The organism is Priestia sp. USM5, from assembly GCF_058323215.1.
The window spans coordinates 2,280,556-2,741,928 of record NZ_JBSGKN010000001.1; the positions used below are offsets into that span (position 1 = coordinate 2,280,556).

Sequence of the window (461,373 nt, forward strand, 5' to 3'; positions counted from 1 at the left end):
GCAAGCGTCCACCGGTATATTATTAACCCCTGCTCCAGCTCGTGCAATAGCTTTTAAATTTTGGTCAAATGCCATGCTGTGCATGTTAAAGCTACGCACGACAATCGCATCTGGATTTTCGCTGTCGTTGTCAATTTGATAACCTTCTTGATTAAAAACATTTAGACCTTTTTGTGCAATGTTGTTTAATGTTTTGATTGTTTGTACTTTTTCTAATGTTAATGTGCTCATTTTGTACTCTCCTCTGATTATCATCGTAGTTTTACATGTTTTTACCTTTGGATAAAGGAACTTCATTTTTAATTTTTTTAAAAGTCTGGTTTTTTAGCCTACATGTCTGATAACTTCTATATCCTCTCCCCCTAAACAGAAAGAGGTAAGAGATATGTATTAATCCCTTACCTCTGCCCAGGCGAACGGCTACGTCACTATATGCTTCCTCACGGTTATCCGCGTTTCGCCAGTCACATATAGTCTTTGAAATTAAGTATATTCTAGCAAACTCTTTCAGAACGTTCAACCTTTTTTTAAAAGTTTGCTTTTTTCAGTCTAATTTTTAATCTCTTTAGTGAATCTCCTAATATATTGACAAATATCCTAATACATGTTAAATAAAAAGAGTGATTAGCACTCTATCCACTCAAGTGCTAATTATTTTATAAGCCCTATTGAAAGGAGAACTTCTTATGTCAAAAAAAGAATTCAAAGCCGAATCAAAGCGATTATTAGAGATGATGATTAATTCCATCTATTCTCAAAAAGAAGTATTTTTGAGAGAACTTCTATCAAATTCAAGCGATGCAATCGATAAAATTTATTACAAAGCCTTAACAGACGACTCCTTGCGTTTTAACAAAGAAAGCTATTACATAAAAGTAATACCAGATAAAACTAACCGTACCTTAACCATTACGGATACTGGGATTGGCATGACGCAAGAAGAGCTTGAAAGTAGCTTGGGCACAATTGCGCGAAGCGGTTCCCTTGCGTTTAAAAATGAAAATGAAACAAAGGACGGACACACGATTATCGGCCAATTCGGCGTTGGGTTTTACGCAGCGTTTATGGTGGCAGATGTCGTAACGGTGATTAGTAAAGCGTTAGGCAGCAATGAAGCCTATAAATGGGAATCTACTGGTGCTGATGGTTATACAATCGAACCTTGCGAAAAAGAAACGGTTGGAACTCAAATCATTTTAAAAATCAAAGAAAATACAGAAGATGAAACATATGATGAGTATCTAGAAGAGTATCGTTTAAAAGAGATCATTAAAAAGTATTCAGACTTTATCCGCTACCCGATTAAAATGGACATAACGGAAAAACGTCCTAAAGAAGGTTCTGATAACGAGCTAGAAGATTATACAGAAGAGCAAGTTATCAACAGTATGGTACCGATCTGGAAGAAAAATAAAAATGAATTGACTTCAGAAGACTATGAGCAATTTTATTCAGAAAAGCGCTACGGGTTTGATAAACCGCTCACTCACCTTCACATTAATGTAGATGGAACGATTCGCTACAATGCTATTTTATTTATTCCAGAAAATAGTCCGTTTGATTACTACTCAAAAGAATTTGAAAAAGGACTTGAACTGTATTCAAACGGCGTATTAATTATGAATAAATGCGCAGATCTTCTTCCAGACTACTTTAGCTTCGTGAAAGGTATGGTAGATTCTGAAGATTTATCTCTTAATATTTCGCGTGAAATCTTACAGCAAGATCGCCAGCTTCAGCTGATTGCCAAAAACATCGGCAAGAAAATCAAAAATGAATTAAAAAGTTTGCTTAAAAACGAACGTGAAAAGTACGAGAAGTTTTATGAATCATTTGGCCGTCAGCTAAAATACGGCGTTTACAGTGACTTTGGCAGCAACAAAGATGTATTAAAAGACCTGCTTTTATTCTATTCTTCTACAGAGAAAAAGCTCGTAACACTAGACGAGTATGTATCACGCATGCCTGAGGATCAAAAGTATATCTATTATGCATCAGGCGAATCGTACAACCGCATTGAAAAGCTTCCTCAAGCAGAATTAGTTGCAGATAAAGGGTACGAAATTCTGTATTTTACAGAAGATATCGATGAATTTGCGATTAAAATGTTAATGACGTACAAAGAAAAAGAATTTAAGTCTGTTTCAAGTAGTGACTTAGGGATTGAAGCAGAAGAAGAACAGCTCAATGAGTCTGAGGAAAAAGAAAATAAAGAGCTATTTGACTATATGAAAAAAGCTTTGGCGGGAAAAGTAGGAGATGTGCGCGCGTCTAAACGTTTAAAAACACACCCCGTTTGCTTATCAGCTGATGGTGAAGTAACGATTGAAATGGAGAAAATTTTAAGTGCTATGCCTGACAATCAGCATGTAAAAGCAGAAAAAGTGTTAGAAATTAACGTAAATCATGATGTATTCGCTTCTTTAAAAGATGCATTTGAAAATGATAAAGGGAAATTAGACCTTTATACAAATTTATTATATAACCAAGCTCTTCTAATTGAAGGCTTATCTATTAGTGATCCCGTGGAATTCACAAACGATATTTGTAAAATTATGATATAAAAATCAGGCGCAGAATCATTCTGCGCCTGATTATATGTATGGCATAATAAAAGTAGTTATATAGTAAGAAGCGATAAAAATGGGTACGGGCAGTTCTTCTGTTACTCTTATTGAGTGTTTGCCTTCTTTAAAATGAAAAAGATCTGATTTAAACTCTGCGACTTTTTCTCTTTTTCCATTAAAAATACACGCTTCCTCTACGGCTTCATGACTGCTTAACATGTAGACGTTATTTCCCCATCTAATTTCTTGTGCTCCTTCGTTTTTGATTATTCCTTTACCTAATAGATCCCCCACTGTTTTTCCATTTTCTTTTATCACCCACCGGTGTTTTTTCATGTGATTAATAAACACCGTTCTTCCTTCCCATTGAACTTGTACATGTACCTTTAAGCCGCAGGAAAAGATAGGAAACCAAGAAATAGAATCTAAAACTGGAAGTCCATCACGAGTTAAAAAATCAATACTTTTAGTCCACATATTTTTATGCACTCTCTTAAGCTGTCCGACATTTTCTCCATTTTCATTTGTAACTGCTACGGTCTTCCCCGCCGATTTAAAATAGGGAAGATAAAAGATATATTCTTGCATATAATCCTCCAAAGCTTCTGTACCTCATATTAACAGCGTGTACATAGTTATGTTTCTATCTTTCATATATTTCGTTTGTTTCTTTGGATTTCTTCCTTTGTTTAAATTGGCTCTGATTTTCTTTTAAATGCTTTAGTAAAGCAACAATCAAGAAACTAACAATCACAAGAAGAAGCCAAGAGCTAATTTTACTTATATGAACCATTGTCCATTGCTGCTGTTGATCTGGATACTGCCATGCTCCGAAAAATGTTGCGATATTTTCAGCGATCCAAATGAAAAAGCCAATCAGTACAAAAGACAATACTAAAGGCATGCGATATGTACGTTTGTTAACCGTAAAATATACAAAAGTTCGATAAAAAATAAGTAAAGTAAAAAGTTTTAAAAACCAGCGGAAGTCGTAAATGAAATGATGCGTGAAAAAGTTAAGGTAAATAGTCATACTTAGTATACTGACAATCCACGTAGAAGGCCAATTCGCAAGCTTTAATTCAAGCCTTCTCCACACTTGGCACATGTAGCTGGCTACACTAGCATACATAAATCCGCTGTACAGCGGAACTCCCCAGACTTTAGTGAAAGCTTTTTCCGGATAGCTCCATGAGCCCATATGAACTTTGTAGAGTTCTAACGCTAGTCCAATTAAATGAAATACTGCAATGACTTTTACTTCATCAAGCGTTTCTCGTTTAAACGCCACCATTAAAACTTGAGTTCCTAGACAGACTAATAAAATAAGGTCATATCTAGAAATAAACGGTACTTCAATTATTTTTGTCATGGCCAATGTAAGAAAAATAATAACAGGAAAAACACAAGATTTTGCTTGTTCTAAACCAAAATAGATTAATTGCTTCATTGTAACATCCTATCTTTATAGTATTCCTTAGTATTTTCACAGAAATGATTCCCTGAAAATTATTGCAGATTTTTCAAATTTATTCAATAAGCATCTCCGCTGTTTTTGCAACTAAATTATCATACCCAGCGGAGATCAGTTTTCTCCATTAACTTTTCAAAAAATCGGTGACTCTCTGTACATAGCGCTCTTTATCGTAAGATAAGTACAGATAACTGGTTAACTGTACAGGCTCTCCAAAGAAAAAACGTTCATACAGCGTTTCTCTTGTGCCAAACGGACTCATCGTTAAATCCCATGCAAGTCGAAAAAGCTTAATTCGATCTTCTGCTCCTCTCGATTTAGCTTGCAAATAACGCGTAATATCTTCCTTAACCAATGAGCGGCACGTATTTTCTGTTGGTATTGCCATTAGTCCGCTTGCACCTAAAAGCTGGATAATCTCTGTAAAGGTAGGATATGTTTTTGAAAATATATTTGCGGCAATACGAAGTGTAGTTTCATTCGGACGCATGTATCCCCATGTATCAATCTCCGCTTCTTCTTCTGCTTTCATCACGAGAGCTTTCATCGTTTCTAACGCAATAATAAGCTCCGTGGCTTTTTCTCGCACATGCGGATAGTCCGTAATGTTAATGGTTTCAATCAGAGATTGTACAATTCCTAATACAAACTCTGTTTTGACAATTCTCCTTGAAGTTACTTGATGCAGAGCAAAAGCTGAGAAGGAACTAGAAGCAAGGAATGTATTTGATACGTCTACATTTTCATAGAAAAACACGCGGTTCCACGGTACTAATACATGGTCAAAGACAACAATTGTATCCATTTCTTCAAATCTAGAACTTAATGGATAATCAAACGTCGAATCTTTTCCTGCAAATGATTCTCTACAAATAAATTTAATTCCTTTTGTATTACTTGGAATTGAAAAAGCAAATCCTTTTTCTTTTCCTTGAATGCCCGCTGAAGACAGTACGAGCAGTTCATCTGTCATTCCGCCCTGTGTAGCAAGCAGTTTCGCGCCTTGGATAACGATTCCCTCATTGTTTTTATCAACTATTCTTGCTGCTATCGGTTCATCGTTTTGCTCGTAATAAAATTGGATTCGATTGACTTGAGGATCGATGAATGTATGAGTGAGCGATAAGTCGTGCTCTCTCACATATTCATAATAAGAAATGATGTTTTCAGGAAAGCAATTTTCTGCTCCTCTCAGGAGTTCTGCAGAGGATGCAAAAGCCATCAATACGGTATTCATATAATCTGGACTTCTCCCCATCATACCGTGAGTTAAGCGAGCCCACTGCTGAGTCATCTCTCGCCTCTTTTTTAACTCCTCTTTTGTTTTAGGCTGTAAATAAGATGTACCGACAAATTCCTTAGAAGCCGGAGATTGGTATGTCATGATATCTTTGATTTTTTTATCATGCTGAAGATCATAAAGCTTAGCTTGACTGTTAATGGCTCCTTTAAAAGCCGGATGTTCTGATATATCGCCTGTTACGAGCTTGCCATCAACCCATACATTTGCTTTTAATTGGTTAATTCTCTCTACGTATTGCTTCCCATTAATTGCTGACATACTCCCACTCCCAGACTTTCGATAAATATTTTCACCTATTGCATTTTTATCATATTACGATGTCTTTTCCATGTTTCCTTCATACATCACAGCTTTGAGCATAAAAAAAGAAGGTTACAGTAACCTTCTTTTTTTATGATTTATTTATATTGAATATCATTTCTTAGGGATTCAACTTTACTTAATGCTTGGTCAATATCAGGCTCTTCAACATTAAAGTGAGCAAGTGCATCGTGAAGATGCTTAGCAATTGCATTAAAATGTTCGGGCTGAATATTCATATTTGCATGCGCTTTGGCCATCGACTTTCCTGAATATTGATTCGGTCCACCTAAGGCAAAGCTTATAAACTTGGCTTGATGTCGACGTTGTTTATCCATATCCGTGTGCTCGAAAAAGTGACTAACTGTTTCGTCTTTTAAAACAAGCTCAGAATAAAAATAGTCTACTACTTTTTCAATCGCTTCTTGTCCGCCCACTTTTTCATACAATGTTTGTTCCAAAACAATTCCTCCTTTTGTACCTTTAACCATTGTTACCCAATACAAGTATTCATATTCTTTGAAAGGCTTCTTTATGGGAATTCGTTATCGTCATGTTTTATTCCTCTTCCTCATAATGAATAAAATGTAAAAGGAATGAACGCAGTGCAAAGGAGTTGTAGAAACTGCATTTAATATCTATCGTTACTGGTCTGAATCATTACATTTTGATAAGTGCTGGTCTAATATACGTAAGTATAAGCCGGTACGCCTTTTACTCCTACTCGGCATGAAAAAAGAGAGCCGGCAGCTTCTTCGTATTTTTCTTCTTCCTTAGCTGTGGTGATAAATAAAGTTTGTAAATCGTCTCCTCCAAATGTACAGCAGGTTACATTGGAAACTGGAAGATGAATAGATTCTATAATTTCTCCTTTCTCTGGATCTACACAAATAACTTTCCAACCTCCCCAAAGCGCTACCCACAGTCGGTCGTGCTCATCAATTGTCATTCCATCAGGAAACCCGTCTATATCTGAAAGGTCAATCACCACTTTTTCATCTTCGAGCCTTGTTGTTTCTTTAGAAAATGAATAAGACATAATTTTATTTTTCGGGGAATCAACCAGAAAGAATTTGTCTCCTGTTCGATTCCAAGCTAGCCCGTTTGACACGCTTAATCCTTCTTTAGCACTCTTAATTACACCTTTTTCATCTACTACGTACAGCTGGGCTTTTCCTTCTTCATCTTCTTCACTCATCGTGCCAATCCAAAAGCGATTATATGGATCACATTTCCCGTCATTAAAACGCATGTTTTTTTCAAGAGTATCTAAACGGATATACTCTTCATGATTCTTTTTGTTTTTATCCACTAAAAGCAGCTGATTACGAGTGGAGACGATCAATTTTGAATGATTGGTTGTAGAAGCGCTTGTAACGACTGAAGGAAAATCCATATCTTCTAAGGTTGTCGTTTTTGGATCGTACGTAAGAAGTTTTTTATCTAAAATGTCTACTAGCACTAATCTTTGATTTTCTTCATCCCATAGGGGTCCTTCCAGCAAACGTCCATCGTATTTTTTTTCAATTTTCGCTTCCATTTTCAAGCTCCTTTGTTGTTTTTATGTACAACCGTTTTTTAATCGCTTTCTAAAACATATTCCTTTAAGTATGCAAAACAAAAAACAGGAATATGTTTCCTTTTTATAAATACCCGTTGCATAACCTTCTCTAAACACTAGGTTACAAGAGAATCTTTTCATAAAAAAACAGCACGCTGTATATAGCGTGCTGTTTTTTTATTATAAAGTTACGTGTTCGTTTTCTAACTCTTTAACACGTGCTGCAAATTCTTCTTCTGTTAAACCATGTTCTTTTACATAGCGGTTACGGGGACTTACTCGGCATTCATGTGAACAAGCGCGTAAATATTTGTGTTCGTTTTCTTCAGAAGCTAAGATTTTCTTATTGCATTCTGGGTTTGAGCAGTTAACATAACGTTCGCAAGGCTCGCCGGTAAAGTGATCCTTCCCGACAATCACATGCTCTTTTTGGTTAACTGGTACGCTGATGCGCTCATCAAATACATAGCACTGACCATCCCATAGTTCACCTTGTACTTCTGGATCTTTTCCGTATGTTACAATACCTCCGTGAAGCTGGCTTACATCTTCAAAACCTTCTTCAAGAAGCCATCCAGAGAATTTTTCACAGCGAATACCGCCTGTGCAGTACGTTAAGATTTTTTTATCTTCAAACTGATCTTTGTGGTCGCGAATCCATTCAGGAAGCTCACGGAAGTTTTGAATATCCGGACGAACAGCTCCTCGGAAGTGGCCTAAATCGTATTCATAATCATTTCGTGCATCGATTACGACCGTATTTTCATCTTGCATCGCTTGATAAAATTCTTTTGGGCTTAAGTAATTACCCGTTACGCGAAGAGGATTCACATCTTCTTCTAATCGAAGAGTTACTAATTCTTTGCGGTGACGCACGTGCATTTTTTTGAACGCATGTTCATCTGCTTCGTCTATTTTAAATACAATACCTTCAAAACGAGGATCATTTTTCATCGTTTCCATGTATTTATCTGTTTGTTCAACTGTTCCTGATACTGTTCCATTGATCCCTTCAGCCGCAATTAAAATGCGTCCTTTTAGTTCAAGCTCTTTACAAAATGCCAAGTGCTGAGCTGTGAACTCTTCAGGATTTTCAATTGGAGTGTACAAATAATATAGTAGTACTTGATATGGTTTTCTTTCAGTCATGTTGCTTCTTCCACCTATCTGTTTATATTTGCAAGATATAATGCATGTAGGTCGGTTATTGTGAACCGAATTGATGGTAACAATTCATTACTTAAAGGTACATTACGACAAAAACAACATCCTTTTTATGAGGATGCTTCTATCTAAAAAGTATTACAGTGAATGATTGTTTCAAAAACATACAGTATTTAAGCCTGTAATAGTATAACATATCAAGGCGAACACTTCTAGGATTTGTTTTTTTATGAACATTTTCTTGCGGAGATACGTTCTACCTGAGCTTTTCTGCGCATACATGATGAGATATGAACCTTTGAGATTGGAGACGGAAATGATGCCTTTTTATACATTAAAAGACGGTGCAACTTTATACTATGAAAAACAAGGGGAAGGAACACCTATTATTTTCATTCACGGAGTTTGGATGAGCAGTCGTTTTTTTCACAACCAGCTTTCTTTTTTTTCGAAACAGTATCAAACTATTCTTTTGGATTTAAGAGGACATGGAAATTCAAGTCATACTCCATATGGTCACACAATTTCCACTTATGCTCGCGATGTGCATGAGTTTATAAATAATAATCGATTAAAAGACGTCATATTAGTAGGCTGGTCGATGGGTGCTTTTGTTGTGTGGGAATATTTGAAACAATTTGGTGAAGAAAATGTAAAAGGGAATATTATTGTAGATGAAATGGCTTCAGACTTTAAATGGTCAGACTTTCCAATCGGTGCATTTGATTTACCTGCCCTTATTTCGCTTATGCAAGGTATTCAGCTTGATCGAACAAGTACATTAGAAAGTTTTATTCCGCTTATGTTTAAGGATGAATTAACTGAAAAAGATAAACATTGGATTATGAAAGAAGTAACGAAAATGCCCGAGTCGATAGCTAGTGCTATTTTGTTTGATCAATCCATTGTGGATTATCGAGAATTCCTCCCGTTTATTACAATTCCTACTTTACTGTGCTTTGGAAAAGAAGAAAAACTCATTCCTGTAGCGGCTGGAAGGCATATTCAAAAGCTGGTTTCAGGTTCTGTACTTGAAGTTTTTGAGAACAGCTGTCACTGCCCTTTTCTCGAAGAAAGCGATCGGTTTAACAAAGTTGTGAGTGATTTTATCGAGCGCATCTAATTTACAACAAAAAAAGAATTGCCTTGTTTCTAACGGATTCGGTTGATAGAAAGAAGCATAAGTTAGAACTACAAATCAGCAATATAAATGGTAAGTAAAAGCGCTCGAAAAAAATCCGAGCGCTTTTACACTTAATGTTCTCCGCCCTCATTGAACTTAACTCTTTTACAGTTTGAGGCGATAACTTATAAGAATATCTTTTGGTTCAAAACCAACTTTCATATATACTCGATTTGCTTGACTATTTGCTCTATCAACGGTTAGTTTAATTTCATTAATTTGTGGAAATGAAAACATCTCTGTTAAAACTTCCTTTAACAACCTCGTTCCTAGACCTTGACTCTGAGCATTCTTTGAAACACCAATATACTCCAATGAAGCCTCTCGCATTTCAGTATCGACTTCAAAGTACGCATAGCCTTGCAACTCATTAGACATATTTTTAAGTATCTTTAACATATTTCTATCGTTAAGTCTCTCAATAATTGTTTTTCCATCATAATAAGTATTTTGAAACATTGCGTTATGCAGCATTTCAAATGCTTGAAAATCACTATGTTTAAATGGCTCGCTTTTCATTTCAATAACTTTATCAAAATTTTGTTCTTTAATTTCTAAGATCAAGTGTTCACCAGTCTTTTTTGCTTTTATTTCATTCATAAATACTTGTTGCAGCTCATTTTCTTCATTGATAAAAAAATGAAATTCTTGGATCAAAGGATTTTCATTAACTAACTGTTTCCATAATTGAGATTGCAAATCAATAGAAGATGTTTTATTAAAAGGTCCCCACACTTCTGCTACCATTTCTTCGATATCAAATCCAATAGCCGCTAAAATTTCTCCTGTCCTATTTCTAGCGATTAAAAATTTAATATCACCCTCGTCACTAATAAAATCTTCTTTTAATGTCTGGTAGATTTCTTCTTCTTTTTCACCACAATAACCAATATGTGATGTTTTCTGACTATTTTTTTCTAATAGAAATCGAGATAATTCACCGAGGTTATTTGGTTTTTCTATAATAGCATCCATAACACTATCCCCTTCTTTAGCTCCAATTTAGTGTCGTGTTCGTTCCTACTTCAAGCTATCCCTGCTTATTAACCCCTTTTACCTTCCTAGTTTGAAATTATTATTCTATAAGATATTAATTAATCTCAACACAAATAAGGTAATGAAATCTCGCGTCCGTCATAGGCAAAGCTTACGTTTTTATCTAAAAGCATCTCAGCGTGCTTTGGGATATCAATATCGTGTGATAAATGAGTGAACACCATGTTTTTTGCTTGTAGCTTCACTTTAATCTCCATTGCCTCTGTCACATCATATACGGATCTTTTTTCTTTTTGAAGATATTCTTTCCAAAAAGATGTACCGAATATCAGTAAATCTAAGTGGTAAAAAGGCTCCCACTGTTCTTTTGTCACATTAAAAGAATCGGATACATACGCCCAGCGTACGCCTTGTTTTTGATGAACCACAATGCCGTAGGAATGACCGTTAAATCCGTGATTCACTTTATGAAACGTAATGGCCGTTTCTCCGCTTTCCCACTTTAACGTGCCATTAAAAGTAAGCCCTTTTCTTTTTGCGAGATAAGGAAATCTTTTGATTAACTCGCTGATGACTTCAGGGGCTGCTACGACTTCTGTACTTACATTATTCCAGTAGCATAAGTCGGCTAAATCCCCTAAACCAGCAACATGATCATTGTGAGGATGAGTAATAAACACGGTAGAAGGGATTTTTTTGTTATTGTATAAATGAAATTGATGTTTAAAATCAGGTGATACATCAATCAAACACACGTTACCGTCCAGTGTGAACTGTGCACTAGGTCTTGTGCGCTGATTTAATGGATCTTTTTGCGTGCATACTTTACAGTCACATAATAATCGAGGCACTCCTTGAGCATCGCTCGTCCCATAAAATAAAAGCTTGTTCATTGCTCTGTTTCCCCCTTTTTTTCTTCTAAAGGTCTATCTTTTTATTTTAAGAAATGCCCTATGGTGTTCTGCATCTTTCTTTTATTTGTCCTTCTAGAATAAAACCAGCTTTTATGTAAAACAGCCAGTCTTTTTAACGACTGGCTTTGCTATATTCCTTATAAAAAACGTTTTTATGCTTTTTCTATTGATTTCTTTCTTCGTCTCTTTCAACAATATGCTGAAGAATAGATAATTTGTTTGTCCAAAATTGTTCGTAGTAAGAAAGCCAATCTTTTATTTCTTTCAAAGGCTCTGGCTGAAGATGATACACTTTTTCTCTGCCTTTTTTTTGTCCATGGACTAGGTCTGCTTCTGAAAGTATATGAAGATGCTTGACAACAGCGGTACGGCTTATTGAAAAATGGGACGTTATTTCTGAAATAGGCAATTCTTTTTCAGAAAGCAGCTCAAGTACTTTTCTTCGAGTAGGATCAGCAATGGCTTGAAAGATATCATGCTTGGCAGCTGATGAAGTCATTTAGTTTTCAACAACCTTTCGAAGTTTTTCATTCACGAGACTAGTCCACCCGTAGCTCATTCTATCTCGTACCACTGAACTCTTTTCGTTTGCTTTTTCAAGAAGTGTTTCAGCTTCTTTCCAGCCGCTATGAATAAGCGTAAATTCAGTTTGATTACCCATTTCTTTTAAGGTAAACGAAACGACCCATCCATCCGTATCCCAAGAGAAAGAAAGATAGTTTGGTGCATCTATTTCTAATACTTTGCACGGAGATGGTCCAAAAGGCGATTGCAAATGAAATTCATATCCTACCAGAGGCTGAAAATCATTAGGCATGAACCATTGTTGGAGCCCTTCTGCGGTTGCTACTTTATCCCAAACTTTTTGAATCGGCGCGTTAAATATTATCGTCTGTTTTACATCTTCTACTACACTTTTATCATTCATCGTTGTCTTCATTCTCCTTTTCCAAATATAACACCAAAAGGTGTTATATAAAAATAATATAACACCTTTTGGTTTCGTGTCAATTCTTCTTTTAAAAAATGAAATCCTTCAATACATTTCCGTTCTTCGATAAAGAGATTTGTTATGATGTTGAATGAGTGCATTTTGTTATATTTAAAATATATCTTTTAAACGATGCTTCGTCCGCTTTGTGCCAATGCATAATGAATGCCGTGCTGCAGTGTTTGAAAACAATCATATTTTGATAAATCAATATGAGTCTCTGATATAACTAAGCCTAAGTCAGCAGAAATTCCTACTAAAATGGTTTTTGTACCAATCAGGGACGCTGCTGCACCTAATTTTTCGATAAGACTTGCCGTATATTCAGTAAGTTCTTTATCCAATCCGGTTAAATCCAGCACAAGATAATTAGCCTGATGTTTTGGGAGGTTATTTAATGTATTGACAATCAAATCTTCCGTTCGATCCTCGTCGTATTTGCCAATCAAAGGAACGACGACTATGCCTTCCAAAACGGGAATAATAGGAGAAGACAGCTTTTTAATAAGATCTTTTAACTCTGCTGTTTTTTCCGCTACAATGTTTTGCAAATGTTCTATTTTCTGCGCTTCTTTTCTTCTCGCTAATTGATGAATATTTTGAGTGATATCAATGTTGGAAGGGAAGTATTCTACTGTGGTGCATTCATGCCCTTCTATTTGATGTTGAATCACCTTGTACCAAATATTTGTTCCGAATAGTCCTGTAAAAATCCCTGCATAATGGGCCGGAAGAAAATTTCCTCCCATTGTTTTCTTTTGCGCCACGTTAATTTTATGTTCCCAACTGTCTTTTAATTCAGCAGATAGAGTTTTACTTTCAGGATTTAAATATTTGATAGTTGTTTTTCCCCATCCAGCCGAAGCGTATGTATTTGTAATTAACTCAGCCGCTTCAAAAACCGTTACGCCCTTCATGTTTTGAAAGTACTCTCCTACTATTAATCCTTGTCGAAAACCAGTAGTTTCCAGTACTACCGAAGCTGCCTCTTCTCCAGATATTTCTTCGATTGTGTCAAACAATGTTTTCATCGCCGAAGAAATCCAAAAAAGAATCGCATCTTCTCCTTCAAAGCTAAATTTTCCTTTTTCTAAATCCCAAGCAAAACTAAGACCACCTATATCAATATTCTTTTTTTCACCCATGCCGGAATCTCCTTTTTATATAATCTCTCTACTATAGTGGTTTTTACGTAAAAGTGAGTATGAATTACCTTGGATGCTGCTTTTTTTAATCTTATCATTATTAGCTCTAAAGGAACAATTCTTTTCAATCTACTGAGCTTGTAATAGTGGTGAAATAAAAAAAGCTTCTATTTTATGAAGAAGCTTTTCGGCTGAATTATTTAGTTTTCCTCATTCCCCTGACAGCTCGGACATTCATAAACGTGCACAAAATAAAGCCCAACATGGTGAAAGCGTTTTCCTAAGCAGTCTGGACATGTGCCTGCTTCACGCATTTGTTCGCGTCGTTTTTCTCGCTGATTAGCTAAAAGATTTACAAATTTCATTAAAAAGACCTCCGCATGTTTTTGACTATAGGTTTTCCTAGTAGGAAGCCTTTTATTCGACCCGGTATATTTATCACAGCGCCTGCTTGAGTTTACTTTTAATCATGCTCAAGTTTTCTAATAGCACAAAAAAAAGGATAGATAAAGCAGTCTCATGACGCTCATCTATCCTTCATTTTTACTCTATCTAATGCTTAACGTTATATCTGATTGTTGATAAAATCCAGCATATATAAGTTATTCTTCTACTTTGTATTTTTCTTTTTTTCGAAGAAACGGCCACCAGTTTCCTTCTCCAAGCGTCACGACAATCGCTGGCATAAGAAGCGGAAGAATAACAAGACCATAAAGTAAAAGACCGATGATAACAACTGTTGCTACATGAACAAGCGTTAATACACCTGATGGCATCATAGCCCCAAACGTTCCGGCTAGGATAATAGCGGCAGTAATAATAACCGACCCCATCTTACTCATAGACGTAACCATGCCTTCTGCTACGCCGCTTTTCACTTCTTCGTTAAAACGGTCTAACAAGAAAATAGAATAGTCAATTCCAAGAGCAACTAAAATAACAAAACTAAAGAATGGCACGGCCCAGCTGATTCCGTCATTCCCCATTATATCCACGAATAGAAGCTCTGAGATTCCCATTGCTGTATAATACGTAAGCAACAGTGAAGCAATCATGTATACAGGCATGATCATTGAACGGAATAAAATGGTCAAAACAATAAACAATCCAATCATCATAATAACCATTGTGCGTGAAAGATCCGTTGTAGATAAATCTTTTAAATCCGCATTTGAGCTCGATACCCCTCCGTACACAATTTCTGTATGCTCAAACGGCGTATCAACGACTTCGCTTGCCACCGCTTTTTCAATATTTTTTACGGTTGAAATGGCTTCTTCAGAATATGGATTTTGATCGAGCACTACGCTGAGCTTAACTCCTTTTCCATCTGCAAAAGAATAGTTGTCGATGGATTGTTTAAACCCTTTATCTTTCATCACTTCTGCTGGAAGATAAATACCCGTATCTCTAACTGTTGAGCTGTCACTCATGTTATCAAGCATACCTGTTGCTTTTGTTAAGCCATCTGAGATTTTCGTTAGCCCATCATTTGCACTATCAACACCTTCTGCTAATTGATTGATACTGTCTGATAGGGTTCCGACTTGGCCTTGCTGAGCTGAAAGATTCTCATTTGCTTGTTGAAGACCGGTTTGAATGGTAGTAAGCTGTTTGCTGATTGCTGCAAGCTGAGGAACCGCTTGCTGCACATTTCCTGTTGTAGAGAGCTGAGTGCTGACAAGCTGCAGCTGTTGATTAACTTGAGCTAATCCGTCTGCGGCAGGTGCAAGTGACCCGCCAGATTCTTTAGAAGCAGAACCCGTTTGGTCGGCTATTTGATTTAGCCCTTTTTCAATATCACTTAATCCTTTTTGTACATCTCCGATTCCTTTAACAGCATCTTTGATTCCGTCTGATACAGAGCCCAGCTGTGAATTAACATATAAATCATCAATCTTTTCTCCCGTAGGCTGTGTGATCGTCATAACAGAATCCACGTGATCCACTTTTTCAATTGCTTTGCTTATATTTCCTAAATACGGAATAACATCCGCCTTTGTTAACTCTTTATCTCCTTTAATAATAACATTGACAGGAAATGCTTTTCCTTCTCCCAGTGCGTCACTGATAGCATTTAGTCCTTTTATAGATTTATAATCACTGCTTATTTCAGCAGTAGAATCAAACGATACTTTTGAGTCATACGTTACAATAAAAGGCACGGTAATAATCGCTGTAATGACTAAAAATACGAACGGTCGCGCTACTGCCTTTCTTCCTAAAAACCCCCACAGCTTATTATCGCTATGAGAAGCCACTTTTTTAGACGGCCAAAATAATTTTTCTCCAAGCGTAACCATAAAAAGTGGCAGCAAGGTAAATAAAATCACTAGCAGCACACCAACTCCCACTGCTACGCCAACGGCCGATTGGAAAATAGCAAACTTGGCAAATCCGATGGCTGCAAAACCAATAAATACGGCAATTCCGCTAATGAATAACGTTCTTCCTGCTGTACGGTAAGCCGTGATCGTGGCTTCTACTTTATCATGTCCGTTAGCCAATTCTTCACGGAAACGGTTAAGTAAAAGAATGCAGTAATCCGTACCTATTCCAAACAAAATAGCTACTAAGAACGTTTGCGTGAACGTTGAGATTGGAAAATCGACATTTTTAACTAAAATACCTAGTAACGATTGACTGATTAAGTATGTGATTCCCACAATTAAAATAGGAATAAACGGCGTCACGACTGAACGGAAAACGAGTAGAAGCAAACCTAAAATCAAGAAGATAGTAATAAACTCGGTTTTCTTTAACCCTTCTTCTGAACTGTGTGCAAAATCCTGATTAATAAGAGATGCACCTGTTACATATGCCGTAACGTCTTTTGGCACGCTGTCATAAATCTGATTCGCTATTTTTTCAACTTTTTCATCCGATCCACTGACAGTAACCGGAACTAAAACGGTTTTTTTGTCTTTAGACATTAATTGGTTACGAACATCTTGATCATCTGTTAAAGGCGTTGTAACATCTTTTACACCTTTAATTTTCTCTGTCTTATCAATGATTTTCTGTATCTGTTTCTCACTATCTTTATCTAATGCGTTATCTAGCTTGATCACCATGCTGATGGTGTTACTGTCTTCCCCGGCATTTTTGAGAATTTGGCTGGCCCTAGATGAAACGGCATCATCAGGAAGCTGAGACTGCCCTTTTTCACTTGCGAGCTTTGTTAAATTGGGTGCCGTTAGCATCAATATGACCGTTAAAGCTAAAATAAAGGCCGCAATCACCCATTTAAATTTCACAATAAATTTCATTTTTTGCTTTCCCCTTTTATAGTTAACTTTTCTTTTGCCATTGTAAGAATTTCAATAAATGTATCTATTTTTTCTTCTTCTACATCATCAAACAAATTCTCAATGATACTAAAACACGCGGCATTTCCGTCATGTATTACCTTTTCTCCTTCAGCCGTAATCTTAATAAGCTTAGAACGTTTATCGCTCTCTAGTTCATTAGTGTCCCACTCCACAAGCCCTTTTTCGAGCAGTTTTTTAATTCGATTCGAAATGGCACTTTTATGAACACCTTGCAAGACAGCGAGACTGCCAGGTGAAGATGGACCTTTAATCATTAAACTATTTAACAAATCAAACTGCTGCCTTGAGACATGTTCGAAGAGGTTATGGCTCAGCTCTCTGTGAATGACTTCTGTTCCTACAAACAGCACTTCTTCAAAAAGTTCTACAGCTTGATATAACTTGCTTTTCGTCACTTCTTTCCCTCCTTTGCTCATTTAGTTTAGTCCTATAAACTATTCAACTTTAAAAATAGTTTATAGGACTAAACTTTAATCTGTCAATAAATTTATGTCTGACTGTCTTCATATATGATAAAGATAAACGGAATCCCAAAAGATACCGCTTACATCAGCTTTTTTGGTTGTCAAAGCTCAATCACTTAAGTATTATTAGTAATTGACTTCTTTTCAAGGAGATATAAATTTTATACACAGAAAGGGTGATCACACATGAATACAATGCATGCTAATGAGCAGGTCAGTAAGAAAGATTCCTTTCCAATTGCTCTTATCTCGTTGACTCTTGGAGCTTTTGCTATTGGAATGACGGAATTCGTTATTATGGGGATACTGCCTAACGTTGCAGAAGACCTTCATGTTAGCATTTCGACTGCTGGTCAGCTAATTACGGGCTATGCTTTAGGAGTAGCGATTGGCGCGCCAATTTTAACCATTTTTACTCATCGACTTCCTCAAAAGCTTCTGCTTTGTTTACTCATGCTTTTATTTATTCTCGGAAATGCGATTGCTATTATTGCACCTAACTATGGAATTTTGATGGGAGCTCGTTTAGTTACGGCGTTATGTCACGGTACTTTCTTTGGAGTAGGCGCTGTTATTGCTTCACGGCTCGTACAACCGCATAAGCGAGCAAGTGCTGTTGCAACGATGATGGCAGGTTTAACCATTGCAAATATTATCGGCGTTCCTGTAGGAACATTTATTGGCCAACACTTAGGTTGGAGAGCTTCGTTTGGGGCTATTACCATTATGGGAATCATTGCATTTATCGGTATTATTCTGTTTATCCCAAAGCTTGGTCAAGAAAAATTAACGGGTCTAAAACAGCAGTTTGCTGCTTTTAGCCAACCAAAACTTCTTGTGATGCTTCTTTTAAGTGCAATAGGGTGCGGTAGTTTATTTACTGTATTTACGTACATTACACCGCTTCTTGAAGACGTTACGGGAGTAAGTGAACACAGCGTTACGTGGATACTTGTATTGTACGGATGCGGCGTTACGCTTGGAAATGTTGTTGGAGGAAAGCTTGCAGATTGGAAGTTAATGCCTTCGGTTGTAGGTATATTTGCTTTTCTTTGTATTGTGCTGACTATTTTTACGTTTACTGTCAAAAGCCCAACAGCCGCGATTATCACGCTGTTTTTCTGGGGAGCAGCAGCATTTGCTGTAATGCCTGGTATTCAAGTGAAAATTATGAACTTAGCACAGGAAGCACCTGCTTTAGCTTCTACTTCGAATCACTCATTTGCTAACTTAGGAAATGCTTTTGGCGCCTTTTTCGGAGGTGTAATTATTAACCATATGGGACTTACTTCACTTCCTTGGGTTGGCGCCATTTTTGTAGGAACGGCTTTTGTTATTAGCACTTGTCTGTTTATTGTGGAAACACGCAAAAAACATAGTGAACAATCGTCCTAACTGTCTAACAACTGAACAAAAAGCAAAAAAAGAGCCTTTCTTGGATGAAAGGCTCTTTTTCTGCTTCTAACTCGCTTTTTTCATTTCTTTACTTGTTAATCGACTGTGTTTACGAGAATAACCTATATACACAAATATACCAAGCACAATCCATATGCTAAAATATAGCCATGTTGTTTTAGGAAGATTAATCATTAAAAATAAACAAGATAATACAGATAAAATTGGTAAAACCGGGACAAACGGCATTGTAAATCCACGTTTTAAAGTTGGGTGCGTTTTGCGTAAGATGATAATGCTGACGCCCACCATACCGAAAGTTAAAAGGGCTCCGATATTTGCTAAATTCGCAAGTTCTTTTAAATCGATAAATCCTGAAATTAACGCTCCGATAATTCCTACTAGCCAAGTGGAGAGAGTCGGAACTCCCGTTTTCTCATTTGTTTTAGCAAATGCTTTTGGTAGCAAGCCGTCGCGGCTCATTGAGAATAAAATTCGTGTTGCTGCATAAATGTAGGCGAAAATAACAGCCATAATCCCAATGACAGCTCCTGCAGCAATAACTCCTGCCACTGCATTTTGTCCTACTGAATGAAGAACATAGGCCATTGCTTCTGGAACATTCAGTTCCTTGTAAGAAACAACCCCTGTCATAACAAGGCATACCGCTACATAAATAATCGTGCAGATCACGAGTGAACTAATAATTCCAATTGGCAAATTGCGCTGCGGGTTCTTTACTTCTTCTGCTGATGTAGATAAAGCATCAAAACCTAAGAAAGCAAAAAATACGGCCGCTCCCCCTGTCACAACCCCTTCAATTCCATAAGGCATAAAAGGAGTCCAATTAGACGGCTTCACATAAAAAGCCCCTACAATAATAAAGAGAAGGATAATAAATAATTTAACAAGCACCATAAAATTATTCACTTTTTTACTTTCTTTAGTCCCCCTTGAAAGCAGCCATGTAATAAGAAGGGTAATACAAATAGCAGGAAGGTTCACCAGGCCTCCATTTGAAGGGATCGTAATCAATTCTTTTGGGAGTGAAAAACCAAAGCCTTCTAAAAAATTATTAAAATAAGAAGACCATCCATTTGCTACTGCTGACATCGTTAATAAATAGACGGAAAGCAATGTCCATCCCATTAAGTGTGCTACCACTTCGCCGATGGTTGCATATGTATAGGTGTAAACGCTCCCAGATACAGGTATAGTTGAAGCAAATTCCGCATAGCACAGCGCTGCAAAACCGCATACAATAGAAGCCAGTATAAAAGAAAAAATAACGGCTGGCCCCGCATCGTTAGCAGCTACTAAGCCTGTTAAAACTAAAACCCCCGTTCCTATTACGGCTCCAATACCAAGAAGAGTCAAATCGAATGCCCCTAATGTTTTGACTAGAGATTTGTTTTGACTTTGTTCTAATAATTGCTCGATTGACTTCTTTTTAAATAGTTTTCCCATTGCACTCTCTCCTCTCTGTTGCCACTCATCCATTAAAAAACTTAAAAATGACGTCTTTTCCTATTTGACTACGCGTTTTTACTTCAGATACAGAAGTAATTATATAGAAATAATTACTAACTTGTCTATTAGTATACTAATATCATTATATATATTTCAAGAGTTTTTGTAAGCGATTTCTTAATCTCTATCTATTTTGGCTTTATCAACTAAATAAAGAAATCATCATTGTGATTATGTATAATAAGTTTGAATAAAATTAATATTCTAAAAAATAAATTGGTTCATTTTCAGATAGTTTTTTCGCCGCCTATCTTCAAATATAAATTCCTGACATAGGGATTATTTACAGAACGATGAATGTTTTACCTTAACGGGTGTTATAATGATGAAAACTGAAGTGTATGAAGGGCGGAGAGAGATGCTTAACTTACTTATTGGCTGTATTTTACTAGCATTAGGAGTGTACTTTATGTTTAAATTTCTTTTTTATTCTCCTTCTAAAAAGAAGCGAGGTCAGCAACCTATGAACAAATTGTCAAATGAAGATTCAGCTTCCCCCCGTACAAACGATTCGAATGGAACAAGATAATTTTTTTTATAAAATACCGGCGTTTGTCTAAGGCAAAAGTTATACTGCTGATATATATTATCTTATACCCTTCTAGTTCAATATTCCCTTCATTTTGGTGTAAGACAAGATGAAGGGAATCACTATCCGACTTAAAAAATCGGATTTTTCTATTTAGCAAGGTAAATGGCTTCAATAAACTCTGTTTGAATCCATTTCTTTATTCAAGTGTACAGCTGCCTCTTCAACACTTACTGTTCCAATGTTTTTCTTCCCATGCTTTCGCATAGCAAGCGATTTATTTTCTACTTCTTTATCTCCTATTACGGCCATATAAGGAACTTTGAGCATTTCGGCTTCTCTAATTTTCAGACCTATTTTTTCAATACGATCATCCACTTCAACACGATACCCTTGTGACTCCAGCTCGTGTTTCACCTTGTATGCATATTCCACATGCGGCGGTGCAATAGGCAAAAGCTTAAATTGAACAGGAGCCAGCCAAAGAGGAAATTGACCTTCATAATGTTCAATCAAGATGGCCATAAATCGTTCAACGGAACCGTATATAGCGCGGTGAATCATTACGGGACGGTGCGGTTTATTGTCCTCTCCAATATACATACAGTCAAACTTCTCTGGCATTAGAAAATCAAGCTGAACTGTTCCGCACTGCCAGCTGCGGCCTAGGGAATCTAAAATATGAAAATCGATTTTCGGCCCGTAAAAAGCTCCGTCTCCTTCATTTACCTGATAGTCTAAGCCTTTTTCATTTAGCACCGATTGAAGCGACTTTTCTGCTTGATTCCATGTTTCAATATCTCCCATAAATTTTTCAGGACGTGTGGATAGCTCCACTTTGTAATCAAAGCCAAAATGTGAATAAAAGTCATGGATAAACGCTAGAATGCGGCTAATCTCAGCTTCGATCTGACTGAGTTCTACGAATAAATGAGCGTCGTCCTGTGTGAATGACCGAACTCTTAGTAATCCGTTTAAAGAGCCAGAAAGCTCGTGGCGATGAACTAACCCGAGCTCCGCGTATCGAACTGGAAGTTCTCGGTAGCTTCTTCGCTTGCTGTTAAACAATAAAATGGCTCCCGGACAATTCATCGGTTTAATCGCATAGTTTTGTTTGTCAACATTTGAAAAATACATATTTTCATGATAGTGCTCCCAATGCCCTGATTGTTCCCATAGCTCCTGTTTCATCATGATGGGTGTTTTTATCTCTTGATAGCCTGCTTTGTAATGCTTTTGTTTCCAGTAGTTTTCTAACTCATTTCGAACAATCATTCCGTTAGGTAAGAAAAACGGCATACCAGGAGCTTCTTCCATCGACATAAACAGCTCCAGTTCTTGACCTAATTTTTGATGATTTCGTTTTTCTGCTTCCATTTGTTTTGACATGTTCATTCCTCCAATATGTTTTTATTCAACAAAAAAACCGCACTCATCCCTAATAAAGGGACGAATGCGGCCGTGGTACCACCCTAATTCCGTAAAATACCTATACGTATTTTACGCTTAAAAAGATAACGGTTTTACCGGTTGCAGTTTCAGTGTATACACATTCCCCGCCGCAGCTCCAAGGTGGTAAATTCATTTCGTTTTCTAAGGGTTCTCAGCCAGTGACCCTACTCTCTGTAAAGAAAATCCAAAAATGATTCATGTCCTTTTCAATGCTTGTATATTCATTTTTTCTACATAAAAAACCGCACTCATCCCTAGTGAAGGGACGAATGCGGTCGTGGTACCACCCTAATTCCGTAAAATACCTGTACGCATTTTACGCTCAAAAAAAGATAACGGTTTTACCGATTGCAGTTTCAGTTATGCACATTCCCTGCAATAGCTCTAAGGTGGTAAATTAGATGATTTCTTAAGGGCTCCCAGCCGCTGACCCTATTCTCTGCGAAGAAAACAGCACCTAATTCATGTCCTTTTCGTTGCCAAATAATGTTTGTTAGTTGTTAAAAGTGATTATAGTGTATAAATTTTACAGAAGTCAAGAAGTAATTTTTATTTCTTAATGTTATAGAATTAATTTATGCTTAAATTCCCGAAAAGTTACTTAAGAATATATGGGCTTAAAAAGTTTTTTATTATAATATTAACACCTACATTTTATTTTTGTTTTTACCTTTATTGTGTAAGAATAAAGGCAAAAAAGAAAGATGTTACAAGCATTTATTTGCTTTATCTAAGTATTATTAACGAATTAAAATCCAGTACTGCTCAAATCAGAATAAGTAACATAGCACAAGTATCATCAGTTTTTTATTTATATACTAAAATATTAAATATACCTTTTTCTACTTACACCAATATTTGGCTTGAACTCGTCGAAACTATTTTTTATCTATCTTTAGACGGAAGCTCCTGGTACATGCTTCCACTTTGCGGAAAAATCCGTTTTTTCCTGAGTTGTTCTTTAAGAATAACATCAAGCTGCCGCTGAATTTTCCTTGTTTCATTTGTTGAAAAATACGGGTAAGCCAAATTTACTGTTTCTAACGGATCCTTGGTCAAATTGTACATTTCAATTTGATCCGGAACCGATGTTTCTTTAAGGTTAGTAAGATCTACCGGGTAACTTTCATATTGCTCTCGGTGGATGACTTCATCTTTTTCGTTAGGTGCTGACCGAAATTGCGGATTATCATGGTATCGAGCGTATTTCCAGATTTCCTTTCCTGCGGCTGATTGAAACTCGACAATGATCGCTTGAATGTGATTAGGCTGAACGACTGACGGATAGCTTTCTCCTAAAAAATTTGTTTGGTGAAGTCCTTTTGTCGGGTCATCATCCGTCATAAAGAAAATCGGTGCTTTTTCTTGATGGAGCGATGTTTCTCCTCGCAACGTTCCTGAGAGGTCTCGCCCAACAAATGGATGTACTTCCGTATGACTTTTTTGCAATTGCTTTTGAACAGCGGAAGCATCGATATTAGCCAAGCTAAGCATTGTCGGGATCAAGTCAACATGACTAGTCAGCACGTCTGTACGTTGATAACTAGGAAACAAATGCTTGTTATGAATGAGAAGCGGCACGTGAATCGACTCTTCATACATGTTGTACCATTTTTGATGTAGTCCTCCGTGAGCCCCAAGCAAATCACCGTGATCCGACGTGAAAATAATAATGGTATTGTCATAGAACGAAGATTGTTCTATAGTCCGAAGGACTTTCAAAATTTGTTTATCAACATTTTTTTGAAGCTGATAATATAAGCGCCGGTAGAAACTAGAATTTGGCGTCGGCTGCAGCGCTTTTGGGTAGATGTATTTATAGCTGCTTTGAGCGCTAGGCTTCGTTTGTAAAGATTCTCTAATAGTAGGTGGCGGCTCGATGTTCGGAATTGTCTCATCAATAGAAAACTGAAACATAGCAAGGTGTTTGGTGATTGCTCCGAACAGCGCAATGTCATGCGGGTTCACAAACGAAGCTACCATGAGCCAAGGCTGCGCAGTCTTTTGATATTCTAATTGTTGAATAAGCTCTATGATTTCCTCTGCATATATTTCGTCTCGTCCACTCACTCCAATGGCCGCAGATGAACCAGAATTGTGCGGGTTTCTCCCTTCCGGCTCTGGACCAATCCACCCTGAAAAACTAAACTTTTCAAGCTTATTAGCCCGTTGATAGAGGCGCTCTTTTTCTGGATCCGGTATTCCTGTTTGCATCTGGTAGCTAGAAAAAACGTTATGTGTTCCTGGAATTAAGATGTTCTCATCAGAAATATGCCATTTTCCTTTATAAAAGGTTTGATACCCAGCCTGCTTAAAATAATCTCCCATCGTTGGGACGGTATTAGGCTGCAGCCAAAACATATCAGGATCTTGTGACTTCTTTGCGATACCTTGCGTTTGGGTCACTCCGTGCAAGGAAGGGTACTGCCCTGTAAACAATGTAGCTCGACTCGGTGAACAGGCTGTAGAACCGACTTAGTGACGAGTAAACCCCATTCCATGCTGTTTTAAAAATTCATGTGCTTTTAAATGTTTTTTTCGCCACTTTTTTACTTCTTTACTTTCATATACGGGTGGAAATCGTTCTTCGTCCACCATAATCAACAAAAAATTAGGCTGCTCCTTCATGTTTACTCCTCCGCGTGTTTATCAAATGTTCTGTATTGATAAACTATGTAAAAAGTACTTTTTTTAGAAGAACGGAGTACGGTTCATGTCTTTTTATACCCAAACAAAAAAAGACTTAGAGGATTTCTCTAAGTCTTTCATAACGCGTTTCAATACGATATTCCTTATTTTTTGTATGCTTTTAGCTGCTGATTTCGTTTATAGGTACCCATTATACTAGGTATACCTACAATTATGCTTATCATAAAACTCCACATCATGTAGCGCCAATCCCCTGTAAAAAGCGCTACTCCCATAAAAAAAATGAGCTGACCAACAAGAGCTAACCATGAAGCTATCCAAGCAAACATCATATTCTCTTTCAAGTTATCACCTCATATTTTTAATTACAAATGACCTCTTTTATTTTACCATAAAATTCTAATTTCGAAGGTTGTTCTACTGTTTATGTTATGTACATAACTAAAAAAGCTAATGACAGCACGTAGCTAGCCATTAGCTTTTTTATTATTTTGCAAATACATGATGCCCTATTTTAATTGTTTCTTGTTTTTGGCGCAGCCATTGATCTCCCGTTTTATCAGGATTAAAGAAGAATAATGAACCTTTTCCTTGACCTTGGAAGTTAATTGCTTCTTCTACAGCTTTTTTTGAACCTTTGTCTGCAGGTTTATTGATTTGACCGTTGCTGACCGGGCTGTACTGACCTTTTTGATAAATAACGCCTTTTACAGTGTCCGGGAATTTGCTGCTGTCGACTCTATTTAATACAACTGTTGCCACGGCTACTTTGCCTGCGTACGGCTCTCCTTTGGCTTCAGCTGATACAAGACGAGCTAATAGTTCTTTATCATTTTTATTTACTTGAATGTGCTGTTCATGAGCGGGTGCTGCAGCAAATGCTGAGTAACCTGCACCAAAACTCGGGATAAGCATTGCGATAGCAATTACTAGTTTTTTCATCATAAAAATAAAAGCCTCCTTGCTATTTCTTGACGTGGTTCATATGCTAGCAGAAATATAAGAGTCTTTCATTGCAAAAAATTATCCAGTTCCAAAAGAAATTGTATATTATCGTATTTTTTTAACTATTTTTCAGCATATAAAAATATAACTTTACTCATTAAATATGAGTTGCATTTCATTCTTTAGTGGTTTATGATATAAAAATATAAATAGTAATGATTACGATTTTCAAGAAGGACTTTAAGAAAGGATTGATTATTTGGCTAAAAAATCAAAAATAGCAAAAGAAAAGCACCGACAAGCACTTGTCGAAAAATATGCTGAGTTAAGAAAACAGTTAAAGGAACAAGGAAATTATAATGAACTACGAAAGCTTCCTAGAGACTCTTCTTCTACTCGCTTGCATAATCGCTGTGAAGTAACGGGAAGACCTCGTGGATATTTACGTAAATTTAAGCTTTCGCGAATTGCATTTAGAGAACTTGCTCACAAGGGACAGCTTCCTGGGGTGAAAAAATCAAGCTGGTAAAATTCTAATGAGGTAAAGGGCCCTCTTTGCTAAAAAAGGAATCATTATACGTCATAAATCGTAATCATTACTTTTAATAGGAGGGATCAACATGGCTACATGGAACTTAGGTACAACGAAACATCACGTTCTCATTTGCAATGGAAGCAGCTGCAATCGAGTTGGAGCCGAAGAAGTTACACAAGCGATTCGAACTGAGATAGCTAATCAAGAGATGGACGAATACATACATACGACTCGCACTCGATGTAATGGAAGATGTCATGATAAATGCGTCGTCATTTCCTACCCAGACGGTATTTGGTATAAAGATATGAAGCCTGATGATGCACGAGAGCTTATTAACTCTTTAAAGACAGATCAACCTTTTGTCCAAAAAACAAGTCATACTTTTTGCGGAGAAGGTTTCCAGCGAACAGAAGGTACTGTTAAAGGTATCTCAAAACAAAAAGAAACCGTCATCAAAGTATCTAAAAAACTTTAATTTACAACGGTGAAATCCTGGTCTTTATAAAGTTAACCAATTAAAAGAGAAACATTATTAAAAATGTCTGTTTGTTTTCTTTAATGCGCCTATTGCTTAATCTAAACAAAAAAGCCGACCCTAGCAACCAGGTCGGCTTTTTTCACCTCTAAACCTTTAAGAAATTAGATTTTTTCTGTTTCACATATAAAATCTGAACTGTATACTTTCTTGACTACTGACGAAAGAATATCAATTCCTTTCTTTAACTCCTCATCTGTAGCAGTAAGACTTATGCGAATGCACTCCTGGTTGTGAGGACAAGACCGGTTGCCGTGAAAGAATGATCCGCCTGGTACTACAATCAAGTTTTCTGCTTTTAATTTATTGTATAGATCGTTATCACTGAAAGTCAAACCTTCTAACCAAAGCCAACCAAACAACGAACCTTCCGCTTTATGTAAATACCAAGGAATATCATCCGGCATATGTGTAGTTAAAAGATTTTTTAAATAGTCATGTTTTTGTTTATAATGAGTTCTTATATAGTTAGCTGAAATTCCAGGTAACTTTCCGTTCTTTAAGGTGTTAACCACCATCCGCTGACCTAACCTAGAAGAGTGAATCAAAATATTTGATTGAAATGCTTCCATTACTTTTATGAAGTCACTTTTTCCTATAGCAATTCCTATTCTCTCTCCAGGCAATCCGGCTTTAGAAAGACTCATGCAGTGAATGATGTTGTCATGTATAATTGGATTCATTTCAACAAAGTTCATAGCCGGAAAAGGAGGTGCGTACGCTGAATCAATTAGCAATGGAATGTTATAGTCCTTGCATACTTGGGATATAAAGTGTACGGCTTCTTTTGAAAGAATGTTGCCGCTTGGATTATTAGGTCTTGATAATACGACAGCTCCGATATCTGGGTCCTGTGCTATTTTATCTTTGAATGCCTGTTTGTTAAATTCATAACGAAACGTATGATGATCAAGCTTTGAGACGATAGGAGGAATTCCTTCTATTATAGCTTCCTCTAGTGCCACTCCGCTGTACCCAGCGTAATCCGGCAGCATAGGTATTAATGCTTTTTTAACTCTTCCTTCTTTACTTGTACCGCAAAATGAATTTATAGCTAAAAAAAACAGATTTTGACTTCCTGAAGTGATCAAGACTTGTTCTCTGTCCAGCTCAATACGATAATTCCTAAAGAAGTATTCTCTTATGCAATCAATTAATTCATACGTACCGTAACTAGACCCATATTGGCTAATCAAATTCTTTAGTTGTTTGTCGTTCACAATATCTTTTAAAGCTTCTTCCCACATTTCATAAACTTGAGGGAGTATGGCAGGATTTCCAGCGCTTAAATTCACATATTGATTGAGATCAGAATTGAGCACTTCTTGAATGTCATGCATAATAGCACGAACGCCTACTTTATTAGTCATTTTGTTTCCTATTTTACTTAAATGCAAAGCATTCATTAGTGCATCTTCTCCTTAGAGATTATGGTCATCGAATAGTAAGTATGGAACTTCAATCTTTTTATTTTGCTGATTAATAAAATAATTGTCCGGAATAGTAAATTTATCACCGTTCTCACTAGGCAATAAGTATTTTCGAACATAGCGTTCGGCTTCTTCTTTATAGCCAAGGTCACTTTGAATTGTTTCAAGTTGTTCAATTTCTTTTACTAAAAGGTCTAGTTCCTTCAAACACATGTCTAAATCTAAATAAGCATGGTCTTCTTTTCGGGATATTGAATGCCCATTTGCAACTAACCAGCTAAAAAGAAAAAATCCTGTGCCAGAATCAAAGTTTCGAGGTGCATTATGCTGACTAGGATACCTTAACAGACGTTCAAAGAGAACAAATTCTGTTATCTCTTCCCAAAAAGGGTATTTTCTTTTATGAAGAGTCAGCACCGTCTGACAGTCTACTTTAACTTCTTCCAGTATGCCTGCAAAAAAATTCATTTTTGCCTGTATATGTTGATCGAAAGGTTTATTTCCACAGTGATGATAATAGTCATGTAGATATCCCCAGATTACCCTTGCCTGATAGGTGTCTTCTCTATTCATAGTATGAGATTTAAAGTTAAAATCAGGGAAGATAGAATACGCTCTTTTTAATGTATCATCATTGTATATGCTGTGAAATTTATTAAAGAAAAATATCGCGAAGTTTTGAGTTGTTACCTTTTCTTTTGTTTGTACATTCTCAGGGAAAAATACAATACACTTCCCTTCCATAAATCCTTGAGTACCAGCCAACAGCTTTAACGATTCACATCCATTTTTAGGATGAGGAAGGTCTGCTTCAATGGAGTTCATGATTTCAGGTTCATCACGAACGGCGATAAAGGCTTCTAAATAAAACCCTCTTTTGGTAGGGCCATTAGGCGTTACAATCGGTCCTAAAAAGAACGTCGCCTCTCCGTTTGCAGGCGGGCTATAAGCAATTAACGTTTGATCAAAATAAGGAGATTGATCGAGTCCTCTTTCGATCCAATCACATACGTCATTTTTTAATGCATTCCACACTTTAGGTAAATTTAGAGAGTTATATATTGTTTCAGTTTCAGCAACTACTTTTAATAAGAGTTCTCTAGCTTTTTCGTAATTTCTTTTGACCTCTCCATTTGGGCCCTGATATTTTCTTATCTCATATAGAGCAGGTACTATTTTATCGTTTAATAACTCCACTAAACTTTGAGTATGATTTTTTGTTAACATGATTAAAACCCTCCTTTTTTTAGGGCAGCTACTTAGCAGAAATATTTTTAGATGATGTAAGAGTAGAGTTATTTGTGTTTTTCTCTACTTGCTTTTTCAAGTTAATAAATATAACCCCTGCTATTACAAATGCTGTACCTATATAGACCTGTTTGTTTAATGTTTCACCTAAAAAGACAAATCCTACATATAAGGCGATAACCGGTGAAATAAATAGATGCGCCGTTGCTTTTGATATATGCCATTTTTTTAATAAATAAATATTAATAGAAAACCCCAAGACCGATCCTATAATAGCCAAGTATAATAATGAGATAAGACTAACCCCAGAGAAAGTGCGGTTTCCATTTTCTATAAATAAACTAACAATCAGTAAACAAGCGCCTCCACTTAGCATCGAAAAGGAATTAAAGGTCATAATAGGCAAGGATTTTATGCGAGATTGAACTTGAACAGTTATAAAAGCAGAACCTAGCATAGCCATTAAAATGACAATCATGGCTACTATTTGAATCACATTTCCCTGTATAAACAGCTGATTTCCAAATACAACGCTCATACCAATTAAGCACATGACTACACCTATCTTTTGTCCTTTTGTAGCTGGTGTTCCTTTAAATAAGCGATTAAATAAAAGAGCAAACACTGAAATGCTGGCAGCTAAAACGGAAACAAGCCCGCTTGGCAAATAGACGGATGCCCAATAAACAGAACCAAACGGTAGAGCAAAGTACAAAATTCCGTTTAATGCTGAAATAATTACTACTTCTTTTGAAATGGCCATTTTTTTTGTGAGTAAGAGGTAGAGGGCAATTATTAAACTAGCAATTAAAAACCTCATACCTGCTGACCATAGAGGCAAGCTATCCTTTAAGCCAGTCTTTTGAAAAGCCCATGTCGTTCCCCCGATGACGGCTAACAGACAAAACAAAAGATGTACATGAATACGGGTTAATTTAGAAATCACTGTTTCACCTTATTTCTTTTTTAAAGTTGAGCCTATTTTCTTCCGTGAAGCGTAAAACACATCGGCACTTCTCCAAAATCTTTTACAACTGTTAAACCCTGCTCGTTAGCAGCTTTACTTGTTGTAATACATGCGTCTACCTTTCCTTCTAAGCAATCAATCGCGGCTTGAGCATTACTATTTACTAACTGAACATTGGAACTGATGGAATGAGCTAAATCAACAGGGGCAGGATGTGAAGCAATTAACAGGTTGTTGTTTGTTATCACCTCTTCTTTTGAGGCAAGCACCATGTTATACGTTGGCATAATAAAGCTATCTACTAGCTCTAAACTAGTTAAATTTTTGAACACAATATCATGTAAGTAAGGATATACCGCACAGCCTAGTAGAGCAGAACTCTCTGTTTCTTTCACATGAACTAAAGCTTCTTCCAACGTTTGATGTAAAAAGACCTGACCTTGTATGCTTTGGCGTTCAAACCACAGATAGCCTGCTTTTTCACAATTTGTTCCTTCAGGCCCTAAGGTATGGATAATGCTAATCTTTTGAAGCTGCTTATTTTTCTTACTAGACGACTCTGCAACTATCATAGCCTTTGATACCCCCTATGCATTTACTTTATTTTGATAAACGATTTTTACTTTGTTATCCAAATAGCTGTAATACTGCTCACAGTCGGAATAAGAGTCATGAGTGGTTAAAATAAATCCAGGGTAACCTGAAAAGTGCGGATATGGTAAAATGTCTGTCCCTTCAGTTATAAATTGAATAACCCTTTTTACTTCAGTGTCTCTACGCACGTCTTCCAAGCCTCGAATTTCTTTAAAAATCCCATGGCCTTGCACAGGGATAATGTAGTTGCCCACCACTTTCTTTCGTTTTCTTTCATTTTTTAATACAGGAGGTTTTAATCCTAATACATAGTGAAAAACTAGCTCGATATAGTTAATACCTGTACTTTCTTTTACGATATAATGAGAAATCCCAGACCCTCCAATGCGCGCTCCTATTTCAATCACATAAGGTTTTCCTGCTGGGTCCAAACGTAATTCAATATGAGCGGGGCCATTCTCAATCCCTAAAGCGGTTGCTGCTTTAGCTGCTTCTTGCGAAATAGATTCCCAAACGTTTTCTTCTAGGTGAGCTGGCGCTATATAAACACCTTCTTCAAAAAAAGGCCCTTTGGAATTTCCTTTGTATCCTATAGAGAGTACACAAACCTCTCCTTCTACAGAAAACGTCTCAATAGCAAACTCTGGTCCGTCTACAAATTGTTCAATTACCATGCCCGTTTTATTTTTTGTGAATTTACTTAGGTCTTCTTCATTTACGCGTCTCACTTTTTCTATGCTGTCAATCAGTTCTTTTTTATTATTCGCTCGTGATACACCTTGACTGGAAAATCCGTTAGAAGGTTTTACTACGACAGGATAAGGCAGTGAAAGATTCTTTAATTCCTCCGTATTTTCAACCTCTTTAAAATACGGAGTGTTAAGATCATTATCTTTTAAAACCTCTCTCATTTTCTGTTTGTTGCGACAGTTACTAATCACAAACGGTGATAAGCCCGGTAAGTTTAATTTTTCTGTCAGCTGAGCTACAAACTCTAACGCAGGCTCATATAATGTCATAATGCCGTCAAAAGGATTTTTGTGATGCTCTGCTTTAATAATCTCAAGAGCTTTGTCTGAGGTGTGAAATAAATCAATGGGTATGAAATTTTGTACGTTTTTAAGATGCTTAGGTTCTACTTCTTCTTGGTTATAAAAAAACGTCACTTTAATTCCGAGAGCTTCTGCTTCTTCAAAAATAAACGGTAAATATGTATTTTGTAACACAACTGCTAGATGCTTGTTTTGTAACGGCATTTACTTCCCCCCTACTTTTAAACAGCTCTTCACTGTTCGATGACTAAATTCTAATGATCGCTTCATATATTTGTCAATTTAATTTTATATAACATTAGGAATATATAGAATATTTGATATATTAGTAAAAAGTAAAGAAAAGAATGGTTTGTAGGGTTAATACTAAAGCGAAATTAAAAGCAGGAATTTTGCTATTTGATTATAAAGATATTGTGAGAAAAAATTTAACAAGAATTTTTCTGAAAAAAAGAAAGGTCGACATAGATTCAACCTTTCTTTTTTTATTTTTTTATTAAAATAGATATTAACCATTTATAAAGTTACATCTTTTTCAGCCATCTCATTTAGTATTCTTTTTAATGCCACGTCGGGGTTTAATCCAGGATCTGTTATATGCTGAACTAAGCCTTCCGCACTTTCACTGATTTCTTTTTCCGTAGCAACAACCGAATTGTATTGAACAAAGTGAGTAAGAAACTTCATGCCCGTTAAGTTAGCCGTTTGTTGCAGCGGTTTTGTTAACTCACTAATCGTATAGTTGTTATAACCTCCTGCTCTATATGACTTTTGCGGACCTCCTACTGAAATTGCCAATACAAATTCTTTTCCATGCAGTTTGGTGCCATTCGTGCCGTATGCCCAGCCGAAAGTTAATACATCGTCCAACCATTTCTTCATTAGCGGAGGCGTACTATACCAGTAAAAAGGAAATTGAAAAACGATGCGGTCATGCTGTAATAACATCTCTTGTTCTTTTTCTACATCAATTTCCCAATTCGGATAGCGCTCATAGATATTATTAACTGTGACATTTTCCTTTTCTAATCGCTTCATCCACGCTTTATTAACATTAGATTCTGCTAGATTAGGGTGAAATATATTTACTAATACTTTCATTATGATCTCTCCTATACTGTGTATGAATTTTATAGTACGGAGATGATTTTCACTTAAACATCTCCTCTTAAATTCCTTTACACGTTTATTTTAGGAGATATTTAAGTTGTTTTCTTGTACAAAATTCGGTTATTTTTGTACAAAATTTTGTTTCCACTTAAGCGGGGAGATTCCGGTTATTTTCTTAAAGTGCTTTGAGAAGTGGCTTTGATCTGTAAAGCCTAATTCATAAGCAATTTCACTAAGCGGCAAACTAGAGCTTTGTAATTTTTCTTTTGCTCTTTCAATTCGAATCTTAAGCAAGTATTGATGGGGCGTTACGCCTAGCGTTTGTTTAAAGCTGTTAATGAAATGAGAGGGACTTAAATTAGATATACGAGTTAACTCATCTAATGTAATGGATTCAGCATAGTGGTCTTGCATGTATTCCATCGCTATTTTTAAATGTTCAAGTCCCGGCGTTTTACTAAGAAAATTGCATTGACTATCGTTATGCTGTTTTAAAATGTGATAAATAATTAAATTTGTAACTGAGTCAATGTACAGTTTTCCTTGAGGATTCCCATGTTCGACCTCTTCACTAAGCCACAAAAGCAGCTGCTGCATTTTATGATCTTGATTTCTAAGGTAATAGCTTAAATCAAGCCTAGAAGATACATTTTCTTTATCAGCTATTTCTTTAACGATTTGAGGATTTAACTCAACACGCAAAAAAGATATCGGTTCTTTCCACTCGCAAGTGCTGTCAGCTCCAGCAGGAATAAAGTTAATATCATTTTTAAACGCTACTCCTCCATGAAAGCTATCTGCTACTGTTTCTTGAATTGCAACAGGCTTAGCGGTACGGTGAAGAAGAAGCAAATGTTTATCCAACGTTTCACGTGCTTGTTGAGGCTGCACGTTTACTGCTTTTATAATTTGAATATTTTCTTGTTTTTGACTCAAAACGTCATTTGAGTTAAACTTCACTTCTTTCATATAGCGCTCCTTTTTTATAGAGATATCCATCTTTTACTTTTTAGTTTGAATTTATGTGAACCCTTTTTGATTACTATAACGAAAGAGAGAATAAAAAGAAAAAGAAGTGAACCATAGATTCACTTCTTTTATGACGAACTCTTTATTTCATAGCCTGCAAATGGTTATTAGATTTCTGTTTTGCACCCCGCTGAACGAAAAAAATGATACAAAGCGCTAGAAGATATAAACATGCAAAAGCTGTTATGTACCAAATCGCTGAGGTAATGCCGCTTACGTCCATAGTAAAGCCAATAAGCGCAGGGAAAACAGCACCTCCAAGCCCTGAAAAACCAGTAATTAAACTGGTGACAATACGAGCAGATCCGGTAAACGTATGGTTAGCATATACCATCGTTATCGAATAGATACCTGACATTGCAAGCCCTAAAAACCCTAATAAAATATAGCCTGCTACTGCTTCTTTTAACAAGATAAACAGCACTAAACTCACAATTGTTCCTCCAATGCTGCCAAAAAGATAGCGTTCGTATGTAACGATTCGAATAACCCATCCAGTAGCTACCCGTCCTATTAGCATAGCCACCCAAAAAACGCTTATGCTTAAAGTAGCCTGTGAGGGAATTACATCTAGATATGTGATAAAAATAGACGAAAGAAAATTATTCATACTGCTTTCTACTCCGGCATACATAAAAATCATCACACTAAAAAGAGTAAGTATTTTCCACCTTTGATTTTTAGTAAGCACAGGCGCAGGTTCTGAGCTGGCATCTGAAGCATCGCTTTCTGAAGTTGAAACAGTCTCTTTTTTAAAAGGAATTATTTTACAAACCACAACCATTAGTAAAGCTAGTACACTTGTTATAAAAAATGAAAACCTCCAGCTGTTCTGTGAAATCAATAAGCTAGCTACTAACGGCATCAACAGCGCACCTAGACCGAATGATACCTCTAAATAACTCATAACAATAGCTCTTCTACCGATAAATACTTCCATCATTAAAGTAGCTACAACTACTTCCAATGCGGCTACACCAATACCGTTTAAAAAATTGAATGCAATAATCCACTCAAATGGAGGCAATAAAAGCATACCTATTTGTGATAACGCTATCATTAGTGCGGCAATTGTAAGTAAATTCATTTCGCTGAAGCGTCCTAATAGAAAAGAAGAAAGCGGAACTCCTATCAAAAATCCTAAAGAACCTACTAATACAAGCTGTCCGCCAACTGTATAGGACACATGATAATGTGTTAACAATTGCGGTAAGACGGATCCTACGGCTGTAATGACTAATCCGCCCAACAAATAAAGCGCATATGAAGCTAGCGCAAACTTTTTCATCTCCCCACTCCCTTAAATTCTCTAAAACTTTCTTTCTGTACTTAATTATAAAGCTTTTCCTTTAGTTGTTAACTGAAATTTGAGAAAAAAACCATTCTTCCTACTCTACTTAATTTCCAGTCATTTATAAGATCAAACAAAAAGAAGAAGACAGGTGTCTCCTTCTTTTTTATTTTTCACTTTACAGTGATGCTTTTAAAATAGCTAAAATATCATCTTTATTTAGTTTCTTAAAGTTACCGAAACCTCCGTGCTCCATTTCACGAGCAGCAATTCCAGCAATTTCGTCTAGTCGCTCTTCTCCGATATCGTAATCTGCTAAGCGAGAAGGTGCACCAAGGCTTGACCAAAAAGCGCTTAGCTTATCGATTCCTTCTAACGCAATTTCTTTGTCACTTTTACCTGCAGTTTCAATATCAAACATGCTTGTCATGACGCGTTTCATACGAGTTACATCTTGATCTACAACGTGTCGCATCCAATTTGGGAATAAGATTGCTAAACCGCCCGCATGAGGAATGTCATATACTGCTGATACCGCGTGTTCAATTGTATGTGAAGCCCAATCGCCAAAGTAGCCCATTTGAAGTGTTCCGTTTAATGCGATCGTTCCGGAATATAAAATCGTTTCGCGGTGTTCGTAGCTTTGCAGATCTTCTAGCAATTTCGGTGCTGTTTCAATTACTGTTTGTAATACGGAATAGCACATACGATCTTGTAAAGGCGTGTTTTTCACGTTATGGAAATATTGTTCGAACACGTGGCTCATCATGTCTACCATGCCGTAGATAGTTTGATCTCTAGGAACAGACATCGTGTTCACAGGATCTAGTATAGAAAATACAGGGTGCGTAACGGCGCTTCCCCAAACGTATTTTTCATTTGTTTCCCAATTCGTAATAACCGAATCAGGATTCATTTCAGAACCTGTTGCTGCCAATGTTAATACCGTTCCAAACGGCAGTGCTTTTGTAGCCGTGACTTTTTTGTTAATAATATCCCAGACGTCTCCTTCATACTCAGCTCCGGCAGCGATTGCTTTTGTGCAGTCAATAACGCTTCCTCCACCGACTGCTAACATGAAGTCAATGTTTTCATTTCGGCAAATTTCAATTCCTTTTCGTACCGTAGATAATCGAGGGTTTGGCTCTACGCCCGCTAACTCATGTATATTTACGTTTAACTCTTTTAACAGCGTAAGAACTTGATTGTATAAACCGTTTTTCTTAATGCTTCCTCCGCCATATACAAGCAAAATATTTTTTCCGTATTTCGGGAGTTCTTCTGCTAATGCTTGAAGCTGATCTTTTCCGAAGATTAGTTTTGTGGGATTATGATAAATGAAATTTTCCATACTATCTGTATACCTCCTAGTTGAATATAAAGTAAGTTGTCGCATTACGCGAACAAGAATGTAAGTATAAATGTAAAACAAAAATTTTTCAAGAGTTAAGTTCTCAAATCGCGTACTTTGTTTTATTGAGTGATTAAAATGAAGAAAATGGCTTCCTAGACATAAAAAGAGAGCAAGTAAATGCTCTCTTTAAAGCTCTTTATAAACCATTTTTCTATACGTAACAAAGCCTTCTTTTTCGTAAAAGCTCTCCGCAACCGTATTGTCACTCCAGTAATCCAACTCAATTGTATTTATGTCTTGAGTACGGGCAATGCTATAAATTTCTTTCATCAAACTTGAACCAAACCCTTTGTTTTTGTGGAGTTCTGCGATACTTATTTGATGAACATAAATTGACTTGTAAGCTTTTTTAAATACTGTTTCTGAATACTGCTTTATTTCAACCCAAGCGAATCCTACATGCTGTCCTTCATCTTCTGCTAAAAGAAAGATAAACCTATCGTTTTCCATCACTTTCTTAAAAAATTCATGTATCTTCTGAAAATCATATGTTTGAAAGCGCTCGGGGGATAATTCTACATGCAGTTGATGAACAGACTGATTAAGCTTGGCAATTGTATCAGCGTCGAAAGTACGGCTAATCTTCAATTTTTTCTCTCCTATATATCTCGTATTTAGTAGTGGTCGTTATGAATTTATTTCGTTTAATATAGCCGGTGCGTTTGAGGTAAATAACAGATAGTTTTTATTGGTCGTTTTTATAAAGATGCGGTCAGTCGTTCCGTACGGAGGGCCGATTCGAATGGCGTTTGCTTCTTTGCCTCCGTACGTGTCATCTTCCGTTACTTCAAGAATGTCTTCTAACGGAATCGTAAAGTGTGCAAGCTGCCATTTTATAATGAGGCTATCATTTATTTTTTGAACGCTAATAGTTGGTGTAAACATTTTATCCATCCCCTTCATGAGCATATACGATGATATTTTCATTTGATTTTTTTCGTATATCAGTCGCACACCCTATATGATCTAGATCTTGATGCGTTAGAAGAATTACTTTTAGCTGTTCAATAGATATATTCAATTCACCCAAGATCTCTTTCAGTTGATCGGTTTGCCCAGGCATTCCTGTATCAATTAGAATAGCTTCATCGTTATTCCAAACTAACGTAGGATTTAATATTATATTTTGGTCAAAAGCTCTGGCAGTCAACTGTAGCATCTCAACACCTGCAGAAATTCTCATTACGAACCCCTTTTCTTATTAAAGTACGAAGATTTTCAACCTCCACAATTGCTTAGCATGCAGTGCTATTCTTGAATTTTATCAATAAACAAAATAAAAACCAGACTGGAAAAAAATCACTTTTTATGATATGATATTTGTATAACAGAGTGTAAAATAATCGATTTTTATAAATGAAAAGGTGAACCCCACTGTCCGGGGTTCACCTTTTTTCTTTGTCGTTAGCCACTATGGCTTTTTTATTTCTTATCCTCTTTTTGAATGCACTCATGCAAAGGTACAACCTTGGTTTTCTTTGCTATTTTATATCCCCACCACGTCGCTAAAAAGAGAGGCAGGCCAATGTAGGAGACCGTTAAGCCGTACCAATCAATTTTGTCGGAAAGTACCGCTTGATAGTTTTGTCCTAAAATAACAATGAGGCACATTCCAAATGCAAGAACAGGACCTAGAGGGAACCATTTTGCTTTATAAGCTAGATCATTTAGATTCTGTCCTGAAGCAACATATGCTTTTCGGAAACGATAGTGGCTGACGGCAATACCAATCCACGCAATAAATCCGCTCATACCTGAAGCGTTTAAAAGCCACATATACATTTGATCACCAAAAACGGATGTTAAAAAGGCAAGACCGCCAATAATAGTGGTTAAAACAAGCGCATTTACTGGAATTCCTCGACGATTAATTTTCCGAAGCACTTTAGGCGCTTGCCCTTCATTGGCCATTGACCATAACATTCGCGTAGAAGCATATAAACCAGATGTTCCGGCTGATAAAACGGATGTAAGAATAACAGCATTCATCACCGAAGCAGCTGCAGCAATTCCTGCTTTCTCAAAAACAAGCGTAAATGGACTAACCGCAATGTTATCCACATCTCCTCCTAGAAGAGATGGACTGGTGTAAGGAATGATAAGCCCGATTACAGCAATGGCTGCAATATAAAATAGAAGGATGCGCCAAAAGACTTGGCGAATGGCTTTTGGTATATTTTTTTGAGGGTTTTCACTTTCCCCTGCCGCAATACCGACTAGCTCTGTACCTTGAAAAGAAAATCCCGCGATAAAGAAAATGCTTAGTACGGACAGAAATCCGCCGTTGACCGGCGCTTCTTCTAATGTAAAGTTTTTAAAGCCGATATATTCACCGCCGAAGATGCCAAAGATCGTCAGAAGGCCCACTCCGATAAATACAATGATGGTTACTACTTTTACGAGAGCAAACCAATATTCAGATTCTCCATAGCTTTTTACAGATAGGAAATTAAGTAAAAAAATTAAGCCTAAAAACAAAGCGCTCCAGATAATACTTGGCACATCAGGGAACCAAAACTTCATGATAATAGCAGAAGCAGCTATTTCTACAGCGAGCGTAACAGCCCAGTTAAACCAGTAGTTCCAGCCGAGCGCAAACCCGAGAGCTGGGTCTACATAGTGACTGGCGTATGTTGAAAAAGAACCTGATACCGGCATAAACGTGGCCATTTCTCCAAGGCTAGTCATGAGAAAATAAACCATAATTCCAATAGCCCCGTAAGCAATCAGCGCTCCTCCCGGTCCAGCAGTTTGGATGGAAGATCCCGTGGCTAGAAATAAGCCAGTTCCTATTGAACCTCCAATGGCAATCATGGTCATATGACGAGCTTTTAAATGGCGTTTTACATGCTTATCGTCCTGTTTTTTTTCTTCTTCATTACGATTTATATCGACTGCTTCCATACTTATCCCACCTTCATAAAAGAACTATGCGAACATGTTTAACGTAAAGCGTATAAGAATATCCATCTCCTATAAAAAGTAGGAGATGGATCCTTTATTGCTCACTTTGAAAAATCAAAGTAGTTTCGTTTTAATAGACGAGGCAGGCTCATAAGCTGTTCGTACGTTACACTTTTTTCTAAGGCAGAGGTGTTGATTAAAAACAGTTGATCTTCAATCTGTCCAACTGTTTCGTCTGTTTGATACGTAATTCCACATTCTGAACATGTAATGGAAGGCGTCTCTTTAATTTCTATAGCTTTTGTACCGTCAGGAAGCTCCCAATAAACCGTTGCATCCGTCTCCTTGGCTTCATATGATTCGCACCATTGGCACTTCAATATTATTCCTCCTTCGCTCCCGCCGTTTCGTATTTTTTCATTTGCGTTTCAAATTTTTTCTCTTTTAATTGATCGCGCTTTTCACGCTTGTCTTTTAAAGAGCTATGCTCTGGATTTTGATCATACGTTTTCCGGCGGTCAAGACGGTTTAGACCTTCTGGCGTTAAGTTGAACTTTGTATCATCAATAATCGAAAGAACACCGTTGCTTTCAAATTTTTCAAACACTTCAGGATATACTTTTTTATAAAATTCTTCTGCGCTGCCACTTTGGTAATTTTGCGGCTCCGGATAAGACGTAATAACACCTTCAAAGTTTCGAAGCACAACTTTATTGGAGCTTTGAGAAATAATGTAGTTTGGCTGCAGCGGAATTTTACCGCCTCCTCCAGGAGCATCCACGATAAACGTAGGAACTGCATAGCCGGACGTATGGCCGCGAAGTCCTTCCATAATTTCTAGCCCTTTGCTGATTGGCGCACGGAAATGGCCGATTCCTTCTGATAAATCACATTGATAAATGTAGTAAGGTCTCACGCGAATTTTTACTAAATCATGCATAAGCTGCTTCATGATTGGCACGCTGTCGTTAATTCCAGCTAAAATAACCGCTTGGTTTCCAACTGGAACTCCTGCGTTGGAAAGCATTTCACATGCACGCTTTGATTCTTCTGTAATTTCAATTGATGTGTTAAAGTGCGTATTTAGCCAAACCGGATGATATTTCTTTAAGATGTTGCACAGATTTTCTGTAATGCGCTGAGGGAACACGACCGGCGCTCTTGTACCGATACGAATAATTTCTACGTGCGGAATATCGCGCAAATTTTTCAAAATATATTCTAAAATATTGTCATTGATTAATAGGCCGTCTCCTCCGGAAATTAATACATCACGGATTTGAGGGTTGGCAGCAATGTAATTAATAGCTGTATCCAGCTGTTTTTTTGGAACGCCCATGCCAATTTGTCCTGAAAAACGTCTTCTTGTACAGTAGCGGCAGTACATAGAGCACTGATTTGTAACTAAAAACAGCACGCGGTCTGGATAGCGGTGCGTTAAGCCAGGAACCGGTGAATCTTCATCTTCATGAAGCGGATCTTCTAAATCATACCTTGTCTTATGCAGTTCTTCTGAAATAGGAACGGACTGCATTCTGATTGGACATTTCGGATCGTTCTCATCCATTAACCATGCGTAATAAGGAGTGATGTTTAACGGAATCGTTTTGGTTGCAATTTTAACGCCTTCTTCTTCTTGAGGTGTTAAATTGATCACTTTCTTTAAATCTTCCAATGTTTTAATCGTGTTTGTCAGCTGCCATACCCAGTCGTTCCACTGCTCGTCCGTTACATCTTTCCAAAGCTCGATTTCTTTCCAGTGTCTGCTTGCTTTATATAATGTATTTTTCATTTTATATTCCCTCCAAAGTTTATTTTTTGAATAGATGTTCTACTAAGAAATTGACCGCACCATGTAATAGCGGTCTTCTCCTTCGCCAAACTCTCCTGCTCGCGTTTCTTTAATCGTAAAGCCCATTTTTTTATACAGCTTAACAGCGCCTTCATTTTTTACATTCACAGTCAAACAAACACTTTCAAAACTATCTTTTTGTAGAATAGAAAATATTTCTTCTAAGAACAGCTGTCCAACTCCGCTTCCTTGTTTATCAGAGCGGACGTAGAACCCAAAGATATAAGCTTTTGTGACATCTTTGTAATCTCTAAGCAGCTCGCAAATGGCAATTGGCCTTGCGTCATTTTCCTGGAAATATTGAATGAGCTTTCCGTAGCGCGCTAAAGGTACAAGCGTCTGTTCATCAACGGCTCCCATGCCCGGAAACGCATCTTTTTCAAGTTCAATCATCATTTTTTGCTGCGCGGGACTTAACGACTCTGGGACTTCGATATAATACTGCTCTTTTAATGCATCCATTTTTCTTTCCTCCTTTTTTCACTTTCATATTTTGCATCTTGCAGCGGCCATATTGGACTTGGAAGGTGCTGATAATTAAAGGTCGTTAAGCGATTTGACGCTACGCCTGGAGCATCCACATAGATGATAGACCCTACAAGCGGTTCAAAAGCGGCTCTGAAATGATTTTTAGCTTTTAAACCAATTATTTTTTTCCTTGCTGGCTCGATACCGATATGGCGGAAAAGTTCAGGATCGTTTGCTGATACCGGCCTTCCAATCAACAAAATATCCAATTCTCCTACTCGAATATGAGCTGCGCCTTTTACATTTACTTTTAAATGCTGATTAAACGGTCCCGAATTGTAAAACTCACCTTCTGATAAGCCAATGACCTTTGCTTCAACTTCAACGGGCTTTCCAAACTCAGGAGAAACTTTTCCTCCTAAGGAAAGAGAGACGTAGCTTCCAACTCCTGCTTGCACGCATTGTTTAATAGATTCAGGGTCATAAAGACCTCCAAACAGTGTCCCCGGCATATTTAGCTTCAGCATGTATTCTAAAAGCTCTGTTGTATCACCGCTTCCGCAGCTTAAAGGATTGTCCGCTATATCAGCGAGCACAATTGGCTGTTCGTTTGATCGTTTTAACGCTGTTTGCAGACCTTCTTCAACGGTAGGCAAATCCATGATAAAATCTTCTTTTATACTCCAAAACTGAGAAGCTAGTCTATTTGCTGTTTTTTCTGCTGTTTCAGGATTCAAAGCTGTTACGAGCACGCTTGCTCCCGCAATTGGAATATCAGAATACGGAAAGCCTCCAAAAATGGAAACATTGTATACGTCTTCTTCTTGCTCGGCTTGCTTAGCAAGATCGATCATTTTTTTCATCGGCCCTTCTGCTGTTCGCATATTAATCGACGGCAAAAGCATGGGCAGTTTTTTTAAAGACGCATAATAGATAGCGCTTTCTTTTACTTGTGTTAAAAGCGCTCGCGCAGCGTTCACTCCTTGTTCATACATATCAACGTGAGGATATGTTTTAAAACCAAAGTGAAGCGACGTGTACGTAAGCATATCTTCACTGACATTTGCATGCATATCGAGCGTAGTGGCAATAGGAACGTTATTTCCTATACAGCTTCTTATTTGACCTAACAAATGAGCTTCCGGATCGAAAAGATGCTCTGCTACCATTGCGCCGTGCAAGGCGATTAATAAGCCATCTAGCGGGCCGGCGTGAGTAAGCATATGCAGCATTTGCTTTTCAATTGTGTAATAAGCTGCCGAAGATACAACCCCAGACGGAATTGCAGCTGCACAAACAAGGGGAACGATTTCTACTTGCTTCTCTTGCTTTAATACATCCAAAAATCCCCCTACTTCTGTTTTGGTTCCTGAGTATGCTTTATATATTTCCGTTCCAACAAAATATCCTTCTTGTACAAACTGTTCTATTTCTGTTTTTAATGGACTAAAGCTGTGAGATTCATGATAAAAAAAGGCAATGCCAATGCGATATGAAGACATGTGCTCCTCCTTTTCGCTAAGGTGCGAGATTAATAGTTGGTGTAGACAGACTTCCATTCTGTCATCACATCAAATGCATGATGAGAAACTTCCCTGTGGCCGTTGCCAGACATTTTCATTCCACCGAATGCTACCCCCATTTCAGCATTAGATGTTCCGTTATTGATATAGACTAATCCGCTAACAGCGTCTTTGGCAGCTCGGCTGGCATAGTGCAAGCTGCTTGTATAAATAGAAGTGGAAAGTCCGTACACCGTTCCATTATTGACGCTCATTGCTTCTTCGTAGCCATCTACTTCAATAAAAGCAAGCACGGGACCAAAAATCTCTTCTTGAGCAATTGTGTGATTTGAATGGACGTTATCGATGATTGTAGGCATGTAATAACAAGTTCCTAACTCTGATAAAGCACGACCTCCGAGCGCAATATTCCCGCCTTCTTCTACCGCTTTTTGTACGTAATCTTCTACTAAACGGCACTGCTGTTCATTAACAAGCGGTCCTATTGCAACCCCTTCATCAAGACCATTTCCAATCTTCATTTCTTCTGTAAGAGCTATTACTTTTTTCAACAGCTCTTCTTTTACTGAACGCTCCACGATGACTCTGCTAGCTGCGGTACAGCGCTGACCCGTTGTCGTGAATGCTGATTTAACGATTCCCTCTGCTGCTTTATCCAGATTGGCATCTTTTAATACGATAACCGCGTTTTTTCCTCCTAGCTCTAAAGAAATACGCTTTAAGGTTTTGCTGCTCATTTCTGCTAATTGCTGACCAACTTCCGTAGAACCTGTAAATGAGATGATTTTCACTTCAGAGTGCGTAGCAAGCTTTTGTCCAACGATTCTGCCCGATCCTGTAAGCAAGTTAATCGTTCCTTTTGGAAGCCCCGCAGCGTGCAATACTTCCATAAAAATCTTCGCTGAGAGCGCCACTTCTGAAGCCGGCTTCCAGACAACGGTATTGCCAGCAATTAAAGCGGCAAACATTTTATAAGAAGCGAGAGAAACAGGAAAGTTCCAAGGTGTAATACATGCCACAACTCCAAGCGGTTCGCGAACCATTTTTATATCTCGGTCAGGAAAGCCAGCGGGCACTATTTCGCCAAACAAACGTCTTCCTTCTCCCGCCATATACTGAGCTGTTGCAATGACGACACCAACTTCCCCTATGGATTCTGATAGCGGTTTTCCCATCTCTTTTGTCATTACTTGGGCTAGCTCTTCTTTTCTGTTTTCAAAAAGCCCAGCTGCTTTTGTTAAAAATGCTGCACGTTCAGGAATAGATGTATTTTTCCAGTGGCTGTAGGCTTTACTAGCCGCGTTTACGGCAGCATCGACTTGACTAGCCGTAGCGGCTGCGCACATTCCGACGAGCTCTTGTGTTGCAGGGTTTATACTTTTAAAATAGGTTTGCTCCTCTTCACTTACCCACTCGCCGTTAATATATAAATCTCCTTGCAGCAGTTCGGTTTTAGTTTGACTCATATCGTTACCCTCCTTTTCATTTAAAAAGCTAGTTAATTGAAACTGCTTCTGTGATGACTTCTTCTAATAAAGACAGCCCTTGATTCAGCACGTCTTTATCAATATTCAGCGGCAGCATTAAGCGAATGGTTTGCCCTTTGACTCCACAGTTCATGATAAGCAGTCTTCTTTCCAGCGCTTTTGATTTAATGGCAGGAACATAAGCAGCTGCTGTTTCAACATGAAATTCAATGCCAATCATCATGCCAATTCCTCTAACCTCTTTAATAGCCGGTAAATGTCCGATAGAATGCTGAAGACGTTTCACAATATCGGCACCTACTTTTTCACTGCGCTCTACAAGCTTTTCTTCTTCAATGATTGAAATGTTAGCTAAAGCAGCTGCGCACGATACTGGATTTCCACCAAAAGTAGAACCATGTCCGGCTGTTGGCCATTTCTCATGCAGTTCTCGGCTTGCTACAATCGCTCCTAGTGGCATACCACCGGAAAGAGCTTTTGCTAAAACTAAAATATCTGGTGTGACTCCAGCATGTTCTGCGGCAAACATTTTTCCAGTGCGCCCGAATCCCGTTTGCACTTCATCAAAGATAAGCAGAATGCCATAATCATTCGCTATGTCTCTCAGTGCGCGTAAAAAGCTAGAAGGAGCAGGGTAATAGCCTCCTTCGCCCATGACTGGCTCAATAACAATCGCCGCTACGCGTGAAGGATCCACTCGCAGTTCAAACAGCTTTTGCAGTTGATTTAAGCAATATGCTTCCGCTTCTTCCTCGTCAATATTAGGAAGCTGACTTGGATACGGATAAGGCGCGTGATACACTTCTCCCAAAATCGGCTCGTAGTAGCTTCGGTACTTGGAGCTTGAAGCCGTAATAGCTGTAGCTCCGAGTGTACGGCCATGAAAAGAACCTTCAAAAGCAATAATCGCTGGTCTGCCAGTGGCCGCTTTTGCTAACTTAAGCGCTCCATCAATAGCTTCTGCGCCTGAGTTTGAAAAGAAAACCGTATCTAAGTTTCCCGGCGTAATTTGCGCAAGTTTTTCTGCCAAATTCACAGCTGTTTCGTAGTATCCGTAATTTAAACCGAGGTGAAGCAGCTGATCTGCTTGTTTTTTAATTGCTTCTACCATCTTTTCATGTGTATGACCTACTGCATTGACAGCTACTCCTGATACAAAATCAATATATTCCGTGCCATCAGCTGTCCAAAATTTCGCACCGTGCGCTTTTTCAATAACAAGCTCTGTTACTCTTGTCATAACGGGTGATAAATGTTTTTTGCCTTTGATTTGAAGCTCTTCTGTTTTATTTTGCACTTTCATATGACTCATCCTTTCTTATGTGCTGATGAAAAATAGAAAACGCATGATCTAGCAATCTCACTATTTCATCAACTTCTGATTTCGCTATATTTAAAGGAGGACTAATAATGATATGTTCTCCTTTATGTCCATCTATAGATCCGGACCCTGGATAAAATACGCCTCCAAGCTCCATACAAATTTCATTGAGCTTTTCGCTGGCTGCTTCGCCTGGCTCGAAAAATATCTGTTGATTGGCGTCTTTCATTAGTTCTAATCCAATTAAAAGTCCGCGGCCGCGAATATCTGAAATATACGGATGCTTGCGCTGCAGAGCTACTAAACATTCCATTAAATACGCACCTTGAGTTTCTACATTTTGAAGGATATTTACTTCTTCATACATGTCCAAAGCAGCAAGTCCTGCCGCTATCGAAACAGGATGTCCACTGTACGTATAGCCGTGAAGGAATTTTCCGCCGCTATTTTCTAACAGTCCTTGAATCAGACGGTCATGGACAACCATTCCTCCTAAAGGAGCGTACCCTGCTGAAACTCCTTTACCAAACGTTAGAATATCCGGTTCGATTCCGAATTGTTCCACTGCAAAATCAGTTCCCGTTCTCCCAAAGCCTGTCATCACTTCATCAACAATCAAAAGAATGTCATAGCGGCTGCAGAGCTCACGTGCTTTTTTGAAATAGTCAAGCGGAGGCACGACAGCTCCTTGCTGACTTCCTACAATCGGCTCTGCGATAAAAGCTGAAATATTTTCTGGACCGAGCTCTAAAATGGTGCGTTCAATATCGGTGATGCAGCTCCAGTTTTGATTTGCCACGCAGTCTTCTTGATTGCGATTATACGGACAGCGGTGACAATAAGGAGAATACACGTGCGCAAAATGTAAAAGATTAGGTGTGTAAGGATATCGTCTTTTTACATCTCCTCCAGCTGATAGTGCCCCTATCGTATTTCCGTGATAGGACTGCCACCTTCCGATTACGATGTGTTTTTGCGTCTTTCCGGCATCTCTGTGATATTGCCTTGCTAATTTTAATGCACTTTCATTGGCTTCTGATCCTCCTGATGTAAAATAGACTTTGTTTAAATGGAGTGGAGCCATTTTACCGATTTTTCCTGCAAGTTTATGCAAAACATCTGTTTCAAAACGTAATGTATGAACAAACGCCGCTTTTTTAGCCTGATCAGCCATCGCCTCGGCTATTTTTACAATGCCGTGCCCTAAGTTTGCCGCTACGGCCCCGGAGCAGCCGTCTAAATACTTTTTTCCTTGTTCATCTATTAAGTAGCTTCCTTGACCGTGCGTAATCATAGGGTACTTTTTTGTTAAATCTCTATGAAAAACATAATCTCTTTTTATTTCGTCCATCTTTCCACCACCATCGCCATTCCTAATCCTCCTGCAACGCAAATAGTAGCAAGGCCGTATCGTCTTTTTTGCTTGTGGAGCTCATGACACAGAGTTGTGATGATTCTTGCCCCGGAGCAGCCTAAAGGATGTCCAAGCGCAATTGCTCCTCCGTTTACATTCACTTTCTCTGATGTGATGTCCCATTCTCTTAAGCAAGCAATACTTTGGGCGGCAAATGCTTCGTTTAATTCAATTAAGTCCATATCATTTAAGCTTAAACCGGCTTTAGTTAAAGCAATTTGCGAAGCAGAAACGGGGCCAATTCCCATTTCCTTTGGAGAGACGCCGGCTGCGGCAAACGACACAACCTTTGCCATAGGTGTTAATCCGAGATGCTCAGCTTTTTCTTCCGACATCATCAGCAGCATCGAAGCGCCATCGTTTCTTCCGGATGAATTTCCAGCTGTCACCGTTCCATTTCTTTGAAAAACGGGCTTAAGCGTACCAAGCTTTTCTTTGCTAGTAAGACGAGGAAATTCATCTGTTGCAAAATGCCTCATTCCTTCTTTTACAGGAACCGGTATAATTTCTTCTTCGAACAAATCAAGTTCTATAGCCCGCCTAGCTTTTTCCTGACTATAAAAAGCAAACTCGTCCTGCTCCGTACGGCTAATGCTATACTTTTCAGCAAGCCACTCCGCCGTCTGTCCCATTGTAAACGTTCCGTATAGCGTTTCAGGCTGTGATTTTGGCTGACTTTCTGTGTTAGAGTCATAGAGTGTTAAATCACCAACGTGAAAACCAAAACGAGTGCCTACCGTATAGTGCGGTGCTTGAGACATGCTTTCCACTCCTCCAGCTAATACCGTTTCGGCTTGACCTGATAAAATGGACATAGCGCCATTCATCACAGCCTGCATGCCCGAGCCGCACTGGCGGTGCACGGTATAAGCAGGAATACGTTCAGAGAATTGAGCTTTAAGCCCGGCTACTCTCGCTATATTAGGAGCATGAGCGCTTTGTTTCGTTTGTCCGACAATAATTTCATCAACAATCTCTGATGTATATCCGGCTGAAGACAAATTGTTTTTCATCACAAGAGAGACTAGTTCTTCTGGAAGCGTATCTGCAAGCGAACCGCCAAACTTTCCAATAGGAGTTCGAAATGCATTTACAATCACTGCCATTATGCCGTCACCTCATTGTCTTTGCTAAACAATGTAGAAACATGAAAAGAAGCCTCTGTTTTTTGTTTTACTTCCTCTAAAGAAACACCCGGAGCTGTTTCAAGAAGTTCAAGACCAAGATCGGTTACCGAAAAGACAGCTAATTCCGTAATAATCATATCGACTCTTCGCTCTGAAGTAAGCGGATAGGTTAAATTCCTAACTAGCTTTGACTCTCCTTGACTATTCGTATGAAGAGTCGTCACAATCACTTTTTTCGATCCTTCTAATAAATCCATTGCTCCTCCTACGCCAAGAACACTTTTCCCAGGGACAGCCCAGTTTGCAATTCGCCCTGCTTCATCTACTTGAAGCACTCCAAGAATGGATACATTCACATGACCTCCGCGTATCATCGCAAAAGAATCGGCGCTGTTAAAAAATGAGGCACCTTCCAAGACCGTGACGGGAAGCTTCCCAGCATTCACAAGCTCTGGATCTATATAGGTTTCTTCAGGAGTAGGGCCAACGCCGAGAATTCCGTTTTCTGAATGTAAAAACACGTGAACATCGGGTGAAATATAATTAGCAACCAAAGTAGGAATCCCTATCCCTAAGTTCACTACATCTCCGTGACAAAGCTCTTTTGCAGCGCGCCCAGCAATATATTGTTTGACGTTCATCTTATTTTTCTCCTTTCACTACGATATAAGTAACGTATAAATGAGGAGTGATAATTTCTTCAGGAGAAATTTGTCCAACTTCAACCACTTCTTCTACTTCAGCAATCACGATATCAGCGGCCGTTGCCATCATTGGATTAAAGTTTCTTGCTGATTTGCTGTAAATAAGATTTCCGAGTCGGTCTGCTTTTTTAGCTTTTATAAGCGCTACATCTGCGTGCAGCGATTCTTGCAAAACATATTTTTTTCCTTTTAATACTCGTTCTTCTTTTCCTTCAGCGAGCTGAGTCCCTACGCTCACAGGCGTGTAAAATCCTCCAATGCCTGCTCCTCCTGCTCTAATTGCCTCGGACATTGTTCCTTGCGGGATGAGCTCCACTTGAAGTTCTTGTTGTTGATAAGCGTGTACAACTTCAGGGTTGGAAGTAAAATAAGACCCTATAGCTTTTTTTACTTGTTTTCTTTGAACCAATATACCCAATCCTTTTCCAGGTTCACCGAGGTTATTACTAATAATCTCTAAATCTTTAAGGTTTGATTTGGCAATCGCCTCAATTAGACTAAGCGGACTTCCTACAAGACCAAATCCACCTACCATAATGCGTGCGCCATCAGTTATTTTTCCTACTGCTTCTTCGCGCGTGATGATTTTGTTCATTTTTGTTTCCTCCTTTTCTTTTTGTATTTCACAGCGCTTTACACGAAAAAAACCAAGCAGGACACAATGACTCCCCAAAGAAACAGGGACGTCCCCCATTCTTTGTAAAGCGTGTGTGTCTGCTTGGTTTTAATAAGACCATGAAAAGAGGTTGTCTTCTCACTTTATTCTAACCAAACGCTATGTAATTTTTTGATTCACATTATCCCAGTAACGTTGGATTGCAGCCTGAAGCGCTACGATAATCGCCTGTTGAGATGGAGCAAAATAATAATTTTGAATACGTTCAATAAGAGGTTCAATTCCATCTGCAAGGCAGTAACCAATAAGCAGCTTCCGGAAAAAATTTTGCGTCAGCTCCGTAATAAACGTAAACTCAGCATTTACAATTTTATGCTCTGTCAGATCCACTTCTAGTACAATTCCCGCATGCTTATACATTTCATACATGGAAGTTCCCTGTGGAGCTTTTGCATATCCTGTCACAATGACTGTATTCAGTATTTGCATGCCCCTTAATCTCCTTTTAAAAACTATTTAATTACTCCGCACATTTACACTAATAATTCTGAAAGGTCAAATGAGACTAACTCATATGCTTTTAGTTATGTAAGTGCTTTCATTTTTAAAAAGATATGTTCTTACACAACTAATATTTCGCCTTTTCTAGACAAAATCCTTCTTTTCTTTTAAAAAAACTTTCTATTTTTTTATTTATTCGGCTTTATTGAAATTTATTCGAATCTCCATCAAACTTTTCATCTGCTATACGGATGGACTCTGTTGGACAGCCTTCAAACGCATCTATTAAATCGTCTTCTAACTCTTGGGGCACTTCAACAGTGCCTTGATTATCATCAAGGATAACGAACGCAATTCCTTCATCATCATAATCATAAATATCAAGTGCCGCAGCTCCGCATGCGCCGCACGCAATACACGTTTCTTTATCGACTATTGTATATTTCCCCATGATCATTCTCCTAACTAAGTTTAAAAGTTATTACTTATTACCAGCCGCGTTCTTGCATACGATTTTCTGGTAATAATGATGAAATTTCAATTCCTTTCATTGCACTTCCTAGCCCTTTTGACAAGCTTGCAATCAGTTCATAGTCTTGATAATGCGTTGTTGCTTCCACGATTGCTCGAGCAAATTTTTCAGGGTTGTCGGATTTAAAGATTCCTGAACCAACGAACACACCGTCTGCTCCAAGCTGCATCATTAACGCTGCGTCTGCTGGTGTTGCTACACCGCCCGCTGCAAAGTTTACAACCGGTAGGCGACCTTCACGTTTAATTTGCAGTAATAGCTCATAAGGCGCGCCTAATAGTTTTGCCTCTGTCATTAACTCATCTTCGTCCATGCCCACAACTTTACGTACTTGAGCGTTTACTTGGCGCATATGACGCACTGCTTCCACGATGTTTCCTGTCCCTGGTTCGCCTTTTGTACGAAGCATTGCAGCTCCTTCAGCAATACGGCGGGATGCTTCACCAAGATCACGACAACCGCACACAAATGGAACCGTAAATGTATTTTTATTTAAATGAAACTCCTCATCAGCTGGAGTCAACACTTCACTTTCATCGATGTAGTCTACACCCATCGCTTCTAGCACGCGTGCTTCAACAATATGGCCAATACGAGCTTTTGCCATAACTGGAATGGACACAGCATTCATCACTTCTTCAACAATTGTTGGGTCTGCCATACGAGACACGCCGCCTGCTGCACGAATATCAGCTGGAACACGCTCCAATGCCATAACAGCAACAGCGCCTGCTGCCTCTGCAATTTTTGCCTGTTCTGCATTGATCACGTCCATGATAACGCCGCCTTTTTGCATTTCTGCCATTCCCCGCTTCACGCGGTCCGTTCCATTTCTCACCATATTCAATTCCTCCTTTATATGTTCAAACACTTATTATGCAACTTCCATGCCAGTGTTAAAATATAGAAGAAATTAGTAAAAAGTACTGATTTTTATGCCAAATTATTAAGCGGTTTTTAAAAATTTGGCAGGCGAAAGCCAATTTTTTAAACTAAAACAGCTTCCATCCCTATTAGAGACGGAAGCTGTTTTGTTAAGGAACTAACACTAATTTTCCGGTCGTTTTTCTTCCTTGAAGCAGACGATGTACATGTGCTGCTTCTTCAAGTGAAAATGTACCGCCCAGCATTAATTTTAACTGACCGGAATTCACGTAGTTTAATAGCTCATGCAGGCTTTGCTGATAAAGTGCTGGTTTTGCCATCATTTGAGGTAAGAAAAAGCCGAGAACCGACTGATTTTTTTCCATCAGGCGAGCAGGGTTAAACTTTACAGATTTTCCGCTAGCCATTCCGTAAAAAACGAGGCGCCCAAATGGTGCAAGACATTGAAGAGATTCATAGAATATATACCCTCCTACCATTTCTAAAATAATATCGGCTCCTTTTCCTTCTGTTACTTCTAAAATCCGTTTTTCCCAGCCTGTTTCTGTATAGTTAATCACTTCGTCGGCACCAAGATTTTTTGCAAGCTCAAGCTTTTCTTTAGAGCTCGCTGTAGCAATAACTTTTCCAGCTCCAAAAATTTTCGCAAGCTGAACAGCTAAGGTTCCGACGCCGCCTGCTGCTGCATGAACGATGACGGTTTCTCCTTTTTCAAGGCGACCCATTGTTTTTAAAATATGATAAGCCGTTAGTCCTTGAAGAGGCAAAGCAACGGCCTGTGTTAAATCCACATTCTCCGGCAACGGAATAAGGCCTCTTGAATCTGCCAGCGTGTACTCAGCGTATCCTGTTGCTCGATTAGATCCTAGCAGTGTCACGACTTTTGTACCTACTTTTATCCCTTGTACATCCTCGCCTACTTCAACCACTTCGCCTGCTACTTCAGAGCCTGGAATAAAAGGCAGCGGCGTTTCGACTACATATGCTCCTTCGCGTCGCGCAGCGTCGGCATAATTAACGCCAATTGCCGCAACTTTAATGAGCACATCTTTCTTTTTAGGTACAGGGCGTGCAATATCAATAACTTGCAGAACATCAGGCCCTCCATACTGCGTGAATTGAATAGCTTTCATCTTTTATATCCCCCTCTTATTTCCCTTGAAATAGTGGCTTTCTTTTTTCTTTAAATGCAGATATTCCTTCTTGATGATCCCTCGTTTCTACCATAAGAACTTGCGTTAGCCTTTCTTGTTCAAGCACTTGTTCTAGCGTTAAATGGAATGAATCGTTGACGATTTTTTTCATTTTTCCGTACGCTTTCGTTGGCCCTTGTGATAAACGGCTTGCAAAAGACGTAACCTCATCTTTCAACTGATCTAACGGCACTACACGGTTCAAAAAACCGGCTTTGTAAGCCGTATCGGCATCCAGAGGCTCTGCTAAAAATAGCAGTTCTTTAGCTTTGTGGGGGCCAACGACCTTTGTGAGAAAGTAAAGACCTCCTCCATCTGAAATCAATCCCACTTGAGAAAAGCTTAATACAAATCGGCTTTCTTGTGATGCGATGATAAAGTCAGAAGCGAGAGCTAAATTAAAAGCAGCTCCTGCTGCAAACCCATGAACTGCTGAAATAATTGGCTTCTCTAGATTTTGCATCGCTAAAATACATTCATTTAAACGGCCGATATGTTCATAAACATCAGCTCCCGATGCTTGACCCATCGTTTTTACATCGCCTCCGGCAGAAAACGAGCGCCCCGCTCCATTTAATATAACCACTTTAATAGACTCATCGCTTTGTGCCTGTTTTATTTCAGCTGTTAACTTTTCAATCATTTCCTCACTGAATGCATTTAAACGATCCGGTCGATTTAACGTTAAAGATAAAATAGTCCCCTGCTTTTCTACTACTAAATCACTCATAATTTCGACTTCCTCCTCTTTGCTTTGTATTAAACGATAAGCCACCCGCCGTCTACTAATAAATCACTTCCCGTCATATACGATGCCTCTTTAGACGCTGCAAAAGCAATAACATTTGCAATTTCATCTGGTTTACCTACACGTTTTAAAGCCGTATTTTTTTCGATTGCCTTAGTGAAGCGCTCATTTTCAAGTCCAGGCTGTGTTAAAGGTGTTTCTACGAATCCAGGAGACACAGAGTTTACTCTGATTCCGTGAGGTGCTAATTCAAATGCCATTGCTTTTGTAAAGTTGATTAAAGCAGCTTTAGCAGCGCTATAGTGGGGGATTTGCGCACCTGCTTTATGTCCTGAAAGAGAAGCGATGTTAACAATAGAGCGATTTTCTGCTATTTCTTCAGTTAAAAAAGGAATCAAATGTTTTGTTACAAGAAATACGCTTGTTAAATTGACGTCCTGCACCTGTTTCCACTGTTCAAGCGTTGTTTCTTTGATTGTGGAATTAACAGATCCGCCTGCGTTATTAATTAATAAATGAATTTGTCCGTACTTTTCTTTTATAAACTCAGCAAGCTCTTTGACGTCTTCTTCTTTCGTTACGTCAGCTGGGAAAATATCTGTACATTTTCGTTCACACCGTGTGTCAATAGCGGATGCAGCCTGTATTAGTTTTTCTTTCGTTCGCCCCACAAGAATGACGCGAGCGCCTTCTTTCGCCATTCTTTGAGCGGTCGCTTCTCCAATGCCACTTCCAGCTCCTGTAATAACAGCTATTTGCCCTTCAAAACGCATCATAATACCCCTCCTTATACAACATATCGTCCGCTGTCGATAAATTCACGGGCGATGTCTCGATTGCGCATGAACTCTCCTTCACTTTGCAAATCATTCATCCATTTTCCAAGAATTGTGCGGTACTGTCGGTGTTTTTCATCCGTTAACATCCCGTTTATTAATTGTCGAGCCTGCTTTTCAATTTCAAAGAGCGTTTCACTAACAACTGTTGCTGTGAGCTTGCTTTTTAACGTTTCTTTTTCTTCTCCATTTCTGGTTACAGCTTTTTCCACGCGCAGCACAGATGACTCCATAGCGAATAGCCCAATAGCAATTTCTGCTAGTTTCATCAGCGTTTCTTGTTCTTGCGCTAGATTTGTCTGAAACGTTTGGAATGCTGTTCCTAGCAATGCAAGAAATAAATGCCTTGTTGTAATAACAGCCTGCTTTTCTCGTGCTAGAAGTTCATTTGAAGATATTTCCCACTGACCGCTCATCAATTCACTAACGGCATGTTCTACTCGTTTGTTCAGCTCTATTTCTCCTTTGCCTGCTTTTTTTAGAAGCTGAGTTGGAAGCAAAAGGCGGTTGATTTCATTTGTACCTTCAAAAATACGATTGATGCGTGAGTCACGGTATACTTGTTCAATTTTATATTCTTGAATAAATCCTGCTCCGCCATGAAGCTGCAGCGATTCATCGGCAATTAAATCAAGAGTTTCCGATCCATACACTTTACACACTGAACATTCCTTTGCAAATTCAGCCAGCTGTTTAGCTACTAACTTATGATTTTCACTTTCATATAGTCCACCAAGCGCCTCTTCTAGTAAACCAGCTGTACGGTACTGGATAGATTCAGATGCAAAAATACGAGCCGCCATTTTTGCTATTTTTTCTTTTGAAGCGTTAAATTCCGCAATAGCTGTTTTAAACTGCTTGCGTTCTTTTGTATAACCTAAAGCAAGTTCAAACGCATATTTCGCTGCGCCCATACATGCAGAACCTAAGTTAAAACGTCCAAGGTTTAAGACGTTCAGCGCAATTAAGTGACCTCTTCCTACTTGTCCAAGTACGTTTTCTACGGGTACTAAACAATCTTCATAAATAACCGGGCGAGTAGACGACCCTTTAATCCCCATTTTCTTTTCTTCTGGCCCGAGAGACAGTCCTTCAAAATCTTTTTCTACAATAAAAGCGGTAAAATGTTCTCCGTCTACTTTTGCATATGTGATGAACGTATCTGAAAAGGCAGCATTGGTAATGTACTGCTTCGTTCCATTTAATACATAATGCGTTTTTTCAGGATTTAATACGGCTTTTGTTTGGGCTGCAAGAGCATCAGAACCAGCTTCTGGCTCTGTCAAACAGTAGGCGCCAATATATTCACCGCTTGCCAATTTGGGCAAGTATTTTTCTTTTTGCTTTTTGGTACCAAAATACGTAATAGGAAGTGTCGCAATGCATGTATGATTAGAATGAGCGACTCCATATCCGCTTGTCCGGCCGATGATTTCACCGACGAGTCCTTTGCTTACTTTATCAAGACCTAGTCCTCCATATGCTTCTGGAATACTGTGAGCAAGAAGTCCGAGTTCGCCTGCTTTGTGCATCAATTCTACTACTTTATCAAAATCTTGCTGCTCAATGTCACTGTGGTAAGGGTCGACTTCTTTTTCAATAAACTGCTTTGCTGTCTGAGCGATCATACGATGCTCATCCGTTAAGTCTTCAGGTGTATAGACGTGCTGCGCAGATGTTTTTTTAAGTAAAAATGATCCGCCTTTTGCTTCGGTTTTCATTTCAGACATATCATTTCCTCCCCGTTTACTAGCTTTTTCTTCACTACCTTAGGAACTACAGAATAGACGTTTTTCCGGCTTACAAAGCCAATTTCGTCTAGAAAGCCATACTGAGTGAGCATTTCTCCTACGGCTGAGTGTTTCAATATTTCAATAGATGAATGCTCATAAGCCTTATACAAAAGCAGTGCGGCTTTTGCAGCATCCGTTAAATAAAATGTTTTTAGTTGCAGAAGACAGCTTATAAAGTACCCCGCTCCATATAAATCTTCTAGACAGAAGCGATCGGATGAACCTGAACAAACCAATAAAACAGTTTCATCTTGACTTGGTTGACAAACAGCACTGGCAACCGCTTCTCCGTTTAACAGTGAAGCTGCATAGACATGTTTTGCTTTTTCAGCGTTATGAATGGCCACCGTTCCATTAGTGGTGGATAAAATAACCGTTTTATCTTGAACATGCTGCCTTATCGTGCTGGGGCTTGGATCAAAAAATCCTTCAATCGTTTTCCCTCTATATTCGCCTACAAGCGCAATTTCGTCAGGCTTATACGTTTTTGCTTTATTGCGCGCTTCTTCTTCGTTTTTTACGGGAATAACCTCTATTGCTCCTTGTTGTAAAGCAGCCGCAATTGTTGAAGTAGCCAATAAGACGTCAAATATAACGACCGTTTTTCCTTCTAGCTTTTTGGCAAGAAGCTCTTCTTTTTTGAGTATTACGTGAACTTTTCTTTTCATATATGCCCGCGTTCTGTATGCAGAGCATGAATAATCAGCGTTTTTACATACTCTCCAAATTGTGAAAACCGTTTGTCATTTGTTTGGCCTTTTTTATAACGGTAATAAATTTGCTGACAAATGACAGCAAGTTTGAAGTACGCAAACTTCAGGTAAAAGTCAATGTGTGACACATCTCGTCCGCTTTTTTTAGCATACGCTTCCACAAAATCTCGACGGGAATAAAAGCTTTTTTGCACAGTAACAGGTGGGTTCCCCAATCCTCTTTTTAAAAGTTCAGGGTCGCTGTCTTCCATCCAATAGCTCATCGCCACTCCCAAATCAGCAAGCGGGTCTCCAACGGTTGTCATTTCCCAGTCAAATAATCCTACAATTTTATTTCCATCCGGTGAAAATAACGTATTGTTAAGCTTATAATCATAGTGAATAATGGTTGAATGCTGTGAAGTGGGGATGTGTGTGGTCAACCATTTCTTTAGTGCTTCTACTTCCGGTATGTCACTTGTTTTTGATTTTTCATAACGATGAATCCAGCCGTGTACTTGACGTTCTAAAAAACCTTCAGGCTTGCTGATTTCTTCAAGGAGCGTACCTTTATAAGGAACGTCATGAAGCTGAACAAGGACATCTACCATTTGTTCTGAAATACGACGGCAAAGTTCGCTAGTTCCTTTCACGTCTTCTGGAAACGCTGTGTCGATGAGAACACCGTGCTTTCGCTCCATTAAAAAAAAGGGTTTCCCGACCACCGTTTCATCTTCACAAAACACATTAGGCCTAGGAGCGAGAGGGAAAGATTTCGATAAAACAGATAAAATCTTGTATTCTCTTTCCATGTCATGCGCTTTTGGCGCAACTGGCCCAAATGGCGGGCGTCTCAACACCGCCTCCCACTCTCCGACTGAAAGAGCGTAGGTTAAATTGGACGCACCCGATCCAAATTGCTTGATTAAAAGAGGCTCTTTAGGTAAATCAGGAATCGAAACACGGAGAAACTGATGCAGTTTTTCCGTGTTTAATTCCTCTCCTTTTCGTACAGGAATGATTTGTGACATTCTTTTACCACCTGCTTTTTTATAGTTAAACAGCTACTTTATAATTCATCAAAAACTGCTTAATGTCCGCTGGAATAGAAATGCTTTTTTGTGCATCAAAATCAAAGTACACGATGACAGCTTCTCCTTTAGCAATCAGCGATCCCGTCTTGCTGTCGGTAATTTCATGGCCAATTGTAAAGCTTTTATTGCCGACATTAGATACAAAGGTTTTAATCGTTAACACTTGATTAAAATATCCTTGCGCAACAAAATCACATTTAGTAGACGCTAAAATATACTCCCACTTTTTTGTATGCATGGATGCTCCCATTTCTTCAAAAAAAGCAATGCGTGCTTCTTCTAAATAAATGAAATAGCTCGTATTGTTAATGTGACCGAGTGCGTCTGTTTCGCAAAAACGCACTTTGACCTGTGTTTCATACATGGTTTTCTCCTCCTTTACTTATGTGAAAAAACAGCGGGACGCTTTTCAATAAATGCTGATACTCCTTCTTTAATATCTTCTGTTTGAAAGACTTCTTCAAACAGCTCTGCCTCAAGTTCAAGACCTTCAGATAGTGTACGATTCATTCCTTCGTTTACCGCTGCCTTAATTCGAGAAAGTGACGGAAGAGAGTGACGGTTAAATTTCTTAGCCAGCTCTTTTGCTTTTTCGAGCCCTTTTCCTTTAGGCGTTACATGATTGGCAAAGCCTGCATGAAGTGCTTCTTCCGCCGAAACAGGACTGCCGGCAAACATCCATTCTTTAGCTTTAGATGCGCCGATTACGCGCGGAAGACGCTGAGTTCCGCCGCCTCCGGGAAACAATCCGAGCTTCACTTCCGGAAGACCGATTTGAGCATGTTCTTCGGCAATGCGTATATCAGCGGTTAGTGAAAGTTCGCACCCTCCCCCAAACGTTAAACCGTTTAACACGACAATTGTTGGTTTTTCAATGTTTTCAAGTTTTTGCAAAACACGATGGGTTTTCATAAACTCTTCTTTAATACCGCTTTGTCCCATTAGCTGTGGAAATTCTTTAATATCAGCTCCAGCCATAAACGCCCGGTCGCCCGCTCCCGTTAAAATGATTGTAATGACATCAGGATCTTTACTAAGCTCTTCATACGTTTCTTCAAGCTGCTGCACAACAGCCTGGCTCATTACATTTAAAGGCGGATTATCAATGGTTACAATAGCTGTTTTCTCTTCTTTTTCAATACGTACAAATTTTTTCATCATTGCTTCACTCCCTGTGTGTGGTATGTGTAAAAACCTTTTCCTGTTTTGCGTCCAAGCTCGCCTTTTTGAACTTTTTCTTCTATGCACGCAGCTGGCTTGTCCTCAGGGTCCCCTGTTTCGCTATAGCGCTGCTGCATCACAAAATATCCGACGTCAATTCCTGAGAGATCCATCAATTCAAAAGGACCGATCGGGTGATTGAGCGCTTTTTTGCAAATCGTATCAATGTCTTCAAAATCTGCGTATCCATTTTCGTAAAGGAAAACGGCTTCTTTTTGCAGCGCTCCTAAAATTCGATTGGCAATAAAACCTGAGATTTCTTTTTTCAGAAGGACTGCTGTGCGATTAATTTGCTTGCAAACTTCCATTGTCGTTTGAGCTGTTTGTTCACTTGTCTTTTCACTCATCACAACTTCTACGCAGTCCATTACAAGAGGAGGAAAAAAGAAATGCATGTTAACGATTTGCTCTGGACGGTTTGTTGCACTTGCAATAAGCGAGTTAACAATTGTTGAACTATTCGATGCTAAAATGGCGTGACTTGGTGCGTACTCATCTATTTCTTTAAAGACGCTTTGTTTTACATCTAACTTTTCTACAACAGCTTCAATCACAAAATCAGCACTTGAAACCGCTTCCTTTAATGTGCTTGTAAAAGACAACCTTTGAAATGCGGCTTCTTTAGCATCAGAGGAAATTTTGCCTTTGTGAACCCACTTGTCTATAATTGCTTCCAGCTTATTTTTCGCCTCTATGAGTGATTGTTCATTCATATCTTGGATAATTGTTTCATATCCTCCAAGTGCACAAAGCATACCAATTTGATGTCCCATTTGTCCTGCGCCAATGACAGCAATACGCTGTATATCTTTACTATTCATGTTATAGCCTCCTTTTAATATAAAAGGAGAGAAAGAGCTTATACTTTCCCACCTTTTACGAGCACTGTCCAGCCTAGCAGCTACTGTGACTGAATACCTTTCATCAACATCTTATAAAAAATAGCCGCAACTTCTCGATCTGACTTTTCACCATCCGGCTGAAACCAAAAATAGCTCCAATTTGTCATTCCTAATATGCCTAGCGTCACGATATCTGAAGGCAAATCTGAACGGAACTGCCCTGCTTCCATTCCTTTTTCAATAATTTCCTGTACGTTTTCTTTAAAACGATCGCGCTTTGGAATGATTTGCTGTAAGTGTTCTTCACTCAAATGACGCATCTCTCGAAAAAACACTTTAGCTCGAAGACCTTCTTTCTCAATATCATGAACAAGTTTAAAAATAATGCTGTGCAGCTTTTCAGGATAAGATATTGTCTTATCTGCAAGAATCGTCTCTTGGTTTTCTATTAATCTTTCAATATATTGAAGGTGAATATCCATTAAAAGCTCTTGCTTGCTTTTAAAATAATAATAAAACGTTCCTTTTGTGACGTTTAATTCATTTACAATATCTTGAATAGACGTTTCTTTGAAACCTTTTTGAGCAAAAAGCTGAATGCTTCGTTCCATCATCAAATCTTTCATCGTCAAACCCTCTCTGTCTTTTCTCATTTTCACAAATTATACCATGGCTTAGAGGGAGCTTTTGAAAAAGTTTGTTTATGTTCAGCTTCTTTACATCGTTTCTTTCACCACTTCTTCTCGCAGTGCTCTTCGTAAAATTTTTCCTACATTGGTCTTAGGAAGCTCAGCGCGAAACTCAAAGATTCGCGGAATTTTGTAAGCTGCAAGATGATGTCGGCAATAAGAAGTAAGCTCTTCTTCAGAAAGAGATTTTCCTTCTTTCACTACCAAAATCGCTTTAATTGTTTCTCCTCTGTAAGGATGGGGAACGCCAATGACAACGGCTTCTTTAATGTGGCTGTGCTCATATAAAACTTCTTCAATATCTCGAGGATACACATTAAAACCACTCGCAATAATCATATCTTTTTTGCGATCAACAATGGATAAATACCCATCTTCGTCTATCTGTCCAATATCTCCTGTGTACAGCCAGCCGTTTCTAAGCGCGTGAGCTGTTTCTTCAGGCTGATTCCAATAGCCCTTCATAACTTGAGGGCCTTTAATCACTATTTCTCCAAGCTCTCCTCTTGGCAGTTCTTTTGTTCCTGTAGCCACGTCTACAATTTTATAAGCAGTTTGCGGAACGCCAAGTCCGACTGTGCCTGGCTTTCGTTCACAAAACGGCAGGTTGCAATGGGTAACGGGGGCCGCTTCTGATAAGCCGTACCCTTCTAACACTTTAGCACCCGTTTTTCGTTCGAACTCTTTCATCAGCTCAACAGGCATTGGCGCACTGCCGCTGTTGCAGATGCGAATACTTTCGATATTGTATTCTTCTGCCCGCGGATGATTGGTAATTGCGACATACATAGTTGGCACTCCAGGAAAAATACTAGGCTGCTCTTTTTTGATTGTATTTAGTACTTCTTCTAAATCAAAACGCGGCAATAGCAATATTTCATTTCCGCAAAGAATTGATAAATGCATACAGGAAGTCATGCCAAATACGTGAAACAATGGAATAACGGTTAAGCATTTTTCTTTTCCTAATTCAATATCATGCTTAAATATTTCGTATGATTGAACTGCGTTTGTGTAAATGTTTGTATGTGTAAGCATCGCACCTTTAGATGGTCCGGTCGTTCCTCCCGTATACTGAAGAACAGCAATATCGTGTGCTGGATGGATGACCGGCTGATTAAATTCATGCTTAATGGTTAGAAAATCTAAGAAGGAAAGGTCTGGTGATGTAGGAACAAAAGGTTTTTGCAAGCTGACGGTTATCGCTTCTTCTATCTCAACACGATTCCTTATCTCTTGAAGTCTCGTATAAAAATCATCGAGTAGAATTATTTTTTTTGCGCCGGAATCGTGTAAAATATGCTCTAGTTCTTGTTCGACAAGCATGGGGTTGACCTGAGTGACAATGCCGCCCGCTGCTACAATGCCAAAATAGCTTATTATATATTGCGGACAATTTGGCAGCATAATTGCTACACGATCTCCTTTTTTAATCCCTTTTTTCTGCAGTGCTCCTGCAAATACGCGAACTGAGTGGTACAGCTCCTGGTACGTTAACGTATGCTGATACATGCGCGTGGCTGTGTGAGCAGGATAACGTTCGGCTGTTTCTTTCAGCATATCAAATAGTGAAATATCTTCGATGTGAATGTCATGAGTGTAGGCTTCTGGATAAGGTGTAAACCATTTTTTAACGTCTTCCATTGAGTAACTCCTTTCTTATTCACATAGCATGAACTCCACCGTCTACTGTCAGAATATCGCCCGTAATATAATTAGACGCTGCAGAAGCAAGAAAAACAGCCGCTCCTTTTAAATCAGCTTCGGAGCCAAAGCGTTTTAAAGGGGTTTGACTTAGAAAATAATCTTTTCCTTGTTCCATAATCGCACCTGACATTTTAGTAGGAAAAAATCCCGGCGCAATTGCATTAACTTGAATATTATGCTGTCCCCATTTGACAGCTAAATCTTTCGTGAACGTAATGACCGCTCCTTTACTCGTGTTGTACCCGATTGTATCCATATACTGAGGGTCCGTTCCTCCAAGACCCGCAATTGAAGCAATGTTAATAATCTTACCAGCTTTTTGTTTAATCATTTCTTTTCCAGCTTCTTGTGACATTAAAAACGTGCCCGTCACATTAATATTCATCACTTTTTGCCATGCTTCAAGAGGCATTTCTTCAGCCGAAGCTCCCCACGTAGCTCCGCTGTTGTTAATTAAAATATCGATGCGTCCAAATGTTTCAATCGTTTGATGCACGACATTTTTAATATCTTCAGGCTGACTGATGTCGCATGCTAAAGCGAGGGTTTTTACGCCCATGGTGGCCAATCGATCAGCCACTTGCTGACATGCTTCTTTTTTTCTTGAGCATAGAACAATATTTGCCCCTGCCTCTGCAAGCCCTTCTGCCATTTGCTCTCCTAATCCTCTGCCTCCTCCGGTAATAATAGCTGTCTTTCCAGTTAAATCAAATAGATCCTTTATGTGCATAGGTTGCCTCCTGTTCTTGATAGGATTTTAGCTCAAGTCTTGCAAGCTGTGCTTTGTGCACTTCGTCTGGACCATCGGCAAGGCGCAAAGTGCGGGCATTTGCCCAAAGTGCCGCAAGCGGCGTGTCTTCTGAAACACCTGCTGCTCCAAATGCTTGAATGGCACGATCAATGACTTTTAAAGCCATAGCAGGAGCTATTACTTTAATCATGGCAATTTCTTTCCGCGCTTTTTTATTTCCAACTGTGTCCATCATATAAGCAGCTTTTAATGTTAATAAGCGAGCTTGCTCAATTTCAATACGCGATTCTGCCACCCATTCTTGAATAACCCCTTGCTGAGAAAGCAACTTATTAAATGTAGAACGACTTTGAATACGCTTACATAATTCTTCGAGCGCTCTTTCAGCTGCTCCTATTAGACGCATGCAGTGATGAATACGTCCAGGCCCTAATCTACCTTGAGCAATAGCAAACCCTTTTCCTTCGCCTAAAAGCATATTGGATGCTGGCACACGCACATTGTCATAATGAATTTCAGCATGTCCATGAGGAGCGTGATCGTATCCAAAGACTGGCAGCATTCGTTCAATTTTAACTCCCGGAGTATTTAATGGAACTAGAATCATAGACTGCTGTTCATATTTAGATGCGTTAAAATCGCTTTTTCCCATGACAATAGCAATTTTGCAGCGAGGATCTCCCGCACCTGAAGACCACCATTTTCTTCCATTGATTACATATTCATCGCCTTCTCTTACAATACTGCACTGAATGTTTGTGGCATCAGAAGAACCTACATCCGGTTCTGTCATAGAAAAGCAGGAGCGAATGTCTCCATTTAACAGAGGCTTTAGCCATTTTTCTTTCTGTTCAGGCGTTCCGTATCGAACCAGCACTTCCATATTGCCAGTGTCAGGAGCTCCGCAGTTAAAAGCTTCTGGTCCAATAATAGAACGGCCCATAATTTCGCAAAGAGGAGCGTATTCTACATTTGTTAGACCTGCTCCGTATTCGCTTTCTGGCAAAAATAAGTTCCATAGCCCAGCTCGCTTTGCTTTTTCTTTTAACTCTTCCATGATTGGAGGAACAGCTGACCATCTAGATGGCTGTTCATTCAGCTGTTGTTCGTATAGCCGTTCATTTGGATAAATATGCTCTTCCATAAAAGAGCTCAATTCTTTTTGCAGCTTCACTACTTTGTCAGAGTAAGAAAAATACACGGTAGTCCCTCGCTTTCATTTACTTACTAACCGGTTGGTATGTTACATATTCATCATAAATGAAGGGAAATAATTCAGCAAGATATTTTTAGAAAAATTCTAAATATTATATTATTTATAAATAAAAAAAAGAGAGGTTGTAACCTCTCTTTTTACGCGGATGTCATTTCCTCAAATACGGCTGATACTTTTTCAAACTCATCATCATCTTCAATTGAAGACCATTCACCATCATCTTCAATTTTTAAAAAGAAAACATCAATTTCTTCTTCTGTTTCAATTAAAACTTCTTCCACAAACGCAACGGCAATATAATCGTGGCCTTCAATCGTCATTTTTCCAAGCACTTCAATATCTTGCTCTTGATCATTTTCATCTAAAATTGTAAAAATCTCTCCCGTTTCAATACGTTCCATCGTATTCCCTCCTATTTTAACCTCATTATTCGTTCACTAACATGTATTCCCCTTTAGAAAAGGTTTCATGCTTATAAAAGTAGAATCTACTTTTTAAAAGGCAAAAGAATGTCTACGGTAGTTCCTTTTCCAAGTTCACTTACAAAGTTAATTTCTCCTCTATGTTCTCGAATGATCTTATAGCACACCATCAGTCCAAGCCCCGTTCCTTTCTCTTTCGTACTATAAAAAGGTTTTCCTAAATGCTGCATTCGTTCCTGCGTGATGCCTGGCCCCTCGTCGCTAAACCGGACAACAAGGTTCTCCTGATTAAATCTTTTTAGTTGAATCGTTACAGTTCCTCCACTTGGCATGGATTCGACGGCATTTTTAAATATATTGCTAAAGACCTGTTTTAACTGGTTTTCTTCGCATAATACGAGAGGAAGATGAAGATCAATCTCTTTTTTTACGTGAATTTTCTCTGTAATCCCCTGCACCTCAGCTAGCTTTAACGTGTTCTCTAAGATATCTTGGACGTGTTTGTCTTTGTAGGTTTTCGCCTGAGGCTTTGCAAGACTCAAGAACTCGTCGGCAATCAATTCGATTCTATCTAACTCATGATTTATCATTTCTACATAGTAAGGCTGACCGCTCGTTTCTTCTAATAACTGCATAAATCCTTTTACCGCTGTTAGAGGGTTTCTGATTTCGTGAGCGATACCCGCTGCTAACTGTCCGACTAAGGAAAGCTGAGCGGATTCACGCAGCAATTTTTCAGTTTTTTTACGTTCTGTAATATCACGAAACAAAACTTGAATGGCCTGCTTTCCCATATACGGAATAGGAAAGGCAATGGTTTCGGCATCAATCGTATGACCGTCTTTATGAATAAACTTTTCTTCCTGCAGATCCACAGATTTATTTTCTGTTTTCATTCGATAAATTCGCTGTTTTACAACATCATAGTAATCAGGGTGAACAAACTGATAAACACAAGCTCCTAATACATCTTGAGGATTCTTGTATCCTAGTGCTTTAGCTCCTGCAGGGTTGATATAATCAATTTTACCTTCACTATGAACGATAATTGCTTCCGGGGATAACTCAATCAAACTTCGGTAGCGCTGTTCGCTTTCTTTTAAAGCCGTCTCATCCTGCTTGCGCGATGTTATATCTCGATAGACAAACGCAATGCATAACGGCCAATCATTCATATTTTCAACGCGAAATAGTGTGACGCTTACATTAATTAAATGCCCGTCTTTATGCTGTCTGACCGTCTCGAATTCCGTTTTCGATTCCCCTGATTGAATAGTCTTATGAAGTTCGCACACGGGCTCCTTTAAAAACGAAGGTATAATCGGAAGAGGCTTTTGATGAATTTCTTCAAACGTCCAGCCAAATGTATTCTCAAACGCAGGGTTCACTTGAAGCGTTTTACCCTCTAAGTCAACGATAGCAACAGCATCTGCGTTATGATAAATAAAAGGCTGAATCTGTTCTTTTTTCTCCTGATAACTAGTTATATTCACGCAATGTCCCATAATTTCAGGTTTTTCTGTGTAAGATAAAGGGGTTAAGTTTACTACATAGCGTTTATCATTTATTTGAAGCTCGTACATAAGCTTTTTCTTTTTATTTAGCGCTTCGAAAAAATGCTCATACGAGACCCATTCTTCTAGAGGTATTTTTTGCTCAGAAACGCTTTCTCCTTGATACATACTGTAAACAAGGTGGTCACCTTTTTGTTTGTAAGCAAATATGATTCCTAGAGCCTCAGCTGAATGATTTTCTGCATGTAATCGGACTATTTTTTTATTTTCGTTCATCGTTCATATTTACCTACCCCTCACTAGCATCTTTCCTAATCGTTCTCATTCTCTTAATTTTACATGAGGCGTTTAAAATTTACTAGATAAAGAAGCAGATATTTTCCATTCATTCACATAAAAAAAGCGCCTGTATAGGCGCTTTTTTATGTGAATAGGAATTACTTTGAATGATGCATTTTATGACAGTGCCGCTTCGGAACAAACCCATTTTTCTCCATATGCTGATAGCGATTTTCCATATGTGAAGAAATGTTTTGACTCTCCGTTTTGCTTAGCACGCCGTACTCCACATATTTTGAAAGTATTTCTTTCTTTTTTTCGAACATTTCTTTGTACAGAACGGATAATTCCTGCTTTTGCTGAGACGTCAGCTGCACGTCTTTTGTTTCTGGCTGAGGATTGTTTTCCGCTAATACAGGCGTCCCGCTCATAAATAAAAAAGCTGCTGCTGCACTTATCATAACCTTTCGCAAACAATCTACTTCCTTTCATCATATAGTAGTTATAGTTTGCGAACTTCTATTTGTTTTCATTCATTCTATTTGCTTAGGACTCAATAGCTCCTCTTACATCATAATCGCTAAGATCAATTTCCATTTCCATTTCAAGTGCTAATTTAGCAAGCTCTGAACCAAGATAAGGACCCGACGTTAAGCCTGAAGCTCCGAGACCGTTCGCTACTAGTATTCCTTCGTAAGCTGGAAGAGCCCCGATGACTGGCAAGAAGCCTGGAGTAAATGGTCGAAACCCTACCCTTGTTTCTAAGACTGTGCTTTCTGTTAAGCCAGGAGCAATTAATAAGGCCTTTGAAAAAATTTCATGAAGCCCCCCAGCCGTTACTCTCAAGTCATAACCCGTGTCGTTTTCATGTGTTGCTCCTATGACAATTTGACCTTGTTCAAACGAAAGAATATATTGGTCGCTTGGAGGCATTACAACGGGCCAGTCTTTTGTATCTAAATCAGGAAGATGCAAGTGGACAATTTGCGCTTTTTGAAAGCTTGCTAAAAATTTCACTCCAAGAGGCTCTAGTAATTGATTTGCCCACGCTCCTGCTGTCACGATTGTTGTACTTGCTAGAAGGGTTTGTCCATTTACGGCAACGCCCGTTACTCGATTATTTTCATAAAGTAGTTCTGCGTTTCCTTCTATTATTTTTGCACCGTTTTTCTTCGCTGCATTCACAAGTGCGTTTCGAAGAGCTTTTCCGTTAACGCGAGCGGCTCCACTAATATGAACTGAACTGTATTCTTCCGAAAGAGCCGGAAACAAAGCCTGTGTTTCTTTAGCGGATAAACGTGTAATCTCGCCTATTTCGGGGGCTTCTTCCCGACGCTTATATGCTCGTTCTTCCATTTTTTTAAGCTTTTGTTCATCAGTGTGTAAACTAATTGCTCCTACTCGCTTATATCCCGTATCCGTTTCTCCATCTTCTTCTAATTGCTGAATTAATGTTTGATAGTACTTGGCGCCGCCTTTTGCTAAGCGGTACCATGCTTTATTTCGACGCTGCGAAAGCCACGGACAAACAATTCCTGCTGCTGCATCAGTAGCTTGACCAGCATCCTTGCGATCTATCAATGTCACATCTGCTCCTGCTTTTGCTAAATGATATGCCGTAGAAGCTCCAAGTACCCCAGCTCCAACTACGATGTATGTTTTCATACCGAAACACCCTTTTCTTTCTTCTAGTATTCTCATGCTATATGTATGCAATTTTAGCATAGCAAAAAAAGAAGTCACATACTAGGCGAAGCTATTTTAAGCTTATTTTTAAGCCTTGCTGACTTTGACATATAGCTCCTTTAGTCTCGTAAGCAAAAGCGGTAGAAGTTCTTTTACCAAGATTATAACAGGGTGAAGAAAGCCATAAATAGTGGTAGTACGTCTTTAACGCTGTGGCTTACGGCTTTTCTATTATAGGTGCTGAATAAAAAAATGAAAGAATAAAACCACTATAATATGTAAATAAAAAGAAATAACCATTATTTTAAGGAGAGCGTATGCAATCTTCATTTGTATTATTTTTTATCATTCTTGGTTTACTATTTGGCAAGTGGCGAAGGTATCAAGAATACTACCCTACTTTGCTGTTTTGGGTCACGGGGAATTTGCTTTATGAAGTGCTGCTGTTTCATCACCGCGTATGGGTATTTCACCCTGTTGGTATTGATCATCTTTTTCTACCCGATCACCTAATGGTTTCTCTTGGAATAACCTTAATTATTTATCCGTTTGTTATACCGGTTTTTTTAGGAAGGCTGCCGCTGCATGTAAGCGGCCGGCTGTGGTGGATTCTTTTATGGGCGCTTTTATTTACTGTGATTGAGTTCATTGCTTATGTTAATCACAGTATCACTCATCATTATGGATGGTCGCTGCTATGTTCTTTTCTCTTCAATATTGTCACGTTCTCACTTTTAATCATTCATCAGAAGACAGCGCTGGCTGCTTGGATTCTATCTGGAAGCTTCATAGCTTTTTTATTTACCTTCTTTGATATTCCTATGCCTTAACTTTTCATTGACTAGACAGAGGAAAAGGAAATATAATAGGAGTTACATTTAAATATAATTTTCCTCTCTGAGAATAGAGGTGCATGAAATCAAGAGTCACTTATTGGAGACTAATGGAGTCTGTGAAGATAAGTAAAAGGGATTTCGTGCCGAAGTATATAAACATCCATTGTGTTCATATACTGGTTCAGTATTGAATAAATGCTGAGCTGTCACAAACCACTTGGTTTGTGGAGAGCTATTGAAGAGATGTTGATGCCTAGAATGTAATAATACTTTATTATTATGAAACCAAGACGCGTGAACATCACTTCACGGGTCTTTTTTGTGTTTTTCTACTGACCATCAAAGTTATAGTTGAATGATTTAAATGGAGGGATACGGATTATGTACTTACATGGAACGAGTAAAATTAACAGCAGCAATCATTTAGAAATTGGGCAGTGTGATACGGTCGAACTGAAAAAACAATACGGCACTCCCCTATACATCTACGATCAAGAATTAATTGAGACGAAATGCAAGGCCTTCCATTCAGCCTTTCAAAGAAGCGGATTTTCATATCAAATCGCCTATGCAGGGAAAGCGTTTCTTTGTATGGAAATGGCTAGCCTTTTAACGAAGCTTGATATGTCATTAGATGTGGTCTCAGGAGGCGAATTATTTACAGCTCTTGAAGCGGGATATCCAGCTGAACGCATTCATTTTCACGGAAATAACAAAACGATTGAAGAAATTGAAATGGCTCTTGATGCGAATATTGGCTGTTTTGTTGTGGATAACTTTACCGAACTTGAAGTTTTACATGCCTTAGCAGCTGAGCGCAAACAGAAAGCATCTATTCTTCTGCGTGTTACTCCAGGGATTGAAGCCCACACACATGAGTATATTATGACCGGACAGGAAGACTCCAAGTTTGGATTTGGTCTTTCCAATGACCAGGCTATGAAAGCGGTAAGTTCTGCATTAGAAAAGCCTTACTACGATCTTTTAGGCATTCATTGTCATATTGGTTCGCAAATTTTTGAAGTAGATGGTTTTTCTCGCGCCATTGATATTTTAACTGATTTCTTATTCAGTATTCGTGATAAAATGGAATTTGAAGTAAAAGTTTTAAACGTAGGTGGTGGTTTTGGTATTCGTTATACCGAAAGCGACTCTCCACTTCCAGTTGAGTATTATGTAGATGCACTGACAGAAAAGCTAAGCCGCACGTTAACTGAACAGAATTATACCCTTCCGGAAGTCTGGATTGAGCCTGGAAGAAGCATCGTAGGAGAAGCAGGTACAACGCTTTATACAATCGGCTCAACGAAGGAGATTCCAGGTGTACGCAAATACGTAGGAATTGATGGCGGTATGACCGATAATATCCGTCCTGCTCTTTACGATGCAAAACATGAAGCTGTCTTGGCTAATAGAGTGACGGATAAAAAAGATGAAACAGTATCAATTGCGGGGAAATGCTGTGAATCAGGAGATATGCTTATTTGGGATATCGATTTACCGCGCGTTAATCAAGGAGATTTACTAGCAGTATCCTCTACAGGTGCCTACAACTATTCAATGGCTAGCAATTACAACCGTATTCCGCGCCCTGCTGTTGTATTTGTGAAAAATGGAGAAGCTCGTCTTGCTGTAGAGCGAGAAACATACGAAGATTTGGTGCGTAAAGATGTAAAGCCAGTCGTTACTACGTATGCAATGAGCAAATGATAGCTGTTCTTGCGTAGTAAAGAAGCTATTGTTGTTTGGAGGAAATCTATATGGTTTTAAGTGTATTTAAAACGTACAGATCATCGCTTATTCTGCTTCTCGCTATTTTAATTGGCGGGATAGCAGGATATGCTATCGGGCCCGATGTGGCAGTCGTAAAGCCCTTTGGTGATTTGTTTCTTAATTTAATGTTCATGATTATCGTTCCCCTTGTCTTTTTTAGTGTGGCTTCGGCAATCGCAAACATGAACGAAATGAAACGTCTTGGTAAAATTATGCTAGGTATCGCCGTTGTGTTTGTCGCCACTGCTGCTGTTTCAGCCGTTCTAGGCTTTTTAGGCGCATCACTTTACAATCCGCTGCACAACGTAGATACTTCTGCCATTAAAGAATTAATGGGTGACAGTGAAAATACAGCTGAAAAAATGACGCTTTTAAATCAGCTTGTTAGTACATTTACTGTACCTGATTTTGTTCAGTTATTTTCGAAAGAGCATATTTTACAATTAATTGTCTTTGCCGTTATCTTCGGTATTGCTACCACGATGGCTGGTGAAAAAGGACAGCCTATGGCGAAATTTCTGACTTCGGGTCAAGAAGTATCGATGAAAGTCGTTAAAATTGTCATGTACTATGCTCCAATTGGTTTAGGGTGCTATTTTGCTACTGTAGTAGGAGAACTTGGACCAAAGATCTTGCAAGGGTATGCTAGAGCATTTATTCTTTATTTATTAATTGCAATCGTTTACTATTTTGGCTTCTTTACGCTATACGCATGGATTGCTGGCGGTAAAGCAGGAATTAAGCTGTTTTGGAAAAATGCAGCTGCTCCTTCTATCACTGCTATTGCTACCTGTTCTTCCGCGGCATCTATTCCAGTCAATTTAGACGCAACAAAGAAAATGGGTGTGCCGCTGGATATTGCTGAAACAGTGATTCCATTAGGAGCAAACACCCATAAAGATGGTTCTGTTATCGGTGGTATTCTAAAAATTGTTTTCTTATTCAGTTTGTTCGGCAAAGATATGACGTCTGCTACGAGTATTTTGAGCATATTAGGCGTAGCCTTTTTAGTTGGAGCCGTAATGGGAGCAATTCCTGGAGGCGGTATGATTGGCGAAATGTTAATCATTACAATTTACGGATTTTCGCCAGAAGTTCTGCCCATCATTGCGGTCATTTCCACAATTATTGACGCCCCTGCTACGCTCTTAAACAGTACGGGAAATACAGTAACAGCGATGCTTGTTACAAGGTTTACAGAAGGAAAAGACTGGATTAACAAAATTATCACCACCGATAAAGTCGCCTAGTAAAAAAGCAAAGGGAACAGTCTTAGTGACTCTCCCTTTGCTTTTTTCGTGTGCAGTAATATCGATAGCCGTGTATAAAGTTTGTAAATACGCACATTCTATAGGTATGTTTCATAACCGGACTGGAGGTGTCGTCTAATGAGTAACGCTGCAGGAGGTTCAAAGAAGAATCAACCGAATGATGCGAATCACGTAAGTGCAGAAACAAAAGCTCATCAAAAACGTCTCACTGAGCAAAACAAACAAGAGCATCAAGCTGAAGAGCGAAAATAAAATGACGTCAAAGAACGTTTGACACAGGCCCTGCGTTCTTTGACGTCATTTTATTTTGAGAGAGCTTAATGACGACGCTCTTTATAGGTCTATCGTACAACCTCCTTTCAAACTTTTACATATTCTATTAATAGGTTTGTAAAAGGAGGAATGATATGGTGTTTTCTTGGATAGAGATTACAGCTGCAGCCTTTGGGCTTTCAGTTATTTTGATAAGTTTTGCATTTTTGCCCGAACGTACAGGCAAAAATCTTTATATTCCTCATCAGCTAGTAGCAAAATCTATGTTTCTCTATAAAAAGATTATTGGTTTTATAAATCAATTTCGACAGAAACTTTAGTTCATTTCCTTTCCTCGTTTTTATTCATTGGATAGCTCCCTTTTTTAATCAGCGCATTTACAGTAAATAATTTAATGGTTAAAATAAAGAGTAAAAAAAAAGGATAAGCAGTTTGCAGAAATGGAGTTTCACATGGAAATCAGAGACTTAGAATACTTTATAGAGGTAGCGAATCATAAAAATTTTACAAAGGCAGCGCTGCAAGTTCATTTGTCACAAACGGCTTTAAGTAAAGCCGTCAAAAAAGTAGAAAATGAACTAGGATTTGAGCTTCTTGACCGTTCAACAAGAGAATTAAAGCTAACCGATGCAGGAGAAGTCGTGTATCATCAGGCAACTAAAGCGCTGTCGGTGTTAAAAGACATGCCTCACTTGTTGGGCGATTTAATGAACTTGCAAACAGGGCAAATCAAGATGGGAATCCCTCCGCTCATCGGGACCTTGTTTTTCCCGAAGATTGCAAAAGCATTTAATGAACAATACCCTAAAGTATCTCTAGAGCTTATTGAATTTGGAGCAAAAAAAATTGAAGCCCTTGTGGAAGAGGCTGGTGTAGATATGGGGATTGTTATGCTTCCTCTCACAAGCGGTCATGATGAGCATTTTCACTTATACCCGTTCGTTAAGGAGAGATTCCTTTTATACGCCCATAAAAACCATCCTTTAGCGAAACGTTCTTCCGTCTGGATGAAAGAATTGGAGCATGAAAAATTCATTATGTTCAGTGAAGAATTTACGCTGCACGACCGGTTAATTCAAGATGCTTTAAAATCAGGATTTGTGCCTTCTATCGCATATAAAAGTTCTCAATGGGATTTAATTATTGAATTAACAGCAGCAGAACTAGGTATTGCTATTTTACCCGAATCGCTTTATGCCAAAGTGAAAGATTCCAATATTATTACGGTACCTATTGCAGATCCTGAAATGATGTGGGAACTTGGAATTATTCTGTTAAAAGAACGCTACAGTTCATTCGCTGTAAGAGAGTTGATTAATTTTCTGACAGCAAAACAAATAACAAATAAGTTGGACGCAAATTAAATAGAGGCTGGGAGATAACGAAATCAATCCACAGCTAGAAGCACCTACGCCTACACACATGAAATTTACGTTCACTATCACCATGAAAAAATCCGACCGAGGAATCGAGATTCTCCATCAAGAATTTGAATTCATCGGTCGGATTTCCCTTCAACAAAACTACTTTTGTCCCAGCCTCTTTATATGTAACACGAGTTCTATCATTCAACAATCCCTACAATGAATCCATCATAGCCTTTGCTTCCAACGGTTTGTATAGCCGTGGCGCTGATTCGTTTTTCTTGAGCCAGAGCATCCATAAATTGTCGAATTCCCTTTACATTTTCATCTTCACTTTCTGAGTTCACCACATGCCCTTGACGAACAACATTATCACAAATAATCGTACTTCCTCGTTTTGATAATTCTAGAGCCCACTTTAAGTAATTTGGGTTATTCGGCTTGTCAGCATCAATAAAGATAAGATCAAACGGCTCTGTTCCCTTATCCTTTAATACAGCTAATGTATCAAGCCCGGGGCCGACAATGACTTCTACTAAGTGGCTTACTCCCGCTCTTTTTAAATTAGCTCGTGCTACTTCTGCATGCTGAGCGCTTAATTCGAGCGTAATCAGCTGTCCGTCTTTCGGAAGAGCTCTGGCTAGCCAAATCGTGCTGTACCCTCCAAGAGTACCAATTTCCAAAATGCGTTTAGCCCCTTTTAATGAAGCTAACAAATGCAGAAACTTTCCTTGACTAGGCGATACGTCGATGGCAGGTAATCCAGCCTCTTGATTTGCCTTCAATACCTCATCAAGAATAGGGTCAGGTTGTATGAGCTTATGATTCATATAAAGATCCACTTCATTCCAAATTTCATATATAGACATTTCCATACTCCTCCACATAAGTGATAAAAGCTTTATTATTCAAAGATACGAATATGTTTTTCTCATATTCAGCTTGTTGCCGTAATCGTTCGTATTATGAATGTGTTCTAGCTCTCTAATAAACTATCCTGCTCGCTCTTAAAAAGAATTGTTATATGTCCATAAAAAAAGACCTTCAGAGAGGTCTTTTTTTATCTTTAAATAATCGTAGCTCAATCCGTAAAAAATATCCGGTACCTTTCTACCGGCTATTTTCTAGAAGACATCTTATTATCCGTTATGACTGAACTTAAATACTATCGGTGTACGTTCTGTTTCTATTTTCCAAATCATGTGATGATATCCTTTGCTCCAGTAATCTTTTACTAAGTAATCGGGAATTCCAAATATGTTTTTCCATACTTTCTGAGCATTCTTGTATCCGCTATCCAAACAAATTTTTTTAATTTCTCTGCTTTGAAGCGTAAGCAGCATAATATGTATAAGCAGTGTTCCTACCCCTTTTCTTTGGTACTTTGGATGAACAAAAACTGTGCCGATTTCAATCCATCCTTGCAGCTCCCCTTTTGTACATGCCATAATTAATTCACTAACAGGGCCATATTCAATGCAGCCAATAATCTTATTGGTGCACGTATCTATTCCGAGCCAAAAGAATCGACATTTCCCATCGCTATCAAGGTCACTTTTTAAATATTGTTCTTTACTTTCAATTTCTATTTGTATATCGTTCACCATGTCAGATAGACCCTCTCTATGAAAGGTATCTGTGATCACTTCATTAAAAAGCTCGTGGAGTTCTGCGCTGTCCTCTATTTTTGGTCTTCTTATTTCAATATGATTCAATGTTCATCCCTCCTGATTATTTCACTGCCAAATATGAAGTTTTACTTTTATTATTTATCAATATATGTTGATAATCCTTTTCTTTTTCTACAGTTTTCCCAACAAAAAAAGCACGAGAAGCTTTAAGTTCTCGTACTTTTTTATAATATGGATTCTGCTTTTCTATTGGGAACTGTTAATACTGATTCACAAAGCTCTGGATTTTACATACGAATTCAGAAAGATTCTCCTTTATCTCTTTATCTTCTGTTTTCGTTACTTGCTCTTGTATGGCATCAATCATTAAACGTGCTCTTTTAGGATTTATAGAGGCCGGCTGGCTGCTATTATTTGATAAACTCTTCAAAATTTGATTAGTCATTTTGTTTTTATCATGAATATAAAATAACATTTGAGGAACTTGATTAATTAACAAATTTACATACCTGCGAAACTCCTCTATCTCATATAATTCTCTTGAAGTACCTTTAAAGCCATCAACGGAAAGCATAAGACTCTGGTAGCCTTTATCACTGCGTTGATTAAGTGCTTTAATGACTTTTAAAAATCGATCGAACTTTAGATAACGTATTTCGTCTTTCTTTAATTCTAAAAATTCAATTTCTCCTTTTTCTAAAAAAGGATCTTTGATAAGACTATTATCATTCATATACATTCTCTCCCTACTAATTTATTAGTTGCAGAGCTTGTTTTGAATTCATTTGTCTATCGTTTTAGTAATTGTTTACCTCTTTTAGGACCGTTTTAAAACCTTTATTTGTAAAACGCTTACATAAATGTTCTCAATTGCCTGACGCGTTGATGGAACCCTATTTATTATCTGATAAATGACGAATGAAAAAGAGCTCCTTTACAGAAGCTCTCTTTTTAAGATTATAGGGATGCTGATAACTTTATATCTTATTTGCCTCTTTTAATACTGCTAATAAGTATTCCCATGTCTTAAGAGTAGACGGAATGCTCAGGTGTTCATCAGGTGTATGAACGTCGTACATATCGGGTCCGAGCGAAATGGCATCTAATCCAGGGATTTTTTCTAAGAAAATACCGCATTCAATTCCAGCATGGATGGCGATGATCTCCGCCTCTTCACCATACTTTTCTTTGTAAACCTTTTTACATAATTCGCGAATTTTTGAATCTCTATTGTACGCCCATTCAGGATAATTACCTTTTGTTTCAACTCTTCCCCCGACTACCTGAGCAAGTATGCGCACTTGACTTACTATTTTTTCTTTTAAGCTTTTTACTGAGCTGCGAATTTCATTTTGAAAAACAACCTCAGATTCTGTCGTCGTGATCACACCTAAGTTGGTAGAAGATTCTACTAATCCTTCAATATTCATACTCATGCTTTGAACGCCGTTTGGTGTTAGCATAATAGCTTGTACAATTCGTTCTGTCGTTTCTCTTGTAAAACATTTCTCAACGGAAGAAAATTTGTTTATTTTTACATATACGCTCGGATCAGCCGCTTGTAATTCATTTTTTACTATTTCGTTCCACTCACGAATCTTATTTTCTAGCTTTCCTACCTCAGAAGGCTCAACTGATAGAATTGCTTCTGATTCACGGGGAATTGCATTTGATTTTAATCCTCCGCTAATGCTGCTTAAAGAATAGGGAAGTTCTTGTTGTAAATCATATAAAACTCTCCCTAGCAGTTTATTCGCATTTCCTCTTTCTTTGTCAATTTCCATTCCGGAATGTCCGCCGTGCAGTCCTCCGATGCTTAAGCTATATGTTTCTGAGTTATTGGAAGACGACTCCCAGTTTAGAGGAATACGAAGCACGCCTTTTACCCCGCCTGCGCTGCTGACAAGGAGCTTTCCGTCCTCTTCTGTATCAAGGTTAATAAAGATTTTCCCTTCAAAATAAGCTGGATTTACAGCAATGGCTCCGCCCATAGTCGTTTCTTCTTCAGTGGTAATGACTACTTCAAGAGAGGGGTGCGCTATATTTTGAGCATCTAGTAAAGCCAGTGCATATGCAACGGCAATCCCGTTATCAGCTCCTAGCGTAGTACCATTTGCATAAAGCATATCTTCAACAATTCGCAGTTGAAGCGGATCTTTTTCAAAGTCATGGACAGTTCCTTTATTTAACTCGCATACCATGTCCATATGTCCTTGCAAAATGATAGCTGGAGCATGTTCATATCCTTTAGTTGCCGGCTTTTTAATGATTACATTTAAAGCTTTGTCTTGGATAACCTCAAGGCTTCTTTCTTTTGCAAAAGAAACTAAATAGTTACTAATTTCTTTTTCATTTCCAGATTCTCTAGGAATAGCTGAGATTTCGTTAAAGAAATAGAAAACCGGATGTTTAATTAATTCATTTACTGTTTGCACCATATGTATCATCCTTTCTAATCTGTACGCTTTTTTATCCTACTATTTATCTTGACAGTAGAAATAGCATATGAGGCTTTTTTTATGTATCGCCTAGTTATATTTTAACGTTGATTAACTCAATAGAATAGATATAACCTAAAAAAGCATAAATGAGCCCGTTGGACTCATTTATGCTTTTAATGATTTGTTCTATTTTTATTGAGCTGTATATCCGCCGTCCATTACTACCGCTTGACCAGTTACACCTTTTGCTTTATCACTGGCTAAGAAGATAGCGTAGTCAGCAATTTCGCTCACGTCTAGTAATCTTTTTTGAGGGACTAAAGGATAAATAACTTCTTCAAGAACGCTTTCTAATGGTACGTTTCTTGTTTTAGCTAAACCATCTAACTGACCTCTCACTAGTGGTGTATCCACATAACCAGGACAAAGTGCATTAACCGTAATACCGTGTGCTGCACCTTCAAGAGCAGCTACTTTTGTTAGCCCAATTACACCGTGTTTGGCACTGTTATAAGCTGCTTTGCCTGCAAAACCGATTAAACCGTTGATAGAAGAAACGTTAATAATACGTCCGAACCCTTGTTTTTTCATAATCGGAAACGCGTGCTTAATCGCCATAAATGGAGCTGTTAGCATAATTTTAATCATTAACTCATACTTTTCAGTTGGAAACTCTTCGATTGGAGAAACATGCTGCAAACCAGCGTTGTTAATGAACGTATGAACCGCTCCAAAATGTGCGTTTGCTGTTTCAATTAAATGTTTGATTTCTTCTTCTTTTGTTACATCCGCTTTGACACCAAGTGCTTCGAATCCAGCTTCACGAAGATTTTGTGCTGCAGCTTCTACGGCAGTTTGATCAATATCAGATAACACAATTTTCCCGCCGTTTTCAGCGAATCGTTTACCTATTTCAAATCCAATTCCTCTTGCTGCTCCTGTGATTACAATTACTTGATTTTCAACCATGTGTATTCTCCTCCTGTTTTTAAATAATACCGGCTGCCGCTAATGCGACTCCTGCAAATAAAGCGATTGTCGGGATGATAAATGCAACAACAAATACGTCTTTATACGTTTCTTTATGCCGAAGACCAGTTACAGCTAATAGCGTTAACAACGCACCGTTATGCGGTAAAATAGATGCACCTGACGCAACGCTTGCAATACGGTGAAGCGCATCGGCGCTTAAATTCGTCGTTTGAGACAAGTGATACCACGTATCTCCTAATGCTTGAAGCGCAATACCCATACCACCGGATGCTGAACCCGTGATCATCGCTAGCACTTGAACGCTTAACGCTTCTGAAACGAGCGGATTACTCGAAATGTTTAGTAGTACGTGCGTGACATCTTTAAACTCTGGAACTGCTGTAATAACCGAGCCAAAGCCTACTGCTGCACTCGTGTTAATAACAGCCATTACGGATCCTTTTGCTCCTTCATTTATAGAAGAAATAAACGTCTTATAGTGTTTGAAATTAATAAGTAAAATAGAAAAAATACCAATTAATAATGATACGATAGGCTCCCATTTTAAAACGTTTAATGTCACGACAACGATAATCAGCGGTAAAATAGCTAACATTACATTCATCGAGTCCTGCTCTTCACTTGCGGCAACCGATGATTCATTAGGCTCAGTAAACCCTTGATTTTTAGCTTTTAATTTTTTATCGCGATAAGCTAACCATAAATAGCCTCCCACTGCCATAATAAGACCTGAGACAATTCCAATAATCGAACCGGACATTGCATTGGTTTTAAATGTAGCAGTCGGAATCAGATTTTGAATTTGAGGCGTACCTGGAATCGCTGTCATTGTAAATGTAAATGCTCCGAGTGCAATGGTTGCTGGCAGTAAATTTCGCGATACGTTAGCTTCTCGAAATAATGCGATTGCTAAAGGATAAATCGCAAAGACAACAACGAATAAACTGACTCCGCCGTATGTCAAAATGGCTGAAGCAATCAGCACCCCTAAAATGGCTCTTTTACTTCCAAACAATTTAGCAATGCGCTGCGCTAGCGACTTAGCTGCGCCTGTATCTTCCATTAGTTTTCCAAAGACCGCTCCTAATAAAAAAATGGGGAACCATTTTGCAGCGAAATCTACAAACCCTCCCATATACACATCTGTATAAGTAGGCAGTACTTTTAAACCGCTAAAATAAGCAACAAACGTAGCGACAACAGGTGCCACCCAGATAATAGACCATCCTAGATAAGCAAAAAACATCAACAATAACAATCCTACAATAATAACCACACGGTAACCTCCTTTCCTTTTAATACATATACATAATGGATTATTTCACAACACAACAAGTTTACACCCGTTAGTTTTATAAGTAAAATGAATAAAAGGAATCAAAACTATGAATAAAAGTCGTAGTTTATTTAAAAATTCACACTCAATTATTTTTTTCCTATAATTTCACTTTGAGTAGAAGCTATAAAATATACTTCCTTCTTTTTTCCTTGTACAAGCTAAGTTTTTTTCTGTTATATCCCGCGCTCTTCCTTTATTTTCTTTTCTCTTATAAGTTTTTCCGAACATATAGATGGGTATTTGAATGTTATGACACAGAAAAAGAGGCGATCTTATGCTACACTTCATAACAGACTTACTGAAACAATTTGGAATTTGGGGACTTTTAAGCGGACTGGCCATTGAGGCTTCCTCCCTGCCGTTTCCTGGTTCTCTTCTCACCCTTACCTACGGATACTTATTAAACATGCACATAGTGAAATTATTATTAATCGCTCTTGCAGGAAGCGCCGTTTATACAGCTTTTAGCTTTATACCGTATGGGATAGGCTATAAATTAGAAGATAAGGTAAAGAAAAAATTATCAAAAAAGAAAAAAGCATTTGAGAAATCGCAAAAATGGTTTAAAAAATGCGGATTATGGAGTATTGCGATTGCTCGTCCTTTAGGGCTCGGCAACTACATTTCTTACCTTTCAGGGCTATCTAAAGTAAAACCTATGCCGTTTGCTCTGCTCACATTTCTTGGTATCTTTCCTTTGAATATTGCCATGCTTTGGCTAGGACAAATCGGAAACTTTAAGTCCATTCAGTCTTTTATCTCAGATGCACAAACTTATATTCTAATTGCAGCGGTAGTGGCTGTATGCGGATTTTTAATTTATAAGTTCTATTTTAAAAAGAGCAGCTGCAGCGAACAGTCTAGTTCAACTTAAGATTAAGAATATAAAAAAAGACCCCGAGGGGTCTTTTTTTATTAAATGGAAATAACACCTAAGATTAATGCAGCTAGTGTCATCACCGCCGTAGTTCCTAGCGCCCACTTAATTAAAAATCGTTGCAAATCACTAAATTCAATTCCTACCATTCCAATTAATAAGTGAGCTGCTGCTACCAAGGGACTTATCACGTGAACAGGTTGTCCTAAGATAGCAGCTCTTCCAATTTCAGCTGCGCTAATGCCATAACTTTCGGCAGCTTGAGCAATAATCGGCAATACGCCAAAATAAAAAGCATTATTAGACATAAAAAATGTAAAAGGAGCACTTAAAAATGCTACTACAACTGGCAAAAAAGGGCCCATTGCATCTGGAATTATTCCTACAAGTGTATTTGCCATAGCATCAATCATCTTTGTTCCAGACATAATTCCTGTAAAAATACCTGCTGCAATAACAATTGAAACGACGGCTACCGCATTATTTGCATGAGATGAAATTCGCTGCTGTTGATCTTTGATGTTTGGATAATTTATTAGTAATGCAATAGCGAATGCTACCATGAACAAAAGCATCAGCGACATGAAGTCCATAATTAAGCACACCATAAGACTAACGGTAAGCAGAAAATTAAACCATACTAACTTAGGACGTCGATAGTCTGAATATTGCACTGTTCCCTCTACTTCATGTGCGTGTGCAATTTCATTTGCAGAATGTTTAATATTGATAACTCCTAATCTTTTTCTTTCCCTTCTTCCAAGTACAACAGAAACAAACAGCACCCATAGAAGCCCAAAACCCATTACAGGTATCAAAGGCAAAAACAACTGAGATGAATCCAAATTTAATGAACTCATAGCCATAGCAGAAGCACCTCCCCACGGAGTCATATTCATAACTCCCATAGATAGCATCGCTACTCCTGCAAGGATAAGTGGATTCATTTCTAAGCGTTTATATAGCGGAAGCAAAGAAGAAACCGTTATCATATATGTAGTAGTTCCATCCCCATCTAAAGCAACCATCATTGAAAGCACAGCAGTTCCTACAACGATTTTTAGAGGATCTCCTTTTACAACCTTTAAAATGAATGAAACAAGAGGGTCAAACAATCCTGAATCAATCATCAACCCAAAATATAAAATAGCAAATAAAATCATAATAGCTGTAGGCGCAATGTCTTTTACACCCTCGAGCATCATAGGTCCCATTCCACTGGCAAAACCGCCTATTAGACCAAATATGATGGGGATAATGATAAGAGCAACCATTGGGGTAAGTCGTTTTGACATAATTAAATACATGAAGACTGCAACCATTAAAAATCCTAATAAAGAAAGCACAGATATTTTTCCTCCTTTTTGATAACGTTTTCATTTTTATTTGCTACACGTTATTAAAAAGGTATCACTTGTTGAAGCTGGTTCATAGATAACCAACATAAGTTTAATATCTTTTATAAAAGTAATTTTTTTCATTTTTTTCATGCATCATTTCTACATAAAAACGAGATAGCGGATAAAAACCCACTATCTCGTTTTTATGTAAGATTAGTTACTCGATATTTCCGTTCGGGCCTCCCTACACTTCCATACACTATTTCAACCTGCATTTCCTTACACGATACTAAATACTCTAAATACCTTCTCATTGTTGAATAACTGATACCGACTAATTGAGCAAACTCATCTACATTCAAGCTTTCCTGAACTTTGCAAACTTTATCTCTTACCAAACGAAGAGTATGTTTATCAATACCTTTAGGAAATGCTGTTACTGCAGCCGCTGATTGATTGCGGCGACTATGATGTGTTCTAAATAAATGGTCTATTTTGTCTTGATTAATCATTTTATTTTCAGTTAATTCTATTCTCGTAGACTGATAATGTTTTAAAGTAGATAAAAATTTATCAATAATTACAGGTTTCACCAAATAACCAAACGCTCCGCCTCTTATTGCTTCTCCTACTGTTTCAACATCATTGGCTGCCGTTATTAAAATAATGTCGATTCCTCGATACTTCTTTCTAATTTCCCATAGCAGTTCTACTCCATTGATATCTGGCAAAAAGACATCTAATAAAATTAATTGCGGTGTAAATATTGTCAGTAATTCTAAAGCCTGTTCTCCAGATCCTGCTGTCGCAACAACAGTGAAATGCTCTAGTTTCTTAGTAAATTGTTCATAAATTTGTGCAGCTGTAGAATCATCTTCTATAATCATGACATTAATTTGATTTTCAGTCATATCGATTCTTCCTTTTCATTATTTAATAGCTTTGGGATAACTAATGTGAATCTTGCTCCCTGTAACATACTTTTGCTTATGTATAGTTCACCTTTAAGCAACTCTACAGATCTTTTAACAATGGTCAATCCAATCCCGTGATTTTCACCTTTTTTCGTTGTGTAACCATCTATAAAAATCATATTTTCTACTTCTTTTGATATCCCTTGTCCATTGTCTTCAACTTCAAAAATCAGGTCGTTTCCTACATCTGTAAAAGATACTAGCACGTTCCCTTTATGTTCTCGCACAGCCTCGAGCGCATTATCAATTAAATTCCCCAAGATGGAAACAACGTTTTTTGCCTCTTCGATATCTAAAGTACTTGTTAAGTTACTATCTTGATCAATTTCTAAAGTGACGTCTAATTCTTTCGAACGATTGATTTTCCCAAGTAAGCAGGCAGCAATCAAAGGATCCTTCACAGAAGACATTAAAAAAGAAAGAATATCTTGGCGTTCCTTTACCTCTGATGAAATCATTTGCATGACATGCTCATATTTCTTTAACCTTAATAACCCGTAAATCACGTTCAGCTTATTTAAAAATTCGTGATTTTGAGCGCGTAAATTATCAGAGAACATTTTAATTTTAGAAATCTCTTCAGTCAATTCTTCAATTTGTGATAAAGTTCTTATGGTAAGAACGATACCTTGCACTTCTTTTTTTCTTACAATAGGAGATAAGTCTAAAATATACTGCTGACCATCTAGTAGAAGGGATTGGTTAGAATACACGCATTGCTCTTCTATTGCTTGATCAATTAGCTGTCCTAAACGGGTGTTCTTTATCTCTCCTCCTATTGCTAAATGAAGGTTATCAAAGAGCTCTCTAGCCCTTCTATTCATCGACGTTACATATTTTTCGACATTTACAGTAACAGTAGCATCTCGAATAGATTCAAGGGTAGCCTCTTTTTCTTTAAAAAGAAAGGAAATTTCCTCTGGTTCCAGTCCAAATATTAGTCTTTTTACCCGCCTTGCAATAAAGAAAGCCCCAAATGCTCCAATAAGAAAAGGAATACAGGACAATTTAATAATTTTTATTCTATAATCATTAATCTGTTTTTCTATATTGCTTACAAGAAACCCTACCGAAGAAACACCTATAACGTTTCCTTGGCTATCCCATATGGGGGTTTTGGCTTTAATTGCAAATCCTGAAATTCCTTTTCCTTTATAAATAATGGATTGATGCTTCTTTAAAGAAGCTTCATTGCTTGTTTTGGTATGTTTTCCAATGTAACTACTATTGGGATGAGAATAGCGTATTCCTTTATCATTGGCGATGGTGACATAATCTGCCCCTGTGGTTTTTCTTATTTTTTCAGCAACAGGTTGGATGTGCTCAGAAGGATTTTTCTGCTTAAAAGCTTTTACAATCATTTTATCTTCAGAAGCTAATTTTGCTACTGTCATAGCTTGATTACCTACATATTTTTCGACAATTTCATCTACCATTGCAGAAAATAAGATGCATACAAGGACGGTACTAACAAGAATAACTACAGTGATGAGTAATGTAATTTGGGCAAGTAAGCTAAGTCTTCTATTCACGTAAAGAGAACGCATACATTCCTCCTTTTAAGGAATTAATAATGAAATAAAATACCGTCTTTTGTTTTAAGTTTAGCATAAAAAAAAGGAAGTTTAGCACCAAACTTCAAATGTTTATAATCAGACTGATAAAGGGAAAAATAAATCGAATAAACGCTTGACTTAAAGTATACTTTAACAATTATAATCAATTCGAAAACATCGCAAATGGAGGAATTAACATGAAATATACAGTAATCACTGGCGCAAGTTCGGGAATTGGATATGAAACAGCTTTAGCTTTCGCAGCGCGCGGAAAAAACCTTATATTAGCTGCACGTAGAGAGGACAAGCTGGATGAGTTAAAAGAAAAGATTGAAAAACTGAACCAAGATGTAAATGTTATTATCCAGTCGGTTGATTTATCCGTGGCAGAAAATGCTCACACGTTTTATGAGTCGCTTAAAGAATATGAGTTAGAAACATGGATTAACAATGCTGGATTTGGAAACTTTGCTTCTGTCGGTGAACAAAAATTAACTAAAATTGAAACAATGCTTCACTTAAATATCGAAGCCTTAACCATTCTTTCTTCTCTATTTGTAAGAGATTATGAAAATGTTGAAGGTACACAGCTTATTAATGTCTCTTCTGGAGGCGGCTACACCATTGTTGCTGATGCAGTCACTTATTGCGCAACAAAATTCTATGTAAGTGCATTTACAGAAGGTCTTTCTCAAGAATTGAAAGGAAGAGGATCAAAAATGCAGGCTAAAGTTCTAGCTCCAGCGGCTACTGAAACAGAATTTGCACAGCGTTCGATGGATATGAGTGATTTTGAATACGAAGGACGAGTACCTAAGTTTCATACGTCAAAAGAAATGGCTGCTTTTATGCTGGACCTTTATGATAGCAATAAAACGGTAGGACTTGTAGATGGCTTGACTTACGAATTTCAATTAAAAGATCCTATCTATCCATATGCAGACAGAGCGACAAGTTCAGATTCTTAAACAGAAAAGCACCCTTTTAGGGGTGTTTTTTTATGGACTCTTGAATGGGTATCTTGTTTATGTGATGAAAATGCTTAAAGATAGTCGTGTTCAAACTCGACTTATACTTGCACTCTTTATTTCCTGATTTTTGTTTCACTTTTTTGCACATACTAACCGAACGGAGGTGACGAAAATGGGTACAAAAAAATCTGCTAACCGAGGTCAAGTAGCTCCTGGTGTTAACCCTCAAGGGCACGGAAAAGATGTTGAATTTTCAACAGAACCGAAAAGTGAACTTGAAAACAAAGCGAAAAAATCAAATACAAAAATTTAACTAAAAAGGAGAAGGTTCCTCTTCTCCTTTCTCCCCCTCTTAACTGCTTTCCTACATACACTCCCCAGGTCGTTTACTTCTTTCTGCTTCTTATAAAACTGTATCAATAGTATAAAAAAGTATACTATACAACAAAAATGTGCGTACTTGTTAGGATGAATTATATGATTTATGATAAATCTGCAAACGGATTTTACGACAAATTGTATGTTAACTGACTGTTAGTTGTAAGCTATACAGGGTATAGATTACTCTGAACAGTTCATCATTAAATATTTTTACAGAAAGGTTGTTTACACATGAACAATACAGATAAGAAACAAGAAATTTTAGACGCATTTAACTTTCGTCATGCTACAAAAGAGTTTGATCCAGCGAAGAAAATTTCCGATGAAGATTTCCAATTCATTTTAGAAACGGGGCGTTTATCTCCAAGCTCAGTAGGTTACGAGCCGTGGAAATTTTTAGTCGTTGAAAATGAAGATTTAAAAGAAAAATTAAAAGCTGTTTCTTGGGGAGCACAAGGCCAAATTCCTACAGCAAGTCATTTTGTTATTATTCTTTCTCGTACAGACGCAAGATATGACTCTGAATATGTGTTAAATCTTCAGAAAAACGTAAAAGAAATGCCGGAGGATGTATTAGAGACATTAATGCCTCGCTACAAAGAGTTCCAAGAAAATGATTTTCACTTGTTCGAAAGCAAGCGAGCACTATTTGATTGGGCCAGCAAACAATCTTATATTGCACTAGCTAATATGATGACATCAGCTGCTCAAATTGGCATTGATTCTTGCCCAATTGAAGGGTTTAACTATGACCAAGTACATGAAATTCTAAAAGAAGAAGGATTACTAGAAGACGGCAAGTTTGATGTTTCTGTTATGGTTGCGTTCGGCTACCGTATTCACGAACCTAAACGCGAAAAAACAAGAAGAAGTATGGATCAAGTTGTACAGTGGATCAAATAATAAACCAAAAAAAGAAGAGGTGACGTTGCTCACCTCTTCTTTTTTATATCTTTATATGCTGCTATAAAATCACCAGGATCGGTGTGTATGGTATAAGCGAACATTCCTTGATTTGTATGTAAGTATAAAAAGCCGCTTTCTTTTGAAACGCATTTGTAAGAGATGTCAAATACGCTGTTAATGTGAAAGGACTCATTCTCTGTTTCAATATTATCAGTATATAAGCACATGTCTTTTGAATGCTGAATCGTCACTTTTTTTGTTCGTTTTATTTTTCTTTCAACGTATGTATAAGGAATCATAGAAATAATGCTCATAGCACAGCTCCCCTTCTTTATGAATATTTTCCTTTTGGAGCATAAAATATCTCGTTAACAAAACTCTATCACTTACCAAAAAACAATTCCAGAAATACTCTTTCTGGAATTGTTTTTAAGATTGTTGCTCTTTATTTTCTTCATCTTTGCAAAAGTCGATATTACTGTTTGTCATAGAGGCAATAGCAGGAGAGCCATTTCCAAACGAAAAACAAGCTCCTACCGATTTTGTATTGGCCGTGTGACTATTTTGTACAACACAGCCTACGCTTACATTTGAATTGTCTTTTAACCCGTTAGTCACGATATTCTCAATGTTAATAATACATCCCATTTTACCACCTCTTTCGTTTCTATTAACGTATGTCATCTCTGTATATATGTATAGGATGTTCGCCTATTAATGATAAGTTGTTTGCTGCAAAATAGAAAAAAAGAATCTTCGTATACCCTTTAAATAGAGAAGACACTCAAATGATGTCTTCTCCTTAAGTGAATTTAACTTTTCACAGCTTTTTCCCAGTCTGATGCAAACTTTTCAATTCCTTGTTCTGTTAACGGGTGTTTTACTAATTGTTCAATTACAGCATACGGAATGGTCGCAATATGAGCCCCAGCAAGAGCTACTCGTGTGACGTGATCTGGGTGTCTGACTGACGCTGCTATAATTTGTGAGTCAATGTGTTGAATTCGAAATAGCTCGGCAATTCGAGATACCAGATACACACCGTCTTCTGAAATATCATCTAAGCGTCCTAAAAATGGCGATACGTATGTCGCACCAGCACGGGCTGCTAGAAGCGCTTGATTCACTGTAAAAATTAACGTTACGTTTGTTTTCACGCCTTTTTTAGCTAGATAACGGGTTGCTTCCAATCCAGCAATGGTCATAGGAAGTTTAATTGTTATATTTTTGTCTCCTCCGTTAATTTTTATAAGCTTTTCTGCTTGCGCAATCATGTCTTCTGCTGTTACTGTGTCGGGTGTGACTTCTGCTGAAACGGATTCTACTTCCGGGACGGTTTTTAAAATTTCTTCGATGCGATCTTCAAACTTTACGCCTTCTTTAGCTACTAGCGAAGGGTTTGTGGTAACACCTGATAATACCCCGATTTTATATGCTTTTTTAACATCTTCCAGGTTAGCTGTATCAATAAAAAATTTCATCATGTATTCCTCCACTCGTTATGTTAAAACCAGCTTTTCAGGGGCATTTTTGCATAACTTTATGTTCAAATGGAATTGCCCTCTTCATATTGTCTTCATAAAATAAAATTTATTTCCTTTCAAATGCTGTATGTTTTTCTCCAAGTTTTCCCTTCTTTAAACTCACCTGAATAACTTCTATTTGTATGTATCATACTAATGATGTTGAAAAACCTCTCATTTACTCAACTAAAAAACCTCCAGCATTTATGCTGAAGGTTAAGATACATTCTACTCTTAATTTTTTAGTCCTCTATAGCGAGCTGTTTTTAATTCTTGAACGTAGGGTTCAAAGTCCGGCATCTCTACAGCTCTCGCCAATTCGATTGCTTTTTCAATATCGTATGGAATACGCACAAATTGAATAGAAAATGCTGAAGGACTTTCGCCTTGATCCTTTCCTTCTAAGATAAGATAGGAAGCTTGTGGTAAATCAAGCGGGTTTCCTACACTTCCTACATTACACAGCGTTTTCCCTTTAATATGTTGAATAAATGCATTATGTACATCTCCGTAACAGATGACATCCGGTTCTCTTGATCCTTTTATATTTTCCGTATATTCCGTATTAGCAAATAGACTAAGGCGCTTTTCAAGTGAATCCCAGGGTTGAATTCGGTCATAAAGACTTCTAGGTGAAGCGTGAAACATTCTAATTAATTTCCCGCTCATCATAAACTCAACAGAAAAAGGAAGTTCCTTTAAGTATGCTTCTTGGTTTGAACTTAACTTCTCTTGATGCCATTTTAACGCTTCAAATTCCGCAGGCTTTGTAATGAAATCATCCCAGTTTCCCATTACTGTTACTTCGCACTTTTCTTTTATGATATCAATTGCTTTACTTGAATCCGGGCCTTTTCCTACTAAATCACCTAGACAAATGATGCGATGGATATCTCGTTGTTGTATGTCAGCTAAAACTGCTTCTAATGCAGGGAGATTTCCGTGGATATCTGAAATAACAGCAATTTTGTCCATTGATTCCTCCACTCCTTTTTCATATGTATGTATTCAAGCCTTTTCTTTATTATAACATTTTATGATAAGACCGTTTACTAAAACGGGTCCTCTTCATTTAACAAACAACGGTATAATTCGAATGGAGATAAAAGGGAGGAATAAGAAGTGGATTTTTATGGATTGGAAAGAAATCTATCTTCCTTATTTATTAACATAAAATAAAGGAGTACTGTAATATATTTATACGAGTACTCCTTTATTGGTAGTTAGGTAGTATAGAGAGTCGCCAGATACCTCATTTATCTTGCGACTTTTGGTTTATAGCTTATTGAACACCAACTGCGTCAAATGACTTGCCTACTGAAATTACTTCTTGAGAGCCTGAACCGTATAGATCAGCAGCAGCTTGTACTAAACCTGCACGCGCTTGGCTGAACGTTGTAGACTGAGTGAAGTATAGCGTATTGGCACGGTAATAAATTTTTCCTAGCTTATCTCCGCCGATGCCTGTTACAGTAACTCCGTAATGAGTTCCTCCGTTAGCTAGCAAGTAGGCAGCTTTGTTGATAATACCGCTATTTGTATGAACCCCGCCGTTGTCACTAGAACCTGTATAGCGCTTTGAATAATGATCCGGATCTCCATATTTCGCTGGGTTGCTCATTGAACGAAGTGCATCGCCGCTTGTTCCAGGCGTATAAATATCCTCTCCAATTTCCCAATCTGGATTTCGGTTGTCATAGTATTCTACCAACGTTCCGAAAATATCGGAAATCGCTTCGTTTAATGCACCTGATTCATATTGATAGATTAAATTAGAACTTCTTTCTGTCACCGCATGCGTCAATTCATGTCCGATAACATCTAATCCTCCTGATAGCGGAACAAAAGTAGTTCCATCTCCATCTCCATATACCATTTGAGAGCCATTCCAAAACGCATTGTTGTAGCCGCTGCTATAATGAACAGTCGATTTTAGCGGAGATCCTGCATTGTCATAGGAGTTGCGGTTAAATTTGTTTTTATAATAATCATATGTCACGCCTGCATAATAGTGAGCATCTACTGCAGCTGCATCGCGAGTTGCATTGTACGTATTATCGGTATCGGCCCATAGCGTACCCGGAAGAGATGTGCGATTTTTTGCATCGTACGTATAGATTGTAGCGCCTCTTGTATTATCTTGTAAGTAGTAAGTAGAACTAGATAACGTTGTCTTTAAGGATTTAGTATCTCCAAGAACTCCTTTACCTGAGCCAATAACATTTGTGCCTGTTACAGGTTTCGCTGCCGGCTTTGCCACTTGCTTCACGTCGGCTTTTGGACCAGCTACGGAATCAATTGTATTGTACTTATCCAGTACTTTACCGCTAGTAGCATCAACAAAGTAATAATAGTTGCCTGGTTCAGGATTTAAGAAATTTAAATTTACTACATAAGCATATGTAGTGTCTGAACCATTTTGATAAATATACAGTTCAGATGAAGGAGATTTTTCATACGTCGGCTTAAAGCCTAAGTCTTTTTCAGCTACTTGAATCGCCTTTTTGCTGTCAAGTTGCTTTTGGCCTTTTAGCTTTTCCTTTTTATCTAAATCAGGAGCTACTGTACCTGATACAACTTTTAAGGTTCCATCTTTCGCTACGTGTGCTAATTGAGTAGATCCCCAAACGGGAATATTATTATATACTTGCTGCAAGCGTACCACGGTTGCTTGTTCAATAGGATCTTTCACCACTTCTGTCACTTTAAATGAGTTTTGAGCATTTTCGTTTCCTAATTTATATTTGTCTTTATTTGTATTCATATAGTGAAATACGACGTCTTGAGCCTTCTGCGATGACGGGCCCGAGAGCTTTCCGGAAATAAACTCAGGAGATTTAATTTCTTTGTTATACTTTTCAGTTGAAAGTACATTGTTTGGCGCAGCACTGCTCGTATGTGCAAAAGCAAATGATGAAGAAAGAATACCAACTGATAATAATACCTTTAAAGCCTGTTTTTTCTTTTTCATAGTTTTTTTCTCCCTATCCCTAGTAAATTTAATTACCTCAATCTTTCTGTTAATTGCGATAATTAGCAACATTATAGCAACTAAAAATTACTACGTCTATATATTATTTTAATATTCCTATTATTATGAAAATTAAAAATAAGTCCTCTGCAATAAGTCTTTTTTACCTATTTAAACTATATGAAAATCATTTATGTTGATTTTCATACAAGTAAAATAATTCTTCTAGTCAGCTGATAAAAACTAGTAGGATAGGTAGCGTTATTCGTTCTTACTGTCAGCTCTATGAAGCATTTTACAAAAATTACTTATAAGGAAAATTATAAATTTCAGACCATTTTTTCGGCTTAAATATACTCTTCCTCTTCATTTTTTTATTTTTTTAATCTATTAATTAAATTTTTTATATGTTTTTTATGTACGTGCACAACATTATTTTATTATAGTACTGTACTTCTTATGAACGTAAAAAAGCACGAATCTACTAAAATCTTTGTAAATCCGTGCTTTTTCTGTTTATTTCAAGCATACACAACCAACGATAACTAATAAAACAAATAGTACAACGATTAATGCAAAACCGCCACCGTAATTACCGTAGCCGCCGTAACCGCCGTAGCCATAACCACCGCCGTAACCCCAGTTACAAAATCCCATTTCACTTCACCTCCGTAGCCTGTTTACTCTATAGCATATGTACAGGCTAGAAAAAATGCTCGCCCATTTATCGCCCTTTTATAACGATAAAAAAGAGATTGAGACATAATGAAATCACTCCAATCAACCGCTAGAAGCAACCAGCTAGATTAAACCCATGTTCGCCATAACAAAAAAATCCGAACGATAAATCGTTCGGATTTCCCTTCAACTAAACTGCTTTTGTCACAGCCTCTTTTAAGATAACAACTATTAACTTATTTACTTTTAGAAGCTTGTTCTTTAAAGCGAAGTATGTAATACGGAACAATACAAATAACCGCCAAAACGAGAGCCGTTAAACTGACTATGCGGGGATTATTAAGCCCGAAAGAATAGTCTCCAAAAGATGCTCCAATTGCAATAATAGCAAAAATAATATACAGAATACGAAATATGTTAATCCACTTTTTCTGTTTAATCGTAACCACTCCTTTGCTTATTTTACTCCAACATAGAATATTATAACTTTACTAAACAACTTGTTGCAAAATTTCTTCTGCCTTTAACTGATTACCTTTTATTTTAACGGTAAACAAATTTCCACATTCGTCCCTTTGTTTACTTCACTTTCAATACTAAGAGTTCCTTTATGCTGCTGGATAATATTAAAGCAGATCATTAACCCTAACCCAATACCGTCTTCTTTAATACTGTAAAATGGTTCACCTAAATGTTTAATGCGATCTTTTGAAATTCCTACACCTTCATCAATAATTTGAATATGAAGGTGATTGTCGTCTTTTTGTCTCAGCTCAACTTTAATTTCGCCTCCGGAAGGCATTGCTTCAATCGCATTTTTAAGAATATTTATAAACACCTGTTTCATTTGATTGCTTTCACAATATACAAGAGGCAATTCTCCATATGAGTGAAGTTCAATAAAAATGTTTTTCATGGTTGCTTGAGGCTGCAGCAATAAAATCACTTGTTGAATTAACAGCTGCAAATCAATCGACTGAAATGTTACAGCCTGTGGTTTTGCCACAGACATGAATTCATCTGTAATCATTTCAATACGCTCAATTTCAGAGGATATAATGTTCATATAGGTTAACTCTTCTTTACTCGCTTTTTCAGTTAATAGCTGCATAAACCCTTTGATGGCCGTTAAAGGATTTCTAATTTCATGAGCAATAGCTGTAGCAAGCTGACCGACCGCTGCTAATTTCTCAGATTTCTGCAACAGCTCTTCTGTTTCTAGGTATTCTGTCCTGTCTCTTGAAACAATAAGAAGCACTTTTTTGTTTTCTATATTGAACAATTTCCCACTATATTCTAGTTTTTTTACTTCTCCAGACTTAAATGTAAACTGTGATTGCAGCGTGAAAGAAAGATTTCCTTGGCGAATTTCTTCAACCGTTTTTCGAACAATGTCAGAATCTCTAGGTATAATATCTTGGCATGGCATGGATAAAAGCTCTTCTCTCGTATATCCAAAGCGCTTACATCCAGCTTCATTTACTTCGATAAAACGAGAAGGAAAATGATTAGAACCTATTTCAAGTAAATAAATTGCGTCGTTTGCATATTCAAATAACGTTCGATATTTCAACTCACTTTCCTTAAGCTTACGATGCAGCAAGTCAAGCTCTTTTCTCGCTTTTTTAGCCTCAGATATATCCACACATACTCCAGACAAACCTATTAACTCATCTTTCCCATTAAAAATTGGCGAAATAGTGATGCGAAGATCTACTAAACTTCCGTCTTTACGAGCTCTTACAACTTCTACTCGATTGATTGCCTCTTTTTCAGCAACCGTCTTTTTTATATTCTCATGTACGTCCTCACTAAAAGCCCCTGCTATTTCGTAATATGTTTTCCCAACTACTTCGTGGGCTTTCCAGCCATATACTTTTTCGTAGGCTTCATTAACTCGCAAGATCCGCCCTTCTAAATCAGTTATGATCACCGCATCCATGTGATGATTAATAAAAGACTCCAGCTGTTCTTTCGTATATTCCAGTTCTTTTTTCATTATTCTGACAAAAAAAGAATCTTCTTCATCCTTACATGAATCTGATCCAGCATAAGCAGCTTCTTCTGCTACAGCGTAAAATTTACGATAAAATTCTATCGTCGCTACAGCTACTCCCAGTCCGAGAATTCCGAACACTAAATATTCTATTTCGCTATAAAACGGCGACTGAATAGGTGTATTCCAGAAGTAATTCGTCAGTAAGACATGAACGATAAAATGAATAAAAAAACAAAGAAGAGATTGTTTTAATAAAGAAAACTGCTTTCTATATCGAATAAGAGGAAGGGAAAATAAAAAGGTAAAGATTAAAATTAAGATAGTCAGTAACCAATGACTTTCTAAATAGATACTGCACACAGCCATAGTGATACCTGCAACTGCACCGGCTCTATAACCAAAGTATAGAACGGTCAAAATAAGAGGAAGAAAACGTAAATCATATGTAATCTGTTGATACGTAACGCTATATATTATAAGAATAGCAGAAACAATACTTGCATAAATACCACTCATCCATTTGTATTTATGGGCTAGACGCTGCAGCAAAAATATTCGTATCGCAATCATAATACTGACAAAAAACGAAAAAATACATAAGTTAACAAATAATCCGCTACTAATCACTCCTTCTATTCCTCCTTTACTTGTAAATATGCGTGAAATAATTCCCTTATATAGAGAGTGTAACATGAATAAGCGCTGCTATTTATAAAATTGATAAAAAAAACTAGTCTCGCCCGAGGCAAGACTAGTTTTTTTATTATCTATGCTGATCTTGATACATAGGTCCTTCTGAAATCATATTGCTTTCAGAAACGTACGTAGGATCTGAATGCGCATCTTTATTTAGGCTAGCATTTACCTGCTGTTTTTTAGATAAATTTGAAAGTTTTACTTTGGCACTTCGAACAAGTCCTTTTACTTTTCGGCGTTTCGCAGCATCGCTTAATAGATAAGACGTAATGCCGACTCCTACCGTTGATAGCGTAATACCTGATATCAATGCTTTTTGTTTTCGTTTTCTCATAATAACTCCTTCCTTGTACCTTTTTGAATCTTACAATAACTTTTCCCTCTCAGGTACTCTCTCAAACCAGATTATTCAGATTATTCACTTCTTTAATAAGACGCTGCAGCGTGTCCGCTCCTGCTATTCCATCTGAAAAAAGGCCATACTGATTCTGGAATTTTTTCACTGCAGCGATTAATTCATCTCCATAGAAACCGTCTGCTCCAAACTTCGGAAGAGAAAAACCTAGCGTAAGTAAGTTTTGCTGAATTTGTTTGACTCCTAACCCTCTATCACCTTTGGAATAGACAAATGGTCCTTTTGTATTATTCGTCATAGAGAGATTTGTTGTGACTTTTTTAAAAAATGAGCAGTCCATTTCATTTATATCCACATTTGTAGAAATTCCTTTTACTCTGCCAGAATCCGTATACTGAAACATTGCCCACCGCTGCCATTGACTTAGCTCACCAGGGTGCTGCATACCGCCTTGTCTGTTGTTTGCACTATATCTTGCTACCCACAAAGGATACTTACTTATTTCAGTTGTAAAAAAAGTTTTAGCAAAATGATAATTAGTATATACGATAGGCTTAATCCCTGTTGTTTTGTGAACATGCTCGAGCCAGCTTACGGCAAAGCGAGAAACAAATTCTTTGGATTTTTTCTTGTCTTCTTCTAGATCCAAACACGGCGGAAGGTCTAGTTTCATTTGTCCAAGCTGAGCAATAAAAAAAGCAGCTTCTTTCTCCGGGCTATTTGTACAGTGAGCATAATGATAAAATCCTACTCTCAAGCCCGCATTTTTAGCACCTATATAATTTTCATAAGATCTAGGATCTACAAAAGTTCCGCCTTCTGTTAACTTTATATACACCCCTTTCACTGAGGTGTTTTTTATTTCTTTCCAATTAATGATTCCTTGATGATGAGAAACATCGAGAATAATAGGATTATTTGAATGTCGACTTTGCATAGTTTTCACCTCTTTTGCTAGCTTCCTTATGTATACGACGAATATTTTAAAACCCCTGTTTTTCCGGATCTTGATATTGTTTTATAACGATGTGTAAAACGTTGCTCATTTGAATAGCTAAATAAGCTTCGTGTTTTTTGTCATAATAACGATACCATCCTTGCGTATGAATAATAGATTCCTCAAGCTCTTTTACATTTTCTGATTCAACCAATGTACTGATTGATTTTTCATTTCCAAAATAAAACTTCACTTCGTACGTCACTTGAATCCCTCCTTTATAAAGATGTAAATACCCTAATCGTATGTACTTGAATCTAGTACAAGGTAGTGTAAAATTTCTTTTAATTCGCTTTCTCTTTTTATATGTTTATTTAGAACAATGTTCATTTTATTATAAAACAAGAAGCCAAGCAGCTCAGAATGCTTGGCTTCTTGTTTTATTTTGATGGATGAATCATATTAGCTGGATTTACCCATTGCTCAAATTGTTCTTCTGTCAGAAGGCCTGTTTTTACCGCTGCTTCTTTTAATGTCGTTCCTTCTTGATGAGCGAGCTTGGCGATTTTAGCCGCATTTTCATACCCTATGTGCGGATTTAACGCTGTTACAAGCATAAGAGAATTTTCTAGATTATGCTGGATTTTCTCTTTGTTGGGTTCAATTCCTACTGCGCATTTATCGTTAAAAGCCTGCATGGAATCTGTCAGCAGTCTGACTGATTGTAAAAAATTATAAATAATAACCGGCTTAAATACATTTAATTCAAAGTTTCCTTGACTAGCCGCAATTCCAATCGTCACGTCATTCCCTAACACTTGTGCAGAAACCATTGTTAGAGCTTCACTTTGAGTTGGATTTACTTTTCCAGGCATAATAGAACTTCCTGGTTCGTTAGCAGGAATCGTGATTTCACCTAATCCGCTCCGAGGACCGCTTGCCAGCCAGCTTACGTCATTGGCGATTTTCATTAAGTCAGCTGCTAAGGCTTTGAGTGCACCATGGGCATAAACCACTTGATCGTGACTTGTTAATGCATGAAATTTATTAGGTGCTGAGATAAATGTTTTTGCAAGCGTGCTGCTGATTTCTTTCGCTACTTCATCGCCGAAGTCAGGATGTGCATTTATCCCCGTCCCAACAGCTGTACCGCCAATAGCTAGCTCCTTCATATACTCTACGCTTTGTTTAATCATTTCTTCATTTTTTTCGAGCATATGATGCCATCCGCTAATTTCTTGTCCTAGTGTTAGCGGTGTAGCATCTTGTAAATGGGTTCTTCCTATTTTAATAATATCTTTAAACTGCTCTTGCTTCGCAGCAAACGTTTCTTTTAATGTTTTTAGAGCAGGTAATAATTGATCTTCGACTTCTAGTACAGCTGCAATATGAAGAGCTGTAGGGAAAGTATCGTTAGAGCTTTGTGACATATTAACATCATCATTTGGATGGAGCGTTTCGTCGCCGTTTATTAGCTGGTTTCCCCGGTGGGAAATCACTTCATTTACATTCATGTTTGATTGCGTTCCGCTTCCTGTCTGCCATACTACTAAAGGAAAATGTTCATTCCATTTCCCTTCAATAATTTCGTTAGCAGCTTGCACGATGGCTTCCGATTTCCCTGCTGATAGTTTGCCTAGTTTATGATTGCTAATAGCCGCACTTTTCTTCAGAACCGCAAAAGCGCGTATTACTTCAATCGGCATTTTTTCAATCCCTATTGGAAAGTTTTCTTTACTTCTTTGCGTTTGCGCTCCCCATAGTTTATCTTCTGCCACTTTGATTTCTCCAATTGAATCTCTTTCGATACGATAGCTCATAGTTAGAACTCCTTTTCAATATTTTCTTTACCTATTAGTATTGATTATATGGATGAATTTCATGACATAATAACAATTATTCACTGTTGAAAATTCCCTTTTTTCTATTTTTTAAACGGGCTTAACTTATTTGATTATTTAGCTCATAGTTTATTTTGATTTTATGATACAAAAAAAGATCCGAAGAATACGCTCTTCAGATCTTTTTAATAAGTCCAATTTTACTTATGAATCCATACAGCACCAGCTGAATTGTCTTTTGCTTCACCAATTACGTCTAATTTTAATCCGTTTTGAGGAAGCAAGCGGCCTGCATCTTTAATTCTTTCATCTAAATACGATTTTTTATCGTTAAAGCTTGTAACACCATTTGATTCTTTAGATGAAATCGTTCCCCACGTTTTATGAGAATATGACCAAGCAGGTGATTTATCAAATGAGAACGCCGCGTCTGCAATTTGATATCGGCTTGAATTTGCTGTAGTGCTAATACCATTCACATTAAAGTAAAGAACTTTATGAGCATGTGAATCAACTACACCAAGGAATCCTTCACCCGGATGTTGTCCTACCCAGTTATCAAGATAGCTTTCATCTGCGTACCAAAGCAGCATGCCTGTATTATATTTTGCACCGCGCGCGAATTGAAGTGCTTTATCACTGCCTGCATAGTTTCTCCACTCAAGGTAATAATAGTTATCTTTATAGCTGATGCCGTTTGTCTTTTCAAATCCATCTAACGTTACTTTTGGAGCTCCTTCAGCATCGTCCGTGAATACCGTTTTTCCATCTACTACTAAACTAGCATTATCAAGAGCGAATCCTTGAAGAGCAAGTCCGCCGTCCGTGACGTATTCAAATTGAAGCTTGATTTTTTTACCTTTAAACTGCGTTAAGTCATAACTTTTATCTTCCCATTTTCCGTTAGATGTTTCAGCAGAACCATCTGCATTATTCGCTTTATCACCAATTGTATCTAACAGAACTTTTGAACCGTCAGGAAGAATCGCATTTACATATAAGTAATCGTATTCTGCCTCTAATTCATAGAACGCTTTGTAATTGAATTTAGCTGTGTTGGCCGTTGTTAAATCAAACTCTGGCGTTGTCATCGTCGTATGCAGATCGTCTCCGCGTTTACTGTAATAATAGTTGCTTCCAAACTCAGGCTTAATCCCTTGAACAGCTTTTTTAGGTAAATTAATCTTTACAATACCTGGTCGTTTAGATTTTGTGACACTTTGATCAACCACGCTCACAGAGCCCGATTTTGTAATGTTTTTGCTGTCAATTTGTTGAATATTTGCCCAGTTTCCACCCATATTTGCTTGGAAAAACTCTTTATTTTGCGGGGAGAAACTTGTCGGTTCTGTTCCAGCTACTTCACCAGCCCAGCTCCCTCCGCTCATAATTGACCAAACGCCTACCGGCTCACCTTGACCCGTATACTGTGTATCATACTCATCCGGCAAACCTAAATCATGGCCAAATTCATGAGCAAAAACTCCAACTGCTCCGTCTTCTGGTTCGATTGTATAATCATAAGCAGCCATGTTTGTTCCAGGAACTTTATATACTTGTCCCAAAGTAGAGCGGTGAGACCAGATAGCATCGTTGCCTAGTTTACCTCCACCTGCTTCTTGCCCAGTTCCAGCATGAATGACCATTAAGTGATCCACTATGCCGTCAGGCTCATTGCGGTTGCCATCTCCATCGATATCATATTGATCGAACTGATCATAATCTGAAAGGTTAATGCCGCTTTTTGCTGCTGCAGCAAGCGCTTCTTTTACAAGGTTACGAGGCCCTTTAGATCCAGGCGCATTATCGTTTCCTCCCGCTGGATTGTCTGCTCCGTATTCTTTTGCGTTTCCAGGTACGGTTAACCAGTCAGAAACCGTTCCATCTACTGTGTAACTACCTCCAGACTGTTCTTCATAATATTGTTTAAACGTTTTAATTTTCTTTCCGTTGAATAGCGTAAAGTCTTTCTTTCCAAACATTAATTGCTGATAGTGATTTCGGTTAAAGTCTTTTGCATACATGTAACCAGGTTCTTGAACGACATTATTGTGCTTAAAGTCTGCGTATTCGACTAAAAGTACAAGAACTTTATCTTTTCTCACTTGTCCGTTATATTTTGCCTGAGCTGCAGGTTTAACGTTTACCCCGTTCCCCGAATTGTTTCCTTGAGACTTAATGTTAGCAAATTCGCCTCGTTGAAACTTTTCTTTTTGTTTTGTTTGCATTTCTTTCGCTTTCAAATCAATTTTGCTAGCTTTATGTCCTTTCATGCTCTCTTTATGTGCATCTTTTTTGTTTATGTAAGAAGTAACGGCTTTCTTCACTTCTTGCGGTGTTGCACTTTGAGAAATAACTCCTTGGTTTTTCAGTGCGTTAGCCAATCTTTCTTCCGGTACTGTATTCATATCAATTGGTGAACTCGGAAGTTCCTCCGATTGTGCGGTTTTAGCTGAAGCAGTACTTCCATTCATAAGTACTGGTCCCACTCCGCTTAATGTAACAGTTGTGGCAAGAAAAGATGTCCCCAAAATCTTTTTCCAGCTTTTCAAGTAAACCCCTCCATTTTAGAATTTTCAAACTATTAGCAAGATTTATTTTATATTCTAAAACTAGGAAGGTCAACTACATTTTACTATATTATTAAAATTTTTTGATTCTAGTAGATAATGTAAAATAGTTTTATAGTATGTAACTAGTTTTCTTTGCCTGACAATTAAAATGTCTGATAAACCCTTCTTGCGTATGCAAATTCCATGCCAAATCGATAACCACAACTAAAACTGTATGAAGCGTATTTTTTTAGGGAATTAGAACCACCTTTTCCGTATTACTATTATATAAAAACAAAAAATTCCCCATTATGGATACAGAAAGATAAAAAAATCACTTCTCGATAGACGAGAAGTGATAACCTTTGTATGCAAGTAAATTTAAGAATGTTCTTTTTGACGATGCAGCAAGATATGATAGAGCGACGTGCTCCAAATAGACATATTGCGCGCTGCGATTTCATAATGTTTTTCATCAATTTTAAACAAGAAATCCCCTTCATAACTCACGGATTTCCCTTGCTTTTCCAGCTCTTGTTTAACAGCTTCAATCCATTCTACTGCATTCGTATAATGTTTGTTCAAACGAACTTTAATAGTTTGATTCCTGTAATGAATAAAAGATGTAATTCCCCAAAAAATTAAGACAAGAAAAAGTACCATATACAGCAATTGCATGATAACGATCCCCTTCTTCCTTCATTTCATTATTTTCAATGAAGACTTAATTTAGATGAGTAAATATTACTATTCTCCTTTGCTATCGTCATCTCCTTTAAAAAAGTAAATTCCTTTTCCACGTGGGCGTATAAAATAAACCCGTGTACATGCTTGCTCATCTTTTTTACTAACGTTTTCTGTTAAAAAATGATAAGCTAATAGAATGATAAATAGAAAGGGAGGGCGACGAGTTGTCAACTGAACAAGTGAAATTAGCAGCCGTTTTAGATGTTGAAACAACGGGATTAAGTGCTCAAACATGCGATATTATCGAACTGGCAATTGCTGTTGTTTCTTATGATTCTTCTACCGGAGAAATAATCGACATTGTAGAAGAATATGAAGAATTTAATATGCCTTCAACTCCCATTTTCCCGTACATTACAAACTTAACGGGAATTACAAATGAGATGGTCAAAAATAAAACATTAGACGATAAAAAAGTGGAATCATTGTTAACTAGCGTTTCGGCTATCATCGCTCATAATGCTTCTTTCGATCGCAGTTTTCTTTTAAAACGGTATCCATCTTTATTTAACCAAAAATGGCACTGCTCTATGCGTGCTGTCAAATGGAAAGAGTACGGCTTTCCTAATAAAAAACTAACAACACTTCTTGACCATCATAAGATTGAGAGAGAGAACGCTCACAGAGCTATGGATGACGTGAAAGGAACCATTGACTTGCTAAGACAGCAAAATCCTAGCGGAGAGCCCTATTTTTCTGAAGTATTAAAAAAAGCAATGAGCAAACCTAAAAAAACAGCGGCTTCCACTCGTTTTTAACTTAATAAAAAAAGCGCAGCTTCTGCGCTTTTTTTGTTTTTATTTGCCTATTTCTTAAGTGTTGAGTTATATGTTTGAGGAATATGGTTGTAAACAGCGAGGTTGTAAACGCACTGGAAGAAAAAGAAAAGTGCCTGCTTTCAAACCAAAAAATCGCGGAGGAACAAACTGAACAGCTGGTGTTTACAGACATATACGAAATCAGCTGAATTGCTAATAATCTAGAAGATTCAAATTATACTTCTCTTACCTTTTGGCTTTGAAGGTCGTGATGCGTTTGTTCTAGTTCACTTAAATTCAATTCGTACAAATGTCTCCCGTCTTCTGCTTTAAAGTAACCCGATTCAATAATTTGATTCATTAAAAGATCTTTCTTTTGCTCAAATGCTTTTTCAGATGTCATGTTATCATCTCCTTTTTTAGGTGAATATCTTTCATAGAAAAGACGTACACCGCTTGTGGCATACGTCTTGTTGCTTTTCACACTCGTTACCTATGTTTAAAAACAACGCAATCGTTACATTTTATCGAGAAGGCTGCTTACGTCTTGCAGCCATATTGAACATTTTGGTGATGCACTACTTTTATACCCTTCATGATGTTCTTAAAACGCAATTGGAAAAAGATTTTCATAAAATCTGTTTGCCATCTACTGCCCCGCTTTCAAAATGCGGCTGTGAGGCGATTTTTTTTGTTGCTAAACTAACCACCATTAATACAACTAAATTAATAAATAACGAAATGACGCCGACATTTGTATCTTTAATGATTTGTGGCAACGCAGGAAACAACGTGCCAAGCGTTGTTTCAGTAATCGTTATATACATCACAGACGCAATGCCGGCAACAATACCTGCACACGCCCCGTATTTAGTCACGATATTGTTTTTCATTAAACTAAAAATAAAAGCAGGAAACAGCTGCGTCACAATGCTGTAGCCCATTAGTAAAAGCGTTACAATTGTATTCCCTCCATGAAGTGTAAAATAGACTGAAACAAGCGCAATGACTGGTACGAAGCATTTAGCCAGTATCGAAATTTGTTTGCCCGTCGCTGAGGGAACAAGCACGCCGTAAACGTTCTTAGATAGTGACGTAGAAGCTGCCATCAAGAGCATCGATCCAGGCACAAGCGCTGTTAATAAACCAGCTGCGCCAATAAAGCCGACAATCCACGGGTCAAATGTTTGAATGGAAAGACGAAGCAGTGACAAGTCCGCTTCTGCGCCTTGTAGTCCAGGTACCTGCATAAGAGCAGTAAACCCTACAAAAAAGACAAAAAGCAGCATTAACGTATAAATAGGACTTATAATAGAATTCTTTCTAAATACATTCTCGTTTTCAGCTGAATACGTTGCATTAAACGTATGCGGCCACATGTAAAATCCTAATACGGTCAGCATGACTGTAGAAATAAACCACGAAATACTTAGACCTGTCTTGGGAAGAGTAAGAAACGTTGGATTTGCTTGATGCACAGCCTCAAACATTGGCTGTAAGCCTCCGTAGTAATGAAACGGCATATATATTCCTAAAAATAAGACAACAATAAAAATCATAATATCTTTCACAATAGCCGTCCAAGCGGAACCATGTATGCCTGATATCATTAAGTAAACCGTTAATGATATGGCTCCAATCCAAATGGCTGCAGTTGAAGAGATAGAGCCATAAGAAGCTTCAGATACAATAATGCCTAGGCCTTTGAATTGTAAAATAATATAAGGAACAATTGCCAGCACCCCTGCACATGAAACAACGATACCAAGAAACGGACTTTTGTATTTTGAAACAAAAAAATCCGGCTGAGACATGAGCTTATGCTGCTTCGCATATCGCCATATTTGCGGACCAATCCAATACCCTAACACGTACGCTAAAGAAATATAGGCTAAAATATAAAACGCCGGCCCTCCTTTCCCATATGCCTAAGCGCTTCCACCTAGAAACGTAAAAGTAGTATAGATTTCACCCGCCATCAAAAAGAAGACAAAAACGGTTCCAAAACCTCTGCCCCCTACGCTCCACTGCTCTAAATCCATTTTTTTGCCCCGCGTAGCTCGAATTCCAAGATAAATAGCTAAAAGTAAAAAACCGAAAATAATAATCAGTGCGGTATTCATTGTTTATCTCCTCCTTTAACAGCAGGATCGAGCTTGTACACAATACCCATAATAAAAGATGTAAGGATTACCCACATAACAATCCAAAAAAGAAAAAAAGGCATCCCTAAAATAAACGGAGTCACTTTGTTAACGAAAGGCAATAAACCTAATATTCCTACAAACGGAAGCAGGCAAAGAAGATAAATTATTTTCATAGAACTCCTCCTTAATCACACGGCTTATCAGTACTTATCTAAGGCTTTAACTATCTCATTATGTACTTCTCTTATTCTTCTCTTTACACCTCCATTCTTGAGCTAAACGAGACGTTTGTCATAGAAAACCGCCGTTTGTTTGCTCCTTAGTATCTTCCATTTGTCCCCATATGAAAAGGAGTTTGTAAGACATGCTTACAAAATTTTGAATGCAGCAGAATATTATTTCATATTTTTATATACAGAATATAGACAAACAAAAAAACGGAACTGAAAGTAAAGGTCTCAAACAGTTCCGTTTCGATCTAGCATTTCTATACTTTATTCTTCTTCTTTTTTCTTTACACCAAGCGAAGAGAGCGCTTGCTTTAAATGTCCGAACGTTTCAATTTTATTAAAACTGATTCCTACATTAACAGCCGTCTGAGCCATGTCAGGACTCACTCCTGACATAATCGCATGGATGCCTAGCAGCTGCAAAATGTTAATCAAATCAAAAAATTTGTGAGCGACATACGTATCTACATAATTTACACCCGATAAGTCAATGACTAAATGCCTTATATGTTTTTCTGCACACCTTTTTGGAACAACCTCGATAATAGAATCACCTTTGATTTCATCAATAAGCCCTACCAAAGGCAAGACCGCGATGTGGTCTACAATTGGAATAACAGGAAAACTCGTTTCGTCGATTAGCTCTTGCTGAAGACTTATTTTTTGCCTTGTGATTTTATAATACTGTTCGGAAAATTCATTAATGAGTTTATCAAATGTTGTATGATAAACTTCACTCCAAGACAGTATATCTTCTTTTGTAATAGATGAATGTATCAGGCTATATGTTTTGACATATGTCCAAATAATTTTTCTTGTTTTGCTTAGCGCTTCTACTACTTCGTAAATCGGCGTATCAAATTTAATTCTGCTGTTTACTACTTCCGTCGTCCATTTCATCATACGTTGTTTAAAAATCTCTTGATCGTCAAGAAAGCCGCTCGCAATTGTTTCGATTGTATAACGATGCTGCTCGCGCAGCTTTTTCTCAACTGATGCGTCTGCGTCCTTTGAGTAAATCGATCCTTTAATATTACTTCTTTGGCGCAGCCATTCTTCACTGATAGAGGCTGAATTCTCTAAAATATATTCAAAAAGACGTTGATTTTGTTCACTCACTACTGTTTAACCTCCGTTCACTTTCTCCTTCTGTACAATCACTTACAAAACGCACCTTATGAGAAATTCATGCTTCATGTTTTTTCCTCGTCCATCTCTATCATACACGATAACCGCTCTGCATACTTATAGAGAATTAGATATAAACAAGCAGGTATTTGATTATCTACATAGATAAACTGCCGTGTATGATGAAACTATCATTTATTTTGACATGAAAGGATGTTAATTGTATTGAAAAAATCAATTATTTTGTTGGGGCTTCTCGCTACAAGTATTGGATTATCAGCTTGCTCAAACAATACAACAACTTCTTCTGCTACAAACTCTTCTGCACATTCAGGTCATGAACATCATAAAGCTGCAGTTGCTGATATTCGCGAAGAGACTCCAGGAGCAGATGTTTTACCACAGTTTTTGAAGAACCAGCCTAAAGACATGAAGCTAGTTTATCTATCCGTTGCTAAAAATCGTGAACTACTTGAAAAAATCCCTTGCTACTGTGGATGTGGCATGGAAGCGAATCACAAAAATAGCTATGACTGCTTTATTTTTAAAAACAAAAGAAATGGAGCAGTTGTCTGGGATGATCATGGAACAAAATGCGGATTGTGTATAGAAATTGCAGCTAAAGCTATGCTCGACTATAACCGAGGCAAATCAATAAAAGATATTCGCAAAGACATCGATGAAAAATATAAGGAAGGCTATGCACAACCCACTCCTACTCCTTCCTTGTAGAACATTGGCATTGTTCAAGTAAACATTCGCGACAGATATATGTAAAAGTAGAAAACATCAAAAAACACTCAAATAGCTATTTGAGTGTTTTTTGTGTACTATTCTTTCACAAACTCTTTTGTACTTCTTACTGTATCAATCGGACGCACGAGCTTCTCAATTTCTGCACGTTTTGGCTCTAAAAATGGAGGAAGTGATAATTTTTCTCCGAGCGTTTCGTAAGGTTCATCTCCCATAAATCCTGGTCCATCTGTCGCAAATTCAAATAAAATTTGCGGAGCCACTCTTGCATACAACGATTCAAAAAAGTGACGATTCACATAACCAGACGTATGGAAACCGAAGCTTGGCATTCGGTTAATCCATTCTTCAAGAGCCTGTCGATTTTCTACGCGAAAAGCAACGTGATGAACCGTTCCAAAACCTTGCTGAGCCTGCGGAAGTTTTTCGTTGTGTTCGACTACTACTTGCGCACCGTTTCCCCCTTCTCCTACTTCAAATAGATGGAGATTTCCTTCTTGAGCAATCTCTTTAAATAAAAGGACTTTTTCCATCATTTCTTTAAAGTAATTAAACTCGGCGATACGAATAAAGATAGGACCGAGTCCCGTAATAGCGTATTGAAGAGGTACAGGACCTTTTTGCCAAGGAGTGCCTGATTCAACTCCTTGATTTCCTTCATCGGAAATTAACTGATACTGCTGATCATCAAAATCAACAAACGAAAGCGTCTTTTTCCCAAATAGCTCTTGAATCCCCGTATGCTTCACTTCTAAGCGATCAAAGCGCTTTACCCAATAGTCTAAAGCCTCATCATTTGGAACGCGGAAAGATGTTTTTGAAATTTCATTTGTTCCGTGAGAACCTTTTGGAATTCCTGGAAAATCAAAAAAAGTCATGTCCGTTCCGGCACTGCCTTTATCATCTGCGAAAAACAAATGATACGTTTGAATATCATCTTGATTGACCGTTTTTTTTACTAAGCGCATGCCTAACACATAGGTGAAAAATTCATAATTCTTTTCTGCGCTGCTCGTAATAGCCGTTACGTGGTGTATTCCTTTTAAGTGGTTCATTCTACATTCCTCCGGATAAATCGTCTAGTTTATCATTCGTTATTTATCTTTAATTTAAATATCTTTAATTAAAGATAATATACCATGATTAATTTTCCTTTGTCAATAAAGTATGGATGATCTCGGAAGGAAATATGTAGGTTTTTACATTTTAGCAAAATCTCATAAATGAGGACGGACCAAATCGGTAATAAAACACCGTATTGTTGCCTAGTCCCTTCTCTAACCTATACTAATTTATTTCTCTTACACGATATCATGTTTTTAAACCTTTGTCCGGTATTGGCTGAGATCATCACCCAACAGGCAAACATCAATTAATTCAATAACTCCCGGCAGCTAACTTTTTTAATCTTTTTATATAAAAGGAATAGTAAGAAAAAACTTCATCACATATACTATATAAATTTATATAAAAGGCAGGGATATCATGAAAGCACAGCGCTTGGTAGATGACAAAAAAGGAACGTACAGCAAGGAAGTTCAGAAGCACTTCAAAATAAAAATAAATGGAAAAATTTACACAAAACCCTCACCGCAACCACCTTCCTCACCCCCTGTGAATAAAAAAAATCTTAAATATAAACCTCAAAATAAAGTTCTACGCACGTATGATAAAAAAGATCAAGTGGTAAACGGCACACAAGAAAGGCTCATAAAATCTGCCAAAACTAGATTAACTAAATACGAAAAGCTTCTATTAAGCAATCAGCTTTCAGAATCCGCGGCTCTTTACTCACCTTTTGGGTTAGAAGAGCTCGTGCGCATGGCTAGTAGAGAGGAGTGAACGATTTGTGTTGGGTGAAAAAGTAATCATTGATACAAACATTTGGGCTTCACATGCGCTTAATTATCCAGAAGTTGTGGAATATATTAATGAACTTATTTCAAATAATACGGAATTTTTAATGCCTACCGTTGTACAAATGGAACTTCTGTCGCATTGGGAAGTAGAAACAAATCCTCAAGTCAAAGCAGTAAAAAATCATTATATTTACGATATGACCGATAAGATTGTAGACGTTACAAGTGAAATTGCACAGCTAGCAGCTCAAATTCGCAGAAAAGCCAAAATAGAATCAAATAAAAAAATTAAAGGCCCGGATGCGATGATTGCCGCATCTGCTTTTATACATAATGCAAAACTAATTTCCAACAATAATAAAGATTTTGCTTGGATTACATTTAATTTCAGCTACCGAGGTCAACCATTATCTTATGTAAATCCTATTAAAGACACGATTGCTTACGCTTCTTTTATTAAAAGCTTTGAACCTCCCAACCTTCCCGGTGCTGATAACTTACAAGAAAACGAGAAGGAAAGTTAATTTGTTTTTGCTTTCAAAATACTCCTTGTCTCCCGCCTTTTTCAAATTAAAAGTTTGATGGGTACATACTCCAATTCTTTCTATATTGAATACAGTAAAAAGCATAAAAACTTAGGCGGTGAAAAGAGTGAATTACCCATATTACCCGGAACAACCTTTAGAAGAGTATCAATATGGCTATGATTATTATTCCAATCCCCAGGAAACTGAAGAAAGATTCCCTTATGGTTATTATCCATATCCTCGCCCACGTCCATTTTATCCTTACCCTTACCCACGTCCCATTTATTACCACCCCCCTTACTTTTACCCTCGTCCTCGTCCGTTTTACCCACACCCAGTGTATTGGAGATAAAAAAAGAAGAGCTGTCAGCTCTTCTTTTTTGTTTCTTGATATTTAGACATCTCTTCTTTAATAATGGTCACAAACGCTTCATTTTGCTCAATTTCAAAAACAGTAATAGCTTTTTCTAGGTAAGCTATTCCTTCTTTAAGCTCACCAAGCTGACAGAGTGCTTCTCCAATTTGATAGTGCAGTTCTCCTAATAAATAAAGCGTCTCATGCTGAATACACAGCTCTAGTCCTGCTTGTGCATATTTAACCGACTTTTCATAACGTTCCATTTGCAAAAGCGCATGTGATAATCCATATAAAATTCGAATTTTGACAAGAGGATCTTTTAACTTAGGAAGCAAAGCAATATGCTGCAATCCTTCCATAAACGTACTGAACGCTTTTTTTAAATGACCTTCTTCTTCGTAAATAATGGCAATACTATTTAAAATAGCAATCTCTTTCTCTGAATAAAACTGTTCGCTCGTACGCGTGAACGCAATCGCTTTTTCCAATTTACGAAGCGCTTGTTCAAATTTATTTCCAATATAATAATCACATATGGCTTCGTGCCATAGGAAAAATTGTGCGTGAAAAGGATCTTGAAACATAGGATTATCTTTTTCTTTATCCACCATATGTAACACAGTTTCATAATCGCGTTTTCGTATATAATGCCTAATGGTCGATTTAATTTCTTTTGAATAATCGTTGGGCGTTAGCTCTCCTGCTTCAAAGAAATAATTCATCGGAACCCCTAAGCGTTTCGATAAATGATAGAGAACTTCACTGCTTGCATGAATTTCACCTTGTTCAAATCGATGTAGCTCTTCTTCTGTACAAATTCCTTCTGATAACTCGACAGTTGTCATTTCCGCAATCTTTCGCAGATCTTGAATCAGCTGACCTACTTGTTTTTTATCATTCAAAAAATCACCTTACTTAATGTCAATGAACTCTGTGAAAACAACATTCCATTATGTTTTTATAAGTCTATTGTACCATTTAGGTAGTTTTTTTATCAATAGAAATAAGAAAATAATTCCAAAGGAAATTCTTGAAATTATAATTAAATTATTTCAAACAACCTCCAGCTTCTTCTTTAGTCATATCCCCTCTTTGTACAGCAGTCATAACTTGATCGCAATAGTATGATGTTTGACTATATCCTTCTTCATCAATTTCTTTTTGAATCTGTTCCTTTGCTTCATCGGAGAAATTAGCATCTTGTTCAGCAATGATTTGAGCTTCATATGCTTCTTGTTCTGCCTGTTCTTTAGCTAATCTTTCTTCTTCCTTATTCAGTTCCTCCTCAATCTCAGCCTCTTCAGCCCATGTTTCAGCTTGATTTGCTCCATAATTATCGATTGTTTCTTGACTAACTGGAGATTCCGCTTCCTTCTTTTGCTCTGCTTGTTCAGCTGCTATACGTTGTTCTTCGGCAATCTTTTGTTGTCTTTGTTGTTCGGCTATTTCTACTTGTCGTTTAGCTTCCGCTTCTTCTTTTACTTTTTGTTCTGCTAATTCCTTAGCCTTTCTTTCTACTTCAACTTTTGTAGCGTAGGCACGTAAATCTTTCTGTTCATCTTGAATTTGTTGAGATTCAGATTTCTTATTTAATTCTCTTTCATTAGTCTTTTTTTCTGGCTTTACAGCAGTTTCTTCCTTAGAATTCTCACCGTTCTTCTCTTCCCCTTGGTCACATGCTCCCATAGTGAAACTCAAAGACAACAAAATGCTACCAACTAACAACTTTTTCACAGCATTCTCCCCTTAACTTTTCTCTGTATGGAGTGTTACATTAAACTGATAAATTGATTTGACTAACTAATTTTTCTAAGTCCTTAATTAATTCTTTAGGGGTCCCTATATTGTTCATTACGTCATTACATATCTTTAGAAGCTCAAGTTTAACTTCTATGCTAATTTCCTCAGGTTTTAATTGTTCATTCACAACACACAGCCCCTTAACGAGTAAATAATATCACGAAAAAGGTTATTTTTTTATATATTCAATTATTTCCCTTATCAGTTTTTCGATAATTTTCTTTTTGAATCATTCTCATTCTCTGCATTTTCTTTCCTATAATTAATGTAATCCATCATTATACTTTCTATAGCTTTTAATAATTCTTTTACTTGCTTTTCTGTAAATAAGCATTCTCTAATAGGTTCTCTTATCTTCTTAATCTTCGTGTACTTCTTACCATCTACACCAAAGTGAACCTTATGGTGATGTGCTTTACGATCACTCTATGAGTTTTACTCCAATCCTCTTTAACTTCTATAAGGTGATAGGCTATTTCAATAGGAGTACACCTGCCTTCTTCAAGACAGACTTCATCTAAAGGATTTAATCTCTTCTTCCTATTGCATAATTTAATTCATGGGTTACTAGATTAAAAGGCTTTCCCTTCCTTATCTACTCTCTGTTCCTTGTACTCTTAATGATTATCTTTTTTGCACTTGTCACAATATGTATCATAAGCTAATTGACGACATTCCTCTGTGTTATATATCTTAGATGGCTTCTTAGGCATGTTGTTTAGCCACCTTTTTTACCATTTATTATTTAGCACATATTTTAATTTGCATACTATAGATATAATAAAAAGCCACTCTTCAGAGTGACTTAGCATTAGATTTATTTTTTTACTTCTTCAGGTACATAATCTAAAAGTGTGGATATTATCATATTAAAATGCCATGGAGTAAGGTTATTACCAGCACTTTCTTTTAGCTCAGTTCTTAGTTTTTCGCCCCATACTGGATATTTATTATTACTTTGTGCTTTCTCTAACATATGACCTACTACATTTATTACTTTATAATACTCATTTTCTTTTGCACTGATATAATAATCTTTTTGTTCATAATCCATAACTCCACCTCCTTTTAGTTACTTATTATTTTCTCTTCATTAACCAAATCAAACTTGTTAATTACCTAAAATAAAAAGTCGACCCTATGATTGACTTTCTCGACTGAATTAAATATCATCTCTTTCAGTCGCTTTAAATACTGCTTTAATTTTGTAGGTATCTTTCTTACCTTTTACGGCAGTAACCCTTGTAATCAGTTCAATAATAACCCCTGAAACTGAATGGTATTGCAGGTCCTGAAATAGGCGTCTGCCCCCCACCCAAAAATTTTGGAGCTTTCGCAGGATACCCTAACGGATAATTTCCCCACCAACTGTCAACTTCACCACTAGAATTCAGTACATATCCAGTAGGACGTCCAAAAGAAGGCATGAAATAAGGGTAGAAAGCATAGTTAAAAGGAGTATAAAAATTAGAATAGAACATTTAATCACCTACTTTGTTTCAACTTGTAAAAAACCTTCATTAAGATATGAAATCTTTTCTTTTATTGTGAAGCATCATTTTCAATAACTTCTATAACATTGTCTTTATTTATAACATTGAAATAACTTTAAAAGAGATAATAGGCTATTTTTTTGAAACTCTTTTTAACCTTTTCTCCCTCCAAATACAGAAAAGAACAGCACATCAATGTGCTGTTCTTTTCGAGTTTATATGATTTATGACACTATATATCCTTAAATAGAATCAAATACTTGACGCAGTTGAGCTGCGCTTTTATTGATCGCCTGCTGAGCGAGTGGAACAAATTCATGAAACCCTAAAAACCCGTGAATCATTGTTTCATAATTTTCGTAGGTGACGGGAACACCATGATTTTTTAATGCGTCCGCGTAGTCTTTTCCGCTATCTCTTAGAGGGTCGTACTGTGCTGTAAGAATGGTAGCGCTCGGCAGGCTCGATAAATCTTCTAGTAATACCGGAGCGTTATAGGGATGCTGTTCTTCTTCTTTATTATTTAAGTACTGAAGGCGAAACCAATCCATAAGATCTTTTGAAAGAAGATATCCTTCGGCATTTTCTTTCATAGATGCAGGGTGCTGATTTTTAAATCCTACAGATGGATAAATAAGCAGCTGATGAACAATGGATGGACCTTGTCTTTGTTTTGCTAAAATGCTTGCAACCGCAGCAAGGTTGCCACCGGCACTATCTCCTCCAACGGCAATTTTGTTTGAATCAATATTTAATTGAAAAGCGTGGGCTGAAATCCACTCCAAGGCGTCATAGGCATCGTTCACCGCAGCGGGAAATTTACTCTCAGGAGCAAGGCGGTAATCAACAGACACTACAATACAGTTTGTTTCATTTGCATACGACCTGCATATGGAGTCATGAGTATCCAGGCTTCCTAATACCCAGCCTCCTCCGTGATAATAAACAAGAGCGGGAAATGGCCCTGTTCCTTCAGGCTCATACACTCGTATAGTGAGGGTACGTTCATTTAATTGGATTTCTTCATTATATACTTTTTTAACTGCTTCTTTAGAAGGAGTTAAAGACATTTTTTCCATTTCCCTCAGCTGCAGGGGTGTAACGTCCTCTAAAGAAGGACGGGGCATTTCGTTATATTGATTTAGAAATATTTGAATATGCGGATCTAACGGCATTTTTCTTCTCTCTCCTTTCAAGGTAACTCTATATGTAATGATGAATGAAATTTCAGAAAAAATCCAATATATTGTCTTCTCGGCAGGCTTTTGTTTGTTTTAATTAAAAATGGGTATAACAATTAAATAAAGAGGATGATATTCGTATATATTTTATTCTCACCTATATAAATATAAATACGTACGAAGGAGGCACAATGATGATTATTGTTTATATAAGCTTAGCTGTTGTTTTGGCATCACTTGCGTATCTTATTTACGCAGGCGTATCATTTAATAAAAAAATCAAGCCAACTGTGAACTCTGTAAACGCCACTTCTCAACATCTTCAAAACGAAACTGATCATATTAAAGAAAAAACAAACCATTTAAAAGTAACACAAGCAGCGATTAAAACGGATATACAGTACAAAAAAGATTCGGTCAAATATACAGCCAACTCATTTAAACAGCTTGTTAATAGCTTTAAACGTTAAAAAAGGAAACCTTTATAAAGGTTTCCTTTTTTATTACATCGCCTGAGACGTATCTTTAGGAGGTGCAGCCGTTTTGTTTCGGTGATAAATAGCATTAATCTCTCCTCCAATGACGAGAATTAACCCCGTTAAAAATAGCCAAAGCATCAGAACAATTACGCCTCCTAAACTTCCATAAGTAGCAGAATAATTGCCAAAGTTGCTTACGTAAAATGAGAACCCTAAAGATGTCAGCTGCCATAGCAGCGTAGCAGCGAGTGCTCCGGGCCATACGTGAGCAAAAGGAAATGTTTTATTTGGCGCTAATCTGTATAATACGGATAAAACAAGTACCATAGTGCCGACACCAACAATCCAGCGCAGAATATTTAAAACCACTGTTGTACCTGAAGGAAGAGAAAACCATTCGCTTATCCAATTTAACAAAACCCCTCCGAACACTGGTAAAAGAAGCGATACAACAATTGTTACAATTAATCCAATTGTTAAAAGAATGGACAAGCCTCTTACTTTAATAAACGAGCGCTGTTCTTTCACGTCGTAGGCTTGGTTCATTGCACGAATAAAGGCGTTCATACCGTTTGAAGCGGACCAAATGGTTCCTAAAATCCCTACAGTCAGTAACCCGCCGTTTGGTTGGCTCACAAATTGAGCTACGTTATCTTTAAAGATTGCAGCCGTTTCTCCCGGCATAACGCTTTGAAGAAGATCGATTGCCTCTTCCGGTTTAATCGATAGATACGGAACAATCGATATCAGTAAAATAAGCATAGGGAATAATGATAGCATATAATAATAGGCTTGCTCAGCCGCTAGTCCCGTTGCTTGGTCTTCTTGAATTTCTTTACCAAGACTTTTTCCAAATGATAATAGCTTTTTCATGATAAACCTCTACTTTCTCTTTTTTTGTTCTTTTCCCATTTTATGCACTTTTCAACCTTGAAAGTGGAGAATTTCGAGCAAAATCTCAAATCAAGCGACCATGAGAAAGTAGAATGATGTTTCCTACACAAAAAAAGTTCCGGCTCAAAAGAGCCAGAACTTTTCATCAAAGTGTTTATGTAGAGCAGACTAGCGAATGTGTCCTTGTGCACCGCTTAATTGCTGCTGCGCCATTGCAACAAGATGCTTCGTCATTTCTCCACCAACAGAACCATTTGCGCGAGCCGTCTGCTCAGCGCCAAGCTGAACGTTAAGTCTTCCCGCGATTTCCGTTTTTAACTGATCAAGAAGCTGTTCAGCACCTTGAACTAAAATAGGATTACGATTTGCCATGTTTATCACTCCTTTCCTTCAACAGCTTATATAGGTTAATGTTCCTTTCACTTGAAATTTTATACAACATCCTTCAAAAAAAAAGATCCCTGGCTATCGCCGAGATCTTTTTTTCTTTTTAAGCTTTTCTACACTCGTTCAAGAGGCATTGTGCAGCAGCGGAAAGAACCGCCGGACTTAATAATTTCAGATATATCAACTTCAATCACTTTATAGCCTCGTTTCCTTAACTCTTCATTCACTTCTGTATTTATTGGCAGACTGATCACCCGTTGATTACCGATGGATAATACATTGGTTCCCATCGTAAACTGCTCTTCTTTTGTTACTTCAATTAAGTCATATTTCATGCGAAGTAAATTTAATTCTTTCTCATGTAAAGCGGGTGAAAATACAAGCGCTTCTGTAGGTGATAAAATATTTAACACACAATCAAGATGAAGATAAGACCGATCAATAGGAATCGGAACAACCTCATACGCTGGAAGCAGCTCTTGGATATGCTCCACGCCTTCTTTACTTGTACGGTCGCTGAGTGCAATAAAAATAGCTTGTCCATCAATCAGCACATCTCCACCTTCAATGGAGTGGTCCGGTACCTGATGAAAGGGAATACCTTGCTGCTGCAGCCAATCGGCTAGCACTTGTTCTTCTCCGCTTCGAATTTCGCTGCCCATTTTCGTGACAATAACGGTATCTCCGAGCGTATAGCCAATATCCCGTGTAAATACTTGTTCTGGAAATGGCTCTTGTGCAGATAGTCCGATGACTTCAATCCCTTCTTTTTGAAGACATTCGACAAATTGACGGTGCTGCTTTGAAGCTAAGCTCTCATCAATGTTTTCGTCCGCATAATGCTTTTGTGTTTCATTAATAATTTCTTCAATTTTCATATATGTAGGTGGACAAACGACCACACGTTTTAATGTATCATACTCATTTTTACATCCATAACTATTCGTCATTTTAGCTGGCTGTTTCATTTGCATCTTTTTAAATCCCCCTTCGTGCATTTATGTACAGTGTTCCCTAAATCGCCTGAAACATAAACACGATTTTGCTAAGGAAACACCCCTGCGCATCTATCTGAAAAGCTTTTTCAGGCAAGAAAAACAAAAAAACACAATACTTCTTCTAATTACAATAACTGTTAGTATAAAATAGTCTAGTAACTGTACAAAAAATTGGAGGTTAATATGAATAAAATAGCGAACGCATTATATGCGGGCAGAAAAATTTTATTACTACTGTGGGTCATCCTAATTGTCGGATTTGGCTTTTATGCGGCTAAGCTTCCTTCTGTGCTTGGAGGAAACGGATTTGAAATGAAAGGAATGTATAAAGATACCGAGCAGCTTTTAGTTAATAAATTTGATGTTAGCGAAGCTCAGATCATCGTTTTGTTTGAAAAAAAAGACGGAGTTTCTGACTCGAAATTCCAGCAAACGATCGCTCAGTATATGCAAAAAGCAAAGGACAAATCAGACGCGTCGAAAGTTGACATACCAACGGCTTCTAACAAGATGATAAAAGGAAGCACAGCGTATGGAATTATCCACTTTAATCACGATGATGGAACGATGGATAAACGAGTGGAAAAGATCAGAACTCTTTCATCTGAAGAAAAAGAAGTTAGTGTAAAATTAACCGGTGGTCCTATTATTGAAAAAGATATGAATACAGCAAGCCAAGCAGATTTAGCAAAAGCAGAAGCCATTGGTATTCCTGTTGCTTTAGTTGTGCTTCTTCTAGCTTTTGGCGGCGTGGTAGCCGCTGCAATTCCTCTTATGATAGGAATTGTAACCGTCGTTACCACCATGGGCGTTGTCTATTTCTTTCATCCGTACACAGAGCTGTCCATCTTCATTTTAAACGTGATTCCAATGATTGGATTAGCTCTTAGTATTGACTTTGCCCTTTTATTTATTAATCGCTTTAAAGAAGAAATTCAAACAAAATCGGTAGAACAAGCAATCAAAATCACCATTCAAACAGCGGGACGCTCGGTCATCTTCTCCGGATTATGCGTATTTATTGGATTAGCGGGAATGCTGTTTATTCAAGTTGATATTTTTCAAAACGTCGCTCTTGGAGGAATGGCTGTTGTTTTTATTGCTGTGTTTTCAGCTCTTACGCTGCTTCCTTCCATACTGGCTATATTAGGTACACGCATTAATCGTTTACGCATCCTAAAAGTCAGTGAACAAGGCGGTCAGTCTAGGTGGCGTTCATTCGCTACATTTGTCATGAAAAAACCTGTAGCTATGACGATTGTTTCTCTTATTATTCTGTTAGTAGCACTTATTCCCGTTCGAGACATGCATCTAGAAATACCATCTTCAGAAGCACTGCCAACAAAATACGAGTCTCGTCAAGCTTTTGACACGTATAACGATACGTTTATAAATAAAAACACGGCAGACGTTTATTTTGTGTTAGAAGCTAAGCAAGATATGCTGAAGGAAAAGCCTTTAACAAATGCCTTTACTTTTATAAAACAATTAAAAGAAGATTCGTTAGTTAAGCAAGTTGATTCTATTTCTACCGCTTTAAACGTAAAATCCAGTGATCAGCTTCAAGCTATGCTGAACAACCCGCAGATAAGCGCGCAGACAAAGCCAGCTGTAGATTCGTTTATTAACGAACATTATATGCTCATAAAAGCTACGCTAGATACAGACCAAAATTCAGATCAAGCAAAAGATTTTGTTCGAAAATGGAAAGAGAAACGTTCACCTTTCACCGTTCATATCGGCGGCTATCCAAAATTCGAACAAGAAATATTTGATGAAATTTATAAAAAGGCGCCTTATGGCCTGGCTCTTGTTTTATTTTCAACGTATGTCATTTTAATGATTGCTTTTCGTTCCGTCCTGATTCCTTTAAAAGCTATCATTATGAATATTTTAAGCTTAACAGCTACGTTTGGTTTACTTGTATGGCTGTTTCAAAATGGACATTTAGGTCTTACCCAATCCAATATCGCTTTAGTGCTGCCGGTCTTTGTTTTCGGCCTTGTATTTGGGCTTAGCATGGACTACGAAGTCTTTTTGATTTCACGCATTCACGAAGTGTATCATCAAACGAAGGATAACAATGTAGCAACGGTAGAAGGCCTAGCTTCCACTAGTAAAATCATTACGAGCGCTGCTTTAATCATGATTGTCATTACAGGAGCCTTTGCTTTTACAGACGTAACGCCTGTTAAACAAATGGGTGTAGGAATTGCCTTAGCTATATTTATCGATGCAACGATTGTCAGAATGCTTCTTGTCCCTTCTCTTATGAAATTGCTTGGAGATGCCAACTGGTGGTTTTTCACTAAAAAAAGCGATAAGTCCAGTTCCAACGAACAGGTAAAATCATGATAAAAAAACCCGCTCAAGTGAGCGGGTTTTGCATTGAAGATTTCTTTATCGACTTAATTTAGCAAAAGCGATAATGCCTTCTTCATCGTCTAATTCCAGTTCTAGTCCTGCTGCGTATGGGTCTACGTTCATTTCCGTATCCAGCCAATAGCGCAGCGCTTCGATAATGTTCAAAGTAATATGAACCTGTTTACGATCATGCACGTATGACTCTGCTGAAAAACCGTAGTCATCATCATACATTAGCTCAATCTCTACTTCTTGAGGCTGAACTTGTTTTTTTTCTGCGATATACAAACACATCGCATTGATAATATCTTGTTCAGAAATTTTTATTGTCTCCAAGATTTCACTTCCTCATTTTTACGCTTGTTGCTACGTACGCTTTGGAACAACTTTACTACAAGAAGAATTAAAGCTACAATCACAAGCATATTTACCATAAAGCCTAAAATTGGGCCTAATGGTCCTAAGCTAGATAATAAGCTTCCAAATAATAAGCCCGCAATTCCTCCCATTAAAAGACCTTTCATTAAGCCGCCGCGCTTTGAACCAGCTGCTGTACTTTTAGATGATGAGTTTTTAGACGTATTGTTTTGCTTAACCGAATTACTGTTATTGTTTTTAAATAAGCTTGATTGGTTATTGCTTCCGCTGTCAAAAGAGCGCTTTCCTGATTTATACCCTTTTGCACTTGCTACGTTTGAACCGTCATGAATAAGTGATCCACCGACTGGTGAAAACACAACCGCTAATGCGATAAATGCGGCCAATAATTTTTTTACCATTGCTTTCCCTCCACTAAATGACTAACGTCACATATGTTTTTTCATATATGATTTCCATATATGTTCCTACGTTTCATCATACCAAAAGGTTTCACTTTTTTATATAAAAATGCATAAAGCTCCATTAAATGTTCACAGGATTAAACATTTGCACGTATTTCGTGCTTATATAACATCAGTTAAGTATAAATCAAAGGCATTCATAAAACTAACAAAGGTCCTTCATCTTTATTATATATAGCTTATTTTACACTTCGCCGAAAACATTATCTAAAATTTCTATTTTTGAGGTAGTGACTTTTGCAGAATTCTTTGTTTGCTCCACTAATTTAATAATGTCTTTATGGGCCTGCTTAGCACCTATTATTAATAAAGGAACACCTATTACATTAATCTTTAACCTTCTTGAAAACAAACCTCCTAGTGTCATAGATAAAGGTACGGTGGGAGATGTATTGGAAAAAAGTATTTTCGTTTGTAATTCTCCTTTTTTATTTAGCAAATTGGCTAACTCATACATAGCAGGAACTACTACTTTTGAAGACCCTCTCCCTAATGTATATACTTCATTTTTTTCTTCATCATATCCATGAAAAATTAACTTCCCCATATCCTTAGAAGTCAATTTATTAAAAACATCAATATTTAATATTTCTTTATCAGTTGGTTCTCTATTAGCAGGGAGCTTTTTCAGATGGTAAGCAGCTGCCAATGCTGATGAATGTGTGCCTCCGTAGCAGTTATAAATATAAATCATCTTGTCATCTCCTAAATAACTAACTCTCCTTTCATTATAATCAAAATTTCTCTGCCCCATTCTTAGATTTCCAGAAGAAATTCTGTTCTTTCCCTATTAAAACCTGTACAAAAAACATCCTGGAATACAATTGTTACACTCCATTCTTTGCTTCCCACAACTACTTCCCTCTTGGTTGAAGTTTAAAAAGATTCAAGAAATTCTTGGAAATAGAGACATTCAAACAGTAACATTAAAGGATCTATATACTTATATAACGAATAACATATAGGAAAAAGATTTAATGAATGGATGAAATTTGTCTCTGAAAGCTTCTAACATTGCACGTTTATAGTTAATTCGTCTTCAATACTTCATATTATATACTTGCCCTTTCATAAATAAGAGCTTTCTCTTATATGAATATGTATAGATAGACTAAAGTTAAAAAGGAGAGATACGATGCTGAATGAACAGTTCCCATTATCAACAGCAAATTTATCAGATGCAATGGAAGGTGCCAACCACTTAGACTTTTCTATTAAGCCCTTGCAGCGTCATTACAAACTATTCGGGCCGGCTCTTACCGTAGATACGCCCGCTGGCAATAATTACTCAGTGCTTGAAGCGATTCGACTAGCGGAGCCGGGAAGTGTGCTCGTTATTGATGGTAAAAGCTACTGTAACCGTGCCTTAGCAGGAGATTTCGTAGTAGCCATGGCGAAGCTTGTTGGAATAAGCGGTATTGTACTAGATGGGGTTATACGAGATCAAGAAGACATCGAAAAGCTCGATTTCCCCGTATTTTGTAAGGGCTCTACGATCGCAGCAAGCAGCAAAAAAGAAAAAGGAAAGGTAAACGAGATCATTTCCTGCGGGGGCGTAAAAATCCGTCCTGGAGACTTTATTGCAGGTGATGACGGTGGAGTGATTGTCATTCCCAAGGAGCAAGCCGAAGAAGTATTAGCAAAAGCGCGAGAAAAATGGCAAAAAGATAAAGACCGAGAGAACGAAGTATTAATTAGCAAAGAAACGGTATATACCTATTTAGATAAAGCCCTAAAATAAAAGACCTCCGCTTGGAGGTCTTTTATTTGTCATATTGTAAAAATTCTAATCGATTTCCAAACGGGTCATGGACAAAAAAACGCTCTCTCCCTGCAATAGGCTCTTCTTCAGAAAGAACGCAGCCCGAATGTGCCAATTTACGTCTAAGCGTCTTGATATCTTCCACGACAAAAGCTGGATGCGCTTTTTTAGCAGGTATGTAGTCATCTTGAATACTGATATGCACTTCTTGAGTCCCACATTGAAACCATATGCCGCCTCTGTGCCTTAAATTTTCCGGCTTAAGAACAGTTTTCATTCCTAAAAGATTTTCATAAAAATTTCTTGCTTCTTGCTCGCATCCTTCTGGACCAAGAAGCTGAACATGATCAATTCCCAGAAACATCCACAAACCCCTTTCAAAAAACGTCTTCCTAAAAGTTATTAATCAATGACTCTAGGATTATGAATAACCTGCAGCTCTTTTACAGCTTGCTTCATTTCGCTTTTGCAAATTGGACAAGTTGGCTGATCTCCGCTTTTAAAGTTATCTCGAACCCAACAATTACACGTATCTGATGTACATTCCCAAACTTTTGTTTCTTCAATAACAGCCGGCTCTAAATTTTTACGATTATACATACACATCGTCTCCTTTAAACAGTACTTTTTAAGTGGATAATAAATGAAGATTAACTTAGCGTGTAAATGCGGTAAATGGTGCAAGATAAAGTGATACTATACATCCGTAAATCAATCTTTGAGGAATAATACGGCGTCTTGAAAGACTAAAATAAAAATGAAGTTATAACAAAGCAGGTAGCAGTTGCTTTTCTTAAAACAACGGGATAGTCTGAAAAGAACAAAAATGAAGATCACAAAAATTATATATTTTACTATTATAACAGAGTTTATATTTTTTTACAAATCAGCTTCCATTTACTTGTTTTGCTTTTCATAAAAAAAAAGCGAGCACATGATTAGGCTCGCTTTTGATTTCTTATCGAGTTTGTCCGTTTCCACTCATAATATATTTAATTGTCGTAAGTGCAGGAAGTCCCATTGGACCACGTGCATGAAGCTTTTGAGTTGAAATCCCAATTTCAGCTCCAAATCCTAAAGCTCCTCCGTCAGTAAAGCGCGTAGATGCATTATGATACAGTGCGGCTGCATCAACTAATGACATAAAGCGTGAAACGGCTTGTTCATCTTCTGAAATGATGGCTTCGGAGTGTTTTGTTCCATATGTTTCGATATGGTCAATCGCTTCATCCACACTCTCTACTACTTTCATCGCAATTGCTAAGCGTAAATACTCTTCAGCCCAGTCTTTTTCAGCCGCTGGTTTTGCTCCAGGAATTTCACCTACTGTCGCTTTGTCACCATATACTTCAATACTATGATCGTTGAATGCTTGAATCAATTCATCTTTATGAGAATCGAGCCAGTTTTTGTGTACAAGAACCGTTTCTGCTGCGTTACACACCGCTGGTCGATCTGTTTTTGCATTAATTAAAATCGGAATGGCCTTCTTAACGTCAGCTTTTTCATCGATGTAAATATGGCAGTTTCCGACTCCCGTTTCTAACACGGGAACGGTTGCGTTATTGACGACCGCTTGAATCAATGAAGCCCCTCCGCGCGGAATCAGCACGTCAATATGCTCTTTCATTGTAAATAATTCTTGCGTAGCCGCACGATCTGTACTTGAAATAAACTGTACCGCTTCTTTAGGAATTGGCGTTTCATCAAGAGCTTTATGAATAATGTCCACGATAGCTTGGTTAGATGAAATAGCTGAAGAGCCGCCTTTTAACACAATAGCATTTCCAGATTTCAACGCTAGCCCTGTTGCATCTACCGTTACGTTTGGACGTGCTTCATAAATCATTCCGATCACGCCAAGAGGCACCCGTACTTGCTTTACATCTAGACCGTTATCCAATGTCCAGCTTGATAAAATATCGCCTGTTGGATCATCTAGCTCAGCAACTTCACGAAGGCCGTTTGCAAATTCTTTTACACGTTCCGCTGAAAGAGCAAGGCGGTCCATAAGCGCTTCGTCAAAACCTTTTTCTTTCCCGTTTTTTAAGTCTACTTCATTTGCTTTTAAAATATACTCCGTGTTGCTTTCAAGTGTAGAAGCAATCGTTAACAGCGCATCGTTCTTTTGCTTTGTTGTTAGTAAACTTAATTGCTTAGCTGCTTTTTTTGCTGAAATAGCTTGTTCTTCTACTGAATACGTTTCATTTGTTTGTAACACCAAATCACTCCTGGATTCGTTTTAGTTTTGTTTGATTTTAAAGTGTGAGGCATAAGAGGTAAATGCAATCATGCAAAGAAAAGGAAGGGCTCCTTTTCTTTACAGCATGTTTGCTTACAAACCGACCGGTACTGGAATTTCTAAGTGACACACTAGACCTTCGCTGTCAACAATCGGTTGATCAATTGGCTCATTCAGTGCAAGTTCATCAGATGAATAATTTGTCACGCCAAGAGCCAGCTCATTGTCATCTTTATCTAGAATACGTACAACTGCTCGTTCACTAAAGTGGCCTTTAATATATTTAACATGCTCGCGAAGTAAAGGCTCTTTATCTTCAATAATTGCACGTTTCGCGGCATCTTCGACTACTATTTCCCCTTCAGGACCAGAGTTAAACGCAATCCACTGCTTTTTCTGATTAAGGTTCGCAGAATCATCTTCAGATTCAAAATACGTTCCTGTTGCATCCCCGTCAACCGCTTGTGTTAAAATGTTTGGCACGCCAGCTCTTCCTAAAAATGCTGGAATTCCTGACGCCATAGCGATTTTGAACGCGTCAATTTTCGAGCGCATACCGCCTGTTCCAACTGAACTTCCTGAATCTCCTGCAGATTCTTCGATGTCTTGCGTGATTTCCCCTACATGAGGAACTAATTTTGCATTTGGATCCTGACGAGGGTCTGCGCTGTATAAGCCATCGATATCCGATAAAATAATAAGCAGGTCGGAATCCACTAGTCCAGCAACTTTAGCTGAAAGTGTATCATTGTCGCCAAATTTTAATCGATTGATGGTTACCGTGTCGTTTTCATTGACAATTGGTACGATGCCACGTTCTAACAGCACATTAATTGTATTTCGTGCATTGTTGTAACGATTTTCGTCTGAAAAATCGTCTCTCGTAATTAAGATTTGAGAAGCAACGTATCCATGTGATAGAAACAGTTCTGAATAAGCCTCCATTAACAGTCCTTGACCAATTGAGGCAGCTGCTTGTTTTTCAGGTAAAGAGCTAGGTCGCTCTAAGCAGCCAAGCTTGCGGTATCCTGCAGCTACAGCTCCTGATGAAACCAATAGCACTTCATGACCGCTGTCTTTTAAGTCTACGACTTGATCCACAAGGCGCTCGAGCTTCCGTCTGCTGATTTCACCGTGTGAACTTGTTAATGAACTACTTCCAATTTTAATTACAACCCGCTTCTTATTGTCGGGACTCATCAAATCACTCCTAGTGTGTTCTGTATGTTTTCTTGTTTATGATTATTTTTTTGTGGTGAGGAATTCACGAAGAAGATAAGTGACGAATTAATTAGTACTTGCCACTTTTTGTAGTTGAGCACTCATTTCTTTTGAACGCTTTGATGCTCCTTTGACTGCTTGCATCATTGCTTCTCCGCCGCCGTGTTTAGCTAAGGCGTCTAAACCAGCTGCTGTTGTACCGTTTGGAGACGTCACATTTTCACGAAGCTCCGTCGGCGTTTCATCTCTTTCCATCATCATTCTTGCTGCACCGTAAATGGTTTGGGCGCCAATTTCACGTGCTAGCTCAGGATCGAGACCTTCTTCTTTAGCTGCTTTTTCGATATGCTCCATAAGGAAATAAAAATAAGCGGGTCCACTTCCGGCAATTCCTGTGAAAATGTCCATTTGAGGCTCATCAATCACGTACACTTTTCCGATTGCAGAAAGCAGCTCTTTTGCTGTTAGCACAGCATCCATTGCAGCATATTGACCTGGAGATATAGCCGTTGCTGATTGCTGAATCATACTTGATGTATTCGGCATCACTCGAATGACCTGCTGTTCATCATGCAATAACTCTTCCATGTAAGAAGATGAAATCCCTGCAAGAACAGATAGGACAAGCTGGTCTTTGTTGATTTGAGGCTTTAATTCGTTTAATGCCTCTTCAGCGCCTTTTGGCTTCATCGCTAGAATAAAAACGTCAATATCATCTGTTTTCAGCTCGCTGCGCTTTACTGCTTTGATACCATATCTATTTTCAAGTTCGTGCAGTCGCGCATCATTGCTGCGATTTGTTGCGATAATATTTTCAGCAGGTAATTTCTTTGCATTGACCATACCAGAAATCATCGCTTCTGCCATTGATCCAGCACCTAAAAAAGCAACTTTTTGTTTTTGATCCATCAAATCTCCCCTGTCATTTGTTCGTATTTTTGTTCTCGTTTCTTTCAACGGTTCCTATAGTAACATGCTGAAAAAGAGTGTCAAGTTGAATTTAACCGGTTTTTTCCTCCTTGAGCGTATAACCTTATGCGCATGTAAGCGTAAACAAAACTTTTTTAAATATTTTTTTCTGCAAAAAAAAACGATTTTTTTTATAAAAATACGTTTATATAAGGAAAATCGGGGCATACTATATAGTTTGGACTTTAAAATTTTTTTGCGAAAAATAGAGGAATTTTGAAAACGTTATTTGAACAATATAATAGGTTTGCTAAAATGAACCTATGTACCAGCATCTTGGTTTTTTTTGAAAAATTTACTTTTGATGTAAACCACGCTGTGCTGTCGACATTAAAATAAACAAAACGACATACAATCTAGGAAGTGTCGAAACATTATTGGAGGTTCTATTATGAAGAACAACTCGTTTTCTACAGTTCCATCGTCTTCAGAAGGAATAGAGAAACAGGATTTACACGTTGTGGGAATTGGCGCTTCTGCCGGAGGGTTAGAAGCTATTGAGCAGTTTTTCGCTAATATGCCTTCACCAAATGGAATGGCGTTTATTATTGTACAGCACCTTTCCTCTAAATATAAAAGTTTTATGCCAGAACTTTTAGCAAAAAAAACAGGAATGAATATCAAACTGACACAAGACGGGATGACTTTACAAGAAGACACAATTTATTTAAATCCTCCCCATCATTATGTGACCGTTGTGGATCATACTCTTCGCCTTCGTCCTTATGAAGAAAATGATCAGGTAAAGTATCCGATTGACGCCTTTTTTCATTCTCTGGCCGCTGCAAAAAAACACCGGTGCACAGCCATTATTTTATCGGGAAAAGGAAATGATGGAACAGGAGGAGCAAAAACGATAAGAGAGTATGGCGGAACTGTACTTGTACAAGATGAAAGCACAGCAAAGTACAGAGATATGCCCCTAAGCGCTATTGATGCACACCTTGCTGATTATATTCTTTCTCCTGCTGATATGCCTGACCTTGTGCAAACGCATGTCAGCCAAACTGAATTTACATATAATGAAGAAACGCTGCAATACATTTATTCATTAATAAAGAAGAAAACAGGCATCGACTTCTCTATGTACAAAAAAAACACGGTGCTGCGACGACTTGAAAAAAGAATGGCTTTACTCGATCCGCCCTCTCAAACGATGGAAGAGTACCGGGACTATTTATGTAAGGAAGCCGAAGAAATCGTCGAACTGCAGCGAGACCTGCTGATTGGAGTGACGCAATTTCTTAGAGATAAAGAAGCATTCTCTATTATTGAAGAACAAGTCATCCCTCAATTAGTTGAAAGAAAGATTCATAGCCAAGAAGATGAAATCCGCATCTGGGTAGCAGGTTGTTCTACTGGTCAAGAAGCATATACATTAGCTATTTTGTTTCATGACTATTTATCAACAATCAACCGTTATTTCAATGTCCGAATCTTTGCTACGGACATCGATCGTCATGCAATCAAAAGAGCGAGTCAAGGCATTTATGAAGAAGCGGAAGTTCATTCCTTCTCAGCAGCTCAGATTAATGAATATTTTGAGCAAACAAAACATGGTGGTTATCAAGTTAAAAAAACAATCCGTAAAATGATTGTTTTTGCCCCGCATAATATAGGAAAAGACTCGCCTTTTGTAAACGTTGATTTAATCAGCTGTCGAAATATGATGATTTACTTCCAAGCTGAACTGCAGCAGCGCATTCTGTCTCTTTTTCATTTTTCTTTGACAGAAGAAGGCGTACTTTTTTTAGGCCCTAGTGAAACAACGGGAAATTTGTCTGATTTGTTCCGCCCTATCAACAGTAAGTGGAAAATATTTAAACGTTCGGGGCAGCCCAGCCGACAAATTACAGGAGCTTTTAATCTTTCAAAATCCAGCTTGCATGAAGGTGATTTTTCTAGCGTACCGCTGCCAAGTCAACTTTATAAGCCTCTTCCTTCGCTTAAATTGGATGAGATGTATCAGTCAATGATTGATCATTTTATGAGCCCTTGTCTTGTATTAAATGAATACAATGAAGTGATATTTTGTTCAAAAGAAGCGACTCAGCTTATTAACGTTCCTGTGGGGAAGATTAATTATACCATTTTCAAAATGGTTCCCGTTCACGTCTCTTTAGCCATTGGAGCAGCTATTAAACGCGTAAAAGAGCAAGGTATGAGCGTATGCTGTCAGCACATTGAATTTGTCATAAACAACGTGCAGCGCCGTTTTAATATTACGATATCTGCCCTTCCAACAAATCACTCTCTTTACTTACTTATGTTTGATGAACAGACAGATAGTGCCATTATTGATAAGGAAGAGCCCATGTTTCTTAATCAAACAAGCTCTATTAGTGAGCTTGTAGTAGATTTAGAGCAAGAGCTTCATTACACTCAGCAGCATTTGCAAACGACGATTGAAGAGCTAGAAACAGCAAATGAGGAGCTAAAGTCCACGAACGAAGAACTGATTGCTTCCAACGAAGAGCTGCAGTCCACAAATGAGGAATTGCAGTCTGTTAATGAAGAGTTAATTAGTGTTAACAACCAGTACGAGCGAAAGATTGAAGAATTAACGGACTTAAACAACGATATTGATAATTTATTAATCAGTACAACTATTGCTACCATCTTTTTAGACGAGCAACTGAATATTAAATTATTTACGCCGGAAACGAAAACAGTGATCAACGTTCTTCATCAAGATATCGGAAGACCTTTCTTTCATATTTCGCATAACTTTAGATATGACCATCTAATCGAGGACGCAATGCACGTTTTAAGAACAAATAACACCCTTCAAAAAGAAATTCAAAGCTACGATAACCAATGGTATAGCATGAAAATGATGCCTTATCGTACGAATGAGAATTTAATTAACGGTGTAGTTATCACGTTTATTAATATTACAGAAATTAAACGATCAAATGAAGAATTGGCTATTACATCATTTGCAGTAGCTCACAGTCCTACGGGCATTTTCATTACCGATCATCAAGGTAAAATTAAGTACATTAATCAAAAATTCATGGAGCAAAAGCATGCGCCGCAAGAAGTATTTGGGCTGCACCTCTACGACTTATATACAAAAAAGCTAGGCGTTAAAAGATTCCCTAAAATTTGGAATGAAGTATACAGAGGAGAAAAATGGAACGGAGAAATTTCCTACGTTCAAGAAGACGGAGAAACCGTTTGGGAACAGTTAGCCTTAATGCCTGTTAAAAATGATCAAGATGAAATCATCCATTACATTGGTTTAAGTGAAGACATTTCACAGCGCAAACAGTCGGAAATGATGCTCAAAAATTCAGAGATGCTGTCAGCACTTGGACAGCTGGCTGCCGGCATTGCCCATGAAATACGAAACCCTCTTACATCATTAAAGGGCTTTTTACAGCTTATGATGCAAGAAGAAACGTATAAAAAAGAATATATGGATGTCATGATGTCCGAGTTTAATCGCTTAGAGCTGATTATTAGCGAACTGCTCATTCTAGCCAAACCCGAAGTCGTAAAATATGAAAATAAGCAGATAAATTTAATTCTTCAAGACGTATGTACACTGCTGCATACACAGGCCATTCTTAAAAACATTACTATTTCAACGGATTTTGAAGAAAAATTACCTGTTGTTCATTGTATTGAAAAAGATATGAAACAAGTATTTATCAACATGGTGAAAAATTCTATTGAAGCGATGGATGACCCCGGGTCTATTCTAGTGGTATCTAAATTTGATCCAGATACAAATCAAGTAGTCGTCCAAGTGATAGATGAAGGAAAAGGCATGCCGAAAGATCGATTAACACGAATTGGCGAGCCTTTCTATACAACAAAAGAAAAAGGAACAGGATTAGGATTGATGGTGAGTCATAAAATCATTAGTAATCATAAAGGAAGCATTTCGTATGATAGTGAAGAAGGCAAAGGAACAACGGTAGAAATCCGATTGCCGCTTTCTTAATGTACTTTGTTCTTCTGTCTTAAGCAGTCAAGCTCCTGATTAATTAAATCTTGAATGTCAAACAAATGTGTAGAGACCAATTCAATATACTCTCCTTTTCCTGCTTCAATTACGTCGGAGCGGATAATACTTAGGAGGTCTTGAATGGTTAGCACATTTGTTTTCATTTCTCGAAAATGACGCTGAAGATCAACTAGCTGCATTTTTTTCGCCGTTTCTACATCTGTTTCTCTGACCGAAAAACCTTGGTTCACTTGTGGTGAGTCTTGCATAAGTATAGAGCGAAACTGTTGAAGGGTTGATTGAACACTCATCATATGCTCATGAATAGGATAGCAGAAAACAGCATGCAGCGAATGGTACGCTTCAGGCTTAAAATGAAAATCAAAAAGAGCAACCGGGTTGGAAAACGTGCGCATATTTACTTCGATTTGCACTTCTTCCTTTCCCTGGAGTGCTCTTTTTACTTTTTCTTGGCTGTCTTCATCAACTAGATCTAAAAAGTTCTGAACAGGCGGGAAATTTTTCGTGACGCTTGGTGTAAATTCAATTATTTCGTTGTCTTTATTGAGTAAAAACATTGGAACCGGAATGTGTTGAATCGGCAAACTGATCATATTTCTTCCCCCATTACTAACATTTTATCTTGCGTCGAACTTTCTTTATTGTTGATTAGAAGCCAGTCTTTAAAAGCTTGAATATGATTAATGAATATAGTTTTTGAAGATCCTGAAGCCGATAAATCATGCGTGCTGAGAAGCCTGCTGCCCACTAATACAAGAGGACTTTGCGACATGCTTTCAATCTCAGCAATGTATTTTTGTAAATCAGGCAGCAAATGCACTTGTGAGACGGACAAACATACTACATCAGGATCCCATCTTTCAATGCTTTTTAGAGCGAACGGCAGCGGCAAGTTTGCTCCTAAGTTTTTAACTTCCCATCCGTGTTCGCTCATAAGTCCTGCAATCATTTTAATGCCTAAGTAATGCTCTTCTCCTTCAATACAAAAAAGAAGTGCTCGATTACGCTGAAGCAATTGATGCTGTGATAGCTGAAAGCGAGTTAACACATAGTCACAGGTTGCAGTAGCCAAATGCTCGTCCGCGACTGAAATTTTATTTTCTTGCCACCTTTTCCCTATCTCATACATCGCTTCTGTCAGAAACGTATATACGTCAGTTGAAGAATGGCCTTCTTCTATATATATAGCAATGAGCAGCCAGCTTTTTTGAACGTCTCCTTCTAGCAAACAATCAGCTAAAGCCGCTACACTACGAGAGTAAACGATAAGATCACGCCCTTTTCCTAAAGTTACAATAGATCTCTAGGCAAAACTTCTTTTTTGCACGATGGACAACATGCGTAGACGCCTTTATTTTCATCATACTCTACGTTCATCGGCTGCTTGCATGCTCTACATACAGCATGTACGTAGTTTAAATATTTTTCCACTAATAAACGTGTTGCCCCACTTGTTTTCCCGCAATAATAGCAAATAAACCTTACTTTTCCTTTTTTTGTTATCTCTACTTCTCGCATATGCTGACAGGATTCACAGCGATCCCAGCTGCGAAGGTAATTACTCAAAGAATATTGTGGTTTATTTGTTTCTATATGCATTTTTGTTTCTTGATTTCTTGTTTTATCTTCTGTAAAATCAATTGACCGAATAAGCTGTTTAGCGCCTAGCTTTGACTCAATTCTAGCTGCCATAAACGCTTCATTTTTTCCGCCGTAAGGCATATTGATCCATATAGTGGATTCATCGATGATAAGCAGTGACATCGGAACAGCAGATGAAATGACATGAGCACCGTCAATTCGAACTTCTTTTGGTTCACGAGTAAGAACGGTCACTTCACCTTTAAATGAATGTAACATCTCCCGTATTTCTTGAGGAACAAGCGAAGCATAAGGAATACACAATAAAATCTGCTGCCGAGCTTGATATAAATCTTTTTTTAACTGACTGCTGTTCGATGGATGGTACCAAATCAATTTCCGATGCTGAATGACTTCTTTTAAAAATTGCTGAGGTTGGTATACTTTTTGATTTTCGTTAAAGTGGTTGACCAACTTCCATAACGCTCGCTCCTTTGGTACACGCTGCTGGACAAACGACTCGTCTGAAAGCATCATAAATTTTCCTTTTGAACGCGTCACCGCTACATTTACCAATCGGTCGCTATTTTCATTTGTTAAAAGTAAACCTGGTTTTGACTGCGGCTTTGTATCGACCGTATCAAAAATCATGATATCTCGTTCCGCGCCTTGAAATTTGTGTACGGTTGCTGCGATTATATCGCTGGCTGGTTCAATATCTTGAAGAAATGCATTAATCAATTTAGCTTGAGACTTATAAGGAGTCACATAGCCAATAGTAGCCGAAGAAGCTTTGCGTGCCCGCAGTATCAAACTTACCGCCAAAACAGCTGTTATCACATTATAGCGTGAACCGGAAGCGACATCTCGCATAGCGGAAGAATGCAACTGACCAATGTTAAGCATAAGCGCTGCTTCATGAGCAAACGGCCGGCTGCTTGCTACTACTTCTCGACTTGTTGTGACAGATGGATGATCCCCTACTCGATTGCTGTAAATATAGCGATTTGTAAAAGCTGAGATATCTTTATGCATTCTTCTTTGCTTTTTCAACATAAAAAGATGCGGATGGATCTCACCGCTTTCTACTTGCTCTACAAGACCCGTCTGCTCAAATAAATCTCGCTGCAGCCACTTCTTCACTTCAGCATGAGAAGATTGAGATACCGGGGGAAGCTGTTTAAAATCGCCGCATACGACAATTTTTTTCCCTAACGTAGCTGCAAAAGCAATTTGCGGTGCATATGCCATGCTAATTTCGTCTACCACAACCATATCAAATTCACTTTGATAAAGTAATCGGTCAATAGCCGCTTTTGATAAAGTAGTGCCTACAATATACGCTTGATCAAAAACATTTTTCTCCGCTTCAATCCACTTGTTACGAAGGGCGTTTAGCTTTTTATTAACTTGCTGAAGCTGGTGAGCTCTATTGGGATATCTGCTTAAGTAAACTCGTTCTTCTTGCAAATCACGCATCTCCTGAGCTAAATCCGGATCATCTTCTCCAATGACTTCTTCTACTTTTATATTTTCTAAGCCGCTGCTTTTTGTTGCTCCGTATCGAATGAGTTTTCCTTTTTTCCAAGCTTCTTTCTTTTTTAACTGACGTGCAGTTTCTTGCAGCAAACCGTCCACCGCTGCATTACTGTGAGATAATAAAAGGACACGCTTTGATTTCCGGTAATAGCTTGCCGCGATTTTGGACAGCGTATATGTTTTCCCTGTTCCAGGAGGCCCCCAAATATAAGTAGTACGGTTATAACGCGCTCGCAGCAACACTTCATGAAGAGCGTTCTTAGACGTATACTCTTTATGGCGAACAGGACTATCGCCTCTCATAAGACGTTTGATTCTTACTATTTTTTGCTTATAGTCTTTTGCTTCCGTCAGTCTATCAATGAGCGCCTGCAATAATTCCCATGGTTCGTTATATATATCGAGTTCGTCTACTTCTTGTCCAATAAACGCATCTATTTTAAGGTACAAATCAAATCCTTCCGTTCCGATAACTTCTCCTTTACTTTCTTTATGCTGGTGGACAAGGCGTACCTGAGCTCCATCAAAAAGGTATAAATCGGCTGTGCGTTCAAACCGGTAAAGATACGCATCTCCCTGCTGCCCTAAGTACTCTCCTTTTCCTACCGTATGCTTTTCTCCGCCGTGTTTCTTCATATAATTAATCTCAATTGAAAGTGCGCGCACCCATGCTTTTAAATATGAAGAGATAGAGCGTTTTTCCATAGATGTCTAACTCCCTTTTTATCCGTTCATTTCTAACTTGTCTATTCTATCATGTCATTTGAATATAGCATAGCTTCTTTCTTCTTCATTTTTATAAAAGCAGAATACCTTTTTTACTAGTCTATCTCTCCAGACAAATTAAGACTTTTTTCATCATAATCGTAAAAAAACTACGTTTTTTCTATATTTTTAGACGTATTGTTACAAACTTGTAATATAAAACCTACCATTTTGTCATGAGTTTGTTACATATTGCTGATAGAATAAGAGACAACTATTGGAAATAAAGGAGAATTATTAGATGAAAAAACACATTTTTACATTAGGGGCCACAGCTTTAGTATCAATTGGAATTGCAGACGCAGCATCGGCTGACACAGACACGCATAAAGTAAAAGCTGGAGAAACGTTATTCAGCATCTCACAGCAGCATAATGTAACAGTTGAAGACTTAAAAAAGTGGAATGGTCTTTCTTCCACACTAATTTATGCAAACCAAACATTACAAATTGGATCTACATCTACTGACTCTTCATCTAGTTCAACTCCAACTACAACATCTTCAAATCATACATATACAGTAAAATCAGGTGACACGCTTTATCGTATCGCTAAAAACAACGGTACTTCTGTACAGCAGCTAAAAGAGTGGAATAACTTATCTAGTCATTTAATTTATGTGAATCAAGTATTAAAAATAAATGGAACAGGAACAGTTTCATCATCACCTTCAGCACCTGTACAAGAAAAAACAAACGAAACGCAGGCATCCCCGGCTCCTAGCAACAGTAAAAGTTATAAAGTTCAGCCTGGAGATACAATGTGGAGCGTAGCACAGCGACACGGCATTTCAATTTCTCAATTAAAACAGTGGAATAACTTATCGTCTAATACGATTTACATTAATCAAGTGCTACAAGTAGGCGGACAAGCTGCAGCTCAGGCGAAACCATCAACGCCATCACCTGCTACTCCTTCAACACCGTCAACTTCAACACCGTCAACTTCAACACCGTCAACTTCAACGCCGGCACCTGCTCCAGCGCAAGAAAGTAAGTCGGTTTCGAAAGAGATTACGGTTGAAGCAACAGCTTATACTGCTTACTGTGCGGGCTGCAGCGGAATCACTGCTACAGGCATCGACCTAAGGTCAAATCCTAATCGAAAAGTAATTGCAGTTGATCCTCGCGTGATTCCATTAGGTTCTCGCGTATACGTAGAAGGTTACGGAGAAGCAATTGCTGGAGATACTGGCGGTGCCATTAAAGGTACTCGCGTTGATTTATTTATGGCATCTCAAAGCTCAGCTTTAAATTGGGGACGCAAAACGGTAAAACTTCAAATTTTAGATTAATCATTAAAAGCAGAAGCGTGTTAGTCGCTTCTGCTTTTTAATTTCTTTTCAAACATAATCATATCGATAGCTTGCAGGCCATTCTCGTAAATCGGTGGAACGTACTGCAAAAAGAAATTCTTTTTGACACCGCTTTGATAAAAGCCTGCCTTTTTATAAAATGCTATGTTTTCAAGACTGGAGTCCGCTGTTCCTACAATCATTTTAGAATATTGGTTACGTTCATACAGTACTTCTAACTTTTTAATGACTTTGCTGCCGATTCCTTTTCCTCTGTATGCTTCTTTTAAACCGATATTCTTTACTTCTACTGCCGACTCCTCTTCATCGGTGAGGCACTGCACAACTCCTATCTCCTTCTTTTCATACACAATGGTAAATAAGGAACCTTCATTTATATACGACTTCACTACTTTTTCGTCTTCATCCCCTATTAATAGCAGGTTTAAATAGGAAGCGTGCCGGTCTTTATCAATTTCAATAAGGTCGATACTCATTTTCATCCTCCAAAAAATAAGTCAATAATATTGCTGCCTCTTGAAGATGATTTATTATATAGCTCTGAATACCCGCAGCTCGTGCAATATACCACAGTAAATTGATTGTGCTGAACGTCTAAGTATCTAGACAGCCCCGTTCCCGTTGTAGCAATTTCTTTTGTTTTTGCTTCTGTATGTCCGCATTTTACACAACCGTTTTTCCCCATTGCCATACTCCTTTACAAATAAAATAACTTCTTATTTATATAAACGGATATAAAAGGAAAAAGTTTCATTAAATTGATAAATAAAGGAAAGTAAGAAACCGCATCTCCAACAGAAGATGCGGTTTCTTACTTTTAATATCAACGGGATGACTGTACACTCGATTTCTATAACAGCAATTCTCTTTTCATAATTTCAACGTTTTTCTGATGACATTGTGCCGTGAAATCAGATGGGAATGCCAATTTGTCGTTTAGCTTATCAAGCGCTTCTTTACTGTCTTCTTTCACTGCAGCTTGCAGTTCATCTAAATAAGAGCTGGCCATCTCCACTCGTCTTTGAATTTCAGCTCGGTGATGTGTCGTTTTTCCGTGTCCGGGAACTAGTGTTAGATTTTGGTACTTAGCTAAAATGTGTCGCGCAGTAGCAAGAGTGTCGAGGTAATCGTTTACACTTTCATATATGTACGGATATTCAAAGTCCGATAAATAATCCCCTGCGATCCATATTGAATTATCGACAATCATAAATAGTCCATCGTTTGTATGACCTTTTGCAAAATAACAGGTAATAGATGTTTCACCTAAGGTAATGTGCTGTTCATTTTCGGTTACCACAATATCCAGCTCCGGGAATATAATATCATGAGATCTTTTTATATAATAGTCATGATCAAACTGCTTAATCATTTGAACTTTTTCTTCTTTGTCCGGATGATTTTTTAAAAATTTGCTGCCGATAAAGGTGGCATTTAATTCTAAGAAAGCGCCATACCCAATGACATGATCAAAATCTCCGTGAGTAAAAAATACATACAGCTTGCGATGATTTAAGATCTCTTGAACATGCTGTTTAATTTCATTAATTTCGTGAGGAAGCCATGTTGGATCAACAACAATCACACAGTCTTTTGTTTCAATCACTGCAGATGTTGTTTGAAATAGCGCGCTTTCAAAAACCGTCATTTGCTCCGTTTTGTATTGAATCATAGAGAACAGCTCCTTATTTTTTCTATCACCCTTATTATAGCGGAAATAGAAAGATAAGGGCGCGTATGACGATTTATAAAACGAAACTATGCAAGATGTGATAAAATGCGGAACCAGCCAAACAATGAAATCCAAATAGGAATACTAAATAAGGTTCCCCAAAATAAACCTTTCAAAAAGTTCCCTTGATTCATTCTGATATTCCTCACCTTCATCGTATGTTGGTTCTTAGTCTAGCTCACCTTAATGAAATTTTAGTGAAAAATAAAAAAGAAGCAGCTGCTTCTTTTTTATTTATTATAAAATTGGTGGTCGTACTTAATTTTCGGCAGCTCGCGTACTTCCTGCGACATTCCTGTTCCGCACATCGGACAGTTATAATCAACCGTAACAAAATCTTCTCTCATCCACCCATTACATGATTCAGATTGACACGCATATACAGTCGTATCCATCATTTGATCTACTTCTTCTTCTACGGCTTTTTTTGCAAAATACATGTGCACAGCTCCCTTTTTTTCTTAGTATATGTAAAATTCCCATTTTTTATTTACAGCTTGATCACTTTTTCATCCAGCGTTATTGGACACCCCTATTTAATTGTGTATAATTAAATAAAAAGCAATAGACTGGAGGCAACATGAATGGAACAACTTTATAAGCAGCTGCAGCTAGAAAATCAGCTTTGTTTCTCAATTTACGCCACGTCTCGAGAAATTACAAAGGTGTACAAGCCGCTGCTCGATAAATTAGGAGTAACCTATCCGCAGTATTTAGCCCTTCTTGTTTTATGGGAACATGAAACACTCAGCGTGAAAAAAATGGGCGAACTTCTGTATTTGGATTCAGGCACCCTTACTCCTATGCTAAAAAGAATGCAGGATCAAGAATTAGTGATTCGTGAGCGTTCTCATGAAGATGAACGCGTTGTTTTTATTAGTTTAACCGAAAAAGGAAAAAAATTACGTGATAAAGCTTGTCATATTCCAGAAGAAGTTTTTAGCATGACAAATAAGTCACAGGGAGAATTAGAAAAGCTGAAAGAAACGCTGCAGGAGTTACTGCAATCACTGCATACGTACAATCAAAAATAGACCATATAAAATTGCACATAAAAAAAAACGCCTGGATTTCAGAAAAATCCAAGCGTTTTTTTATTTACTCAACCGTTGTATTTAACGTTACGTTAACATTTCCGCGCGTTGCTTTAGAATACGGGCAGAATTGATGTGCATCTTCTACTAGCTTCTCAGCTACTTCTTGTGAAACGCCTTTAATATGAGCGTTTAACACCACGCCAATTTTGAATCCATCATCAGTGTGGTCTTTTAGTAGACTTACTTCTGCAGTAATAGACGAATCAATGTCTTTTTTTTGTTTCTTAGCGATTAAATTTAAAGCGCCGTCAAAACAAGCAGAATATCCTGCTGCAAACAGCTGCTCGGGATTTGTTCCTTCTTTTTTGTTATTTGGAGAAGGATTTACAAGGGTTAAATCAATAATACCATCATCTGATTTAACTCGACCATCTCGGCCTCCAACCGCTGTTGCTTTAGATGTAAATAGTGCGTCTGACATAAGATCACCTCATAGATTATTTTATGTAATTTCATTGCAGACAATTAAAAAAGTCGCAATCAAATTCATTTTGTAATCACTTTGATTACCGTGATAGTAATGTACTTCCCCTTCTATAATGAGTGTAAACCTATTATTTTATACAAAAAAAGAGAGTTACCTCTCTTCTTTTCCTCTTTGTTTTTTTAAACCGCTTTGAATAATGTTATCTCCATATTTTTCACGCAAACTTTCGACCGCTTTGTATAAAGGCTCTTTTTTTGCTTGTTCTCCGTATGTAAACAAATCCAACTGTTCTTCTTCTTGAAGCTGGTGACTCACTTGAAGAGCAGCTACGCCCAATAAACGAATCGGTTCTCCGTTCCAATGCTTTTGAAATAATACCGCACTGTAATGAAAAAGATCGTTTGGCTCGCTAATTGCTTTAGAAATAGTTTGGCTTCGAGTAATGGTTTTAAAATCACTATATCGTATCGTTAACTGAATCGTTTTGCTTACAACTTTTTTCGCTTTCATACGAGAACTCACTGAGTGCGATAGTTTATTTAAAATAGGCAGAACTTCATGTTCATCTACTGCATTTTGAGATAGCGTCGTAGAGTTTCCAATTGATTTAAACTGTGATTGGCGATCAGGGTTCACCTGTCGATCATCTTGGCCCCACGCTCGGTCTCTCATAACTTCTCCTTTTACTCCGAGAGTTTGTTTAAGAAGACCGGGAGCGGCATTTGCTAGATCACCGATCGTCACCACCTTAATCGCATTTAGCTTTTCAGCTGTCTTCTTACCGATTCCGTGCATTTCCTCTACGGCTTTTGGCCAAAGAACTGTTTGGACATCTCTTTTTCGAAGAACGGTAATTCCTAAAGGTTTTTGCATATCACTTGCCGTTTTGGCTAAAAATTTATTCGGTGCGATTCCAATTGACACAGGAATTTGCAGCGTCTGTATTAAATGCTGCTGAATGGACTTTGCTATGTCAAGAGGAGAGCCTAATTCAGCACAGTTTGTAATATCCAAATAGCCTTCATCAATTGAAGCGGGCTCTAAAAGAGGTGAAATGGTTACTAAATAATCAAACATGTTTTTGGACACTTGGCGATATAATGGAAAATTAGGCTTTATAACAACCAGCTCGGGGCATTTTCTTTTCGCTTCCCAAAGAGGCATAGGCGCATACACTCCGCGTTTACGAGCAATATAGTTACAGGTTACAACAATTCCTCTTCGTTCTTTTGGATTGCCAGCAATAGCAAGAGGCTTATCTTTGAGCGTATGATCATGTGCGGTTTCAACAGATGCATAAAAAGCATTAGCATCAATATGAAGAATAACTTTGCCGTTTTTAGGGTACATCATTTTCATACTATCACCTCTTTCTGTATAATTAATCCCCGAAAGAAGAACGTACATTCTTATTTATTATAACTCTTTTTTCCTAAGTTGTGCGTACCTATACTTTATTTTTATTTTGAGCGAACACTGTGTGTCACTCTCTCGTATTCTAATGAAGAAAGGAGGAAGAAAACGTGATTGATCAGCTTATCGGAGCCATTAACCAATTAGGCTACGGATATTTCTTTTTTATCATTTTAGTCGGAGCCAACCTTACTCCTATTCCTGACCCAGTATATATTATGCTTGCAGGCAGCCAGGCTACGTCTCCATCCGTTCAGTATATTCCAGCTTTTATACTTACCTACAGCGGCATGATGCTTAGCTTATACCTCAAGTTTTTGATAGCCAGTCTTTTTTCAGCTCAGGCGCTTGCGCTATTAAAACGCCCGCGATGGGAAAAGAATGTTATGAAAGTTGAGCGAACGATTCAAGAATATGGATCTCACGCCATCATCGCAAGCTACTTTTTACCAGGAATGCGACATGTGATGCCTTTTTTTCTAGGGGCAAGCGGAATGAAGCATCGTCATTACATTAAAGTCTCATTTTCTTTTGGTTTCATTTGGACGCTGGCTTTATTTATTTTCGGTTCCTTTTTTAATACGACATCTTCTTATACTGATGTGATTGAGATCACTTTAGCTTTTTGTGCGATCAGTTTGATTATCTATGCCGTCCAAAGAAGAAAAATACGAAAAAAACAGCAGTAGTTTGTGTAAAAAAGTTCTTTTTCACAAACTACTGCTGTTTCATTTATATTAAATGACTTCATTATATCCCTTCACAAAGTATTTGCGCGCGCGGTAAAGAGCTGATTTTAACGTAGTCATCTGCATATTTAATAACTCGGCAATTTCTTCATATTTAAATCCTAATCCATATTTTAATAGAAGCAAATTGCGATACTTAGGATTCAATTGATTTAAAATCGCCTGACATTCAGCCGCTTCTTCATTTCTGAGGACCTGCTGAATAGGCGTATACATAACGGGTTCTTCTTTGTAAGAAGACGTATAGCGGTCTTTCACTATTTTACGCCTTCCTAAATCACAGCGTTTATTTAATGCGACGCGAAACATCCAAGCTTTTATTTTTTCAGGATCGACCATTTCTTGTTTTTCTAAATATTTTAATGCTACTTCTTGCGTAATATCTTCGGCGTCTTGTCTATTCACACCATTTTTTAATAAATAAGCCAGCACCTGATTTAAATAATCTTGTAATTCCTCGCCGCACATAGTAAGTTCTCCCTTGTTATTTTAGTTTTTCTTTTAGTTCTGTTGGAATCATGTTAGCATCAAACATTTGAACTTCAGGACTTGAATTTTTATAACGGAAAACAACTATATAATCCCCTTGTTCTTGAATGGTTGTATGCGAAAGAAAATAATTGATTTGTTTGGAATCTTTAATAGTTAACGCACCTTTTCTTTTAGTTAGAATAGAGGGCGTGTCTACCCATGCATTTTGAAGAATTTCGTGATCTTTATTCTTTAAAACTACAATATTTGAAACGTCTTCTGGCATCACTCGAGCATCTTCGAACATTTTTTCGTGTTTGAGCCACTTTTCAACTTCTTTATATGATTTCTCAAAAGGTATGGAGTCTACACTTCGTCCATTTCCATCCATAAAGTCAATGCTAGACCAGCTTTGTTGGTTACTCTGAGTATCTTCATACGTTTGATTTTGTATGGATTTTCTTATTGCCTGTTTTAAATCTTTAATTTTGTTTGGATCTTTAATTACAATAGGTTCGCCACTTTTATACATTGCATTAATTTGAACTTCTTTTACATACCTCATATTTTTATTATCAGGTTCTAAAATATAAAAAGAATGTTTTTTGTACTCAGGTGTTTCTATAATTCGTTTATAAAAAGCTTTATAATCAGCTTCCCTTATTGCATATTGTCGAACAGCTTTTTTATCATTTTTTAAATTATAAGCAAATGTTATTTCACGAGCATCTCCAGACTGTATTTCTCTTTTAGAAATATTAGGCTGATCTTTTATAATTTGTTTATGCAATGCTCGTATAAAATTAACGGTATTTTTATCAGAATAATAGTAAGGTGGTCTATAATAGTCACCATTCTCTGGATCATGACTTTTAGGATTATCTGTTAAGGAGTAATCATCTTCATCAAAATATACAGATTGAATATTTTCTTGACTTGGTAAGTAACTAGAGTAACCAAAAACATCCACTTTCAAGCCTATACCTATAATGATGGCTGCTGCCACAAACAATAAGTAGCCCTTCCATTTATCAAACACACGCCATGTTTTAGCTAAAATCATATGTCCAAGGAGATACCCTAATAAAGATCCAAAAACATAACCAAAAATAAGCCACTTAAAAGAATCCTTCATCTCTCCGAAGTACATCCCCCATAATAATAATGAGCATGTGGTCAGTCCATAGATAAAAATAGGTTTTAACCAATTAAAAGCGATTGCATGCGTAGCGATTTCTAAACTTCTCTTTCGATATGCAATAAACGCAATGAAACAAAGTACAAAAGCTACAATTGCATATATTACTAGACTGAGATAACTTTCTTTTCCACTATCTAATAGATCTATAATGTGGATAAAAGGAACCAAATCTTGTAAGTTTTCCCCTGAATAATATGTTGTAGCAAACCCATACCAATAAAACTTAACATTCATAATAAAAAACTGAACGAGCGCAGCCGGAAGAATGAATAATATATATATAAACGCACCTTGCAATATTGACATACCTGTGAACATACCTGCAAATACGGCCCCAGAAAAAACAAAGATATTCAAAATAATAGTATCAATAGCCCATCGTAGAATTAATTTTAGCGTATATAAATCGTCAACATTTACTGAATCTTTAATAAGAAAAAGGACGATGGCTGAAATAATAACGGGTAAAACTAATAATACAATTCCTAATAATACGTTTTGCCAAAATAGCACACCTCTGCTTATTGGTAAGCTATGAATATAATCAGCGGCTGATTTTGTTTGGATATATCGAAATAAAAATATAGCTAGCACCACAGGAACAGTAAACATAAACAAAAATTGAAGGCTTCCAACAACTTCAAACAGATTCTTTAATTTTTCTGTATACATTCCATTTTCGTTAACTTCACCTGTATACCTCAGAATAATTTGAAGTGGCAAAATAAATAAAAGAACAAGTGTATATAAAGCACCAATCCATCCCACGTTTCTCATGGATTGAATCCACATGCCGCGGTTAAACGATGATGTTTTCGATTGCATAACCCACATCCCCCATTTCATAAATAAAGATTTCTTCCAGCGTAAGTGGCAAGATGTCAAAAATTAAAGGCTTATACGATCGGACTTTGTTTACTAAGTGATTTTCTTTTCCTCGAACAATACAAAGCAAGACGCTTCCTCGTTTTTCTTGATATAAAATGTCTAGCGTGTCATAAAGCGCTAGCGGCACATCTCCTTCAAATGCAACTTGAATTTTGTGCACATCAGACTTTAAATCATCCAGCTCTTTTTCAATTAATAATTGACCGTGATGCAAGATGCCTACATGATCACACAGATCTTCCACTTCTCGCAGGTTATGTGACGAAATTAAAATCGTCATTTCCCGTTCTGCCACGTCTTGAACAAGAAGGTTTTTGATTTTTTGACGCATTACCGCATCTAAACCGTCGAGCGGCTCATCTAAGATAAGTACATCAGGCATAGCAGACAGCGCTAACCAAAATCCTACTTGACGCTGCATTCCCTTGGACATTCTATGTACCTTTTTATGTAATTGAATTGGGAAAGCTTCTTTTAATTTTTGGAACCGTTCTTCGTTCCAAGTCGGATAGACGCTTCTATAAAAAGACGCTAATTGCTTAATCGTTGTTTGAGGGAAAAAATAAAGAGAATCTGGCATAAAAATAATACGTTCTTTTAAACCAACGTTTTCGAATACTTCCTCGCCGTCTATGGCAATCTTTCCGTGATCCTGCTTGTAAATACCTGCAATGATTTTTAATAGCGTTGTTTTCCCTGCCCCGTTGGAGCCAAGCAGTCCGTAAATAGATCCTTTTTTTATAGAAAGCGTGACGTCTCTTAGAGCTTCCATTTCTTCAAACTCTTTTTTTATCGCCTTCAGTTCAATCACTATCGCTTCCTCCTTTTACTGCTTTTTCAGCCTGTGAAATAAGTGATAGAATTTCATCTTTGTCCATTCCTAAATACATAGCTTCTGCCAACAGCTTTACTAATTCTTCTTTCATCTTTTTCACCTTCTCGTTATTTAGTGTATCAACTTGAGGCGTTACAAAACTTCCTTTGCCTGGAACTGAATAAATATAGTTTTGATGTTCTAGTTCACGATACGCTTTTTGAATTGTATTTGGATTAATCGTTAATTCTTTTGCTAACAGCCGAACAGATGGAAGCTTTTGATCGGCCTTAAAGACTTCATGAATAATAAGCTCTTTCAATTTATCTACTAATTGCTCGTATATCGGCTTACGACTACGAATATCTAAATCGAACATAGTCTGCCTCCCTTCATCTACCCAAAATCATGATGTGTGTACTAGGTGTATTAACTGTATTACTTATCGCATTACAGTTAATATTATAGTATGTTTTCTGGAAAAAACAAGTACTTTTTTTACTTTTGTTACAAATAGATGACAAAAAAAGTGTTTAATAGCTTTATAGATGAAATAAAAATAACTGTAAACAAATTACGCAGGCTGCCTTCGTTGCAAGCTAACATACTCCTTTAAGTCAGCACCTTGTTTTACTTTTCTTAACCAAGTGCCTCTAGTTATTACCATAATAATGTTTTATAATGTTTATAATTAATTTTTTTAATATAAAAGGAGCCGTACTCTATGTACTATGATGCGTTAAAGACGTTTGTTTCTGTTGTAGAAGAGCAAAGCTTTACAAAAGCTGCGGAAAAATTAATGATTTCACAGCCAAGCGTAAGCGTACACATCAAAAATCTCGAAAAAGAATTTCAAACTTCCCTGTTCCTGCGTTCACCTAAAATGTTAAAAATCACACCCAGCGGCGAAATTTTATACGATCGTGCTAAACAAATGATTCAAATATATGAGCATACGAAACGAGATATTTACGAACACCATCACCGTGTCAAAGGAATGCTAACGATTGGCGCCAGCTTTACAATTGGCGAATATATTCTTCCTTCCTTTTTAGCAAAGCTTCGTGAACAATATCCTGATATTGATGTAGAAGTGACGATCGGTAATACAAAGGAAATTGCTCAGCTTGTTCGTCATTTCAAAGTGGATGTAGGGCTTATTGAAGGTCACACGGAAGAGTCCGATTTACATATTCAGTCCTTTATGGACGATGAGCTTGCCATCGTTGCTTCAGTGGATCACCCTTTGGCTCAGCTTAAAAAAGTAGAAATTGATGATTTACAAAATCAGCGGTGGGTAGCGCGTGAAAAAGGCTCTGGAACAAGAGAATATTTAGATCACGTTCTAATGTCCAACGGTTTAAAAATGAAAAGCATGCTAACGATCAGCAGCAATCAAGGAATTAAAGAAGCGATTGTTCACGATTTAGGAATGTCTGTACTCTCGCTTTGTGCTATTAAAGAAGATGTAGAACAAAAGCACCTATCGATTCTCAATGTTAACACCGCTCCTTTTAAGCGCCGCTTTTCTTATATCTATCCTGCTAACAGCGCTCATAAAAAAGTAGCGGAGCTTTTTATTCAGCTTTTAAACTAGGGAATGAAATTAAGACATAACTAAATTACTTCAATCTAAAGACTAAAGTAGCTAGTATAAATTACTTGCGACACCGCAGTTGATTTCCGTGCAAGACTTCGCTTTCCGCGGGCGTCTCCGTCTTGCCCTCCAATCAGCTGCTAGAAGGAACGAAACAGATGAAACTATGTTCACCATAACAAAAAAAACGAACCACTAATCAAACATGTTGATCAATGGTTCGTTTTTCACTTGGGCTAAAATCCTTTTGTACCGGCCTCTTTTTTTAAATCAATAGCTATATGTCTTTACATTTTCTTAGTGAACGTGCGTCTGCTGAGCCGGCATTTTTGATAAACGAACAGCTAAGAAAAAGGCTGTTGTAAGAAACACACCAATTAGAGCAATCACACCTTTCCAGCCGTACGCGCTCCAGCATAAGCCAGCCGCAGTCCCTCCAATGCTCGATCCTGCATAGTAAAAAAATAAATATAAAGACGAAGCCTGCGCTTTGTCATGCGTTGCTCTTCTTCCTACCCAGCTGCTGGCGATGGAGTGACTTCCGAAAAAGCCAAACGTCAGCAGCAAAAGCCCGGTAATTTTTATCCATAAAACGGGATGCAGCGTAACGATTGAACCTATAAGCGTAACAGCAATCGTACATAACAGCACCTTTTTCCGACCGTATCGATCCGCCAGCGTCCCCATCCAGACTGAGCTGAATACTCCTACAAAGAAAATGACAAAAATAAAACTTACAAGAGTATGATTCCAAGAATACGGAGGAGCAGATAAAGCGTATCCAATATAATTGTATAAAGCTACATTACTTCCAAGCAGTGCAAAACCAATAGCAAAAAGACAAAGCATCCCTTTATCTTGAAGATGACTGCGAAGAGAGCTAGTAAGCTGACGAAGTTCAAATGACCGAGAAGTAAAGTTCTGTGAATCAGGCAAGTTCATAAAAAAAACAAATGTGGCCAATAAGCTGATTGCGCTTACAACATCAAGAGCTACAGACCAGTTAAAATACTCCGTGAGCACTCCTGTCATAAGTCTTCCCGCTACGCCTCCAAAGGCGTTTCCGCTTATATAAATCCCCATCGCTTTTCCTAAACTTCCGGGTTCAATTTCTTCTCCTAAGTAAGCCATGGCCACAGAAGGCAACCCTGCTAACACGATTCCTTGAATAACGCGAAAAACTAACAGCGTTTCAAAGGTAGAGCTAAATGCTGTCATGATGCATAGCAATGACGCAAAAATTAACGATAGGCCCATCAGTTTCTTTCGTCCCCACACTTCCGATAAAGAACCTAAAAAAAGCATACTAACAGCAAGCGTGATGGTCGTTAACGAAAGAGATAAACTCGCAAAAGCCGGAGATATCCCAAATTCTCTAGAAAATTCAGGTAAAATGGCCTGTGTACAATATAAAATTGAAAATGTGTTGAAGCCTGCTGCAAAAAGCGCAACATTTGTTTTGCGAAAAGCTGATGTTCCAATTACGGTATAGCTCACAGTTGGTCACTTCCTTTTTTCTCTAAAAAAAGCATATCACGGTTTTTTTATTCTGTATAATTCATTATGTAAATCGTTTTCATGCATTTCAGTAATGAGTAAAATGGCAATAGGAATGGACAACAGCCTGAGTATTTTCAAACGACTGTATGCAAGACTGCTATGCTTTCTTGTTTTACACACAAAAAAAGTCGAGCCATTTTTTCATGGCTCAACTTTTTAATTCAATACATAAGATGCTAATACTTTTTGCACGTCGTAAATGCTTTTATCTTTACGAAATTCTTTTGAAATCGGCGCGCTAGAACCTGATACCCAAATATTTAATTCTGCATCTAAATCGAACGTTCCAGCCGTTTCTACACTAAAATGGGTAATCGTCTTATAAGGAATGGAATGATAATCTGTTTTCTTTCCCGTCACTCCTTGCTTATCAACGATAATTAAACGTTTCGTCGTAAACACCATCAAATCGCGAATGACTTTATACGCTTGTTCCACTCGCTCGTTGGCAATTAAAATGTTTTGTAAATCTTTTTCAGTTCCTCTTATATCTGCTTCTGATGCATTTCCTAATAGTCCATCTAATATACCCATGCTTATCACTCCTTTCTATCTACACTACCGCATTTTGTTCTGTCTGGAAACCCAAAACCTTTTTTTAATGAATTAATTTACTTTCACGCGCTTTTTTTGTTAATTTTGCACTCGTTTTACTAAGAGGCTTATGAAGAAAAATGCCAACGAGCAGCACGCCAAGCCAAATGCAAAGAAGAACGGTAACATCTTTTCTTACTATATCCGCTAACATGCCTCCTACAACTTCTCTCATCATGCTTATTGCGTAGGTAAATGGCAAAAACGGATTGAGTGCTTGGAAAAAAGCAGGCACGACTTGAATCGGAAATGTACCGCCTGCAGCAGAAAGCTGAAGCACAAGCAAAACAATCGCCATCGCTTTTCCTGCATTGCCAAATATCGCTACAAGCGTATAGACAATCGTCATAAACACGAAGCTGCACAGCAAGCCTAAAAAGATAAAAGGCACTTTGTCTACGACGTACGTTTTGATTAAAAATAAATCGCCTAGCGTCACAATAAAAGCTTGCACAAGAGCAATAGACAAAAACGTTAAAAGTCTTCCAAGATAGACTTCATAGCTTTTAAACCGCTCTTCATCCGCTACTTCTACGCTTAAAATTGAAACTAACAGCAAAGCCCCGACCCACAAGCAAAGCGTTGTATAAAACGGCGACATAGCCGAGCCGTAGTTCGGAATGGGATAAAGTCTTTCTTCTTTTAAAAGAACCGGCTTAGCAAAAAAATCACTTTCTTTTTGTACATCGTTTTTTAACAAATTAATAATATCTTCAATGTTTTCTTTTCGCTGAAATTCGCGTATTTTATCCGCTATATTGTGCACGTTTTGTTCAATTCGCGGAAAGTCTTTTGTTATTTTCGCAAGCTCCTGCTGTCCGAGCAAAATGCCACTCGCTGTTTTAGACAGCACGTTCGAAACATCCGGCATGCTTTTATTGGCTTCATCAAGCAGTGCGTTTGCGCTTGCTGTTTTATCTTTCGCTTCTTTGATAGCTTGTTCAATAGCCGGCACAATCGTAGAAGAATACGAATTCGTTAACGTATTTAATTTAGAAACAGCTTGGTCGGTGCGAGAGCTGAATTTCTCAAGCACACTTGGATCTGGTGCATCTCCATTTTTTGTTTGCTGCTGTAAGTCGTTTACATCCGACAGCTGCTGCTGTATAAGCGTATGTACACTTTTTATTTGGTTAATAACCGGTGAAAGAACGTTCCCTTGAGACACCGCATTTAAATCCGTAAGAAGCGTAAGGATCTCTCCTGTGTCAGCAACTTGTTTTGTTAACTGCACTTTTAGCTGTTCCGCTGCTGCGCTGACTTCAGCCGGCGCTATATCTTTTTCCATCAGCTGATTCTTCAATTCTTGAACTCCGAGAGCTCGTTGTTGAACACGGTGCAGCGTTTCGCTGATCGTTGGCTCAGCGTTTTTTAACACTTCATCGCTTTTAGTTAAAAAAGTGTTTAGCTGCTGAGTCATCTGTGCGCCGTCAGCTGTTAATCTCTCTACTTCAGGAAGAGCGGCCTGAGCTTTCGATACAATAGCTCCAGCTTTTTGAGTGGTGTCATTCGCTTCATTAATTACTTTTTTAATTTCAGGAAGACGATTTTCAAGCTCAAAAATCCGTTGTTCAACTTGTTGAATGGTCGGTAAATTCCGCTGCAGGGTAATACCGAGTTCGTTAAAAACAGAAAAAATGGCTCCATTCGCTGTTTTGACGAATTTTTCACTAATCTGTTGTGTTAAGCTGCTGGCTCCTTTGCTTGTAATTTTAGGCGCTACGGCGTTTATTTTTTCGTTTACTTTGTAAATAATGACCGGCTTTTCCAAACGATCTTGAAGAACGGTACCAAGCTTTTGTGAAAAATCTTTTGGAATAACAATACTTGCATAATAGTCTCCGTGCTTTACTCCGTGATCAGCTTTTTCTTTGGAGACAAACGTCCATCCAAGCGTTTTATTTTTCTTTAACGTTGCAATAATATCTTTTCCCACGTTTACGTGCTGCCCTCTTATCGTAGAACCTTCGTCTTCGCTCGTTACTGCAATGGCAATACCTTCAGTCCGCCCGTATGGATCCCAAGATGCTTTTATATTAAACCATGCGTAAAAAGACGGCAGAATCATAAGCGTCAGCACAATGATAATCATCGCCCAATTGGTAAAAATCCTTTTTAAGTCACGCGTATAAATATAAACAATATTTTTCATATGTCCCACCCAGTTTTATTATTACAAGTTAGCTTATCCATGTTCGAAGAAACATATTTCTGATACTATAGAAAAAGTTAGATATGGTTTTAGTAGAAAGGATGATGAACATGACAGAAAGACTTTATTATAGCAATCCCTACATAAAAACGTGGGAAACAGAAGTGACAGAGACGCGCGCTCTTTCAACTGGCTACGCATTAACGTTAAAACAAACCGTTTTTTATCCAGAAGGCGGCGGACAGCCTTCTGACTACGGTACTATTGCCGGAATCGACGTAAAAGATGTTTACGAAGAAAATGGAGAAGTCTATCATCTCGTTGATACACTGCCTGCACAAACGAACGTCACGTGTGAAATTGATTGGCACCGCCGCTTTGATCATATGCAGCAGCATAGCGGACAGCACTTACTTTCGGCTCTATTAATCGATACATATGATATTCACACCGTTAGCTTTCACTTAGGAAGCGAAGCTGTCTCTATTGATTTAAATGTGCCTCAGTTATCTCATGAGCAGCTATTACACATTGAAAAAGTTGTAAACGACGCTATTTACAGCAACCGCCCCATTAAAACGTACGAAGTGAAAAAGGAAGACTTACATACTCTTGCGCTTCGCAAAGTGCCCGAGCTAGAAGACGAAGTGGTACGCATCGTAGAAATTGAAGGCATTGATGTTTCTGCCTGCTGCGGTACTCATGTGAACCAAATTGGAGAGCTGGGTCTCATTAAACTTACGAAAACGGAAAAGCAGCGCGGCAATACACGCCTCTTTTTTAAATGCGGTATGCGTGCATTAGCTGATTATCAGCAGTCTCAAGAAATCGTAGCAGAACTTAGCAATAAATTCAGCACAAGCCGTGAATTAGTTATAGAACGCATTAAAAAATTGGAGACTGAACAAAAAGAGCTGCAAAAACAACTAGAAGAATTAAAAAATGAAAATGCAGCTTATTTAGCAAGTGAATTAGAAGCCAAAAAAGAAGGATCATTTCTGTACCATCACTTTGAAAATCGTACACTAAAAGATGTGCAAGCTTTGACAAAGCAGCTTCTTCAAACGCCTGATACAACGCTTCTTTTTGCTTTTTCAAGTGATCAAAAAGTCTTACTGGCTCACAGCGGCAGTGAGGTAAAATGCGGAGAGCTTTATAAAGAGCTGCTTCCGCTTTACGATGGAAAAGGCGGCGGCGGACCAAAACAAGCTCAAGCCAGCTTTTCATCTTCTGAAAATATGAACGCATTTATTAACGCCGTAAAAGAAAAAATAACTGGAGCATAACAAAAAGCCTGTCTTTAAAAAGACAGGCTTTTTCAACACAATCAGCTTACTAAATAGCCAATTAATAACCCAATTGATAAAGTAAATCCAAAAAACGTATTTGTTTGAGCAGTTGCTTTCATCGCAATAAGCTCTCCGCGTACAAATGCCTGTACGGCTTGAATTGGCTTAGGTGCACTAAGAAACACTAAGAAAATCCAAGGGCTAATATCGAAGAATACCACTAATGCAACGGTCCAAATATACGCAATGCCAAACAAAGCAGCTAAAAATCTAATCGCATTTTTAGAACCTAATAAAATAGCTAGCGTACGTCGTCCTCCTTTTGTATCTTCTTCTATATCACGAATGTTGTTAGACAAATTAATCGCGCCTACTAAAATCGCAATCGGAAGTGATACAAAGATGCTTTCAGACGTTACGGTATTCGTTTGAATAAAAAATGAAATCAACACGAACATCGCGCCCATGCACAGACCTGAAAATAACTCTCCAAACGGCGTATACGCAATCGGAAGCGGTCCGCCTGTATACAAATAACCAATCGCCATACCTACTAATCCAACTAAAGCAAGCCACCAGCTGCTGTTTGCACATATATATACGCCTAAAATAAGAGCAATTCCATAAGAAATCAGTGCTAAATTTAATACCGTTTTCGGCTTCATTCCGTGTCTGACGATGGCTCCTCCAATTCCTACGGAGTCTTCTGTGTCTAACCCGCGTTTAAAATCATAGTACTCGTTAAATAAGTTCGTCGCAATTTGAATCCACAAACATGAAAAAAGCATCGCTAGGAACATCCAAACGTTCACATGGCCATAAAACATAGCTAGAACTGTTCCAATCAAAACGGGTACAAACGATGCCGTTAACGTATGAGGACGGGTTAATTGCCACAAAATTTTCCCTTTACTGTACTGCTCGACTGCAGCTTTGTTTTCTTTGTTATGACTTGTCATCATCCTCTTCCCTTCTATTACGAACCGTATCTCTATTTAAAAGTGCTGCTTTTAACATAATGAATGATAGCAAACTTACTCTAAGACAATACACGTCCGCCCAACAAAAAAATCACGGAATCCTTTAAAATATAAGTTCCATCTTATATCATAATAATTTATTGCTCTTTTTACAAGATGAGCGCTTATACATTTCCGCCTTTTTTCTGCAAAAATCTGCTTTGACGCAGAAATTTATAATAAAAAGATGAAAAGCTTATACGAAAAGTGAGGTTGAGACTTAACTAAATCAATCTCATCTAAAGATGAACAAATAGGATAAATGATTTGGTATGGGGTACTTGTTACACCGCAGTTGATTTCCGTGCAAGACGTCGCTTTCCGCGGGCGGCCGCTGAGCCTCCTCGTCACTTACGCTCCTGCGGGGTCTCACCTGTTCCGCTTCTCCCGCAGGAGTCTTTGCCTTGCCCTCCAATCAACTGCTAGAAGGAACGAAACACATGAAAGCTATCTTCACAATAAAAAAAGCCGAACGAATTGGATTCTCAATCGAGAATCGAACTCGTTCGGATCTTCCTTTAACTAACATACGTTCATACAAGCCTCTTTTTTTATCACTACATCTTAGTAATTAAAACCGTCGTCCCCGTGTCTTCTGCGAAATCTTTTATGAAAACATGAATCGCATATCGCATGATCATGATTCCAAGGAAGGTCTTTAGAACACGCACTGCACGTTCTTTTAAATTTTTTCATATCTTTTCTTAATACGTCATGTATTTTGTTTGTAAGCTCTTCTCGGACACGCTCCCAGTAAATAGCTTCCGGTCTTCTATCCATTCGATATAAAAATAAAAGATGCAGGCCAATCGCCTTATAAGACAGCTCTAATTTTTCCAGTGAACCTTCTATTATCCTTGGTTCAGGTAATTCTTCTCTGTTAACAATTGCATTCATGCTAGCCACCCACTGCTTTTTCAAAGAGCTTTCTTTTGCTGAAAACGGCAGCTGCAAGTAACCATATAAATCAACAATGGGCATTTTCGCTTCAATCAGCGTGTCTTTCACTTCCTCATAAAGCTCACGTTCTTGTGCCAGATTTGATTTTTGTGTACCTTTTGGATTTTTAAATTTAGCCCACATGTCAAAAAACGTTCCGAGGTCATGATGATATTCTTTAAATCTTCTTAGCATATCCGAAGTAGGCGCAATTGAAAATCTGCTGATTTGCTCATCTGTTGAAAATAACAGTTCTCTCATTTGCTTGGCATCTTTAGCGAACGCAACTTCTCCAACATTATAGAGGCCTTTCCTTCCAGCACGACCTGCAATTTGCTTTAACTCTTGAGAAGTCAGCAATCTCCGTTTTTGCCCATCAAATTTCATGTTTTCTAAAAGCACAATTCGTCTAATCGGCAGGTTTAATCCCATTCCAATCGCATCTGTAGACACAATGACAGTTGTTTCTCTATTAATGAACTGCTCAATTTGTTTTCTTCTTGTTTCAGGCGGCATACTTCCATAAATCACGCTCACTTTGTGACCATCTTTTTCTAGCTTAGCCGCTGTTTGAAGCACTTTTTTACGTGAGAAAACAATTAAAGCATCTGCGGGTTTCACTTGTTCAATTTTGAAATTTCGAAGATCTACTTTTAAAGGTATATCTCTTTCATACTCATAAATTTCTGAGATTACACCGTCTAACATCTCTTCTAACATACTTCGAATGCTTAAACTTCCGATCACATGAACTTGTTTGGCATTAGCTCTCGTTATGGCTTTATACCATGAAAACCCCCGATCTCGGTCTTGAATCATCTGTGCTTCATCAATTACGGTTACATCGCCATGTTCTAATTCACTAAACATTTCTACCGTACCGGCCATGTGCTGAGCATCTTCAACAATCTTTTCTTCTTCACCTGTTTTTAACGAACAAGCAACTCCGTCTTTGTTCAGCTTTTCAAAGACTTCTAAAGCTAACAGGCGAAGCGGCGCTAAGTAACTACCCGAAGCAGCTTTCTTTAATGACTTTAATGCCGTATACGTTTTTCCTGTGTTTGTATCACCGAGATGAAGAATGTATTCCGTTTCTTTTCTTGGATCCATTTCGTATTCTGCACCAAAAATATAATTTAACTGTCGCTGTTCTTCTTCAATCAGTTTGTTCTTTTCTTCACGTTCACGTTCTTGTTGTAATCGTCTTTCTTCCAGCTGCTGTGCATATCGCTTTTTATGCTCTTCGATCGTTAAGTTGTGATCTGAAACTTCTAGTACATCGGAAAGCTTTTCTTCTACAAGCATTCTTTTATATTCATAGACCAAATCCGATAAATCACTTCTGAGTGCTTTTATAATATCCATTCGTGTTACTGAATCATTTGTATAAGATTTATACTCTTCTTTAAATGAAGCAGGAAGGTCATCCATAATCATAGTTGGAATGATTTCATAAATCTTATCCGTGATAAATACCTCGTATACATCTTCATACGTTTCAAACAAGATAATCGTTGAATATCTGTCTAATTCTGAGCTTACGTTCCCGGTGAGCTCTTGAAAAAAGTCATGAACCGTTTCATAATCATGACGTGTTAAATCACCGTTTTCTATTAATTCATCTTCAAGCTCAGTATGCGGCGCATAGTTTTCAATATACTTTGAGTTTGTTTCAATGTCTTTTGATAGCTGATGTGAAAGCTGTTCTCTTATATGTAGGTAATACAGCTCTTTATTTGATTCCAAGATAGGAGCTGCTTCTAAATTTAACTGTAATTGATATCTGGCTTTTCGATCATTAATACTTTGCTGTCTTTCTTTCTCTTTTCTTTCTTCTTCTTTTTTGGCAAATTCAGCTCTTGCTTCTCCGTATAGAGATAGCCACTCTGCTTTATTGCCCTTTCCGTACTGCTTTTCTAACCAAGAAAAAGCATCAAATTCTATACCTTTTCTCGTTTCTTTAGCAAATAACTTATCGATAGCTTGAGGTTTATATCCTTTTATCTCAAAGCCTCTTTCTGTTAAATACGATCTTCTGTTTTTCTTAGATACAGAAGAAACAACTATTTTTCTCCACGCAGTCCCCCAGGCTTTTTTAATAAAAGAGTGCCTGTCTGTTAAATACGTCTCTAAATCCGGACATTCGTCTTGTTCACCTAATACGCTTTTTATATCCTGTAGCAATGTATGCTTAGTTTTTTCAATGGCCCTGCTTTGAATAGCCTCTAATTCGAGCATAAAATTCTCCTTTGGAAAGTTTTCCTACATTTATTATAGAAAAGACCCCTTATAGAATCAAATACATTGTTATTACTTTATTTGAGGCTGGATTAAGAACTTCTCTTCCCCATGCTTTTGCTTATTTCTCACCTATTTTCAAGACAAAAAGCTCCTTTAAACAGGAGCTTTCAATATATTTTAGATAATTCAGTCTTTTTTAGATATCTATCAAGCATTTCTGTCGATTCCCTTTGAGTAAAGGATGGAGAGCTGTGAAAGCTTGGTTAACGATACGTGTAAAACACCTGTAAATAAAAAAGCTAAGATTGTTGCGCCTGTGGCTAGCGGATGAACGTACGTAAAATAATAGGCAAATACAGCCCCCACTATGTAGGATACATACACATGAAGGTTAAATCCTTTTGTATACCAATATATTTTATTTTCCTTATCTAAAATAGCTGAAATGTCATAGTGTTTTCGGCGAATAATATAGTAATCAACAAGAACAATCGCAATAATAGGAATAAATAAGACGCCGATCATAAGCAAAAAGCTTTGAAAATTTGTCATTAACCACTCTTTTAATAGAGAACCTAGGACTGTGACAACTCCCATCGTTAGTGCCGGTATCCAAAAGCGCTGCTTTGGAAAAATAGACAAATAAGACATTGTTGCGCTATACAGTACCATTACGTTGGTTGACAACACCGATAAAAAAATGACGATGGCTGCTACTAATCCCAACAGCGGGCTATATGCGCCAATTAAATTTACCGGGTCATACGTTTGCGTCATATTTCCGAGAATTGAAAAGCCGGAAACCGTTGCGCCTAATCCCATCGCAATCAAAGTCGCAACGTTATAGCCTAAATACGTTCCCGCAATTCCCGTTTTTTCAGATTTACAGTTTCGGTTATAATCGCAAACAATAGGAATCCACGTAAAAGCTGTAGCTACTACAATATCAAAAGCTAACATTCCTGTAATACCAGGGTTTTCACTTGCTTTCATTTGAATTAATTTTGCTGCATCAAATTCGATAAACAAATAGCTAAACACAACGGTTGCTAAAATGACCATAAGCGTAGCTACTAATTTTTCCGTTGCTTCAATGCCTTTGTGTCCGTATATAGAAATAGCTACTACTAGTACTTGAGTAAGAATTGTAAATAGATTGATGTTGCTGTAACCGGTCAAAAAGGTGACGGCATGATTTAAACTTAGCCCTGCCATGTAGGCTTGAATCCATGCCCATCCTATTAATGTAATAAGATTAACAGCAGCAGGAAGCATAGCTCCTCTTTGCCCAAAAGCAGGTCTCATCAAAACCATGGTTGGAAGACCGGTTCGAGTTCCGATATTCCCCATCAGCACGAGCGGCATAGCACCAACTAAAGAGCCAAGCACAATCACAAATAATGCCTTTAAAAAGGTCATATCGGGTACAAACAGCATTCCGGTAAAAACGGTCGTTACTACCACATTGGCTCCTATCCACATGGAAAATGTAGAGAAGAAGCCCATACTTCTTTTATTCATTGCAATCGGCTGCACATCATCATGGGCGAGACCACTTTTTGTTGTCATCCCTTTTCCACCTTTCACTTTTATTGATACCAATTGGCTCGAGCTAGCTTGGAATTTGTATTCACATGTTTTATTTCAGTAAAAGCAGCTAATCCTGATGGGCCTAACTCCCGGCCAATGCCGCTTTCTTTAAAACCGCCCCACGCCGTTTCAATATGAGGCGTATGGTAGCCGTTGATCCAAATCGTTCCCGCTTGAAGCTGTTCAGCAACTCGCTCTGCTTTCATTAAATCATTCGTTAAAACCCCTGCAGCTAAACCAAATCTCGTGCCGTTGGCAAGTGCTATGGCTTCTTCTTCACTTGAAAAAGATTGAACGGTAATGACGGGACCAAATATTTCTTCTTGGACGACTTTCATATGCTGCTCCACGTCAACGAGCACCGCTGGCGTTATATAGTTTCCACCTTCGCAGTCAATTAACGTTCCTCCTGTTAATAAATTCGCACCTTCTTCTTGACCTAGCTTAATAAAACTCTGTATTTTATTCAGATGCTCCTTGCTAATAACCGGACCCATCTCCGTTTCTTCTCTTAACGGATTACCAATTTTTATAGCAGCAACAGCCTCCGTAAGAGCAGAAAGAAACGGCTTATAAATAGACTCATGTACGAGTATACGCGATGAAGCTACACACACTTGTCCTTGGTTAAAAAATGAGCCAAACATTGTCCAGTCTACTGCAACATCAATTTCGCTATCTTCAAAAATAAGAAGCGGAGATTTCCCTCCCAGTTCAAGCGAAACTCTTTTAATCTCTTTTGCGCACTGCTGATAAATACGTTTGCCTGTTTCTGATCCTCCTGTAAAAGAGACTTTGGCTACGTCTTTGTGTTCAACAAGGGCACTTCCCACTTCACCGTCTCCTGTAAGTAAATTAAACACGCCTTCTGGTATACCAGCTTTTTTACATAGTGAAGCTAACTTTAAAAAAGAAAGTGGCGTTAATTCTGACGGCTTAAACACCACCGTATTTCCAGCTGCTAATGCAGGAGCCAGCTTCCACATGCCAAGCAGCAAAGGGAAATTCCAAGGAACGATTAGCGCACATACGCCAATAGGTTCTTGAATGATTTTACTGTTTGTGTCGTCGAACATGTTCTTTGTCCACGGCTGATTTTCTTCTATTAAATTTGCGTAATATCTTAAACAATTAATTGTATCTTCAATATCTAACTGCGCTTCTTTTATCGGTTTGCCAGTATTTAATGTTTCTGTTTCAGCGAATATACTCGCTTCTTTTTCTAATAAGTCTGCTAGTTTCGTAAGCACCGCTACACGCAGTGATTTATTTTTCTTCCATTCACTTTGTTCAAAAGCCTGCTTTGCTTTACCTACCGCTTCCTCTACTTGTTGAAGCGACGAGTCAAACACTTCCGCTATAATCTTATTGGTCGCTGGGTTGATTATTTCTCTTTTACATGGTTTTGCTTGTTTCTTATCTATTTTTACATTTACTTTCCCTTTCATAGTCAAACACCCCTCATAGAGAACTCTTATATAAAAATGGGAAGATAATAGTACCTTCCCACTTTTACCGTCTTGCTTATATTCAGTCGCGTGCTTTTACTAACAGCGTTTCTTCTTCTTCTTTTGCTTTTTTTCTTAACGCAATAAGGGTGATAAATTCATAGACAATATTAGCGGCCGCCGCTGCTGTAATTTGGCCATGATCATAAGCTGGCAGTACTTCTACTAAATCAAAACCGACAAAATCAATATTTGTTAAGCCTCGAACGAATTGAAGCGCATCGTCAATACTTGCACCTGAGACTTCAGGCGTTCCTGTTCCCGGCGCGTAAACTGGATCTAAAAAATCAATGTCAAACGATAAAAATACGGGTCCTTCCCCTACACGCTCATGAATAATGTCTAGCATTCTTTCAACGCCCATTTTTTTATATTCATTTGTCGTATACAAAGCTAAACCTAGATTTTTTGCGTCTTCTAAATCTTCAATGCCGTACAGACCGCCTCGCATACCAATTTGAATCGAACGCGATACGTCGATTAACCCTTCTTCAATTGCTCGTCTGAATACCGTACCGTGATTGTATTTTTGTTCAAAATAACTATCCCACGTATCCGAATGAGCATCAAACTGTATAAGCGCTACCGGTCCGTGTTTTTTTGCAATCGCACGAAGTTCACCAAGGGTCATCGAATGATCACCGCCTAGTGAAATAGGAATAATTCCTTCATTCACAACCGGCGTTAACCCTTCTTCAATTTTTTTATACGTTTCTAAAATATATCCGGGAACAACTGACAAATCACCGTAGTCCACGCCTGAAATGTAGTCAAAAATATTAATCTTTTGTTCTGGGTTATACGGACGAAGCAAAATGGAGAAATCTCGAATAGCTTCCGGCCCAAAACGTGCTCCTGTTCGAAAAGATTGACCTGAATCAAATGGAATACCTGTGACAATAAAATCCATCTCTGAATTTACTTGTTCTACATACGGAAGTCTCATAAATGTACGTGGTCCGCAAAAACGCGGAGATTCAAATGAATTTTTCGGCTGATATTTTGGCATGATTTATTCCTCCTAGTGGGTTTCATTCATCAGCGCCGCATCATTTTTAAATACTGACGCTTTTTATTTAGATACTTTTTATTAATGCAAAATGCATGCCAATTTTTATTATCTTATTCCGCGCAATTATGGACGATTTTTAATTCATAATAGAATCAAAACAAAAAAACTGATTCAGTATTGAATCAGCTAATTCATTTTGAATTAAAATCTCATTATTTTATATTGTACTTTCGTAAACGTCTTACGACCGTAGGCTGGCTGATTCCTAATATATTTGCCATTTCATACGTTGTTTGACACTGACGATAAGCGCGAATCAGCCAGTTTTTCTCCACTTCTGCAAGTGCTTGCTGAAGCGTCATTCCCTGAGAGGTTAACGTGTCAAGAGACTCCCATTCTTCTTTTTCACTGCTGCTATTTTCTGAATAAAACGGGAGGTCTTGAGACGAGATGCTGTTTTCATCCGTTGTTAACACAAGGCGTTCAATTGTATTTTCAAGTTCGCGCACATTTCCAGGCCACTGATGTTCAAGAAGCAGATTTAATGCTTCTGCGTGAAAAAATTTCTTCATGCTATATTTTTCATTTTGCTTATGTAACACGTGATAAAGCAGTGCCGCAATGTCTTCTTTTCGCTCTCGAAGCGGAGGAATGGTAATCGGAATAACGTGTAAACGATAAAATAAATCTTCGCGAAACGTTCCTTTTTTGACCATTTCTTCAAGCCGCTGATTTGTGGCTACAATCAGCCTAAAGTTTGCGTGTTTGGCTCGTTCACTTCCAATTTTGGTGACTGTTTTTTCTTGCAGCACTTTTAACAGCTTTACTTGCATATCAAGGGGAAGCTCTCCTATTTCATCTAAAAAAAGCGTACCGTTATGAGCTAATTCAAACTTTCCTATTTTCCCTTTTGTACTGGCACCTGTAAAAGAGCCTGCTTCGTATCCAAACATTTCAGATTCGAACAAACTAGCTGGAATGGCTCCGCAGTTAATTTCAATAAACGGCTCTTCTTTTCGTTCACTTCCACAGTGTAAAGCACGAGCAAAAGCCGTTTTACCAACACCCGATTCACCTAGCAGCACAACCGTTGCATCGCTGTCTGCCACGCGATTAATAATCGACCATACCTTTTTCATCGATTCACTTCGTATGACCATATCATTCGACTGCTGTTCCCGGAGTTCTTCCATTTCGAGCTGATATGTTTTCATTTTCACTTCGAGCTGCTGATAATCTTCTTTTAAGCGCTGAAGCTCTGTTAAATCATGCGAAAAGCTGATGACTCTTTTCATACACTGATGTTCATCATACACGGGAATACCGGTTGCCATTACAACTTTACCCGTTTCTGTTTGTTGCATCAGCTGTACTTCTTTCTTTTTCTTTAACACTTCAATCGTAACGGAAGGTGAAAAGATCCCGCGTTTTTGCAGTTCGTAGACGGTTTGACCGACCAACTCTGACACATCGTATCCATATATATCACGGCAGTTTTGACTTGCTCGTAAAACAAGTCCTTTTTCATCAGTGATCACGATATTGTCGTGAGAAGCATGCAAAATCGCTTCAAGCTCTCGTTCAATCATTCCCCTTCACTCCTCCTTTTTATGTAATCTGATTTTTCTAACATTTATATCTATTATTTTATCAGTAAACTCGCTTATTCAACACAAAAAGCTCCTTTAATAGGAGCTTTTTGTTTACGATAGCTGCTTCATTTTTTGTTTAAACAGTGCTACTTTTATCATAAAATAAGTGATGTTTTCAGGTAATTCTTCTTTGATTGGCTTTAACTTTTCATCGCCTACTGACGAAGCAGCTTGTAAAATTTGCTGTTCGTCTTCATCCGAAAGAAAAGGCGTCCAGTCGATTTCTTTTTCTTCTTCCGCGCATTTAAACAAATGGTTTTCAATGGTAATGCGGCTCAACTCACGTTCTTCAGCAATTTCGTCTAAAGATTTTCCTTGCTGAAATAGCTCATACGTCATTAAGTGAGAGCCTTCTTTTGATGAAGCTCTTGCTTTTTTTGGAGCAGGCGCTGAAACTTCTCGCTTTCGGTCTGGATGTTCTTCACAAAACTGTTTGATTTCAGTCGTGAATCGTTCTCCGTATCGCTCTTGTTTTTGTTCTCCAACTCCTTTTACAGTGGCGAACTGTTCAAGAGTTACCGGAAGTTTTGTACACATATCATGAAGAGTGTCGTCTGAGAAAATAACAAAAGGAGGCACGCCCGCTTCATCTGCTAGCTGCTTTCGAACGGAGCGCAAATGAGCAAACAGTTCGTCATCTTGGACAATTTGCTTCACTTCCATTTGTTCTTTCCTCATCACTTTTTCCGTCCCAAGAAGCACCCCTTTTCCTTTGGACGCTACGGATAAAGTAGGAAATGACCCTTGTCCTACTAAAATAAACTGCTCTGAAATCAAATACTCGATAAAATCGCTCACTTCTTTAGCCGACCGGTCGCTCATGACGCCGTACGTTTTCAGTTTATCAAAACCAAAATCAACTACTTTTTTATTTCGAGAACCCGTTAACACTTGAGCAATCATCATTTTACCGAAACGTTCGCCCATACGAATCATACAAGATAACACTTTTTGCGTATCGACCGTTACGTCTATTTCCACGCGATCATCCGTACAGTTGCTACAGCGGCCGCACTCATGTGCTTCACTTTCTCCAAAATAATGAAGAATATACGCTTGCAAACAGCCTTCTGTATGACAGTAGTTCACCATATTTTGCAGCTTTTCAAGATCTTGAATCTGCTTTTTAGGATTCGACGTTGACTGTTCAATCAAAAAGCGCTGCACGCGAATATCTTGAGGTGAATAAAGTACGATACACTCACTTGGAAGTCCGTCACGACCAGCACGTCCTGCCTCTTGATAATAGCTTTCCATATTTTTTGGAAGCTGATAGTGAAGAACAAAGCGAATATTCGATTTATCGATTCCCATTCCGAAGGCAGACGTGGCTATCATTACCTGAACATCATCTTGAAGAAAGCGGTTCTGCTCTTCATCACGGCTGCTTGCGTTCATACCAGCATGGTATTTTGATACGTTAACTCCTGATTTTTGCAATCTAGCGTGAAGCTCTTCAACATCTTTACGCGTAGCGGCATAAATGATGCCTGCTTCTTGGTCATTTTTACGGATATACTGATCGATATAACTGATTCGATCCTGACCTTTCACAACAGCGAACGATAAATTTTCACGTTCAAACCCAGTCATCACCGTGTACTCTTCGTTAATATGAAGAGCTCTGCAAATATCTTCACGCACTTGAGGCGTCGCAGTAGCCGTTAGCCCCATCACAATCGGCGCATTAGACAGCTTGCTGATGAGTTCATTGATACGCAAATAACTTGGTCTGAAATCATGCCCCCACTGTGAAATACAGTGCGCTTCATCTACCGCTACAAGCGGGATAGGAAGCATTTGAAGCTGTTCTAAAAACTGCGGAGACTCCAGTCGTTCCGGCGCTACATAAAGTAACTTATATTCACCAAGCGCTACTTCTTCTAAGCGCTGCTGTACCTCCGTGTGAGTCAGCGAGCTGTTAATATACGTGGCCGGAATACCAGCTGCATTCAGCGTGTCCACTTGGTCTTTCATCAAGGAAATCAACGGAGAAATCACCAGTGTTGTACCTTCTAATAATAATGAAGGAATTTGATAACAAAGTGATTTCCCTCCTCCTGTTGGCATAATACAAGCGGTATTGTGCCCTTCTAAAACATAACGAATCGACTCTTCCTGTCCTTTTCGAAACGAATCATAACCAAAATAGGACTGTAAATGTGTTAAAGCTTGTTCAAACTGCAAAATAGCGTCCTCCTTTAAAATAAGTAGAAATAGTAGTTGAGGGATTCATTAGAAGGAATTGAGACGTAGGATTTTATTTTATCAAATCTTAGAGGAAGTTGCACAGAATTCGTTGATTTAAGGATATAGCAAAAATGATAAGCGAAAAGCCATCAACTTATAACTCTCTTTCCTATCACAAACAATCTTTTTATGTATGTCAGGACTCCTTTCCTAAAAATCTTTCCCCATTCCATTCTTTTTTCCTGTATACTTAAGAATAGGAAAGAGGTGCTTATCACGAGACATCCTGTAGAAACGATTTATTATTTAGAAAATCCACAGCGTAATATCTCAACATATGCTTCCACAACTCAGTTAACGGTTGAGTCTGTTGTGAAAGATGTGTTTGGTGTTGCTTGCGTAGCAGATATTCAAATTATGCTTCAATATAATAAAGAATTCCGCAAAAGTATTAGTCAATTACACAATGCGATGGACGATGATCTTACGTTAGAAATGGTTTTTCGAGTTGCTTCAAAAGAAGATTTGCTTCGATTTAAAAAACGTTTACTTGAAAGTAGTTTAGATGACGCAGAAACGTCAATAGACTGTCCATTCAGCGCAACCATTCAATTACAAGATGGTCGATATACATGGAACGAGTCTACTTCTGTTTATGAAAAACAAAAAGAACGTCTTTCATCTTAAATTTCTCTATTTTTATGTATGCAAAAAGCCTGGATCTTAGCTGTTTAAGATCTAGGCTTTTTGCAGTTTGTACTGTACCTTAAAAGGTCAAAAAAAAGATGCAGGAAAAAGGCTGGCTAAAGCCTTCTTCTGCTTATTGTCCGCCAGATTCTCCTCAAAGATAACCGCGCTGTTTCCTCTTCTCCTATGTTAGACTTTTTAACTCAATTTTATGAAATAGGTTTTATCTCTTCCAATAACGTGTATACACAAAGCAAGAGGATAAGTTACTTAAACTTCTCTTCATTACTAAACATATTCTAGAAAGTTGTCTATCATACAAGGAGGTTTTTTGAAATGGTAAATGTAAAAGTAGTTGAAAATGGCGTACAGGCAAAAGATACAATCGAACAATTTTTGCGTGAAGGATTTACAAAAGACGAAGTTTATTTACTTGCACACCATCAAGATCGCTCCGAGGATTTAACAGCTGCAACAAATACAAACAATATCGGCCTTTCTGAACAAGGTGTTTTTGATGCGATTGCGAATGTATTTCGTTCTCGAGGAGACGAGCTTCGTGCCAAAATGCGTTCATTAGGCCTATCACAGCCGGAAGCTGAACGCTATGAAGAAGAATTAGATCACGGCAAAGTAATCGTGGTTGCATCAAAAGTTGCTTAATCTAAAAGCCCTACAGCAGGGCTTTTTTATTTTTGTCTTCTGCCCTTTTTCCCCTTTCATTAAAGAAGTCATCCCTACATATTATTATGAAGATAAGAGTTACTGTGAGGAGTGATATATTTGATTATAGGAATTGAGTACACAAAGCGTGTGAAAAATGGATTAGTCGTTAAAAATATTCCTTACAAGATACACGATAAACCTTGTGATGAAGGCTGCTGTAAAAATGATAAAACGATAGGCGTCAGAGACAAATTAAGGGTTAATTGGCTGTTAAACGTTTTTATGCCCAGTAAAAATATAACGGTATTTGATTATAAATATTGGTCAGAAGAGCTAACTTCTTTATGGAGAGAGTATCGGAGAAAAACTGTATAATACTCAAGATAAAAAGTCTCCTTGATGAGCAAGGAGATTTTTTTCTATTGACTTTATCTTCTAGCACCAACCTATTTATTAAGCATTTCAACAATTTTTATACCTTTAGATGTTTGTACCATCACTATTATAAATTGCTGAATGGGATGCTTTTTCTTCCACTCATCATAATCAATTTTATATGTAACATTTCTTAGCTGTGTTTATCCTTTTCTGCTGAAGGTAATAATGAAGATGCATAAACTATATAAAGGGTGAAAAGTTATGATTAACGTCATTGAGACACTACTTGATTATATAAAGAACTCTTCTACAGATGATCCGCCCCCTCGCCCACATATCGGTGAGACTATGGGATGCTGGCTGTATTTTACTGCTTTAGCGGAAGAAATACCTGCCTTAGAAACTTGTCTTAATACAACAACCAACAGTGAACTGCTTAAGCTTGCTCAAGACTCAAAAAACCTGGCTGAATCTCAGATTGATACACTAAAAAAATTAATGATTAAAGAAGGAATTCCCCTTCCTGAAATACCGGCTACCAAACCGAAATCCGACCCTAACAGTATTCCATTAGGAGCAAAAGCCACGGATTCTGAAATCGCTAACTTAATATCTATAAAAATTGCCTCTAATATCGTCATGTGCAGCACGAATATGGGACAATCTATTAGAACCGATATTGGATTAATGTGGTTGAAATTCCACACTGAAAAGGTCATATTAGGATCAAAAATAAAAATTCTAATGCAGCAAAAAGGATGGCTCAAAATTCCGCCTTATTATTATCCACCTGGAGCCCCTCATAACTCTAATTGAAGTGTTCTTAGGTAAAACAGCATAGATAATCTTACATCCAACACATTTAACGAGGTGCTTGAACATGGATTTCCCTACAATTCATACAAATTTTTGGGACGCAGTCATTGGTGTTCCTGTCGTATTAATCGTGACGCAGCTGATCAAATGGCTTTTTCATCCTAAAAAGCAATTTGTTCCGACTATCGCTTTAGCTGTCGGCGTGCTTTTTTCAGTATTGATCAGTCACCCTCATCATATTATTGCCGGATTGTTTATGGGATATTTTTATGGATACGCCGCAATTGGAAGCTATGCAGGTCTTAAAACAACGTGGAGAACGATTAGAAAAGATACGTCTCCTTATTCATCAGACTAAAAACCAGCGAAGTATTCGCTGGTTTTTTATTCTTCATTGCTTATTTCTTCTGCTCCTAGCTCTTTGGCTAAGTGAACAACCGATTGATTGATTTTCCATACGTAATAAATGTTATGCAGCAGCTGCAGATGCTGTAAGTTTCTTGATTGAACGGACGTATCAAAATAATCTAAAGATTGTTCAATCTTTTGTCTTACATCTTCAAGCGTGTATACATACGTTCCTCTTTCTCCTCGTAATGCTTTTTCAAGCTGAGTGAAGTTGCTTGCCACTTTCTCTTCCACTTCCTTTACTACGCCATGAAATTCTGCTTCCTTATAAAAAGCTTCGTTTCTAGTAGAAGATGCCACCAAATGCTTAGCGTAATAATTAATAGCGGTAAAAACAGTTAAAAATTGCTGAAGACGTGAACGGCCAACGAAACCTTTGATAATAGGATCTGAATCGACATGAAGCTGTTTTAGCTTTTTTTCTAATTCCATTCCTTTATCAGCTAAATTGGCAAATGCGTACTGATTCGTAAAACGATGTAAATAAGTATGAACAAATTCTTTTAAAGCCGCTACGTATTCTACTGAAGTGTCGGTTATTTTATCTCTTGTTCTTTTAGGAAACACAAGAGCAGATACGGCTAAGCCAATTCCAACTCCTACGACCGTATCTAACACGCGGGCCAGCAATAAACTCTCTGAAATTCCGCCAAGAAGCATGTCATACATAAAGGCCAGCATCATCGTAATCCAAAAACTCATAAACGAATACGTAATGGGAAAGAAATAAAAAGCCATAAACACACAGATAAAAAGCAGCGTTACTTCAAGTATTCCAGGGGAAACGTAGCTTGCAACAACAAAGCCGACAGCTGCTCCTAAAAGCGTGCCTACGCTTCGCTGCACGGCTTTTACAAACGTACTTCCTATCGTTTCTGTACCGAGAAGCACTAAATAGCCTGCTAAGAGCGCCCAATATTGATGCGATGGAGATAAAAACGAGCCAAATATTAATGTCGCAACAGCAGTGATGACCGCTTGAATAGACTTTTTCGTAGACGGTTTTAATCCTTTTTCTTCATCATTATCCTCTTCGTCTTCTTGTTCTTCCGCTTCTTTTTGAGGCTGTTTTTCTTGTTTCACAATTGCTTGCTGCAGCTCATACGCTTCATCAATGACATGATTTGATATCGTTTCGATACGGCGTATTAAGTAAAGCCAGTCTTTATACCTTTCGTCTTGAGGTTCGAGTTCGCTTAATTTTTGGCGCAGCTCTTGCAAATGCTGAGCTGCATCCGTTAAGGAATGAGTAGGATTTTCATTTAATACCTCTGCTTCGCGAATCGATTCCACTAGCTTTAACAGCACCTGCTGAATATCAAAATGATTAAATGCCTTTAATTCACTGAGTTTTCGGATCGCCGGAGAATATGTCTGCAGCAGCATCACTGTATCAAATACATAAAGGCGCATTTGCTCAGCTGTTACGCCAGGCCATATGTCGTGAGGATCTGTATTTCCAAGCTCTTCTGATGCTACACGGGCATACTCCGCTAGTTTTTTAATATTGCGGTTATACTGTTTGATTTGAGCTGGTTCAATTTGTTTCTTTTGAATTAACTCAATAATTAAATCAAGCACCAAATTTACTTGAATATGAAAGGATTTCATTGAAGACCTTAGCACGTTGGAAGGCCGGTCTTTAAAAATAACAAAATTATAGATAAATGCACAGCAGGCTCCTACTATAACGCCAGCTAACAGCCACGGCAGCTGAGAAAATGTAACGTGTAAAATAGAAGCAAAATAAAACGACATAAATGCTACCATCGACAGAGAGAAGTAGCGAATACCAAATTTCTGTAAATAAAAAGACAAAAACACCAATAGAACGAGAAAGATATTTTCTGCTTGTCCATATCGTGATAGAAACGAGCCAATTCCAAGAGAAACGGCGCTGGAAAGTGCTACTAATCCTGTTGTCACTTTTTTTGCTTTTGTTGTTTCATCATTTACAACCAATATACCCATCAGGCCGATTACGCCCGATAAAATAGCAGCGGTAATTTGAGAGCTTCCCGCTGCTTTTAATACAATCAGCATAATAACGACAGCTGTAATGACACTGATCGTAGCTTTAGAAGCTGTTTTGAACCTTTTTCGTCCAGGATCTGCAGCGACTAAGCGGCTAAACCAATATGAAAAAATAAAAACCCTCTCCTTTCGTGCTGTAAAGTTCTTTGTAGAAAGAGTAATATTATTACTTATACCCTTTTTAATTCTTTTCTATCGTATGTAAGTATGTTTTTCACTATAACATTGCAAACGGCTAAAGAACTAAACAAATGCTTAAAAACACATCTGTTTTCTGTCAGATGTGTTTTTAAAAAATAATGGCTCATTACAGTGTAAGAGAAGAAATTTCCCACCCGTTTGTTAACGGATTTCTTTTTAAAGTAAAAACCATCGTTGTCTTTTGAGCCCCTTTATCTTCGTAATAAATAAGACAATCTACGGCGATTTTCTCTTTTGTTTTATACTTTTTCGCATGAAATAAGTCCGTTTTATAATAAATGGTGGAGATCCTATGCAGTTTTGCCCATAGCTTATGCTCTTGCTTCACGCGCAAAACCGGCTGCATTAAGGCATCGTCATCTTGCTTTAATCCTGTTAAAAACATATTTACGACTTCTGCCGGCTCAGCTTTTAATGCATATTCATCAAGCTTTCCTCCTGCTTTTAATACCATTAACTGATGACCTGGATCTACATTTTGAGACTTGTGAGTCGTACTTCCTGCAAAATGAATGCAAAAATGACCAGGGAACCCATTGTCAAGCGCACCGGCTCCGTGAGGCATTCCGTTCATGGAAGCTGCAAGCATTTGGCCTTTAAACGGAATAAGAACAGCTCTTCGGTTCCAGCTCCATTTTCCATTATATAAGTGCTTCATTACTTTCGTATCTTGACGTGTAAGCGGCTGAACATCGGCATGGTGTGAGCCTGCTCTTCGCTGCACATAAAAGTAAAAACCGGTTTCTACATCAATAACTTTAAATTTTTTCCCCTTTGGCAGTAAGCTTTCTACACGTTTCCACTTTAATACTTTTCCTGTGTCACTTACCGGAAAGTACGTAAGGTTTTCTTCTGCTTTCATCTTTTGGGGATGCACAAAAAAACTAATAAGCATAAAGACTAAAACCATTAATTTTGTCATTGTCTACCCTCATTACCTTGTAGTTTCTCTATGTAATATGCGAAAGTACACATACAATTATAAATAGAAATTTTTACACGCTCGACTCATGGAAAATAATACAAAAAAGAGCTTGTGAATCCTATACATTAAACGGTTCATTTTATTCATACTAACAGGTGAAAGCGAGGTATATGATATGAATTTCACTTGGATGGTTGGACTTTTAATGCTCATTCAACCTCTTTCTACACAAGACCACCTATCTATTACTCATGACGGTAAACCAATTGAACAGATTGAACGGGACAAAGTGGCCGTGCCTCTTCTTCCTGTACCTATGGTTGATCATGATCGATACAATCTTCTTCTAAAAGAATTGGATAAAAAAACATATAGAGAGCCCATAAATGCCCGCATTGATAAAAGCGGACAAATTGTTCCTGAGCAAGCGGGTGTCAAACTATATCATAAAGATTTTGTGGAGAAATTTTATACTTATTTTTTTAACGGCGGTACGTCAACATTAGAAGTTCCGACGCTGCCTGTTCCGCCTCGCGTGGATAAGGAGCTGCTTGCAACGATTCGCATTAAGCAAATCGGTCATTATCATACGGTATTTAACCCCCATAATAAAAATCGTTCCCACAATATTTCTCTTGCGGCTGAATCACTAGACAGCAGCGTCATATTTCCTGGGGAAGTTTTCTCTTTTAACCAAACCGTTGGAAAAAGAACGGCAGCAAAAGGGTATATGCGTGCGCCAATCATTGTAAAAGGAGAGTATTCCGAAGGAGTTGGAGGAGGAATTTGCCAAGTTTCTTCTACTTTATTTAATGCCGTCGATAACGCTGGCGTAACGATTACGCAGCGCTACTCACATAGCCGCAGTGTTTCCTACGTACCTCCTGGACGAGACGCTACCGTCAGCTGGTATGGACCTGACTTTCATTTTAAAAATACGTACAGCGACCCTTTATTGATTCGAGCGCAAGTACATGGCGGAGTCGTAAGCGTGGCCGTGTACTCTACTGATGCGATTGAATACAAGCCTCGCCGCGTGCCTTGGGCTTCTAATGAACCCTTGCCAAAAGAGAAAAAAATTGAATCGCATGTTGATACTGAGCCTGCTGATTAATCCTCTCTTCCAGCTTTTTATAATGAACATAAAAAAGCCTAAAGGGTATCCTTTAGGCTATTCAGTGATATAATTAGCAGCCGTAGTAGCCACCGTAACCACCGCTATAACAACTACATCCAATAATTACTAATAGAATAAATAATACAACTAATAAAGCGAAACCAGAACCGAATCCACATCCAGCATTAGACATACAAGCACTCCCTTTCAATGTGATTTTCTGATGCTAAAACAAAGAAGGTTCAAACATGGGGTGTTTCTCATGGATAGCTTATTGTATGTCTGCCTAGACGTTTTGGTTTGCTGTCCTGCTCATTTTTTAAAAATCGGGCTTGTTTTCGTCTTTATAACTCGGAAAATGTAATTGCATAAAAGTAAAGCTCATTTCCACTCTTCCTTTAAAATCGCGTAATAATATTCATCCCACCATCCTTTTTCAGTTGGAATACATTTTTTAAAATACCCTTCTCTTCTCATCCCGATCTTCTCCATAACACGATAAGAAGACGTATTCTCAGGTTGACAAGTAGCAATAATCCGATGCAGTTTCATTATGTTAAAGCCATAGTCCACTATTGCTTTTGCCGCTTCTGAAGCATATCCTTTCTGATGATAGAGAGAATTAAATACCCAGCCAATTTCATAAGTATGGTCCCCAAAATAGGTAAAAAAGACGATATGACCTATTAAGATTTTTTCGTTTTTTAATACAACTGGAAAATTTTTAACGTTTTCTTTCATATTTTCATTTACAAATTTCTTCGCATTATCCTTACTAAAAACACCTTCTGGTATGTACTTCATGACAGTAGCATCAGATGTATATGTGTAGACATCTTGCCAATCCTCATATTTAAATTTGCGTATTAGTAGTCTGCTAGTCTCAATGTTCATGTGTTTCTCCCCTATCTCAAAGCTATCTTTCTATACGCTTGTTTCGATAGTGAAGATATAAAAACCTCTTTGCACCAAGTTACTAGTGCTTTTGTTGACGCTTCTTTAAAACAAGGTAAAGTGACTCTGCGAAAAAGAAAAACAAAAGAGAAAAAAGGACAAATAATTCGGCCACTTCCATTACACGAAACGTGCTTAAAGCATTGTATAGTGCCTGCAGTACGTTCATTCCTTGAAAAAGATCAATTCCTACAGAAAGAGCGATCACAGCTCCAAATAGCAGCAGGCTAACTCCAATAATTTTCATTATTTTCTCTCCTTACCTAATCGTTACTTACCTCATAGGGTCGTCATTTTCATTTACCGTCATGCAAAAGATTTTTTGTTAAAAATTACATAATTATACGGTTTTTGGTCAAATTAATAAAAACTAAAGTAAGGGTGCTTTCATTTATGCCTTCGTTCTTTAAGAATCAAAAGTCTAAAAGTAAACTTCCACCTCAGGCAAATCAAACAAGCAGCGAACAAACAGCTTCTTCTCTTAAGAATTTGCTGTCTGAGAATCTTACCCTCATTAAAGAGAAAACTGGAAACAGCTCAGATATTGTGATTCGTCATTTTAAACTAGGTGTCAATAACAGCTTGGCTGCTGCTATCGTCTACATAGAAGGGATTGTAGATAATCAGGCTATTCAAGATTACTTACTGCAGTCTCTTATGAAAGATAATCAAAAAAATAACCTAAACGATCAAAATGCATTAGAGTTAATTTCCGAAGACATCGTAACAATTGGCAACGTATCGTTTGCAGACAACTGGAATGATTTACTTTCTTCTTTGATGTCAGGAGACAGCCTTCTTATTGTCGATGGCATAAACCGCGTACTCAGCGTGAGTACACAAGGCGGTGAAAAGCGTGCTATTTCAGAATCTACTACCCAAATGGTAGTGCGGGGACCAAAAGGTGCCTTTACTGAGTCTATTGGCACAAACTTAGCCATGGTTCGCCGAATTATTAAAACACCTGACTTATGGCTAGAATCGATGAAGATTGGCCGGGTAACTAAAACGGATGTCACTCTTATGTATATTCATGGCATCGCAAACGATAAAGTTGTAAAAGAAATTCGAAAGCGATTAAAAAACATTGATATTGATAGTATTTTGGAATCAGGTTATGTTGAGCAGCTAATTGAAGATCAAACGGCCACTCCATTTCCAACTATTTACAACACAGAAAGACCCGATGTGGTGGCGGGTAACCTTTTGGAAGGAAGAATTGCTATTTTTGTGGATGGAACTCCTTTTGTACTTATTGCTCCAGCATTGTTCATTCAATTTTTCCAATCGGCTGAAGATTACTACGCACGCTTTGATATTGCCACATCCATTCGTCTTTTGCGGGTGTTTATGTTTATGATTTCACTTATCGCTCCTGCTACGTATGTTGCGGTTACGACATTTCATCAAGAGATGGTACCTACAACGCTTATCGTAGCTCTTGCGGCACAGCGAGAATCCGTTCCATTTCCCGCGTTCGTGGAAGCTTTTTTTATGGAAGTCACCTTTGAAATTTTGCGTGAAGCAGGGATTCGTTTACCAAAAGCTATCGGCTCTGCTGTATCAATCGTCGGAGCTCTTGTTATTGGGCAAGCGGCGGTTCAAGCAGGAATCGTCTCACCAGCGATGGTTATTATTGTATCGATTACAGCCATTGCTAGCTTTGCCACACCGTCTTTCGATATGGCTATTTCAGCGCGTTTAATTCGTTTTTTATTTATACTAGGCGCGGCTACATTCGGTTTCTATGGCATTATCCTTATTCTTTTAATAGGGGTTGGACACCTGTGCAGCTTACGTTCATTTGGTGTTCCTTACATGACGCCATTAGCACCCTTTATTCCTGCAAGCAATGAAGATACATTGCTGCGGTTACCTTGGTGGACGATGAGAAGAAGACCTAAATTAATTAGTGATAACAAAGTTCGTCAAAGCAAACATCAAAAGCCTGAGCCTCCTTCTTCAAGAGGCATGATTAATCAGGAATTGGAAGAAGATGATCAAAATGAAACGTAAAAGTTTATTTTTACTGGTAATGACCATAATGATGGTATTGCTTACTAGCTGCTGGAGTAAAAAAGAGTTAACGGACCTTGCATTTGTATCGGCAATGGGCATTGATAAAACGAAAGATGGGCGGTATGAGCTTACCTTTCAAATTATTAACCCAGGAAATGTAGCTGGCTTACAAGGGGGCGGCGGTACTCAAAGTCCGCCTGTTACGATCTATTCTGCTTCCGGTGATAATTTAGTTGAAGCAAGCAGACGCGCTTCAGCTAGAATTTCCCGAAGACTTTATTATGCCCATACTAACTTAGTCGTGATTGGAGAAAAACTAGCGCGTGAAGAAGGAATTAACATTCTTATTGATTCTATTGATCGCGATCCTGAGTTTCGAATTACGACTTCCTTAGTCATCGCAAACCAGTCAAGTGCTGCTGATTTGGTAAAAGCACTAACGCCTGTCGATAAAATTCCAGCAAACAAAATTATGAAAACGCTGGAGTTCACTCAAAGAAAATGGGGAGAAAACCTAAAGGTTCCCTTTCAAGAAGTCATGAGATCTCTTGAATCTCCCGGAGGAGAAGCGCTAGTATCGGGTTTTCGTTTAGTTGGAAATCCTCAACAAGCAGAAAAATTAGATAATCTCCAGCAAAGCGCACCAGAAGCTACCCTTCGTGCTTCTGGCATTGCTGTTTTTAAAAATGGAAAGTTAATCGACTGGTTGTACAATAGTCCAGCCAGAGGAAGCGTTTGGATCCTTGATAAAATACAAGGAACCGATATTAATGTAGATTGGAAAGGAAAAAAAGAAGCGCTTGCCTATCAAACAGTTCGTCAAAAAACGGATGTATCTGTAAAGGTGATAAAAGGAAAACCTTATGCGTCCGTTCACACTCGCGTAGAAGGCGATCTTGGAGAAGTGGAGGTCCCTGTTGATACACGTCAACCTGCTGTAATCAAAAAAATGGAAAAAGCTGCAGGTAAAGAAATAAAAAAAGAATTACAAACAGCTATTAAACAAGCTCAGACAGACAAAGTTGACATTTTTGGTTTTGGAGCAGCGTTGGAACGCACACGCCCCAATCAGTGGGAAAAACTCAAATCAGAATGGGATGACGTTTACTTTCCAAAATTAGATGTAGACGTTACGGTAGAAGCTTATATTCGCCGAACAGGTCTGCGCAATAAGTCATTTCTTTCTAGCGTAAAAGAAAAACAACACTAAGATAAGGAGGTACTGGGTATATGGAAAAAGCAAAAATTAGCGCCACTCAATTATTTATTCTCATGGTTTTATTTGAACTGGGAAGCGCTCTATTAGTCCCTCTTGCAATGGGAGCGAAGCAAGATGCATGGCTAGCTATTTTAATTGGAATGCTGTGTAGCTTTCTTTTCTTTTTAGTCTATCATAAACTCTATTCCTACTATCCGGACCTCCTGCCTACAGAATATATGCAGAAAATTTTAGGTAAGGTATTGGGAACACTTCTTGCATTTGTATACATTGTCTATTTTTTATACGATGCATCACGAGTTCTAAGAGATTTCGGAGAGATGCTTCTTACTTTTGCTTATCCCGATACGCCTCTATTTATTGCCAATGCCTTATTGATGCTGGTCATTATCTATATTACCCGAAAAGGAATTGAAGCGATAGCGAGATCAGGAGAGCTTCTGTTTATTTTTATGTATTTTCTGGCTGTTGCAGGCTTCATTTTAATTATTAGCTCAGGGTTAATTGATTTCAAGAATTTACAGCCGGTATTAAAAGAAGGAGTGCTCCCTGTTGCAAAAGTTGCTTTAACCGAAACGCTGTATTTTCCTTTCACAGAGGCTATTGTATTTACCATGCTTCTTCCTTACTTAAGTAATCCTAAAAAAGCAAGTGTTACCATGATATGTGCAACGGGATTAAGCGGAATTAATTTAATTATTACAATGATTATTAACATTAGTGTGCTTGGAGTTGATCTGACGACAAGATCACAGTTCCCTCTTCTTAGTACTGTCCAAACGATCCAAGTAGCTGATTTTTTAGAGCGTCTAGATGTATTTTTTATGTTCGCGATGGTTATCGGGATTTATTTTAAAGTTAGCATCTTGTTTTATGCTTCTATAATAGGTACAGCTACTTTATTTAAAATTAAATCTCCTTCACGTCTAGCTTATCCTTTGGGCATCATTGTGTTATTTTTGTCGATTACAATCGCTAGCAATTTTCAAGAACACCTTTATGAAGGATTACACGTTGCGAGATATCTTTTACATATGCCACTATTTTCTATCATACCCCTACTGCTTCTGATTATCGCATTTTTAAGGAATAGGAAGAAGCAGCACAGATAGTGTATCTCTACTAAATAAAAAAATGGCGTTAAAATTATTGAGGTGATGTGCGTGTATATATGGTTTTATGATCATTTTGTTAATACCATCTTATTTCCACTTACTTGTATCATCCTAGTGTGCCTGTCATTAGGACTGTATGCATACTTTAAATTAAAAAAAATGAAAAATTGATACTAGACGGCTATTTTTCTCATTCAAAATAAGAAAGATACAACAAGATAGAAAGCAACTGTTATTCCCGCTGCAATTAAAGCTGGCTTTAATTTATATTTGGCATATTCAATAACAGATAAATCTAATATTTTGGCGATGGTATTCGTATCATCGCTTAAAGGTGAAGAAAACGCTCCAAAGGAACCGCTCGCAAACACCGCACCGATAATTAACGGCAAAGAAAGATCTGCAGAACTTGCAAGCGATACGCCAAGCGGCATTAAAATCCCCCACGTTCCCCAAGCAGATCCGATAAAGTAAGAAATAGCGGCTCCAAAGATAAACATGAACGGAGTGACAAACATTTGAGGAATCCACTTAGAATGTGCCGTCACGAAATTTGAAAAACCTAAGTCTTCTGTAACAGCGGATAATCCCCATACTACCGATAACAACAAAATAACGGACATCAAGTCATTGCCTCCTGTGATAAAACCATTAAGCAAATTCTGTAATGTAAAGCGCTGAAACAAGAAAAAAATGAGGGTAATTAACGTAGTCATAATTAAAGCTACTACCATCGCTTCTAACACGTCTGCTTTAATAAATGCTTCAAAAAAGGTGTGACTCTTACGATGTCCACTCCACCATGTTAAAAGTAAGGTAAGTGAAATCACAACAAGTAAAGGTACTAACAAATTCCAAGGCTTAGAAGGCAAATCCTTCGATACGCAAGGATGACAATCATGCCAATCTTTTTCGTCTTCTTCCTCGAGCTTCATAGGAGCCGTAGACGTTGAATGATGAAAAAAGCTGAAATAAATCCCTACTAAAATAATCACAATCGAAAAGAAATTATAAGGAATGCTTTGAATAAACAAAGAATAAGCGTCTTGTTTTATGCCTTGATGATCAATTGCCATTTGAATGATTGAGACCATATATCCCACAAATGCCGTTGCCACGGGAATTAAGACGATAACAGGAGTAGCAGTTGTTTCAATAACAAACCCTAGCTCTGCTGTCGTCATTTTCACTTTTTTCAGCAGCGCTCTCATAATGGGCGCGATCGTCACAAAACGAAAGGTGGGAGCACTGAATGTTCCAATGGTTGAAACATAGGTTAAAATAAGAGCTTTTTTTCTTGTATCAATTCTTTCTGCAGCTGTTTCCACAAAACCTTTAACTCCTCCAGCCATCTTAATCATTCCGATAAGCCCTGAAAACGCGTATAAAAAGACAACGATTTCTATATTACTTTTATTTCTAAGAGCTTGTACAACGTAGTGAAGTAACTTTTCAACACCTCCGACAATCGAATGATCAATCAAATAAGCGCCTACTAATAAGCCTAAAAACAACCCTGGCAGCACTTGTTTGGTGAAAATAGCTATTGGAATAACAATTAAAAACGGTATAATTGAAAACCAACTAGATTCCATAGGACTCTCCCCTATCTTAAAAACCATATTAGACGTCTTCACGTATCGTTCATTAGCTTTTAATGTAACCCCAATAATATGTGTATATTCATGAAAGCAATACGTATAAGCAGCACTGATTGAATAAACTATTTCTAATTAAAAACAGCATAGTAAAAATCTTTATTTCTACAACAAAAAAAGCAGTTTGCACATGCAAACTGCTTTTGAAAAGAAGCGGAAGACGAGGTTCGAACTCGCGACCCCCACCTTGGCAAGGTGGTGTTCTACCACTGAACTACTTCCGCGCAATATATAAAAGTAAAGATGCGGGTGAAGGGACTTGAACCCCCACGTCATAAGACACTAGATCCTAAGTCTAGCGCGTCTGCCAATTCCGCCACACCCGCGTGTGAATTGAAAAATAACTCCAAAATGGCAGGGGCAGTAGGAATCGAACCCACACTGACGGTTTTGGAGACCGTAGTTCTACCTTTAAACTATGCCCCTAGAAATGATTTCTTCAAAAGAACCTCGTTTATTGACGACGCTATATTATAATAAAACATATATGGAATTTCGTCAATAGGTCTTTTTATGAATCATGACTAGTACTGGCGACTTCAAAAAAACTGTGAGGCATATCACAGCTTTTCACACTTCCCACCACCAGTTGCAGCACCTTTTATCCTCTACCATTTATTTTTATAAGCTTTCTGCAAAAGCACTTTTTCAGGAAAAGTGCAGAACTATACAAAATGTCTCCAAAATCGCGTGAAGACTGAAAGAATATGGAGGAGTGCAGATTTTACAGGAGGCACGTTTTTTTGAGAATCCGTATTAAAACCCACAGGTTCCCCCTCATTTCCCACAAGCGTACTGTGAGAAATTTTAGTTTCAATAGCCCCTGTTAGCTCGGCTGCAAATTCTTCACTATCTATCATAACCATAGATTCAGTATTTAAAAATACAGAACGTGAATCTAAGTTAAAAGAACCAACTGCGCTCAAACGCTGGTCGTAAACAACGGATTTCCCGTGAATGGAATAAGGCTGTTGATATTCATAAAGCTTTGAAGCCGCTTTTATGACGCGGTTTTTCACTCCTAAGTATGCAGAAAAAGCCATAGCATTCGGAGTGGACGTAATAGAATTCGTTAAAATAATTCTTTGCACTTTAGATTTTACTGACTTATCTATATACTGTTCCATCTCTTTTGTTGGTACAATATAAGGACTTTGAACGACAATGGATTTTTCAGCTTGCTCAAAAAGCTTAATAAACGTTTTCCATATAAAAGGGCTTTTATTCATTCTTTGAATAGGGTTTGCAATAAAAGAAACCTTTCTTGTAGGCATCGTTGATTCTCTCCATACAATATAAGGATGGACAAAGGGTTCGTTTGCTTTTTTGGCCTCTTCGTATTGATCTATTAACAATTTCTTTCCTGAAAGGCCACGAAATTGTTTAGTTTTCTTGAGCTTTGGAAAAGCTTTGCGCGTATACGGGTGGTTCCATAATTTCTCTACATACTTCTCCATTGAGAGAATGACACTATTACTTTCTTGCTTTGTATTATAAATCAGCACATCACGGTCATAGACAAAATTTTTATCCGGTTGACTGGCCAAGTATTTATCTCCGATATTTCGTCCTCCACTAATACCTAATTGGCCATCGACTACTATTATTTTATCGTGAAGACGGTTATGCCATGTCCAAGGTTTAAGAATAGTAAAGGGCTCATAGTACTTTAATTCAATATTATTGTGGAAAGCTAGAGCATAAAGAACATTTTTTCTCTTGCCTTTTAGCCCATGAGAGATCCCGTCTAACAGCACTCGAATACGTATACCTCGGTCCGCAGCTTCGAATAAAGCACCCATAAGTAAATCCGACGAACGACCTTTGCCGATGGAAAAGTACGCAATATCGATTGTATGCCTCGCTTCTTGAATCATCTGCATCCGAACAAGCCCTGAAAAATAACCGTTTTCCAAAAGCATAACACGGTCTGTGGATTCTTTCTTTCCGTAAAAATTCTCAGTATTCATTACTTTTAAGTCTTTTCCCTTGTGCAAAGGGACATAAAACAGTACCACTGCAGTTACGAATACATATATGAAGTACAATACGACAATCATTATTAGTATATTTATTAGCATGTTTCCTGTCACAATCCCTTTCCATTCTTATCGTTCTGTTTTTATTAGGATTCTTACTTTTTTAACTTCTATACCTTTTAAAATAAGAATGGAACGATGGATTATTTGTTACACTACTGTTGATTTCCGTGCAAGCCTTCGCTTCCGCTCCTGCAGGGTCTCACCTATTCTGTTTTCCCTATAGGAGCCTTCGCCTTGCCCTCCAAACAACTGCTAAAAGCCATTATATACACGAAACCTACATTCACTCTGCCAATAAAAAAAAGCAGAAGTTCATTATCTTCTGCTTTTGCAATTTATACTCTATTGTGAACCTGCTGTAAGTCTAAGTAAAACAGCTACTCTTTTATTGATTAAGGTCGTTTTCCATATCTTTTATGTCTTGCTGAAACTCAGTTAAACGCTGACGCTGTGTTTCAGAAGCATTTTCAAGCGCATTTTCGATTTGCTGAGAGGCTTCGTTCACTTCACCTATCGCTTGCTTCGCTTCATGTCCATACGATGCATCATTTTTAGCTTCATTTGCCTGTTCATATGCATCTACTGCTTCTTTATGCCCCTGCTGTGCTGCTTGAAATGATTGTTGTTTATCTTTGTTATATGGGAATTTTTTCATCATAGTGCTCCTTTCCATTTGTTCACTCTATAGTGTGGCATTTTTCCACTTATTCATACGACGTTTCGATAGGTTGAAGCTGCGTAAATATTCCGCATAACAAATTCCTTTATTATTTAAGAGCGTCCAATGATATCTTTTATCCCTTGAAATACTTTCTATATTTTACATAAATGTATAATCACTTTCTTTAGCGGACATCATACGAATAGCCTATTTGAACGTCAAAATATATTGGGGTTGACTGCATGCACTTGTTTCTTTCCTTTTTGATCATTTGTGCAGGGGTTATATGGATGGAAATAAAAAGATTACCTCAACACTCTCATAAAAAAGAACGGAAAATTTTTATTGTATTCATGACAATCAGTATCATGATCGCTCTTGCAAAAATCTTTCGGCTGCCTCTACCGAACCCTTCTGATTGGGTAGAAGCAATGTTTCAGCCTTTAAGTCACTTATTATTCCGTTGGATCACTTAATTCGTGTATATGGCAAAAGGATGTGCTCATTTTGCTTAATGAAATCAATATTTCGGCTGCGCAATTTCGCAAGCTAGTAACTTTATATAGCATCGGAAGCACAATTATTGTTGTGCCTGCTGCTATTACGGCTGATGCTCATCAAGACGCCTGGATTGCAGCACTTTTCGGTGTAGCATCAGGAATTGGCTTAGTTTTGCTTTTTACCTCACTAGGAAAAATGTTTCCAACGCTTACGCTGATGGAAATGAACGAAAAAATTTTAGGTAAACTGTTTGGAAAGATTGTTTCTGCTGTTTTTGTATTATCCAATTTGTTTATCAGCAGTCAAGTTCTTTACTATGTAGGGAATTTTCTCACTACACAAATTCTTCCCTACACGCCGCTTACAGCCATCCACATTGCGTTTATGAGTGTGGTTATCGTAGGAGTACGCCTAGGAATAGAAGTTATTGCACGAAGTGCCGAGATTTTATTCCCTTGGTTTGTCGGATTGTTCGGACTTCTGATTTTGTCTATGATTCCGCAAATTAAAATAGAGCATATTCAGCCTGTGTTCGAAATACATCCAAAAGCTTTTATTCGGGCTGTTTTAACGTTTTTAAGCATGAGTTCTTTGACTTATACGATTCTGCTTATGATTTTCCCTTCCCATACACCAGACACAAAAAAGTCCACTCAATCTTTTTATATAGGGAATATAGCCGGTGGACTAGTGATGGTTACGTTAATCTTACTCGGAATTTTAGTGCTTGGTCCTTATTACTCCCAAATCACCATGTTTCCAAGCTATGAATTAGGAAGAAGAATTGATGTAGGAAACTTTCTTCAAGGAATTGAAGTAGTCATTGCTATTTTGTGGTTTATTACTCTCTTTTTTAAGCTTTGCATTTACTTTTACGCTACTCTTTTGGGGTTTGCCAATGTATTTCATATAAAGGACTACAAGCTATTTTCTTTTCCAGTCGCACTCATCATGATTACACTTTCCCTTATTGTGTATCCAAGCGTTTCTTATCAAAAAGATTGGGATACAAAAACGTGGATTCCCTACAGCTTACTTGTAGGCATCTTATATCCTCTTTTCCTTTTAATTGCAGGATTTATTCAAAACAAAAAGCAGCATTCTTCTAACAGCGACTAAAAAATCAAAAACCTTTAATAGAGAATGCACCTTCAGTATAAGTAGTTATTTTTCTGGAAAATATAACATTAATTATTCATGTATAGGAGCTAGTCTATGCTAGGGGTATTCGGGTTACTTATTGTTTGCACGCTCGTCATTTGGTTTGAAGTACCTAACTTACGGCAAAAAAAAGCGAAGAAAGAATTATGGCTATTCTACACAGTTCTTGTAATTGGAACGTCCGTAAGCATCTGTAAAGCACTGGGTTTGTATGTTCCAAATCCTTCTGATTTATCAGCTGCTATCTTTAGACCAATCAGCATATTTTTACTTCATTTATTATCTTAATACGTAAGACGAGGAAGTGAATACCGTGAAACCTGTAGTTAAAATTTCAACGATTCAATTTCGCATGCTCGTCATGCTTTATACAATTGGAAGCACAATTGTTATTGCTCCAGCGGCTATGACTGTTGATTCTAAGCAAACCGCTTGGATTCCGGCTATCCTTGGAGTAGCATGCGGATTTGTATTAGTGAAAGTATATATAGCTCTCGGACTTTTATTTAAAGATAAAAATCTGGTAGAAATCAATGATGTAGTATTTGGAAAATATCTAGGAAAAGGTGTATCTTGTTTATTTGTCCTATCTACTGTCATAACGTGCAGCCGCATTGTATACTACGTCGGAAGTTTTTTAAATACCCATATTATGATGGAAACGCCGCTGCTTGCTATTCACATTATTTTTATGCTTGTGGTTGTTTTCGGGGCAAGACTCGGGCTAGAAACAATTGCACGCTGCTGTGAAATCTTTTTCCCGTGGTTTGTTGGCCTTCTCGGGATTTTTATTTTTTCACTAACTCCTCAAATGAAACTTGAAAATCTTATGCCTTTAATGGACATTCACTTAAAGCCGCTGACTCATTCGGTTCTTATCTTTCTTAGCATTACTTATTTTACTTTTGCTCCTTTGATGATGATTTTCCCCCTTCATTTAAGAAAACCTGAAAAAGGAGCTAAAGCTTTAATGAGCGGCAGCCTGCTAGGTGGATTTATTATGATAATTGTTATTTTTTCTTGTATAATCGTTATTGGTTCTTATCATTCTTCAACTACCATGTTTCCCGTATATGAAATGGCTAAGCGAATTGAGGTGGGAAATTTTTTGCAAGGAATCGAGGTAATTATTGCCATTATATGGTTTCTTACTCTTTTCTTTAAAGTTTCTCTTTATTTTCATGCTTCCATCGCTGGACTTTGTCATATTTTTAACATCAATGAAACTCGATTTCTAACGTTACCGATGGGATTAATTGTTACGACTTTTTCCATTATTGTGTACCCAACCATTACCTATCAAAAAACATGGTTAGCCGAAACGTGGATTCCCTATAGTTTTTTGATGGGAGCTTTATATCCTTTTATTCTTCTTATCATAGGATGGATTCGTTTTAAACCAGCTAAAATAAAAATAAAAAAGATAATAAAATCCACATAAAAAAAGGTTGAGACATAACGAAATAAATCCAATCGAAAGACGAACAAATGAGATACATGAGCTCTGGACTGCTTATGACACGGCAATTGATTTCCGTGCAAGGCTTCGCTTTCCGCAGGCGGCCGCTGAGCCTCCTCGTCGCTTTCGCTCCTGCGGGGTCTCACCTGTTCCGCTTTTCCCGCAGGAGTCTTCGCCTTGCCCTCCAATCAATTGCTAGAAGGAACGAAACAAATAAAACGATGTACACCATCACAAAAAAAGCGAACCACTCATCGAACAGGTTGATGAATGGTTCGTTTTTTACTTGGACTCAACTACTTTTGTCCCAGCCTCTTTTTTTATGCTTGAAGCGCTTGAAGCCCTGCTTGGTTTAAGAAATGCCAAGGCTTATTAAAGTGGGGTTGAAAGAAAAAGTCCATAAAGCCAAGCTCATCGATCGTCATTTCCTGCTGTACGCATACGGACAATGTATTAATTGCTTGAGTAGCATCAATTTTAGAAATAACCTGTGCACCTACAATTCGTCTCGTTTCTTCTTCATATACTACTTTTAACGTAATATTTTCGTACGTTGGCATGAATTCTGGTCGGTTATTTTCTGATATTGTGATACTTTTCACATTCATATCAAAAAGAGAAGCCGCTGTTTCAGTTATGCCGGTAGATGCAACATTGTAATCATAAATATGCAAGCCTGATGTTCCTTGTGTTCCCATATACTTGATCGTCGGTTTAACAAGGTTTTGAGCAACTAATGTTCCCATTCTAACCGCATTTGTAGCAAGCGGAATATAGGCATGTTTCTTAATCGGATTGTAGTAAATCGCACAGCTATCTCCGGCCGCAAATATATCTTTTTTGCTTGTTTGCATATATTCATCAACCACAATTGCGCCGTTTGGAAGCATGTCTACCTGCCCTTTTACTAAGTCTGTGTTTGGACGAAAGCCAACACACAAAATAACAAGATCCGCTTCATATTCACCTGCAGTTGTCACTACTTTTTCAACAGATCCATCGCTGCCTGCAAATTTAGTAACCGCTTGGTTTAATGCTAATGTAACTCCCCGCTTTTTAAATTCCGTTTCCATCAAGCTTGTAAACTCTGGATCAAGATATTTATTTAAAATACGATCAGCACTATCAATGAACGTGACTTCTTTTCCATACACTTCAAAGGCTTCTACTAATTCTGCACCAATATAACCCGCACCAATTACGGCGATTTTTTTTGCTTGTTTTGCTTTTTCGATAATGTGATTAGCATGCTGATAGTTTTTACAAAGCACAACATTATTTAAATCGATGCCTTCAAGGTTTGGAATAATCGGCCATGATCCAGTCGTCATCACTAATTTATCAAATGTATCTTCAAATTCTTCGTTTGTTTCTAAGTTTCGCACCGCTATTTTTTTGTCTTCTGTATCAATATTCGTCACTTCATGTTTCATTTTCATATTTACACCCATCTCTTGCAATTCAGACGGTGAAGAGTAAAATAAACCATTTGCATCTTTTACGACCCCGCCTACATAGAGCGCAATTCCACAAGACAAAAATGAAACATTATCATTTCGCTCATAAACTGTAATTTTAGCTTCTGGATAAAGTTCTGCCATATTTTTCACTGCTGCTGTTCCTGCATGTGTACACCCTACTACTGCAATTTTCATAGATGATATCCCCCTTAGGATTATAGAAAATATAATTTGTGAAGTTTTTCACATATATTGTGAAATGTTTCACATATCTTTTACAATTCTTATTATACAAACATGTTTGTTCTTTTTCAAGAGATATGTGAAAAAAATCACATACTTTTTTAAAAAAATATGTTACAGAGTTCTTTAAATAGCATTGAAGCTTGATATGATGCACTTTTTTTGTTGATGCGCTGCTGATGAACAATTTCATCAGCTTGTTTTTTTACGTAGAAACTCACTATCCAATGCACTCTCTAACAAAAAAAATAAACCGGATAAAATAATCATCGCTAAAATAGATACACGGATTCCGCTTACAAGCAAGTCTGCTATATAAACCGATAGAAAAGTAAAAAATATGTCCACAAAAGCTGCAGATGCTACAAATAATACTCTGTTCATCCTAGCATTCTTCATTAAAAAAATAAGCGCCTTTGAAAAAAGCTCTGTGATAGAGCCAAACACAAAAATAAAAAATAGAAATAAACATATGGCCCAGTAAGAGTCATACTCCACTCCCATCACTCTAAGGAAGCCTATAAAACCAAAAAAGTAGCTTCCCATTAAGATAGCTAAAATGATTAGTACCATCGCTCCTGCTATAAAGAACGCAATTAAACGATCCATTCCCTTGCTTTTTCTTTTCATTGTTCCATGCCACCTTACTTATGATTCAATCCGTATTATACCAAAAAGAGGACGAGACATAACGAAACGAATCCATTCTAAAAACAAACAACTAGTACACATGAGCGGAGTCACTTTGGACACCGCCTTTGATTTCCGTGCAAGACTTCGCCTTGTCCTCCAATCAACTGCTAGAAAGACCTACACACGAAACCTACATTTACCACAACAAAAAAACGAACCACGAATCAAACATCTTGATCAATGGTTCGTTTTTCACTTTGTCTAAAATCTTTTTGTCCTAGTCTCTTTTCTACTTTACTTATCTTTTTTATCTTGAAGAGCTTGTTTTAAAGCATCTCCCAAGCTTGAACCAAATGCTCCGTCATCGTTGTATTTGTTAAGAAGCTTTCGTTCTTCTCGTTTTGAAATCTTTTTCTTTTTATCCTCGGCTTTTTCCACTACTTGACATGAACGGCATTGGAAATACGTACCTGCTTTTCCTGAATGAATTTCCATTCGTTTATGACACTGCGGACAGCGTCGGTTCGATAGTTTAGGGTCTTTTGCGCGTCTATAGCTGCACTCAAGGCTTGAACAAACGAGCACTCTTCCTTGCTTTGTTTTCTTTTCTTTTAAGAACGAACCGCATTCCGGACATTTAGAGCCCGTTAAATTATGAGGTTTGTACGTTTGATTACTTGTTTTTACTTGCTTGACTAGCTTTTCTGTTTGTTCGCGAATATTCGTTAAAAACTCTTTTGCATTTCCTTTTCCTTTAGCAATTGCTTCTAAGTCACGTTCCCATTTAGCCGTAAGCTCAGGAGACTTTAACTCGTCTGCTACTAAGTCAATCAGCTGCTTTCCTTTTTTTGTTGCGTGCAGACGGTTATTTTGGCGATCAATGGATTCGTTTTGCAGAAGTTTTTCAATAATATCTGCGCGTGTTGCCGGCGTACCTAAGTTGTGTTTTTCCATTTGTCCAAGAAGATCGGCTTCTGTATAGCGCTGCGGCGGCTCTGTAAATGCACTTTTCATCGTTACATTTTGAATGAGCAGCTTGCTGCCTTCTTTCATATCAGGCAGCTTCACCGTTGCTTCTGAGTCTCCACCAGAAACTTTTTTGAAGCCTGCATTCACAACTTGCTTTCCGCTCGCTACCAACAGTTCCCCGTTTACTTCAAGCTCTGCTTTAACCACTTCATACTCATATGCAGGATAAAACAATGAAATAAATCGCTTTGCAATTAAGTCATACAGCTTTCGTTCATCAGCTGATAAGTCCTGTAAAAACACAGGCTGATCCGTTACGATAATCGCATGGTGATCACTTACTTTTTCATTATTAACCACTCGCTTTGGCAGCTGTGCATTTTTTAAAATTGGACGAACTTCTTCTTTATATACAGCAGAGATGCTTTCCAAGCGCTCTTTCATAGTGGAAACCATATCTGTTGTTAAATAACGAGAATCTGTACGTGGATACGTGACTAACTTATGCTGTTCATATAACTTTTGAAGTACATTCAATGTCTTCTTAGCAGAGAAGTTAAAGCGTTTGTTAGCGTCGCGCTGCAGTTCATTTAAGTCATAAGGAAGCGGCTGCGCTTCTTTATGGATTTTACGCTTGATTGTTTTCACAACTGCTTCACCTGATAATTTTGAGTGCAGCTCTTTTGCACGTTTTTCATCAAAAATGCGCTTTTCATTGCCCTTTTGCCAAGCTGCTTCAAACGACGAAAACTGAGCTGTAAGCGTCCAATATTCACTAGGTTTGAATGTGTTAATTACTTGTTCACGCTCAATTATCATCGCAAGCGTCGGTGTTTGTACACGTCCTGCTGATAATGGTTCTTCGTATTTAGTCGTTAACGCTCTCGTTACGTTTAAACCGATAAGCCAATCGGCTTCTGAACGGCAAACTGCTGAATCATACAAACGATTAAACTCTTTTCCTGGTTTTAGCTGTTTAAACCCGTCACGAATCGCTTTGTCCGTTTGAGACGAAATCCAAAGACGTTTAAACGGCTTGTTCCAGCGTACCTTTTCCATAATCCAGCGTGCTACAAGCTCTCCTTCACGCCCTGCATCAGTCGCAATAATTAACTCGCCAATATCCTTTCTTTTTGCTAGATCGGATACTGTACGAAACTGAGAGCTCACTTTACGAATTACTTTTAGTTTCATTTTCTCAGGCATAATTGGCAGATCTTCTAATCGCCATGTTTTATATTGGTTATCATAATCCTCTGGTGTTTGTAATTCAACTAAATGGCCGAGTGCCCATGTTACGACATACTTTGGCCCTTCAATATACCCTTTTTTTGTTTGTGTGCTGCCAAGCACGCGCGCAAGATCACGTGCTACACTTGGCTTTTCTGCTAATACAAGTGATTTCATTTTATGTATACCTCCAATTCACTTGTTCCATTATACATGATTGTATACTTTTTGTACGACTTCAAGATTAAGTTTACATAACCATATTATAATAAATAAAGCTGAAGAATTTCTCTTCAGCTTCTAGCTACTTCTTTTTATAAAATAGTCGCGAGATAATTAAACCGATAGCTCCTAAAACGATAAATAACAAGGCTCGTATAGCCATTGGGATAAAAGGTAAATCATATAAAACGAGTTTAAAAAGTGTTAAGAACAAAATGCCCACGCCGACATATGTTGCTGTTTTAAAATTTCGAAGTGATCCTATTACGAATGCAGCAATGGACAAGCATAGCCAAACGGCCGTCATAATAAGCGTTTGTGTATTAGCGGAAAGATCAGTGGTTCCAGCGACCGTCACTTCCGTTGCAAAAATTAAAGAAAGAATAGAAAAAACAATACTTCCTCCAATTTTGAATGTATCGTGCTCATCTTTTTCTGTTTTTTGAATACTGATCCATACAAATACTAGAATAGAAGCTAACACAACAACCCAATTTAATGTCGGAAGGGACAGCACTTGTTCGATTGGTGTAACTAAGATATACGTGGCACTCAGTATATAAATCGTATAAGAAAACAGTTGATGAAGTAGATTTTTATACGTCATGGCGATATAGTAAACAGCAAGTCCTTGAATCACATATAAAATGACTCCTTCTCTTAAATCGACGAGCTGATGAATAAAAAACGCTACTGCAACAATTAAATAGGTAATAAAAAATTCAAATTTCTCCTTAGAACTTCTTACTGTGTAAACACCTAATGCGTAAATAATAACTAGCGCAAGCAGCACCATGGTGGTCGTGCCATCGTCAAAAACGGCAAGCAGCCAGCCGTACGTAGCTGCTAAACTCGATAGAAGGGTAAACGCATATACTTGGAGTACGGATTGTGATAGAAAAAAGCTAGAAATTAAGCATAAATGCTGAATCAGAATCGCCATACCTAATAACGCTTTTACACCATTATCACCAACAAACGAGTAATAAAGGAGTAGCGTAAGATTTAATAGTACCGCGGAAAGAACATATAAAATTGAATACTTTTGTTTGATTGCCACATATAAAAAGGCAATATACAGAAGCGTTTCATAGCCAATGAAAACCAGAGCATTAGGCGAATTACTTTCAATAAGAAAAGGAACTAGTACGCCTCCAACCGCGCTAATAATCCCTAATGCCTGTGAACGATAAAAGACTGTCGCGATCATCCCTAAGATAATCCAGCTCGTATTTAGTATAAAAGCAAGCGTTGGTCCTGCTAAATGATATAGGCTATGCATCGCAAACGTCGTTAACATGAGAATAGGAATAGCTCCTCCTACAAGTACTTGCCCGAGCACCAGCCTACCCTTTTTGATTTGGAAATGACCTGTTACAGCAAAACCTATCGAAACAACGAAACCGAGAACAACTTTTGCTTTTTCATTCATTAATCCATAGTCAGAGGCTGCTTTAAATCCCCATAGCACGCCAATAATAAATACGAAAATAAAAATTCTCGGCAGCCATGTTTGAAAAAGGACTTTTTCCCAATCAACAGGCTCTTCTATTGCCTGTGAGCTTTTAGCTGCTGTTTGAGCAGGACGTTTAGTCGTCTCCTGGCGCAGCTTGGGAGGAGCGTGAACTGGTGGTCTTGGAGAATTTGTTTTATATACAAGCGACTTTAGCTTGGCTACGTCTTCTTCTAAACTGCTTATTTTTCGTTCAAGCTCTTCTATTCTTTCGTTTTCCATATTTCCTCACCCTTTCTCTTTAAAGTATTTGTGATTTTTATATGTATACCTTACAGCACTTAACTATTATACCATTAAAAGGAATATCACTTAGAAACATTCTATTTTTAGCAAAAAAAAATACAGCGCCCTTTTCAAAAGAAAAGTTCGTTGTATAGGATGTGCTGCCTTTTTTATGTCACTTTCTCGCTGTATGTACTATGAAATCCCGCTTCAATGTGGGCTACTTGAAAGCTATGATGACCAATTAAATATTTAACAATATCCACACGGTCAATTTTAACTGGCTTATTGTTCATTGCTTCTCGCACCATAGATTGAAATGTTTCTTTGCAAAACTTCTTTTCATGAAGCAGAATCGTTTCACAATACTCTTCATGGTCTCCCTCTGAAATACGATAATAATGCATTTCTTTCACCCCTTTTTAATGTTATACCTATTACATACCCCAAATATTGCTATTTTAACAAATTAATTTTATTATTCTTTATTTTTCCATTTGTATATAATTTACAGCGCAACGTTTCGAAACTCATCGTTATAAATGCTAATTTGAAGACGCTGAGAAAAACGTTCTTCTTCAATGTAGGTCTCAGGCATTAATCCAACAGGATATACCCTCGGGTTTTCGCCGCTTCCTAATATGTATACATACATCTTTCCTTCGCTTGTATATCGAACTTTCGTCGAAATACCTCCTTGCCCTTGAAGAGGCGCATAAACCGCTCTTACATTATCTCTAATTTCTTGTACAAATCCATGTAGTTCAACATCCGAATCGTAATAGTGGTTTGCTTCATACAAGCCGTAAATACGAGACTTATCGATATCACATAATATGTTCCAAAATTCAGATAAATCTTCTTGGAACAACACTTGAATAAAATTTCGTGCAGCTTCTTGCTGTTCTTTTGTTAATTCTTTTGTTAGCGCAAACTCTTCATTTTTTAACATCTCAGTCACCTCCCTTATGTATGTAATACGACAAGAGATACAAATAACCTCTTTTTTCAGCTTATTAGCAACCAATTTATTTTTCACATTAAAAATTGAAAAGCTATCTCGACTAAGATGTCAAAATAACTCTTCAATTACTGTAGAATAATTACGTAAAATACTCGATTTTCGCATTTGGAAAATACTGATCAATGTAATATTCCAACGTCTCTCTTAATTCTTGTTCTTCATCTTTTGCGTATACATACTTTCCAATCCCGTAACGCCCCCATTTGTAGCGGCGCTCTTCTTCATTCATCTCAAGCTTTGTTTTCGGATAGTTTTTCTCAATCACCCGTTTGGCCGGCTTGGTAAAGCGATGCTGAATCATTTCAAATGTAATATCATCTCTTGACTCTTCAGGTATAGAAGCATCAAGCTTTTCAAACAGCTGACGGTATCCCTCTTGCCAACCTTCATGGATGTAAATAGGCGCCACAATAAAGCCAAGTGGATATCCGGCTTTTGCAACTTTATTAGCAGCTTCAATCCGGTAATCAAGAGGAGATGTACCAGGTTCAAAGTTTTTTATAACATAATCTGCGTTTATGCTAAAGCGAAAGCGCGTGCGACCATTATGTTTAGCATCCAATAAATGATCCACGTGATGAAACTTAGTCACAAAGCGCAGTTGACCTAGTTCACTTTCCCCAAAATATTCAATTGCGCGCTTTAATGAATGTGTTAAATGATCAATTCCTACGATATCAGATGTACAAGCCGCTTCAAATCGCGTTATTTGAGGGGCTCTTTCCTGCATATATTGCTCTGCTTGACCTAATATTTCTTCCACATTCACGTACGTGCGAATATATGGTTTGCTTCCCATTGTTGTCTGCAAATAACAATAGTGACAGTGCCCCATACACCCTGTTGCAAAAGGTATTGCATATTCAGCTGACGGTTTAGATGTATCAAATTTCAAGGTTTTACGCACACCAACTACTAAAGTAGACTTGGCATTGCGGTATTTTTGCAAATCATTTTTTCCCGGTATATTACGCACTTGATTATGAGAAGTTGTTTGACGAATCTCAATTCCCATCTTCTCAAATTTTTCTTTTAATTGAACACCAAGCGGGTACTCCATTGCTCCTGGCTCAATGTATACTAATTGAGGTACAAAAGGTTTTATCATCATGTACACTTCCTTTTTTCTAATACTAATAGCGTTTGAAAAATAAAAAGACTCTATCCGTGGTAATTATTTTTTAGATCAAAAAAGACTCTCTATTTAAGAGAGCCTTGCGTCAATTATATTGTTCATAATCAAATATCTTGTTATACATGTTCTCTGCTTCTTCATACGTTGAATACACAGCATCATCTTCAGCTAACAAATGATAAGACTCATGCAGAAACAGCGCTTTTTCACCTTTATTTTCAGGATGTTCAACAATTTCAGCTTGATTAATATTGGCAACGTTTGCCGTATGAGGATTTCGGTAAATAACAAATACTTGATCTCCTACTTGATATTCTTTTTTCTCCACGATCATCATCCTTTTCTTTTTTCTTTACTCGTATGATGTCCGCTTTTACTCATTTTATCCGATAAAAACACGCGGTGAGATCATCAAGAATTTATACGCTTTTACGCTCAATAAACCGAAAAGGAAGCTCAATTTTTTGAGGATCCTTGCTCCTGACTAGTTTAAAAAGCGTTTCGCCCATTTCTTTGAGAGGAAGTTCGATCGTTGTGATTTGTAAATAAGAAGAAAGCGGATGATTATCAAAACCAATAATAGCTAAATCGCCTGGAACTGATATACCCGCTTGTTCGCACTGAGCTTTTATACCAATAGCGACTTGATCGTTTGTTACTAAAAGCGCCTGAGGCCGATTTTTCATCTGCACCAATTTTTTCACCACTTTTTCACCATCTGTCACGTTCAAACAGCCTTGAAACACCCATTCCGGATGATAAGGCTCATTTATTCTTTCTACATATTCTTTGTATGCTTGCTGCCTCTGTTGACTATTTGTACCCGTCATTCTTCCAATACAGTAGCCAATATCCGTATATCCTTTTTCTTTTAAATACATGAGCGCTTTCTTAAAAGCTGCATAATGATCAACGTATACGGAGCGAATAGAACGATTTTTTACGTTTTCGCACACGGCTATCGGCCCGTACTGCTGATAATATTCAATCGTGCTCCAGCTGCCTGCTCTAGAACAAATAATCACTCCATCAACCTGCTTTGTTTTTAGCATATGAAGCGCTTCTTCTTCTTTTTTTACATCATAGTTCGTCTGACAAATAACAAGCTGATACTGCTTTTCTAACGCTTGAGAGGCCACTCCTTCTAAAAGCAGACTGAAATAAGGATGATTAATAAAAGGCAAGACGACAGCAATCATATTTGTTTTCCCTTTTGATAAGTGAACGGCATTAATGTTTTGTTCGTAATTAAGTTCTTGAATTACTTCTTCTACCAGACGGCGCTTTTCTTCTTTTACATACGGATGATGATTTAAAACCCGTGACACGGTCGAAACAGATACACCAGCTTTTTTTGCGATATCTCGGATATTTGTCATGTTTTCACCTTTTTCTCTTGCGCTGAAACGCGTTTCATACTTTATTCTCATTATAAAGTGAAACAGCAATAAGCTAAACCCGTTACAATCATGTTTTTATTCACTTATATAAGGAGGTCATATCATGGGTATTTTATTATTCATTTTATTATGCGGAATTGAAATCGGAGGAGCGGCTTATGCACTTAAACAAAATGAGACACTTTGGAAGGAGCTAGATGAAAAAAAGCCGACTGATTTTTTCAAACAGTAAAAAACCCTTAAAAAGAATGTTCTTTTTAAGGGTTTGATATTACGCAGCTTCTTTAGATGATTTTGATTTTTTATTTAAACGAGGAAAGCCAATTACAATCGCAATGATACCGCAAACCGCTGTTAACATTGGATAGAATGTAAATGGAATAATCTCAACCGGTGAAACTTTAGCAAATCCTGCTGCGAGAAGCATTTGTGCACCGTAAGGGATAAGCCCTTGAACGCTGCATGAAAACAAGTCGAGCAGACTGGCTGATTTACGATTATCAATTGAATACTTATCAGAGATTTCTTTCGCTAACGGACCTGCTGTAATAATTGAAATCGTGTTATTAGCCGTGGCTAAATTGGTTAAACTTACTAATCCAGCGATGCTGAATTCTCCGCCTTTTTTTGTTTGAATGCGTCGTGTTAATAGGTTCAATAAGAACTGAATACCACCGTTATAGCGAATGAGTTCAACCATTCCGCCAATTAAAAGAGATAAAATAATTAATTCCGACATTCCGCCAATACCTTCTGTCACAGTTTTAGCAAGAGAAGAAAGCGTGTAGCTTCCGTCAGCTAATCCAATTACGCCGGCTAATACAATTCCTCCGGTTAAAATGCTTAATACGTTTGCACCAAATATGGCAGCAACGAGTACGCCGACATAAGGCAAGATTTTAAACCAGCTAAAATCTTTAATTTCTACTGATGACGTATTGCCTAGCGTCATTACAAGTAATAAAATCACTGTAACAATCGCTGCAGGAAGGACAATAAAAAAGTTTACTTTTAATTTATCTGACATATTTGTTTTTTGCGTACGAACTGCCGCAATGGTCGTATCAGAGATTACGGATAAATTATCTCCAAACATTGCACCACCAACAACAGCAGCAATTGCCAATGTAATGGATACATGCGCCTGCTCACTGATTCCTACAGCGATAGGCCCTAACGCAGCGATCGTTCCCATTGACGTTCCCATCGAAATTGAAATGAATGCGCCAATAACGAAGATTCCGACTACCACTAAGCTTTGCGGAAGCACAGACAGAGCTAAGTTTACCGTTGAATCAACAGCTCCCATGCCTTTAGCGACTTGAGAAAAAGCACCTGCCAAAATAAAAATAAGTACCATAATAATGATATCAGGATGCCCTGCTCCTTTAGCAAAACGTTCCACTTTTACATTAAGTGAATCTTTGCGGTTCATAGCCAGCGCCACGATGGCTGCAATGATAATAGCTACTAATACAGGCAGCTTATAAAAATCTCCCGTTATAATTCCTGATCCGACAAACAGGACTAAAAAGATGCCCAGCGGTAACAGCGCCCAGCCGTTTCCTTTTTGTTGTTCCATTCTTAACACCTCTTGTTTACGTAATAAAAAAAGACCTCTTCTTATTGATAAGAAGAGGTCTCTTATTTGTATCATAAGATTACCCTTCTCATCTTCCAAACGAAACATCGTCTGCTGGATTTGGCACCGCACTGCGTACAGCCAGTTGCCGAGACATCCTAGGGCCAGTCCCTCCGTCTCTCTTGATAAGAAGTTTATAGTTGTTTTAAAAATAGTCTTTCACTACTGTAATCTCTTTTTATTTAATTGTCAAATGCTATTTTAGAAAAATATATAGTGTGAAAATTCTCACATCAATTAGCTACGTCACGTTTTAAAAACGCCACCCACGCTACGCCCATAAAGAAGACAAAGTGTGCAACTAAGATGAAGATTGAAAATGGAATTGTCATTCCGTCAAACATCGTCTTCATTCCGTCCATATACTGCACAAAGTTTGTGTTGGCGAACAGTAAAAATTTCCCCCACCATAAACCTAGCTCTGATACTAGTCCTGTTACAGCTTTTGCGCCGATACTTATGACAATAGCTAGACTTGAAGCAAGCGCGCTGTTTCTAAATAAAGACGACAGCATAAAAGCAAACGTCATCATCATAAACGTTTCCATATACGCGCTGTCATACGTAAGCGTAATGTTTTTAAGCAGCTGCGCATCTCCTTCTAGACTGGCAAATCCAAAGAACAATGCTCCCCATACAAACGAAAAAAGCAAATAGCTCAGCAAGTAATACAAGCTAATTAAAACGAGCGTTATGTACTTGGACGTTAAAATCGTTGAACGTCTAGCAGGGCGAATTAAAAGAAGCTTAATGGTACCCGCTTCAAACTCTTTTGCAACCATTGATCCTCCAACAGCAAGCGCGAAAAATTGAACGAGGATCAGCATGCCTGCACTAAATGACAGGAAATTCAATATGTTGTCTTCCGTTCCTGCGCTGTTTGCTACTTTCTTCATTAAAAGAGCCATACAAAGAGTTAAGATGCCGATTGTAATAAACGTGACTTTTGTACTTCTTTTGTAAAACCATTTCATGTGTTCATTTTGAATTAACTTAAGCATGGTGCTCTCCCTCCGTAACGGACATAAACGAATCTTCAAGCGTCTCATAAACAGGAGTGATTCGGTAGACTAAAATATCGCTGTCCACTAATTTTCTATTCACAGCTGGAATTTGTTCTTTCATAATCACTACATCAATACTATCGGATTTTATTGTTACTTGGAATTCTTGAGATAAAAGATCCGCTGCTTGTTGCACGTCAGATACTTCAAATTCTACATACATCCCTTGATCTTGACGATTTGGAGATAGATCTTGAACAGCTTTTAACTCGCCGTTTTGAATAATACCAACGCGGTCACATAATGCTTCCACTTCTTTTAATAAGTGGCTCGCGATTAAAATTGAAATACCTTCTTCCCTGCAGAGGGTTTGTAAATATGTACGAAATTCTCTCATTCCCGCTGGGTCTAGACCATTTGTTGGTTCGTCTAGTAAAAGCAATGCAGGCTTATGTAAAATAGCTTGAGCTACTCCTAAACGCTGTCTCATCCCAAGGGAATACGTCTTCACTTTTGCATGAATGCTGTTTTCAAGCTTTACTAGCGCAATCACTTCATCCAAGCGTTCTGCCGTGATCCCTTCATGCATATTCGCAAAGTGTTTTAAATTTTGATAGCCCGTCAGATAATCATAAAACTCAGGGTTTTCAATAATCGCTCCAATTGATTTCATAGCTGAAGTAAACTGTTCTTTTAAAGGAAACCCATTGACGGTAATTGTTCCCTTTGTTTCTTTAATGAGTCCTACTACGGTACGAATTAGCGTTGTTTTTCCAGAGCCGTTCGGACCAAGCAATCCGAAAATCTCACCGCGCTCAACCGATAAGGATACATCATGCAAAATGGTTTTCTTCCCAATTACTTTACTAACATGATCTACTTGTAGCACTGTTTCTGTCATCAGGTACATCCTTTCTTTAATTAGCAATACGCTTTCTATTGTTTCTCTTTTTTAACTATTTGTCTACTATAACCTTATTTTTGGAAAAGTAGCCCATTCAAATCATTCGTATTATCCGCTTACATTTGATAAAATAAAACAAACTTTAGTTAGAGGAGGACTTCTACATAATGAACTTAACCGTATACCTTGCCGGGCAAATTCATGATAACTGGCGAGACGAAATTAAAAACCAAGCGGAACAATTAAACCTTCCCCTTACCTTTGTCGGTCCCATGACAGACCATGACCGCTCCGACAACATTGGAGAAGAAATTTTAGGAAAACAGCCTAACGCTGTCTTAAAAGATGAAGCTGCTTCTCAAATTAATAATTTACGCACGCAGGTGCTCCTTAAAAAATCTGATGTGGTCATTGCTTTATTTGGTGAAAAATACAAGCAGTGGAACAGCTCAATGGATGCAGCGACAGCCATCGCATTAGATAAACCGCTAATTTTGGTTCGCCCTGAAAAACTGCACCACCCGCTTAAAGAACTGTCAAACAAAGCCCAAGTTGTAGTCGAAACGCCAGAACAGGCTCTTCAAGCACTAGCTTATATTTTTGAATAATAAATTTAGAAAGCTCTCAGGTTATTCCTCAGAGCTTTCTTTCGTTTTGAACATAAAAGTGAAGCGTGAAGAGTCGTTTTTTAAACCGTCTATGTTTTTCATAGATTGTATCCGTATAGCTCGATAAAATGAAAAACAATGTATATTCAACAATTTCTGTTTCCCTGAATATATTAGTTTGTCACTCAGTGTTTTGGTGAATGCTAGAATAATCAAGCGTTACCGCTCAAAAAATCCCTTAAATGGTTGACGAGTGCTTAAAGTGTCGGTTACACTTTATGTTTGAAATATTGTATTCATATCGCTCTTATCTCAAAAGAATGGTATAATTTTATAGATATTGAATTTGGAGGACTGCTCATACATGATTACAGTTAGTAATGTAAGTTTACGATTTGGCGACCGAAAGTTATTTGAAGATGTGAATATTAAATTCACGCCTGGTAACTGCTATGGATTAATCGGCGCAAACGGTGCTGGAAAATCAACGTTTTTAAAAATTTTATCTGGTGAAATTGAATCTCAGACTGGTGATGTACATATGGGCCCTGGCGAACGCCTTGCTGTCTTAAAACAGAACCACTTCGAATATGAAGATCAAGAAGTTATGAAAACCGTTATTATGGGGCACGCTCGCCTTTATGAAGTAATGCAAGAAAAAGATGCTATTTATATGAAAGCAGACTTCACAGATGAAGACGGAATGAAAGCAGCTGAGCTTGAAGGTGAATTTGCTGAATTAAACGGTTGGGAAGCAGAATCAGAAGCGGCTATTCTTTTAAAAGGATTAGGTATTTCTGAAGATCTTCACGCCAAAAAAATGGCTGAACTAACGGGTAGTGAAAAAGTAAAAGTGCTTCTTGCACAAGCTTTATTCGGAAAACCTGATGTATTACTTCTAGATGAGCCTACGAATAACTTGGATATCCAAGCAATTCAATGGTTAGAAGAGTTCTTAATTAACTTTGAAAACACAGTCATTGTTGTATCACATGACCGTCACTTCTTAAACAAAGTATGTACGCACATTGCTGACCTTGACTTCAGTAAAATCCAAGTCTACGTTGGTAACTATGATTTCTGGTATGAATCAAGTCAATTAGCACAAAAAATGGCGTCAGATGCAAACAAGAAAAAAGAAGAAAAAATTAAAGAGCTTCAAGCCTTTATCGCTCGCTTTAGCGCAAATGCATCGAAATCAAAACAAGCAACGTCTCGTAAAAAATTGCTTGATAAAATTTCATTAGATGACATCCGTCCTTCTTCTCGTCGTTACCCATACGTGAACTTCACGCCGGAACGTGAGATTGGAAATGACGTACTTCGCGTTGAAGGTTTAACAAAAACAATTGACGGCGTAAAAGTACTTGATAACGTAAGTTTTATTATGAATAAAGATGACAAGATTGCTCTTGTAGGCCGAAACGAACTTGCAAATTCAACATTAATGAAGATTTTAATGGGTGAAATGGAAGCAGACAGCGGTACGTACAAATGGGGTGTCACAACCTCTCAAGCCTTTTTCCCAAAAGACAACTCCGAGTACTTTGAAAACGGAGATTTAAACTTAGTAGACTGGCTGCGTCAGTATTCACCTAATGATCAAAGCGAAAGCTTCTTACGCGGTTTCTTAGGCAGAATGCTATTCTCTGGTGAAGAAGTGTTGAAAAAAGCCAACGTTCTTTCCGGAGGAGAAAAAGTTCGCTGTATGCTTTCTAAAATGATGCTAAGCGGTTCGAACGTTCTTTTACTAGACGATCCTACGAATCACCTTGACTTAGAATCAATCACAGCACTAAACAACGGACTTATCAGCTACAAAGGTTCAATGATTTTCACATCTCATGACCATCAGTTCGTTGAAACGATTGCGAATCGTGTGATTGAAATTACGCCAAACGGAGTAATTGACAAGCAAATGACGTACGATGAGTATTTAGAAGACAGCAACCTGCAAAAACAAGTAGCTAGCATGTACGCTTAATAAAAAATCCCCCCGTTCTTTAAAGAACGGGGGGATTTTTTATATATGCACCTCTTGATTTAGCGATGACTTCGGAGAATACGTTAAAAACGCTAAGCTAGCCAACACTAGTGCTGCTCCGCATATGTTTACCAAAGTTAGAGATTCTCCTAAGAAAAAGACGCCAAGTAAAAAAGCGGTAACGGGCTCTGCTAACGATAACGTTACGGCGGTAGACGCTTGCACTGACTTAAGCGCTGTAGAAAATAATACATAAGCAATCGCCGTCGTAAGTATTCCTAAATGAAGAGCAATCCCCATTCCATTTAAAGAGACTAGCCAGCTCATATCGTACATAAACCAGCATGGTATCAGTAAAACGGCGGCGGCTGTGAACACAAGCGAAGCTCCTACTTGCGGATCAACATGCTGAACAATTTTTTTATTGACAGTCGTATAGCAAGCAAAAGACGCCCCTGCTCCTATCGCCATACCCAAACCTATCACGTCGATTTGAGTATCTTTTTTTAACAACAAGCAGCTGCACCCTATAATACCAGTAACCGTAGCAAGCAACCATTTTTTTGTAGGTTTCTTGCGGTACACTATGTAATCTAATACTCCTGATAAAACAGGCGCACTGCCAATTGCCACCATTGTGCCTACTGCAACACCCGTTTTAATGACAGCGGAAAAAAATAACGGCTGATAAGCGGCCATACTTGCTGCAGCAACCGCAAGAGGCAAAATAGGAAGACGTCTTACGTCCACATTCTTTCTTTGTATAAGACAAGCTGTAAGAAGCGATAGTCCCCCTACCGCTAAACGTACGGCTCCAATAGCCACGGAATGCGCTTCAGCAGATGCTAAAGCTTGGGCGGTTCCTGTTGTTCCCCACAAAACTGCGGCACATAAAATAAGTATTTTTGATAATGAAGTATTCATCGTTTCATCTCCTTTCTTTTATCATAGCTAAAAGAAAGAAAAAAGTTTTTCCGCTTTTATGATCTTATTTGTCTGTTTTTAAGATACTTCGATATTGCGTCGGTGAGACTCCTTCTTGTTTTGCAAACCATTTAGTGAATGAAGACAAGCTGTGATAGCCGACTTCGTGCGCAATATACGTTATCGAATAGCTGCTCTCTTTTAACAATTCTTTTGCTTTATTTAAACGTATACGCGCTACATAGCTTTGAGGCGAATAACCCGTTTTTTGTTTAAACCAAGCGGAAAAATAGGCAGGATGATAATTTTCCAGCGTAGCAAGACTTTCTATGTTTAACTCTTGATTAAAGTTAACATGAAGGTAATCAATGGATTTAAACGTTTGTTTCTTTGGTAAATAATGCTGAACGTAACGGACTAAATCTTCAAGCGCCCCCCTGTCAGTGCTTTTTTGAAGCCCATCAAGTAACAGGTAGCGAAGTGCTTTCCAGGTTGAATCCCATTGAATAAAAACTGCTTCTTGAGAAAGATGCGCACTTTCTGTAAATTTCAAAGGAATATCAACAACCAAACATTCATTTGTATTTTTAGCTTGATACGTATGCAGTTGACGAGGCGGAATGTAAAAGCATCCTTCTTGCAGCGTTAAGTGCTGCTCGCTTGCTTGAATATCAAGAGCGCCTGCTAGCGGAAACAAAAGCTGACTGTAGTTATGATCATGAGTATGAGGTGAATAGCTGTAGGCTCTTTTTTCGCAAATAATTTCACGTAGCGTATCCATTTTGTTCTCCTTTCCTTATTTCCTGTCTCAAAGAAGCTGTTCTATGCCGTCCAAAACGGTTCCCAGCACCCTTAACGATTCTGCTGGAGCATATAAAACATCCAATGAATGATCGGCATTTTCGATGACCGCAATATTCATTGGATTTGTTTTTAATCGATAAACTTCTTCCGTATAATAGTGATCACCACTTCCTATTACAAGAAGACCTTTGTGAGAGCTTTTTAGTAAACTTTCAAACAGTTCTGTTCTTGTTAAAAGCGGCGTCAGTAAAAGCATCACTGCGTCTTTGTAAACTTCATCTTTCATAACTCGCTGAATTAGAGGAATGGTCCCAAGCGATTTCCCTGCAAATATGATATCTTTATAGCTATTTTGAGGCAAAACGTCTTGCAGCACTAAACAAATGTCTTTCATCATAACGTCTGCAATCTCATCTGTAGACTTTGTCATCAGCTCTTTGGAATATGTATAGTGAATCTGAACCACGTCAATTCCGTGTTTTATCATCAGCATCGTTACATAATACAACAGGGGCTTTTCGTACGTATAGCCTAGCCCTGAAAACATAAAGCAAATGCGAGGCCCTCCTGTTTTAATATATGTATATGTAATCTTATTAGTTTGGCTGCTTACACTTTTTTGCTCTACTTGCATGTCACTCCTCCTTTTTAAATATTCTAACATTTAATCCCGTAAAAAAACCCCATCTTTTTCTTAAAAAAATGAGGGTTGAGGAAATAGCTCTGCAAGCAGTTGATAAGACTTCTTTTTTGCTTCATAATCATGGATATTTGTAATAATTAAAAATTCGTCGTTATCGTATTTTTGCTGCAGCTGCGTTAATCCTTGTTTTACTTCAGCTGGATTTCCTACGATCATACGAGGACGATTGGTGCTTATTTTTTTAAGCTCTTCTTCTGAATAAGAACGATTGCGCACTTCTTCTATCGATGAAACCGTTGTGTCTCCGCCTTTGGCTACTTTCAACAGCCAATCATCTAGCGTTTTGGCGTGCTCCTCGGCTTCTTCTGTTGTTTCTGCACATACAACAAATACACATACGTTGGTTTTAGGCTTTGATTGATACGAAGAAGGGATAAATTCTTGTTTATAATGACGAATGGCTTCTTGTCCACCAACTGAATAAATAAAGTGTCCAAACGTAAAAGAAATGCCCAGCTCAGCAGCTGATCTTGCTCCTCTTTTATTGATACCAAGATGCCACAGTTCCGGCTTTGTTTCACTTAACGGATAAGCTGTCACACCGTAATACGGATGATCAGACGGCAAATTATGCTCAAGATGCCCTTTTAACGCCTGAATTTGACGCGGAAATTCATTGAGGCTTTTACGTACTCCATCTGTAAGCGCTAGCCGCGTCAGCGCATCTCCTCCCGGTGAGCGTCCAAGACCTAAATCGATTCGGTTCGGAAACAGATTTTCAAGCAGCTGAGCATCTTCTGCTACTTTATACGGACTGTATTGAGGAAGAAGGACTCCTCCAGATCCAATTCGGATTCGGCTCGTTTGAGAAGCTAAGTGCGTCATTAAAAGAGTTGGAGATGAGCCTGCAAGACCGTTCGTATTATGATGTTCCGCTACCCAAAAGCGGTGGTAGCCCAACTTTTCCGTTAATTTTGCCAGTTCCACCGTACGTTTTAACGCTTCCTTTGGTGTTGATCCGCTTGAAACTGGAGACTGATCCAATACGCTTAGCTTAATCATAGCTGATTCTTCCTTTCGATTTTCAATTTCTATTGTATCTATTGTAGGAGAAAAATATGAATTCGTCTTGAAATTTGCTTCACGCTCATAAAAAAAGCAAACGCTAAGGCGCGTTTGCTTTTTCTTTTTCTTATTTTGCTTCGTGTATTTCTTTCACACGCTTATCGCTCGGCAACAGCCATGTTAACAGCCCTAGGATTGGTAAATAGCTGCAAAACAGCATAATAAACTGAAGGCTGAAGACATCAGCTAATTTACCGAATACAACAGCTCCTAAAGCTCCCATCCCAAAAGCAAGCCCTACAATTAAGCCGGAAACCAAGCCAATTTTCCCCGGCATCAGCTCTTGAGCATAGACGACCGTGACGCTGAAACTTGACTGGAGAATAAAGCCGATTAGTATTAAAAGAGGCGCTGCGACTCCGAGAGAAACGTGAGGGAGTAATAAAGTAAACGGTACTGACCCTAACATAGAAAACAATAAAATATTTCGTTTTCCGAAACGATCGGCAAGCGGACCTCCAAAGAATGTTCCAAACACCCCTGCAATCATAAATAAAAAAACGTAAAGCTGAGCGCTTTTGATAGGCAAATTAAATTTTTCAATAATATAAAACTGAAAGAAATTAAGGATGCCTGCTCCGTACCATGAACGTGCAAAAACGAGAAAAATTAAAAGTCCAATCGCAAAAATAATTTGCTTGTTCATCGTAAATGAAGCATCTGACTGCTTTTTCTTCAAGCGTTGACGAGTAGCTAACTCTGATTTATACCATTTAGAGACGCTGTATAGAACCACTACGCCGATACCTGCAATTAACGTAAACCAAATTGTTCCAAACTGACCAAGTCCGATAAAGATAAATGCCGTAAACAGCGGAGCCATCGACTGTCCAGTATTCCCGCCAACTTGATAAATAGACTGTGCCAGCCCCCGCTTTCCTCCTGCTGCCATATACGCTACGCGAGAACCTTCCGGGTGAAAAATAGCGGATCCGAATCCTACAAATAAAACAGATATAATCACAAAATAAAAATTTGGCGCTAAAGCGAGTCCAACCATACCAATCATGCTTAAACACATTGCAATTGGCAATAAAAACGGCGAGGGACGCTTATCGGCAAATACGCCGAATACCGGCTGCATAATCGATGACGTCATGTTTAAAGCAAAGGCAATCCAGCCGATTTGCGTGTAGTTTAAATTCATCGATTTTTCAAGGACTGGAAAAAGTGCCGGTATAACAGACTGCATACAATCATTTAGGAAATGTCCTAAACTAATAGCAAATAAAATACGGTAAATCGTCGCCGGCTGCGCTTGCTGCGTTCGTGCTGCTGCTTGCATTCATAACCCTTCTTTCTTATTTAATCTACATTAAAACTGTTAAAGTCTTACAATGTCTTTTTCTATTATACAGTGAAAAGTAAGATTATAGTTGTTTTCTTTTTTATAAAAAAGGGAAAATTGCCTGTGAGGTGAGAACAGTGAAAAAACATGTGCATATGATTGTAGACGGACGCGTTCAAGGGGTTGGGTTCCGTCACTACACGCAGCTAAAAGCAATGGAATGCTCCATTAACGGATGGGTACGAAATCGTGAAGATCAAAAAGTAGAAATTGATGCTGAAGGTGAAGAAAGTAATATCCAAAAATTTATTGAAGAAATTAAAAAAGGTCCCTCGCCGTTCGCTTCTGTCAGCAATGTGGAAGTAAAGGTAGTAAACACCCCTTCCCACACCCATTCTTTTCGCGTAAAGTACAGTTAAAATACTCGCTAAATTAAGATAATTTTTGATAAAATGGAAAAGTAAGCGATTTTATATCATCTACATATAAGGGGGAAAAAACGATGGTTGAAAACAAAATTGTGTTAATTACAGGTGCAGCTCAAGGTATTGGTTATCAAATTGGTGAGCGCTTTGCTGAAGACGGAGCGACTGTTGTCTTAACTGACTTGAATGAAGACGGGGTTAAGAAAGCAGCAGACAAATTGAAGACAAAAGGCTACGAAGCATTAGGCATTAAAGCAGATGTGACAAATGAAAGTGACATTGAACAAATGATTGCTCAAACGGTTGAAACATATGGCCGCCTTGATGTATTAATTAACAATGCTGGCATGCAATTTGTTTCCCCGCTCGAAGAATTTCCTACTGAAAAATTTGAACTTTTAACGAAAATTATGCTTGTTGCACCTTTTGTTGCGACTAAGCATGCGTTTCCTATTATGAAAAAGCAAAAATTCGGCCGCATTTTGAACATGTCTTCCATTAACGGATTGATTGGTTTCTCAGGAAAAGCGGCATACAACAGTGCTAAGCACGGCGTGATTGGCTTAACGAAAGTGGCTGCTCTTGAAGGTGCGGAGCACGGCATTACGGTAAATGCGATTTGCCCTGGTTATGTTGATACACCGCTTGTTCAAAATCAATTAAAAGATTTAGCACGTACGCGAAATGTAGCGCTTGAAAAAGTGCTAGAAGAAGTTATTTATCCTCTTGTTCCTCAAAAACGCTTGCTGGCAGTTGATGAAATTGCAGACTACGCAATGTTTTTAGCAAGTGATTTAGCAAAAGGCGTCACCGGCCAAGCTGCTGTGATCGATGGAGGATATACGGCTCAATAAAAAAAGAGTGTCAGTGTAACTGACACTCTTTTTTATTTATTGAATTTCAAATTCTCCTAAAGAACCGGTCGTCTGACCTGCTTTTACTGCTTCTGCGTATAAATAATACGTTCCCGCTGGAAGAGCTTCACCATTAATTTTTCCGTCCCACGTTGCGCTAGAGAATCCTTTTCCTACATTCGTATACGAACTTAACAATTCCCCTTTTTCTAGCGTTGCATCGTAAATGTAATAGCTAAGCTTCTCTGCTCCTCCTGGTAAATAACTGCCGTATTCAAACGAGCCATTTCCTAGTACATCTACATACGCAGAAGTAACGCGAGGATAATCCGGCTCTTTTACAAATAAGATCGTTGGAACATTGTACGTTTCTTTATTGTTACTTACCGTAATTGTGCCTTCGTAATAGCCAGGAGATAATTTCCCTGCATCTACTTTTACATTGAGATTTACTTTTTGCGTTTTTCCTGCATTAACAACTAAATCGTTTGTTGATTTAACGTCAATTGCTTGATGGCTTTTCTTAAATTTCACTTTGACCGAGTATTTTTGACTGTGATTTGATAGATTTTTAATCTTAAAGCTTTGTTTTTCTACTTGTTTCCCTTTATCTTTATAAAAGACGCCGTACGAGTGACTTCCTGGGGTAATAAGCGTTTTTGCTTTAATTGCATCTACTACGCGCATGCTTCCTGCACCCTGCGTATTATGAGGGTAAATGAGCCCGTTGCGGTCACGAAGCAGTTCCGTTGTGTTCATTAAAGATGCTTTTACGTCTTCTACTTTATAATTGGGATGCGCCTGTAAAATTAACGCTGCTGCTCCTGCTACGTGCGGTGCGGCCATGCTTGTTCCTTGTTTTGATCCATATCCATGAGGATTGCTTGGATCATTGGTTGGCACTGTACTGATAATATCGACTCCCGGTGCCGAAATGTCCGGCTTAATCATCCACGTATCCACAACCGGTCCGCGAGATGAAAAGTCAGCCATTGTTTCATCGACTGTCTGATTAAAGGTTGCAGTAAAAGAGCCTGTGACGGATCCTTTTGCTAAAGAAGATATCAAAGCTTGTCCATCGGCTTTCGATAGGCGAACACTCGGCAGAGATATACCTGGAATATCAGGAATTGTTCCTTCTACGTTATTGTAAATGACTGTTGCAACAGCGCCAGCTTTTTTCGCATTGTCAACTTTATCTACAAATGCAATGTCACCGCGGGAAATAACCGCTACTTTTCCTTTTACATCCTTTCCTTCAAAATCTTCTGGTTTTCCAAGTCCGACAGGTACAAATTCATAATTTTTACCGCTTGCATCCAGTAACGCCTTGTCGTTTGGAAAGCCCATTACTTCAGCTGAAGCATAGCTTGCGTTATCTACGGTTAATGTCGTTTTATACAAATTGTAAGGAAGCTGAGTCGCACCAACTGAAATAGCTTCACGAGACGTTCCCGGAGAGCCTACTGTCCAGTTAGCTGGTCCACTGTTTCCATTTGATGTAACGGCTACTACTCCTTCTTCCATTGCCCAATCTAATGCAATACTCGTTGCCAAGTCCGGATTATTAATCGTATCTCCAAGCGACAGGTTCATTACATCCGCCCCGTCTTCTACCGCACGTTCAATACCGGCAATCACGTCTTCTGTTGAACCCGTTCCTCCTGGACCTAATACACGATACGCAAGTAAATGAGCATCAGGAGCTATCCCTTTAATTTTTCCGTCCGCTGCAATTGTTCCCGCTACGTGCGTACCGTGCGTTGTCGCTTCGCCTTTTGGATCTCCAGCCGGCGTTTCTTGAGGGTCTTTGTCATCATCAACAAAATCCCATCCTTTATATTTCTCAAACGCCGACTTTAAATCCGGGTGGTCGTAATCAACGCCTGTATCGATAACAGCTACGGTCATATTTTTACCTGTATATCCTGATTTCCACGCTTGATCTGCTCCCACGTAGTAAATGCTTTTATCCATTTCAGAACCGTATTCTTCGGCGCTCACTTCTTTCGATTTCACTTCTGTTGTATGATATTCAACGCTTGGATAAATAGCTTTTACTCCAGGTAAACTTGCTACTTTTTCAAGGTCATTAGCCGGAAGTTCCGCTGAAAACCCGGAAAACACTTGGTCGTATTCTCGCTTTACTTTTGAAGTTTTAGAAGCTTTTGAAAGTTCTTTTTTCACTTCGTCACGCGCTTTTTTAATCTTTCCTTTACTTTGCGCTACTCCTTTTTTCTTGGCTTCCGCTACAGACTCTTCATTTAACTCCACAATAACTTTTACTTTTTTAGCCGACTTTAAGTTATAGTCTCCTTGAATTTTAACTAGTGACGGTTCCAGCGCCGGCTTTGAATTTCCATTAGCCGATGCTCCCATTGCAAAAGAAGATAAAGCAACCGAAAATGCTACTGTACTCAATACAGCCCGAATTGATACTTTTTTCATCGTTTTTCCCTCTCCATTTCTCTCTATAATTCGTACGACTATGTATGTCTTCATCCCCAAAACATACGCATCTTTTACTTAGCTAATGAGCTAAAAACTAGAATAGTATGGAAGTTCTATATATTACTATAAAATCCTTGAGTCTATGGAATCATTTTATATATTTCTCCAAACTGAGCACTACTGCTCAAAAAAGGAAGAATTTTGTCTGTTCTTTGCTTTTTCAGCACTTTTTTATTCCTAAAATTATGAAGGAATTAGATGAATATACAAGAATACTGACGAATTTCTGTTAATTTAGCTATTTCGATGGGGGACTCATTCCTACTTTCTCTTCGTTTACTTATAAGGTTTTTTTATTATTTTAAGAAAATTGTTCTTATAAGCGTTTTTTATTTTATTAATTATTATTTAGAACATAGTTTAATTTAATATGGAATATCGCATTTAATTAAATGAAATTTTTAAAAATTACGAATAATAAAAGTAGTTCGTGCAGATACTAACGTCAACGCTCGCAAAAAGGGAGGTATGATTATGATAGATTTAAATTTCATCCTACTCATCCTTGATCTTCTTTCATCTCTTGTCACGATTGGCATCTACTTTACAACTAAGTAAGTGCTTAACCTTCTCTTTACTTCTTCTAGCGCATGTATTTAAGCTATCACAAAAAAGAAGCAAGCCAATTTTTACTGGCTTGCTTCAACTATATAATAAAGTAGTTAGAGTGGAAGGGATTTATCCGCGTCTTCCGCCTCTGCCACCTCGTTTTGATTCAGTGCTGCGTTTTAGTGTAGATAAATTATCTTCACTATCTTTTAAGAAACGCGCCATTTTTTGTTCGAAGTTTTCCTTTGGTTGGAAGTTGCTTTTAGAACGATTATCATTATTTCTTGCCTGACGTGGCGGGCGTTGTGAATAAGAAGATGAGGGTCTTTCCGGTTTATCTATCGCTTTTTTAATCGATAATCCAATTTTTCCGTCTTTCTCATTAACGACTTTCACTTCAATTTCTTGACCAACTTTAAGATGGTCATTAATGTCTTTTACATAGCTGTCAGCTACCTCACTAATATGTACAAGCCCAGTTTGACCTCCAGGTAATTCTACAAATGCTCCAAAATTAGTAATACCTGTTACTTTCCCTTGTACCTTGCTACCTACTTCAACTGCCATAAAAAATGTTCCTCCTCAATAATATTAAAAGCACTTCATTATACCAAAGTGCGTAAGAATAACAAAGTGTGTATGAGAAAACAATTTGTTAAATTACACTTTTTCCGCCACTTTTTTGTTTTATGAAAGAAATCAGTCAAAATAATGCCCATATTAGATCTCTAATATGGGCATTTCTCTCATTTCCACCATTCATCAAACATGCTAGCCGGTAACTGACGCTTATGTTCAGTAATACGATAGCGCTGTTCAATTTTTTCAGCGGCTTCTTGTGATACTTCTTTTCCTTCCAAATAATCGTCTAGTTCATCATAAGAAATTCCTAGTTCCGTTTCATCAGATTGACCAGGACTATTATCTAATAAGTCAGCTGTTGGTACTTTTTCGTACAATCGTTTATCTGCACCTAATTCTTTTAGCAATGCTTTTCCTTGACGTTTTGTTAATCCCGTTAGAGGCAGCACGTCTGCTCCGCCATCTCCGTATTTTGTAAAAAAGCCTGTTACTGCTTCTGCTGCATGATCGGTTCCGATAACTAAAAGGCCGTTTTCTCCTCCGATTGCATACTGTACAATCATACGCGTACGTGCTTTGACATTTCCTTTATGAAAATCAGACAGCGCTATATCTGTAGAACCTGTAAACGAACTTTCAAATGCTTCCACCGTGTTTTTAATATTAAATGTATATGTTTCATTAGGTTTAATAAATTCTAGTGACGCCTTCGCATCCGCTTCATCATGCTGCGTGCCATGAGGCAAGCGAACGGCTACAAATTTGGCTTCATATTCTTCTTTTCGCAATTCGTCTACAGCAATCTGCGCTAATCGTCCAGCTAAACTAGAGTCCTGCCCTCCGCTTATACCTAATACAAAGCCTTTTGCATTTGCTGACTTTAGGTAGTTTTTCAAAAAATCAACACGGGCACGAATTTCTTGTGCTGGATCAATTTCAGATTTCACATGTAGCTCTTTTCTTATTTTTTCTTGCATGTCTGACATGATACATGCTCTCCTTCCATTATATGTAGATTTCTTACTGATACAATCCATGTTTTTTACTATAAAAATAACAGAGATCAGGCATTAAATATCGTGGTTCTCCGCCCCTGGCAAATTCTTGACGAATATAAGTAGAGCTGATTTCCATTGCTAGCCCCTTATCAAGAAGCTGAAACCGGCCGTCGTCATAATTTCGAAGCAAAGGAGAATGACTAATAGCTTTCAACATGTCTATTCCCTCTCTTGCCATGATGATAAACTGGTTTTGACTAATAAGTTCATCTGCTTTCTTCCACTTGCCCTCACCAATATCTTGCAGTAAGTCGGCTCCCATAATAAAAAATAAGTCAGCGTGTGGGAGCAATTTTTTAAAGTGCTCCATAGTGTAGTATGTGTAATGATAGCCGGGCAATACGTCTAGCTCATACGTATCGAGCAAAAATTTCGGGTTGTCTTTAATCGCTAAGCTAACCATATTTACACGGTGTTCATCGGACGTTTGGAGCTTTTTGTCTGTCCGTTTGTGCGATGAAGGCAAGAAGATAATAGCATCTAACTTCTTTCGATGCGCAACCGTTGATGCCGTCCAAAGATGAACGTTGGTAACCGGATCAAAAGATGAACCATAAATCCCAATTTTCGCTCCTTTTTCTAAAAGCGTATCTATTTTCTTATCAGGGTTTAGCTGTTGAAAATAAGCAAGCGTATCTGACATGTCTCCAGCTCCCTACTATTTTTTATTTAGGGCTTCCGCTACTTTTTGTTTTACGTACGCAATTTGACGCGTTTTATTTTCCCAACACTTTTCGCTTAAATCTACTGGATATTCTTCTGGATTGCGCGTGCGCTTATATTCATCCCAAAGCAGCTCTAAATTATCTTTTACGTACTGCTGAATTTCTTGAAGTTCTTCTGTTTCATACACAAGCTTTCCGTTTACAAAGATATCATGATGAAGTTCTTTTGCCTCAAAATTTGTGACGAATTTACTGATAAACGTATGAACAGGGTGGAACATTTTTAAACGCTCTTCGCTTTGAGGGTCTTCGTCTTCCATCGTAATATAATCCCCTTCAGATTTCCCATTCAAATTATTAATAATACGATATACGCGCTTTAACCCTGGTGTACTGACTTTTTCAGGATTCGCACTAATTTTAATCGTATCCATCATCTCGCCATTTTCTCCTTCAATAGAGACGAGTTTATACACTGCTCCAAGCGCCGGCTGATCATATGCAGTAATGAGCTTCGTACCAATTCCCCACATGTCTATCTGTGCACCTTGCGACTTTAAATGCATAATCGTATCTTCATCTAAATCGTTGGAAGCAACAATTTTTGTCTCTGTAAACCCTGCTTCATCCAACATTTGACGAGCTTTTTTAGACAAATAAGTTAAATCGCCGCTGTCTAAACGAATTGCCGTAAAATTAATTTTGTCTCCTAATTCTTTTGCTACTTTAATCGCATTGGGAACTCCTGATTTTAAGGTGTCGTACGTATCAACTAGAAACACACAGTTTTTATGGCGACGAGCGTATTTATGAAATGCAATATATTCATCTTTATAAGCTTGCACCATTGCATGGGCATGCGTTCCTGCAACTGGAATTCCAAATTTCTTTCCTGCACGCACGTTAGAAGTAGCACCAAATCCGCCAATATAGGCTGCTCTTGTTCCCCAAATAGCAGCATCCATTTCTTGAGCGCGTCGCGTTCCAAACTCCATTGCCACTTGATCTCCTACTACATGTTTGATTCGGGCTGCTTTTGTTGCAATCAGCGTTTGGTAATTCACAATATTTAAAATCGCTGTTTCTACAAGCTGAGCTTCAATTAACGGTGCTTCTACACGTAAAATTGGTTCATTATGAAACACAAGCTCACCTTCACGCATACATCGAATTGTCCCAGTAAATGTAAGGTCTTTTAAGTAAGCTAAATAATCTTCTTTAAAACCTAATTCTTCGTGCAAGTACGTTAAATCAGATTCGCTAAATTTAAATGCTTTAATATATTCAATAATTCTTTCTAATCCAGCAAAAACAGCATACCCATTCCCAAAAGGAAGTTTGCGGAAAAAAACTTCAAAAACAGCCTTCTTTTGATGAATGTTATCTTCCCAATACGTTTCTCCCATATTAATTTGATATAAATCGGTGTGTAGCATTACGCTGTCATCTGTAAACATATTCATTGATTTCCTCCACTTTTATGTCCTTAAATAATTTCTGCTCCGAGGCAAGATTTAAAGTGTTCGAGCGCCCACTCATGGCCTTTTTGATTAAAGCTCGCTACGGCTTTTTCATAAATATAAATAGCAAATCCTTTATTATAAGCATCTACTGCTGTATGAAGTACACAGATATCCGTACATACACCTGCTAAGTAGACATCGGTAATCTGTCTTTCTCGCAGTTTAATCTCCAGATCTGTTCCAGCAAATGCGCTGTATCTCGTTTTATTTATCCATTCTACATTTGCCTTTGATTGATACACATTATATAAATCATTTAACTTTCCGTATAGCTTCCTTCCTGCAGAACCTTCAATATTATGAGGCGGAAACAGCGCTGATTCTGGATGCAAGGAATCATTTTCTTTATGAAAATCAATGGCAAACACGACATACTCGTCTTGCTCAATAAATTGACGCGTGATATCGCTTATAGATGTTTCAATGTGTTGCCCTGGTTCTCCGCATGTCAAAGCTCCGTTTTCAGCTACAAAATCATTGGTATAATCAATGTTAATCAGTGCTTTTTTCATTATGTTTCCCCCTCATAAATAAAAATTAACAGTTAACATATTGTTAATTATTTGAATTGAAAGTTTTTTCTTTTAATAGCGTGCTGTATAGATTGGCTTCATCACATTCATCTCAACAAACCGGTAGAGCTTTGTTGGCTTTTTAGACGTTCTCGTCGTTGTTTTTCCGTCTACTTCTTCAATGAATGGCAGCATTCTTATTTTTCGTGCAAACGCCTGATCACTTTTAATTGCCGCATCATCCGTTACGGTAAGCAGCACAGCCTGCAGTTCAGAGTATGTAAACTGAGAAGGCAGAAACTTCTGAGCAATAGTCGTTTGCAATAAATCTTTCTTAATTTCCTTGATTGCATCTCGAATGATGATTTCATGATCAAAAGCTAAAGGCAATGAAAAGATTTCATCTATTTTAAATAATTCAACTCGAGCAGCATCATCATTCGCTTTTCGTTTTATTAGACTATCTTCTGGGACAATTGCATAATGTGCGTTTGTGATGACCCATCCCCTATCGTCTCTTCCGGGCTCATCATAGACACCATAGTGTTTTAAATGGATATCGTTCACGCCCGTTTCTTCTTCGAGCTCTCTTTTAGCCGCTTCAAAAGCTGATTCATCAGGATGGACAAATCCGCCGGGAAGCGCCCACTTTCCTGCTTCGCTGTTCTTTTCTCCCTCCGCGTTTAGCATTGCTCGCTGGATAAGCATTAATTTTAAATTCATTTTAGGTGGTTTGTATGGTTCTTTTTCTTCCGTCACAATCGTAAATACAGCAATATCTGACGTATAGCCATAGGGTTTAGGGTATTCTTTTTTCATTTGATTCGTCATTGCTTTTTTGTTCGACATTCAGCATTTCTCCTGATCACTCTTTTTACAATTAACAATATGATTAATGTTAATTATATTTGTTTTATGGAAAATGTCAATACTTTTCCCACTAATTATAAAGAGAAGGTAATTTATGTTGTAAATAACGTTATGTTTCGTATTTTTTAGAGTTTATATGCATAAAAAGCCGAGTGAAGAAGTTCTCATTCCCCCTCTTCCCTCAGCTTTTTTCCCTTTTAATTAACGTGCTGCTAAACCAATCATCATTTTACCGTCTTTAAAATATTCAATGACATAGTCAACAGACGGACAGTAAATAAACGCTTCTTCTGTAAGATCAGCTGTTTGTTGGAAAAACGTTAGAGCCTGAGCTAAATCGACGCTTACGGCTTTAGTTGCTCGTTTCCAAAATAAAACAACCTGATGTTCTTTTATATTCATCTCTTGAAGCCATTTTTTGATTTCTTCAATATGCCGGGCGGACTTTTTAATTAATACTTTTCTCCAATTAATTTGCATGATTGTTAAAAAAGGAAAGGTGTTTGAAAGTTTTTCGAAGTAAATGCTTGTCTGCTTTTTCGTTAGCAAATCTGCACTGTTACCCAATGTTTGAATATAATGTTCTACTTTTGTCATAATCATCCTCCAGTCGAAATTGGAGTTTGCTAGAATTTTCAGAGACGTTCTCTACTCTTCTTGCTAAAAATCCTGCAGCTTTCCAACCGTGCTTTTTCTCAACAATGTTTAAATTTCACCTTTTTATACAAATTATTCAAAATAATTTGTGTATTTTAGTTTACCATAAAACTTAATCTTTGACTTTGTTTATGTAAAACCTTATTTGTGTTTCGACCAAAGAACGAATTCCATAGAAGAAAAGCTATAAAAAAGTTGACATTAACATTTATAAAAGTTAATATACTTACTAAAAGTAACTTAATTGCATATAACAAACAAGGTGAAGAAAATGAACTATCAAACAGATGTGTGTATAATAGGAGCCGGACCAGGCGGTGCTCTACTAGCCTATCTACTGGCTAAACAAAATATATCAACTATACTGATAGAGAGATCTGATAAGCTTGGAAAAGAATTTCGAGGCGAACATTTAAATGAAGATGGAGAAATGATTCTTAAAAAACATCATATATTTGAAGAAATTGAAAGCTTAGGCCTCCTTCGAATGTCTAGGGTCGAATACTGGAAAGATGGACATGTATTCAAAACGATAGAATCTGAACTTGGACATGCAGGAATTCATGTTCCACAGCAGCATCTTCTTCAGTCTATAGATAGCCGAGCAAGCAGCCATCCCTCCTACAAACTTATGCTGGGCACAAAAGTAACGGAGCTAACGCAAAATGAAAAAGGACAATATACTGGAATAAAAGCTCAGCAAAAAGGCCGGGGTGAAACAATAGTTGAAAGTAAAATCATTATTGGAGCAGATGGTCGATATTCAACTGTTCGCAAACTTGCGCACATAAAAAACAATATTCATAATCATGGATACGATTTGCTTTGGGCGAAAATTCCTGCACCTGCCAACTGGGAGCCTTCTATTAAATTTGCGCTTGTGAAGCAGCAGCAGGTAGCGCTTTTTTCTCAAGCAAAAGGCTTTGTTCAAATCGGATGGAATATTGAAAAAGACAGCTATCCTGCTCTTCGAAAACAATCGTTTAAACCGTTTATTCAGCGTTTAATAGAGGCTTTCCCTAGCTTAAACCTTTCAATTGAAAGGTTTATTAAGTCGTGGTCAGACTTTACGCTTCTTTCTGTGCAAAGCAGCATAAGCGAAGTGTGGTCAAAACATCACCTGCTCTTGTTAGGTGATGCTGCTCATACGATGACTCCTACTGGCGCTTTTGGATTAAACGAGTCATTAAAAGATGCTGACTTACTGTCTGACTTACTGCATCAAGTTTTTTATCAAAACAAAGAGATTTCAGAAACATTGAGACAGTTTGAACAGAAAAGAAAGCCAAGATTAATAACTCTTGAACGTATTCAGTTTCAGCGAGAAAAAGAATTCCCGTCTCATTTTATTTCTTCTTAAGTCAACAAAAAAGAGATTCCATAGATAAATGGAATCTCTTTTTTGCAATCATGATTTTTTAGCAGTTGTGCTATGTAAGTTCTCTTTTATGTATATTCCGCGAAGTTAATCTTGCTTTGCCCGCTGCCATTTTTGAAATTCAAGAAATTGTTTAAACTGCTCTTTGCTTATTCCTGACTCCGCTGCTTCTTTTGCTAACTCAAGCCACTCATTATCAATATCCAACGATTCAGACTTATCCATAGGCTCATGAATCAATCTATCAATACTCACGTTCAATGAGGTAGAAATTTTGTTTAGAAATTGAATAGATGGGTTGAGCTGAATTCCTCTTTCTACTGAAGATATGTACGATTTAGCAACACCCGCTCGGTTTGCAAGTTCTGTTAGCGATATTCCCTGTTTCATTCTAAGATCTCGAATACGTTGACCAATTGTCATTATAATCACCCTTACTAATGCTTACTTATCGATAATAATACCATAATTTCACTTTATCGTGCATTATAAATAAACGTTCTTACTGTAAAGGGATAATTATACATCTAGTGGACATAGCTTGAGACCCGCTATAAAGGTTAGCTATGCGTAACGAATTCTTTATTTCCTTACTGATGTATCGGCTAAGAACTTGAACTAATACTTTGTAAAAATTGTCTAATTTCCTCAATGCTTATACCTGTTTCTTTTGCTTCCATTATGAGCATAACCCATTCTAAGTCTAACGCATTTTCGTCTTTAAAATTCATAATTCGCTTCCTTTCTTCTTTTCCGGGAATTGAGAACGTTTTCTTTTTTCTGTTTTTGGGCATTCTCCCTTATTTTTCACTATGGTTTTACAGTATAATGGATATTACTAGAACATTAGACATTTTATATTTGCTAAAAAGAACCAATTTTTTTGAAATTTTTGTCTATTCCTATCATAATGATTTTACCGTTACACAAACGCTACAGTTAGACACTAGGAGGATTGCTTTTATGCCTTTTCTGCATACGGCGACAGAAAAAATTTACTATGAAATTCATTCGCCCGTGTTCACTGACAAGACAGAAACCGTTGTTATGGTTCATTCTTGTGTCACTGATCATACGCTTTTTGATTCTATTACTGCGGAATTAACCCAACATTACCGTGTTATTCATTACGATTTGAGAGAGACAGGAAAGAGCGCCTCTGCTACAGGAGAATTATCGTTTGAGGCTCATATTGAAGATCTTTTTCTCTTATTACATACGTTACATATAAAGAAGTGTTACTTAGTTGGAGTGGGATTTGGAGGACAAATCGCTGTTAAATTTACCGCCCGCTATGAATTTCTTATTGAAGGACTGATACTACTGTCTCTTCCTTTTTATTCAGATAGCACCATTCAAAAGATTAAGAGATGTTACAACGAAGAAAGCAAAAATCAAATACCGGTAAATAAAATCCTTGAATTAGGCAAACTGGAAAGTCTGGAATATACAAACATACAAGAGGTTATTGAAAGACTTAAACAAATGGATCCCAATGTATATTTCCGCTTCGTTAAACTTTCTATTACAGCCAGTCTATTTCAAGAGCTAAGCAGCATTTCACTTCCTGTACTCACTTTATCTGGCCAACATGATTTGCTGTTTTCATCTCAGTATCTGATTTCAAAAACGATGTTTTTAAAAAACTACAGTCATATGACCATACCTAACGCACACTCTTTATTTCTAATAAAAGAAAAAACAGCTTTATTCAGAGAAATTGTCATAGATTTTATTAAAAGTAATACATCTCAGCTGCCTTCTTTAAAGAATGATCCTATGAAAATACTTAAGAACTGGGAAAGTGATACGGCTATAGACATACAAAAAGAATTCCATGCCCACACACCCTCTCTTAAAGTAGATTTCTTATACTCTTTTTCCGTCTATGTAAATGGTCAGCTTATTACAGAAGGCTGGAATAAGCGCTTTGCTCAAGAAATTTTACTATATCTTATTTTTCATCATTCTATCAGCAGGGAACAGCTATGCGAAGCGCTGTGGCCCGAAATGCCTTTAAGCAACGCCAAAAAGAATTTACGCGTCTACTTGTCTCATTTAAAAAAATTATTGAACGCAGAAAATTCAGAGCCGGTTTTACTTGTTAACAGGCAGCTCATTTCTTTAAATGCCGATGTGTCAAGCGATGGATTAGATTTACTAACTGACCTTCAGTGGATAACCGAACAGTCTGACCCGTCTCTGAAATTCAAGGAGGCTGAACAGCGCCTGCATCAATTAGTTCCTCATTATTTAACAACGATTTATGACGACTGGTTCCTTGATATCCGAGTGAAAATAGAGATTATTCTTCTTGATCTATTAATCTGGATGAAAGAATGGCTTTGTGAGAATGGAAAAGTTTCGAAAGCCGTATTTTTACTCGTTAAATTTATTGATTTAGTAGAAGAAAAAGAATTCATTTATGATGAAATTATCGATTGCTATATCAAGCTCGATAACAATGAAAAATCAGAGTACTGGCTGAATCAAAAAATGCAGTATTTAGTTGAATAAATCAGTCTCATTTATACCATCACCGTGCAGAACTGTATACGCTTCTAACCTGTTACCGCAGAAAGGGATTGGATATAGTGCTTTTTGAGTGATATAGTTTTTCACTCTCTATATTTTCGTAGATTTTTAGAGGCTTAAAGGAAGCTTTTTTTATTTATTTACCATTTTCCATACATTATGAAATATAATAGGAGAAATAGTAATAGCTTTTGTATATAAAAAGCATTAAAAGAAAATGAGGTTGGGTTATGAGAGAAACAATTGTTGCAGCTTTAAAGAAAATTGAAGAAGATTACGACGTAAAGGTATTATACGCTTGTGAATCTGGAAGTAGAGCGTGGGACTTTCCATCTAAAGATAGCGATTATGATGTTAGATTTATTTATATTCATAAGAAAAATAAATATTTAAGCATTGACCCAATCGGTGTAGGTAAAAAGCGAGATGTAATAGAGCTACCTATTAATGACCTATTAGATGTTAGCGGCTGGGACTTAACCAAGACATTAAAACTTTTTAGAAAATCAAACCCACCTTTACTAGAATGGATGCAATCAAACATTGTATATTACAAGGCGTATTCAACATTTGATAAAATGAAAAAACTACATTCTAACATCTTTACTCCTACTTCTTGTATATACCACTATTTAAATATGGCTAGAAATAACTTTAGAGAGTATTTACAAGGTGACGAAGTAAAAATCAAAAAATATTTTTACGTTTTAAGACCCGTGTTAGCTGCTAAGTGGGTTGAACAATATAATGAATTTCCTCCACTAGAATTCCCTATTCTCTTAGAGAAACTGTTACCAGAAGGAGAATTAAAAGAAGAGGTTAGTAAGCTGTTAAAGCGTAAAATTAGTGGTGATGAGCTAGATTTAGAACCACGCATCAATGTTATTAATGAATTTTTAAACTTAGAAATTGGCCGTTTAGACAAATACGTCAGAACTTTATCTGTAGAATTAGATGACCCTACATATGAATTAGATCAATTGTTTAGAGATACTTTAGACGAAGTTTGGAACTAAGTATAAAACAAAAAGGCTTATCCCTAATGCAAGTAGCAGCGGATAAACCTTTTATTTATAATTTCTATTAAAGCGGTATATTATTATTCGTATTTTTTGTTTCATTCAAATAGCTCTCCACATAAATTTGTTCTGCATCTGTAGCATTTTTAATTCCATCCTCGGGACTAAATTCAATGTTTCTCCTTATTGCTACACGATCTGCAATGTAACCCATTGCTAACAAAAACACTATACATCCGCCTGCCCATAGCCACATTGTCATTTTAATATCCCCTCTTTCTTCTTTAGTTCACCTAGCGTCGCGTAATACAGCATATATCCTCCGCAGGATAAAAGCCCTCCAACAAGTAAAATGGCAAGTTTTTTAATAACTATCCCCTCCACATTCTTTTAAACAAAACAGAACTAACAGATGATTCGACTTTATGTTAAACGTTTTTCCGCAAAAAGGAATTTAAATTAACATTCCCTATACTTACTATACGTTATAGCACTAATAAAAGTTTCAGAAAATTACATCAATAATTCCCAAGTTGATTTTCAACAAATCTTATTATAATTTTTTATGTTTCATCCTAAATAATTTCAAAACCGCTGCCAATCTATCTATAAAGCATTCGAGGCTTTACGCCGCTTCAATCAGATCTACTATTATTGCCAGGTGCATTAATTATGATGCCGATTGTGACTGAATGCATCAACCAATTACCTCAACATTTAATTTCTCACGGTACAGCTTTAAATAATACAATTCGTCAAGTTGCAGGTTCAATTGGTACTGCTATACTTGTTACAATTATGACGCAACAAACTACGGAACACCTCGCTAAAGCAATAACAACTTCGACTATAGATATGGTAGTAACGATGTATTCTTATTTGCGACGCTATTGACTCTAATTGCGTTATTACTCTCTCTTCTTACGTACACCAAAGATCAATAGAGAGAAATAATAAAAAGCCGTTTCTTTGGTTAAGAAACGGCTTTTTATTTTAATAAACAATTGTATTTAAAGCATATATTTTACATTTGGATATCATATTTAGATTCAAATGCAGACACTTTTTCTTTAGCATCTAAAAATTGTGTTTCAGCAGCTTTTGTGTTTTCTTCTAAAGTTGATTTATCCTTACCACTTTCTTTTTGTAGAACTTCTAGCATTTCAACTTGTTTATTTAATGACGAAGTTACGCTAGTGACTGCGGAATTCAATTGATTATATTCTTCAGTACTAAAGCTAGCTTTATATTTCTCCAACTCTTCCTTAATAAGCTTTATTCTTTTCATAGGCATTCCTTGTATAGACTTAATAGCCTCAGTTGCGTCTGCATCAATTTTTTCATAATCGTAGCTATCTGCATTAAAATCTTTGTCTAACTCAATAGTGTTCACCGCATTAAAGTGCTGAGTAATATCCGCTTTAGTTAACACAATATGCATATGAGTACCAATTGCAGCCTTGTACACATCTACTGCGGAACCATAACGCTTCTGAGCTTTTATTGCTTGATCATTACTTAAATGGTCTATCTCAGTTTTTAAGTCTTTTACATGTTTGTCTAGTTCACCATCATCGCCCTGAAGAATATTCTTGCTTTCAATTGACTTTGCTAGTATGTTAAAGTCTGCTTCAAAAACAAGATAATCATCAGATTCCATATATCCTTTTTCTTTTGTATATTCTTCATACTCACTCTCTAATTTAGAGAGTTTTTGTTCGAGTTTTTTCTGCTCTTTCCCCATTTGTTTCTGCTCTTGCTTAGCAGATCCTTGTTTTTGTTCTTCTTTCGTTGATCCACAAGCTACTAAACTAATAGATAGCAAAGATGCTACAAGTCCTAGGCCGATTTTTCTTAAATTCTTCATTTTTTCTCCTTTTTTTGGTATGTAGTTTTTTCACCAAACAATGATAGCATATATTATGTACTCCAAAAGAACGATTTTAGAAAAATTATCAAGTTTTCTATAGATAAACCATTAAAAGCAACAATATTCTATCTGTTAGTAGCAGCTTTAAAAAATCTCTTATCCTCAGTTTTACGAACAATTGCTTAATTATTAGACCTTTTATCTGACGCGCAACGAAACTAAGTAAAAACCGTTTCACTGTTTAGAAAACGGTTAGTTACTTTAATATATAATTCTATACTTAGAGTTAATTCGATATTTCAATCCCCTATTGCTGATTCAAAATAGTAAATTCACAATTTTTTTAGCGCGTTAACTTGTTTTTCTAAAATAGAAATTAACTGTTTTTCTCACAAAAATAGTACTATTTTCAAAAGGAATCTTTTATTTCTCCTGAGAATAGTACTACACTATATTAGATAACCTTTATTTTTGTTTTAATTGTATAATATGTATCTGCTATGAGTCCTACTGCAAGTCCGCTAATCATCCCGTACGGTAATACACCTGGTACATTTTGATAAAAAGTGCCGATTAACATTGCAGCTAGGATGCCGAAAAGTACGCCTATCACAATATGCGAACCAAACTTCACCTGTTTTGCGGTATACATTCTTCCTCCTCCTCACTTTTTTTCCATTATATCACAACAGAATCGTTTATTTAATGATAACTGAGCGAGGAATGCGAATGTAATAAAACTGTAACCTTATATAACTATTTTAGTACTACTCTTTTGGCGAATAAAATGTCATATGAGGCTTTTCTTCTTGGTAATACGCTAAACGGTCTTGGAGCGTACCAGTATGAAATTCAAATTTATGACCGTCAGGATCCGTAAAATAAATAGATTTTTTGTCTCTCTCGTCACGATTTCTTCCAGGTAAGATATTTACATTATGCTGTTTTAACAGCTCTTTTGCTTGGTCAAAACTTTCAATGGAAATAGAAAATGCTAAATGAGTATACGAATACTGAATTTCTGATCTAGGAATATCTTTTTCTTCGTTTAACGCGAGCCACATTCCATTTAGACTAAAGTAAGCGGTGGACTTTCCTTTTACTAAAAGTTCCGCCCCTAACACTTTTTGATAAAATATGATGGACCGTTCTAAATTTGACACAGAAAAGCATATATGATTAATTCCTTGAATCATCTTTACCCCTAGCTTTCTATTATATAACTTTTCTTTTAGCGCCTATTTCACTGAAAAAACATACTTTTTGCCATGTAAAGAGCTACTCCCCAAATCATACATGCAGAAGCCTTATTGACCCAAATCATTATTTTCCCATTTGAATCCATTTCCCCTACTGCTTTTCCTGCAAAAGCTAAGGATAAAAACCATATCCACGAAACGGATATCGTAACGAGCGTAAAAATCCATTTTTCTTTTCCGCTGTACAGTAGAGAATTTGTTCCGATTACACCCATAATATCCATCAGCGCGTGAGGATTTAGCAGAGATACAGAAGCAGCAAATAAAATTTGTGCTTTCACCGTCATCCCTTCCTTTACTGACGTTTTTGAAGGTTCGCTCTTCCACGTCACAAAGCCCATATACGCTAAAAAAAGAAAACCTATCCCAAAAATAAGCGCTTGAAAAAATGAAAAAGTAGCGGCTACTGCTGAAACTCCCAGCACTGCTACTAGAATTAAAATCGTATCACAAACAGAAGCCGTTACCACTACAGGAAGCGCCTGTTTGATGGTTCGTTGATTTGCTCCTTGGTTAAAAACAAACACATTTTGTACTCCTAAAGGTAAAATCAAACCGAATGCTAACAATAAAGCATGTATAACCACTGTAAACATGTTGTTCTCTCCTTTCTCTTTTATCCTACAATTGACATCCCTTGTTGTCTCCATCCAAATTTTGATTTATAATACCAACCAAATTATAAAAAGGTGGTCTCACATGAACTGGACTCCAAATCCGGCTGATAAAAAGCCAATGCACAAACAAATTCAAGAGTATATGAAAGAGAAAATCATAAATGGAGAGTGGCCTATTGGAACGAAAATTCCTTCTCAGCGCCATTTAGCTGCTAGCTTTTCTGTAAATAGAAGCACGGTGGTGACGGCAACCGAAAACTTAATTGCTGAAGGACTGCTCAGCGGAAACAAAGGAGGCGGCACCAAGGTCATCAACAATACGTGGAGCTTACTAGCATCAGGTTCTCACATGAACTGGAATTCGTATGTAGAAGCAGGAATATACCAACCAAATTCTCCGACTATCCGCCATATTAACGAAGCTGAATTTCAACCGGGCATTATTCGTTTAGGAACTGGAGAGTTAGCACCTGACCTGCTTCCTTCCCATCATCTTGCGGAACTATTTAGCGGAACTAACCATAGAAGCGTACACTTGGGCTACGAGCACCCAAGAGGAAATGATGAGCTCCGACAAGAGTTAGTGAAGCATGTAAAAAAACGCGGCATTGAAACGTCTCCTTCATCTATTTTAATTGTATCCGGTTCACTTCAAGCCCTTCAGTTAATTTCAATCGGCCTGCTGCCTCCAGGTGCCAATATATTAGCTGAAAAGCCTTCTTATCTTTATTCTCTACCGTTATTTCAGTCCGCACAAATGAAACTAACGGGCGTTTCATTAGACGAAGAAGGAATGCATTTAACTTCATTAAAAGACCAGCACGAAAAAGAAAAAGGCACAGCTTTATATACAATACCGAACTTTCATAACCCTACCAATGTAACGATGAGTGAACAAAGGCGCCAAGAGCTGCTTCGCCAGTGTGAAAGAATGCATTTGCCGATTATTGAAGATGATGCTTACGGAGAGCTTTGGTTCCATTCACCGCCTCCGCTTTCATTAAAAGCTCGAGATAAAAATGGAGTGGTTCTTTATTTAGGAACGTTCTCTAAAACATTTAGTCCGGGATTTCGAATTGGATGGATTGTAGGGCCTGAACATGTAATTGAGCGATTGGCCGACCTTAAAATGCAAGTTGACTACGGAGCCAGTTCCTTATCTCAATGGGCCGCTGCTGAAGCTCTAAAAACCGGAATTTATGACAAGCACGTTGCCAGCGTACGCTATAAATTAAAAGAAAAATCTCAGCAAACGCAGGCTATTTTAGAGAAGTATTTAAAAAGTCTTGCTGCGTGGAATACTCCGAGCGGAGGTTTTTATTTTTGGCTGACGCTGCATAAGCCTGTTTCGATGCGGAAATTATTTAAGCACTGTCTCGACGAAGGAGTTCTTTTAAATCCAGGCGCATTGTATGACCATGAAACGTCACAGCATATCAGAATATCCTTTTCTTATGCGACGCTTGCAGAATTTGAATACGGCATTAAAATAGTCGCAAAAAGCCTTAAGAATCTTTACAAGTGATTCTTAAGGCTTTCTTGTGTTAGGCGGCAGCTTTATCGAAAAAGTGAGCTTATTATGCTGACGCTCTGCTCGTATCTCTCCTTGATGCAGCTGAATAATTTGTTTTGCAATAGCCAGCCCTAAACCTGAACCATTTACGTTCGTTCTTGATTCATCACCTCGATAAAATCGATCAAATAACTTTTCCACCTCAAGTTTTTCACTGATGTTAATGCTGTTACTAAAGGAAATTACCAACGAATCCTCATCAATTTCCTGATTCACCTCTAATACGGAAGGCTTTTCGCTGTACTTCTTGGCATTTTCGAGCAAGTTTTGAAAGACTCTTACCATTTTTTCTACATCAATAAATGCATGCCATTCACAAGCAAAGTTAGTCTGAATTTCAATGCCTTCTCTTGTTAAAATTGGCTCGTACTCTCCTATTACCTGTTGAAGCAAACGTTTCATGTCAATTTCATTTCTCTGAAGCTGAAAATCCGGACTCGTTAATTTTGTATAGTCAAACAACTCATCTATTAAATCCGTTAAATAATTTGCTTTTGAATCCACAATATATAAGTAGTTATCTAATGTTTGATCATCCATATTTTCTCTTTTTTTGATTAAATCGAGGTACCCCACAATGGAAGTTAAAGGCGTACGCAAATCGTGAGACACACTTGATATTAGCTCATTTTTCAATTGCTCCAGCTCTCGTTCACGATCAAACTTTGTACGAAGCTGCGCAGACATCTTGTTAATGTTTTGACTTAATTCAGCCAGCTCATCTTTTCCTCGTACATGGATGGTTGCGCCTAAATCTCCATTTGAGATTTTTTGAACTTGTTTAGAGATTTCTTTCAGATAACGAATATGGGAACGAATAAGTGCTAAAAAAGCAAAAACAAAGACCACAACGGCGATAAAGAAAAGTCCAAACGCTAATACATTATATGCAGGGACATTCATTTTCTCTTCTTGTATATACCTGCTCAAAACAAGCCTAGCAATTAAAATAAAAATTAAATTGGTAGCCAAAAAACTTATAATGATAGCAAAAAGAAGCTTTACACTTATTCTTCTCATATCCTGTATCCTACGCCCCATATGGTTTTAATATAAATGGGCTTTTTCGGATTATCCTCAATTTTTTCACGAATTTTTGTGATATGGACCATTACAGTATTATCCGATTTAAACGCGTCTTCTTGCCACACGGCTTCATATATTTTCCCCATGCTCATCACTGTTCCTTTGTTGCGTGCCAGCAGCTCTAAAATATCAAACTCTTTTGGCGTTAAACGAATCTCTTGGCCGCGCACAAATACAAGGCGGGTGCTGCGGTTAATTTCCAAATCGCCAATTTGAATAACGTCACGCTCAGCGCGTTCATTGTATTTTTTATAGCGTCTAATTTGTGATTTGACTCGTGCGATGAGTTCGAGTGGGTTAAATGGTTTTGTTAAGTAATCATCTGCGCCTGCTGTTAGACCAGAAATTTTGTCCATATCTTCTGACTTCGCCGAAAGCATAATAATGGGCATGTTTTTTTCTTCACGTATTTTAAAAGCTGCGTCGATTCCATTCATCTGCGGCATCATGATATCTAATATAATTAAATCTACTTCCTGTTCCTCTAAAAGCGCTAATCCAGATACAGCATTAGAAACTTTCAGCGTTTCAAATCCTTCATTTTCTAAGTAAATAGCAATTAAATTACGAATTTGCTCATCGTCATCTATAATTAAAATTCTGTCTTTCATTTACAAACTCCTTATACCTCATTCTTTTCGCATGAAAAAATGTATGCGGGAGGCACGTTTCTCCACTCTTTTTCAACTTTAATGTGGGGGAAAAACGTGCGGATCAACTCTTTTTTTAAATTCGTATACTGAAACGTAATAAATTTCCCTTCATCAGCTAATACGCTTCGCGTGTTTTGCAAAATACAATCTGACACCTCAGCTGCTAAAGAAGCAAAAGGAAGACCTGATAGTACGTAATCTACTTTTGAAATATCATACTGTATCAAGTACTTTTGAACATGTTCAGCCGAGCCGTGTATCACATACACATTTTTTTCATCTCTTACTTGTTCCTTTACTTTTTCGTAAAAATGCCGATTGTATTCGATAAGAAGCAAAGTTGTACAAGCGCTTCGTCTTCTTATTAATTCACGGGTAAAAACTCCGGTTCCTGGCCCGTACTCTACTATACAGGCTGCATGTTCAAAATCAATCCCTTTCACCATTTTTTTCGCTAAGTGCGTAGAGCTTGGCAAAAGCGCTCCTACCGTTCGCGGCTGGTGAAAATATTGATACATAAAAGCTAAATTCATTTTCTATTCCTTCTTTCTACTCTTTCTTTCTAGAATAGAAAAAAAATCTAAAGAAACGTTAAGTAAATTTCTTAAGAATTCTTAAGAAAACAAAAAGGAGGATGGGACATAACGGAATTAACCCAATCTAAAGACGAGCAAATTGGATTAATAAACTCATATGGATTGCTCTTGACACCGCTGTTGATTTCCGTGCAAGACTTCGCTTTCCGCGGGCGGCCGATGAGCCTCCTCGTCGCTTACGCGCCTGTGGGGTCTCATCTGTTCCGCTTTTCCCGCAGGAGTCTTCACCTTGCCCTCCAATCAACAGCTAGAAGCGGTGAAACCAACGTCTATAATAACAGTAAAAAATCCGAATGGTCAGTCAATAATACCGATTGATCATTCGAATTTATTCTTAACTAAAATATTTTTGTCCAGCCTCGATTACTCGTTTAAAAGATAATTTATCGTAAATAACATCCGCTATTTAAATCAAAGGTAGCTCCTGTATAATGTTTTGCTTGAGGACTCAGTAAAAAAAGAACGGTATCTGCCACGTCTTGAGGCGTAACAAAGCTTGGAATCAGCTGATGATCGATGTATTCATTTTTGCGCCACTCTGGAATATTTTTCATCATATCGGTATTTACCATTGTAGGTGCTACGGCATTCACACGGATATAAGGAGAAAAATTCATTGCACAGCTTTTGGTTAATCCTAATATCGCTGCTTTAGACATTCCATATATAGCATCGGAGCTTCCTTCCATTCCTGATACGGACGATATATTAATAATTGCTCCTTCTGTTTCCTTTTCCATTAATAATTCACCAAAGTATTTGGAGAAATAAATATATCCTTTAATATTAGTGTCCATCACAAAATCTATTTCCTTTTCTTCATAATCCAATAAATTTTTCCCTAAATACACGCCCGCATTATTAACTAATCCATATAGATTTTTATCTTTTATTTGATAAAAAAGATTTTTTACGGCCTTCCCTTCTTTAACATCTACTACATACGTTTCAATATGGCCCTTTGTATCTTCAGCTAGCTGTTTCAAAGCTACTTCATTACTATCACAAGCAATAACTGAATAGCACTTCGACACACATTCTTTTACAATTTCTTTTCCAATTCCAGCACCTGCACCCGTGACGATTACCCATTTTTCTTTCATCTCGACACCTCTTATCTACTTTCTGTTACACATACTTGTTATGTAAATATTCAAACATTTATTATACCATTATTTTCTATATAGACATCCATTTCTTGCGCTCTTTTTTAGCTTACCTGACAAAGCGCGTATAGTTTTTTATGGGAGTGATAACGATAAGACAGTACATTATTTCAAACAAGAAAGAGATGATAAGACGTGGCAAAAGTACTTTATATTACAGCTCATCCTCACGATGAGTCTCAATCATTCAGTATGGCAACTGGAAAAGCATTTATCGATGCTTACAAAGAGCACAATTCAAGTGACGAAGTTGTACATATTGACCTTTATAAAGAAAATATCCCTCATATTGATGCAGATGTATTTAGCGGCTGGGGCAAACTTCAGTCTGGCTCGGAACTCTCTTCTCATGAACAGGAAAAGGTCAATCGCCTTGCAGAATTGAGCGAACAGTTTGTAGGAGCGGACAAATATGTTTTTGTAACTCCTATGTGGAACTTTTCGTTTCCACCGGTTATGAAAGCTTATTTAGACTCTGTAGCCGTAGCGGGTAAGTCATTTAAATACACGGCCGAAGGTCCGGTTGGACTATTAACGGATAAAAAAGCGCTTCATATTCAAGCGCGCGGAGGCATTTATTCTGAAGGTCCTGCAGCTGATATGGAAATGGGGCATCGCTATATTGGAATTATGATGAATTTCTTTGGAGTCCCTTCGTTAGACGGCATTTTTGTCGAAGGGCATAACGCAATGCCAGATAAAGCTCAGGAAATTAAAGAAAAAGGAATAGCAGAAGCAAAAAAACTTGCCCAAACCTTTTAATATAAAGAGGCTGTAACAAAAATATTTTGATTAAAGGAAGATCCGAACGAGGGCTTGAGACTCTTAATGGAGCATCAACTTTGTTCGGATTTTTCTGTTGGTAAAGTGAACGTAGCTTTCATGCATGGTGGCTGCTTCCAGCAGTTAATTGGAGGGCAAGGCGAAGACTCCTGCGGGAAAAGCGGAACAGATGAGACCCCACAGGGGCGTAAGCGACGAGGAGGCTCATCGTCCGCCCGCGGAAAGCGAAGCCTTGCACGGAAATTAACTGCGATGTAACAAGCCATTCATACTAAATCATTTATCCCGTTTGTTCGTCTTTCGATGGAAGTGATTTCGTTATGTCTAAGTCTCTTTTCTACGCAAAAAAGCTTTCTCTTTCCCTTTCGATCCACCTGTCCATTTCTCGATCACTTTTTTCTACAAGTCTGTTAACGAGGATATCATGCCAAATATAGTTTTCAAGTAAATTAATGTTAACTCCGTTATTGGTATAGTAAGCCATTTCTTTATGACCATAAATCATTTCACTGCTGTCAACAGATATAATAAACCAGTTTTGATTCCCAATATTTTCGGTATAGCTTGTATGGCGGTGCCGGTCAAATTCCTCCATCGCTTCATCTTGTTCAAACACAATTCCTTTTAGTGTGACACTCTTCCTTAGCTGTAATAAAAGAGGCTTCAACTCATTATAAATATCAGGCCAAAGCGAGATGACAATTTTATTTTTTGCTTTTAGCAGCAGCGACTCACAAAAAGCAAGAATGGCTGTTTCTCCTTTCATCGTCATAACCCGGCTTTCTTCTATAGACTCTGCAGTTTCAAGACGTTTAAGCGTTTCGCTAACGTCTTCATACGTTTCGTTCCATTTTTTCTGCAGCGAATGCAAAAAAGCATCGACGGGCAGCGACGTGTACTGGGTGCCATCATTACTCTCTTCTTTTAACGCCATGCCTTTTTCCTCTAGTGTTTGTAAAATATCGTATACACGCGCTCTTGGCACACCTGAATGTTTACTAATGCTATAAGCAGTGGAAGATCCTTTTTTGACAAGCGTCACGTATACTTTTGATTCATACTGATTAAATCCAAGCGACTGCAGCTGCTGAATAATATTTTCCATAAAGGAAACCTCCCTGTTTTTTAAGTTATTTGAAATTTTCATCATTTACATATTTACAACTGCTTTTTATATAGTTACTATTTAAGTAGTCACTATATATATATTATGACATGAGGAAGGTGCTTTATGGAAGAATTAAGTTTACAGATTGTTCTTTTGCTTTTACTCTTTGGTTTTTTAGCTGCATTCATTGACTCCGTAGTGGGCGGAGGCGGTTTAATTTCTACACCCGCTCTTTTATTTTTAGGCCTGCCGCCCGCTGCTGCCTTAGCTACAAATAAATTAGCTGGAACGATGGGCGTATTAACGAGTACCATTCGATTTGTCAAATCCGGAAAAGTCGATTTTCGCGTTGTGGGTAAATGGTTTCCTTTTGTATTTATTGGCTCTTTGGGAGGTTCAATCACCGTTCATTTTCTATCCTCTGCTTTTTTGAAACCTGTTATTTTGATTCTCCTTGTTTTAGTTGCTATTTATACAATCTTCAAAAAAAACTGGGGCACCACGTCCACGTATAAGCCGCTGTCTATTAAGAAACTTATTTTCTTTACTGCACTTATTTTTATCATTGGCTTTTACGATGGATTTTTAGGAGCAGGCACAGGTTCATTTATTTTATTTGCTTTTTTATTTATGGGATTTGATTTCCTGCAGTCAGCAGGCAGCGCAAAATTTTTAAATTTCGGCAGTAATTTAGGTGCTTTGCTTGTATTTTTGTATTTTGATTCTGTTGTATTTTCTTACGGATTAATTATGGGGTTTGCGATGATCGTGGGTTCTTTCGTTGGATCAAACGTCGCTTTATCAAAAGGCGTGACGTACGTCCGAACGCTTTTTATTCTTGTCACTTTAAGCCTTATTAGCAAAAACATATTCGACTATGTAAATCAGTACAAATAGATCAATGGTTTCTTTCGAACTATAACAATGAACCTATATATCTATTAGATTAATAAAACCACCTCTTACTATTTTCTTATTTTTGGGTAAATGTGTAAAAAGACACTAAAATTGTTGTATACTGATCGATGTTGTTTTACATAATTAGAAATATTATACAGAGGTGAACGTTTTGTTTAAGAAATTTAGGTTTTTATGGTTTATTTTGCTAATCTTTGCACTTATTTTTGTCAAAAATACGTTCTTTTCTTCTTCAGAGAACGCCGCTGAGACGCTAGCAACGTCAGATGTTCCACAAGCCGCAGCTACTTTCAAAGAGGGAAACAATCAGCAGGACGGAGTCATTATTCAAAAATATCGCAAACAGCTAGATGCAGCACAGAAAAAAAATGACGAAAAAGCTACTAAAGAAATACAAGAAAAAATTTATGAAGACGGAAGACAGGCGGCACTAAACTTTTTACCGCGCAATAAATTTCAAAGAGCTTTTTCTCAGCCTTCGAAAAAATCGGCCGATGACATTTATAACTTTCTAATTGCCCAAGTAGGGTTTGGAGGATATGATTCCCTTTATCAAGAAGCAATAGCCGCAAAAAAAGAAGCAGCTTCTTCTACTGATGAATTAAATATGAGTGGCATTCAAGCTAAAACCGCTGCACTTACATACGGCACACTCGCACAAAGAGAGCAGCTGCTTGTTACAAGTCTTGCCTATGACTTAAGCAGCGTAGGCGTCATTTCTTCCGATACAGCTAAAGGTATTGATAAAAAAGCTACTCATATGCTAGAAGTTAGAAAAGAAGGAATAAATGCCGCGATGCAAGAATAGTTTTGCAAAATGAAAAGCAGCAGGTAAAAACTGCTGTTTTTTTATTCTAAATAACGATGGTTATAGCTTTCATATAATGATATAAAAATGGAGGGAATTTTTATGAAAGAAGCGATTGTGTATCAATACGACGCGTTTAGCACCCGCCCTAATAAAGGAAATCCTGCGGGAATCGTGTTTAACGGAGATGATTTTTCAACTGAAGAAATGCAGGAGGTTGCTTATCAAGCACAGTTTAACGAAACGGCTTTTATCATGAAGTCTTCCCGCGCTGATTTACGAATTCGATACTTTACGCCCGGACAAGAAGCAGATTTGTGCGGCCATGCGACTGTCGCTTCTCTTTATGCTTTACATAGTAAAAACAAACTTCAAAAGACTACATTCACAGTGGAAACAAATGCTGGAATTTTGCCTATGACTGTACAGAGCAGAAACGGACAACCTGTTATCACCATGACTCAAGCTTCTCCGCAGTTTCATCCGTTTTTAGGTTCAACAGAAAAGCTGGCAAAAGCTCTTAATCTTCATATTGATGACCTTGATCAAAGACTTCCTATTGTATATGGAAGTACAGGAAACTGGACGCTTATTGTACCTTTAAAAAGTTTAGATGCCTGTAAAAAGATGAAGCCTAATCAAGAAGATTTCCCTCATATTTTAACTGATATGCCAAAAGCATCTATTCATCCCTTTTGTTTTGAAACGATTCACTCAGAAGCTCATATGCACGGAAGACATTTCTCTTCACCATTTTCGGGTACGGTAGAAGATGCTGTAACGGGAACAGCTTCTGGCGTGATGGGCGCCTATTATGCGAGATATGTGGATCAGCAAAAAATCGACCGCTGGCAATTTGTGATTGAACAAGGGCAGGAAATAGATAGAAATGGCTTCGTTCATGTAGAAATTACAAAAAAAGAAAATACGTATGGTGTGGTAATCGCAGGAGAAGCTGCCTATGTAACAAAGCAAATCGTTTCTCTTTCTTAATAAAAACGTGTCCGCCTGTTTGGCGAACACGTTTTTTTGTTTAATAAATAATAGCCTGTACGCTCATTATTGTAACGGTTAAAATAAGAATCACGTTTCCTATAATTAACCACGGCTTTGCGCTTCCTCTTCTACCTTTAATAGCCGTGATTAGTCCAGCAATGGGCAATAAAGCCATAATGATGACCCAAATTTTACGAAGAATGCTGGAATCCAAATAAAAACCAAACTGCATCATCGCAAATAACACGACTGTAATAAGGAAGAAAAGTGTAGGCACAGCTAAATGAATGCCTCTTGGTCTCATTGAGTAGTACACAACATCACTTTCTTTCTATGTAAAATCTTACGTAAAATAACGTTATCATTTACACAGAGTTTTGACAACTTTTTGAAGGATTTTGTCAACAAATTTTAATAATCCAGAAGAAATCACTTCTCATTCAGCTGCCCGAAGACTGCCGGAAGTGCAGAAATAACGTCACTTGCTAACATATCTATCATTGTATGCCCCTGATCGAGCAGCACATCCGCTGCTTTTCCATGAACATATACCGCATTGCTGATTGCTTCTTGAAGAGAATCATGCTGCATAATAAAAGCGAGGATGATTCCGGTTAACGTGTCACCCGTTCCACCTTTTGCGAGTCCTGCGTTTCCAGTGGTATTTACGTATTGTTTTCCATCCGGCGTTGTAACGATCGTGTTTGGGCCTTTTAATACAAGATACACACCATTTTCCACTGCGTATTGGCTAGATATCGAAAATCGATTTGCTTCTACTTCTGCGATTGTTGTATCCACGAGTCTAGCCATTTCTCCGGGATGAGGTGTTAAAACCGTTGCGTGTTCTCTTTCTTTTACTTCTTTCATCAAATCCGGCAGATGAAAAAGAGCATCTGCGTCGATTACAACAGAAACGGGCTGTTGAAGTACTTGTTCGACAACTTTCTTCGTTTCTTCCGTTCTCCCAAGCCCTGGTCCAACTGCAATTGCATCGTACTTTGCTTCTTCTAAAGGAATCTCGCCTGCAAAAAAGCCATCTTTGCTTGGGCATGGCTTATACATCACTTCTAACATGTGAGCAGCTGCAATCGCATGAATATCATTCGGAAGCGCAAGCGTTAAGAGCCCTGCTCCGCTTGTGAGTGCTGCTTTTGACGTTAGCATCGGCGCTCCGGGTGTTTGAAGTGAACCTCCTATTACGATTCCTTTTCCATGTGTACCTTTATTGGACGAAGCATTCCGAATGGGAAAAGATTTCTTAATATGCTGAGTTGACCATACCTCTTTAAGAGGTGAGCTTTTTTCAATTGCTAGCGGTGGGATACCGATATCTACTACAATCAATTCACCATAGCTTTCTTTACTCGGGTATGTAAATGCCGTGATCTTTGGCTGCTGAAGCGTAATCGTAGCATCTGCACGTACCGTAAGCTCTTGCTTCTGTTCCATTACTCCACTTGGGACATCGATGCTGTATATGTAAGCCTTAGAGTCGTTTATTTTTTTTATAATGTTATCATAAGGAGATTTGATGCTGCCTTTTACGCCTATACCTAATAAACAATCAATAAGGACCGTATACTTTTTCACAGAGAAGTTGTCTCCCGCCGATTGCCACGCGAATCCAGCATTTCCATAGATGATCATGGCTTTTTTAGCTGCGCCTTTTATTTTCTCCCGTGCAGGAACTACCCAGACGTCAACTTCATAGCCTTTTGACTTCAAAGCACGGGCAATAACAAAGCCGTCTCCTCCGTTGTTTCCCGTTCCTATAAGCAGCCCTATTTTTTCATATTTTTCGATTCGCTCACTCAGCGCGTTTGCAGCAGCCTGTCCGGCATTTTCCATAAGGGACTCTTCACTCATCCCAATTGTATTCGTCATATAATCATCTACTTGATACATCTCTTGATTCGTTACAATTCTCATTATGCTGCTCCTTACTGAAACGGAAATGGTTCGTCTGTATTTACCGTTCCTTTTATTTTCGTTATAGTTAATTGTTCTCCTTTCACCCAATCCTCAAACGAGAAAATAAGAGGTTTTGCTTTTCGTCCAATTCCCACAATGACTTGCAGCGTCTCCGGTACATATGCCACTGTATGAAGCGTTCCAGCAGAATTCCGGTAATCTTCTTTAAAAATACCGTATTCATCTTCATTAAATAAAGAAAAAGCTTCAAGAGGCGATAGCTTTTTTTCAATATGATCTCGAATATGATCGAGCCTTTCCTTTGACTCTACCAAATGATGACGATTTTCTTCGACCAGCTGATTAAAATGGTTCGTACACCCCATCATCGTTCCTCTTTGTACATGAACGCCTCGTCCAGATGCTTCGACTACTGCTCCCTGTCCGCTGCGGTCGTAAATGGAATAATTAAACGCATGACGGTGCGGTGCCCTTTCTAAAATAGCAACAGCCTCTTCTGTCGTTTCACATGTTTCTAAAATAAACCGAGCAAGCGTACAGCAAATAAATCCGTTCGTTTGACGGCGGCGATTAACAAAATGATAGCCAATTGCTAATCCTTTTTCGTTCATTCCATCCATTCGCCCAATCATTCTTGTTCCAAACCCGACGCTTGCATATCCTTCATTTGGCTGAAAAAGCAAAAATCGACCTTCGTACGTTTTCGGATGATAATCGTAGTTCCGCACATACACACCGTGCTGCATAAGAGCAGAACATCCCGTTTTCTTCCACTCTTGCTGATACCCGCTGTACTCATGTATGACGTCTTCAAGAGGCCAATCTAAGCCTTCTGCTAGGCCCAATAGCTCGTCCCACAGTCCGGGAGCAAATAAGTCGTAATAATGACGAGCTTCTTTTGCTATCGTTTGATAGCTTCGTAATGAACGTTTTCTTCTTTTTTGATGATTTTCAAACAGCTTTGTTCCTTTATGTAATTCCCCTTGCATTTTACCAAGCTCTCGGTAAGAGCCTCGCCCTTGAATAACTTCTACCTGTATTTCTTTCACTTCTATCACTCCAATTTTCCAGTACCTTTATTGTGCAGCAAGCGCTCTATTCTTTGCAACTTTCTCCTCTCATAGAACGCTCTTCCTTTGAATACAGTTATAAAGAAACAGGTCGAAAGATTGAAAAGCATTATCATAAGAGGTGATCATATTGCTAAAGGAAGTTCAGCTAGAGATTCAGCGAAGAATCGCCTATCTGCGTCCCACACAAAAAAATGACGGGTCATTTCGCTACTGTTTTGAAACAGGCGTTATGCCTGATGCGTTTTTAATTATGCTTCTTCGCACCTTTGATTTAGATAAAGAAGTGTTGATTAAACAATTAACCGAACGGATCGTTTCCCTTCAAAATCAAGATGGTCTTTGGACGTTGTTTGACGATGAAGAACATAACTTATCCGCCACTATTCAAGCTTATACAGCTCTTTTATATTCAGGGTATTACCAAAAAAACGACCGGATTTTGCGAAAAGCAGAAAGATATATTATAGATTCAGGAGGCATTTCTCGCGCTCATTTTCTCACAAGATGGATGCTTTGTGTTAACGGCTTATACGAGTGGCCAAAGCTATTTTACCTCCCGCTTTCTCTTTTGCTCGTGCCTACCTATGTACCGCTTAACTTTTATGAACTAAGCACCTATGCCAGAATTCACTTCGTCCCGATGATGGTAGCTGGAAACAAAAAATTTTCACTTACTTCTAGACATACACCTTCTCTTTCTCATTTAGATGTAAGAGAGCAGAAACAGGAAGCGGATGAAGCTGCTCAAGAATCACGCGCTTCTATTTTTTTAGTCGACCATTTAAAACAGCTGGCTTCTTTACCTTCTTACATCCACAAGCTTGGTTATCAAGCAGCCGAGCGTTACATGCTAGAAAGACTTGAAAAAGATGGAACACTCTACAGCTACGCAACCTCTACTTTTTTTATGATTTACGGTCTTTTGGCTCTTGGCTATAAAAAAGATTCGTTTGTGGTTCAAAAAGCAATTGACGGGATTTGTTCACTACTTAGTACATGCAGCGGCCACGTGCACGTAGAAAACTCCACGTCAACCGTTTGGGATACCGCCCTGCTATCTTACGCTCTACAAGAAGCAGGTGTACCGCAGCAAGATCCCATGATTAAAGGCACAACTCGTTACTTAAAGAAAAGACAGCATACAAAGCTTGGAGACTGGCAGTTTCATAACCCAAATACAGCGCCTGGAGGCTGGGGGTTTTCCGATATTAATACGAATAACCCTGACTTAGACGATACGTCTGCTGCTATTAGAGCTCTTTCTAGAAGAGCGCAAACCGATACAGATTATTTGGAGTCTTGGCAAAGAGGCATTAACTGGCTGTTGTCCATGCAAAACAAAGACGGGGGTTTTGCTGCATTTGAAAAAAATACCGACTCTATTTTATTTACTTATCTGCCGCTTGAAAATGCAAAAGATGCAGCGACGGATCCGGCTACTGCCGATTTAACCGGTCGAGTGCTTGAGTGCCTCGGAAACTTTGCCGGTATGAATAAATCCCATCCTTCGATTAAAGCTGCAGTAAAATGGCTGTTTGATCATCAGTTGGATAACGGGAGCTGGTACGGCCGGTGGGGTGTTTGCTACATTTACGGCACGTGGGCCGCTATTACTGGACTCCGTGCTGTAGGAATTTCTGCTTCTGATCCGCGTATCATCAAAGCCATCAATTGGCTCAAAAGCATTCAACAAGAAGACGGCGGATTCGGAGAATCATGCTATAGCGCTTCTTTAAAAAAATATGTGCCTTTACCCTTTAGCACTCCTTCGCAAACGGCTTGGGCTCTCGATGCTTTAATGACAATATGTCCGTTAAAAGATCGAGCCGTTGAAAAAGGAATTAAATTTTTACTGAATCCAAATCTTACCGAGCAGCAAATTCATTATCCCACGGGAATTGGTCTTCCTGGACAATTTTATATTCAGTACCACAGCTACAATGATATTTTTCCTCTTCTTGCACTTGCCCACTACGCAAAAAAACATTCTTCATAAAGGGGTTGAGACATGACGAAATGAATCCAATCTAAAGACGAACATATAGGATACATGAGCTCCTATGGATCGCTTGTGACACGGCAGTTGATTTCCGTGCAAGGCTTCGCTTTCCGCGGGAGTCTTCGCCTTGCCCTCCAATCAACTGCTAGAAAGACTTACACACATGAAACCTATGTTTACCCTAACAAAAAAAACGAACCACGAATCAAACATCTTGATCAATGGTTCGTTTTTCACTTTGTCTAAAATCCTTTTATTCCAGCCTCTTTTTGTACATAAAAGCAGGTTTTTTTAGGAGACAAGTGGAATACCTTTTTAATGTTGGGAAAGAAAGGATGCATCAAATGAATAATGTTTCACCACTTTTAAAAGGAAAAAACGTGATACTAAGAAAACCAAAAGACAGCGATGTACATGACTATCTAGCGTGCAAGCAAACAAAAGAGCTTATTCGTATGTACGGAGGCGATACCCGAAACTTAAAACCTCTTACATTACAAGATGCCAAGCGGCACGTCGAGTACATAAAGTCTCAAAAGCTGAATTGGTGTGTTGAATATCAGCAGCAGTTTGTTGGAGAAGCCCGGCTGACCGTTAACGAGTACGACCGGCGCGCACGATATGCTATTGGTTTATTCGATTCTTCCGTTTGGAATCAAGGGCTCGGCACTGAAGTTACAAAATTGGTGCTGGCCTACGCATTTGAACACCTTCACTTGCACAGAGTCGATTTACGAGTGCTCGAATACAACCATAGAGCCATTGCTTGTTATGAAAAATGCGGTTTTGTAAAAGAAGGAATAGAGCGTGAAGGTGCTTTTATTGAAGAAGCATTTCAGACAGATATTATCATGAGTATACTCGAACAAGAGTATTATCAGCTTTAGAGGAGAGAATCAGCTGTCATCATCGTACTTCTTTAAAAGTTCGTATAGCCCAAGCCTTTTGTGAATAAAGTAACATAACGATATAACCAAAGGAGCCAACGATGACAGCTTATGATTCCTCTTCTTTTGTATTTGTAACCATTGATAAACATGACATTGCTGCTTTTTTACTCATTGATATTATTTGCAGCACCACTATTTATGTAGCATGTAAACATTATCTCCACAATGAGCTTGTTTCCATTGCAAGCAGCGCTCTTTTTCCCATGGTATGTAAGAAGGTTTCTCGACGCTAGCTCAGCTTTTTACCGGTTCTTTTAATGACAGCCAAGTGCGGTCCTTCTGCTGCTGAATCTCTACGGAGTGATTAAAAAATTTAGAAAGATGCGGCTCAGTGAGCTGGTCTTTCGTTTTTCCAGAAGAAAACACTTCTCCTTGGCGCATACAAAGCGTATGAGTAAAGCAAGGCAAAATTTCTTCTACATGGTGAGTAACATAAATAAGCGTAGGAGCATTTGGCTGCTCTGCCATTTTTGCAATCAGCTGAAGAAGCTGTTCTCGGGCCATTATATCTAGACCTGTACATGGCTCATCAAGTATTAAAAGCTTTGGTGAAGCCATAAGAGCTCGAGCAATTAGCACTCGCTGGCGCTCTCCTTGAGAAAGTGTTCCGTAGGCCTGATTTTGTAAATCTTCGCAATTTAGCAGCTTCATTAATTCTATGGCTTGGTTCATATCTTTTTGCTCCACTTGTTCATATAACCCAATAGATGCAAATTTTCCGCTTAAAATCATTTCTACAACCGTATCGTCATCTCGAAACCGCTGTTGAAGCGAAGAGCTTACCCATCCAATTTCTTTTCTGAGCTCAGACAGATTTGTTTCTCCAAATTTCCTTGAAAGAACTTCTACTTCCCCTTTTGTAGGCCAAATATATCCGTTGATGATATTTAAAAGCGTCGTTTTTCCGGAACCATTTAACCCAAGCAAACACCAATGTTCCCCTTTTTCCACTGACCACGACACGCTTTTTAAAATTTCTTTTTCTCCTCGTTTTACCGAAACGTTGTTAATGTTGATCATGCTAACACTCCTTTACTCTCATTTTTCATTATATATACTATAAAAGAATAATGATTTATCCCATTTGTTAACTTGCTTTTCTTTTTTCATGCCAATTCTTTCAGCCACTTTAATCGATGGAAAATTGTGAGGATCTATCAATGATATAATCTTCTGAAATTTCAGCGTATGAAGACCATAATCTAAACAAGCTTTTGCTGCTTCACTCGCATAGCCTTTTCCCCAGCAGCTGCGTAAAAATAAATAGCCAAGCTCCGGATCTACCTTGCCGTCTACTTTTTGAAGAACCATGCCGCACTGCCCTAGAAACTCTCGATTCTGTTTATCTTCAGCGATCCACATGCTAATGCCATATGTTTGATAATGCTGCTTCATCCATTGAATCCAGCGATATGTGTCTTGTTCATTTTTAGTAGAAGAATAATACTTCATTGCTTCAGCATCTTCAAATATTTTCATTAAATTGCCTGCATCGCTTTCAGCCATAGCTCGCAGCGTCATTCGCTCTGTCTCAATAATCGTATAAATCCTCTCCTTTCTTCCATTCCAACATCTACTATCTTTATTATCCGCTACTATTTTCTTTTCGTAAAGTTTTCCTTTTTTGATTTAAATGAAACAGAAAAAGGCACCAAAAAAGGCTGCTACACACAGCCCTTTAATCTGGATCACACGTTTTCCCGTACCGTAATACGTTATATATAGCACGTCCATCACTTGCAGATGTTTCTGTATATTGAATTGGCAGCAGTGAAAAAATAACATAATAGACTGAAAAATAAACAAATTGATAGCAAAATATATCTTCAGGCAGAATATTAGCCATAATTAATCCATTTATTATAAAAATAGTAAGTAAATTAAACAGTACACCGCCCGCATACACCACTGCATGGGAAAAGCGACTGTCGTTCTTAAGATTTTCATATTTACAAAACGAGTCTAGAAAATAGACTGACTTAATTTTAAACTTCCCCATTTTAAGAATCGTTTTCCCCCGCCCAATAGTAAAATCGACCTTCCCTCCGAAAATAATTGCCATGACGGAATGCCCCAGCTGATGAACAAATGATACAAGTGGCAATACAAGACAGAATGACCACACAAACTTTGGAAGATCATTTAACCCAAACACGTTTATCCCTCCTTTTTGTTTCTTCTCTCTACTTTTCCTCCCCGTTTTTACTTAAAACTACATTTAAATTCTTTTTTTAAAACTCATACGAAATAACTAGCATCCACATCACTTCTTATAACCTAGATAAAACCCAATGTATGTAACTTATGAAAAATACATTTTCCGAAAAACAGTTGGAGTCACGTTTTCTTGTTCTTTGAAGCGCTTGATAAAATAGCTTGGATGTTCATACCCTACTTGTCTTGCTATATCTTGTACAGAGATTTGGTTGTTTTTAAGCAGCAGTTTCTTTGCTTTTTGAATTCGGACGCGCGTTACGTATTCAAACGGCCGGATACCAAGAGATTGTTGAAAAAGCAAACACGTATACTGCTCTGTTACGTTGAGCTGCTTCGCCAGTACTTCTAGCGTTAACGGCTGATGATAATATTCCTCAATATAGCGAAGGACTGGGTTTAGCTGAGTAATTTGCTGCAGGCGACTTTTGCTTTCTATATATACGCTGTCTTGGCGCAGTTTCAAAATGACGCTATATAGTAGTTCAGAGCACTTCATGGTGCTAGAGGTATGATTTTCTTCTAACAAATTCATTAGCTCTTGCAGCATCCTATAAAGGCTTTCAGCATGTGTAAGGACGATTTTTCCGGAATTAATAAATTGAAGAGAAAGCATGATATCATCAATTACACTTCCATTAAAAGAAACCCAGCATACTTGCCATTCGCTTGTAATGGGGTAGTATTCGTGCGGAACATGCGGCGTCAGAAACATCCCTTCATTTTCTTTTATAATATAAACCTCGTCGTTTACACGAAGCTCGCCTCTTCCTTTTATACATTGAATCCATTGATAATCAGGAAACTCTCCCTGACGTTTAATATGCGTTTGATGTCTCCAGCTTCCAGCGCTTGTAACATAGAATGGCAGTTTCATATCTTCATCTGAAAGAGCCGGAAAGTACATACGGTCCACATTACTTCCTCCTTTTTATGTGAATATAGTTATATTATCATGAAAATAATTAGATTGATAAGGTTTTCAGAAAACGTTATCATTTTCATATAAACTAATAACCTAGTAATCTAGAAATGAGGGATCGACATGTTAAAAACCGGCAAAAAATTTAATTATACAGCACCTGCAAACGGATACCCTGAATGGAATAACAACCCTGAAATTTTTCAATTGAACCGTTCGAAAGCACACGCTTTACTAATGCCTTATCAAACGGTCGAAGAGGCCTTAAAAAATGATAGAAAATCTTCTGTTTACTACCAAAGCTTAAATGGAAGCTGGTACTTTCATTTTGCTGAAAATGCGGATGGCCGCGTCAAAAACTTTTTCGCTCCTGAATTTTCATATAAGAAATGGGACTCTATTTCAGTTCCTTCACACTGGCAGCTGCAAGGATATGACTATCCTCAATATACAAACGTGACATACCCTTGGGTTGAAAACGAAAACCTCGAACCTCCTTTTGCACCGACTAAATATAACCCTGTCGGTCAGTACGTCCGTACTTTTACACCTAAATCAGAATGGGAAAATCAGCCGGTGTACGTCAGCTTCCAAGGCGTCGAATCTGCTTTTTACGTCTGGGTTAACGGTGAGTTTGTTGGATACAGCGAAGACAGCTTTACTCCAGCTGAATTTGATATAACTTCTTATCTTCAAGACGGTGAAAATACGATAGCAGTAGAAGTATATCGCTGGAGTGACGCAAGCTGGCTTGAAGACCAAGATTTTTGGCGAATGAGCGGCATCTTCCGAGATGTGTATCTGTACTCTACTCCACCGGTTCACATCTATGACTTTAGCGTTCGTTCGTCGCTTGATAACAACTACGAAGATGGTGAACTTAGCGTTTCAGCTGATATTTTAAACTACTTTCAGCACGATACTCAAGATCTAACATTTGAAGTCATGCTGTATGACGCGAATGGCCAAGAAGTACTACAAGCTCCGCTGCAAACAAATGTAAGTGTGAGCGATCAATATACAGCGTCCTTATGTACACACATTAAAAGCCCTGCAAAATGGAGCGCAGAAAGTCCTAATTTGTATACCCTTGTACTCAGCTTAAAGAATGCTGCTGGTTCTATTATCGAAACGGAAAGCTGTAAAGTCGGCTTCCGTACGTTTGAACTAAAGAATGGCCTTATGACAATCAACGGCAAGCGTATTGTACTTCGAGGAGTAAATCGCCACGAATTTGATTCAGTAAAAGGCCGTGCAGGCATCACACGCGAAGACATGATTCACGATATTTTGCTGATGAAACAGCATAATATTAACGCGGTGCGTACATCCCATTACCCTAACGATTCAGTATGGTATGAGCTGTGTGATGAATACGGACTGTACGTGATTGATGAAACCAATTTAGAAACGCACGGAACGTGGACTTATTTACAAGAAGGCGAACAAAAAGCCGTTCCAGGAAGCAAGCCAGAATGGAAAGAAAACGTACTAGATCGCTGTCGTTCGATGTACGAACGTGACAAAAACCACCCTTCTATTATTATTTGGTCGCTTGGCAATGAATCATTTGGCGGAGAAAACTTTCAGCATATGTATACTTTTTTTAAAGAGAAAGATTCCACGAGACTTGTTCATTATGAAGGAATCTTCCATCACCGCGACTATGATGCTTCTGATATAGAAAGCACGATGTACATTAAGCCAGCAGATGTAGAGCGCTATGCTTTAATGAATCCGAAAAAACCTTATATTCTGTGTGAATACAGTCATGCGATGGGTAATTCTTGCGGAAATCTATACAAATACTGGGAGCTGTTCGATCAATATCCAATCTTGCAAGGCGGTTTTATATGGGACTGGAAAGATCAAGCTCTTCAAACAACAGCAGTAGACGGTACTTCTTACTTAGCTTACGGCGGAGATTTTGGTGATACGCCTAACGACGGCAACTTCTGCGGAAACGGCTTAATCTTTGCTGATGGGACAGCTAGCCCGAAAATTGCAGAAGTAAAAAAATGCTATCAGCCTGTAAAGTGGACAGCAGTAGACGCTTCTAAAGGAAAATTTGCCGTTCAAAACAAACACCTGTTTACAAACTTGAACGCCTATGATTTTGCTTGGACTGTTGAAAAAAACGGTGAACTACTTGAAAAACATGCGTCTCTTTTAAATGTAGCTCCTGATAGTACAGACGAACTGACGCTTTCTTATCCTCTTTACGAGCAAGAAAACGAAACTGATGAATTTGTTTTAACTCTTTCTCTCAGATTATCCAAAGATACAGCCTGGGCTTCAGCTGGATATGAAGTGGCGTACGAACAGTTTGTACTGCCTGCCAAAACCGCTGTACCTTCAGTAAAAGCTGTTTATCCTGCTTTATCAGTTGACCAAAACGAACAAACGCTGACGGTTACAGGAACTAACTTCACGGCTATTTTTGACAAGCAAAAAGGGCAGTTTATCTCTTACAACTATGAGCATACCGAGCTGCTTGCATCGGGTTTCCGTCCGAACTTTTGGCGCGCAGTCACCGATAATGACCTCGGCAATAAATTGCATGAAAGATGTCAAACGTGGCGTCAAGCAAGTTTAGAGCAGCACGTGAAAAAAGTAAGTGTTCAACCGCAAATTGACTTTGTTATCATTTCGGTTGAGCTAGCTTTAGACATCTCTCTTGCTTCTTGCTATGTAACGTATACGCTATATAACGATGGTGAAATGAAGATTGAACAATCTTTAGCACCTTCTGAGGCAATGCCTGAAATTCCTGAAATTGGGATGCTGTTTACGATGGATGCGGCTTTTGATTCTTTAACATGGTACGGCAGAGGCCCTCATGAAAATTATTGGGATCGTAAAACTGGCGCTAAGCTTGGCCTTCATAAAGGCAGTGTAAAAGAGCAAGTTACACCGTATTTACGCCCTCAAGAATGCGGAAACAAAACGGACGTTAGATGGGCAACTATTACAAACGATCAAGGACGCGGCTTTTTACTAAAAGGTTTGCCAACAGTCGAGCTGAATGCTTTACCTTACTCACCTTTTGAACTGGAGGCTTACGATCATTTTTACAAATTGCCGTTAAGCGATTCCGTAACCGTGCGGGTTAACTACAAGCAAATGGGCGTTGGCGGAGACGACAGCTGGGGAGCTAAAACACATCCTGATTACACACTATACGCCAACCGCTCGTATACAAACACGTTTACGCTAAAACCTCTATAAAAATAAAAAGGACTTTCAAATGAAAGTCCTTTTTACTTATGATGTCACCTCTGGCTTTCGCTGAGAAAGCAAAAATACCGTAGCGATAATAAGAATTGTACCTAGCCACTCCGTCCACCCAAAAGTCACATGAAGCCATAGAACAGATAGCGCGGCTGCTGACAAAGGCTCTGCTGACGCAAGAACAATGGCTTCAGAAGCGCTAATGTGCTTCAAACTTTCCAAGTAGCAATAAAAGGCAATGAGCGTTCCAAAGATAATCACAAATAGCACCGCACACAGCGACAATAGCGACCACTCACCGGCTATATGCCACGGCGGATGAATAAATGAAAAACTTACGCCGCCTATTACCATTCCCCAGCCTACTACTTCAACTGAGCTCCATTTTGCAAGAAGACGTTTAGGCTGAAGCGTATAAAAAGCAGACGTCACAGCTGCTCCAATCCCCCAAAACAACCCCCATCCTGTAATAGACAGCTCGTTAAAATTTCCGCTTGTTGCAAGAAAAAATGTCCCCGTTATGACGAGCGCAACAGAAATCATTTCTACTTTCACCGGCCACTTTCTTGCTTGCACGGCTAAATAGCCAATAATAAATATTGGCGACGTATATTGAAGCACTGTAGCTGTAGCAGCGTTACCTGCTTCAATAGCTGCAAAATATGTATACTGCACGCCGAGCATACCGATTACACCAAACAAAAGCAGCGAAGTCCTCTCTTCTTTTGTTTTCCAAATTGCAAAAATATTGCGCTGCTTAGAGGCTATTGCCAAAAGCAGCAATCCAGATACTAACATACGAACGACGACCAGCCACTCTGCGTTAAAACTCTTATGCTGAAATAAATATTGAGCTACCGTGCCAGACACTCCCCACATCGTGGCACCAATGATTACAAGCAGCAGCCCCCACGCTCTTTTAGATGAAGTTTGAACTCCTTCCACTTACCATTCCTTCTCTCTTTTTCATATATATTTAACTTACCTCCCTCCGCATTAACGGTCAATAGCAAAAAAAGTCGAAGCAATATGCTTCGACTTTTTTTAAATGCTTTTATGAAGTAATTTCTTGAGTAAAGGAAATAGCACATCGGGAAGTTCTTCGATGTTTGGTACTAGAATACTATATTTCCCGTACATATTTTGAATGGTTTTCTTCTGTCCTTCATCAATTTCCCCGTTGGATAAAAAGACGTTGATGACTTCAATTCCGTGCTTGCGTGCTTCTAATACCGCTTCGTGCGTATCTACAATACCATTTTGTTCATATCCCATAGCGGCTGGTTCACCGTCTGAAAACACAAGTAAAAACTTTTGCTGCTCAGAACGCTGAAGCAAGCGACGTGTCATATGGCGAATGGCAAATCCATCACGGTTGTCTTCTTCAGGCTCAAGCTGCATAATTTCAGGACCGCTTTTACGCTTTAATGATGCTTGAAAGTCCATCACCGTCTGCAGGTAGTTAGGCTGGCTTGTTTCAGTAGCATCATTTGTATCTTCCCAAAATCCAACAATTTGATGAGGCACCATAACAGACTTTAACGCTTCATGAAATAGCGTAATCCCGAGCTTCGTTTCATCCATTTTGTCGTACATCGATGCCGAACAGTCAACTAGAAGAGAAAACACAGCATCAATTTGGGCAGAATCTTCATCTTTTTTATAAAACAAACGAGGATTATCATCCGTCCATAGTTTTAGAAGTTTTTTATTTAATCGGCCAAAGTGCAGCTCGCTTCTAGGTAGCGTTTTTTTATGTTCAAGCGTTTTTTCAATCATTTGCTTTAATTTTTTTTGATACGATGCAATGATTTTTTTATTCTCATCATACTGAACAACGTGATCGTCGCTTGGAAGTTTAGAATCTACAAACACAGCATAGGCATGCTTATTTTCTTTCCCATACTCATAATCCGCTTCCCCGTCTTTTTCCGGATGCGTTTGCTCCATGGCTTCGATTTGAGAATAATCGTTCCGGGATGTTTTTTGAGAAGATCCTTGCACCATGCCCATTGCTTGATCTCCATCGTCGCCTTCACGAACCCCATCGCCTAACATATCTGTTTTTGAACCTTGATCCATATCAAACTGCAGAAAACTTTGCGTCGCTTCGCTTGTCTCTCGATGCCACATTTCCATTTTCTCTTCGTGAATGTCTTCATCTCCGTCTTTTTCATGTTCTAAAATATCATCGTTCACTAATGAATCTTTGCGTTTTAAATCTTCAAATGTTAACCCTTCTTCTAACTGATCATACTGAAGTTCAGCCAAGAAGAAATAAGTATTAAGCATATCTTTTTCGATAATATCATCAAAAACATCTACGAGTTCAAGGCAGATGCGCGATACGTCTTTTGTTGTTTTCGCTTCATATACATTTGTTAGCTGTCTGCGAATAAAAGGCATCGCTAAGTTAATCGATTCACTCATTGAAGGAATTTCTTCAAACGGATTTTCAGCCGTTAATAGCAAGTAAATGCCGTTAAAAAGTGCATCCGTGTACACGCTTTTTGTTAAATTTGCACTCATTTGTGTAGCAAAATATTTTCTATAGAGCTGCCTTCTGACGGCGAAGGCTTTTTTCGTTCCAGGACGTTCGCGTTTGCATACTTCTTCTAAACGAATATCTTCAAACAGCATAAACAGCTGCTTAGCTAAGCTAGGTACCGACGTTTTATTTATTTTCTTTAAATATGCATTAATTTCTTTGAAGTTTGAATGCTTATAGCTTCCAATACTTCTTAAAAACACATCACTTTTTAAGCCGTACACTTTGTCTTCTTCTGGACGGTTATCCCAAAAGTGACTGAGATAAATAATGCCGTGTACAGGATCATAATAAGATGAAACGCGATACTCTACTTCAATTTCATCATTTTTTGTTAATGTTTTCGTTAAATCTGCCAGCTCCATATAGAGAAAGGAATCTACATTTTTGTCGTTAAATTTAATAAATCGCATAGCGCCACTCCTTACTCAAATAATGTTTCAGCAATATTTTGAATGGCGGCTTTTTCCCTTTCATCTTCTAGCTTTTCAATAATACCGCGTTTAATCGCGCGAAGAGGCGGCATATAAAGAGCTAAATCACACGTATCAATAAGCGCACGAATAGACGCAGCTTCTTCTGATACATGGCCGCTTTGAACTTGAGTAATTAAATCTGCAGAGAGCGTGACAAATTTATCAATTAATTTTTCGTCTTTTAACTGAGACTGAGACATTAAAACTTGCTTTAAGCTGCTCCCTTGAATATATGGCACTTCAATGACAACAAAACGATTTTTTAACGCTTCGTTTAATGGAACAGTCCCAACATACCCTTCGTTAATAGCCGCTACTACGCCGAATGTTTGCTGACCGCGCACTACATCTCCAGTGAATGGGTTTGTAATCATTTTCCGGTAGTCAAGTACCCCGTTTAAAATAGGAAGCGTTTCAGGTTTCGCCATGTTAATTTCATCAATATATAATAAATGGCCTTTTTTCATTGCCTGAATAACAGGTCCTTCTACAAACTCGATACCTGTTTTCCCTTCTTGTTCAGAAATTGTTTTAAAGCCAAGCAGCGCTTCTGCATCTAAATCAACCGAGCAGTTAACGCTATGCATCGGCTGAGAAAATAAATGCGACAGCGTTTCAGCAAGCTTTGTTTTACCTGAACCTGTTGGCCCTTTTAAAAGTACGTTTTTCCCTAGTGACAAGGCAATAATGGCATCTTCTAAAATATCTGCTTCTTCTGCTGTATAGCCGCCTTTTCCGATTAATAGCTGATCAGCATGAGACAGATTTTCATATTTACGATTCGCTAAAAGCGAAAGAACCTCTTTTGGTAATGATAATTGTGATAATTGAATTGACATAACAAAAAATCCTTTCTTTCTGCATACTTTCTATAGTTTACTAAAAAACATTCTTCTTCTCAAAGAATTGCTTTACCTATGCGTTTCTCTAAGGTTTCCGGTAGAAAAATCGCCGTCTTTAAACATATATTCAGTAAAAAAAAGTAGGTTATTCACCTACTTTTTTACGATTTTATAGTTTTTATGATTAACGACTGTTTTCATGGATTCGCCTGTTTCAGCATCTTTTCCAAAATCTACGATAACCGAATTGTCTCGCACTACCATAACAATTCCTTTAAATCCTTTATAGTCGCCTTTTTTAGGCTGAATCGTATCGCCAACTTTAGCTGCCTTGACTTTAGGTGCTTGTTCTTCTGTACCTTGTGTATTTTCTACGTCCATCATGACCCCACCTTTTCCAATTTACCGTGTTTTTTATAAGTGAAAACACAATTTAATTTACTTTTTGTTGAAAATACTTAGTTTATTTTCCCACAAACATCCATGGTTAAACACCATATGTTTGTCCATTTTCATTCTGCAAACAAACGCTGTATTTTTTATTATGTATGTAGCTGTTTTTTGTAAGAGCACATCCTTGTTCTATCATAACATTTTCTGTTTCCTTCGAACACCAATTACCCTTTAGTTTTTTAAAAAAATGACAAATTACACGGAATTATGTCGAATTTCATATGATTTTCTTTTTAGTATGATAAGCTATATATCGTATTTTAAGCATCTTTTATCTATTACATACGATTTTTGATAAAAAAACCGAAACTTTTATCCACAAATTGCGTTGATTAAATGAAAGGGGGAGAAAATGGCACAACAGCATAACTTTGAACACATTTATAAACAGCACATGCATGATTTGCTGCGCTATCTTCTCTCTCTTACTCGCAGAAAAGAATCAGCGGAAGATTTAATGCAGGAGACCTTTTACCGGGCACTTTTACACTTAGAAACGTATAAAGGCGAGGAAGTAAAGCCTTGGCTGTTCAAAATTGCTTATCACGCCTTTATTGACTGGTATCGAAAAGAAAAAAAACGCCCTACTGTCGAAATAGAAGAATGGCACTTTACTCCTCAGCCAAGTGCTGAAGAACAAGTGATGATTCAAAGTGAAATCGACGGCTGGCTTTCTGATGTATCTGCTTTGCCTCCGGCTAAGCAGAATATTGTACTGTTACGAGATTATCATGGCTTCACATATGAAGAGATTGCAGAAATGACTGGCTTTACTCTGTCAAAAGTGAAAATGGACTTGTATCGTGGTCGTCAACAATTGAAAAAAAGAAAGGAAGAGGACGGATGAGCTGTCAAGATATGAAGCATCAATGGGAAAAATATAAAAACGGCACTTTGACAGACAAAGAAGCAGAAACACTTGAACAACATACGGAAAATTGTGAAGCATGCTCAGCTCATTTAGAGCACTTGCTAACCGAAGATGAACCGTTATCGCCAACTCCATCAACTACTTCACTAAATGACGATACGATGTTGGATAATAAAAAAGTGAAAAAGTCCATTTATATGGCCAAATGGAAGCAGCGCCTTTCAAATGTGACAACTGTCATTAGCTCTGTCGTTCTGCTATGGATGATCGGCAGCTTTTTATCCATTGTATATTATCATCAATCAAAAACCGAATACATAAATAGCGTCAATCAAGCGGCTATCGAATCTGCTTTTCCGAACGTTCATATACGTGAAACCACTTCTGATACACAGTCCTTTTTCCGAATGCAGTCGCAAATGGAAGCTTATAAGCAAATTGGACGTGAAGAGCAGGCCATTGGGACGTTTACATTTCATCAGCTGTTTGATAAAACGAGCGGTGTAGAAAAAGAATTTTCCGGCGGTAAATACGACCTTAACCTTTCCTTTGTCTATCCTGATCAAAAAAAACTAAAGCTACATGCAAAAGAGTATAAGGAATGGACGAATGAAACATGGAATGCATTAGAAAACCTACCAAAAGGAACGGTAAGCGAAGTGGCTATTTCTTTTGATGATACGTATTCGCTAAAAGAAGTTCAGCAAAAAATGAACGCCATCGACAGCCGTGATTTTTCTACCTCTTGGTATGCGCTTAATACAGGGAACGAACAAAAAACAAGCACAAAAGATGAGCCCTTAATTGACTTAACATCAACATTTGGTTTTCCAGAGTTTTTAGACTTGCCTTACGAGCACAAAGGAAATCAAACGCACTCTACTAGCAAGTCGAACGTTTTAAATATGATGAAACTATTAGCCGATAATGAAGAAACAGTCCAAAAAGTTCGTCAGCTAGACCATTCCGATTTGTTGCTAAAGCAGCGATATTCTTATGTAAAGAAACATGGAGTCGGTGTGTACGGCGTTGTGATTACAGGACCTACCAAAAAGCTGCTGAAATTAAAAAATGATCCGTCTATCACCTACGCGTCACTTGGAGATGTAGAGCTATGGAATTGGTTCAACCGCCCTTCATCCGGCACGTTAATGAATCAGTAACAAGCACTTGAAAACAAGTGCTTGTTTTTATTTCTTCGTTAATTCTTCAAACCTTTCTACAGCTTCGCTTTTATCAAATGAACTAAACCATCGATAGTCTTGGTCATCTAAAATACGATAGTGCTGACTAATCATATTTTGCTGCAGACGAAAAGAACCTTCTTTTTGAATCTCTTTCCACCATACTCTTCCTCCGAGCGTTTTATCTTTTGGAGAAGATACGCCGTTATGAGCAATGATTTCTACTACTTCTAAGGGGACGTCTCCTAAAACCGATTGAAGGATTTCACTGTCACGAAACAAACCGCATACTGCAACAGTGGTCGTCCACCCTGCTTCCGTGCGCCCTTTTTCAATTTGAACCAATGTTTTTTTTGAAATACCAATAACTTCAGCCATTCTGTCTTGTGAATAGTTTCTTTCTAAACGAATTAATCGTATTTTATCCGATACGGATTTAATCACTTCTTGTTTATCCATTTTTACAGCCCTTTCTTTCTATACACGCACATGTCTTTAGTGTAATATTACACCTAATTAAAGAAGAGTTTCAAGCGTTTCCCTTCATCACAAAACGGGGAAATATACTGAAATGGTTTTTGTATACTAAAACAATTAAAAGGAGTTGAGAATATGTACATCATTGTATGGACTATGCTTGTACTATACGCCTTTCTGCTAGCTCCGGGAGCAAGCGCCGCTGATGATATGCTGTTTAAAAACCTTGTCACAGGAAATTTTCAACAGGTAGATCCGCTCGTAGTTATGGCATTCTCTTTTTTAGGACTTTTCCCAGTATTGTTCATGGTAATGATTTGTAAAAAAGATACGTACAAACTGCCTGGATGGCCATTTTCTCTCCTATCATTTGCGCTTGGAGCTTTTTCTCTTTTGTTCTATTATCATTGGAAAGGACAAAAAGTTCGAACACGTTCGCGTATTCCTTCACGTTTCATTGCCATCATTTCTTCTCGTCTATGGATTGGACTATGCTTAGCACTCACGATTGCTGGTTACGTATACGGACTATCCATAGGTTCAATAAGAGCTTATGAAGATGCTTTTATGCAGTCACAGCTTGTTAGCGTGATGACCGCTGATTTTTTTGTTTTAACGTGGCTTTCTTATTCCGTTATGTCAAAAGAAAAGATAGCATCCCGGCCTTACCTTCTCTTATGTTTCATTCCAGTTGCGGGCCCTTTTTTTATTTTGTTACGGCATAACCGCCAAGATGTTAGAGAAGAAAAACTTTAAATAAAAGTCTTGCGTTCCATTCATTATTCCGTTATAATCATTTCTTGTACGATGAAAGTTGATTAATTAGAAAACATTTATATATCGGCATTTTATTTACATTTGTTATACATACCTGCGCTGTGCGTATACTCATGTTGTCTTAAACCTTTGAGTGTTAAAAGGGAGCTCAAAATTTAGCTGCAGATAGCACGCCCTTCTTGGGACGCTAAACCCGGCTATGAGGGCACCCACCTAGTAGATCTGGGTATTTAAGACACTTAGGGTTACGGCAGTGCGGGCTTATTTTTTAGTTAGCTGTAGCTAGCTTTTTTTATTTTTTTATTTATTAGTTTACATAATTATTTTATTGTTAACTTATATTTTTTTTAGACATGTATGTTTTATTTATCTTCGATTGAGGAACATAAAAAGTAATAAAGGAGATGGATAAAATGAATGAACAAAAAATTGCTAAAAAAGTAAATGAAGTATTAGAAGGAAATCGTGTAGGAACATTAGCCACAGTTGTAAACAACAAACCCCACTCTCGCTATATGACATTTTTCAGCGATGAAGATGGTATCGCTCTTTACACACCAACAAATATCAATACACATAAGGCAGAAGAAATCGAAGCCAATCCGAACGTGCACGTACTATTGGGCTACAGCGGCGAAGGATATGGCGATCAATACTTAGAATTATCCGGGACAGCTGTTCTTCGTACCGGTGATCAATTAAAAGGACGTATATGGAACGATCACATGAAAGAATGGTTTGACGGTCCAAATGACCCTGAGTATGTTGTTCTGGAAATTACACCAAACGAAATTCGCTTTATGAATGAAGGCGAAGAAACTCCTCAAACCGTTCAGCTATAATAAAAAAGCGCACACTGTGCGCTTTTTTTATTTTCCTACCGCTTCTTTCAATTGAGCTGCTTTTTCTTTTGGAGACGCTGCTAAGCTAATCGCGGTAATAATAGAAACACCATCTGCACCTGCTTCTACTACTTGTTTGGCATTTTCAGGCGTGATGCCACCGATTCCTACAATTGGAAAGTCAATATTCTGGTTTCGCACTTCTTCAATTAATTTTGTACCTTGCACTGCTTTTGCGTCTTTTTTTGTAGAAGTAGGAAAAACAGGTCCCATTCCTACATAATCCGCCCCGTCTTTTATGGCTTGCTGCAGCTCTTGTACATTATGAACAGAGACGCCCACAATTCCTTTTCCTATTTTTTCTCGAACAATATGAGCTTTTTCATCTTCTTGTCCAATATGAACGCCATCTGCTTGTAAACGGATCGCTAAGTCAAGATCATCATTCACAACAAAAGGAACGCTGTGCTGCTGACAAATTTGCTGAAGTTCTTTCGCCAGCTGATATTTCGCTTCTCCTTTTAGTGCACCTTCGCCTTTTTCACGAAATTGAAACACGGTAACGCCGCCTTCAATTGCTTCTTTTAATACTTCTTTCGGATTTTTTGTACAGTTATTGCTGCCCATTATAAAATAAACTTTCAGCAGCTTTTTAATTTCTTCGTTTGTCATTTTCCCGCTCCTTTTAACGTTGATGTACTCTTGCATATGATTCAATATCCTGTCCAGATAAAAGATGAAGCTGATTTAACAGCTCAATTTGAAAGCTCCCCGGCCCTTCTTCACCTTTTTTCGCTGCGGCGATTTCACCTGCCACTCCGTAAAAACTTAAAGCAGCAACGCTTGCCTCGACATATTCTTTTTCTACAGCCGCGAAAGCTCCTATAATTGATGTCAGCAGACATCCAGTACCCGTCACCTTCGTAAATAACGGGTGACCGTTGTCTACTGTATACGTTGTGTTTCCATCGGTGATCACATCTTGTTTCCCCGTAATAACAATCACTGTATCTAATTTGTTCGCTGCTTTCTCAGCAAGTTCAATGACGTCTCCTTGCCCTTCTAATGAATCAACGCCTTTAATGAGCCATGACTCGCCTACTACATTCGCAACTTCAGCAGCGTTACCGCGAATAACGGCAATATTTAATTCTTCTACAAGCTGACATGCCACTTCTGTACGAAACGGTGTTGCTCCGGCTCCTACAGGATCGAAAATAACCGGCACGCCGTTTTCATTTGCTGATTTTCCTGCTATTCTCATCGCTTCTACTTCTTGAGCCGTCAGTGTACCCATATTTAAGACAAGCGCTCCGGCGATTCGAGCCATATCAGCCACTTCTTCCTTCGCATAAGCCATAACAGGTGACGCTCCTAGGGCAAGCAGTCCATTTGCTGTAAAATTGGTTACCACAACATTCGTAATATTATGAACAAGCGGACTTGTATCTCTTACTTTTTCTAATTGAGCTGAAATTTTACTAATATCCATGTTCTCTCACTCTTTTCATTTAGTTTTAACACTGCAAAAAAAAGACAAAAAAGCACCTTGCATGCGCAAAGTGCTTTGGTATGTACTCACATTTCCTGCGCTGGCATTATCCAACAGGTTCAAATGGTCAACAGGCGCCCCTGTACTCTCAGCCTGCCCCGCGCAAGCTCCCATACTATTCTTGTTACGTTTAAAGTTTACTATTAACCTTTTTTATTTGCAACCATTTCACTGTTTTGCCCATAAAATAAAGCTTCGCTATAGGCTGAGTGGTGTTGTAAATCTTACAGCTTTACTAAAAGCATCATTAAAAGACCTCCAGTAAACTACTGGAGGTCTTCTATCCCCTAAAAATTCTATCATTTCTCTTGAATCGCTTGATTTCTCACAGCTGTTTTTCGCTCCTTTCCTGCTCTTAAAGATAAAAGAAAACAAAGCAGCAGTACAAGTGCAGCTGATACGTACGGGTAATTAATGTTTATATCAAAAAGAAAGCCTGCTACAACGGGTCCAATAATATTCCCAAGACTTGTATAAGCAGAATTTAGTCCGGCTACATACCCTTGGTCGTCTTGTGCCATCATCGACATTTGCGTGCTGATTGCCGGACGTAAAATATCTGTTGCTAAAAAGACGATAAATGTTACAACAATAATAAGCCAGTACGTGTGCACAAATAGCGTAAGTAAAATAAAAAGTCCCGTCATCATCAAGCAAAACGAAATCACTCTTTTTTCACCGAATTTATTTAAAATCCAGCCAAAAATCGTAACCTGCACAACAGCCCCTGCAATAGAGCCAAACGTAATAACAAACGCAATATCTTTTGGCGTAAAGCTAAATTTATGATCAACAAATAGTGAAAAGATCGTTTCATAATTGGATAATCCAAACGATGTCACAAAAACGATAATTAAACTTAAAAAATAAGGTTCTTTGTAGGAATTCATAAGCTGCAGTAGCAGCCGATCTTCTTTTGGATTCTCATTGTTTGAAACAGCATGACCTTGTACAGGACGAGACTCCGGCAAAACAAAAAGCGTAATCACTGCAGCCAAGCCTCCTGCTACTGCGGCCATGTAAAATGGCACGCGCATGCCGTATTCAGCTAAAAAGCCTCCAATACCGGGCCCGATAATAAATCCTGTTGTAATCGCTGCCGTCACATAGCCCATTCCTTTAGCGCGTTCTTTAGCAGACGTCACGTCCGCTGTATAGGCCATAACAGCAGGCATAATAAGCGCGGCTCCGACCCCACCTAGCATTCTGGATACAAATAATAAAAGAGGTGTACTCACTGAACCAAAGAACCATTCAGACAGGGCAAAAACAATCATTCCCGCTACAATAATTTTCTTTCTCCCTAACGAATCGGATAATCGCCCCGCTAAAGGCGAAAACAGAAATTGAGTTAGTGAAAACACCGCTACTAAAAGCCCCATCACGCTGCCGTTGATATGAAGCTCCGTCATATAGGTTGGCATAATTGGAATAACGAGACCGATTCCCGTAAAGATAATAAAAATATTTAGCATGAGCAGCAAAATCGCCGCCCGATTTCTTAACAATAATGACATATAAACCTCCTGATTACAAAAATACTGAACGTTCGGTCTATAAAAATACAAAATAATGAGGGATTACTCATTGCCGCAATAAGCATCCCCGCTTATTTAAGAAGACCTTGCTATAATTCCGTTTAAAAATACATCGATTGCTGAATGGTAAAGCTGCAGGGCATTTTCCGTACTCGTTTTTCGAGACATGCGGCTCATTCCAACAAACAACCCTTCTAAAATTACTGCAAGTTGCTCTGCATTTTTATGAGAAAACTCGCCTTCATCGATGCCCTGTTGCAAAAGTTCCCGGTTAAACTCCACGTGTCGTTTCACCATCTCATCAATTCGCTCTTCGATGTCGCTGCCCTTCTCCTCGTTGTTAAAAAACTCATCCGCAGCTTTCGTAAGAGGATGATTCAAATCATCTAAAATGATTTGCTCCGCTATTCCAAAAAGCTTATCTCTTGTTGTTTTGTAAAGAGACTCTCTTTCTTTCCAGTTTCGTTCCCACTCAAGATCCCATTCGTCTATTAAATAAAGAAAAAGCCCTTCTTTACTTTTAAAGTGATAATAAATATTCCCTTTACTGCTTCCCGTAGCTTCTACAATTTCCTCAATAGATGTAGCTTTATAGCCTTTTTGAGAAAACAATGCTTTAGCGGCATCTGCCACTTTTCTTTTGGTTTGTTCACTTTGAAGCTTTTTTTTATTCAAGCTATTTCCACCGCCCCGTACATTTATTATTTATACTGAACATTCGTTTTGTATTATCTGACACCTATACTACATAGGAAAAACCTTTTTGTCTAGTGAGAAAACCTAGTTTATACCTTTTTATATGAATCATGACCAAAACAAAGCCTCCTAAAAAGGCTTTGCCTAAAAAGCTTACTTGCTAACAGGATAAATGACAGCTGCTTGCCCGCACAGTTTGCATACAAATAAACAAATCATCTGCGCCTTCTTTCCTGTCTTTTACTCATTCAATTTCTTTGTCATAAACACACTGTATGGATCTTCTTTGTAGGTAGAAAACGGTTCGCACTCGTAAAATCCAAAACTGGCGTATAGCTTTCTAGCCTGTTCAAAAGCAGGTGCGGATCCTGTTTCTAAGCTTAAGCGTCGGTACCCTCGTTTTTGCGCTTCATTTATTATGTACTGCAGCAGCTCTCTAGCAATTCCTTTCCGCAAATGAGCGGTAGCTGTTCGCATCGATTTAATTTCTCCGTGGTGCTCATCTAACTCTTTTACAGCTCCGCACCCTGCTAGCTGACTTCCTTCCCACACGCTCCAAAACGTAATATGACGTTGTTTTAAACTTTCAATATCTAGAGCATGAATACTTTCAGGGGGGGAATGTAAGTTCATTCCTTGAAGGTGAGAACTTACTAGCTCAATAACTTCATTGTTCGTTAAGTGGTCTCTTTTTATTTTAATCATCTTCTCTTCCTTCCTGCTACTAAAGGGTGGTCAACTACAAACCAACTTATGAATACATTCACTGTCGACCTTTAAAAATCCTTTTATACACTCCCTTCTTTTTCTCCAGTTATTAAAACAGACTTTGCCAAGCAGATGTTTCATACATTGTTAAACGGAGGTGAAATTCGTTGAAGAAAGTTTTATTTTGTCTTGTCCCTCTTTTGTTTTTATTATCCGCCTGCTTTAGTGATCCTGTTCAAGATGATTTAATCGATTATAACAATCAAGATTTAAAGAAAGCCGCTCAGCTTGAAAAAGAGGCGATTGACGCATACGATTCCGTTACAGGCGCTAACTACACAAGTGACGCTGTTATGTACGATACGATGACGAGTGAAGTCATTCCTACCTATCGTAAATTTGTTGACGAACTGGAAAACATCGATGTAGAAACCGACGATCTTCGAAAGGTTCATGAAGGCTATATAAAGGCTGCCAATACCCAGTATAATGCTTTTATTAAAATTGTCAGTGCTTTGGAAAAGCAGGACCGCAACCTTATTGCTGAGGCAAACGCTATGCTTGATGAAGCACGAAAAGGTATACGCGATTACAATGCAGCTATTAAAAGGCTGGCTAAAGAACATGATGTAAAAATTGAAGAACCAAAAACACAGCGCGAAAACAGCCTATAGTTTTGATGCAAAAAGAAGGTCTCTAAAAACAGTAAGAGACCTTCTTTCGTATGATGTTTCAATTTCTCCACGTTCGTTCAATAAATGAAGAAGAATATCAGGAAATATTGCTTAACGATGCATAATAAGAGGCAATAATTTCTTCATCTGAATGCGGAATTTCGTTTCCTTTTACAAGCTGAGCGCCGTTAATACAGCCGCTTGTAAGTAAAATAATATCATTCGGCTTTCCTAAAGAAAGCGACTTTAATACTCCTTCTGTTCGAGTAGGGGCGCGGTGAATATTGCTTGCGCTCGGATTCGAAAAACCTGTCATCACTTGATCTACAATTACGTTAGGATCATGATAACCTGGGTGATCAACCGTTACGATAATTTCATCAGCTTTTCCTTCAATGGCACGCGCCATTTTAGGCATTTTATTAAAATCTCGAATGCCGATCCCTGCAATCATGACAATCAGCTGGTTATACTCCATCTTTTTTACTTCTTCTACTAAACGCGTAAGGGCAACAGGCGTATGGGCATAGTCTAAAATCACTTTTTGGTTATTAGGACCTTCTATCACCTGAAATCGCCCTTCTGGACTTTCCAATTGAGGAAGCACGCTAATAATATCTTCAATGTGGTATTCAAAGTGAAGAGCTGTACCAATGGCCGCTAGCACGTTAGCAATGTTGTAATCACCATATACAGGCACTGCTACTTTGTATGACTGTCCTTTATAAAGTAAATCAAAGAAAGAGCCTCCTTCTTTGACGGTGATGTTTGTTGCTTGCAGAGTTGCCTCTTTGTTATTTAATAAACTATACGTGACTTTAGGTCCTTCAAATACCCTGCTTAAGTCTTTGCCCATGTCCTGATCATCTATATTAATAACGGCATGTTTGGCCTGTTGAAATAATTTCATCTTGCATTTTTTATAGTGCTCAAACGTTTTATGATACTCTAAATGTTCTTCCGATAAGTTTGTATGAATGGCTACATCAAAATAAATATTTTCTACTCGTTGCTGATCAATCGCAATCGAAGATACTTCCATCACTGCCGCTTCATCACCTCTTGTATACAAATCATAAAAAATTTTATGCAAGTCTACCGACTCAGGTGTTGTAGGCGTACTTTTTTTATAAACTAACTTCTGCTTTGATGACCAAATGCCGGTCGTTCCAATCGATCCTGTTGGCAATTTTAAAAGAGTTAAAAGCGACCTTACGTAAGCTGCTACGGTTGTTTTGCCATTTGTACCTGTAACGCCAATTGTCTCAATTTTTTCATCCGTATAATCAAAATACATTTTAGAAAAAGACGCCATTACTTTGCGAACGTCGTCAACAGCTAAAAACGTACAGTGAGAATACTGAGTGCTCAAAAGACGAAGCTCCTCGATGCTTGTCCCAAAGACTGCTACGGCTCCTCTAGCTATAGCTTCTTTAATATATTGATGTCCATCTTCATTTTCACCTTTTATACTAAAAAATACGGATCCGTCGTGAACTTGTTTTGAATGATATGTGAGATGGGTGATTGTTTGAGATGCAGGCCCAAAAATATGTTTAATTGATAAATTCGTTAATGTATCAAAGTGGATGTTCATAGCTATTCCTCACAGTGTATAAATTTTATTTTTAATATGTTCTAAAATCCCTTAAATAATCTTTGAAGGATATTTTTTCTTTATTTCCATTTATAAAGAACTTTCTACAATTCAATCTTTTTATTTTGCTTTCATGTGTAGAACGAAAATAAAGAAAAGACGGATCACTATTTTTTAAAACTAAAAGCATGTAAAATATGGATGAACTGTGTATATCATACCAGCAGCAAAAGCGAAGTATTGTAGTAAAATATTCCCCCTACACGTGCAAAACGAAACCCTTCTTTAAAATAATTTCATAGAGTAAGTTGAATCATGATAAATACTTGAACGTGGGTAAGAAAGATTACTGTATGAATCAATCCCTCCCTTTGCAAAATAACAAAGAAAACATCATAATAAAAGATGCGCAATAACAGCGTGAATGACTTTGCTTTGAAAGGATGGACTACAGCAAATGACGCGTTCTCTTTTAGCGATTGAACCACTTCCTCTTTCGTTTTATCAACAGCCTACGCTTGAACTAGCTCAGTCGCTGTTAGGATGTCTTCTTGTTCACGAAACGGCAGAAGAAGCTGCATCTGGTTTTATTGTGGAAACAGAGGCTTATAAAGGGCCTTTCGACCGAGCAGCTCATAGCTTTAATAACCGGCGCACAAAAAGAACAGAGGTAATGTTCGGTCCTCCTGGTCATGCCTATACGCATACAATGCATACACATTGTTTACTCAATGTTGTAAGCAGCGACATCGATTGTCCAGAAGGCGTCCTCATTCGAGCTATTGAGCCATTTAGCGGAAAAGATTTGATGAAAACTAGACGTCGAGGTATGGAAAATGAAATAAATTGGACAAACGGTCCTGGGAAACTAACAAAAGCACTAGGGGTTTCAATGGATTTGTACGGTCATGATTTAACCACCCCTCCTCTTTATATTGCTCGTGGCTTCACTCCTTCAGCGATTTCCGCCGGACCTCGCGTTGGCATTGATAATTCTGGTGAAGCGAAGGATTACCCTTGGCGCTTTTGGGTTACCAATCACCCGTTTGTATCGAAATTCAGGTGAACAAAAGGCAAATAATTTATCAACGAAAATAAAAGAAGCACCTCTTTTTAAGAGATGCTTCTTTTTGCTTACGCCCACCACATTTGTGACGGAGTTTCTTCAATTAATACACTTTGTAAGTTTGTAACCGCGCGTTTAAATCCTTCTTCAATCGACATGATTGGATCTTCATGCTCAATGCTGACTACATAATCGTATCCGTATGTGCGAAGGGCACTCATCATATCAGACCACTCTTTTACATCATGTCCGCATCCTACGGATCTAAACGTCCATGCACGCGTTTGGACTTCTCCGTATGGCTGCATATCCGTCAGTCCATACATGTTAATATTATCCTGGTCCAAGTACGTATCCTTTGCATGGAAATGATGAATCGCATTTTCTTTTGCTAAAATTTTAATAGCTCCTACCGGATCAATTCCTTGCCACCATAAATGACTTGGATCAAGGTTAGCGCCAATCGCTGGACTTGTTTTTTCGCGAAGCTTTAGGAGCGTATACGGAGTATGAACTAAAAATCCACCGTGAAGTTCTAAACCAATTTTTACGTTATGCTCCTCCGCTAGTTCTCCAATTTCTTTCCAATAAGGAACAAGCTTATTTTCCCACTGCCAATTCAATACGTCTCCATACTCGTTAGGCCAAGGAGTAACAGGCCAGTTTGGGTACTTCGCTTCTTCGTGATCTCCTGCTGTTCCAGAAAAGCAGTTAACCACTGGAACATCTACTAATGATGCTAGTTGGATGGTCTTGCGAAGCGTTTCGTCAGATTCTTTTGCAAAACTTGCCTCAGGTGAAATAGGATTGCCGTGGCAGCTAAATGCGCTGATTGTAAGTCCGCGGTCTTTTATCTGCTTCATATATGCTTCTCTTTTTCCCTCATCTTCAAGCAGCTCATCTAGCGGACAATGGCTGTTTCCCGGATAGCCTCCCGTTCCGATTTCAACAGCATGAAGACCTGCTGATTTTACTTTATCTAACATCTCTTCAAAAGAAAGATCCGCAAATAAGACCGTGAATACTCCAAGTTTCATTTTAATTTCCCCCTGTGCGATATATTTCATCAATAATAGCTGAGACTTGAAGCGCTTCTTGTGGCTTTACTACTAATTCAGCATTTCCTTTACACGCTTCAACGAAATTTTTAGCCTGACTTAAGCTGTAATCATCTTCTCCATCTATCCAAGGTGACGTACTGTTCATGAGCATACCGTTTTTGGACGTGTATAGTTCAAACGGAAACACGCTTAAACCGCCCTCTACCCCTGATATGCTTACGTGCTCTTCATCATCTTCGATATTAGCAGCCCAAGAAGTTTCTAAAAGAAGCGACGCTCCATTTTCAAATTTAATATAGGCCGTTACATGATCATCCACACCGAATGTTTCATGATCAAATGCTCCCCATTGATTTAATTGGTTAGGCGTTTTACTCAGGTCATTATATGTACTTCCCAGTACTTCAGTATGCTTTGGGTTTCCCATTAGCCAAAGCGTTAAATCAAGCAAATGGCAACCGTAATCAATTAAGCTGCCTCCTCCTTGAAGATCTTTGTTCGTAAATACGCCCCAACCGGGAACCTTACGGCGACGCATTGCTCTGACACGTGCAACTAATGGACGCCCTACCTCTGTCATCATTTTTTTCGCAGCCTGCGCTTCTTTCATGAATCGGTAGTGATACGCAATCGCTAACTGCTTACCTGATTCTCTAGCAGCAGCAAGCATTTCTTCACCTTGCTCTTTAGACATCGCCATCGGCTTTTCACATAGAACGTGAACGCCTGCTTTTAGCGCTTCTACTGCAAACTCGGCGTGAAATTTATTAGGTGTACAAATACATACAGCATCCACTTCTTTAAACATATCTTTGTAATCAACAAATACGTGAGGGATATTATGTTCATTGGCTACCTCTGTGGCTCTTTCACTATTAATATCGCTAAGCCCCCAAATCACACATTCATCACCCAGTTGTTTGAATGCCGGGATATGCCTGCTTACAGCAATCCCTCCTGCTCCGATTATGCCAATTCTCACGTTTTTCACCTCTTACACGCGCGTAATTTGTTTCGTTTGACTTGATTTTAAAGCTGCTAAAATAACAGCAAGTGATTTTAATCCTTCTTCACCAGGAACCGGAGATTCTTTATCTTCTGCAACTGCATCTACAAATTGTTCAATGACGTGAGAATTACTTTGTCCGCCTTCATCGTTCGACTGGATTTTTCCTAATTCATAGTTCACCACTTCACCCGTTGCATATTGTGCAACTAATGAATACGTCGGATCGTCCTCTAAACGAAGAATCCCTTTCTCGCCGTAAACAATCGTGGAGTTATCTTCTTTTCCATTGTAAGCCCAGCTTGCCGCAAGCGTCCCGATAATCCCGCTTTCCGTTTTTAATACGCACACAGCATTGTCGTCTACATTTGCAAAGTCTTTTGCATTGCTTTCAACGAATGCACCGACTTCTACAATTTCTTCATTTAATATGTAGCGGAGCATATCGGTTTTATGAACGCCTAAATCCCCCATAGCACCAATAAACGCTTCGTCTTTTTTGAAGAACCAGCTTTCTTTTCCGTCCACGCTCCAGCCTTCAGGACCACCGTGGCCAAAAGCCGTACGGAAACTATAAATTTTACCGATTTCCCCTTTTTCAATAAGTTCACGAGCTTTTTGATGAGAAGCTACAAAGCGCTGATTATGTCCGATCATTAGTTTTTTACCGTTTGTTTTTGCTGCTTCAATCATCGCTTTTGCTTCTTCTTCTGATGTTGCCATCGGCTTTTCACACAGAACATGAACTCCGCTGTTTAACGCTGCAACCGAAATAGGCGCATGAAGATAATTGGGCGTACATACGCTCACTGCTTCCACTGTACCGCTTGCTAAAAGTTCTTCATAGTTTGCGTACGCTTTTACACCGTACTGCTGTGCTACGCTGTTTGCACGTTCTGTGTTTATATCGCAAACGGCTACTAATTCTACTTGTTCATTCATCTTATATTCTGGTAAGTGACGGTGTTGCGCAATGCTTCCGCACCCAATAACGCCAATTTTTACTTTTGCCATCTTTCCTATCCCCTTTGCTTAAGCATTATTCATTAGTTTTTAACTGCGATTGATTCAAGCGGTTGCGCATTGCCGTAAACAGGACGTTTTCTCTCTGCCGGTTTCGCCCATTTAATAGCATTCATAATGACACGCTGAATGTCTTTGTTATGGTATGTTGGATATGTTTCATGTCCAGGTCTGAAATAAAATACTTTTCCGTTTCCGCGTTTGTACGTGCAGCCGCTTCTGAAAATTTCTCCGCCTTCAAACCAGCTCGTGAAAATCAGTTCATCAGGTGCTGGAATATCAAAGTGCTCTCCGTACATTTCTTCACGCTCAAGCTCGATAAATTCACCAATACCTTCCACAATCGGATGGCTCGGTTCTACTACCCACAAGCGCTCTTTTTCATCTGCTTCACGCCATTTTAAGTCGCAGCTTGTGCCCATTAACGTTTTAAAGATCTTGGAAAAGTGACCTGAGTGTAAGACAATAAGCCCCATACCGTCTAGCACGCGCTGCTTTACTTTCTCAACGATGTCATCTTTTACTTCGTCATGCGCTAAGTGACCCCACCATACTAAAACATCCGTTTGATTTAATACTTCTTCAGTCAACCCGTGTTCTACTTCGTCTAATGTTGCTGTGTGCGTACGAAATCCTCCTTCTTCTAAGAAAGAAGCGATGGCACCGTGAATGCCTTCAGAGTAAATTTCTCTTACAACCGGATTTTTCTGTTCATGACGATTTTCGTTCCATACTGTAACATTAATCATTTTCATATCCCCTTTTTTTGTGAATGCTAACTTATATCCCCTTTTTTTATCAATGCTAAACTTTGGTTAACCGGTTAACTTACTGTGGTTCACTCGCGCTTAGCAGTCGAATCTCGAATAACAAGTTCAACCGATAATTTTACATGCTGCAGCGTGCTGAAACGGTGTTCGATTGCTTGAATAACAGACGTCGCGGCGACGACTCCTTTGTTAAATACATCTTGACGAATGGTTGTTAGACTTGGAGATGCATAGCTGCTAAACGTGATGTCGTCAAACCCTACGATTGAATAGTCCTGCGGAATTCTTTTCCCCTTTTCTTGCAGTGCTTTCATAATTCCAAGCGCCAGCGTATCAGAGGATGCAAAAACCGCCCGAATATCCTTATGATCTTGCAGCAGCTTGTTTCCTAAATTGTAACCGTTATCAAATGAGCTTTCGTTCACTTCAAAAACAAACGTCTTTGATGGTGTAATGCCCGCTTCTTTTAATGCTTTCTCGTAGCCTATATACCTCTTTTTATCCACTGGACTATTGACGAGGTGATGAGCAACAAAGGCAATTTCTTTATGCCCCAAACTCACTAAATGTGTTGTAGCGAGATATCCTCCATACTCATCGTCTACCGAAATATGATGATAATCACGTTCGCACTTTTCATATGTATCTACTAACACAATCGGATTCGATAACGCTTTCATTTTTTCATATAATCGATGCGGGAAGGCTCCTAAAAACAGAAGACCATCAATATTTCTCGTTCGAATCCATTTTAAGCAATCAGCTGGGCTACTCACTCCAGATATGACTAGATCGTAACCATGCTTACGGATTACATATTCAATTCCACTAATCATTTCACTGTAATAATGGTTATCTTTAAATATAGTAGAAAGTGAATCATCTGTAAGCGGGAACATCACGCCAATCATATTTGACTTTTGTTTCGAAAGACTAACGGCGGTTAAATTTGGTTCGTAGTTTAATTCTTTTACCGCTGTTAAAATTCGCTCTTTTGTTTCATCGGATACTTTGTTAATTCCGTTTAAGACGTAAGATACTGAAGCTGCAGACACCCCTGCATGCTTTGCTACATCACGAATCGTTATCTTTTCTCCCATAAAATCTCTCCAGTTAAACGGTTAACTATTTACTCGTTCATTATAATTCACTCCTTTATTATCAGTCAACGTATTTTTCAAATTATCTGTTAACTATTATAATATCTTCCTAGATTGGTATGTTTTAAGCAGTGACAAGATGTATTGACACCTGTTAATCTTTGAAACGTACATATAAAGTTCGGTGCACAGCACGCACCGATCCGTGATAAAAGGGGCGTTCAAAAGGATTTCAGGAGGTACTTACTTTATGTTTAAGAAACTAGCAATTATTGGAGCACTAGCCGTTCCTATGTTCGGCATGAGTCACGGGGCAAATGCCGCTGAAACAACCCATCGCGTAAAAGCCGGAGAGACTCTTTACAAGATTGGCGCTGAATACGGCGTTACGGTTAAACAGTTAAAAGAAGCGAATCACAAATCTACCGACTCTATTAATGCAAATGAAACATTAACAATCCCTAACTCTATTAGCGAAAGCGATAAAGAATTGTTAGCTCGCCTTGTACAAGCTGAAGCAAAAGGTGAACCTTACGCTGGCAAAGTGGCTGTAGCAACAGTCGTTTTAAACCGCGTGGATAGCGATTCTTTCCCAAACTCTATTCATGATGTCATTTATCAAGGTACACAGTTTACACCTGTACAAAACGGTGAAATTAATAAAGCAGCGGATGCTGAAGCAAAAAAAGCTGTAAATGAAGCACTAGCGTTTAGAGGTCAAGGAAAAGGCTCGTTATTCTTCTTTAACCCAGATAAAACAAGCGATCAATGGCTTCGTCAAAAACAGGTTACGATTACAATCGGAAATCACGTTTTTGCAAAATAAACAAAAAAAAGCACTCAGATGAGTGCTTTTTTTAATATGCAACAAGTAAGCTTAACAGAACAGCTATAATAATAATAGGTAATACGTATTTAACTAGAAAGAACCATGCGTTGAATAATTTAGCGCCTTTTGTACTTCCTGAAATAAACTCTTCATACACGGCTTCTTTTTTCATTTTAAATGTCACAAAAATCGCAATGGCTAAACTTCCAAGAGGCAGCATTAAATTGCTCACAAAAAAGTCAGCTACGTCAAATATACTTCTGCCAAAAAGTGAGACATGTTTTAGTACACCAAACGAAAGCGCTGATGGGATACCTACTACAAACACAAGAATCCCTGCTAAAGAAGCATAGCGAGTTCGTTTTGTCTGATCGTCTTTGGTTAAAGCAGCTACGATAATTTCCAGCAGTGAAAAAGCAGACGTAAGCGTAGCAAATAGAAATAAGATTAAAAACAGTGCTAAAAAGACGGTGCCAAACGGCATTTTCTCAAATACTGTTGGCAAGACCACAAACAAAAGTCCAGGTCCTTCGGTTGGCTTTAATCCGAATGAAAAAACAGCTGGAAAAATAGCCAAGCCTGCAAGCAGCGAAACAAACAAGTTCAAAATAGCAATGGTGCCCGCTGAACGCGTCAAGCTTACTTTTTTCCCTAAATAAGAGCTATATGTCACCATGCAGGATAATCCTACGCAAAGCGAGAAAAACGACTGACCGAGCGCATAGAGAACAGATGACCCTGTAATGGCTGAAAAATCCGGTTTTAAAAAGAACTTTACTCCGTCCATAGCTCCGTCTAATGTTAAAGAGCGAACCACAATGATAATAAAACAGATAAATAACAACGGCATCATGTATTTATTAGCACGCTCTATGCCTTTTTGTACGCCTTTTGAAATAACAAACACTGTAATTAATAAAAACAGCGCCTGTGCACCTAATACCACATAAGGTTGGCTAATGACGGCATTGAACAACGGACCGTACTCTTTTCCGCTTAGCATACCGGTTACGCTCATAATCGTATATAAAATCACCCAGCCGCCAACGACGCTGTAAAAGGAAAGCAAAACGACACAGCTGAGTACTCCCAGCCTGCCAATCCATACCCAAGCGGACTTTGGAGCAATTGCTTTATAAGCACTAATCGCTTCTTTTCCCGTATGTCTTCCAATGATAAATTCTGCCAACAGAAGCGGCAATCCAATAAAAATTGTAAATAAAATAAACAACGCAAAAAATGCTCCACCGCCACTGGTTCCGGTTACGTATGGAAATTTCCATATCGCTCCTAGACCAATTGCTGCCCCAGCAGATGCTAAAATAAAACCGAGGCGTGAAGACCACTGATTTCCTTTACTCATATAATGTTACTCTCTCCTCTTCTAAACTCAAAACTCATCTGATTAGTACTGTACCATAAATGCAGAAGAAAATCATTCCCGTTTTACTTTTTTCTATAAAACGATATCTATATAGAATAGAAAAAATGAAGAAGCAGCTGCCTCTTCATTTTGAGTTTGATGTTTCTATTCAAAAATTATTCTCTGTACGATGATTCGTCTCCACGGTAGGCTTCTTGATTTGATATTTCTTCAATATGCATATGCCCTTCTCTCTCTAAACGAAGAACTGTACGCTCTGCATCTTCATAACTCTCGCACGTCACTTGTTTATATTCCATATCGTCTTTATCTGTGTAAGCCACTAAATATGTTTCCATTTTAACTCCTCCTATATAAACTATATGTAACGTATGTTGCCTTTTTCGTTTATTTCTAAACATATAGGCTCCAAACATAAAGCCTAGCATACTATAATAGCGGAACTTCAATTTAAAAAGTTGAATTTTTCATTATGCACCGATGCAACATGGAGGTTACGCTTATGACATTTATTTTATCATTCGTACCAATTGTTGTTCCTTTTGGTATTTTAATTAGCTTAATTGCTTTTACAGCTGCTTTTTTACAATCAAAAGAGCATCATAAAAAGCTCTAGCTTACAAAAGCTAGAGCTTCTTTTTAAAAACGTCTATAGCGTTTAATCAGTCCCACAATAATAGCAATTGCTAATAAAACAATCGAGATGATAACAGTAATGACAATTGGCTGATTTCCACTTTGTTTCACCGCAATGGCAATATAAGCCCAAATAAAAACAAGCGGATAAACAGCGTCTCGGTTTTTTAATGTAAACATAATGCCCAGCGCAGCCCCTACCAGCAGCATAATAATCGTCCATGCTAACTCATTTAGGCCAAGTAAGTGCTGTATTCCATTTGCTTGAAATACGACAAATACATTAACAATAGTCGCAACAGAAATCCATCCAAGATAAAGCGAAATCGGCAGACGCATAAACCATGTCGTCATCCGAGAATGCTGAATAATGGAATATACAATCATTAATGTGCCTAAAATAAAGAGCATAACTAAAAGGGATAACTTATAGTAATCGTTTTGGAAAATAAAGATCCACGCACTATTTAACAAACAGTTTAGAAAAAACCAAATGCCGATACGTGCATATATTTCCTTTTGATCTTCTCTTGCAAAAAATTGGCGTATAACCCAAATGGTTAATAACAAATAAATAACGCCCCAGATAGCAAAGGCATAACCGGCTGGTGTAAACAACGTAGGAACTTGCGCAGAAGCCTCTGCCGTTGTTTTGCCTCCTATTGGAATCGCATTTGCTAAATAATTCACAAGAAGTGTAATAGCCAAGCCTACTGTATTTAATACAGCATACAAACGAAATTTTGCCATTTTGTTCTCTCCTTTCTTCTATTTATATGGGAATGTTTCGGAGACGAAAACGGCTCTTCCCTTCATTAATACCTCTTCTTCCCTAAAAATATGCATTTTTAAACAAAAATGATTAAAAATAGCTTCAAGAAGCTACCTCTTTAAGAGATAAAAACCGTTAGGGAACAATTTTCCGTAACGCTTTCTATTTTTCAGAATATATGGTAAGTTAAACATAGACTAATAGGAAGTCCACTAGGGGTGCCGACCGGCTGAGACAAGTTTTCTTGATCCCTTTGAACCTGATCTGGCTCATACCAGCGTAGGAAAGTGGCAATGTTCAGTTTTGTACTGTCCTTTGCCACTCCGTTTATAAACGGAGTGTTTTTTATTTCCTTTATGTGCTTGTTTGTGACTTCCTCATAATTAAAGGAGGATTTTGATGTCATTTTCATCTCAATTAAGACAAGAAGCAAACTATATTTACGAAGCCATTTTTAACCACCCTTTTATTAAAGGAATTGCTGAAGGAGACGTGCCAAAAGAAGCGCTTATTCACTACGTTTCTCAAGACTACGAATACTTAACAGCATTTGTCCGCATTTACGGCGCTGCTTTAACAAAATGCCGTACGCGTACCGAAATGGAAGCCTTTAATGCCGGCATTTCTACGGTATTACATAGTGAAGTACACCCTCATAATAATTTTTGTGAAGTAGCAGGCGTACGCTATGAAGACCTCCACACTGAGGCTCTTTCACCAACGGCCAGCCACTACATTAACCATATGACAAGCGTTGCGCATACAGGCAGCTTAGCGGAAATCATTGCCGTGCTTCTTCCATGTCCGTGGACGTACGTTGAAATTGGCCAGCGCATTACAGAACAAGTAAATCCATCTCCTTCTCATCCTTTTTATGAATGGATTCAGTTTTATAATAATGAAGAAATGAATGGCACAACACAATGGTTTTGTAACAAACTTGATGAACTCACCGAGCAAGCGACTGAAGAAGAACGTAATCGTATGAAAGATCACTTTATCAAAAGCTGTGAGCTGGAGTATTTATTTTGGGAAATGGCGTATACACAAGAAAAATGGCCGCTTTCTCAGCTTTCACTTTCAAAATAACGAAAAAGCCTCCTATCAGGAGGCTTTTTATTTCAATAATTTTTTAATCATTTTCAAGTTTTGTTTCTCTGAAGGATAGCGGAATGACAAATCAAACTTCGTTGTTTGAGACAGCATGCTTTTAAAATGAGAAAATGTCTGAAAGCTGTCTTTTCCATGATATTGGCCCGTACCGCTTTCTCCAACTCCGCCAAAGGGTAAATATGGCGTAGCGATATGCATAAGCGTATCATTTATACAGCCTCCTCCAAATGAAAGACGCTCCGTTATGACATTTTGTACATTTGCACTTTCCGTAAACAAGTAAAGAGCTAACGGCTTAGCTTTTTCTTGAACTTTATGAATAACTTCGTCTAGCGTTTCGTATTCAATCATAGGAAGAATAGGCCCAAAAATTTCTTCTTGCATAACGTCTGATGTCCAGCTTACTTCACTTAACACCGTAGGTTCTATTGTGAGCGTACTTTTATTATACCCGCCTCCAACTATAGCGTTTCCGTCTTTTAAAAACTCAACTAGCCGAATAAAATGGCGCTCACTGACAATACGGCCGTAGCGCTCACTTTCAAGCGGATTACTACCGTAAAATTGATAAATCGCTTCGCGAAGTTTCTCCACTAGCTGCGCTTTTACCTTTTTATGCACGAGCAAATAATCGGGAGCAACGCACGTTTGGCCTGCATTCATTCCTTTGCCAAACATAATTCGCTTCGCTGCAAGATCTAGGTTTGCATCTTCATGTACAATGCACGGACTTTTTCCTCCTAGCTCCAGCGTGACGGGAATAAGCTGCTTCCCTGCTTCTTGCATAATAATTTTCCCTACATTTACACTTCCCGTAAAGAAAATATAATCGAGGGGCTGTTTTAAAAGCAGGCTCGTCGTGTCTACAGCGCCTTCAATCACCGTCACAAATGCGGGATCAAAAGCCTCAGCTAGTAATTCTTGTATAACCCGAGATACGCTAGGCGTTAATTCAGAAGGCTTTATAATCGCCGTGTTTCCAGCGGCAATCGCTCCTACTAAAGGAGACAGCGCTAATTGAAACGGATAGTTCCACGGAGCAATAATTAACGCGACTCCATACGGTTCAGGAACAATTTTCCCTTTAGAGCCCACGTGTGTTAAAGCGGTTTTTACTTTTTTAGGCTTCATCCATTTTGCTAAATGCTTAAGCGTAAACCGAATTTCCTCTAGTAAAATCCCAATTTCCGACGTGTACGCCTCTACTTCAGATTTATTCAAGTCTTGTTTTAAAGCATCCATAATTCTCTGCTCGTTTTGTTTGACTGCGTCTCTGAGCTTATTCAGCGCTTGAATGCGGCTGCTGATGCTCTTTGTCTTTTGTGCATAGAAATACTGCTTTTGTGTAGAGACAATATGTTCAATGACCGTTTCATCTGTGATATAGAATTGCTCGTGGTTCATCTCTTTCATCTCCCTATAAACATTCAGCTTCAACTGTAGCAAGCAAGCTTTTTAATAGCTCAACTGCCTCGTTTAAAGCCAATGAATAATATCTCTGCGTTCCTTTTTGCTCAATTTGCACAAGCTTTTGATCACGTAAAATTTTTAAATGATGAGAAATTGCCGGTCGTGATAAAGTAGACTCGTTTGCAATTTCATTAACGGTTAAAGGCTCTTTTTCCGCGAGCAGCAAAATAATATCTTGTCTTGCTGAATCACTTAGAGCCTGAAAAATAGGAATGCTGGCACGAAATAACTCCACTGCTTTTTCACTCATAAATATTCTCCTTTATTTAATTTCTTGTGTTCTGCGGACAACGGATGAAAGCCACTTTCTTGGTACAAAGCGCGGGATGAAGGTGGCGAGACGAAACTGTACTCCTGGTACGATAACCGTCTGCCCTTTCATAAATTTTTTATAGCCCGCTTTAGCAACTGCTTCTACATCCATTGCACCGCTTTGAAAAAGCTTGGAATTGCTCAGCTGAGCCCGGTCGCTAAAACCCGTTTTAGTTGGACCCGGGCATAGAGCACTTACCGTTACATTGGTACCTCTTAATTCATTTTCAAGGGCCTCTGTGAAAGATAATACGTACGCTTTTGTTGCGTAATACACTGTCATAAGCGGACCCGGCATAAATGCAGCAACGGACGCAATGTTTAAAATTTTCCCGTGATTTCTTTTGACCATATCGGGTAAAAATAATTTTGTTAAATGAGTTAATGCTCGGATATTTAAGTCAATCATGTTTAACTCTTCATCTAAAGCTGTTTCAATAAATTTACCGTATAGTCCAAAACCTGCATTGTTCACTAAATAATCAACGTGCATTTCTTTATTTTTAAGTTCTTCATACAGTGACTGTATCTCTTCTTCTCTTGATAAATCCTTTACAACCGTTATTACGTCAATATTATAAGTAGATTTTAAATTCTCTCTAATCGCTGTTAGTTTATCAGCACTTCTGGCAACTAAAATTAAAGAATGGCCATCCTTTGCGAATTGATAAGCTAACTCTTTACCTATTCCTCCGGACGCACCGGTGATGAGCGCATAATGCTGTGACATAGTGTTCACTCCTTATGTTTATATGTTCAAGAACTTAAACATTTAAACTTATCTTATAGGATTCATTTTTTCCCGTCAACTGTTTTCTATACTCTCCTTTTCTTTTATGTTTTCCATTTTTGCCATTTGCGCATTTCTGTACATTTTTTTACAAAATATGCGTTTTCTTTACATAGAAGGCTAATGTCGTCTAGTTTTGACAACCTTTGTCACCTAGCAGGAAAACAAGTGAAGATATGGTGAATACAACATACAACAAATAATCCATTACATAGTTGGATGAAAATAGATAAGGGAGGAAATGAAAAATGATGGAGACGTATACAATTAAAAAAGTAAGTGATCAATTAGAGGTAGAAAAGAAAACGTTAAAACAATGGGAAAAATTATTGGGCAGCTATTTAACAATTGAACGAGTAGATGGGGCCCGTGTCTATACAGAGGAACAAATTGAATTATTTAATGATATTAAACAGCTGTTTGATGAACAATGTACGTTAGATGAAGTCAAAGAATATGTTCAGCTGCTGATAAAGGAACAAGAAGAGCAGGAGCATTTAGTGATGGAATCAGAGGCAGCGGTTTCAAAAGAAGAAGAACCAGCAAAGTTGAAAACTGCTAAAAAAGAAAACGTCATTGATTTTCAAGAACACTCCAATAAACAAATGAAGCAAGAAAAGAAAAAAGCTGCTGAAAAGCAGGAAAGCATTTCAGAGAATAAGCAAGAGAAGACCCCTCCTATACCTGAAGCACGATTAGCTACTGAAGAAGAAAAGCAGGCTATTTCTGCTTCTATTGAAGAACCAAAACCAAACGACCTTGTCGTGAATGAAAAAGAGCTGCTTCAAGGGGAACTAGTAGAAGCTGTTCGCCGCTATGAAGATGTGTTTGAAGTACTTGATACGTTTAAAGCTGATTTGTTAAAAGAAATGCGAGAAGGAATGCGAAATGAAGTTCGGGAAGAAATTGTCGGAGAAGTAAAAAAAGAGCTTGAAAAAAGTGCTACTCAAACTGTAGAAATGGTGGAGTCGGTCGGGGCATATATCTCTGAGTCTTCAGAACGCAGCGCAAGAGATGTAGAAAATATGTCTAAAAAAATTATCCGTTCTAACGAAAAATCGTTTGATGAAGTCACTTCTTTGATTGAAGATTATTCAACAATTGCGGAAGAAAAAACAGAGGATATGCGCCTGTTCATGAAAGATGTCATGGAGAATGCGGATGAATCCTCTAAAGAAATGCAGTATTTATTAGACCGATTCTCAAGCAATTCTACCGTTGCAATGAATCAAGTAAAATTTATGGTTGAAAAATTAAATAATTCTTCAACTAATACGACAGAAGAGCTTCGTGATTTAATTGATTCGATGAATGAAGAACGAGTCTATTATTTGAAAGAAATGGAGAAAGAGCGTAAGCTTCATCGTCAAAGCGTAGCTGAACGCGAAGAAATGTTTAGTGATTTTGTCCAAACCTTCAGACAAACCGCCGCTGCTGATATGAAGCGAAAACGGAAGTGGTGGAAGCTGTTTCTCTCCTGAAAACACCGGCCCTATGGTAATAGGGCCGGTGTTTTTTGATGGTATAAGCACTAGTAGTTTGTCCGGACGAAACGTTAAGGTAACCTATGCTGATGAGACGTTATACTTTGAAAAACATGATAGCCGCTTACCGATACGCCTATAGTTCCCGCTCCCGGAAACACTGTATCTCCGCATAACCACAGCCCTTGTAAGCCAGATCGATGCGAAATGCTGTTGAACAAGGCATGATCTAACGTTTGCGGAAAGCCTCCCACTCCGCCGTTTGGGCGAGAAGTGAACCTTTCCCATGCTTTAGGAGCTCCTGAAATTTGATGCTCTGCTTCTTCAATGTTAGGAATGATAGTTTTAATTCCTGCTATCATTTTTTTCTCAAGAACTTGTTTTTGAACATCATAGGTTTCCTTGTTACTCCACTTGCTAAGCTCAATGTGAGTAGATGCTGTAATTGTACGCTTGCCTTCCGGCGCACGAAAACGATCGTCAGGATGGGACACGGAGATAAATAAATGATTTCCTTCCGTCATCTCGCCTTGTTCGGATTGAAGCACTTGCTGAAACAACTCTACCTTCTGCGGAAGATCTCTTTCATCAATCGCAACATACATCGAAAACGTTCCCCACTGCGGAAGCTCGCTTTTTTCTTTGGCCCTCTTATGGATATGTTGGTAATCTTCATCATGCAGTAAAGACTTTAAGCTTTGAATTGGCGCGTTGCATACAACGTCTGAAGCGCGGTAGCGGTTACCTCTATGATCATGCACGATCCACTCGTCGTTATCACGCTCTATCTTTACTACTTTCCTTCCTAGAGTCGTTTTTCCTCCGTTGGCTTTAATAGATTTTTGCAGGGCTTCTGCGACTTTGTATAAGCCACCGTTCACATAGAAAGCTCCTTCGTGATAAATATCCAACGCTAGACATCCGATAAGCATTGAACAGTTCTCACTCGTTGTCTGCATGCTGTCTATTAATTGACCATCAATAAAATGAATAAAGTCCGTTTCGTCTAGCAACCTGTGTTTTTTTAGTAAATGACTAAACGATTGATGAAAATAAGGTAATAACTTCACAGACCCAAGATTTAACGAACTTACCAGCCTACTCCACTCACCGATTGTGAGAGGAGGAAGAACCGGCAGCGGCCGCATGAGCTTGCGAATTTCTTTTGCAACTCTAAAAATACTTTCATAGAAGCTCCTAATATTCTTCGCTTTATGAGGAAATTGTTTTTGAAGATACGAAATATGCTGATACCGGTCTTGATAATAAATTAGTGTACGATGTGGAAGATGAACTTTCATGATTTTCTCAAGAGAAATCTTTTCAATTTCTAGGCCCAGGTATGTGCTGATTCGCTCATGTATCCCTCCGCGCTCAAATCCCATTCCAAGCGTCGCTCCGACAGGAAATGTATAGAGATGGCGCTGGAATTTCCCGGCACAGCCTCCCCACTCTCGAGAAGCTTCTAAAACCGTCACTTCATAGCCATGTTTAGCTAAAAGCGCTCCCGCTGTTAACCCACCTATTCCTCCACCTATTACAACAACTTGCTTATGCATGTTTTCACCTTCTTTAACTCTTTCTTCTATTGTGCAAAAAAAAGAAGCTCACCGCAATTTAGAAGCGGCTCGTTACGGCAATAAAAAAGCTGTGAATGATCTCACAGCTTTTTGGCTTATTTCGTAATCACTCCACAAACAATTCGATCTCCTGAGTTTCCTGAAGGATCTGTTGTGTAATCGTCTACTTTATCATGTATCACTAATGCCGACCCCTCCATATCTATAAGAGAATTCGGCTTTCCTTCTTGCAACGTCACAAGAGAAGCAAAAATTTCGGTATCTACTTTTCCATTTGGCGCAACTTCTAAGTTGGGCAAGTCACCCGCATGCGGGCCTTTTGTATTTTTAAAGCCGTGTTCACGTTTAAAAGGATTAAAATGGGCCCCTGCTGTTTTGAAATCCGGCACCTCACATTTTCCTATTTCATGAATATGAAATCCATGTCTCCCGGGTGAAAGACCTTGAGCAGTTAATTTAATTTGCACACCGTTCTTTGCTTCTGTCAGCGTAGCCTCTCCTACTTTTTTGCCTGACGTATTCGTTAAATCTACTTTAACAGGTCCTACCGATACCTCGCTCGTTTCTTTCGCTTCCTCGGTTTTCAGGTGGTTTTCATGAGCGTTATTTTGCTCTTTTACCATGCTGCATGCTCCTAACAATAACAGAACAAAGACTACGCATCCGTTCATTATCAACTTTTGCACCCGTGATTCCTCCTTTTGCTTATTTATCACCATCCTTTCACTATTTTCCTTTTTTTAGACATCAAAAATAAGATTGAGACATACGTTCACCTTACCAAAGAAAAAATCCGAACGAGTTGGATTCTTAATGAAGAACCTCAATTCATCGTTCGGATTTTCCTTCAACTAAAATACTTTGTTTTAACGTCTTACTTTTGTTTAAAGTTGTATTCTTTTTCCGTTCCGTTTGAAAAACGAACTTCTAATTCAAACGACTGAAAATCTTTTTTTAGGCCAAACGCATCGATTACTTCCTTTTTTACATCTTCATCGGGGGTGCGCTGATCAAAATTTAACTTTTTAAATGTTGAAGATAATTTATTAAACGCTTTGTCTCCGTTCAAGTGCTCATCGTTAATATTATCATCCACTTTGGCTTCTATCTCATCATTTTCATTTTCATAGTCAGCTTCATAATCATTATTAAGTCCCTTGTAGTCTACTTCTAAATCAAATTTTGAAAAGTTAAAAGATGTGTTTTCACTTTGATTATCGTAGCTCATCGGCGTTCCGCCATTTGTCACGCCTTGTTTATTTTGAGCTTCTCTTGCGGGTGCCGCATCATCATTGTGGCATGCTGAAAGTACGCTCATACCTATAAGGGAAAAGAATATGAAAAAGGGTCTTTTCTTCACTGTATTTCCTCCTTCGACTTCACTCTTCTTTCCCTTTATGTCCACAAATTCAATTTATATACGCCTTCACTAGAAAACCCCGCTCTCTAAAAAGAAAGCGGGGTTTTTCGTCTTGTTTATTTTACATTAGAATAAGAAATACTGTACATGCTGTTAAAATACGTATTATAAAGAGCTTGAACAGCACGGTCTAAAGCGTCTGCTTTCACACCAAACATCATGCTTACCTCAGAAGAACCTTGGTTAATCATTTCAAGATTCACTTCAGCACGAGCAAAAGCTTCTGTAGCTTTCGCAGCAATTCCTACTGTGCTATTCATTCCCTCTCCTACTACCATAACCATAGCAAGATCACGCTCAATAAAGATTTCATCTACTTCAAGTTCTTTTTCAATTCGAGCAAATACGCGTTTTTCCACATCTGGCGTAAGCTGATGCTCGCGCATGATGACAGAAATATTATCAATTCCTGAAGGAGTATGTTCGTATGAAATACCTTCATCTTCTAAAATTTCAAGCAATCTTCTGCCAAAACCAATTTCACGGTTTAATAAGTATTTGCTCACATGAATATTGCAAAAACCTTTGTCACCAGCGATTCCAACTACTGGCGTATCGCCGTGAGGACGCTCAGCTACAATGAATGTACCTTTTGCTTCAGGATTATTTGTATTCTTAACACATACAGGAATGCCTAGTTTATAAACCGGCTCTAGCGCTTCATCATGGAAGACAGAAAAACCTGCATAGGATAGTTCACGCATTTCTCTGTATGTGACTTCTTTCATTTCATGAGGCTTTTCCACAAGTCTTGGATCTACGCTGTAAATAGCATCTACGTCAGTAAAGTTTTCATACAAGTCAGCTTTTACTCCTGCTGCTACAATTGAACCTGTAATATCTGACCCACCGCGCGAGAACGTAACCATGTTCCCTTCTTCAGAGTAGCCAAAAAATCCTGGAATCACCAAAATGCCCGAACGCTCTCTTAGCTGCGGCAGTTTTTCATAAGACAGTGGAAGCACTCTTGCTCTTCCTGGTTCATCAGAAACAAAAATACCTGCTTCTTTTGGATTTACATAATGAGCTTCAAACCCTAAATGGTTTAAATAAGCAGCCATTACCTTTGCGTTATTATCTTCTCCACTTGCTTTGAGACAATCTAATAAGCGAAACGGATCGTTTTTATGTAAATCAATAAGTGATTGTAAATTCGCAATAATATCAGTAATAATCGTTTCTGGCATAGACAAGTCAACGACGATTTCACGATAGCGATCGATTACTTGCCCAAACTCATCGACGTAATCTTCTCCAAGCTGTATTTTGGCAGAAAGTGCGATTAACAAATCTGTCATTTTTGTATCTTCTCCGTATCGCTTGCCCGGAGCTGATACAACTACCAGCTTTCTCTCTTTATCAGACGTTACAATATGCGCAACCTGTTTAAATTTCTCTGCGCTTGCAACTGAACTCCCGCCAAACTTCGCAACCTTCATGTTTGAGACACTTCCTTACTTTGTTTTTAATATTCGATTATTGTACCATATTTTATCAAGTAGAAAAGCTTATCTATCTAACTTTTCTAAAAATTAAAGGAATACTACCGTAATTGTACTCTCATAAAGAACAAATGTCTACCAGAAAAACACAAAAAGACTGATTTTACATCATGTAAAATCAGTCTTTATTTGTTATTCTGCTTTTGGTTTTTTTAATACACCTACAAGGACCGCTGTCACAATGGCACCAATTAAAATTGCTAGTGCATATAAAAGAGGATTTCCTTGTACAATTCCGATAACGAATACACCGCCGTGTGGTGCTGGTAAACCGATGTGGAACATCATTGTTAAAGCACCTGCTACTGCAGCACCGATAACCGATGCGGGAATAACACGGCCTGGGTCAGCTGCTGCGAATGGAATCGCACCTTCTGTGATAAATGAAAGACCCATTACATAACACGTTTTACCTGTTTCACGCTCTTGGCGAGTAAATTTGTTTTTGAACAAAGTTGTCGCAATAGCCATACCTAGTGGCGGAACCATACCGCCTGCCATAATCGCTGCGTGTGGAGCATAGTTTCCAGCATCAATCATTGCGATACCAAATGTAAAGGCTGCCTTATTAATAGGACCACCCATATCAATAGCCATCATACCGCCTAAGATAATACCTAATAATACTAAGTTACCCGTGCCAAATCCACTTAACCAGTGCGTTAACCCTTTGTTAATTGCACTAACTGGCTCATTTACAACATAAAGCATAATCAATCCTGAGATAAAAATCCCAAATAGCGGATAAAGAAGAACTGGCTTAATTCCATCAAGAGCTTGCGGCAGGACGCTGAACAATTTCTTTAATCCCACTACTACATAACCCGCTAAGAAACCAGCGATTAAACCACCTAAGAAACCGCCTCCGCCAGAAGCTGCTAAAAGACCTGCAACCATACCAGGAGCTAAACCAGGACGATCAGCAATACTCATTGCAATGAACCCTGCTAGTACCGGTACTAGTAAAAAGAATGCATTATCTCCGCCAATTGTTTTTAGCGCCGCTGCAAACGCATTGTACGTTGGATCTTTCGGTTCTGCTGAGTGAATACCAAACATAAATGAAATGGCGATTAAGATCCCGCCCCCTACAACAAACGGAAGCATTGCTGATACACCGCTCATTAGGTGTTTGTAAAACCCTGTACGCTCTGATCCTTTACTTTCTCCGCCTTCTTTGCTGCCACCGCCGCCGCTGTATACAGGAGCGTCTCCTTTTAACGCGCGGTTAATTAATTCTTCGGGCTTACGAATTCCTTCAGCTACTGGAACTTGAATAACTTTTTTACCTGCAAAACGTTCCATTTCTACTTGCTTGTCCGCCGCAACAATAATAGCGGTAGCGTTTTCAATTTCTTCCTTCGTCAACGCGTTTTTAACACCGCTGGAACCATTTGTTTCAACTTTGAGCGTCACGTTCATGTCTTTCGCTTTTGCTTTTAGGCTATCCGCTGCCATATACGTGTGGGCAATTCCCGTTGGACAAGCCGTTACAGCAAGCACTAATTGATCTGAAGCTGTATCCACTTCTTCTTCCGGCGCTTCATTTTCAGTTTCTTTATCATCAATTGCTTTAATGACTTCATCAATTGATGATGCTGTTAGCAACGTTTTTCGGAACGATTCGTCCATTAATAACGTAGACAAACGAGATAATGTTTCTAAGTGAGCATTATTCGCGCCTTCACTCGCTGCAATCATGAAGAATAAATGTGCAGGCTGTCCGTCTAATGATTCATAATCAATACCTTCTGTTGAGCGTCCAAATGCAATGGCCGGTGTTTTTACCGAGCTTGTTTTTGCATGCGGAATGGCAATGCCTTCCCCAATTCCCGTTGTACTTTGAGATTCACGATTTAAAATTGCTTCTTTATAGCCAGCTCGGTCGCTTAAGCGACCAGCTTCGTCTAATTTTCCAACTAACTCATCAATAACATCAGCTTTTGACGTGCTTTTTAAATCAAGAATGATTGTATCTTTTTTTAATAGTTCTGTAATTCTCATTCTCGGTTCCCCCTACTCTACCTTTGTGATTGACACTTGTTCACGAAGCGTCTTTACATCTTCTGCTGTACATAATTCAAGTGAGAATGCTGTGGCACTTCCTGAAGCAACTCCTGTTTGAAAGGCTTCTAATAAATCCCCTTGCTTTACATAAGAAGCAATAAATCCAGCTACAAGTGAATCGCCAGCTCCAACAGAATTTTTCACTGTTCCTTTAGGGACTGTGGCACTGTAGACACCGCTTTCGTTAATAAGAAGTGCTCCATCGCCTGCCATGGATACAACGACGTTTTGCGCTCCTTGTTCCACAAGCTTTTTACCGTATACTAGCGCATCTTCTGCACTGTTTACTTCTACATCAAACAATTCTGCAAGTTCATGATGATTTGGTTTGATAAAAAACGGCTTGTGAGACACGACGTCTAGCAAGGTTTTTCCACTTGCATCTACTACTACTTTTACTCCGTTCGCTGCTGCTAGTTCCGTTAACGTTTCATACACAGAACTTGGAAGCGTTTTCGGTATACTTCCTGCTAATACGAAGATATCGCCTTCAGTCATTTGCTTTACTTGACTCAATAAAGACTGAAGCGCTTCGTCTGTAATAGCAGGCCCTTGACCGTTAATTTCTGTTTCTTTTTCCGTTTTTAACTTTACGTTAATGCGGGTATCTCCATCAACTCTTGTAAAAGCTGTTTCAATATTCTCCGCTTTTAAGTAGTCTTCGATATAGGTTCCTGTAAAGCCGGCTACAAAACCGAGAGCTTTATTATCAACATCTAATCGCTTTAAAACGCGAGAGACGTTAATGCCTTTCCCTCCTGGAAACTTGGCTTCATTCGTTGTGCGGTTAAGTCCGCCTTCTTCGAATGCTGAAACATGTACTACGTAATCAACGGATGGGTTCAACGTACATGTATAAATCATGATTTCACAACCTTTATGTCTGTTTTGTTTGCATACTGTATAAGTACATCACTAGGTACGTCATTTGTTATAATTTTTGCTTCATGTAAATCGGCTATTTTCGCAAAACTTGTTTCAAAAAACTTAGTAGAATCTGATAAAATATAAGATTCTCTAGAAAGCTTCATTGCCGTTTGCTTGATCAATGCTTCTTCTGGATCAGGAGTTGTATATCCATATTGATGATGAATCCCATTCGCTCCCATAAAGCACTTATCAAAACGATACTGCTCAAGACTTAAAAGAGCTCCATTGCCAATTAAAGCGCCCGTTTTATGTTTAACAGATCCTCCAATTAAATAGAGGGTGATACCTTGTTCTAGCATCGGGTTTAAATGCATTAAACCATTTGTCACGACAACTACATCTTTTTGCTTCAAAAAAGGAATCATTTCATACGTTGTAGTTCCTGCATCTAAAAAAATACAGTCACCTTCATTTATAATGGAAGCCGCATACTCTGCAATGTTTCGTTTATCTTGAATATTTTTAGCAGATTTTTCGATAACGCTCAGTTCGATTCGTTTACTGCGAATAAGCGAAGCGCCACCGTGAACACGTTTGAGCATTTGCTCTTCTTCTAGTTGACTTAAGTCTCTTCTAATTGTGGATTCCGAAGCGCCTGTAACTTCGATAAACTCTTGCACTTTTACAAGTTCTTTCTCTTTTAAAAGTTTTAAGATTAGTTGATGTCTCTCCGGCGTTAACATGTTCTAGCTCCTTTTTCAAAAAAGCGTTTTCATTTATTTCATGTACTTACTTTATCACGGTTTACATTCAAAATCAATCATAAAAAATCAAAAACATTCATTTTTTTAATTACAAAATAAAGTTTTTTGAACGAACAATTAGATTTGCATTTGTTTTGATAATAGTTTATACAAAAGGAAATAAGCTGGTAATTCAAGAATTTGTCTACTTTTCTCATTATATGTAAAGGTTTTCTTGCAACTAATTAGCTATGACTGTTTTTGACTATTTCTTGACCGATTTAATTTCTCTTGACTGAATTATGTTTAGCTTGTCCTGTTTTAATGAGAGCCTATACATCAAAAAAGTTGTCCACCTTTTTGGACAACTCAAAGTGACCCATCATTTAAATAAAAACAGAAGCATATATAATATAGAAGCAAGGGCAGAAGAAATAGCCAAACTTGAGATAAAACGAACGAGTCTTTTCTTAATGAACTGCGTTAATTCAATTTCTCTTACTTGAGTTTTTTCATTTTGCATACAATATCCCTTCTTTAATCAAAATTTCCTAGTAGCTAAAAGTGACTACTCGCAGAATATGCTTTTATGTATTGTATGCAAGCGTTAAAAAAAAGATACAAATTCAACAAAAAAGCTACTCTTAGCTAGAGTAGCTTTCATCTTTCCATACATCTGCTTCAATTACTGCATCCGCTCGAATCGAATATGTATAACAAGGCCCTGTCACCATCAGCGTATTCGACTGCAGAGAAACTTTATCGATTGTCACTCGTTCATATCTTTGAATATGTCCTGCTTCATAGACGTGAAGGGTTACTGGATGATGCTCCGAGTAACTGTTCATAATGACCTTTTCAATATGCTCAATCTTTTCTTTTTTCAACCCTAAAGACTGCTTATGCGCCTCGGGACTGTACATTTTCTTCATTTTCTCTAAATGCTCAGGCATTACTAACTTCGCATACTGTTTTAATTCATCTTGATACACGTTCATTCTCCCCCTTGACTCTTGCTTCTATTTTACCGAACGAACATTCTCATTGCAAAACTTTTTAATCAAAATAAAAGCAAACAATTTATTTTTTCATACTCCATAAAAACTGTCAAAAGATTTTATGTTGATAGCAGAAATTGATTTTTTAAAAAATAATAATATCCCATCTTTAATTCAGCCTCTAGAGTTGGTATAATACATTGTCATGACTGTGTTTTCGGAGTTTTTGATGATTGGAGGTAACGTTCATGATCAATAAAATAAAAGAAATTATCCTCATTATTCTAGGAAGCCTCATTTTCGCACTGGCCATTAATTATTTTGCTATTCCAAATGAATTAGCAGAAGGCGGCGTAACCGGTGTAACAATGATTACCTATTATGTACTAGGCTGGTCTCCTGGTATCACAAACTTTATATTAAACGGTTTGCTGGTACTGATCGGATACAAATTGCTTCACAAACGTGTGATTGCTTACACAATTATATGTATTATTTTCACATCTCTATTCCTACATATAACTGAAGGACTGGGAAATCCTCTTGACGATACGCTACTGGGGGCTATTTTTGCTGGTATTTTAGCCGGTGTAGGACTCGGGCTTGTGTTTAGAGGTGGCGGAACTTCCGGAGGCTCGGCAGTTATCGCCCGCTTAGCTAATCAATATCTAGACTGGAATATTAGCAAAACGATGCTAGCAATTGATTTATTAGTTGTAGCAAGCGCCTATTTTGTCATCGGTGGAGAAAAGACGATGTACACGGTTATTTCTCTTTATATCGGAACAAAGGTGCTGGATTATATTATTGAAGGACTCAACCCCCGCAAAGCAATCACCATTATTTCACACCGTTCAGCTGAAGTAGCCGAACAAGTTAACAAAAAGATGCAGCGAGGCGTCACTGTCTTTTCTGCTCATGGAAGCTATACAAAAGAAGCAAAAGACGTATTGTACGTAGTTGTGAACAAACAAGAACTATTAGAGTTAAAGCGCATTATTCATAAAGTCGATGAACAGGCTTTTGTGGTTGTCCACGATGTGCGAGACGTCTTTGGAGTAGGTTTTACTATTCCAAAAGCCAGCTAAAAACCCGCTGTAAAAAAGCGGGTTTTTTCTATTATATATGTTTGCGCTGGAAATACAGTAAACCTGCTGTTATAAAAAGAAAAAACTTTCTTGTAACGATAATAAAAAAGCGCTTCAATGAAAGCCTAAAAAACTAAAAGGCGATGCCTTTTAGCTTTTTTCTTTACACGTCCATTTAATTAACAAACCGCAATGCGTTAATCCTCCTCCAAACCCATAGAGAATAAGAAGGTCATTATCCCGTACTTTTCCTGTCATTATTCCTTCGTTCAAGGCAAGTGGAATAGAAGCTGAAGATGTATTTCCGCAGTATTGTACACTCGTTAACGTTTTATCCATTGAAACACCTGTTTTAGCACAAATAGCTTCAATCATCCGAAGGTTTGCACTGTGCGGAATAAACCAATTTACATCAGAAAGAGAAATGAAAGTACCCTTTAACAATGCTTCTACTCCTTTTGGAATCGTTCGGACAGCAAAGCGGTATACTTCACGCCCATTTTGAACTAAATTTCCGCTCGCGTTAATTTCTTTTCCTGAAAGAGTATCAGATAAATTAGAACGATATAAATTCACCCCTCCGCTTCCGTCCGTTCCGTAGTGACATCCTAAGAAACTTGGATTATGCTCATCGTATTCTACAAGCATAGCTCCCGCTCCGTCACCGAACAGCACGCAGGTGGCCCGGTCCGTATAATCTGTAATTTTCGACATGACTTCAGCACCAATAACTAAAATCTTTTTATGCAATCCGGACGTCACTAAGCCGTTCGCCATGTGAAGTCCATATGTAAAACCGGCGCATGCGGCACTTAAATCAAATGCAGCAGCTTGATCAATATGAAAGTAATCTTGAACCTGACATGCTACGCTAGGAAAAAAGTGATCCGGTGTTGTTGTCGAAACAATAATTGCATCTACATCTTCTATTTCTACAGCATATCGGTTGAGCAAATTTTCAACTGCTCGAATGGCAAGCGTAGACGTGTATTCGCCTTCACCAGCAATTCGCCGTTCTTTCATTCCCGTGCGCTGTACAATCCATTCGTCACTTGTATCAACCATTTCTTTTAAATGGTCGTTCGTTAATTTTTGCTTTGGTGTATATATCCCCATTCCTGTGATTCTAGCTTTTGATTGCATCATTTCTCCACCTCAAATCAGTTGATACTTAATTATAACACCTACTTTTAATATCTGGTACTAATTTATTAATAGATAAAAAGCGCAAAGGTATACCCTTCACGCTTTTTATCAAATAGAATAATCTTCTGGAATAAATACTTTTAGCTGCTTAGGCTTTACATACACCTGCTCTCCTACTTGAAGGCTGAGTGTTTTATAATGCTCTTTGCTTAATTCAGCTTCTAAAAATTCTTCTGCATCTTCTCTTTTTAATTCAATTTGCACGATAGGTCCTATCACATGAATATGGCTAACGGTTGCAGAAACGGCATCTGCGCTTGTTTTTACTTTTTCAAGGTGAATATCATGAGGTCGCACATATCCAACAGCTGCTTCTTCATTTCTTCCGCTAAATTCTGGAACATCCATTTCAAAGCTTCCTTGTTTTAGCCTGCCTTTATGAATGCGACCCTTAAATAAATTGACGTTTCCTAAAAAATCGTACACAAATGGACTGTTAGGATGATCATATACTTCCTCAGGACTTCCAATCTGCTCAATTTTCCCGTTGTTCATTACAACAATACGATCAGCTACATCTAAAGCTTCTTCTTGATCATGCGTAACGAATATACTCGTAATATGAAAGTCATTATGCAATTTACGCAGCCATCTGCGTAAATCTTTACGAACTTTCGCATCCAAAGCGCCAAAAGGTTCATCTAATAGCAGTACTTTCGGTTCCACTGCTAACGCTCGAGCAAGCGCTACTCGCTGGCGCTGTCCTCCCGATAATTGAGAAGGATAGCGATTTGCAAGCGGCTCTAGTTTCACAAGCTGCAGCAGCTCGGTTACTTTCTTGTTAATGTCCATTTTAGAAGGTCTTGTTTTTTTAGGTCGTACTTTTAAACCATACGCAATGTTATCAAACACAGTCATATGCCTGAACAAAGCATAGTGTTGAAAAACAAACCCTACATTCCGCTCTTTTGGATTTACGTGCGTAATTTCCTTTCCATCAAATAAAATAGCTCCTTGGTCAAGATGTTCAAGACCGGCAATGATGCGAAGCAAAGATGTTTTTCCAGAACCGGACGGACCGAGTAAAGCTACTAATTCACCCGTTTGAATATCAATGTTAATAGAATCCAGCGCTTTAAAATCACCAAAGTTCTTTGATACGTGCTTAATATGGATACTCATCTCATAAGCTCCTTCCTTTTTAAATATGTTTGGCTTTCCACTCAATAATATTTTTTACAATTAATGTAAATATAGCTAAAACTGACATTAAAGATGCTACCGCAAACGCTGCTGCAAATTGATATTCATTGTAGAGAATTTCAATATGAAGAGGCATCGTATTTGTCATTCCTCGAATGTGCCCCGACACAACGGAAACAGCTCCAAACTCTCCAATCGCCCTCGCATTACATAAAATGATTCCATATAATAAGCCCCATTTAATATTAGGTAATGTCACTAGAAAAAAAGTTTTGAAACCGCTGGCTCCTAACGTTAACGATGCCTCTTCTTCGGCTGACCCTTGAGCTTGCATGAGTGGAATCAATTCTTTGGCAACAAACGGAAGCGTTACAAAAAGGGTAGCTAATATAATACCGGGAATAGCAAAGACAATTTTGATGTCGTGATTAAACAGCCATTCTCCGAACAACCCTTGTGCACCAAATAATAAAATAAAAATCAATCCAGCAATAACAGGCGAAACGGCAAATGGTAAATCAATAAGCGTAATTAAAATATTCTTTCCTTTAAAATCAAACTTCGTAATTAACCATGCAGCTACCACGCCAAAAACGGCATTTAACGGAACGGTAATCAGCACAACGATTAACGTTAGTTTAATAGCAGCCAGGGCATCTGGATTTGTAATCGCAGCGAGATATGTTTCCCACCCTTTTTGAAAGGCTGTTATAAAAATCGTGATAAGCGGAAGCACTAAGAATAGAGCTAAAAAAGCCAGTGCAATAAATGTAAGCAGCCATCGGACGACTTTGGGCTCTTTTAAACTAGAATGAGTGATTTCAACAGTCGTTTTTGCGTGCTGCATTGGAACATGTCCTGCCAATGTCATCCCTCCTTAACTATGTATAAATTTACGATTTGTCCACCATTGAATAATATTAATAAGTAATAACAGAAAAAATGATACAACGAGCATGACTGATGCAATAGCAGTAGCTCCCGCATAATCGTACTGCTCGAGTTTTGTCATAATAATAAGCGGCGTAATTTCAGTTTTCATCGGCATATTTCCAGCAATAAAAACAACGGACCCATATTCTCCAAGCGCTCTTGCGAATGAAAGAGAAAAACCTGTTAAAACAGCCGGCACCAGCTCCGGAAAAATAACTTTTCTGAACGTTTGCATTCGGCTGGCTCCTAAACTAGCAGATGCTTCTTCGATCTCTGCATTAAAGTTTTGCAATACCGGCTGCACCATTCGGACGACAAACGGCAGACCGATAAACGTAAGAGCGATAATAATTCCGATAGGCGTAAATGCGATTTTAAACGTAAATAATTGACCAATCCATCCTTTCGGAACGTAAAGAGTGGTCAAGGCAATGCCGGCAACAGCCGTTGGCAAGGCAAACGGCAAATCCACAAGTCCGTCAATAAACCTCTTTCCAGGAAAATGATACCTCACTAATACCCACGCAATAATGGTTCCAAAAATAACATTAATGATGCCGGCTGCAAATGCTGCTCCAAAACTTAATTTATACGACGCTACTACTCTAGGTTCTGTAACAGTTTTAATAAAGTCGCTCCATCCCATAGATGCCGTATTTAAAAAAATCATAGCTAACGGAAAAAGCACAAGGATACTTGCATAAAACATCGTAAAACCTAAAGAAAGCCCAAATCCAGGTAAGATGCTTTTCTTTTTTTTCTGTCGTTGTAACACGCTCACGTCTTACACCTCTCTCTGCTTTCAAGATACATGTACACGGAAGATACGAATCACCATTCGTATCTTCCTCGTTCTACTTTTTTAATGAATCATATTACTTTGGCTGATAAATCTGATCGAATGTTCCCCCATCATTAAAATGCGTTTCTTGAGCTTTTTTCCAGCCGCCAAAATCTTTAATAGTGACTAGGTTAAGCGAAGGGAATTGATCTTTGTGTTTCTCTAATACTTTTTTATTTCGAGGACGATAGTAGTTTTCCGCTGCGATTTCCTGACCTTTTTCTGTATATAGGTATTTTAAGTATGCTTTTGCTACCTTTGTCGTGCCTTTCTTTTCAGCTACTTTATCTACTACAGCAACAGGTGGCTCTGCTAAAATACTTAATGACGGTGTTACAATTTCAAATTTATCTTTTCCTAGCTCATTTAACGATAAGTAAGCTTCGTTTTCCCATGCAATTAACACGTCTCCAATGCCTCGCTCTACAAAGGTAGTGGTAGCTCCGCGTGCGCCTGAGTCTAACACTTCGACATTTCCATAAAGCTTACTCATGAAGTCTTCAATCTTTTTGTTATCGCCGTTATATTTATCCTTCGCATATGCCCATGCAGCTAAATAATTCCAGCGCGCGCCTCCAGAAGTTTTTGGATTTGGCGTAATAACAGATGTACCTTTTTTCGTTAAATCATCCCAATCTTTAATTCCTTTTGGATTTCCTTTACGAACTAAAAAAACAATCGTTGATGTGTATGGTGTAGAATTATGAGCCAATTCTTTTTCCCAGTCTTTGTTTAATAATTGACGAGTTTGAGCGATTTCATCAATATCGTAAGCAAGCGCCAGCGTTACTACATCCGCTTCTAAACCGTCAATAACTGCTCGGCCTTGCTTACCAGAGCCACCGTGTGATTGCTGAATAGTGACGTCTTGCCCTGTTTTATCTTTCCAATAAGACGCAAAGCTCTTATTGAACTCCTGATAAAGCTCACGTGTAGGATCATATGAAACGTTTAAAAGTTCTACTGGTTTTTTTGAATCGTTTTTACTCGCAGAACTATCTTTCCCTGCTGTTTCAGTAGATTTTCCATTGCCGCAACCTGCTAGCACCACGAGCAGTGCTGTCAGCACCATTAAAAACTGAACTGCTTTTTTCTTCATGTTTTACTCCCCTTTTTATAAAAAAATACAAAAAGGCCGCTATCTCTTTAAAAAGAGAAGCAGCCTTCAGTTAGTCTGATCAGCGTATGTGCTCTTAAATTATTCTTATTAAATTTATTCGTAAGAATAAAAAGAAGATACTTTCTGAAAAGACAATTTATTCTTGTTTTTATAATAAACACACTTTACCCATTAGTCAACTAGGTTTTGGATCTTTTTTACACTTATTTTAGTTCTTTTTACGTATTTCCCTTACTTACTGCGTGCCTGATACTCTTTTTCTAAGTCAGAGAGTGTGAGTTCAAAAAGATGATGATTTTCTTTTTTATAAATCCCTTTTTTCAGTAACTCTTCAATGAGGTATTGTTTTCTTTGGCGCACCGCTGCTCGTAATAAATTTTCCATCTTTTCTCCTCCTATTATATTAATTTAAGAATAAAAAAAAGACTCCTAACACAGGTCAGAAGCCTTCGGTAATCCGATCAGCACAGGAATGAAACTGTCAGATCTTCATAATTTTAAAACGTATAAAGCTGCTGCTTTAGTAGCTTTACACTTTTCATCGTCATACTCATACAACCTCTAACTCAATTTTAATTCGAAAAATTCTAAATCTTCGACCGAAAAGAAAGTCAATTCTTCTTCGAATGCGCACGTTTTCTATATTTAATACAGTACTTGCTTGCTCCGCCGTCAAGCGTTCGCTATCTAGACAGGCCCTTCAGTTTCTCTAAATACGTATTGAAATAAGCTTATTTGTGGCTTGCTACTTTGCTTTTAGCTAAAAAGCGGTTTTTTTCCGTGCTGTCCACTTGAGTAATTTGTCCGTCGTGAAGAGTAATTAGTACAGATCCATAGTTGATTTCAGTTAGTAATTTAACAATATAATCTAATTTTTCTTGTGTAATTGAAGCCATTTTATCATTCTCCTATTCATAGATAAATTTATATTTTAGTTGCAGTTGAATAAACAAAGCGAACAACATCTATAAGTACTTGTATAATGTGCAGAAGATAAATACATCGTAATCCTCCCCATATGTTCAGTTGAAGATTGAGATTTTAATGACCACAACCAATGTACAGAAAAGGCCCACACCAGTAGCGAACAAGTATGAGCCTTCGGTTGACCGATCAGCTTCTTTAGCATCCCAATTTTTTCAAAAGATTTATACTATCTATATTATTTACACTTTACCTATATGTCAAGTAGGGATTAAAAAAATAAATAGATATTATTAATTTTTTTTATATCTTTGACCTAATAAAAAAGACTCATCTGCATGAACTTACACAGACGAGTCTTTTTTATTCCTATTTTTTTGGATAGGCAAAGTTACCGTAAAGATGCTTCCTTGTTCTTTTTTGCTTTCAACACGTATTGCGCCCTCATGCAGTCGCACAATTTTTTTGGTAATAGCTAGACCGAGGCCGCTTCCTTTTAACGTTCTGGATTTATCTACTTTATAAAAGCTTTCAAAAATATATTTTTGATCTTCTTCGATAATACCAATTCCATTATCCTTTATTTTCACGTCTATTTCTTCGTTTTTTTGATGAATGGATATTTTCACAAATCCATTTTCAGGCGTATATTTAACAGCATTTGTTACTAAATTTAGCCAAACTTGCTCTAACAAATCTTTATCTGCTTCTATTTGAACATTGGATAAATCAAGGTCAATTTCTATATTCTTTTTTATCCACTGAGGTTCTAAAGCCATGACCACATGCCTGATTTGTTCATCTAACCGGTATTGCTGCAGCATTAGCGTTTGATGTTCAGAGTCAAGAGAAGCAAGCTTTAGCAAATTGGAACTAAGCTGAGATAGTCTTGTACTTTCTTTTTCGATAATCGTTAAATATTGTATCTTTTTATCTTCACTGACGATATCATCTTTAAGTGCCGCTGAAAAACCGCGAATAGAGGTCAGCGGTGATTGAATTTCATGGGAAACGCTAGCAATAAACTCTTGCCTCATCGTTTCTATTTTGTTTAATTCTTTAGTCATTTGATTAAAGTTTTTAGTTAACAGACCAATTTCATCATTCGCTGCGTGCTCGACTTGCACATTGTATTCGCCTTGTCCGACAACTTTCATCGCTGTACTGAGACGCTTAATCGGTTTAATAATAATCGTTGAAACATATGCAAACAATACAATACCTACTAATAAAATCGTAATAAGCTGGATATTTTGAACATCTTGAATAACTGAAAATTGCCGCTGTGGATGAGACTGAATAAATAGAGCATACGACCGTCCATTTTCTTTAAAAGGGAGACCCACTACGTTTGGCTGTGGACGATCACCTTTTTCCTCGTTTAAATTAGAATAACGCTTCCCACCTAATACTTGATCTACTTCTTTCGGTGTAATTGGAATAGGCGGTCCCGGCTGTCCTAATACTTTCTCTTTATGCTGATCATCAATAATAATAAACGAAAAATGAATGAATGATGAATTAGATAAAAACCTTGCAGCTTTATCGGAGTCTTCTGCTCCGTACAAATCGATAAAATCTTCTCCCATCTTCACCATATCCTGACCTAATCGCATTTCGAGCTTCTGCTTGCTAAGAAATGTCGTGACAACAACGGTAATCACAACGCTCAATAAAATTGTAATGATGAACGATAGAACCAGCTTTACATAAATTGATTTCACGTTAACACCCTTCTGCTCTATAGCCTAGTCCGCGAATTGTTTTGATTTCCATACCGACGTTTTTCATATGATTAAGCCTCTCTCGCAGACGTTTTATGTGAACGTCTACCGTGCGCTCATCACCTTCATAATCATATCCCCAAATTAATTGAATAAGCTGATCACGAGTAAAAATCTTTCCTGGAGAACTAACTAATGTGAACAGTAATTCAAACTCTTTTAACGGCAGCTGTTCGCTTGTTTCTCCTGCACTCATCTCTAATTTGGTACGGTCCAATTTTATATTCCCCATATAAATTACATTGTTAGCTTCTACTCGGTACCTGCGTAAAAGGGCCTTTACACGAGCAACCATTTCCTGAGGATCAAAAGGCTTCACGACATAGTCGTCTGTTCCGATATCAAATCCTTTTAGTTTATCATGCGATTCGCCTCTAGCTGTTACCATCAAAACCGGTATATCAAAATACTCCTTAATTTCCTTTGTTAGTTCCCATCCGTCTTTAAATGGCATCATGATATCAACGACCGCTAGATCAATTCGAAACTCTTCCATTTTCGCCCACGCTTCTTCACCATCTGCTGCTTTTATAATTTTAAATCCTTGATTTTCTAAATATAATGATATCAGCTCTCGAATGTGTTGATCATCATCTGCAACTAATATTTGAATCATACATGTCTCTCCCTATTCCTAAGTTTGTCCAGCTTTTACGCACAGTAAGCTCTCTGTTTATACCAAACAGAGAGCCACATAAGATCATACAATGATTTTATACTTCAAATATGAACTGAATATGAACAAACTGATTAACTCTTATTAGCTGAAGTTGTTTGCTCGTTCTTTTTCTACAATTCCTTCCAAATACGATAAAAACGTTTGACGTAAATCTTTACGCTTTAACCCCACTTCTACCATTGCTTTCATATAGCCTACCTTATCTCCAATGTCAAAGCGCTGCCCTTCAAGTTCAACAGCAAACAATCGCTCTTTTTCACATACCACGCGCAGTGCATCTGTTAATTGTAATTCATTTCCTACCCCTCTTTCAATCGTTTTTAGATAAGAAAAAATAGAAGGGTTTAAAATATAGCGGCCCATAACGGCAATAGTTGACGGAGCTTGTTCTATTGATGGTTTTTCAATCAAGTCATTCACTTCGTGAAGGCTGCCAGATTTATTTCTCGGCTGAATAATGCCGTATTTTGATACTTCTTCCACATCCACTTTTTGAACTCCAATAACTGATTGATTAGTCGTTTCATACGCTTGAATCATCTGTTTAAGCGCAGGTTCTTCAGAAGTCATAATATCGTCTCCAAGAAGAACGGCAAACGGCTCATCTCCAATAAATTGCTCAGCACAAAGAATAGCATGACCAAGTCCTAACGGCTCTTTTTGACGAATATAGTGAATACTGGCCATTGATGAAATCGTTTGTACTTCTTTTAACATTTCGAACTTGTGCTTTTCTTCAAGCATTTGCTCTAATTCAATTGATTTGTCAAAATGGTCTTCAATTGATTTTTTATTTCGACCTGTAATAAAAATAATACTTTCAATACCTGATTTCACAGCTTCTTCTACAATGTATTGTACAGCAGGCTTATCGACAATTGGCAGCATTTCTTTGGGCTGCGCTTTTGTCGCTGGCAAAAATCGAGTTCCTAAACCGCCTACTGGAATAACTGCTTTTTTTATCGTCATATATGAATCCCTCTTTCTTTTTTAGTAGTAAATACAAATAATTTGGTGCCAATAAAATTGATACCGACACTTACGGTTGTAATTAAAAGTTTACTGATTAGCAGTGGTATACCCCATTTATTATATAGAACAGTCAACAGAAAAGATGTTAGGGATAAAGTGATTAAATTCACGATCACGAATGAAATCACTTCACGCTTACTGCTTTTTTCTTTTTTCTCAAACGTCCATTTACGATTCATGACATAACTGTTTAAAATGCCCGCACTGTATGAAATCCACTGCGCTAGTATGTAGTTCACACCGATTGTTGTTAAAAGTGCGTATACTGCAAAATCAATCAGTGTATTTACAACTCCTACTAACGCAAATTTAATCAAGGGTATCCATTTGTTAGTCACGAAGTGATACTTCCTTGCGTGTTTCAAGCTGATACTTTTCACGGACGATATAGAGTGGACGATTTTTTGTTTCATCGTAGATGCGGCCAATATATTCTCCGATCATACCAAGAATGATTAAAATGATGCCGCTAAAGAATAGCTGAATGACAATTAATGACGACCACCCTGTGATGGTGCTGTCTGTAAATAACTTCAAATACAGCACCACTAAAAGATAAATAAAACCAACACCTGATAGCGTTACACCAGCATAGCTAGCTAGCTTCAGCGGTTTATAGGAGAAAGACGTAATGCCATCCATTGAAAGCTTCAGCATCTTTTTCAAAGGATATTTTGACTCCCCGGCCAAACGCTCGTCTCGCTCATATTCTACTGCTATTTGCTTAAAGCCAACCCAGCTTACTAATCCGCGAACAAAGCGATTTTTTTCTTGAATGCTATTCATTTGATTGCACACTTTACGATCTAGTAAACGAAAATCCCCTGTATCGAGCGGAATATCAATATCGGTCATCGCACGTAAGAAACGATAAAACATAGCCGCTGTTTGCTTTTTAAAATATGTTTCTCCTTTTCGCTTTGTACGCTTAGCGTATACAACGTCAAATCCTTGCTTCCATTTTTCAATCATCTCTAAAATTAATTCGGGCGGGTCTTGCAAATCAGCATCAATCACAACGACCGCCTCTCCTCGTGCATAATCCATACCAGCTGTAATAGCAATTTGATGACCAAAGTTACGGGCAAAATCTAATAAAACAACCGCTGGGTCTTGCTCACTGTACTCTTTAATAATTTCTGCCGTTCGGTCTCTACTGCCGTCGTTCACGAAAAGAAGCTCGTAAGCTTCTTTCGTTGAACGCATCACTTCTGTTAGACGGCGATAGGTTTCATGAATCACTTCTTCTTCGTTGTAGACGGGAACAACAATAGAATATTTAATAATTGAACTCATGTTCATGTCCTCCTTATTTAAGCGTTATTTCGTATAATGTTCCGTTTCCAGATGGTCCTTGCTGAGAACTTGATGAAGTAGACTGCCATTTGGAAGAAGGGATCTCCTTACTATTTTCTTTAATCCACGTGATAACGTCAGATTGGCCTCCCTTACCCATTCCAGACAGGTAGAAATATTTCACTTCACCTTTTTTAATCATAGATTTTAATTTACTCACCGTTAGAATTGGATCTGAACCGCTAAATCCTCCCATTGCCATGACTGGCTTGCCCGTTTTGATAATGTAAGGCGCAGCTGAAGTTGAATCCGTTGTGGCAAATAAATATTTTTCGCCTGTATTATTTTTTGTTAAATAGTTTAGTAGCTTTGTATTTACTTCTGCGTTCATCCCTCCACTTTTTCGTTTTGAAGATGATAATTTGCTTGAAGAGCTACTTGGCATTTGCATTTGAACATTATTTTTGGACGAGCCTCCTGGCATTTGACCGCTGTTTGACGATCCGCTTGGCGGCTGCATTTGACCATTATTGGACGAACCGCCCGGCATTTGCATTTGACCGCCGTTCGATGAACCGCTTGGCGGCTGCATTTGATTGTTTGAAGATGAATTGCTGCCAGAGCTTCCTGGAGGCTGCATGCCGTTAAAGCCAGACTGTTTGCTATTTGTAGCTGTGCTTGGAGGTCCTCCCATACCGCTTGAAGAATCAGGACCTGCTGCTGGAAGCATGCTATTTCCACCATAAATAATTGGTGTCATCGCCCAGTACGCCGGCATTGCAAGCAAGACAACCATTGCTGCTACTCCTAAATAATTCGTTACAGAATTTTTACGCTCTTTACGAATAGCTAAAACAAGAGCTAAAATGACGCCCAGTGCCCCTACACCTGCAATTGGCGCTACGCCGATTGAGCTGACATAAGGAGACATGATATATACTTGAAGCGCTGCTGTTGTTAAAATACCACTCGGCAGCAGCCATGATTTCCAGCCATTATGCTGTTTGTACATACTCCATAAAGCTACTGCTCCCGCTCCTGCAAATGCTGCGATTGGAGGTGCCAGCATAATTAAATAATACTGATGGAAAAATCCTGCGATACTAAAGAAAACAGCTACCGGCAGCAGCCAAGCTAACCAAAATAAACTTTCTTTTTGTTTTGCCGTGTAAGGTCCTTTAAATTTCACTCCAGCAAATAGACCCACGATTGAAAAGATTACAAATGGCAATAACCAGCTGATTTGATCTGATAACCCTTTTTGGAACAGTCGGAATGGACCAGGGTTCCCCGTGTTGAACATTCCGTTTTGATTTCCTCCATCTGGAGCCTGCATCTTTTGAGAAGAGCTGCTCTTGCTTTGATTTGAGCTTTGTGAAGACTCAGCATTTGAATTACTCGTTTGTTTTGTTTCACTGCTTGCTGTTTGCTGCTGAGCTTGAGCAGGCTGTTTATGACTGCTTCCCGTTACGCTTGTATTTCCAGTTAAACGATTGATACCGTTATATCCAAAAGCAAGCTCTAGAACTGAATTTGTTTGACTGCTTCCCATATAAGGACGCTTATCAGCCGAAGTTGAATCTACTACAACTGCCCATGAGACAGAAACAGCGAGCATCAGTGCAGTTGCTGTTGTTAAAAAAGCAATTTTCTTTTTCCACGTAATTTTGGTTGCCACTACATAGAAAACATAGAATGATGGTAAAACCATGTATGCTTGAAGCATTTTCATGTTAAATGCAACACCAATCATCGCAAAAGCCGCTAACACCCAGCCAAATTTAGCTGTACGCACAGCACGAAACAACATCCACGTTGCTACTAATAATGTAAACACAAGCATACTATCAATATTATTTGTTCGGCTTACCGCGGGCACAATCGGCGTCAGAGCCATCGCAAGAGCAGCAAACCTCCCAGCCCATACGCCAAACGTACGTTTCACGAGTACGTATAGTAAAAGAACTGAACCGATGCCTGCTAATGCTTGCGGTAAAATGACGCTCCACCCGTGAAATCCAAATATTTTGGCGCTAATTGTCTGAATCCAAAACACAACCGGCGGCTTATCAATGGTTACATAGCCTCCTGGATCAAAAGATGCGTAAAAGAAATTATGAAAACTTTGAAGCATACTTTTGACAGCTGCCGTGTAATAAGCGTTGGCGTATTCATCTGTCCAAATTTTAAATAAGTTCAAAAACGCTGCAATTAAAACAATTGGAACTAAAAATAAGTCTATTCTTTTTTTGTTTGAAGTCCGTTCTTCTTTCACTTCACTGTTCATGTGTTTCATTTCACTCCTTCGTAATTTCTGACTTTAGTCTAACAAGCTTATGTGAACTGATTATGAACAGTGAAAATAATGTTTTTATTTTTTAAAAAGCTATTTGACCTCTTACGCTCAGCAATGAAATATTTTACAATTAAAGAATCAAGTACATGAAATGAAAAGGATCTTTCTTGGATGCTGCAGCTTCTATGAAACATTCTTATCAACACTTCATCCACTTCTTGCTGAGAAAGGAGACAACTTTATGATTCAATTAAAAGATATATACGGAAATTTACCCACACTAGAAACAGAAAGACTCCGCTTGCGGAAAGTTACCAAAAAAGATGTGCGTGACATGTTTGAATATGCCTCAAATGAAAAGGTAAGCAGATATGTAAATTGGGAAAAGCACCGAAAGCTTCAAGATACAAAAGAGTTTGTTTCCTTCGTTTTAAAGCAGTACAGCAACCAATCCATTTCTCCTTGGGCTATGGAAATCAAAGCCCTGAAAAAATGTATTGGCACCATTGACTTTGTCACTTGGAACCCTACTCATCGCATTGCGGAAATTGGCTATGCGATTTCTGAAGCATATTGGAATAAGGGATTTGTTACGGAAGCAGCTGAAAAAGTAATTGCGTTTGGATTTGAAGAAATGGATTTAGTGCGCATTCAGGCCAGGTGCTTTGTTGAAAATGCCGCTTCTGAGAAAGTGATGAAAAAAATCGGTATGTCTTATGAAGGAACAATTCGAAAAGCCATGTTTATTAAAGGAGCTCATCAAGACTTAAAGTTATATTCAATCTTGCGAGAAGAATACACGCGCAACGCGTAGAAAATGTATAAAATACTTTCCATAACACAGGCTAACTTCAACACTAACTCTTCCTTTTGAGGTGAACAATGTTGGAGCAAGCAATTCAGCATTTAGACTTATCTGCACACGGTTTGTGGTTTCCGATTACCGTTAGTTTATGCTTATTTATTCTTGCCCTTGTTTTATTTAAACGGCTGGTTTTTTATCTATTCAATAGCGGTATACTTCCTCGTTTATGCTTTTGTGCTGCCATGGCATATCGCATTTATTAAGTAAAAAAGCGGATGTTGATTAACATCCGCTTTTTTACTATGCACTTACTTTCTACATGCTGAAATCCATATTTATGGCCGGTCATTTTATGCGCCGCGATGACACATGCGTGCGGCTATGCTCTTCAGGACGTGTAAACCCAATTTTTAAAAGCGCCGCTTCTAAATTTGCTTCTGTTTTAATTTGATTAAAATCAATTCCTAGTTTCACTACCGTTTGGGCAATTTCCGGTCGTATCCCCGTTATAATAGCTTCCACTCCCACCAATTTAAGCGATCGATGAATTTTAAAAAGATTGTCTGCTACCATTGTATCAATAATCACGACACCTGAAATATCTAAAATAAGATAAGATAATTGAAGGCTTGTCCCTTTTTTCAAGCAGGTTTCCATAATAACTTGCGAGCGGTGGGTATCAATTTCTCCAATAATCGGCATAATAGCAATCCCTTTTGTGACAGGTACGAGCGGAACTGAAAGTTCTTCTAGTGACGTATAAGCTAAATTCATCATATATCGATTATGCTCGTCATAAATTTGACCAAAAACACATGTTACCGTATCTAAAAGTGGATCAATTCGTTCACTGACATGCAGCATGGTAATTGCCGCAAACTGATGCTCCTCTAGTTCTCTTGTAAATACATCCCAAATAACGCTGCGATAGATTGGAAGGATACCTAGTGCTTTTTCTAAAGGAATATTTTTTTCCACTGCATATTTACCCGTATCAAGTGCCCATTCTTTAACAAGTTTAAGTACAGCCTCCTGTTCTTCAAATAGAGATCTCCCAAAGTATTCCATAATTGACACTCGCCACTTCAGAATTTTCTTTTCTTTCAATTCCTCTAGACTTAGTGTATGTGTAGCATCTAAACGTTCGGCTAATTTTTCTGACAAGCTATATTTATGTTCAAGAATCTTTTTTCCTATATACACGAGCTCCTCTTTCATAAAATACGTTCAGCTCCTCTTTTCTGCTATTTTTACTGCGTATACAACCTTGACTAAGCCTACTTATCCATCCAAAAATTGACTAGCCTTCCTAAAAATAACAAAAAAGCGGTTATTTTATGAATTTTCTTTCTTTTTATTATAGTACCAGAGTAAGAGCCGCACAACTTAAAATTTGCTTCGGAAAAAATTTATGCTTTTATATAAAAAGCGAGATGGGGGCATAACGAAATCAACAGTTAGAAGCCAGTACATACATTAAATCTACGTTTACGATGAGCATAAAAAAACACGAACTATCCATCACCTTTCAATAGATCGTTCGTGTTCAACTTTAACTAACATACTTTTGTCTCAGCCTCGTTTTTTATATTCACTTTCTTTTATCTCGCCTTACACTTGGAATAGCCAGACAACAATTGGCCCAAAAACGGATCCTAATACAGCGCTTAACGTCATTGATACTGAACTCATCGATACCGTTAGCTCACCGTATTCAAATGCTTTAGAAGTTCCTAGCGCATGAGAAGCACTGCCTAATGCAATTCCTTTTCCTAAAGAACTCTTGATCCGAATCCATTTTAAAAGTAGCGGTCCAAGGATTACTCCAGAAAAACCTGCAATCATAACAAATACCACGGTCATCGATGGAACGCCCCCTAGTCCTGTGGCGATCTGAATCGCTACCGGAGTAGTAATAGACTTAGGAATAATGGATAAAATCAGGCTTCGATCAACGCCAAATACTTCAGCAAACACAAGTCCGCTGATCATGCCTGCGAATAACCCTACAAATACCCCTCCAATAATAGGAACGCTGTATTTTACTAGCATCTCACGCTGTTTATAGAGTGGATACGCTAATGCAACAACCGCTGGTCCTAGAAGTGAATTAATCCATTTGCCTCCAATCATATACTCATCATAGGAAACATGAAAAGCAAGCAAAAGAAGAATAACGAATATGGTTGTAGTTAAAACAGGAATAAGAATCGGATAGGAGAACCGCACGTATACTTTTGCCATGACTAGATACAAAGCAACTGTAGCTACGATTATAAAGACCGCGATAAAGAATTCTTGCACTGTTGTTTCTCCTTTCGTTTGTTCGCTTTCTTTTCCAAAAGTTGGCTGGCAGTCCCTGCGGCGGCCATCGTAACAATCGTACTAAGCACAATAATTAAAAATAAAACCGCTCCGCTGCTTGAAAGAAGCGAAGGATAATTCATCACACCTGCCATAGCTGGTATGAATAATAGCGGTAAAAAAGATAACAAGAAACTTGCTCCGTCTTCAATTATTTTGATGGGAACAACTTTGCACGTTAAGCAAATGAGCATTAAAATTAAGCCTATAATACTGCCTGGAATAGGTAGATGAAGCATATGGTGAACAGCTTCGCCAATCATAGAAAAAGCATAAAGAATCGCAATTTGTAAAATGATTCGTATCACTTTCATTATAGGTCACTGTCCTATAAATAAAGAACAGCTGCCCTCCTCTCTTTATTTTGTCATGTTGTCTAATATTTAACTATATAAACACCTTTACTTTACCTACTTTTACTTGTACTATACAACTATATATACATTTGTATTATACAAGTATATATTTCTTTGTCAATGAATGATTTTGTAAGGGGCGATTATAATGCAAGAAAAGAATTCAATTGAATTGATTGAATATGAACTTACTACCTTTATTAGACGAGCGGTCTATCTTGATAATTCCGAAAATAAAATAGGAAACCTAGAAAGATCAGCTTATTTATTGCTGCGGCAATTAGATGAATTTGGACCAGCTCGTGTAAAAGAACTGGCAGAAGCATTTAAACTCGACATTTCAACTCTTTCTAGACAGGCTGCTGCTTTAGAAAATAAAAAGCTTATTTCTCGCTCCTCTGATCCTTCGGATGGACGAGTCAGCCTATTTGACATCACAACACGCGGGAAACAAATGCTGCAAACTGATAAGCAAATGCGCCTTGAACGCTATCATAGTATGTTAAAAAAATGGTCAAGTGAAGAAAAGGAGCTATTTGGCAAACTATTAATGCGGATGAATGACGCATTTATCGATTAAATAGAAATTCATGAAAATTAGGCTACTGCTGCAAGGTGTTTGTCCCTTTCTCTTTTCTCTTTTTTGCATTTAATGTAAAGAGACTATTGAAAAGGATGTATGATTATGTCTGTTCCGAATAAACGGAAAGCCACGCCCTGCCTCTTCCCCGGCTATAAATGGTGTGGCCCCGGATGCAGTGGTCCGGGATGTCCTGTAAATGATGTAGACTGCTGCTGTAAATACCATGATTTATGCTATGAAGATTACGGATCATGCCGCTCATGTGATGAGCAATTTCTTGAGTGTCTTTGCTCCAAAGCAAATCCGTACAGTTTAAAAGGAAGACAGGCATACGCTATGTATACCTATATGCGGCTGAAGTTAGCTTTAAAACAATATGACTAAGCAGAAAAGAGGTGAATTAAAAAATTCATCTCTTTTTTATGCCATTTTATCCGTATGAATCCAAAAGCGTTGAACAATAGCCCCGTCCTCTTCTATATAATCCTCGTCTTGTATACCACCGTTTGCCAGAATAGTTCGACGAGAAGCAGTGTTCCAATCATCACACACAACTAATGCCCGTTGGACTCCCAGCTTTTTAATTTCTTGAAGAGATAACCTCAGTAGCAGCTTGGCATATCCTTTTTGTCTTTCACTTGGCCGAATACCATACCCTATATGTCCTCCGCTGTTTCGAAGTATTTCACTTAGCTCATGGCGGATATTAACTACGCCTATTACTCTTTCGTGATGCATTAGCCAGTAAGTGGAATCGGGTACAAATCCTTTTTTTAATCCGATCCCTTTTTCTGCATCTAATAACTCTTGAACCATTTTTTCAAAGTAAGCAGGATCTTTAGCAATGACCCACGGAATCATTTTTTCTCCGCTTGCTTTCCATTCATGATAAAAGCTCATATAAGCCTTTTTATAAGCTGCATCTGGTTTAATTAAAACAGCGGTTTCCACGTACCTTCCTCCTTTTTGTTTATTATGTTTATACTACCGATTTTTCCCAATAAATAAAAGAGGATAATTTACGTGATGTGATCGTTGTATGAGCTTATTTATAAGGTATGTAACAAAAAGCGCTCAATGAATGTTCATTGAGTGCTTTTTGTTCTACTGCCGGTTATTTAAATAAACTCCTTAAAAAACCTCGTTACTTTTGCAAGGGTATACAGTAAGGTACGCTTCATAACAGGCTCTTCTTTCTTTTGGATTTCAGGAGGTTTAACCCAGCGCTTGTGATTGGCAATAAGAATACTTTTATCCATTTTGTTTTCCATCGCCATCGTCAACTCTTTTGTAAATTTTTGACTATCGATAATGACCATTGATTCGTTATTCAAAAATGTAGAACGGGAATCTAAATTAAAAGAGCCTACGGCGCTAAGTCTTTGATCATAAATCACAGACTTTGCATGGATCGAATAAGGTCCTTGGTATTCGTAAAGCTTTACACCTGTCTTCATAATCGTATCACGCATACTAATATATCCGGAAAAAGCCAACACATTGGGCGTAGATGTAACTGAATTTGTGAGTAGCGTCCATTGAACGTCTGGCTTCTTTTTCATGGCTGTATACTTTCTCATCGCATTGGTGGGCACCACATAAGGACTTTGAATAAGAACAGAGCGGTTAGCTTCTTCTGCTAGGTTAATAAACGTTTTCCACATAAAAGGTCGTTTATTAAAGCGTTCAATTGGATTATGAATAAAAGAAACACGCTTTGTAGAAACGGTGGAAGCATTCCAATTAATCTTGGGGGTCGCAAACGTTTCTCCTACTTGCTTAGCTTTATCATATTGCTGCAGCAGCAAAGCTTTCATCCTCTTCCCCTGATCAACCTGGTACTGTGTGAGATGATGAAAAGCTTTTTTAGTGTAGGGATGAGCCCATAATTCATTTATATAATTTTGCATTTGAGTGATGACGCTATCTTGTTTATGTTTACTGTTTGTAATAAAGACATCACGATCATAGACGAAGTGTGGAGGAGGCTTTTTAGCCAAATATTTGTCCCCTATATTCCGTCCCCCTATTATGCCTAGCTGTCCGTCTACAACCATTATTTTGTCATGCATACGATTTTGCCACGCCCAAGGTTTAAACAATTGAAACGGTTCGTAATACTTCACTTCAATATTAGGATGTGAAGCTAATGCATAGAGCACGCCCCTTCGGTTTCCCCGTAAGCCGTTAGCTATCCCATCCAAAAGAACGCGAGTATGGACGCCTCGATCAGCTGCTTTAAAAAGAGCGGCCATAATTAAATCAGTTGACTCTCCTTTTCCTATTGAGTAATAAGCAATATCAATCGATTTCTCAGCTTGTTGAATCATTTGAATACGAACTCTTCCTGCCTCATAACCATCTTCAAGAAGTCTCACTCGGTCCGTAGACTCACTGTGACCAAAAAAGCTAGCCGGTTTAATTGAGGTCGTTTCCTCTCCTATTTTTAAAGGTACATAAAAGAGAACCACCGCCGTTATAACCACATACAGAATATATAAAGATAAAATAATAAGTAATCCTTTGAATGCTATTTTTATCATCGCAACTCCAGCTTTTTGTCTTTTTCTGTTATCGTTCACAAATAATGATCATTACATGCAAGAAACTGCTTCCTTGATTACTTTGCGCTTTGTTCTTTTGACACATTTATTTTTTCTGATTCACTATTTGTATAGTATGCTAGTACATATCATAGAAAAAAGGATGATGGTGATGGAGGAATATTCTTTTCGTTTTCATATTACAGATTCTTACCCTTTGCAAAATGAAAACGATAAAATAGAAGCTGTTGTACGCACCAAAATCAAGCATGCGGAGCGAGGATGCTTGTACGAGGGTTATCTTCGCGTTCATATCACTAAAATCGGAGTGTTTCCTGTAGCAAAAGATATTGCTGAAGCGATTGGCGTTCGTTCGCTTCGTCAGCAGTTAGCGGCCGAATTAAAAAGATACGTACGGCCGCACCGCAATTTTTTATAACTTTATCCAAACATTTGTCCAAGTGGACTTTCATCTGCAATAATATCTTGAATAGCATAGATAGAAATTGGAAAGTAAGGAATTCCATATGCGTAAGGAGCCAGGTCATACAGCTGATAAAATAGTACAAGTGATTTATCGGCGATATAAAAATCCTGATCTGGTTTAATTCCTTTATATTCTCCAAGAACCATAATATCGCGCTCTTTTATTTGCGCTCCTACTATTTTAGAAAGAACACTTACGTAATTACTGTCTTTTTTAAACAAATCTTTTAGTTGATACGTTTTTCCAGTCAGCACATTAAACGTTAACGGAACTACCACGGTCAATCCGTGCGCTCCCCCGGAATAAGCAAAATTGACAAGCGTTAAGCTGAGCACATTTCGCTCGTTTGTTTTCAACTCATAATAACCCGTTTCTTCTGTATCCGGATTTTCTTCATATCCCTGCTGACGAATTAATTCATTTGTACGCTGCAAGATCTTACTGTTAATGCTGTGCTGAACAGCTGGATTAGTCAAATGAACAGCTGGATAGTAAACGTTTAACTTTTTCTTCACTATTTGTTGAGAATATACCGTTGCAGGTAACGTAACCATCGCTTCCTCCTCTTTCTATACAGAATGTTACATTCTATTCTTTTAGCTTTCATTCCATTACTGAAGCAAAAAAATCCCGTGCATATACGCACGGGATTTTTAACTTTCTATTATTTTACGTTGTTAATTGTTTTAGCAGCGTCTACCGTATTTTTTAATAGCATTGTGATGGTCATCGGACCAACGCCTCCTGGTACTGGTGTGATATAACCTGCAACTTCTAAAGCCGCTTCGTAATCAACATCACCAACGAGTTTACCATTTTCCATTGTGTTACCTACATCAATTACAATGGCACCCGGCTTAATATCATCTGCTTTGATAAGTCTAGGTTGTCCTACAGCTGACACAAGAATATCAGCTTGTTTTGTTAAAGCAGATAAATCTTTTGTGCGAGAGTGAGCAATTGTTACCGTTGCACTTTCTTGAAGTAACAGCATGGATACTGGTTTACCAACAATATTGCTTCGTCCAATTACTACCGCATGTTTACCTGAAATTTCTTCACCTGAACGTTTAATTAACTCAACGATACCGTGTGGTGTACATGGTAAATAGCACTCATCGCCAATGACCATATTCCCTACGCTTACTGGGTGGAAGCCATCTACATCTTTTTTAGGAGATACAGCATTTAATACTGCTTTTTCATCAATATGTTTTGGTAATGGAAGTTGAATAAGAATACCATGAACAGATGGATTTCCATTCAAGTGATGGATTTCGTTTAAAAGCTCTTCTTCCGTAATCGTTACGTCACGTTTGATAATTTCAGACGCAACACCGATTTCTTCACAAGCCTTTGCTTTTGCTTTTACATATGATTGGGAAGCAGGATTTTCTCCTACTAAAATTACGGTTAAACCAGGAACGATACCTTTTGTTTTTAATTGAGCTACCTCTTCTTTTAATGCGGCGCGCAGTTCTTGCGCTACTTCTTTTCCTTTAATTACTTTCGCTGTCATGATGTTTTTTGCTCCTTTCAACTGTAGCCATTTAATAAATGTACGAATTATAGTTATTAATCTAACACAAAAGTTCGGTTTTGTTCAATGTTTTTATTATTTTTATTTTAAATAGATAAAAATAAATAACAAATAACGTATATTCCATTCTTATCGCACTATAATATTTTGTATTCATAGAAGCTGTTTTTATTCAAATGTTGCTTTTCTAAATTAAAAACCGCGCCTTCGGCACGGTTTTCGACGATTTATTTTTTTGTTGATATGCTTTTCTTTGTAGTCAACGGCAGCACGTCTTCCTCTGTTTTTAGATCCTTTACATGCATTTCCTTGAGAGGCACACTTATTTTCTTATTTTTCGGAGGTTCTTCAAAATTCTCCACCCAATCACATAGCAGTTCAAATCCTTGATACACATAAGGAAGGAGAGGCTGAAGCTTTCGATCTGGATCAATTTGATGATTCCATACTAAGCTATCAATATGGTTTCCATTTTCAATTACGTAGTGACGATGAAGGTGCTGCTTACCAGAATCTTTTACCAGTTGTTCATAAGGATAAGCATGAATATCCGGAAAAATAAGAGCATCTAACGACCCTGTAATGCTTATCAACGGAACGGAAATATCACCTGTATTTTCAATTTCACGAACTTTTTGCTTAACATCTTGTGGTCTTTCTTGATAATCATACTTTTTAAAAATAGAATCTAACGAACGATCTCTAACTCCGTTTTCAAAAAGCGTCAAGTATTTTTGCCACGGAATGCTTCCAGGTGCTTGACTGTCAAACTCATCTCTATATATATTAAGCGTTAAAAACCAATAATACTGGTCATGATATGGCCATAAAAACTCAGATCCTTTTGGCAACCCTGCTTGATACAACCGGTGCAAAGCTTCTTTTTGCGATTCACCTACCGTATACAGTGCTTCTTCGGCATGATTTACAACAGGTGTTAGGGAAGTGATCAAGTTATCGTGATCAGCTCGCCACATAACCCCTTCCCATTCAACCCCTCCATTAAAAAGCTGAGGCTCTCCATTTTTCCCATCGTTTTCTAAAGCATAGCGAACAACATAACCCCCATTAGAAATACCTAAAGCATACGTTTTTATATCAAAATATTCTGTCACTTCTTTCTGGAGTTTGTGACGATAATTTTCAAACAAAAATCTCTGAGCAATTTTTGTCACTTCTCGGTATTGAATATGCCATTTTCTAATGGAGTCTTCTTCTTTGACTAGAGCGTTTTTTGCTTTAGCAAATGGATCATCTCTCACTTCTTCTCCCTGTGTCCCTTTATCAGAAGCAGCAAACGCAAACCCTTTTGCCAACACATAGTCGCTGAACAGTAAATCCGTTGATTTCTCATCTCTGGTAGCTGGAACTCCCGACATAACTAACTTTCCATTCCAGTCATCAGGAATTCGAATGAGAAATTTACCACCATCAACTTCACTTTCTACTTGAACGCCCGTTATTTCTTCAGGCTGATACATGTAATACCATCCATTTTTTTCTTCTTTTGTTCCCCAATAGATAGGAGCCAGCCCAATGTTCCCATAGGCAGTCGCTGCTTGAAATTGAAGAGGGTTTTTAGTCGTTAACCAGTTTCCATACTTACCGTCAAACGTTGTGATATTCAAGTGATAACCTCCATTCACATTTGCTTTTGAAGACAATCTTCGGGGACTGTACACGCATAATTTTAGTTAAATATTACCATTCATTTCTCAAAAAGTACATCAAAACGCCTTTGTTGCAGAAAGAAAGTAGACATTTATCACATCTGAGCCCATAGCGCCGTATAATATTGAAATTTATTCAAAAAAAGGAGTGTAAATGACTATGAGTTCGTTTAATTCTTCAAAACTCTCTACGACTCTCATTCCCCCTGCTACTTCCTCCTATCCGGTTTCTGGAAGAAAATATACTCTTACTCATTCTGATACAACCGGTCAGCTTTTTTTAAGCATCGGATGCTCATATAACAACAAGGCGATAGATAAAAATATGCGTGATGAAGTACTAGCTGCTCTTCACGTAACAGATCGACAAGCAGTTATTCAAGGCGAAGTTTTTGTTAGCGGAGGTGAGTTCAGCCGCGAGCAAGCACAGCTTCGTTATCACATTTTCCGCCGGGAGCTTCCGCTTGCTTTAGAAGCAATATTTTACGGAGACCAAGCGTTTTTTCAACATTATCCAGACTTGCTAAATACACCGATTTACATTTACTTTGTATCGACTTATCAAGAATTTAGAGGGTGGTCCTATTATCAAACCCCTAAATTTTATTTAAAACAAACATGCAGCAGCTAGCACGCTAGTGCATAAACTAATGGAAAATGAACGAGGAAGGTGTGAATGTCTCATGTACAGTCAATGGGTTTACCCCTATATGCCGCGCTACTACCATCCAGTGGTTCCTACTACGAATGAAAATTATTTAGAACCTTATAGATACAATGAAGACTTATTTTCTTATATCCTGCATGAAGAAGAAGAAGTTAGATCTACACGCGATGTAGACAGAGTGATGAAAATTTTAAAACGCCAGTATCAGTCCATCTACAGAGATGCTCAACGAGGTGGGATGGATAGCAAACTAACAGAATACTTATTTCGTTCCATTGTAAGATTTGTTGATGATAACTATAACAATTACAGCGGATCTATTAACGAACGCGTCGAAAAAGCCGCGCGACAGCTGAAAAAACGTGATCCCTGGACATTTGAACTTTTTAACTTATACAGCGTTTCCCCTGTTTCACAAGTTCGAATTACTAACACGATTTTAACCGTTTCATTTGAAAATTTACGTAGAGGAAATGAAGTGCCAAATCCTAGATAAACAAAAAACCGCCACAATTGTGACGGTTTTTTGTTATGGTAATACAGTTGCTCCCATTAGATGGCTATCAACTTGTTTAGCTACTTCACGACCTTCATGAATAGCCCATACGATTAAACTTTGCCCACGACGAGCATCACCAGCAGCAAAAACACCTTCAACATTTGTTTTGTAATTTCCATACGCTGCATCTACGCGACGATTTTTCGTTTCAACACCAAACGCTGATAGAACCGGATGCTCTGGACCTTCAAACCCAATCGCAATAAAGACAAGCTGAGCTGGCCATACTTTTTCTGTTCCTGGAATTTCGGTAAAGATGTACTGTCCATTTTCACCTTTTACTTTTTCCATTTGAACCGTATGAAGTTCTTTTAGATTACCTTGCTCATCTGCCACGATTTTTTTCGTTTGAATTGAATATTCACGTGGATCGTCCCCAAATTTCGCCTGTGCTTCTTCATAAGCATATTCAAGATTAAATACATGTGGATATTCAGGCCACATATTATCTGCCGTACGCTCAGCAGGAAGCTGAGGATGTTTACCAAACTGAACAACGCTGCGGCATTTTTGACGAAGAGCAGTAGCTACACAGTCAGCTCCCGTGTCTCCGCCTCCAATAACAATAACGTCTTTTCCTTCAGCATCAATAAATTGACCATCTTTGAAGTTAGAATCTAAAAGGCTTTTTGTTGAAGTTGTTAAGTAGTCCATTGCAAAGTGAACTCCTTTTGCTTCACGGCCTTCTAATACTAGATCTCTTTGCTTCTGAGCTCCTGTACACAAAATGACAGCATCATATTGTTCTTTTAACTCTTCAGCAGTAATGTCTTTTCCAACTTCCGTATTCGTTACAAAATCAATACCTTCTTGTGTCAATAAGCGAACACGTCTTTCCACTACTTCTTTATCTAGCTTCATATTCGGAATTCCATATGTTAATAAACCACCGGCACGATCTGCTCTTTCATATACCGTTACTGAATGACCCGCTTGATTCAGCTGATCTGCGCTCGCTAAGCCTGCTGGCCCAGAGCCAATAACAGCAATTTTTTTGCCTGTTCTTTTCTCCGGAATACGCGGAGTAATCCACCCATTCTCAAAGCCTTTATCAATAATAGCGCGTTCGATATTCTTGATCGAAACCGCTGGATCTGAAATAGCAAGCGTACAGGAACCTTCACACGGAGCAGGACAAACGCGCCCTGTAAACTCCGGGAAGTTGTTCGTTTTCATTAAACGCTCTAAAGCTTCTTTCCAGCGTCCTTTATAAACTAAATCATTCCACTCTGGAATTAAGTTATAGATTGGACATCCAGAAGTAAAAGCATTAATATCCATTCCCATGTGGCAAAAAGGTGTGCCACAATCCATACATCGTGCTCCTTGACGGCTTAGCGCTTCATCAGATAAAGGAGCAGCATACTCTTTCCAATCACCTAAACGTTTTAACGGGTCACGTTCCTTCCCTTTTTCACGTTTGATTTCCATAAATCCTGTTGGTTTTCCCATCGTACTCTCCCCTTTCTTACTGAGCTACCGCTTCTTGTTGTTTTGCCGATGCTTTCTTTTCTTGTTTTGCATTTTCCTCAAACGCACTCATAGCTGCTTCTTCTTCCGTTAACCCAGCTGCTTTTTGCTCTTCAATGCGATTCATCATGCGTTTATAATCATTCGGAATCACTTTTACAAATTTCGAAAGCGATTCTTCCCAATTTTCTAATACAAATGCTGCTTTATGACTGTCAGTATATTTTAGGTGATTTGCAATCATCTCTTTTACTTCTTCTGCTTCTTCTCCTTTTAAGCTCTCAAACCCAATCATGTCTTTATTACAAAGGTTTTTGAATGCTTCTTGATCATCAGCAAATACGTAAGCAATACCGCCAGACATTCCCGCACCGAAGTTTTTACCTACATCACCTAATACGACAACGCGTCCGCCAGTCATATATTCACAGCCATGATCGCCAATTCCTTCAACCACTACGTTCACACCGCTGTTACGAACCGCAAAACGTTCTCCTGCTAGCCCGCTAACATAAGCTTCACCGCTTGTTGCACCGTAAAATGCCACGTTCCCGACGATAACATTTTCACCTGACACAGCTGTTGTTTCCTTAGGTGGAGCAACGATGATTTTACCTCCTGATAACCCTTTTCCGATATAATCATTTGCATCTCCAGTTAGATACATAGACATTCCTTTTGGAACAAATGCACCAAAACTTTGTCCTGCAGAGCCAGTGAATCGAAGAGTAATCGTATCTTCTGGCAGACCTTTCTCACCGTAACGTTTTGTAACTTCACTTCCTACAATTGTTCCAGCTACACGGTTAATATTAGAAATTGGCAGTTCTAACTCGACTTGATACTTATGCTCGATTGCTTGCTGTACCGCTGGCAAGATTTTTTGCATATCAAGAGATTCGTCAATTTTATGGTTTTGAGGTGTTTTAAAAGTACGTACACCTTCAGCTTGATATAAAAGAGTTGTTAAGTCTAAGTGCTGCGCCTTCCAGTGATTTTTTGCACGTTCGCTAACGCTTAATACGTCTGTACGTCCAACCATTTCATCTACTGTTTTAAATCCAAGTTCAGCCATAATTTCGCGTACTTCTTGTGCAACAAATTTCATATAGTTAACGATGTGATCCGCTTCTCCTAGGAACTTTTTACGAAGCTCTGGGTTTTGCGTCGCCACTCCAACTGGACATGTATCTAAGTGACACGCACGCATCATGATACAGCCTAAAACAATTAAAGGCGCCGTAGCAAAACCAAACTCTTCTGCTCCTAAAAGTGCTGCCATGACTACATCTTTACCCGTCATTAATTTCCCGTCTGTTTCAAGCACTACCTTTTCGCGAAGACCGTTTAACATAAGCGTTTGATGAGCTTCCGCTAAGCCCAGTTCCCACGGTAGTCCCGTATGTTTAATACTTGTTTTTGGAGATGCTCCCGTACCTCCGTCGTAGCCGCTAATAACGATAACGTCCGCTACTCCTTTTGCTACTCCGGCAGCAATCGTTCCTACTCCTGCTTTTGAAACCAGTTTGACGCTGATTCGTGCATCACGGTTTATATTTTTTAAGTCATGAATAAGCTGTGCTAAATCTTCAATCGAGTAAATATCGTGATGTGGAGGAGGTGAAATTAAGCCTACTCCTGGCGTTGATCCACGCACATCTGCTACCCATGGATATACTTTGTTTCCTGGAAGCTGACCGCCTTCTCCGGGTTTTGCACCTTGTGCCATTTTAATTTGAAGCTCATCCGCATTCACAAGGTAATGACTTTTCACTCCAAAACGGCCAGAAGCAATCTGTTTAATCGCACTGCGGCGATTATCTCCATTTTCATCCACAGTGTAGCGGCTAGGGTGCTCGCCACCTTCTCCACTGTTACTGCGTGCGCCTAAACGGTTCATCGCAATCGCTAATGTTTCATGAGCTTCTTGACTTAAAGATCCAAACGACATAGCACCTGATTTAAAACGTTTTACAATCGAATCAACTGATTCCACTTCATCAATGGAGATAGATGAACGCGTTCCATTAAACGAGAATAGGTTGCGCAAGAAACCGATGCGTTCTTCATTAGCCGATTCAGAGAATTTTTTAAATAAGCTGTAATCTCCCTTACGGCAAGCCCACTGCAGCGTGTGAATTGTTTTTGGATTAAACGCATGATGCTCGCCCGTGTGTCTCCACTGGAAGTCACTTCCTGACTCTAACGTTTGCTCAATTGTTTCAACATAAGCATTGTCGTGACGCGTTTTCGCTTCTTTTGCAATAACATCTAAACCGATACCGCCAAGTTGCGAGGCAGTACCTGTAAAATATTGCTCGATAACCTCTGCACTGATTCCAACTGCTTCAAAAATTTGTGCGCCCCGATAACTTTGCACCGTTGAAATGCCCATTTTAGACATTACTTTTACAACACCTTCAGTAACGGCTTTTACATATTTCTCAACAGCATAGTCATACGATACGTTCAACGTACCTGCGTTAATTTCATTTTGATATGTTGCAAAAGTAAGATATGGATTAATTGCGTCTGCTCCGTAACCAATCAGTGCTGCAAAATGGTGCACTTCGCGCGCTTCTCCTGTTTCCACTACAATGCTCGCCTTTGTACGGTTTCCTTTTCGCACTAGGTGCTGGTGCAGCCCGCTGACCGCTAATAAAGCTGGAATGGCTACAGAGTGAGCTCCCGCTTCACGGTCTGTCAGAACAAGAATGCTAGCGCCTGCGTTAATTGCCGCTTCAGCTTCAGCAAATACGCGATCAAGATCTGCTTTTAAATCATTTGTGAACACCGCAGAAATAACAGCACTTTTGAAATCTGGATGAATGGCAGACTTCAGCTGATGAGTTTGATCGTTTGTTAAAACCGGCGTCTCAAGCTGAATTCGATGAATGTTTTCTTTGGTTGGATGCAGTAAATTCCCTTCTGCACCAAGCAACGTCATTGTTGATGTAACCAACTGTTCACGAATAGCGTCAATCGGTGGGTTCGTTACTTGAGCAAACAGCTGCTTAAAGTAATTGAACAGCGATTGAGGACGATCAGACAACACGGCTAATGGAGTATCATTACCCATTGAACCAAGCGGATCTTTTCCTTCTGTAATAACTGGAACTAAATATTTATGAATATCTTCATACGTGTAGCCAAATGACTTCTGGCGAATGACCAAATCATCGAAGTATTCAGATTTTTCTTCCTGCACTTCTGGCAACGTTACCAGCTGTTCATCTAACCATTCTTGATAAGGCTCAGCCTGTGCCATTTCAGATTTAATTTCTTCATCTGAAATAATTCGGCCTTCTTCTAAATCGATTAGAAGCATTTTACCTGGGCTTAAACGATCTTTATATAACACATTTTCATCTTCAACATCAATGACGCCTACTTCTGATGAAAGTATGATGTAATCATCTTTTGTAACATAATAGCGAGCTGGACGTAAACCGTTACGGTCTAAAATAGCACCGATTTGCTTTCCATCCGTAAACGAAATAGCAGTCGGACCATCCCATGGCTCCATTAATGCGCTATGATACTCATAGAAAGCACGTTTTTCTTTTGACATGTGCGGATTCTCAGACCAAGGCTCTGGAATAAGCATCATCGCTGCATGGGCTGGCTTGCGGCCGGCCAATACAAAAAACTCTAGCGCATTATCTAACATGGATGAGTCGCTTCCTTCAGCATCTAAAATTGGAAGAACCTTCGGCAAATCCTTACCAAATGCGTCCGAAACAAACTGCTGTTCACGCGCTCTCATCCAGTTTTGATTACCGCGAAGCGTATTGATTTCACCGTTGTGAATTAAATAACGGTTTGGATGTGCTCTTTCCCAGCTTGGGAACGTGTTTGTGCTAAAGCGAGAATGCACTAAAGCAAACGCTGAAGTAAAGTCTTCATCTTGTAGGTCAAGATAAAAAGCATCAACTTGTTCAGGTGTTAACAACCCTTTGTACACAATTGTTCTGCTTGAAAGACTTGTAAAATAAAAACGGTTTTGACGTGCCTGCGCCCAATTTTCCGCTTGCTTACGAATAACATATAGCTTGCGTTCAAACGCTAAGTCATCTTGAATACTGTCATTTGCCCCAATAAATACTTGTCGTACGTATGGACAGCTTTCTTTTGCAACTTTTCCGATTTTTCCGACATTTACAGGCACAGTTCTCCAACCTAATAACGTTTGTCCCTCTTCTTCAATTAATTTATTAATATAAGCTTCAATTTCTCGACGCTCGTCTTCATTATTTGAGAAAAAGATCATTCCAACTCCATAACGACCGTTTTCTGGCAAGTTCAGTTCAACGCATGTCTTTTTAAAGAACGCGTGTGGAATTTGTACCATTAATCCAGCTCCATCTCCTGTTAGCGGATCACTTCCCTGTCCGCCTCGATGGTCAAGCTGGCAAAGCATGTTTAGTCCTTTTTTAACGATATCATGTGACGCTACGCCTTTCAATTGAGCGTATAGTCCGATTCCACATGCATCGTGCTCAAATTCAGGACGGTAGAGACCTTGAGCTTTTGGCATTTGATTGTATGTCATCTTCTTCTCCCCCGTTCGTTTTCTTTATCTTTTTAAGATCACCTGTTTACATTGTAAGTTTTCAAATCAATATAAACAATATATAATTTAGATAAAACTAATCTAATTTTGATATATATAGATGGAGGATGCTTATGGAACTGCGTCAATTACGCTATTTTATGGAAGTTGCAAAAAGAGAACACGTATCTGAGGCGGCAGAATATCTGCATGTAGCTCAATCAGCAATCAGCCGTCAAATCGCGAACCTGGAATCTGAGCTAGGTGTTAGTTTATTCAAACGTGAAGGAAGAAATGTCAAGTTAACAGCAATAGGAAAAGTCTTTCTTGAGCATACGGAGACGGCTATGAAAGCTATTGACTATGCGAAAGAACAAATTGATGAATACTTGGATCCCGAAAGAGGAACGATTAAAATCGGATTTCCAACAAGCCTTGCTAGTCATCTTCTTCCTACTATTATATCAGCCTTTAAAGAAGAACACCCAAATGTTGCTTTTCATCTTAGACAAGGTTCGTACAAATTTTTAATTGAATCGGTTAAAAAAAGAGATATCAATATCGCTTTTTTAGGCCCTGTACCTGTAGAAGATCAGAGTATTGAAGGGCATATTCTATTCACTGAAAATCTTTTAGCCCTTGTTCCCTCTCATCACCCGCTCGCTGAACGGGATAACATTCGGCTGCGGGATTTAAGAAATGAAGATTTTGTGCTATTTCCAAAAGGATTCATTTTACATAAAATGGCCTTTGACGCTTGCAAACAAGCAGGATTCATGCCCAATATTTCATCTGAAGGAGAAGATTTAGATGCGATTAAAGGTCTTGTATCCGCAGGAATTGGCGTAACGCTTCTTCCTGAAAGTACAGTGTCTGAAACGACTCCTCGTTTTACGACTAAACTTCCTATTCATACGCCGCAGCTTCAGCGGACAGTCGGAATGATTATTCCTAGAAATCGTGATTTAGCACCTTCTGATAAAATTTTTTATAAGTTTGTCAAAACCTTTTTTGAACGTTTGGAGCAATATAAATAAGAGAGGCCCCCTGCCTCTCCTATTCTTTGCTTTATACACTATTCCTCAGCTGATCAATTGTATAAATAGATCTTTTTCCCCTAAAGCTAACAGGCATTGACGCTTACCGGACTCTTTCTTATACTGAAGTAACTGACTAAAAAGAAACAAGGTGACTGCTATGGATTTTAAAATTAATTTTTTATCATTTTACGTAATACAAGTAGAAGGAAAAGAAGAACAGGCCTCTAAACAATATAAGCATTTTCAAACGCTTGATACGGAAGAATATGAAGAAAGTTCCATTAAAGATTTTTTAGACGGTGAATTTAAAAAAATTGTAAAGCGCAAAGTAGAGCGACACCCCAAAGCAGAACAAGTGCCTACAAAGCTCGGGTATTTTATAGTTGAACCGGGACACGCTCTCGACTCAAACCCTAATTATAATTTATTTCACCGCACTCGTTTTGCCACAACCAAAGAAGAATTTGAAGAAAACAGCGAACAGTTTATCAATGCATACCTTGATACTGCAGCCGTTCGAGGAGGAGCATTTTTAGTGGTATCTGCTGTTCCAAGAAAATATTTTGATCATGCTTTTGTGTTTATTTTAAAATGTGACTTCGAACCAAAAGTGGCTTCAATTTCAGATGAATCAACCCTTATTCGTCACGTAGAAATGGCGATTACTACTAAAAACATGAAATCCATTCAATACCCATACATGCCTGAAGAAGGCATGGTCGAAGAAAGCGAACTCGTTATCCACCAAGCGTCTCATGCTCGTTATTTTGAAGACTTTTTGAAATTCATTGATTACAACGAGCCGATGCCTGAGATTATGAAAACACAAGTGATGGATATGGTGCGTGAACACGTCAGTGAAACGTTTGAAGCAGAAAGCGTAGAGCTTGAACAGTTTGAATCGGACATGGAACTGTGGGCAACAAGTGAAAAACGTGAGCTTCAAGAACGTTTGGATACCCATCAAGTCATGGAAGCTGCTGCTCATATCGTCGAGCATACCCCTGATGCAGAGCTTAAAATGAAGCTTGGCGAAACAGAGATTAAAGGACTGTTAGCTGATTTTGGGGAAAATATTCACTTAGCGAAAGTAAACGGACGCTACGTGGCGTTAATTGAAGCGGAATCGATTCTGTTTGAAAAAGGCGCGTCTCCGATTGAGTTTCATAAGCCAGGTGATTTGCACGGGATTATTGAGAAAATCAACAGTAAGAAATGGGAAGAATAAATAAAAGGAAGAGAGCTGTGTATCTGCTCTCTTCCTTTTATTTAACTGAACTAGTAGCTCTATTTATCCACCTTAATTCTCTACTAATTGACTCACCGCAACATTTTGTTCATTTTCCGGCTGACCTAGCGGATAAATTCTTGCCGTATCATTTTCTTCGCTTACATGTTGAATATAAACGGCCGTATCGTTATACGTAACGTTAGCCATAACGGGTGAATCAGCAATTTGTTTTGCTCTCTGCTTGTCCACGTTTCTTCCCCCCCTCTATGCTGATATACATATAAGGTTTACTTAAAGAATGGATGATATTCGCCGTTTAGAATCGTTCTAGCGCTTTTTAGCGGTGCGGTAGCCAAGGTAAAAGATGAAAGAAGTATAGATAATAAATGCAGCTCCAGCTAGCAAGATCATTTTGTGATGATGCCAAAGGTCTACGTATGTTTTGATGAAGACCCCTTTTGTAAGTAAAATATATTGATACACAATAAAACCAACCGCCAAAGCAAGAAACAGCACGCGAAACAAACGAATGAAATCAATGTTAGATAAAATGGAAGCAGCTTTTACCCAGGGCGATGTAGGAGGCGGAGCTTTTTTGGTGCTGCGGCTCTTCGGCTTTTGTTTCTTTGCAGGCGGAGCTTTTGATTCTTCTATTTTAGGTGCTGGTTTTTGTTTCCCTTGAGCCATCGGTCACTTTCCCTCTTTCTTAAATAAAGTGTCTAAAAAAGAAGCTTTTCTATTTTGCATATTCAAGAAAGGGTTTGCTATCTCCTTTTTCCTCTTAAAAATATTTTCCTTTTTTAAAATACAGAATGTCTTTAGGTATGTGCCTATAGCATCTTTCTTATCTTCGCATACGTTATATCGTGTTTGATTTGAAGTTACTATTTAAAAGGAGCGGTGCCCTAATGAACCCTTATTATTTCAACCCTGGATATATTCCTCAGCAAGTTGATTACTCAGTTCAACAATACTATCCCCCTTACGTACCACAGCATGAAGAATACGATGAAAGACAGCAGCTTCAAAATCTTGGAGGATTTGAACGAAGAATTCGTGCTCTTGAGAGACAAAATGAGGAGCAAGTCAGAGAAATTACTCGCTTAAATCGAGTTGTGGAGCGACATACTGACCGTATAAACAGATTAAATCAGCGCTTACGCAATGTAGAAAGAAGACTTAACATTCCATTTACAGCAAGCCAGGACGGATTTTAAACTTACCTTAAGCATTCCCGTTTCTTTTGAGCGAGAATGCTTTTTTACATATCTTCCGTCGTTTTTGATAGCACGAAGGATATTTGATTAAACTTTACATAAAATAAAATTCGACTATAAAAAAGAAAAGGAGAAAATCACATGAAATCCCCTGTTGTTATTTGTCCTAACTGTCATTCTCAAAAAGAGCTCGCTACCGTTTTAACTGCTCAGTCCAATCAAAACGTTATCTATATATGCTCAGCTTGCGGCTATAAGCTGACAAACATTAAAACAAGCAAAGGATAACCAGTATCTCTCCCCTCACTTAGTACCTATACTTAATACGTTCTTCTGTCCACATACAAAAATTAACGTTTACGTAAATGTTATTAATTTTGTATACTGATAGTATTATGGGAAAGGGAGTTGAAGAAGTTGAAGTTTAAAATGAAGGAACGCGGGCAGCTGCATTTGAGTCCGGAAGGAAAACAATTGATTTTAGACTTATACGAATCAAATATGATGGAATCTGTAAATGAAGCTTTGGATGCTGAAACAAGAAGCTTTCACAGCGGAAAAGCCGACGGGATACAGGCTATTCTACTTCTTTTAGGGGTACAGCTAGAAGAAAACTCTTCACAATCATAAATAAATTCCCTATAAAACACATAAAAGCAGACGCACTCTTCTGGTGAATGCGCCTGCTTTTTATGATTCTTCCTGCTCGAATTTTACAATTGCAGCCTTAGCACGATCTCTCAGTGACAGAAGGTCAGACTCTACTTTTAAGATGTTTTTCTTTTTCTGTTCAATCAGCTTGAGCTGCTCTTCTACCGTATGTAACACTTGCTCTAACTTTTCTTTTTGTTGACTTGTTCCTTTCACTTGCCTATAATCCATCTTTTGTATTTCAAGAGTATCACTTAAAGCAAGAAATTCCTGTAATTCTTGAAGTGAAAAACCCATGACTTCTTTGGCATTCGTAATTTTCTTTAAAAATTCTACATGTTCTTCCGTGTACAGACGAAATCCACCTTCACTTCTTGGAGGTGCTGGCATCAGTCCAATTTGTTCATAATAACGAATCGTACGTTTTGTTAAACCGCTTTGCTTCGCTACATCATCTATTTTTAGTTCACTCATTTTTAAATCCCCTTTAATCAATTAACAATGTCAACTTTTCGTACTTTTTACTATTATACACTAACGCTAGATATCTCAAAACAAATCTGAACAGCTGTGCACTTATTTAAAAATAAATAAGCAATTTCTTTACCCTTTTTTAGAGTAAAAAAATTGCTTATACAGTATACGCTGGGTTCTTTTCTCTAAAACCTTATCATAAATGCCGTTTCTGTTAATTTACGATTTAGCATACAAATTAATAAATTTGTTTTTGAGACTTCTTATTTCTATCGACTAAATGTTTATTAACTTGTATGTAGCCTTCTCTTTCTGTACTAGCCCCGCCTGCGCTGAGTACACCGATAGCCACGCATGCTATCCAACCTAGTTTCATTATAACAGAAAGCGCTTACATAATAAAGTGTTATGCTTTAATTTCTAAAAAGTTATAAATAAAATCAGCAGGTCTTTTTCTAGCCCCTGCTGATTTGTTAAATAGAACTAGCGACGATACACCTTTATGGAATAGTAAATAAGTCGTCTTAATAAGCTACTTTATAAATCAAAAACCGTTCATATGGATTTTTACGATTCAACTCTGGCAGCATTACCTCTTCTTTTAAAATGAAAGAAGGGTGTTTTTCGAGATGATGAAGATAATCCTCTGAACTATAATACAAAATTAAATCAATCTCGCGCTTATTCTCTTCCCACGAAAGCAAAATATTGTTCACTACTTGGATAAAAATTTGAACTGAAAAAGGATTAAAAAAATAAAAGCAGTTGTCTAGTGGGTGAATCTTATATTCCTGGGCTAAACAACACTGAAAATAAATATGACTTTTTCGGCCCTTGGCTTTTTTTAAATAGCGCCTCTGATTATCTATGGCCTGCTCATAGAAGTGCTCATTCATTTCTATCCCTACAGCGGTGGCATTACATAGGTAGTTCACATAAAAATTCAGCCTTCCTTTCCCACACCCGAAGTCGACAATTCTATCGCTGCTTGTTAGCTCATACTGACTGAAAAGTGCTTCTAATGCACTATAAGGCGTGGGTTCATAACGATGGTAATGAAATGAATCATTAAATCCCTTTTGTTCTCCCGTTGTTTTTATATTTAATAAAGCGTCATAATATTGTTCATTCATGGCCAATCTCCTGTTTATAGTTGTCGAAAAAGAGAAAGAAGGACAGATGTCCTTCTTTCTCTTTTTACTCACTCTACTTTTACGCGCATTTCTGATATTTTAAGACCAATCTCTTCGATTAACTGCACAGCTTCCGCTCGTTTTTGATCATCTAATGTGCTGATTTCTGGTATGTCTATGCTTTTTAAATATCGATAAGAGGCTTTAAGTCGTTCTAGGGTATCTTCTTGGTCAAACTTTTTCATGATTATCTCCTCCAGTTTATGTAGTTACTATATGTATACCACAAACATGTCCGTAATAAATCTAACCTGTTTAATAAATACTAAACGTATCTGATTTATCTAAGAGGAAATGCACTTCTAATAGCTGATATATACTCAAAAAATTCCTGGGTTTTAGAATTTTTACGTTCATTTCTCGTGTTAGTTGAAAAAAAAGCTTCTCTTTGCGCTTTACTTATCTCAATTTGCACACCCATCCGCCTAACTGTTTTATTGGTTATATTTCTAGGGCTTGTACCGGAAACAGGATCTTGATCTGATAAAATTTCTGTACTAAAGCCTTTAGAAACAAGCGCTTCATGTATTTTGGACCTTAACGCTTTGTCAGCACCGCCGATTTTAGTATGCTTTTCACTTTTGTCGTTGTATCCATGAAAAGATACTGCATAGTCTTCTTTTGATATAATCGTTAACGCATGAGGTTCATCAAAATGAGTGGATGTGATATGAAGATCGGCATTTCCTGATTTCTTTAACCCTTCAAATATATAGTACGAGTATTCGTTGCCCGCTAGGCCAACAGCAAGTTCTGATGTTCCAGTTTCGATACCTCCGCCGTGTATCGCGAGCATAATAATGTTAGAAGGTCTGATTTCAAATTGAATTTTGTAGTCTTGGTTGTATACTTCATAAGAGGCAAGTTCAGAGAAGCTAGCATATTTATCTGGCATCATATATCCTCCTTGTGAATAAGACATAGTAAATAAACTTATTAGTTCTTTCTTTAATGTACCACATCTTTTCTTTCATCACATACTATGTGATTGCAATTACCAATAAATATGGTACGATTAAGTTCGAGTTTCTTGCTCGTTAAAAGTTCACCAGATAGTCAAAATTTTCGTTTTTAAGCATTCCATTTTTATCTTATAATAAAGGATGTACTTATTTTCAGTCGGAAATTCGACATTTTTCTTTGTTTTTTAAAAAAGTTCAAGGAATGTTAACAAATTTTACGAGCAACCTTGATGTAATTACGATATTTTTTTGTTAAAATAGTTTAGTTGATTAATAAAGATTAGGTTTATTCATGTAAGAATAAGCTCAAAAAGGAGAATTGCTGTGAAAAATACCGAAGTTATCACAAAGGAATCACTTCCTATCAATCAGTATTTTTCCCGGGAAGTAATCAGTGCTATTATAAAAACTGGGATTATTAAATCGAACTCACTAGGAATGGTTGCTGGGCTTTGTCTCGCAATTGCTGTTAATGACTTAAGCTTTGTGACACAAATTCCTATCATTATTTTGGCTTTAATTGGGACATCCTTTGTCGTAGGAGGAGCTGGGGCAGTTAATAACTTCTATGACCGTGATATCGATGCAATCATGAAACGTACAAAAGACAGACCGACGGTAACAGGAGCGGTCAACCCTAAATTTGCTCTATGGTTAGGACTGGCTTTATTTGTTATTGGTGTAGGTATTTTATTTTTAGTTTCTAACATGGCCGCCATTATGGGTATTTTAGGATTTTTCTTTTATGTAGTGCCTTATACTATGCTTACAAAACGTACAACCATTTATAATACCGAAGTCGGAAGTATTTCTGGAGCTATGCCTCCAATCATTGGCTGGGCCGCTATTTCACCAGACTTATTTCATCCGGTAGCAATTGGATTGTTTGTATTTATGTTTTTATGGCAGCCTCCTCACTTCTACGCTATTGCCATTAGAAGACTTGAGGAATATAAAGCCGCAGGTGTACCAATGCTTCCTGTAGTAAAAGGTATCCGTCGTTCCAAAGTCCAAACGCTTGTATACCTAGTTATTTTACTAGCGGCATCGTTCTTATTTTTATCGTTTAGTAAAATTATCGCATTTACAATGTTCGGTTTAACACTCGTGTGGATGCTTCTTGGAATTGTTGGATTTAAAAAATTAGAAGATACAAAATGGGCTACTTTAATGTTTGTGTTCTCATTGAACCACCTTACGATTATTTTTGCCCTTATGATTATACTGTCATTTTTTAAATAATAAACGTTCAAAAGCAGGTAGCTATCAGCTACCTGCTTTTATACTAGATACTTCTTTTGCTTTCAGTGAAATTATTCCTCCGTATCTCGCCGAAACTGCTCCACCTAACGCGTTGGCAAACATTGTGTACTGCTTACATGACTCCTCACGTTCAGGCAAACCTTTTTCGTGAATACACCAGAGAATTCCTGCCATAAATGCATCCCCCGCTCCCGTCGTGTCTATCGCCTGTACTTTTTTTGCACTCACATGAAGCGTTTGATTTGCAGTAACTGCTACTGCGCCCTTTTCTCCTTGAGTGACCCATACGAACGGAATATGATACGCTCTCAGTTTTTCTAGGCTTTCTGTCAGATCTGTTGAATTCATCAAAAATAGGAGCTCATCTTGAGAGATTTTCAAAATATCTGTTTCGTACAAAAACGATGTTACAATATTTCTACATGCTGCTTCACTTTCCCATCTTTTCATTCGAATATTCGGATCAAAAGCTACCAGCATACGATATTTTTTTGCGAGCCTCACAGCTTCTCTTGTAGTTTCCTGGGAAATCGGATGAAACAAAGTGCCTGATCCAAAATAAAAAATCGCTGCCTTCTCAAATAAAGCTTCCTGCAGCTCATATTTATACACTTGCTCATGAGGGGTAGAATCTATGTAGGAATGAAAGTAACGATCTCCTTCTTTACTTTTATGTACATACACTTCACAAACTTTTTTCGTCACCGAAGTTACACAGCCGCTTTGGTTTACTCCTTCAATTAAAAGCTTCTTTCTTACAAAATCACTTGTTTCATCACTCCCTAACTTGCAGATATAAGATGCTTTTGCTCCTAACTTCTGAACTCCAACTGCTACGTTAACGGTTGTACCTCCTAAAAAAGGGTCAAAGTCAGTGTTAGATTCATTTTTGGCGATAAAATCAATAAATGCCTCACCGTATGAAATAATTCCTTTTTTCACGTTAATCCCCGCCTTCTTCCTTCTGTCTCGCAACGCATTTGACGCATACACATGCTTTCCCTCTGCTTTCTAAAGGAATTTGTTTAAACAAATCAGGAGTAAAAACTTTCTGCATGCACCAACACTTTTCTATTTCTCTGCCTTGTACAGAAGCACAGTTATTTTTCTCTCCGCAGATGGGACATCTGCTATCATCGCCTGAAAATGCCATAAATTCCTCTCCTTTTTTCTATGCAGTTGTATAAGTTATCTTTATTAGTATACAAGAGGCAGTTAAAATGCGCTTTCTGCTTTTTGATATTTTCGTTTTCAACTTCTTCTATTCTTGATACTATACATATAAAGGAAATAACATATTGAGAAAGGAGCCTTTATGACGATACATTTATTTCACCAAAAACCCCTTGCTACATGGATCCGTGAATATCCTTTATTAACACCTTTAATCAATAAACAGGAAATACTTTGGATAAATCCTTATTTAAAACCTGCTCAAGAAGCACTTTCGTCTCTTTCTTTACATACCAAAGATATAAAAGATGCAAAAGAGCGACTTTCTCGCTTTTCTTCTTTTCTTCAAATCGCTTTTCCGGAGCTAAAAGCATCAAAAGGAATCATTGAATCACCTCTTCAAGAAATTGCATACATGAAAGACTATTTAAATCAACAAATGAATAACGAGCTGCAAGGAAAATTATTGATGAAATGCGATCACGATCTTCCTATATCAGGTTCTATTAAAGCAAGAGGCGGCATTTATGAAGTATTAAAATTTGCTGAAAGTCTTGCTATCAAAGAAGGGCTGCTTACCGAAGAAGACAGCTACGCTCTTCTAGCTGAAGAACGATGTAAAAAGTTATTTTCTTCTTATTCTATTGCAGTAGGATCTACCGGTAATTTAGGTTTAAGCATTGGTATTATAAGCGCCGCTCTCGGCTTTAACGTCACCGTCCATATGTCAGCCGATGCGAAGAAATGGAAAAAAGATTTGCTTCGTTCGAAAGGCGTAACCGTTATTGAATATCAGTCTGACTACGGAAAAGCCGTGGAAGAAGGACGAAAGCAAGCCGAAGCAGACCCCGCCTGTCATTTTATTGACGATGAGCAGTCTAGAGATTTATTTCTTGGTTATTCCGTCGCTGCCTTACGCTTGGAAAAGCAGCTAGCCGAGCTGCAAATTCAAGTAGACGCTGAACATCCTTTATTTGTCTATTTACCTTGCGGAGTAGGCGGAGGTCCTGGCGGTATTACGTTTGGATTAAAAGCAATATACGGTGATCATGTTCACTGCTTTTTTGCTGAACCTACTCACTCTCCTTGCATGCTGCTTGGATTAATGACCGAGCTGCATGATGGCATTTCCGTTACCGATATTGGACTTGATAACATAACAGCTGCCGATGGACTAGCTGTAGGAAGGCCATCTAGCTTTGTAGGCGAAACGATAAAATCGCTTATTAGCGGAATTTATACTGTAGAAGATGATCAGCTTTTCCGATTTATTTATGAGCTAGCCAATCGTGAAAATATGTATATAGAACCTTCAGCAGCGGCTGGTTTACAAGGGCCTCTTCACCTGATGGAAAGCGGGTCTTCCTATATACAAGCGCAAGCACTAGAAAACGATATGTCAAAAGCTACTCACCTTGTATGGTCAACTGGAGGCAGTATGGTGCCCGCTGACGTGATGAATAGCTATTACGAGCAAGGAAAAAAGTTAATGAATAGATAACGTCAAAAGGCATGAAGAACAATGATGTTCTTCATGCCTTTTTAGAAGAAGTAGCTTGCAGAAAGATAGGATGCCAAATTTCAAATGGAAAATATCCCGATTTATAGCTGCCGCTTGTACCCATAGTTGAAATTTTTATTTTCCTGTATCCTTTTTTCCATAAAAAGGTGCCTGCAAACACCTCAATTTGTTCCACTTTCTTCCTTCTAATAATCGTGGTTTTTCGTGTTAAAAACTGTGAGCGAATAGCGACAAATACCTCGTTCATCATTAAGCCGCCTTGGCGATAGCCCAACCAGTGAATAAGTACATACGCAAGGCATAGCACAGCAATAACCCACACGAACATTGATTTCCAAAAGCTGATGCCAATCCCTGCCGCTGCAAATAACAAGAGCGGTAATAGTAATGGGTACCATGCATATTGAATAGCTGTATTTCTTGGACACTTTATATATTCGTAGTGCGGGACATATACGTTCATTAACGCTGAAATCTCTTTTTGCTGGATAAACGGGTGTAAATAGACCTTTTCTTTTAAATCAGAGGTTACGACATTTAACGAAACGGAAGACCATCCAAATAAGCGTCGAACCAACCCTTCCTCTATCGTAACAGCCTGTATTTTATGAAAAGGAATCGTAAGGGATTTCTTATTTAATAGTCCGTATTTAATATGTAGATAATGATCGTAGCGTTCCACTGTGAAACCGCCAAATCGTATCACATATAAAACGATAGACAGCAAATAAGCAAGCACCACAATTGCAGCCACTAATACAAATAAACCAAGCATCGATTGATGAATCACTTCTTCGTAAGCTGTCTTCACCCAGCGGTTGATATACGTATCAATATACTGATAGAGAAAACCAAGAGCAGCAAATATATAGCCAAAATTCCCGGAAAACGCAGCAGCTAACGCCAGCTGTTTCACCGACACTTTCATCATACGTTCAGGACTTTTTTCTGTTATTTCCGGCTGACTCCCTGACAGCTTTAACGTATCTTTAAGATGGTGCGCTTCTTTTAGTGAAATACCAGATAAATCAATTTCAGCATCCGTACCGCTGCTGGCCGTGTCAATACGAAGCCGAGCTAAGCGAAGAATTCTAAAGACAAACGGCTGATCTAACTGAATCGATTGAATGCGATTTCGTTGAATAAATCGTTTTTCTTTTTTAAAAATCCCTTTATACAGACGCACTTCCGTTTCCGTTACTTCATAACGAAATTCCCTCCAGGTAAAAAAAGCAAATAAAGCGACTACGCCTCCCGCTAATAGCGTTGCCCACCAATATGTAAACAACAGGTGCCGATTGACGATAAATACAAACACAAAAGGCAGGATATTATTTTTTATATGTTCAGTAAATGCTATTGCAATATATAGCGGATGCAGCCGCTTACTCATCTTCATCATCTACCTCTGCTAGTCTAGCAATATACTCTCGCAGTGCTTCAGCATCTCTTTGTACGAGTGCAGGAATTTCGACGCTTCCAGCTGCTGTGATGATTTTAACAGATGCCAAGTCAAATTTTCGAAAAATCGGCCCTGTCAACGTTTCAACGTGCTGTACTTTCACAAGGGGAATTTTCGTATGATACCAGATGAAGAGCCCTCTTTGCACATCAATTTGAGTATCTGTTACTTCATATGAATATACATTCATATATACATTTGGAGCTATAATTGTATATATGATAAAGCTCACGACTAATAGTCCAGCTGATATCCATCCAATAATTGACCACCAATCAAAAAAATGAACGAGTAGAAAATAACCCGCTGTTGCCAGAAGCCACAGGCTATGTGTAAAAATGGATTGCCAGCGCATCGCTTTTTTAGCCTCGAGGGGCAATTTGCCCTTTAAATGTTCAAACTCCATAAAAACTCCTTTCTCTACCTTTTTTACTATTTCTATTACTATATTACGTTAAAAAAGGAAAAAAGTTTCATCGTTTACTATTTTCTTATTATTTTTTGATAAAAAACAAACAAGGCTGCCTATTTCGAGGCAGCCTTGTTTGTTATCGATAAACGCCGTCTTTCTCTCCGTGTGCAACAGCCGCTCTTTCAACTGCTTCAGATACTGCTTCGTGTACAGCTAGATTAAGAGGGTGAGGAACTAAATCGCCTGGACGCGTTGAATTTGCAATGGCTTCAGCTGCAGCTACAAGCATCGTATGCGTAATATCACGCACTCCCGCATTTAATACTCCTCTGAAAATACCTGGGAAGCCAAGCACATTATTCACTGACCTTCCGTCAGTAGCATAAATAGCTCCTGCTTCAAGAGCATCTTCAGGTTCAATTTCTGGTTTTGGATTAGAAAGTGCTAAAATGATTTGCCCTTTTCGAATCCATTCTTTCTGTATTAAGCCAGGTACACCTGTTGTCGCAATAACAATATCACAGTTCTCCATAAGCTCTTCTAATGAATCCGCTACTTTTCCACCGTAGCTGACCAAGCGCTCATTCGCTTCAGGAGACTTATCAGCTCCTATCACTTGTTTGACACCGTAAGCCATGAACATTCTGCAAGTAGCGATACCAGCAGCTCCTAAACCAATCTGCCCTACTTTTGCTTCTTTCAAATTCACACCTGTGCTGCGACAAGCTGAGATAGCTGCTGCTAGCGTCACAACTGCTGTTCCGTGTTGATCATCATGCATAACTGGAATATCTAGCTCTTCTTTTAAACGTTCTTCAATTTCAAAGCAGTGAGGCGACCCTATATCTTCTAGTAAAATACCGCCAAATCCTGGTGAAATATTTTTAACCGTTTGAATGATTTCTTCCGGCTCATTTACACTCAACAAAATAGGGATAGCGTTTACACTGGCAAGCTGATCAAATAACGCAGCTTTTCCTTCCATAACAGGCATTCCTGCAACTGGACCAATATTCCCTAGTCCTAGTATAGCGGTACCATCCGTTACAATCGCAACCGTGTTTCCAATGCTCGTATAAATTTTAGCTTTGTCGGGCTGTTCTTGAATAGCACGGCAAACGTTTGCTACACCTGGTGTATATACTCTTCTTAAGTCAGCGATCGACTCAATTTTCATTTTGCTTTTCATTTGAATTTTACCGCCTTCATGTGCATGAAGAACTTCATCTGATACTGTATGTAAAGTAATGCCTTCTAAACTGCGAACCGCTTCAAGCAATTCCTCAAGCTGGTCTTCACTTTCTACTTGAACCGTAATACTTCTCATCGTGTAGTTATGTCCTACTTTAACGGTTTCAACCTCGCCAATGTCTCCTCCTACATTTCCAATGGCTGTTGCTACTCTTCCTAAGTTTCCTGGTACAGTCGGTGTTTGTACCATTAATGTGCGTATTAAATTATTCATCATATCCCCATATCCCCCTTGTCCTAATCCTGCAAGTACGTATACTTACTAATGAAGCGTTTAAAACGGTCCAATTTCCCATAAGTTCATATTATCTACTTATCTTACAAGTAGATCTATGCGTACTCTCTTTTTCATCAAAAGAAAAGAAATAGATAACGCTTTCAAACAGATGTTTCGCTTTGATTATAAGCAAAGTTTTTAGAATAATCAAGCGATGACATTGTGAAAATTCATAAATTATTAAGAAGGATTTTGTTGTTCATAAACAGAAAAGACTTATATAGAGAAGAAACAAAGGAGTGAAGAAATTGAAATCAATTTGTGTGTTTGCAGGATCAAGCGCAGGAATAAAAACAGAATATAAAGAGGCCGCCGTCTCGCTAGGACGCTACATGGCCCAAGAAAACTACCGGCTGATTTACGGAGGCTCACGAATGGGCCTGATGGGAGAAGTCGCAAATGAAATGCTTGAACATGGGGGCGAAGTCATTGGTATTATGCCCCGCGGTTTGTTTAGCGGTGAAATTGTTCATACCGCGCTGACAGAACTCATCGAAGTAGAGAGCATGCACGAGCGAAAAGCAACTATGCACGAGTTAGCAGATGCTTATATTGCCCTTCCTGGAGGTTTCGGGACATTTGAAGAGCTGTTTGAAGCTCTTTGCTGGGCTCAAATTGGCATACATAAAAAACCAGTGGGGTTATTAAATGTAAACGGCTACTACAACCCGCTTATGCAAATGGTTCAGCATGCAGTAGATGAAGGATTTTCTACGGATTCTGCTATTCGTCTCATCAATATTTCTGATACTCCCGAACAGCTTATCTCTTCAATGGACACCTATACGTCTCCTTCAGAGGACCAAAAATGGAAGACTGAACGCTAAAAAGCAAGCGCATCATTTGCGCTCGCTTTTCAGGCGTTATCAAAAGTAATTTCATATTTTTTTACCCCAAAAACAAAAGGGCTATCTATTGGCTTTAAAGACTGATTCTCAACTTTGGAAAATTCCCCTTTTTCTAGTAATTTAGCAAAGGCAATTTTCCCTTCCATTCTTGCTAACGGTGCTCCTAAGCAAAAATGGATGCCAAAACCAAAGCTTACGTGAGGATTCGTTTTACGACGCACGACAAAAGTGTTAGACCGTTCAAACTTAGCTGAATCTCTATTTGCACTTGCTGCCCAGCTAATTACCTGCTGCCCTTTTTTAATTTTACACTCTCCAAGTTCTACATCTTCAGCGGCTATGCGTCCAATCGCTTGAATAGGAGGATAATAGCGGAGCGTTTCTTCCACGAGATTCGGAACTAGGGATATGTCTTGACGAACTTCATTCTGTATGTCTACGTCTTCTGTCATATACCGGACTCCGTTCGTAATTAAGTTTGTTGTTGTTTCATTGCCTGCTACTAGCAATAGAATACAAAACCCTAGTACTTCCTCTTCTGTTAAATGTTCGCCATCAATTTCTGCTTCTAAAAGCAGCGAAATCAGATCTTCTTGTTTCTTTCTCTGACGCTCAGCGATAATTTCTTTAAAATACTTTTGTAAAAAAAGCACCCCTTCATTACGCTTTTGCATCATTTTCGCAAAAGCTTCGTCTGAATTATTTTCAGCACCGCTCACTAAGTCATCGGAGTACTTTTTAAACAGTGCTCGATCTTGTATAGGTACTCCTAGCAGCTCAGCTATTACAATAATCGGCAGTGGTCCAGCAAAATCTTCTACTATATCAAACTTTTTTTTGCTGCTTACTTCATCTAATAAATAATCTGCAATCTCTTCAATATGACCCTCCAAGTGCTGAATAGCTCTTGGTGTAAAAGCTTTATTCACTAAGTTTCGTAATTTTGTGTGTTTTGGAGGATCCATCATTAAGATACTTTCTTGGCGTTCTTCCATTGCTCGTTTGGATGAAAAAAGCGACGGGTTTTTTAAAATATACTTTACTGTTTCATAATCAAATACATCCCAGCAGTTTCGGCTTTCATCGTAACGAATAGGTGCTTCTTGACGCAGACTGTTATAAATATCAAATGGGTAAAGCTGCTGTTCAACGGATTTAATTTCTTGCATAGGAATTAAGTTAGCATAACGATTTTCTCTTTTCACTGCTTTTGGATTCATCTCGTCTTCCTTCTTTCGGTTAAAAGTGACCTCATTAAGTTTTTTGACCTTCTACAGATGAAAGAATTTTTTTCCATCTTTATATCTTTTGATCAGACTATCACAAGGTTTTTTCACTTTCAACGGACATAATCAGAAAATTTTGTCAATTATACAGAAGACTTATTTTATTTAAGGTCTAAATCAGTGATTCTTTTCCATTTTTTTAGTTCTTTTATCTTGTTTCATAATAATCACATAGATGGTTACACTACAAATAAGTACGCAAGAAAGTAGGGATCTCATGTGATAGATGCCCTTATGTGGGGTGGTGTCTCAGGCTCAGCTGTATTAATTGGCGCTATTATAGCTATTTTTGTACCTTTAAAAAAACAGTTGACTGCTTATATTATGGCTTTTGGCACGGGCGTTTTGTTAGGAGCTGCTGCTTACGAGCTCATTCAAGATTCGGTAAAAGAAGCGGGAATTATTGCTTCTTCTTTAGGCTTCTTAACAGGCGCAGCACTTTTTACTCTTCTTGATATGTCTTTAGCTAAAAAAGGTGCTCACAAAAGAAAACGTTCAAACCACCTTGTCCCAGCTAGCTCAGGACTAGCCATTTTTATTGGTACCATTATGGATGCTATACCTGAATCACTGATGATTGGCGCAAGTTTGATTGAACAGCACCACGTTAGCTGGCTGCTTGTTGTTTCTATTTTTATCAGCAATATACCGGAAGGAATCTCCGGGACAAGCGGACTACTAAAAAGCCAATATAAGCGAAAGAAAATTTTTTCATTATGGCTTTCGGTCTTCTTTATATCAGCTCTTTGCTCTTGGATTGGATATCTATTTCTTCAAGACGCTACCCCAAACATGATGGGCTTTATTGCCTCATTTGCCGGTGGTGGAATTGTGGCCATGGTTGCTTCTACGATGTTGCCGGAAGCTTTTGAAGAAGGTGGTCCTGTTATTGGTTTTATTGCTTCATTAGGGTTATTAACTTCTATTATTTTGGATTATCTGTCTTTTTAATGAATAAATTTATATTTTGTATGAAACAAAAAGTGTAGGTCTTTCGTCTTTACAAGTAGATATAAACAAAAGGAGTTACCATTATGAAAAAAATAGATGCTTCTCTTACACTTTGTATAGTGCTCACTTGCCTATCAGGGTGTGCCTATGCACCTCATAATAATCTGTCTGCTGAAAGAGTCTCTGCTTCTTCTATTCATCATACTTCTTCTTTAAAACGTGATACTTCAATAGAAGAAATAACAAATAAACTTCCAGGACACGTTTATTTAAAAGGTATAACTTTTCAAAATGCGCAAAAACCTTACTACTTAGCAATTAACTACGCTGCAACAGATAATCAGCATGCGTTTGAAAAAAGCTGGACGTCTGTTAAAACTAAACGTACACTTTTACATAACGCAACCATTTTACTTTCTGCCGTACAAAATGTTGACAGCGTTCACTTTACTATTAACACGACTGTTCCTCAGACAATCACGATTACTCGAAAAGAGTTAACCGACTTCTACGGAACAGATCTGCGCAATTATAAGGACGGGACTCAAGCATGGAAAGCAAAATACGAAGGGCAGCAAGAAAAAATCGAGGAATTTTATGATGCACATCCAATTACGGAAATGCAGTAAAAGCGGCCCATTGCCGCTTTTTAAAGTTGTTTTTTCATAAACACCTGCTCAAGTTTGATTCCTTCATCTGTATATAAATCTTGAAAACCAAATGATTTTAACATTTTCACGAGTAAGCTATTTCCTTTTTCAGGTACATTATGTGTATTGTAAGCAATTGGTCCATACATATTAAAAATGGTTGCTAATAAAAAGCCCAGAACGTCCTCTGAATTTGAGATATGTTCCTTAACGCTTCCTTGATAAAAAGTAACGGAATTCACGATGCCTATGGAAGAAAAATTCTTTTGAAATAATAGATAGCCAACTTCTTCGTTTCTTTCATTCAACGCAATAAACGATTCTCCATCACGAATACAGTCAAATTGATTTTTCCACGGAACGTCGTATGTATAAAAGGGGAGGTTCTGAATATCTTTTGCAAGCCTTCGCTTTAACGAATACGCAAGCTGATTCTTCTTTTTAAGTAAAGAAGCGGGAAAACTACCTCTATGCTTTAGAAAGAAAAGCGTATCTACAATTTCATATCCATATTTCTCATAAAGGTGAATGGCTTTTTTATTGACTGTAAATGCTTCCAGACTGGCTTCCACTACTCCTTGCTGCTGATATTTCTCAAGTGTAGCTTTTAGTAAGGCTTCACCAATTCCCATTTTTCGGTAAAGGAATGCTACGCTTGTACCTCCATTCCAAGCATGTTTCTTTCCTTTGACTCTTTTTATTCCATTTAACATAATTCCAGCTGGTGTGTCATTATAAAAAGCGACAAAAGAATGCTCGACAGATAAACGATCCACACCAAACCTACAAATGAATTGATCTAGTGACATCTCAACCGGAATGTAATAATCTTCAAAACCCTTATTAAATGCTTCTAGCGCATCAGAAAAAGAACACTGACTTAAAGGCTTAATTATAATCACAGGACATTCCTTCCTTTTTTAAAAAGATAATAAGCTAAAAAACCATTATAAGGAAAAATCATCAATAACATTCTGAATTTTTGTGGTTTTAAAAAGGAAAGGAAGAGACAAACCCTTTATACACCCTGTCTCTTCCTTTCTTTTAACACTCTATTCTATTGTTTTTTAATCTCTACATCCGAAGCTTTCACAAACGCATAGCGGTGATTAAAATAAATTTGATAATATTCATCTTTTCCCACAATCATTTTGTGATCGTTTGGATTTGTTGTAAAAGTGGGTGCATAGTAATAGTCACTCTTTACTTTTTCTACCCCTACGTACACCTGATCCGGAGAGATTGTATACTGAAGTGGGACCATGTCTTTAACCGGGATATCAGAAGGATAGGCTGAAGCTTCCGGGAAAGCTCCTCCGTACACTTGAATGCTTTCTTTTCCTGCTTTTGGCGTTAATAATATGCCCGTACCTTTACTCGTATTTTGATTATGTGGATTATAAAACCACGCTTTTTGTCCTCCGTACCAAATCGCTGTCCATTCTCCTTTTGTCTCAGCGACTGCGTACGTTTGGCCCGTTACAGCTTTGCTTCCCCAGTCTAACGTTTGTTTCGTTCCTGGCCCTGAAGCTGCAGGCTCATTCAGTAGCGGTGAATCATTGCTAGGAGCTTGATGCAAATACACAAAGTTGGCCGGCTGCTTTGGTGCATCTGATACCTCTGGCTGATTGTTTTCAAAGACGGGATTAATTGTAACGGCTAGTTTGCTTGTATGCTGGCGCTCGACTGGGCTTCCTACTAAATCCATATAGTGCCCCCAATCCCAAAACGGCCCGGGATCCGAATGCATACCTGATTGAGCCTTAGGAGACAAACCCGGTACCTCGTCATGACCGATAATATGAGCTCGGTCTAATGGAATATGATATTCTTTGGCAAGGTGGCGTACGAGTCTTGCTGAAGAACGGTACATTTCTTCTGTAAACCACGTGGATCCTTCAAGGGCGAACCCTTCATGTTCGATTCCAATACTGTGCGTATTAAAATACCAGTTTCCTGCATGCCATGCTACATCTTTGTTATCAATCATCTGTGCAATGTGTCCATCACTTGAACGTATGACATAGTTTGCAGCTGCTCTGTTAGGGTTAGCAAACAAATCAATGGTTCCGTCATAACTTACTTCTGTATCGTGAATAACAATATAGCGAACATCTGATTTTTGACGATTTGCAATATCATAGTTTCCGTAATCTGAAGGACTTTCGCTGAATTTCCCGTAAAAAGCAGGAATGTATTCACATTTTAAAGATGCCGGACAATCCGCTTTATTCGTATTGGAATTTTCAGCACGAGGAATCGACATATCTATATGTTGAGGAGAAATTTTAAGATGCTGTCCATCTGATGTTGTACGCTCTGCCCCTTTTTCCAGCGTTTCATATACATCATCGGCAAATACTTGAGCGTTTTCTTTATCTTGAGAAGAACTGTAAGCGGCAACTGCGTCGTACCATTTCTGATCAGTAGACGGTACGTTTCCATTTTTGTCTTTTGCAATAAAAGCTAGTACAGCAGCGCCACCACGAATATTTTGCACAGGGTCATTTTTTAATCTTTCTTTATCTGACTTAAGCAGCTTAGCAGCTAAGGAGAGCGTTTGCTGTTTGTCATATGCTGGTTGTGAAGACGCAGTTCCGTTTCCTTTTCCATCTTCTAAAAAAGGGATGTCTGTTAAATGCATGAGGCCGTATCCCCCGGCTGCGCTAGGTTTCCCATTATGACTTTCCCAGCGCGACTTGTTGTAGGAAATTGCTTTTAAAAGCGAAGCTGGCACACCAAATTCTTTAGATGCTTGTGCAAATGCTAGCTCCAAAGAGTCCGACTGATTCTCTGCAGCCTGAGCGACTAGAGGCGCTTGTAGCATATGAATAGGCGTATAACCTGTACATATAACCCCAGCCGCAAGCATGGCTGCCCCCATCTTGTTTAGTTTTAATCGTTTTTTTAGTTTCAAACGTATTCCTCCCCCGTAAAGTATGTAAATGAGGTGAATAAAGACATAATATGACTTTACCTCGTTCTCAACCATTTCGTCTTCTTTCTTTCTATTCCCTTGAGACAATAGTCTAGAAGATTCGACAGAGTTACTAGGAGGAAAGATGTGGTAGGAGGAAAAAACGATAAAAACCATCCCTCTTCTTTAAAACTGCGCTTTCAAAAATGGTGAGTACAAAGGCGGTATATTCATCCCCTTGGCTGCCTTTTTAATAAAGCAGCAATATTGTAGATAATGACATTACTTCTATAATTCAACTATTACTAAACCAAATTTCTTAATTTACCAGTTTTTTAACAGACTGTACGTTCGACATTTTAGTAACTTTTCACCATAGTTAACCATGGAAAAGGTTGCTATTATTAAAGACAAGAGAATGTTTACATATGATTGAACGCAGCAAGAACTGCTCTTGAAAGGAGATACCTTATGAGAGGACACAGCATTCCAGCAATTAAGTTGAATGAAGAAGAAAAAGAAAAATTAGAGGAACTTATTGAACACTATAATTTAAAACGAACGTCTCTCATTCGAAAATTTATTATGGACGGAAAAGTTAAGCCGCCTTTAATCGGCAAAGAAGCAGGTGTGGAACTATTAGTTAACCTACGAAAAATTGAGTCTGAGCTAAGCCGGCTAAGCAATAATATGCATCAAATCGCAAAGTATTTACATAAACCAAAAGATAAGCAAAATCATTCACAGAACCTTGAACAAATCCTGTTAGAAATGATGAAAAAACAAAAACATGTGCAAGAAGATGTAGAAACTATTTCAGAGCAGCTTAGCGATCATTTATACGTTAAATAGAGAAAAAACGCTCTTTTCATTTTAGAAAAGAGCGTTTTTTATAAAGAAGTAGGGATTTAAATACTTTTTTTCATGCCGCACTTTGCGCATGTACGGATAAAAATAAAGTCTTTTACTAAGCTTTTAAATTTCACATGTCCACAGTTATCGCATCTGCCTGCAACTTTATCCGGAAACTCCTCATATACATATACTTTTGTTAAATCAATCGCTTCTTGTTGCTCTTCCATTTCCATCACACCTTTATGCATCTTTACGATTCAGCTCTTTATATTCTATCAAAAATAAGTAAAATTACTAGGGTGAAAGCTTCAAAAAAACAAGCAGGTTTCTTCACGATGTTTTTATCCGTTCAGCTTTGTACCACCATTTTTCTCTATCTAAAAATGCTTTTACATTCAATATTTTTTTATCGTGAAGTGTAAAGATGGCTACCGCAGCTCCTTCTTCAGAAAAGGTTACCGCTGTTTCTAACTTTTCTTTCGTCACAAACACTTTTAATGTTTCCATATTCTCTTTTGTTAATTCCGCAGTTGTGATAGTTTCTCCTTCAATGATTGTATCTTTTTTTTCAATAAAATGTTCTCCATCAATTATCCAGGCTGCATGCGTTTCACTATCAACTTGAAAGAGGGTATTCTTTTTTAAATAACCTGTTCTCTCTGACATATTGGTATACTTATACGTCTCCTTATCCTCGGTTGTTTTTATCCATAAAGGTTTATATAAAAAAGTAGGCTTTAGAAACCCTTCTTCGTCAGGATCTCCCACAGAATCTGTAGATTTAGGCTCCAAGTTTAAAAACTGCGCAATCCCTTTTGCATATGCCACCCCCATATCTTTTAGAAATTGAGGATTTTTTAAGAGCTTTGCATCGTGTTCTGTATCAATAAACCCAATTTCAGTTAATACAGACGGCATATATGAACGCCTTAACACACTATAATTAGCTAATTTCCTGCCTCGGTTAGAGTGATTGTATTTAGCGAGAACAAACTTCACATGATCGTGAATATCGTTTCGTAACACAATGGTTTGGTTATTTATATTTTTGCTATAAATAAAATCTTCATATCCCGTTTCGCCACCTGAACTTATATGAATAGATAAGTATACATCAGCCCCCCACACATTGGCTTTGTTGACCCGTTCATTTAATGACAAAAACACATCGGTTGTACGCGTTGTGCAAAGAGAAAATCCTTGATAGTGAGCAGAAAGAAAAGAGATGATGTACTGTTGAACAGCTAACACTACGTCTTTTTCATATAACCCGCTGGCTACAGCTCCTAGATCTGCCCCTCCGTGACCTGCATCTAAATAAATTTTTTTCATATAACCTGTCTCCTCCTTATCCGTAGCATATGCATGAATAAGCGAAGACGTTTGTTATACAAAACTACTTTTATGTATAAAGCTTTTTGCTATAGCTCATTTAGAAGTCTTTACAACTGATTTACCATAGCTGGTAACATTAAAATATGTATTTGATCCATCGTCTTCATTGATCACAACATCTAAGTCATGAAAATAACGATGAAGTTCTTTTAACAGTGCTTGATCTTTCGTCTGCTCTAGCTGTCCAGCAAGCTTCTCCATATGCTGAAAGTCTTTCTTTAAAACAGAATCTTTTACTTCAATCGTGCCAATGGTATTTTTAATGGCTGCCGCTTCTTCTTGTACGGCAGGCCAGTCTGGGTGCTCAATGGCACTCCACCCCGTCAAATCATTTAGTACGTCATGATGTTCAGCTATAAAATCTTTTGCCTGCTGATCGTTGCTTTCCAGCTTATCAACTTTTTGTTGATTCACTTTAATGGCACTTGCCTTTATACTTTGCTGTGATAAAAAAGGAATTTTTCCGTTTTGGTACAATATCCATCCTGTCGCTCCTCCCCCGACTAAAAGAACGGATAAAGATATCCACATAATCATACGCTTCTTCTTACTTTTATGTCTTTTTTCCATTTGACTCCTTTCCGGGTATTCAAAACCCTTTAGGTCTTATGAACTGAAACGAATAACCTACAAAAATAATTTTACCATATTTTTAATATTAAAAATATTAAAAAAGAGACTCCTTCGAGTCTCTTTTAATCCACTTCAGTTAACTTTCACCTGTGTGTAACGATTTTTAGGAACATTCAATTGCAAGTTACTTCTTAACGTACTCCCTTCGTATTCTGTACGATACAGGCCTCTTTCTTGCAGTATCGGTACGACGTGTTCAACAAAGTCATCTAAGCCATGCAGAACGCTTGAATGAATAATAAAGCCGTCAGCTCCTTTTTCTTCAAACCACTGTTGCATCAAATTAGCGATATGCTCTGGCGTCCCAATAAATTGTGTTTTAGGTGTAGCAATTCGCAGCGCCACTTCTCGCAGTGTCCACTTATGTTTTTTAGCGTTTTCTTTGATTTTATCAGTTGTACTGCGGAAACTATTACTTCCGATATCCCCTAAATCAGGAAACGTCTCATCTAATGGAAACTGTGAAAAATCAAAATGATCGAAAAAACGTCCTAAATAGTTGAGCGCATGTTCAATTGTTACCAATTGAGCAAGTTCTTCATATTTTCTTTCGGCTTCTTCGGTTGTACTGCCAATGATAGGACCTATTCCCGGGAAAATTAAAAGTTCGTTTTCATTGCGTCCTTGCGCTACGGCTCTTGATTTTACATCTTGGTAAAAAGCTTTCGCTTCTTCTAAATTATCTTGTCCCGTAAACACTGCGTCAGCCGTTTTCGCTGCTAAATCTTTTCCGCTTTCAGAGGAGCCTGCTTGAAACACTACGGGCTGCCCCTGAGCTGAGCGGCCAATGTTTAACGGACCTTCTACAGAAAAAAATTCCCCTTTGTGGTGCAAGCGATGCAGCTTTTTCTCTTCAAAAAATTGTCCGGTTTCTTTATTTCGAATAAATGCATCATCTTCCCAAGAATCCCATAATCCCTTCGTTACTTCTAGAAACTCTTCAGCTATTCTATAGCGTTTATCATGAGTGGGGTGCTCTTTTCCATAGTTAAGCGCAGATCCTTCCAATGGAGATGTTACAACATTCCATCCCGCTCGGCCGCTGCTAATATGATCAAGTGAAGCAAATTGTCTAGCCACCGTAAACGGCTCGCTATACGAAGTCGATAGAGTGCCAACTAAACCAATATGAGAAGTGACAGAAGCAAGTGCTGATAGAATAGTGAGAGGTTCAAAACGATTCAAAAAATGCGGAAGCGATTTTTCATTAATATATAACCCATCGGCAATGAACACTAAATCAAATTTTCCTTCTTCCGCTTTTTGAGCCTGCTGCTTGTAAAAACCGAAATTAACGCTGGCATCTGACAAAATTTCAGGGTGTCTCCATGCCCCCATGTTTCCTCCCACTCCATGAATAATAGCCCCTAGCTTTAATTGTCTTTTTATTGTCATATTACCATTCTCCTTTTTCATATCCATTCATAAATTCTCGTAGTTGATTGGTCAAACCGCCTGCTCCAAAGCGAAGGACTCCTTCTTTTTCTGTCTTTCTTTCATTTCCTTCCTGTGCAAATTGCAAAAAAGCGATAACGTGAACTCTTCTAGGGTGAATATTTTCAATTCCTTCGTCATAAAACCATTGATCAATTGTATTGTAAATCCCTTTATTGACTCTGAATTGGCTGTGGCACCAATTAAAAAACTGTAGATCAGGCAGATTTAAATATCTCGCTTGCCCTAGCTTGGAAGCTGTATGTTCACTAGATACATAGCCCATATGTTGAAATCTTTGCTTAACTTGTAGTGTATCGGCTTTAATTTGATGTTTTAAAAACTCAATGGAAGGGAACTTTTTCTCACCTCGCACCCGAAAGATAACGTCGCATTGAACTGTCTCTCCATAAATAACGTCGTTAAAATCCAAAATATGAACCTCAAATGTTTTAGATAGTTCCGATCCAAATGTCGGCTTAACGCCTACATTCATAACTCCTATATGTTCAAGTCCCCGCAGATGAACGAGGACACCATACACGCCATTTTTTAATTCCTCATGCTGAGTATCTATATTAGCTGTCGGAAAACCCAAATGTCTTCCTTGCTGCCTTCCAGGTACAACCTGGCCTTTTATAATAAGTTTTTTGCTTGTTTTAGCTTTTAATGCTCCTCGATTCACTACGTTCACCCTTCTTCCCTTAAGTCTAGTAAAAAATAAAAGGTTCTTTGCACAATGCGTGACATTGTGCAAAGAACCTCTAGTGATCTAGTCGGTTTGTTTAATTTGATGATTTTATCATATACTTATTATTCCTATGAGTCAAGTGGGTTTTAAATTAAAATATTAGATTGTTTTTTCATAAACATAAGAGTAAGGCGAATGCGTTGGGTTAATACGCTTGAAAAATTGCTTTGTTCGATCTTCTTTTGGATTTAAAAATATTTCTTCAGGATGACCTTGTTCGACAATCTTTCCTCCGTCCATAAACACCACGTGATTAGAGACTTCACGGGCAAAACTCATTTCGTGCGTAACAATAATCATCGTAATTCCTTCTTCAGCAATTTTACGAATAACAGACAGTACTTCACCCACCAGTTCAGGGTCCAAAGCAGACGTTGGCTCATCAAATAAAATGACTTCAGGATTTAAAGCAAGCGCTCTAGCGATACCCACTCGCTGCTGTTGACCTCCTGATAACTGACTTGGATACGCATTTGCTTTTTCAGCAAGCCCAACTTTTTCAAGGACGTCTAAACTTCGTTGTTTTGCTTCTTCCTTTGGCAGCTTTTGAACAATAACTAGCCCCTCCATAATATTTTCAATAACGGTTTTGTGTTTAAACAAATTGTATTGCTGAAAAACCATCGTTGTTTTTTGTCGAAGAGTTAAAATATCTTTGCGGTTTGGCTTTTGGCACTGAACCGTAAATTGATCGATTGAAACTTCTCCTTCATCTGCTTTTTCTAAGAAATTAATGCAGCGTAAAAACGTAGTCTTTCCAGAGCCACTCGGCCCTAAAATGGTCACAACGTCCCCTTTTTTAACAATTAAATCAATACCGTCCAATACTGTATGTTGACCAAATGTTTTTTTAATATTTGTTAATGTAATCATACAACCCCTCCTCGATTATAAACCGTTAATTTTCGTTCAAGCAGCGCTGTTATTCCTTGTATTAACATCGTCAGCATCCAATAAATAAGGGCAGCAGCAATATAGGCTTCTAAAAACTTAAGATTATTTGAAGCTACGATATTAGCTGCACCGTTTAACTCTTTTTGTGAGACGATGAATGCGATAGAAGACGTATGCAAAAAGCCGATGAAGATATTGCATAAATTTGGTAAAGATAAAGCAAACGCCTGAGGGAAAACAATTCGTTTCATCGATTGAAAACGATTCATTCCAATGGAATACGCAGCCTCAATTTGTCCTTTTTCTACCGCTAACAAACCAGAGCGAATGATCTCTGACATATAAGCCCCCGCTGTAAAAGACAAAGCGATTAATACAAATACGACAATAGGAATGCTGTTTGCATTGAAGCCCCATCCATAGTAGCTTGATAGTTTATTAATCAATAGCGGGAACCCTAGGTAAATAACCATAATATGAAGAATGGCAGGCGTTCCTCGAAAAAATGATACGTATACGTTGGCAATAGGCGTTATTATTTTTACTGAATTAATTCTCACAGCCGCAACAGCAATACCAATAAGCAATCCGCCTAGTAATGGACCGATGGTAATAAGGAGTGTTAAAGGTAATGCCTTCAAAATTTCTACAAATGCTGTCCATATAAACGGTACGTCAATAATCATGTTTACACCTCTTTTAGTAAGCTCGTTTTATACATGAACAGGCTGATCGTGTTTTTGCAGCTTCTGTTCGGATTTCATAAAAAATTTCTCTAATATAATGGCTACCAAATAATAAATAATGGCAAGTGCAATATATACTTCAACTGCATGAGCCGTTGCTGCGATAATGGTATCTCCTCTTCCCATCATATCCATGACACCAATGGTAAAGGCTAAAGACGTATCTTTTAAGGAACCAATCACAAGGTTTCCAAAGTTAGGAAATGCTACAACGAGAGCTTGCGGCAGCACAATTCGAGTGAACGTTTGTTTTCCGGTCATTCCTACACTGTACGCTGCTTCAGTTTGCCCTTTATCTACACTATTAATGGCACCGCGCATCATTTCAGAAAAAGACGCCGCCGTGCTCAGTGAATATGTGATAATCACAAATACGAGCGGAGCCATTCTAGAAACGTCAATATGAATCAATTGTAAGAGGGCAGGTACCCCGTAAAAAACTAAAAATAATTGAATTAAAATAGGCGTCCCCCTCATAAAAGAAATATAAACTGCTGCTAATTGACTTAACACCGGTACTTTATAAATACGAGGCAGGGCAATAAACAATCCCAAGGTACTGCCAATCAAAAGTGAAGCAACCAAAATCCAAATTGTAATATGCAAATAAGATAATAATTGAGGAATAGAGGTGAAAATCAGCTCTATATCAAATGCTTTTCCCATCTTTTTCTCTCCTTTGTTTCCCTCTACAGGTAGCGAAAGGACCCAAGTTCAAGGCTTGGGTCACAGTAAGTGATTTAGTTATTTCCAGCTGCTTTTGTATAATCTTCTCCTAGCCATTTTTTGCTTAATTTTGTCAATGTTCCGTCTTCTTTTATTTCTTTTAGCGCTTTATCAACATCTTTTTGTAAACCTGTTTCATTTTTTCGAAGCATAAAATATACTTTTGAATTTGAAATAGCAGGTCCCACAACTTTTTGCTCTGCGTCCGCTTGCTTATTGACAAAGTCAACTGCAAACGGCGTACTAATTGTAGCGTCCGCACGTCCTGTTTTTAGCTGCGTTTTTGTATCATCAGATCCTTGACCTGAATAAACGATATCAATTTTATTTCCATGTTCTTTGTTATACTTATCGATTAAGTTAGCAGAGTTACTCGTTGCTCCTACAATTACCTTTTTACCGCTCAAATCTTTAATTGATTTAATTGACGTATTTTTTTCATTTACAACTACATGTAGCGGAAAGATATTATAAGGTTCTTTATTAAACAGGAACTTTTGTTTTCTTTCTTCATTCACTTCCATCTGATGGGCGACTAAATCAATTTTGTTGGATTCCAAGCTCAAAAGTAAATTAGAAAAATCCATCGTTTTGAATTCAAACTTATAGTTTGGAAGACGTTTGTCTATTTCTTTAACAAGCTCTACGTCATACCCCGTTAGATTTCCTTTATTGTCAAGAAAGCAAATGTTGGGAAATTGCGTACCCGTTCCTACAATAATTTTTTGCACTTTGTCTTTGCTTGCGTTAGCTGCTGTTTCTTTATTGGGTGTTCCGCAAGCGGCTAATAATAAAAGAAGTGATAAAAAGATAGCTGTCAGCTGTAGTTTTTTCATGTGTTTGGTCCCTCACTATGCCTCAAAATAATTTATTGTTTTAACGAGTTAATAAAATGGATGTTGCAGCTATTTAACGATTGGTGAATAGTCTTCAATCAACTTTTCTATTTGTTCATAATCTTTTTCAATAACTCCTTTAAACTGCCCCTTATCTCCAATTTCAACGACCGGTACATGACGAATACCGTATTTAATTTCAAGTAGATCTCGCAAATAATCTTTTCCTTCTACATCGATACTTTCATATTGATGGCCTTTTTCATGAAAATATGCTTTTAGTTCTTCGCAATGATGACAACCTTTTCGATTCCATAATAAAATTTTTACTGACATGGTTTCTCCTCTTTTCTTTTAAATGATTAATTAGCTTGTTGTAACTCCTTGTGTTTTTCTAACTCATATCTTTCGGGATGTAAGATCTTCCTTAAGAATACGCCTTTTCCTTCTTCTCCTTGATCGACTTCAAAAAAGCGTTCATACCCTTTTCTTTCATACATAGGAATCAGCCATGGGTGTCGATCAGAAGTAGCTAATGTAACAGCAGGAGCCCCCAGTTGATCTCGAATAACCGTTTCTTCAACCCACGTTAAGAGTTTAGAACCTACTCCTTTCTTTTTAAGCAAAGGATCTACCGCAAACCACCATAAGAAAGGCCAGTTCGTTATTTCTTTATACGTTCTTGCTGTAATCGTAGCTACGATTTTTTCATCACTTTCCAGCACGTAGCAGCGGCTGTTTTGAATGTTTTCTTTTACAAGTTGAATCGTTGCCGTCGCAGCAGGAAATTTAATTCCTAGCTTTCGAATCGGCTCATATGCTCGAAGCGTTAAATCCAACAGTTCTTCAGCATCTTCTACGGTAGCTAATCGAAATAATTCACTCATTTTTTTCACCTCATTTTATAAATGTTTGAAGGGATAGATTACCTTTGTAAATCAGCTCATCCACCGCTTCCTTTAAACGACTTTTGGCATTCGCATTGTTAATACCTGTAAAAGAGACGTATTCATGCAGTAGAAAAAGACTGCTGAGCCAGTAAGGTCTACCTAAAAAAGACGCTAAAAGTTTTAAATCATACTTAGCTTTTAGTAAAGAATTCACATTTTCACCAATAAGAATTGGCAGAAGTATTTTTTTATACAATAAATCTTCTGGCAATATTTTTGTTAGCCGTTCAAAAGATTCTACGTATGTTTCATTTACTCCCGATAACAGAACGACAATGCTTTTAGCTTGGTTCATTTTCGAAATAAATGCCTTTACTTCTTTCTGCGCTTCCTGCTTCAAAGCGTGTACATCATGATACGAGATAGCTTCGGCGTGCACTCCTTTTGAGGTTAAGCAAGCTTCTAGCTCATCTTTCACTGAGGCTATTTGTTGATAATTATGAGAGCTTCCGTTATATAAAATACATACATCGCTCACCTTTTCCCCCTCCTTTTTACAGCAAAAAGGCTCCTAGAGTTTCCTCAGGAGCCTTTGGTAGACCAATCAGCTTTAACTGTTTTTTTGATAAAACCGGAGAATGAAGTGAAGTGTCTTTGAAACATACTCACTCAATTCTTATTTATCCAAGTTGTTTTATCGGCTTTTCTATTTGATGATTCAACTATATAGCCTCAAAATGGCAAAGTCAACTTATTTTTCAAAAAATATTTTTCTTTAAAAAAACTCTTTTCATCTGGAAAATCCTTTGCTAAAATTAATCCCAATTATTCTTACCTTTTTTATCAACTTTAAGGAGTGTTTTCAGTGAAATTAAGTATTTTAGATCAAAGCCCGCGTTATGAAGGTGAGCGTGCTGAAGATGCATTTCAGCATACCATTCAATTAGCTCAGCTAGCAGAAGAACTTGGCTACCACCGTTTTTGGGTAGCGGAGCATCATGACTCTGAACATGTTGTAGGATCATCACCCGAAGTGTTAATTTCTCACCTGCTCGCCAAAACACATCATATCCGTATCGGCTCAGGCGGTGTTATGCTTCAACACTACAGCCCTTATAAAGTAGCAGAAAATTTTAACGTTTTAGCCTCATTATCTCCAAATCGCATCGATCTTGGAATCGGCAGAGCACCAGGAGGACTACCTCATTCTACTCAAGCCTTGCAACAAAACTCTCAGCCCACTAAGTCCTTAACAGACAAACTGATAGAACTTAAACAATACCTAAACGATACGCTGCCGGAAGATCACCCTCTTTACGGTTTAAAAGCCTATCCAAGGCCCCAAAAAGCAGCAGATATGTTTTTACTGGGAGCAAGTGCTTCAAGCGCAGAGCTAGCGGCATCTCTAAATCTTCCTTATGTATTTGCTCAATTCATTAATGGTGATCAAAAAGTGCTAGAAGAAGCGATTTCCGTCTATAATCAGCACGTTTCATCCCATGCACGCTCGCTTGTCGTTGCCCTTTCCGTCATCGTAGCGGATACCGTAGAAGAAGCAAAAGCATTAGCATCCAGCACAAAAATATTTAAAGTATACTTACAAAATGGGAAATCCGCTACATTAGGCTCCAAAGAAAAAGCGGAAGAATTTGGTCAGCAGTCTAAAGAAAGCTATCGAATTGAAGAGAAAGAAGCAAACGTCATATACGGTACAAAAGAAACCGTTCGTCAAAAGCTCCAAGCTTTGAAACAGGCATTTTCTATTGATGAATTTATTATTCTTACTGCTCTTCAAGATTTTGAACAAAAAAAGCGGTCTTATACGCTCTTAAAAGAAGCTTTCAGTGAAGGAGATGCTCAGAAAACGAATCAAACTCTAGCAGCTTACTAATCAAGAGGCTGAAATAAAAGAATTTTAGTCGAAGTAAAATACGAAGTAATAATCAAAATGATTGATTATTACTTCGTATTTTTTCGTTGTCATGGTAAACGTAGCTTTCATGTGTTTAATTGCTTTTAGCTATTGATTGGGCTGTTTTAGCTATGTCTCAAGTTCTTTGTTTCATCTACTTACGAGGCGTTCAAACAAAGTATACGCATGCTTCTTTTTTTCAAAAAATCATTAAATTGAATCAAACGTTTTTTTATAGTACCATATGAAGATATGAGTCTAGTAGAAGAAGGGAATTTAAAATTATGCCTTACAAAATGATTGTTTTAGATTTGGATGATACACTATTATGCGATGATCACACTATTTCTCCGCGCACAAAAGAAGCATTAATGAAGGCGCAAGAATCGGGAGTAAAAGTTGTACTTGCTTCTGGCCGACCAACTTACGGAATGGTTCACATCGCCAAAGAACTGGAGTTAGAAAAGTACGGAAGCTTTATTTTATCGTTTAACGGGGCGAAAATTATTAATTGCTTAACAAATGAAGAGCTATTTAGCAGCACATTATCTCCGAGAACCGTTGCACGTCTCGACGATATTAGCCGCGAAGAAGGAGTTTTAATTCATACGTACGTTGGAGATGAAATTATAACAGAAGTAGAAAATAAATTTACGGATATTGAAAGTGACATTACAGGTCTGCCGATCCGTGTTGTTTCATCTTTTACTGATGCCGTTACAGAACCTGTTGTAAAAGTACTCATGCTTGCAGAACCGGAAATGCTGGTTCACGTTGAAAAGAAACTTCAAAAGCAGCTTCAAGGAGAGCTAAGCGTAATGCGCTCTAAACCATACTTCCTTGAATTCACAGAAGAAGGTGTCACAAAAGGGACAAGCTTACATTTATTAATTCAGCAGCTTGGCATTACACGCGATGAAGTGATTGCTATTGGCGACAGTTATAATGATCTTGCCATGATTGAATTTGCTGGACTTGGCGTAGCAATGGGAAATGCTCCTGAAGATATTAAAGAAAAAGCCAACCACGTAACAGATACAAACATTAACGACGGTGTGGCAAAAGTTGTGGAAGAATTCATCTTAAAACCTGTTAGTGTTTCATAAGACAAAAAAAGCAGCTCGTACGAACCGAGCTGCTTTTTTGTTTTGATTTTATACTCCTAAAAGTTTCATAAGAAGCGTAGCTAAAATAACCGTGGAAGCGCCTCCAAGTCTTGTTGCTACTTGAGCAAATGGCATAAGTGACATACGGTTGGAAGCTGATAAAATCGCTACGTCTCCCGTACCTCCTAAACCGCTGTGACAGCCGGTTACAATTGCTGCATCCACCGGATGCATTTTCATCATTTTACCTACAAAATAACCGGTTGCTACCATAGCTATAACAACTGCTGCACATACGACTACATAACCTGGTGTCACAATTTTCACTACATCTTCAAGAGGAATATACAAAATTCCTAGGCCTACCATTAACGGCCATGTCAAGCTCGTAGAAATGAATTTGTACATATGGTAAGCACCTTGCTCCATCTTAGCAGGCATTACTTGTAAACATTTGACTAGCGTTGCCGCTACGATCATTAAAACTGGACCTGGAATTCCTAAAAACTTATGTGCTAAGCCTCCGAAAATAAAGAAACTACATGCAATTAAAAGACCTGCGCCCATTAACGAAAAATCTACTGGTTTCTTGATATTTGTATCTTCTGAGATGCCATCTCCGCCTTTTGTCTTCACAAGAACTCCATTACCTGTTAATTCTGGCTTTTTCTCTCCTAGACGTTTCATTAAGCCAGCACATACGATAGCAACGATGTTTCCAATAACAGCAGCTGGAATCATTTGCGACACAAAAGATTCTGCTGAACTACCTAAAATTTGAGAATAAGCAAGTGAAAGCGGTAAAATACCTTCACCAATTCCTCCTCCAATGATTGGTACAACAATATAGAAAAATGTATGTTTTGCTCCGTAACCAAATAACATCCCAACGGCTACGCCTGCAGCTACAGCGGCTAGCGTACCTAACACAAGCGGTACGAACATACGTGTAAAGCCTTGAATTAAAACTTTACGGTTCATGCCCAGAATACTTCCGGCTACTAAACAAGAAATATAAAGGTATAAAAAGTTTGATGTTTTCATCAAAGTTGTTACCGCTTCCATAGACGCGGGATTTAAAACATTATAAAAAACTAATACGGAAGGTACAAGCAGTGATAAAATAGCTGGTCCGCCAATATCTTTTAAAATCGGAATTTTTAATCCTAAATCACCAAGCAGCATTCCCATTACCATAATAATCGCAAATCCGCCAATCATATCTGGAGGAAGTTCGTTGTAAACGGCCGCGCCATATACAATTAATGCAAGTAAAACGTATAGCGGTAGAGGAATAACTCCTACTTTAATATTGTTGATTCGGTTCCAAAAACCCTTATTTTCAGGCTGTGAATCTTGAGTAAACGTTTCCAATTTACGTGCTGTATTCATCTCATAACCCCCTGTGGTTCTAATATAGAGAATCATACACAAGTTTAAAAAAACTATATACGTTATGTAACTTAAGAATTCTTTTTGTAACTAAAAAAAGCACAGCTTCTTTTTTCAGAAGCTGTGCTTTTTCTATCTAAAAATTAAGCATTTACCGTTTCTAAAGCTTTAATTTCTTTGTATGTTGGTTCCCACATTGCTGCTTTTACTGCCGCTTTTACATCTGTAGGAACTTCTTTTGCAACGCCATCTTTAATTGCTGCGTTAGCAACCGCTAAAGCAACGTTATATGATACTTCACGTAATTCTTCTACGCGTGGTAGTAATGAAGCTCCTGGTTTGCTGCTGTCTACCATTTGAGCTACAGCGTGTGCACATGCTGCGAACATGCTGTCTGTAATAACTTCTGCTTTTACCACGATTGATCCAAGACCAAGACCAGGGAAAACAAAAGCATTATTAGATTGACCAATTTCATATTCCACACCGTCGTAGTTAACTGGTTCAAACGGACTTCCAGTTGCTACAAGTGCTTTTCCTTCTGTCCAATTTAATAGGTTTTCAGGAGTAGCTTCCGCAAGCGGAGTTGGATTTGACATTGGTAAAATAGCTGGGCGTTCTACATGCTTCGCCATTTCTTTTACGATTTCTTCTGAGAATGCGCCTGCTACACCAGACGTACCAATTAAGATTGTTGGCTTAACTTGTCTGACAACTTCTAAAAGAGAAATTTTGTCTTCTTCACGGTTCCAGTCCTTCACTTCTTCTGCTTTTCGTGCATAAGGCGTTTGGAAACCTAATAAGTCGTCCATGTCATCTGTTAAAAGGCCTCGGAAATCGACTGCCCAGAAGTTTTTGTATGCTTCATCTTCTGTGATCCCGTCTAATACCATTGCATCACGTACTTGATCTGCAATACCGATACCTGCTGTACCTGGTCCAAAGATTAAAACACGATGGTCACGAAGTGGCATTTTAGACACTTGAACTGCTGAGAAAATAGCGGCAAGCGTTACGGCACCTGTGCCTTGAATATCATCATTAAACGTTAGAATTTCTTTTCCGTACTTGTTAATAATATTACGAGCATTTACATTACCGAAATCTTCCCAGTGTAACAGTGCATTAGGGAATATTTCAAGAGATTTTGAAATAAATTGATCTACGAAATGATCATAGCGCTCACCGCGGATACGTTCATGGCGGTTTCCGATATATAAAGGATCATTTAATAATTTTTCATTGTTTGTTCCTACATCAAGAACAACTGGAAGTACTCTGCTTGGATCGATTCCTGCTGCAGCTGTGTACACGGCTAATTTACCGATAGCAATATTAATACCACCAACGCCCCAGTCACCAATTCCTAAAATACTTTCTGAATCTGTAATAACCATTAAATCAATGTCTTCACTATTTGCATCGATATTTTTAAGAGCTTCTTCAATGCCTTCTACATTATCGATTGACAAGTATACGCCACCCGGACGGCGATATTCGTGGCTGTATTCTTGGATTGCTTGTCCAACTGTTGGTGTATAAACAACCGGAAGCATTTCTTTTAAGTGATCTTGCAATAAACGATAAAATAATACAGCATTACGGTTCTGTAAATCGTTTAAATACACATTCTTACCAAGGTTATCTGCCTGAGCTAAAAATTGCTCATATGCACGTTTTGCCTGCTCATCTAAACTTAAAGTCATTGGAGGAAGTAAACCTTCTAATCCTAACGTTTTACGCTCTTCTTTTGTAAAAGCTACTCCTTTGTTTAACATTGGAGCTCCTAAAATTTCTTTCCCACGTAAAGTCGTTTCAATTGTTTCATTATCTGTAAAAAATACGTTGCGCATACGACTATCTCCCTTTCTGTAGACTTGTATGACAAGCATACAAGTTGGTTAGATTTAAGTAATTGATACCTTATATGGATATTACTCATATTATTCAAATGTCCGTTAACTTTTTATGAATAGCTTGCTAATTCATTTGACAATAGTATATTTTATGCCTATCTATTTCTGCTGTCAACTATTTTAGTAGAGCAATTTTTTAGTTATAAAGAGGTAGAAATTTCTGAATTTAATATTTTTTATCAATTTTCTTTTTATATAGGTACTAAGAACCCTCTTTATTCTATTCATCTCTTTTGGAAAGTCAAAATAATCCTTTAATATGGAAAAAATGTTTAATTATAAAAAATTTATTTTGAAATAATTTTAGTTTGCCTATAAAAGAATATTTTTTATTTTTTTGTCTATGCTGATTAGTGAATTACTATGAATATTTCTTCCTTTCTATCTATACATATAAACTACATAGTTCTTTTTTATAATAATGGAGGTTATTATATGTTAAAACCAGATACAGCTATTATTTTTGGATTTCTTATCGAAGAAGCGGCCAGTCGATTAGACGATCAAGAGATTAAAGAAATTGCGGCTAAAGAGCTAGAGAATGGAGAATTGGTGTTTGAAGAAGCCAGTTATTTTTATAAACGCTTTTTTATCCCTGCTTCCTCTGAATTAAGACAAGCTCTTCGCCGAGAGGTCTTATCGCTTCATTTAACATTAAATCAAATTAAAAATGCTTATGGCAACGGATCCATGTCTAAGATTGCTCATATGCATCAAATTATTGCAGAAACTGAAAAATCAACAAACGAACTTAACAGACTTTTAAATCTTGCGTTCTATGAGGGTGAGGACGATCAGACATACGCCTCCTTCATGAATATTTTTTCAAATAAATCATAAAAAAAACCGCCCTTAAGGACGGTTTTTTTTATTGAACACCTTTCATTAAACGCTGAATTTTTGGCGAAATCATTAGTACAATTACACCTAAAATGACCGACACTCCGCCCAATGCAGCAAAATAAACAACTTGCGAAATGTTTTCATAGTATTGAACAAGCTGAGCATTGATTGCCTGCGCCGCTGCGCTTGTTAAGAACCATAAACTCATTGTCTGAGCAGAAAACGCTGCAGGTGCTAGTTTTGTTGTAGTTGATAGCCCTACTGGTGATAAACAAAGCTCTCCAACTACAACTAAGAAGAAGCTTAATACTAGCCATAGCGGGCTCGCTAACGTTTCGTTTCCATGAATACTAGCCGGGATAACCATGACAAGGAAAGAAAGCCCTGCAAATAAAAGTCCTAATGAAAACTTCTTTGGTGTAGAAGGCTGTCTGTTTCCTAATTTCACCCAAAGTGCTGCAAAAACTGGGGCAAATATAATAATGAATAACGGATTTAACGATTGGAACCAGCCAACTGGAATTTTAAAGCCGCCATACGTTAGCTGTGTATGATCTTTTGCATACGTTGCTAAAATTGTTGACCCCTGCTCTTGAATTGCCCAGAACATTACTCCAGAAATAAAAAGAGGGATATAAGCTAATACGCGTGAACGCTCATCAGCTGTTGTCTTGGGACTCTTATACATAACCACAAAGTAAATAATAGGAATAACAATCGCTAAAATACTTACAAATAAAATAACGCCTTCAACTGTTAAAATACCTGCTAAAGAAGTCAGTACAATAAAGATAGCAAGTACAACTACAGCAAGTGCAATAGTACCAAAAACTTTTTTGCGCTCTTCTGGTTTTAAAGGGTTTGGAACTTGTCTACCTGCACGCCCTAGGTTTTTACCTCGTGTAGCCATAAATACAATTAGACCTAAAAGCATTCCTACTGCCGCGATTCCAAAACCTAAGTGGTAGTTATACTTTTCACCTACTGTTGAAACAACTAGCGGCGCGATAAATGCTCCAGCATTTACACCCATATAGAAGATACTAAATCCAGCATCTCGACGGTTATCAGTCGGGCTATACATATCGCCCACAACGCTTGAAACGTTTGGTTTTAATAAACCTGTTCCAATGATAATCAAGAACATTGAAATAAACAGCGCTGTTACACCTGCTGGCAATGCAAGCACTAGATGTCCGAGCATGATAAATATACCGCCGTAAAACACCGTATTAGACGTACCTAAAATGCGGTCTGCAATCCAACCGCCAATAATTCCAGACATATAAACAAGAGAACCATAAATAGAAAAGATCGCTAAAGCGGTTCCTTGTTCCATTCCTAATCCACCGTTTGCAATTGTATCGTACATGTACAATACAAGTAGCGCACGCATTCCATAGTATGAAAAACGCTCCCAGAATTCTGTAAAGAACAAGGTAAATAAACCTTTAGGATGTCCGAAGAATCCTTTTTGAGGAACTGTTTCATACACTTTTTCTCTCTCTACCGACATATTCCTTAACCTCTCTTTCAACCGTAAACCACCATAGACAAAACTGTCAAAAAATTATGATGATATAAAAAAATAGAAACAAGAAAATTTTATTCTTATAAAATGATTCTGTCAATATCAGAATTTTACAATGAGTGCATAATATACGGTTTTTCATTATAAAATTGCACCTATAAAAAGCTTTAAATCAAGATTTCCTTTCTTAAAATATCTTTTTGAAAATTTTTTTATACAAAACCCTTGATTACAAAGCATCTGATTATCTACTTTTCATACAACCAGATAATATTTTTCTTTTTGGGAAATTTTTCTTTATATTTAAAAAGAAGCTTTATTCTTTTTTCATTATGCTTCCCTCAATCAAAAATATACTTTTTTAAAATAATAAAACCTTCTTTAAAAATGTCTCTTTTGTTATAGTAGATACTCTTTTTTCACCTATGTAATACTTTTAATATAAGTCATCCTCATTTTTTTATGTAAAAAAAGAGATAAAAGGTTTATTTTTCATCTCTTTTTTCACTGTGCCTACAATTTTACGTATTCACCATTTACCATTTGTCCTTTGTGAAGAGGAAACACACCTTCTTCTTTAGTGTATACAATCGTTCCTCTATTAATGGTAGTTAAAATAACGCTATTAAATACCGTTCCTTCATATATACTGTGCTTATGTTTGAAAACCATTCCTTCTTTTGTCACTTTTTCAGTTTGATCCAGATCAACGATAACCAAATCCGCATCGGCTCCTAGCAAAATGCTTCCTTTTTTGGGATATAAGCCGAATCGTTTAGCTGGATTGGTTGATACAAGCTTTGAAATGTGAGAAAGAGAAATCCCTCTAGTGATCGCTCCTTCACTAATCATTGCCTGCAAAGAGTACTGACCGCCTGATATTCCACCCCAAACTTTAAATAAATCATTCTGATGAGCTGTTTTTAACTCAATCGGGCAAGGAGAATGATCCGAAGAAATCATATCTACTTCTTCTGATTGAATACATGCCCATAATTTTTCTTTTTGACTCCTGCTGCGAAGAGGAGGTGCACACTTAGCCGTTACGCCCATTTCTTCAAAGTCTTCCTCTGTAAAAAGTAAATAATGCGGACAAGTTTCCAGCGTAACGTTCATTCCATTCTTCTTTGCTTCTGTAATAAGCTGCACTGCTTCATAGCTGCTAATGTGTACAAAGTGAAGCGGACATCCCGTTTCTTCACCGTACTCAAGCGCTTGCTTTACTGCGTTTACTTCTGCTACAACCGGTCGCGTTTCTAAATAATCTTTAATAGCCGTTTGCTTTTGCTTCTGTTTAGCCTGTTCAAGCTTTTGTATTAAGTCATTTCTTTCAGCATGCAGGGCAAGCACTTTATTTAGTTTTGCAATCTCTTTCATTCCTTCGTATAATGTGAGGTCATCTGAGAAATCAAATTCAGAACCTGCTTCTGACATAAATGCTTTAAAACCTATTACACCCGAATGAGCCATTTTGGCTAATTCTTCTTTATTACCAGGAACCAACCCTCCCCATAGACCGTAATCTACTACTGACTTTTGATCAGCCAGCTTTTTCTTTTCCCACAGCGCTGCTTCTGTTACGGTAGGAGGAACGCCGTTTAAAGGCATATCAAAATATGTAGTGCAGCCTCCTGCGGCCATAGATGCTGAACCGTAGTCAAACCCTTCCCAATGGTCTCGGCTCGGTTCATCAAAATGCACATGAATATCAATCATTCCAGGCAGAACATATTTGCCTTTAGCATCTACGTATTTTTTTGCTGGTATGCTAACACCTTGCGCTATTTCTGCAATCTTTCCTTTTTTAACACCTATGTCCGCTTTTACTATTTCGTCTTCTAATACGACCGAACCATCCCGAATAATTAAATCGTACATATTATCAAACTCCCCTTTACTTACTTCATCTTTTTATTAAACGAAGTAGTCTGCTATTGTTCTATCATGCACTGTTTCCTTTAAAAAGTCTTTATCATTGTAAAGAACCCTGACACACAGACTGATTATTACGTCAGTTAATATAACTGAATTATCCGATTTTTCCATTCGCCATTTTGTCTAAACTTTTCTTTTTCATTTGGTCACTTTCACTAACTGAAAAGAGATGGAGACATAACTAAATCAACGGACGAACAAATTGGATAAATGAAACCTATCTCCACTCTAACCATAAAAAAATCCGAACGAGTTTGATTCTCCATCAAGAATCAAACTCGTTCGGATCTTCCTTCAACTAATTTTGTCACAGTCTATTTTAACTCTTTTTTACTTTTTGTGACATTGGCAACCTTACTGTAAATGTACTTCCTTTTTCTTGTTCACTTTCTACATCAATTTTGCCTTTATGTGTTTCTACGATCCATTTAGCGATTGCTAGGCCTAGCCCGTGACCTCCCATTTGACGGGATCGGGATTTATCAGCACGATAAAAGCGGTCGAAGATTCGATCCTTTTCGTCGGGATGAATTCCAACCCCTGTATCACGTACTTTTAATGTACATTCACTCCCGTGCTGAACCACTTGAATGTTTACACTTCCATGAGGAGTCGTATATTTAATCGCATTGTCTAACAAAATGTAAATCAGCTGAGTGAGACGCTCTTGATCTCCAGTTACAACTAATTTTTCAGGCGTATCCAGCTGCAAATCAATATGTTTAGAAATCGCTAGAGTTTCAACCGATTCCATTACCTTTTGTACCGCATCTGTAATATCAAACGGCATCATTGCTTTTTCTACTTTATTAGAGTCTGAGCGTGCAAGCGTAAGTAAATCAGTGACGAGACTCGTCATCCGCTTCACTTCAGCTTTCATATTATTAATTAATTTTTTAGAGAAGGGATCTTCTGTTACTTCCTCCTGCATTTCTAAAGCGTTGATAGAAGAAAGCATAACGCTAAGCGGTGTCCTTAGCTCATGGGATGCATCCGCCACAAATTCTTTTTGCTTTTGGAAAGCTGTTTCAATTGGGACCATGGCACGTTTTGACATTAAGCGGCTGATATAAATGGCTACTCCTACAAACAGTACCGTAAGGCTCAGCATAATAATGAGGAGCCACTTTAACAGCTGATAAAGAAACGAAACGTCTTTTCCAATATAAAGCATCCCTAAAAATTGGCCTTTATAAAAAATAGGTTCCCCCGCCATCATTAAATCAATATCTATTTTGCCTTCCCCGTTTTGCCCTTTTACTCCTTCAATGTGCTCAAAACTAGGACGCGGGGCTTTTATTCGTTCTTTTCGCACTTCGTTTTCAATAGGGATCCATCCATCAATTAAATCTAACAAGTTAGAGCGAAGACGCTCACTCGCTTCGTTGCCCATAATAAGGTCCCCTTCAGGACTGATGACATAATAAAAAAACTGGTCTTCACCGGCTACGACAATGTTTTTATACTCTTCTTTCGACTGTTGATTCGAACTGTTTACCGCTTGTTTAATTAAGATGCTTTGGACAATTCGAGACTCTTGTTTTAACATGCTATTTAAGTTTTGCTGCTGACTATTGGATACAACCACATACACCAATGCATAAACAATAAATACGAATAAAAGCAGAAACAGCATTAGCAATGCGCTGTATCGGAATGTTAAACGATTTTGCGTCTGGCTGAATAAATCTTGCTTTACTTTTTGTTTTACTTTCTGTTTAGCCCTCGTAAGAAGTTTAGCTTTCAATTTTGTAGCCTACTCCGCGAATGCTTTGAATAAGATCTTGTTTGTTAAATTTCTCTAGTTTTTTTCGCAAAAGTTTAACCGTCGCATCAATCGTTTTAATCGAAACATCTGATTCATATCCCCATACCCTGTCTAAAATAATATCCCGGGAAAGAACTTGTCCTTTGTTTTTTACTAAAAAATCTAGCAGTTGAAATTCACGAGGACTTAATTGAATAAACTCCTCGTCAAACTGCACGGTTTGACTTGCTCTTTTTAATATCATGCTGGCAATCTCTACTTCTTCTTCTAAAATTGGTGCATAATTACGACGAGCCAAAGCGCGAAGCCTTGCAAGCAGCTCGTCAATTTCAAATGGCTTAATAACGTAATCATCCGCTCCCGCATCTAAGCCTTGTATACGATCTTGAACCGCATCTTTTGCTGTTAACATAAGAATGGCCCCGGCGTATCCTTCTTTTCTTAGACGTTTACATACATCGATTCCGTCTCCATTGGGCATCATCCAGTCAAGAATTAACACATCATAATGTGCTTCAGATGCATAGTCATATGCATCATTCCCTTCCGTCACCCATTCGACGTTATAGCCTCCTTTTTTCTTCAGCATATAACTAACTAATTCACCTAGCTGCAAATCATCTTCTGCTAGCAGTACGTTCATTCTGCGTAACTCCTTCCTTCGTTTGATACATTTATTTCCCTGCATCCTTTTGTTTACTTTATTATACAAAAAGAATCAGCAGAAACAAGCTGCCTCTACTGATCTCTTTTCATTTTAATTTTCCCTACCTGTATTAAGAACGAGAGCAAACTGCTGTTCAGCCGTTCGCGTCTTTTGTACTTTTATGAATGACTAACGATTTGATTTGAATATGAAGGATTTGATCCATTAACAGTTTCTGTGACCTTTACAACACGCCGGCATATTTCAGCTCGTACACCTCTGTGCTTCAATTGTTCGACGATTTTTTCTAATTTGCTATAAGACGCTGTTTGTTTCATATCCATCCCCTCATTTCGTTAAGGTATTATTTATGAATCAAGTTTGTTTGTAATATCATACTTTTTCTTTAGCTTTTGTAACCATGTTGGATACTCTGTTTGGTATTTTTGATCAAGCAGCGTTTGCTTGATTTTTGCTTTGCTGTTTTCATATGTTGCTTTTTGCGCTTCTTTTTTGCCTGTTACTTTAATAATATGGTAACCGTATTCTGTTTTAACAGGATCACTTACTTCATTTACCTTCATTGAAAATGCTTTGTTGGCAAAAGCTTCGATCATATCGCCTTTTTTGAAGTATCCAAGGTTTCCGCCATCTGATTTAGAAGCTGTATCCGTTGAATATTCTTTTGCTAGCTTTGCAAAATCTTCTCCTTTATCAAGCTTTGCCTTTACTTCTTTTGATGTTTTTTCGTCTGCTACTAAGATATGACTAGCTTTTACCTGTGCTTCTGTAGCTAGTGAATCTTTATTTTGATTAAAGTACGATTTCATTTCACTATCTTTAATATTAATAGTCGACTCGACCATTTTTTTTGCTTCAATATTCGTCTTTAAATCTTTTTTCAGCTCTGACAATTTTACACCGCTAGATGCTAATGCTTGATTTAGTGCATCTTCTCCACCGTACTGACTTTTAAGGTTTTCTAATTCAGCATTAATTTCTTTATCGGTTACTTTAATATTTTGTTTAGCTGCTTCTTTTGAAATGACTTTTTGTTCGATTAGTGAATCAAGGACGCTTGATCCTCCTTGAGCAAGAAGAGCATCATACAGCTGATCTTTTGTGATTTTTTCATCACCAACGGTAGCAACTACCTTTGATTTATTCATTGCTACGGCACCAATAGCTACTGCAGCAATAATGACAACGGCTGCGATAATCATAATTATTTTGTTTTTAGACATCATTAAACTCCTTTTCCATTTCTCACTACTTACCTAAACTTAAACTTTTGCGCGTTGGTAACGGTTTAAGCTCAATTAAAGGCCTTGCAATCGTAGATACGTATTTACTCGACAACAGCCACGCCACTCCACAAGCTCCAATCAAAAGAATGCTGTATCCTTGTACACTTTCTATCCAGTCTCCAAAAGAAGATAAGCGAATATATTTAATCAGAAATCCATGTAGCAAATACACATAAAAGGTTTGAGCACCTCGAGATGTAAAAGACATCGTCTGTGTAGGGATCAAAGCTAAAAAGGAAACCGTCATTGCTAAGCTGATGCTATAAAATAGTGTACGAATGATCATTCCCTCTACTTGATTTACACCTAAGGAGGCATAGGATTTTGAACCAAATAGCCACTCCTTCTCAAAATCCGGTGCTACGTACTGGATCCACAGAGCAATAATGAGCAATGTGCCTCCAGCTATTTTCTTACAAGAAACAGACGTCAACTTTTTAAAATGTTCTTTTTTCATATAAAACCCTGCTAAGAAGAAGGGGAAGAATACAAATGTTCTAGAAAGACTTAACGTTGTTTCTAGCGGTTCACATAAGCCAATCATAATTCCTAAAACTGCCGCGACGGCTAAAGGATATTTGATCTTTGTAAAAATGAACAGCATCGCATTCCAACAAAATAAACTTAGTAAAAACCACAGTGACCAAGCTGGCTGAAATACTGAAACTTCAAATGACGATTCATCATACAGTTTATAATCATATACCGCATAGATAAGTTGAAAGATAATATAAGGAAGTAATACTTTCTTCGCCATCTTCCACATATATCCTTTCTTTCGGTATCCCTTTGCAAAATATCCGCTTATTAAAATAAACGCTGGCATATGAAAAGTATAAATAAATATGTAGAGTGTTCGTAACCACTGTTCATCATTAATGAAGGGAGTTAACAAATGGCCAAACACTACCAGTACAATTAAGATAAATTTCACGTTATCAAAATACGCATCCCGCTTAGCCATTTGACTTCCTCCTTTCTTTTACGTTCTATGGATTTGTACGACGTGCTGCTGCGAATATCTTTTCTTTACATCCCTTACTATACATAGTGAAAATGAAAAAACAGTGAAAACTTTTCTTTTTTCTATTTTTAAATAAGGCGCCGCTAAATAAGTTTGACAAATGGCGCCTCTTTCTCTACTATATAGATACGCACCCTATCCAATTCAATTTCGCTTGTTGCGGGACACTTAACCAGTACGGATGGATAGGGTGTTTTTGTATGCAAAAAAAGCAGAAGACCTAGGTCTTCTGCTTTTTATTTTGCTATAGGCTGACTGTCATCTTTTCCGTTTTCTTTTTTACTTTTTAAATAATAAAACAGATAACACAGAAGGACAAATGGGATACCGCAGTATAATGCGATACGCTGACTCTTATCAAAAGCAAGTCCTACACAAGCAGCAAAGCATAAAACGAATGCTAAGATAGGAACGAGAGGATATAAAGGAGCTTTGTAAACAAGCTTTGATACATCATTTCCTTCTTTAATATAGCGTCTTCTGAACATAAAATGAGAAGCTGCAATAGCCATCCATACAGCTACCACCGCAAATCCAGAAATAGAAACTAATACTAAGTAAACAGTAGTTGGTGCAACCACGCTTGACAGCAAGGATAGACAAGCCACTCCCATGCTGATAAGCAACGAATTAAATGGAACTCCTTTAGACGTTACTTTCCCTAACCAGCTGCTAACCATTTTTTGATCGGATAATGACCAGAGCATTCTCGAGCATGCATATAAGCCTGCATTAGCGTTTGATAGTAAAGCTGTTAAAATAACCAAGTTCATAATATCTGCTGCATAAGGAATACCTATTTGATCAAACACCGTCACAAAAGGACTTTCTAACACTCCTGCTTGTTTCCATGAGATCAACCCAGATAGTACAAACATGGCGCCGATAAAGAAGAAGAATGTACGCCAAATGATATTTTTAATGGCTCGAGGTATGTTCTTTTCTGGATCTTCTGTTTCTCCCGCCGTAATACCAATTAATTCTGTTCCTGAAAAAGCAAAACTTACGGAAACCATCGTAATTAATACAGGCATAAGTCCATTTGGAAATAAACCGCCCTCTCCTGTAAAATGAGAAAGCATCGGCGCTTTTTCATGACCGCTAAGGGGAATGAATCCAAACATCGCTGCTGCGCCTAAAATAATAAATACAATAATCGTTAATACTTTAATACTTGAAAACCAAAATTCTGTTTCGCCGAAAAAACGTACAGATGTTGCATTTAAACCAAATAATAAAAGAGCAAACAGCGCGCTCCATATCCAAACCGAAACGTCAGGAAACCATCTTTGCATAAGCAGCCCAGACGCTGTAAACTCCGAACCGACAGATACTACCCAAGTCAGCCAGTAGAGCCAGCCCACCGCAAAACCAGTTCCCGGCCCTATAAACTTTGTAGCGTATACTTGAAATGATCCTGACACAGGCATTGCTACGCTTAGTTCCCCTAGACATATCATGACTAAATACATAATTAATCCACCGATTAAATAAGCAAGGAGCGTTCCCCCAGGACCTGCTGCATTAATTGTATAGCCAGAATTAAGAAACAACCCCGTACCGATAACACCGCCAAGGGAAATCATAAATAAATGACGGCTTTTCATTTTTCTTTGTAACTGATTCATAGATGTTGTATTCTCACCCATTATGTACCTCCTTTTTTATAGTAAACCCATCCAAAAACTTGGTTTTTTTACATATTCTCTATAGTCTCTTCTCTTCAGGAATAGGCTCTATTTCTTCGATATGTACGAATTTTGTATATTGTATACAATATACACTTCTTAAATCTTTTTACGATTATATCATTTTTCAGATTTTTTACAACAATGAATAGTAAAAAATATTTCAATAATTCTATTTTTTTATATTCTAACTAAGATTAAATGAAGTGATATGATATGATTATTTTTACACCTGTACGTTCTTTCTTGCTATTTTTATACTCTTTCATCACCATGACATGAAGAGAAAGAACAGCTGATGCGATATTTATTTTAGGGGGAAACAATGAACAAGGGGCCTATGATTTATCATTCATTAAAAGATCATGTATATAACTACATAGCAAGTCAAATTCAAGAAGGTACACTGCTGCCTAACGACAAAATAAATGAAGCCAGTATTTGTTCTCAGCTGAATGTCAGCCGAACGCCTGTAAGAGAAGCGCTTATTAAATTAGCTTCAGACAACCTATTAGAATACAGACCGCGCAGAGGGTTTACTGTAAAGGAAATTGATACACACAAAAAACTAGAAGTGTTTGAAATCGTCGGTGCTTTAGATGGTCTGGCAGCTGCCTTGTCGATTGATCACTTAACTGAAGAAGATTTTACGAAGATGGATGAGCTTATTAAAAAAATCGATGTTTCGATTGAATCAGAAAATTATCAGGATTATCAAAAATATCAAACGTATTTTCATCGAGTATATTTGAACCGATGCGATAATGTGACCTTAAAAGAACAGCTTATGTCTTTACAAGACGGATTCATCAGACAAACGTACTTTAGCGATGACACCAAAGAGCTATACGCCATTTTACGCGTAATGAATGAACATCACCGCCATATTCTAAAACTTCTGCAGCAGAAAAAAAAGGCCGATGTTCAGCTTTACCTTCAAAATGTTCACTGGAAAATCGAATACCCAGAAATGATTTGATCAAAAAGAACTCGAGACATGACTAAATCAATTCGATCAACAGCTAGAAGAAACGAAATACATGAAACCTACGTTTATCATACCAATGAAAAAATCCGAACGAAGTTGATTCTTCATTAAGAATCTCAATTCATCGTTCGGATTTTTCTTCAACTAAAACTCTTTTGTCCCAGCCTCTTTTATTTTGCTATAGCAGAACGCTGTTTTTCTTCTTTTACGTACCAAATGAATTTCCCTGTATATCCGTAAACAATCGCCAAAATAATAGAGACAAAACTGAGCCACATAAACGGCAGATAAGCGAATGTAGAGATCCCAAGCGTTGTAGCTAGAAATACACCGTTATCCGTCCACGGAACCATTCCAGAAGTTAAGGTTCCCCCTACTTCTGAGTTACGGGCAAGCACTAGACGCTGTATCCTTAACTTATCGTAACTTTTCTCCATAATTTTCGGTGTTAAAATTAATGAAACATACATCGCACAACCAAATATATTTCCTAATAATCCAACGAAAATAGTAGAAGCCGTAACGTTTCCTGAATTGACAAGAATTTTTTCAAATTTAGATAGCAGGACTTCTAAGACGCCGAGCTCATCTAATAACCCGCCAAATCCTAGTCCAAAAATAATGACAATAATAGAACCGACCATGCTTAAAATTCCGCCACGATTTAATAGCTCACTTAAAAATGTGTTGTCGGTATTAATTTTAAATCCTTCATAAGCCGTATTAAATGCGCTCGCCACATCCATATGTTGAAAGACAACTGCCCATATAATTCCTAATAATGAACCAACCGCAATTGCTGGAAGAGAAGGTTTCTTTAATGCTAAAAGGACAATGACAGCCAAAGCCGGAATCAGCATCCACCCGCTGATGTGAAATGTATCCAACAGCGAAGATTTTAATTCTTCTACCCGTCCAGCATCAAAATCTTTTCCCCCATACATAAACCCTGTTACCGTAAATAATACTGCCGTAATGAGATAAGCAGGAATATCCAATACTAACATTGCTTTTACGTGATCGATAACGTTCACTCGGGCCATTGACGCAGATAAAATGGTACTATCAGAAAGAGGAGAAAGCTTGTCTCCAAAATAAGCTCCTGAAATCACGGCTCCAGCTACTAAAGGAAGCGGCATACCTAAGCCTTGTCCGATTCCCATCATCGCGATTCCGGCTGTACCAACCGTTCCCCAAGATGTTCCTGTTGAAATCGAGGTAATAGAGCAAATGATAAGTGTAGCAAGTAAAAAGAATGTTGGATTAATAAACTCTAATCCAAAATAAATAAGAGAAGGAACAACTCCTCCGGCAATCCATGTTCCAATTAACGTACCGACGGCTAATAAAATTAAAATAGCTTCTAAGCCGTTTGATATTCCTCTTGTAATGGCCCCTTGCAGCTGATTATACGTATACCCAAGTCGTACTCCTAGCGCCATAACAATAAACCATGAAATAAATAAAGCGAGCTGAATAGGTAAATCAAAAACAGTTGCAAATGAAATAACAACTGCTAAAAATAAAGCAAGCACAATCATTATTTCCCACATAGATGGTAAACGGGTTGTGTTCAAACTAGCTCCTCCTAAACTGGTATGTAGATTCTGGAATGTGGTATCGTTTAAGAGCAAAACGTCCTTATTTTTTAATTGTTCCTCTTACTGCTCCAACGTATGTATTTCTATGAGTACTTAAACAATAAACTGCATCTTTTTAAGAACATAAAATAAGGATACTTGCGTAAACAATAAGCCATTTTTCTTTTATCCAGTGGTCATAATACCATAAGATTGTGCTTTCTTACAAGACTCGTTATAAAGCGCTTTCTGTTTGTTTATACATTTTAATATATAAATATATTTTCATTTATTTTATTCAACGAAAAGAGGAAAGTAACATGAAAGAATATGCAACGTTTGCGGGAGGATGCTTTTGGTGCATGGTCGCTCCTTTTGATCAGCTTCCAGGAATCAGCAGTATCCGCTCGGGCTACGCTAGAGATGAACAAATCACTTCTGAAGCTTCTGCTCTTGTAAAAAAGGAAAACGAGTACGTAGAGGCTGTGCAAATTGTATGGGATCCTTCTCACATTACGTTTGAAGAACTGCTTAACCTGTATTGGCAGCAAATTGACCCTACGGATTCCGGCGGACAGTTTTCAGACCGCGGGCCGTCATATCGAGCCATTATTTTTTATCACAACGAAAAACAAAAAGAAGCGGCTTTCGATTCTAAAAAAAAGCTCGCCCAAAGCGGACGCTTTAAGCGTCCTATCGTCACACCTATTTTACCTTTTTCTTCTTTTTATGAAGCAGAAGAGCAGCAGCAGGATTATTATCGAAAAAACGCATTTCACTATAAATTATACAAAGAAGGCTCGGGGCGAACTGATTTTCTGACACAGCATTGGCCAAAGGACCGCTCTTACCTTAAAAAGGTCCTAACGCCCATGCAATATTTTGTTACGCAGGAAAACGGAACCGAACCTCCTTTTACAAATTTATATTGGAATAACAAAAAACAAGGAATTTACGTTGACCTTCTAACGGGAGAAGCACTGTTCAAAACGTCAGATCAGCTTCCTTCTCATACAGGCTGGCCCATTTTTAAGCGCCCTATCTTATACGGAAACATAAAAAAAGTGCCGGCGCAGCATTCAACAGCGCTAAAAAGCAAAGAAGGAGATAACTATCTGGGTTTACTTTTAACAGAAGAAAACAGCGAATACTATCAAGTAAATTCCGCGGCTTTACGCTTTATTCCAAAAGAGAAGCTTAAAGAAGAAGGCTATGAAGATTTTTTAATTTTGTTTTGATGCCTATACTTTTTTAAAAGGGTAAAAATAAGCGGTTACTTTCTTTGCGTAGTGTACAGTTAAATCATGATGGTCCGCCGGACGCAAAAAAGGCTGAGTGATGGAGTCTTCTCTTATTTCACACTCCCCTTTTTGGAGCTCCCAAGGATCATGATAAAGGTCTCCTCTGTAGACATTTCCTTGATGAGTGGTAAATAAGCAGTAGCGCTCTGTAAGCCAATGAGCTAATTCTCCTTTTCTACTGCGATAGGACGGAGAAATACCTCTATATGTAAGCTTTACTCGCTCTTTTTTTGAGTCTCTGTGCGTTCGAACTGACTGAAAAGAAATATGGTTATGAGTTTTGTTGAATGTCATAGCAGCGTGGTAATAAGGCAAGTGAAAAAACTGACGAGCAATCCATACTCCTAGTGGATTGCTTGCGTCTAAACTAAAAAAATAAACGCCTTTTTCCCCTTTATATGTAACATAGGTACGCACATTTAGCTCATATAGCCGTGAAAAGATGGGCACGGCGGGCGTTCCTTTAAATCGAATACCTGTCATCGTAAAAGGCACAAGTGCAATCCACCCTTGACCATCATAGGTGTCAGGCTCTAACTGACTCGGCAATAAAGAAGCCAAAAATGCCGGATCTACAGGCCAATGAATAAACAGTAAATCTTTCCACGTTTGTTTCATTATCCAATTATTTTCCACTTCTTGGTCCCTCCTTTTTCTAGATGTTCTTTCCCATTAATTCAGCGGCTGCCGATTTGCCTGACAAATATGCGCTCTCTAACCGTGAGTGATTCGTCTCGTCTTCCCTTCTTAAAAAAGCATCTCCTGCCACCAGTAGCGACGGCATAATTTTAGCAAAGGGCTGATGAAGAACTTGTTCAACCTCTGCATAGCGCCATTTCTTTAACTGAATGCTTTTAATATGATTTGCACCTATCCATTCGTTTATTTCATTTTTTATCTCCCGCAGCAACTCACGTTCATGTTCATCAACATGTTTTTCTGACCAGTCTTTATTCATATATATGCTAAGAACGGGCGTCTTTGATATTCCTTTTTGCTCATGATTAATGATTCTTTGGATTGTGCCAGATGGATTCGTGAGTTGACCATGATCACCAAACAGCGTCTCTGTGTAAAGCTCCACGATAGCAACCAAGCAAGGACTGAATTTCAGTGTTTTAAGAATAGATTGGTCCACCTGTAACCTGCTGTTATTAAGCATCTCAATAACCTGAGGAGACGGAGGTGTAAGAATGATATCAGTAGCTTCAAAAATCTCATTTTCTTCTGTATATAACTGATACCTTCCGTTTTGAAAATCAATGGCTTTAACTTTTCGATTTACATATACGCGTAGATCTTCAGCTAAATATTTAGCTAGCGCATTCATGCCATTCGGACTTTGATACCGAGGGTGATGGTCACCAAACCACTTCTTAACCTTTCTATCACCTATCCATTTATTTACGTCTTGTTGAAATTCATCGGATCTCACGGTAAAAAATTGAGCTCCGTGATCTGCTTTTCCATCCCCTACTCTTCGTGTAGCCATTCGTCCCCCTACACTTTTACTCTTATCAAGAAGAAAGACCTCTATTCCCTCTTTTTGTAATTCAGCCGCCGCTGTAAGGCCGGTCATTCCTGCACCTACTATGCCTACTCGTTTCATTTTTTCCTCCTTATTTAACTCATTTACTTACAGTATAAAAAAAGCGGAATCATTGAGCTAATTTAAACTGTCTTTTTCATTTACCTTTGCTCCTGCTTGTCTCAAAAAAATAGTCTACGATTCCTTTCAGCTTAATATACTTGTTGTATACAAATATATTTTTACCCGCTAGCACGTCTATAGATAGGAGGACCGTCACATGATGCTCTATGATATTAAGCACAAAGTATATTACGAAGTATTTAATACAGCTCGCCCTAAAATGAAGGACTCTCACCAAGGACGAAGCTGGGGATATGTTTATAAAAATCTCAATGGACAACCTACAAAGTTCTGGATTGACTTTACACACGGTCGTTTTATGTACTTTCAAGTTGAAGACAAGTGGTATCGCGTGCAATATTTGCAGTCCAATGATAAGAAAAAAACAGCCGATGTCTTTAAAGGCGCTCTCATTGATTTGATTTTAGATGGAATGGATCTCAAATTAGTACGAGGAAACTTTGAGAAGAGAAGACTCTTAGCTTTATAACACATAGAAAAACAGCCGTAAAAGCAGTCCTGCTTTTACGGCTGTTTAATTGTACGAGGAGTAATCAATATTTCAACCCTTCTATTTTTCGCTTGCCCCTCTGCTGTATTGTTAGATGTCACGGGTTTGAACTCTCCAAACCCTTTTGCACTGAACATGCTTGGATTAAGCTTATCGTTTTTTAAGATAACTTTCATAAAGTTAACTGCTCTCATCACGCTTAACTCCCAGTTGGATTCAAAACCAGCGTTCCGAATAGGTACGTTATCGGTGTGACCGCTAATAATAATGTTACGAGGAGGATCAATCACCAAAAGCTCTGAAATATCATTTGCGATTTTTGTATCTTCACTCCGAACTTGTGCTCTTCCCGAATCAAACAATACATTGTCTCGAATGGAAATTAAGAGACCTTCATCTGTTAGCGAAGTCTGCAATTGATTTGTTAAGTTTTTCTTTTGAATATACGCATTAATTTTAGATTGAATTTGCTGAAGCTCTTCTTGGTCAGCTTCTCGTATGGTTTGCTCCTTTTGTTCGCTCGTTAACGATTGTGAAGAAGCAGGAGACTGATTGGGGGCTGTCTCCACTTCATTTGTTTTTTCCGTACTTTTAGCTGCAGGAGTATTTGAAGGCTGAACCGCTTCTTCAGATTCCTGCAGAGATTGAAATTCCATCACGCCCGTTCCTCCAACGAATGCTTCATTAAATGCGCGAGAAAGGTTCTTAAATTTTTGCGCATCCACTGAGCTCATTGCAAACAATACAATGAACAAAGCAAGTAAAAGTGTAAGCAAATCTGAGTAAGGAAGCAGCCAGCTTTCGTCAACATGGTCCTCCTCGTGCTTTCGTTTTCTGCGTCTACTCATTTATGCCCACTTCACTTTCTTGAAGAAGCTTTTTACGTTCCGCTGTTGGCAAATAAGAAGCCAGCTTTTGCTCAATCACTTTTGGTGTTTCTCCTTCTAGAAGTGAAAGCACTCCTTCGATCATCATATACTTTACCTTTACTTCATGTTTCGATTTACGCTTTAGTTTATTTGCAAACGGATGCCATAGTACATACCCAGTAAAAATACCAAGAAGCGTAGCAACAAAAGCCGCGCTGATCGCATGTCCTAGCGTATCTGTATCTTCCATGTTCCCAAGCGCAGCAATTAACCCTATAACAGCTCCAAGTACACCCAGAGTTGGAGCATATGTACCTGCTAAAGCGAAAATACTTGCACCCGTTTGATGTCTTTCTTCCATAGCATCAATTTCTTCAGACAACACGTCTCGTATATAATCCGCACTTTGACCATCAATAGCTAAATTCAAACCATTTTTTAAGAAAGGGTCATCTACATCAATAATTTGGGCTTCAAGTGATAGTAACCCTTCTTTTCGAACAACTTGTCCCCATTCTGAAAACATGGATACTAAATCAACGGGCTGCAGCATTTTTTGTTCTTTAAACAGGACACCAAACAGTTTTGGGACTCTTTTGATTTCATTTGAAGGAAATGCAATCACTACTGCTCCGACGGTTCCGACAATAATAATTAAAATAGCAGCCGGATTTCCTAACACAGATGGATTAACCCCTTTGAAAAACATGCCTACAATAAGAGAGGCTATTCCTAAAATCAGTCCAATAAAAGATGTTTTATCCATATGTAATTCTCCTATCCTTAACTTCCTGTTCTTTCTTTTTGTGTATTTTATCCTCATCTTTTATTTCGACTATTTCATAGAATTTTTAAGCTTTTTATGAATCATATTTACAATTACATCTTTTCTCTATTATAAAAACACTTTTTTCAACTTTTCATACAGAATATCTGAAGGTCCAGCTATAATCGCTACAATTTGATTTTCCACATAAATAGCAGCCGTCATCTTATTATCAATATCAGCTAAAATTGCAAACCCGACGTTAATATTCAACTTTACTCACCTCTGTAACGTTGTTGTTTATTCAACATATAAAAAGAGCAGTCTTACCATTTATTTTTCCGTGTTTTATTGACATTTGTAAATTTTATATTAAGATTATGTAAATGAGTTGACAAAATGGAGGTGATATTATGCTACTAGAAAAATACTGTAAAGACACTGATTTAATGATTATCCAGTTTACAATCGAACTAACAAAAGATATTCACGCTAAAATCTCCGCACGTACTTTATTTTATGAAGAACAGGTGATACGTTATGCTGAAAAAAGAATACGTTCTTTCTTACATCCTCTTTCCCTTAAACATACGCTGAAATTTGTCTATCAATCTGAAATACTACAAACCATTCTATTCAAATTAAAACCAACTTTTGAACAGCAGCACGTACTGCGCTGTATTTCATCTTAAAAAGGAGTTCCCTTTAGCGGAAACTCCTTTTTGATTTGATTCTACGATATAGACGATATGTTTTTCTGATAACGTTTAAAAGCGGATACGGCAAGCGGATATGGTATTTATCAATAAACGGATAAAAGGTGTAATAAGCTTTTACAAGGTCTGTCCATTTTTTATCAATACCCTCCTTATAAAAGTCAGAAATATCCACCACATATCCTCTTCCATCTTTCATCATGACATTTTTGCCATGCACATCATACGGGTTTAACCCCTGGCTTCTTGCATAGTCCAAAGCTTTGTTCACATCTTTTATGACTTGTTCTGGAATCTTTATTCCCCGCTGTACAGCATCATACAAAGTAACACCTGTAAGTCTTTTTAAAATCAAGTACGTCTTTCCCTCATGAAAAAGTTGAGAATAAGCTGGGTGAACGCCCAGCTTTCTATACACTTGCGCTTCTTTTTTTACACCATAAACGTCTCTTCCGTATACTTTTACGACAAATTCAGGATAATTCTCGTGCGTAAACACACCGGCATAGTTTCCTTTACCAATAAGTACCCACTCTTTTGTTTTGTTCGTAACTTCAACTGGATCATAGTCACTTTCACTTTGAATCTTAACTTGCGTTAGTAATGATGTTTCAACTAGCGACACTAACTGTTTAATTGTTTTATCCATAGTCCCCTCTAAAAATCCTTCAGTAATCTCTATCAAATATTATCCTATGATAAATCTCAATGCAGGATGTGTCAATAAATTGACAGCCTGATATAAAGAGGGAAAGGATTCCCGTTCATTCAAGACTGCGTGTGAACTTTGTGAACATTCACATCCAGTTCTTCTTTCATATTCAGCATAACACCCGCCATCGGAGCAATAGGCTCGGGCTTAGTCAGTTGAAATAAAAAGCGCTTTGTCATTTCTGACAGAAAAATAGTTACTATTTCAGTGATATAGTCCATGCCTCTTTCCGCTTGATGCTCAATCCCAAGCGGCATATACATATAGCTTGGGACATCAATGGACCCTCCTTTTTCAAAACGGTCAGGTAAAAATTCACTTGGCTCTAAAAAGTAATCTTCATGGCGATGCATCATATAAGGGCTAATTAACATAATCTCCCCTTTTTTAATGCTGTAACCATCTATTTGTATATCTTCACGTGCTTGACGCCCAAATAGCCAAAGAGGCGGATACAGCCTCATGCTTTCAGCAATTATTTTGCGCATATAGGTCAAATTTTTGGTTGAAAGTGATTCACCGCTAGCATAGGCTTGAATTTCTTTATGCAGCTGAAGGTGCTCCCTAATATTTTGAGACAGTAAATGAATAGACCAGCTGCATACGTGCGTAATCATTTCATACATCGAAAGGAATATAGAATTTAGCTGTTCGTATATTTCTCTTTCATCGATGTCTTCCCCGTGAGAATTTAATACACACTGCAGTAAGTCATTTCCTTCGGTTTTGTTTTGAACACGCATTTGAACGCGTTCAAAAAGGAGTTGTTCTAGCTGCTCATCTGAGTCAGGCTGGTGCAAGGGTAGACGAATATAAATTTTGCCTAACTTTTCTTTTTTTCTCATAAGCGCTTGAACATAGTGAATTTTGTCTTTATCCTCAATCGAAATGCCAAATACAAGTTGAAGGAGTACAGCTACGACTATCTGTCTTATGTCTTTTACTATCGTTCGAAGCTGCCCTTCTTCCCACGTTTCCGTATGCTTTTCAATTATTTTTGCGATTGCTTCCTTATTATAAGTTAGATGTTGTTTAAGTTGTGAGGGTTGAATGGGGCTCATGTATAATGCTTCATCTGTCCATAACATTTCTTCACCCAGCAGCGTTTTAAACATATGCGTTAGTTTAATTTTTTGAAACGCCTTGCTGTTTGTAATGACTACATCTTTAATAAGTTGAGGGTCTCTCGTTACATAAAAGCGTTTGTGCGCAACTCTAAATGTTGCAATTTCTCCATACTGAGTCAAGTTTTCCAAAAAACCCAATGGGTTCTCTCTAAACTTTTGCAGGTGACCGGTAAGCTTATACGACGAGGGGCCCTGTATAACCGGCAATGTTATCACTCCTTTTCTAAAAATGCGGGACTTAAACAAATAAAAGAGTAGTCCACTAAAGACTACTCTTTTTCACACAAAGATATGCTATTGATTTTCACAAAAAATCTTACTTATTATTCCATATTGATCCATACGCTTTTCACTTCAGTGTAATTATCAAGCGCATAGCTTCCCATTTCACGACCAATTCCCGACTGCTTATAACCTCCAAACGGGCTTGCTGCATCAAATACGTTGTAACAGTTCACCCAAACTGTACCCGCTTTAATACCATGAGCAATATAGTGTGCTTTCTTTAAATCCTGTGTCCAAACGCCTGCTGCTAGACCATATGCTGTATCATTTGCTTTGGCAATCAAATCATCAAGATCGTCAAACGGCATAGCAGCTACAACCGGACCAAAGATTTCTTCACGAGCAATCGTCATCGAATGATCGACATCTGCAAAGATAGTCGGTTCTACGAAATAGCCTTGATCAAACGGTATGTTTCCTCCTGCGAGTACTTCCGCTCCTTCTTCAATTCCTTTATCAATATAGGTTTTCACTCGTTTTTGCTGCTGCGCAGATACAAGCGGACCCATTGTTGTCTCATCAGCTAATCCATTTCCTTGTTTAATAGATTTCGTTTGAGAAACTAAATCAGCTACGACATTATCATATAAGCTTTTTTGGACATACAGACGACTTCCAGCACAACATACTTGTCCCTGGTTAAACATAATACCTGAAAGCGCACCAGGAACAGCTTTTGTTAAGTCTGCATCCGGGAGGATAATGTTTGGTGATTTTCCTCCAAGCTCTAACGTCACACGCTTTAAAGAGTCGCTAGCTTGTTTCATAATTGCTTTTCCGACAGCAGTAGATCCTGTAAAAGCAATTTTATCGACAAGATCATGATGAACGAGCGGTTCACCTGCTGTTTTCCCGTAGCCTGGCACAATGTTTAGCACGCCTTTTGGGAATCCTGCTTCATCGGCTAGTCGAGCTAAGTAAAGTGCAGAAAGAGGCGTTTGCTCGGCTGGCTTGAGCACAATTGTACATCCAGTTGCCAAAGCGGCTCCGAGCTTCCAAGCGGCCATTAAAAGCGGGAAGTTCCACGGAATAATTTGGCCAACAACTCCTACTGGTTCATATCTCGTATAGTTAAAATACGCTCCTTGCACAGGAATAGTTTGTCCAACCATTTTAGTTGACCACCCTGCAAAGTAGCGGAAATGTTCGATGGCTAATGGAATGTCTGCATTTGATGTTTCACGAATTGGTTTTCCGTTATCAAGCGTTTCAAGCTGCGCAAGTTCCAATTGATGTGTTTCCATTAAATCAGCTAATTTATAAATAAGTCGACTTCTTTCAGCTGCTGACATCTTTGTCCAAGGTCCATGATCAAAGGCTTCTCTAGCCGCTCTGACGGCGCGATCAATATCCTCTGGATTTGCTTCAGCTACATCTGCCAACTTTTCACCCGTTGCTGGATTTACTGTTTCAAACGTTTTTCCTGAAACAGAGTCTACCCATTCGCCATTAATGTATAGCTGTTTAACTCCTTTTAAAAACTCCACTACTTTCGGACTCATTTCAACTTTTTTCGCTCCAAGATTTTGCATCAAATACATACCTCCCCACGAATTTTGAAAACGCTAACAATGAATATTTTACCATGTTATCTAGTAAAATCAACAATTTTGCATACAATATTCTGAATTTTTCTACATGCATTCTAGCTATCTAAAACTTATCTTACTAGTACAAATGTCGAAAGAGGCGAAACGTTTATTGTATTTCCTTTCACCGTACGGAGCGTTTTTGTTCCGGCCCGCTCGCCGTCAACAAGTAATCTCCACGTTCTGTTAGAAGGCAAATGAACCGTTTGAGCTTGTTTATTTGCATTATGAATCACCATTATTTCGTTTGCTTTATCTTTATTAGCTTTAGCATTTAACGTATAACCTACTACGTTTGCTGGTGCATCAACAAAGCGTAAATTTTGATGAATAGCCTGTGCACTCGTCATTCTAAATGACGAATATTGCTTTCGAAGCGCAATAAGTCCCTTCATGTAATTTACTTCTTGTCTGAAAGCTGCTCGGCGCTTCCAATCTAGCTGATTGACAGAATCGGGTGACTGATAGCTGTTATGGTCTCCGCCTTTTGTTCTCATAAACTCTTGACCTGCATGTATAAAGTTCATTCCTTGAGATGTTAAAATAATAGAAGAAGCAAGCTTGTGCATTTGCTTTTTCGTTTGCTCGGTGTCAGCAGGGTTCGTCAGCTGAAGCTTATCCCATAACGTATGGTTATCGTGCGCTTCTACATACGTAACAACTTGATCTGGATCTTCATACGTGGCAGTTGAACGATCATAATCAATTCCAGCTGCTATACTTTGCTGTATGAGCTTTTCTTGTCCTTGCTTTCCATTCACAAATCCGTTGTCATGATCAAAAAATACGCTGCCTTTAAGACCATCCCGCATACCGTCATTAAAGTGAGCGATGCGCTTCATATCCTGAGCGTTTTTCTGGTTAGCTTTGAGCTTAGCGTCAAGCTCGGTTCCTAGATCCCAGCCCTCTCCTAAGACGATAATGGAAGGATCAAGTTCATCTAACTTCTTTCTCACTTCATTCATTGTCTTTGTATCGTGAATCCCCATTAAATCAAACCGAAACCCGTCAATGTGGTACTCTTTTGCCCAATACGCAACAGAATCTACGATAAACTTCCGAACCATTTTCCGTTCAGACGCCGTGTCGTTTCCAACACCTGTTCCGTTGGATAGAGTTCCATCTTCTTTATAACGGAAGTAGTAGCCTGGAACTAGTTTATCAAAACTATGCTCACTCACTGCATACACGTGATTATAAACAACGTCCATTACCATGCGAAGCTGCTTGTCATGAAGCGTTTGAATCATTTGTTTGAGCTCAATAATTCTAGTCTTAGGATTATATGGGTTTGTTGAATAGGAGCCTTCTGGGACGTTATAATTTTTCGGATCATATCCCCAGTTAAACTGCGGCTCGTTTAATTTCGTTTCATCCACCGTACGATAATCGTAAATAGGCAGGAACTGGACGTGCGTTACACCTAAATCTTTAATATGACTGAGTCCTGTTTTTACTCCATTTGGTCCTTTCGTATTCCACTCCGCTACGCCTAAATATTTTCCTTTGTTTTTGATACCGCTCTCTTTTTGAGACGATAAATCTCGTACGTGCAGTTCATAGATAATGGCATCTTCTGGATTTTTAAATTTCGGCTTATTTGTACTCCACTTTTTCGGATTTGTTTTAGCCAAATCTACGACGACTCCGCGATCTCCATTGACCGTTGTTGCTCGTACATATGGATCAACCGCTTCATTCCAGACGTTCCCAATTTTTACTTTGTACGTATAAATTAGTTCATCTTGATTTCCTTTTAACTCCGCTTTCCACGTTCCTTTTTCACTTTTAGTCATAGAAATTTCTTTTAAAGCTTTCGAGTTCCATGACGAATAAGTCACTAGCTTGGCTTCGCTTGCAGTTGGAGCCCATACGCGAAAATTTGTTTGTTTCTTAGAATATGTGTTTCCTAAATCGTTTCCGCTATATGCATACTTTTCGTCAAATTCTTTCGTACGCACGACATTTCCATTGACTACATCAGCTGATCCGTATCCTTTTTGCTTAACTCTATACGTTTGTGTAACGTCCAAAGGCCGTTTTGTTATGATTTTAATTTTAGTAGTAACAGCGTCTCCTCCCTCTTTATAAGGTGTCACTTTCTCAATTTGAGCTCCGTCAATTTCAATGTCTCCTAAACTCTTAGAAGAGTCAAACGGCACGTTTGTTTCTAAGGTGATTTGATTAAATGTATCCATCGTCGCCTTCATGATTTTCCGAGTGAGATCTACTCCAGCTCTATCGTAATAAATTCGATTTTGCCCTTGAACAATCCATACTTCTACATTCCCATCTTTACCAACCTTGGTAATAAAGCGGTTTCCTCCGTCTTTATTTTCCCAATCGCTGTCACTAGTAGAATGGCGTACAATAAAACCAATTTTGTCAAATAAATTACCACTTCCACTGTTAATTGTGTAAGTTGCTTTCTTCCCAAAATTCGTGTCTTCCGTAAATTCGATTTGCTTGCCTTCTTTTTCATCACCTGGCCATGCCCAAATGTTCCACCCGCTATAATCTCCATCGTACCGATGATAGTTTAAGGTAACGTTTACTTTATCAAATTCCGGTAAATCTCGATATTCACCGTCAGGAGGAGACGTATATGTATGTTCATCTCCACTTTTTACCCATACTTCTCCTTCACCGTTCTCCACTGAAACGAAGCGGTCTCCTCCATCTTTTTCCCACGACTCTGTTCGTACAATAAAACCTACTTTGTCATAAGTACCGGGTAGTTCAACTTCCGCTACTTTTCCAAATTGATCTTCCCCTGTAAATGCGTAAGGCTTCCCTTCTCCTCCTTCAGGAAAAACCCATAATCCCCATTCTTTTGTATCGTTTGAAGCAGGCTGATAGTGAATCGTGAGTTTTGTGGTATCCGCTGCAGATGCAAACGATTGCATAAACGGGCTAAAAAAAGAGCTTACTAGTAAGAGTAAAGCCGTCAGTACCATTGCATATTTAGTCCAACTACGTTTCAATTAAAACCCTCCCGTAAAATAAAGTACGTACACATTTTTCACTATAACCTTTTTTGAAAGCGTTATCATAAGTATTTTTTCCTATTTTATGCGGATAAAGAAAAAAAATCCATAGTTAACAATGTTAACTATGGATACCGTATCTCTTTTACACTTCTGCTGTTTCAGGTGAGATGGTTTGATCGTTGTATACGTTTGTATCTAACTCTTTTGTTAGTTTACTAGTTACGACTCCGGCTGTCATGCTTCCACTTACATTAAGTGCCGTACGTCCCATATCAATCAGTGGTTCTACTGAAATTAATAAGCCTGCTAGCGCTACGGGCAAATTCATAGAAGATAATACAAGTAAAGCCGCAAATGTCGCTCCTCCGCCAACCCCTGCTACGCCAAACGAACTAATTGCTACAATGGCAATCAACGTGAAAATAAATGAAGGCGTTAAAGGATCAATACCTACCGTTGGTGCAATCATAACGGCTAACATAGCTGGATATATTCCAGCGCATCCGTTTTGACCGATTGTAAGACCAAATGAACCTGCAAAATTCGCAATTCCTTCTGGAACCCCTAACTGTCTTGTTTGTGTGTTAACATTCAAAGGCAATGCTCCAGCACTCGTACGAGAAGTAAAGGCAAACGCCAATACAGGAAATACTTTCTTAACATATGTGATCGGATTTACACCGATGATTGTTAGAATAACTAAGTGAACGATAAACATAGCTGCCAATGCGACATATGATGCTACAACAAATTTTCCAAGTTTAACAATTGCATCAATATCACTCGTTGCTACTGTTTTGGTCATAATTGCAAGTACCCCATAAGGAGTTAAACGAAGAATTAGCGTCACTACACGCATGACAATTGCATAAAGCGTATCAATAATTTTTGAAAATAACGCCGCTTCCTCAGCTTTTTTACGCTTCACGCCTAAATACGCAATTCCAACAAATGCGGCAAAGATGACAACGCCAATCGTGGAAGTTGATCGTGCGCCTGTTAAATCAAGAAACGGGTTAGCAGGTAATAATTCTACTACTTGCTGCGGAATTGTTTTTGCTTCTAAACTAGATAAATTGTTTTCCAAGTCCTCTCCGCGCTGAAGTTCCGCTTCCCCTTTTGTGATTTGGACAGATTCTAAATTAAAGCTCGTTGTTGTAAAAATACCAATTGCAGCTGCTATCGCTGTTGTGACAAGCAAAATCCCAATAATTAAACTACTAATCTTTCCAATATTGCTCGTCAATTTCAAACGAGTGAATGCCGCTACAATCGATACAAATACAAGCGGCATGACAATCATTTGAAGAAACTTCACATATCCGCTTCCTACAATGCTAAACCAATCGGCGGTCGCTATCGTTACTTCATGAGTCGGACCATACACCCACTGAAGAGCAAAGCCAAAAATAATCCCTAGGCCAAGCGCCGTGAACACACGCTTTGAAAATGATACATGTTTTTTCTGCATCATAAACAGCCCCGCAAGCAGTGCCAGCATAATAAGGATGTTTAGAATGACTAATAAGTTATTCATAGATGTTCCCCCTGTAATTTTTCCATAATTTATGTCTCTATTACTTATAATACAACAATACCAATAAGTCAACTAGGTTTTATGTTTTTTCCTAAAGACAGTTTTTTTGAATAATTTTGACAAAACAAAAAAGCTAAGGATTTTCCTTAGCTTTCTATTTTACGCTTGTATGTACTTCAGTGGTCTTTTGCTCCGTTACCAGAGATGGCCTTTCTTTCATCAGACCGGATGTACTACAATTCATATATAGGATTACATTTCATATAATTCATTTAGCCATTTTACAAACAAATGTCTGGGTAATTCTAGTTCGTGAAGCTCGACATATTGAATATCAGATAGCGTCGTTCCTCTAGCCATATAAAAGTACCACTGCCAGCCAATATCTTTAGCAATGGCATAGGATTTAGCTAGATCTTGCCTATTATCTGTCTGCTGCATATCATTCATCCACTGCGTTTCATCCGCTTCATACTCATAATAATGGAGAGTATATTTATCACACCAATACGCAAGGTCTTGATGGGAAAACGGATTTTCTCCGTCACATACTTGAAGCAATAGCATTCTTAAATTTTCCGGTGTATACGGTAATATAATTTTTTGATCTGCACGTCTCATTTTGCTACCTTCCTGACATGTTCGTTTCTTTTATTACATCATGTACAGCTGCGTTTAGCAATAAGAAATGGATGACGTTTTCATTACTTTTCGTTTACAACATTTCATTTGCTTGCAAAAACCGCCGTATCTTCGACATACAGAGGCAGTCGGATTTTAACAATCGTCCCTTTTTTCTGTTCACTCTCAATCTGCAGGGTACCGTGATGATCATGAATAATTTTAGAGCTGATTGTTAATCCAAGCCCCATTCCTTTTTCTTTTAAAGTAAAAAACGGTTCTCCTATATGTTCTAGACGGTCTTTAGAAATTCCTACTCCTTCATCTCTAACTTCTATAAAAATATGGTCATCCTGCGCTGTTTTGATTGTGATATAAATATTTCCAGGCTTATCCATGGCTTCAATTGCGTTTTTAAAAACATTAAGTAATACTTGGATAAGGTGATTTTTATTTCCATATACACTAGCGTTATTTGTTTGTTCATCGTATAAGAAGTCAATATTTTTCAATAAAGCTTCATGGGAAGTTAGACTCATTACATACTTAACCGCTTCTGTAAGAGAAAACACGCGAAAATGTTCACTTTCAGGTTTTGACAACAGGAGCATTTCACTAACAATACCATTAATTCGTTCCAGCTCATCAAGCATGATATTAGCATACCCTACCGCGGATCGGTCTGTTTCTTTCATGAGCTGAACAAACCCTTTAATACTCGTAAGCGGATTTCTAATTTCATGGGCAATTCCAGCAGCTAATTCGCCTACTACAGAAAGCTTTTCCTTTTTTATCAGAAGCGCTTCTGCAAGCTTTTGCTGAGTGATATCTCGTCCAATCGTAATAAGAGCTTTTCTTGAGCCATCATCAAAAAACACAGGTACTTTAATGACGTCAAATGTTTTGACCTCGCCGTTTGGTATTTCAAATGCTTCTTCCATGCGTACCTTTTCCTTTTTTCTCCAAGCTTCTTCATCCGATGAAATACAGTGTAAGAAAGCCGCTTGAAAGAAAGGCACAAGCTCCCCAAGCTCTGCATCGGTTTTACCCCTGTAATCAATACCCTTTAAATGATAAAGTTCTCTTCCAAAATCGTTCACCGCCACCCATTTGCCAGCTCCATCTTTAAAACAAATAAAATCTGGCATTGAGTTTATTAATGTAGCAAGCTGATACTGTTCATCAGACACCTGGGTATAAACCGAACGCTTATGAAGTAAATAAAACGTGCCAGCCGTTATGCCCACTAGTAAACTATCTTTTATCAAACTGCTAAGAGCATATGCTCCTTTAAAAAATGCCATTGTTTGAAAGACGGTGTACACCCCTAAAAGCAGAAGACCCGTTACCGCCGCTGCTTTTCGTACACCCTCCCTATTTTTTATCAATATTTCCCACCAGCCTTTGTTTTTTATGTGAATACTCTCTATGTTTCATCAATTAAGTTCTGAATATTCTTCTTACTTTTAAACTAGTTTACCTTATTTTTTTATTCTTATCTAATACCTTTTCTTATTACTTTTGACACAGTTTCTTTTATCCTCTTTATTTGTTTCCGCATTTTCATTTTATTTGAATTATTTTCTCTATTAAAATAGGAATTTAGATACGGAATATCCTGGAACATTTAGGTAATAATACTCTTTTTTGTATTTTCTTAATATTGTAAATTCGAATAGTACCAACTACATCGATAAATTTAGGGGGATTTTAATGAAAAAAACCGTGATTTCTTTGGCTGTAGCCACAAGTTTGACTTTATCTTTTACAAGTGTACAAGCTTCTACTTCTGCAAATGCTTCTCACCATCAAAGTTCTGAACAAAAAGTATTAAAAAAAATCAATGCTGAGAAAATTTATCAAGACATTGCGTATCTCTCAAAAAAATCTCGTGTGGCAGGAACTGAAGCTGAACGCGAAGCTGCTACATTTGTTCAAAAGCGTTTGTCTAAACTAGGCTATGAGAGCGAAGTGGAACCTTTTACCTTTACCGGTTACACACCAGCAGCTAGTTTTTCACTAAGCGTAAACGGTACCGGCTACTCTCCAACAACTTTTACTTATAGCACCAATGGAAATGTCACAGCTGAAATTGTCGATGGAGGGCTGGGTACAAAAGATAATTTAGCAAACAAAGATGTGACAGGTAAAATTGTATTAGTTCAGCGAGGCACTATTACTTTTGGTGAAAAAGTATTAAATGCTGCTGAAAAAGGGGCTGCAGCCGTCATTATTTTTAATAATACAGACGGTGAGCTAAACGGAACGCTTGGCGGCGCTAATGATAACTACATTCCGTCTCTTGCTGTTACCAAAGAAGAAGGTGAAAAGATTCTTACTTCTATTCAAAAAGGCGAAAAGCCTTCAGGTACAGTAAAAATTGAAGGAGCTGTCGTAAGTGAGCGAACATCTTATAATGTAACCGCTGCTAAACCTTCTACTTTTAAGAAAAAAGGAACAAATGATATTATTGTAGTAGGTGCTCATCATGATTCTGTGGCCGGAGCACCTGGGGCAAATGACGATGCTTCTGGAACAGCAATGGTGCTTGAATTAGCTCGCGTATTTAAAACTCTTCCTACCGATACAGAACTGCGATTTGTTACATTCGGGGCTGAAGAAGTAGGCTTACTAGGATCCGAGCATTATGTTAGTGAGCTATCTGAAAATGAGAAAAATCGTATTGTTGGAATGTTTAATTTAGACATGGTAGGAAGTCGAGATGCGGGAGATTTGGTGATGAATACAGCTGATGGAACACCAAATCTTGTCACAGAATTAGCTCAAGCTTCAAGTACAAGATTAAATGGATCACCTACGCCATTCCAAGCTGGCGGCCGCAGTGATCACGTTCCTTTTGCAGAGGCAGGAATACCGGCTGCTCTATTTATTCACAGTCCGTCTGAACCTTGGTATCATACGCCTGAAGATACCCTTGATAAAATAAGCAAAGAAAAACTTCAAGATGTGGCTGAGATTGTTGGAACAGCTATTTACGATCGTTCCCGTCCAGACCAACAAGGTTCTTCCGTTAAAAAGAAAGCAACATTTAAAGCTCCTCATCTTTATCACGAGCAAGATGTTAAATAAGAATCTATCCCTGTTATTCATACATGACCAAAAAAGAGATGTTTATGCATCTCTTTTTTTGATAAGCAGATTTCTCAAGGTTTTAAATCCATTATGCTACAATTATTATAGAGGAACCTCACTTATTGCTTACATAAAAATTTTGAACAAAAGAGGTGTATTTTTTGGATTTTACGGTAGACCATTCAATTCTCTTATTATCCATTCTCCTTGTCATAGGGGTACTTACTGCAAAGTTCTCTACTCGCCTTGGGGTCCCTTCGCTTGTACTCTTTATTATTGTAGGAATGGTTGTTAGCCACTACATCTACTTTGACAATGCTCTTTTAACACAAGGATTCGGAATATTAGCGCTTATCATTATTCTTTTTGATGGAGGCGTGCAGACCAAATGGAAAGATGTTAAGCGCGTTGTTCGCCCTTCCGTTTCATTAGCTACTTTCGGAGTCCTCATTACGACAGTTTTAACGGGTGTACTTGCCAAATATATTTTAGGTGTTACTTGGCTTGAAGGCTTTTTATTTGGGGCAATCGTTGGCTCTACAGATGCCGCAGCCGTGTTCTCTGTACTAGGGACACAGAACATCCGCCAAAAACTAAACTCCACGCTAGAAGCAGAATCTGGTTCCAACGATCCGATGGCCATTTTCTTAACCGTTTCTATTATTGAATTAATTCAACATCCAGACTCTCCTATCCTCTCATTAATCTTTAATTTCTTTTGGCAAATGGGAATCGGGCTGGTACTTGGTTTAGTACTTGGAAAAGCATCCGTTTGGATTATTAATCGAATTAATTTGGATTCTTCTGGGCTTTACCCTGTGCTTACATTGTCATTGGCCGCCTTAACCTATGGAATTTCCACATTTGTAGAGGCAAGCGGTCTACTTGCTGTATACGTAATGGCAGTGGTAGTAGGAAATGCAGATCTAACTTATCGTCACACAATTGTCCGCTTTAACGAAGGTTTTGCATGGATGATGCAAATTTTAATGTTTATTTTACTCGGCCTTCTTGTCTTTCCTAATCAACTGCTAGATATCATTTGGCAGGGTATACTGTTATCTCTTTTACTTATGTTTGTCGCTCGTCCACTCGGCGTATTTCTTTCGATGATGTTTGCTAAATACTCATCCAAAGAAAAACTGTTTATTTCTTGGGCCGGTTTAAAAGGAGCTGTTCCAATTGTATTGGCTACTTATCCTATGATGGCAGGTTTGGAGAACAGCACGCTCATTTTTAACGTCGTTTTCTTTGTGGTCTTAACTTCCGCTCTTCTTCAAGGAGCAACAATCGCTCCTTTAGCCAAATTTCTAAACCTTTCTCAAGGTGAAAAAGAGACGGTTCCTCACAGTCTCGAGCTTGTTTCGATGGGCAAAACCAAAAATGAAATGATTGAGTTGAAGCTCGTGGAACATGCAGATATATCAGGTAAATCGCTTGAAGAACTTCACCTCCCTGAAGACATTTTAGTGACTGCTGTTATTCGAGATGATAAATTACTTACACCTAGAGGAAATACACAAATTTTTGCAGGTGATACATTATATATTCTTATTTCGAAGAAAAAACGAGATAAAGTAAAAGCATTTTTCCAAAAAAATACGTCTGATGGGGACGAAAGAGAAGGAAAAACCAGTTAAAAGATTAGCTAAAGCTTTTACTAGAAAAACAGCACCCGCTTATTGAACGGAGTGCTGTTTTTGCTGTTGCATCAAATAAAGAGATTTATAATTGGGATGATGTTTTAAAAGTTCTGAGACCGTTACAAATTTATACCCCTCTTCTTTTAACTTCGGTAAAATTTGTTTTAATGCTTCAATGGTTTGAGTTCGATCTCCTCCCGTATCATGAAACAATACAATATCTCCTGACCTGGCATGGTTAAGCACTTGACTTACAATTTTACCGACGCCTGGATTTCTCCAATCAAATGTATCTTGATGCCAAGACCAAAGAATAATCGTATACTGCTGATTTTTAGCAGCTTTTACTACCCGATCGTCATAATAACCAGTAGGTGGACGAAACAGGTAAGGTTTTATTCCTGTAATAGCTTGTATACGTTCATCGGCTTTTTCAATTTCTTGTTCAATTCTCTCTACTTCCTGGCCCCTTACTTTCAAATGGCTATATGTATGATTAGCAAGTTCATGACCTTCACGAACTTCTCTTTGAGCAAGCTTGGGAAATGACGTTATTCGATCGCCGACTACAAAAAAAGTTGCTTTGGCACCGTATTTTTGCAATAAATTTAAAATAGTCGGCGTATATTTAGGATCTGGTCCATCATCAAATGTAAGCGCAATTAACTTCTCATCTTTCATGGGAACTTCCCACACGATATCTCCTTTTCTTTCATAATAAAATCTGCTCTTCTTTGCAGCATCCACCTGAATACCGTAGAAATTAATGGAAACAATAATAATAATTGACAAGCACCATTTCACTCAATGACCTCCTTTTTTGTCTAGGTGTGATTCATGCGTATTGTCAATAAACGCTTTAATACCAACTGCAAATAATCGTTCATCACCCAAACACACGCGCTGTTGACGGCGATTAGCTGCAGAAGTTGATTTACGGTTTTTCATAGTCTTCTCTCCATTACTAATTGATTGTGTTTTTAGCTTTACCAAAAAGTCAAAAATAAACCTACGGGTTCTAACATGGCGAAAACATTTTTATATAGTAATTACACGCTGTCTAGCGTTTTGAATAGGAGATATATACATGCGAAAATTTTATTTAGCGCTTCTGTTAATGATAAGCGGAACCATGGTTATACTGCCTTCTGTTAAAGCAATCAGTGAAAGCAACGAGAAACATCAGCAGCTCACCGTAAGCGAACAAGGATATTCTCTTTCATTGCCCGGTGAATATACGCTTCAAAAAGAAGAAGATGGAAAAGATATTCTTTTTTCAACCAAGACTCCCTATACGTGGATGCGAATTGAAGTCCTTTCCGGGAAAGAAAGTACAAGCACACCATATCTAGATCGTTCAAAAGAATTGTTTGATGACCAGTTTGGAAAATCGTTAAAAATTTCTTCTACATCCCCATTTATTCAACCCGTTGTGTTTGCATCTATGTCTGGGAGTAAAAAAGAAACGGCAAAACTATATGTATTAAGAGAAACAAAGGGGCACCCTGCTTTAAAAATCACGATGGTTACGGCTAAAAATTCCGATGATGAAAAAAAGTTAATTTCAATTGTTAACTCAGTAAAAACGCATGAATGAAAATAGATAAGGAAGCCAGCTATGAAAAAAAAGATATTTCTTGTTTGTTTTATATGTTTGATGAGTGGCTGTTCAACTGCTTTTCGCGAAGAGCTTATCAACACACAAAAAGAAATTCCAAGAGAACGCTTGCCACAGCAAAACTTCACCTATCCTTACAAAGGAAGCAGCAGAACAGATGTAGGTTATCTTAAAAGAAGCAGTAATCAAAACTATACGCTTTACGTACTAGAAGGATACGAGTTTACAGAAGAAGAGCCCCGAAAAGATGTCATTTACAATAAAAAAAATGATGCTTTGTGGATGCGGATTGAAGTGTTTCCCTCAAATAAAAGTGTAGAGGAGCTGAAGAAAGAAACAAAAGAAATTTTAAGAGCTGGCTTTTCGGAAGTGGCTTCCCTTGACACGCACCTCATTCAATCTAGCTTAGAGATAGAAGCTGCGTACAAAGCGTCCGATGATAAAAGTAATGCATACGGCTTTCTTGTTCGAAAGCAAAATCAACACCCTACTTTCCGATTAACGATCTTTGCTCCTAAATCCGAAAGGGATTTAACTCCGTTTTTGGAAATGGCGAAAACACTTCAAAATGCATAAAACAGAAAAAAAGTCGGTTTACAAAGTGTGTAAACCGACTTTTTCTTTATTTCATATCTAACAGTTTGGTTTTTAAATCTTTTTCCATTTGATACAGCTCTGATTCTGCCTCGGTACGCTTTGTACGCCCTTCTTCTTGTATCTTTAGTACTTCTTCTAACGTAGTAATCAAGTCGGACTGCGTTTTTTTCAATGTTTCGATATCGACAATCCCTGCCTCGTTTTCACGAGCTACTTCAATTGTATTCTGCTTGAGCAGCTCTGAATTTTTAGTAAGCAAGTCGTTTGTTGTCTTAGATACTTGTTTTTGGGCTTCCATTGCTTTCTTTTGGCGCAATAAAGTGGTTGCGATGACTACTTGATTTTTCCAAAGTGGAATAGCTGTTAAAATAGAGCTTTGAATTTTTTCCACAAGGGTCTGATTGACTTCTTGAATTAATCGAATCTGCGGTGCACTTTGAATGGCAATTTGACGGCTCAGCTTTAAATCGTGCACTCGTTTTTCTAGCCTATTGATAAATTGATTTAAATCATTGACCTCCTGAGCCATCAAGTAGTCATTTTTTTGAGAGGCTGTTTGCTGCAGCTGGGGCAGCGTTTCATTCTGCAGCCCCACTAACTTGTATTCTGCCGCTGCAATGTAAACGTTAAGCGCCTCATAAAACTGTTTATTTTTATCATATAAGCTATCTAACATTGTAATGTCTCGATACAGCATTTGTTTTGAGCGCTCTAACTTATCTGCAATTTTATCAATTTCAACATTAATGCTTTGATATTTTGTTAATAAATTTTGAATAGGCCTAGAGACTCCTGAAAACAATCGACCGATGACTCCTTTTTTCTTTGAAGAAAAGTCATCGGGATTTACTTGGCGAATCTTACTCATCAAATCTCCTATAACGTCTCCTACTGGTCCTGTATCTTTCGTTTGAACATGCTGTAGTACAGATTGGGAAAACTGAGATAGTTCTGACTGAGCTGCTACCCCGTACTGTAAGATAGCCTGCTGATTTTTATAATCAATTTGATTTGCGATTTTCTGTGCTTTTTCCTGATATTCCGGTGTCAAATCATCGTATGTGCTTCTTTTTGCAGCGCGAGTATCCGGTTGTTGTAACTGCGGGGTAGGCGAAGCAAAAGGATCATCAAGCAGCGCATCTAACGATTTATTTTGATCATATTCTTTCATCATAAAATCCCATCCTTTGCATTTACATTACTTTGTGCGATTAGTAGCTGTCGGTATATACGGCTGCTCTTCTTCAAATGCTTGCTTTAGCACTTTAAGCTCTACATCTAATGTCAGCTTATCTTGTGAAAGAGCATTTGTTAATAAATGCTCATACTTCCCTGATAACCCGCGCAGCATGTCTTCCGCTTCATGAAGACTTTCTTTTACTTCTATGCTTTTCGTTGGTTTTGATAATAAAAACATATACCTTTCAATGACGGTAACCGTTGATTGTAAGTAGTTCGTAAAAAAGGGCTGAACATCTTTATATCGTGCGGGCTCTTTTTCTACCATTTCAATGATGCTTTTGCCTACTTTGTATAGTTTAGAAAGTTCTGTCCACATATGAACAGACCGAATTTTAAAACGATAGCTTCCAATGGTTCTTAATTGCTTTCTTGCCTCTTTTACTTGATGACGCACGTATGCAATTTCTTCTCTATATGGATTTTGATAATGACGTCGAGCACTGCTCATAATAAAAAACAGGCTCATCACGACCATTACTCCTACACTAATGCCAACGGATTGAATCATCGTGGTACTGAATCCAAAATAGCTGACCGGAACGGCTACTGCTCCTGTTACCCAAATGGCAAGAATCTTTTTTATGATTCGAACGACTTTCATCGCTTTCACTCCTATCTTAAATGTGACCGAACTTTTAAACGTATACATATTATACCATTGTCTTCCCATCTCTTAAAACGATTACTGTTATAATTTATATACGGATAAATCCCTTAAAAGTTTCACAAAACAAAAAAACAGGCAGCTTTTATAGCTGCCTGTTTTTTATTGATCTTCGCGCTTGTTGTAATCATACTTCGAACGTTCAATTGGTTTGAACCCTTCTGGTGTATGAAAGCGGAGTAAGTCTCCGTAAACAAGTTTATCTGATAGTTCTAGCTTTTTCTTAACTAGTTCATCATACTTATCATACTGTTTCGCTTCCTTATCTGAAAGCTGCTTGCCCGTTGCGTTGTCATACACTTTCTGATCAACTTTTGTTACCTTCGGTGTAACAAAGTCACCGTTACGGAAAGGTACAACTTGCTGATGTTCTTTTGATAATAAGTCTGTACCAAAGTCAATATAGTCTTTTGTATCAAGACCTAATAAATGCATCACTGTTGGACGAACATCTACATCTCCACCATACGTATGATTTACGCCGCCTTTAAGGCCTGGTGAAGTAATAAATAATGGTACGCGCTGCAGTTGAGCTTGTTCAAAATCATTGATGTTTTTACCCATTACTTTGCCCATTGCACGCTTATGGTTTTCAGAAATACCATAGTGGTCACCGTACATCACAACCATCGTATTGTCTGCTAAGCCAGAGGCCTGTAAGTCCTCAAAGAATTGCTTAATTGATTCATCTAAATAACGAGCCGTTTGGAAGTATTGGTCAACTGACTTATCTCCCGTATTATGAGGTCCAATCGTTTGGTCTTCCTTATCTAATGGATAAGGGAAGTGGTTTGATAACGTAATGAACTTCGCGCTAAATGGCTGCTTTAAGCCTTTTAGGTACGGCATTGATTCTTTAAAGAAAGGTTTATCTTTTAAACCATAGTTCAGCGTATCTTCGTCTGACATATTGTAATAAGCTGAATCAAAGAATTTTTCTACACCCATTGATTTATACATCTCATCACGGTTCCAGAACGATTTTCCATTTCCGTGGAACACAGATGTTGTATAGCCTTGCTGATCTAGAATACCAGATAGCGACTGATAGGTGTTATTTGCTTTTGTTGTAAATACAGAACCTTGAGGTAAGCCGAATAATGAGTTCTCCATCATGAATTCAGCATCTGACGTTTTACCTTGCCCTGTTTGATGGAAGAAGTTATCGAAATACATTGTGTTCTGATCTTTTAATAGTGAATTTAAGAATGGCGTTACTTCTTCACCATTTAACTTATAACCAATCATAAATGACTGAAGTGATTCTAATGAAATATAGATAACGTTTTTGCCTTTTGCTTGACCGAAATATTCTTTGTTCGGTTCAGCATACGTTGCTTTTGCATAGTTCTCTACCTCAGCCACATCACTGCTATCTGCTAGCGCGCGCTGTGCTGAAGATTTCGAGCTCTGGATGATGTCATAGATCGTATAGTTATACGTTCCTAAATATTTTACTAAATAGTTGCGGTCAAATGTTCTTGTTAATAGTTGAGGACGATCCATTTCCGCTAGTGCGATGTTGGCACTTAAGAATAAAATCCCTGATAAAAATACACCTGTCACAGTACGTCGACTAATTGTTGCTGGTAAGTCAACTTTTTTCCATAATACTAAAACTAAAAGAATAAAGAAATCTGTGAAGTATAAAATATCAGTTGGGCTAATTAAAGCCATAGCACTGCCGCCTAATTGACCAAAGTTGTTTGACTGAGTCAATACAGGAACAGTAATAAAATCATTAAAGAAGCGATAGTATACTACATTTGCGTACAGGATGAATGAAAGTAAAAAATTCATTCCAAGCAGTGCTCGTACTTTTCCGCGCCCTTTAAATAGTAATGCAATGGCAAAAAAGAAAATTGCCGAACCAATTGGGTTTATGAAAAGTAAGAACTTTTGCATAAAATTATCTAGCCCTAAGTTAAATTCGATACGATAAACGGTATACGTTTTAATCCAAAACAACAAAACTGCAATTAGAAATAACGGCAGTTGTTTCGAAAAAATATTTTTACCGTTTGTCATGAGCTGTTTCATATTCCCACCTCTGTCTCTATTGAAATTTAAGCTCACTTTTATTTTTATAGTAAATGTAAAAAGAAATCTCCCTTACAAAAAATGTAAGAGAGCTAATCTGTTCTTTCACATTTTAACTCTTTAAAAAAAATTGTCAACACCGCTACGTATAATTTTCACCAAACGTGAGAAAATAACTACTTTCTTATTCCCAGCTCTATCGGCTTTCAAACACAAATATATCCTGCGCTTTTTTCTTCTCACTATTTAATACGGACAGCTTCTCTTTAGGTTTCACTATTTTATATTTATTTTTTATTTTGTCCACTATACATATAAATTTAACACTTGCCTTAGTTTTCCTTCTGCTTTACAAGAGAATGCATAAAAGCACTTGTGAATATTTGTTATATCAATGCCTCTTATTTTCTTTTCTTTCTACAGTAAACCACATATTCTGAGTTATTTCTTTCTTTAAATATGAAAAAAATGTGTCAGTTTGCATCGAAAATTTTTATTTTTTTACCTTTTTGTTTATAATATAAATTATAAATATTATTTGAAATTTCAGATCTCTTTAATATTTGATCTAGAAAGTGCATTTTTTATATAAAATTGGAATGAGTACGGGCTACGTATACTTGTATACCTAGAAGTTTAAACGTCTTACATTTTTATAAAGGAGAAAAAATGAAAGAATGTATTGTTTTCATTACAAATATTATTAATGTATTGCACGATGGATTAATTTATATTTTTTATTTACTAGGATTTTCTCTTTCAGATAAAGAACTTCACTTCTGGATTATTGGCATTATTGGACTGCTCACGTTTTTAAGCGTTTATATGATCTTTAAATTATTGTCAAAATGGAAATTTAGTATTACAGCTATTTCTTTTATCTACACTCTTACGGTTATGCTTGTCTTAGTTTTTGCTATTGAAATTCAGCAAGGAATTACCACTCGAGGCAACATGGAATTTGATGATGCCATAGCAGGCTTATGGGGATTTTTAGTGTTTTTTAGTATTTATATCGCCTTTGCTTCTTTTTTTCTTTTATCCAAGAAATTATTGTCTTCAAATAAGGAGAAAAAGATAAAAACCGAGGCCCCTACTCGGAGCCAAAGGCATGTTAATTAATTTCGTTTGAGTTTTAAAACGACTTGATGAATCCGTATTCGATTATATCGTTGAACCAAAATAAACGGTACGTTTGCAATAATCGCATAAATAACCATCCAAACACCTATAGAAGGAGAGTTCCATATAAAAAAAAGAATAGAAGGAAGTATGCTGATCCAGTGAGTTAACTCTGCTCGATTTGTTTCCATTAAAAAAAGCTGTGCATATTCCTTCGTTCTACTCTCCCATTTCTTTTTATAAAACCCTCGTTTAAATAGCTTTCCTGCATCAGGAAGCCACGTTTTCCATCGGTGTACCCCGAATTTTTTATATATTCCAACTGTTTCCCAGCTGTGAACCTTAAACAGCGCAAGGTCTTTTTTTAAATAAAAGGCAGAAATTTTTGTGCACCTGTAGGCGATGAACATGTGAATCACAAACCATGCCATGATATTAATTAAGAGCTGAGCGCCTGTCATTTTATCACTTTCTTCTTTTTTTCTTCTTCTATAGATATGCTGCGTTCTTTCCATTTAACTTGCTTTCTCACCGCTGTTTGGATGAAAGACCATACGAATAGGCCCAGAAAAAACAGCACGTGAATAGGAAATAAGCACAAAGAAAAAAAAGTAAACGAACCTATTTTTCTTAAGCTATTAAATAAGAGACTGACATAGCAAACATAACTGCTAATTGCCAAGCCTGCATGTTGATTCCATAGAGTAGGTAAAAAAAGAACATAATTAATCATGCTAGTAAGCCATAAACTTACTAGAAATAAATAAATGGCTTCCGTTTTCCCCGCACCTGAAGCAAAGCTTTTACTCCACCCTCTTATCAGGCTTTTCATACCATCTGGATACATGCGCATGGAAAGAGCTCCTTGTCCACTCATACACGTAATAAATTCACCTTGTTTGCTCATTTTCTCAACCAGTGCCATATTTTCAACCACTTCTTTTTTTATCCCTTCGTGGCCTCCGCTTTGAAAGTAGGAGGCTGCGCTGCAAAGCAAGCACTGCCCGAAACCGACGGAAGGACTTTTCCAATTTTTAAAGGGGTGAAAAGCGCCAATCGATGCAAACGTAACATAGTGAAATAAAGCAGAAAACATTTCATAAGGCCTCTTAACAAGATGATAAGGATGAACCGACAGCACCCCCCCTTGCTGTTGATAGTAGAAAAATACTTTTTCAATTCCGTCTTTCTCTACTGTAAGATCAGCATCTAAAAACAAAAGCACCGAGCCTTTTGCTTCTCTTGCTCCATTCCAGCATGCCCATGACTTTCCTAACCATCCAGCTGGAAGTGTCCCCGGGTGCACTACTTTCACGCCAAATGCTTTGGCTACCCGCTCAGTATGATCTGTTGAGTTGTCATCTACAACAATCACTTCAAAGTCAGCGTTCTGTAACTGGAGTGACTGCAATAAAAAGGTAAGGTTTTTTTCTTCATTTCTAGCTGGAATAATAATGGATAAACATGACATATCGTTTCTTACTATTTTTACACGTTTAAATGTAGGGATAGTGATGACAAGCGTACCTGTCAAGACAAGAGCAACCAGTAAAAAAGACATCTCTTTCTCCTTTCCTTCACGTATGAAAATTAGCGAACTGGACAAAATAAAAAGTTGTAGACCTATTTTTATTTTGCGTGAAGTCATTTTATACACATTGTTGACAACTCGCTTTTGTTTTATAAGGAGGAAAAAGATGAAAAAGAAAGTAATTGTTGTAGGCGCAGGTTTAGGTGGTCTGTCAGCTGCTATTCGTCTGTCAGCTGATGGATATGATGTAACAGTCGTTGAAAAAAGCGAGCGAATTGGCGGTAAGTTAAATATTCGCAGCGGCAAAGGGTTTTCTTTCGATACGGGACCTTCTATTTTAACAATGCCGTGGGTGCTAGAGCAGCTGTTTGACAGTGCAGGCCGCAATATCCACGACTACTTGACAATAGAACGAATTGAGCCTCAGTGGAGAACTTTTTTCCAAGATGGAACACAAATTGATTTGACCAGTGACCTTCCTCGCATGCTTCAGCAGCTTCAAGAACTTGCTCCAGAAGACATTGAAGGTTTTTTTGACTATTTATCTTATGCAAATAAAATGTACGAATCGAACTTAAAAAGTTTTTATAAAAAAAGTTTATCTGGACTGCACGATTTACGAACGATGCACACGGTAAAAGAACTGCTTCAAATGGATCCAATGAGATCTATGGATGCTACTACACGCAAATATTTTTCAAACAAACATTTGCGTCAATTGTTTAATTTTTTAATTATGTACATCGGCTCTTCTCCTTATCATGCACCGGCTGTATTAACACAGCTTGCTCACGTTCAGCTAGGATTAGGTATTTATTACGTAAAAGGCGGAATGTACAAAATTGCTGAAGCGATGGATAAGCTCCTTCAAGAACTTGGCGTCACTGTGCATCTAAATACGCCGGTAAAAGAAATCACAACAAGCGGAGCAAAGGCAACTGGAATTACACTAGAAAACGGTGAAAGCCTATCAGCAGATGTTGTGGTATCTAATCTAGAAGCCATTCCAACTTACCGCTATTTATTAAAAAATCATGCGCAAGCAGCTAAGCAAACTCAGCAGCTTGCAAAATTTGAACCTACTGTTTCTGGCCTTGTTCTTTTATTAGGGGTTAACAAACAGTACAAACAGCTTCAACATCATAATTTCTTCTTCTCAAAGGATCAGAAAGAAGAGTTTGATACAATCTTTAACAAAGGTCAAGTAGCCATGGATCCGACAATTTACATTGGCGTATCGTCTAAATCAGACCCTACGCAAGCTCCTGAAGGAAAAGAAAACCTGTTCGTTCTTACTCATGTACCTCCTTTAAAAGAAGGCGACGACTGGGCTGCATTAAAAGACCGCTACCGTGATGTCGTACTAAAAAAGCTTGAGGCAATGGGATTAGAAGACTTACGTTCCAGCATTGAGTTTGAATATACGTTTACTCCTAACGATATCCAAGAGCTTTACGGCGCTAACGGTGGGTCCATTTATGGCGTAGCAACTGACCGTAAGAAAAATGGAGGATTTAAAATTCCGGCAAGAAGTCAGCTTCTTTCTAACCTTTATTTTGTAGGAGGCTCTACACACCCTGGAGGCGGCGTGCCGATGGTGACATTATCAGGTCAGCTTACAGCGGACGCGATTAATGAAGATTTTCAAATTCCTCGTATGCAAAAAGATATTGGATAATGAAAAAGTGCAGGAAATTCCTGCACTTTTTTTAAAAATTCATTTTTGACTGTCCACCGTCTACGTTTAATGTCGCACCTACTATCCATGAAGCTTGAGAAGATGCTAAAAAAACAACGGCGTTTGCCACTTCTTCTGGCTCTCCAAAGCGCCCTGCGGGTATTTCATTTTCAACAAACTGCTTAATCTTTTCCGGATTTTCATCCATTCTTTTTTTCCAATTACCCGTTTCATGCAAGATGCTTCCAGGCGCTACTCCATTTACACGAATTCCTTTAGAAATCATTTCATCTGCAAACGACTTTGTAAAGCTGATAAGCGCTGCTTTTGCGTTATTGTACGTGACTTTCCCTCCACTTTCTCTCCCAAAAATAGACGTAACATTAACGATTGCCGCATCTTTTGTCATACGAGCTGCTGCTAGCTTGCTCAAGTGGACAGCTGAAAAGTAGTTTAGCTCCATTGCTTCCTGAAAAAGAGATAAATCTGTTTCCATTGCCGTGCTTCCATTACTTCCTCCAGCGTTATTAATTAAAATATCAATACTCCCAAAGTCGTTAATGAATTTCTTAATTAACGCAACTCTATCCGCTTCGTTTGTTAGATCTGCTGTATATGTACGTACGTTTTCTAATTCTGACTGTGCATGCTGTAATGCTTCCTCTCCTCTTGCAGCAATTCCAACGTTTGCTCCTTCTTGAATAAACAAAGCAGCTATAGCTTTCCCAATCCCTTTTGATCCACCGGTAATGAGTACATTTTTACTTTGCAACTGTAAATCCACACGTATCCCTCCACGTTAAATGATAACTACTATACTTTCTATCATATCCCACCGCGTCTCAAAATTAAAATCATATACTACTTTACCTTTTACTTCCTTTCAAAGTGGGTTCTTTATGGATACATTCTTTGAATTTATTGTCAGAACTCTTAGCAAAAACAAGCCTTTGCGTGATATAATGCTTTTTGGTGTAAATGTTTTCAAATTGGGGGTTTTTTAATGCAACAAACGTTTTCAACGTCTCAAAAAGTTAAGCAGTTCGTTTTTATTTTATTTCCGATATTGGTCACCCAGTTTGGAATGTTTTCAATGACTTTCTTTGATACGATGATGTCAGGAAGAGTTAGTGCAGATGACTTGGCAGGGGTAGCAATTGGTTCGAGCTTATGGGTGCCTGTTTTTACAGGGCTAAGCGGAATTTTAATGTCTATTACACCAATTGTTGCACAGCTGGTGGGAGCTAATCAAAAGAAAAAAGTTCCGTTCTCTGTCATTCAAGGGCTTTATGTCTCCATTTTAATGGCCGCTGTTATCATTTTAATCGGCTTTTTTGTTGTTAGTCCTATCTTAAAAGGAATGAATTTAGAAGCAAACGTGATGCGCATTGCCAAACAGTATTTAATCGCTTTATCTTTTGGTATTATTCCGCTTTTTATTTATACGGTTTTACGAAACTTTATTGATGCTTTAGGGCAAACTCGTACGTCTATGCTGGTCACCATTTTAGGGCTTCCGATTAATGTGGCTTTAAACTATGTATTAATCTTCGGTAAGCTGGGCTTCCCTCACTTGGGTGGCGTAGGCTCTGGTTATGCAACGGCCATCACATATTGGTGCATACTTGTCATATCGATTTTAATTATTCATAAAAAAGAGCCTTTTTCTAGCTTCGGTTTATTTAAAAAATTTCACCGTATCTCATTTTCTGCCTGGAAAGAAATATTAAAAATTGGTTTACCTATCGGTTTTTCCGTATTTTTCGAAACAAGTATTTTTTCAGCTGTCACGCTGTTTATGAGCTCATATAATACCATTACAATCGCTTCTCACCAAGCAGCTATTAATTTTGCCTCATTTCTCTATATGATTCCACTGAGTATTTCGATGGCTTTAACAATCGTTGTAGGATTTGAAGCGGGTGCTAAACGGAATCAAGATGCACGAAGCTATAGCAGAATTGGTATAACAATTGCTGTTGGCATGGCTTTTGTTTGCGCAGGTCTTTTATTTACTCTTCGAGAATCCGTAGCATCTTTATATACAAAAGATGCAGAGGTACTGGCATTAACTTCTCACTTTTTGATTTATGCAATTTTCTTTCAGCTTTCTGATGCTCTTCAAGCTCCTATTCAAGGTGCGCTGCGAGGATATAAGGATGTAAATGTAACCTTTTTAATGTCCTTGGTATCTTATTGGGTAATTGGTCTACCTTTAGGCATTGTGTTAGCAAAATACACCGATTTGCAGGCGTTTGGCTATTGGGTTGGACTAATTGCTGGGCTCGCTGCAGGAGCAACAGGACTTGCGTATCGTTTGATAAAAATACAAAAAAAGCAGCTGCTAGAGGAGGATAAATCTTCTCGAACGGCTTAAACCAAAAAAGAACGTTCTCAAAAGAACGTTCTTTTTTGGTTTAAAGATGGATGGATATTCTTCCTTATACTAAGACCTAAAACTTCTTATTTATTTAAGGTACGCTCTAACTCTTGTAAAAGCTGTTCCGCACCTTTTTTACTTAACACAACGTTTCCATTACCAAAGGTTAAGTTTTCACGCGTAATTTCCCCAGTTACTAAGCAAGCACCATACGGGCTATACTTTTGTAAAATAATAATATCTTCATCAACATATATTTCTACTGGATCACCTGTGTTGATATTTAAAATACGGCGCAATTCAATAGGAATTACTACGCGACCCAATTCATCTACTTTTCTTACAATTCCTGTAGACTTCATAAAATCCATTCCTTTCATAGTAAACAAATAATATCTTCTCGATACAAATCTAGTCAAATTCGTCAGAGTTGCTAAAACCAAAATGCTTGAATGATGGTCTGATAACGGTTTATAAGTTCTTAAAATATGGCAAATAACGTATTAAATAGATTTATATACACTTTGTATCATATCAATTCGTACACTATTTATGAATAGTGCATAATCTTTAAAATCGAATTCATCCATATATGTTAAAAGTGTGTATTTTATCCATAATATAACTATATATCCATCTTTTACACTACTTTGTACCCATTTTATAACTTTTATTCCGACATAAGACGACAAAATCAGCTATAGAAAAAACGTGTCTTTTCTAACTAAAGACACGTTCATTTGGACCCGAAGTTGTCACGAATAGCTTTTTGAATCATAGCTTCACACCGCTCCAGCTCTACTTTTAATTGTTTTTTATATAATTTAGCTTTCTCTTCTCCCTCATTTGTAAATGTATAATAAACCACTTCTTGAAGCTTCATTCCTTCTTTTTTACGCTTCACCTGTTTGAGGACACCGTCTTCAATCAAGTCATGAAGAGCTTTGTATACCTCAGAATGATTAGGTTTGAATCCAAAAGGTCGAAATTCATCTCTCAACACATCTAATAACCGAAGGCCATACAGACGCTCTTGCTCCGTCATTGTAATCATATATAATTTTAAGAAAGCACGTTGTTTTAATAGAAAACCACTGGATGTACGCTTTTCTCTCATCTCAACTTCCCCCTTCACATACTTGCTTTCATTTAGAATAATAGAAAGCTCTATACGTAATTATACTTTTTTTATTCTACATAATCCTTCTTTTTCACTCAAAATCTCTTTTTTTCCTCACATTTTTTCACTTATTTACGCATTTTTCTCATTCTTTGTAAGCAGGCATTGAATTTTCTTTTTTTCATATATATAGAAGGAATTTACGTGAATATAAGGAGGGGTTCCTTTGAGTAAAAAATATGAAGAGATTGATTGGGGTTCAATTCAGCATAAGGTAGAAGATATGCTTGGAAATCACTTTTGGAGCGATTTAAATCACATCTTGCCAAAGCGATTTCCAAACGTCGATTTATATGAAACCGATAAAGAAGGCATTATCGTCGTTGAAGTTCCTGGACTACATTCCACTAACGACATTCAAATTAAGTTGGACGCAAATATATTAACAGTTGAAGGGAACGTTCCTTATGCTTATGAAGCATCTAAACAAAAGCTAAAGCTGAACGAACGCCATACAGGCGTATTTTCTCGCACGGTCAAACTTCCTTTTCACTACACGGACGAACCAGTTCGCGCTAAGTACAAAAATGGTTTATTGGAAATTCGACTGAATAAGATAGAAAATGATCAAACCATTGCTATACAGTTTGAAGATGATTAACTGCACGTAACAAAAACCCTTCTGCTAGCAGAAGGGTTTTTGTTAGAGCGCTGAACTTAACACAACGTTTCCTTTTGGCGTCTTATTATTCGCGTTCGGTTCTAAAGTAATGGCCATAACATCCCACTTTTCACTCTGTTCTTTTTGGCTCATCGTATAGACCACTGTCCCATTTCCATTTTTATCTGTTACAAAAGCACCTGCCGGGTGAGGCTTATCACCTTTTATGAGCCATACCTGATAGACTTCATTCCCTTTTACATTTTTCAAGTTATTCGCTTGAATGACCACATTTAAATTTCCACCTTTTTTCGTCAGAGATGCTGTTGCTTCACCAGAAACATTCGGCTCTGCCTGCAGCTTCATCGTTTTCTCAGATGTAAGAGGTTCATTTTGAGGAGCAACCGAAACATTTGGTTCTTGTTTGCCTTTGTCTCCATCTTTCAACAGAAAGTAGCTGTTTCCTACAAGGGATAAAATAAGTGCCGCAGCTAATCCAATAATGACGGATTTTTTATTTGATTTCTTAGACGCAGCATATTGTTTTTCATTTTTTAAAGCTATTGATTCTCTCTTTGTCTCACCTTGATCTTCTTCGAATACATTTGCAAGTATTCGCTGTTTCATTTCTGGAGGAGGAGATTGCTCTGGTGTCAAATACGTTAGATCTCCAAGAACTTCCTCCAGTTCTTTTAGTTCATCCTGACAGCTTTGACAGTTTTTTAAGTGCATTTCAAACTCTTTTTTCTCATGGGAAGTCAACTGATCATTATAGTAATCAATTAGTTTATCGCACATACTCATGAATCAGCTCTCCCTTCTGCATCGGTACCTAAATATGTTTTTAATTTCCGCAACGCTAATCGCACCCTACCCTTTACTGTTCCTAATGGGATTTGCTGCTCTTCTGCTACTTTTTGCTGCGTTAATCCCTTAAAATAAACGGATTGAATAATCTTTTTTTGGTCTTCAGACAATTTTGATACAGCGTGCCGTACTCTCTGCTGTTCTTCTTTCCACTGAAGGTGCTCGTCAATCTGAGGATGATCATCTTCAATAAAATCAAAAATTTCTTCTGAGAAAATAGGATCGTTTTTTCTTTTTCTCACCATATCAATCGCGGTGTTTCTTGTAATCGTAAACAGCCATGATGAAAACTTCCCTTTTTCATCGCTGTAAACTCCCTTTCCTCTCCACAGCTTAATAAATACTTCTTGAACAGCTTCTTCAGCAATATCAGAGCTATTTGTTAACCGGTATACAAACGAATAAAGAATTCGCTCGTACTTGTCATACAGCAGTTCAAGGGCTTTTTTGTCTTGTTCTTTTATTCTATTGTATAAGACAACGTCGTTTTGCTCTTTCATACCCTTCTCCTTTAACTCTTATGAGTCCTTATTATATAATCGAATTACCTTTGCATTTGGATCACTTTCACATCTTTTAAACGTACCTTTATTTTTCAAAAATGACAAGTAATTATACTTTTTTTATGGAATAGGAGCGAAATTGTCCAATGAAACATTTGATTCTTTTTGATGGCATATGTAATTTATGTAACAGCAGTGTTCAATTTATTATTAAACATGATGAACAAGCTTTGTTTTCTTTCGCCTCTCTTCAATCAGATTTCGGAAAGCAGCAGCTCGCCTCTCACGGCTTACTTCCTGAGCAATTAGACAGCATTGTATATATCCATGGAAAACAAAGATATATAAAATCAACGGCTGCTTTAAAAATCGCCAAGCGCTTAGATGGACCCGTTAAATTTTTATATGCACTTATTATCATTCCTGCGCCTATTCGAGATATCGTATACAACTGGATCGCTCGCAACCGATATAAGTGGTTTGGCAAACAGCAGCACTGCATGCTCCCAACTTCTGATACAAAAAAGCGATTTGTCGATGACTAAAAAAGCTCGGCACATAGAGAAAAAACGATTCCAAAGAGGCATATTTTTATGTTAAGAAAGTCTATTCATAAAAAAATCCGAACTGATTCAACATTCTAATGAAAGAATGCTGAACTATAGTTCGGATTTTTTATCTAACATATGGTTGTATGAGCTTTTTTAGCTTCCACCCATTGCTTTTTTATTCGTTGCTTCAATTGCCTGCTTCATTGTTAAGAAAAAGTCTTGTTCTTTCATCACTTTTAATCCTTCGGCAGTAGCGCCGCCTGGAGTTGTTACTTGCTCTCTTAAAGACGCAGGATCTTTGGTTTCATGCAGCATTTGTACAGAGCCATACATCATTTGAATAACTAAATCTTTGGCTGTTTTTTCGTCCACACCGTAAGCAGTCGTTGCATCAATTAACGATTCTGCAAAATAATATAAAAACGCAGGTGCACTGCCAGTTACAGCCGTTAGCTCATGTACTTCTTTTTCTGAACACTCATGTGCTTCACCAATTCCTTTTAAAATCATTTGAAGCACTTCTTTATGCTCTTTTGTTGCAGAAGTTCCAAGTGTATACAGGGACATCGATTGCCCAATCATAGCAGCTGTATTTGGCATAATCCAAGCGACAGGCGTTTCCTGAGGAAGGTGGTTTTCTAAATAACTCGGACCAATTCCTGCAGCTAACGTTACAACAAATTGCTGATTTAAATGAGTCGAAAGTTCCTTGAGAACGGAAGGATGCGCCTCGGGAGGCATCGCTAAAATAATAACGTCCGAATTGTCAACTTCCTGGCGCCAATTTTGCGTCGTTTGTACGCCGTACGTTTTTTCAACTCGCTGTAACCGACCGATATCTCCGTTGTTTGACATCACCACTGCCTCAATACTATCAGCGCTGCTCGTAACCAAGCCAGCCGCTACGGCTTCAGCCATTCGTCCTGCTCCAATAAATAAAATTCGCTGTTTTTTCATCTGTTACTCCCAGTTATATGTCCAGAATTCTTCTCTTGTTAATAGACGTTCCATTTGCGGATAGTCAGATAAGCGATCGAAGTCAATTGCGTTCATCATTCCTTCTGTTTGAGAACGATGGGCTTTTAACGCTTCAATTTTTTTATCTTTCATCGCTGTTACATCAAAAATAACATCTGGTTCTCCAATATGTTCAATACGATCTTTTGAAAACGCATGACACCAAACAACCGGACGCTTTTCTTTTGGCATACGTTTTACCGCTTGGATCGTAGCTGCTCCCGTGGCATTGTGATCAGGGTGTACTGCAAAGCCAGGGTAATGCGTTAAAATGTGAGTCGGCTTTACATCGTTAATAATTTCTTCAATTTTATCTGCAAAAACATCAATATCAAGAAATTCTAGCGTTTTATCACGAAGCCCTAGCATACGCAAGTCTTGAATGTCTAAAACGTTTGCTAAATCTAAAAGTTCTTTTTTTCGGATTTGAGGTAGAGTTTCACGGTTAGCAAACAGCGGTCTACCCATGTTTCGTCCCATTTCACCTAGCGTAACACAAGCATATGTAACGGGCGTTCCTTTTTGTCTAGCTTGCGTGATCATTCCTGCTGCTCCATATGCTTCATCGTCAGGATGCGGAAATACAATTAATAATCTTTCTTCCATGTTCTATTCTCCTCTCTTTTCTGTTATGAAAACGGATGTTCACTTAATTGAAGGGCAACTGCTAAACGACCTTCAAAGTCATGCCCTGCTAAAAGAAGTCTGCCTTCTTCATCAATTTCCCAATCTGTTAATCCCTCTGCATAAATCCATCCTAAATCAATTTGAAGACCTACACGATAAGGACCTTCTCCAGTTATCTTTCCGTTTGAAATAGTGACTTTACCATTACGAATAAAAGCCCCAACTGTCATTACTTTTTCATTTACGTGTGAAGCATATGCACCGTTTGTCGTTTCAAGGTGTACATATACGTCTTTATTTAAAAATGTTTGTATTTTTTTTTGAACTGTTTCTTTATGAATTGGTTGCACGCTTGTTACTCCTTTCTCATGTTCATAAATTGTATTGTACTAAAAATCAGGAGCGAATCCTAATGTTTAGTTCTAGACTTTGAATTTCTTTATTCCATCGTTCATAATCATACATAAATGTTAATTCTTCCCAATTCAACATACTGATTTCTTGAATGTCTATAATAATCTCAGCGAGTTCACGGCTAAGCATACCTAGTTCTTTTCCTTCTGCCAGCTTTTTTTTGTAACGATTAAAAGCTGGATCTAATTGTTCAATTTGTGCATAAATTTCATGGATAGAGCCATATTGTTGAATAAGAGGCAGTGCGGCTTTTTCTCCTACACCTGGAACGCCCGGAATATTATCAGATTTGTCACCAAGCAATGCTTTTACGTCCACCCATTGACGAGGATGAATATTATATTCTTTTTGAAAGTGCTTAAAGCCATAAACAAGATCGCCAACCTGCTTTTTAGCAATAATTTGCGAAATATGTTGATCTAGGAGCTGAAGCAAGTCTCGGTCGTTGCTATAGATGTACCCTGGACTTTGCTTTTCCTTACTCCACTTGCTTGCAAGTGCTCCAATTAAATCATCTGCTTCATAAGAAGACAATGACATTTGATAAATGCCTACTGTATCAAAAAATTGCTTTAACGTTTCGTACTGCTGAATCAGCGGATCAGGCAGCTCTGCTCTTGTTTGCTTATATAAAGCGTATGTATCTTTACGTTTTGTATCCTCGCGTTTAACATCCCAAGCGACGAAAATATGGCTTGGCTCATATTGGTGAATCAGTGCATGCATTTTTTGAATCGTTACTCTCAGGGCATTCGTAAATTGGCCCTTACTGTTTCTTGTCAACGCTGCTTCATCTCTTCCATAAGAAGTAGCAAAATAACAGCGGCTTAATAAATTAAATCCATCAATTACTAATAGTGTTTCGTTCACATAGTCACGTCCTTTGAAAACTTTGCTCCTTTAGCTTTTAGAGCAAACATACTATAGCACTTGTTCTTTGTACGCGTCAATGAAGTGCACAAAGCTCAAAACCCGCCCATTTTTTTCTCTCAATGTAAATGTAGTATAAAGATGTTAAATTGTTGTTATGATTTATTCGTTTGACTTTTAGAACTTTTGACTATCCTATAAAATGAGGATGAAAGATCAATCCTACAAATGAAGGTGAAAAAAGTGAATAAAAACACGATGATTAAAACATTAAAAGTTATATCTGTTGTGTCGCTTCTCGCTTTGTTATTTATCATTGCTTATGATCGTTCCATGTCTACATCCATGATTATTTTGTTCAGTTCGCTCATTTTCTTTGTATTTGTACTTAGCGACTTTTTTTTCGATCGCAAGCCGTGGGGATTAAAAGGCCTTCAATTATATATATCACTGATGTTATTCATCATTGCCATTTTTGAAATGCATCAAGTTGTCAGTTCACTTTGCGTTATTTCCATTATGGCTCTACCAAAAGTTATTGACGAATTAGCTTAAGCGCGAATGATAAATGATAAAATCCATGATCACAATGATCATGGATTTTATTACGTTTTGAGTAATTTTTCAGAGATGCGAAGAGCTTCTTCTATGCCAAATTTACGCACTAAACTGATGGCTTCCTTTATTTCTCTCTTTTTCAAATCATGAGTCGGATTTAAATTTAACAACACTTGAATAACAACTAAATCCCGCATCGTAAACATCATATTCTTTTTCATATCTCGCTGAAATGTATACTGTTCTTTTAAGAGCCGGTCACTTATTGCTAACACTTTCGACTCCGGAAGATGTAGCTGCGCTCCTGCTTCTTGACAAGACCACAATTTTTTCACTCGATCTTCAGCATTCATATTTGCGACTCGTGCATATGTAATATCGCTGTTTTCTTGACGAATCTCTATCTCTTTTAACGTTGGCTTTAGCACCGTTTTTCGCTTAGAGACTTTTTTCTTGTTAACTCCTGTATCCCTGAGGACTCTGCCGTGAACAGTGTAAATGTCGTATTCATTTTCTCTTTTTACATCTTGTTTATTGTATTTTGGAAAATAACCATTCACAAGCATCGTTCTCAACATATCTAATTCTTTTTTTAATCCATGAACTTCAATATATCCAACCGCATGAATTTCTTTGTGGAATTTTTTTGTATTGCTAACACCTTTTCCTGCAACGTGAGCTCTTACTCTTTCTGATAGAGAGCCCGTCGTGGTTCCGATATACAAAAGCCGGCCGGGTTCATCAAAGAAAAAATAAATGCCGGGAGCGGAAGGCAATTGTCCCATTTCTGCTGTACTTAGCAGCTTTTGCAATACTTGCATGACTGCTAAATCAATTTTTGCTGTCATTATTTTTGATAACCTTTTAACATTTCTTCATATACTTTTAGATGCGTATGTACAGTTTGAAGAAGCGGTACGTGTATAGACGATTTTTCAGCTAACTTCAGCAAATATCCTTGAAGGTGGTCTCCTTCAATTTGAGAGCTTTTTTCCATGTCGCGCTGCATCGATGACTTCATGTCATACGTCATTTTGTCCATCGTATTCATATGCTGTTCAATGATTCCTTCGGCTAATGGTGCATCGTAGGCCATCATAATATTTTCCACTTCTTTAAAAAGTTCTTGCACAAATTGACGCCCGCCTTTTGCTGCTAAAACTGGTCCAACAGGTGCGCGCATAAGAGTAGTCATGCCTGACATAACCGTAATAAACAAATACTTATGCCACATATCCTGTTCAATATATGAACTTTTCACAAACGAAGCTTTTGTACCACTGAACGCTTGCTCAATCAGTTGTAATCGTTCTGTGTCCTTCTGCTTAAATTCACCAAATACAAGTCTGTGAGCAGGACTCGTCTGGACGACCTCTCCATCTTGGTTTAAAGTAGTTTCAATAAAGCACAGCCCTCCAATGACTTTCTCTTCCCCAAAAGCTTCCTGCAATGGAGCGACATGAGCCATACCGTTTAACAAAGGTATTACAACGGTCTGATTCCCTACAAAAGGACGGACATCTTCAATTGCTTGTGTAAGATGATAAGCCTTCGTTGTGAACAAAATAACATCATAAGGTCCTTTTACCTCAGATTTTGTAATAGCTTGTACAGGTGAAGTGAAGTCACCGTGTGCACTTTTAATCACAAGTCCGTTTTGTTCCAGCTCTTTTTTTCTGCGCTCTCTGACAAGGAAAGTAACATCTTCTCCTTTTTCCACAAGCCTGCCTCCAAAATAACCGCCAACGCCGCCTGCGCCTAAAACTAATATTCGCATAACTTTTGCTCCCCTTTTCTTTTTCTTTTATTGTAGCACAGCTAGTTTGAAATTTTATAATATTCTTATTTCATTGTATTTTGAGTTTTCTACAAAAGATAGCCATAGCGCTTTTAAAGTTGTTATAATGAATACAAAAAAGCATAAAAATTTACGTTTAGACATTTATCCCCTCTTGGATATACGATTTACCAACCCGTAATCGGAAAAATTCCGATTTAAATAATGTTATTTACATAGGAGAGACTGAAATGAAAACAGAAATCTACATTTTATCTGGATTTTTAGGCAGCGGAAAAACAACGTTGCTTAAACAGCTGCTTCAGCAAGAAAAAGATCGTAATCGCAATATTGCTGTTGTGATGAATGAGCTTGGCCAAGTTTCGATTGACTCAAATGAAGTAGAAGAAGACACGCCGTTAAAAGAATTGCTAAATGGCTGCGTGTGCTGTACGATTCAAGGTCAATTTGAAACGCAGCTTCATTCACTTTTACAGGAGAACACATTGGATGCTATCTATATAGAAACAACGGGAGTTGCCCATCCCATTGAAGTATTAGATGCTTGTATGTCTCCTCTTTTTGCGCATCAAGTTACGATTAAAAGTATTATCACCACACTGGATGCGACAAGATGGAAAGAACGTGGTTCCTTAAGCATTCAACTTCAAAAACTTCTTCAAGAACAAGTAAAACATGGGGATGTAATTTTATTAAATAAAACGGACATGCTGTCTGAGTCAGAAAAGTCTTCCCTGCTTTTTGAGATTCAATCCATTAACGCTAGTGCAAGGACATTATTAACGACATTTTCCCGCGTGAAGCTTGATGTGATTCAAAAAGCTCAGCTGTCTCAAAAACAGCCGCACCATAAGGCTCATGTTGAAGATCATCTTCATTTGAAAACATTTGTATATGAGTTTACAAAAAAAGTGGATCTTGAATTATTTGAAAATTGGCTTCGCCAAATGCCAGATACCATTTATCGCATTAAAGGCTACATGCGCTTCACTCATTCGAATGATACGTATTCGTTTCAATATTCATACGGCATGCCTCTATATATGAAAGAAATGATGAAGCTGCCCACCACTCTTGTCTTTATAGGTGAAAACCTCGATCACGCTAAGATGAAACAAGAATTATTTAATCTTGAACAGCAATCTCATTAAAAATCCCGCTCTAGGCGGGATTTTTTTATTACTTATAAACAGGCATTTTGTACTCTGCGCAAAATTTCATATGCACGATTTCCGGCTAACTCTGTCAATTCTTCAAATTTTTCATCTCTTTTCAAATCGAGTTCAATAATTTCTTTTGCCAGCTCAATAATCTCTTCTTTTTTCAATTGTTGCACAGCCATGTAAAACGCCCTTCCCTTTTAGAATTTATGTATATTCTCACATTTATTTTCTATTCATCATTTTGAAAGCAAGTGATTAACCACAAGGCTTTATCCTGTATGGTTAACCACTTGGGATCGAGTTAATCATTAGTTTATAGGACTCTTTTCCCTATTTCATTATTTATGTCACTTTTTCTCACATAGTAATTCAAAAATATAACATATATATGTTAGAATGTATTACATGTTATAATTTTTTGTATTTTTTTCCTTTATAATAACATACTACTACGTACTCAGGGGTGAGGGAGATTGTCTACGAATGAAGCGTCATATCGAGATAAAAAAGTCATGTCTATTGGGATTGTAAAAGAATTAACCGGTTTATCAGAAAGACAAATTCGCTACTATGAGAAAAGAAGCCTGCTCTTTCCGGACCGAACCAATACGGGTATCCGGAAATATTCGTTTTCAGACGTCGAACGATTAATGGATATTGCCGATCGTATAGAAGAAGGAGTTCAAACGAGTGAAATACGCACAGAACTGGCTAAAAAAGATGAAGCGAGAAAAATGAAAGAAGTAAAAAACCAAATGCTTCAAGGTCAGTTGAACGCTCATTTCAAGCGGAAGCTATAAAGTATACATACGGTGACTTTTCCGTCTCCGTTTTTATTTCTTTACAGCAGACAAAAAAGCGCATATCTAAAGATATCCGCTTTTTTGTCCGTTAAGCTGAACGCCCTTTAAAGAATTTCGGCTGATGAGAACTCATGAACTTAGTTTTAGATAAAATGAACATCACCGATCCGCCCCAAATGAACAAAAAGGCAATCATTTCCACACTAGAAAACGGTTCGTGATACACGAATACCCCTAATAAAAGCGTCATGGTAGGAGCAATGTACTGCAAAAAACCGACCATCGATAGCGGAATAAGCGGGGCTCCTTTAGCGAAATACAATAGTGGCATAGCTGTAGCAACACCGCCTCCAATTAAAAGAGCGCTCACATCAAGCGACTGAAGGGAAAAACTTGAAGATCCTTTCACTAAAAGAAAAATAAAATAAATAACTGCAATAGGTGCAACCATCATCGTTTCAATCGTTAATCCTACTTTTGCTTCTAACTGAATAGTCTTTTTTACAAGACCGTACAAACCAAAGCTAAACGCTAAGCTTAATGATACCCATGGGATATGTCCGTATGTAACTGTCATAACGATAACACCTATAGCAGCCAATCCAACAGAAGCACCTTGCCAAAAATTAAGCTTCTCTTTTAAAACGACTATGCCAAGCAAAATACTAACGAGCGGATTGATGTAGTAACCTAAACTTGTTTCAATAATATGATTATGGTTAACCGCCCAAATGTAAACGAACCAGTTGATGCTGATTAGCACTGAAGCCACAAATAAAATGACCGCTTGTTTCGTATTACGAAATAATAAACCAAGCGTCTTCTTTAAAGAACTCATTTGCTTTGTCACAAGCAAAAGTAAAAGCATAAAAACAAATGACCATATAACGCGGTGAGCGAGTATTTCATTCGCATTCACCTCGCCAAGAAGCTTCCAGTAAAGCGGAAAAAGCCCCCACATAACGTAAGCGCTGGCTGTATAAACAATACCTGCTCGTTTAGAATCTTGATTCATTTCTCAACCTCTTTTCTTTATCTCTCTGTCTCTTATCATTATAGATGCATTTACCTCTTTTTTATAGCTTTATTTTGCCTATCGAAATAGCTCAAAAAAAAAAAAAAACGATCGCTTTTAGCTCGACCGTTTTTTATACATTATTTTTTAGGTTGTTTAAATACTTTGGCACTGCGAATATACTCTACGTCTTGTACATTTTCTCGCGCGTTAGCGATTCGAGCCGCAGCAAAGAAATAATCGGATAAACGATTTAAATACTGAAGCACCGCCACATTAATTTTATGCTCACGCTGCACGCCAACAACAAGCCGTTCTGCGCGGCGTGTAATCGTCCGACAAATATGAAGCGTTGTCGCTGCAGGTGTGCCTCCAGGTAAAATAAAACGCTCAATGGCCGGCGCTTCTGACATATAGACATCAATGCGCTTTTCAAGTACTGCTATCATGTCATTCGTTACTTTGTACGGATGATCATCTTTTGCAAATGCTAAATCACTTCCACAGTCAAAAAGCTCATGCTGAATCGTAATTAGCTCTTCTTTTACATCTTTTAATGTTGCTTCATCCAGCTGATAAATCGCTTGACCTACAAAGCCATTTAGCTCATCAATCGTCCCGTATGCTTCCACTCGAATATCATCTTTATTTACTCTTCCTCCAATTAAGCTTGTCTGCCCTTTGTCCCCTGTTTTTGTGTAAATGTTCATTGTATTTCCTCCTTCAATCGATTAGCAATTCCGTACCAAATGTGATCTACTTTCTGGGCATGTGCCGCCAAATGCTGATACGCATACCCGCATTCATCTCTCCACTGCCGTTCTATTGGATCTAAAGGAACAATGCCTTTGCCGACTTCAGTTCCAATCACTATTAACTGTTCCCATACACCGCTGTCTCTCCACTTCTGTATGACCTTTTTAACAACAAGATGCGGAGCCTCCAGCTCGCTATGTATTAATTCCTTAACATAGTGCTCAAATCCTTCTAGCACAATGTAACTTTCTTCAAACTCAATGGCCGGTAAAACGGGGTCTTCATACAAACAATGCCATTTTATCGACTCACTGGCATACTGCTGCTTCACCCATTTTCTTTTGCCGGTAAATGCACCGCCGAATACGAAATGCATGCTCTTCTCTCCTTTGCCTGTTTGTATGTGCACGTTACTGAAAAACCTTCTCCATAAGAAAAAGAAACATCCCAAAGCGACGCTGTCTGTTTAAAATGGGACGCAAGTAAACGCAGTGGTCCGCCGTGTGAAACAATAGCAATGTGACGCAATTGCTGACTAGCCGCCAAATCGACCGCTTCTTCCCAAGCTTCCCAAACTCGGTTTGAAAACCCTGAGAAGCTTTCACCATTCGGAGGCGTATGTTCTGCCCAGTGATCGATCCAATTTCTATATGCCCGTATGTTTTTTAAATCTTCATACGTCTTCTCTTCCCAATCTCCAAAATGCAGCTCACGCCAACTTTCCCTTTTAATCACCTGAGATTTAGGAAAAACAATTGAACTTGTTTCTAGCGCTCTTTTTAAGTCACTGGAAATAACGAGCTCCGGCTCTAGAGAAAGCTCTTTTAATTCATTTTTCCCTTCTATACTTAAAGGCGGATCACTCCACCCTATATATTTTTTTTGTTGATTTTCAAGCGTCATGCCATGGCGAATACATGTGATAACCAAAGAATTATCCATAAAAACGTTTCTCCTCCTTCAATGGTTGCACCTATAACATCTCCTGTTACGCCACCAAACTGCGAACGATAAAACCGTATCCAGAGCCATAAAAAACCGGCAAAGAAAAAGATAATGAATTTATTGTCTATAAAAACAATGAAAATAGCAACTAAGAATAGGCTCATGACGATAAATGCATAAATAGACCATTTGGTGACTCCTTTTTGAAAATAAGCAGCAAGCCCCGTATCTTTAGCGGGCTTATCTCTCATAACTAAGAAAGCGGCTCCGATTCTTGGAAGTGTAAAGACGGTTATACATGCCCAAACCGATAAAGAAGAAAGAGACGTTAATTCATAGATTGCACTAAAGCGCAGCAGAAGCAGAACAATAAGAGAAAGAATAGCAAAAGACCCAACGTGCGGATCGCTTAAAATCTGCAGTTTCTTTTCCTTTGACTGATGGGAAAAATACGCATCACTTACATCCATCCACCCGTCTACATGAAGACCACCCGTTAAAACAAGCGGCAAAAGCAAAACTAAAATACTGCTAACAATAGCAGTGATGGGTGAATAGTGAAGCAGCTGTAAAAAGCTATAAAACATTAAACCTAGTAATATGCCAATCCAAGGCAGAACAAAAAGTGAGTGTGCCGTTCTTTTTTCAGTCCATTGAACGGTTTTAGCCAGTGGTAAGATCGTAAAAAACTGAAGAGAGATTCGTAGTATGGCTATCCATTCTTTCATTTGCTTACACATTCCTTTCCTTTTTTAAAACGGGAAAGTCCCGCTTCTACACAAATAGCCACATCTGCTTTTTCTACAATATACTGATGTAATTTCCCTAACATATGCATATAGCTATATGTCGGCTCCTCTAACACGCCCGCTTCAAACAGTTCATTAGATACTAGCACGACCGTCTGAGACTGCGCAAACAGCTTATCGAGCGCTTCTATCATCTGACGAAAAACCTCTTGTTTACCTTCTTTTGTTTGCCACCTTTTTTCGGTTAAAAAAAGCTCATTGGCCAGCCAGTTTGTGACACAGTCCAAGAGTATAGTATCATCACTTCGAAGGTTTGGAAGAATTTGTTGTAAATCTACAGACTGCTCGATCGTTGCCCAAGGCGTGTTCGCCGCTTGACGTTCTGTTTGATGAAGCTGGATACGTTTTTGCATTTCACTATCTGTTTGCCGGCTTGTGGCAATATAAACAGCGCGCTTTGTACAAAAAGTTTGAACCATGTTCTCCGCTGCACGTGATTTGCCGCTTCGAACCCCTCCGCTAATAAAGATGATCATATTTCATCGAGTCCTTGTTTGATTACGTTAAGTAAATAGTCATTTTCTTCTTTCGTTTTCACAGCCAAACGGATATAGCGTCCATTTAAAAATGGGAAGTTTTCAGTATGCCGAGCTACCACACCGCGGCTTGCTAAATAGATAAGCCAGTCGCGCGTTTTAATAGAAGACGGAACGCTGCAAAGATAATAGTTTGTTTGAGACGGAGAAACCAAAAGCCCCCATTCTTCTAGTTGACTCAAGATCCGTTTTCGTTCTTGTTTAATATAATGTACGGTTTTTTTCACAAAATCTTTTTCATCTACACATATCATCCCTACTTGCTGCGACAATCCGTTTACACTCCAAGGAGGTTGTTTTTTAGACATCTTGCTAATGATTTTTTCATTTGCCAAAATATAGCCAAGGCGAAGCCCCGCAATATTAAACATCTTTGTCATCGAACGCACAACAATGAGATGTTCATAGTTTAGAATAAGAGAATCAAATGAAGGCTGATGTTCGACAAAATCAATAAATGCTTCATCAATTATTAAGTATGTACCATGATGAGCAGCAGCTTTTACTACTTTCATCCATTCCTGGTGACTATATATAACGCCCGTTGGATTATTTGGGTGACAAATCCATAGTACTTTTATATCCGGAAGAATACTCATAATCAACTCTATATCCCAGCTCCAGCCATTTTCTTCAGCTAAAGGAACGTACGTCACTTCACATCCATACGCTTTACTTGCCTGTTCGTATTCGACAAACGTCGGCTGTACAATCCCCGCTTTCTCTCCTGAAAATAAAGAAGCAATAAGGAAAAACGCTTCAGCGGCCCCATTTGTGGGCAGCACTTGGGCAGCGGAAACATGATGATGAGCTGCAAGTTTATTTTTTAGTTCTGTTACTTCAGGATCAGGGTAACTAAACGCAGCTTCCTTGAATTCGTTCCACTTTTCGTGAAGAACAAGGGGAGCCCCTAAAGGATTTGTGTTTACGCTAAAGTCTTTTAGATGCGACAAATTCTCGGCCCCTATTGCTTTTAAAAAGACATTGGGGTTAGCTCCATGTGTAGGTAATAGCACTAATAACTCCTCCTAACAAAAGATAGAATAACCACGTAGCATAGACCGTCCTTTTCATAATGAAAACAGCTTGTTCAATATGACCGGCTTGCAGGGGAATGAGTGGTTCGCCCATTTTTGCACGATTAGATTCTATGCCTTTATATGTATTAAGCCCGCCGAGTTGAATACCTAAAAGAGCAGCCACTGCACTTTCCCCGTATCCGCTATTTGGACTTGGATGCTTCTTAGCATCGCGCTTAATCAAACTCGTTACATGCCAAAGAGAATATTGGCTTTTCGCTACATTAACAGCGGTCATCACCACTGCAGTTAACCGACTTGGAATATAGTTTAATACGTCATCGGTTTTTGCACTAAAATAGCCGAACAGAAAGTAGCGGTCATTTTTATACCCAACCATTGAATCGCATGTGTTAATAGCTCGGTAAAAAAAGGCTAGGGCTCCTCCTCCTATAAATGCATAAAAAAGCGGAGCTGTAATACCATCACTTGTATTTTCAGCCACGGTCTCTACCGTCGCTCTGGCAATTTCTCCTTCTGATAAACGATCCGTATCTCGTCCCACAATCATGCTTACTTCATATCTAGCTTTCTCCATATCTCCTAGCTGAAGCGGCTTTTGCACCTTATAAGCAGCTTCGCTTAAGGAACGAGTGGATATAGTAGTCGCAATCATTACGCCCTCTACTAAAACACCTAGTATAAAATGAACTCCGTACAAAGCATGAAGGAATAAAAAAGGAATAACTCCTGCGAGCACCACCATACTTATCACAAGAAGCAATCCTTTGAATCGTTTTCCTGCGCCTTTATTTAATCTGGAATCCATCCAATAAATCCACTTGCCAAACCAGCGAACGGGATGCGGCCAATTTTCTGGGTCACCTATGATTCGGTCAATGAGTAGAGCAATCGTCATGGCTGTCAGGTGTGCAATCATCGCTTGTGCAATACTCATTTCTTCACCTCTTTTCCTTAAGTGCCTGCTCTAAGCTTATTTTTACCAGCTTGGCTACCGCTTGACCTAAAGCGGTCATAGAGCCTGCATATTCATATAATGGTCCTTGCTGAGACGCTGCAACTGAGATACTGTCCGTAGATGTTCCCGTAGCAATCGTCTTTGTAGCTGGATCTATGACACCCAGCTGTGACAGCGTTTTTGTTTTGGCTTCTGTAGCGGCAATAAAAAGCTGTAAAAACGCCGCATCCGTAAGCGTGCCTTCCACGAAAAAAAACATATTAATTGTACCGGGAGAGGAATAAAATGGAACAGCTTCGTCAGCTGTAATATCCACTGCGTTTCCTACTCCAGCCGTTATCACGGAAGCTACTCTTACTCCGTAGCCTTCATAACAGTAAACCGCTCTTTCTTTTAACCAAACCGCTGTCATCAACCCTACGATTTGCTCATGGCGCACATTTTCTTTCATCAAATATTGCTCATACTCTAAAGAAGGAGTATCTGAATAATAGTCTTTATGAACAAATCGATTGTAAAAGGTGTCCGTTTCCATGATGCCTGTTCCTAAAACGCCTGAGCTGTATGTTTTATAAGAAGTCTCGGTTTTCATGATTAAAAGCTCAGGCCGTTCTTCAATTTTAAGATGTGAAAAGGGACCAATCCCCTTTTCAATTCGAACTGGAATATGGTCCCTCTTTTTATTTATTGTACACCTCAGGGTATACTGCTTTTGCTAAGTCCTCTAAGCCATCTACAATACGAGGTCCTAAGCGGTTGATTTTGTTTTGATCAACCTTTTCGATGTTCCCCTCTTTTACAGCAGTCATGCTGCTCCAAGCGGGACGCTTCATAATCTCATTTTTGTCTGCATCATACGTTGCGATAATAACGTCAGGGTTTAACTTAACAACTTGCTCTTCAGAAAACTTAACCCAACCCTTTTGACTAGCCGCTACGTTATCAGCACCGATCATAGTAAGCATTTCGTTCATGAACGTACCTTTTCCTGTTGTATAAATCTCAGGAGCTCCCGATACCTCTATCCATACTTTTTTACGATCTTCTTTTGAAATCGTTTTTGCTTTTTTCTCAATTGAAGCTACTTTTTCTTTCATGTCTTTAATTGTTTGATTAGCTTCTTTTGTTTTACCCGTTAATTTACCAATTTGCGTAATAGAATCATAAACCGTATCAAACGTTGTTGAATCTTTTACAACAAATACCGGAATACCCGCACTTTCAATTTGTTTAAATACTTCATCTGAAACGCCCATACTTGAAGCGTGTGCCAGCACTAAATCAGGATTTAAAGCAATAACTTTTTCTGCATTAACGTTCATATCTCCCACCTGCGCTTTTTTCTTTACGCTTTTAGGATAATCATCGTTGCTTGTGACACCGACTAATTCTTTTTCAAGGCCAAGGGCATATACAATCTCCGTATTACTTGGCATTAATGAAACAATTTTCTTAGGCTGTTTTTTCAACGTAATTTCTTTATCACGCGCGTCTTTTACCTTCACTGGAAACGCAGCTTGTGACGTTTGTTCTGTATCTTGCTTCGTTTTTTTATCACTGTTGCTTTGGCTGCCTGCACCGCATGCAGCAAGTACGATGACTAACAGCGCAATAATGGAATACGAAAGCCATTTTTTCATCTAAATACTCCCCCTATATATTGTTCATTGTGAATACGAAACCTCCACGTTAAAGAAAAAGCAAATGATCATGCAAAAAGCAGCGCTATCCCGTTTTTTCCGCTTTGACTATGTATACTGCTCGGCAGCAGCTTCAAAATAAAAAAGCTTTACTTTCAATTGAAAGCAAAGCAGGTAACGTCAAGATAAGCAGGAAAAGAATCCGTTCACTATACTTGATATGTATGTTCATTACCCTGCTTCACCCTTCCTCGAAGGTTTCACAGCTAACAATAAGGCAGGTCTCCTGACTTACGCACAAAGCGCTTACAGTGGCGGGACCGCGCAGGTTTTTCACCAGACTTCCCTTTTCACTCAATCTTTAAATTGAGACCTTATTGCTTTACGATTATTCACTTGTCCTAGTATACCCCACTCATCGAAAAATGGAAATAGCCATTCTCACAAAAAAAGCTGCGAGAATGCTCTCGCAGCTTAGGGAATTAAAGAGTTGCTAAAAATTCACGGACCGCTTCAGGCGTTTTAGCATTTGCACTGTGCAGGTGCGCAATTTTTTCACCGTTTTTATATACAAGAAGAGAAGGAATACCCATTACATTGTTTTCAGCAGAAAGTTCTTCAAACTCATCCTTGTCAATTTTAAACCATGCTTTATCTGTATTTTCGTCAACGATTTCATCAATAAACATATCCAAACGTTTGCAATCAGGACACCACGTTGTCGTAAAAATCCCAACGCTTAGTGTTTCATTCTTAATTTGTTCGCGAAATTGTTTTTCTTCCGTAAATTGTTTCATTGTGTTACCTCCAGCGTCTATTCGTTCCTTCCTACAATTCTATAGTAAGAAGTCTGACTTCATTATAAACGATTTTTTTATCGTTGTGCTAATGTTTCAGCTTATTTAGACCATAACGGTTTTAGACGTAAAAAAATGCTAGCTTAAAAAAGCTAACATTTCGAAATTGTAGAATGTTGTGTCTATTATCAGCTGAACCACTTAGGCGGCATGTTTCGGTTCCAATAAATTTTCCCTAAATCATAATGCTTTTGAAAATTATCTGCGGCCGCATGATAGTGAAAATTAAACCAGTATCCATCTTTTGGAGGATTTTCACGCCGTACATGAAACCGTATTAAGTCCTGACCGGTTTCCCGGTCATATACATGGAAAATCTTTTCACCGTAGCCAGCAGCAGGGTGCTCGCTTATCTCGAGATTCTGAATTGACTGTTCACGTTCAGTGCCAATGTCGGTCAGCACTTCTTCAATTTTAGGTAACACTGCTTGACGAAATTCATCTTCAATGACAGGACCAATTTTTGTTCCGAATTTTTCCACTGACTGTTTTTCAGCTGATTCCATTGCATACGTAACAAATGATGAAACGTCTTCATATTTTGGTTCTTCATATGGCAAATGAATATCTTCTATAACAGCTGTGACAGGAGTTGTTTCTCTTACATACCCTGCTTTATGTTGCTTGTCCGCTTTTGCATCATCAACGTATAAATATTCTGGTGGAGTGACAAGCCCAAATGTAAATACTGTAATAAATACAATTAGCATTCTTTTTATCCATCTAGGCATTCGTATCTTTCCTTTCTCATCTTTTCCCATATGGTCTTTTCATATTGTAAAATTCATTATCATAACTCACTAGGTATTGTAACATACTTATTAATTTTTTACCTATATTTGCTTATTCATTTATGCTGTCTACGGGCATTTGACGACTTTTCAGTTACCACCTTCCTTCTTCTGTTTGAGGTTGTCACACCGAGCGGAAACCTATACAAGATATTCCTTTTTTGCTGGATGCTTAAACACAAAAGTATTTTTATGTTCAAAAATATATCATACTTTTATGAACTTTAGATGAAATTCATAAAAAAAACTTCCAAAACTTTTTAATTCCTAAAAGGTTTTGGAAGTCTTTTCAATGAGCGTAATTAATTTTACTTTTTTGGTTATTTTTGTATATCAATTGTCCCGTAATGAAACTTTGATGTTTTTCGTTTTTGCACAGTAAATCCATGCTCTTTAAAACGACTGCTTTTCCAATGATCTTTTAGCACGACCTTTTGTTTGGCTACTCTTTTTGCTTCTTGTATAGCCATTGACGTCAGCGTGGTATACAGTGCTATTGCTTTAATACCGTTAATTCCATTCGATTCCTCAATTTGTTCTTGAAACATAGGATCAAAGTAGACAACATCAAAAGAATTATCTTCACAACACGCCAAAAACGATTCAAAATTTTGATGAACCACGTTTATACGCTTCATTGCATCATTCAACTCTTGTACGTCACTTTCCCAATTTAAAAGTCCTTGTTTGACTAAATAAGCTACATAGCGGTTGCCTTCTAGTCCGACAACTTTCCCGTTTTTCCCTACTGCTGCGCTCGCCATCATACTATCCGATGCAAGACCAAGTGTACAGTCAAGCACGCTCATTCCTTTTTCTAAACCAGCAGCTTCAATAAACGGATCTCGTTCTCCGCGCAGCCATCTCTTCACTCTAAACATAGCGGAATTTGGATGAAAAAAAATAGGTTCTTCTTCATTTTGGACGTGCAATTCTACTCTATTTTTACCGACAACCAGCACGTCTGCCGCTTCAAGATTTTGAAGATCTGCAACAGATTTCTTCTCTCTTGTTACAAAAGGTATACTTAAATCAGCGGCTACCTGTTTGGCTTTTACAATCATCTGTTCATTTGTTCGACCAGCAGTCGTAACAATCACTTTCATAACTCCCCCTACACTGTTTGGCTATTTACATAAAGAAAAAGGATGCCGATAGACATCCTTTTTCTTATAAAGTATATGCGATTTTTCTTTAAAAATCTATATACTAGATGTGACAAAAGCAGGACATTTTATGAACAGTGCTGCTTAAAGCCATTTAAAATGTTTTCAAAAATAACTTCTAACGGCTGACCTTCAATTTCATGTCGAGGAATAAAATGAACAACTTCTTTTCCTTTTAAAAGTGCCATAGACGGTGATGAAGGCTCAATGTCCCCAAAATATTCACGCATTTTAGCTGTTGCTTCCTTATCTTGACCGGCAAAAACAGTTACCACTTGATCTGGTTTTTGCTCAGACTGTAAGTACGCTTGCGTTGCTGCAGGACGTGCTAAACCAGCAGCGCATCCACAAACTGAATTAACGACAACAAAAGTTGTTCCTTCTACGTTTTCCATAAAATCAACTACGGCTTCCTCTGTTGTTAATTCTTCATAACCAGCTTGAGTTAATTCTTGACGCATTGGTTTAACTAACTGACGCATATATTCTTCATATGCCATTGACATATTAACATTCCTCCTAACAATCATTCACGCTAAAAGCATACTATAAAAACCAGGAAAAATCTAGCTACTCACTCTTCAAATCCTTATCGCTGTCCCGTTCTCCTTTTTCATTTGACAAAAAAGATTAAAACCGGGTCATATCATCTAATTTTTTTCCATAAAAATGTCGATTTTTACTATTAATATTCCATTTTTTGTACTATAGTAGTAAATAGTAGTTTAGTAGAAAGGATTTTCAAATTGAACCAGCGATTTAAACCGAACAAACAATTTAAGCCAAACAAACGATTTTATGCATTTTTGTCTTTAGTGTTAGTGATCGTCGCTTCTTTATTTTTTATTACAGGAGCCAAAGGAAGTGAATCCGCTGCATCTCAGCAAGTCTTAGCATCTACTGCATTGCCGCTGAAAGAAGCTGCATCTTCAGCACAACCTGAGAAGCTGCTTAATACACTTCACCATAATATGTATGTAGGAAATACCGTGAACGATCAAAATCAAGCTCTTACACAGCCTGTTTACCTTACGTTTGACGATGGCCCAACGCCTGATACCCTTCACATTTTAGATGCTTTGCGTCAATATAACGTAAAAGCAACTTTCTTTATGTTAAAGTATCAAATTGACGCTCACCCTGAAATTGCTAAAAAAGTAGCACAGGAAGGACATGCCATCGGCTGTCACGGCGTCTCTCATGATATTCATGTCATGTATAGTGAAGACGGCGCCGCGTTAAAAGAAATGCAGGAGTGTCAAGCGACAGTTAAGAAAGTAACCGGTGTTGACAGTAAGTTAATCCGCGTTCCTTACGGCAGCGTTCCTTATTTAAAAGAGCCGCACCGTACAGAGTTGCTAAGCCACTTTAAATTATGGGACTGGAATGTAGACAGTGAAGACTGGGCACTTCGTTCTGCACCTAGAATTATTCAGGGCCTTGAACCTCATATTCAAGGGGTTAACTCCAACGGAAGAACACCCGTCATTTTATTTCATGACAAATCCTTTACGGCACAGTCTCTGCCGACTATTTTGACTTACTTAAAACAGTCCGGTTATCAGCCTATTAAAATTGATAACACGATGCAGCCTATGCAGTTTCCAACTCCCGCTGCAAAACAGTCATAAAAAAAGATCATTCAAGTGAATGATCTTTTTTTATGCTTTTCTGCTTTCCGTCATTTGTTTCCAAACAGAACCTTTTGCTTCTTCTCCGCCTTCGATACGTTCAATCGCTAGCTTGATTTGTAAATCTACCTCAAATTCTTTGTCATTCTCTGCTGCTTTTAATGCAGGAAGAGCCGTCTCATCCCCTACCTCGTATAAATACATCGCTGCACGCCAGCGCACAAGCTTGTTTTTATCACCAAGGGCTTCACACATTGCCGGAATACCTTCTTCAAAACCTAAATCCGACATGCAGTCTCCAGCAGTACGGCGCACAGTGACTGATTTATCTTTTAATGCTTTGTATAAATAAGGCAGTACCGCTTTTGATTCAATCATTCCTAAGTAGACCGTAGCTAAGCGGCGAATAGATGCTTTTTCATCATCAAGCGCTTTATTTAAAACGTCTAAATCAGCTTCTGTTGGATCCATTTGTTCTAAATGGGCATAGCGCACTGACCAATCGTTGTCTTCTAGCATCTCTTCTGTAACTTTATAGGTTTTACGCGGCTGTACCGTTTTTCCGCCTTCTTTTTCTTCTTGTGCATTGGCTACAAGGCGAGTTAATCTTTCTTGCGGATATGCTGCTGCTAATTCTTCCACTACTTCGTCTCCGATAGCCGCTAACTCTCCGTAACGAACGCCTTGTTCTTTCCATTTCCGTTCTAACACTACATTATCTGAAAAGCTTTGAAGCTCTGCTACCGCTTTTGCGAATCGTTCAGGCAGACCAAATCGCTTTTCTTCATTTCCATCCGTTAGCTTAACTTGCATTGGTACGTTTTTGAACATTTGAACGGACACATTGACCTCACCAAAATGCTCATTCATTTTGTGCTGTTCGCTGCTGCTTTGCAAATCTTCACCAAACGCTGCACGAACTTGCGGCAAAATTTGCTTCCAGTCATATTTAGCATTTCGCTCTACTGCTAAGAAGTCCGCTACGTGATAGACTCCTTTTACCCCTTCTACTTTCAAGATGTCTTGAACAACTTCAGGCGCTGCTTCAGCATTTTTTTCCGTATAGTTATTGCTTTTCCCGCCTGATAGCACTTCGTCTAAATTAATTTTCATTGTATTCGGACTTGGCGTTGGCTCAATTGATTTAATGTTCATATCGTATCGTACTCCTCTCATTAAAATTGTAGCATGTGGCTTATACTCAGTCTAACGACTTGTTTACGCGTTTTCAATTTCTTCAATTAGCTCTGAAAGCTCTGCCCAGCGATCAAGCAGTGCATTTAATTCTTCATTTGCTTTTTCTTGTTCTAACGATAGGTTATGCGCTTTTGTATAATCGCTGCCCACCTGTTCAATTTCACTTGTTAAGCGTTCAATTTCTTCTTCTTTTGCTGCAATATGATCTTCGATTTCTTCCCATTCTTTTTGTTCTTTATACGTTAAGCGACGCTTTTTCGTTTTCTCCGGCTGTTTTGGCTTTTCTTCTTTCACTTTAGCCTGCTGAACCATTGCCTGCTTCTTTTTCACCGCTTCTTCTAATTGATCTGTATAAGCGCCAAAATAAGTCGAAATGTTTCCTTCTCCTTCAAAGACAAGTAAGTAATCTGCTACTTTATCTAAGAAATAACGATCATGCGATACCGTGATAACAACACCTGGAAATTCTTCGAGGTAGTCTTCAAGCACCGTTAGCGTTTGAGTATCCAAATCATTAGTCGGCTCATCTAGCAGTAAAACATTTGGGGATGTCATCAACAATTTCAATAAATATAAACGACGGCGCTCTCCTCCGGACAACTTTTGAATCGGTGTTCCGTGCGTATGTGAAGGAAATAGAAATCTCTCAAGCATTTGCGATGCAGAGATCATTTTCCCATCCGTCGTATGAACAACTTCTGCCGATTCTTTAATATAATCAAGCATGCGTTGATTCAAGTCCATATCATCGCTTTCTTGAGTATAGTAAGCAATTTTAACCGTTTGTCCTCTGTCAATTTCACCGCTGTCCGGCTCAATGCGTCCTGCAATCATATTCAGCAGGGTAGACTTTCCGCTTCCATTTTTTCCGACAATTCCAATTCGGTCTTGTTTTTTCACGATGTGCGTAAAGTCTGAAAGAATGATTTTATTTTCATACGTCTTAGACACATCTTTTAATTCAAACACTTTTTTCCCAAGGCGGCTGCCTGCTAAACTTAAATCCAATGATTCTTTTTCAGAAGAATCGAGTTTTCCCTCTAATTCATCAAATCGCTGAATACGCGCTTTTTGTTTAGTCGTACGCGCTTTTGCTCCTCGGCGAATCCAAGCCAATTCATTGCGATATAAGTTGCTTAATTTTGCTTGAGTTGCTTTTTCCTGCTCTTCTCGAATCGCTTTTCCTTCTAGAAAAGCAGCATAGTTTCCTTTATAGCTATATAAATTTCCACCGTCTAATTCAAAAATTCGGTTTGTAACAGCATCCAAGAAATAGCGATCATGAGTAACAAGCAATACGGCTCCTTGATATTTGGATAAATATTCTTCGAGCCATTTAACCGTCTCATAATCCAAGTGGTTAGTCGGCTCATCTAAAATTAATAAATCAGGTGTTTGAATTAGGCTTTGGGCAATTGACACGCGCTTTTTCTGTCCACCTGAAAGTTCGCCGATTTTTGCACTCATATTTGAAATTCCCAGCTTCGTTAAGATCGACTGTGCGTTAGAATTGGCTTCCCACGCGTTCATCGCATCCATTTTCTGCTGTAAATCATACAGTGTCTGCTGGTTCTTCTCGTTTGCAGAATCTTGCTCTAACGCATATAGAGCTAGCTCATAGTTTTTTAATAAATTAAGAAGGGGCGTATCTCCGCTGAAAACTTGCTCTAAAACCGTTAAGTCTTCATCAAAATCCGGATGCTGAGGTAAATATGTCACGCTGTAGTCTTTAGCATGAACAATATCCCCTTCATCTCCCAGCTCTAGACCTGCGATAATTTTAAGAAGCGTCGATTTTCCTGTTCCGTTTACACCAATTAAGCCGATTCGCTCATTTTCCGTAATTGTAAACGTTAGCTGATGAAACAGCTCTTTTTCTCCATATGTTTTTGTTAAGTTTTCAACAGTCAGCATTTTCATAATGATAATTCCACTCTTTCTTAAATTGAACTAAAAATTCTTTCATATATGTATGTCGCTCTTGCGCTAGAGACCGTGCTGTTTGAGTATTCATTAACGCAGTCAGCTTTAACAACTTTTCATAAAAATGAGCAATAGCCGTTGATTTTCCGTGTCTGTATTCTTCCTCTGTCATCTCACTTCGTACAGCAATGTTTTCGTCATACAGAGCCGTGCCTTTAGAACCTGCATACATAAACGTACGTGCGATACCAATCGCACCAATTGCATCTAAGCGATCTGCATCTTGAACAACTTGACCTTCAAGCGTGGCCATAGCCGGACGGTTTCCGCCTTTAAATGACATCGTTTGTAAAATATGAACGATATGCTTGCAGTTCTCTTCTTCTACGCGCTGACTCTTCAGCCACTCCCGCACTTCTTCATACGCTTTTTCAACATCTTCCACTAGCTTATCATCTACCACATCGTGTAAAAGCGCGGCTAGTTCAATAACTTCCCGGTTGCCGCCTTCTTTTTTATATAAAAGCACTGCATTTCGACGCACGCGATCGATATGCTGCCAGTCATGTCCCGTCGTGTCATGCGCAAGCTTTGCTTGAACCCACTTTTCCGTCTTTTCTATTTTGTTCATTTGCTCACCTCAATTATATCCACCATTATTTTAGCACAAAGTAAGGCGCTCGTCTCACTGACAGCTGAGCACCCTTTGAAAACCCTGGCTGAAAAATAAAAAACAGATGGAGATCCACCTGCTTTTACAGCAATTCTTTTATATCTTTTTGAATATCTTTTGGTGCAGTTTGAGGTGCGTATCGCTTCACGACTTCACCTTGACGATTCACTAAAAACTTTGTGAAATTCCACTTTATCGCTTTAGAACCTAGCAGGCCAGGTGCTTGTTCCGTTAAGTATGCAAATAACGGATGTGCATGCTCACCTTTTACATCTACTTTTGCAAACATTGGAAACGAAACGCCGTAGTTTAACTCGCAAAATTGTTCAATATCATTTGAACTTCCTGGCTCTTGACCACCAAATTGATTGCAAGGAAAACCTAGAACCGTTAGACCGTTTTCTTTTTCTTCTTCATACAGCGCCTGTAAATCTTTATATTGAGGGGTGAAGCCGCATTTGCTAGCTGTATTCACAATCAACAGTACGTCACCTTGATAGTTAGATAGTGATACGTCTTCGTCTTTAATTGTTTTTGCAGAGTATTCATACACGCTCATTAAAACGCCTCCTTTTCCCTATTGTAATTCACTTTATTTCTGAAGTACAACTGAAACGCTCTTATGATTTGTCGTAAAGAACCTTTAGCTGATCAGTCGTTTGCAGCATATAATCAATCATTTCGATTAAATCTCCTACTTGATCTTCGTAAATGAATCGGTTAAAGGTTACCGCAATATTGTTTTCATATTCGTTTCCTCCAACTTCATGAGTAATACGCTGCTTAACCACTCTTGTTGTTCCCCAGATCCTTTCACACATTTCCTGTATGTTTCTAAACTCAGCTTCTTCAAACGGTTTTTGTTTTTTCAGCTGAAAATGAATATAAACTGTACAACCTGGTTTTTCTACACGGGAAGGCGTTAATTCCGCATGAATATTATCTAAGTCGGTTGATAAAGTTAGCGACGCGGTACAGCAAAAATGCTGTTGAAAAGAAATGCGGTACGTTCGAGTAAACTGAGCTAAGTCTACAAAATCTTCGCGATTTGTAACAGATACTTGCCCAGATAAGTCAAGATCATAGATCTCTCCTTCTACAACCACTTTTAAATTATCAAATACAATTGGATCAAACATTTCAACTACTTCCTTTTTTATAAAATACGAACAGTCAACTCTTCTTCTTTCTTGCCAAATTAATTCATAACATACCTGTTATTTTGTTTTGTATCATAAGAAAAGCGATGCCAAGGCATCGCTTTTCTCTTAAAAAATACCTAGTGCATGTCCATTCTCGTCAATATCCATATTGAGCGCAGCAGGTTTTTTTGGAAGTCCAGGCATTGTCATAATTGAACCTGTTAGCGCCACGAGAAAACCAGCGCCGAGCGAAGGACGGAATTCCCTCACTGTAATCTTAAAATCAGTTGGTCGCCCCAGCTTCGTCTGATCATCACTTAACGAATACTGCGTTTTGGCCATACAGATCGGCAGGTGATCCCATCCGTTTGCTTCAAATTGCTGTATTTGCTTTAACGCTTTTGGAGCAAAATCTACGCCTTGTGCTCCGTATACGGTTTTAGCAATAGCTTCTACTTTTTCTGGAATCGAAGCTGACACATCGTAAAGAGGAGAAAACTGACTTTCCGTCTCGTTCATGACTTCAAGAATTTTTTCAGCAAGCATGACGCCGCCTTCTCCACCTTTTTCCCATACTTCTGTTAAAGCAACTGGAACATTCTTTGAAGCACACCAATTCATAAGCGCTTCTACTTCACCTTTTGAATCTGTTACAAAACGGTTCACGGCTACAACATAAGGAACACCGAATGCCTGAATCGTTTCAATATGTTTTTCAAGATTTTCAATTCCTGCTTCTAAAGCCTCAATGTTTTCTTCATTTAAACGCTCTTTAGGAACACCTCCATGCATTTTCAGAGCGCGAATTGTCGCAACGATTACTACCGTTTCTGGTTTAATATCTGCCATACGAGCTTTAATATTTAGGAATTTTTCTGCGCCTAAATCTGCTCCAAATCCCGCTTCTGTTACTACGTAGTCGCCTAGTTTTGCAGCCATTTTTGTTGCAATGACGCTATTGCAACCGTGGGCAATATTAGCAAAAGGACCTCCGTGAATGAGGGCTGGAGTATGTTCCAATGTCTGTACAAGGTTGGGCTTAATCGCGTCTTTTAAAAGAAGAGTAAGGGCTCCTTGTGCACCTAAGTCCGCAACCGTTACAGGCTCATTATCCATGTTGTAAGCTACCACAATGGACGCTAAGCGACGCTTTAAGTCTTGTAAATCTGACGCTAAGCAGAAAATAGCCATAATTTCTGACGCAACCGTAATATCAAAACCATCTTCTCGAGGAACACCTTGCATCGGACCACCTAATCCAATGACAACCTGACGCAGCGCGCGGTCGTTTAAATCAACCACTCGTTTCCACGTAATTTTACGTGTATCAATGCGCAGTTCATTGCCTTGATGTATATGGTTATCCAAAATAGCGGCCAGCGCGTTGTTAGCTGTTGTGATGGCATGCAGGTCTCCAGTAAAGTGCAAGTTAATATCCTCCATTGGAAGCACTTGAGCATAACCGCCTCCAGCGGCACCTCCTTTAATTCCCATTACCGGACCAAGAGATGGTTCACGCATGGCGACAATCGCTTTTTTACCTAATCTATGTAATGCCTGAGCTAAGCCAACCGTCACTGTCGACTTCCCTTCTCCTGCTGGAGTTGGATTAATAGCTGTAACTAAAATCACTTTTCCATCTTGTTTTGTGTGTAAACGTTCCATAACGGATAAAGAAAGCTTGGCTTTATAATGTCCATACGGCTCTAACTCGGCCTCTAAAATATCTAGCTGCTCGGCAATCTCTTTAATCGGTTTAATCGTTGCCTCTTGTGCAATTTGCAAATCACTTTTTATTTGCTTCTTAGTTGTCATATAAAAACCCCTTTTCTGCTGAGAATTCTTTTTAAACACTTCATCAAAAAAGGATAAAATCCGTTTTCTGGGGGAGATATGAAGTTTAATAAATACAGGAACAACTGCTCTATAAATTTTACTGAGTTTCAGTCATGCTAAAAAAGCATAGCAATGCTCCAATTTAACCTTATTGTACCATTTCATTTTAGCCATTACGCATATTAATGCTCTTTTTTTTCAAAATTCAATTGCTTAATATTCTGTATATTCCTATAATAGTATATTGTACATAAATGTTGAACCTCATCTTCACGTGAGAAAGAACATTTATACGCGTCATTACTTCGAAATCGAATAGGAGGAATTTTATTGCCTATTAATATTCCACGTGATCTTCCGGCAAAAGAAATTTTAGAAAAAGAGAGAATTTTCATCATGGACGACGTGCGCGCGGTTAACCAAGAAATTCGCCCGCTTAATATTGTTATCCTAAACTTAATGCCGGAAAAAGAAAAAGCTGAAACGCAATTATTACGTTTACTCGGGAATTCACCGCTGCAAGTGCATATTACACTTCTTTACACGGCAAGCCATAAAGCAAAAACAACGAGTAAAAATCACCTAGATCAGTTTTATAAAACGTTTGAACAAATTAAAGAACGAAAATATGACGGAATGATTATTACAGGAGCACCTGTAGAACATATACCATTTGAAGAAGTAAACTACTGGAAAGAACTTCAAGAAATTATGGATTGGTGTAAAACAAATGTGACTTCTACCCTTCATATCTGTTGGGGAGCTCAAGCCGGACTTTATCATCACTTTGGGATTGACAAGCGACCTCTTTCTGATAAATGCACGGGTGTATTTACACATGTTGTATCGAGTGAAGAGCCCATTAAGCTGCTGCGAGGATTTGATGATGTCTTTTATTCTCCTCATTCCCGTCACACTGATGTAGACATGAATGAAGTGAAAAATCATCCTGACCTTGAGCTTCTTTCCTACTCTGAAGAAGCTGGTGTTTATATGGCGATGTCTAAAGACGAAAAGTTTGTTTTCGTGACAGGCCACCCAGAGTACGACGTTCAAACACTGCAAGAAGAATTTCTTCGAGATACAGAAAAAGGACTAGAACCAAAGCTTCCGGAGCACTATTTCCCAAACAATGATCCTGACAAAAACCCTTTAAAAACATGGCGTTCTCATGCCAACCTGCTGTTTATGAATTGGTTAAACTATTATGTTTACCAAGAGACTCCATATCTATGGGAATGAAAGAACCGATCTATCCCAGTGTTCAATTAAATTACGCATGCTCTTTTTCATGTTGAAACTGCAGCGGCCTAGAAATAAAATAGAAAACCTGCCGCTCGTTTAGAGCGCAGGTTTTCTATTTTATTTCCTAATTAAAGCTTTTTTTTCAGAAATCCAGCTTCGACAACAATGATTTGAGAATCCAAAGTTTTTACTCTCTTCCTCATCCTTCTTCATCCTCGTCTAGCTTTGTTTCATCCATTTCCTTCTTTTGTTCTTCTATCATTGTGTCCAGCCATTCAGGCGGCTTTTCACCTTGGTTTTCATTGTATACTTCTGAAGCATCTTTTTCCTCTAAAGAGGATAAGATGTCATGTATATCATTTTGATTGCCCAAAATATTGCCAAATCCCTGACTCACTTTTTTATGACTTCTAAAATTTGTCGGAAAGTTATTACCAAAGTTTACAGCTGAAGCATCTTCGATTGTACCAATATGAATGTCACCTATGCTAAAGATTGATTCTAGAGCCTGATTAGACTCCCTCATTTTTTCTGTATGGATTAGTTTGTAAGGGACACTTCTTTCATTAATTTTAACTGATATTTCAGAAGGACCCTTTTCTTTATTTTTTGCTTTATTATTCTGACTACCCGATTTCCGATTAACATCAGAGTCATTTGTTATTTTTTTACCTTTCTTTCTCGGCGCTTGATATTGATTCGTTTGCGCAGGAAAAGTATTACCAATATTCAAAGTTCCACTAAGTTCCTTTACATCAATATGTTCTAAATAATAAGACAGTTCGTCCAAGTTCAGTGTTTCAACGTTCTTTATATCTAAATGAAAAGATTGGACCTTTTCTTTTGAAAGTTCATTTACGTGTTTTTCTAAGCTTGCGAGCCTTTTTTCAATGTTTTTGAGTATATTCAACACCTTTTCATCCATAGAGTTTGACCCCTCATTTGTTTTAACACTTTTAGCCCATTTACAACATATAGTAGTGTATTAGATAACTTTAATTAATGTCTCATATGTATCGGGAGGAATTATGAAAATAGATCTCCGTTCTCCGCAAATCATTTTTGATGACCTCACCGTAAATACGGTTAAAAACAACGCAGGAGTATTTATAGGAAAAAATATGCAAAAAAATTGGGAAACTACAATCAGCAGCAGCAATTCAGGTTTTGGCACAATTTCGGGAGATGATAATCAACTATCCTACAATACACATCTTGTTCTTGGTGAAGATGATGTAAATGACTCTTTTAAGCAGGCCGCAAAAGAAGCTTAACTCTACGATTTTACTCATCATTTTTTTTAGGGGTTTTCGCCACGGTGGTATTATTTAAAATTTTATTAGAATGACCAACTATTTTTCCAAAACCGTCAGAAATTTGACTTTTATGACTCCATTTATATTGAATATTAACGCCATAAAATAGGCCTGAACTGTTTTGAATTTTATTTACTTTGATGGAATGATAATGAATATTGGCCATAAAAACACCTCACAGACAGCAATTTATTTCAGTTAATACCATATAAAACTCAAATACATGATCTTATGTTTAAATTCTTATCTGCTTCGTCTCTTTAATCATTTAAGCTTTTACGCCTTTTCTATGATATTTACTCCATTTACTATAAAAGTATTCCTCTCATTACTCTTGAGTGTTATTCCTCTAAAATAAGCTAGCAAAAAAACCATCTGTATAAAAGATGGTTTAAGCCTGTTACTCATATATCCTCCCCACTCTGCCAAAATAACCGATTGATAGAATGCCTAATTACTTTTACTTCTTTAACTTTGTGTAACAGGAGCATTGTTGAAATCTATGTGTTCAGAAAAATTGGAATCAACGACGTCATTATCGTTAATAACATTTACCATTTGAGAGGCAAAGTTATTATAGCCAACTATTTCACCAAACCCCGTATTACTTTTCCAATTCACTTCCCAATCTGATTGAGTATTTTCTCCTGTGAAAATACCAGAGTTATTAGAAATATACGTAACATTAAGATTAGTAAATTTTATAATCAACTTTTCTCAACTTCTTTCATCTTCTTTTTCCTAGAACTGAGAAACTGGCTGAGGATTAATATTTTCAGGCTGAGTAATTGGCGTATCACAAACATCCTGATCATTAATGATATTCGTGCTGCCCAATATAGCTGAATTTATAGCAAAACCGTTTCCTAAGTTAAATTTACCTTGGGAATTCCAATCTGGCTGGCTATTTTGACCTGAAGCAATTACTGAATTGGACACCATACTTACCACGTTTATTTGGTTGAAAATGACGGAAACAGGCATTAGTCCATTCCTCCGCTTTCTAAAATTTTAATGTAGTATATGCGTCCGTTTAAAGTATGGTTCAATTGATTTTCTGCAATTAAAAATGTTAGTTAAGTCTACCGTCACTAACTTTATATATTCTTCTCATAAACTCTTTGCATTACCTTTAATCACCAAGCTTAAAATGGGACATTTCTCGATTATCTTTGATAAAGAAAAGTATTTAGGCCTTGCTTCTTTTTTGTAAGCAGCCATGTTTTCTTTTTAATTCGCATTTAGAACATAGTTTTATCAAATAAACAAAGAGATTGAGACATAACGAAATCAATCCAATCCCAGAACGAATGGGATAAATAATTGAGTATGAATCGCCTATGATACAGCTGTTGATTTCCGTGTAATACCTCACTTTTTATGGGATGATGATGAGCTTCCTCGCCGTTTGCGCTCCTTCGGCGAGTTCTTATCTATTTAGCTTTTCTACACCTTGTCCTTCAACCAACCGCTAGAATCAGCTACATACATAAGGTCTACGTTCAGCCTATCCATGAAAAAATCCGAACGATTCACCGCTCGGATTCTTCAACTAATATACGTTTGTCTCAGCCTCTTTAAAGTTCTTTAATATATTCAATGACCGAATCTGGAAATTCGTTTCGAATTCCGCAATTCCCACAATAAAATCCGCTATATTCGTCTGTCGCAACGTACTGTCTTAAAAGAAACAATGTTAACCTGTTTGGGAGACCGCATTCTGTGCAAAACGCCAAGTACTTGCTGCGCTGTCTGTTTGCTGACATACGTTTCATCCTTTCGATTAACTATAGAAAGCGTTTTCTTATTTATATGGAGCTTTCTTATCAGTTTATGACAGCAATTACCGCCTATCTCCAATTGTTGTCGCGGCGAGAAGAGCGAAAAAAGCGCAGAATTAAATTAATGACAAGCACAATAGCCAAAATGTTAATTAATAACCCAAAAATCCCGCCCAGTGCCCCCATATGACCAAGCAAACCTCCAAATAAAAGTCCTGCTAGCCCTCCATACAGAAGTCCACGGGCGAATCCCCCCCGGTTTGAACGAGTAACACCTCGATTTACCGTTCCATTTCTGCGGTTTGAAAAATTAGATCTCGGCTCATTTTGTCTAACGCTTGGCTGTCTATTAAACGAACGCTTTCCCGAACGATACGACCTTGCACTTGCGTTATAGTCATCGTGATAGGAAATATATTCAGCTAAAGGAGATAAACTTAGCGAAAAGATTAATGCTACAGCGATCAGTATTTTTTTCATCTGTTTTTTCCTTTCTTGACCTAATAGTAACTGTTTATTATAGTGCGCTGTTTCATGCATATCATACGTTTTGGAACAAAAGGGCAATTCAGCTTCATACAAATTTTTTAATCGGGTATCATAACGTTATACTTTGTCCTAGAAAGGAGCGTGCATGTACATGATACGAAGAATTAGTATACTGCTTCTCACACTGTGCTTCTTATTTAATGGAGCCCTTCCTGCACTATGTAAAGCGGAACAAGTAAAAAATATAGCTGTGCGTGACCGTTTGCTTTATCAAGGTAATAACCACCTAAAGCAAACCGCCCTAACATTTGATGATGGACCGGATCCGCGCTTTACTCCACATGTATTGGATCAATTGAAAAAGCATGGTATTAAAGCAACCTTTTTTCTTATTGGGGCAAAAGCTCACGAACATCCTGAGCTGGTGAAGAGAATGGTAGCTGAAGGTCATGCTGTTGGGATTCATACCTATTGGCACCCCAACTTACTAAAAGAATCGACTGAAAAGTTTCACTGGGAAATTGCCAAAACTCAGGCTATTATTAAAAACATTACCGGGTTTGAAACACAGCTGTTTCGTCCTCCCTATGGAAATTTAACGCAAGAAATGATCAGCGAGCTGCCAAATGAAAATGTCTATGCGATTAACTGGTCTTCTGATTCATTAGACTGGAAGCAAATCCCAGAAGCGGAAATCACCAAGAATGTATTTAAGAACATGCACGCTGGAACAATTGTTTTGATGCACGACGGCGGCCATTGGACCATGGATCTTTCCAACACCCCAAAGTCGCTGGACACCATCATTCCTAGACTTAAACAAGAAGGATATCATTTTGTGACCGTCCCAGAACTTTTGCACATCCCTTATCCAAAAAATTAAGCTCCAACGAGTTTCTGATTTAGAAACTCGTTGGAGCTTTACAATTTTCTTTAATAGAAAGTAAATATGCCTCCCCCTACAAAAAGAGCGTGTCAAAAGATCTAATACAAATCCATCTTAAAACTCAAAAATATGCCTTATTCCTTCAAAACGTTATCATACTAAAGATACAAAAGGAGGCATTCTTTTTTTGTTCCATCACTCTACAATAGAGGGAATATACGGATAACCTCTAAAATAGGTTTTAAGTTGCATAATTAGGAGTAAATATTACTATAACTACTCTCATATTTTTAGACAAGCTGCATATGTATAAAATGAGAGAGTCGAACGCATTCCACATATCCCTAAATTTCTTCTTCTCACAAAAAAATTGACGAACTTTTTTTGTCAACAGGTGCGTATAGATATGATAGAATTCCTATATAATGACCTGGATTCATTTCTAAACAAGGAGTTTTGACTATGATTAATGAACAAGAGACGTTGTTATTTATTAAAGAACTTGGCCGCTTGTTGAAAGACTATCAAAACTGTTCAAACGCCTCTGTAAAAAGTGAAATATATAAAGATATCGTGTTGTTGAGCAATGTTATCCAGTTAGATCACGTGAACGTTTCTTACGCTTAGAAAATCCTTTTTATTTCTTTATAAATTTCAGTTTTTCTACCATAACTACAGAAAAGGAAGAAAGGAGACGATTTCCATCCATCTCTTTTCTTCCTTTTCTCGTTCTCATATTTTTATGGTTATTTAGAACATAGTTTTATTAAAATTTCCATAGAGTTTTTCGAGTGTCTTCGGTCCAACTATTCCATCTACCTGCAAATAAAGTGCTTGTTGAAAAGCTTTTACCGCTTTGAGAGTGGAAGACCCGAATATACCGTCTGCTCCTCCAAAAAGAGAATAGCCTAAGTGAATAAGCATACGTTGAATTAACTGTACTTGATTTCCTCGATCTCCGTATTCAATTAGCACTCTTGAAACCTTTTCCGTCTGTTTCTCAGGTTTTTTTCCACTTCGAAGCTCCGACAAAGATAAACCGAATGTATATTGAAAATGAGGATAATCTTTTAAGCTTTTCCAATCTCCTCCCCATTCCAACCCGATCCTTTTTCCTACCTCTCCCGCTTTGTTCCATCTTCGATCAATGGTCCAGTCAACTTCTCCGTTGTTATCAAGCAGCGCAATATCAATAGCTAGTCCATAATTATGATAAGAATAGCCGCCTTTGGCATTAGTCACGATACTTCCTGGTGTTGTTCGGCCTTGTGAATATAGTTTGCGCTGCTGCTCTATCGATCTAAATCCTTCAGTGATCACAATAAATATACTTTCTTTATATGCTTGCCTAATGAGTTCGTACGCTTTTTCTTGCACTATTTCATGTACATTCTGCAGCTTATTTTCTGCTTTTTTTAACAGCTTGTCTAATGATAAATCGCTCATACTCCCCACTCCTTAACTAGATGGCTTCTCCTTATATATACGTATAAGACGAACTCTAAGGGAGGCATCCAGTATCAGTTTATGCGGAAAGTAGTTAAGTGGTGCAACAGTGACGCCTGCTGTGTAGAGCTGCTGTTATTTCAGTACCCAGTGGCTGATAGCCTTCGCTACTCCGTTATTGACATTTGTATCTGTCACCCAGTCCGCTGCTTCTTTTACAGCTTCCTGAGCATTTCCCATGGCGATTCCACAACCTGCCGCTTCAATCATAGCCATATCATTTAAGCTGTCTCCCATTGCAATGACTTCATCCATTGAAATGCCCAAACGTTCACATACAGTCATGATCCCTTTTGCTTTGTTAATACCAAGTGCATTAATTTCTAGATTCGTTAAACTAGAATTGCTGATTTCAAAATCTGAAATGCCTGCTATTTGTTTCAGCACTTCTTCTCGTAAAGCATCATCTGGAATATCGTAGCCAAACTTCAGCCATTCCTGTGAAGCAATATCTTCTGGAAATTCATCTCTCCATACTTTATCCGTCGTCACAGCCCAGAAGTTAAGCTTATGCTCTTGCGTTAGATTCCACATTTTCTCAATGTGTGAAGCATCAATTAACTTTCGTTCTACAAGCTGTCCAGATTCATCCCAAATTTCACTTCCGTTTACTGTAATAAGGTAAGAAGACAGCTGAAGAGACTGCGCGTATTCACGGCATGTTAAAAGAGATCGCCCCGTGCTTAATACCACATGAACACCTTGTTCTTGAGCTTTAGCAATGGCCGCACGATTTTCTTCAGAAATTTCTTGCTGATCGTTCAGCAGGGTTCCATCCATATCTAGTGCAATCAGTTTAAATTCTTTCTTTTCATTTGTTTGCATCTTTCTCTCTCCTTCTCATCAATAGTAAGTATGACATTGCGCTGAGTATTTAACTTATACTATGTAACTCTTACTATAACTGTAGCACAGGAACATTTCACTCTGCATCAGATAAGCGCTAAAATGGTCAATTATTCTATGGGGAATAATTGAAGGAAAGCAGCATACCTTTGCCGTAATTTATATTTAAAGCTTTTCATTTTTATTTATTTCAACTAGAATTTTGGTAAAAGGATGTGAATGTTATGAACACTATTATTTCACCGGCTGACTTACATACTGCATTACAGCAACCCCAACACTCCATTGTGTTGCTTGACTGCCGATTTACCCTTGGAAAGCCTGAGGCAGGAGCAGATGCTTATCAAAATGAGCACCTCCCGGATGCTCATTATTTGGATTTAGAAAAAGATTTGTCCTCTGTGGCTACTTCTCACGGAGGCAGACACCCGCTGCCCGATGTTCAAAAGCTCGCTCAGAAGCTCGGCAACTTAGGAATTAATGCTGATTCCAGAGTCGTCGTTTATGATGAACAAAACGGAATGATGGCTTCAAGAGCATGGTGGCTACTGCGATATATAGGAATTGAATACGTACAAATTTTAAATGGAGGTTTTAATAACTGGAAACAATCGGGATATGAAACAACTAAGAGCGTTCCAGCATCTTCTCCTCAAACTTTTGTACCTTTCGTTCAACAAGATTGGGGAGTTGCAGGAGTTGAATACGTAAAAGAGAATCTTCATAATCCTAATGTTGTTCTTGTCGACTCTCGTGAAAAAAAGAGATATCTCGGCTTAGAAGAACCCATTGATTTTGTAGCAGGACATATTCCAGGCGCCATTCATTCTTTTTGGCAAGATGTGTTAACTTCAGAAGGTTTATGGAAAACAGATAAAGAGTGGAAGGAGATGTTTTCAGCTATTGATTCTCACGCTGAAATCATTGTATACTGCGGATCGGGTGTATCTGCTTGCCCTAACGTTTTGGCTTTAAAATCAGCCGGTTTTCCAAATGTAAAATTATATGCCGGCAGCTGGAGCGATTGGATTAGCTATCGTGACAATCCAATCGAGAAAAACAGATAGACAAAGAAGGCTCAGTCTCACCAAAAGTATAGAGACTGAACCTTCTTTTTTTGTATTTTTCTTATTAGCCGCATGCTATTTACTGAGCCTCAACATAAAATCATGAAGCCGATCTAAGGTAAGCAAGTTTTGATTACACGCTTGGCTATCTTGACAAATATAATTTCCTCGTTGGGTAAATGTTCCTTGAACAGTTCCTTTGATTTCAGCAGTGAACATACCGACTTCCTCGTAGCTGTGGCAAAGTGTGCATATTCCCTTCTGGTTGATAGGCTTAAATGTTCCTTGAATACCTTTTAGCTTCTCGGTATACGGATCCTGCGCTACGATAAACTTTTTGTTTGAGCCTTTATCGACCCAGCTAACATATGAAATGCTCCCTAGATCAATGGTATCAACTGAAGGAATCTTTAACTTTTTCACTTTCGGAAACAATTTTTTCACGCCAGCTTCTGTAAACGATTTAAATGGAATCACGTAAGGCTTTATCGTTTCTAAAAACACCTCTGCTTGTTCTTTATTTTTAACTTCAGCAACCGGTAGCAATAACTCTTCCTGTTCCTCAGTAAGAACTTCAAACGCGTTTAATACTTTTTCTTTTGCAAGAGCTTTTAAAGCCTGCAGCACATCGGAATTGTTCACTGTTCCATATCCATTGATAAGAATTTGCGTTTGGCTTTTGATAAAGTTATATTGATCATTTCTTATAAACGCTTCCACGATCTTCACTCCTTCTTCAGGTAATCAGCTACTTTTTACTTTACCGTATGGATTCCTTTTACGAAATGTAAAAAATAAATCAGAAATAAACTATACCTAAAAAAGCGCGGGCATTCAGTCGCCCGCGCTTGATTTTTACCGTTGCTTTTTATATACAATTTTTTTGATGGTTTCGGTTGATAAGAAATATTCACGGGCTAGCTCCTCGATTGAAGCTCCTTTTTTGAACAACGTCTTAATCTGTTCGTTTCGCTCGTCAATCAACTTTCTTCCACCAGAGCAAGTGCCCCATTTCTTCCTTGCCTTCTGCGGCTTTGGAATATAAATGGTTTCTCCTTGAATATATTTTTGAATTTCACTAATCAGCTCTTCAGGTAAAATATTTGTTGCTTTTACATACGTCATTTCTGCCAGCTCCTTATGTGATTTTGCTTATACAATAAGGGGCAAAGCCGTATATATTAGAAATGAGATATGCTCGGTTAGGCGATGTCTATTACTAAACCGTCCACCCCATGCAAAGTATCGCCTCTCTAATATCAGGCTTTGCATGAGACGCTGCAGTATCCGGTAAATATCTTTTATTCACCATTTATTACACCTCCGCTTTACATCGAATGGAAACCAAGCTTGTAGAAAATTACAATTATTGGCTCAGATTTTATTATAAGCTATCTGCAATCTTGCAGACAATACCTTCTTACTTATAAAGATGACACCGTAAATAAAACGAACTTGCAGTGAGCTCGTTGTTCTCCCTGCAAGTTCGTTTTATTTTTGTTATGAACGCTTCTGCTTTTTGTTAGCTGAACTGCTTTGAACACCTTGTTCAGAAGTGGTCGTCCCTTGTCCTTCTACATTTGGTGAACCTAGCTCTGATTTTGAGCGGTCTTTTTTAATTTTACTCATGTCACTCACCTCCAGTTTGTAGTGTACCCTTTGTACAGCTACATATAAGGAGACGCGTGCTGTTTTTATTGTTTCTTGAGCATAAATAGCCATAGAAACGTTAAGGCTTGCTTTAATTCATTTGGGAGCTGTCCAATCAGCTTATCAGTAACATTTCGCTTATATACACCTTCGCCATCGATTACTTCCCAACCATTTTCTTTTGCAAGCTGTTCAAACTCCCACGGCATCATCGTATTGCAAATAACGTCTTCCCCATATAGCCTTTGATAACTGTTGGTACGAGGCTGAGCAGTTGGCCCAAGAATACCTACGCATGCATATCCTCCTGGTTTTACAACTCGGTACAATTCCTTCAAAGCTAATCGAGGATGCTCAGTCCATTCTAACGCATTGATTACCATAACCCCTTCTACTGATTCAGAAGACAGCGGGAGCTTCATAATATCAGCTTGAGCGAACGACAAATTTTCACTTTTATGCAGCTGCGATGCTTTTTGAATCATTTCTTCCGATAAATCAAGACCGATTGTTTTGTATCCAGAAGCAGCTAGAAGAGATGTCCCAAACCCATCACCGCAGCCCACGTCTGCCACTATACCCCCTGATTTAAGATGTTTTTGAACAAATGGAATCACTGTTTTCCGACTTCCGTTTTTCCACATTTCTTCACTTCGGCTATTCCAAAATGATACTTTTTGGTTCCACTCGTCTTGAGCTTGATCATGCCAATTAAATGTTGTCATTTTTTATCCCCTTTGCACTCTTTTCTTTACCTTATCACTTTTTATAATGAATAAAAACGACTATTTCAGCAACCATATAGATGTAAAGGAAGGTGTTTATTTGTATGAAAGAACGTTTCGTTGCAGTACGTAAAAATGCAGACGGTGACCTCTTAGAATTCCAAACGGCTTCAGGAGACGTTTTAACCTATGAAGAAGCGTTAAAGAAAGTAGAAGCTGGGGACGTTGAGCATGTGAGTACCTTTGTAGGGAAAGACGGCGGTACGTATATTCGCAGCATTCCTGACCATGACAAAACAAATAATCTCGATGCATTGCCATCGTTTTAAAGGAGAATGGATATGACAAAAAAGAATAACAAAGGAAGCGCTAATCAAAGTAATCCAAAAACGCAGCACCACCTTGTTGAAATGGGTGAAGAAATTTCAAGCGGGGATAATTCAAAGGGAAACAAACGCAACAAAGATCAGTCTAGTAAAACACAATAAAAAAAGCCGTGCTTTTTAGCACGGCTTTTTTTATTAATGTTGGCTTGGAAGACCTAATGTTGAAAAATCTCCTGTTGCTACGCTTGTTCCAACTGAAGCAACACCTGCTACTAATGTAAACGCTAATGCCATACCGACTAATACTTTTTTCATAATTATTTCCTCCTCTTTCTTTGATTTGACTCTAGTGTATCACAGGATAAAAGTAGATGAATTCCTTTCTATCAGCATTTATCACCTTAAAACCATGGATTTCCTCCATTTTGATAGAAATTTCTCAAAAATTATAATGATAGGAATATTTTAAACAAATAGAGCTTCAAGTTCTTTTTCTACTAGCTTGACGAATCGCTCGTTTCGCTGCAAGGTGAAAATGGTCATAGACTTTTCCATATATTCTTTACCTTGTTCAATTTTACCTAATTTGATTAAGCTCTCTCCTGCTTGGTAATGAAGTTCTCCAAATAAATACATTGATTCATTACTAATGCACAAATCGATTCCTCGGTTGCTATATATCAATGATTCATCATAGTTACTCATATCTCCAAGCGTTTTGGCAAGTGCATTTAAAATTCTAATTTTTATATTTTCGTCTTTTGTTTGGGGCAGCTCATTTAAGCTTTTGAGTGCTGTTTGATATGTATCTAGAGCCTGTTCATACTCTTTCTCTTCATAAAGAATAATCCCAATGCTATTTAAAATTTCAATTTCTCTTTCTTTATAAAACGTTGCTGATTGCTTAGTAAGCTCGATCGCTTGGTACATTTTAGACAGCGCATCTTCTTTGTTGTGATGAATGTAATACACGCAAATACCTTCGTGCCACATTAAAAACTGCTTGTTCAGCGGATTTTGAAACAGGGGACTTTCTTTTTCTTTTACAATGATATTATGAATAGCATCATAATCTCTCTGACGAATATATTGACGAATTAACGATTGAACCGCATCTACGTAATCAAGTCGAGGTGATTCTACACTATCAAAAAAGTAGTTAACATCTACGCCAAGGCGCTTAGAAATTTTATAGAGGGTAATGCTTGATGGATATTCTTCACCATTTTCAATTTTGCTGATTTGCGCTTGTGTACAAATGTCTCTTGATAATTCTTGTTGTGTCAACCCTGCCATTTTGCGAAGGTCTCTCATAACACTCCCAATTCTATACTCTCTCATCTCTTTTCTCACCCTTACTTTCACATAATATATTCTCTCTATAAACATATAGTGCTTTTATTTAGATAGTCAACTGTAAACACGTTAAAAATTTATACACTGTTTCGAAATTGACCATTCCCTATAATAGCAAATTAATCTATAAGAGTAAAATAGTGTATTATTTTTCTTCTCTAAAAAATCCGAACGATAAATCGTTCGGATTTTCCTTCAACTAACATATTTTTGTTCCAGCCTCATTTACATTTTCATTTATAAACAGGATATCCAACAAATTTAAAGTCTTTACCAATTGAAGTAACAGAAAGACGCTCCACGTCCACTGCATCCCACATCTTTTCTACGCCTTTTCCTTCTAGAAAAGTAGGAGCTTCTTTTCCTCCTGAAAGCTTTGGAGCCATATACAGCACCAATTTATCAATTAAACGATTTTCTAGAAATGCGGCATTCACTTCGCCGCCTCCTTCAATTAAAAGAGACGACACAAATTTCTCACCTAGTATAGAAAGCATATCTTCAAGATTTACTTTGTCCTCACCGCTTGTGACAAATACTTCGACGCCTTGTTTCTCAAGCTGTTCTTTTTTTTCTTTTGAATAGCCCTGACTTGTAAATACCCATGTTGGGGCTAAAGAATCCGTTGCTAGCTTGGAATCAAGGGGCATACGCAACTTCGAATCCATCACAATACGAATCGGGCTTCGGCCGCCTTCGATGCGAGTTGTCAGCTCGGGGTTGTCCTTAATGACCGTGTTCACCCCTACTAAGATACCCGCCGTTTCATGACGAAGCTGATGTACATCCAAACGAGCTGCCTCAGACGTAATCCACTTGCTGTGAGAAAAAGCAGTAGCTATTTTACCGTCTAACGTAATCGCTGACTTTAACGAAACAAACGGCTTCTTCGTTACAATATACTTATTGAAGACTTCGTTCATTTGACGTGACTCTTCTTCACATACACCTGTTATGACCTCAATGCCTGCTTTTTCTAAAATTTCAACTCCATTACCTGCTACTAAAGGGTTGGGGTCTAAAGTTGCTATGACCACTTTTTTTACACCGGCTTCAACCAGCGCTTCAGCACAAGGACCTGTACGTCCGTGGTGTGAACAAGGCTCTAGCGTTACATAAGCAGTCGCTCCTTGTGCTTGTTCGCCAGCCATTCGCAGCGCATGAATTTCAGCGTGAGGCTCTCCCGCTTTTAAATGCGTACCGATTCCAACGATTCGATTATCGTTTACAATGACAGATCCTACAAGCGGATTTGGATCTGTTTGTCCTTTTGTTGCTTTTGCGTTTTGTAAAGCTATATTCATATAAAATTCGTGATTGATCAAAGAAGAACCTCCTCTTTTAAGTGTCCTGAACGTTTAACTTTGGTGTCTAGATACTTTTCATTAAACTGAGATACATCTCCCCAAAGTGGAACGCGCCCTGATAAAAGTGCACCGTTTTTCTCAAGTGCGATTAGCTTTTTCGGATTATTCGTAATCAGCGTAACAGGTTTTTGACGCAGCACTTTTAACACACTGATGGCCTCGCTATAGCTGCGAGTATCATCTTCAAATCCTAACCCTTCATTCGCCTCTACCGTATCAAATCCGTTTTCTTGAAGAACGTATGCCATTGCTTTGCTGAATAGGCCAATGCCGCGTCCTTCATGATTTGCTAAATAAAATAGCGCTCCGCTTCCATTTTCGACAATCATTTTCATCGATTGTTTTAATTGAAAACCACAGTCGCAGCGTTTGCTTCCGAATATGTCTCCCGTATGGCAGATACTGTGCATACGAATGAGTGCCTCATGCGATTCTTGAAAATCTCCGTACACAAGAACACTCGATTGCTGCATGTCAGCTAAATTAGCTCCTTGCATTTTTTCAATAAGCTCTTCCGTACTTAAAGATCCTTCTTTTACATTATCAGAACGCAACCATGAATACCAACTAAATACTTGTGTCTCTCCATCTAGATTCACCGGAAGCGTGATAGGTCCTACTATATAAATAAAATGATCATCATTTTTTACTACATTAATCTTATCTTTTAAAATTGAAACAACTTTTTCGTTAATCACAGTCATTTCCTCCTCTTATGTGTCTTTCACTTATCTACTCTTTTCACATTGTGCTCAATCTCTCACATGAACAAATATTTTTTCTAGCACTTCACTACATTTATCTTTTTTAATTGATGTATTAGCTTACTAAAAGTAAGTAACTTTACTTGCTTAAAGTATTATATGACGATACATTTATCTTGTAAAGCTTTTATGTTCTCTTTGTTACTTTTAGTAATTAACTTCTTTAATTATATAAATTATATAATTAAAACATAAAAACGTAAAGTAATTTATGTTCTTTAAGTAATTAAATTACACAACACTAGATAAAATGCTGACTTTGTTTTATAATATAGGAAGAGAATGGAGGTAATAACATGGACGGTTTAGCACTCTGCCCGCGTTTTGAAAAGGCTGTTACTATTCTAACGAAACGTTGGACGAGTTTGATCATTTTTCAGCTACTTTCCGGCTCACAGCGGTTTTCTCAAATGCAAGAAGCACTTCCAGTAAGCGGAAGGCTCTTATCCGAGCGCTTAAAAGAATTAGAGTATGAAGGAATCGTCATTCGTACGGTTATTCCGGAAACTCCTGTTCGAATCGAGTATTCGCTATCCGACAAAGGATTAGCACTGGCGCCGGTAATTCAGGAAATTCAGACATGGTCCAGTGAGTGGATTACAAAAGAAGAAGTGGAATAAAAGAAATCTCTAAAGAAATCAGGAAGGCTTCAATATCGATGTGCTCACAGCCGTTTTCTTTAGAGCTCCATAAATAAAAAAGGCATGCTCCCCTTGAGCACGCCTTTTTTTATTTATGTTATTTTCCTAATGATTCATTTTGAGAAATAATACGCTGTTTCTGGCTTTTTCGGCCGTGCAATACAAGGTATACTGCTATAGCTAAAAGAGCAACAATGGAACAGAATACATACATGCCTTTATATCCGGCTGCTGTAGATAAAATACCTAATAAAAAGGACCCTAACCCCATTCCAGAGTCAAAAAACACAAAAAACGTAGCCGTGGCGACACCTCGGCGATGAGGAGAAGCTTTTTTTACAGCAATGGATTGAAAACTTGATGTAATCGTTCCAAATCCTAATCCAATCAATGCTCCAGCTAATAAAAACACCCAGCTTGTTGTCGCTTGGCTAAGCAAAAAGATACCGATAGCTAGAGATAAAATGGACGGATATACCACGCTGTTTTCTCCGTATTGATCAAACCATTTTCCAGTAAAAGGTCTAGAAGCTAATAAGCACACCGCGTATACAACAAAGAAAAAGCTTGAAGCTTGCGTAAAGCCCATTTCTTTTGCATACATAGACACAAACGAAATAACACTTGCATATGAAAAAGCTACCACAAGGCCAGCAACAGAAATAGGCAGCGAACGGTATTCAAAAAACGCCGCAAGACCTTTAGCTGGCTGTATTTTATTTGTTGCAGAAGAAGCTGGCTCCACCTCAGGTACACGAAGTACTAAACTGCATAATGCTGCTAAAACAGAAGATACAATCGCAACGGTAAAGACCGCTGTATGACCCAAAGTATTTGTTAACGTTAAGCCTACAAACGGACCCACTACCATCGCTAAATTCATGAACGTCGCATAGTATCCCATCCCTTCTCCTTTTCTACGCTCTGGGATCACATTTGCAACAATTGCTCCTGTAGCAGTTGTGCTCATTCCAAAACCAATACCATGAAGCACACGCAGCAGCAGCAGCGCTGATAATGAGTGGATATTCATATATAAAATAGAACCAATTAAAAAGATGAAGACACCTATTAATAGGACTTTCTTTTGTCCTAATGTTGTCATCCACTTACCGGCTAGCGGTCTGAACACAATGCCGGAGACTAAAAAAATTGTCACAATTAACCCTAAGCTTTGCTTACTTGCATGAAGTTCATCCGTTGCAAACAGCGGCAATGTGACAGTTAACATATAAAAAATGACAAAAACAAAAAAGCTAGTCAGTGAGACCGCTAAAAAATCTTTTGTCCATAATTTCGATTTCTGCATGATTTTCCTCCTTTTATCTTTTCATTCGTACCTATTTATTAAAACAAACTAAAGCATAGTCCATAAATAATATGTATACGAATTATCTCAACTCAAACTATTATAGGGTTCATATATGTAAGTGTCAACATGTATTTATCGATTTCATTTTTCTATAGAAACAAATCGATAAATGAAACCTACATTCACCATCACAATGAAAAAATCCGAACGATTAATCGTTCGGATTTCCCTTCAACTACATTACTTTTATCCCAGCCTCTTTTAGAAGCGTCACTTTTTTAAATGAGAAATAATTTGATCCGTTACTTCACCAGTAGTTGCGCTGCCTCCAACATCTGGTGTAATGATACCCGATTCCGTCACTTGCTCAATAACCTCTAACAAATGACTGCCTAATTCTTGTTCACCGAAATGATCCAACATCATTTTAGCCGTCCAAATCTGTCCGATTGGATTTGCAATTCCTTTTCCGACAATATCAGGAGCAGACCCGTGCACCGGTTCAAACATCGAAGGATATTTTCCGTTCACATTAATATTTGCAGCAGGAGCAACGCCAATACTCCCCATAATAGCAGCTCCAATATCTGTTAAAATATCTCCAAATAAATTGCTTGCCACAATGACATCAAAACGACTTGGATTTGTTACGAAGAAAGCCGCCAGCGCATCGATGTGCTGGGAATCTGTTTCAATATGAGGATAACTCTTTGCAACATCTTGAAACACTTCGTCCCAAAACGGCATGGAATGAACAATTCCGTTTGACTTCGTGGCGCTTGTAACTTTGCCTTTTCTTTTAGAAGCTAATTCAAAAGCATAGCGCATCGCTCGTTCTGTTCCTTTTCGAGAAAAAACCGCATTTTGAATCGAAATTTGATCTTCTCCTTGATATATCCGGCCTCCTACTTCACTGTATTCCCCTTCACTATTTTCACGAACAACAATTAAATCAAAGTCTTTTGGGTTCGTTAGTGGAGATGCGATGCCTTTTAGCCTCTTGGCCGGACGAATATTAATTACCTGCTGAAATTCTCGACGAATCTTAATAAGCAGACCCCATAACGACACGTGGTCTGGCACAAGATTTAAATTTCCTACGGCTCCTAAAAAAATTCCGTCAAAGTCTTGAAGCTGCTGTAGCCCATCTTCCGGCATCATTTGTCCGTACTTCAAATAATAATCACAGCTCCAAGGAAATTCTGTAAATTCAAATTTTAATCCCCCGTGAAGCTCTGCAATCGTATGAAGAACTCTAACTGCCTCTGGAACAACTTCTTTCCCTACTCCATCTCCTGGTATATTCGCTATTTTTAACGTTTTCATCAAAAGTCCCCCTGCGTCTTTTTATATAGATCTATACACAATACTTCATGCATTATACTCTTTTGATTATACGCAGGGAAAATAATCATCTCAAGAAAATTCAGAATATACAAACCGTGAAAAAGACATCCCTCAAAGAGATGTCTTTTTCAAATCGGCAAAAACACTCCAGGTGCTTCCCCATGTTCATCGTCATCGAGCCACCATTTAAAGCCTTCCTGTGCAACTAATTTTTGTGCTTCTTCAGGGCCTTGTGAACCAGATGGATATTCATAAAGCGGCAGCATATCAGCTTCAAATGCATCTAATACTGGCTGTACCCACTGCCAAGATAGCTCTACTTCTTTCCAATGGGCAAAAAATGTGGAGTCGCCGATTAATGCGTCGTAAATAATTCGTTCATATGCCTCCGGCACACTTTCTTCTTCTCTTGAAAACGTAATACGAACCGGCTCAATAACGCCATTTTTTAATGGATTTTTGCTATTAAGCTGCAAAGCGACGTTTTCGCTTGGGCTAATTTCAATAATAAATAAGTTTGGCGCTACTTTATCATAAGGAGTTTCATACAGACCTTTTAACGAATCTTTAAATTCAATGACGATACGAGTTGATTTTTCTTTCATTCGTTTACCCGTTCGAATATAAAAAGGAACACCTTTCCAAAATGGATTATCAATCCATAAGCGAGCGGCTACAAACGTGTCATTTTTAGAGTTTGCTTCTACGCCGGGCTCTTCTTTGTATCCTTTAACAGATTTGTGATCAATTTCTCCGCTTCCGTATTGTCCTCGTACAACATCGCGAGCTACTTCTTGTGCTGGAATTTTCCTCAGTGACTCCATTACTTTTTGCTTTTCTTCTAAAATGTTTTCTGAGCAAATTCGTTTTGGAAGATGCATGGCTGTCATCATGAGAACCTGCAGCATATGATTTTGAATCATGTCGCGTATGGCTCCCGTATGATCATAATACCCTGCACGATTTTCAACACCGACTGTTTCACTTGCTGTAATTTGGACATTCGCAATGTGTTTGTTATTCCACAATGATTGCAGTACAGGGTTCGTAAATTCAAGCGCTTCTAAATTTTGTACCATCGGTTTACCTAAATAATGATCAATTCGATAAATTTCTTCTTCTTTAAACGTACTGCTTAGCTTTTCATTAAGCTTTCTTGCTGAAGCAAGATCATGTCCAAATGGCTTTTCAATCATAAGACGCTTCCAGCCGCTCGTTTGGTCTAAGCCGCTTTTTTTTATATGCAGCGCAATTACATCGAAGTATTCTGGTGCTACGGACAAATAAAACAAACGATTTCCTTTACTTCTATGAGTTGTTTCTTGCTCATTCACAAGATTTAGCAGCTGTTTGTAATCTTCTGTTTTGCTTGCGTCTACTGCTTGGTAATGAAACAGCGACAAAAAATCTTCCTCGTTACTTTCCATTTTCCGTCTCGAAAAATCGTTTATAGATTGCTTTACACGCTCTTTAAAATCCTCATGAGATAGCTGCTCGTACCCTGATCCAATAATAGAAATAGCATCAGGGAGCTTTTTGTCTGTAAATAAATTATAAAGAGCAGGAAAGATTTTTCTTTTTGCTAAATCACCCGTTGCGCCAAATAAAACAAAAGTTAAGGACTCCACTTTTTTTCCTCCCGTCAGGTTGTATGTATGATGGATTTTCTCTTCTCCTAGCTTACCTCTGTTTATTTGGGAATATCCTTTTTTCATCAAAAAGGACGCTCACAAGTGCGAGCGTCCTTTGTTATTCACATTAAAATATTTGTCATTCCCCACAGCAGCAAAAAGCTAAGCAAAATGGTCATATTTGAAACGGTCCCGACAAATTTCTGATCGTATTTGAATTCTACTGCGTAAGGTAAAACGGATCCCGCTACGGGTAGAATGAAACAAACTAAAATTGTATACCGGAACATATCTTCAAATGGAAGCAAGAAAAACAGCGCAATTCCTACGCCAAGTCCGATCACGTAGCGAATGCTTAAAAACATGATAATTTTTTTTAAGTAGCTTTTTTGGAACGAAAAATTTAAATATACGCCTAAAAGCAAAAGAGAAAGCGGCATATTCGCTTTAGAGATAATACCTGAGACGTCTAATACATATGCTGGTAAATGAAGGCCTATAATCGCAAGAAGACAAATGATTACATAGGTCAGAAGCGGCATCGATTTTAATACTTTGTATAAAATCTTTTTAAATTCAATGTCAATATCATCCCCTGAGTAGTAGCTGCCAATTACGTAGCATAAAACAAAAATAACAAAAGCATTTCCGACATCAAACATACCAAAGTATTTAAGCCCTTCTTTTCCCCAAATGCCTTCTACTAACGGATAGGCAAACATTCCAATATTAAACCCTGGAATCATCATCGTCAGCATGCCTTTCACCTTTCGCTCATCTTTTCGAAAAACAAAAATTCCGACTGCAGCTAACAGCAAGCCATAGACAATCCCAATAACTAATAGTAAAATAAGCGATCCATCAATTTTAATACTGCTGAATGTAACAATAATCAAGCAAGGCATTGTAATATTAAAAATAATTCTTGCTAAAGCTTCCCCGTCTTTTTGCTGAAGGAGGTTTGTTCGTTTTAGTATGTATCCTAATAGAATAATTGTAATGGAATACAAAAACTGACTGTTAAAGCTACTCATAGACCTACTCCCTTACCTTCTTTTATACTTATTTAATCGATTGTTTTACCCTGTCTTTTTTAATCCTTGTTTCATTATAATATAAGCAGCCTAAAAAGAAACTAGAGAATTGGATGCAGTTTACCTATTTGTCAGACAAAAACAACTTAGAAACAAACGCAAAAACTTTCTTCTAAATTAATTTTAAAACAGGACATTTTTCTTTTTTATGGAATTTACTTAAAAGGTATGAGTATTTTCATGAGGAGGAAGAAACGTGAAACGAAAAATGATAGCGCTTACTTTTTCTGCTGCTCTTTGTTTTTCCGCTTCAGGATCTCTTGCTGAAGCTGCTAACAAAACAGATGTCATTCCAAATGCTGATCAATCAGCAGAAACCTATTTTGACGGAGCGAACGGGAACTGGCTGACGACTAAAAACCCGGCTCAATATCAGCAGGCTACGCTCTATGGAAACATCGGGCTTACTCCTTATAACTGGGGAAAAGCTGAAAATGAATCAGGCTGGTATCGAATCAATCAGCCCGCTGCGGTTAAAGGAACGCAAGTAAATGGAATTTTTGAAGACGCTCAGTTCGTCATCCGGGTTCCTGATAACTGGAATGGAAAACTTGTGGTAGCCGGCATTCCTGCTACGCGCAACGAAACGTCCACCGATTTATTATTCAGCGATTACGTTCTTAAAAAAGGCTATGCGTTTGCTGCAATTGATAAAGGAACACAAGGAGAAAGTGATCCTACCGATCCTTTTGCTAAAGTAAAAAATGCGCTTGCTAATGAAGACGACAGCGTAGCAGAATGGAATATGCGCTATCGTCAAATGACAAAAGCAGCTCAGCAATACTTGACTACTCATTACTCAGACAAACTAATCAATCCGGCTAATCGAAAAAACCCTGCAAGCGATTTGATTCGCAACGATCATAAAGTACCCACGTATGCAATTGGCATTTCAAACGGCGGATACGTTGTCAGATATGCACTTGAACACGACGATCCAAAACAAACCAAAGAGCCTCGTTTATTTGATGGAGGCGTCGATTGGGAAGGCGTATTGTGGAGTGCAAAAGCGCCAAATTTAATCAGCTCACTAACACCGGTTGTAAACAACGCAGAAGAAGCGCTGTACGGAACGGGAAAAGAGCAGAAAAAAGCTATTAAACAAATGTATAAAGCCGGCCTTCCGAAAGGATCAGAAAAACTGTGGAGTTATCATGATCAAGTGTACTGGGCGGTCACTTTAAACATTTACCGTGACCACTTTGATCCGACAGCTCCAGGAAGAACAAACTGGCACAACTATTTAAACTTTACTTCATCAGGCCTGCGCGACCGTTCATGGGACTACATCTTTGAAAACTATCGCTATCAAACCCGTCCAAAAAGCGTAAAAGAAAATGTAGCAAAAGTAGAAAATACGGGCGATATCGATGTGCCTCTTATCAGTATGACTGGCTCTCTCGATTCACTTATCTTCCCGTCTATTCACGCCGAAGGCTATGAAAAACTCGTTAAAAAAGCTGGCAAGGCAAATCTTCATCGCCTTTATACTGTGAAAAACGGAAATCACGTTGATAGCTTAGTGTGGAATAAACAAACGGATCCAAATCAAGAGCTTCAGCCCCTGCTCCCATATGCTCATCAATCTTTTGATTTGTTAGTAGACTGGGTAGAAAATAAAAAAGCAGCGCCTGCAAGTAAAGATATTAAAGCACCTCAAAATAACCTTAAAGTAATCGACATAAAATCCGGGGAAGAAGTAGATCCTCGCTGAGGTTGAGATATAACGAAGTGAATCCAGCCTAAAGACGAACAAATGAGATACATGAGCTGGACTGCTTGTGACACCGCAGTTGATTTCCGTGTAAGGCTTCGCTTTCCGCGGGCGGCCGCTGAGCCTCCTCGTCGCTTGCGCTCCTGCGGAGTCTCACCTGATCCGCTTTTTCCGCAGGAGCCTTTACCTTGCCCTCCAATCAACTGCTAGAGGGAACGAAACAGATAAAACGATATGTACCATCACAAAAAAACGAACCACTATTCAACATGTTGATTAGTGGTTCGTTTTTCACTTGGGCTAAAATACGTTTGTCCTAGCCTCAGTCTTCATAATAATCAAGATAGAGATGACCCGCTGAGTCTGCTTGCCCTAAAAATACTTTGTCGACTGCAGCACCTTTCTCTTTGAGCTGTTCTTTAACCCACGCTACGCTATACCCCAGCTCATGAACCGCTTCTTTCATTATATTTCCATCCATGATAATCGTTTGAGGTAATCTTGTATGTTCTTCTTTCAGTACTAAATCTTCACGCGTAACGTTCTGCTTTTCTTTTTTTAACAGCACGCTTAATTCGCCGTTTGTTTCGAGCATGGCAAAAGCTACGTCTTCCACATAAAAGATGTCTTTTTTCCGAAGCTGTTCCATGAGCTCATCTACGGTATATTTTTCTTTTTTTACATTTTCCTCAAGAATTTTTCCTTCTTTAATGAGGATCGTCGTCGTCCCTTCCACCGCTTTTCGAAAGCTAATACTTTTTAACGATACGTTTGAGACAAAAATAAGAAACGATGCCCACACTAAAATCGCGACTACCCCATGACTTGCCTGTAAATCTACGTCCATTGAAATGGTTCCCGCAATATCTCCAATCGTAATGCCAACGATATATTCAAAAAAAGAAAGTTTGGATAACTGTTTTTTTCCTAACAGCTTTGTAATAAAAAACAAGCCAAGTAAAATCAGCACCGAACGAAGTACTACTTCCATCCAATGATTCAACGCATGCACCTTCTTTACTAAAATTGATGTATCTTTTATTTTGTGCATATTTGTATGTATCAAAGCAGATTTTCATCTTCCATTATTTACATACCTTTCACGGCAGGTTAGAGTAGAAAGAAGTAGGAAACAAATTGGGGGACTTATGATGAACGATGAAGTGTTAACCATATTTAACAACCAACAGCAGCGCATAGGAACAGCGTCTCGCAAAGAAGTTCATGAAAAAGGCTATTGGCACGAAGCGTTTCACTGCTGGTTTGTCAGCCGCGAAAATGATATAGACTATATTTATTTCCAAATTCGCAGCGAGCAAAAGCAAGATTACCCCGGTGCACTCGATATCACAGCTGCCGGACATTTGCTTCATACAGAAACCGCTGAGGACGGTGTAAGAGAAATTCACGAAGAGCTCGGCGTCAACATTTCATTTGATGAATTGCTTCCTTTAGATGTCTTTAAATACGAAGTATCTCAGCCGCACTATGTTGATAAAGAATTTGCACATGTATTTTTATACTACAGCTCTCACCCTCTTAGTGCGTTTACGTTGCAGCAAGAAGAAGTATCAGGCCTTGTAAAAGCGCCTTTTTCTCACTTTTGCGAACTGTGGCTTGGAAATCAAACAGAACTGATCATTGAAGGGATAACAAATGAAAAAGAGCCAATTCACCGTACAGCATATAAAAGTGAATTGGCTCCCCATCCCAAAGCTTACTATAAAACAATTATTGCATGTATTAGTCAGCAGCTGAATTCAGCAGAAAAAGCTTAGAATCCTAAGCTTTTTTTGCTAAAAAAATCATATATGTTGCACTGCCAAGCGCAACAAGCTTGCCGCTGCTGTCTTCAATTTTCACTTCTCCAACAGCAAGCGTTTTGCCGCGGTGAGACAATGTAGACTTTGCAACTAAATATTCGCCTATACCCGGCCTTGTGTAATTTACTTTTAACTCAACTGTACTGGCACTTTCCTCCTCAGAAAGAGAAGAACGCACAGCCGAACCAACAGCCGCGTCGATAAGCGTGGCAATAACGCCTCCATGAACCGTTCCTCTTCCTTGCAGAAGCTGCGGTTGAATCGTAATTTTCAACTCTGCATATCCTTTTTCAAGCAGCGTTTCTTCAATGCCAATATAATCCCAAAACGGAATCATCCCTTTACTCGTTCGTTTCATTAATCTCATCCTTTACATAAATAAGCTATGTAGGAAATTCTAGAAAGGCTGGAGAAATCCTGTTTTTACATACAAAAAGCGCCTGCTCTTTATCTTTAGCAAGCGCTTTTTATTTCTCTATTTTTCAAATAAAAACTGTACTTTGTTTTCTTTCCATTCTAACTTAGCGTTAAAAGTCTTGTCGCCTTTTTTAAAACCTTCAATCAAATCTGTCTGTCCTTCGCTTAACAGCTTTTTTAAATTAGCTTGAGTAACTGTTTTACCTAAAATCTTTTTTGATACGGTAAACGTGCATTTTGTTTTTGCATAGTTTGAGCATCCGTAAAAGGAGCCTTTATCGACTACTTTTCCGTCGCAAAGCTTACATGAACCAAACGATTTAGAAGAAAAATTTTTACCTTTTCCCTTACCTTTTCGCTGAATGGATTCAGTGTCATATCCGCTGAAGTTCCACTTGCTTTCTGCTTCGACAGCGTCTTCAATAATTTTAGCTGACAGTTTCTTTGTTTGTTCCATAAAGGCAGCGGCCGATGCTGCTCCTTCTCCAATTTCAGCTAGACGCTGCTCCCACTTAGCCGTCATTTCTGGTGAAGCTAAAATTTTATCTCCAATCGCGTCAATCAATACCTTTCCTTTATCAGTCGCAAACACTTGGTTTTTTTTCACATCAATATATTTACGATCTTTAAGCATTGTAATGATTCCAGCACGCGTAGCTTCTGTTCCTAACCCTTCTGACTTTGCTAGAATTTTCTCCAGCTCATCGTTATCTAAATGCTTACCCGCTGTCTTCATCAGTGTAATCAACTGACCTTCGGTGTAGCGTTTTGGAGGCTGTGTTTTGCCTTCTTTTACGTCTACTTTAATAACTTTTCCTTCTTCGCCTTCTTGAACATTAGGAAGAATAACGTCGTCATCTTTCTCATTTTGAAAAATTACTTTGCGCCAGCCTTCTTGAATTTGCTGCTTTCCTTTTGAAATAAAAGCTGCTCGCTTTTCCACAAGTGTCGTAATCGTTGTGTAGTCGAAAATCGCTTTTTCGTAGTGTGCCGCAATTAGCCGTCTTACGACTAAGTCGTAAATTTTCTGTTCATCTCCTGACAGTTTACTAGGGTCCTTCACTTGTTCCGTCGGAATAATCGCATAGTGATCGCTTACTTTTTTTGCATTTACATAGCGTTTATTTCCTAGAATTGAAGAGTAAGGAAGCGGAAATAAATGTTCGTATTCAGAAAAAGCACTCAGCTTTTCTAAAATCTCAGGAAACGTTTCTGCTTCACCTTCTGTTACGTAGTTTGAGTCTGATCTCGGATAAGAAACAATTCCCTTCTGGTACAGCCCTTGCAGCACATCAAGCGTCTTTTTAGGAGAAAACTTAAACGCTTTATTCGCGGTTGCTTGAAGTGACGATAGGTTAAATAACAAAGGCGGCTGGAACTCTTTTCGCTCCGTTACGAGTTCATGAACTTCCGCGTCTTTGCCTTCGCAAAACTGAGCAATTTTATACGCCATTTCTTTTTCTTTAAGACGCGACTCTCCGTCTTGATGCCATTTGCCTTCATACTTCTTTCCTTCAATATCAAACTTAGCAAGCACTTCCCAAAAAGGCTCTGATTTAAAATTATCAATTTCTTTTTCACGCTTTACAATCAAAGCAAGCGTTGGTGTCTGCACGCGTCCTGCTGAAAAAACATCTGACATGCCATGCTTTTTTAACAAGATGCTATACACGCGTGAAGCATTCATCCCAACGACCCAATCCGCACATGCTCTTGTATATGCTTCATAATAAAGGTTGCGCGTGTCGCTTTCGTCTTTTAACTGTTGAAATCCATCATAAATGGCTTTTGGTGTTAAAGAAGAAATCCACAACCGTTTCATCGGCTTATGCACACCTGAGAGCTGGATGATATTACGGACGATTAATTCTCCTTCCCGCCCCGCATCTCCCGCATGTATAATTTCTGTGACCGTCGGCTTTTTAAGCAGCTTTTTTACCACTTGAAACTGCTTCGCTTTTGAGCGCGTCACTTCATATTGAAAACGGTCTGGAATCATCGGCAGCGTGTCAATTGACCACTTTTTCCACTCCGGCTTATAATCTTCCGGACTTACAAGCTGACATAAATGCCCCACTGCCCACGTTACATATGCTCCGTCTGTAAACACTTCATTCGGTGGAATCTCTAAATAACCGTCGTGACGCTTCGGCTTAAACTGTGAAGCGAGCGTCGATCCTTGATCCGGCTTTTCTGCAATAATTAACTTCATGTATTTAATCACCCTACATTTCAAATTTCCATGTGAAACTTAGTCAGTTTTATTATTTTATCATAGAAAGAGCTGTTGGAGTATGACTGAGGAGAAAAGTAGCTTAGATGAGAAATACGTATCTCATTTTAAAAACGTGTCGCTCTCCGTTATACCTTTTCAAAAAAAAAAAGCTGTAGATCATTTTCTACAGCTTCGATACACATCTGAATTTTTCTGGCAACAGCCATTATCATATCGACTAAAACAAATCTCCTTTAGCACGCGTTATGAAATAATCACCAACCAAATATACAAACCAACAAGCGTAATAAACAAGGTCGGAATCGTTAAAATAATACCCGTTTTAAGATACGTTCCCCAGGAAATTTTCACGCCTTTTGTTGACAGAACATGAAGCCATAAAAGCGTTGCTAGAGAACCAATCGGGGTAATTTTCGGACCTAAATCCGATCCAATGACGTTTGCATAAACGAGCGCTTCCTTGATTGTGCCAGCTGCGTGTGTTGCATCGATTGCTAGTGCATCAATCATAACGGTTGGCATATTGTTCATAATTGATGAAAGAATAGCGGCAGTGAATCCCATACCAATTGTTGCCGCAAACAGTCCATGACTAGCCGTTGCTTGGATCACATCAGCCAGAATTTCTGTTAAACCAGCATTACGTAAGCCGTATACAACGACATACATGCCGATAGAGAAAAAGACAATCGCCCATGGAGCTCCCTTTAGCACTTTTTTTGTATGAACCGCTCGGCTTTTTTTTGCCATCATCAAAAACAGAATAGCAATAATACCTGCGATGATCGAAACGGGGACGCTAAAGAATTCCCCAATTAAATAGCCTAGCACTAGCAAAACTAAGACAATTCCAGATAGCCGGAACATCTTTTCATCTTTGATGGCATCCACTGGCTTCTGCAAATCTGCTACATTGTATTTCTTAGGAATTCTTTTGCGGAAATACAGATACAAGACCATAATACTTGCAAACAGAGAAACTAAATCTGGAACAATCATGCGTGATGCAAATTCAGAAAAGCTAATGCCAAAGAAGTCGGCTGATACGATATTCACTAAGTTACTAACAACAAGCGGCAGCGAAGTTGTATCCGCAATAAATCCACTTGCGATAATAAACGGAAAAACCATTTTATCGTCGAACTTTAATGCCCGAACCATGGCTAAAACAATGGGTGTTAAAATCAAAGCTGCTCCGTCATTAGCAAATAGCGCTGCTACAACGGCTCCAAGAAGAGATACGTAGACAAACATACGCACGCCGTTCCCTCCTGCAGCTCTAGCCATATGAAGCGCTGCCCATTCAAAGAAACCAATTTCATCTAAAATTAAAGAAATAATAATAATAGCAATAAACGTAAGAGTCGCATTCCACACAATGCTGGTTACCTCAAGAACGTCTTGAAAATCAACAACGCCTGCCAGTAAAGCAAGGATAGCTCCCCCGCAAGCCGACCAGCCGATTGACAAATTCTTCGGCTGCCAAATGACAAAAATTAGTGTTACTAAAAAAATCAATGATGCTAGTACAACCGATGCCACTGTTTAAACCTCCAATTATTCACAACAACTAATACGCAGTCCTTGTTTTTCTAGCTCTTTTAAACGTTCGTCCTGACTTGGTACAGATTCAAGTATACCCAGAACAAATTTATAGTACTGGCTTTCCTTATTAAGAGAATAAAAAACCCATTGCCCTTTTCTTCTTTCCTTCACAAGCTCAGCATCTCTTAATTTTCGCAAATGTTGACTAATTGAAGGTTGGCTAGCTTGATAGATATCTACGAATTCACACACACAGCATTCATTGTTCTCTATTAATTTCACCATCGAAAGCCTTGTTTTATCCCCCAACAATTTTAAGATTTGGGCTGCCTTTTCAATACTATCTATAGATTTTGTACTCATTAATGAACACCTCCTACTCCCTTTCAGCTGATGTATAATAATGGGCTTATGTATTAATGCTTCATTACTATAATTGATTTCTAACTGATTTACAATTTTTTAGTGAACTAAAAGTGATTTAGTAGTTGTTTAAGGATTGGATTTAAGGAAGTATTTTCCCTACTAATTTAAGTCAAATCTAGCATACGATACTATAGGTATGTTTTCTCGTAAAAATGCTCCTAATGTCCTTGGACAAACATACATACTTATTTTGTCTATCTGAATAAAATATAGAGAAAAATAAGAAAGGATGATTACGATTAAAAAACATTATTCCTATTATAATCCGCAAGATGGTAAATATTATGTAGACAAGCCTTACTCTCTTAGAGACGATAAAGTATCCCCCTCTGCTGCCCCTAAAATCCCTTTAAAAAATACAGCCGATAGAGCTTATAAAATCCCTGTATTCCTCAGCCACCCTTCTATGCTTAATGCTACTCAAACAAGATTTCTTAATCGTTTAATTGATGAAATTGAACGTGCTCTTCTTTTCCCTCGTACACTGCCTGATACGGAGCAATATCCTAATAAAACGATTACAAGCGTTCGCCGAATGATCCTCTCTAGCTATGGATTGATTGCGGTGAATATGCAGCAAGTCTTCGCCAATTATACCATGACGAATATTCCCGGCGGTACACCTCCGCCACCATCATGGGAAGGTGCTCCGTTTTTACAAATAGAGCCAAGCATGGGTTACCAACGAGGCCTGCCTTTACTTCTTATCAAAGAATCAGGTGTCAATAGTATAGGCGTATGGAATCCATCAGTAGTTCCGTTCTTTATCATTGAATGGGATTCTTCAAAGCCGCTTGATGAGTTTTTTAACCGTGTTGAATGGAGAGAAATATTTCAAAACTGGATAGCTCAAGTGCGAAATGGCTATTTTATTCAAACACAGCCTTCCTATCGATACGGCCCGGATGATTTATAGAAAGAGTTTCAACCGAAAAGCACTTTCGAAAGCTATTTCTATAAAACAAGTTGGAATGCGAGGTGAATATAATTGACTTTAATTAATAGTGGGACATGCGTAGGAGTTCTATATCGAGCTAATGCCGGTGCCTCTTGCAGAAACGGGTACTGTGTTCATAATGGAAGATTAGTAGGGGGCGTCATAAGCTCAAATGCCGGTATCTTAACGGTTACAAGAAGCATCGATAACACAAAGTTACAGACTTATAACGGTATTCTACTTAGCCACCGAGCCGTAAACCGAACGACAGGGCAAGTCACGCAGCAATATTTGTATTTTAGAAAAAATCAATTGGAAAAAGTAGAAGTTACGCCTTATACACAATATAGTGACCCTAGTTGCCAAAGAGAAAATCATTACAACATTCCCAATGTTATCTACCCCGGTGAATGTGTAGGAATCAGATATCGGTCAGGAGATGAATGGCATATAGGAAACGGGCGATATCTATATTGGACAGGCCAAGTGAATCACTGTATATTTGATGAACGTCCGCAAAGTACAAATAGACAATTTTTACGTCAGATTTGGTACGTACACTGGATACTTGACCCAAAAAACGAACGAAATATTATACCTCAAAAGACCTCCAGAGGACCTGGATCTCCAAGAGGTGAACGTAGAATTTATGCTTTTAAAAATGTAATTCCAGCTAACGGTGAGACCGTCCTTGTAAAAGCTGCTTCTCCTGTGAATTCTGCTTCTTGGCCTTTTCGTATTATCTATCAGTGAGAAAAATAGAGAATAATCCTTAATGCTATTACAACTCCCATCCTCCACCTAGTTTCCTCTCAAAATCCCACAAATAGGCCGAGGTTAATTTGAACTGCCCCTCCAATGGTTAACCATTGGAGGGGCAGTTTCTTATGACTTTCTGTTTTTATTTGTCCATACGCTTCTCTACTTTATTTCCTTGTACTGCTTCCCTTTTTCTCTTTTTTGTAAGAAAATAGAGGCACTAATCCAAGAGGTAATCGGAATAATAATGGCTACACCAATGCCCCCGCTTAAAATAGAAATGACTTCTGCACAAAAGGTTTTTGAATTGATAATGTCTCCAAACGAATACGACAATCTCTTAAACCAGATAATTAACGACAAATATCCGCCTACAAAGGCAAAATACAGTGTATTGGTTGTGGTGCCCAAAATATCTCTTCCGATTTTCAAACCAGAATTGAAGAGATTCTTTTTAGTTACGGACGGATCATGAACAAATAATTCATTCATAGAAGACGAAATAGATAGCGAAATATCAATGATCGCTCCTATGGCACCCATAATAATTGTACAAATGGCTATTTTAGCAAAGTCAATTCCAACATAAAGTGAAAAAGCGTTAATTTCTTCTTCCTGTTCTTCTCCAAATCCTTGAATCATTGCATGATGTTCAATAATAAAAATAAAGAGTACTAAAACAGCTAAGGTAATAATCGTTGAAACAAACGCAGCAAGCGTTTTATGATTGAATTTATTAATATAAAATAAATTAATGCAGCTAATGATTGTACAAGCGATTAACGTAACAACAATCGTATTTTTTATAGACAGCATAAAGAGAATGGTGAGAAAAATAACGCCAAAATTCAAGAACAGCGCAAGGAAAGACCGGATTCCTTTTTTTCCGCCCACAATACTCATCAGAATAAATAAAATAAGAGCAAGCAATAGTAAAACGTTCACTTTCTGTTCCCCTTTCTAAAAATAAAAAGAATCGAAAGATAGAGTGTAATGGGAATCGTTAACACAATACCAATGCTGCCAGTAAGAGCACGGATTAACTCCAAGGAGAAATTCATCGAAAACGTATATCCTAAAGGAGAGCCATTCTTTAAATAAAGAAGAACCATTGGGATTGTTCCGCTTATATATGAAAAAAATAAAATATTCGTCATAGCTCCCATGATGTCTCCGCCAATTTCTTTGCCTGATTTCAGTAAATCTTTGCGCGCAATCTCTTTATTTTTTTCATATAGTTCATAGACAGAAGAAGTAATCGTAATCGCTACATCCATAACAGCTCCTAAAGATCCTATTAATACCTCACTCATAAATATTTTTTGAGGA

The 461,373-nt window shown here is 38.1% G+C and carries 467 protein-coding genes, 3 tRNA genes, 1 other RNA gene, 5 pseudogenes, 5 riboswitches and 1 other annotated feature (2 of these 482 cut by a window edge); of the genes and pseudogenes, 121 read left to right on the plus strand and 355 right to left on the minus strand.

Translation table 11 applies throughout. The annotated features are described in order from the left end of the window. Nucleotides 1-231: the beginning of a phosphoglycerate dehydrogenase gene (locus ACWATA_RS12430; RefSeq protein ID WP_013057119.1), read on the minus strand. 969 nt of this gene lie to the left of the window's left edge; only the first 231 of its 1,200 coding nucleotides appear in the window; the start codon lies at nt 229-231; the stop codon falls past the left edge of the window. A 168-nt stretch (nt 232-399) separates the two neighbouring features. After that, nucleotides 400-478, minus strand: a riboswitch (ZMP/ZTP riboswitch). 208 nt (nt 479-686) lie between these two features. On the opposite strand from ACWATA_RS12430, the gene htpG reads away from it, so the two are divergent. Next, complete coding sequence (gene htpG, locus ACWATA_RS12435; protein WP_098112628.1) at nt 687-2,564, plus strand: molecular chaperone HtpG; 1,878 nt, start codon at nt 687-689, stop codon at nt 2,562-2,564. 30 nt (nt 2,565-2,594) lie between these two features. Here htpG and ACWATA_RS12440 read toward each other — a convergent pair whose 3' ends face one another. The 6 genes from ACWATA_RS12440 to trhO form a co-directional block, all read right to left on the minus strand. Next, a complete protein-coding gene (locus tag ACWATA_RS12440; protein WP_154972920.1) occupies nt 2,595-3,155 on the minus strand; it encodes a tubby C-terminal domain-like protein in 561 nt (186 codons plus the stop codon). A gap of 55 nt (nt 3,156-3,210) precedes the next feature. Beyond that, on the minus strand, nt 3,211-4,017 hold the full coding sequence (locus tag ACWATA_RS12445; RefSeq protein WP_028413304.1) for a DUF817 domain-containing protein: 807 nt from the start codon (nt 4,015-4,017) through the stop codon (nt 3,211-3,213). Between the two features lie 148 nt (nt 4,018-4,165). Then, nucleotides 4,166-5,602 (minus strand): 4-hydroxyphenylacetate 3-monooxygenase, oxygenase component, encoded by a 1,437-nt coding sequence (gene hpaB, locus ACWATA_RS12450; RefSeq protein WP_028413305.1) that lies wholly within the window; start codon nt 5,600-5,602, stop codon nt 4,166-4,168. A gap of 140 nt (nt 5,603-5,742) precedes the next feature. Continuing rightward, nucleotides 5,743-6,105, minus strand: coding sequence for a group I truncated hemoglobin (locus tag ACWATA_RS12455; protein ID WP_025751868.1), 363 nt, complete (start codon nt 6,103-6,105; stop codon nt 5,743-5,745). Nucleotides 6,106-6,326: 221 nt separating this feature from the next. Then, nucleotides 6,327-7,184, minus strand: coding sequence for an SMP-30/gluconolactonase/LRE family protein (locus ACWATA_RS12460; RefSeq protein WP_473049889.1), 858 nt, complete (start codon nt 7,182-7,184; stop codon nt 6,327-6,329). Between the two features lie 201 nt (nt 7,185-7,385). Next, nucleotides 7,386-8,354 carry an oxygen-dependent tRNA uridine(34) hydroxylase TrhO gene (gene trhO / locus ACWATA_RS12465; protein ID WP_028413307.1) on the minus strand — a complete coding sequence of 323 codons (969 nt, stop codon included), beginning with the start codon at nt 8,352-8,354 and terminating at the stop codon, nt 7,386-7,388. Nucleotides 8,355-8,688: 334 nt separating this feature from the next. Here trhO and ACWATA_RS12470 point away from each other — a divergent pair, with 334 nt between their 5' ends. Further along, complete coding sequence (locus ACWATA_RS12470; protein ID WP_028413308.1) at nt 8,689-9,492, plus strand: alpha/beta fold hydrolase; 804 nt, start codon at nt 8,689-8,691, stop codon at nt 9,490-9,492. A 165-nt stretch (nt 9,493-9,657) separates the two neighbouring features. Here ACWATA_RS12470 and ACWATA_RS12475 read toward each other — a convergent pair whose 3' ends face one another. The 8 genes from ACWATA_RS12475 to ACWATA_RS12510 all read right to left on the minus strand — a co-directional run bounded on the left by ACWATA_RS12475 (nt 9,658) and on the right by ACWATA_RS12510 (nt 17,325). Further along, entirely contained in the window at nt 9,658-10,527 is an 870-nt protein-coding gene (locus ACWATA_RS12475) for a GNAT family N-acetyltransferase (RefSeq protein WP_028413309.1), read from the minus strand. Between the two features lie 125 nt (nt 10,528-10,652). Continuing rightward, the gene (locus ACWATA_RS12480) at nt 10,653-11,441 is read right to left on the minus strand and encodes an MBL fold metallo-hydrolase (RefSeq protein ID WP_098112625.1); all 789 of its coding nucleotides are present in this window, start codon (nt 11,439-11,441) and stop codon (nt 10,653-10,655) included. A 184-nt stretch (nt 11,442-11,625) separates the two neighbouring features. Further along, nucleotides 11,626-11,961: an ArsR/SmtB family transcription factor gene (locus ACWATA_RS12485; protein ID WP_028413311.1), complete on the minus strand. Its 336-nt coding sequence runs from the start codon at nt 11,959-11,961 to the stop codon at nt 11,626-11,628. Beyond that, on the minus strand, nt 11,962-12,390 hold the full coding sequence (locus tag ACWATA_RS12490) for an SRPBCC family protein (protein ID WP_028413312.1): 429 nt from the start codon (nt 12,388-12,390) through the stop codon (nt 11,962-11,964). Between the two features lie 188 nt (nt 12,391-12,578). Beyond that, nucleotides 12,579-13,598, minus strand: coding sequence for an STAS domain-containing protein (locus tag ACWATA_RS12495; RefSeq protein WP_473049890.1), 1,020 nt, complete (start codon nt 13,596-13,598; stop codon nt 12,579-12,581). Between the two features lie 200 nt (nt 13,599-13,798). Next, nucleotides 13,799-13,963: a hypothetical protein gene (locus ACWATA_RS12500; protein WP_165573448.1), complete on the minus strand. Its 165-nt coding sequence runs from the start codon at nt 13,961-13,963 to the stop codon at nt 13,799-13,801. A 237-nt stretch (nt 13,964-14,200) separates the two neighbouring features. After that, on the minus strand, nt 14,201-16,867 hold the full coding sequence (locus ACWATA_RS12505; protein WP_098112623.1) for an MMPL family transporter: 2,667 nt from the start codon (nt 16,865-16,867) through the stop codon (nt 14,201-14,203). Next, nucleotides 16,864-17,325, minus strand: a complete 462-nt coding sequence (locus ACWATA_RS12510; protein WP_033579007.1) for a MarR family winged helix-turn-helix transcriptional regulator — start codon at nt 17,323-17,325, stop codon at nt 16,864-16,866. The genes ACWATA_RS12505 and ACWATA_RS12510 overlap by 4 nt, the downstream gene beginning before the upstream one ends. Before the next feature lie 255 nt (nt 17,326-17,580). Between ACWATA_RS12510 and ACWATA_RS12515 the strand changes: the two genes are divergently transcribed. Further along, on the plus strand, nt 17,581-18,789 hold the full coding sequence (locus ACWATA_RS12515; protein ID WP_098112622.1) for an MFS transporter: 1,209 nt from the start codon (nt 17,581-17,583) through the stop codon (nt 18,787-18,789). 66 nt (nt 18,790-18,855) lie between these two features. On the opposite strand, the gene ACWATA_RS12520 is transcribed toward ACWATA_RS12515, so the two are convergent. Continuing rightward, a complete protein-coding gene (locus tag ACWATA_RS12520) occupies nt 18,856-20,256 on the minus strand; it encodes an amino acid permease (protein WP_473049891.1) in 1,401 nt (466 codons plus the stop codon). Nucleotides 20,257-20,644: 388 nt separating this feature from the next. Here ACWATA_RS12520 and ACWATA_RS12525 point away from each other — a divergent pair, with 388 nt between their 5' ends. Beyond that, nucleotides 20,645-20,848 carry a hypothetical protein gene (locus ACWATA_RS12525; protein ID WP_223546605.1) on the plus strand — a complete coding sequence of 68 codons (204 nt, stop codon included), beginning with the start codon at nt 20,645-20,647 and terminating at the stop codon, nt 20,846-20,848. Nucleotides 20,849-21,019: 171 nt separating this feature from the next. On the opposite strand, the gene thrS is transcribed toward ACWATA_RS12525, so the two are convergent. From thrS to ACWATA_RS12545, 4 genes and pseudogenes are all read right to left on the minus strand, one after another. Further along, nucleotides 21,020-22,237: a threonine--tRNA ligase gene (gene thrS / locus ACWATA_RS12530; protein WP_098999333.1), complete on the minus strand. Its 1,218-nt coding sequence runs from the start codon at nt 22,235-22,237 to the stop codon at nt 21,020-21,022. 53 nt (nt 22,238-22,290) lie between these two features. Further along, nucleotides 22,291-22,519, minus strand: a binding site (T-box leader). A gap of 666 nt (nt 22,520-23,185) precedes the next feature. Next, nucleotides 23,186-24,928 (minus strand): annotated as a pseudogene (locus tag ACWATA_RS12535) (sulfatase family protein). Between the two features lie 164 nt (nt 24,929-25,092). Further along, entirely contained in the window at nt 25,093-25,293 is a 201-nt protein-coding gene (locus tag ACWATA_RS12540; protein WP_098112619.1) for a hypothetical protein, read from the minus strand. Nucleotides 25,294-25,435: 142 nt separating this feature from the next. Further along, nucleotides 25,436-25,894, minus strand: coding sequence for a cell wall hydrolase (locus ACWATA_RS12545; RefSeq protein WP_033579000.1), 459 nt, complete (start codon nt 25,892-25,894; stop codon nt 25,436-25,438). Nucleotides 25,895-26,153: 259 nt separating this feature from the next. On the opposite strand from ACWATA_RS12545, the gene rpsN reads away from it, so the two are divergent. Together rpsN and ACWATA_RS12555 are read left to right on the plus strand one after the other, a co-directional pair. Further along, nucleotides 26,154-26,423: a 30S ribosomal protein S14 gene (rpsN, locus tag ACWATA_RS12550; RefSeq protein ID WP_047750950.1), complete on the plus strand. Its 270-nt coding sequence runs from the start codon at nt 26,154-26,156 to the stop codon at nt 26,421-26,423. 91 nt (nt 26,424-26,514) lie between these two features. Continuing rightward, on the plus strand, nt 26,515-26,907 hold the full coding sequence (locus ACWATA_RS12555) for a (2Fe-2S) ferredoxin domain-containing protein (protein ID WP_014460065.1): 393 nt from the start codon (nt 26,515-26,517) through the stop codon (nt 26,905-26,907). Nucleotides 26,908-27,071: 164 nt separating this feature from the next. Here the strand turns inward: ACWATA_RS12555 and ACWATA_RS12560 are convergent, their stop codons facing one another. The 43 genes from ACWATA_RS12560 to ACWATA_RS12770 form a co-directional block, all read right to left on the minus strand. Beyond that, nucleotides 27,072-28,373 (minus strand): valine--pyruvate transaminase, encoded by a 1,302-nt coding sequence (locus ACWATA_RS12560; RefSeq protein WP_098112618.1) that lies wholly within the window; start codon nt 28,371-28,373, stop codon nt 27,072-27,074. A 15-nt stretch (nt 28,374-28,388) separates the two neighbouring features. Then, nucleotides 28,389-29,624 carry a DUF6421 family protein gene (locus ACWATA_RS12565; protein WP_098112617.1) on the minus strand — a complete coding sequence of 412 codons (1,236 nt, stop codon included), beginning with the start codon at nt 29,622-29,624 and terminating at the stop codon, nt 28,389-28,391. Nucleotides 29,625-29,652: 28 nt separating this feature from the next. Continuing rightward, nucleotides 29,653-30,591, minus strand: coding sequence for a DMT family transporter (locus tag ACWATA_RS12570; protein ID WP_098999332.1), 939 nt, complete (start codon nt 30,589-30,591; stop codon nt 29,653-29,655). 32 nt (nt 30,592-30,623) lie between these two features. Beyond that, nucleotides 30,624-31,184, minus strand: coding sequence for a hypothetical protein (locus ACWATA_RS12575; RefSeq protein WP_098112615.1), 561 nt, complete (start codon nt 31,182-31,184; stop codon nt 30,624-30,626). Between the two features lie 15 nt (nt 31,185-31,199). Beyond that, nucleotides 31,200-32,462 (minus strand): ATP-grasp domain-containing protein, encoded by a 1,263-nt coding sequence (locus ACWATA_RS12580; protein WP_098999331.1) that lies wholly within the window; start codon nt 32,460-32,462, stop codon nt 31,200-31,202. Nucleotides 32,463-32,774: 312 nt separating this feature from the next. Further along, complete coding sequence (locus tag ACWATA_RS12585) at nt 32,775-33,359, minus strand: NAD(P)H-dependent oxidoreductase (protein ID WP_154988789.1); 585 nt, start codon at nt 33,357-33,359, stop codon at nt 32,775-32,777. 129 nt (nt 33,360-33,488) lie between these two features. Then, nucleotides 33,489-34,337 carry an AraC family transcriptional regulator gene (locus ACWATA_RS12590; RefSeq protein WP_325076854.1) on the minus strand — a complete coding sequence of 283 codons (849 nt, stop codon included), beginning with the start codon at nt 34,335-34,337 and terminating at the stop codon, nt 33,489-33,491. Between the two features lie 142 nt (nt 34,338-34,479). Next, a complete protein-coding gene (locus ACWATA_RS12595; protein ID WP_473049892.1) occupies nt 34,480-35,685 on the minus strand; it encodes an MFS transporter in 1,206 nt (401 codons plus the stop codon). 181 nt (nt 35,686-35,866) lie between these two features. Then, the gene (locus ACWATA_RS12600) at nt 35,867-37,039 is read right to left on the minus strand and encodes an iron-containing alcohol dehydrogenase (RefSeq protein ID WP_325076851.1); all 1,173 of its coding nucleotides are present in this window, start codon (nt 37,037-37,039) and stop codon (nt 35,867-35,869) included. Nucleotides 37,040-37,228: 189 nt separating this feature from the next. Continuing rightward, nucleotides 37,229-37,690: a GNAT family N-acetyltransferase gene (locus tag ACWATA_RS12605; RefSeq protein ID WP_033578995.1), complete on the minus strand. Its 462-nt coding sequence runs from the start codon at nt 37,688-37,690 to the stop codon at nt 37,229-37,231. A gap of 39 nt (nt 37,691-37,729) precedes the next feature. Continuing rightward, nucleotides 37,730-37,987 (minus strand): SunI/YnzG family protein, encoded by a 258-nt coding sequence (locus tag ACWATA_RS12610; RefSeq protein WP_048020892.1) that lies wholly within the window; start codon nt 37,985-37,987, stop codon nt 37,730-37,732. A 1-nt stretch (nt 37,988) separates the two neighbouring features. Further along, on the minus strand, nt 37,989-38,285 hold the full coding sequence (locus ACWATA_RS12615; protein ID WP_328172836.1) for an MBL fold metallo-hydrolase: 297 nt from the start codon (nt 38,283-38,285) through the stop codon (nt 37,989-37,991). A 239-nt stretch (nt 38,286-38,524) separates the two neighbouring features. After that, complete coding sequence (locus ACWATA_RS12620) at nt 38,525-40,006, minus strand: amino acid permease (protein ID WP_473049893.1); 1,482 nt, start codon at nt 40,004-40,006, stop codon at nt 38,525-38,527. Between the two features lie 101 nt (nt 40,007-40,107). After that, on the minus strand, nt 40,108-40,386 hold the full coding sequence (locus tag ACWATA_RS12625; protein WP_049164565.1) for a YokU family protein: 279 nt from the start codon (nt 40,384-40,386) through the stop codon (nt 40,108-40,110). Nucleotides 40,387-40,388: 2 nt separating this feature from the next. Beyond that, nucleotides 40,389-41,798 (minus strand): lysine 2,3-aminomutase, encoded by a 1,410-nt coding sequence (gene kamA, locus ACWATA_RS12630; RefSeq protein WP_028408513.1) that lies wholly within the window; start codon nt 41,796-41,798, stop codon nt 40,389-40,391. Nucleotides 41,799-41,840: 42 nt separating this feature from the next. Then, nucleotides 41,841-42,320, minus strand: a complete 480-nt coding sequence (locus ACWATA_RS12635) for a GNAT family N-acetyltransferase (RefSeq protein WP_049164561.1) — start codon at nt 42,318-42,320, stop codon at nt 41,841-41,843. Then, nucleotides 42,308-43,828 (minus strand): M81 family metallopeptidase, encoded by a 1,521-nt coding sequence (locus ACWATA_RS12640; protein ID WP_310876443.1) that lies wholly within the window; start codon nt 43,826-43,828, stop codon nt 42,308-42,310. Before ACWATA_RS12640 ends, ACWATA_RS12635 begins: the two co-directional genes overlap by 13 nt. 29 nt (nt 43,829-43,857) lie before the next feature. Further along, on the minus strand, nt 43,858-45,315 hold the full coding sequence (locus tag ACWATA_RS12645; protein WP_432231510.1) for an aldehyde dehydrogenase family protein: 1,458 nt from the start codon (nt 45,313-45,315) through the stop codon (nt 43,858-43,860). A gap of 28 nt (nt 45,316-45,343) precedes the next feature. Next, nucleotides 45,344-46,639, minus strand: a complete 1,296-nt coding sequence (locus ACWATA_RS12650; protein WP_034266166.1) for an aminotransferase class III-fold pyridoxal phosphate-dependent enzyme — start codon at nt 46,637-46,639, stop codon at nt 45,344-45,346. Next, nucleotides 46,623-48,008, minus strand: coding sequence for an aminotransferase family protein (locus ACWATA_RS12655; protein WP_473049894.1), 1,386 nt, complete (start codon nt 48,006-48,008; stop codon nt 46,623-46,625). Before ACWATA_RS12655 ends, ACWATA_RS12650 begins: the two co-directional genes overlap by 17 nt. After that, a complete protein-coding gene (locus ACWATA_RS12660) occupies nt 47,996-49,177 on the minus strand; it encodes a thiolase family protein (protein ID WP_049164550.1) in 1,182 nt (393 codons plus the stop codon). The genes ACWATA_RS12655 and ACWATA_RS12660 overlap by 13 nt, the downstream gene beginning before the upstream one ends. Beyond that, nucleotides 49,177-49,839: a 3-oxoacid CoA-transferase subunit B gene (locus ACWATA_RS12665; protein WP_274863891.1), complete on the minus strand. Its 663-nt coding sequence runs from the start codon at nt 49,837-49,839 to the stop codon at nt 49,177-49,179. The genes ACWATA_RS12660 and ACWATA_RS12665 overlap by 1 nt, the downstream gene beginning before the upstream one ends. A gap of 1 nt (nt 49,840) precedes the next feature. Further along, complete coding sequence (locus ACWATA_RS12670; RefSeq protein ID WP_028413338.1) at nt 49,841-50,497, minus strand: CoA transferase subunit A; 657 nt, start codon at nt 50,495-50,497, stop codon at nt 49,841-49,843. Nucleotides 50,498-50,677: 180 nt separating this feature from the next. Next, the gene (locus tag ACWATA_RS12675) at nt 50,678-51,007 is read right to left on the minus strand and encodes a DUF3870 domain-containing protein (protein ID WP_013057066.1); all 330 of its coding nucleotides are present in this window, start codon (nt 51,005-51,007) and stop codon (nt 50,678-50,680) included. A gap of 214 nt (nt 51,008-51,221) precedes the next feature. Continuing rightward, nucleotides 51,222-51,470, minus strand: coding sequence for a ferredoxin (locus ACWATA_RS12680; protein ID WP_432231513.1), 249 nt, complete (start codon nt 51,468-51,470; stop codon nt 51,222-51,224). Between the two features lie 37 nt (nt 51,471-51,507). Next, the gene (gene pdxS, locus ACWATA_RS12685; RefSeq protein WP_407545011.1) at nt 51,508-52,392 is read right to left on the minus strand and encodes a pyridoxal 5'-phosphate synthase lyase subunit PdxS; all 885 of its coding nucleotides are present in this window, start codon (nt 52,390-52,392) and stop codon (nt 51,508-51,510) included. Between the two features lie 193 nt (nt 52,393-52,585). After that, nucleotides 52,586-53,569, minus strand: coding sequence for a quinone oxidoreductase family protein (locus ACWATA_RS12690; RefSeq protein WP_473049895.1), 984 nt, complete (start codon nt 53,567-53,569; stop codon nt 52,586-52,588). Between the two features lie 16 nt (nt 53,570-53,585). Further along, on the minus strand, nt 53,586-54,359 hold the full coding sequence (locus ACWATA_RS12695; RefSeq protein ID WP_028413341.1) for an enoyl-CoA hydratase/isomerase family protein: 774 nt from the start codon (nt 54,357-54,359) through the stop codon (nt 53,586-53,588). Between the two features lie 29 nt (nt 54,360-54,388). After that, nucleotides 54,389-55,150 carry an SDR family NAD(P)-dependent oxidoreductase gene (locus ACWATA_RS12700; protein ID WP_033579541.1) on the minus strand — a complete coding sequence of 254 codons (762 nt, stop codon included), beginning with the start codon at nt 55,148-55,150 and terminating at the stop codon, nt 54,389-54,391. Between the two features lie 14 nt (nt 55,151-55,164). Then, entirely contained in the window at nt 55,165-56,943 is a 1,779-nt protein-coding gene (locus ACWATA_RS12705; protein ID WP_432231515.1) for an acyl-CoA dehydrogenase FadE, read from the minus strand. Further along, nucleotides 56,931-57,674 (minus strand): 2-phosphosulfolactate phosphatase, encoded by a 744-nt coding sequence (locus ACWATA_RS12710; protein WP_473049896.1) that lies wholly within the window; start codon nt 57,672-57,674, stop codon nt 56,931-56,933. The genes ACWATA_RS12705 and ACWATA_RS12710 overlap by 13 nt, the downstream gene beginning before the upstream one ends. Continuing rightward, nucleotides 57,671-58,729 carry a phosphotransferase family protein gene (locus ACWATA_RS12715; RefSeq protein WP_182029628.1) on the minus strand — a complete coding sequence of 353 codons (1,059 nt, stop codon included), beginning with the start codon at nt 58,727-58,729 and terminating at the stop codon, nt 57,671-57,673. Before ACWATA_RS12715 ends, ACWATA_RS12710 begins: the two co-directional genes overlap by 4 nt. 25 nt (nt 58,730-58,754) lie before the next feature. Continuing rightward, entirely contained in the window at nt 58,755-59,156 is a 402-nt protein-coding gene (locus tag ACWATA_RS12720) for an acyl-CoA thioesterase (RefSeq protein WP_048020916.1), read from the minus strand. Between the two features lie 14 nt (nt 59,157-59,170). After that, the gene (locus ACWATA_RS12725) at nt 59,171-59,953 is read right to left on the minus strand and encodes an enoyl-CoA hydratase (protein WP_028413346.1); all 783 of its coding nucleotides are present in this window, start codon (nt 59,951-59,953) and stop codon (nt 59,171-59,173) included. Next, nucleotides 59,950-60,834, minus strand: a complete 885-nt coding sequence (locus ACWATA_RS12730) for a 3-hydroxyacyl-CoA dehydrogenase family protein (RefSeq protein ID WP_033578977.1) — start codon at nt 60,832-60,834, stop codon at nt 59,950-59,952. The genes ACWATA_RS12725 and ACWATA_RS12730 overlap by 4 nt, the downstream gene beginning before the upstream one ends. A gap of 80 nt (nt 60,835-60,914) precedes the next feature. Further along, nucleotides 60,915-61,481 carry a TetR/AcrR family transcriptional regulator gene (locus ACWATA_RS12735; RefSeq protein ID WP_028413348.1) on the minus strand — a complete coding sequence of 189 codons (567 nt, stop codon included), beginning with the start codon at nt 61,479-61,481 and terminating at the stop codon, nt 60,915-60,917. A 90-nt stretch (nt 61,482-61,571) separates the two neighbouring features. Further along, the gene (locus ACWATA_RS12740; RefSeq protein WP_154991344.1) at nt 61,572-63,188 is read right to left on the minus strand and encodes a long-chain-fatty-acid--CoA ligase; all 1,617 of its coding nucleotides are present in this window, start codon (nt 63,186-63,188) and stop codon (nt 61,572-61,574) included. Nucleotides 63,189-63,207: 19 nt separating this feature from the next. Continuing rightward, nucleotides 63,208-63,981 carry an SDR family oxidoreductase gene (locus ACWATA_RS12745; RefSeq protein ID WP_033578975.1) on the minus strand — a complete coding sequence of 258 codons (774 nt, stop codon included), beginning with the start codon at nt 63,979-63,981 and terminating at the stop codon, nt 63,208-63,210. Then, nucleotides 63,959-65,203 (minus strand): acyl-CoA dehydrogenase, encoded by a 1,245-nt coding sequence (locus tag ACWATA_RS12750; RefSeq protein WP_473049897.1) that lies wholly within the window; start codon nt 65,201-65,203, stop codon nt 63,959-63,961. The genes ACWATA_RS12745 and ACWATA_RS12750 overlap by 23 nt, the downstream gene beginning before the upstream one ends. Before the next feature lie 152 nt (nt 65,204-65,355). Next, nucleotides 65,356-65,619, minus strand: a complete 264-nt coding sequence (locus tag ACWATA_RS12755; RefSeq protein WP_013057050.1) for a DUF1292 domain-containing protein — start codon at nt 65,617-65,619, stop codon at nt 65,356-65,358. Between the two features lie 86 nt (nt 65,620-65,705). Further along, nucleotides 65,706-67,430 carry a PAS domain-containing sensor histidine kinase gene (locus ACWATA_RS12760; RefSeq protein WP_028413352.1) on the minus strand — a complete coding sequence of 575 codons (1,725 nt, stop codon included), beginning with the start codon at nt 67,428-67,430 and terminating at the stop codon, nt 65,706-65,708. Nucleotides 67,431-67,591: 161 nt separating this feature from the next. Further along, nucleotides 67,592-67,906, minus strand: a complete 315-nt coding sequence (locus ACWATA_RS12765) for a YckD family protein (RefSeq protein WP_028413353.1) — start codon at nt 67,904-67,906, stop codon at nt 67,592-67,594. A 73-nt stretch (nt 67,907-67,979) separates the two neighbouring features. Continuing rightward, on the minus strand, nt 67,980-69,098 hold the full coding sequence (locus ACWATA_RS12770; RefSeq protein WP_028413354.1) for an NAD(P)/FAD-dependent oxidoreductase: 1,119 nt from the start codon (nt 69,096-69,098) through the stop codon (nt 67,980-67,982). Nucleotides 69,099-69,436: 338 nt separating this feature from the next. Between ACWATA_RS12770 and ACWATA_RS12775 the strand changes: the two genes are divergently transcribed. From ACWATA_RS12775 to ACWATA_RS12800, 6 genes are all read left to right on the plus strand, one after another. Beyond that, nucleotides 69,437-69,949 (plus strand): CBO0543 family protein, encoded by a 513-nt coding sequence (locus tag ACWATA_RS12775; protein WP_098112603.1) that lies wholly within the window; start codon nt 69,437-69,439, stop codon nt 69,947-69,949. Between the two features lie 66 nt (nt 69,950-70,015). Further along, a riboswitch (Lysine riboswitch) is annotated at nt 70,016-70,198 on the plus strand. A gap of 138 nt (nt 70,199-70,336) precedes the next feature. Next, a complete protein-coding gene (gene lysA, locus ACWATA_RS12780) occupies nt 70,337-71,665 on the plus strand; it encodes a diaminopimelate decarboxylase (RefSeq protein ID WP_014460106.1) in 1,329 nt (442 codons plus the stop codon). 50 nt (nt 71,666-71,715) lie between these two features. Continuing rightward, nucleotides 71,716-72,978, plus strand: coding sequence for a dicarboxylate/amino acid:cation symporter (locus tag ACWATA_RS12785; RefSeq protein ID WP_033578970.1), 1,263 nt, complete (start codon nt 71,716-71,718; stop codon nt 72,976-72,978). 138 nt (nt 72,979-73,116) lie between these two features. After that, the gene (locus ACWATA_RS12790; protein WP_013057043.1) at nt 73,117-73,251 is read left to right on the plus strand and encodes a hypothetical protein; all 135 of its coding nucleotides are present in this window, start codon (nt 73,117-73,119) and stop codon (nt 73,249-73,251) included. 155 nt (nt 73,252-73,406) lie between these two features. Beyond that, complete coding sequence (locus tag ACWATA_RS12795; RefSeq protein ID WP_028413357.1) at nt 73,407-73,592, plus strand: hypothetical protein; 186 nt, start codon at nt 73,407-73,409, stop codon at nt 73,590-73,592. Between the two features lie 132 nt (nt 73,593-73,724). Continuing rightward, on the plus strand, nt 73,725-74,636 hold the full coding sequence (locus tag ACWATA_RS12800) for a LysR family transcriptional regulator (protein ID WP_098112601.1): 912 nt from the start codon (nt 73,725-73,727) through the stop codon (nt 74,634-74,636). 200 nt (nt 74,637-74,836) lie between these two features. Here ACWATA_RS12800 and ACWATA_RS12805 read toward each other — a convergent pair whose 3' ends face one another. From ACWATA_RS12805 to ACWATA_RS12830, 6 genes are all read right to left on the minus strand, one after another. Further along, the gene (locus ACWATA_RS12805; protein WP_028413359.1) at nt 74,837-75,523 is read right to left on the minus strand and encodes an O-methyltransferase; all 687 of its coding nucleotides are present in this window, start codon (nt 75,521-75,523) and stop codon (nt 74,837-74,839) included. Nucleotides 75,524-75,775: 252 nt separating this feature from the next. After that, nucleotides 75,776-76,351 (minus strand): GNAT family N-acetyltransferase, encoded by a 576-nt coding sequence (locus ACWATA_RS12810; RefSeq protein ID WP_028413360.1) that lies wholly within the window; start codon nt 76,349-76,351, stop codon nt 75,776-75,778. A 175-nt stretch (nt 76,352-76,526) separates the two neighbouring features. Next, the gene (locus ACWATA_RS12815; RefSeq protein WP_473049898.1) at nt 76,527-77,000 is read right to left on the minus strand and encodes a hypothetical protein; all 474 of its coding nucleotides are present in this window, start codon (nt 76,998-77,000) and stop codon (nt 76,527-76,529) included. A 244-nt stretch (nt 77,001-77,244) separates the two neighbouring features. After that, nucleotides 77,245-78,705 carry an aminoacyl-histidine dipeptidase gene (locus tag ACWATA_RS12820; RefSeq protein WP_473049899.1) on the minus strand — a complete coding sequence of 487 codons (1,461 nt, stop codon included), beginning with the start codon at nt 78,703-78,705 and terminating at the stop codon, nt 77,245-77,247. 195 nt (nt 78,706-78,900) lie between these two features. Further along, on the minus strand, nt 78,901-79,677 hold the full coding sequence (locus ACWATA_RS12825; protein ID WP_028413363.1) for a 3-hydroxybutyrate dehydrogenase: 777 nt from the start codon (nt 79,675-79,677) through the stop codon (nt 78,901-78,903). 19 nt (nt 79,678-79,696) lie between these two features. Beyond that, nucleotides 79,697-80,977: a GntP family permease gene (locus ACWATA_RS12830; protein WP_014460118.1), complete on the minus strand. Its 1,281-nt coding sequence runs from the start codon at nt 80,975-80,977 to the stop codon at nt 79,697-79,699. A 337-nt stretch (nt 80,978-81,314) separates the two neighbouring features. Between ACWATA_RS12830 and ACWATA_RS12835 the strand changes: the two genes are divergently transcribed. Beyond that, nucleotides 81,315-81,914 (plus strand): DedA family protein, encoded by a 600-nt coding sequence (locus tag ACWATA_RS12835; protein WP_014460120.1) that lies wholly within the window; start codon nt 81,315-81,317, stop codon nt 81,912-81,914. A gap of 41 nt (nt 81,915-81,955) precedes the next feature. Here ACWATA_RS12835 and ACWATA_RS12840 read toward each other — a convergent pair whose 3' ends face one another. The 3 genes from ACWATA_RS12840 to ACWATA_RS12850 all read right to left on the minus strand — a co-directional run bounded on the left by ACWATA_RS12840 (nt 81,956) and on the right by ACWATA_RS12850 (nt 85,778). Then, the gene (locus tag ACWATA_RS12840; RefSeq protein WP_034266108.1) at nt 81,956-83,263 is read right to left on the minus strand and encodes a CitMHS family transporter; all 1,308 of its coding nucleotides are present in this window, start codon (nt 83,261-83,263) and stop codon (nt 81,956-81,958) included. 197 nt (nt 83,264-83,460) lie between these two features. Continuing rightward, nucleotides 83,461-84,168, minus strand: coding sequence for a response regulator (locus ACWATA_RS12845; protein ID WP_098999322.1), 708 nt, complete (start codon nt 84,166-84,168; stop codon nt 83,461-83,463). Beyond that, nucleotides 84,165-85,778: an ATP-binding protein gene (locus tag ACWATA_RS12850; protein ID WP_034266101.1), complete on the minus strand. Its 1,614-nt coding sequence runs from the start codon at nt 85,776-85,778 to the stop codon at nt 84,165-84,167. The genes ACWATA_RS12845 and ACWATA_RS12850 overlap by 4 nt, the downstream gene beginning before the upstream one ends. Before the next feature lie 206 nt (nt 85,779-85,984). Here ACWATA_RS12850 and ACWATA_RS12855 point away from each other — a divergent pair, with 206 nt between their 5' ends. From ACWATA_RS12855 to ACWATA_RS12865, 3 genes are all read left to right on the plus strand, one after another. Next, entirely contained in the window at nt 85,985-86,755 is a 771-nt protein-coding gene (locus ACWATA_RS12855; protein WP_367072043.1) for an SDR family NAD(P)-dependent oxidoreductase, read from the plus strand. A 175-nt stretch (nt 86,756-86,930) separates the two neighbouring features. Next, the gene (sspL, locus tag ACWATA_RS12860) at nt 86,931-87,071 is read left to right on the plus strand and encodes a small, acid-soluble spore protein L (RefSeq protein WP_013057030.1); all 141 of its coding nucleotides are present in this window, start codon (nt 86,931-86,933) and stop codon (nt 87,069-87,071) included. A gap of 299 nt (nt 87,072-87,370) precedes the next feature. Then, on the plus strand, nt 87,371-88,042 hold the full coding sequence (locus ACWATA_RS12865) for an NAD(P)H-dependent oxidoreductase (protein ID WP_028413365.1): 672 nt from the start codon (nt 87,371-87,373) through the stop codon (nt 88,040-88,042). A gap of 29 nt (nt 88,043-88,071) precedes the next feature. Here ACWATA_RS12865 and ACWATA_RS12870 read toward each other — a convergent pair whose 3' ends face one another. The 13 genes and pseudogenes from ACWATA_RS12870 to ACWATA_RS12930 all read right to left on the minus strand — a co-directional run bounded on the left by ACWATA_RS12870 (nt 88,072) and on the right by ACWATA_RS12930 (nt 102,275). Continuing rightward, nucleotides 88,072-88,359: a hypothetical protein gene (locus tag ACWATA_RS12870; RefSeq protein ID WP_028413366.1), complete on the minus strand. Its 288-nt coding sequence runs from the start codon at nt 88,357-88,359 to the stop codon at nt 88,072-88,074. 115 nt (nt 88,360-88,474) lie between these two features. Continuing rightward, on the minus strand, nt 88,475-88,693 hold the full coding sequence (locus ACWATA_RS12875; RefSeq protein ID WP_028413367.1) for a spore germination protein: 219 nt from the start codon (nt 88,691-88,693) through the stop codon (nt 88,475-88,477). Nucleotides 88,694-88,857: 164 nt separating this feature from the next. Further along, nucleotides 88,858-89,526, minus strand: coding sequence for a fructose-6-phosphate aldolase (fsa, locus tag ACWATA_RS12880; protein WP_473049900.1), 669 nt, complete (start codon nt 89,524-89,526; stop codon nt 88,858-88,860). A 276-nt stretch (nt 89,527-89,802) separates the two neighbouring features. Further along, nucleotides 89,803-90,543 (minus strand): metallophosphoesterase family protein, encoded by a 741-nt coding sequence (locus tag ACWATA_RS12885; protein ID WP_028413369.1) that lies wholly within the window; start codon nt 90,541-90,543, stop codon nt 89,803-89,805. Between the two features lie 307 nt (nt 90,544-90,850). Beyond that, nucleotides 90,851-92,449, minus strand: a pseudogene (locus tag ACWATA_RS12890) (M4 family metallopeptidase); the annotation flags it as partial. Between the two features lie 606 nt (nt 92,450-93,055). Further along, nucleotides 93,056-93,196, minus strand: coding sequence for a YjcZ family sporulation protein (locus ACWATA_RS12895; protein WP_028413371.1), 141 nt, complete (start codon nt 93,194-93,196; stop codon nt 93,056-93,058). Nucleotides 93,197-93,755: 559 nt separating this feature from the next. Continuing rightward, the gene (locus ACWATA_RS12900) at nt 93,756-95,843 is read right to left on the minus strand and encodes a PAS domain S-box protein (protein ID WP_473049901.1); all 2,088 of its coding nucleotides are present in this window, start codon (nt 95,841-95,843) and stop codon (nt 93,756-93,758) included. A 136-nt stretch (nt 95,844-95,979) separates the two neighbouring features. Beyond that, nucleotides 95,980-96,246 (minus strand): YbyB family protein, encoded by a 267-nt coding sequence (locus tag ACWATA_RS12905; RefSeq protein WP_063248016.1) that lies wholly within the window; start codon nt 96,244-96,246, stop codon nt 95,980-95,982. Between the two features lie 61 nt (nt 96,247-96,307). Beyond that, nucleotides 96,308-97,204: a GH25 family lysozyme gene (locus ACWATA_RS12910; RefSeq protein ID WP_028413374.1), complete on the minus strand. Its 897-nt coding sequence runs from the start codon at nt 97,202-97,204 to the stop codon at nt 96,308-96,310. 46 nt (nt 97,205-97,250) lie between these two features. Next, the gene (locus ACWATA_RS12915; RefSeq protein WP_155010166.1) at nt 97,251-97,469 is read right to left on the minus strand and encodes a hypothetical protein; all 219 of its coding nucleotides are present in this window, start codon (nt 97,467-97,469) and stop codon (nt 97,251-97,253) included. Nucleotides 97,470-97,644: 175 nt separating this feature from the next. Then, a complete protein-coding gene (gene fumC, locus ACWATA_RS12920; protein WP_473049902.1) occupies nt 97,645-99,024 on the minus strand; it encodes a class II fumarate hydratase in 1,380 nt (459 codons plus the stop codon). Nucleotides 99,025-99,245: 221 nt separating this feature from the next. After that, nucleotides 99,246-101,597 carry an immune inhibitor A domain-containing protein gene (locus ACWATA_RS12925; protein WP_473049903.1) on the minus strand — a complete coding sequence of 784 codons (2,352 nt, stop codon included), beginning with the start codon at nt 101,595-101,597 and terminating at the stop codon, nt 99,246-99,248. Between the two features lie 381 nt (nt 101,598-101,978). Further along, complete coding sequence (locus ACWATA_RS12930) at nt 101,979-102,275, minus strand: hypothetical protein (RefSeq protein ID WP_473049904.1); 297 nt, start codon at nt 102,273-102,275, stop codon at nt 101,979-101,981. 233 nt (nt 102,276-102,508) lie between these two features. Between ACWATA_RS12930 and ACWATA_RS12935 the strand changes: the two genes are divergently transcribed. Further along, on the plus strand, nt 102,509-103,102 hold the full coding sequence (locus ACWATA_RS12935) for an exonuclease domain-containing protein (protein ID WP_028413378.1): 594 nt from the start codon (nt 102,509-102,511) through the stop codon (nt 103,100-103,102). Nucleotides 103,103-103,337: 235 nt separating this feature from the next. Here the strand turns inward: ACWATA_RS12935 and ACWATA_RS12940 are convergent, their stop codons facing one another. The 4 genes and pseudogenes from ACWATA_RS12940 to ACWATA_RS12955 form a co-directional block, all read right to left on the minus strand. Then, the gene (locus tag ACWATA_RS12940; RefSeq protein ID WP_080754423.1) at nt 103,338-103,505 is read right to left on the minus strand and encodes a Fur-regulated basic protein FbpA; all 168 of its coding nucleotides are present in this window, start codon (nt 103,503-103,505) and stop codon (nt 103,338-103,340) included. Between the two features lie 226 nt (nt 103,506-103,731). Then, nucleotides 103,732-105,225 (minus strand): annotated as a pseudogene (locus ACWATA_RS12945) (sodium:solute symporter family protein). After that, a complete protein-coding gene (locus ACWATA_RS12950; protein WP_033578956.1) occupies nt 105,222-105,422 on the minus strand; it encodes a DUF3311 domain-containing protein in 201 nt (66 codons plus the stop codon). Before ACWATA_RS12950 ends, ACWATA_RS12945 begins: the two are co-directional and overlap by 4 nt. Before the next feature lie 321 nt (nt 105,423-105,743). Then, nucleotides 105,744-106,598, minus strand: a complete 855-nt coding sequence (locus ACWATA_RS12955; RefSeq protein WP_034266072.1) for an STAS domain-containing protein — start codon at nt 106,596-106,598, stop codon at nt 105,744-105,746. Nucleotides 106,599-106,832: 234 nt separating this feature from the next. On the opposite strand from ACWATA_RS12955, the gene ACWATA_RS12960 reads away from it, so the two are divergent. Further along, complete coding sequence (locus ACWATA_RS12960) at nt 106,833-107,339, plus strand: PCYCGC motif-containing (lipo)protein (protein ID WP_028413382.1); 507 nt, start codon at nt 106,833-106,835, stop codon at nt 107,337-107,339. A 98-nt stretch (nt 107,340-107,437) separates the two neighbouring features. Here ACWATA_RS12960 and ACWATA_RS12965 read toward each other — a convergent pair whose 3' ends face one another. Further along, the gene (locus ACWATA_RS12965; protein WP_028413383.1) at nt 107,438-108,415 is read right to left on the minus strand and encodes a ring-cleaving dioxygenase; all 978 of its coding nucleotides are present in this window, start codon (nt 108,413-108,415) and stop codon (nt 107,438-107,440) included. A 430-nt stretch (nt 108,416-108,845) separates the two neighbouring features. Here ACWATA_RS12965 and ACWATA_RS12970 point away from each other — a divergent pair, with 430 nt between their 5' ends. Next, nucleotides 108,846-109,202, plus strand: a complete 357-nt coding sequence (locus tag ACWATA_RS12970; protein ID WP_028413384.1) for a hypothetical protein — start codon at nt 108,846-108,848, stop codon at nt 109,200-109,202. 7 nt (nt 109,203-109,209) lie between these two features. Beyond that, entirely contained in the window at nt 109,210-109,743 is a 534-nt protein-coding gene (locus ACWATA_RS12975; protein WP_047750993.1) for a PIN domain-containing protein, read from the plus strand. Between the two features lie 369 nt (nt 109,744-110,112). On the opposite strand, the gene ACWATA_RS12980 is transcribed toward ACWATA_RS12975, so the two are convergent. From ACWATA_RS12980 to lipP1, 5 genes are all read right to left on the minus strand, one after another. Further along, nucleotides 110,113-111,006 carry a helix-turn-helix domain-containing protein gene (locus ACWATA_RS12980; protein ID WP_034266057.1) on the minus strand — a complete coding sequence of 298 codons (894 nt, stop codon included), beginning with the start codon at nt 111,004-111,006 and terminating at the stop codon, nt 110,113-110,115. A gap of 145 nt (nt 111,007-111,151) precedes the next feature. Further along, the gene (locus ACWATA_RS12985; protein ID WP_473049905.1) at nt 111,152-111,838 is read right to left on the minus strand and encodes a hypothetical protein; all 687 of its coding nucleotides are present in this window, start codon (nt 111,836-111,838) and stop codon (nt 111,152-111,154) included. A gap of 40 nt (nt 111,839-111,878) precedes the next feature. Beyond that, entirely contained in the window at nt 111,879-112,031 is a 153-nt protein-coding gene (locus ACWATA_RS12990; RefSeq protein ID WP_155017243.1) for a hypothetical protein, read from the minus strand. A 690-nt stretch (nt 112,032-112,721) separates the two neighbouring features. Then, nucleotides 112,722-112,958: a hypothetical protein gene (locus ACWATA_RS12995; RefSeq protein WP_325076817.1), complete on the minus strand. Its 237-nt coding sequence runs from the start codon at nt 112,956-112,958 to the stop codon at nt 112,722-112,724. A gap of 681 nt (nt 112,959-113,639) precedes the next feature. Beyond that, nucleotides 113,640-114,572 (minus strand): LipP1 family hormone-sensitive lipase, encoded by a 933-nt coding sequence (gene lipP1, locus ACWATA_RS13000; protein WP_098112591.1) that lies wholly within the window; start codon nt 114,570-114,572, stop codon nt 113,640-113,642. Between the two features lie 200 nt (nt 114,573-114,772). Here lipP1 and ACWATA_RS13005 point away from each other — a divergent pair, with 200 nt between their 5' ends. Continuing rightward, nucleotides 114,773-115,048 carry a hypothetical protein gene (locus tag ACWATA_RS13005; RefSeq protein ID WP_034266052.1) on the plus strand — a complete coding sequence of 92 codons (276 nt, stop codon included), beginning with the start codon at nt 114,773-114,775 and terminating at the stop codon, nt 115,046-115,048. A gap of 33 nt (nt 115,049-115,081) precedes the next feature. Here ACWATA_RS13005 and ACWATA_RS13010 read toward each other — a convergent pair whose 3' ends face one another. The 3 genes from ACWATA_RS13010 to ACWATA_RS13020 form a co-directional block, all read right to left on the minus strand. After that, a complete protein-coding gene (locus ACWATA_RS13010; RefSeq protein ID WP_028413391.1) occupies nt 115,082-115,930 on the minus strand; it encodes a YihY/virulence factor BrkB family protein in 849 nt (282 codons plus the stop codon). A 189-nt stretch (nt 115,931-116,119) separates the two neighbouring features. Beyond that, on the minus strand, nt 116,120-116,323 hold the full coding sequence (locus tag ACWATA_RS13015) for an alpha/beta-type small acid-soluble spore protein (protein ID WP_013056997.1): 204 nt from the start codon (nt 116,321-116,323) through the stop codon (nt 116,120-116,122). 128 nt (nt 116,324-116,451) lie between these two features. Then, a complete protein-coding gene (locus ACWATA_RS13020; RefSeq protein WP_034266049.1) occupies nt 116,452-117,312 on the minus strand; it encodes a dimethylarginine dimethylaminohydrolase family protein in 861 nt (286 codons plus the stop codon). 207 nt (nt 117,313-117,519) lie between these two features. Here ACWATA_RS13020 and ACWATA_RS13025 point away from each other — a divergent pair, with 207 nt between their 5' ends. Continuing rightward, nucleotides 117,520-119,691 (plus strand): MMPL family transporter, encoded by a 2,172-nt coding sequence (locus ACWATA_RS13025; RefSeq protein WP_154991361.1) that lies wholly within the window; start codon nt 117,520-117,522, stop codon nt 119,689-119,691. 45 nt (nt 119,692-119,736) lie between these two features. On the opposite strand, the gene ACWATA_RS13030 is transcribed toward ACWATA_RS13025, so the two are convergent. From ACWATA_RS13030 to ACWATA_RS13040, 3 genes are all read right to left on the minus strand, one after another. Then, on the minus strand, nt 119,737-120,036 hold the full coding sequence (locus tag ACWATA_RS13030; protein WP_014460159.1) for a YxcD family protein: 300 nt from the start codon (nt 120,034-120,036) through the stop codon (nt 119,737-119,739). Then, nucleotides 120,024-120,479: a hypothetical protein gene (locus tag ACWATA_RS13035; protein ID WP_033578944.1), complete on the minus strand. Its 456-nt coding sequence runs from the start codon at nt 120,477-120,479 to the stop codon at nt 120,024-120,026. Before ACWATA_RS13035 ends, ACWATA_RS13030 begins: the two co-directional genes overlap by 13 nt. A gap of 247 nt (nt 120,480-120,726) precedes the next feature. Beyond that, nucleotides 120,727-121,236: a DUF3189 family protein gene (locus tag ACWATA_RS13040; RefSeq protein ID WP_043982658.1), complete on the minus strand. Its 510-nt coding sequence runs from the start codon at nt 121,234-121,236 to the stop codon at nt 120,727-120,729. Between the two features lie 441 nt (nt 121,237-121,677). Here ACWATA_RS13040 and ACWATA_RS13045 point away from each other — a divergent pair, with 441 nt between their 5' ends. After that, nucleotides 121,678-122,283, plus strand: coding sequence for an RraA family protein (locus ACWATA_RS13045; RefSeq protein WP_154991362.1), 606 nt, complete (start codon nt 121,678-121,680; stop codon nt 122,281-122,283). Nucleotides 122,284-122,305: 22 nt separating this feature from the next. Here the strand turns inward: ACWATA_RS13045 and ACWATA_RS13050 are convergent, their stop codons facing one another. From ACWATA_RS13050 to proC (ACWATA_RS13070), 5 genes are all read right to left on the minus strand, one after another. After that, a complete protein-coding gene (locus ACWATA_RS13050) occupies nt 122,306-122,668 on the minus strand; it encodes a VOC family protein (RefSeq protein ID WP_013056991.1) in 363 nt (120 codons plus the stop codon). Between the two features lie 38 nt (nt 122,669-122,706). Continuing rightward, nucleotides 122,707-122,904, minus strand: coding sequence for a cold-shock protein (locus ACWATA_RS13055; protein ID WP_013056990.1), 198 nt, complete (start codon nt 122,902-122,904; stop codon nt 122,707-122,709). 358 nt (nt 122,905-123,262) lie between these two features. Further along, nucleotides 123,263-124,525, minus strand: a complete 1,263-nt coding sequence (locus ACWATA_RS13060) for a glutamate-5-semialdehyde dehydrogenase (protein ID WP_028413397.1) — start codon at nt 124,523-124,525, stop codon at nt 123,263-123,265. A 114-nt stretch (nt 124,526-124,639) separates the two neighbouring features. Further along, nucleotides 124,640-125,746 (minus strand): glutamate 5-kinase, encoded by a 1,107-nt coding sequence (proB, locus tag ACWATA_RS13065; RefSeq protein WP_028413398.1) that lies wholly within the window; start codon nt 125,744-125,746, stop codon nt 124,640-124,642. An 87-nt stretch (nt 125,747-125,833) separates the two neighbouring features. Further along, nucleotides 125,834-126,676 carry a pyrroline-5-carboxylate reductase gene (gene proC / locus ACWATA_RS13070; RefSeq protein WP_154991363.1) on the minus strand — a complete coding sequence of 281 codons (843 nt, stop codon included), beginning with the start codon at nt 126,674-126,676 and terminating at the stop codon, nt 125,834-125,836. Nucleotides 126,677-127,127: 451 nt separating this feature from the next. On the opposite strand from proC (ACWATA_RS13070), the gene ACWATA_RS13075 reads away from it, so the two are divergent. Next, nucleotides 127,128-130,688, plus strand: a complete 3,561-nt coding sequence (locus ACWATA_RS13075; RefSeq protein ID WP_154991364.1) for a CheR family methyltransferase — start codon at nt 127,128-127,130, stop codon at nt 130,686-130,688. Here ACWATA_RS13075 and ACWATA_RS13080 read toward each other — a convergent pair. From ACWATA_RS13080 to ACWATA_RS13090, 3 genes are read right to left on the minus strand one after another with little or no spacing between them, the layout of a single operon-like run. Further along, complete coding sequence (locus ACWATA_RS13080) at nt 130,685-131,305, minus strand: hypothetical protein (protein ID WP_033578942.1); 621 nt, start codon at nt 131,303-131,305, stop codon at nt 130,685-130,687. The genes ACWATA_RS13075 and ACWATA_RS13080 overlap by 4 nt on opposite strands. Next, nucleotides 131,302-132,009, minus strand: a complete 708-nt coding sequence (locus tag ACWATA_RS13085; protein WP_308012831.1) for a cobalamin B12-binding domain-containing protein — start codon at nt 132,007-132,009, stop codon at nt 131,302-131,304. The genes ACWATA_RS13080 and ACWATA_RS13085 overlap by 4 nt, the downstream gene beginning before the upstream one ends. After that, nucleotides 132,003-134,537, minus strand: a complete 2,535-nt coding sequence (locus tag ACWATA_RS13090) for an AAA domain-containing protein (protein WP_473049906.1) — start codon at nt 134,535-134,537, stop codon at nt 132,003-132,005. Before ACWATA_RS13090 ends, ACWATA_RS13085 begins: the two co-directional genes overlap by 7 nt. A gap of 301 nt (nt 134,538-134,838) precedes the next feature. On the opposite strand from ACWATA_RS13090, the gene ACWATA_RS13095 reads away from it, so the two are divergent. Continuing rightward, nucleotides 134,839-135,891 (plus strand): 3D domain-containing protein, encoded by a 1,053-nt coding sequence (locus tag ACWATA_RS13095; RefSeq protein ID WP_473049907.1) that lies wholly within the window; start codon nt 134,839-134,841, stop codon nt 135,889-135,891. Nucleotides 135,892-135,911: 20 nt separating this feature from the next. Here ACWATA_RS13095 and ACWATA_RS13100 read toward each other — a convergent pair whose 3' ends face one another. The 4 genes from ACWATA_RS13100 to ACWATA_RS13115 all read right to left on the minus strand — a co-directional run bounded on the left by ACWATA_RS13100 (nt 135,912) and on the right by ACWATA_RS13115 (nt 138,084). Next, nucleotides 135,912-136,388 (minus strand): GNAT family N-acetyltransferase, encoded by a 477-nt coding sequence (locus tag ACWATA_RS13100; RefSeq protein WP_034266012.1) that lies wholly within the window; start codon nt 136,386-136,388, stop codon nt 135,912-135,914. Between the two features lie 2 nt (nt 136,389-136,390). Further along, a complete protein-coding gene (locus ACWATA_RS13105) occupies nt 136,391-136,597 on the minus strand; it encodes a zinc ribbon domain-containing protein (protein WP_016764047.1) in 207 nt (68 codons plus the stop codon). Between the two features lie 165 nt (nt 136,598-136,762). Next, entirely contained in the window at nt 136,763-137,584 is an 822-nt protein-coding gene (locus ACWATA_RS13110) for an MBL fold metallo-hydrolase (protein WP_473049908.1), read from the minus strand. A 290-nt stretch (nt 137,585-137,874) separates the two neighbouring features. After that, the gene (locus ACWATA_RS13115) at nt 137,875-138,084 is read right to left on the minus strand and encodes a cold-inducible protein YdjO-related protein (protein ID WP_014460174.1); all 210 of its coding nucleotides are present in this window, start codon (nt 138,082-138,084) and stop codon (nt 137,875-137,877) included. A 144-nt stretch (nt 138,085-138,228) separates the two neighbouring features. Between ACWATA_RS13115 and ACWATA_RS13120 the strand changes: the two genes are divergently transcribed. Continuing rightward, on the plus strand, nt 138,229-138,678 hold the full coding sequence (locus tag ACWATA_RS13120; protein WP_014460175.1) for a MarR family winged helix-turn-helix transcriptional regulator: 450 nt from the start codon (nt 138,229-138,231) through the stop codon (nt 138,676-138,678). A 64-nt stretch (nt 138,679-138,742) separates the two neighbouring features. Here ACWATA_RS13120 and ACWATA_RS13125 read toward each other — a convergent pair whose 3' ends face one another. Together ACWATA_RS13125 and ACWATA_RS13130 are read right to left on the minus strand one after the other, a co-directional pair. Then, complete coding sequence (locus ACWATA_RS13125) at nt 138,743-139,162, minus strand: organic hydroperoxide resistance protein (RefSeq protein WP_016764045.1); 420 nt, start codon at nt 139,160-139,162, stop codon at nt 138,743-138,745. A gap of 156 nt (nt 139,163-139,318) precedes the next feature. Then, nucleotides 139,319-140,527, minus strand: coding sequence for a DNA polymerase IV (locus ACWATA_RS13130; RefSeq protein WP_047751006.1), 1,209 nt, complete (start codon nt 140,525-140,527; stop codon nt 139,319-139,321). Nucleotides 140,528-140,691: 164 nt separating this feature from the next. On the opposite strand from ACWATA_RS13130, the gene ACWATA_RS13135 reads away from it, so the two are divergent. After that, nucleotides 140,692-141,270 (plus strand): DedA family protein, encoded by a 579-nt coding sequence (locus ACWATA_RS13135; RefSeq protein WP_014460178.1) that lies wholly within the window; start codon nt 140,692-140,694, stop codon nt 141,268-141,270. Nucleotides 141,271-141,318: 48 nt separating this feature from the next. Here the strand turns inward: ACWATA_RS13135 and ACWATA_RS13140 are convergent, their stop codons facing one another. From ACWATA_RS13140 to ACWATA_RS13155, 4 genes are read right to left on the minus strand one after another with little or no spacing between them, the layout of a single operon-like run. Next, entirely contained in the window at nt 141,319-141,798 is a 480-nt protein-coding gene (locus ACWATA_RS13140; protein ID WP_028413409.1) for an RNA polymerase sigma factor, read from the minus strand. 16 nt (nt 141,799-141,814) lie between these two features. Further along, a complete protein-coding gene (locus ACWATA_RS13145; RefSeq protein ID WP_473049909.1) occupies nt 141,815-143,827 on the minus strand; it encodes a DUF6449 domain-containing protein in 2,013 nt (670 codons plus the stop codon). Next, entirely contained in the window at nt 143,802-144,701 is a 900-nt protein-coding gene (locus ACWATA_RS13150) for an ABC transporter ATP-binding protein (RefSeq protein WP_028413411.1), read from the minus strand. The genes ACWATA_RS13145 and ACWATA_RS13150 overlap by 26 nt, the downstream gene beginning before the upstream one ends. Then, the gene (locus tag ACWATA_RS13155; RefSeq protein WP_013083081.1) at nt 144,694-145,083 is read right to left on the minus strand and encodes a GntR family transcriptional regulator; all 390 of its coding nucleotides are present in this window, start codon (nt 145,081-145,083) and stop codon (nt 144,694-144,696) included. The genes ACWATA_RS13150 and ACWATA_RS13155 overlap by 8 nt, the downstream gene beginning before the upstream one ends. 345 nt (nt 145,084-145,428) lie before the next feature. Between ACWATA_RS13155 and ACWATA_RS13160 the strand changes: the two genes are divergently transcribed. Next, nucleotides 145,429-146,301 (plus strand): selenium metabolism-associated LysR family transcriptional regulator, encoded by an 873-nt coding sequence (locus tag ACWATA_RS13160; RefSeq protein ID WP_013083080.1) that lies wholly within the window; start codon nt 145,429-145,431, stop codon nt 146,299-146,301. 297 nt (nt 146,302-146,598) lie between these two features. Here the strand turns inward: ACWATA_RS13160 and ACWATA_RS13165 are convergent, their stop codons facing one another. The 3 genes from ACWATA_RS13165 to ACWATA_RS13175 form a co-directional block, all read right to left on the minus strand. After that, nucleotides 146,599-147,798 (minus strand): MFS transporter, encoded by a 1,200-nt coding sequence (locus ACWATA_RS13165; RefSeq protein ID WP_033578934.1) that lies wholly within the window; start codon nt 147,796-147,798, stop codon nt 146,599-146,601. A gap of 219 nt (nt 147,799-148,017) precedes the next feature. Beyond that, on the minus strand, nt 148,018-148,395 hold the full coding sequence (locus ACWATA_RS13170; protein ID WP_028413413.1) for a PH domain-containing protein: 378 nt from the start codon (nt 148,393-148,395) through the stop codon (nt 148,018-148,020). Between the two features lie 64 nt (nt 148,396-148,459). Further along, a complete protein-coding gene (locus ACWATA_RS13175; RefSeq protein WP_473049910.1) occupies nt 148,460-150,607 on the minus strand; it encodes a YhgE/Pip domain-containing protein in 2,148 nt (715 codons plus the stop codon). A gap of 110 nt (nt 150,608-150,717) precedes the next feature. Between ACWATA_RS13175 and ACWATA_RS13180 the strand changes: the two genes are divergently transcribed. Further along, on the plus strand, nt 150,718-151,893 hold the full coding sequence (locus ACWATA_RS13180; RefSeq protein ID WP_473049911.1) for an alanyl-tRNA editing protein: 1,176 nt from the start codon (nt 150,718-150,720) through the stop codon (nt 151,891-151,893). Nucleotides 151,894-151,934: 41 nt separating this feature from the next. On the opposite strand, the gene ACWATA_RS13185 is transcribed toward ACWATA_RS13180, so the two are convergent. From ACWATA_RS13185 to recQ, 7 genes are all read right to left on the minus strand, one after another. Next, nucleotides 151,935-152,855 carry a 1,4-dihydroxy-2-naphthoate polyprenyltransferase gene (locus tag ACWATA_RS13185; RefSeq protein ID WP_025752322.1) on the minus strand — a complete coding sequence of 307 codons (921 nt, stop codon included), beginning with the start codon at nt 152,853-152,855 and terminating at the stop codon, nt 151,935-151,937. A gap of 624 nt (nt 152,856-153,479) precedes the next feature. After that, entirely contained in the window at nt 153,480-156,092 is a 2,613-nt protein-coding gene (locus tag ACWATA_RS13190; RefSeq protein WP_473049912.1) for a helicase-related protein, read from the minus strand. Between the two features lie 210 nt (nt 156,093-156,302). Then, nucleotides 156,303-157,664: a purine-cytosine permease family protein gene (locus tag ACWATA_RS13195; protein WP_473049913.1), complete on the minus strand. Its 1,362-nt coding sequence runs from the start codon at nt 157,662-157,664 to the stop codon at nt 156,303-156,305. 20 nt (nt 157,665-157,684) lie between these two features. Continuing rightward, complete coding sequence (locus ACWATA_RS13200; RefSeq protein ID WP_473049914.1) at nt 157,685-159,133, minus strand: aldehyde dehydrogenase family protein; 1,449 nt, start codon at nt 159,131-159,133, stop codon at nt 157,685-157,687. An 82-nt stretch (nt 159,134-159,215) separates the two neighbouring features. Then, a complete protein-coding gene (gene speB, locus ACWATA_RS13205) occupies nt 159,216-160,202 on the minus strand; it encodes an agmatinase (RefSeq protein ID WP_098999309.1) in 987 nt (328 codons plus the stop codon). 215 nt (nt 160,203-160,417) lie between these two features. Further along, nucleotides 160,418-161,794: a sigma-54 interaction domain-containing protein gene (locus ACWATA_RS13210; RefSeq protein ID WP_028413421.1), complete on the minus strand. Its 1,377-nt coding sequence runs from the start codon at nt 161,792-161,794 to the stop codon at nt 160,418-160,420. Between the two features lie 114 nt (nt 161,795-161,908). Beyond that, nucleotides 161,909-164,044 carry a DNA helicase RecQ gene (gene recQ / locus ACWATA_RS13215; protein WP_028413422.1) on the minus strand — a complete coding sequence of 712 codons (2,136 nt, stop codon included), beginning with the start codon at nt 164,042-164,044 and terminating at the stop codon, nt 161,909-161,911. Nucleotides 164,045-164,314: 270 nt separating this feature from the next. Here recQ and ACWATA_RS13220 point away from each other — a divergent pair, with 270 nt between their 5' ends. The 5 genes from ACWATA_RS13220 to ACWATA_RS13240 all read left to right on the plus strand — a co-directional run bounded on the left by ACWATA_RS13220 (nt 164,315) and on the right by ACWATA_RS13240 (nt 166,952). Beyond that, on the plus strand, nt 164,315-164,734 hold the full coding sequence (locus ACWATA_RS13220; RefSeq protein WP_028413423.1) for a hypothetical protein: 420 nt from the start codon (nt 164,315-164,317) through the stop codon (nt 164,732-164,734). 336 nt (nt 164,735-165,070) lie between these two features. After that, on the plus strand, nt 165,071-165,397 hold the full coding sequence (locus ACWATA_RS13225; RefSeq protein WP_013056955.1) for a YflT domain-containing protein: 327 nt from the start codon (nt 165,071-165,073) through the stop codon (nt 165,395-165,397). A gap of 111 nt (nt 165,398-165,508) precedes the next feature. Further along, nucleotides 165,509-165,775 (plus strand): hypothetical protein, encoded by a 267-nt coding sequence (locus ACWATA_RS13230; RefSeq protein WP_230683508.1) that lies wholly within the window; start codon nt 165,509-165,511, stop codon nt 165,773-165,775. Between the two features lie 264 nt (nt 165,776-166,039). Beyond that, nucleotides 166,040-166,594: a DUF3231 family protein gene (locus ACWATA_RS13235; protein WP_033578924.1), complete on the plus strand. Its 555-nt coding sequence runs from the start codon at nt 166,040-166,042 to the stop codon at nt 166,592-166,594. A gap of 64 nt (nt 166,595-166,658) precedes the next feature. Then, nucleotides 166,659-166,952, plus strand: a complete 294-nt coding sequence (locus ACWATA_RS13240) for a hypothetical protein (protein WP_028413425.1) — start codon at nt 166,659-166,661, stop codon at nt 166,950-166,952. Between the two features lie 26 nt (nt 166,953-166,978). Here ACWATA_RS13240 and ACWATA_RS13245 read toward each other — a convergent pair whose 3' ends face one another. Together ACWATA_RS13245 and ACWATA_RS13250 are read right to left on the minus strand one after the other, a co-directional pair. Further along, nucleotides 166,979-169,045: an FUSC family protein gene (locus ACWATA_RS13245; RefSeq protein WP_473049915.1), complete on the minus strand. Its 2,067-nt coding sequence runs from the start codon at nt 169,043-169,045 to the stop codon at nt 166,979-166,981. A gap of 298 nt (nt 169,046-169,343) precedes the next feature. After that, entirely contained in the window at nt 169,344-170,159 is an 816-nt protein-coding gene (locus tag ACWATA_RS13250) for a hypothetical protein (RefSeq protein WP_473049916.1), read from the minus strand. Nucleotides 170,160-170,337: 178 nt separating this feature from the next. On the opposite strand from ACWATA_RS13250, the gene ACWATA_RS13255 reads away from it, so the two are divergent. Next, nucleotides 170,338-171,276, plus strand: coding sequence for a VanW family protein (locus ACWATA_RS13255; RefSeq protein WP_014460203.1), 939 nt, complete (start codon nt 170,338-170,340; stop codon nt 171,274-171,276). Nucleotides 171,277-171,349: 73 nt separating this feature from the next. Here the strand turns inward: ACWATA_RS13255 and ACWATA_RS13260 are convergent, their stop codons facing one another. The 3 genes from ACWATA_RS13260 to ACWATA_RS13270 all read right to left on the minus strand — a co-directional run bounded on the left by ACWATA_RS13260 (nt 171,350) and on the right by ACWATA_RS13270 (nt 172,480). Beyond that, nucleotides 171,350-171,472: a YjcZ family sporulation protein gene (locus ACWATA_RS13260; protein WP_013083059.1), complete on the minus strand. Its 123-nt coding sequence runs from the start codon at nt 171,470-171,472 to the stop codon at nt 171,350-171,352. Between the two features lie 188 nt (nt 171,473-171,660). Next, nucleotides 171,661-172,173, minus strand: a complete 513-nt coding sequence (locus tag ACWATA_RS13265) for a GNAT family N-acetyltransferase (RefSeq protein ID WP_325076788.1) — start codon at nt 172,171-172,173, stop codon at nt 171,661-171,663. Nucleotides 172,174-172,255: 82 nt separating this feature from the next. After that, entirely contained in the window at nt 172,256-172,480 is a 225-nt protein-coding gene (locus ACWATA_RS13270) for a YczF family membrane protein (RefSeq protein WP_325076787.1), read from the minus strand. Between the two features lie 146 nt (nt 172,481-172,626). Between ACWATA_RS13270 and ACWATA_RS13275 the strand changes: the two genes are divergently transcribed. Genes ACWATA_RS13275 through ACWATA_RS13285 form a run of 3 tightly spaced genes read left to right on the plus strand, consistent with a single transcriptional unit; the run spans nt 172,627 to nt 176,583 of the window. After that, complete coding sequence (locus tag ACWATA_RS13275; RefSeq protein ID WP_473049917.1) at nt 172,627-174,249, plus strand: spore germination protein; 1,623 nt, start codon at nt 172,627-172,629, stop codon at nt 174,247-174,249. Beyond that, nucleotides 174,239-175,462, plus strand: coding sequence for a Ger(x)C family spore germination protein (locus tag ACWATA_RS13280; RefSeq protein WP_432231519.1), 1,224 nt, complete (start codon nt 174,239-174,241; stop codon nt 175,460-175,462). The genes ACWATA_RS13275 and ACWATA_RS13280 overlap by 11 nt, the downstream gene beginning before the upstream one ends. 20 nt (nt 175,463-175,482) lie before the next feature. Next, nucleotides 175,483-176,583, plus strand: coding sequence for a GerAB/ArcD/ProY family transporter (locus ACWATA_RS13285; RefSeq protein ID WP_473049918.1), 1,101 nt, complete (start codon nt 175,483-175,485; stop codon nt 176,581-176,583). A gap of 197 nt (nt 176,584-176,780) precedes the next feature. Here the strand turns inward: ACWATA_RS13285 and ACWATA_RS13290 are convergent, their stop codons facing one another. From ACWATA_RS13290 to ACWATA_RS13315, 6 genes are all read right to left on the minus strand, one after another. After that, a complete protein-coding gene (locus ACWATA_RS13290; protein ID WP_028413444.1) occupies nt 176,781-178,181 on the minus strand; it encodes a Na+/H+ antiporter NhaC family protein in 1,401 nt (466 codons plus the stop codon). A 215-nt stretch (nt 178,182-178,396) separates the two neighbouring features. Then, nucleotides 178,397-178,468, minus strand: a tRNA-Gly gene (locus ACWATA_RS13295). Between the two features lie 20 nt (nt 178,469-178,488). Continuing rightward, nucleotides 178,489-178,570 (minus strand) — tRNA-Leu (locus tag ACWATA_RS13300). 26 nt (nt 178,571-178,596) lie between these two features. Next, nucleotides 178,597-178,670, minus strand: a tRNA-Trp gene (locus tag ACWATA_RS13305). 239 nt (nt 178,671-178,909) lie between these two features. After that, complete coding sequence (locus ACWATA_RS13310; RefSeq protein ID WP_473050222.1) at nt 178,910-180,304, minus strand: phospholipase D-like domain-containing protein; 1,395 nt, start codon at nt 180,302-180,304, stop codon at nt 178,910-178,912. Between the two features lie 367 nt (nt 180,305-180,671). Continuing rightward, nucleotides 180,672-180,941 carry a hypothetical protein gene (locus ACWATA_RS13315; RefSeq protein WP_014460213.1) on the minus strand — a complete coding sequence of 90 codons (270 nt, stop codon included), beginning with the start codon at nt 180,939-180,941 and terminating at the stop codon, nt 180,672-180,674. Nucleotides 180,942-181,237: 296 nt separating this feature from the next. Here ACWATA_RS13315 and ACWATA_RS13320 point away from each other — a divergent pair, with 296 nt between their 5' ends. The 4 genes from ACWATA_RS13320 (at nt 181,238) to ACWATA_RS13335 (ending at nt 184,050) form a co-directional block, all read left to right on the plus strand. After that, nucleotides 181,238-181,423 (plus strand): hypothetical protein, encoded by a 186-nt coding sequence (locus ACWATA_RS13320; protein WP_028413446.1) that lies wholly within the window; start codon nt 181,238-181,240, stop codon nt 181,421-181,423. Between the two features lie 22 nt (nt 181,424-181,445). Further along, complete coding sequence (locus tag ACWATA_RS13325) at nt 181,446-182,567, plus strand: GerAB/ArcD/ProY family transporter (protein WP_224980117.1); 1,122 nt, start codon at nt 181,446-181,448, stop codon at nt 182,565-182,567. Between the two features lie 96 nt (nt 182,568-182,663). Then, nucleotides 182,664-182,897 carry a hypothetical protein gene (locus ACWATA_RS13330; protein WP_028413448.1) on the plus strand — a complete coding sequence of 78 codons (234 nt, stop codon included), beginning with the start codon at nt 182,664-182,666 and terminating at the stop codon, nt 182,895-182,897. Nucleotides 182,898-182,922: 25 nt separating this feature from the next. Beyond that, nucleotides 182,923-184,050, plus strand: a complete 1,128-nt coding sequence (locus ACWATA_RS13335; protein ID WP_473049919.1) for a GerAB/ArcD/ProY family transporter — start codon at nt 182,923-182,925, stop codon at nt 184,048-184,050. A 72-nt stretch (nt 184,051-184,122) separates the two neighbouring features. Here ACWATA_RS13335 and ACWATA_RS13340 read toward each other — a convergent pair whose 3' ends face one another. From ACWATA_RS13340 to ACWATA_RS13385, 10 genes are all read right to left on the minus strand, one after another. Beyond that, nucleotides 184,123-184,260 carry a hypothetical protein gene (locus ACWATA_RS13340; RefSeq protein ID WP_186806706.1) on the minus strand — a complete coding sequence of 46 codons (138 nt, stop codon included), beginning with the start codon at nt 184,258-184,260 and terminating at the stop codon, nt 184,123-184,125. 128 nt (nt 184,261-184,388) lie between these two features. After that, on the minus strand, nt 184,389-185,723 hold the full coding sequence (locus ACWATA_RS13345; protein WP_028413450.1) for an FAD-dependent oxidoreductase: 1,335 nt from the start codon (nt 185,721-185,723) through the stop codon (nt 184,389-184,391). A gap of 240 nt (nt 185,724-185,963) precedes the next feature. Next, nucleotides 185,964-186,401: a YrvL family regulatory protein gene (locus ACWATA_RS13350; protein WP_033578903.1), complete on the minus strand. Its 438-nt coding sequence runs from the start codon at nt 186,399-186,401 to the stop codon at nt 185,964-185,966. 297 nt (nt 186,402-186,698) lie between these two features. After that, complete coding sequence (locus ACWATA_RS13355; RefSeq protein ID WP_033578902.1) at nt 186,699-188,780, minus strand: DNA topoisomerase III; 2,082 nt, start codon at nt 188,778-188,780, stop codon at nt 186,699-186,701. Between the two features lie 127 nt (nt 188,781-188,907). After that, nucleotides 188,908-190,560, minus strand: a complete 1,653-nt coding sequence (locus tag ACWATA_RS13360; protein ID WP_033578901.1) for a DUF2339 domain-containing protein — start codon at nt 190,558-190,560, stop codon at nt 188,908-188,910. 173 nt (nt 190,561-190,733) lie between these two features. After that, the gene (locus ACWATA_RS13365; protein ID WP_098627183.1) at nt 190,734-190,970 is read right to left on the minus strand and encodes a hypothetical protein; all 237 of its coding nucleotides are present in this window, start codon (nt 190,968-190,970) and stop codon (nt 190,734-190,736) included. Between the two features lie 101 nt (nt 190,971-191,071). Then, nucleotides 191,072-191,515 (minus strand): hypothetical protein, encoded by a 444-nt coding sequence (locus tag ACWATA_RS13370; RefSeq protein WP_033578900.1) that lies wholly within the window; start codon nt 191,513-191,515, stop codon nt 191,072-191,074. A 151-nt stretch (nt 191,516-191,666) separates the two neighbouring features. Next, nucleotides 191,667-192,695, minus strand: a complete 1,029-nt coding sequence (splB, locus tag ACWATA_RS13375; protein ID WP_025752275.1) for a spore photoproduct lyase — start codon at nt 192,693-192,695, stop codon at nt 191,667-191,669. A gap of 112 nt (nt 192,696-192,807) precedes the next feature. Continuing rightward, complete coding sequence (locus ACWATA_RS13380; protein WP_436669254.1) at nt 192,808-193,056, minus strand: transcriptional regulator SplA domain-containing protein; 249 nt, start codon at nt 193,054-193,056, stop codon at nt 192,808-192,810. Between the two features lie 85 nt (nt 193,057-193,141). Beyond that, on the minus strand, nt 193,142-194,101 hold the full coding sequence (locus tag ACWATA_RS13385) for a LacI family DNA-binding transcriptional regulator (protein ID WP_034265859.1): 960 nt from the start codon (nt 194,099-194,101) through the stop codon (nt 193,142-193,144). Between the two features lie 124 nt (nt 194,102-194,225). Here ACWATA_RS13385 and ACWATA_RS13390 point away from each other — a divergent pair, with 124 nt between their 5' ends. After that, entirely contained in the window at nt 194,226-194,354 is a 129-nt protein-coding gene (locus ACWATA_RS13390) for a hypothetical protein (RefSeq protein ID WP_255219815.1), read from the plus strand. 39 nt (nt 194,355-194,393) lie between these two features. Here ACWATA_RS13390 and ACWATA_RS13395 read toward each other — a convergent pair whose 3' ends face one another. The 3 genes from ACWATA_RS13395 to ACWATA_RS13405 all read right to left on the minus strand — a co-directional run bounded on the left by ACWATA_RS13395 (nt 194,394) and on the right by ACWATA_RS13405 (nt 197,669). Continuing rightward, on the minus strand, nt 194,394-195,704 hold the full coding sequence (locus ACWATA_RS13395; RefSeq protein WP_098627181.1) for a Na+/H+ antiporter NhaC family protein: 1,311 nt from the start codon (nt 195,702-195,704) through the stop codon (nt 194,394-194,396). Between the two features lie 85 nt (nt 195,705-195,789). Continuing rightward, a riboswitch (SAM riboswitch) is annotated at nt 195,790-195,896 on the minus strand. A gap of 101 nt (nt 195,897-195,997) precedes the next feature. Further along, the gene (locus ACWATA_RS13400) at nt 195,998-196,765 is read right to left on the minus strand and encodes an ABC transporter permease (protein ID WP_098627180.1); all 768 of its coding nucleotides are present in this window, start codon (nt 196,763-196,765) and stop codon (nt 195,998-196,000) included. After that, nucleotides 196,758-197,669, minus strand: a complete 912-nt coding sequence (locus ACWATA_RS13405) for an ABC transporter ATP-binding protein (protein WP_034265850.1) — start codon at nt 197,667-197,669, stop codon at nt 196,758-196,760. Before ACWATA_RS13405 ends, ACWATA_RS13400 begins: the two co-directional genes overlap by 8 nt. Nucleotides 197,670-197,839: 170 nt before the next feature. Here ACWATA_RS13405 and ACWATA_RS13410 point away from each other — a divergent pair, with 170 nt between their 5' ends. Beyond that, nucleotides 197,840-198,280 carry a YtoQ family protein gene (locus ACWATA_RS13410; RefSeq protein ID WP_098999817.1) on the plus strand — a complete coding sequence of 147 codons (441 nt, stop codon included), beginning with the start codon at nt 197,840-197,842 and terminating at the stop codon, nt 198,278-198,280. Between the two features lie 364 nt (nt 198,281-198,644). Next, nucleotides 198,645-200,264, plus strand: coding sequence for an ABC-F family ATP-binding cassette domain-containing protein (locus ACWATA_RS13415; RefSeq protein WP_013083037.1), 1,620 nt, complete (start codon nt 198,645-198,647; stop codon nt 200,262-200,264). Between the two features lie 39 nt (nt 200,265-200,303). Here the strand turns inward: ACWATA_RS13415 and ACWATA_RS13420 are convergent, their stop codons facing one another. The 5 genes from ACWATA_RS13420 to ACWATA_RS13440 all read right to left on the minus strand — a co-directional run bounded on the left by ACWATA_RS13420 (nt 200,304) and on the right by ACWATA_RS13440 (nt 205,045). Next, nucleotides 200,304-201,188: a DMT family transporter gene (locus ACWATA_RS13420; RefSeq protein ID WP_033578893.1), complete on the minus strand. Its 885-nt coding sequence runs from the start codon at nt 201,186-201,188 to the stop codon at nt 200,304-200,306. A 64-nt stretch (nt 201,189-201,252) separates the two neighbouring features. Next, nucleotides 201,253-201,969 carry a helix-turn-helix transcriptional regulator gene (locus tag ACWATA_RS13425; RefSeq protein WP_098627179.1) on the minus strand — a complete coding sequence of 239 codons (717 nt, stop codon included), beginning with the start codon at nt 201,967-201,969 and terminating at the stop codon, nt 201,253-201,255. A 27-nt stretch (nt 201,970-201,996) separates the two neighbouring features. Next, nucleotides 201,997-202,626, minus strand: a complete 630-nt coding sequence (locus ACWATA_RS13430; RefSeq protein ID WP_028413466.1) for a hypothetical protein — start codon at nt 202,624-202,626, stop codon at nt 201,997-201,999. Nucleotides 202,627-202,686: 60 nt separating this feature from the next. Further along, a complete protein-coding gene (locus tag ACWATA_RS13435; RefSeq protein WP_028413467.1) occupies nt 202,687-203,697 on the minus strand; it encodes an LLM class flavin-dependent oxidoreductase in 1,011 nt (336 codons plus the stop codon). Nucleotides 203,698-203,827: 130 nt separating this feature from the next. Beyond that, entirely contained in the window at nt 203,828-205,045 is a 1,218-nt protein-coding gene (locus tag ACWATA_RS13440) for an MFS transporter (RefSeq protein WP_028413468.1), read from the minus strand. Nucleotides 205,046-205,185: 140 nt separating this feature from the next. On the opposite strand from ACWATA_RS13440, the gene ACWATA_RS13445 reads away from it, so the two are divergent. Beyond that, nucleotides 205,186-205,467, plus strand: a complete 282-nt coding sequence (locus tag ACWATA_RS13445; protein WP_028413469.1) for an acylphosphatase — start codon at nt 205,186-205,188, stop codon at nt 205,465-205,467. 83 nt (nt 205,468-205,550) lie between these two features. After that, nucleotides 205,551-206,327, plus strand: a complete 777-nt coding sequence (locus ACWATA_RS13450; protein ID WP_013056911.1) for a 3-hydroxybutyrate dehydrogenase — start codon at nt 205,551-205,553, stop codon at nt 206,325-206,327. Nucleotides 206,328-206,363: 36 nt separating this feature from the next. Here the strand turns inward: ACWATA_RS13450 and ACWATA_RS13455 are convergent, their stop codons facing one another. The 8 genes from ACWATA_RS13455 to ACWATA_RS13490 form a co-directional block, all read right to left on the minus strand. After that, nucleotides 206,364-208,775: a S8 family serine peptidase gene (locus ACWATA_RS13455; protein ID WP_473049920.1), complete on the minus strand. Its 2,412-nt coding sequence runs from the start codon at nt 208,773-208,775 to the stop codon at nt 206,364-206,366. A 741-nt stretch (nt 208,776-209,516) separates the two neighbouring features. Next, on the minus strand, nt 209,517-209,954 hold the full coding sequence (locus ACWATA_RS13460) for a S1 domain-containing RNA-binding protein (protein ID WP_013056909.1): 438 nt from the start codon (nt 209,952-209,954) through the stop codon (nt 209,517-209,519). Between the two features lie 179 nt (nt 209,955-210,133). Further along, nucleotides 210,134-210,955: an NAD(+) synthase gene (gene nadE, locus ACWATA_RS13465; protein ID WP_033578887.1), complete on the minus strand. Its 822-nt coding sequence runs from the start codon at nt 210,953-210,955 to the stop codon at nt 210,134-210,136. 34 nt (nt 210,956-210,989) lie between these two features. After that, nucleotides 210,990-211,670 (minus strand): nicotinate (nicotinamide) nucleotide adenylyltransferase, encoded by a 681-nt coding sequence (gene nadD / locus ACWATA_RS13470; protein WP_049164380.1) that lies wholly within the window; start codon nt 211,668-211,670, stop codon nt 210,990-210,992. A gap of 15 nt (nt 211,671-211,685) precedes the next feature. After that, nucleotides 211,686-213,155 carry a nicotinate phosphoribosyltransferase gene (locus tag ACWATA_RS13475; protein WP_028413473.1) on the minus strand — a complete coding sequence of 490 codons (1,470 nt, stop codon included), beginning with the start codon at nt 213,153-213,155 and terminating at the stop codon, nt 211,686-211,688. Between the two features lie 23 nt (nt 213,156-213,178). Next, nucleotides 213,179-213,727, minus strand: coding sequence for a cysteine hydrolase family protein (locus ACWATA_RS13480; RefSeq protein ID WP_108674691.1), 549 nt, complete (start codon nt 213,725-213,727; stop codon nt 213,179-213,181). Nucleotides 213,728-213,799: 72 nt separating this feature from the next. Beyond that, nucleotides 213,800-214,576 (minus strand): NUDIX domain-containing protein, encoded by a 777-nt coding sequence (locus ACWATA_RS13485; protein WP_028413475.1) that lies wholly within the window; start codon nt 214,574-214,576, stop codon nt 213,800-213,802. 222 nt (nt 214,577-214,798) lie between these two features. Beyond that, nucleotides 214,799-215,194 carry a CDI toxin immunity protein gene (locus ACWATA_RS13490; protein ID WP_014460246.1) on the minus strand — a complete coding sequence of 132 codons (396 nt, stop codon included), beginning with the start codon at nt 215,192-215,194 and terminating at the stop codon, nt 214,799-214,801. A 331-nt stretch (nt 215,195-215,525) separates the two neighbouring features. Between ACWATA_RS13490 and ACWATA_RS13495 the strand changes: the two genes are divergently transcribed. Continuing rightward, nucleotides 215,526-216,614, plus strand: coding sequence for an FAD-dependent monooxygenase (locus tag ACWATA_RS13495; protein ID WP_328158816.1), 1,089 nt, complete (start codon nt 215,526-215,528; stop codon nt 216,612-216,614). 105 nt (nt 216,615-216,719) lie between these two features. Here the strand turns inward: ACWATA_RS13495 and ACWATA_RS13500 are convergent, their stop codons facing one another. Both ACWATA_RS13500 and ACWATA_RS13505 read right to left on the minus strand, forming a co-directional pair. Next, entirely contained in the window at nt 216,720-217,055 is a 336-nt protein-coding gene (locus ACWATA_RS13500) for a helix-turn-helix domain-containing protein (RefSeq protein WP_033578883.1), read from the minus strand. A gap of 182 nt (nt 217,056-217,237) precedes the next feature. Beyond that, nucleotides 217,238-217,363: an anti-repressor SinI family protein gene (locus ACWATA_RS13505; RefSeq protein WP_154991390.1), complete on the minus strand. Its 126-nt coding sequence runs from the start codon at nt 217,361-217,363 to the stop codon at nt 217,238-217,240. 232 nt (nt 217,364-217,595) lie between these two features. Here ACWATA_RS13505 and ACWATA_RS13510 point away from each other — a divergent pair, with 232 nt between their 5' ends. Together ACWATA_RS13510 and ACWATA_RS13515 are read left to right on the plus strand one after the other, a co-directional pair. Continuing rightward, the gene (locus ACWATA_RS13510; protein WP_154988883.1) at nt 217,596-219,149 is read left to right on the plus strand and encodes an alpha/beta hydrolase; all 1,554 of its coding nucleotides are present in this window, start codon (nt 217,596-217,598) and stop codon (nt 219,147-219,149) included. Nucleotides 219,150-219,397: 248 nt separating this feature from the next. Further along, nucleotides 219,398-220,183 (plus strand): nucleotidyltransferase domain-containing protein, encoded by a 786-nt coding sequence (locus tag ACWATA_RS13515; protein WP_154991391.1) that lies wholly within the window; start codon nt 219,398-219,400, stop codon nt 220,181-220,183. A 67-nt stretch (nt 220,184-220,250) separates the two neighbouring features. Here ACWATA_RS13515 and ACWATA_RS13520 read toward each other — a convergent pair whose 3' ends face one another. Beyond that, a complete protein-coding gene (locus tag ACWATA_RS13520; RefSeq protein ID WP_045290429.1) occupies nt 220,251-220,448 on the minus strand; it encodes a hypothetical protein in 198 nt (65 codons plus the stop codon). 332 nt (nt 220,449-220,780) lie between these two features. On the opposite strand from ACWATA_RS13520, the pseudogene ACWATA_RS13525 reads away from it, so the two are divergent. Further along, nucleotides 220,781-221,014 (plus strand): annotated as a pseudogene (locus ACWATA_RS13525) (hypothetical protein); the annotation flags it as partial. 196 nt (nt 221,015-221,210) lie between these two features. Here ACWATA_RS13525 and ACWATA_RS13530 read toward each other — a convergent pair. From ACWATA_RS13530 to ACWATA_RS13545, 4 genes are all read right to left on the minus strand, one after another. After that, entirely contained in the window at nt 221,211-222,053 is an 843-nt protein-coding gene (locus ACWATA_RS13530; RefSeq protein WP_098626818.1) for a hypothetical protein, read from the minus strand. A 457-nt stretch (nt 222,054-222,510) separates the two neighbouring features. Beyond that, a complete protein-coding gene (locus ACWATA_RS13535; RefSeq protein ID WP_016763981.1) occupies nt 222,511-222,708 on the minus strand; it encodes a hypothetical protein in 198 nt (65 codons plus the stop codon). 115 nt (nt 222,709-222,823) lie between these two features. Continuing rightward, nucleotides 222,824-223,252, minus strand: a complete 429-nt coding sequence (fosB, locus tag ACWATA_RS13540) for a FosB/FosD family fosfomycin resistance bacillithiol transferase (protein WP_033578879.1) — start codon at nt 223,250-223,252, stop codon at nt 222,824-222,826. Nucleotides 223,253-223,299: 47 nt separating this feature from the next. Next, entirely contained in the window at nt 223,300-223,911 is a 612-nt protein-coding gene (locus ACWATA_RS13545; protein WP_034265797.1) for a LysE/ArgO family amino acid transporter, read from the minus strand. Between the two features lie 103 nt (nt 223,912-224,014). Here ACWATA_RS13545 and ACWATA_RS13550 point away from each other — a divergent pair, with 103 nt between their 5' ends. After that, nucleotides 224,015-225,457 carry an aminotransferase-like domain-containing protein gene (locus tag ACWATA_RS13550; RefSeq protein WP_033578877.1) on the plus strand — a complete coding sequence of 481 codons (1,443 nt, stop codon included), beginning with the start codon at nt 224,015-224,017 and terminating at the stop codon, nt 225,455-225,457. Here ACWATA_RS13550 and ACWATA_RS13555 read toward each other — a convergent pair. The 5 genes and pseudogenes from ACWATA_RS13555 to ACWATA_RS13575 form a co-directional block, all read right to left on the minus strand. After that, a pseudogene (locus tag ACWATA_RS13555) lies at nt 225,448-226,525 on the minus strand (HAMP domain-containing sensor histidine kinase). The gene ACWATA_RS13550 and the pseudogene ACWATA_RS13555 overlap by 10 nt on opposite strands. Beyond that, entirely contained in the window at nt 226,522-227,202 is a 681-nt protein-coding gene (locus tag ACWATA_RS13560) for a response regulator transcription factor (RefSeq protein WP_034265788.1), read from the minus strand. Before ACWATA_RS13560 ends, ACWATA_RS13555 begins: the two are co-directional and overlap by 4 nt. Nucleotides 227,203-227,213: 11 nt before the next feature. Then, nucleotides 227,214-227,777 carry a class I SAM-dependent methyltransferase gene (locus ACWATA_RS13565; RefSeq protein WP_033578874.1) on the minus strand — a complete coding sequence of 188 codons (564 nt, stop codon included), beginning with the start codon at nt 227,775-227,777 and terminating at the stop codon, nt 227,214-227,216. A gap of 127 nt (nt 227,778-227,904) precedes the next feature. Continuing rightward, nucleotides 227,905-228,084, minus strand: coding sequence for a hypothetical protein (locus tag ACWATA_RS13570; protein WP_080963388.1), 180 nt, complete (start codon nt 228,082-228,084; stop codon nt 227,905-227,907). A 139-nt stretch (nt 228,085-228,223) separates the two neighbouring features. Beyond that, nucleotides 228,224-228,943 carry an SDR family NAD(P)-dependent oxidoreductase gene (locus ACWATA_RS13575; RefSeq protein ID WP_099330906.1) on the minus strand — a complete coding sequence of 240 codons (720 nt, stop codon included), beginning with the start codon at nt 228,941-228,943 and terminating at the stop codon, nt 228,224-228,226. 198 nt (nt 228,944-229,141) lie between these two features. On the opposite strand from ACWATA_RS13575, the gene ACWATA_RS13580 reads away from it, so the two are divergent. Next, nucleotides 229,142-229,768: an FMN-dependent NADH-azoreductase gene (locus ACWATA_RS13580; RefSeq protein ID WP_028413489.1), complete on the plus strand. Its 627-nt coding sequence runs from the start codon at nt 229,142-229,144 to the stop codon at nt 229,766-229,768. A 66-nt stretch (nt 229,769-229,834) separates the two neighbouring features. Beyond that, the gene (locus tag ACWATA_RS13585) at nt 229,835-230,047 is read left to right on the plus strand and encodes a hypothetical protein (protein WP_223546565.1); all 213 of its coding nucleotides are present in this window, start codon (nt 229,835-229,837) and stop codon (nt 230,045-230,047) included. A 79-nt stretch (nt 230,048-230,126) separates the two neighbouring features. Here the strand turns inward: ACWATA_RS13585 and ACWATA_RS13590 are convergent, their stop codons facing one another. Continuing rightward, entirely contained in the window at nt 230,127-230,894 is a 768-nt protein-coding gene (locus ACWATA_RS13590) for a TrmB family transcriptional regulator (RefSeq protein ID WP_473049921.1), read from the minus strand. Between the two features lie 126 nt (nt 230,895-231,020). On the opposite strand from ACWATA_RS13590, the gene ACWATA_RS13595 reads away from it, so the two are divergent. From ACWATA_RS13595 to ACWATA_RS13605, 3 genes are all read left to right on the plus strand, one after another. Further along, entirely contained in the window at nt 231,021-231,794 is a 774-nt protein-coding gene (locus tag ACWATA_RS13595) for a sulfite exporter TauE/SafE family protein (RefSeq protein ID WP_013056888.1), read from the plus strand. A 163-nt stretch (nt 231,795-231,957) separates the two neighbouring features. Then, nucleotides 231,958-232,623 (plus strand): hypothetical protein, encoded by a 666-nt coding sequence (locus ACWATA_RS13600; protein WP_223260154.1) that lies wholly within the window; start codon nt 231,958-231,960, stop codon nt 232,621-232,623. Nucleotides 232,624-232,725: 102 nt separating this feature from the next. Beyond that, a complete protein-coding gene (locus tag ACWATA_RS13605; RefSeq protein WP_323873749.1) occupies nt 232,726-233,616 on the plus strand; it encodes a PhzF family phenazine biosynthesis isomerase in 891 nt (296 codons plus the stop codon). A 40-nt stretch (nt 233,617-233,656) separates the two neighbouring features. On the opposite strand, the gene ACWATA_RS13610 is transcribed toward ACWATA_RS13605, so the two are convergent. The 3 genes from ACWATA_RS13610 to ACWATA_RS13620 all read right to left on the minus strand — a co-directional run bounded on the left by ACWATA_RS13610 (nt 233,657) and on the right by ACWATA_RS13620 (nt 236,603). Continuing rightward, the gene (locus tag ACWATA_RS13610) at nt 233,657-233,935 is read right to left on the minus strand and encodes a hypothetical protein (RefSeq protein ID WP_223260155.1); all 279 of its coding nucleotides are present in this window, start codon (nt 233,933-233,935) and stop codon (nt 233,657-233,659) included. 113 nt (nt 233,936-234,048) lie between these two features. Further along, nucleotides 234,049-235,551, minus strand: coding sequence for an NAD(P)H-hydrate dehydratase (locus ACWATA_RS13615; RefSeq protein WP_098999897.1), 1,503 nt, complete (start codon nt 235,549-235,551; stop codon nt 234,049-234,051). Nucleotides 235,552-235,562: 11 nt separating this feature from the next. After that, the gene (locus tag ACWATA_RS13620) at nt 235,563-236,603 is read right to left on the minus strand and encodes a C45 family autoproteolytic acyltransferase/hydrolase (protein WP_098999896.1); all 1,041 of its coding nucleotides are present in this window, start codon (nt 236,601-236,603) and stop codon (nt 235,563-235,565) included. 142 nt (nt 236,604-236,745) lie between these two features. On the opposite strand from ACWATA_RS13620, the gene ACWATA_RS13625 reads away from it, so the two are divergent. From ACWATA_RS13625 to ACWATA_RS13635, 3 genes are all read left to right on the plus strand, one after another. Then, complete coding sequence (locus ACWATA_RS13625; protein ID WP_098999895.1) at nt 236,746-238,623, plus strand: terpene cyclase/mutase family protein; 1,878 nt, start codon at nt 236,746-236,748, stop codon at nt 238,621-238,623. A gap of 347 nt (nt 238,624-238,970) precedes the next feature. Next, nucleotides 238,971-239,513 (plus strand): GNAT family N-acetyltransferase, encoded by a 543-nt coding sequence (locus ACWATA_RS13630; RefSeq protein WP_028413495.1) that lies wholly within the window; start codon nt 238,971-238,973, stop codon nt 239,511-239,513. 101 nt (nt 239,514-239,614) lie between these two features. Then, on the plus strand, nt 239,615-239,809 hold the full coding sequence (locus ACWATA_RS13635; protein WP_013056879.1) for a hypothetical protein: 195 nt from the start codon (nt 239,615-239,617) through the stop codon (nt 239,807-239,809). Between the two features lies 1 nt (nt 239,810). Here ACWATA_RS13635 and ACWATA_RS13640 read toward each other — a convergent pair whose 3' ends face one another. From ACWATA_RS13640 to ACWATA_RS13655, 4 genes are all read right to left on the minus strand, one after another. After that, on the minus strand, nt 239,811-240,596 hold the full coding sequence (locus ACWATA_RS13640) for an ABC transporter ATP-binding protein (RefSeq protein WP_034265762.1): 786 nt from the start codon (nt 240,594-240,596) through the stop codon (nt 239,811-239,813). 18 nt (nt 240,597-240,614) lie between these two features. Next, the gene (locus tag ACWATA_RS13645; protein WP_154991393.1) at nt 240,615-241,097 is read right to left on the minus strand and encodes a GNAT family N-acetyltransferase; all 483 of its coding nucleotides are present in this window, start codon (nt 241,095-241,097) and stop codon (nt 240,615-240,617) included. 157 nt (nt 241,098-241,254) lie between these two features. Beyond that, nucleotides 241,255-241,731 (minus strand): site-2 protease family protein, encoded by a 477-nt coding sequence (locus ACWATA_RS13650; protein WP_028413498.1) that lies wholly within the window; start codon nt 241,729-241,731, stop codon nt 241,255-241,257. 147 nt (nt 241,732-241,878) lie between these two features. Continuing rightward, nucleotides 241,879-242,697, minus strand: coding sequence for an AraC family transcriptional regulator (locus tag ACWATA_RS13655; RefSeq protein WP_224980575.1), 819 nt, complete (start codon nt 242,695-242,697; stop codon nt 241,879-241,881). Nucleotides 242,698-242,835: 138 nt separating this feature from the next. On the opposite strand from ACWATA_RS13655, the gene lacZ reads away from it, so the two are divergent. Beyond that, the gene (gene lacZ, locus ACWATA_RS13660) at nt 242,836-245,940 is read left to right on the plus strand and encodes a beta-galactosidase, LacZ type (RefSeq protein WP_154991394.1); all 3,105 of its coding nucleotides are present in this window, start codon (nt 242,836-242,838) and stop codon (nt 245,938-245,940) included. A 36-nt stretch (nt 245,941-245,976) separates the two neighbouring features. On the opposite strand, the gene ACWATA_RS13665 is transcribed toward lacZ, so the two are convergent. From ACWATA_RS13665 to ACWATA_RS13680, 4 genes are all read right to left on the minus strand, one after another. Further along, a complete protein-coding gene (locus ACWATA_RS13665; RefSeq protein WP_033578861.1) occupies nt 245,977-246,888 on the minus strand; it encodes an EamA family transporter in 912 nt (303 codons plus the stop codon). 99 nt (nt 246,889-246,987) lie between these two features. Continuing rightward, nucleotides 246,988-248,904, minus strand: coding sequence for a vWA domain-containing protein (locus ACWATA_RS13670; protein ID WP_028413502.1), 1,917 nt, complete (start codon nt 248,902-248,904; stop codon nt 246,988-246,990). Nucleotides 248,905-248,915: 11 nt separating this feature from the next. Further along, on the minus strand, nt 248,916-249,806 hold the full coding sequence (locus ACWATA_RS13675) for an ATP-binding protein (protein ID WP_014460283.1): 891 nt from the start codon (nt 249,804-249,806) through the stop codon (nt 248,916-248,918). 156 nt (nt 249,807-249,962) lie between these two features. After that, a complete protein-coding gene (locus ACWATA_RS13680; RefSeq protein WP_013056869.1) occupies nt 249,963-250,193 on the minus strand; it encodes a YkvS family protein in 231 nt (76 codons plus the stop codon). 421 nt (nt 250,194-250,614) lie between these two features. On the opposite strand from ACWATA_RS13680, the gene ACWATA_RS13685 reads away from it, so the two are divergent. Continuing rightward, nucleotides 250,615-251,109 carry an RNA polymerase sigma factor gene (locus ACWATA_RS13685; RefSeq protein WP_013056868.1) on the plus strand — a complete coding sequence of 165 codons (495 nt, stop codon included), beginning with the start codon at nt 250,615-250,617 and terminating at the stop codon, nt 251,107-251,109. Beyond that, a complete protein-coding gene (locus tag ACWATA_RS13690) occupies nt 251,106-252,296 on the plus strand; it encodes an anti-sigma factor (RefSeq protein ID WP_033578860.1) in 1,191 nt (396 codons plus the stop codon). Before ACWATA_RS13685 ends, ACWATA_RS13690 begins: the two co-directional genes overlap by 4 nt. Before the next feature lie 27 nt (nt 252,297-252,323). On the opposite strand, the gene ACWATA_RS13695 is transcribed toward ACWATA_RS13690, so the two are convergent. Continuing rightward, nucleotides 252,324-252,776 carry a helix-turn-helix transcriptional regulator gene (locus ACWATA_RS13695; protein ID WP_033578859.1) on the minus strand — a complete coding sequence of 151 codons (453 nt, stop codon included), beginning with the start codon at nt 252,774-252,776 and terminating at the stop codon, nt 252,324-252,326. A 153-nt stretch (nt 252,777-252,929) separates the two neighbouring features. On the opposite strand from ACWATA_RS13695, the gene ACWATA_RS13700 reads away from it, so the two are divergent. The 3 genes from ACWATA_RS13700 (at nt 252,930) to ACWATA_RS13710 (ending at nt 254,413) form a co-directional block, all read left to right on the plus strand. Then, nucleotides 252,930-253,550, plus strand: a complete 621-nt coding sequence (locus tag ACWATA_RS13700) for a hypothetical protein (protein ID WP_154988892.1) — start codon at nt 252,930-252,932, stop codon at nt 253,548-253,550. 109 nt (nt 253,551-253,659) lie between these two features. Beyond that, a non-coding RNA gene (gene ssrS / locus ACWATA_RS13705) (6S RNA) lies at nt 253,660-253,837 on the plus strand. Between the two features lie 147 nt (nt 253,838-253,984). Beyond that, nucleotides 253,985-254,413: a pyridoxamine 5'-phosphate oxidase family protein gene (locus ACWATA_RS13710; RefSeq protein ID WP_013082985.1), complete on the plus strand. Its 429-nt coding sequence runs from the start codon at nt 253,985-253,987 to the stop codon at nt 254,411-254,413. A gap of 27 nt (nt 254,414-254,440) precedes the next feature. On the opposite strand, the gene thiE is transcribed toward ACWATA_RS13710, so the two are convergent. The 5 genes from thiE to ACWATA_RS13735 form a co-directional block, all read right to left on the minus strand. Continuing rightward, on the minus strand, nt 254,441-255,085 hold the full coding sequence (thiE, locus tag ACWATA_RS13715) for a thiamine phosphate synthase (protein WP_108674649.1): 645 nt from the start codon (nt 255,083-255,085) through the stop codon (nt 254,441-254,443). Nucleotides 255,086-255,098: 13 nt separating this feature from the next. Then, entirely contained in the window at nt 255,099-255,905 is an 807-nt protein-coding gene (gene thiM, locus ACWATA_RS13720) for a hydroxyethylthiazole kinase (RefSeq protein WP_028413508.1), read from the minus strand. 359 nt (nt 255,906-256,264) lie between these two features. Next, entirely contained in the window at nt 256,265-257,482 is a 1,218-nt protein-coding gene (locus ACWATA_RS13725) for an MFS transporter (RefSeq protein ID WP_099330895.1), read from the minus strand. 96 nt (nt 257,483-257,578) lie between these two features. Then, nucleotides 257,579-258,178 carry a TetR/AcrR family transcriptional regulator gene (locus ACWATA_RS13730; RefSeq protein WP_028413510.1) on the minus strand — a complete coding sequence of 200 codons (600 nt, stop codon included), beginning with the start codon at nt 258,176-258,178 and terminating at the stop codon, nt 257,579-257,581. Between the two features lie 261 nt (nt 258,179-258,439). Beyond that, nucleotides 258,440-258,901, minus strand: a complete 462-nt coding sequence (locus tag ACWATA_RS13735; RefSeq protein WP_261763994.1) for a GNAT family N-acetyltransferase — start codon at nt 258,899-258,901, stop codon at nt 258,440-258,442. A gap of 173 nt (nt 258,902-259,074) precedes the next feature. Between ACWATA_RS13735 and ACWATA_RS13740 the strand changes: the two genes are divergently transcribed. Continuing rightward, nucleotides 259,075-259,581, plus strand: coding sequence for a hypothetical protein (locus ACWATA_RS13740; RefSeq protein WP_154991396.1), 507 nt, complete (start codon nt 259,075-259,077; stop codon nt 259,579-259,581). Nucleotides 259,582-259,678: 97 nt separating this feature from the next. Here the strand turns inward: ACWATA_RS13740 and ACWATA_RS13745 are convergent, their stop codons facing one another. Continuing rightward, nucleotides 259,679-261,178, minus strand: a complete 1,500-nt coding sequence (locus ACWATA_RS13745) for a UDP-N-acetylmuramoyl-L-alanyl-D-glutamate--2,6-diaminopimelate ligase (protein WP_154991397.1) — start codon at nt 261,176-261,178, stop codon at nt 259,679-259,681. 457 nt (nt 261,179-261,635) lie between these two features. Between ACWATA_RS13745 and ACWATA_RS13750 the strand changes: the two genes are divergently transcribed. Next, nucleotides 261,636-262,244, plus strand: coding sequence for a DNA-3-methyladenine glycosylase (locus ACWATA_RS13750; protein ID WP_154991398.1), 609 nt, complete (start codon nt 261,636-261,638; stop codon nt 262,242-262,244). A gap of 68 nt (nt 262,245-262,312) precedes the next feature. Here ACWATA_RS13750 and ACWATA_RS13755 read toward each other — a convergent pair whose 3' ends face one another. From ACWATA_RS13755 to ACWATA_RS13775, 5 genes are all read right to left on the minus strand, one after another. After that, on the minus strand, nt 262,313-263,281 hold the full coding sequence (locus ACWATA_RS13755; RefSeq protein WP_028413514.1) for a sugar phosphate isomerase/epimerase family protein: 969 nt from the start codon (nt 263,279-263,281) through the stop codon (nt 262,313-262,315). 1 nt (nt 263,282) lies between these two features. After that, nucleotides 263,283-264,287 (minus strand): Gfo/Idh/MocA family protein, encoded by a 1,005-nt coding sequence (locus tag ACWATA_RS13760; protein ID WP_033578852.1) that lies wholly within the window; start codon nt 264,285-264,287, stop codon nt 263,283-263,285. A 12-nt stretch (nt 264,288-264,299) separates the two neighbouring features. Then, nucleotides 264,300-265,325: a Gfo/Idh/MocA family protein gene (locus ACWATA_RS13765; RefSeq protein WP_028413516.1), complete on the minus strand. Its 1,026-nt coding sequence runs from the start codon at nt 265,323-265,325 to the stop codon at nt 264,300-264,302. 32 nt (nt 265,326-265,357) lie between these two features. After that, a complete protein-coding gene (locus ACWATA_RS13770) occupies nt 265,358-266,083 on the minus strand; it encodes a ThuA domain-containing protein (protein WP_028413517.1) in 726 nt (241 codons plus the stop codon). A gap of 89 nt (nt 266,084-266,172) precedes the next feature. Then, on the minus strand, nt 266,173-267,204 hold the full coding sequence (locus tag ACWATA_RS13775; protein WP_028413518.1) for a LacI family DNA-binding transcriptional regulator: 1,032 nt from the start codon (nt 267,202-267,204) through the stop codon (nt 266,173-266,175). A 250-nt stretch (nt 267,205-267,454) separates the two neighbouring features. On the opposite strand from ACWATA_RS13775, the gene ACWATA_RS13780 reads away from it, so the two are divergent. Continuing rightward, nucleotides 267,455-268,030 carry a cell wall hydrolase gene (locus tag ACWATA_RS13780; RefSeq protein ID WP_028408694.1) on the plus strand — a complete coding sequence of 192 codons (576 nt, stop codon included), beginning with the start codon at nt 267,455-267,457 and terminating at the stop codon, nt 268,028-268,030. Between the two features lie 31 nt (nt 268,031-268,061). On the opposite strand, the gene ACWATA_RS13785 is transcribed toward ACWATA_RS13780, so the two are convergent. The 3 genes from ACWATA_RS13785 to ACWATA_RS13795 form a co-directional block, all read right to left on the minus strand. Next, complete coding sequence (locus ACWATA_RS13785; RefSeq protein WP_028413519.1) at nt 268,062-269,396, minus strand: sodium-dependent transporter; 1,335 nt, start codon at nt 269,394-269,396, stop codon at nt 268,062-268,064. A gap of 176 nt (nt 269,397-269,572) precedes the next feature. After that, nucleotides 269,573-269,755 carry a hypothetical protein gene (locus tag ACWATA_RS13790; RefSeq protein ID WP_013056847.1) on the minus strand — a complete coding sequence of 61 codons (183 nt, stop codon included), beginning with the start codon at nt 269,753-269,755 and terminating at the stop codon, nt 269,573-269,575. 301 nt (nt 269,756-270,056) lie between these two features. Then, nucleotides 270,057-270,803 carry a TspO/MBR family protein gene (locus ACWATA_RS13795; RefSeq protein ID WP_028413520.1) on the minus strand — a complete coding sequence of 249 codons (747 nt, stop codon included), beginning with the start codon at nt 270,801-270,803 and terminating at the stop codon, nt 270,057-270,059. A gap of 226 nt (nt 270,804-271,029) precedes the next feature. Next, nucleotides 271,030-271,128: riboswitch (TPP riboswitch) on the plus strand. Nucleotides 271,129-271,224: 96 nt separating this feature from the next. On the opposite strand from ACWATA_RS13795, the gene tenA reads away from it, so the two are divergent. Further along, entirely contained in the window at nt 271,225-271,914 is a 690-nt protein-coding gene (gene tenA / locus ACWATA_RS13800) for a thiaminase II (RefSeq protein ID WP_108674648.1), read from the plus strand. Nucleotides 271,915-271,941: 27 nt separating this feature from the next. Here tenA and ACWATA_RS13805 read toward each other — a convergent pair whose 3' ends face one another. The 3 genes from ACWATA_RS13805 to ACWATA_RS13815 are packed head-to-tail and all read right to left on the minus strand — an operon-like array spanning nt 271,942 to nt 274,450. After that, nucleotides 271,942-273,342: an aldehyde dehydrogenase gene (locus tag ACWATA_RS13805; RefSeq protein WP_108674647.1), complete on the minus strand. Its 1,401-nt coding sequence runs from the start codon at nt 273,340-273,342 to the stop codon at nt 271,942-271,944. 13 nt (nt 273,343-273,355) lie between these two features. Next, nucleotides 273,356-273,658, minus strand: a complete 303-nt coding sequence (locus ACWATA_RS13810) for an ArsR/SmtB family transcription factor (RefSeq protein WP_033578848.1) — start codon at nt 273,656-273,658, stop codon at nt 273,356-273,358. A gap of 12 nt (nt 273,659-273,670) precedes the next feature. Next, the gene (locus tag ACWATA_RS13815; RefSeq protein WP_028413524.1) at nt 273,671-274,450 is read right to left on the minus strand and encodes an SDR family NAD(P)-dependent oxidoreductase; all 780 of its coding nucleotides are present in this window, start codon (nt 274,448-274,450) and stop codon (nt 273,671-273,673) included. A gap of 308 nt (nt 274,451-274,758) precedes the next feature. On the opposite strand from ACWATA_RS13815, the gene ACWATA_RS13820 reads away from it, so the two are divergent. After that, on the plus strand, nt 274,759-275,991 hold the full coding sequence (locus ACWATA_RS13820; RefSeq protein WP_028413525.1) for a helix-turn-helix domain-containing protein: 1,233 nt from the start codon (nt 274,759-274,761) through the stop codon (nt 275,989-275,991). Nucleotides 275,992-276,065: 74 nt separating this feature from the next. On the opposite strand, the gene ACWATA_RS13825 is transcribed toward ACWATA_RS13820, so the two are convergent. The 9 genes from ACWATA_RS13825 to ACWATA_RS13865 form a co-directional block, all read right to left on the minus strand. Continuing rightward, complete coding sequence (locus ACWATA_RS13825) at nt 276,066-277,553, minus strand: phytoene desaturase family protein (RefSeq protein ID WP_154991400.1); 1,488 nt, start codon at nt 277,551-277,553, stop codon at nt 276,066-276,068. A gap of 116 nt (nt 277,554-277,669) precedes the next feature. Continuing rightward, nucleotides 277,670-278,260: a superoxide dismutase family protein gene (locus ACWATA_RS13830; RefSeq protein ID WP_154991401.1), complete on the minus strand. Its 591-nt coding sequence runs from the start codon at nt 278,258-278,260 to the stop codon at nt 277,670-277,672. 188 nt (nt 278,261-278,448) lie between these two features. Then, on the minus strand, nt 278,449-278,934 hold the full coding sequence (locus ACWATA_RS13835) for a YusW family protein (protein ID WP_028413528.1): 486 nt from the start codon (nt 278,932-278,934) through the stop codon (nt 278,449-278,451). A gap of 116 nt (nt 278,935-279,050) precedes the next feature. Further along, a complete protein-coding gene (locus ACWATA_RS13840; RefSeq protein ID WP_028413529.1) occupies nt 279,051-280,433 on the minus strand; it encodes an aspartate kinase in 1,383 nt (460 codons plus the stop codon). A 195-nt stretch (nt 280,434-280,628) separates the two neighbouring features. Next, nucleotides 280,629-282,500 carry a PTS fructose transporter subunit IIABC gene (locus tag ACWATA_RS13845; protein WP_028413530.1) on the minus strand — a complete coding sequence of 624 codons (1,872 nt, stop codon included), beginning with the start codon at nt 282,498-282,500 and terminating at the stop codon, nt 280,629-280,631. Nucleotides 282,501-282,512: 12 nt separating this feature from the next. Then, nucleotides 282,513-283,427: a 1-phosphofructokinase gene (pfkB, locus tag ACWATA_RS13850; protein ID WP_108674644.1), complete on the minus strand. Its 915-nt coding sequence runs from the start codon at nt 283,425-283,427 to the stop codon at nt 282,513-282,515. Then, nucleotides 283,424-284,176 (minus strand): DeoR/GlpR family DNA-binding transcription regulator, encoded by a 753-nt coding sequence (locus tag ACWATA_RS13855; RefSeq protein WP_028413532.1) that lies wholly within the window; start codon nt 284,174-284,176, stop codon nt 283,424-283,426. The genes pfkB and ACWATA_RS13855 overlap by 4 nt, the downstream gene beginning before the upstream one ends. A 382-nt stretch (nt 284,177-284,558) precedes the next feature. After that, nucleotides 284,559-284,699: a hypothetical protein gene (locus tag ACWATA_RS13860; protein WP_013056833.1), complete on the minus strand. Its 141-nt coding sequence runs from the start codon at nt 284,697-284,699 to the stop codon at nt 284,559-284,561. A gap of 121 nt (nt 284,700-284,820) precedes the next feature. Then, nucleotides 284,821-285,174 carry a YolD-like family protein gene (locus ACWATA_RS13865; RefSeq protein WP_028413533.1) on the minus strand — a complete coding sequence of 118 codons (354 nt, stop codon included), beginning with the start codon at nt 285,172-285,174 and terminating at the stop codon, nt 284,821-284,823. Nucleotides 285,175-285,422: 248 nt separating this feature from the next. On the opposite strand from ACWATA_RS13865, the gene ACWATA_RS13870 reads away from it, so the two are divergent. Beyond that, nucleotides 285,423-286,262 (plus strand): YitT family protein, encoded by an 840-nt coding sequence (locus ACWATA_RS13870; protein ID WP_028413534.1) that lies wholly within the window; start codon nt 285,423-285,425, stop codon nt 286,260-286,262. 150 nt (nt 286,263-286,412) lie between these two features. Here ACWATA_RS13870 and ACWATA_RS13875 read toward each other — a convergent pair whose 3' ends face one another. From ACWATA_RS13875 to ACWATA_RS13935, 13 genes are all read right to left on the minus strand, one after another. Continuing rightward, nucleotides 286,413-287,408 (minus strand): ketoacyl-ACP synthase III, encoded by a 996-nt coding sequence (locus tag ACWATA_RS13875; RefSeq protein WP_154991402.1) that lies wholly within the window; start codon nt 287,406-287,408, stop codon nt 286,413-286,415. Nucleotides 287,409-287,516: 108 nt separating this feature from the next. Beyond that, entirely contained in the window at nt 287,517-288,590 is a 1,074-nt protein-coding gene (locus ACWATA_RS13880; RefSeq protein ID WP_033578842.1) for a sulfate/molybdate ABC transporter ATP-binding protein, read from the minus strand. 19 nt (nt 288,591-288,609) lie between these two features. Next, the gene (gene cysW / locus ACWATA_RS13885) at nt 288,610-289,476 is read right to left on the minus strand and encodes a sulfate ABC transporter permease subunit CysW (RefSeq protein ID WP_033578841.1); all 867 of its coding nucleotides are present in this window, start codon (nt 289,474-289,476) and stop codon (nt 288,610-288,612) included. A 12-nt stretch (nt 289,477-289,488) separates the two neighbouring features. Then, nucleotides 289,489-290,325, minus strand: coding sequence for a sulfate ABC transporter permease subunit CysT (gene cysT, locus ACWATA_RS13890; RefSeq protein WP_033578840.1), 837 nt, complete (start codon nt 290,323-290,325; stop codon nt 289,489-289,491). 94 nt (nt 290,326-290,419) lie between these two features. Then, nucleotides 290,420-291,484, minus strand: coding sequence for a sulfate ABC transporter substrate-binding protein (locus ACWATA_RS13895; RefSeq protein ID WP_028413544.1), 1,065 nt, complete (start codon nt 291,482-291,484; stop codon nt 290,420-290,422). A 252-nt stretch (nt 291,485-291,736) separates the two neighbouring features. Beyond that, a complete protein-coding gene (locus tag ACWATA_RS13900; protein WP_013056825.1) occupies nt 291,737-291,889 on the minus strand; it encodes a Fur-regulated basic protein FbpA in 153 nt (50 codons plus the stop codon). Nucleotides 291,890-292,236: 347 nt separating this feature from the next. Further along, nucleotides 292,237-292,401 (minus strand): YezD family protein, encoded by a 165-nt coding sequence (locus ACWATA_RS13905; RefSeq protein WP_013056824.1) that lies wholly within the window; start codon nt 292,399-292,401, stop codon nt 292,237-292,239. 372 nt (nt 292,402-292,773) lie between these two features. After that, the gene (locus ACWATA_RS13910) at nt 292,774-294,153 is read right to left on the minus strand and encodes a sensor histidine kinase (protein WP_028413545.1); all 1,380 of its coding nucleotides are present in this window, start codon (nt 294,151-294,153) and stop codon (nt 292,774-292,776) included. A 1-nt stretch (nt 294,154) separates the two neighbouring features. Further along, on the minus strand, nt 294,155-294,829 hold the full coding sequence (locus tag ACWATA_RS13915) for a response regulator transcription factor (protein WP_013056822.1): 675 nt from the start codon (nt 294,827-294,829) through the stop codon (nt 294,155-294,157). Between the two features lie 144 nt (nt 294,830-294,973). Further along, entirely contained in the window at nt 294,974-295,861 is an 888-nt protein-coding gene (gene galU / locus ACWATA_RS13920) for a UTP--glucose-1-phosphate uridylyltransferase GalU (protein ID WP_071275016.1), read from the minus strand. After that, a complete protein-coding gene (locus ACWATA_RS13925) occupies nt 295,858-296,262 on the minus strand; it encodes a GtrA family protein (RefSeq protein ID WP_033578837.1) in 405 nt (134 codons plus the stop codon). Before ACWATA_RS13925 ends, galU begins: the two co-directional genes overlap by 4 nt. After that, complete coding sequence (locus tag ACWATA_RS13930) at nt 296,255-297,220, minus strand: glycosyltransferase family 2 protein (protein ID WP_033578836.1); 966 nt, start codon at nt 297,218-297,220, stop codon at nt 296,255-296,257. The genes ACWATA_RS13925 and ACWATA_RS13930 overlap by 8 nt, the downstream gene beginning before the upstream one ends. A 13-nt stretch (nt 297,221-297,233) precedes the next feature. Beyond that, entirely contained in the window at nt 297,234-299,516 is a 2,283-nt protein-coding gene (locus ACWATA_RS13935) for an ArnT family glycosyltransferase (RefSeq protein WP_473049922.1), read from the minus strand. A 241-nt stretch (nt 299,517-299,757) separates the two neighbouring features. Here ACWATA_RS13935 and ACWATA_RS13940 point away from each other — a divergent pair, with 241 nt between their 5' ends. Then, a complete protein-coding gene (locus tag ACWATA_RS13940; protein WP_473049923.1) occupies nt 299,758-300,330 on the plus strand; it encodes a GNAT family N-acetyltransferase in 573 nt (190 codons plus the stop codon). Nucleotides 300,331-300,666: 336 nt separating this feature from the next. On the opposite strand, the gene ACWATA_RS13945 is transcribed toward ACWATA_RS13940, so the two are convergent. From ACWATA_RS13945 to ACWATA_RS13955, 3 genes are all read right to left on the minus strand, one after another. Continuing rightward, nucleotides 300,667-301,539 (minus strand): STAS domain-containing protein, encoded by an 873-nt coding sequence (locus ACWATA_RS13945; protein ID WP_028413551.1) that lies wholly within the window; start codon nt 301,537-301,539, stop codon nt 300,667-300,669. A 393-nt stretch (nt 301,540-301,932) separates the two neighbouring features. Next, complete coding sequence (locus ACWATA_RS13950) at nt 301,933-302,625, minus strand: LrgB family protein (protein WP_028413552.1); 693 nt, start codon at nt 302,623-302,625, stop codon at nt 301,933-301,935. Then, nucleotides 302,595-302,999 carry a CidA/LrgA family holin-like protein gene (locus ACWATA_RS13955; RefSeq protein WP_033578834.1) on the minus strand — a complete coding sequence of 135 codons (405 nt, stop codon included), beginning with the start codon at nt 302,997-302,999 and terminating at the stop codon, nt 302,595-302,597. The genes ACWATA_RS13950 and ACWATA_RS13955 overlap by 31 nt, the downstream gene beginning before the upstream one ends. Nucleotides 303,000-303,189: 190 nt before the next feature. Between ACWATA_RS13955 and ACWATA_RS13960 the strand changes: the two genes are divergently transcribed. Both ACWATA_RS13960 and ACWATA_RS13965 read left to right on the plus strand, forming a co-directional pair. Further along, nucleotides 303,190-303,621, plus strand: coding sequence for a MarR family winged helix-turn-helix transcriptional regulator (locus tag ACWATA_RS13960; RefSeq protein WP_028413554.1), 432 nt, complete (start codon nt 303,190-303,192; stop codon nt 303,619-303,621). A 105-nt stretch (nt 303,622-303,726) separates the two neighbouring features. Further along, the gene (locus tag ACWATA_RS13965) at nt 303,727-304,008 is read left to right on the plus strand and encodes a hypothetical protein (protein ID WP_080754416.1); all 282 of its coding nucleotides are present in this window, start codon (nt 303,727-303,729) and stop codon (nt 304,006-304,008) included. Nucleotides 304,009-304,044: 36 nt separating this feature from the next. Here the strand turns inward: ACWATA_RS13965 and ACWATA_RS13970 are convergent, their stop codons facing one another. Both ACWATA_RS13970 and ACWATA_RS13975 read right to left on the minus strand, forming a co-directional pair. After that, a complete protein-coding gene (locus ACWATA_RS13970) occupies nt 304,045-304,524 on the minus strand; it encodes a GNAT family N-acetyltransferase (protein WP_048021498.1) in 480 nt (159 codons plus the stop codon). Nucleotides 304,525-304,742: 218 nt separating this feature from the next. Then, nucleotides 304,743-306,167, minus strand: a complete 1,425-nt coding sequence (locus tag ACWATA_RS13975) for a phospholipase D-like domain-containing protein (protein WP_473049924.1) — start codon at nt 306,165-306,167, stop codon at nt 304,743-304,745. Nucleotides 306,168-306,339: 172 nt separating this feature from the next. Here ACWATA_RS13975 and ACWATA_RS13980 point away from each other — a divergent pair, with 172 nt between their 5' ends. Continuing rightward, complete coding sequence (locus ACWATA_RS13980) at nt 306,340-306,606, plus strand: hypothetical protein (RefSeq protein ID WP_028413557.1); 267 nt, start codon at nt 306,340-306,342, stop codon at nt 306,604-306,606. A 2-nt stretch (nt 306,607-306,608) separates the two neighbouring features. On the opposite strand, the gene ACWATA_RS13985 is transcribed toward ACWATA_RS13980, so the two are convergent. The 3 genes from ACWATA_RS13985 to ACWATA_RS13995 all read right to left on the minus strand — a co-directional run bounded on the left by ACWATA_RS13985 (nt 306,609) and on the right by ACWATA_RS13995 (nt 309,822). Then, complete coding sequence (locus tag ACWATA_RS13985) at nt 306,609-307,208, minus strand: DUF3298 and DUF4163 domain-containing protein (protein WP_028413558.1); 600 nt, start codon at nt 307,206-307,208, stop codon at nt 306,609-306,611. 110 nt (nt 307,209-307,318) lie between these two features. Next, nucleotides 307,319-308,173: a bifunctional methylenetetrahydrofolate dehydrogenase/methenyltetrahydrofolate cyclohydrolase FolD gene (folD, locus tag ACWATA_RS13990; RefSeq protein WP_028408722.1), complete on the minus strand. Its 855-nt coding sequence runs from the start codon at nt 308,171-308,173 to the stop codon at nt 307,319-307,321. 248 nt (nt 308,174-308,421) lie between these two features. Then, a complete protein-coding gene (locus ACWATA_RS13995; RefSeq protein WP_098112545.1) occupies nt 308,422-309,822 on the minus strand; it encodes a tannase/feruloyl esterase family alpha/beta hydrolase in 1,401 nt (466 codons plus the stop codon). A gap of 202 nt (nt 309,823-310,024) precedes the next feature. Here ACWATA_RS13995 and ACWATA_RS14000 point away from each other — a divergent pair, with 202 nt between their 5' ends. Both ACWATA_RS14000 and ACWATA_RS14005 read left to right on the plus strand, forming a co-directional pair. Next, nucleotides 310,025-310,495 (plus strand): staygreen family protein, encoded by a 471-nt coding sequence (locus tag ACWATA_RS14000; protein WP_028413560.1) that lies wholly within the window; start codon nt 310,025-310,027, stop codon nt 310,493-310,495. Nucleotides 310,496-310,547: 52 nt separating this feature from the next. After that, nucleotides 310,548-311,027, plus strand: a complete 480-nt coding sequence (locus ACWATA_RS14005) for a hypothetical protein (protein ID WP_028413561.1) — start codon at nt 310,548-310,550, stop codon at nt 311,025-311,027. Between the two features lie 33 nt (nt 311,028-311,060). Here the strand turns inward: ACWATA_RS14005 and gltD are convergent, their stop codons facing one another. Together gltD and gltB are read right to left on the minus strand one after the other, a co-directional pair. Further along, the gene (gene gltD / locus ACWATA_RS14010) at nt 311,061-312,542 is read right to left on the minus strand and encodes a glutamate synthase small subunit (RefSeq protein WP_013082931.1); all 1,482 of its coding nucleotides are present in this window, start codon (nt 312,540-312,542) and stop codon (nt 311,061-311,063) included. 16 nt (nt 312,543-312,558) lie between these two features. Continuing rightward, nucleotides 312,559-317,112, minus strand: a complete 4,554-nt coding sequence (gene gltB, locus ACWATA_RS14015) for a glutamate synthase large subunit (protein WP_033578830.1) — start codon at nt 317,110-317,112, stop codon at nt 312,559-312,561. A 134-nt stretch (nt 317,113-317,246) separates the two neighbouring features. On the opposite strand from gltB, the gene gltC reads away from it, so the two are divergent. Both gltC and ACWATA_RS14025 read left to right on the plus strand, forming a co-directional pair. After that, the gene (gene gltC / locus ACWATA_RS14020; protein ID WP_013056801.1) at nt 317,247-318,149 is read left to right on the plus strand and encodes a glutamate biosynthesis transcriptional regulator GltC; all 903 of its coding nucleotides are present in this window, start codon (nt 317,247-317,249) and stop codon (nt 318,147-318,149) included. 160 nt (nt 318,150-318,309) lie between these two features. Continuing rightward, nucleotides 318,310-319,380 carry a DUF3900 domain-containing protein gene (locus ACWATA_RS14025; RefSeq protein WP_033578829.1) on the plus strand — a complete coding sequence of 357 codons (1,071 nt, stop codon included), beginning with the start codon at nt 318,310-318,312 and terminating at the stop codon, nt 319,378-319,380. 72 nt (nt 319,381-319,452) lie between these two features. On the opposite strand, the gene ACWATA_RS14030 is transcribed toward ACWATA_RS14025, so the two are convergent. Both ACWATA_RS14030 and ACWATA_RS14035 read right to left on the minus strand, forming a co-directional pair. Further along, nucleotides 319,453-319,632 (minus strand): small acid-soluble spore protein H, encoded by a 180-nt coding sequence (locus tag ACWATA_RS14030; protein ID WP_028413564.1) that lies wholly within the window; start codon nt 319,630-319,632, stop codon nt 319,453-319,455. Between the two features lie 78 nt (nt 319,633-319,710). Beyond that, nucleotides 319,711-320,070, minus strand: coding sequence for a hypothetical protein (locus ACWATA_RS14035; RefSeq protein WP_028413565.1), 360 nt, complete (start codon nt 320,068-320,070; stop codon nt 319,711-319,713). Nucleotides 320,071-320,291: 221 nt separating this feature from the next. Here ACWATA_RS14035 and ACWATA_RS14040 point away from each other — a divergent pair, with 221 nt between their 5' ends. The 3 genes from ACWATA_RS14040 (at nt 320,292) to ACWATA_RS14050 (ending at nt 321,230) form a co-directional block, all read left to right on the plus strand. Continuing rightward, entirely contained in the window at nt 320,292-320,600 is a 309-nt protein-coding gene (locus ACWATA_RS14040; protein WP_013056797.1) for a flagellar hook-associated protein FlgK, read from the plus strand. Between the two features lie 141 nt (nt 320,601-320,741). Next, complete coding sequence (locus ACWATA_RS14045; RefSeq protein ID WP_098626789.1) at nt 320,742-320,888, plus strand: hypothetical protein; 147 nt, start codon at nt 320,742-320,744, stop codon at nt 320,886-320,888. Nucleotides 320,889-321,017: 129 nt separating this feature from the next. Further along, nucleotides 321,018-321,230, plus strand: coding sequence for a hypothetical protein (locus ACWATA_RS14050; RefSeq protein ID WP_028413567.1), 213 nt, complete (start codon nt 321,018-321,020; stop codon nt 321,228-321,230). A 60-nt stretch (nt 321,231-321,290) separates the two neighbouring features. Here ACWATA_RS14050 and ACWATA_RS14055 read toward each other — a convergent pair whose 3' ends face one another. From ACWATA_RS14055 to ACWATA_RS14070, 4 genes are all read right to left on the minus strand, one after another. After that, complete coding sequence (locus tag ACWATA_RS14055) at nt 321,291-321,725, minus strand: MerR family transcriptional regulator (protein WP_033578828.1); 435 nt, start codon at nt 321,723-321,725, stop codon at nt 321,291-321,293. Nucleotides 321,726-322,249: 524 nt separating this feature from the next. Further along, complete coding sequence (locus tag ACWATA_RS14060; protein WP_028413569.1) at nt 322,250-322,858, minus strand: methyltransferase; 609 nt, start codon at nt 322,856-322,858, stop codon at nt 322,250-322,252. Between the two features lie 68 nt (nt 322,859-322,926). Then, on the minus strand, nt 322,927-323,103 hold the full coding sequence (locus ACWATA_RS14065) for a hypothetical protein (protein ID WP_165573411.1): 177 nt from the start codon (nt 323,101-323,103) through the stop codon (nt 322,927-322,929). 95 nt (nt 323,104-323,198) lie between these two features. After that, the gene (locus ACWATA_RS14070) at nt 323,199-323,813 is read right to left on the minus strand and encodes a poly-gamma-glutamate hydrolase family protein (protein ID WP_261763951.1); all 615 of its coding nucleotides are present in this window, start codon (nt 323,811-323,813) and stop codon (nt 323,199-323,201) included. A gap of 391 nt (nt 323,814-324,204) precedes the next feature. On the opposite strand from ACWATA_RS14070, the gene cyoE reads away from it, so the two are divergent. Beyond that, entirely contained in the window at nt 324,205-325,122 is a 918-nt protein-coding gene (gene cyoE, locus ACWATA_RS14075; RefSeq protein ID WP_013056789.1) for a heme o synthase, read from the plus strand. 24 nt (nt 325,123-325,146) lie between these two features. On the opposite strand, the gene ACWATA_RS14080 is transcribed toward cyoE, so the two are convergent. Both ACWATA_RS14080 and ACWATA_RS14085 read right to left on the minus strand, forming a co-directional pair. Then, nucleotides 325,147-326,085: a carbohydrate kinase family protein gene (locus ACWATA_RS14080; RefSeq protein WP_034265670.1), complete on the minus strand. Its 939-nt coding sequence runs from the start codon at nt 326,083-326,085 to the stop codon at nt 325,147-325,149. Between the two features lies 1 nt (nt 326,086). After that, nucleotides 326,087-326,296, minus strand: coding sequence for a cysteine-rich CWC family protein (locus ACWATA_RS14085; protein ID WP_033578825.1), 210 nt, complete (start codon nt 326,294-326,296; stop codon nt 326,087-326,089). A 162-nt stretch (nt 326,297-326,458) separates the two neighbouring features. Between ACWATA_RS14085 and dsdA the strand changes: the two genes are divergently transcribed. Then, nucleotides 326,459-327,817, plus strand: coding sequence for a D-serine ammonia-lyase (gene dsdA, locus ACWATA_RS14090; protein WP_154991407.1), 1,359 nt, complete (start codon nt 326,459-326,461; stop codon nt 327,815-327,817). A gap of 31 nt (nt 327,818-327,848) precedes the next feature. Here dsdA and ACWATA_RS14095 read toward each other — a convergent pair whose 3' ends face one another. The 3 genes from ACWATA_RS14095 to ACWATA_RS14105 form a co-directional block, all read right to left on the minus strand. Further along, entirely contained in the window at nt 327,849-329,231 is a 1,383-nt protein-coding gene (locus ACWATA_RS14095) for a PH domain-containing protein (RefSeq protein ID WP_251440525.1), read from the minus strand. Continuing rightward, nucleotides 329,224-329,706: a PH domain-containing protein gene (locus ACWATA_RS14100; protein WP_013056785.1), complete on the minus strand. Its 483-nt coding sequence runs from the start codon at nt 329,704-329,706 to the stop codon at nt 329,224-329,226. Before ACWATA_RS14100 ends, ACWATA_RS14095 begins: the two co-directional genes overlap by 8 nt. 142 nt (nt 329,707-329,848) lie before the next feature. After that, on the minus strand, nt 329,849-331,180 hold the full coding sequence (locus ACWATA_RS14105; RefSeq protein ID WP_154991409.1) for an NAD-dependent malic enzyme: 1,332 nt from the start codon (nt 331,178-331,180) through the stop codon (nt 329,849-329,851). 308 nt (nt 331,181-331,488) lie between these two features. Between ACWATA_RS14105 and ACWATA_RS14110 the strand changes: the two genes are divergently transcribed. Beyond that, nucleotides 331,489-332,067 (plus strand): LOG family protein, encoded by a 579-nt coding sequence (locus tag ACWATA_RS14110; protein ID WP_028413576.1) that lies wholly within the window; start codon nt 331,489-331,491, stop codon nt 332,065-332,067. 29 nt (nt 332,068-332,096) lie between these two features. Here the strand turns inward: ACWATA_RS14110 and ACWATA_RS14115 are convergent, their stop codons facing one another. Continuing rightward, nucleotides 332,097-333,308 (minus strand): cytochrome P450, encoded by a 1,212-nt coding sequence (locus tag ACWATA_RS14115; protein ID WP_154991410.1) that lies wholly within the window; start codon nt 333,306-333,308, stop codon nt 332,097-332,099. A gap of 285 nt (nt 333,309-333,593) precedes the next feature. Between ACWATA_RS14115 and ACWATA_RS14120 the strand changes: the two genes are divergently transcribed. Both ACWATA_RS14120 and ACWATA_RS14125 read left to right on the plus strand, forming a co-directional pair. Beyond that, on the plus strand, nt 333,594-334,325 hold the full coding sequence (locus ACWATA_RS14120; protein WP_028413578.1) for a ZIP family metal transporter: 732 nt from the start codon (nt 333,594-333,596) through the stop codon (nt 334,323-334,325). Nucleotides 334,326-334,408: 83 nt separating this feature from the next. Continuing rightward, nucleotides 334,409-334,954 carry a DUF4825 domain-containing protein gene (locus tag ACWATA_RS14125; RefSeq protein ID WP_028413579.1) on the plus strand — a complete coding sequence of 182 codons (546 nt, stop codon included), beginning with the start codon at nt 334,409-334,411 and terminating at the stop codon, nt 334,952-334,954. 20 nt (nt 334,955-334,974) lie between these two features. Here the strand turns inward: ACWATA_RS14125 and ACWATA_RS14130 are convergent, their stop codons facing one another. Both ACWATA_RS14130 and ACWATA_RS14135 read right to left on the minus strand, forming a co-directional pair. Further along, on the minus strand, nt 334,975-335,877 hold the full coding sequence (locus ACWATA_RS14130) for a GNAT family N-acetyltransferase (RefSeq protein WP_154991411.1): 903 nt from the start codon (nt 335,875-335,877) through the stop codon (nt 334,975-334,977). A 155-nt stretch (nt 335,878-336,032) separates the two neighbouring features. Then, the gene (locus ACWATA_RS14135) at nt 336,033-337,892 is read right to left on the minus strand and encodes an N-acetylmuramoyl-L-alanine amidase (protein WP_154991412.1); all 1,860 of its coding nucleotides are present in this window, start codon (nt 337,890-337,892) and stop codon (nt 336,033-336,035) included. 471 nt (nt 337,893-338,363) lie between these two features. On the opposite strand from ACWATA_RS14135, the gene ACWATA_RS14140 reads away from it, so the two are divergent. Then, complete coding sequence (locus tag ACWATA_RS14140; RefSeq protein ID WP_028413582.1) at nt 338,364-338,744, plus strand: plasmid mobilization protein; 381 nt, start codon at nt 338,364-338,366, stop codon at nt 338,742-338,744. A gap of 56 nt (nt 338,745-338,800) precedes the next feature. On the opposite strand, the gene ACWATA_RS14145 is transcribed toward ACWATA_RS14140, so the two are convergent. The 12 genes from ACWATA_RS14145 to ACWATA_RS14200 form a co-directional block, all read right to left on the minus strand. Then, nucleotides 338,801-338,980 carry a DUF8096 family protein gene (locus ACWATA_RS14145; protein WP_025752091.1) on the minus strand — a complete coding sequence of 60 codons (180 nt, stop codon included), beginning with the start codon at nt 338,978-338,980 and terminating at the stop codon, nt 338,801-338,803. Between the two features lie 97 nt (nt 338,981-339,077). Then, nucleotides 339,078-340,079 (minus strand): N-acetylmuramoyl-L-alanine amidase family protein, encoded by a 1,002-nt coding sequence (locus ACWATA_RS14150; protein WP_154991413.1) that lies wholly within the window; start codon nt 340,077-340,079, stop codon nt 339,078-339,080. Between the two features lie 96 nt (nt 340,080-340,175). After that, nucleotides 340,176-340,679 carry a hypothetical protein gene (locus tag ACWATA_RS14155; RefSeq protein WP_230624621.1) on the minus strand — a complete coding sequence of 168 codons (504 nt, stop codon included), beginning with the start codon at nt 340,677-340,679 and terminating at the stop codon, nt 340,176-340,178. Between the two features lie 168 nt (nt 340,680-340,847). Then, a complete protein-coding gene (locus ACWATA_RS14160; protein ID WP_154991414.1) occupies nt 340,848-342,170 on the minus strand; it encodes an LLM class flavin-dependent oxidoreductase in 1,323 nt (440 codons plus the stop codon). 1 nt (nt 342,171) lies between these two features. Next, nucleotides 342,172-342,894, minus strand: a complete 723-nt coding sequence (locus ACWATA_RS14165; RefSeq protein ID WP_047751101.1) for a riboflavin kinase — start codon at nt 342,892-342,894, stop codon at nt 342,172-342,174. Nucleotides 342,895-343,059: 165 nt separating this feature from the next. Further along, nucleotides 343,060-343,833 (minus strand): amino acid ABC transporter ATP-binding protein, encoded by a 774-nt coding sequence (locus ACWATA_RS14170; RefSeq protein ID WP_034265635.1) that lies wholly within the window; start codon nt 343,831-343,833, stop codon nt 343,060-343,062. Then, entirely contained in the window at nt 343,830-344,540 is a 711-nt protein-coding gene (locus tag ACWATA_RS14175; RefSeq protein ID WP_473049925.1) for an amino acid ABC transporter permease, read from the minus strand. The genes ACWATA_RS14170 and ACWATA_RS14175 overlap by 4 nt, the downstream gene beginning before the upstream one ends. Before the next feature lie 27 nt (nt 344,541-344,567). Beyond that, nucleotides 344,568-345,266, minus strand: a complete 699-nt coding sequence (locus ACWATA_RS14180) for an amino acid ABC transporter permease (RefSeq protein WP_033578804.1) — start codon at nt 345,264-345,266, stop codon at nt 344,568-344,570. A gap of 74 nt (nt 345,267-345,340) precedes the next feature. Then, nucleotides 345,341-346,162, minus strand: coding sequence for an amino acid ABC transporter substrate-binding protein (locus tag ACWATA_RS14185; RefSeq protein WP_033578803.1), 822 nt, complete (start codon nt 346,160-346,162; stop codon nt 345,341-345,343). Between the two features lie 69 nt (nt 346,163-346,231). After that, entirely contained in the window at nt 346,232-346,498 is a 267-nt protein-coding gene (locus ACWATA_RS14190; protein ID WP_028413591.1) for a glutaredoxin family protein, read from the minus strand. A 26-nt stretch (nt 346,499-346,524) separates the two neighbouring features. After that, nucleotides 346,525-347,049, minus strand: a complete 525-nt coding sequence (locus ACWATA_RS14195) for a GNAT family N-acetyltransferase (RefSeq protein WP_028413592.1) — start codon at nt 347,047-347,049, stop codon at nt 346,525-346,527. Nucleotides 347,050-347,059: 10 nt separating this feature from the next. Further along, nucleotides 347,060-347,590, minus strand: coding sequence for a hypothetical protein (locus ACWATA_RS14200; protein WP_028413593.1), 531 nt, complete (start codon nt 347,588-347,590; stop codon nt 347,060-347,062). A 327-nt stretch (nt 347,591-347,917) separates the two neighbouring features. Between ACWATA_RS14200 and ACWATA_RS14205 the strand changes: the two genes are divergently transcribed. Both ACWATA_RS14205 and ACWATA_RS14210 read left to right on the plus strand, forming a co-directional pair. Further along, entirely contained in the window at nt 347,918-348,943 is a 1,026-nt protein-coding gene (locus tag ACWATA_RS14205) for an LLM class flavin-dependent oxidoreductase (RefSeq protein WP_034265631.1), read from the plus strand. A 305-nt stretch (nt 348,944-349,248) separates the two neighbouring features. Next, on the plus strand, nt 349,249-350,070 hold the full coding sequence (locus tag ACWATA_RS14210) for a Cof-type HAD-IIB family hydrolase (RefSeq protein WP_473049926.1): 822 nt from the start codon (nt 349,249-349,251) through the stop codon (nt 350,068-350,070). A 48-nt stretch (nt 350,071-350,118) separates the two neighbouring features. Here the strand turns inward: ACWATA_RS14210 and ACWATA_RS14215 are convergent, their stop codons facing one another. Together ACWATA_RS14215 and ACWATA_RS14220 are read right to left on the minus strand one after the other, a co-directional pair. Further along, nucleotides 350,119-351,462 (minus strand): 2-hydroxycarboxylate transporter family protein, encoded by a 1,344-nt coding sequence (locus tag ACWATA_RS14215; protein ID WP_013082898.1) that lies wholly within the window; start codon nt 351,460-351,462, stop codon nt 350,119-350,121. Between the two features lie 143 nt (nt 351,463-351,605). After that, a complete protein-coding gene (locus ACWATA_RS14220; protein WP_034269256.1) occupies nt 351,606-353,315 on the minus strand; it encodes an NAD-dependent malic enzyme in 1,710 nt (569 codons plus the stop codon). Between the two features lie 498 nt (nt 353,316-353,813). On the opposite strand from ACWATA_RS14220, the gene ACWATA_RS14225 reads away from it, so the two are divergent. Further along, the gene (locus ACWATA_RS14225) at nt 353,814-354,218 is read left to right on the plus strand and encodes a hypothetical protein (RefSeq protein WP_028413597.1); all 405 of its coding nucleotides are present in this window, start codon (nt 353,814-353,816) and stop codon (nt 354,216-354,218) included. Nucleotides 354,219-354,246: 28 nt separating this feature from the next. Here ACWATA_RS14225 and ACWATA_RS14230 read toward each other — a convergent pair whose 3' ends face one another. The 8 genes from ACWATA_RS14230 to ACWATA_RS14265 form a co-directional block, all read right to left on the minus strand. After that, nucleotides 354,247-355,737 (minus strand): peptide MFS transporter, encoded by a 1,491-nt coding sequence (locus tag ACWATA_RS14230; RefSeq protein ID WP_033578798.1) that lies wholly within the window; start codon nt 355,735-355,737, stop codon nt 354,247-354,249. Between the two features lie 528 nt (nt 355,738-356,265). Next, nucleotides 356,266-357,630: an allantoinase gene (locus tag ACWATA_RS14235; protein WP_154991416.1), complete on the minus strand. Its 1,365-nt coding sequence runs from the start codon at nt 357,628-357,630 to the stop codon at nt 356,266-356,268. 376 nt (nt 357,631-358,006) lie between these two features. Continuing rightward, entirely contained in the window at nt 358,007-359,434 is a 1,428-nt protein-coding gene (locus tag ACWATA_RS14240; protein ID WP_154991417.1) for a sensor histidine kinase, read from the minus strand. Next, a complete protein-coding gene (locus tag ACWATA_RS14245) occupies nt 359,424-360,098 on the minus strand; it encodes a response regulator transcription factor (RefSeq protein WP_028413601.1) in 675 nt (224 codons plus the stop codon). Before ACWATA_RS14245 ends, ACWATA_RS14240 begins: the two co-directional genes overlap by 11 nt. A 182-nt stretch (nt 360,099-360,280) precedes the next feature. Then, a complete protein-coding gene (locus ACWATA_RS14250; protein ID WP_155017217.1) occupies nt 360,281-360,439 on the minus strand; it encodes a hypothetical protein in 159 nt (52 codons plus the stop codon). Nucleotides 360,440-360,469: 30 nt separating this feature from the next. Continuing rightward, nucleotides 360,470-361,345: a peptidylprolyl isomerase gene (locus tag ACWATA_RS14255; protein ID WP_154991418.1), complete on the minus strand. Its 876-nt coding sequence runs from the start codon at nt 361,343-361,345 to the stop codon at nt 360,470-360,472. A gap of 25 nt (nt 361,346-361,370) precedes the next feature. Further along, entirely contained in the window at nt 361,371-362,372 is a 1,002-nt protein-coding gene (locus tag ACWATA_RS14260) for an acyltransferase family protein (protein ID WP_033578795.1), read from the minus strand. 296 nt (nt 362,373-362,668) lie between these two features. Beyond that, nucleotides 362,669-364,081 carry an amino acid permease gene (locus tag ACWATA_RS14265; protein WP_033578794.1) on the minus strand — a complete coding sequence of 471 codons (1,413 nt, stop codon included), beginning with the start codon at nt 364,079-364,081 and terminating at the stop codon, nt 362,669-362,671. Nucleotides 364,082-364,445: 364 nt separating this feature from the next. Between ACWATA_RS14265 and ACWATA_RS14270 the strand changes: the two genes are divergently transcribed. Then, the gene (locus tag ACWATA_RS14270) at nt 364,446-365,099 is read left to right on the plus strand and encodes a GntR family transcriptional regulator (RefSeq protein WP_033578793.1); all 654 of its coding nucleotides are present in this window, start codon (nt 364,446-364,448) and stop codon (nt 365,097-365,099) included. Nucleotides 365,100-365,278: 179 nt separating this feature from the next. Here the strand turns inward: ACWATA_RS14270 and nhaC are convergent, their stop codons facing one another. Then, nucleotides 365,279-366,685: a Na+/H+ antiporter NhaC gene (nhaC, locus tag ACWATA_RS14275; protein WP_028413606.1), complete on the minus strand. Its 1,407-nt coding sequence runs from the start codon at nt 366,683-366,685 to the stop codon at nt 365,279-365,281. A 323-nt stretch (nt 366,686-367,008) separates the two neighbouring features. On the opposite strand from nhaC, the gene msrA reads away from it, so the two are divergent. Then, on the plus strand, nt 367,009-367,926 hold the full coding sequence (gene msrA / locus ACWATA_RS14280; RefSeq protein ID WP_154991419.1) for a peptide-methionine (S)-S-oxide reductase MsrA: 918 nt from the start codon (nt 367,009-367,011) through the stop codon (nt 367,924-367,926). Nucleotides 367,927-367,929: 3 nt separating this feature from the next. Here msrA and ACWATA_RS14285 read toward each other — a convergent pair whose 3' ends face one another. Next, nucleotides 367,930-368,625 carry a YqjF family protein gene (locus ACWATA_RS14285; protein WP_115653705.1) on the minus strand — a complete coding sequence of 232 codons (696 nt, stop codon included), beginning with the start codon at nt 368,623-368,625 and terminating at the stop codon, nt 367,930-367,932. 19 nt (nt 368,626-368,644) lie between these two features. Further along, nucleotides 368,645-369,598, minus strand: coding sequence for an NAD(P)/FAD-dependent oxidoreductase (locus ACWATA_RS14290; protein WP_154991421.1), 954 nt, complete (start codon nt 369,596-369,598; stop codon nt 368,645-368,647). A gap of 199 nt (nt 369,599-369,797) precedes the next feature. On the opposite strand from ACWATA_RS14290, the gene ACWATA_RS14295 reads away from it, so the two are divergent. Then, nucleotides 369,798-370,130 carry a hypothetical protein gene (locus tag ACWATA_RS14295; RefSeq protein WP_043982072.1) on the plus strand — a complete coding sequence of 111 codons (333 nt, stop codon included), beginning with the start codon at nt 369,798-369,800 and terminating at the stop codon, nt 370,128-370,130. Between the two features lie 35 nt (nt 370,131-370,165). Here the strand turns inward: ACWATA_RS14295 and motB are convergent, their stop codons facing one another. The 3 genes from motB to ACWATA_RS14310 all read right to left on the minus strand — a co-directional run bounded on the left by motB (nt 370,166) and on the right by ACWATA_RS14310 (nt 372,059). Further along, complete coding sequence (motB, locus tag ACWATA_RS14300) at nt 370,166-370,999, minus strand: flagellar motor protein MotB (protein WP_014460419.1); 834 nt, start codon at nt 370,997-370,999, stop codon at nt 370,166-370,168. After that, nucleotides 370,992-371,786 (minus strand): flagellar motor stator protein MotA, encoded by a 795-nt coding sequence (gene motA, locus ACWATA_RS14305; RefSeq protein ID WP_013056745.1) that lies wholly within the window; start codon nt 371,784-371,786, stop codon nt 370,992-370,994. The genes motB and motA overlap by 8 nt, the downstream gene beginning before the upstream one ends. Before the next feature lie 129 nt (nt 371,787-371,915). After that, a complete protein-coding gene (locus tag ACWATA_RS14310; protein ID WP_014460421.1) occupies nt 371,916-372,059 on the minus strand; it encodes a hypothetical protein in 144 nt (47 codons plus the stop codon). Between the two features lie 140 nt (nt 372,060-372,199). Here ACWATA_RS14310 and ACWATA_RS14315 point away from each other — a divergent pair, with 140 nt between their 5' ends. Beyond that, complete coding sequence (locus tag ACWATA_RS14315; protein WP_014460422.1) at nt 372,200-372,478, plus strand: hypothetical protein; 279 nt, start codon at nt 372,200-372,202, stop codon at nt 372,476-372,478. A gap of 13 nt (nt 372,479-372,491) precedes the next feature. On the opposite strand, the gene ACWATA_RS14320 is transcribed toward ACWATA_RS14315, so the two are convergent. From ACWATA_RS14320 to ACWATA_RS14350, 7 genes are all read right to left on the minus strand, one after another. Continuing rightward, nucleotides 372,492-373,151: a serine/threonine-protein kinase gene (locus ACWATA_RS14320; protein ID WP_033578788.1), complete on the minus strand. Its 660-nt coding sequence runs from the start codon at nt 373,149-373,151 to the stop codon at nt 372,492-372,494. A gap of 119 nt (nt 373,152-373,270) precedes the next feature. Beyond that, nucleotides 373,271-374,557 (minus strand): cytochrome P450, encoded by a 1,287-nt coding sequence (locus tag ACWATA_RS14325; RefSeq protein WP_080963438.1) that lies wholly within the window; start codon nt 374,555-374,557, stop codon nt 373,271-373,273. A 107-nt stretch (nt 374,558-374,664) separates the two neighbouring features. Then, nucleotides 374,665-376,158 (minus strand): aldehyde dehydrogenase family protein, encoded by a 1,494-nt coding sequence (locus ACWATA_RS14330; protein WP_013082880.1) that lies wholly within the window; start codon nt 376,156-376,158, stop codon nt 374,665-374,667. A gap of 128 nt (nt 376,159-376,286) precedes the next feature. Further along, a complete protein-coding gene (gene pulA / locus ACWATA_RS14335) occupies nt 376,287-379,172 on the minus strand; it encodes a type I pullulanase (RefSeq protein ID WP_315942253.1) in 2,886 nt (961 codons plus the stop codon). A 175-nt stretch (nt 379,173-379,347) separates the two neighbouring features. Further along, nucleotides 379,348-380,742, minus strand: coding sequence for an L-cystine transporter (locus tag ACWATA_RS14340; protein WP_034269283.1), 1,395 nt, complete (start codon nt 380,740-380,742; stop codon nt 379,348-379,350). A gap of 252 nt (nt 380,743-380,994) precedes the next feature. Continuing rightward, nucleotides 380,995-381,363, minus strand: coding sequence for a hypothetical protein (locus ACWATA_RS14345; RefSeq protein ID WP_013056739.1), 369 nt, complete (start codon nt 381,361-381,363; stop codon nt 380,995-380,997). 104 nt (nt 381,364-381,467) lie between these two features. After that, a complete protein-coding gene (locus ACWATA_RS14350; RefSeq protein WP_033578786.1) occupies nt 381,468-382,751 on the minus strand; it encodes an ATP-binding protein in 1,284 nt (427 codons plus the stop codon). A gap of 325 nt (nt 382,752-383,076) precedes the next feature. Here ACWATA_RS14350 and ACWATA_RS14355 point away from each other — a divergent pair, with 325 nt between their 5' ends. Together ACWATA_RS14355 and ACWATA_RS14360 are read left to right on the plus strand one after the other, a co-directional pair. Next, nucleotides 383,077-384,453 carry a M28 family peptidase gene (locus ACWATA_RS14355; protein ID WP_033578785.1) on the plus strand — a complete coding sequence of 459 codons (1,377 nt, stop codon included), beginning with the start codon at nt 383,077-383,079 and terminating at the stop codon, nt 384,451-384,453. A gap of 164 nt (nt 384,454-384,617) precedes the next feature. Continuing rightward, on the plus strand, nt 384,618-386,096 hold the full coding sequence (locus tag ACWATA_RS14360) for a potassium/proton antiporter (RefSeq protein ID WP_033578784.1): 1,479 nt from the start codon (nt 384,618-384,620) through the stop codon (nt 386,094-386,096). Between the two features lie 39 nt (nt 386,097-386,135). On the opposite strand, the gene ACWATA_RS14365 is transcribed toward ACWATA_RS14360, so the two are convergent. Together ACWATA_RS14365 and ACWATA_RS14370 are read right to left on the minus strand one after the other, a co-directional pair. Continuing rightward, nucleotides 386,136-386,903, minus strand: coding sequence for a polysaccharide deacetylase family protein (locus tag ACWATA_RS14365; RefSeq protein WP_033578783.1), 768 nt, complete (start codon nt 386,901-386,903; stop codon nt 386,136-386,138). Further along, complete coding sequence (locus ACWATA_RS14370) at nt 386,904-387,047, minus strand: hypothetical protein (RefSeq protein ID WP_013056734.1); 144 nt, start codon at nt 387,045-387,047, stop codon at nt 386,904-386,906. A 139-nt stretch (nt 387,048-387,186) separates the two neighbouring features. Between ACWATA_RS14370 and ACWATA_RS14375 the strand changes: the two genes are divergently transcribed. Together ACWATA_RS14375 and ACWATA_RS14380 are read left to right on the plus strand one after the other, a co-directional pair. Further along, nucleotides 387,187-387,696, plus strand: coding sequence for a hypothetical protein (locus tag ACWATA_RS14375; RefSeq protein WP_033578782.1), 510 nt, complete (start codon nt 387,187-387,189; stop codon nt 387,694-387,696). A gap of 21 nt (nt 387,697-387,717) precedes the next feature. Continuing rightward, nucleotides 387,718-388,293, plus strand: a complete 576-nt coding sequence (locus ACWATA_RS14380) for a DUF8580 domain-containing lipoprotein (protein ID WP_033578781.1) — start codon at nt 387,718-387,720, stop codon at nt 388,291-388,293. A 46-nt stretch (nt 388,294-388,339) separates the two neighbouring features. Here the strand turns inward: ACWATA_RS14380 and ACWATA_RS14385 are convergent, their stop codons facing one another. The 3 genes from ACWATA_RS14385 to ltaS form a co-directional block, all read right to left on the minus strand. Beyond that, nucleotides 388,340-389,488: a toxic anion resistance protein gene (locus ACWATA_RS14385; protein WP_033578780.1), complete on the minus strand. Its 1,149-nt coding sequence runs from the start codon at nt 389,486-389,488 to the stop codon at nt 388,340-388,342. Nucleotides 389,489-389,512: 24 nt separating this feature from the next. Next, nucleotides 389,513-390,157 carry a 5-bromo-4-chloroindolyl phosphate hydrolysis family protein gene (locus tag ACWATA_RS14390; RefSeq protein WP_033578779.1) on the minus strand — a complete coding sequence of 215 codons (645 nt, stop codon included), beginning with the start codon at nt 390,155-390,157 and terminating at the stop codon, nt 389,513-389,515. A gap of 165 nt (nt 390,158-390,322) precedes the next feature. Beyond that, a complete protein-coding gene (gene ltaS, locus ACWATA_RS14395) occupies nt 390,323-392,260 on the minus strand; it encodes a lipoteichoic acid synthase (RefSeq protein ID WP_013056729.1) in 1,938 nt (645 codons plus the stop codon). Nucleotides 392,261-392,929: 669 nt separating this feature from the next. Between ltaS and ACWATA_RS14400 the strand changes: the two genes are divergently transcribed. Then, entirely contained in the window at nt 392,930-393,382 is a 453-nt protein-coding gene (locus ACWATA_RS14400) for a hypothetical protein (protein ID WP_013056728.1), read from the plus strand. On the opposite strand, the gene ACWATA_RS14405 is transcribed toward ACWATA_RS14400, so the two are convergent. Then, complete coding sequence (locus ACWATA_RS14405) at nt 393,379-393,897, minus strand: glycosyl-4,4'-diaponeurosporenoate acyltransferase CrtO family protein (protein ID WP_228307693.1); 519 nt, start codon at nt 393,895-393,897, stop codon at nt 393,379-393,381. The two genes, ACWATA_RS14400 and ACWATA_RS14405, sit on opposite strands and share 4 nt — an antisense overlap. Further along, on the minus strand, nt 393,840-394,943 hold the full coding sequence (locus tag ACWATA_RS14410; RefSeq protein ID WP_034269311.1) for a glycosyltransferase family 2 protein: 1,104 nt from the start codon (nt 394,941-394,943) through the stop codon (nt 393,840-393,842). Before ACWATA_RS14410 ends, ACWATA_RS14405 begins: the two co-directional genes overlap by 58 nt. A gap of 136 nt (nt 394,944-395,079) precedes the next feature. On the opposite strand from ACWATA_RS14410, the gene ACWATA_RS14415 reads away from it, so the two are divergent. Continuing rightward, entirely contained in the window at nt 395,080-396,591 is a 1,512-nt protein-coding gene (locus tag ACWATA_RS14415; RefSeq protein ID WP_028413625.1) for a phytoene desaturase family protein, read from the plus strand. A 31-nt stretch (nt 396,592-396,622) separates the two neighbouring features. Here ACWATA_RS14415 and ACWATA_RS14420 read toward each other — a convergent pair whose 3' ends face one another. Beyond that, entirely contained in the window at nt 396,623-397,375 is a 753-nt protein-coding gene (locus tag ACWATA_RS14420; RefSeq protein WP_028413626.1) for an SDR family NAD(P)-dependent oxidoreductase, read from the minus strand. A gap of 219 nt (nt 397,376-397,594) precedes the next feature. Here ACWATA_RS14420 and ACWATA_RS14425 point away from each other — a divergent pair, with 219 nt between their 5' ends. Continuing rightward, nucleotides 397,595-398,968 carry an MATE family efflux transporter gene (locus tag ACWATA_RS14425; RefSeq protein WP_028413627.1) on the plus strand — a complete coding sequence of 458 codons (1,374 nt, stop codon included), beginning with the start codon at nt 397,595-397,597 and terminating at the stop codon, nt 398,966-398,968. Between the two features lie 86 nt (nt 398,969-399,054). Here ACWATA_RS14425 and ACWATA_RS14430 read toward each other — a convergent pair whose 3' ends face one another. Together ACWATA_RS14430 and ACWATA_RS14435 are read right to left on the minus strand one after the other, a co-directional pair. Further along, the gene (locus tag ACWATA_RS14430) at nt 399,055-399,333 is read right to left on the minus strand and encodes an AbrB/MazE/SpoVT family DNA-binding domain-containing protein (RefSeq protein ID WP_025752053.1); all 279 of its coding nucleotides are present in this window, start codon (nt 399,331-399,333) and stop codon (nt 399,055-399,057) included. 374 nt (nt 399,334-399,707) lie between these two features. Further along, nucleotides 399,708-400,088: a replication termination protein gene (locus ACWATA_RS14435; RefSeq protein WP_013056721.1), complete on the minus strand. Its 381-nt coding sequence runs from the start codon at nt 400,086-400,088 to the stop codon at nt 399,708-399,710. A gap of 229 nt (nt 400,089-400,317) precedes the next feature. On the opposite strand from ACWATA_RS14435, the gene ACWATA_RS14440 reads away from it, so the two are divergent. Then, complete coding sequence (locus ACWATA_RS14440) at nt 400,318-400,752, plus strand: Hsp20/alpha crystallin family protein (RefSeq protein WP_013082862.1); 435 nt, start codon at nt 400,318-400,320, stop codon at nt 400,750-400,752. Nucleotides 400,753-400,794: 42 nt separating this feature from the next. Here the strand turns inward: ACWATA_RS14440 and ACWATA_RS14445 are convergent, their stop codons facing one another. Then, nucleotides 400,795-401,556: an anti-sigma factor gene (locus ACWATA_RS14445; RefSeq protein WP_028413628.1), complete on the minus strand. Its 762-nt coding sequence runs from the start codon at nt 401,554-401,556 to the stop codon at nt 400,795-400,797. Further along, nucleotides 401,553-402,119: an RNA polymerase sigma factor gene (locus ACWATA_RS14450; RefSeq protein ID WP_028413629.1), complete on the minus strand. Its 567-nt coding sequence runs from the start codon at nt 402,117-402,119 to the stop codon at nt 401,553-401,555. The genes ACWATA_RS14445 and ACWATA_RS14450 overlap by 4 nt, the downstream gene beginning before the upstream one ends. 149 nt (nt 402,120-402,268) lie before the next feature. Here ACWATA_RS14450 and ACWATA_RS14455 point away from each other — a divergent pair, with 149 nt between their 5' ends. Next, on the plus strand, nt 402,269-402,667 hold the full coding sequence (locus ACWATA_RS14455; protein ID WP_028413630.1) for a thiol-disulfide oxidoreductase DCC family protein: 399 nt from the start codon (nt 402,269-402,271) through the stop codon (nt 402,665-402,667). 159 nt (nt 402,668-402,826) lie between these two features. On the opposite strand, the gene proC (ACWATA_RS14460) is transcribed toward ACWATA_RS14455, so the two are convergent. Genes proC (ACWATA_RS14460) through ACWATA_RS14475 form a run of 4 tightly spaced genes read right to left on the minus strand, consistent with a single transcriptional unit; the run spans nt 402,827 to nt 405,601 of the window. Next, the gene (gene proC, locus ACWATA_RS14460) at nt 402,827-403,630 is read right to left on the minus strand and encodes a pyrroline-5-carboxylate reductase (RefSeq protein ID WP_028413631.1); all 804 of its coding nucleotides are present in this window, start codon (nt 403,628-403,630) and stop codon (nt 402,827-402,829) included. 3 nt (nt 403,631-403,633) lie between these two features. Continuing rightward, nucleotides 403,634-404,296, minus strand: coding sequence for a bacillithiol biosynthesis deacetylase BshB2 (gene bshB2 / locus ACWATA_RS14465; protein ID WP_013056715.1), 663 nt, complete (start codon nt 404,294-404,296; stop codon nt 403,634-403,636). Between the two features lie 23 nt (nt 404,297-404,319). After that, entirely contained in the window at nt 404,320-404,667 is a 348-nt protein-coding gene (locus ACWATA_RS14470) for a YojF family protein (protein ID WP_013056714.1), read from the minus strand. Nucleotides 404,668-404,713: 46 nt separating this feature from the next. Beyond that, nucleotides 404,714-405,601 (minus strand): 5'-3' exonuclease, encoded by an 888-nt coding sequence (locus tag ACWATA_RS14475; RefSeq protein ID WP_154991422.1) that lies wholly within the window; start codon nt 405,599-405,601, stop codon nt 404,714-404,716. 243 nt (nt 405,602-405,844) lie between these two features. Here ACWATA_RS14475 and ACWATA_RS14480 point away from each other — a divergent pair, with 243 nt between their 5' ends. Next, nucleotides 405,845-406,156, plus strand: coding sequence for a hypothetical protein (locus ACWATA_RS14480; RefSeq protein WP_016763842.1), 312 nt, complete (start codon nt 405,845-405,847; stop codon nt 406,154-406,156). Nucleotides 406,157-406,206: 50 nt separating this feature from the next. On the opposite strand, the gene ACWATA_RS14485 is transcribed toward ACWATA_RS14480, so the two are convergent. Next, on the minus strand, nt 406,207-407,007 hold the full coding sequence (locus tag ACWATA_RS14485; RefSeq protein WP_028413633.1) for a GIY-YIG nuclease family protein: 801 nt from the start codon (nt 407,005-407,007) through the stop codon (nt 406,207-406,209). Beyond that, on the minus strand, nt 407,007-407,936 hold the full coding sequence (gene panE / locus ACWATA_RS14490; protein WP_028413634.1) for a 2-dehydropantoate 2-reductase: 930 nt from the start codon (nt 407,934-407,936) through the stop codon (nt 407,007-407,009). The genes ACWATA_RS14485 and panE overlap by 1 nt, the downstream gene beginning before the upstream one ends. Nucleotides 407,937-408,187: 251 nt before the next feature. Here panE and ACWATA_RS14495 point away from each other — a divergent pair, with 251 nt between their 5' ends. After that, on the plus strand, nt 408,188-409,108 hold the full coding sequence (locus tag ACWATA_RS14495; protein ID WP_014460454.1) for a CobW family GTP-binding protein: 921 nt from the start codon (nt 408,188-408,190) through the stop codon (nt 409,106-409,108). Nucleotides 409,109-409,140: 32 nt separating this feature from the next. Here ACWATA_RS14495 and ACWATA_RS14500 read toward each other — a convergent pair whose 3' ends face one another. Beyond that, nucleotides 409,141-409,299 carry a hypothetical protein gene (locus tag ACWATA_RS14500; protein ID WP_013056708.1) on the minus strand — a complete coding sequence of 53 codons (159 nt, stop codon included), beginning with the start codon at nt 409,297-409,299 and terminating at the stop codon, nt 409,141-409,143. A 294-nt stretch (nt 409,300-409,593) separates the two neighbouring features. Between ACWATA_RS14500 and ACWATA_RS14505 the strand changes: the two genes are divergently transcribed. After that, nucleotides 409,594-409,920 carry a MerR family transcriptional regulator gene (locus ACWATA_RS14505; protein ID WP_013082852.1) on the plus strand — a complete coding sequence of 109 codons (327 nt, stop codon included), beginning with the start codon at nt 409,594-409,596 and terminating at the stop codon, nt 409,918-409,920. Nucleotides 409,921-410,011: 91 nt separating this feature from the next. On the opposite strand, the gene rarD is transcribed toward ACWATA_RS14505, so the two are convergent. From rarD to ACWATA_RS14575, 14 genes are all read right to left on the minus strand, one after another. Beyond that, nucleotides 410,012-410,938 (minus strand): EamA family transporter RarD, encoded by a 927-nt coding sequence (rarD, locus tag ACWATA_RS14510; RefSeq protein WP_033578771.1) that lies wholly within the window; start codon nt 410,936-410,938, stop codon nt 410,012-410,014. 140 nt (nt 410,939-411,078) lie between these two features. After that, the gene (locus ACWATA_RS14515; RefSeq protein ID WP_028413636.1) at nt 411,079-411,648 is read right to left on the minus strand and encodes a cob(I)yrinic acid a,c-diamide adenosyltransferase; all 570 of its coding nucleotides are present in this window, start codon (nt 411,646-411,648) and stop codon (nt 411,079-411,081) included. Next, complete coding sequence (locus tag ACWATA_RS14520; protein ID WP_033578770.1) at nt 411,645-412,070, minus strand: bifunctional adenosylcobinamide kinase/adenosylcobinamide-phosphate guanylyltransferase; 426 nt, start codon at nt 412,068-412,070, stop codon at nt 411,645-411,647. The genes ACWATA_RS14515 and ACWATA_RS14520 overlap by 4 nt, the downstream gene beginning before the upstream one ends. Continuing rightward, the gene (locus ACWATA_RS14525) at nt 412,022-412,636 is read right to left on the minus strand and encodes a histidine phosphatase family protein (RefSeq protein ID WP_028413638.1); all 615 of its coding nucleotides are present in this window, start codon (nt 412,634-412,636) and stop codon (nt 412,022-412,024) included. The genes ACWATA_RS14520 and ACWATA_RS14525 overlap by 49 nt, the downstream gene beginning before the upstream one ends. Beyond that, complete coding sequence (gene cobS, locus ACWATA_RS14530; RefSeq protein WP_473049927.1) at nt 412,594-413,367, minus strand: adenosylcobinamide-GDP ribazoletransferase; 774 nt, start codon at nt 413,365-413,367, stop codon at nt 412,594-412,596. The genes ACWATA_RS14525 and cobS overlap by 43 nt, the downstream gene beginning before the upstream one ends. Next, the gene (locus tag ACWATA_RS14535; RefSeq protein WP_028413640.1) at nt 413,364-413,924 is read right to left on the minus strand and encodes a bifunctional adenosylcobinamide kinase/adenosylcobinamide-phosphate guanylyltransferase; all 561 of its coding nucleotides are present in this window, start codon (nt 413,922-413,924) and stop codon (nt 413,364-413,366) included. Before ACWATA_RS14535 ends, cobS begins: the two co-directional genes overlap by 4 nt. Beyond that, entirely contained in the window at nt 413,921-415,000 is a 1,080-nt protein-coding gene (gene cobD / locus ACWATA_RS14540) for a threonine-phosphate decarboxylase CobD (RefSeq protein WP_154991423.1), read from the minus strand. The genes ACWATA_RS14535 and cobD overlap by 4 nt, the downstream gene beginning before the upstream one ends. Beyond that, nucleotides 414,975-415,961 (minus strand): adenosylcobinamide-phosphate synthase CbiB, encoded by a 987-nt coding sequence (gene cbiB, locus ACWATA_RS14545; RefSeq protein WP_033578767.1) that lies wholly within the window; start codon nt 415,959-415,961, stop codon nt 414,975-414,977. The genes cobD and cbiB overlap by 26 nt, the downstream gene beginning before the upstream one ends. Nucleotides 415,962-415,965: 4 nt before the next feature. Next, nucleotides 415,966-416,682 (minus strand): adenosylcobinamide amidohydrolase, encoded by a 717-nt coding sequence (locus ACWATA_RS14550; protein WP_488175611.1) that lies wholly within the window; start codon nt 416,680-416,682, stop codon nt 415,966-415,968. Beyond that, complete coding sequence (locus ACWATA_RS14555; protein ID WP_154991424.1) at nt 416,663-417,622, minus strand: ABC transporter substrate-binding protein; 960 nt, start codon at nt 417,620-417,622, stop codon at nt 416,663-416,665. The genes ACWATA_RS14550 and ACWATA_RS14555 overlap by 20 nt, the downstream gene beginning before the upstream one ends. A 259-nt stretch (nt 417,623-417,881) precedes the next feature. Beyond that, nucleotides 417,882-418,014, minus strand: a riboswitch (cobalamin riboswitch). A gap of 90 nt (nt 418,015-418,104) precedes the next feature. Next, nucleotides 418,105-418,419 (minus strand): thioredoxin family protein, encoded by a 315-nt coding sequence (locus ACWATA_RS14560; RefSeq protein WP_013056696.1) that lies wholly within the window; start codon nt 418,417-418,419, stop codon nt 418,105-418,107. 188 nt (nt 418,420-418,607) lie between these two features. Further along, a complete protein-coding gene (locus tag ACWATA_RS14565; RefSeq protein ID WP_028413645.1) occupies nt 418,608-419,210 on the minus strand; it encodes a YpjP family protein in 603 nt (200 codons plus the stop codon). A gap of 380 nt (nt 419,211-419,590) precedes the next feature. Further along, nucleotides 419,591-420,376 (minus strand): class I SAM-dependent methyltransferase, encoded by a 786-nt coding sequence (locus ACWATA_RS14570; RefSeq protein ID WP_154991425.1) that lies wholly within the window; start codon nt 420,374-420,376, stop codon nt 419,591-419,593. 128 nt (nt 420,377-420,504) lie between these two features. After that, nucleotides 420,505-420,942 carry a BrxA/BrxB family bacilliredoxin gene (locus ACWATA_RS14575; protein ID WP_013056693.1) on the minus strand — a complete coding sequence of 146 codons (438 nt, stop codon included), beginning with the start codon at nt 420,940-420,942 and terminating at the stop codon, nt 420,505-420,507. A 240-nt stretch (nt 420,943-421,182) separates the two neighbouring features. Here ACWATA_RS14575 and ACWATA_RS14580 point away from each other — a divergent pair, with 240 nt between their 5' ends. Next, nucleotides 421,183-422,067 carry a polysaccharide deacetylase family protein gene (locus ACWATA_RS14580; RefSeq protein ID WP_098626770.1) on the plus strand — a complete coding sequence of 295 codons (885 nt, stop codon included), beginning with the start codon at nt 421,183-421,185 and terminating at the stop codon, nt 422,065-422,067. Between the two features lie 30 nt (nt 422,068-422,097). Here the strand turns inward: ACWATA_RS14580 and ACWATA_RS14585 are convergent, their stop codons facing one another. The 6 genes from ACWATA_RS14585 to ACWATA_RS14610 form a co-directional block, all read right to left on the minus strand. After that, a complete protein-coding gene (locus ACWATA_RS14585; RefSeq protein ID WP_034269350.1) occupies nt 422,098-423,222 on the minus strand; it encodes a conserved virulence factor C family protein in 1,125 nt (374 codons plus the stop codon). Between the two features lie 63 nt (nt 423,223-423,285). Further along, entirely contained in the window at nt 423,286-425,184 is a 1,899-nt protein-coding gene (locus ACWATA_RS14590) for an ABC-F family ATP-binding cassette domain-containing protein (RefSeq protein ID WP_034269353.1), read from the minus strand. Beyond that, complete coding sequence (locus ACWATA_RS14595; RefSeq protein WP_033578763.1) at nt 425,165-425,818, minus strand: HD domain-containing protein; 654 nt, start codon at nt 425,816-425,818, stop codon at nt 425,165-425,167. Before ACWATA_RS14595 ends, ACWATA_RS14590 begins: the two co-directional genes overlap by 20 nt. A 124-nt stretch (nt 425,819-425,942) precedes the next feature. After that, nucleotides 425,943-426,419 (minus strand): glutathione peroxidase, encoded by a 477-nt coding sequence (locus ACWATA_RS14600; protein WP_028413651.1) that lies wholly within the window; start codon nt 426,417-426,419, stop codon nt 425,943-425,945. Between the two features lie 61 nt (nt 426,420-426,480). After that, nucleotides 426,481-426,999, minus strand: a complete 519-nt coding sequence (locus tag ACWATA_RS14605) for a hypothetical protein (RefSeq protein ID WP_033578762.1) — start codon at nt 426,997-426,999, stop codon at nt 426,481-426,483. A 129-nt stretch (nt 427,000-427,128) separates the two neighbouring features. Beyond that, nucleotides 427,129-428,817, minus strand: a complete 1,689-nt coding sequence (locus tag ACWATA_RS14610; RefSeq protein WP_014460474.1) for a formate--tetrahydrofolate ligase — start codon at nt 428,815-428,817, stop codon at nt 427,129-427,131. Between the two features lie 351 nt (nt 428,818-429,168). Here ACWATA_RS14610 and metA point away from each other — a divergent pair, with 351 nt between their 5' ends. Continuing rightward, the gene (gene metA, locus ACWATA_RS14615) at nt 429,169-430,080 is read left to right on the plus strand and encodes a homoserine O-acetyltransferase MetA (protein ID WP_013056685.1); all 912 of its coding nucleotides are present in this window, start codon (nt 429,169-429,171) and stop codon (nt 430,078-430,080) included. Nucleotides 430,081-430,282: 202 nt separating this feature from the next. Here the strand turns inward: metA and ACWATA_RS14620 are convergent, their stop codons facing one another. Beyond that, nucleotides 430,283-431,008 (minus strand): hypothetical protein, encoded by a 726-nt coding sequence (locus tag ACWATA_RS14620; RefSeq protein WP_154991426.1) that lies wholly within the window; start codon nt 431,006-431,008, stop codon nt 430,283-430,285. 103 nt (nt 431,009-431,111) lie between these two features. Here ACWATA_RS14620 and ACWATA_RS14625 point away from each other — a divergent pair, with 103 nt between their 5' ends. Then, the gene (locus ACWATA_RS14625) at nt 431,112-431,357 is read left to right on the plus strand and encodes a hypothetical protein (protein WP_033578760.1); all 246 of its coding nucleotides are present in this window, start codon (nt 431,112-431,114) and stop codon (nt 431,355-431,357) included. Nucleotides 431,358-431,367: 10 nt separating this feature from the next. On the opposite strand, the gene ACWATA_RS14630 is transcribed toward ACWATA_RS14625, so the two are convergent. From ACWATA_RS14630 to ACWATA_RS14650, 5 genes are all read right to left on the minus strand, one after another. Then, the gene (locus tag ACWATA_RS14630; protein ID WP_034268305.1) at nt 431,368-431,565 is read right to left on the minus strand and encodes a hypothetical protein; all 198 of its coding nucleotides are present in this window, start codon (nt 431,563-431,565) and stop codon (nt 431,368-431,370) included. 302 nt (nt 431,566-431,867) lie between these two features. Further along, a complete protein-coding gene (locus ACWATA_RS14635) occupies nt 431,868-432,110 on the minus strand; it encodes a hypothetical protein (protein WP_154991427.1) in 243 nt (80 codons plus the stop codon). 30 nt (nt 432,111-432,140) lie between these two features. Then, nucleotides 432,141-432,383: a hypothetical protein gene (locus tag ACWATA_RS14640; protein ID WP_014460479.1), complete on the minus strand. Its 243-nt coding sequence runs from the start codon at nt 432,381-432,383 to the stop codon at nt 432,141-432,143. Nucleotides 432,384-432,976: 593 nt separating this feature from the next. Further along, the gene (locus ACWATA_RS14645) at nt 432,977-433,165 is read right to left on the minus strand and encodes a hypothetical protein (protein WP_014460480.1); all 189 of its coding nucleotides are present in this window, start codon (nt 433,163-433,165) and stop codon (nt 432,977-432,979) included. Nucleotides 433,166-433,249: 84 nt separating this feature from the next. After that, nucleotides 433,250-433,660, minus strand: coding sequence for a hypothetical protein (locus ACWATA_RS14650; RefSeq protein WP_029321326.1), 411 nt, complete (start codon nt 433,658-433,660; stop codon nt 433,250-433,252). Nucleotides 433,661-433,820: 160 nt separating this feature from the next. Here ACWATA_RS14650 and ACWATA_RS14655 point away from each other — a divergent pair, with 160 nt between their 5' ends. Together ACWATA_RS14655 and ACWATA_RS14660 are read left to right on the plus strand one after the other, a co-directional pair. After that, on the plus strand, nt 433,821-434,552 hold the full coding sequence (locus ACWATA_RS14655; RefSeq protein WP_049164204.1) for a polysaccharide deacetylase family protein: 732 nt from the start codon (nt 433,821-433,823) through the stop codon (nt 434,550-434,552). Nucleotides 434,553-435,017: 465 nt separating this feature from the next. Beyond that, entirely contained in the window at nt 435,018-435,182 is a 165-nt protein-coding gene (locus ACWATA_RS14660) for a hypothetical protein (protein WP_013056680.1), read from the plus strand. 123 nt (nt 435,183-435,305) lie between these two features. On the opposite strand, the gene ACWATA_RS14665 is transcribed toward ACWATA_RS14660, so the two are convergent. Beyond that, nucleotides 435,306-436,001: a peptidoglycan-binding protein gene (locus ACWATA_RS14665; RefSeq protein WP_154991428.1), complete on the minus strand. Its 696-nt coding sequence runs from the start codon at nt 435,999-436,001 to the stop codon at nt 435,306-435,308. A gap of 135 nt (nt 436,002-436,136) precedes the next feature. Beyond that, on the minus strand, nt 436,137-436,886 hold the full coding sequence (locus ACWATA_RS14670; protein WP_028413660.1) for a Cof-type HAD-IIB family hydrolase: 750 nt from the start codon (nt 436,884-436,886) through the stop codon (nt 436,137-436,139). 245 nt (nt 436,887-437,131) lie between these two features. On the opposite strand from ACWATA_RS14670, the gene ACWATA_RS14675 reads away from it, so the two are divergent. After that, entirely contained in the window at nt 437,132-437,974 is an 843-nt protein-coding gene (locus ACWATA_RS14675) for a sulfurtransferase (protein WP_063247259.1), read from the plus strand. A 75-nt stretch (nt 437,975-438,049) separates the two neighbouring features. Here ACWATA_RS14675 and ACWATA_RS14680 read toward each other — a convergent pair whose 3' ends face one another. The 4 genes from ACWATA_RS14680 to ACWATA_RS14695 form a co-directional block, all read right to left on the minus strand. Then, nucleotides 438,050-438,694 (minus strand): FusB/FusC family EF-G-binding protein, encoded by a 645-nt coding sequence (locus tag ACWATA_RS14680; RefSeq protein WP_473049928.1) that lies wholly within the window; start codon nt 438,692-438,694, stop codon nt 438,050-438,052. A gap of 135 nt (nt 438,695-438,829) precedes the next feature. Then, nucleotides 438,830-439,108, minus strand: coding sequence for a CD3324 family protein (locus ACWATA_RS14685; protein WP_285852074.1), 279 nt, complete (start codon nt 439,106-439,108; stop codon nt 438,830-438,832). 366 nt (nt 439,109-439,474) lie between these two features. Continuing rightward, nucleotides 439,475-439,603, minus strand: a complete 129-nt coding sequence (locus ACWATA_RS14690) for a YuzL family protein (protein WP_013056674.1) — start codon at nt 439,601-439,603, stop codon at nt 439,475-439,477. Nucleotides 439,604-439,668: 65 nt separating this feature from the next. After that, a complete protein-coding gene (locus ACWATA_RS14695) occupies nt 439,669-440,349 on the minus strand; it encodes a class I SAM-dependent methyltransferase (RefSeq protein ID WP_028413664.1) in 681 nt (226 codons plus the stop codon). 104 nt (nt 440,350-440,453) lie between these two features. Here ACWATA_RS14695 and ACWATA_RS14700 point away from each other — a divergent pair, with 104 nt between their 5' ends. Together ACWATA_RS14700 and ACWATA_RS14705 are read left to right on the plus strand one after the other, a co-directional pair. After that, nucleotides 440,454-440,678, plus strand: coding sequence for a DUF3892 domain-containing protein (locus ACWATA_RS14700; RefSeq protein WP_013056672.1), 225 nt, complete (start codon nt 440,454-440,456; stop codon nt 440,676-440,678). Between the two features lie 12 nt (nt 440,679-440,690). After that, nucleotides 440,691-440,837 carry a hypothetical protein gene (locus ACWATA_RS14705; protein ID WP_013056671.1) on the plus strand — a complete coding sequence of 49 codons (147 nt, stop codon included), beginning with the start codon at nt 440,691-440,693 and terminating at the stop codon, nt 440,835-440,837. Nucleotides 440,838-441,140: 303 nt separating this feature from the next. Here ACWATA_RS14705 and ACWATA_RS14710 read toward each other — a convergent pair whose 3' ends face one another. The 3 genes from ACWATA_RS14710 to ACWATA_RS14720 form a co-directional block, all read right to left on the minus strand. After that, nucleotides 441,141-442,016, minus strand: a complete 876-nt coding sequence (locus ACWATA_RS14710; protein ID WP_014460489.1) for a helix-turn-helix domain-containing protein — start codon at nt 442,014-442,016, stop codon at nt 441,141-441,143. 248 nt (nt 442,017-442,264) lie between these two features. After that, nucleotides 442,265-443,356, minus strand: a complete 1,092-nt coding sequence (gene ribD, locus ACWATA_RS14715; protein WP_033578754.1) for a bifunctional diaminohydroxyphosphoribosylaminopyrimidine deaminase/5-amino-6-(5-phosphoribosylamino)uracil reductase RibD — start codon at nt 443,354-443,356, stop codon at nt 442,265-442,267. Then, entirely contained in the window at nt 443,353-444,096 is a 744-nt protein-coding gene (locus ACWATA_RS14720; protein WP_033578753.1) for a GTP cyclohydrolase II, read from the minus strand. The genes ribD and ACWATA_RS14720 overlap by 4 nt, the downstream gene beginning before the upstream one ends. Nucleotides 444,097-444,458: 362 nt before the next feature. Here ACWATA_RS14720 and ACWATA_RS14725 point away from each other — a divergent pair, with 362 nt between their 5' ends. Further along, a complete protein-coding gene (locus tag ACWATA_RS14725; protein WP_154991431.1) occupies nt 444,459-444,782 on the plus strand; it encodes a winged helix-turn-helix transcriptional regulator in 324 nt (107 codons plus the stop codon). 118 nt (nt 444,783-444,900) lie between these two features. Here ACWATA_RS14725 and ACWATA_RS14730 read toward each other — a convergent pair whose 3' ends face one another. The 4 genes from ACWATA_RS14730 to ACWATA_RS14745 all read right to left on the minus strand — a co-directional run bounded on the left by ACWATA_RS14730 (nt 444,901) and on the right by ACWATA_RS14745 (nt 450,127). After that, nucleotides 444,901-446,112 (minus strand): MFS transporter, encoded by a 1,212-nt coding sequence (locus ACWATA_RS14730; RefSeq protein WP_154991432.1) that lies wholly within the window; start codon nt 446,110-446,112, stop codon nt 444,901-444,903. Nucleotides 446,113-446,385: 273 nt separating this feature from the next. Further along, nucleotides 446,386-447,441, minus strand: coding sequence for a tartrate dehydrogenase (locus tag ACWATA_RS14735; RefSeq protein WP_154991433.1), 1,056 nt, complete (start codon nt 447,439-447,441; stop codon nt 446,386-446,388). A 149-nt stretch (nt 447,442-447,590) separates the two neighbouring features. Then, complete coding sequence (gene zwf / locus ACWATA_RS14740; protein ID WP_047751128.1) at nt 447,591-449,090, minus strand: glucose-6-phosphate dehydrogenase; 1,500 nt, start codon at nt 449,088-449,090, stop codon at nt 447,591-447,593. A gap of 125 nt (nt 449,091-449,215) precedes the next feature. Further along, complete coding sequence (locus ACWATA_RS14745; protein WP_028413669.1) at nt 449,216-450,127, minus strand: AEC family transporter; 912 nt, start codon at nt 450,125-450,127, stop codon at nt 449,216-449,218. Nucleotides 450,128-450,383: 256 nt separating this feature from the next. Between ACWATA_RS14745 and ACWATA_RS14750 the strand changes: the two genes are divergently transcribed. After that, entirely contained in the window at nt 450,384-451,901 is a 1,518-nt protein-coding gene (locus tag ACWATA_RS14750; protein ID WP_029714861.1) for a peptide chain release factor 2, read from the plus strand. On the opposite strand, the gene ACWATA_RS14755 is transcribed toward ACWATA_RS14750, so the two are convergent. Further along, complete coding sequence (locus tag ACWATA_RS14755) at nt 451,844-452,104, minus strand: hypothetical protein (protein ID WP_205689695.1); 261 nt, start codon at nt 452,102-452,104, stop codon at nt 451,844-451,846. The two genes, ACWATA_RS14750 and ACWATA_RS14755, sit on opposite strands and share 58 nt — an antisense overlap. A 119-nt stretch (nt 452,105-452,223) precedes the next feature. Beyond that, on the minus strand, nt 452,224-452,913 hold the full coding sequence (locus ACWATA_RS14760) for a DUF421 domain-containing protein (RefSeq protein WP_228123063.1): 690 nt from the start codon (nt 452,911-452,913) through the stop codon (nt 452,224-452,226). A gap of 136 nt (nt 452,914-453,049) precedes the next feature. Here ACWATA_RS14760 and ACWATA_RS14765 point away from each other — a divergent pair, with 136 nt between their 5' ends. Then, nucleotides 453,050-453,679 (plus strand): NUDIX hydrolase, encoded by a 630-nt coding sequence (locus tag ACWATA_RS14765; RefSeq protein WP_473049929.1) that lies wholly within the window; start codon nt 453,050-453,052, stop codon nt 453,677-453,679. Between the two features lie 4 nt (nt 453,680-453,683). Here ACWATA_RS14765 and ACWATA_RS14770 read toward each other — a convergent pair whose 3' ends face one another. The 4 genes from ACWATA_RS14770 to ACWATA_RS14785 form a co-directional block, all read right to left on the minus strand. Then, the gene (locus ACWATA_RS14770) at nt 453,684-454,082 is read right to left on the minus strand and encodes a PaaI family thioesterase (RefSeq protein WP_033578746.1); all 399 of its coding nucleotides are present in this window, start codon (nt 454,080-454,082) and stop codon (nt 453,684-453,686) included. A 117-nt stretch (nt 454,083-454,199) separates the two neighbouring features. Next, nucleotides 454,200-456,353, minus strand: coding sequence for a DNA topoisomerase III (locus ACWATA_RS14775; RefSeq protein ID WP_226556210.1), 2,154 nt, complete (start codon nt 456,351-456,353; stop codon nt 454,200-454,202). A gap of 267 nt (nt 456,354-456,620) precedes the next feature. Next, nucleotides 456,621-457,919 carry an arsenical efflux pump membrane protein ArsB gene (locus ACWATA_RS14780; protein ID WP_049164184.1) on the minus strand — a complete coding sequence of 433 codons (1,299 nt, stop codon included), beginning with the start codon at nt 457,917-457,919 and terminating at the stop codon, nt 456,621-456,623. A gap of 15 nt (nt 457,920-457,934) precedes the next feature. Next, nucleotides 457,935-458,285, minus strand: coding sequence for an ArsR/SmtB family transcription factor (locus tag ACWATA_RS14785; RefSeq protein ID WP_028413676.1), 351 nt, complete (start codon nt 458,283-458,285; stop codon nt 457,935-457,937). 292 nt (nt 458,286-458,577) lie between these two features. Here ACWATA_RS14785 and ACWATA_RS14790 point away from each other — a divergent pair, with 292 nt between their 5' ends. Further along, nucleotides 458,578-459,264, plus strand: a complete 687-nt coding sequence (locus ACWATA_RS14790) for a hypothetical protein (protein ID WP_228307684.1) — start codon at nt 458,578-458,580, stop codon at nt 459,262-459,264. A gap of 72 nt (nt 459,265-459,336) precedes the next feature. After that, complete coding sequence (locus tag ACWATA_RS14795; RefSeq protein WP_155010197.1) at nt 459,337-460,038, plus strand: hypothetical protein; 702 nt, start codon at nt 459,337-459,339, stop codon at nt 460,036-460,038. Between the two features lie 168 nt (nt 460,039-460,206). Here ACWATA_RS14795 and ACWATA_RS14800 read toward each other — a convergent pair whose 3' ends face one another. Both ACWATA_RS14800 and ACWATA_RS14805 read right to left on the minus strand, forming a co-directional pair. Continuing rightward, nucleotides 460,207-460,989, minus strand: a complete 783-nt coding sequence (locus ACWATA_RS14800) for a YibE/F family protein (RefSeq protein WP_462857125.1) — start codon at nt 460,987-460,989, stop codon at nt 460,207-460,209. Then, nucleotides 460,986-461,373: the 3' end of a YibE/F family protein gene (locus tag ACWATA_RS14805; protein WP_487725552.1), read on the minus strand. It continues 776 nt past the right edge of the window; only the last 388 of its 1,164 coding nucleotides appear in the window; its start codon lies beyond the right edge, outside the window — the gene reads right to left on this strand; it ends in the stop codon at nt 460,986-460,988. Before ACWATA_RS14805 ends, ACWATA_RS14800 begins: the two co-directional genes overlap by 4 nt.

Excerpts from the sequence above, each read along its gene's own strand:
- htpG (WP_098112628.1), top strand. The coding sequence starts at position 687 with ATGTCAAAAAAAGAATTCAAAGCCGAATCAAAGCGATTATTAGAGATG.
- ACWATA_RS12440 (WP_154972920.1), bottom strand. The coding sequence starts at position 3,155 with ATGCAAGAATATATCTTTTATCTTCCCTATTTTAAATCGGCGGGGAAG.
- ACWATA_RS12445 (WP_028413304.1), bottom strand. The coding sequence starts at position 4,017 with ATGAAGCAATTAATCTATTTTGGTTTAGAACAAGCAAAATCTTGTGTT.
- hpaB (WP_028413305.1), bottom strand. The coding sequence starts at position 5,602 with ATGTCAGCAATTAATGGGAAGCAATACGTAGAGAGAATTAACCAATTA.
- ACWATA_RS12460 (WP_473049889.1), bottom strand. The coding sequence starts at position 7,184 with ATGGAAGCGAAAATTGAAAAAAAATACGATGGACGTTTGCTGGAAGGA.
- trhO (WP_028413307.1), bottom strand. The coding sequence starts at position 8,354 with ATGACTGAAAGAAAACCATATCAAGTACTACTATATTATTTGTACACT.
- ACWATA_RS12470 (WP_028413308.1), top strand. The coding sequence starts at position 8,689 with ATGCCTTTTTATACATTAAAAGACGGTGCAACTTTATACTATGAAAAA.
- ACWATA_RS12475 (WP_028413309.1), bottom strand. The coding sequence starts at position 10,527 with ATGGATGCTATTATAGAAAAACCAAATAACCTCGGTGAATTATCTCGA.
- ACWATA_RS12480 (WP_098112625.1), bottom strand. The coding sequence starts at position 11,441 with ATGAACAAGCTTTTATTTTATGGGACGAGCGATGCTCAAGGAGTGCCT.
- ACWATA_RS12485 (WP_028413311.1), bottom strand. The coding sequence starts at position 11,961 with ATGACTTCATCAGCTGCCAAGCATGATATCTTTCAAGCCATTGCTGAT.
- ACWATA_RS12490 (WP_028413312.1), bottom strand. The coding sequence starts at position 12,390 with ATGAATGATAAAAGTGTAGTAGAAGATGTAAAACAGACGATAATATTT.
- ACWATA_RS12495 (WP_473049890.1), bottom strand. The coding sequence starts at position 13,598 with ATGGGTGAAAAAAAGAATATTGATATAGGTGGTCTTAGTTTTGCTTGG.
- ACWATA_RS12500 (WP_165573448.1), bottom strand. The coding sequence starts at position 13,963 with ATGAAATTTGTAAATCTTTTAGCTAATCAGCGAGAAAAACGACGCGAA.
- ACWATA_RS12505 (WP_098112623.1), bottom strand. The coding sequence starts at position 16,867 with ATGAAATTTATTGTGAAATTTAAATGGGTGATTGCGGCCTTTATTTTA.
- ACWATA_RS12515 (WP_098112622.1), top strand. The coding sequence starts at position 17,581 with ATGAATACAATGCATGCTAATGAGCAGGTCAGTAAGAAAGATTCCTTT.
- ACWATA_RS12520 (WP_473049891.1), bottom strand. The coding sequence starts at position 20,256 with ATGGGAAAACTATTTAAAAAGAAGTCAATCGAGCAATTATTAGAACAA.
- ACWATA_RS12525 (WP_223546605.1), top strand. The coding sequence starts at position 20,645 with ATGAAAACTGAAGTGTATGAAGGGCGGAGAGAGATGCTTAACTTACTT.
- thrS (WP_098999333.1), bottom strand. The coding sequence starts at position 22,237 with ATGTCAAAACAAATGGAAGCAGAAAAACGAAATCATCAAAAATTAGGT.
- ACWATA_RS12545 (WP_033579000.1), bottom strand. The coding sequence starts at position 25,894 with ATGATGAAAAAACTAGTAATTGCTATCGCAATGCTTATCCCGAGTTTT.
- ACWATA_RS12555 (WP_014460065.1), top strand. The coding sequence starts at position 26,515 with ATGGCTACATGGAACTTAGGTACAACGAAACATCACGTTCTCATTTGC.
- ACWATA_RS12560 (WP_098112618.1), bottom strand. The coding sequence starts at position 28,373 with ATGAATGCTTTGCATTTAAGTAAAATAGGAAACAAAATGACTAATAAA.
- ACWATA_RS12565 (WP_098112617.1), bottom strand. The coding sequence starts at position 29,624 with ATGTTAACAAAAAATCATACTCAAAGTTTAGTGGAGTTATTAAACGAT.
- ACWATA_RS12575 (WP_098112615.1), bottom strand. The coding sequence starts at position 31,184 with ATGATAGTTGCAGAGTCGTCTAGTAAGAAAAATAAGCAGCTTCAAAAG.
- ACWATA_RS12580 (WP_098999331.1), bottom strand. The coding sequence starts at position 32,462 with ATGCCGTTACAAAACAAGCATCTAGCAGTTGTGTTACAAAATACATAT.
- ACWATA_RS12585 (WP_154988789.1), bottom strand. The coding sequence starts at position 33,359 with ATGAAAGTATTAGTAAATATATTTCACCCTAATCTAGCAGAATCTAAT.
- ACWATA_RS12590 (WP_325076854.1), bottom strand. The coding sequence starts at position 34,337 with ATGAAAGAAGTGAAGTTTAACTCAAATGACGTTTTGAGTCAAAAACAA.
- ACWATA_RS12595 (WP_473049892.1), bottom strand. The coding sequence starts at position 35,685 with ATGAAAAAGTTTGCGCTAGCTTCATATGCGCTTTATTTGTTGGGCGGA.
- ACWATA_RS12600 (WP_325076851.1), bottom strand. The coding sequence starts at position 37,039 with ATGGAAAATTTCATTTATCATAATCCCACAAAACTAATCTTCGGAAAA.
- ACWATA_RS12610 (WP_048020892.1), bottom strand. The coding sequence starts at position 37,987 with ATGTTTACACCAACTATTAGCGTTCAAAAAATAAATGATAGCCTCATT.
- ACWATA_RS12615 (WP_328172836.1), bottom strand. The coding sequence starts at position 38,285 with ATGAGAATTTCTGCAGGTGTTGAGATGCTACAGTTGACTGCCAGAGCT.
- ACWATA_RS12620 (WP_473049893.1), bottom strand. The coding sequence starts at position 40,006 with ATGGAAGCAGTCGATATAAATCGTAATGAAGAAGAAAAAAAACAGGAC.
- kamA (WP_028408513.1), bottom strand. The coding sequence starts at position 41,798 with ATGAAAAATACATTATATAAAGCAAGCAGACACTGGAAAGAAATCGAG.
- ACWATA_RS12635 (WP_049164561.1), bottom strand. The coding sequence starts at position 42,320 with ATGGATGCATTAAAAGAGCAGTATTATATCGAAGTCCCAGAGTCGTTA.
- ACWATA_RS12640 (WP_310876443.1), bottom strand. The coding sequence starts at position 43,828 with ATGTCTTCATATCGCATTGGCATTGCCTTTTTTTATCATGAATCTCAC.
- ACWATA_RS12645 (WP_432231510.1), bottom strand. The coding sequence starts at position 45,315 with ATGAGTCAAACTAAAACCGAACTGCTGCAAGGAGATTTATATATTAAC.
- ACWATA_RS12650 (WP_034266166.1), bottom strand. The coding sequence starts at position 46,639 with ATGAAAGTGCAAAATAAAACAGAAGAGCTTCAAATCAAAGGCAAAAAA.
- ACWATA_RS12655 (WP_473049894.1), bottom strand. The coding sequence starts at position 48,008 with ATGGACGAAATAAAAAGAGATTATGTTTTTCATAGAGATTTAACAAAA.
- ACWATA_RS12660 (WP_049164550.1), bottom strand. The coding sequence starts at position 49,177 with ATGGCAGTGATTGTAAATGCATTTCGAACTCCTATTGGAAAGTTTGGC.
- ACWATA_RS12665 (WP_274863891.1), bottom strand. The coding sequence starts at position 49,839 with ATGAACGTCAAACAATATATTGCTGGGCGCGCTGCAAAAGAGCTTTGT.
- ACWATA_RS12670 (WP_028413338.1), bottom strand. The coding sequence starts at position 50,497 with ATGAACAAAATCATCACGCGCGAAGAAGCAGTAGGAAAAATAACTGAT.
- ACWATA_RS12675 (WP_013057066.1), bottom strand. The coding sequence starts at position 51,007 with ATGCAAATACTGAATACAGTCATTGTGACAGGATATGCAAAAGCTCCA.
- ACWATA_RS12680 (WP_432231513.1), bottom strand. The coding sequence starts at position 51,470 with ATGGGGAAATATACAATAGTCGATAAAGAAACGTGTATTGCGTGCGGC.
- pdxS (WP_407545011.1), bottom strand. The coding sequence starts at position 52,392 with ATGGTGAGAAATGGAACGGACCGCGTGAAGCGGGGAATGGCAGAAATG.
- ACWATA_RS12690 (WP_473049895.1), bottom strand. The coding sequence starts at position 53,569 with ATGAAAGCTATTCAATTCACGCAGTATGGAGGGCCTGATGTTCTGCAA.
- ACWATA_RS12695 (WP_028413341.1), bottom strand. The coding sequence starts at position 54,359 with ATGAGTGATTTAGTAGTAGAAAAGCAGGGGACTATTTTATCTTTAACG.
- ACWATA_RS12700 (WP_033579541.1), bottom strand. The coding sequence starts at position 55,150 with ATGCGTTTTGAAGGGCAAATAGCTGTTATTACAGGAGCTGGAAGTGGC.
- ACWATA_RS12705 (WP_432231515.1), bottom strand. The coding sequence starts at position 56,943 with ATGTCTGAAATGAAAACCGAAGCAAAAGGCGGATCATTTTTACTTAAA.
- ACWATA_RS12710 (WP_473049896.1), bottom strand. The coding sequence starts at position 57,674 with ATGAAAAGAAAAGTTCACGTAATACTCAAAAAAGAAGAGCTTCTTGCC.
- ACWATA_RS12715 (WP_182029628.1), bottom strand. The coding sequence starts at position 58,729 with ATGTCACAAATCATTCCTGTACGAAAAGGAGAGGAATTAAACACGGAA.
- ACWATA_RS12720 (WP_048020916.1), bottom strand. The coding sequence starts at position 59,156 with ATGTATGAAACACAGGTCAAAGTGCGTTTTTGCGAAACAGACGCACTC.
- ACWATA_RS12725 (WP_028413346.1), bottom strand. The coding sequence starts at position 59,953 with ATGATGAAAAAATTTGTACGTATTGAAAAAGAAGAGAAAACAGCTATT.
- ACWATA_RS12730 (WP_033578977.1), bottom strand. The coding sequence starts at position 60,834 with ATGAATAGTAAAGATATACAGCGTATTGCTGTCATTGGCGCAGGACAA.
- ACWATA_RS12735 (WP_028413348.1), bottom strand. The coding sequence starts at position 61,481 with ATGAAAGATTTGATGATGGAACGAAGCATTCAGCTTTTTGCTCAAAAA.
- ACWATA_RS12740 (WP_154991344.1), bottom strand. The coding sequence starts at position 63,188 with ATGGAAGACGTTAAAAAATGGTTTACACCTTATCCAGAAGCCTACACT.
- ACWATA_RS12745 (WP_033578975.1), bottom strand. The coding sequence starts at position 63,981 with ATGCACATAAAGGATCTATTTGATTTAACTGGAAAGACAGCTATTATT.
- ACWATA_RS12755 (WP_013057050.1), bottom strand. The coding sequence starts at position 65,619 with ATGGAACGTATTGAAACGGGAGAGATTTTTACAATTTTAGATGAAAAT.
- ACWATA_RS12760 (WP_028413352.1), bottom strand. The coding sequence starts at position 67,430 with ATGAACGAAAATAAAAAAATAGTCCGATTACATGCAGAAAATCATTCA.
- ACWATA_RS12770 (WP_028413354.1), bottom strand. The coding sequence starts at position 69,098 with ATGAAAACATACATCGTAGTTGGAGCTGGGGTACTTGGAGCTTCTACG.
- ACWATA_RS12775 (WP_098112603.1), top strand. The coding sequence starts at position 69,437 with ATGCAATCTTCATTTGTATTATTTTTTATCATTCTTGGTTTACTATTT.
- lysA (WP_014460106.1), top strand. The coding sequence starts at position 70,337 with ATGTACTTACATGGAACGAGTAAAATTAACAGCAGCAATCATTTAGAA.
- ACWATA_RS12785 (WP_033578970.1), top strand. The coding sequence starts at position 71,716 with ATGGTTTTAAGTGTATTTAAAACGTACAGATCATCGCTTATTCTGCTT.
- ACWATA_RS12790 (WP_013057043.1), top strand. The coding sequence starts at position 73,117 with ATGAGTAACGCTGCAGGAGGTTCAAAGAAGAATCAACCGAATGATGCG.
- ACWATA_RS12795 (WP_028413357.1), top strand. The coding sequence starts at position 73,407 with ATGGTGTTTTCTTGGATAGAGATTACAGCTGCAGCCTTTGGGCTTTCA.
- ACWATA_RS12800 (WP_098112601.1), top strand. The coding sequence starts at position 73,725 with ATGGAAATCAGAGACTTAGAATACTTTATAGAGGTAGCGAATCATAAA.
- ACWATA_RS12805 (WP_028413359.1), bottom strand. The coding sequence starts at position 75,523 with ATGTGGAGGAGTATGGAAATGTCTATATATGAAATTTGGAATGAAGTG.
- ACWATA_RS12815 (WP_473049898.1), bottom strand. The coding sequence starts at position 77,000 with ATGAATGATAATAGTCTTATCAAAGATCCTTTTTTAGAAAAAGGAGAA.
- ACWATA_RS12820 (WP_473049899.1), bottom strand. The coding sequence starts at position 78,705 with ATGGTGCAAACAGTAAATGAATTAATTAAACATCCGGTTTTCTATTTC.
- ACWATA_RS12825 (WP_028413363.1), bottom strand. The coding sequence starts at position 79,677 with ATGGTTGAAAATCAAGTAATTGTAATCACAGGAGCAGCAAGAGGAATT.
- ACWATA_RS12835 (WP_014460120.1), top strand. The coding sequence starts at position 81,315 with ATGCTACACTTCATAACAGACTTACTGAAACAATTTGGAATTTGGGGA.
- ACWATA_RS12845 (WP_098999322.1), bottom strand. The coding sequence starts at position 84,168 with ATGACTGAAAATCAAATTAATGTCATGATTATAGAAGATGATTCTACA.
- ACWATA_RS12850 (WP_034266101.1), bottom strand. The coding sequence starts at position 85,778 with ATGCGTTCTCTTTACGTGAATAGAAGACTTAGCTTACTTGCCCAAATT.
- ACWATA_RS12855 (WP_367072043.1), top strand. The coding sequence starts at position 85,985 with ATGAAATATACAGTAATCACTGGCGCAAGTTCGGGAATTGGATATGAA.
- sspL (WP_013057030.1), top strand. The coding sequence starts at position 86,931 with ATGGGTACAAAAAAATCTGCTAACCGAGGTCAAGTAGCTCCTGGTGTT.
- ACWATA_RS12865 (WP_028413365.1), top strand. The coding sequence starts at position 87,371 with ATGAACAATACAGATAAGAAACAAGAAATTTTAGACGCATTTAACTTT.
- ACWATA_RS12870 (WP_028413366.1), bottom strand. The coding sequence starts at position 88,359 with ATGAGCATTATTTCTATGATTCCTTATACATACGTTGAAAGAAAAATA.
- ACWATA_RS12875 (WP_028413367.1), bottom strand. The coding sequence starts at position 88,693 with ATGGGATGTATTATTAACATTGAGAATATCGTGACTAACGGGTTAAAA.
- fsa (WP_473049900.1), bottom strand. The coding sequence starts at position 89,526 with ATGAAATTTTTTATTGATACAGCTAACCTGGAAGATGTTAAAAAAGCA.
- ACWATA_RS12885 (WP_028413369.1), bottom strand. The coding sequence starts at position 90,543 with ATGGACAAAATTGCTGTTATTTCAGATATCCACGGAAATCTCCCTGCA.
- ACWATA_RS12895 (WP_028413371.1), bottom strand. The coding sequence starts at position 93,196 with ATGGGATTTTGTAACTGGGGTTACGGCGGTGGTTATGGCTACGGCGGT.
- ACWATA_RS12905 (WP_063248016.1), bottom strand. The coding sequence starts at position 96,246 with ATGAGAAAACGAAAACAAAAAGCATTGATATCAGGTATTACGCTATCA.
- ACWATA_RS12910 (WP_028413374.1), bottom strand. The coding sequence starts at position 97,204 with ATGCAAAGTCGACATTCAAATAATCCTATTATTCTCGATGTTTCTCAT.
- fumC (WP_473049902.1), bottom strand. The coding sequence starts at position 99,024 with ATGAGCTATCGTATCGAAAGAGATTCAATTGGAGAAATCAAAGTGGCA.
- ACWATA_RS12930 (WP_473049904.1), bottom strand. The coding sequence starts at position 102,275 with ATGCAATTGCTGTATATGGTACTTTTTCTTGTCTTAATTTTTTGGGGA.
- ACWATA_RS12940 (WP_080754423.1), bottom strand. The coding sequence starts at position 103,505 with ATGACATCTGAAAAAGCATTTGAGCAAAAGAAAGATCTTTTAATGAAT.
- ACWATA_RS12950 (WP_033578956.1), bottom strand. The coding sequence starts at position 105,422 with ATGAAAATAATTTATCTTCTTTGCCTGCTTCCGTTTGTAGGAATATTA.
- ACWATA_RS12965 (WP_028413383.1), bottom strand. The coding sequence starts at position 108,415 with ATGAACCACTTAAAAGGAATACACCACGTAACGGCTATTACGAGCAGC.
- ACWATA_RS12970 (WP_028413384.1), top strand. The coding sequence starts at position 108,846 with ATGAAAGCACAGCGCTTGGTAGATGACAAAAAAGGAACGTACAGCAAG.
- ACWATA_RS12995 (WP_325076817.1), bottom strand. The coding sequence starts at position 112,958 with ATGGATTATGAACAAAAAGATTATTATATCAGTGCAAAAGAAAATGAG.
- lipP1 (WP_098112591.1), bottom strand. The coding sequence starts at position 114,572 with ATGCCGTTAGATCCGCATATTCAAATATTTCTAAATCAATATAACGAA.
- ACWATA_RS13005 (WP_034266052.1), top strand. The coding sequence starts at position 114,773 with ATGATTATTGTTTATATAAGCTTAGCTGTTGTTTTGGCATCACTTGCG.
- ACWATA_RS13010 (WP_028413391.1), bottom strand. The coding sequence starts at position 115,930 with ATGAAAAAGCTATTATCATTTGGAAAAAGTCTTGGTAAAGAAATTCAA.
- ACWATA_RS13015 (WP_013056997.1), bottom strand. The coding sequence starts at position 116,323 with ATGGCAAATCGTAATCCTATTTTAGTTCAAGGTGCTGAACAGCTTCTT.
- ACWATA_RS13020 (WP_034266049.1), bottom strand. The coding sequence starts at position 117,312 with ATGCAAATGAAACAGCCAGCTAAAATGACGAATAGTTATGGATGTAAA.
- ACWATA_RS13025 (WP_154991361.1), top strand. The coding sequence starts at position 117,520 with ATGAATAAAATAGCGAACGCATTATATGCGGGCAGAAAAATTTTATTA.
- ACWATA_RS13035 (WP_033578944.1), bottom strand. The coding sequence starts at position 120,479 with ATGGTAAAAAAATTATTGGCCGCATTTATCGCATTAGCGGTTGTGTTT.
- ACWATA_RS13040 (WP_043982658.1), bottom strand. The coding sequence starts at position 121,236 with ATGATTTATATTTATAACTGCTACGGAGGCACACATTCATCAGCATTG.
- ACWATA_RS13045 (WP_154991362.1), top strand. The coding sequence starts at position 121,678 with ATGCTGAATGAACAGTTCCCATTATCAACAGCAAATTTATCAGATGCA.
- ACWATA_RS13050 (WP_013056991.1), bottom strand. The coding sequence starts at position 122,668 with ATGTTTCTGGGAATTGATCATGTTCAGCTTCTTGGTCCAGAAGGATGC.
- ACWATA_RS13055 (WP_013056990.1), bottom strand. The coding sequence starts at position 122,904 with ATGTATAATCGTAAAAATTTAGAGCCGGCTGTTATTGAAGAAACAAAA.
- proB (WP_028413398.1), bottom strand. The coding sequence starts at position 125,746 with ATGAGTCCCGACAATAAGAAGCGGGTTGTAATTAAAATTGGAAGTAGT.
- proC (WP_154991363.1), bottom strand. The coding sequence starts at position 126,676 with ATGGATCAAAAACAAAAAGTTGCTTTTTTAGGTGCTGGATCAATGGCA.
- ACWATA_RS13075 (WP_154991364.1), top strand. The coding sequence starts at position 127,128 with ATGAAGAACAACTCGTTTTCTACAGTTCCATCGTCTTCAGAAGGAATA.
- ACWATA_RS13080 (WP_033578942.1), bottom strand. The coding sequence starts at position 131,305 with ATGATCAGTTTGCCGATTCAACACATTCCGGTTCCAATGTTTTTACTC.
- ACWATA_RS13090 (WP_473049906.1), bottom strand. The coding sequence starts at position 134,537 with ATGGAAAAACGCTCTATCTCTTCATATTTAAAAGCATGGGTGCGCGCA.
- ACWATA_RS13095 (WP_473049907.1), top strand. The coding sequence starts at position 134,839 with ATGAAAAAACACATTTTTACATTAGGGGCCACAGCTTTAGTATCAATT.
- ACWATA_RS13100 (WP_034266012.1), bottom strand. The coding sequence starts at position 136,388 with ATGAGTATCGACCTTATTGAAATTGATAAAGACCGGCACGCTTCCTAT.
- ACWATA_RS13105 (WP_016764047.1), bottom strand. The coding sequence starts at position 136,597 with ATGGGGAAAAACGGTTGTGTAAAATGCGGACATACAGAAGCAAAAACA.
- ACWATA_RS13110 (WP_473049908.1), bottom strand. The coding sequence starts at position 137,584 with ATGATTCAATACAAAACGGAGCAAATGACGGTTTTTGAAAGCGCGCTA.
- ACWATA_RS13115 (WP_014460174.1), bottom strand. The coding sequence starts at position 138,084 with ATGTATTTTGCAAAAAAAGCCGTAGAAGAAGAAGTAGATCAAATGATG.
- ACWATA_RS13120 (WP_014460175.1), top strand. The coding sequence starts at position 138,229 with ATGGAACAACTTTATAAGCAGCTGCAGCTAGAAAATCAGCTTTGTTTC.
- ACWATA_RS13125 (WP_016764045.1), bottom strand. The coding sequence starts at position 139,162 with ATGTCAGACGCACTATTTACATCTAAAGCAACAGCGGTTGGAGGCCGA.
- ACWATA_RS13130 (WP_047751006.1), bottom strand. The coding sequence starts at position 140,527 with ATGAAAATGATGTACCCTAAAAACGGCAAAGTTATTCTTCATATTGAT.
- ACWATA_RS13140 (WP_028413409.1), bottom strand. The coding sequence starts at position 141,798 with ATGTGCGGCGAGGAATTACAAGATTATTTAAATCAGGTGCTGGCTTAT.
- ACWATA_RS13145 (WP_473049909.1), bottom strand. The coding sequence starts at position 143,827 with ATGCAATCGAAAACATCATCGTTTAACCGCGGCATGTGGATTCAATCC.
- ACWATA_RS13155 (WP_013083081.1), bottom strand. The coding sequence starts at position 145,083 with ATGTTCGATTTAGATATTCGTAGTCGTAAGCCGATATACGAGCAATTA.
- ACWATA_RS13160 (WP_013083080.1), top strand. The coding sequence starts at position 145,429 with ATGTACTATGATGCGTTAAAGACGTTTGTTTCTGTTGTAGAAGAGCAA.
- ACWATA_RS13170 (WP_028413413.1), bottom strand. The coding sequence starts at position 148,395 with ATGGGTATATTAGATGGACTATTAGGAAATGCATCAGAAGCAGATATA.
- ACWATA_RS13175 (WP_473049910.1), bottom strand. The coding sequence starts at position 150,607 with ATGAAAAATATTGTTTATATTTATACGCGTGACTTAAAAAGGATTTTT.
- ACWATA_RS13180 (WP_473049911.1), top strand. The coding sequence starts at position 150,718 with ATGACAGAAAGACTTTATTATAGCAATCCCTACATAAAAACGTGGGAA.
- ACWATA_RS13185 (WP_025752322.1), bottom strand. The coding sequence starts at position 152,855 with ATGACAAGTCATAACAAAGAAAACAAAGCTGCAGTCGAGCAGTACAGT.
- ACWATA_RS13190 (WP_473049912.1), bottom strand. The coding sequence starts at position 156,092 with ATGCTCGAATTAGAGGCTATTCAAAGCAGGGCCATTGAAAAAACTAAG.
- ACWATA_RS13195 (WP_473049913.1), bottom strand. The coding sequence starts at position 157,664 with ATGACAACAAAAAGTGGTCTCGCCCATGATGATGTGCAGCCGATTGCA.
- ACWATA_RS13200 (WP_473049914.1), bottom strand. The coding sequence starts at position 159,133 with ATGAAAGGGAAAGTAAATGTAAAAATAGATAAGAAACAAGCAAAACCA.
- speB (WP_098999309.1), bottom strand. The coding sequence starts at position 160,202 with ATGCCAAAATATCAGCCGAAAAATTCATTTGAATCTCCGCGTTTTTGC.
- ACWATA_RS13210 (WP_028413421.1), bottom strand. The coding sequence starts at position 161,794 with ATGATTGAACGAGAGCTTGAAGCGATTTTGCATGCTTCTCACGACAAT.
- ACWATA_RS13225 (WP_013056955.1), top strand. The coding sequence starts at position 165,071 with ATGGTAAATGTAAAAGTAGTTGAAAATGGCGTACAGGCAAAAGATACA.
- ACWATA_RS13235 (WP_033578924.1), top strand. The coding sequence starts at position 166,040 with ATGATTAACGTCATTGAGACACTACTTGATTATATAAAGAACTCTTCT.
- ACWATA_RS13240 (WP_028413425.1), top strand. The coding sequence starts at position 166,659 with ATGGATTTCCCTACAATTCATACAAATTTTTGGGACGCAGTCATTGGT.
- ACWATA_RS13245 (WP_473049915.1), bottom strand. The coding sequence starts at position 169,045 with ATGCTGATTGTATTAAAAGCAGCGGGAAGCTCTCAAATTACCGCTGCT.
- ACWATA_RS13250 (WP_473049916.1), bottom strand. The coding sequence starts at position 170,159 with ATGACAAAATTAATGGTTTTAGTCTTTATGCTTATTAGTTTTTTTGTG.
- ACWATA_RS13255 (WP_014460203.1), top strand. The coding sequence starts at position 170,338 with ATGAATTTCACTTGGATGGTTGGACTTTTAATGCTCATTCAACCTCTT.
- ACWATA_RS13260 (WP_013083059.1), bottom strand. The coding sequence starts at position 171,472 with ATGTCTAATGCTGGATGTGGATTCGGTTCTGGTTTCGCTTTATTAGTT.
- ACWATA_RS13265 (WP_325076788.1), bottom strand. The coding sequence starts at position 172,173 with ATGAACATTGAGACTAGCAGACTACTAATACGCAAATTTAAATATGAG.
- ACWATA_RS13270 (WP_325076787.1), bottom strand. The coding sequence starts at position 172,480 with ATGAAAATTATTGGAGTTAGCCTGCTGCTATTTGGAGCTGTGATCGCT.
- ACWATA_RS13275 (WP_473049917.1), top strand. The coding sequence starts at position 172,627 with ATGCCTTCGTTCTTTAAGAATCAAAAGTCTAAAAGTAAACTTCCACCT.
- ACWATA_RS13280 (WP_432231519.1), top strand. The coding sequence starts at position 174,239 with ATGAAACGTAAAAGTTTATTTTTACTGGTAATGACCATAATGATGGTA.
- ACWATA_RS13285 (WP_473049918.1), top strand. The coding sequence starts at position 175,483 with ATGGAAAAAGCAAAAATTAGCGCCACTCAATTATTTATTCTCATGGTT.
- ACWATA_RS13290 (WP_028413444.1), bottom strand. The coding sequence starts at position 178,181 with ATGGAATCTAGTTGGTTTTCAATTATACCGTTTTTAATTGTTATTCCA.
- ACWATA_RS13310 (WP_473050222.1), bottom strand. The coding sequence starts at position 180,304 with ATGATTGTCGTATTGTACTTCATATATGTATTCGTAACTGCAGTGGTA.
- ACWATA_RS13315 (WP_014460213.1), bottom strand. The coding sequence starts at position 180,941 with ATGAAAAAATTCCCATATAACAAAGATAAACAACAATCATTTCAAGCA.
- ACWATA_RS13320 (WP_028413446.1), top strand. The coding sequence starts at position 181,238 with ATGGAAATAAAAAGATTACCTCAACACTCTCATAAAAAAGAACGGAAA.
- ACWATA_RS13330 (WP_028413448.1), top strand. The coding sequence starts at position 182,664 with ATGCTAGGGGTATTCGGGTTACTTATTGTTTGCACGCTCGTCATTTGG.
- ACWATA_RS13345 (WP_028413450.1), bottom strand. The coding sequence starts at position 185,723 with ATGAAAATTGCAGTAGTAGGGTGTACACATGCAGGAACAGCAGCAGTG.
- ACWATA_RS13350 (WP_033578903.1), bottom strand. The coding sequence starts at position 186,401 with ATGAAAAGAAAAAGCAAGGGAATGGATCGTTTAATTGCGTTCTTTATA.
- ACWATA_RS13355 (WP_033578902.1), bottom strand. The coding sequence starts at position 188,780 with ATGAAATCACTTGTATTAGCAGAAAAGCCAAGTGTAGCACGTGATCTT.
- ACWATA_RS13360 (WP_033578901.1), bottom strand. The coding sequence starts at position 190,560 with ATGGAAAACGAAAGAATAGAAGAGCTTGAACGAAAAATAAGCAGTTTA.
- ACWATA_RS13365 (WP_098627183.1), bottom strand. The coding sequence starts at position 190,970 with ATGCATTATTATCGTATTTCAGAGGGAGACCATGAAGAGTATTGTGAA.
- ACWATA_RS13370 (WP_033578900.1), bottom strand. The coding sequence starts at position 191,515 with ATGTTAAAAAATGAAGAGTTTGCGCTAACAAAAGAATTAACAAAAGAA.
- splB (WP_025752275.1), bottom strand. The coding sequence starts at position 192,695 with ATGATAAAACCTTTTGTACCTCAATTAGTATACATTGAGCCAGGAGCA.
- ACWATA_RS13380 (WP_436669254.1), bottom strand. The coding sequence starts at position 193,056 with ATGATCGTGGAGAAAAAAGAATATCAAGTAGGAGATCAAGTATTTGTT.
- ACWATA_RS13385 (WP_034265859.1), bottom strand. The coding sequence starts at position 194,101 with ATGACAAATATCCGAGATATCGCAAAAAAAGCTGGTGTATCTGTTTCG.
- ACWATA_RS13390 (WP_255219815.1), top strand. The coding sequence starts at position 194,226 with ATGGGTATTTTATTATTCATTTTATTATGCGGAATTGAAATCGGAGGA.
- ACWATA_RS13395 (WP_098627181.1), bottom strand. The coding sequence starts at position 195,704 with ATGGAACAACAAAAAGGAAACGGCTGGGCGCTGTTACCGCTGGGCATC.
- ACWATA_RS13400 (WP_098627180.1), bottom strand. The coding sequence starts at position 196,765 with ATGCTTAAGTTAATTCAAAATGAACACATGAAATGGTTTTACAAAAGA.
- ACWATA_RS13405 (WP_034265850.1), bottom strand. The coding sequence starts at position 197,669 with ATGACAGAAACAGTGCTACAAGTAGATCATGTTAGTAAAGTAATTGGG.
- ACWATA_RS13410 (WP_098999817.1), top strand. The coding sequence starts at position 197,840 with ATGAACTTAACCGTATACCTTGCCGGGCAAATTCATGATAACTGGCGA.
- ACWATA_RS13415 (WP_013083037.1), top strand. The coding sequence starts at position 198,645 with ATGATTACAGTTAGTAATGTAAGTTTACGATTTGGCGACCGAAAGTTA.
- ACWATA_RS13420 (WP_033578893.1), bottom strand. The coding sequence starts at position 201,188 with ATGAATACTTCATTATCAAAAATACTTATTTTATGTGCCGCAGTTTTG.
- ACWATA_RS13425 (WP_098627179.1), bottom strand. The coding sequence starts at position 201,969 with ATGGATACGCTACGTGAAATTATTTGCGAAAAAAGAGCCTACAGCTAT.
- ACWATA_RS13430 (WP_028413466.1), bottom strand. The coding sequence starts at position 202,626 with ATGCAAGTAGAGCAAAAAAGTGTAAGCAGCCAAACTAATAAGATTACA.
- ACWATA_RS13435 (WP_028413467.1), bottom strand. The coding sequence starts at position 203,697 with ATGATTAAGCTAAGCGTATTGGATCAGTCTCCAGTTTCAAGCGGATCA.
- ACWATA_RS13440 (WP_028413468.1), bottom strand. The coding sequence starts at position 205,045 with ATGCAAGCAGCAGCACGAACGCAGCAAGCGCAGCCGGCGACGATTTAC.
- ACWATA_RS13450 (WP_013056911.1), top strand. The coding sequence starts at position 205,551 with ATGGTTGAAAACAAAATTGTGTTAATTACAGGTGCAGCTCAAGGTATT.
- ACWATA_RS13455 (WP_473049920.1), bottom strand. The coding sequence starts at position 208,775 with ATGAAAAAAGTATCAATTCGGGCTGTATTGAGTACAGTAGCATTTTCG.
- ACWATA_RS13460 (WP_013056909.1), bottom strand. The coding sequence starts at position 209,954 with ATGGCAGTTGAAGTAGGTAGCAAGGTACAAGGGAAAGTAACAGGTATT.
- nadE (WP_033578887.1), bottom strand. The coding sequence starts at position 210,955 with ATGTCAGACATGCAAGAAAAAATAAGAAAAGAGCTACATGTGAAATCT.
- nadD (WP_049164380.1), bottom strand. The coding sequence starts at position 211,670 with ATGTCAGATACGCTTGCTTATTTTCAACAGCTAAACCCTGATAAGAAA.
- ACWATA_RS13475 (WP_028413473.1), bottom strand. The coding sequence starts at position 213,155 with ATGAATATGTTTACAGATGACAGCGTAATGCTACACACCGATTTATAT.
- ACWATA_RS13480 (WP_108674691.1), bottom strand. The coding sequence starts at position 213,727 with ATGAAAAAAGCACTGATTAACATTGATTATACCAATGATTTTGTAGCT.
- ACWATA_RS13485 (WP_028413475.1), bottom strand. The coding sequence starts at position 214,576 with ATGTCGAACAAAAAAGCAATGACGAATCAAATGAAAAAAGAATACCCT.
- ACWATA_RS13490 (WP_014460246.1), bottom strand. The coding sequence starts at position 215,194 with ATGACAAAAGTAGAACATTATATTCAAACATTGGGTAACAGTGCAGAT.
- ACWATA_RS13495 (WP_328158816.1), top strand. The coding sequence starts at position 215,526 with ATGAACTATCAAACAGATGTGTGTATAATAGGAGCCGGACCAGGCGGT.
- ACWATA_RS13500 (WP_033578883.1), bottom strand. The coding sequence starts at position 217,055 with ATGACAATTGGTCAACGTATTCGAGATCTTAGAATGAAACAGGGAATA.
- ACWATA_RS13505 (WP_154991390.1), bottom strand. The coding sequence starts at position 217,363 with ATGAATTTTAAAGACGAAAATGCGTTAGACTTAGAATGGGTTATGCTC.
- ACWATA_RS13510 (WP_154988883.1), top strand. The coding sequence starts at position 217,596 with ATGCCTTTTCTGCATACGGCGACAGAAAAAATTTACTATGAAATTCAT.
- ACWATA_RS13515 (WP_154991391.1), top strand. The coding sequence starts at position 219,398 with ATGAGAGAAACAATTGTTGCAGCTTTAAAGAAAATTGAAGAAGATTAC.
- ACWATA_RS13520 (WP_045290429.1), bottom strand. The coding sequence starts at position 220,448 with ATGACAATGTGGCTATGGGCAGGCGGATGTATAGTGTTTTTGTTAGCA.
- ACWATA_RS13530 (WP_098626818.1), bottom strand. The coding sequence starts at position 222,053 with ATGAAGAATTTAAGAAAAATCGGCCTAGGACTTGTAGCATCTTTGCTA.
- ACWATA_RS13535 (WP_016763981.1), bottom strand. The coding sequence starts at position 222,708 with ATGTATACCGCAAAACAGGTGAAGTTTGGTTCGCATATTGTGATAGGC.
- fosB (WP_033578879.1), bottom strand. The coding sequence starts at position 223,252 with ATGATTCAAGGAATTAATCATATATGCTTTTCTGTGTCAAATTTAGAA.
- ACWATA_RS13545 (WP_034265797.1), bottom strand. The coding sequence starts at position 223,911 with ATGTTTACAGTGGTTATACATGCTTTATTGTTAGCATTCGGTTTGATT.
- ACWATA_RS13550 (WP_033578877.1), top strand. The coding sequence starts at position 224,015 with ATGAACTGGACTCCAAATCCGGCTGATAAAAAGCCAATGCACAAACAA.
- ACWATA_RS13560 (WP_034265788.1), bottom strand. The coding sequence starts at position 227,202 with ATGAAAGACAGAATTTTAATTATAGATGACGATGAGCAAATTCGTAAT.
- ACWATA_RS13565 (WP_033578874.1), bottom strand. The coding sequence starts at position 227,777 with ATGAATTTAGCTTTTATGTATCAATATTTTCACCAGCCGCGAACGGTA.
- ACWATA_RS13575 (WP_099330906.1), bottom strand. The coding sequence starts at position 228,943 with ATGAAAGAAAAATGGGTAATCGTCACGGGTGCAGGTGCTGGAATTGGA.
- ACWATA_RS13585 (WP_223546565.1), top strand. The coding sequence starts at position 229,835 with ATGGAGCATCAACTTTGTTCGGATTTTTCTGTTGGTAAAGTGAACGTA.
- ACWATA_RS13590 (WP_473049921.1), bottom strand. The coding sequence starts at position 230,894 with ATGGAAAATATTATTCAGCAGCTGCAGTCGCTTGGATTTAATCAGTAT.
- ACWATA_RS13595 (WP_013056888.1), top strand. The coding sequence starts at position 231,021 with ATGGAAGAATTAAGTTTACAGATTGTTCTTTTGCTTTTACTCTTTGGT.
- ACWATA_RS13605 (WP_323873749.1), top strand. The coding sequence starts at position 232,726 with ATGAAAGAAGCGATTGTGTATCAATACGACGCGTTTAGCACCCGCCCT.
- ACWATA_RS13615 (WP_098999897.1), bottom strand. The coding sequence starts at position 235,551 with ATGAGAATTGTAACGAATCAAGAGATGTATCAAGTAGATGATTATATG.
- ACWATA_RS13630 (WP_028413495.1), top strand. The coding sequence starts at position 238,971 with ATGAATAATGTTTCACCACTTTTAAAAGGAAAAAACGTGATACTAAGA.
- ACWATA_RS13635 (WP_013056879.1), top strand. The coding sequence starts at position 239,615 with ATGACAGCTTATGATTCCTCTTCTTTTGTATTTGTAACCATTGATAAA.
- ACWATA_RS13640 (WP_034265762.1), bottom strand. The coding sequence starts at position 240,596 with ATGATCAACATTAACAACGTTTCGGTAAAACGAGGAGAAAAAGAAATT.
- ACWATA_RS13645 (WP_154991393.1), bottom strand. The coding sequence starts at position 241,097 with ATGACGCTGCGAGCTATGGCTGAAAGCGATGCAGGCAATTTAATGAAA.
- ACWATA_RS13655 (WP_224980575.1), bottom strand. The coding sequence starts at position 242,697 with ATGTACTTTCCGGCTCTTTCAGATGAAGATATGAAACTGCCATTCTAT.
- lacZ (WP_154991394.1), top strand. The coding sequence starts at position 242,836 with ATGTTAAAAACCGGCAAAAAATTTAATTATACAGCACCTGCAAACGGA.
- ACWATA_RS13670 (WP_028413502.1), bottom strand. The coding sequence starts at position 248,904 with ATGCGATTTATTAAATTTAACGACAAAAATGTAGATTCCTTTCTCTAT.
- ACWATA_RS13675 (WP_014460283.1), bottom strand. The coding sequence starts at position 249,806 with ATGTCAATTCAATTATCACAATTATCATTACCAAAAGAGGTTCTTTCG.
- ACWATA_RS13680 (WP_013056869.1), bottom strand. The coding sequence starts at position 250,193 with ATGATGGACGTAGAAAATACACAAGGTACAGAAGAACAAGCACCTAAA.
- ACWATA_RS13685 (WP_013056868.1), top strand. The coding sequence starts at position 250,615 with ATGGCACAACAGCATAACTTTGAACACATTTATAAACAGCACATGCAT.
- ACWATA_RS13690 (WP_033578860.1), top strand. The coding sequence starts at position 251,106 with ATGAGCTGTCAAGATATGAAGCATCAATGGGAAAAATATAAAAACGGC.
- ACWATA_RS13695 (WP_033578859.1), bottom strand. The coding sequence starts at position 252,776 with ATGGATAAACAAGAAGTGATTAAATCCGTATCGGATAAAATACGATTA.
- ACWATA_RS13700 (WP_154988892.1), top strand. The coding sequence starts at position 252,930 with ATGTACATCATTGTATGGACTATGCTTGTACTATACGCCTTTCTGCTA.
- ACWATA_RS13710 (WP_013082985.1), top strand. The coding sequence starts at position 253,985 with ATGAATGAACAAAAAATTGCTAAAAAAGTAAATGAAGTATTAGAAGGA.
- thiE (WP_108674649.1), bottom strand. The coding sequence starts at position 255,085 with ATGACAAACGAAGAAATTAAAAAGCTGCTGAAAGTTTATTTTATAATG.
- thiM (WP_028413508.1), bottom strand. The coding sequence starts at position 255,905 with ATGGATATTAGTAAAATTTCAGCTCAATTAGAAAAAGTAAGAGATACA.
- ACWATA_RS13725 (WP_099330895.1), bottom strand. The coding sequence starts at position 257,482 with ATGTCATTATTGTTAAGAAATCGGGCGGCGATTTTGCTGCTCATGCTA.
- ACWATA_RS13745 (WP_154991397.1), bottom strand. The coding sequence starts at position 261,178 with ATGAACATCCACTTTGATACATTAACGAATTTATCAATTAAACATATT.
- ACWATA_RS13750 (WP_154991398.1), top strand. The coding sequence starts at position 261,636 with ATGACGCGTTCTCTTTTAGCGATTGAACCACTTCCTCTTTCGTTTTAT.
- ACWATA_RS13755 (WP_028413514.1), bottom strand. The coding sequence starts at position 263,281 with ATGAAACTTGGAGTATTCACGGTCTTATTTGCGGATCTTTCTTTTGAA.
- ACWATA_RS13765 (WP_028413516.1), bottom strand. The coding sequence starts at position 265,325 with ATGGCAAAAGTAAAAATTGGCGTTATTGGGTGCGGAAGCATTGCGCAA.
- ACWATA_RS13770 (WP_028413517.1), bottom strand. The coding sequence starts at position 266,083 with ATGATTAATGTTACAGTATGGAACGAAAATCGTCATGAACAGAAAAAT.
- ACWATA_RS13775 (WP_028413518.1), bottom strand. The coding sequence starts at position 267,204 with ATGGGAGAAAAGATAACGATTCGTGATGTAGCAAAGCATGCAGGGGTG.
- ACWATA_RS13780 (WP_028408694.1), top strand. The coding sequence starts at position 267,455 with ATGTTTAAGAAACTAGCAATTATTGGAGCACTAGCCGTTCCTATGTTC.
- ACWATA_RS13785 (WP_028413519.1), bottom strand. The coding sequence starts at position 269,396 with ATGAGTAAAGGAAATCAGTGGTCTTCACGCCTCGGTTTTATTTTAGCA.
- ACWATA_RS13790 (WP_013056847.1), bottom strand. The coding sequence starts at position 269,755 with ATGGAAACATATTTAGTGGCTTACACAGATAAAGACGATATGGAATAT.
- ACWATA_RS13795 (WP_028413520.1), bottom strand. The coding sequence starts at position 270,803 with ATGGCAAAATTTCGTTTGTATGCTGTATTAAATACAGTAGGCTTGGCT.
- tenA (WP_108674648.1), top strand. The coding sequence starts at position 271,225 with ATGTCATTTTCATCTCAATTAAGACAAGAAGCAAACTATATTTACGAA.
- ACWATA_RS13805 (WP_108674647.1), bottom strand. The coding sequence starts at position 273,342 with ATGAACCACGAGCAATTCTATATCACAGATGAAACGGTCATTGAACAT.
- ACWATA_RS13810 (WP_033578848.1), bottom strand. The coding sequence starts at position 273,658 with ATGAGTGAAAAAGCAGTGGAGTTATTTCGTGCCAGCATTCCTATTTTT.
- ACWATA_RS13815 (WP_028413524.1), bottom strand. The coding sequence starts at position 274,450 with ATGTCACAGCATTATGCGCTCATCACCGGTGCGTCCGGAGGAATAGGT.
- ACWATA_RS13820 (WP_028413525.1), top strand. The coding sequence starts at position 274,759 with ATGATGGAGACGTATACAATTAAAAAAGTAAGTGATCAATTAGAGGTA.
- ACWATA_RS13825 (WP_154991400.1), bottom strand. The coding sequence starts at position 277,553 with ATGCATAAGCAAGTTGTTGTAATAGGTGGAGGAATAGGTGGGTTAACA.
- ACWATA_RS13840 (WP_028413529.1), bottom strand. The coding sequence starts at position 280,433 with ATGAAGGTTGCGAAGTTTGGCGGGAGTTCAGTTGCAAGCGCAGAGAAA.
- ACWATA_RS13845 (WP_028413530.1), bottom strand. The coding sequence starts at position 282,500 with ATGAGAATTACAGAACTATTAAAAAAAGATACAATCATTCTTGATTTA.
- pfkB (WP_108674644.1), bottom strand. The coding sequence starts at position 283,427 with ATGATTTATACATGTACGTTGAACCCATCCGTTGATTACGTAGTACAT.
- ACWATA_RS13855 (WP_028413532.1), bottom strand. The coding sequence starts at position 284,176 with ATGTTAACGCCGGAGAGACATCAACTAATCTTAAAACTTTTAAAAGAG.
- ACWATA_RS13860 (WP_013056833.1), bottom strand. The coding sequence starts at position 284,699 with ATGCAAAATGAAAAAACTCAAGTAAGAGAAATTGAATTAACGCAGTTC.
- ACWATA_RS13865 (WP_028413533.1), bottom strand. The coding sequence starts at position 285,174 with ATGAACGTGTATCAAGATGAATTAAAACAGTATGCGAAGTTAGTAATG.
- ACWATA_RS13870 (WP_028413534.1), top strand. The coding sequence starts at position 285,423 with ATGATCAATAAAATAAAAGAAATTATCCTCATTATTCTAGGAAGCCTC.
- ACWATA_RS13875 (WP_154991402.1), bottom strand. The coding sequence starts at position 287,408 with ATGATGCAATCAAAAGCTAGAATCACAGGAATGGGGATATATACACCA.
- ACWATA_RS13880 (WP_033578842.1), bottom strand. The coding sequence starts at position 288,590 with ATGAGTATCCATATTAAGCACGTATCAAAGAACTTTGGTGATTTTAAA.
- ACWATA_RS13895 (WP_028413544.1), bottom strand. The coding sequence starts at position 291,484 with ATGAAGAAAAAAGCAGTTCAGTTTTTAATGGTGCTGACAGCACTGCTC.
- ACWATA_RS13900 (WP_013056825.1), bottom strand. The coding sequence starts at position 291,889 with ATGGAAAATTTATTACGAGCAGCGGTGCGCCAAAGAAAACAATACCTC.
- ACWATA_RS13905 (WP_013056824.1), bottom strand. The coding sequence starts at position 292,401 with ATGGCTTCAATTACACAAGAAAAATTAGATTATATTGTTAAATTACTA.
- ACWATA_RS13915 (WP_013056822.1), bottom strand. The coding sequence starts at position 294,829 with ATGATTCAAATATTAGTTGCAGATGATGATCAACACATTCGAGAGCTG.
- galU (WP_071275016.1), bottom strand. The coding sequence starts at position 295,861 with ATGACGATAAAAAAAGCAGTTATTCCAGTAGGCGGTTTAGGAACTCGA.
- ACWATA_RS13930 (WP_033578836.1), bottom strand. The coding sequence starts at position 297,220 with ATGAGTTCAATTATTAAATATTCTATTGTTGTTCCCGTCTACAACGAA.
- ACWATA_RS13935 (WP_473049922.1), bottom strand. The coding sequence starts at position 299,516 with ATGAAACACATGAACAGTGAAGTGAAAGAAGAACGGACTTCAAACAAA.
- ACWATA_RS13940 (WP_473049923.1), top strand. The coding sequence starts at position 299,758 with ATGATTCAATTAAAAGATATATACGGAAATTTACCCACACTAGAAACA.
- ACWATA_RS13945 (WP_028413551.1), bottom strand. The coding sequence starts at position 301,539 with ATGAAAGAGGAGCTCGTGTATATAGGAAAAAAGATTCTTGAACATAAA.
- ACWATA_RS13955 (WP_033578834.1), bottom strand. The coding sequence starts at position 302,999 with ATGAAAGTGATACGAATCATTTTACAAATTGCGATTCTTTATGCTTTT.
- ACWATA_RS13960 (WP_028413554.1), top strand. The coding sequence starts at position 303,190 with ATGCAAGAAAAGAATTCAATTGAATTGATTGAATATGAACTTACTACC.
- ACWATA_RS13965 (WP_080754416.1), top strand. The coding sequence starts at position 303,727 with ATGTCTGTTCCGAATAAACGGAAAGCCACGCCCTGCCTCTTCCCCGGC.
- ACWATA_RS13970 (WP_048021498.1), bottom strand. The coding sequence starts at position 304,524 with ATGAGCTTTTATCATGAATGGAAAGCAAGCGGAGAAAAAATGATTCCG.
- ACWATA_RS13975 (WP_473049924.1), bottom strand. The coding sequence starts at position 306,167 with ATGATAAAAATAGCATTCAAAGGATTACTTATTATTTTATCTTTATAT.
- ACWATA_RS13980 (WP_028413557.1), top strand. The coding sequence starts at position 306,340 with ATGGAGGAATATTCTTTTCGTTTTCATATTACAGATTCTTACCCTTTG.
- ACWATA_RS13985 (WP_028413558.1), bottom strand. The coding sequence starts at position 307,208 with ATGGTTACGTTACCTGCAACGGTATATTCTCAACAAATAGTGAAGAAA.
- folD (WP_028408722.1), bottom strand. The coding sequence starts at position 308,173 with ATGACAGCGAAAGTAATTAAAGGAAAAGAAGTAGCGCAAGAACTGCGC.
- ACWATA_RS14000 (WP_028413560.1), top strand. The coding sequence starts at position 310,025 with ATGAGTTCGTTTAATTCTTCAAAACTCTCTACGACTCTCATTCCCCCT.
- ACWATA_RS14005 (WP_028413561.1), top strand. The coding sequence starts at position 310,548 with ATGTACAGTCAATGGGTTTACCCCTATATGCCGCGCTACTACCATCCA.
- gltD (WP_013082931.1), bottom strand. The coding sequence starts at position 312,542 with ATGGGAAAACCAACAGGATTTATGGAAATCAAACGTGAAAAAGGGAAG.
- gltB (WP_033578830.1), bottom strand. The coding sequence starts at position 317,112 with ATGACATACAATCAAATGCCAAAAGCTCAAGGTCTCTACCGTCCTGAA.
- gltC (WP_013056801.1), top strand. The coding sequence starts at position 317,247 with ATGGAACTGCGTCAATTACGCTATTTTATGGAAGTTGCAAAAAGAGAA.
- ACWATA_RS14025 (WP_033578829.1), top strand. The coding sequence starts at position 318,310 with ATGGATTTTAAAATTAATTTTTTATCATTTTACGTAATACAAGTAGAA.
- ACWATA_RS14035 (WP_028413565.1), bottom strand. The coding sequence starts at position 320,070 with ATGGCTCAAGGGAAACAAAAACCAGCACCTAAAATAGAAGAATCAAAA.
- ACWATA_RS14040 (WP_013056797.1), top strand. The coding sequence starts at position 320,292 with ATGAACCCTTATTATTTCAACCCTGGATATATTCCTCAGCAAGTTGAT.
- ACWATA_RS14045 (WP_098626789.1), top strand. The coding sequence starts at position 320,742 with ATGAAATCCCCTGTTGTTATTTGTCCTAACTGTCATTCTCAAAAAGAG.
- ACWATA_RS14055 (WP_033578828.1), bottom strand. The coding sequence starts at position 321,725 with ATGAGTGAACTAAAAATAGATGATGTAGCGAAGCAAAGCGGTTTAACA.
- ACWATA_RS14060 (WP_028413569.1), bottom strand. The coding sequence starts at position 322,858 with ATGAATGAACAATATTATGACGCTTTATTAAATATAAAAACAACGGGA.
- ACWATA_RS14065 (WP_165573411.1), bottom strand. The coding sequence starts at position 323,103 with ATGAAAAAGTTTGACCAAGAAGATACCCTAGAACGACTTAAAGCCTCT.
- ACWATA_RS14070 (WP_261763951.1), bottom strand. The coding sequence starts at position 323,813 with ATGCCAGATAAATATGCTAGCTTCTCTGAACTTGCCTCTTATGAAGTA.
- ACWATA_RS14085 (WP_033578825.1), bottom strand. The coding sequence starts at position 326,296 with ATGGCATTTTCAGGCGATGATAGCAGATGTCCCATCTGCGGAGAGAAA.
- dsdA (WP_154991407.1), top strand. The coding sequence starts at position 326,459 with ATGACGATACATTTATTTCACCAAAAACCCCTTGCTACATGGATCCGT.
- ACWATA_RS14095 (WP_251440525.1), bottom strand. The coding sequence starts at position 329,231 with ATGAGTAAGCGGCTGCATCCGCTATATATTGCAATAGCATTTACTGAA.
- ACWATA_RS14100 (WP_013056785.1), bottom strand. The coding sequence starts at position 329,706 with ATGGAGTTTGAACATTTAAAGGGCAAATTGCCCCTCGAGGCTAAAAAA.
- ACWATA_RS14105 (WP_154991409.1), bottom strand. The coding sequence starts at position 331,180 with ATGATGAATAATTTAATACGCACATTAATGGTACAAACACCGACTGTA.
- ACWATA_RS14115 (WP_154991410.1), bottom strand. The coding sequence starts at position 333,308 with ATGAATCCAAAAGCAGTGAAAAGAGAAAATCGTTATGCTAACTTAATT.
- ACWATA_RS14125 (WP_028413579.1), top strand. The coding sequence starts at position 334,409 with ATGAAAAAAATAGATGCTTCTCTTACACTTTGTATAGTGCTCACTTGC.
- ACWATA_RS14140 (WP_028413582.1), top strand. The coding sequence starts at position 338,364 with ATGAGAGGACACAGCATTCCAGCAATTAAGTTGAATGAAGAAGAAAAA.
- ACWATA_RS14145 (WP_025752091.1), bottom strand. The coding sequence starts at position 338,980 with ATGGAAATGGAAGAGCAACAAGAAGCGATTGATTTAACAAAAGTATAT.
- ACWATA_RS14150 (WP_154991413.1), bottom strand. The coding sequence starts at position 340,079 with ATGAAAAAAATTTATTTAGATGCAGGTCACGGAGGGGCAGATCTAGGA.
- ACWATA_RS14155 (WP_230624621.1), bottom strand. The coding sequence starts at position 340,679 with ATGATTATGTGGATATCTTTATCCGTTCTTTTAGTCGGGGGAGGAGCG.
- ACWATA_RS14160 (WP_154991414.1), bottom strand. The coding sequence starts at position 342,170 with ATGACAATAAAAAGACAATTAAAGCTAGGGGCTATTATTCATGGAGTG.
- ACWATA_RS14170 (WP_034265635.1), bottom strand. The coding sequence starts at position 343,833 with ATGATTACATTAACAAATATTAAAAAAACATTTGGTCAACATACAGTA.
- ACWATA_RS14175 (WP_473049925.1), bottom strand. The coding sequence starts at position 344,540 with ATGATTATTGACGTACCGTTTATATGGACAGCATTTGTAGAAATTTTG.
- ACWATA_RS14180 (WP_033578804.1), bottom strand. The coding sequence starts at position 345,266 with ATGGGAAAAGCATTTGATATAGAGCTGATTTTCACCTCTATTCCTCAA.
- ACWATA_RS14185 (WP_033578803.1), bottom strand. The coding sequence starts at position 346,162 with ATGAAAAAACTACAGCTGACAGCTATCTTTTTATCACTTCTTTTATTA.
- ACWATA_RS14190 (WP_028413591.1), bottom strand. The coding sequence starts at position 346,498 with ATGTCAGTAAAAATTTTATTATGGAATCGAAAAGGTTGTCATCATTGC.
- ACWATA_RS14195 (WP_028413592.1), bottom strand. The coding sequence starts at position 347,049 with ATGAGTGAATTATTTCGATTAGCTACCGTAGAAGATGCTGAAGAACTG.
- ACWATA_RS14210 (WP_473049926.1), top strand. The coding sequence starts at position 349,249 with ATGCCTTACAAAATGATTGTTTTAGATTTGGATGATACACTATTATGC.
- ACWATA_RS14215 (WP_013082898.1), bottom strand. The coding sequence starts at position 351,462 with ATGAATACAGCACGTAAATTGGAAACGTTTACTCAAGATTCACAGCCT.
- ACWATA_RS14220 (WP_034269256.1), bottom strand. The coding sequence starts at position 353,315 with ATGCGCAACGTATTTTTTACAGATAATGAAACAATTGAAACGACTTTA.
- ACWATA_RS14225 (WP_028413597.1), top strand. The coding sequence starts at position 353,814 with ATGTTAAAACCAGATACAGCTATTATTTTTGGATTTCTTATCGAAGAA.
- ACWATA_RS14230 (WP_033578798.1), bottom strand. The coding sequence starts at position 355,737 with ATGTCGGTAGAGAGAGAAAAAGTGTATGAAACAGTTCCTCAAAAAGGA.
- ACWATA_RS14235 (WP_154991416.1), bottom strand. The coding sequence starts at position 357,630 with ATGTACGATTTAATTATTCGGGATGGTTCGGTCGTATTAGAAGACGAA.
- ACWATA_RS14245 (WP_028413601.1), bottom strand. The coding sequence starts at position 360,098 with ATGAACGTACTGCTAGCAGAAGATGATTTGCAGCTAGGTGAATTAGTT.
- ACWATA_RS14250 (WP_155017217.1), bottom strand. The coding sequence starts at position 360,439 with ATGAAACAAACAGCGTCTTATAGCAAATTAGAAAAAATCGTCGAACAA.
- ACWATA_RS14255 (WP_154991418.1), bottom strand. The coding sequence starts at position 361,345 with ATGTCTAAAAACAAAATAATTATGATTATCGCAGCCGTTGTCATTATT.
- ACWATA_RS14260 (WP_033578795.1), bottom strand. The coding sequence starts at position 362,372 with ATGGCTAAGCGGGATGCGTATTTTGATAACGTGAAATTTATCTTAATT.
- ACWATA_RS14265 (WP_033578794.1), bottom strand. The coding sequence starts at position 364,081 with ATGGGTGAGAATACAACATCTATGAATCAGTTACAAAGAAAAATGAAA.
- ACWATA_RS14270 (WP_033578793.1), top strand. The coding sequence starts at position 364,446 with ATGAACAAGGGGCCTATGATTTATCATTCATTAAAAGATCATGTATAT.
- msrA (WP_154991419.1), top strand. The coding sequence starts at position 367,009 with ATGAAAGAATATGCAACGTTTGCGGGAGGATGCTTTTGGTGCATGGTC.
- ACWATA_RS14290 (WP_154991421.1), bottom strand. The coding sequence starts at position 369,598 with ATGAAACGAGTAGGCATAGTAGGTGCAGGAATGACCGGCCTTACAGCG.
- ACWATA_RS14295 (WP_043982072.1), top strand. The coding sequence starts at position 369,798 with ATGATGCTCTATGATATTAAGCACAAAGTATATTACGAAGTATTTAAT.
- motB (WP_014460419.1), bottom strand. The coding sequence starts at position 370,999 with ATGAGTAGACGCAGAAAACGAAAGCACGAGGAGGACCATGTTGACGAA.
- motA (WP_013056745.1), bottom strand. The coding sequence starts at position 371,786 with ATGGATAAAACATCTTTTATTGGACTGATTTTAGGAATAGCCTCTCTT.
- ACWATA_RS14315 (WP_014460422.1), top strand. The coding sequence starts at position 372,200 with ATGCTACTAGAAAAATACTGTAAAGACACTGATTTAATGATTATCCAG.
- ACWATA_RS14320 (WP_033578788.1), bottom strand. The coding sequence starts at position 373,151 with ATGGATAAAACAATTAAACAGTTAGTGTCGCTAGTTGAAACATCATTA.
- ACWATA_RS14330 (WP_013082880.1), bottom strand. The coding sequence starts at position 376,158 with ATGCAAAATCTTGGAGCGAAAAAAGTTGAAATGAGTCCGAAAGTAGTG.
- pulA (WP_315942253.1), bottom strand. The coding sequence starts at position 379,172 with ATGGTACTGACGGCTTTACTCTTACTAGTAAGCTCTTTTTTTAGCCCG.
- ACWATA_RS14340 (WP_034269283.1), bottom strand. The coding sequence starts at position 380,742 with ATGAATAACTTATTAGTCATTCTAAACATCCTTATTATGCTGGCACTG.
- ACWATA_RS14345 (WP_013056739.1), bottom strand. The coding sequence starts at position 381,363 with ATGAGACGTGCAGATCAAAAAATTATATTACCGTATACACCGGAAAAT.
- ACWATA_RS14355 (WP_033578785.1), top strand. The coding sequence starts at position 383,077 with ATGAAAAAAACCGTGATTTCTTTGGCTGTAGCCACAAGTTTGACTTTA.
- ACWATA_RS14370 (WP_013056734.1), bottom strand. The coding sequence starts at position 387,047 with ATGAAAAACCGTAAATCAACTTCTGCAGCTAATCGCCGTCAACAGCGC.
- ACWATA_RS14375 (WP_033578782.1), top strand. The coding sequence starts at position 387,187 with ATGCGAAAATTTTATTTAGCGCTTCTGTTAATGATAAGCGGAACCATG.
- ACWATA_RS14380 (WP_033578781.1), top strand. The coding sequence starts at position 387,718 with ATGAAAAAAAAGATATTTCTTGTTTGTTTTATATGTTTGATGAGTGGC.
- ACWATA_RS14385 (WP_033578780.1), bottom strand. The coding sequence starts at position 389,488 with ATGATGAAAGAATATGATCAAAATAAATCGTTAGATGCGCTGCTTGAT.
- ACWATA_RS14390 (WP_033578779.1), bottom strand. The coding sequence starts at position 390,157 with ATGAAAGTCGTTCGAATCATAAAAAAGATTCTTGCCATTTGGGTAACA.
- ltaS (WP_013056729.1), bottom strand. The coding sequence starts at position 392,260 with ATGAAACAGCTCATGACAAACGGTAAAAATATTTTTTCGAAACAACTG.
- ACWATA_RS14400 (WP_013056728.1), top strand. The coding sequence starts at position 392,930 with ATGAAAGAATGTATTGTTTTCATTACAAATATTATTAATGTATTGCAC.
- ACWATA_RS14405 (WP_228307693.1), bottom strand. The coding sequence starts at position 393,897 with ATGGAAAGAACGCAGCATATCTATAGAAGAAGAAAAAAAGAAGAAAGT.
- ACWATA_RS14410 (WP_034269311.1), bottom strand. The coding sequence starts at position 394,943 with ATGTCTTTTTTACTGGTTGCTCTTGTCTTGACAGGTACGCTTGTCATC.
- ACWATA_RS14415 (WP_028413625.1), top strand. The coding sequence starts at position 395,080 with ATGAAAAAGAAAGTAATTGTTGTAGGCGCAGGTTTAGGTGGTCTGTCA.
- ACWATA_RS14425 (WP_028413627.1), top strand. The coding sequence starts at position 397,595 with ATGCAACAAACGTTTTCAACGTCTCAAAAAGTTAAGCAGTTCGTTTTT.
- ACWATA_RS14430 (WP_025752053.1), bottom strand. The coding sequence starts at position 399,333 with ATGAAGTCTACAGGAATTGTAAGAAAAGTAGATGAATTGGGTCGCGTA.
- ACWATA_RS14435 (WP_013056721.1), bottom strand. The coding sequence starts at position 400,088 with ATGAGAGAAAAGCGTACATCCAGTGGTTTTCTATTAAAACAACGTGCT.
- ACWATA_RS14445 (WP_028413628.1), bottom strand. The coding sequence starts at position 401,556 with ATGAGTATGTGCGATAAACTAATTGATTACTATAATGATCAGTTGACT.
- ACWATA_RS14450 (WP_028413629.1), bottom strand. The coding sequence starts at position 402,119 with ATGAAAGAGCAAAACGACGTTGTCTTATACAATAGAATAAAAGAACAA.
- ACWATA_RS14455 (WP_028413630.1), top strand. The coding sequence starts at position 402,269 with ATGAAACATTTGATTCTTTTTGATGGCATATGTAATTTATGTAACAGC.
- proC (WP_028413631.1), bottom strand. The coding sequence starts at position 403,630 with ATGAAAAAACAGCGAATTTTATTTATTGGAGCAGGACGAATGGCTGAA.
- bshB2 (WP_013056715.1), bottom strand. The coding sequence starts at position 404,296 with ATGGAAGAAAGATTATTAATTGTATTTCCGCATCCTGACGATGAAGCA.
- ACWATA_RS14485 (WP_028413633.1), bottom strand. The coding sequence starts at position 407,007 with ATGACAGCAAAAATTGATTTAGCAGTCATGCAAGTATTGCAAAAGCTG.
- panE (WP_028413634.1), bottom strand. The coding sequence starts at position 407,936 with ATGCGAATATTAGTTTTAGGCGCAGGCGGCGTTGGCGGTTATTTTGGA.
- ACWATA_RS14495 (WP_014460454.1), top strand. The coding sequence starts at position 408,188 with ATGAAAACAGAAATCTACATTTTATCTGGATTTTTAGGCAGCGGAAAA.
- ACWATA_RS14500 (WP_013056708.1), bottom strand. The coding sequence starts at position 409,299 with ATGGCTGTGCAACAATTGAAAAAAGAAGAGATTATTGAGCTGGCAAAA.
- rarD (WP_033578771.1), bottom strand. The coding sequence starts at position 410,938 with ATGAATCAAGATTCTAAACGAGCAGGTATTGTTTATACAGCCAGCGCT.
- ACWATA_RS14515 (WP_028413636.1), bottom strand. The coding sequence starts at position 411,648 with ATGAACATTTACACAAAAACAGGGGACAAAGGGCAGACAAGCTTAATT.
- ACWATA_RS14520 (WP_033578770.1), bottom strand. The coding sequence starts at position 412,070 with ATGCATTTCGTATTCGGCGGTGCATTTACCGGCAAAAGAAAATGGGTG.
- ACWATA_RS14525 (WP_028413638.1), bottom strand. The coding sequence starts at position 412,636 with ATGGATAATTCTTTGGTTATCACATGTATTCGCCATGGCATGACGCTT.
- cobS (WP_473049927.1), bottom strand. The coding sequence starts at position 413,367 with ATGAAAGAATGGATAGCCATACTACGAATCTCTCTTCAGTTTTTTACG.
- ACWATA_RS14535 (WP_028413640.1), bottom strand. The coding sequence starts at position 413,924 with ATGATCATCTTTATTAGCGGAGGGGTTCGAAGCGGCAAATCACGTGCA.
- cbiB (WP_033578767.1), bottom strand. The coding sequence starts at position 415,961 with ATGAGTATTGCACAAGCGATGATTGCACACCTGACAGCCATGACGATT.
- ACWATA_RS14555 (WP_154991424.1), bottom strand. The coding sequence starts at position 417,622 with ATGAAAAAATGGCTTTCGTATTCCATTATTGCGCTGTTAGTCATCGTA.
- ACWATA_RS14560 (WP_013056696.1), bottom strand. The coding sequence starts at position 418,419 with ATGAAACAATTTACGGAAGAAAAACAATTTCGCGAACAAATTAAGAAT.
- ACWATA_RS14565 (WP_028413645.1), bottom strand. The coding sequence starts at position 419,210 with ATGCCTAGATGGATAAAAAGAATGCTAATTGTATTTATTACAGTATTT.
- ACWATA_RS14570 (WP_154991425.1), bottom strand. The coding sequence starts at position 420,376 with ATGAAAGTGATTGTTACGACTGCTGGTCGAACAAATGAACAGATGATT.
- ACWATA_RS14575 (WP_013056693.1), bottom strand. The coding sequence starts at position 420,942 with ATGTCAATGGCATATGAAGAATATATGCGTCAGTTAGTTAAACCAATG.
- ACWATA_RS14585 (WP_034269350.1), bottom strand. The coding sequence starts at position 423,222 with ATGAACATTAAATCAATTGAGCCAACGCCAAGTCCGAATACAATGAAA.
- ACWATA_RS14590 (WP_034269353.1), bottom strand. The coding sequence starts at position 425,184 with ATGAAAATGCTGACTGTTGAAAACTTAACAAAAACATATGGAGAAAAA.
- ACWATA_RS14595 (WP_033578763.1), bottom strand. The coding sequence starts at position 425,818 with ATGAACAAAATAGAAAAGACGGAAAAGTGGGTTCAAGCAAAGCTTGCG.
- ACWATA_RS14600 (WP_028413651.1), bottom strand. The coding sequence starts at position 426,419 with ATGAGCGTGTATGAATACTCTGCAAAAACAATTAAAGACGAAGACGTA.
- ACWATA_RS14605 (WP_033578762.1), bottom strand. The coding sequence starts at position 426,999 with ATGTTTGATCCAATTGTATTTGATAATTTAAAAGTGGTTGTAGAAGGA.
- ACWATA_RS14610 (WP_014460474.1), bottom strand. The coding sequence starts at position 428,817 with ATGACAACTAAGAAGCAAATAAAAAGTGATTTGCAAATTGCACAAGAG.
- ACWATA_RS14620 (WP_154991426.1), bottom strand. The coding sequence starts at position 431,008 with ATGGATGAAAAGGTGTTGAATATACTCAAAAACATTGAAAAAAGGCTC.
- ACWATA_RS14625 (WP_033578760.1), top strand. The coding sequence starts at position 431,112 with ATGAAAATAGATCTCCGTTCTCCGCAAATCATTTTTGATGACCTCACC.
- ACWATA_RS14630 (WP_034268305.1), bottom strand. The coding sequence starts at position 431,565 with ATGGCCAATATTCATTATCATTCCATCAAAGTAAATAAAATTCAAAAC.
- ACWATA_RS14640 (WP_014460479.1), bottom strand. The coding sequence starts at position 432,383 with ATGCCTGTTTCCGTCATTTTCAACCAAATAAACGTGGTAAGTATGGTG.
- ACWATA_RS14645 (WP_014460480.1), bottom strand. The coding sequence starts at position 433,165 with ATGTCAGCAAACAGACAGCGCAGCAAGTACTTGGCGTTTTGCACAGAA.
- ACWATA_RS14650 (WP_029321326.1), bottom strand. The coding sequence starts at position 433,660 with ATGAAAAAAATACTGATCGCTGTAGCATTAATCTTTTCGCTAAGTTTA.
- ACWATA_RS14655 (WP_049164204.1), top strand. The coding sequence starts at position 433,821 with ATGATACGAAGAATTAGTATACTGCTTCTCACACTGTGCTTCTTATTT.
- ACWATA_RS14660 (WP_013056680.1), top strand. The coding sequence starts at position 435,018 with ATGATTAATGAACAAGAGACGTTGTTATTTATTAAAGAACTTGGCCGC.
- ACWATA_RS14665 (WP_154991428.1), bottom strand. The coding sequence starts at position 436,001 with ATGAGCGATTTATCATTAGACAAGCTGTTAAAAAAAGCAGAAAATAAG.
- ACWATA_RS14670 (WP_028413660.1), bottom strand. The coding sequence starts at position 436,886 with ATGCAAACAAATGAAAAGAAAGAATTTAAACTGATTGCACTAGATATG.
- ACWATA_RS14675 (WP_063247259.1), top strand. The coding sequence starts at position 437,132 with ATGAACACTATTATTTCACCGGCTGACTTACATACTGCATTACAGCAA.
- ACWATA_RS14690 (WP_013056674.1), bottom strand. The coding sequence starts at position 439,603 with ATGAGTAAAATTAAAAAAGACCGCTCAAAATCAGAGCTAGGTTCACCA.
- ACWATA_RS14695 (WP_028413664.1), bottom strand. The coding sequence starts at position 440,349 with ATGACAACATTTAATTGGCATGATCAAGCTCAAGACGAGTGGAACCAA.
- ACWATA_RS14700 (WP_013056672.1), top strand. The coding sequence starts at position 440,454 with ATGAAAGAACGTTTCGTTGCAGTACGTAAAAATGCAGACGGTGACCTC.
- ACWATA_RS14705 (WP_013056671.1), top strand. The coding sequence starts at position 440,691 with ATGACAAAAAAGAATAACAAAGGAAGCGCTAATCAAAGTAATCCAAAA.
- ACWATA_RS14710 (WP_014460489.1), bottom strand. The coding sequence starts at position 442,016 with ATGAGAGAGTATAGAATTGGGAGTGTTATGAGAGACCTTCGCAAAATG.
- ACWATA_RS14725 (WP_154991431.1), top strand. The coding sequence starts at position 444,459 with ATGGACGGTTTAGCACTCTGCCCGCGTTTTGAAAAGGCTGTTACTATT.
- ACWATA_RS14730 (WP_154991432.1), bottom strand. The coding sequence starts at position 446,112 with ATGCAGAAATCGAAATTATGGACAAAAGATTTTTTAGCGGTCTCACTG.
- ACWATA_RS14735 (WP_154991433.1), bottom strand. The coding sequence starts at position 447,441 with ATGAAAACGTTAAAAATAGCGAATATACCAGGAGATGGAGTAGGGAAA.
- ACWATA_RS14745 (WP_028413669.1), bottom strand. The coding sequence starts at position 450,127 with ATGAGTAGCTTTAACAGTCAGTTTTTGTATTCCATTACAATTATTCTA.
- ACWATA_RS14765 (WP_473049929.1), top strand. The coding sequence starts at position 453,050 with ATGATGAACGATGAAGTGTTAACCATATTTAACAACCAACAGCAGCGC.
- ACWATA_RS14770 (WP_033578746.1), bottom strand. The coding sequence starts at position 454,082 with ATGAAACGAACGAGTAAAGGGATGATTCCGTTTTGGGATTATATTGGC.
- ACWATA_RS14775 (WP_226556210.1), bottom strand. The coding sequence starts at position 456,353 with ATGAAGTTAATTATTGCAGAAAAGCCGGATCAAGGATCGACGCTCGCT.
- ACWATA_RS14785 (WP_028413676.1), bottom strand. The coding sequence starts at position 458,285 with ATGAGTACAAAATCTATAGATAGTATTGAAAAGGCAGCCCAAATCTTA.
- ACWATA_RS14790 (WP_228307684.1), top strand. The coding sequence starts at position 458,578 with ATGATTACGATTAAAAAACATTATTCCTATTATAATCCGCAAGATGGT.